This is a genomic window from Methylovulum psychrotolerans (assembly GCF_002209385.1).
GTDB lineage: Bacteria > Pseudomonadota > Gammaproteobacteria > Methylococcales > Methylomonadaceae > Methylovulum > Methylovulum psychrotolerans.
Map to the genome: position 1 here is coordinate 4,323,042 of NZ_CP022129.1, position 461,373 is coordinate 4,784,414.

419 protein-coding genes, 8 tRNA genes, 3 rRNA genes, 10 pseudogenes and 3 CRISPR repeat arrays (1 of these 443 cut by a window edge) are annotated in these 461,373 nt (G+C 51.3%); of the genes and pseudogenes, 238 read left to right on the forward strand and 202 right to left on the reverse strand.

Annotated features, from left to right (window positions below):
- Nucleotides 1–300 precede the first annotated feature (300 nt).
- Nucleotides 301–618: a helix-turn-helix domain-containing protein gene (locus CEK71_RS19420; protein WP_088620935.1), complete on the reverse strand. Its 318-nt coding sequence runs from the start codon at nucleotides 616–618 to the stop codon at nucleotides 301–303.
- A gap of 1 nt (nucleotide 619) precedes the next feature.
- On the reverse strand, nucleotides 620–916 hold the full coding sequence (locus CEK71_RS19425) for a DNA-binding protein (protein WP_088620936.1): 297 nt from the start codon (nucleotides 914–916) through the stop codon (nucleotides 620–622).
- A 216-nt stretch (nucleotides 917–1,132) separates the two neighbouring features.
- On the opposite strand from CEK71_RS19425, the gene CEK71_RS19430 reads away from it, so the two are divergent.
- Nucleotides 1,133–1,378: a type II toxin-antitoxin system ParD family antitoxin gene (locus tag CEK71_RS19430; protein WP_088621700.1), complete on the forward strand. Its 246-nt coding sequence runs from the start codon at nucleotides 1,133–1,135 to the stop codon at nucleotides 1,376–1,378.
- The gene (locus tag CEK71_RS19435) at nucleotides 1,378–1,686 is read left to right on the forward strand and encodes a type II toxin-antitoxin system RelE/ParE family toxin (RefSeq protein ID WP_088620937.1); all 309 of its coding nucleotides are present in this window, start codon (nucleotides 1,378–1,380) and stop codon (nucleotides 1,684–1,686) included. Before CEK71_RS19430 ends, CEK71_RS19435 begins: the two co-directional genes overlap by 1 nt.
- A gap of 125 nt (nucleotides 1,687–1,811) precedes the next feature.
- Here CEK71_RS19435 and CEK71_RS19440 read toward each other — a convergent pair whose 3' ends face one another.
- Nucleotides 1,812–2,474: a glycosyltransferase family protein gene (locus CEK71_RS19440; protein WP_088620938.1), complete on the reverse strand. Its 663-nt coding sequence runs from the start codon at nucleotides 2,472–2,474 to the stop codon at nucleotides 1,812–1,814.
- A 9-nt stretch (nucleotides 2,475–2,483) separates the two neighbouring features.
- Complete coding sequence (locus tag CEK71_RS19445; protein ID WP_088620939.1) at nucleotides 2,484–2,912, reverse strand: hypothetical protein; 429 nt, start codon at nucleotides 2,910–2,912, stop codon at nucleotides 2,484–2,486.
- A 200-nt stretch (nucleotides 2,913–3,112) separates the two neighbouring features.
- On the opposite strand from CEK71_RS19445, the gene CEK71_RS19450 reads away from it, so the two are divergent.
- Nucleotides 3,113–3,373, forward strand: a complete 261-nt coding sequence (locus CEK71_RS19450) for a hypothetical protein (protein WP_103974446.1) — start codon at nucleotides 3,113–3,115, stop codon at nucleotides 3,371–3,373.
- Nucleotides 3,374–3,427: 54 nt separating this feature from the next.
- Here CEK71_RS19450 and CEK71_RS19455 read toward each other — a convergent pair whose 3' ends face one another.
- From CEK71_RS19455 to CEK71_RS19505, 12 genes are all read right to left on the reverse strand, one after another.
- Nucleotides 3,428–3,745, reverse strand: a complete 318-nt coding sequence (locus CEK71_RS19455; protein ID WP_088620941.1) for a hypothetical protein — start codon at nucleotides 3,743–3,745, stop codon at nucleotides 3,428–3,430.
- A gap of 228 nt (nucleotides 3,746–3,973) precedes the next feature.
- Entirely contained in the window at nucleotides 3,974–4,330 is a 357-nt protein-coding gene (locus CEK71_RS19460; protein WP_198328341.1) for a hypothetical protein, read from the reverse strand.
- Nucleotides 4,275–4,559: a hypothetical protein gene (locus tag CEK71_RS19465; protein ID WP_088620943.1), complete on the reverse strand. Its 285-nt coding sequence runs from the start codon at nucleotides 4,557–4,559 to the stop codon at nucleotides 4,275–4,277. The genes CEK71_RS19460 and CEK71_RS19465 overlap by 56 nt, the downstream gene beginning before the upstream one ends.
- Nucleotides 4,560–4,687: 128 nt before the next feature.
- On the reverse strand, nucleotides 4,688–4,855 hold the full coding sequence (locus CEK71_RS22850; protein WP_157679442.1) for a hypothetical protein: 168 nt from the start codon (nucleotides 4,853–4,855) through the stop codon (nucleotides 4,688–4,690).
- A 152-nt stretch (nucleotides 4,856–5,007) separates the two neighbouring features.
- Complete coding sequence (locus CEK71_RS19470) at nucleotides 5,008–5,829, reverse strand: hypothetical protein (protein WP_088620944.1); 822 nt, start codon at nucleotides 5,827–5,829, stop codon at nucleotides 5,008–5,010.
- Nucleotides 5,830–6,086: 257 nt separating this feature from the next.
- Nucleotides 6,087–8,648: a DEAD/DEAH box helicase gene (locus tag CEK71_RS19475; RefSeq protein ID WP_088620945.1), complete on the reverse strand. Its 2,562-nt coding sequence runs from the start codon at nucleotides 8,646–8,648 to the stop codon at nucleotides 6,087–6,089.
- Between the two features lie 5 nt (nucleotides 8,649–8,653).
- Nucleotides 8,654–10,297, reverse strand: coding sequence for a site-specific DNA-methyltransferase (locus CEK71_RS19480; protein WP_198328343.1), 1,644 nt, complete (start codon nucleotides 10,295–10,297; stop codon nucleotides 8,654–8,656).
- Between the two features lie 1,188 nt (nucleotides 10,298–11,485).
- Nucleotides 11,486–14,605: a plasmid replication protein, CyRepA1 family gene (locus CEK71_RS19485; protein ID WP_088620947.1), complete on the reverse strand. Its 3,120-nt coding sequence runs from the start codon at nucleotides 14,603–14,605 to the stop codon at nucleotides 11,486–11,488.
- A gap of 670 nt (nucleotides 14,606–15,275) precedes the next feature.
- On the reverse strand, nucleotides 15,276–15,575 hold the full coding sequence (locus CEK71_RS19490) for a hypothetical protein (RefSeq protein WP_088620948.1): 300 nt from the start codon (nucleotides 15,573–15,575) through the stop codon (nucleotides 15,276–15,278).
- Entirely contained in the window at nucleotides 15,562–16,203 is a 642-nt protein-coding gene (locus tag CEK71_RS19495; protein WP_088620949.1) for an AAA family ATPase, read from the reverse strand. The genes CEK71_RS19490 and CEK71_RS19495 overlap by 14 nt, the downstream gene beginning before the upstream one ends.
- A gap of 100 nt (nucleotides 16,204–16,303) precedes the next feature.
- Entirely contained in the window at nucleotides 16,304–16,660 is a 357-nt protein-coding gene (locus CEK71_RS19500; protein WP_198328345.1) for a hypothetical protein, read from the reverse strand.
- 182 nt (nucleotides 16,661–16,842) lie between these two features.
- Nucleotides 16,843–17,505 carry a recombinase family protein gene (locus tag CEK71_RS19505; RefSeq protein ID WP_088620951.1) on the reverse strand — a complete coding sequence of 221 codons (663 nt, stop codon included), beginning with the start codon at nucleotides 17,503–17,505 and terminating at the stop codon, nucleotides 16,843–16,845.
- A 205-nt stretch (nucleotides 17,506–17,710) separates the two neighbouring features.
- Here CEK71_RS19505 and CEK71_RS19510 point away from each other — a divergent pair, with 205 nt between their 5' ends.
- Nucleotides 17,711–17,974: a hypothetical protein gene (locus CEK71_RS19510; protein ID WP_088620952.1), complete on the forward strand. Its 264-nt coding sequence runs from the start codon at nucleotides 17,711–17,713 to the stop codon at nucleotides 17,972–17,974.
- A gap of 18 nt (nucleotides 17,975–17,992) precedes the next feature.
- Here CEK71_RS19510 and CEK71_RS22855 read toward each other — a convergent pair whose 3' ends face one another.
- Nucleotides 17,993–18,130 carry a hypothetical protein gene (locus tag CEK71_RS22855; protein ID WP_157679444.1) on the reverse strand — a complete coding sequence of 46 codons (138 nt, stop codon included), beginning with the start codon at nucleotides 18,128–18,130 and terminating at the stop codon, nucleotides 17,993–17,995.
- The gene (locus CEK71_RS19515) at nucleotides 18,118–18,702 is read right to left on the reverse strand and encodes a hypothetical protein (protein WP_088620953.1); all 585 of its coding nucleotides are present in this window, start codon (nucleotides 18,700–18,702) and stop codon (nucleotides 18,118–18,120) included. The genes CEK71_RS22855 and CEK71_RS19515 overlap by 13 nt, the downstream gene beginning before the upstream one ends.
- 41 nt (nucleotides 18,703–18,743) lie before the next feature.
- Between CEK71_RS19515 and CEK71_RS19520 the strand changes: the two genes are divergently transcribed.
- The 3 genes from CEK71_RS19520 (at nucleotide 18,744) to CEK71_RS19530 (ending at nucleotide 21,256) form a co-directional block, all read left to right on the forward strand.
- Nucleotides 18,744–19,409 carry a DUF3014 domain-containing protein gene (locus CEK71_RS19520; protein WP_157679446.1) on the forward strand — a complete coding sequence of 222 codons (666 nt, stop codon included), beginning with the start codon at nucleotides 18,744–18,746 and terminating at the stop codon, nucleotides 19,407–19,409.
- A gap of 312 nt (nucleotides 19,410–19,721) precedes the next feature.
- Nucleotides 19,722–20,684 (forward strand): hypothetical protein, encoded by a 963-nt coding sequence (locus CEK71_RS19525; RefSeq protein ID WP_157679448.1) that lies wholly within the window; start codon nucleotides 19,722–19,724, stop codon nucleotides 20,682–20,684.
- Nucleotides 20,684–21,256, forward strand: a complete 573-nt coding sequence (locus tag CEK71_RS19530; protein WP_088620956.1) for a hypothetical protein — start codon at nucleotides 20,684–20,686, stop codon at nucleotides 21,254–21,256. Before CEK71_RS19525 ends, CEK71_RS19530 begins: the two co-directional genes overlap by 1 nt.
- Nucleotides 21,257–21,686: 430 nt before the next feature.
- Here the strand turns inward: CEK71_RS19530 and CEK71_RS19535 are convergent.
- From CEK71_RS19535 to CEK71_RS19550, 4 genes are all read right to left on the reverse strand, one after another.
- A tRNA-His gene (locus CEK71_RS19535) sits at nucleotides 21,687–21,762 on the reverse strand.
- Nucleotides 21,763–21,793: 31 nt separating this feature from the next.
- Nucleotides 21,794–21,870: transfer RNA gene (locus CEK71_RS19540), tRNA-Arg, on the reverse strand.
- Nucleotides 21,871–21,874: 4 nt separating this feature from the next.
- Nucleotides 21,875–21,951 (reverse strand) — tRNA-Pro (locus tag CEK71_RS19545).
- Between the two features lie 283 nt (nucleotides 21,952–22,234).
- Complete coding sequence (locus tag CEK71_RS19550) at nucleotides 22,235–23,536, reverse strand: competence/damage-inducible protein A (RefSeq protein WP_088620957.1); 1,302 nt, start codon at nucleotides 23,534–23,536, stop codon at nucleotides 22,235–22,237.
- Between the two features lie 92 nt (nucleotides 23,537–23,628).
- Here CEK71_RS19550 and ampD point away from each other — a divergent pair, with 92 nt between their 5' ends.
- Nucleotides 23,629–24,171, forward strand: a complete 543-nt coding sequence (gene ampD / locus CEK71_RS19555) for a 1,6-anhydro-N-acetylmuramyl-L-alanine amidase AmpD (protein WP_088621701.1) — start codon at nucleotides 23,629–23,631, stop codon at nucleotides 24,169–24,171.
- A 23-nt stretch (nucleotides 24,172–24,194) separates the two neighbouring features.
- Here the strand turns inward: ampD and CEK71_RS19560 are convergent, their stop codons facing one another.
- The gene (locus CEK71_RS19560) at nucleotides 24,195–25,436 is read right to left on the reverse strand and encodes a PilT/PilU family type 4a pilus ATPase (RefSeq protein ID WP_269766579.1); all 1,242 of its coding nucleotides are present in this window, start codon (nucleotides 25,434–25,436) and stop codon (nucleotides 24,195–24,197) included.
- 128 nt (nucleotides 25,437–25,564) lie between these two features.
- On the opposite strand from CEK71_RS19560, the gene CEK71_RS19565 reads away from it, so the two are divergent.
- Entirely contained in the window at nucleotides 25,565–26,608 is a 1,044-nt protein-coding gene (locus CEK71_RS19565; protein WP_088620958.1) for a tRNA (5-methylaminomethyl-2-thiouridylate)-methyltransferase, read from the forward strand.
- Between the two features lie 96 nt (nucleotides 26,609–26,704).
- Here CEK71_RS19565 and CEK71_RS22860 read toward each other — a convergent pair whose 3' ends face one another.
- The 6 genes from CEK71_RS22860 to CEK71_RS19595 all read right to left on the reverse strand — a co-directional run bounded on the left by CEK71_RS22860 (nucleotide 26,705) and on the right by CEK71_RS19595 (nucleotide 37,960).
- The gene (locus tag CEK71_RS22860; protein ID WP_157679450.1) at nucleotides 26,705–26,848 is read right to left on the reverse strand and encodes a hypothetical protein; all 144 of its coding nucleotides are present in this window, start codon (nucleotides 26,846–26,848) and stop codon (nucleotides 26,705–26,707) included.
- Between the two features lie 153 nt (nucleotides 26,849–27,001).
- Nucleotides 27,002–30,460 (reverse strand): YhaN family protein, encoded by a 3,459-nt coding sequence (locus tag CEK71_RS19570; protein ID WP_088620959.1) that lies wholly within the window; start codon nucleotides 30,458–30,460, stop codon nucleotides 27,002–27,004.
- Nucleotides 30,461–30,467: 7 nt separating this feature from the next.
- On the reverse strand, nucleotides 30,468–31,724 hold the full coding sequence (locus CEK71_RS19575) for a metallophosphoesterase family protein (protein ID WP_088620960.1): 1,257 nt from the start codon (nucleotides 31,722–31,724) through the stop codon (nucleotides 30,468–30,470).
- 978 nt (nucleotides 31,725–32,702) lie between these two features.
- On the reverse strand, nucleotides 32,703–33,110 hold the full coding sequence (locus tag CEK71_RS19580; protein ID WP_088620961.1) for a hypothetical protein: 408 nt from the start codon (nucleotides 33,108–33,110) through the stop codon (nucleotides 32,703–32,705).
- 97 nt (nucleotides 33,111–33,207) lie between these two features.
- Entirely contained in the window at nucleotides 33,208–35,496 is a 2,289-nt protein-coding gene (locus CEK71_RS19585; protein WP_088620962.1) for a LodA/GoxA family CTQ-dependent oxidase, read from the reverse strand.
- A gap of 376 nt (nucleotides 35,497–35,872) precedes the next feature.
- Nucleotides 35,873–37,960, reverse strand: coding sequence for a tyrosinase family protein (locus tag CEK71_RS19595; protein WP_088620963.1), 2,088 nt, complete (start codon nucleotides 37,958–37,960; stop codon nucleotides 35,873–35,875).
- Between the two features lie 433 nt (nucleotides 37,961–38,393).
- On the opposite strand from CEK71_RS19595, the gene CEK71_RS19600 reads away from it, so the two are divergent.
- From CEK71_RS19600 to CEK71_RS23315, 3 genes are read left to right on the forward strand one after another with little or no spacing between them, the layout of a single operon-like run.
- On the forward strand, nucleotides 38,394–39,359 hold the full coding sequence (locus CEK71_RS19600; RefSeq protein WP_088620964.1) for a DUF4351 domain-containing protein: 966 nt from the start codon (nucleotides 38,394–38,396) through the stop codon (nucleotides 39,357–39,359).
- 8 nt (nucleotides 39,360–39,367) lie between these two features.
- On the forward strand, nucleotides 39,368–39,793 hold the full coding sequence (locus tag CEK71_RS23310; protein WP_198328347.1) for an RpnC/YadD family protein: 426 nt from the start codon (nucleotides 39,368–39,370) through the stop codon (nucleotides 39,791–39,793).
- Nucleotides 39,760–40,308 carry a DUF4351 domain-containing protein gene (locus tag CEK71_RS23315; protein ID WP_198328348.1) on the forward strand — a complete coding sequence of 183 codons (549 nt, stop codon included), beginning with the start codon at nucleotides 39,760–39,762 and terminating at the stop codon, nucleotides 40,306–40,308. Before CEK71_RS23310 ends, CEK71_RS23315 begins: the two co-directional genes overlap by 34 nt.
- A 1,486-nt stretch (nucleotides 40,309–41,794) precedes the next feature.
- On the opposite strand, the gene CEK71_RS19610 is transcribed toward CEK71_RS23315, so the two are convergent.
- Nucleotides 41,795–42,499, reverse strand: a complete 705-nt coding sequence (locus tag CEK71_RS19610; RefSeq protein WP_088620965.1) for an XRE family transcriptional regulator — start codon at nucleotides 42,497–42,499, stop codon at nucleotides 41,795–41,797.
- 533 nt (nucleotides 42,500–43,032) lie between these two features.
- Here CEK71_RS19610 and CEK71_RS22865 point away from each other — a divergent pair.
- The 6 genes from CEK71_RS22865 to CEK71_RS19630 all read left to right on the forward strand — a co-directional run bounded on the left by CEK71_RS22865 (nucleotide 43,033) and on the right by CEK71_RS19630 (nucleotide 47,303).
- The gene (locus CEK71_RS22865) at nucleotides 43,033–43,188 is read left to right on the forward strand and encodes a hypothetical protein (protein ID WP_157679452.1); all 156 of its coding nucleotides are present in this window, start codon (nucleotides 43,033–43,035) and stop codon (nucleotides 43,186–43,188) included.
- Between the two features lie 213 nt (nucleotides 43,189–43,401).
- Nucleotides 43,402–43,689: a hypothetical protein gene (locus CEK71_RS19615; RefSeq protein ID WP_088620966.1), complete on the forward strand. Its 288-nt coding sequence runs from the start codon at nucleotides 43,402–43,404 to the stop codon at nucleotides 43,687–43,689.
- A complete protein-coding gene (locus tag CEK71_RS22870; protein WP_157679454.1) occupies nucleotides 43,652–43,963 on the forward strand; it encodes a hypothetical protein in 312 nt (103 codons plus the stop codon). Before CEK71_RS19615 ends, CEK71_RS22870 begins: the two co-directional genes overlap by 38 nt.
- The gene (locus CEK71_RS22875) at nucleotides 43,960–44,118 is read left to right on the forward strand and encodes a hypothetical protein (protein ID WP_157679456.1); all 159 of its coding nucleotides are present in this window, start codon (nucleotides 43,960–43,962) and stop codon (nucleotides 44,116–44,118) included. The genes CEK71_RS22870 and CEK71_RS22875 overlap by 4 nt, the downstream gene beginning before the upstream one ends.
- Before the next feature lie 136 nt (nucleotides 44,119–44,254).
- A complete protein-coding gene (locus CEK71_RS19625) occupies nucleotides 44,255–45,937 on the forward strand; it encodes a hypothetical protein (RefSeq protein ID WP_198328349.1) in 1,683 nt (560 codons plus the stop codon).
- Between the two features lie 361 nt (nucleotides 45,938–46,298).
- On the forward strand, nucleotides 46,299–47,303 hold the full coding sequence (locus CEK71_RS19630) for a cytochrome-c peroxidase (RefSeq protein WP_088620967.1): 1,005 nt from the start codon (nucleotides 46,299–46,301) through the stop codon (nucleotides 47,301–47,303).
- Nucleotides 47,304–47,696: 393 nt separating this feature from the next.
- On the opposite strand, the gene CEK71_RS19635 is transcribed toward CEK71_RS19630, so the two are convergent.
- The 4 genes from CEK71_RS19635 to CEK71_RS19650 all read right to left on the reverse strand — a co-directional run bounded on the left by CEK71_RS19635 (nucleotide 47,697) and on the right by CEK71_RS19650 (nucleotide 50,199).
- A complete protein-coding gene (locus CEK71_RS19635; RefSeq protein WP_088620968.1) occupies nucleotides 47,697–48,083 on the reverse strand; it encodes a DUF5071 domain-containing protein in 387 nt (128 codons plus the stop codon).
- A gap of 122 nt (nucleotides 48,084–48,205) precedes the next feature.
- The gene (locus CEK71_RS19640; protein ID WP_157679458.1) at nucleotides 48,206–48,697 is read right to left on the reverse strand and encodes a hypothetical protein; all 492 of its coding nucleotides are present in this window, start codon (nucleotides 48,695–48,697) and stop codon (nucleotides 48,206–48,208) included.
- Between the two features lie 375 nt (nucleotides 48,698–49,072).
- Nucleotides 49,073–49,636, reverse strand: coding sequence for an REP-associated tyrosine transposase (locus CEK71_RS19645; protein ID WP_088620970.1), 564 nt, complete (start codon nucleotides 49,634–49,636; stop codon nucleotides 49,073–49,075).
- Nucleotides 49,637–49,812: 176 nt separating this feature from the next.
- Nucleotides 49,813–50,199, reverse strand: a complete 387-nt coding sequence (locus CEK71_RS19650; RefSeq protein WP_088620971.1) for a DUF6979 family protein — start codon at nucleotides 50,197–50,199, stop codon at nucleotides 49,813–49,815.
- Between the two features lie 421 nt (nucleotides 50,200–50,620).
- Here CEK71_RS19650 and CEK71_RS19660 point away from each other — a divergent pair, with 421 nt between their 5' ends.
- A complete protein-coding gene (locus CEK71_RS19660) occupies nucleotides 50,621–52,093 on the forward strand; it encodes a S1 family peptidase (RefSeq protein ID WP_088620972.1) in 1,473 nt (490 codons plus the stop codon).
- 66 nt (nucleotides 52,094–52,159) lie between these two features.
- Here the strand turns inward: CEK71_RS19660 and CEK71_RS19665 are convergent, their stop codons facing one another.
- Nucleotides 52,160–54,055 (reverse strand): bifunctional metallophosphatase/5'-nucleotidase, encoded by a 1,896-nt coding sequence (locus CEK71_RS19665; RefSeq protein ID WP_088621702.1) that lies wholly within the window; start codon nucleotides 54,053–54,055, stop codon nucleotides 52,160–52,162.
- A gap of 600 nt (nucleotides 54,056–54,655) precedes the next feature.
- Here CEK71_RS19665 and CEK71_RS19670 point away from each other — a divergent pair.
- Nucleotides 54,656–55,441, forward strand: a complete 786-nt coding sequence (locus CEK71_RS19670) for a restriction endonuclease (RefSeq protein WP_088620973.1) — start codon at nucleotides 54,656–54,658, stop codon at nucleotides 55,439–55,441.
- A 96-nt stretch (nucleotides 55,442–55,537) separates the two neighbouring features.
- Here CEK71_RS19670 and CEK71_RS19675 read toward each other — a convergent pair whose 3' ends face one another.
- On the reverse strand, nucleotides 55,538–55,735 hold the full coding sequence (locus CEK71_RS19675; protein WP_088620974.1) for a hypothetical protein: 198 nt from the start codon (nucleotides 55,733–55,735) through the stop codon (nucleotides 55,538–55,540).
- Between CEK71_RS19675 and CEK71_RS19680 the strand changes: the two genes are divergently transcribed.
- Together CEK71_RS19680 and CEK71_RS19685 are read left to right on the forward strand one after the other, a co-directional pair.
- Nucleotides 55,734–58,634, forward strand: coding sequence for a caspase family protein (locus CEK71_RS19680; RefSeq protein WP_088620975.1), 2,901 nt, complete (start codon nucleotides 55,734–55,736; stop codon nucleotides 58,632–58,634). The genes CEK71_RS19675 and CEK71_RS19680 overlap by 2 nt on opposite strands.
- Entirely contained in the window at nucleotides 58,631–59,059 is a 429-nt protein-coding gene (locus CEK71_RS19685; protein ID WP_088620976.1) for a hypothetical protein, read from the forward strand. Before CEK71_RS19680 ends, CEK71_RS19685 begins: the two co-directional genes overlap by 4 nt.
- A 2-nt stretch (nucleotides 59,060–59,061) precedes the next feature.
- On the opposite strand, the pseudogene CEK71_RS24355 reads toward CEK71_RS19685, so the two are convergent.
- Nucleotides 59,062–59,205 (reverse strand): annotated as a pseudogene (locus CEK71_RS24355) (IS701 family transposase); the annotation flags it as partial.
- A 529-nt stretch (nucleotides 59,206–59,734) separates the two neighbouring features.
- On the opposite strand from CEK71_RS24355, the gene CEK71_RS19690 reads away from it, so the two are divergent.
- The 3 genes from CEK71_RS19690 to CEK71_RS19705 all read left to right on the forward strand — a co-directional run bounded on the left by CEK71_RS19690 (nucleotide 59,735) and on the right by CEK71_RS19705 (nucleotide 62,690).
- Entirely contained in the window at nucleotides 59,735–61,303 is a 1,569-nt protein-coding gene (locus CEK71_RS19690) for a type IV secretory system conjugative DNA transfer family protein (protein WP_088620977.1), read from the forward strand.
- A 573-nt stretch (nucleotides 61,304–61,876) separates the two neighbouring features.
- A complete protein-coding gene (locus CEK71_RS19700) occupies nucleotides 61,877–62,080 on the forward strand; it encodes a hypothetical protein (RefSeq protein ID WP_088620979.1) in 204 nt (67 codons plus the stop codon).
- A 4-nt stretch (nucleotides 62,081–62,084) separates the two neighbouring features.
- Entirely contained in the window at nucleotides 62,085–62,690 is a 606-nt protein-coding gene (locus tag CEK71_RS19705; RefSeq protein WP_157679462.1) for a hypothetical protein, read from the forward strand.
- A 13-nt stretch (nucleotides 62,691–62,703) separates the two neighbouring features.
- Here the strand turns inward: CEK71_RS19705 and CEK71_RS19710 are convergent, their stop codons facing one another.
- From CEK71_RS19710 to mobQ, 9 genes are all read right to left on the reverse strand, one after another.
- On the reverse strand, nucleotides 62,704–64,800 hold the full coding sequence (locus CEK71_RS19710) for an AAA family ATPase (protein ID WP_198328350.1): 2,097 nt from the start codon (nucleotides 64,798–64,800) through the stop codon (nucleotides 62,704–62,706).
- An 81-nt stretch (nucleotides 64,801–64,881) separates the two neighbouring features.
- Entirely contained in the window at nucleotides 64,882–65,430 is a 549-nt protein-coding gene (locus CEK71_RS19715) for a recombinase family protein (protein WP_088620981.1), read from the reverse strand.
- Between the two features lie 13 nt (nucleotides 65,431–65,443).
- Nucleotides 65,444–65,752 carry a type II toxin-antitoxin system RelE/ParE family toxin gene (locus CEK71_RS19720; protein WP_088620982.1) on the reverse strand — a complete coding sequence of 103 codons (309 nt, stop codon included), beginning with the start codon at nucleotides 65,750–65,752 and terminating at the stop codon, nucleotides 65,444–65,446.
- Nucleotides 65,731–66,009, reverse strand: a complete 279-nt coding sequence (locus CEK71_RS19725; protein WP_088620983.1) for a CopG family ribbon-helix-helix protein — start codon at nucleotides 66,007–66,009, stop codon at nucleotides 65,731–65,733. The genes CEK71_RS19720 and CEK71_RS19725 overlap by 22 nt, the downstream gene beginning before the upstream one ends.
- Before the next feature lie 241 nt (nucleotides 66,010–66,250).
- Complete coding sequence (locus CEK71_RS19730) at nucleotides 66,251–66,679, reverse strand: type II toxin-antitoxin system PemK/MazF family toxin (RefSeq protein WP_088620984.1); 429 nt, start codon at nucleotides 66,677–66,679, stop codon at nucleotides 66,251–66,253.
- Nucleotides 66,680–66,700: 21 nt separating this feature from the next.
- Nucleotides 66,701–66,955 carry a type II toxin-antitoxin system Phd/YefM family antitoxin gene (locus tag CEK71_RS19735; RefSeq protein ID WP_088620985.1) on the reverse strand — a complete coding sequence of 85 codons (255 nt, stop codon included), beginning with the start codon at nucleotides 66,953–66,955 and terminating at the stop codon, nucleotides 66,701–66,703.
- 190 nt (nucleotides 66,956–67,145) lie between these two features.
- Nucleotides 67,146–67,358 (reverse strand): hypothetical protein, encoded by a 213-nt coding sequence (locus CEK71_RS19740; protein WP_088620986.1) that lies wholly within the window; start codon nucleotides 67,356–67,358, stop codon nucleotides 67,146–67,148.
- A gap of 254 nt (nucleotides 67,359–67,612) precedes the next feature.
- Nucleotides 67,613–68,074: a hypothetical protein gene (locus CEK71_RS19745; protein ID WP_088620987.1), complete on the reverse strand. Its 462-nt coding sequence runs from the start codon at nucleotides 68,072–68,074 to the stop codon at nucleotides 67,613–67,615.
- Complete coding sequence (gene mobQ, locus CEK71_RS19750; RefSeq protein WP_088620988.1) at nucleotides 68,071–69,033, reverse strand: MobQ family relaxase; 963 nt, start codon at nucleotides 69,031–69,033, stop codon at nucleotides 68,071–68,073. Before mobQ ends, CEK71_RS19745 begins: the two co-directional genes overlap by 4 nt.
- A gap of 316 nt (nucleotides 69,034–69,349) precedes the next feature.
- Between mobQ and CEK71_RS19755 the strand changes: the two genes are divergently transcribed.
- The 5 genes from CEK71_RS19755 to CEK71_RS19775 all read left to right on the forward strand — a co-directional run bounded on the left by CEK71_RS19755 (nucleotide 69,350) and on the right by CEK71_RS19775 (nucleotide 73,691).
- A complete protein-coding gene (locus CEK71_RS19755) occupies nucleotides 69,350–69,712 on the forward strand; it encodes a hypothetical protein (RefSeq protein WP_088620989.1) in 363 nt (120 codons plus the stop codon).
- Nucleotides 69,713–69,855: 143 nt separating this feature from the next.
- Entirely contained in the window at nucleotides 69,856–70,332 is a 477-nt protein-coding gene (locus CEK71_RS19760) for a hypothetical protein (RefSeq protein WP_088620990.1), read from the forward strand.
- Between the two features lie 118 nt (nucleotides 70,333–70,450).
- Nucleotides 70,451–70,918, forward strand: coding sequence for a hypothetical protein (locus tag CEK71_RS19765; protein ID WP_088620991.1), 468 nt, complete (start codon nucleotides 70,451–70,453; stop codon nucleotides 70,916–70,918).
- Between the two features lie 121 nt (nucleotides 70,919–71,039).
- A complete protein-coding gene (gene trfA / locus CEK71_RS19770) occupies nucleotides 71,040–72,101 on the forward strand; it encodes a plasmid replication initiator TrfA (RefSeq protein ID WP_088620992.1) in 1,062 nt (353 codons plus the stop codon).
- Nucleotides 72,102–72,410: 309 nt separating this feature from the next.
- The gene (locus tag CEK71_RS19775; RefSeq protein ID WP_232463695.1) at nucleotides 72,411–73,691 is read left to right on the forward strand and encodes a TolC family protein; all 1,281 of its coding nucleotides are present in this window, start codon (nucleotides 72,411–72,413) and stop codon (nucleotides 73,689–73,691) included.
- A gap of 147 nt (nucleotides 73,692–73,838) precedes the next feature.
- Here the strand turns inward: CEK71_RS19775 and CEK71_RS19780 are convergent, their stop codons facing one another.
- Nucleotides 73,839–74,108, reverse strand: a complete 270-nt coding sequence (locus CEK71_RS19780) for a hypothetical protein (RefSeq protein WP_157679464.1) — start codon at nucleotides 74,106–74,108, stop codon at nucleotides 73,839–73,841.
- Nucleotides 74,109–74,224: 116 nt separating this feature from the next.
- Between CEK71_RS19780 and CEK71_RS19785 the strand changes: the two genes are divergently transcribed.
- The 4 genes and pseudogenes from CEK71_RS19785 to CEK71_RS19805 form a co-directional block, all read left to right on the forward strand.
- Nucleotides 74,225–74,596 (forward strand): type II toxin-antitoxin system RelE/ParE family toxin, encoded by a 372-nt coding sequence (locus tag CEK71_RS19785; RefSeq protein ID WP_088620994.1) that lies wholly within the window; start codon nucleotides 74,225–74,227, stop codon nucleotides 74,594–74,596.
- Nucleotides 74,589–74,894: a helix-turn-helix domain-containing protein gene (locus CEK71_RS19790; RefSeq protein ID WP_088620995.1), complete on the forward strand. Its 306-nt coding sequence runs from the start codon at nucleotides 74,589–74,591 to the stop codon at nucleotides 74,892–74,894. The genes CEK71_RS19785 and CEK71_RS19790 overlap by 8 nt, the downstream gene beginning before the upstream one ends.
- Nucleotides 74,895–75,063: 169 nt before the next feature.
- Nucleotides 75,064–75,716, forward strand: a pseudogene (gene tnpC / locus CEK71_RS23770) (IS66 family transposase); the annotation flags it as partial.
- Nucleotides 75,717–76,122: 406 nt separating this feature from the next.
- Nucleotides 76,123–76,353, forward strand: a pseudogene (locus tag CEK71_RS19805) (transposase domain-containing protein); the annotation flags it as partial.
- A gap of 59 nt (nucleotides 76,354–76,412) precedes the next feature.
- Here the strand turns inward: CEK71_RS19805 and CEK71_RS19810 are convergent.
- Complete coding sequence (locus CEK71_RS19810) at nucleotides 76,413–77,747, reverse strand: hemolysin family protein (RefSeq protein WP_088620999.1); 1,335 nt, start codon at nucleotides 77,745–77,747, stop codon at nucleotides 76,413–76,415.
- A gap of 372 nt (nucleotides 77,748–78,119) precedes the next feature.
- On the opposite strand from CEK71_RS19810, the gene CEK71_RS19815 reads away from it, so the two are divergent.
- Entirely contained in the window at nucleotides 78,120–79,787 is a 1,668-nt protein-coding gene (locus CEK71_RS19815; RefSeq protein ID WP_088621000.1) for an alpha-keto acid decarboxylase family protein, read from the forward strand.
- Between the two features lie 60 nt (nucleotides 79,788–79,847).
- Here the strand turns inward: CEK71_RS19815 and CEK71_RS19820 are convergent, their stop codons facing one another.
- The 3 genes from CEK71_RS19820 to CEK71_RS22880 form a co-directional block, all read right to left on the reverse strand.
- A complete protein-coding gene (locus CEK71_RS19820) occupies nucleotides 79,848–81,137 on the reverse strand; it encodes an Nramp family divalent metal transporter (RefSeq protein WP_088621001.1) in 1,290 nt (429 codons plus the stop codon).
- Between the two features lie 13 nt (nucleotides 81,138–81,150).
- On the reverse strand, nucleotides 81,151–81,384 hold the full coding sequence (locus tag CEK71_RS19825) for a hypothetical protein (RefSeq protein ID WP_232463696.1): 234 nt from the start codon (nucleotides 81,382–81,384) through the stop codon (nucleotides 81,151–81,153).
- Nucleotides 81,385–81,588: 204 nt separating this feature from the next.
- Nucleotides 81,589–81,984, reverse strand: a complete 396-nt coding sequence (locus CEK71_RS22880) for a hypothetical protein (RefSeq protein WP_157679466.1) — start codon at nucleotides 81,982–81,984, stop codon at nucleotides 81,589–81,591.
- 252 nt (nucleotides 81,985–82,236) lie between these two features.
- Here CEK71_RS22880 and CEK71_RS19830 point away from each other — a divergent pair, with 252 nt between their 5' ends.
- The 4 genes from CEK71_RS19830 to CEK71_RS19840 all read left to right on the forward strand — a co-directional run bounded on the left by CEK71_RS19830 (nucleotide 82,237) and on the right by CEK71_RS19840 (nucleotide 84,837).
- Nucleotides 82,237–82,806 (forward strand): chemotaxis protein CheB, encoded by a 570-nt coding sequence (locus CEK71_RS19830; protein ID WP_088621003.1) that lies wholly within the window; start codon nucleotides 82,237–82,239, stop codon nucleotides 82,804–82,806.
- A 210-nt stretch (nucleotides 82,807–83,016) separates the two neighbouring features.
- A complete protein-coding gene (locus CEK71_RS22885) occupies nucleotides 83,017–83,166 on the forward strand; it encodes a hypothetical protein (protein ID WP_157679468.1) in 150 nt (49 codons plus the stop codon).
- A 599-nt stretch (nucleotides 83,167–83,765) separates the two neighbouring features.
- Entirely contained in the window at nucleotides 83,766–84,380 is a 615-nt protein-coding gene (locus CEK71_RS19835) for an undecaprenyl diphosphate synthase family protein (RefSeq protein ID WP_088621004.1), read from the forward strand.
- Nucleotides 84,381–84,486: 106 nt separating this feature from the next.
- Entirely contained in the window at nucleotides 84,487–84,837 is a 351-nt protein-coding gene (locus CEK71_RS19840) for a cupin domain-containing protein (protein WP_088621705.1), read from the forward strand.
- A 3-nt stretch (nucleotides 84,838–84,840) separates the two neighbouring features.
- Here CEK71_RS19840 and CEK71_RS19845 read toward each other — a convergent pair whose 3' ends face one another.
- The 4 genes from CEK71_RS19845 to hemA form a co-directional block, all read right to left on the reverse strand.
- Nucleotides 84,841–85,044, reverse strand: a complete 204-nt coding sequence (locus tag CEK71_RS19845) for a hypothetical protein (protein WP_088621005.1) — start codon at nucleotides 85,042–85,044, stop codon at nucleotides 84,841–84,843.
- Between the two features lie 50 nt (nucleotides 85,045–85,094).
- Nucleotides 85,095–85,484: an Rpn family recombination-promoting nuclease/putative transposase gene (locus CEK71_RS19850; protein ID WP_088621006.1), complete on the reverse strand. Its 390-nt coding sequence runs from the start codon at nucleotides 85,482–85,484 to the stop codon at nucleotides 85,095–85,097.
- A gap of 77 nt (nucleotides 85,485–85,561) precedes the next feature.
- A complete protein-coding gene (gene prfA, locus CEK71_RS19855) occupies nucleotides 85,562–86,647 on the reverse strand; it encodes a peptide chain release factor 1 (protein WP_088621007.1) in 1,086 nt (361 codons plus the stop codon).
- Entirely contained in the window at nucleotides 86,644–87,903 is a 1,260-nt protein-coding gene (hemA, locus tag CEK71_RS19860; RefSeq protein ID WP_088621706.1) for a glutamyl-tRNA reductase, read from the reverse strand. The genes prfA and hemA overlap by 4 nt, the downstream gene beginning before the upstream one ends.
- 230 nt (nucleotides 87,904–88,133) lie before the next feature.
- Between hemA and CEK71_RS19865 the strand changes: the two genes are divergently transcribed.
- The 10 genes from CEK71_RS19865 to CEK71_RS19910 all read left to right on the forward strand — a co-directional run bounded on the left by CEK71_RS19865 (nucleotide 88,134) and on the right by CEK71_RS19910 (nucleotide 96,966).
- Nucleotides 88,134–89,888 (forward strand): tetratricopeptide repeat protein, encoded by a 1,755-nt coding sequence (locus CEK71_RS19865; RefSeq protein WP_232463697.1) that lies wholly within the window; start codon nucleotides 88,134–88,136, stop codon nucleotides 89,886–89,888.
- A 2-nt stretch (nucleotides 89,889–89,890) separates the two neighbouring features.
- On the forward strand, nucleotides 89,891–90,475 hold the full coding sequence (gene lolB, locus CEK71_RS19870; protein WP_088621008.1) for a lipoprotein insertase outer membrane protein LolB: 585 nt from the start codon (nucleotides 89,891–89,893) through the stop codon (nucleotides 90,473–90,475).
- Complete coding sequence (gene ispE / locus CEK71_RS19875) at nucleotides 90,465–91,337, forward strand: 4-(cytidine 5'-diphospho)-2-C-methyl-D-erythritol kinase (protein WP_088621009.1); 873 nt, start codon at nucleotides 90,465–90,467, stop codon at nucleotides 91,335–91,337. Before lolB ends, ispE begins: the two co-directional genes overlap by 11 nt.
- A gap of 4 nt (nucleotides 91,338–91,341) precedes the next feature.
- Nucleotides 91,342–91,416 (forward strand) — tRNA-Gln (locus CEK71_RS19880).
- A gap of 40 nt (nucleotides 91,417–91,456) precedes the next feature.
- Nucleotides 91,457–92,410 carry a ribose-phosphate diphosphokinase gene (locus tag CEK71_RS19885; RefSeq protein ID WP_088621010.1) on the forward strand — a complete coding sequence of 318 codons (954 nt, stop codon included), beginning with the start codon at nucleotides 91,457–91,459 and terminating at the stop codon, nucleotides 92,408–92,410.
- 42 nt (nucleotides 92,411–92,452) lie between these two features.
- Nucleotides 92,453–93,040, forward strand: coding sequence for a 50S ribosomal protein L25/general stress protein Ctc (locus CEK71_RS19890; RefSeq protein ID WP_088621011.1), 588 nt, complete (start codon nucleotides 92,453–92,455; stop codon nucleotides 93,038–93,040).
- Nucleotides 93,041–93,072: 32 nt separating this feature from the next.
- Nucleotides 93,073–93,639: an aminoacyl-tRNA hydrolase gene (gene pth / locus CEK71_RS19895; protein ID WP_088621012.1), complete on the forward strand. Its 567-nt coding sequence runs from the start codon at nucleotides 93,073–93,075 to the stop codon at nucleotides 93,637–93,639.
- A 233-nt stretch (nucleotides 93,640–93,872) separates the two neighbouring features.
- Nucleotides 93,873–94,274: a RidA family protein gene (locus CEK71_RS19900; protein WP_088621013.1), complete on the forward strand. Its 402-nt coding sequence runs from the start codon at nucleotides 93,873–93,875 to the stop codon at nucleotides 94,272–94,274.
- A 44-nt stretch (nucleotides 94,275–94,318) separates the two neighbouring features.
- On the forward strand, nucleotides 94,319–96,400 hold the full coding sequence (recG, locus tag CEK71_RS19905; protein WP_088621014.1) for an ATP-dependent DNA helicase RecG: 2,082 nt from the start codon (nucleotides 94,319–94,321) through the stop codon (nucleotides 96,398–96,400).
- Between the two features lie 5 nt (nucleotides 96,401–96,405).
- Nucleotides 96,406–96,966, forward strand: a complete 561-nt coding sequence (locus CEK71_RS19910; protein WP_088621015.1) for a chorismate--pyruvate lyase family protein — start codon at nucleotides 96,406–96,408, stop codon at nucleotides 96,964–96,966.
- Between the two features lie 702 nt (nucleotides 96,967–97,668).
- On the opposite strand, the pseudogene CEK71_RS19915 reads toward CEK71_RS19910, so the two are convergent.
- The 6 genes and pseudogenes from CEK71_RS19915 to folB form a co-directional block, all read right to left on the reverse strand.
- Nucleotides 97,669–98,676: pseudogene (locus CEK71_RS19915) on the reverse strand (ATP-dependent nuclease); the annotation flags it as partial.
- Between the two features lie 140 nt (nucleotides 98,677–98,816).
- Nucleotides 98,817–99,806: an ELM1/GtrOC1 family putative glycosyltransferase gene (locus CEK71_RS19920; RefSeq protein WP_232463698.1), complete on the reverse strand. Its 990-nt coding sequence runs from the start codon at nucleotides 99,804–99,806 to the stop codon at nucleotides 98,817–98,819.
- Nucleotides 99,787–100,770, reverse strand: coding sequence for an NAD(P)/FAD-dependent oxidoreductase (locus CEK71_RS19925; protein WP_088621017.1), 984 nt, complete (start codon nucleotides 100,768–100,770; stop codon nucleotides 99,787–99,789). The genes CEK71_RS19920 and CEK71_RS19925 overlap by 20 nt, the downstream gene beginning before the upstream one ends.
- A gap of 383 nt (nucleotides 100,771–101,153) precedes the next feature.
- The gene (locus tag CEK71_RS19930) at nucleotides 101,154–101,411 is read right to left on the reverse strand and encodes a hypothetical protein (protein WP_088621018.1); all 258 of its coding nucleotides are present in this window, start codon (nucleotides 101,409–101,411) and stop codon (nucleotides 101,154–101,156) included.
- A gap of 270 nt (nucleotides 101,412–101,681) precedes the next feature.
- Complete coding sequence (gene folK, locus CEK71_RS19935; protein WP_088621019.1) at nucleotides 101,682–102,185, reverse strand: 2-amino-4-hydroxy-6-hydroxymethyldihydropteridine diphosphokinase; 504 nt, start codon at nucleotides 102,183–102,185, stop codon at nucleotides 101,682–101,684.
- On the reverse strand, nucleotides 102,182–102,541 hold the full coding sequence (gene folB / locus CEK71_RS19940) for a dihydroneopterin aldolase (protein WP_088621020.1): 360 nt from the start codon (nucleotides 102,539–102,541) through the stop codon (nucleotides 102,182–102,184). The genes folK and folB overlap by 4 nt, the downstream gene beginning before the upstream one ends.
- A 179-nt stretch (nucleotides 102,542–102,720) precedes the next feature.
- Here folB and CEK71_RS19945 point away from each other — a divergent pair, with 179 nt between their 5' ends.
- The 13 genes from CEK71_RS19945 (at nucleotide 102,721) to CEK71_RS20005 (ending at nucleotide 117,238) form a co-directional block, all read left to right on the forward strand.
- Entirely contained in the window at nucleotides 102,721–103,323 is a 603-nt protein-coding gene (locus CEK71_RS19945; protein ID WP_088621021.1) for a DedA family protein, read from the forward strand.
- 166 nt (nucleotides 103,324–103,489) lie between these two features.
- The gene (htpG, locus tag CEK71_RS19950) at nucleotides 103,490–105,448 is read left to right on the forward strand and encodes a molecular chaperone HtpG (protein ID WP_088621022.1); all 1,959 of its coding nucleotides are present in this window, start codon (nucleotides 103,490–103,492) and stop codon (nucleotides 105,446–105,448) included.
- A gap of 210 nt (nucleotides 105,449–105,658) precedes the next feature.
- Entirely contained in the window at nucleotides 105,659–106,894 is a 1,236-nt protein-coding gene (locus CEK71_RS19955; RefSeq protein ID WP_088621023.1) for a hypothetical protein, read from the forward strand.
- 419 nt (nucleotides 106,895–107,313) lie between these two features.
- Nucleotides 107,314–108,687 carry a M16 family metallopeptidase gene (locus CEK71_RS19960; RefSeq protein ID WP_088621024.1) on the forward strand — a complete coding sequence of 458 codons (1,374 nt, stop codon included), beginning with the start codon at nucleotides 107,314–107,316 and terminating at the stop codon, nucleotides 108,685–108,687.
- 76 nt (nucleotides 108,688–108,763) lie between these two features.
- Nucleotides 108,764–109,504 (forward strand): Lcl domain-containing protein, encoded by a 741-nt coding sequence (locus CEK71_RS19965; protein WP_088621025.1) that lies wholly within the window; start codon nucleotides 108,764–108,766, stop codon nucleotides 109,502–109,504.
- A gap of 436 nt (nucleotides 109,505–109,940) precedes the next feature.
- Nucleotides 109,941–110,273: a hypothetical protein gene (locus CEK71_RS19970; RefSeq protein WP_088621026.1), complete on the forward strand. Its 333-nt coding sequence runs from the start codon at nucleotides 109,941–109,943 to the stop codon at nucleotides 110,271–110,273.
- Nucleotides 110,274–110,312: 39 nt separating this feature from the next.
- Nucleotides 110,313–110,786, forward strand: a complete 474-nt coding sequence (locus CEK71_RS19975) for a hypothetical protein (RefSeq protein ID WP_088621027.1) — start codon at nucleotides 110,313–110,315, stop codon at nucleotides 110,784–110,786.
- Between the two features lie 460 nt (nucleotides 110,787–111,246).
- The gene (locus tag CEK71_RS19980; protein ID WP_088621028.1) at nucleotides 111,247–113,946 is read left to right on the forward strand and encodes a hypothetical protein; all 2,700 of its coding nucleotides are present in this window, start codon (nucleotides 111,247–111,249) and stop codon (nucleotides 113,944–113,946) included.
- Between the two features lie 322 nt (nucleotides 113,947–114,268).
- The gene (locus CEK71_RS19985; RefSeq protein ID WP_088621029.1) at nucleotides 114,269–115,066 is read left to right on the forward strand and encodes a hypothetical protein; all 798 of its coding nucleotides are present in this window, start codon (nucleotides 114,269–114,271) and stop codon (nucleotides 115,064–115,066) included.
- Between the two features lie 39 nt (nucleotides 115,067–115,105).
- Complete coding sequence (locus CEK71_RS19990) at nucleotides 115,106–115,852, forward strand: hypothetical protein (RefSeq protein ID WP_088621030.1); 747 nt, start codon at nucleotides 115,106–115,108, stop codon at nucleotides 115,850–115,852.
- Nucleotides 115,812–116,054 carry a hypothetical protein gene (locus tag CEK71_RS19995; RefSeq protein WP_157679470.1) on the forward strand — a complete coding sequence of 81 codons (243 nt, stop codon included), beginning with the start codon at nucleotides 115,812–115,814 and terminating at the stop codon, nucleotides 116,052–116,054. The genes CEK71_RS19990 and CEK71_RS19995 overlap by 41 nt, the downstream gene beginning before the upstream one ends.
- Nucleotide 116,055: 1 nt before the next feature.
- On the forward strand, nucleotides 116,056–116,397 hold the full coding sequence (locus tag CEK71_RS20000; protein ID WP_088621032.1) for a hypothetical protein: 342 nt from the start codon (nucleotides 116,056–116,058) through the stop codon (nucleotides 116,395–116,397).
- A gap of 112 nt (nucleotides 116,398–116,509) precedes the next feature.
- Nucleotides 116,510–117,238 (forward strand): PP2C family protein-serine/threonine phosphatase, encoded by a 729-nt coding sequence (locus tag CEK71_RS20005; RefSeq protein WP_088621033.1) that lies wholly within the window; start codon nucleotides 116,510–116,512, stop codon nucleotides 117,236–117,238.
- Here CEK71_RS20005 and CEK71_RS20010 read toward each other — a convergent pair whose 3' ends face one another.
- Genes CEK71_RS20010 through CEK71_RS20020 form a run of 3 tightly spaced genes read right to left on the reverse strand, consistent with a single transcriptional unit; the run spans nucleotide 117,239 to nucleotide 119,994 of the window.
- On the reverse strand, nucleotides 117,239–118,420 hold the full coding sequence (locus tag CEK71_RS20010; protein ID WP_198328351.1) for a hypothetical protein: 1,182 nt from the start codon (nucleotides 118,418–118,420) through the stop codon (nucleotides 117,239–117,241).
- Between the two features lie 2 nt (nucleotides 118,421–118,422).
- Nucleotides 118,423–119,262: a serine/threonine-protein kinase gene (locus tag CEK71_RS20015; protein WP_088621034.1), complete on the reverse strand. Its 840-nt coding sequence runs from the start codon at nucleotides 119,260–119,262 to the stop codon at nucleotides 118,423–118,425.
- 9 nt (nucleotides 119,263–119,271) lie between these two features.
- Nucleotides 119,272–119,994 (reverse strand): hypothetical protein, encoded by a 723-nt coding sequence (locus CEK71_RS20020; protein ID WP_088621035.1) that lies wholly within the window; start codon nucleotides 119,992–119,994, stop codon nucleotides 119,272–119,274.
- A 608-nt stretch (nucleotides 119,995–120,602) separates the two neighbouring features.
- Here CEK71_RS20020 and CEK71_RS20025 point away from each other — a divergent pair.
- The 8 genes from CEK71_RS20025 (at nucleotide 120,603) to arsS (ending at nucleotide 129,448) form a co-directional block, all read left to right on the forward strand.
- Entirely contained in the window at nucleotides 120,603–120,863 is a 261-nt protein-coding gene (locus CEK71_RS20025) for a hypothetical protein (RefSeq protein WP_088621036.1), read from the forward strand.
- The gene (locus CEK71_RS20030) at nucleotides 120,860–121,309 is read left to right on the forward strand and encodes a hypothetical protein (RefSeq protein WP_088621037.1); all 450 of its coding nucleotides are present in this window, start codon (nucleotides 120,860–120,862) and stop codon (nucleotides 121,307–121,309) included. Before CEK71_RS20025 ends, CEK71_RS20030 begins: the two co-directional genes overlap by 4 nt.
- 687 nt (nucleotides 121,310–121,996) lie before the next feature.
- Complete coding sequence (locus tag CEK71_RS20040) at nucleotides 121,997–122,926, forward strand: glycosyltransferase family 2 protein (RefSeq protein ID WP_088621039.1); 930 nt, start codon at nucleotides 121,997–121,999, stop codon at nucleotides 122,924–122,926.
- Between the two features lie 21 nt (nucleotides 122,927–122,947).
- Entirely contained in the window at nucleotides 122,948–123,895 is a 948-nt protein-coding gene (locus CEK71_RS20045; protein ID WP_088621040.1) for a glycosyltransferase family 2 protein, read from the forward strand.
- A 6-nt stretch (nucleotides 123,896–123,901) separates the two neighbouring features.
- Complete coding sequence (locus CEK71_RS20050; protein ID WP_088621041.1) at nucleotides 123,902–124,933, forward strand: glycosyltransferase family 9 protein; 1,032 nt, start codon at nucleotides 123,902–123,904, stop codon at nucleotides 124,931–124,933.
- A gap of 55 nt (nucleotides 124,934–124,988) precedes the next feature.
- Nucleotides 124,989–126,047 carry a glycosyltransferase family 9 protein gene (locus CEK71_RS20055; RefSeq protein WP_088621042.1) on the forward strand — a complete coding sequence of 353 codons (1,059 nt, stop codon included), beginning with the start codon at nucleotides 124,989–124,991 and terminating at the stop codon, nucleotides 126,045–126,047.
- A gap of 77 nt (nucleotides 126,048–126,124) precedes the next feature.
- On the forward strand, nucleotides 126,125–128,272 hold the full coding sequence (locus CEK71_RS20060) for an FAD-dependent oxidoreductase (RefSeq protein WP_088621043.1): 2,148 nt from the start codon (nucleotides 126,125–126,127) through the stop codon (nucleotides 128,270–128,272).
- Between the two features lie 222 nt (nucleotides 128,273–128,494).
- Nucleotides 128,495–129,448: an arsenosugar biosynthesis radical SAM (seleno)protein ArsS gene (gene arsS, locus CEK71_RS20065; RefSeq protein ID WP_088621044.1), complete on the forward strand. Its 954-nt coding sequence runs from the start codon at nucleotides 128,495–128,497 to the stop codon at nucleotides 129,446–129,448.
- 74 nt (nucleotides 129,449–129,522) lie between these two features.
- Here the strand turns inward: arsS and CEK71_RS23320 are convergent, their stop codons facing one another.
- From CEK71_RS23320 to CEK71_RS20130, 14 genes are all read right to left on the reverse strand, one after another.
- On the reverse strand, nucleotides 129,523–129,864 hold the full coding sequence (locus CEK71_RS23320; RefSeq protein WP_198328352.1) for a type II toxin-antitoxin system death-on-curing family toxin: 342 nt from the start codon (nucleotides 129,862–129,864) through the stop codon (nucleotides 129,523–129,525).
- Nucleotides 129,865–129,883: 19 nt separating this feature from the next.
- Nucleotides 129,884–130,525 (reverse strand): virulence RhuM family protein, encoded by a 642-nt coding sequence (locus tag CEK71_RS23325; RefSeq protein ID WP_198328353.1) that lies wholly within the window; start codon nucleotides 130,523–130,525, stop codon nucleotides 129,884–129,886.
- 256 nt (nucleotides 130,526–130,781) lie between these two features.
- Nucleotides 130,782–131,252, reverse strand: coding sequence for a hypothetical protein (locus CEK71_RS20075; RefSeq protein WP_088621045.1), 471 nt, complete (start codon nucleotides 131,250–131,252; stop codon nucleotides 130,782–130,784).
- A 54-nt stretch (nucleotides 131,253–131,306) separates the two neighbouring features.
- Nucleotides 131,307–131,795, reverse strand: a complete 489-nt coding sequence (locus CEK71_RS20080; protein WP_157679472.1) for a hypothetical protein — start codon at nucleotides 131,793–131,795, stop codon at nucleotides 131,307–131,309.
- Nucleotides 131,796–131,862: 67 nt separating this feature from the next.
- The gene (locus CEK71_RS20085) at nucleotides 131,863–132,264 is read right to left on the reverse strand and encodes a hypothetical protein (protein WP_088621047.1); all 402 of its coding nucleotides are present in this window, start codon (nucleotides 132,262–132,264) and stop codon (nucleotides 131,863–131,865) included.
- 42 nt (nucleotides 132,265–132,306) lie between these two features.
- Nucleotides 132,307–133,071, reverse strand: coding sequence for an SMI1/KNR4 family protein (locus CEK71_RS20090; protein ID WP_157679473.1), 765 nt, complete (start codon nucleotides 133,069–133,071; stop codon nucleotides 132,307–132,309).
- Between the two features lie 712 nt (nucleotides 133,072–133,783).
- Nucleotides 133,784–135,432: direct repeats of the CRISPR family, unit length 28 nt; unit sequence GTTTACTGCCGCACAGGCAGCTTAGAAA.
- A 108-nt stretch (nucleotides 135,433–135,540) separates the two neighbouring features.
- Nucleotides 135,541–135,614, reverse strand: a tRNA-Cys gene (locus tag CEK71_RS20095).
- A 51-nt stretch (nucleotides 135,615–135,665) separates the two neighbouring features.
- Nucleotides 135,666–135,740, reverse strand: a tRNA-Gly gene (locus tag CEK71_RS20100).
- Between the two features lie 84 nt (nucleotides 135,741–135,824).
- Nucleotides 135,825–136,337 (reverse strand): hypothetical protein, encoded by a 513-nt coding sequence (locus tag CEK71_RS20105; RefSeq protein ID WP_088621049.1) that lies wholly within the window; start codon nucleotides 136,335–136,337, stop codon nucleotides 135,825–135,827.
- A 366-nt stretch (nucleotides 136,338–136,703) separates the two neighbouring features.
- Nucleotides 136,704–138,266, reverse strand: coding sequence for a hypothetical protein (locus CEK71_RS20110; protein WP_088621050.1), 1,563 nt, complete (start codon nucleotides 138,264–138,266; stop codon nucleotides 136,704–136,706).
- A gap of 96 nt (nucleotides 138,267–138,362) precedes the next feature.
- Complete coding sequence (locus CEK71_RS20115; RefSeq protein WP_088621051.1) at nucleotides 138,363–139,166, reverse strand: ABC transporter permease; 804 nt, start codon at nucleotides 139,164–139,166, stop codon at nucleotides 138,363–138,365.
- Nucleotides 139,163–139,909 carry an ABC transporter ATP-binding protein gene (locus CEK71_RS20120; RefSeq protein ID WP_232463699.1) on the reverse strand — a complete coding sequence of 249 codons (747 nt, stop codon included), beginning with the start codon at nucleotides 139,907–139,909 and terminating at the stop codon, nucleotides 139,163–139,165. The genes CEK71_RS20115 and CEK71_RS20120 overlap by 4 nt, the downstream gene beginning before the upstream one ends.
- Complete coding sequence (locus CEK71_RS20125; protein ID WP_088621052.1) at nucleotides 139,906–140,937, reverse strand: PQQ-dependent catabolism-associated beta-propeller protein; 1,032 nt, start codon at nucleotides 140,935–140,937, stop codon at nucleotides 139,906–139,908. The genes CEK71_RS20120 and CEK71_RS20125 overlap by 4 nt, the downstream gene beginning before the upstream one ends.
- 301 nt (nucleotides 140,938–141,238) lie before the next feature.
- The gene (locus CEK71_RS20130) at nucleotides 141,239–142,363 is read right to left on the reverse strand and encodes an ABC transporter substrate-binding protein (protein WP_232463700.1); all 1,125 of its coding nucleotides are present in this window, start codon (nucleotides 142,361–142,363) and stop codon (nucleotides 141,239–141,241) included.
- Between the two features lie 197 nt (nucleotides 142,364–142,560).
- Here CEK71_RS20130 and CEK71_RS20135 point away from each other — a divergent pair, with 197 nt between their 5' ends.
- The gene (locus CEK71_RS20135) at nucleotides 142,561–142,962 is read left to right on the forward strand and encodes a PilZ domain-containing protein (protein WP_157679475.1); all 402 of its coding nucleotides are present in this window, start codon (nucleotides 142,561–142,563) and stop codon (nucleotides 142,960–142,962) included.
- Entirely contained in the window at nucleotides 142,959–143,789 is an 831-nt protein-coding gene (locus tag CEK71_RS20140; protein WP_088621055.1) for an MOSC domain-containing protein, read from the forward strand. Before CEK71_RS20135 ends, CEK71_RS20140 begins: the two co-directional genes overlap by 4 nt.
- Before the next feature lie 143 nt (nucleotides 143,790–143,932).
- Here CEK71_RS20140 and CEK71_RS20145 read toward each other — a convergent pair whose 3' ends face one another.
- From CEK71_RS20145 to tnpA, 10 genes are all read right to left on the reverse strand, one after another.
- The gene (locus CEK71_RS20145; protein WP_232463701.1) at nucleotides 143,933–145,543 is read right to left on the reverse strand and encodes a complex I subunit 4 family protein; all 1,611 of its coding nucleotides are present in this window, start codon (nucleotides 145,541–145,543) and stop codon (nucleotides 143,933–143,935) included.
- Between the two features lie 270 nt (nucleotides 145,544–145,813).
- Complete coding sequence (locus CEK71_RS20150; RefSeq protein WP_088621056.1) at nucleotides 145,814–146,680, reverse strand: NAD(P)-dependent oxidoreductase; 867 nt, start codon at nucleotides 146,678–146,680, stop codon at nucleotides 145,814–145,816.
- A 1-nt stretch (nucleotide 146,681) separates the two neighbouring features.
- Nucleotides 146,682–148,511 (reverse strand): biosynthetic arginine decarboxylase, encoded by a 1,830-nt coding sequence (gene speA / locus CEK71_RS20155; RefSeq protein WP_088621057.1) that lies wholly within the window; start codon nucleotides 148,509–148,511, stop codon nucleotides 146,682–146,684.
- A gap of 160 nt (nucleotides 148,512–148,671) precedes the next feature.
- Entirely contained in the window at nucleotides 148,672–152,601 is a 3,930-nt protein-coding gene (hrpA, locus tag CEK71_RS20160; protein ID WP_088621058.1) for an ATP-dependent RNA helicase HrpA, read from the reverse strand.
- Between the two features lie 106 nt (nucleotides 152,602–152,707).
- Entirely contained in the window at nucleotides 152,708–152,941 is a 234-nt protein-coding gene (locus tag CEK71_RS20165) for a hypothetical protein (RefSeq protein ID WP_088621059.1), read from the reverse strand.
- Nucleotides 152,942–153,076: 135 nt separating this feature from the next.
- Nucleotides 153,077–155,677 carry a COR domain-containing protein gene (locus tag CEK71_RS20170; RefSeq protein ID WP_088621060.1) on the reverse strand — a complete coding sequence of 867 codons (2,601 nt, stop codon included), beginning with the start codon at nucleotides 155,675–155,677 and terminating at the stop codon, nucleotides 153,077–153,079.
- 270 nt (nucleotides 155,678–155,947) lie between these two features.
- Nucleotides 155,948–156,511, reverse strand: a complete 564-nt coding sequence (gene fae, locus CEK71_RS20175) for a formaldehyde-activating enzyme (RefSeq protein WP_088621061.1) — start codon at nucleotides 156,509–156,511, stop codon at nucleotides 155,948–155,950.
- 193 nt (nucleotides 156,512–156,704) lie between these two features.
- A complete protein-coding gene (locus CEK71_RS22890; RefSeq protein ID WP_157679477.1) occupies nucleotides 156,705–156,893 on the reverse strand; it encodes a hypothetical protein in 189 nt (62 codons plus the stop codon).
- 138 nt (nucleotides 156,894–157,031) lie between these two features.
- On the reverse strand, nucleotides 157,032–157,499 hold the full coding sequence (gene tnpB, locus CEK71_RS22895; protein ID WP_157679479.1) for an IS66 family insertion sequence element accessory protein TnpB: 468 nt from the start codon (nucleotides 157,497–157,499) through the stop codon (nucleotides 157,032–157,034).
- The gene (gene tnpA, locus CEK71_RS20190) at nucleotides 157,487–157,780 is read right to left on the reverse strand and encodes an IS66 family insertion sequence element accessory protein TnpA (protein ID WP_088621062.1); all 294 of its coding nucleotides are present in this window, start codon (nucleotides 157,778–157,780) and stop codon (nucleotides 157,487–157,489) included. The genes tnpB and tnpA overlap by 13 nt, the downstream gene beginning before the upstream one ends.
- A 137-nt stretch (nucleotides 157,781–157,917) precedes the next feature.
- Here tnpA and CEK71_RS20195 point away from each other — a divergent pair, with 137 nt between their 5' ends.
- On the forward strand, nucleotides 157,918–158,265 hold the full coding sequence (locus tag CEK71_RS20195) for a hypothetical protein (protein ID WP_157679481.1): 348 nt from the start codon (nucleotides 157,918–157,920) through the stop codon (nucleotides 158,263–158,265).
- A gap of 12 nt (nucleotides 158,266–158,277) precedes the next feature.
- On the opposite strand, the gene CEK71_RS20200 is transcribed toward CEK71_RS20195, so the two are convergent.
- Complete coding sequence (locus CEK71_RS20200; protein ID WP_198328356.1) at nucleotides 158,278–159,183, reverse strand: GGDEF domain-containing protein; 906 nt, start codon at nucleotides 159,181–159,183, stop codon at nucleotides 158,278–158,280.
- A gap of 817 nt (nucleotides 159,184–160,000) precedes the next feature.
- Between CEK71_RS20200 and CEK71_RS20210 the strand changes: the two genes are divergently transcribed.
- Nucleotides 160,001–161,362 (forward strand): hypothetical protein, encoded by a 1,362-nt coding sequence (locus CEK71_RS20210; protein ID WP_157679483.1) that lies wholly within the window; start codon nucleotides 160,001–160,003, stop codon nucleotides 161,360–161,362.
- A 375-nt stretch (nucleotides 161,363–161,737) separates the two neighbouring features.
- Here the strand turns inward: CEK71_RS20210 and CEK71_RS20215 are convergent, their stop codons facing one another.
- Complete coding sequence (locus CEK71_RS20215; protein WP_088621067.1) at nucleotides 161,738–162,688, reverse strand: Lcl C-terminal domain-containing protein; 951 nt, start codon at nucleotides 162,686–162,688, stop codon at nucleotides 161,738–161,740.
- Nucleotides 162,689–162,991: 303 nt separating this feature from the next.
- The gene (locus CEK71_RS20220; protein WP_088621068.1) at nucleotides 162,992–163,969 is read right to left on the reverse strand and encodes an ORF6N domain-containing protein; all 978 of its coding nucleotides are present in this window, start codon (nucleotides 163,967–163,969) and stop codon (nucleotides 162,992–162,994) included.
- Between the two features lie 524 nt (nucleotides 163,970–164,493).
- Here CEK71_RS20220 and CEK71_RS20225 point away from each other — a divergent pair.
- The 4 genes from CEK71_RS20225 to CEK71_RS20240 all read left to right on the forward strand — a co-directional run bounded on the left by CEK71_RS20225 (nucleotide 164,494) and on the right by CEK71_RS20240 (nucleotide 168,749).
- Nucleotides 164,494–164,955: a hypothetical protein gene (locus tag CEK71_RS20225; protein WP_088621069.1), complete on the forward strand. Its 462-nt coding sequence runs from the start codon at nucleotides 164,494–164,496 to the stop codon at nucleotides 164,953–164,955.
- 44 nt (nucleotides 164,956–164,999) lie between these two features.
- Nucleotides 165,000–166,376: a hypothetical protein gene (locus CEK71_RS20230; RefSeq protein WP_088621070.1), complete on the forward strand. Its 1,377-nt coding sequence runs from the start codon at nucleotides 165,000–165,002 to the stop codon at nucleotides 166,374–166,376.
- A 427-nt stretch (nucleotides 166,377–166,803) separates the two neighbouring features.
- Complete coding sequence (locus CEK71_RS20235; RefSeq protein WP_157679485.1) at nucleotides 166,804–168,351, forward strand: hypothetical protein; 1,548 nt, start codon at nucleotides 166,804–166,806, stop codon at nucleotides 168,349–168,351.
- A gap of 2 nt (nucleotides 168,352–168,353) precedes the next feature.
- Nucleotides 168,354–168,749, forward strand: coding sequence for a hypothetical protein (locus CEK71_RS20240; protein WP_088621072.1), 396 nt, complete (start codon nucleotides 168,354–168,356; stop codon nucleotides 168,747–168,749).
- Between the two features lie 475 nt (nucleotides 168,750–169,224).
- Here the strand turns inward: CEK71_RS20240 and CEK71_RS20245 are convergent, their stop codons facing one another.
- The 3 genes from CEK71_RS20245 to CEK71_RS20260 all read right to left on the reverse strand — a co-directional run bounded on the left by CEK71_RS20245 (nucleotide 169,225) and on the right by CEK71_RS20260 (nucleotide 171,764).
- On the reverse strand, nucleotides 169,225–169,575 hold the full coding sequence (locus CEK71_RS20245; RefSeq protein WP_088621073.1) for a hypothetical protein: 351 nt from the start codon (nucleotides 169,573–169,575) through the stop codon (nucleotides 169,225–169,227).
- A gap of 639 nt (nucleotides 169,576–170,214) precedes the next feature.
- Nucleotides 170,215–171,183 (reverse strand): plasmid replication initiator TrfA, encoded by a 969-nt coding sequence (gene trfA / locus CEK71_RS20255; RefSeq protein WP_088621075.1) that lies wholly within the window; start codon nucleotides 171,181–171,183, stop codon nucleotides 170,215–170,217.
- 131 nt (nucleotides 171,184–171,314) lie between these two features.
- Entirely contained in the window at nucleotides 171,315–171,764 is a 450-nt protein-coding gene (locus CEK71_RS20260; protein WP_088621076.1) for a hypothetical protein, read from the reverse strand.
- Between the two features lie 242 nt (nucleotides 171,765–172,006).
- Here CEK71_RS20260 and CEK71_RS20265 point away from each other — a divergent pair, with 242 nt between their 5' ends.
- The 3 genes from CEK71_RS20265 (at nucleotide 172,007) to CEK71_RS20275 (ending at nucleotide 173,513) form a co-directional block, all read left to right on the forward strand.
- Nucleotides 172,007–172,408, forward strand: coding sequence for a type II toxin-antitoxin system RelE/ParE family toxin (locus CEK71_RS20265; protein WP_232463702.1), 402 nt, complete (start codon nucleotides 172,007–172,009; stop codon nucleotides 172,406–172,408).
- Between the two features lie 4 nt (nucleotides 172,409–172,412).
- A complete protein-coding gene (locus tag CEK71_RS20270) occupies nucleotides 172,413–172,799 on the forward strand; it encodes a helix-turn-helix domain-containing protein (protein WP_088621077.1) in 387 nt (128 codons plus the stop codon).
- A gap of 153 nt (nucleotides 172,800–172,952) precedes the next feature.
- Complete coding sequence (locus CEK71_RS20275; protein WP_088621078.1) at nucleotides 172,953–173,513, forward strand: recombinase family protein; 561 nt, start codon at nucleotides 172,953–172,955, stop codon at nucleotides 173,511–173,513.
- A 242-nt stretch (nucleotides 173,514–173,755) separates the two neighbouring features.
- On the opposite strand, the gene CEK71_RS20280 is transcribed toward CEK71_RS20275, so the two are convergent.
- From CEK71_RS20280 to CEK71_RS20295, 4 genes are all read right to left on the reverse strand, one after another.
- Entirely contained in the window at nucleotides 173,756–174,094 is a 339-nt protein-coding gene (locus CEK71_RS20280) for a hypothetical protein (RefSeq protein WP_088621079.1), read from the reverse strand.
- A gap of 77 nt (nucleotides 174,095–174,171) precedes the next feature.
- A complete protein-coding gene (locus tag CEK71_RS20285; RefSeq protein WP_088621080.1) occupies nucleotides 174,172–177,294 on the reverse strand; it encodes an efflux RND transporter permease subunit in 3,123 nt (1,040 codons plus the stop codon).
- A gap of 2 nt (nucleotides 177,295–177,296) precedes the next feature.
- Nucleotides 177,297–178,721: an efflux RND transporter periplasmic adaptor subunit gene (locus tag CEK71_RS20290; RefSeq protein WP_088621081.1), complete on the reverse strand. Its 1,425-nt coding sequence runs from the start codon at nucleotides 178,719–178,721 to the stop codon at nucleotides 177,297–177,299.
- Entirely contained in the window at nucleotides 178,714–180,081 is a 1,368-nt protein-coding gene (locus tag CEK71_RS20295) for a TolC family protein (protein WP_088621082.1), read from the reverse strand. Before CEK71_RS20295 ends, CEK71_RS20290 begins: the two co-directional genes overlap by 8 nt.
- 849 nt (nucleotides 180,082–180,930) lie before the next feature.
- Here CEK71_RS20295 and CEK71_RS20300 point away from each other — a divergent pair.
- The 6 genes from CEK71_RS20300 to mtnC all read left to right on the forward strand — a co-directional run bounded on the left by CEK71_RS20300 (nucleotide 180,931) and on the right by mtnC (nucleotide 185,583).
- Nucleotides 180,931–182,601 carry an ATP-binding protein gene (locus CEK71_RS20300; protein ID WP_088621083.1) on the forward strand — a complete coding sequence of 557 codons (1,671 nt, stop codon included), beginning with the start codon at nucleotides 180,931–180,933 and terminating at the stop codon, nucleotides 182,599–182,601.
- A 258-nt stretch (nucleotides 182,602–182,859) separates the two neighbouring features.
- Nucleotides 182,860–183,480 (forward strand): methylthioribulose 1-phosphate dehydratase, encoded by a 621-nt coding sequence (locus tag CEK71_RS20305; protein ID WP_088621084.1) that lies wholly within the window; start codon nucleotides 182,860–182,862, stop codon nucleotides 183,478–183,480.
- A 68-nt stretch (nucleotides 183,481–183,548) separates the two neighbouring features.
- Nucleotides 183,549–183,791 carry a type II toxin-antitoxin system antitoxin VapB gene (gene vapB / locus CEK71_RS20310; protein WP_088621713.1) on the forward strand — a complete coding sequence of 81 codons (243 nt, stop codon included), beginning with the start codon at nucleotides 183,549–183,551 and terminating at the stop codon, nucleotides 183,789–183,791.
- Nucleotides 183,788–184,195, forward strand: a complete 408-nt coding sequence (gene vapC / locus CEK71_RS20315; RefSeq protein WP_232463703.1) for a type II toxin-antitoxin system tRNA(fMet)-specific endonuclease VapC — start codon at nucleotides 183,788–183,790, stop codon at nucleotides 184,193–184,195. Before vapB ends, vapC begins: the two co-directional genes overlap by 4 nt.
- A 141-nt stretch (nucleotides 184,196–184,336) precedes the next feature.
- On the forward strand, nucleotides 184,337–184,897 hold the full coding sequence (locus tag CEK71_RS20320; RefSeq protein ID WP_088621085.1) for a 1,2-dihydroxy-3-keto-5-methylthiopentene dioxygenase: 561 nt from the start codon (nucleotides 184,337–184,339) through the stop codon (nucleotides 184,895–184,897).
- Entirely contained in the window at nucleotides 184,894–185,583 is a 690-nt protein-coding gene (gene mtnC / locus CEK71_RS20325) for an acireductone synthase (RefSeq protein WP_088621086.1), read from the forward strand. Before CEK71_RS20320 ends, mtnC begins: the two co-directional genes overlap by 4 nt.
- Before the next feature lie 7 nt (nucleotides 185,584–185,590).
- On the opposite strand, the gene CEK71_RS20330 is transcribed toward mtnC, so the two are convergent.
- The gene (locus CEK71_RS20330; RefSeq protein WP_088621087.1) at nucleotides 185,591–185,815 is read right to left on the reverse strand and encodes a hypothetical protein; all 225 of its coding nucleotides are present in this window, start codon (nucleotides 185,813–185,815) and stop codon (nucleotides 185,591–185,593) included.
- Between the two features lie 642 nt (nucleotides 185,816–186,457).
- Here CEK71_RS20330 and CEK71_RS20335 point away from each other — a divergent pair.
- The 5 genes from CEK71_RS20335 (at nucleotide 186,458) to CEK71_RS20355 (ending at nucleotide 191,225) form a co-directional block, all read left to right on the forward strand.
- Nucleotides 186,458–186,967, forward strand: coding sequence for a hypothetical protein (locus CEK71_RS20335; protein ID WP_088621088.1), 510 nt, complete (start codon nucleotides 186,458–186,460; stop codon nucleotides 186,965–186,967).
- 15 nt (nucleotides 186,968–186,982) lie between these two features.
- Complete coding sequence (locus CEK71_RS20340; RefSeq protein ID WP_088621089.1) at nucleotides 186,983–187,276, forward strand: HPr-rel-A system PqqD family peptide chaperone; 294 nt, start codon at nucleotides 186,983–186,985, stop codon at nucleotides 187,274–187,276.
- A 3-nt stretch (nucleotides 187,277–187,279) separates the two neighbouring features.
- The gene (locus CEK71_RS20345; protein WP_088621090.1) at nucleotides 187,280–188,194 is read left to right on the forward strand and encodes an HprK-related kinase A; all 915 of its coding nucleotides are present in this window, start codon (nucleotides 187,280–187,282) and stop codon (nucleotides 188,192–188,194) included.
- Complete coding sequence (locus CEK71_RS20350) at nucleotides 188,191–189,258, forward strand: nucleotidyltransferase domain-containing protein (protein ID WP_088621091.1); 1,068 nt, start codon at nucleotides 188,191–188,193, stop codon at nucleotides 189,256–189,258. The genes CEK71_RS20345 and CEK71_RS20350 overlap by 4 nt, the downstream gene beginning before the upstream one ends.
- Before the next feature lie 404 nt (nucleotides 189,259–189,662).
- Nucleotides 189,663–191,225 carry a tyrosinase family protein gene (locus CEK71_RS20355; protein ID WP_088621092.1) on the forward strand — a complete coding sequence of 521 codons (1,563 nt, stop codon included), beginning with the start codon at nucleotides 189,663–189,665 and terminating at the stop codon, nucleotides 191,223–191,225.
- A 524-nt stretch (nucleotides 191,226–191,749) separates the two neighbouring features.
- On the opposite strand, the gene CEK71_RS20360 is transcribed toward CEK71_RS20355, so the two are convergent.
- Nucleotides 191,750–192,838 carry an efflux RND transporter periplasmic adaptor subunit gene (locus tag CEK71_RS20360; RefSeq protein WP_088621093.1) on the reverse strand — a complete coding sequence of 363 codons (1,089 nt, stop codon included), beginning with the start codon at nucleotides 192,836–192,838 and terminating at the stop codon, nucleotides 191,750–191,752.
- Between the two features lie 717 nt (nucleotides 192,839–193,555).
- Between CEK71_RS20360 and CEK71_RS20365 the strand changes: the two genes are divergently transcribed.
- Nucleotides 193,556–196,291 carry a COR domain-containing protein gene (locus CEK71_RS20365; protein WP_157679487.1) on the forward strand — a complete coding sequence of 912 codons (2,736 nt, stop codon included), beginning with the start codon at nucleotides 193,556–193,558 and terminating at the stop codon, nucleotides 196,289–196,291.
- Between the two features lie 162 nt (nucleotides 196,292–196,453).
- Here the strand turns inward: CEK71_RS20365 and CEK71_RS20370 are convergent, their stop codons facing one another.
- From CEK71_RS20370 to epsC, 3 genes are all read right to left on the reverse strand, one after another.
- On the reverse strand, nucleotides 196,454–198,088 hold the full coding sequence (locus CEK71_RS20370; protein WP_088621095.1) for a family 2A encapsulin nanocompartment cargo protein cysteine desulfurase: 1,635 nt from the start codon (nucleotides 198,086–198,088) through the stop codon (nucleotides 196,454–196,456).
- Nucleotides 198,075–198,992 carry a family 2A encapsulin nanocompartment shell protein gene (locus CEK71_RS20375; RefSeq protein WP_088621096.1) on the reverse strand — a complete coding sequence of 306 codons (918 nt, stop codon included), beginning with the start codon at nucleotides 198,990–198,992 and terminating at the stop codon, nucleotides 198,075–198,077. Before CEK71_RS20375 ends, CEK71_RS20370 begins: the two co-directional genes overlap by 14 nt.
- Nucleotides 198,993–199,175: 183 nt before the next feature.
- Nucleotides 199,176–200,135, reverse strand: a complete 960-nt coding sequence (epsC, locus tag CEK71_RS20380) for a serine O-acetyltransferase EpsC (protein WP_088621097.1) — start codon at nucleotides 200,133–200,135, stop codon at nucleotides 199,176–199,178.
- A 616-nt stretch (nucleotides 200,136–200,751) separates the two neighbouring features.
- On the opposite strand from epsC, the gene CEK71_RS20385 reads away from it, so the two are divergent.
- A complete protein-coding gene (locus tag CEK71_RS20385) occupies nucleotides 200,752–202,548 on the forward strand; it encodes an ankyrin repeat domain-containing protein (RefSeq protein ID WP_088621098.1) in 1,797 nt (598 codons plus the stop codon).
- A gap of 451 nt (nucleotides 202,549–202,999) precedes the next feature.
- Here CEK71_RS20385 and CEK71_RS20395 read toward each other — a convergent pair whose 3' ends face one another.
- Nucleotides 203,000–203,710 (reverse strand): helix-turn-helix domain-containing protein, encoded by a 711-nt coding sequence (locus tag CEK71_RS20395; protein ID WP_088621100.1) that lies wholly within the window; start codon nucleotides 203,708–203,710, stop codon nucleotides 203,000–203,002.
- Nucleotides 203,711–203,898: 188 nt separating this feature from the next.
- Nucleotides 203,899–206,187 (reverse strand): multicopper oxidase family protein, encoded by a 2,289-nt coding sequence (locus CEK71_RS20400; protein ID WP_088621101.1) that lies wholly within the window; start codon nucleotides 206,185–206,187, stop codon nucleotides 203,899–203,901.
- Nucleotides 206,188–206,651: 464 nt separating this feature from the next.
- Between CEK71_RS20400 and CEK71_RS20405 the strand changes: the two genes are divergently transcribed.
- The 3 genes from CEK71_RS20405 (at nucleotide 206,652) to CEK71_RS20415 (ending at nucleotide 208,035) form a co-directional block, all read left to right on the forward strand.
- Nucleotides 206,652–207,146, forward strand: a complete 495-nt coding sequence (locus CEK71_RS20405) for a metal-dependent hydrolase (protein ID WP_088621102.1) — start codon at nucleotides 206,652–206,654, stop codon at nucleotides 207,144–207,146.
- Between the two features lie 49 nt (nucleotides 207,147–207,195).
- Nucleotides 207,196–207,597 (forward strand): hypothetical protein, encoded by a 402-nt coding sequence (locus CEK71_RS20410; RefSeq protein ID WP_088621103.1) that lies wholly within the window; start codon nucleotides 207,196–207,198, stop codon nucleotides 207,595–207,597.
- Nucleotides 207,598–207,675: 78 nt separating this feature from the next.
- Nucleotides 207,676–208,035 carry a hypothetical protein gene (locus CEK71_RS20415; protein WP_088621104.1) on the forward strand — a complete coding sequence of 120 codons (360 nt, stop codon included), beginning with the start codon at nucleotides 207,676–207,678 and terminating at the stop codon, nucleotides 208,033–208,035.
- A gap of 65 nt (nucleotides 208,036–208,100) precedes the next feature.
- On the opposite strand, the gene CEK71_RS20420 is transcribed toward CEK71_RS20415, so the two are convergent.
- Both CEK71_RS20420 and CEK71_RS22900 read right to left on the reverse strand, forming a co-directional pair.
- On the reverse strand, nucleotides 208,101–208,430 hold the full coding sequence (locus tag CEK71_RS20420; RefSeq protein ID WP_088621105.1) for a hypothetical protein: 330 nt from the start codon (nucleotides 208,428–208,430) through the stop codon (nucleotides 208,101–208,103).
- Between the two features lies 1 nt (nucleotide 208,431).
- On the reverse strand, nucleotides 208,432–208,683 hold the full coding sequence (locus CEK71_RS22900; RefSeq protein ID WP_198328359.1) for a hypothetical protein: 252 nt from the start codon (nucleotides 208,681–208,683) through the stop codon (nucleotides 208,432–208,434).
- Nucleotides 208,684–209,054: 371 nt separating this feature from the next.
- Here CEK71_RS22900 and CEK71_RS20425 point away from each other — a divergent pair, with 371 nt between their 5' ends.
- Nucleotides 209,055–210,077, forward strand: coding sequence for an XAC2610-related protein (locus CEK71_RS20425; RefSeq protein ID WP_088621106.1), 1,023 nt, complete (start codon nucleotides 209,055–209,057; stop codon nucleotides 210,075–210,077).
- A 44-nt stretch (nucleotides 210,078–210,121) separates the two neighbouring features.
- On the forward strand, nucleotides 210,122–210,931 hold the full coding sequence (locus tag CEK71_RS20430; protein WP_088621107.1) for a hypothetical protein: 810 nt from the start codon (nucleotides 210,122–210,124) through the stop codon (nucleotides 210,929–210,931).
- A gap of 111 nt (nucleotides 210,932–211,042) precedes the next feature.
- Here CEK71_RS20430 and CEK71_RS20435 read toward each other — a convergent pair whose 3' ends face one another.
- Nucleotides 211,043–211,438, reverse strand: a complete 396-nt coding sequence (locus CEK71_RS20435) for a hypothetical protein (RefSeq protein ID WP_088621108.1) — start codon at nucleotides 211,436–211,438, stop codon at nucleotides 211,043–211,045.
- Nucleotides 211,439–211,850: 412 nt separating this feature from the next.
- Here CEK71_RS20435 and CEK71_RS20440 point away from each other — a divergent pair, with 412 nt between their 5' ends.
- On the forward strand, nucleotides 211,851–212,327 hold the full coding sequence (locus tag CEK71_RS20440) for a PEP-CTERM sorting domain-containing protein (RefSeq protein ID WP_088621109.1): 477 nt from the start codon (nucleotides 211,851–211,853) through the stop codon (nucleotides 212,325–212,327).
- Nucleotides 212,328–212,839: 512 nt separating this feature from the next.
- A CRISPR array of direct repeats spans nucleotides 212,840–213,467; the repeat unit is 28 nt; unit sequence GTTTACTGCCGCACAGGCAGCTTAGAAA.
- 183 nt (nucleotides 213,468–213,650) lie between these two features.
- Here CEK71_RS20440 and CEK71_RS20445 read toward each other — a convergent pair.
- The 6 genes from CEK71_RS20445 to CEK71_RS20470 all read right to left on the reverse strand — a co-directional run bounded on the left by CEK71_RS20445 (nucleotide 213,651) and on the right by CEK71_RS20470 (nucleotide 219,851).
- On the reverse strand, nucleotides 213,651–214,292 hold the full coding sequence (locus CEK71_RS20445; protein ID WP_088621110.1) for an HNH endonuclease: 642 nt from the start codon (nucleotides 214,290–214,292) through the stop codon (nucleotides 213,651–213,653).
- A complete protein-coding gene (locus CEK71_RS20450; RefSeq protein ID WP_088621111.1) occupies nucleotides 214,279–216,072 on the reverse strand; it encodes an AAA family ATPase in 1,794 nt (597 codons plus the stop codon). The genes CEK71_RS20445 and CEK71_RS20450 overlap by 14 nt, the downstream gene beginning before the upstream one ends.
- A 170-nt stretch (nucleotides 216,073–216,242) precedes the next feature.
- A complete protein-coding gene (locus tag CEK71_RS20455) occupies nucleotides 216,243–216,827 on the reverse strand; it encodes a Uma2 family endonuclease (RefSeq protein ID WP_088621112.1) in 585 nt (194 codons plus the stop codon).
- A gap of 220 nt (nucleotides 216,828–217,047) precedes the next feature.
- The gene (locus CEK71_RS20460; RefSeq protein ID WP_088621113.1) at nucleotides 217,048–217,716 is read right to left on the reverse strand and encodes a TIGR04211 family SH3 domain-containing protein; all 669 of its coding nucleotides are present in this window, start codon (nucleotides 217,714–217,716) and stop codon (nucleotides 217,048–217,050) included.
- 42 nt (nucleotides 217,717–217,758) lie between these two features.
- A complete protein-coding gene (gene argF, locus CEK71_RS20465) occupies nucleotides 217,759–218,661 on the reverse strand; it encodes an ornithine carbamoyltransferase (protein WP_088621114.1) in 903 nt (300 codons plus the stop codon).
- Between the two features lie 11 nt (nucleotides 218,662–218,672).
- A complete protein-coding gene (locus CEK71_RS20470; protein ID WP_088621115.1) occupies nucleotides 218,673–219,851 on the reverse strand; it encodes an aspartate aminotransferase family protein in 1,179 nt (392 codons plus the stop codon).
- Nucleotides 219,852–220,027: 176 nt separating this feature from the next.
- Here CEK71_RS20470 and grxD point away from each other — a divergent pair, with 176 nt between their 5' ends.
- The 5 genes from grxD (at nucleotide 220,028) to CEK71_RS20495 (ending at nucleotide 222,946) form a co-directional block, all read left to right on the forward strand.
- On the forward strand, nucleotides 220,028–220,351 hold the full coding sequence (gene grxD / locus CEK71_RS20475) for a Grx4 family monothiol glutaredoxin (RefSeq protein ID WP_088621116.1): 324 nt from the start codon (nucleotides 220,028–220,030) through the stop codon (nucleotides 220,349–220,351).
- 129 nt (nucleotides 220,352–220,480) lie between these two features.
- Nucleotides 220,481–220,744, forward strand: coding sequence for a hypothetical protein (locus CEK71_RS20480; protein ID WP_088621117.1), 264 nt, complete (start codon nucleotides 220,481–220,483; stop codon nucleotides 220,742–220,744).
- Nucleotides 220,745–220,747: 3 nt separating this feature from the next.
- Entirely contained in the window at nucleotides 220,748–221,194 is a 447-nt protein-coding gene (locus CEK71_RS20485) for a type II toxin-antitoxin system VapC family toxin (RefSeq protein ID WP_088621118.1), read from the forward strand.
- Between the two features lie 328 nt (nucleotides 221,195–221,522).
- A complete protein-coding gene (gene ispB, locus CEK71_RS20490) occupies nucleotides 221,523–222,533 on the forward strand; it encodes an octaprenyl diphosphate synthase (protein ID WP_088621119.1) in 1,011 nt (336 codons plus the stop codon).
- 68 nt (nucleotides 222,534–222,601) lie between these two features.
- On the forward strand, nucleotides 222,602–222,946 hold the full coding sequence (locus tag CEK71_RS20495) for a DMT family protein (protein ID WP_088621120.1): 345 nt from the start codon (nucleotides 222,602–222,604) through the stop codon (nucleotides 222,944–222,946).
- 76 nt (nucleotides 222,947–223,022) lie between these two features.
- On the opposite strand, the gene CEK71_RS20500 is transcribed toward CEK71_RS20495, so the two are convergent.
- Nucleotides 223,023–224,042 carry an SPFH domain-containing protein gene (locus CEK71_RS20500; RefSeq protein WP_088621121.1) on the reverse strand — a complete coding sequence of 340 codons (1,020 nt, stop codon included), beginning with the start codon at nucleotides 224,040–224,042 and terminating at the stop codon, nucleotides 223,023–223,025.
- Nucleotides 224,043–225,105: 1,063 nt separating this feature from the next.
- On the opposite strand from CEK71_RS20500, the gene CEK71_RS20505 reads away from it, so the two are divergent.
- From CEK71_RS20505 to CEK71_RS20510, 3 genes are all read left to right on the forward strand, one after another.
- Nucleotides 225,106–225,291, forward strand: a complete 186-nt coding sequence (locus CEK71_RS20505; RefSeq protein ID WP_088621122.1) for a hypothetical protein — start codon at nucleotides 225,106–225,108, stop codon at nucleotides 225,289–225,291.
- Complete coding sequence (locus CEK71_RS22910; protein WP_157679493.1) at nucleotides 225,288–225,431, forward strand: hypothetical protein; 144 nt, start codon at nucleotides 225,288–225,290, stop codon at nucleotides 225,429–225,431. Before CEK71_RS20505 ends, CEK71_RS22910 begins: the two co-directional genes overlap by 4 nt.
- Nucleotides 225,432–225,747: 316 nt before the next feature.
- Nucleotides 225,748–226,617, forward strand: a complete 870-nt coding sequence (locus CEK71_RS20510) for an ATP-binding protein (protein ID WP_088621715.1) — start codon at nucleotides 225,748–225,750, stop codon at nucleotides 226,615–226,617.
- A gap of 217 nt (nucleotides 226,618–226,834) precedes the next feature.
- Here the strand turns inward: CEK71_RS20510 and CEK71_RS24015 are convergent, their stop codons facing one another.
- The 9 genes and pseudogenes from CEK71_RS24015 to CEK71_RS24360 all read right to left on the reverse strand — a co-directional run.
- Nucleotides 226,835–226,957: a hypothetical protein gene (locus tag CEK71_RS24015; RefSeq protein ID WP_269766582.1), complete on the reverse strand. Its 123-nt coding sequence runs from the start codon at nucleotides 226,955–226,957 to the stop codon at nucleotides 226,835–226,837.
- Nucleotides 226,958–227,108: 151 nt separating this feature from the next.
- On the reverse strand, nucleotides 227,109–227,927 hold the full coding sequence (locus CEK71_RS20515; RefSeq protein WP_088621123.1) for a TIR domain-containing protein: 819 nt from the start codon (nucleotides 227,925–227,927) through the stop codon (nucleotides 227,109–227,111).
- Between the two features lie 19 nt (nucleotides 227,928–227,946).
- Nucleotides 227,947–229,902: a DUF3857 domain-containing transglutaminase family protein gene (locus CEK71_RS20520; RefSeq protein ID WP_088621124.1), complete on the reverse strand. Its 1,956-nt coding sequence runs from the start codon at nucleotides 229,900–229,902 to the stop codon at nucleotides 227,947–227,949.
- On the reverse strand, nucleotides 229,899–231,284 hold the full coding sequence (locus tag CEK71_RS20525) for a hypothetical protein (RefSeq protein ID WP_157679495.1): 1,386 nt from the start codon (nucleotides 231,282–231,284) through the stop codon (nucleotides 229,899–229,901). Before CEK71_RS20525 ends, CEK71_RS20520 begins: the two co-directional genes overlap by 4 nt.
- A gap of 251 nt (nucleotides 231,285–231,535) precedes the next feature.
- A complete protein-coding gene (locus tag CEK71_RS20530) occupies nucleotides 231,536–232,186 on the reverse strand; it encodes an OmpH family outer membrane protein (protein WP_088621126.1) in 651 nt (216 codons plus the stop codon).
- A 19-nt stretch (nucleotides 232,187–232,205) separates the two neighbouring features.
- Nucleotides 232,206–232,952: a hypothetical protein gene (locus CEK71_RS20535; protein WP_088621127.1), complete on the reverse strand. Its 747-nt coding sequence runs from the start codon at nucleotides 232,950–232,952 to the stop codon at nucleotides 232,206–232,208.
- A gap of 317 nt (nucleotides 232,953–233,269) precedes the next feature.
- A complete protein-coding gene (locus CEK71_RS20540; protein ID WP_088621128.1) occupies nucleotides 233,270–233,515 on the reverse strand; it encodes a DUF4351 domain-containing protein in 246 nt (81 codons plus the stop codon).
- 90 nt (nucleotides 233,516–233,605) lie between these two features.
- Nucleotides 233,606–234,604: an Rpn family recombination-promoting nuclease/putative transposase gene (locus CEK71_RS20545; RefSeq protein WP_088621129.1), complete on the reverse strand. Its 999-nt coding sequence runs from the start codon at nucleotides 234,602–234,604 to the stop codon at nucleotides 233,606–233,608.
- Between the two features lie 22 nt (nucleotides 234,605–234,626).
- Nucleotides 234,627–234,749 (reverse strand): annotated as a pseudogene (locus CEK71_RS24360) (IS701 family transposase); the annotation flags it as partial.
- On the opposite strand from CEK71_RS24360, the gene cas1f reads away from it, so the two are divergent.
- The 8 genes from cas1f to CEK71_RS20590 all read left to right on the forward strand — a co-directional run bounded on the left by cas1f (nucleotide 234,705) and on the right by CEK71_RS20590 (nucleotide 246,464).
- Nucleotides 234,705–235,628: a type I-F CRISPR-associated endonuclease Cas1f gene (cas1f, locus tag CEK71_RS20550; protein ID WP_088621716.1), complete on the forward strand. Its 924-nt coding sequence runs from the start codon at nucleotides 234,705–234,707 to the stop codon at nucleotides 235,626–235,628. The pseudogene CEK71_RS24360 and the gene cas1f overlap by 45 nt on opposite strands.
- Entirely contained in the window at nucleotides 235,625–238,975 is a 3,351-nt protein-coding gene (cas3f, locus tag CEK71_RS20555) for a type I-F CRISPR-associated helicase Cas3f (protein ID WP_088621130.1), read from the forward strand. Before cas1f ends, cas3f begins: the two co-directional genes overlap by 4 nt.
- A 305-nt stretch (nucleotides 238,976–239,280) precedes the next feature.
- Nucleotides 239,281–240,117: an HAD family hydrolase gene (locus CEK71_RS20560; RefSeq protein WP_088621131.1), complete on the forward strand. Its 837-nt coding sequence runs from the start codon at nucleotides 239,281–239,283 to the stop codon at nucleotides 240,115–240,117.
- 14 nt (nucleotides 240,118–240,131) lie between these two features.
- Entirely contained in the window at nucleotides 240,132–241,382 is a 1,251-nt protein-coding gene (gene csy1, locus CEK71_RS20565; RefSeq protein WP_088621132.1) for a type I-F CRISPR-associated protein Csy1, read from the forward strand.
- Nucleotides 241,379–242,278 (forward strand): type I-F CRISPR-associated protein Csy2, encoded by a 900-nt coding sequence (gene csy2 / locus CEK71_RS20570; RefSeq protein WP_088621133.1) that lies wholly within the window; start codon nucleotides 241,379–241,381, stop codon nucleotides 242,276–242,278. Before csy1 ends, csy2 begins: the two co-directional genes overlap by 4 nt.
- A 3-nt stretch (nucleotides 242,279–242,281) precedes the next feature.
- Nucleotides 242,282–243,298, forward strand: a complete 1,017-nt coding sequence (gene csy3, locus CEK71_RS20575) for a type I-F CRISPR-associated protein Csy3 (RefSeq protein WP_088621134.1) — start codon at nucleotides 242,282–242,284, stop codon at nucleotides 243,296–243,298.
- Nucleotides 243,299–243,301: 3 nt separating this feature from the next.
- Nucleotides 243,302–243,943, forward strand: a complete 642-nt coding sequence (cas6f, locus tag CEK71_RS20580) for a type I-F CRISPR-associated endoribonuclease Cas6/Csy4 (protein WP_088621135.1) — start codon at nucleotides 243,302–243,304, stop codon at nucleotides 243,941–243,943.
- A gap of 131 nt (nucleotides 243,944–244,074) precedes the next feature.
- A CRISPR array of direct repeats spans nucleotides 244,075–244,942; the repeat unit is 28 nt; unit sequence GTTTACTGCCGCACAGGCAGCTTAGAAA.
- A 487-nt stretch (nucleotides 244,943–245,429) separates the two neighbouring features.
- Nucleotides 245,430–246,464 (forward strand): endonuclease/exonuclease/phosphatase family protein, encoded by a 1,035-nt coding sequence (locus CEK71_RS20590; protein WP_088621136.1) that lies wholly within the window; start codon nucleotides 245,430–245,432, stop codon nucleotides 246,462–246,464.
- Between the two features lie 267 nt (nucleotides 246,465–246,731).
- On the opposite strand, the gene CEK71_RS20595 is transcribed toward CEK71_RS20590, so the two are convergent.
- Entirely contained in the window at nucleotides 246,732–247,130 is a 399-nt protein-coding gene (locus CEK71_RS20595; protein WP_088621137.1) for a winged helix-turn-helix transcriptional regulator, read from the reverse strand.
- Nucleotides 247,131–247,221: 91 nt separating this feature from the next.
- On the opposite strand from CEK71_RS20595, the gene CEK71_RS20600 reads away from it, so the two are divergent.
- Nucleotides 247,222–248,073, forward strand: a complete 852-nt coding sequence (locus tag CEK71_RS20600) for an SDR family oxidoreductase (RefSeq protein WP_088621138.1) — start codon at nucleotides 247,222–247,224, stop codon at nucleotides 248,071–248,073.
- A 113-nt stretch (nucleotides 248,074–248,186) separates the two neighbouring features.
- On the opposite strand, the gene CEK71_RS20605 is transcribed toward CEK71_RS20600, so the two are convergent.
- Entirely contained in the window at nucleotides 248,187–248,621 is a 435-nt protein-coding gene (locus CEK71_RS20605; protein WP_088621139.1) for a hypothetical protein, read from the reverse strand.
- A 224-nt stretch (nucleotides 248,622–248,845) separates the two neighbouring features.
- Nucleotides 248,846–249,580 carry a hypothetical protein gene (locus CEK71_RS20610; RefSeq protein WP_088621140.1) on the reverse strand — a complete coding sequence of 245 codons (735 nt, stop codon included), beginning with the start codon at nucleotides 249,578–249,580 and terminating at the stop codon, nucleotides 248,846–248,848.
- A gap of 636 nt (nucleotides 249,581–250,216) precedes the next feature.
- Between CEK71_RS20610 and CEK71_RS20620 the strand changes: the two genes are divergently transcribed.
- Nucleotides 250,217–251,545, forward strand: coding sequence for a cytochrome P450 (locus CEK71_RS20620; protein WP_088621142.1), 1,329 nt, complete (start codon nucleotides 250,217–250,219; stop codon nucleotides 251,543–251,545).
- 122 nt (nucleotides 251,546–251,667) lie between these two features.
- Complete coding sequence (locus tag CEK71_RS20625; protein WP_088621143.1) at nucleotides 251,668–253,362, forward strand: multicopper oxidase family protein; 1,695 nt, start codon at nucleotides 251,668–251,670, stop codon at nucleotides 253,360–253,362.
- Nucleotides 253,363–253,615: 253 nt separating this feature from the next.
- Here the strand turns inward: CEK71_RS20625 and CEK71_RS20630 are convergent, their stop codons facing one another.
- The 3 genes from CEK71_RS20630 to CEK71_RS20640 form a co-directional block, all read right to left on the reverse strand.
- On the reverse strand, nucleotides 253,616–253,909 hold the full coding sequence (locus CEK71_RS20630) for a type II toxin-antitoxin system Phd/YefM family antitoxin (protein WP_088621144.1): 294 nt from the start codon (nucleotides 253,907–253,909) through the stop codon (nucleotides 253,616–253,618).
- Nucleotides 253,910–254,044: 135 nt separating this feature from the next.
- Nucleotides 254,045–255,136, reverse strand: a complete 1,092-nt coding sequence (locus CEK71_RS20635) for a tryptophan 7-halogenase (protein ID WP_088621145.1) — start codon at nucleotides 255,134–255,136, stop codon at nucleotides 254,045–254,047.
- Between the two features lie 253 nt (nucleotides 255,137–255,389).
- Nucleotides 255,390–255,662: a hypothetical protein gene (locus CEK71_RS20640; RefSeq protein WP_088621146.1), complete on the reverse strand. Its 273-nt coding sequence runs from the start codon at nucleotides 255,660–255,662 to the stop codon at nucleotides 255,390–255,392.
- Nucleotides 255,663–256,412: 750 nt separating this feature from the next.
- On the opposite strand from CEK71_RS20640, the gene CEK71_RS20645 reads away from it, so the two are divergent.
- The 6 genes from CEK71_RS20645 to CEK71_RS20670 all read left to right on the forward strand — a co-directional run bounded on the left by CEK71_RS20645 (nucleotide 256,413) and on the right by CEK71_RS20670 (nucleotide 260,301).
- Nucleotides 256,413–256,790, forward strand: a complete 378-nt coding sequence (locus CEK71_RS20645; protein ID WP_088621147.1) for a hypothetical protein — start codon at nucleotides 256,413–256,415, stop codon at nucleotides 256,788–256,790.
- An 81-nt stretch (nucleotides 256,791–256,871) separates the two neighbouring features.
- Nucleotides 256,872–257,249: a hypothetical protein gene (locus CEK71_RS20650; RefSeq protein WP_088621148.1), complete on the forward strand. Its 378-nt coding sequence runs from the start codon at nucleotides 256,872–256,874 to the stop codon at nucleotides 257,247–257,249.
- A gap of 27 nt (nucleotides 257,250–257,276) precedes the next feature.
- Nucleotides 257,277–257,510, forward strand: coding sequence for a hypothetical protein (locus CEK71_RS20655; RefSeq protein ID WP_088621149.1), 234 nt, complete (start codon nucleotides 257,277–257,279; stop codon nucleotides 257,508–257,510).
- A gap of 126 nt (nucleotides 257,511–257,636) precedes the next feature.
- A complete protein-coding gene (locus tag CEK71_RS20660) occupies nucleotides 257,637–258,539 on the forward strand; it encodes an Lcl C-terminal domain-containing protein (protein ID WP_157679497.1) in 903 nt (300 codons plus the stop codon).
- A 404-nt stretch (nucleotides 258,540–258,943) separates the two neighbouring features.
- Nucleotides 258,944–259,255 carry a hypothetical protein gene (locus CEK71_RS20665; protein ID WP_088621151.1) on the forward strand — a complete coding sequence of 104 codons (312 nt, stop codon included), beginning with the start codon at nucleotides 258,944–258,946 and terminating at the stop codon, nucleotides 259,253–259,255.
- A 2-nt stretch (nucleotides 259,256–259,257) separates the two neighbouring features.
- Entirely contained in the window at nucleotides 259,258–260,301 is a 1,044-nt protein-coding gene (locus CEK71_RS20670) for a restriction endonuclease (protein ID WP_198328363.1), read from the forward strand.
- Nucleotides 260,302–260,549: 248 nt separating this feature from the next.
- Here the strand turns inward: CEK71_RS20670 and CEK71_RS20675 are convergent, their stop codons facing one another.
- On the reverse strand, nucleotides 260,550–261,107 hold the full coding sequence (locus tag CEK71_RS20675; RefSeq protein ID WP_088621152.1) for an NADAR family protein: 558 nt from the start codon (nucleotides 261,105–261,107) through the stop codon (nucleotides 260,550–260,552).
- A 339-nt stretch (nucleotides 261,108–261,446) separates the two neighbouring features.
- Between CEK71_RS20675 and CEK71_RS20680 the strand changes: the two genes are divergently transcribed.
- Nucleotides 261,447–262,217, forward strand: coding sequence for a hypothetical protein (locus tag CEK71_RS20680; RefSeq protein ID WP_088621153.1), 771 nt, complete (start codon nucleotides 261,447–261,449; stop codon nucleotides 262,215–262,217).
- Here the strand turns inward: CEK71_RS20680 and CEK71_RS20685 are convergent.
- The 3 genes from CEK71_RS20685 to CEK71_RS20700 all read right to left on the reverse strand — a co-directional run bounded on the left by CEK71_RS20685 (nucleotide 262,214) and on the right by CEK71_RS20700 (nucleotide 266,659).
- Complete coding sequence (locus CEK71_RS20685; protein ID WP_088621154.1) at nucleotides 262,214–265,276, reverse strand: M56 family metallopeptidase; 3,063 nt, start codon at nucleotides 265,274–265,276, stop codon at nucleotides 262,214–262,216. The two genes, CEK71_RS20680 and CEK71_RS20685, sit on opposite strands and share 4 nt — an antisense overlap.
- A 650-nt stretch (nucleotides 265,277–265,926) precedes the next feature.
- The gene (locus CEK71_RS20695; protein WP_157679499.1) at nucleotides 265,927–266,163 is read right to left on the reverse strand and encodes a hypothetical protein; all 237 of its coding nucleotides are present in this window, start codon (nucleotides 266,161–266,163) and stop codon (nucleotides 265,927–265,929) included.
- A 139-nt stretch (nucleotides 266,164–266,302) separates the two neighbouring features.
- Complete coding sequence (locus tag CEK71_RS20700) at nucleotides 266,303–266,659, reverse strand: S24 family peptidase (protein ID WP_088621157.1); 357 nt, start codon at nucleotides 266,657–266,659, stop codon at nucleotides 266,303–266,305.
- Nucleotides 266,660–267,156: 497 nt separating this feature from the next.
- On the opposite strand from CEK71_RS20700, the gene CEK71_RS20705 reads away from it, so the two are divergent.
- From CEK71_RS20705 to CEK71_RS20715, 3 genes are all read left to right on the forward strand, one after another.
- Nucleotides 267,157–267,375: a hypothetical protein gene (locus CEK71_RS20705; protein WP_088621158.1), complete on the forward strand. Its 219-nt coding sequence runs from the start codon at nucleotides 267,157–267,159 to the stop codon at nucleotides 267,373–267,375.
- Between the two features lie 46 nt (nucleotides 267,376–267,421).
- Nucleotides 267,422–268,159 (forward strand): hypothetical protein, encoded by a 738-nt coding sequence (locus CEK71_RS20710; protein ID WP_088621159.1) that lies wholly within the window; start codon nucleotides 267,422–267,424, stop codon nucleotides 268,157–268,159.
- An 81-nt stretch (nucleotides 268,160–268,240) separates the two neighbouring features.
- The gene (locus tag CEK71_RS20715; protein WP_088621160.1) at nucleotides 268,241–268,876 is read left to right on the forward strand and encodes a hypothetical protein; all 636 of its coding nucleotides are present in this window, start codon (nucleotides 268,241–268,243) and stop codon (nucleotides 268,874–268,876) included.
- Between the two features lie 68 nt (nucleotides 268,877–268,944).
- Here the strand turns inward: CEK71_RS20715 and CEK71_RS23330 are convergent, their stop codons facing one another.
- Nucleotides 268,945–269,112, reverse strand: coding sequence for a hypothetical protein (locus CEK71_RS23330; protein WP_170064990.1), 168 nt, complete (start codon nucleotides 269,110–269,112; stop codon nucleotides 268,945–268,947).
- A gap of 549 nt (nucleotides 269,113–269,661) precedes the next feature.
- Here CEK71_RS23330 and CEK71_RS20720 point away from each other — a divergent pair.
- Nucleotides 269,662–271,167, forward strand: a complete 1,506-nt coding sequence (locus CEK71_RS20720) for a hypothetical protein (RefSeq protein ID WP_088621161.1) — start codon at nucleotides 269,662–269,664, stop codon at nucleotides 271,165–271,167.
- A 135-nt stretch (nucleotides 271,168–271,302) separates the two neighbouring features.
- Here the strand turns inward: CEK71_RS20720 and CEK71_RS20725 are convergent, their stop codons facing one another.
- From CEK71_RS20725 to CEK71_RS20745, 5 genes are all read right to left on the reverse strand, one after another.
- Entirely contained in the window at nucleotides 271,303–272,325 is a 1,023-nt protein-coding gene (locus CEK71_RS20725; protein ID WP_088621162.1) for a DUF4435 domain-containing protein, read from the reverse strand.
- 2 nt (nucleotides 272,326–272,327) lie between these two features.
- A complete protein-coding gene (locus CEK71_RS20730; protein ID WP_088621163.1) occupies nucleotides 272,328–273,260 on the reverse strand; it encodes an AAA family ATPase in 933 nt (310 codons plus the stop codon).
- Between the two features lie 168 nt (nucleotides 273,261–273,428).
- Nucleotides 273,429–274,136: a hypothetical protein gene (locus tag CEK71_RS20735; protein ID WP_088621164.1), complete on the reverse strand. Its 708-nt coding sequence runs from the start codon at nucleotides 274,134–274,136 to the stop codon at nucleotides 273,429–273,431.
- Between the two features lie 331 nt (nucleotides 274,137–274,467).
- Nucleotides 274,468–274,875, reverse strand: a complete 408-nt coding sequence (locus tag CEK71_RS20740; RefSeq protein WP_088621165.1) for a hypothetical protein — start codon at nucleotides 274,873–274,875, stop codon at nucleotides 274,468–274,470.
- 14 nt (nucleotides 274,876–274,889) lie between these two features.
- Entirely contained in the window at nucleotides 274,890–275,282 is a 393-nt protein-coding gene (locus tag CEK71_RS20745; protein WP_088621166.1) for a hypothetical protein, read from the reverse strand.
- A 477-nt stretch (nucleotides 275,283–275,759) separates the two neighbouring features.
- Here CEK71_RS20745 and CEK71_RS20750 point away from each other — a divergent pair, with 477 nt between their 5' ends.
- Together CEK71_RS20750 and CEK71_RS20755 are read left to right on the forward strand one after the other, a co-directional pair.
- The gene (locus CEK71_RS20750; protein ID WP_088621167.1) at nucleotides 275,760–276,494 is read left to right on the forward strand and encodes a hypothetical protein; all 735 of its coding nucleotides are present in this window, start codon (nucleotides 275,760–275,762) and stop codon (nucleotides 276,492–276,494) included.
- The gene (locus tag CEK71_RS20755; RefSeq protein WP_088621168.1) at nucleotides 276,491–279,019 is read left to right on the forward strand and encodes a hypothetical protein; all 2,529 of its coding nucleotides are present in this window, start codon (nucleotides 276,491–276,493) and stop codon (nucleotides 279,017–279,019) included. The genes CEK71_RS20750 and CEK71_RS20755 overlap by 4 nt, the downstream gene beginning before the upstream one ends.
- Before the next feature lie 232 nt (nucleotides 279,020–279,251).
- On the opposite strand, the gene CEK71_RS20760 is transcribed toward CEK71_RS20755, so the two are convergent.
- Genes CEK71_RS20760 through CEK71_RS20770 form a run of 3 tightly spaced genes read right to left on the reverse strand, consistent with a single transcriptional unit; the run spans nucleotide 279,252 to nucleotide 281,860 of the window.
- A complete protein-coding gene (locus tag CEK71_RS20760) occupies nucleotides 279,252–280,031 on the reverse strand; it encodes a hypothetical protein (RefSeq protein ID WP_088621169.1) in 780 nt (259 codons plus the stop codon).
- 1 nt (nucleotide 280,032) lies between these two features.
- Complete coding sequence (locus tag CEK71_RS20765; RefSeq protein ID WP_088621170.1) at nucleotides 280,033–281,571, reverse strand: hypothetical protein; 1,539 nt, start codon at nucleotides 281,569–281,571, stop codon at nucleotides 280,033–280,035.
- Between the two features lie 7 nt (nucleotides 281,572–281,578).
- The gene (locus CEK71_RS20770) at nucleotides 281,579–281,860 is read right to left on the reverse strand and encodes a hypothetical protein (protein WP_088621171.1); all 282 of its coding nucleotides are present in this window, start codon (nucleotides 281,858–281,860) and stop codon (nucleotides 281,579–281,581) included.
- A gap of 334 nt (nucleotides 281,861–282,194) precedes the next feature.
- On the opposite strand from CEK71_RS20770, the gene CEK71_RS20775 reads away from it, so the two are divergent.
- The 7 genes from CEK71_RS20775 (at nucleotide 282,195) to CEK71_RS20805 (ending at nucleotide 298,162) form a co-directional block, all read left to right on the forward strand.
- A complete protein-coding gene (locus CEK71_RS20775; RefSeq protein WP_088621172.1) occupies nucleotides 282,195–283,700 on the forward strand; it encodes a baseplate J/gp47 family protein in 1,506 nt (501 codons plus the stop codon).
- 1 nt (nucleotide 283,701) lies between these two features.
- Nucleotides 283,702–284,754, forward strand: coding sequence for a hypothetical protein (locus CEK71_RS20780; protein ID WP_088621173.1), 1,053 nt, complete (start codon nucleotides 283,702–283,704; stop codon nucleotides 284,752–284,754).
- Nucleotides 284,751–285,407, forward strand: a complete 657-nt coding sequence (locus tag CEK71_RS20785; RefSeq protein WP_088621174.1) for a glycosyltransferase family A protein — start codon at nucleotides 284,751–284,753, stop codon at nucleotides 285,405–285,407. Before CEK71_RS20780 ends, CEK71_RS20785 begins: the two co-directional genes overlap by 4 nt.
- Nucleotides 285,395–295,216, forward strand: a complete 9,822-nt coding sequence (locus CEK71_RS20790) for a non-ribosomal peptide synthetase (RefSeq protein ID WP_157679501.1) — start codon at nucleotides 285,395–285,397, stop codon at nucleotides 295,214–295,216. Before CEK71_RS20785 ends, CEK71_RS20790 begins: the two co-directional genes overlap by 13 nt.
- Nucleotides 295,217–295,614: 398 nt before the next feature.
- Nucleotides 295,615–296,067, forward strand: a complete 453-nt coding sequence (locus CEK71_RS20795) for a hypothetical protein (protein ID WP_088621176.1) — start codon at nucleotides 295,615–295,617, stop codon at nucleotides 296,065–296,067.
- Nucleotides 296,067–297,854 carry a hypothetical protein gene (locus CEK71_RS20800; RefSeq protein ID WP_088621177.1) on the forward strand — a complete coding sequence of 596 codons (1,788 nt, stop codon included), beginning with the start codon at nucleotides 296,067–296,069 and terminating at the stop codon, nucleotides 297,852–297,854. Before CEK71_RS20795 ends, CEK71_RS20800 begins: the two co-directional genes overlap by 1 nt.
- Nucleotides 297,854–298,162 carry a hypothetical protein gene (locus tag CEK71_RS20805; protein ID WP_088621178.1) on the forward strand — a complete coding sequence of 103 codons (309 nt, stop codon included), beginning with the start codon at nucleotides 297,854–297,856 and terminating at the stop codon, nucleotides 298,160–298,162. Before CEK71_RS20800 ends, CEK71_RS20805 begins: the two co-directional genes overlap by 1 nt.
- Here the strand turns inward: CEK71_RS20805 and CEK71_RS20810 are convergent.
- Nucleotides 298,107–300,650, reverse strand: a complete 2,544-nt coding sequence (locus CEK71_RS20810; RefSeq protein ID WP_088621179.1) for a pentapeptide repeat-containing protein — start codon at nucleotides 300,648–300,650, stop codon at nucleotides 298,107–298,109. The genes CEK71_RS20805 and CEK71_RS20810 overlap by 56 nt on opposite strands.
- A gap of 392 nt (nucleotides 300,651–301,042) precedes the next feature.
- Between CEK71_RS20810 and CEK71_RS20815 the strand changes: the two genes are divergently transcribed.
- Entirely contained in the window at nucleotides 301,043–301,942 is a 900-nt protein-coding gene (locus tag CEK71_RS20815; RefSeq protein ID WP_088621180.1) for a LamG domain-containing protein, read from the forward strand.
- Nucleotides 301,943–302,064: 122 nt separating this feature from the next.
- On the opposite strand, the gene parC is transcribed toward CEK71_RS20815, so the two are convergent.
- Both parC and CEK71_RS20825 read right to left on the reverse strand, forming a co-directional pair.
- The gene (gene parC / locus CEK71_RS20820) at nucleotides 302,065–304,302 is read right to left on the reverse strand and encodes a DNA topoisomerase IV subunit A (RefSeq protein ID WP_232463706.1); all 2,238 of its coding nucleotides are present in this window, start codon (nucleotides 304,300–304,302) and stop codon (nucleotides 302,065–302,067) included.
- A complete protein-coding gene (locus tag CEK71_RS20825) occupies nucleotides 304,303–304,797 on the reverse strand; it encodes an acyl-CoA thioesterase (protein WP_088621181.1) in 495 nt (164 codons plus the stop codon).
- Nucleotides 304,798–305,584: 787 nt separating this feature from the next.
- Between CEK71_RS20825 and CEK71_RS20830 the strand changes: the two genes are divergently transcribed.
- From CEK71_RS20830 to pqqA, 4 genes are all read left to right on the forward strand, one after another.
- Nucleotides 305,585–307,297 (forward strand): PQQ-dependent dehydrogenase, methanol/ethanol family, encoded by a 1,713-nt coding sequence (locus CEK71_RS20830; protein ID WP_157679503.1) that lies wholly within the window; start codon nucleotides 305,585–305,587, stop codon nucleotides 307,295–307,297.
- Between the two features lie 32 nt (nucleotides 307,298–307,329).
- Complete coding sequence (locus tag CEK71_RS20835) at nucleotides 307,330–308,217, forward strand: substrate-binding domain-containing protein (RefSeq protein ID WP_088621183.1); 888 nt, start codon at nucleotides 307,330–307,332, stop codon at nucleotides 308,215–308,217.
- Between the two features lie 130 nt (nucleotides 308,218–308,347).
- Nucleotides 308,348–308,641, forward strand: coding sequence for a c-type cytochrome (locus CEK71_RS23775; RefSeq protein ID WP_269766623.1), 294 nt, complete (start codon nucleotides 308,348–308,350; stop codon nucleotides 308,639–308,641).
- Nucleotides 308,642–308,741: 100 nt separating this feature from the next.
- The gene (gene pqqA / locus CEK71_RS20845) at nucleotides 308,742–308,816 is read left to right on the forward strand and encodes a pyrroloquinoline quinone precursor peptide PqqA (RefSeq protein WP_088621719.1); all 75 of its coding nucleotides are present in this window, start codon (nucleotides 308,742–308,744) and stop codon (nucleotides 308,814–308,816) included.
- 148 nt (nucleotides 308,817–308,964) lie between these two features.
- On the opposite strand, the gene CEK71_RS20850 is transcribed toward pqqA, so the two are convergent.
- The 4 genes from CEK71_RS20850 to CEK71_RS20865 form a co-directional block, all read right to left on the reverse strand.
- On the reverse strand, nucleotides 308,965–310,389 hold the full coding sequence (locus CEK71_RS20850; RefSeq protein ID WP_157679507.1) for a C13 family peptidase: 1,425 nt from the start codon (nucleotides 310,387–310,389) through the stop codon (nucleotides 308,965–308,967).
- 183 nt (nucleotides 310,390–310,572) lie between these two features.
- Nucleotides 310,573–311,583 carry an isocitrate/isopropylmalate dehydrogenase family protein gene (locus CEK71_RS20855; RefSeq protein ID WP_088621720.1) on the reverse strand — a complete coding sequence of 337 codons (1,011 nt, stop codon included), beginning with the start codon at nucleotides 311,581–311,583 and terminating at the stop codon, nucleotides 310,573–310,575.
- 361 nt (nucleotides 311,584–311,944) lie between these two features.
- Nucleotides 311,945–312,511 carry a YceI family protein gene (locus CEK71_RS20860; RefSeq protein ID WP_088621186.1) on the reverse strand — a complete coding sequence of 189 codons (567 nt, stop codon included), beginning with the start codon at nucleotides 312,509–312,511 and terminating at the stop codon, nucleotides 311,945–311,947.
- Between the two features lie 104 nt (nucleotides 312,512–312,615).
- Nucleotides 312,616–313,218: an FMN-dependent NADH-azoreductase gene (locus tag CEK71_RS20865; protein ID WP_088621187.1), complete on the reverse strand. Its 603-nt coding sequence runs from the start codon at nucleotides 313,216–313,218 to the stop codon at nucleotides 312,616–312,618.
- Between the two features lie 81 nt (nucleotides 313,219–313,299).
- On the opposite strand from CEK71_RS20865, the gene CEK71_RS20870 reads away from it, so the two are divergent.
- From CEK71_RS20870 to CEK71_RS20895, 6 genes are all read left to right on the forward strand, one after another.
- Complete coding sequence (locus tag CEK71_RS20870) at nucleotides 313,300–314,217, forward strand: LysR family transcriptional regulator (RefSeq protein WP_232463708.1); 918 nt, start codon at nucleotides 313,300–313,302, stop codon at nucleotides 314,215–314,217.
- Between the two features lie 563 nt (nucleotides 314,218–314,780).
- On the forward strand, nucleotides 314,781–315,446 hold the full coding sequence (locus CEK71_RS20875) for a restriction endonuclease subunit S (RefSeq protein WP_088621188.1): 666 nt from the start codon (nucleotides 314,781–314,783) through the stop codon (nucleotides 315,444–315,446).
- Entirely contained in the window at nucleotides 315,443–317,311 is a 1,869-nt protein-coding gene (locus CEK71_RS20880; RefSeq protein WP_088621189.1) for a DUF262 domain-containing protein, read from the forward strand. The genes CEK71_RS20875 and CEK71_RS20880 overlap by 4 nt, the downstream gene beginning before the upstream one ends.
- Nucleotides 317,311–320,256: a type I restriction endonuclease subunit R gene (locus tag CEK71_RS20885; protein ID WP_088621190.1), complete on the forward strand. Its 2,946-nt coding sequence runs from the start codon at nucleotides 317,311–317,313 to the stop codon at nucleotides 320,254–320,256. Before CEK71_RS20880 ends, CEK71_RS20885 begins: the two co-directional genes overlap by 1 nt.
- 141 nt (nucleotides 320,257–320,397) lie before the next feature.
- Nucleotides 320,398–320,853, forward strand: coding sequence for a helix-turn-helix domain-containing protein (locus tag CEK71_RS20890; RefSeq protein WP_088621191.1), 456 nt, complete (start codon nucleotides 320,398–320,400; stop codon nucleotides 320,851–320,853).
- Nucleotides 320,853–321,419, forward strand: coding sequence for a PIN domain-containing protein (locus CEK71_RS20895; protein WP_088621192.1), 567 nt, complete (start codon nucleotides 320,853–320,855; stop codon nucleotides 321,417–321,419). Before CEK71_RS20890 ends, CEK71_RS20895 begins: the two co-directional genes overlap by 1 nt.
- 272 nt (nucleotides 321,420–321,691) lie before the next feature.
- Here the strand turns inward: CEK71_RS20895 and CEK71_RS20900 are convergent, their stop codons facing one another.
- From CEK71_RS20900 to CEK71_RS20920, 6 genes are all read right to left on the reverse strand, one after another.
- The gene (locus CEK71_RS20900) at nucleotides 321,692–322,714 is read right to left on the reverse strand and encodes a tyrosine-type recombinase/integrase (RefSeq protein ID WP_088621193.1); all 1,023 of its coding nucleotides are present in this window, start codon (nucleotides 322,712–322,714) and stop codon (nucleotides 321,692–321,694) included.
- A 599-nt stretch (nucleotides 322,715–323,313) separates the two neighbouring features.
- Nucleotides 323,314–323,499: a JAB domain-containing protein gene (locus tag CEK71_RS24215; RefSeq protein ID WP_408630477.1), complete on the reverse strand. Its 186-nt coding sequence runs from the start codon at nucleotides 323,497–323,499 to the stop codon at nucleotides 323,314–323,316.
- A complete protein-coding gene (locus CEK71_RS24220) occupies nucleotides 323,496–323,765 on the reverse strand; it encodes a JAB domain-containing protein (protein ID WP_408630478.1) in 270 nt (89 codons plus the stop codon). The genes CEK71_RS24215 and CEK71_RS24220 overlap by 4 nt, the downstream gene beginning before the upstream one ends.
- A 270-nt stretch (nucleotides 323,766–324,035) precedes the next feature.
- Entirely contained in the window at nucleotides 324,036–327,557 is a 3,522-nt protein-coding gene (locus CEK71_RS20910; protein WP_088621194.1) for a transglutaminase-like domain-containing protein, read from the reverse strand.
- Nucleotides 327,558–327,868: 311 nt separating this feature from the next.
- The gene (locus tag CEK71_RS20915; RefSeq protein WP_088621195.1) at nucleotides 327,869–329,206 is read right to left on the reverse strand and encodes an ATP-binding protein; all 1,338 of its coding nucleotides are present in this window, start codon (nucleotides 329,204–329,206) and stop codon (nucleotides 327,869–327,871) included.
- 13 nt (nucleotides 329,207–329,219) lie between these two features.
- Nucleotides 329,220–329,885 (reverse strand): response regulator transcription factor, encoded by a 666-nt coding sequence (locus CEK71_RS20920; protein WP_088621196.1) that lies wholly within the window; start codon nucleotides 329,883–329,885, stop codon nucleotides 329,220–329,222.
- A gap of 222 nt (nucleotides 329,886–330,107) precedes the next feature.
- Between CEK71_RS20920 and CEK71_RS20925 the strand changes: the two genes are divergently transcribed.
- From CEK71_RS20925 to CEK71_RS20975, 12 genes and pseudogenes are all read left to right on the forward strand, one after another.
- Nucleotides 330,108–331,019, forward strand: coding sequence for a hypothetical protein (locus CEK71_RS20925; RefSeq protein WP_088621197.1), 912 nt, complete (start codon nucleotides 330,108–330,110; stop codon nucleotides 331,017–331,019).
- Nucleotides 331,016–332,146 carry a hypothetical protein gene (locus tag CEK71_RS20930; RefSeq protein WP_088621198.1) on the forward strand — a complete coding sequence of 377 codons (1,131 nt, stop codon included), beginning with the start codon at nucleotides 331,016–331,018 and terminating at the stop codon, nucleotides 332,144–332,146. Before CEK71_RS20925 ends, CEK71_RS20930 begins: the two co-directional genes overlap by 4 nt.
- 155 nt (nucleotides 332,147–332,301) lie before the next feature.
- Nucleotides 332,302–332,781 carry a hypothetical protein gene (locus CEK71_RS20935; RefSeq protein WP_088621199.1) on the forward strand — a complete coding sequence of 160 codons (480 nt, stop codon included), beginning with the start codon at nucleotides 332,302–332,304 and terminating at the stop codon, nucleotides 332,779–332,781.
- A 172-nt stretch (nucleotides 332,782–332,953) separates the two neighbouring features.
- Nucleotides 332,954–333,049 (forward strand): annotated as a pseudogene (locus CEK71_RS22925) (IS3 family transposase); the annotation flags it as partial.
- A 158-nt stretch (nucleotides 333,050–333,207) separates the two neighbouring features.
- The gene (locus CEK71_RS20940) at nucleotides 333,208–333,501 is read left to right on the forward strand and encodes a hypothetical protein (RefSeq protein ID WP_088621200.1); all 294 of its coding nucleotides are present in this window, start codon (nucleotides 333,208–333,210) and stop codon (nucleotides 333,499–333,501) included.
- Nucleotides 333,474–333,785: a hypothetical protein gene (locus tag CEK71_RS20945; RefSeq protein WP_088621201.1), complete on the forward strand. Its 312-nt coding sequence runs from the start codon at nucleotides 333,474–333,476 to the stop codon at nucleotides 333,783–333,785. The genes CEK71_RS20940 and CEK71_RS20945 overlap by 28 nt, the downstream gene beginning before the upstream one ends.
- 15 nt (nucleotides 333,786–333,800) lie before the next feature.
- Nucleotides 333,801–334,094: a hypothetical protein gene (locus tag CEK71_RS20950; RefSeq protein WP_088621202.1), complete on the forward strand. Its 294-nt coding sequence runs from the start codon at nucleotides 333,801–333,803 to the stop codon at nucleotides 334,092–334,094.
- Between the two features lie 23 nt (nucleotides 334,095–334,117).
- Entirely contained in the window at nucleotides 334,118–334,333 is a 216-nt protein-coding gene (locus tag CEK71_RS20955; protein ID WP_088621203.1) for a hypothetical protein, read from the forward strand.
- 126 nt (nucleotides 334,334–334,459) lie between these two features.
- Nucleotides 334,460–335,830 carry a hypothetical protein gene (locus CEK71_RS22930; protein ID WP_157679511.1) on the forward strand — a complete coding sequence of 457 codons (1,371 nt, stop codon included), beginning with the start codon at nucleotides 334,460–334,462 and terminating at the stop codon, nucleotides 335,828–335,830.
- A gap of 1 nt (nucleotide 335,831) precedes the next feature.
- A complete protein-coding gene (locus CEK71_RS20965; RefSeq protein ID WP_088621205.1) occupies nucleotides 335,832–336,458 on the forward strand; it encodes a hypothetical protein in 627 nt (208 codons plus the stop codon).
- Nucleotide 336,459: 1 nt separating this feature from the next.
- A complete protein-coding gene (locus CEK71_RS20970) occupies nucleotides 336,460–337,590 on the forward strand; it encodes a glycosyltransferase (protein WP_088621206.1) in 1,131 nt (376 codons plus the stop codon).
- An 836-nt stretch (nucleotides 337,591–338,426) separates the two neighbouring features.
- Nucleotides 338,427–339,605 carry a zonular occludens toxin family protein gene (locus CEK71_RS20975; protein WP_088621207.1) on the forward strand — a complete coding sequence of 393 codons (1,179 nt, stop codon included), beginning with the start codon at nucleotides 338,427–338,429 and terminating at the stop codon, nucleotides 339,603–339,605.
- A 115-nt stretch (nucleotides 339,606–339,720) separates the two neighbouring features.
- Here CEK71_RS20975 and CEK71_RS20980 read toward each other — a convergent pair whose 3' ends face one another.
- Nucleotides 339,721–340,356, reverse strand: coding sequence for a DUF2726 domain-containing protein (locus CEK71_RS20980; RefSeq protein ID WP_088621208.1), 636 nt, complete (start codon nucleotides 340,354–340,356; stop codon nucleotides 339,721–339,723).
- A gap of 50 nt (nucleotides 340,357–340,406) precedes the next feature.
- On the opposite strand from CEK71_RS20980, the gene CEK71_RS20985 reads away from it, so the two are divergent.
- Nucleotides 340,407–340,790, forward strand: coding sequence for a CCDC90 family protein (locus CEK71_RS20985; protein ID WP_088621209.1), 384 nt, complete (start codon nucleotides 340,407–340,409; stop codon nucleotides 340,788–340,790).
- Between the two features lie 190 nt (nucleotides 340,791–340,980).
- Here the strand turns inward: CEK71_RS20985 and CEK71_RS20990 are convergent, their stop codons facing one another.
- Nucleotides 340,981–341,415, reverse strand: coding sequence for a hypothetical protein (locus CEK71_RS20990; RefSeq protein ID WP_088621210.1), 435 nt, complete (start codon nucleotides 341,413–341,415; stop codon nucleotides 340,981–340,983).
- Between the two features lie 625 nt (nucleotides 341,416–342,040).
- Between CEK71_RS20990 and CEK71_RS20995 the strand changes: the two genes are divergently transcribed.
- The 19 genes from CEK71_RS20995 (at nucleotide 342,041) to CEK71_RS22950 (ending at nucleotide 361,557) form a co-directional block, all read left to right on the forward strand.
- Nucleotides 342,041–342,637, forward strand: coding sequence for a hypothetical protein (locus tag CEK71_RS20995; protein ID WP_088621211.1), 597 nt, complete (start codon nucleotides 342,041–342,043; stop codon nucleotides 342,635–342,637).
- The gene (locus tag CEK71_RS23780; protein ID WP_157679513.1) at nucleotides 342,637–346,890 is read left to right on the forward strand and encodes a hypothetical protein; all 4,254 of its coding nucleotides are present in this window, start codon (nucleotides 342,637–342,639) and stop codon (nucleotides 346,888–346,890) included. Before CEK71_RS20995 ends, CEK71_RS23780 begins: the two co-directional genes overlap by 1 nt.
- Nucleotides 346,887–347,171: a hypothetical protein gene (locus tag CEK71_RS21005; protein ID WP_088621212.1), complete on the forward strand. Its 285-nt coding sequence runs from the start codon at nucleotides 346,887–346,889 to the stop codon at nucleotides 347,169–347,171. Before CEK71_RS23780 ends, CEK71_RS21005 begins: the two co-directional genes overlap by 4 nt.
- A 191-nt stretch (nucleotides 347,172–347,362) precedes the next feature.
- Complete coding sequence (locus CEK71_RS21010; RefSeq protein ID WP_088621213.1) at nucleotides 347,363–348,808, forward strand: hypothetical protein; 1,446 nt, start codon at nucleotides 347,363–347,365, stop codon at nucleotides 348,806–348,808.
- A 1-nt stretch (nucleotide 348,809) separates the two neighbouring features.
- The gene (locus CEK71_RS21015) at nucleotides 348,810–349,502 is read left to right on the forward strand and encodes a hypothetical protein (RefSeq protein ID WP_088621214.1); all 693 of its coding nucleotides are present in this window, start codon (nucleotides 348,810–348,812) and stop codon (nucleotides 349,500–349,502) included.
- Nucleotides 349,495–350,205 carry a hypothetical protein gene (locus tag CEK71_RS21020; protein WP_088621215.1) on the forward strand — a complete coding sequence of 237 codons (711 nt, stop codon included), beginning with the start codon at nucleotides 349,495–349,497 and terminating at the stop codon, nucleotides 350,203–350,205. Before CEK71_RS21015 ends, CEK71_RS21020 begins: the two co-directional genes overlap by 8 nt.
- Nucleotides 350,202–350,354, forward strand: coding sequence for a hypothetical protein (locus CEK71_RS22940; protein ID WP_157679515.1), 153 nt, complete (start codon nucleotides 350,202–350,204; stop codon nucleotides 350,352–350,354). The genes CEK71_RS21020 and CEK71_RS22940 overlap by 4 nt, the downstream gene beginning before the upstream one ends.
- Nucleotides 350,355–350,392: 38 nt before the next feature.
- Complete coding sequence (locus CEK71_RS21025; RefSeq protein WP_198328365.1) at nucleotides 350,393–350,665, forward strand: hypothetical protein; 273 nt, start codon at nucleotides 350,393–350,395, stop codon at nucleotides 350,663–350,665.
- Nucleotides 350,666–350,785: 120 nt separating this feature from the next.
- The gene (locus CEK71_RS21030) at nucleotides 350,786–350,860 is read left to right on the forward strand and encodes a hypothetical protein (protein WP_269766624.1); all 75 of its coding nucleotides are present in this window, start codon (nucleotides 350,786–350,788) and stop codon (nucleotides 350,858–350,860) included.
- A gap of 136 nt (nucleotides 350,861–350,996) precedes the next feature.
- Complete coding sequence (locus CEK71_RS21035) at nucleotides 350,997–351,983, forward strand: vWA domain-containing protein (protein WP_157679517.1); 987 nt, start codon at nucleotides 350,997–350,999, stop codon at nucleotides 351,981–351,983.
- A 390-nt stretch (nucleotides 351,984–352,373) separates the two neighbouring features.
- The gene (gene ltrA, locus CEK71_RS21040) at nucleotides 352,374–353,714 is read left to right on the forward strand and encodes a group II intron reverse transcriptase/maturase (RefSeq protein WP_088621217.1); all 1,341 of its coding nucleotides are present in this window, start codon (nucleotides 352,374–352,376) and stop codon (nucleotides 353,712–353,714) included.
- 858 nt (nucleotides 353,715–354,572) lie between these two features.
- Nucleotides 354,573–354,872 (forward strand): helix-turn-helix transcriptional regulator, encoded by a 300-nt coding sequence (locus CEK71_RS21045; protein ID WP_019866506.1) that lies wholly within the window; start codon nucleotides 354,573–354,575, stop codon nucleotides 354,870–354,872.
- Nucleotides 354,869–356,206, forward strand: a complete 1,338-nt coding sequence (locus tag CEK71_RS21050) for a HipA domain-containing protein (protein ID WP_088621218.1) — start codon at nucleotides 354,869–354,871, stop codon at nucleotides 356,204–356,206. Before CEK71_RS21045 ends, CEK71_RS21050 begins: the two co-directional genes overlap by 4 nt.
- Before the next feature lie 1,363 nt (nucleotides 356,207–357,569).
- Entirely contained in the window at nucleotides 357,570–358,625 is a 1,056-nt protein-coding gene (gene ltrA / locus CEK71_RS21060; protein ID WP_232463709.1) for a group II intron reverse transcriptase/maturase, read from the forward strand.
- 169 nt (nucleotides 358,626–358,794) lie between these two features.
- Nucleotides 358,795–358,962, forward strand: a complete 168-nt coding sequence (locus tag CEK71_RS22945; RefSeq protein WP_157679519.1) for a hypothetical protein — start codon at nucleotides 358,795–358,797, stop codon at nucleotides 358,960–358,962.
- Between the two features lie 372 nt (nucleotides 358,963–359,334).
- Complete coding sequence (gene rluB, locus CEK71_RS21065) at nucleotides 359,335–360,225, forward strand: 23S rRNA pseudouridine(2605) synthase RluB (RefSeq protein WP_088621220.1); 891 nt, start codon at nucleotides 359,335–359,337, stop codon at nucleotides 360,223–360,225.
- Nucleotides 360,226–360,366: 141 nt separating this feature from the next.
- Nucleotides 360,367–361,125, forward strand: coding sequence for a sulfite exporter TauE/SafE family protein (locus CEK71_RS21070; RefSeq protein ID WP_088621221.1), 759 nt, complete (start codon nucleotides 360,367–360,369; stop codon nucleotides 361,123–361,125).
- Nucleotides 361,126–361,222: 97 nt separating this feature from the next.
- A complete protein-coding gene (locus tag CEK71_RS24020; protein ID WP_269766583.1) occupies nucleotides 361,223–361,345 on the forward strand; it encodes a hypothetical protein in 123 nt (40 codons plus the stop codon).
- A gap of 8 nt (nucleotides 361,346–361,353) precedes the next feature.
- Entirely contained in the window at nucleotides 361,354–361,557 is a 204-nt protein-coding gene (locus tag CEK71_RS22950) for a hypothetical protein (RefSeq protein ID WP_157679521.1), read from the forward strand.
- Between the two features lie 245 nt (nucleotides 361,558–361,802).
- Here the strand turns inward: CEK71_RS22950 and CEK71_RS21075 are convergent, their stop codons facing one another.
- The 3 genes from CEK71_RS21075 to gatC all read right to left on the reverse strand — a co-directional run bounded on the left by CEK71_RS21075 (nucleotide 361,803) and on the right by gatC (nucleotide 365,272).
- Complete coding sequence (locus CEK71_RS21075) at nucleotides 361,803–363,008, reverse strand: C-type lectin domain-containing protein (protein ID WP_088621222.1); 1,206 nt, start codon at nucleotides 363,006–363,008, stop codon at nucleotides 361,803–361,805.
- A gap of 512 nt (nucleotides 363,009–363,520) precedes the next feature.
- On the reverse strand, nucleotides 363,521–364,972 hold the full coding sequence (gene gatA / locus CEK71_RS21080) for an Asp-tRNA(Asn)/Glu-tRNA(Gln) amidotransferase subunit GatA (protein ID WP_088621223.1): 1,452 nt from the start codon (nucleotides 364,970–364,972) through the stop codon (nucleotides 363,521–363,523).
- 12 nt (nucleotides 364,973–364,984) lie between these two features.
- Nucleotides 364,985–365,272: an Asp-tRNA(Asn)/Glu-tRNA(Gln) amidotransferase subunit GatC gene (gene gatC / locus CEK71_RS21085; RefSeq protein WP_088621224.1), complete on the reverse strand. Its 288-nt coding sequence runs from the start codon at nucleotides 365,270–365,272 to the stop codon at nucleotides 364,985–364,987.
- Nucleotides 365,273–365,387: 115 nt separating this feature from the next.
- On the opposite strand from gatC, the gene CEK71_RS21090 reads away from it, so the two are divergent.
- The 11 genes from CEK71_RS21090 (at nucleotide 365,388) to radC (ending at nucleotide 378,923) form a co-directional block, all read left to right on the forward strand.
- Nucleotides 365,388–366,431 (forward strand): rod shape-determining protein, encoded by a 1,044-nt coding sequence (locus CEK71_RS21090; RefSeq protein ID WP_088621724.1) that lies wholly within the window; start codon nucleotides 365,388–365,390, stop codon nucleotides 366,429–366,431.
- A gap of 853 nt (nucleotides 366,432–367,284) precedes the next feature.
- Nucleotides 367,285–369,045, forward strand: coding sequence for a hypothetical protein (locus CEK71_RS21100; RefSeq protein ID WP_157679523.1), 1,761 nt, complete (start codon nucleotides 367,285–367,287; stop codon nucleotides 369,043–369,045).
- Between the two features lie 13 nt (nucleotides 369,046–369,058).
- Nucleotides 369,059–370,432, forward strand: a complete 1,374-nt coding sequence (locus CEK71_RS21105) for a hypothetical protein (RefSeq protein WP_088621227.1) — start codon at nucleotides 369,059–369,061, stop codon at nucleotides 370,430–370,432.
- A gap of 7 nt (nucleotides 370,433–370,439) precedes the next feature.
- The gene (locus CEK71_RS21110; protein ID WP_157679525.1) at nucleotides 370,440–372,644 is read left to right on the forward strand and encodes a hypothetical protein; all 2,205 of its coding nucleotides are present in this window, start codon (nucleotides 370,440–370,442) and stop codon (nucleotides 372,642–372,644) included.
- Nucleotides 372,645–372,651: 7 nt separating this feature from the next.
- Nucleotides 372,652–374,364, forward strand: a complete 1,713-nt coding sequence (locus CEK71_RS21115; protein WP_157679527.1) for a hypothetical protein — start codon at nucleotides 372,652–372,654, stop codon at nucleotides 374,362–374,364.
- Between the two features lie 389 nt (nucleotides 374,365–374,753).
- Nucleotides 374,754–375,035 (forward strand): zincin-like metallopeptidase domain-containing protein, encoded by a 282-nt coding sequence (locus tag CEK71_RS23785; RefSeq protein WP_088621725.1) that lies wholly within the window; start codon nucleotides 374,754–374,756, stop codon nucleotides 375,033–375,035.
- Nucleotides 375,016–375,291 carry a hypothetical protein gene (locus CEK71_RS21125; protein ID WP_088621230.1) on the forward strand — a complete coding sequence of 92 codons (276 nt, stop codon included), beginning with the start codon at nucleotides 375,016–375,018 and terminating at the stop codon, nucleotides 375,289–375,291. Before CEK71_RS23785 ends, CEK71_RS21125 begins: the two co-directional genes overlap by 20 nt.
- A gap of 231 nt (nucleotides 375,292–375,522) precedes the next feature.
- Nucleotides 375,523–375,813, forward strand: coding sequence for a hypothetical protein (locus tag CEK71_RS21130; RefSeq protein ID WP_088621231.1), 291 nt, complete (start codon nucleotides 375,523–375,525; stop codon nucleotides 375,811–375,813).
- Complete coding sequence (locus CEK71_RS21135; protein WP_088621232.1) at nucleotides 375,810–376,451, forward strand: hypothetical protein; 642 nt, start codon at nucleotides 375,810–375,812, stop codon at nucleotides 376,449–376,451. Before CEK71_RS21130 ends, CEK71_RS21135 begins: the two co-directional genes overlap by 4 nt.
- A gap of 17 nt (nucleotides 376,452–376,468) precedes the next feature.
- Complete coding sequence (locus CEK71_RS21140; RefSeq protein ID WP_088621726.1) at nucleotides 376,469–377,599, forward strand: replication protein; 1,131 nt, start codon at nucleotides 376,469–376,471, stop codon at nucleotides 377,597–377,599.
- 796 nt (nucleotides 377,600–378,395) lie between these two features.
- Nucleotides 378,396–378,923 carry a RadC family protein gene (gene radC / locus CEK71_RS21150; RefSeq protein ID WP_232463710.1) on the forward strand — a complete coding sequence of 176 codons (528 nt, stop codon included), beginning with the start codon at nucleotides 378,396–378,398 and terminating at the stop codon, nucleotides 378,921–378,923.
- A 45-nt stretch (nucleotides 378,924–378,968) separates the two neighbouring features.
- On the opposite strand, the gene CEK71_RS21155 is transcribed toward radC, so the two are convergent.
- Nucleotides 378,969–379,172, reverse strand: coding sequence for a hypothetical protein (locus CEK71_RS21155; RefSeq protein WP_198328370.1), 204 nt, complete (start codon nucleotides 379,170–379,172; stop codon nucleotides 378,969–378,971).
- Between the two features lie 26 nt (nucleotides 379,173–379,198).
- On the reverse strand, nucleotides 379,199–379,801 hold the full coding sequence (locus tag CEK71_RS21160; RefSeq protein ID WP_088621235.1) for a hypothetical protein: 603 nt from the start codon (nucleotides 379,799–379,801) through the stop codon (nucleotides 379,199–379,201).
- A 23-nt stretch (nucleotides 379,802–379,824) separates the two neighbouring features.
- Between CEK71_RS21160 and CEK71_RS21165 the strand changes: the two genes are divergently transcribed.
- Nucleotides 379,825–380,205 carry a hypothetical protein gene (locus CEK71_RS21165; protein ID WP_157679531.1) on the forward strand — a complete coding sequence of 127 codons (381 nt, stop codon included), beginning with the start codon at nucleotides 379,825–379,827 and terminating at the stop codon, nucleotides 380,203–380,205.
- Between the two features lie 7 nt (nucleotides 380,206–380,212).
- On the opposite strand, the gene CEK71_RS21170 is transcribed toward CEK71_RS21165, so the two are convergent.
- Entirely contained in the window at nucleotides 380,213–380,662 is a 450-nt protein-coding gene (locus tag CEK71_RS21170) for a hypothetical protein (protein WP_088621237.1), read from the reverse strand.
- 365 nt (nucleotides 380,663–381,027) lie between these two features.
- Between CEK71_RS21170 and CEK71_RS21175 the strand changes: the two genes are divergently transcribed.
- Nucleotides 381,028–382,206 (forward strand): MobA/MobL family protein, encoded by a 1,179-nt coding sequence (locus CEK71_RS21175; protein ID WP_088621238.1) that lies wholly within the window; start codon nucleotides 381,028–381,030, stop codon nucleotides 382,204–382,206.
- A 628-nt stretch (nucleotides 382,207–382,834) separates the two neighbouring features.
- On the opposite strand, the gene CEK71_RS21180 is transcribed toward CEK71_RS21175, so the two are convergent.
- The 4 genes from CEK71_RS21180 to mnmG are packed head-to-tail and all read right to left on the reverse strand — an operon-like array spanning nucleotide 382,835 to nucleotide 386,357.
- The gene (locus tag CEK71_RS21180) at nucleotides 382,835–383,098 is read right to left on the reverse strand and encodes a hypothetical protein (protein ID WP_088621239.1); all 264 of its coding nucleotides are present in this window, start codon (nucleotides 383,096–383,098) and stop codon (nucleotides 382,835–382,837) included.
- A complete protein-coding gene (locus CEK71_RS21185; protein ID WP_088621240.1) occupies nucleotides 383,085–383,852 on the reverse strand; it encodes a ParA family protein in 768 nt (255 codons plus the stop codon). The genes CEK71_RS21180 and CEK71_RS21185 overlap by 14 nt, the downstream gene beginning before the upstream one ends.
- A 4-nt stretch (nucleotides 383,853–383,856) precedes the next feature.
- Complete coding sequence (rsmG, locus tag CEK71_RS21190; RefSeq protein WP_088621241.1) at nucleotides 383,857–384,486, reverse strand: 16S rRNA (guanine(527)-N(7))-methyltransferase RsmG; 630 nt, start codon at nucleotides 384,484–384,486, stop codon at nucleotides 383,857–383,859.
- The gene (gene mnmG / locus CEK71_RS21195) at nucleotides 384,486–386,357 is read right to left on the reverse strand and encodes a tRNA uridine-5-carboxymethylaminomethyl(34) synthesis enzyme MnmG (protein ID WP_088621242.1); all 1,872 of its coding nucleotides are present in this window, start codon (nucleotides 386,355–386,357) and stop codon (nucleotides 384,486–384,488) included. The genes rsmG and mnmG overlap by 1 nt, the downstream gene beginning before the upstream one ends.
- Before the next feature lie 73 nt (nucleotides 386,358–386,430).
- On the opposite strand from mnmG, the gene CEK71_RS21200 reads away from it, so the two are divergent.
- Together CEK71_RS21200 and CEK71_RS21205 are read left to right on the forward strand one after the other, a co-directional pair.
- Complete coding sequence (locus CEK71_RS21200) at nucleotides 386,431–386,676, forward strand: DUF7230 family protein (protein ID WP_088621243.1); 246 nt, start codon at nucleotides 386,431–386,433, stop codon at nucleotides 386,674–386,676.
- A gap of 61 nt (nucleotides 386,677–386,737) precedes the next feature.
- A complete protein-coding gene (locus CEK71_RS21205) occupies nucleotides 386,738–386,959 on the forward strand; it encodes a hypothetical protein (protein ID WP_198328372.1) in 222 nt (73 codons plus the stop codon).
- Here CEK71_RS21205 and CEK71_RS21210 read toward each other — a convergent pair.
- The 3 genes from CEK71_RS21210 to dbpA all read right to left on the reverse strand — a co-directional run bounded on the left by CEK71_RS21210 (nucleotide 386,956) and on the right by dbpA (nucleotide 389,121).
- Nucleotides 386,956–387,330 carry a hypothetical protein gene (locus tag CEK71_RS21210; RefSeq protein ID WP_198328374.1) on the reverse strand — a complete coding sequence of 125 codons (375 nt, stop codon included), beginning with the start codon at nucleotides 387,328–387,330 and terminating at the stop codon, nucleotides 386,956–386,958. The genes CEK71_RS21205 and CEK71_RS21210 overlap by 4 nt on opposite strands.
- A gap of 18 nt (nucleotides 387,331–387,348) precedes the next feature.
- Entirely contained in the window at nucleotides 387,349–387,555 is a 207-nt protein-coding gene (locus CEK71_RS21215; RefSeq protein WP_088621245.1) for a CopG family transcriptional regulator, read from the reverse strand.
- A gap of 177 nt (nucleotides 387,556–387,732) precedes the next feature.
- The gene (dbpA, locus tag CEK71_RS21220) at nucleotides 387,733–389,121 is read right to left on the reverse strand and encodes an ATP-dependent RNA helicase DbpA (RefSeq protein ID WP_088621246.1); all 1,389 of its coding nucleotides are present in this window, start codon (nucleotides 389,119–389,121) and stop codon (nucleotides 387,733–387,735) included.
- 1,175 nt (nucleotides 389,122–390,296) lie between these two features.
- Here dbpA and CEK71_RS21230 point away from each other — a divergent pair.
- From CEK71_RS21230 to CEK71_RS21265, 8 genes are all read left to right on the forward strand, one after another.
- Nucleotides 390,297–390,920 (forward strand): TPM domain-containing protein, encoded by a 624-nt coding sequence (locus CEK71_RS21230; protein WP_088621248.1) that lies wholly within the window; start codon nucleotides 390,297–390,299, stop codon nucleotides 390,918–390,920.
- Nucleotides 390,917–392,443, forward strand: a complete 1,527-nt coding sequence (locus CEK71_RS21235; RefSeq protein ID WP_088621249.1) for a zinc-ribbon domain-containing transport protein — start codon at nucleotides 390,917–390,919, stop codon at nucleotides 392,441–392,443. Before CEK71_RS21230 ends, CEK71_RS21235 begins: the two co-directional genes overlap by 4 nt.
- Nucleotides 392,444–392,622: 179 nt before the next feature.
- A complete protein-coding gene (locus CEK71_RS21240) occupies nucleotides 392,623–393,213 on the forward strand; it encodes a hypothetical protein (protein ID WP_157679533.1) in 591 nt (196 codons plus the stop codon).
- 127 nt (nucleotides 393,214–393,340) lie between these two features.
- Nucleotides 393,341–393,931 (forward strand): hypothetical protein, encoded by a 591-nt coding sequence (locus CEK71_RS21245; RefSeq protein ID WP_088621251.1) that lies wholly within the window; start codon nucleotides 393,341–393,343, stop codon nucleotides 393,929–393,931.
- A gap of 195 nt (nucleotides 393,932–394,126) precedes the next feature.
- On the forward strand, nucleotides 394,127–394,831 hold the full coding sequence (locus tag CEK71_RS21250; RefSeq protein ID WP_088621252.1) for an MPN domain-containing protein: 705 nt from the start codon (nucleotides 394,127–394,129) through the stop codon (nucleotides 394,829–394,831).
- Nucleotides 394,832–394,988: 157 nt separating this feature from the next.
- Nucleotides 394,989–395,993 (forward strand): ATP-binding protein, encoded by a 1,005-nt coding sequence (locus CEK71_RS21255; RefSeq protein ID WP_088621253.1) that lies wholly within the window; start codon nucleotides 394,989–394,991, stop codon nucleotides 395,991–395,993.
- A 91-nt stretch (nucleotides 395,994–396,084) separates the two neighbouring features.
- Nucleotides 396,085–396,339 (forward strand): hypothetical protein, encoded by a 255-nt coding sequence (locus CEK71_RS21260; RefSeq protein WP_088621254.1) that lies wholly within the window; start codon nucleotides 396,085–396,087, stop codon nucleotides 396,337–396,339.
- Nucleotides 396,340–396,827: 488 nt separating this feature from the next.
- On the forward strand, nucleotides 396,828–397,274 hold the full coding sequence (locus CEK71_RS21265) for a helix-turn-helix domain-containing protein (protein ID WP_088621255.1): 447 nt from the start codon (nucleotides 396,828–396,830) through the stop codon (nucleotides 397,272–397,274).
- On the opposite strand, the gene CEK71_RS21270 is transcribed toward CEK71_RS21265, so the two are convergent.
- The 3 genes and pseudogenes from CEK71_RS21270 to CEK71_RS21280 form a co-directional block, all read right to left on the reverse strand.
- Complete coding sequence (locus CEK71_RS21270; protein WP_088621729.1) at nucleotides 397,242–397,949, reverse strand: PDDEXK nuclease domain-containing protein; 708 nt, start codon at nucleotides 397,947–397,949, stop codon at nucleotides 397,242–397,244. The two genes, CEK71_RS21265 and CEK71_RS21270, sit on opposite strands and share 33 nt — an antisense overlap.
- A gap of 46 nt (nucleotides 397,950–397,995) precedes the next feature.
- Nucleotides 397,996–399,738 (reverse strand): type I restriction-modification system subunit M, encoded by a 1,743-nt coding sequence (locus CEK71_RS21275; RefSeq protein ID WP_088621256.1) that lies wholly within the window; start codon nucleotides 399,736–399,738, stop codon nucleotides 397,996–397,998.
- A gap of 546 nt (nucleotides 399,739–400,284) precedes the next feature.
- Nucleotides 400,285–400,991, reverse strand: a pseudogene (locus tag CEK71_RS21280) (IS6 family transposase).
- 469 nt (nucleotides 400,992–401,460) lie between these two features.
- Between CEK71_RS21280 and CEK71_RS24225 the strand changes: the two are divergent.
- The 3 genes from CEK71_RS24225 to CEK71_RS21290 all read left to right on the forward strand — a co-directional run bounded on the left by CEK71_RS24225 (nucleotide 401,461) and on the right by CEK71_RS21290 (nucleotide 403,751).
- The gene (locus CEK71_RS24225; RefSeq protein ID WP_170065241.1) at nucleotides 401,461–401,571 is read left to right on the forward strand and encodes a hypothetical protein; all 111 of its coding nucleotides are present in this window, start codon (nucleotides 401,461–401,463) and stop codon (nucleotides 401,569–401,571) included.
- Entirely contained in the window at nucleotides 401,538–401,822 is a 285-nt protein-coding gene (locus CEK71_RS21285) for a hypothetical protein (protein WP_088621257.1), read from the forward strand. The genes CEK71_RS24225 and CEK71_RS21285 overlap by 34 nt, the downstream gene beginning before the upstream one ends.
- A gap of 303 nt (nucleotides 401,823–402,125) precedes the next feature.
- A complete protein-coding gene (locus CEK71_RS21290) occupies nucleotides 402,126–403,751 on the forward strand; it encodes an RCC1 domain-containing protein (protein WP_088621258.1) in 1,626 nt (541 codons plus the stop codon).
- An 8-nt stretch (nucleotides 403,752–403,759) separates the two neighbouring features.
- Here CEK71_RS21290 and CEK71_RS21295 read toward each other — a convergent pair whose 3' ends face one another.
- Nucleotides 403,760–404,089 (reverse strand): hypothetical protein, encoded by a 330-nt coding sequence (locus tag CEK71_RS21295; protein ID WP_088621259.1) that lies wholly within the window; start codon nucleotides 404,087–404,089, stop codon nucleotides 403,760–403,762.
- A gap of 623 nt (nucleotides 404,090–404,712) precedes the next feature.
- Between CEK71_RS21295 and CEK71_RS21300 the strand changes: the two genes are divergently transcribed.
- The 4 genes from CEK71_RS21300 to CEK71_RS21315 all read left to right on the forward strand — a co-directional run bounded on the left by CEK71_RS21300 (nucleotide 404,713) and on the right by CEK71_RS21315 (nucleotide 408,897).
- On the forward strand, nucleotides 404,713–405,711 hold the full coding sequence (locus tag CEK71_RS21300; protein WP_088621260.1) for a M4 family metallopeptidase: 999 nt from the start codon (nucleotides 404,713–404,715) through the stop codon (nucleotides 405,709–405,711).
- An 80-nt stretch (nucleotides 405,712–405,791) separates the two neighbouring features.
- The gene (locus tag CEK71_RS21305; protein ID WP_088621261.1) at nucleotides 405,792–406,097 is read left to right on the forward strand and encodes a protealysin inhibitor emfourin; all 306 of its coding nucleotides are present in this window, start codon (nucleotides 405,792–405,794) and stop codon (nucleotides 406,095–406,097) included.
- Nucleotides 406,098–406,369: 272 nt separating this feature from the next.
- Nucleotides 406,370–407,659, forward strand: a complete 1,290-nt coding sequence (locus tag CEK71_RS21310; RefSeq protein WP_088621262.1) for an amidohydrolase family protein — start codon at nucleotides 406,370–406,372, stop codon at nucleotides 407,657–407,659.
- 560 nt (nucleotides 407,660–408,219) lie between these two features.
- Nucleotides 408,220–408,897, forward strand: a complete 678-nt coding sequence (locus CEK71_RS21315; protein ID WP_088621263.1) for a phosphatase PAP2 family protein — start codon at nucleotides 408,220–408,222, stop codon at nucleotides 408,895–408,897.
- A 6-nt stretch (nucleotides 408,898–408,903) separates the two neighbouring features.
- Here CEK71_RS21315 and CEK71_RS21320 read toward each other — a convergent pair whose 3' ends face one another.
- The 6 genes from CEK71_RS21320 to CEK71_RS21350 form a co-directional block, all read right to left on the reverse strand.
- Entirely contained in the window at nucleotides 408,904–409,848 is a 945-nt protein-coding gene (locus tag CEK71_RS21320) for a hypothetical protein (protein WP_232463711.1), read from the reverse strand.
- 212 nt (nucleotides 409,849–410,060) lie between these two features.
- A complete protein-coding gene (locus tag CEK71_RS21325) occupies nucleotides 410,061–411,764 on the reverse strand; it encodes a condensation domain-containing protein (protein WP_088621265.1) in 1,704 nt (567 codons plus the stop codon).
- 472 nt (nucleotides 411,765–412,236) lie between these two features.
- Complete coding sequence (locus tag CEK71_RS21335) at nucleotides 412,237–416,433, reverse strand: non-ribosomal peptide synthetase (RefSeq protein WP_088621267.1); 4,197 nt, start codon at nucleotides 416,431–416,433, stop codon at nucleotides 412,237–412,239.
- Nucleotides 416,434–416,526: 93 nt separating this feature from the next.
- Nucleotides 416,527–416,946 carry a hypothetical protein gene (locus tag CEK71_RS21340; protein ID WP_157679535.1) on the reverse strand — a complete coding sequence of 140 codons (420 nt, stop codon included), beginning with the start codon at nucleotides 416,944–416,946 and terminating at the stop codon, nucleotides 416,527–416,529.
- A complete protein-coding gene (locus CEK71_RS21345) occupies nucleotides 416,933–417,169 on the reverse strand; it encodes a helix-turn-helix transcriptional regulator (RefSeq protein WP_088621269.1) in 237 nt (78 codons plus the stop codon). The genes CEK71_RS21340 and CEK71_RS21345 overlap by 14 nt, the downstream gene beginning before the upstream one ends.
- A 224-nt stretch (nucleotides 417,170–417,393) precedes the next feature.
- Nucleotides 417,394–417,681 carry a hypothetical protein gene (locus CEK71_RS21350; protein ID WP_088621270.1) on the reverse strand — a complete coding sequence of 96 codons (288 nt, stop codon included), beginning with the start codon at nucleotides 417,679–417,681 and terminating at the stop codon, nucleotides 417,394–417,396.
- 244 nt (nucleotides 417,682–417,925) lie between these two features.
- Between CEK71_RS21350 and CEK71_RS22955 the strand changes: the two genes are divergently transcribed.
- The 18 genes and pseudogenes from CEK71_RS22955 (at nucleotide 417,926) to CEK71_RS21440 (ending at nucleotide 428,554) form a co-directional block, all read left to right on the forward strand.
- Nucleotides 417,926–418,105, forward strand: a complete 180-nt coding sequence (locus CEK71_RS22955; RefSeq protein WP_157679537.1) for a hypothetical protein — start codon at nucleotides 417,926–417,928, stop codon at nucleotides 418,103–418,105.
- Nucleotides 418,106–418,258: 153 nt separating this feature from the next.
- Nucleotides 418,259–419,005 carry a hypothetical protein gene (locus CEK71_RS21360; protein WP_088621272.1) on the forward strand — a complete coding sequence of 249 codons (747 nt, stop codon included), beginning with the start codon at nucleotides 418,259–418,261 and terminating at the stop codon, nucleotides 419,003–419,005.
- Nucleotides 418,989–419,441 (forward strand): hypothetical protein, encoded by a 453-nt coding sequence (locus CEK71_RS21365; RefSeq protein ID WP_088621273.1) that lies wholly within the window; start codon nucleotides 418,989–418,991, stop codon nucleotides 419,439–419,441. The genes CEK71_RS21360 and CEK71_RS21365 overlap by 17 nt, the downstream gene beginning before the upstream one ends.
- Before the next feature lie 76 nt (nucleotides 419,442–419,517).
- Nucleotides 419,518–419,838, forward strand: coding sequence for a hypothetical protein (locus CEK71_RS21370; protein WP_088621274.1), 321 nt, complete (start codon nucleotides 419,518–419,520; stop codon nucleotides 419,836–419,838).
- 1 nt (nucleotide 419,839) lies between these two features.
- Nucleotides 419,840–420,031 carry a hypothetical protein gene (locus CEK71_RS21375; RefSeq protein WP_088621275.1) on the forward strand — a complete coding sequence of 64 codons (192 nt, stop codon included), beginning with the start codon at nucleotides 419,840–419,842 and terminating at the stop codon, nucleotides 420,029–420,031.
- 547 nt (nucleotides 420,032–420,578) lie between these two features.
- Nucleotides 420,579–421,793: a tyrosine-type recombinase/integrase gene (locus CEK71_RS21380; RefSeq protein ID WP_088621276.1), complete on the forward strand. Its 1,215-nt coding sequence runs from the start codon at nucleotides 420,579–420,581 to the stop codon at nucleotides 421,791–421,793.
- 505 nt (nucleotides 421,794–422,298) lie between these two features.
- Nucleotides 422,299–422,917, forward strand: a pseudogene (locus CEK71_RS21385) (IS3 family transposase); the annotation flags it as partial.
- Between the two features lie 154 nt (nucleotides 422,918–423,071).
- Entirely contained in the window at nucleotides 423,072–423,293 is a 222-nt protein-coding gene (locus CEK71_RS22965; protein WP_157679541.1) for a hypothetical protein, read from the forward strand.
- Nucleotides 423,294–423,357: 64 nt separating this feature from the next.
- On the forward strand, nucleotides 423,358–424,101 hold the full coding sequence (locus CEK71_RS21395) for a hypothetical protein (protein WP_088621279.1): 744 nt from the start codon (nucleotides 423,358–423,360) through the stop codon (nucleotides 424,099–424,101).
- Entirely contained in the window at nucleotides 424,098–424,319 is a 222-nt protein-coding gene (locus CEK71_RS21400) for a hypothetical protein (protein WP_088621280.1), read from the forward strand. The genes CEK71_RS21395 and CEK71_RS21400 overlap by 4 nt, the downstream gene beginning before the upstream one ends.
- 46 nt (nucleotides 424,320–424,365) lie before the next feature.
- Nucleotides 424,366–424,776 (forward strand): DMP19 family protein, encoded by a 411-nt coding sequence (locus tag CEK71_RS21405; RefSeq protein WP_088621281.1) that lies wholly within the window; start codon nucleotides 424,366–424,368, stop codon nucleotides 424,774–424,776.
- Nucleotides 424,777–425,093: 317 nt separating this feature from the next.
- Complete coding sequence (locus tag CEK71_RS21410) at nucleotides 425,094–425,501, forward strand: hypothetical protein (RefSeq protein WP_198328376.1); 408 nt, start codon at nucleotides 425,094–425,096, stop codon at nucleotides 425,499–425,501.
- Nucleotides 425,462–426,055 (forward strand): hypothetical protein, encoded by a 594-nt coding sequence (locus tag CEK71_RS21415; protein ID WP_157679545.1) that lies wholly within the window; start codon nucleotides 425,462–425,464, stop codon nucleotides 426,053–426,055. Before CEK71_RS21410 ends, CEK71_RS21415 begins: the two co-directional genes overlap by 40 nt.
- 22 nt (nucleotides 426,056–426,077) lie before the next feature.
- A complete protein-coding gene (locus CEK71_RS21420) occupies nucleotides 426,078–426,596 on the forward strand; it encodes a hypothetical protein (protein ID WP_088621284.1) in 519 nt (172 codons plus the stop codon).
- A 204-nt stretch (nucleotides 426,597–426,800) separates the two neighbouring features.
- Nucleotides 426,801–427,517, forward strand: a complete 717-nt coding sequence (locus tag CEK71_RS21425; RefSeq protein ID WP_157679547.1) for a hypothetical protein — start codon at nucleotides 426,801–426,803, stop codon at nucleotides 427,515–427,517.
- A 50-nt stretch (nucleotides 427,518–427,567) separates the two neighbouring features.
- Nucleotides 427,568–427,879 (forward strand): transposase, encoded by a 312-nt coding sequence (locus tag CEK71_RS21430; RefSeq protein WP_088621286.1) that lies wholly within the window; start codon nucleotides 427,568–427,570, stop codon nucleotides 427,877–427,879.
- A 59-nt stretch (nucleotides 427,880–427,938) separates the two neighbouring features.
- A complete protein-coding gene (locus CEK71_RS21435) occupies nucleotides 427,939–428,277 on the forward strand; it encodes an IS3 family transposase (protein WP_157679549.1) in 339 nt (112 codons plus the stop codon).
- The gene (locus CEK71_RS21440) at nucleotides 428,270–428,554 is read left to right on the forward strand and encodes a hypothetical protein (RefSeq protein ID WP_088621288.1); all 285 of its coding nucleotides are present in this window, start codon (nucleotides 428,270–428,272) and stop codon (nucleotides 428,552–428,554) included. Before CEK71_RS21435 ends, CEK71_RS21440 begins: the two co-directional genes overlap by 8 nt.
- Before the next feature lie 35 nt (nucleotides 428,555–428,589).
- Here the strand turns inward: CEK71_RS21440 and CEK71_RS21445 are convergent, their stop codons facing one another.
- The 6 genes from CEK71_RS21445 to CEK71_RS21470 all read right to left on the reverse strand — a co-directional run bounded on the left by CEK71_RS21445 (nucleotide 428,590) and on the right by CEK71_RS21470 (nucleotide 435,619).
- Nucleotides 428,590–429,981, reverse strand: a complete 1,392-nt coding sequence (locus tag CEK71_RS21445) for an AmpG family muropeptide MFS transporter (protein WP_198328378.1) — start codon at nucleotides 429,979–429,981, stop codon at nucleotides 428,590–428,592.
- Between the two features lie 36 nt (nucleotides 429,982–430,017).
- Nucleotides 430,018–431,931, reverse strand: coding sequence for a penicillin-binding protein 2 (gene mrdA / locus CEK71_RS21450; RefSeq protein WP_088621289.1), 1,914 nt, complete (start codon nucleotides 431,929–431,931; stop codon nucleotides 430,018–430,020).
- Between the two features lie 7 nt (nucleotides 431,932–431,938).
- Nucleotides 431,939–432,421, reverse strand: a complete 483-nt coding sequence (gene mreD, locus CEK71_RS21455) for a rod shape-determining protein MreD (protein WP_088621290.1) — start codon at nucleotides 432,419–432,421, stop codon at nucleotides 431,939–431,941.
- Nucleotides 432,414–433,268, reverse strand: a complete 855-nt coding sequence (gene mreC, locus CEK71_RS21460) for a rod shape-determining protein MreC (RefSeq protein WP_232463844.1) — start codon at nucleotides 433,266–433,268, stop codon at nucleotides 432,414–432,416. The genes mreD and mreC overlap by 8 nt, the downstream gene beginning before the upstream one ends.
- 331 nt (nucleotides 433,269–433,599) lie before the next feature.
- Nucleotides 433,600–433,797 (reverse strand): hypothetical protein, encoded by a 198-nt coding sequence (locus tag CEK71_RS21465; protein ID WP_088621292.1) that lies wholly within the window; start codon nucleotides 433,795–433,797, stop codon nucleotides 433,600–433,602.
- Between the two features lie 58 nt (nucleotides 433,798–433,855).
- Nucleotides 433,856–435,619 (reverse strand): alkyl/aryl-sulfatase, encoded by a 1,764-nt coding sequence (locus tag CEK71_RS21470; protein ID WP_269766586.1) that lies wholly within the window; start codon nucleotides 435,617–435,619, stop codon nucleotides 433,856–433,858.
- 1,200 nt (nucleotides 435,620–436,819) lie between these two features.
- Here CEK71_RS21470 and CEK71_RS21475 point away from each other — a divergent pair.
- Nucleotides 436,820–437,221 carry a MobC family plasmid mobilization relaxosome protein gene (locus CEK71_RS21475; protein WP_004706792.1) on the forward strand — a complete coding sequence of 134 codons (402 nt, stop codon included), beginning with the start codon at nucleotides 436,820–436,822 and terminating at the stop codon, nucleotides 437,219–437,221.
- On the forward strand, nucleotides 437,211–439,025 hold the full coding sequence (locus CEK71_RS21480) for a relaxase family protein (protein ID WP_004706791.1): 1,815 nt from the start codon (nucleotides 437,211–437,213) through the stop codon (nucleotides 439,023–439,025). Before CEK71_RS21475 ends, CEK71_RS21480 begins: the two co-directional genes overlap by 11 nt.
- A gap of 232 nt (nucleotides 439,026–439,257) precedes the next feature.
- On the opposite strand, the gene CEK71_RS21485 is transcribed toward CEK71_RS21480, so the two are convergent.
- Nucleotides 439,258–439,770, reverse strand: coding sequence for an alkyl sulfatase C-terminal domain-containing protein (locus tag CEK71_RS21485; RefSeq protein ID WP_269766587.1), 513 nt, complete (start codon nucleotides 439,768–439,770; stop codon nucleotides 439,258–439,260).
- A gap of 64 nt (nucleotides 439,771–439,834) precedes the next feature.
- Nucleotides 439,835–441,994, reverse strand: coding sequence for a beta strand repeat-containing protein (locus CEK71_RS21490; protein WP_088621294.1), 2,160 nt, complete (start codon nucleotides 441,992–441,994; stop codon nucleotides 439,835–439,837).
- Between the two features lie 830 nt (nucleotides 441,995–442,824).
- Here CEK71_RS21490 and CEK71_RS21495 point away from each other — a divergent pair.
- Both CEK71_RS21495 and CEK71_RS24230 read left to right on the forward strand, forming a co-directional pair.
- The gene (locus tag CEK71_RS21495; RefSeq protein ID WP_088621295.1) at nucleotides 442,825–443,376 is read left to right on the forward strand and encodes a hypothetical protein; all 552 of its coding nucleotides are present in this window, start codon (nucleotides 442,825–442,827) and stop codon (nucleotides 443,374–443,376) included.
- Between the two features lie 599 nt (nucleotides 443,377–443,975).
- Nucleotides 443,976–445,205, forward strand: a pseudogene (locus CEK71_RS24230) (glycosyltransferase family 4 protein); the annotation flags it as partial.
- Nucleotides 445,206–445,262: 57 nt separating this feature from the next.
- Here CEK71_RS24230 and rrf read toward each other — a convergent pair.
- The 12 genes from rrf to CEK71_RS21560 form a co-directional block, all read right to left on the reverse strand.
- A 5S ribosomal RNA gene (gene rrf / locus CEK71_RS21505) occupies nucleotides 445,263–445,378 on the reverse strand.
- 129 nt (nucleotides 445,379–445,507) lie between these two features.
- A 23S ribosomal RNA gene (locus CEK71_RS21510) occupies nucleotides 445,508–448,388 on the reverse strand.
- A gap of 334 nt (nucleotides 448,389–448,722) precedes the next feature.
- A tRNA-Ala gene (locus CEK71_RS21515) sits at nucleotides 448,723–448,798 on the reverse strand.
- A gap of 44 nt (nucleotides 448,799–448,842) precedes the next feature.
- Nucleotides 448,843–448,919 (reverse strand) — tRNA-Ile (locus tag CEK71_RS21520).
- A 63-nt stretch (nucleotides 448,920–448,982) separates the two neighbouring features.
- Nucleotides 448,983–450,514, reverse strand: a 16S ribosomal RNA gene (locus CEK71_RS21525).
- The 16S, 23S and 5S rRNA genes sit together here with 2 tRNA genes alongside, the layout of an rRNA operon.
- A 195-nt stretch (nucleotides 450,515–450,709) precedes the next feature.
- A complete protein-coding gene (locus tag CEK71_RS21530; RefSeq protein ID WP_088621296.1) occupies nucleotides 450,710–451,633 on the reverse strand; it encodes a zonular occludens toxin family protein in 924 nt (307 codons plus the stop codon).
- Nucleotides 451,634–451,638: 5 nt separating this feature from the next.
- Nucleotides 451,639–451,914, reverse strand: coding sequence for a DUF2523 family protein (locus CEK71_RS21535; protein ID WP_088621297.1), 276 nt, complete (start codon nucleotides 451,912–451,914; stop codon nucleotides 451,639–451,641).
- The gene (locus tag CEK71_RS21540) at nucleotides 451,914–453,077 is read right to left on the reverse strand and encodes a virulence factor TspB C-terminal domain-related protein (protein WP_157679551.1); all 1,164 of its coding nucleotides are present in this window, start codon (nucleotides 453,075–453,077) and stop codon (nucleotides 451,914–451,916) included. The genes CEK71_RS21535 and CEK71_RS21540 overlap by 1 nt, the downstream gene beginning before the upstream one ends.
- Nucleotides 453,078–453,653: 576 nt before the next feature.
- The gene (locus CEK71_RS21545) at nucleotides 453,654–453,968 is read right to left on the reverse strand and encodes a hypothetical protein (protein ID WP_088621299.1); all 315 of its coding nucleotides are present in this window, start codon (nucleotides 453,966–453,968) and stop codon (nucleotides 453,654–453,656) included.
- Nucleotides 453,969–454,023: 55 nt separating this feature from the next.
- Nucleotides 454,024–454,242, reverse strand: a complete 219-nt coding sequence (locus CEK71_RS21550) for a major capsid protein (protein ID WP_157679553.1) — start codon at nucleotides 454,240–454,242, stop codon at nucleotides 454,024–454,026.
- Between the two features lie 187 nt (nucleotides 454,243–454,429).
- The gene (locus CEK71_RS21555; protein WP_088621301.1) at nucleotides 454,430–454,774 is read right to left on the reverse strand and encodes a single-stranded DNA-binding protein; all 345 of its coding nucleotides are present in this window, start codon (nucleotides 454,772–454,774) and stop codon (nucleotides 454,430–454,432) included.
- Nucleotides 454,775–454,794: 20 nt separating this feature from the next.
- On the reverse strand, nucleotides 454,795–455,802 hold the full coding sequence (locus tag CEK71_RS21560) for a phage/plasmid replication protein, II/X family (protein ID WP_088621302.1): 1,008 nt from the start codon (nucleotides 455,800–455,802) through the stop codon (nucleotides 454,795–454,797).
- An 89-nt stretch (nucleotides 455,803–455,891) separates the two neighbouring features.
- Here CEK71_RS21560 and CEK71_RS24365 point away from each other — a divergent pair.
- The 3 genes and pseudogenes from CEK71_RS24365 to CEK71_RS21570 form a co-directional block, all read left to right on the forward strand.
- A pseudogene (locus CEK71_RS24365) lies at nucleotides 455,892–456,011 on the forward strand (IS701 family transposase); the annotation flags it as partial.
- Between the two features lie 29 nt (nucleotides 456,012–456,040).
- Nucleotides 456,041–456,529 carry a glycosyltransferase gene (locus CEK71_RS21565; protein ID WP_088621303.1) on the forward strand — a complete coding sequence of 163 codons (489 nt, stop codon included), beginning with the start codon at nucleotides 456,041–456,043 and terminating at the stop codon, nucleotides 456,527–456,529.
- A 562-nt stretch (nucleotides 456,530–457,091) separates the two neighbouring features.
- Nucleotides 457,092–458,528 carry a hypothetical protein gene (locus CEK71_RS21570; protein WP_088621304.1) on the forward strand — a complete coding sequence of 479 codons (1,437 nt, stop codon included), beginning with the start codon at nucleotides 457,092–457,094 and terminating at the stop codon, nucleotides 458,526–458,528.
- Nucleotides 458,529–458,769: 241 nt separating this feature from the next.
- On the opposite strand, the gene CEK71_RS21575 is transcribed toward CEK71_RS21570, so the two are convergent.
- The gene (locus tag CEK71_RS21575; protein WP_088621305.1) at nucleotides 458,770–460,524 is read right to left on the reverse strand and encodes a calcium-binding protein; all 1,755 of its coding nucleotides are present in this window, start codon (nucleotides 460,522–460,524) and stop codon (nucleotides 458,770–458,772) included.
- A 633-nt stretch (nucleotides 460,525–461,157) separates the two neighbouring features.
- Here CEK71_RS21575 and CEK71_RS21580 point away from each other — a divergent pair.
- On the forward strand, nucleotides 461,158–461,373 hold the beginning of the coding sequence (locus CEK71_RS21580; protein ID WP_232463712.1) for a hypothetical protein. The gene runs 237 nt beyond the window's last position; only the first 216 of its 453 coding nucleotides appear in the window; its start codon is at nucleotides 461,158–461,160; its stop codon lies beyond the right edge, outside the window.

A 461,373-nucleotide genomic window follows, 5' to 3' on the forward strand; every position in this document is an offset into this window, starting at 1 on the left:
CTTCGGGAATTTAAAAAAACTCAGCGGCTGCGCCAAAACCGCTTGCGGGTCTACCTGAACGGTGCCGGGAAATGTTTGTGTCCAGAATTCCCGAAGCGAGAGCTTCGGAAAGCAAGGTTCCCAAGCCCGGTAGGGTACGCTGTGCGTACCATTAAACGAATCCGGGCGCGTACTGATGTGGTTTTATACGGCACAGCAACGTGTTATTTGGTACGCACAGCGTACCCTACCGGGCTGTTGTGGGAATTTCCGATGGAGATACTTTGACAGTATTAACCAGCGATAAGGCGCATTCCGCATTCAAACAAAGCTCGCAGCGTCCAGCTCACCAATCAGCTCAGGGTGTTTGACGATAAGCCTTAACAGGCACACCACGCCGCCGGGCGGGGCGAAACGGCCCTGTTCCCAATCACGCAGTGTCGCTACAGGCGTTTTGATACGTTCGGCAAACGCCTGTTGGGACAAGCCTGTTGTGGCACGCGCCGAACGCACCAAAAGCTGTTCCGCCGTCGTCACCCTGCCCATGCCGGCCTGCATTTCAGACAGCCCCTGCCGAAGTCCGTCCAACGCCATGCCCGCGTCGGCCTCAATCGCCTGCGCTATTTTTTCAATGTCCATGTCACACCGCCTTTTTAATGTCACTGGCTGGGATGTTGGCCTGATCCGCCTTTAGGTACAGCGTGACCAGCACCACCGTGCCTTGCTCAGTCAGGTTGAAATAAATCACGCGGACACCGCCGCGCTTGCCTTTGCCCTCTACCGACCAGCGGACTTTACGCGCACCCTCCGCGCCGGGGATGACATCGCCTGCCGTGGGATGCTCGGCAATCCAGGCGATAAACGCCATGCGCTCATCTTCAGACCCAATTTTTTCGGCCTGTTTTTGGAAAGTTGGGGTTTCGATGACGGTTCGCATAGCATTTATTATGCGGGATTCCCGTATAATGTCAAGCCTAAGGCGGTGTTGATAATGCCATGACAGGGTGCTATGCTTTGCCCAGCCCGGTAGGGTACGCTGTGCGTACCATTAAACGAATCCGGGCGCGTACTGATGTGGTTTTATACGGCACAGCAACGTGTTATTTGGTACGCACAGCGTACCCTACCGGGCTATTTGCAAGAGGATAAACCAATGGCAACCATAAACCTATCTGTACCAGACCCCATGAAAGACTGGGTGCAATCCCAAGTTGAAACGGGCGTTTACGCCAATAGCAGCGATTATATGCGCGATCTGATCCGCAAAGACCAAGAGCGGCACGCTAAAACCGCCGCCTTACAGAAAGCCATTACCGAAGGCTTAGAAAGCGGCCTAAGCGAGCAAGCGTTTACTGACATTATTGCCCACGCCCGCCAGAGCATGAAAGAACCCACCTGATGGGACGCTATCTTTTTTCTAACCAAGCCGCCGCCGACCTCGCCGACCTATACTGCTACGGTTATGCGCATCACGGTGAACAGCAAGCGGATGCTTATGCCGAGTCCTTGCGGCAAACCTGCCACCTGTTAGCCGACTACCCATTAATGAACAGGGAGCGGCATGAATTTATGCCGCCTGTCCATATCCATCACCATCAGCAACACCTCATTGTTTATAGGGTGGAGTTCGACCACATCGTTATTGTCAGGTTTTTGCACAACCGCATGGATATTCAGCGGCATTTAGAAGACCAATACGACAGCTAACAAAAGCAACGCGGTAAGGCGCAACAGAACAAGCGGCGACATCTTCCGAGCCTCTTCAACGTCCTTACAAAAGTTGGCAACAGCTTGAATAGCAAGCCAATACCACTTTCAGGTTAAAAGCCGCCTCACAGATCAGGATGATAATCCGCAATCGCCCCCTCGAACCGCGCCCAAGCCTTTAGCTCCGTACCTATCGGCTTAACGGCTTTAACAAAGCGCTGGCGCACTTCCGCTTGCCCGGATAGCTGCTCTTGTTGGGGGTGCTTGACGTAGTAATAGCCGATGTAGGGGATATGCACCGCACCCTGGGTCAGTGCCGCCTCGGCTTTCATAATCCACTCAATCCCGCAACCGTGCTGTTGTGCCAAGGCCAACGACCGCGCGGTGACGTATTCGCTTCTGACCGCGACCAGATGGTGCATGGCGGCGGGGTAGCGGAGCAGTTCGTTATAGGTCTGGCAAGCCAAGCCTTGGCGGGCGATACCGTCGGCGCATTGCACCATACAGTCGGTAAACGCCACGCCTAAGCTATTGCCTTCCAAAGCCGCCAGACACAAACGCAGGGCATCGGGGGCGATGGTATCGTCGTCATCGACAAAAGCCACTACCTCGTCGAGCTGCATGGCGGCGTAACGGGCGGCGATAAAACCGTCCAAATCGGTGTCCAGCGGAATGACGACATGGCGGCAACGCTCGGTCAGCTCGGCTTGCACCGAGGCGAGACAGGCAGACGCATCACGCGGATGGCGGCTGTTAGTGTGGGTGACAACAGTTAAGCTGAGGCTCATGATAGGTTCCTAAGGCAGTTTTTCGACGGTGACTAAGGCGTTCAGATACACGCCGTGATAATAGATGTCGCCCGAATAATACACGGCGATGCTGATGGCTTGGGCGGGGGTTAAGGCGTTGACGATAAACTCGTCATGCCAATCTAGGGCAGGGTCGGGTAAGGAAGAGTTGGCCCACGTTGAGTTATAGCGGGTACGCGGCATAATCGCGGCATCGATATAAGTGCCGTATTTGCCGTAAGTGTAATAAAAACCGTCTATCGGGACGACATTGTTTTGCACCACGACCCGATAAAAGCCGCTGTCGCCAAGGACAATGGCCTGGTCGGCGGTATTCCACTCGGCAGCGGCGGATGTGGCCAGCACCGTGCCGGTAAAGCTACTGAAATCACTGCCGTCGGCAGGGTAAAGCGTGGTGGAGGTGAGGTTGACAATCATAAGGGCGGGCTCGCTGGGCGTAAGAAGCAGATAGCCATAGTGTAGGCAACCGCCCGCGTGCCGAACCGGGGGATTTTCCGATACCGCTCCGGCCACACTAAAATCCCGTTGCTTTCCCGTTAGGCCGTCTGTATCGTGTAACGCCTAACTGGCGATAGGCATTTACCGCGCCGATACCGATAATGTGTTGAGGGGGATTGATGATGAAAAAACTAGGGCGGGGCGTTCTGATAGTCAGTCTGTGTGTTGGGGTCTCGGTACAGGCGCAGCCTAAGCCCGGCCACGCCAATGGCCATGCCCCCGGTGTGTCTGCCGCCGCCCATCCGCCGCGCCACAGCGGCGCAGTGCGTGAGCGCGAAAGCCAAGGCTTACGCGATAAGGCCGCCAACCGCCCCGAAGTGCGCCCGCAGCCTTATCCCTATTTCCCTAACAATGCCGTCTTGCCGCCGCTGTCCAGATAAGCGGCGGCGGGCAGGTGTTGCGTGGGGCCGACCACAGTGGCCGACCCCACACGCTTATTTGGCTGCGTCTTCTGCTGGTGCTGGTGCTTCTGCTGGTGCTTCCGTCACTTCCTTAGGTTTTTGCTCTGGGGCCTTAACCGCGTCCGACTGGGCTTCCGGCAAGGCCTCCGGTTGCGCCTTGGCTTGCTCAGGTTGTTTTTTGCTGGCATCTGCCGGGGCGGTTTTGTGCTTGTCATGATGGGCTTTAGGCTTTTCCGCCGCTGGCGCTTCTTTCGTCACCGCCGCTTTTGGTGCTTCGGCCGCCCCCGCTGACGTTACGCAAGCGAACAGGCTAGACAAACTCAAAGCACTAATAAACAAGAAATTTTTCATACTAATCATCCTAAAATAAGAGAGAGGGAAGAGGCTTAAGAAGGCAGGCTCCCAAAGCCGCACCGTTATCACCAGTGCGGGCATATCATAAAAAAACCTGGCTTAACGGCAGCTTAATGGTTTTTTATTTTAGTGATTTTTTTTGCATAAAAAAAATGGCTGACATGGCGGTACGCACAGCGCGTGGAGCGTGGGTATCTTTTGCCCGCAACAGCCGCTTAACAAGCGTCAGTTGCCCCCGTTGCAAGCCCGCCGCACACCCAAAGCCTGCCCATAGAAATGCTCCCGGATACGCGGGTCTCTCGCCAAAGCCAGCGCATCGTCATCCAGCAGACTCAGCGGGTCTACCGCAATATCAAAGAACTCGCTATCAGGCCGGAATTTTGCCCATGCCCAGCCCAGCCGTTCCAGATAAGTAGGGAGCATCATTGCCAGAGCCGGGTTATCCATCGCCAACAGCACCGCAATCGCCTGATAACGCGCCGACTGCTTATAATTTTTCTTGCGGTAAAAGTACAGCCCGGCATCATCATAAGCCTCGACAACATGCACTGAAGTGGCGGGTAGCCGCCGCGCCGACTGCATTGAGAGCCGCACCCACGTTAGCGCCGCATCGTAACGGGACTTCACGCGTACGTTCACCGACACCGGCGAACAGCCGCACCCACGTTAGCGCCGCATCGTAACGGGACAGCTCAAATTGCCTATAAGCCACCGCCCGTTGTTGGTCGGCCAGTTCCGCCCATTTCGCAGGGTAGTCAATGGCAACACAGCCGACCAGCAGCGGCAAAAACAAGGTAAGAAGAACACGCATAAGGGTAGCCTAAGGTGATGGGCATTGCGGCGGGTTTAAATAAAGCCGCCAACCGGCGGCGTGTCCTGTTGCCCGACCCGTTAGGCCCAGCAAAACACCCGCCGCGAATACACTAGCCAAGACTATAGCTAATCCGATATAAAAAGATGTCCTGTAACCGCCCCAGTGAAGAGGTCGTCAACGGAACATCGTGCTTGGTTGCGGATGGATTTAAGCTGTGCCCATTTGTGTTCGATAGGGTTAAGGTCTGTGCCTGACATCCAGCGTTTGGCAGTCGTCCGTGCAACGCCCGCCATATTGCCTACCGCTACCCAAACCGCCCATTTTTATTTTCCGAAATCATTAGGCAATTTTTTAAGTGCCTGTTGCGTAACTTAGACAAAGCTTTGTTTTTACAATAAAAAATCAAATAAGTACCGTTGCTTTTGCGGTAACTTTGCGGTAACTTTTAAACGGCCAGTTTCCGGTAATGCGCGGCGCACAAATAGACGGCATAACTGCCCAGCACCGCCTCCCTGCTGGCCTTGTTCGGGCATTTGCCGCCCGCTTGGGTAAGGCCTTGGCAAGGGTGCGGTTGGGGTTGCAATGCCTTGATGGTGCGGTCACGTTCCCCGATCTGCTGCGCGTGGGATTTTACCAAGGCCTGATAATCGGCTTTTGAATACTGTAACGCTTTTTCTAATTCACTGACCTTTGCCTGTAAGTATCCGCTTTGATTATCCGTTACGTTAATCAAGCCAGTGCGCTTGGCTTGCTCGATCATGCCCACCAATTCCACGGGTACGCGCACCGTCACGGTCTGCTTGCCCGTCGGCTTACGCCCCGCCCCTAACCGGACACCGCCCCAATTGCTTTCCGGTGGCGGTTCGCGGGTGGCGGTCGCGGCCTCGCTGTCGCTAACAGGGTCGCTGGGTTCCACCTGTGCGGCGGCTTCGGGTTCCGGTGTTTCTGGGCTGTCGGTGCTTTCCGCTAAGGGCGGAACCTGAATTGCCGCACTGTCCGCCATCGGCTCCGCTCGTATGGTGGCCGTATCGCTTAAGGGTTCGCCCACAATATCCGTCTGTATCGCGGTGGCGGCGTTATTCCGGTCAACGTGCCAGCGGTAAATGCTTAGCTTCACATCATCGGGCAAATGCTTGGCGTTGCTGGTGATGCCCAGCGCGTCTTTGGCTTGCTTGACCAGTTCGGCGGTCTTGTTGTGGCTTTTGGCCGAATACCCGTATAAAGCCGCCAAGGCCACCGCCAACTTGCCTTTGCCGTCATAGCCCATAATAAGCACCCCGCCCGTTTCTTGAATAATGAAACGTTTATCATATTGTTTTATGTAACAATAATCAACTTGTTTTTAGTTACATTTATATAATTGAATAACGAAACAATTATCATATTGGTACATGTAACATTAATCAAATGGCACAACTACAGCCAGCCGTTTTTTGTTAAGAAACCCAAAGCCATTGCCCACCAAAAAAGCCTTTATAATGCCCGCCGCGTTTGGTTTCGCCGTTAAAAAAGTGGTTCAATAACTCAGTTCACCAACAGCTTGTTAAGCGCATTTTCCCATTCGTTTTCAAACACCATGTGGAAAGCTATGGTTTCCTTGCTGTCTTCCAGATTCAATTCGCCCTTGGGCTTTATATCGCCCATTAGCGCGGCGTTAATGGTGCTGAACAGCTTTTGTTTATAGTCGGTGTCTTTGTTGCCTTCCAAGTGTTCGCCTTTGGACTCAACAAAATACAGCCTTTCTATGCCATCGTCACCCGCCGCCACTTTCACCAGAAAATCTGGGTATATCCGTTCGCGCCTCCAGCCCTGCAAGGAATATTCCGTACCCTTCACCGCTAACCTGTGCCACCATGCCACCACGTCCTTATTGTTGATCGCCAATGCCACCGGCTTTTCCAGCTTGTTATAATTGGAAAGGTATTGGGGTTGGAACAGGCTTTTTTCCAAGGTCACGGCGGTTTCGTTGACGTTGCGCTGTATCTCTATCTGTTCTGCCATTTGCCAATTCAATGATGAAAAGGGTTCGGCCAGCAAGTGCAGGAATACGACCCCCTCGTCCAATTTACGTCTAAAAATGGCCTCCGATTGTTCAAGCATCCAGCGGAAACAGTCCTTTTTTATTTCCTCAACGATAAACACGGCATTAAGGGCTATTTTCGCCTCACTTTCGCCTTTTTCCCTCAAACTGGACAACACCTCCCCGATAATACGGCAAGCTTGCCAAGCGTTCGGCACTTTGTCCATTAGCTGGCTAACCATCAGGGTAACGCTGATTTCGTTGCTGATTTTTTCCGATTGCTTTAGCCCCGTAAAAATATCAATCTGCCCCGGTTTCCCTTTTTCTAAGTCCACGGTCAAGTGCTGGTAATCCATCGTTTCCTTATCGGCCAAGGCGATAGCGTCCAACAGATTAAAACAGTAACTGTCCCATTCAACAGCACCCAAAATATCCGCGTAGTAATCAAAGGGGGCGGGTAAGCCATGACGGACAACATTCAGCGAGGGCAAGAAAATTTTTGTGCCTTGATAGCTTGCTTGCCGCTGCAACGTCACTTTTTCCTTGCCCGTTGCCTGTCCGTTATTAGGGGCTATCTGGTCGGACACATCCCCCATGCCTTCATCCTCCAGCCCCTTTTTAATGCCCTCCGCTGCACTGTTCACGTCCGCATTGTCGCAATACACATAACACTGGTTTAAGGCCGGGATAGACGTTTCAAGGGCGTAGGGCTGGCGCAACACCCGCCCTATAAACTGGGTCAGCGCGGTTGTGCTTTTGGCATTGGACAAAATCGCCAACACATAGGCAAAAGAACAATCCCAGCCTTCCTTCAATGCGTCTTTGGTGATGATGTAGCGCACCGGGCATAACTTGTCGAAAAGGTCATCATCGCGCATTTCGTTGTTGTCAGAAAGCTTGATACGGATTTCACTGTCCAACACGTTCAAGTTTTTAATGAGGTAGTCCTTGATCGCCGCCACATGGTCGTAAGCTTCGCCCTTCTTTTTGGGTTCGGCCTTAATCACCATAATAGGGCGGATATAGCGGCCTTCATCGGCCTGATATTGCGCCGCTAAGGCGTTCAGCTCCAGCGTTTTGGCATGGGCTTGGTTAAGCGTGTGCTGCCAATTCGCCTCACCGTAAGAAGTCACGTTAATGGGCAATTTTATCATTTGTTCTTTTTTCAATTCCTGCCCGCCCACGTTCACCAGCACATTGCTGTGGTCTTTGGGGGTGGCGGAAAGCTCCAAAATAAACGCCGTGTTAAACGAATTGACTGTATTTTGTGCAAGCTGGGTTGCGCCCCGGTGGCCTTCGTCAAAAATGGCGATAGGGCGCAATAGGCGCATGACATTGCCCAGCGAGTGCCGGATGGAAATGCCCGATATGACATTATGGCCGCCCTCCAACAAATCCGCCGTGTCAAGGTTAGGGACGGCGGAAAGCAGGGTGTTGTTGGCGTTGTAATCGTCCAGCGGCGGAAAGAAACTCTCAAACCGCCCGCTGTCCTTAAACATCTTTAGGGTGTTTTTGTTGTCGCGGTTGCTGGCCTGAAGCATCAGCAACAGGACGCACAGGTTGTCCTCCACATCTTGCGCGGTGAAGCTGTCCTGCTTTTCTAAAATCAGCGTCCTGCCCCCGCTTGCCCTGTCGAGCATCTGGCGGTATGGGTGTTCCTTATCGCGCAACTGCTTACTGGTCTGGGTATAAATGGTGTCGCTTGGCACAATCCATAACACAAAACCGTTATTGCGCTTAAAATAATCTTGGTTAATGCGTTGGATGGCGGCGGTCGCCAGCAAGGTTTTGCCGCCGCCTGTCGGTACTTTAAAGCACACGTTAGGGATGTTGCGCCCCATGCCGTCACTGCGCACCGTATAGTCAGGGCGATACACCGCCACCTTGGCCTTTAGGGATTGCCATGCAAGCTGGCAATAGTCGGATTGTTCGGGAAGGGTCGCCGCCTTGCCCTTGTGCCGTTGGAACTCAAAATAATCCTGTTTTTCGGCTTTCTGGGTTTTCAGTTCGGCCAGATAACCGTCCAGATAGTCCAAAACCTTTAATTGATAGTCCTTAAATTCCATCGCCCTTAAGCCCCCACTACTTTGTGGATCGCATAGGGCAACTGGCAAAAGGTGATGTGTTGGGCGGAAAGCTCTTTTTGCCCCCTGTATTTTGCGGTGGCAAAAACCAGCTTTTCCTTTTTGCTGCCCCGCGCCGCAATGGCCTTAAGCTTAAGGTCATCCAGTGCCGACTCGTTGCCGCGCAAAAAGGCAATGTCCGGCTTGTAAACCAGATAGACTTCGTACAGGTCGGTTTCGCCCACGAAATAATCCGGCTTTTCCACGGCTTCGCCGTCAAGACTTTTGCCCGTTGCCGTGTAAAACACATAGCTGGCGAGTGCGCCGTAATCGGGCAGGGCTTCGCCCGTCAGGATTTTTTCAATGCTGATTTCATTGCCCAATTCGCAAAAGGTGAAACTGCCACCCAATCCCGCCCTTAAATTTTCATCCTTGGCGGCGGGTACGCCCCCAATCACGCGCCGCACCCGTTCGGCGGTGATGGTGTCCGCGTAGTCTTCCATTTCAACAAGGATAAATTTACGGTTGCCGCCGTCTTCTTTGTTCAAGTCCAACACGGCGTGGGCGGTTGTGCCAGAACCTGCAAAAGAGTCTAAGATTATGTCACCAGTATCCATTGCCATGTAAATCAAACGCTTAATCAAGCTTACAGGTTTTGGATAATCAAAGGCCTTTCCAGAATCCTCCAAAATTTGCTTGAGCAACTTTCCCGCCCCATCGGTTGAAAACTCTGCCCCCCACCAGAATGACTTACTTTTTGTCGTTCGCTCGAATGGCTCTCCAGTTTCATCATCCCAATCATCGGTTTCTTCTACTTCATCATTACTGGTTTCAACGCGATTGACTGCCAATTTATTAAGGTAAATTCGATATGAAATATTCCATTTGTCACTTTTAGGTACATAAGAGGCCTCAAGGATAGAAAGATTATCTTCAACTTTCTTTTTTCCCCATCGCCAACATCCATCTGCACTATCTTTTTTTATTGGCGTGATTTCCACATCAGATGGGAATTCTCGTTTTAATGAAAAAGTTTTTTTTATTTTGTTATAAAACATGGGAAAGTATAAATTTTCCCGCGATTCTCTCGTATCGTTCCCGCCGCGTTTTCTCAAATCTCTCAGCGCGTATTTTTCACCATTTTGGTCAGTGTGCTTAAAGTCTTTTCGCTGTTTATCGCTAAGAGGAAGCCCTTTTGACAAAAATTTCCCTTTGTCAAAGATAACTAAATATTCATGGCATTGGGCATAATTATGTTGGTCGTTTCTTCCTTTCATGTTGTTGACCACAGGGATAGTGCCAATATGATTTTCATAAAATATTTCATTCATCATTGATATAAGGTGCGACAACTCATTATCATCAATACTAACAAAAATAACCCCATCATCCGCCAACAACTCATGCAGTAACTTAAGACGCGGGTACATCATGCACAGCCATTTGTCGTGGCGTTGCATATCCTCCTTATCCACGGGGTTGGCGTTTTTGTTTATCCATTCTTTCATCAAGGGCGAATTGACGTTATCGTTATAGCACCAGCCCTCATTGCCCGTGTTATAGGGCGGGTCTATGTAAATGCACTTTATTTTTCCCGCATAGTGAGGCATCAGGGCTTTAAGGGCGTGTAAATTATCGCCGTGAATAATCAAGTTATCGTCTAGGCTGGGATTTTTGCCGTCCGCTGGCAGGGATTTTTCGTCATCAACCCGCAATTCACGGAACGGCACGGAATGGTGGTGGGAATAAATAAACTGCTTTCCCTTAAATTCTAATGTTGGCATGATATAACCCTGATAATTTTTATGTATTTAATTTCATCCCTTAGTATACCCTACATCGTTCGCTTTAGTTGGGGTCGCCCTATGTTTAGGGGTTTCCGGTTTAATCGGTGTCAGTAACGGCTTTCTTTTAAGAAAAAATGCCGTTACTGACACCTTTTCGCGCCTTGGCCTGTTACTGGCTTATTTTTTTAGGCTTAAATGCGGTAGGTTTAACAGGTAACTGCCCGACAAAGCCTTTTAAACGGCTATAGGGCTGTTTTTATACCATGTGCAACTTTCGCCTAAGCAACGGTCACGATCACCCGCCACACCACGGATTTTAAGGCTTTACGCGGTCACGGTGCGATCCGGTCGCTTTCACTTTGCCATTAAATCCCGTGGAACTTTAGGGCCTTTTGTTGATTAGCCCCCTTTAACTGGCCGACAATAAGCGATAGAATAACCGACAAGCCTATCCAGAATGCCCTGTCAGGCATGAAGTGATAGCAAAAGCATTTTTGTAGCTCCCGTCAGGGTCAGGCGAAATATCCCAACAGGATCCGAAAATATTGCCATTGCTGGCGTTTCGGCGGCATCAACTCCCGTGCGCAACGTAAAAAAACATCCCTCTTATTGGGACTATTTTTCGGATACCGCAGGGTCAAAAAAGTGTTTATGCAGACATAAACACTTTTTAAAAAACCGATACAAACCACAAGCGACAAGGCTTACAGGCTTTTTTAATTGGGGGTTTTCGGGTTTTTTCCTTGCATGAGTGCTGTTTTAGGGTCGTTTCTGCCGTGTTGTGACAGGAGCCTGGACTGACCGTCACCCGTTTTCTCATGTTAGGACAATAATGTTATTTCCGCCCAGTGCTGCCGATCAAAAGGCGCACCGAGTTGTTTTGCAGACACCCCAGCCGGTTGGGTAAACCGAGCATTTCCATTAACCGCTATGATTTTTGGTCTTGTCTGCAACAGGATTTTTACTGTTATTTAAACTTAGCCTTCAATTGTGTTCGGTATATAGCCGATCTGTCGGGTGTCAGTAATGGCTTTCTTTTAAGAAAAAATGTCATTACTGACACCTTTCCCGCTTTAGCCTGTTATCGGCATAGCGTCGGATATGCTCTATGGGAACAATTTGGTATGTCCTTACCCCCTTCTTTGTCCTGCTGATTTCAAGCAGTTTATAGCCGAACTTATCCAAAAACGCCCCCAATATCGGAACAGGCCGGATAAACGCCTTGCGCCTGTAATCACTAAAGCCGTTGGCCGCCAATTCCGCCGCGTTGGCTTTTAATTGCTCACAGGCCGCCGCCGCCGTTTCTTTGTCGATTACGGTGTCGTTTTCCGACAATGGCCTGATGATTTCGGTAAAAATCTTGTGCAAAGATGCTTTTGATGTGGCTTTGTCCTGCGTTATCTCATTGGTAATGTCCGCCTTGACCGCTTCGTTAATATCGCCGTTTACCGTCTCGAAGTTTGCCAATTGCTTGGCCGCGCCGCCGTCATAATTCACCACGTCGTCAAAGCCGATCTTATCCGTGCCAGCCATTGCCGTCGTCCTGTAACGGTCTAGCTTGTCCGAGTTTTCTTGGGTCGCCAAGGCAAGGCCGTTTTCAATCTGTTTGGCTTCGGTTTGGTCGATAGGTTGGGCGTGGTAAATGGCCGCGCACCTGGCCTCATGGGTGCGGGTCGCCAGCCCTGAAAATTCGGCGGTGTCCGGCTTATTGTTGATTTCTGCACGGTCAATGGCATAGCCGCCCATCTCCGCCAAAAAAATAAAATTGTTGGCGAAGTCGTTTAAGTCTTCGTTTACCGCCGCATGGTAAGCAATGCGCAGGTTACCCAATTCGGTTGGCTTATAGCCGTTATGGCCGTCCGGTTGCAGATAGTGGGCTTTTTTCTTTTTATCGCCTTCCACCAGCAAGTCCAAGTCGGTCACGCGGTCACGCGCCCTTTGGGGGCTAAAGCTGATAAAAATATCGGTGGCCGTCCGGTTTCTGGCGACCATTTGCAGGGCTTCATTAGACGGAAGGTTGCCGGAATTTAACAGGTAGTTGCTGGTGAAATGTCCGGTGTTCATCGACACGCCGCTGCCGATGGTTGGTGAATAGATTAATGCCCGATAGTTCCCGGCTTCGGCGTTAGCGTTCTTCAGGAAAGCCGATTGCTTCACGTCATCCTTATTTTGGGAATGGATTAGCAAAACGTCGTCGGCGGGTATCCCGTTTTCGGCCAGATAACGGTGCAGTTTTTCGGCCATCTTTTTGGAGGTGCAGGCAACACACGGTCTGCCGCCCGCGTTGATTTCCGCCAATATCGCCTTAAAATTGGCGTTGTGGCCGCTCAGGATATGCAGGGTTTTGTCATTTTTTCGGCTGTCGGCTTTGATTAAATTTAACGGCTTGCCTTGGGTGTGTCGGCGTAAGAAGTCAACGGACTCGTTGTTAAGGTCGGCATCCGAACACAAAACAAAATCGGCCTGTTCTATGGCTTGGACAAGGGTGTTAAAACAAGCCTGCCTGTTCTGTACGCTGCCATTAATCACATGGTTTAAAATCTGCCTGAACTCATCCAACAGCAAAATGGTAAAGGTCGGCAAACCAAACTTTTCCGCGCTGTTGACGCATAAGGCAATATTTTGGCTAAATCCCGGCAAGGTGTCGTGGTATGACGTTAACTCCAGCCTCCCCGCCGCATCATGCACCAGACTGACACGGTGGGTGACATAAGCGATCCGCTGCCCTTCCAACTGTGCGCAAATCGCGCCCATCAGTTCGGTTTTCCCCGATCCTAAGCCCCGGTTGTCCAGCCATATCCCGCCGCCGGATTCCAGCACATGCCGGGCAATGCTGGCGTTGTCGTTGCCTAAGCCGTGCAGGTCGTGGAGGGTAAGCCCTAATTTTTCAGTGATCTTATTCCGTTTCTTCGCGGCATCTTCGCGTTTTTTCACGCTGCCCACGATAATTCTGTAAACATTCAGTTGCACGGGGTCGAACCCGCGCCCCTGCATGGCATCCATGACGAAATTGGCCGCTGTCGCCACATCAAAGCGGTAAGGGCATTCTGCCGCAACGTCAAAGGAAAGGCGCGTGTACAGGCGTTTTAGTCGGTTCTTGGGCGCATATTCGATAAGCTGTAAGGTGCGCTTGCTGCGGTTTACCGGAACAACAAGGGTGTAAAACCCTAATGTGTCGTTAAAATCGCATTTTTGGGGGTCGCCAGCCATGCACGGCACATAAAGGCTTTTTGCCCCTACTGTGTGGGCGGCTTCAAGGGCTTTGTAAATCCCGACATTACCCCCATCGGCGTTAAGGTCGTTGTCCGCCAAAATTTTAATGTCGTCACAGCGGTTAGCGAACGACTCCACCACCAGGGGCAGGTTTCCGGCATCCATACAGACAATGACGGGCATCTTATCGGCATTGTTAAGCATATTGTCGCCCATGCCGTCTGCATGGTAACTGCTCAATCCGGTCGCCAGCCCTTCGCAAAAATACGCGCCGTCCTTAATCTTGGAAGCGTCGCCAATGACCGCAAACGCGCCTTTTTTGTCGCCTTCATTGGCGACAAAATACAGTTTGTCCGTATTCTTGCCCGGCACGTTTTCGGCGTAAATCTGTTGGTAACAGACTATGCCGCCGTCATGGTTGCGGTAAGCCACCATAATGCAGTCGCCATGCTTGCCGATACCGCGCCGGATGTCTATGCCGTCCGTATTGACACCTTTGGCGGCAATATAGGCAAAACCGCCCACGCCTGCGCTGGCCGCATTGATAAAGGCATCGCCCGCTTCTGCAAACGCTTTGGTGCGCCAATTTTCCTTGGGTTTGGCTTGTTTTTTGGGCGGGGTGTATTTGTACGGTGCAAAGTCGGGGGCGTGGCTTAATTCGCCATGCACGGCCTCGTAACCGTTCCAAGTGTCGCTGTCACCGCCATGCTTGTTGGTGTAGCAGAAAATAATGGGGTATTCCCGCCCGTCCGGTGCGGTATATTTATGGAGGACAAAAAAGACTTTGCCCCTATGGTCGTTGTCCGCTGCGATAATGTTGGAATTTATCTTGCGGCCAATTTCAGCCAGGGGCAGGGCTTTATTGCCGTCAATGCCGAAATTCGCCATAAAGCCGCAAATTTCGCCATGATAGGCATTGATGATGTCCCAGATTGATTGTTGCGGCTTATTTGTAAACATTATAAGGCATCCTTACCATGAATTTTCACGCGCACAGATTCACTGAAAACGTATTGGGGTACGCTTTTTGACCTGTTGGAGGAGACGTAAATAACCACGGCTTAATAAAATTAAGTATGGTTTTATGGGTGTATCTTTTGTGGGTAGGGGCTTATATTTGAACGATGTGTGATTTGATTCACTGGATGCTCCAATAAATCACACGACCAGTATGGCGGGGTCACAATAAATTAATAATTTTGCAGGTTGCGTCAATTTATTAATTTTGTGCTATTATGTATACCGCAATGCCAGTCATGTGAGTGACTGTTTAAAAGAGCCCCAACATACTACTTTCCACGGTGAGCGATGTTGGGGCTTTCTGTTTTTTACCGTCTACGGTAATTAATGGCTATCTTAGCACAGAAATTCTCTTCGGTGTTTGTCAATTAATCCTTTATATAGTGTGCTTAAAAACAAAGTCTACTATATATAGTTTTTCATGATGCTTGTTGATTCTTATTGAACCTTACTGCACTTTTAATAAAGTAGGTTAGGCGTAAAAATTCCTTCTAAAATGCGTAAGGCGACCTTGTAAGCTCCGCCATTACTGTACTATCCCTATTTTTATTTTTTCTTAATCAATACTAAAAAGGTACTAAATTAGTACCAAAAACACACCGTTTTAGTGCTATTTTTTCCCCTTCCCCGCCTGCAATTCCTTCGCCATCACCAGCATGGCATGACGCATAAAATTGAGTTTTGACCGTCCGCTTAAGGCCGCGCCCTGCACCAGTTGCTGGTATTCGTATTCGTTAAAGGGAACCCGTATGGCCTTGTAATCGCGGATAGCGGTAGCGTCCGGCGGTTTGGCTTTCTTGTTGGGTGAACCCGCGCCGCCGTCAACACCGGCTGCGAAGGCCTCTATTTGTTCGGGGGTGGGTTCGGCTTGTGCGGCGGCGGTGGCCTTCGGTGTCCTACGCTTGACCATGCAGCACCTCGCCCACTAAGCTTTTGATCTCCGCCTTGGCCTTGGGGTTGTCCATCTCCACCACGCCCAAGCCGTCGCTCATGGCATCGCGGTACACTTTCCGGTCACGGATTAGGGTGGTAAGCAGGTGGATTTCTGGGTAGTCGTCCAAGCAAGCCCGCGCGTCCGCTTCCTCATGGATGATAGGGTTAGTGGGGGCCATGGTGATTAGCCCGTAAACCTTTAGGCTAGGGTTAATGTCTTTGGCTCCGATGATGATGTCCTGCATGTTGGGCAAGGTGTCCAAGTCGGGTTGGGAAGGCCGGAACGGCACGATTAAAATGTGGGCGGCGGTCATGCCTGTGCGTAGTTCCCTACTGTCGCGTCCGGCGGCATCGGCTACCACATAGCCGTAACGCTGGTTAAGGTCTAGCAGGGTATCACGGATATTTTCGTATTTTTGGACACAATGCACTTTTGCCAGCGCGGGGTTATCCGCCCTGTCCATCGCCCAATTAGCCGCCGTGGCTTGGCGGTCGGCATCGACCAGCACCACATCATGGCCTTGCCCCGCGAGTTCGGCGCACAGGTTAACGGCGGTGGTGGACTTGCCGCACCCGCCTTTTTGGCTACCTATCAAAATAATCATGGTCGGTTTTTTAGTGTGTTTTTGGTACTAAAATTATACCTTATTGATGCTTTTTTAGTGTGCTTTTATAGTTAATTTTTGAGGGGGTATTATGCTTTAGCTATAAATATTTTTGGGAATAAAGTTGATAATGTTCTTCAGCACTTCTCATTGCATTTTCCCCTTTTTCCCAGCGGCCTTGAATCGCGTTCATTGCATAATCATATGAAGCATAAGCATTTGTTGAAATTATATGCTCTCCTTTTTCCCAGCGACCTTTAATAACAACTATTGCATAAGATGCTGAGCTAATGGCATCTTTTAAAATTACTTCCTCTATTTCAAGCGGAATTTCACTATCTGGATCTTCTTTTTTTTGATTCGCCGCATAAGCATAGGCTACAGCTGGGATAATAAGTATGTTCTTTTCATAATTATCTAATTCTTCTGGTTTTTCATAAAGACCATATATATTCATGGGTTCATTTCCGGTCGCTTCACAATTAGGGTTAAACATCGTTCATTATTGGGCGTGGTTCCGATCTCCAAAAATAGCCTTGGGTTGGGGTAAATAGCCGTCAAGCTACTGCGTTGCAATTATGGTGCATGGGGTTTGCTCACAAATGGGTGCTAATCAACAAAAGGCCATTATTCTGTACGTTAAGCCCGTTTTAAAATATTGGCAACGGTCGAAGCATACCACTTACCGCCTCGCCGCGTCTTCACGCCTAAGCTGTTCAGCTTGTCGGCTATCGTTGGTAAGGTGTCGCCATTATCCCTAAACTGCTGAACCATCGGGAACACGTTATCAGCAAAAGCCGTTGCGCCTTCCTTGTTGCTGGCATGGGCTTTCAATCGGGCATCGTCTAAGTTCGTATGGTTGCCCAGCTTAACGCCCTTGTTTTTCAGCACGGCCAAAGCCGCTTTGGTGCGGGTGCTGATCAGTTCGCGTTCCTTTTCGGACAAGGCGGCGTACAGGTGCAACATGAAGCTATCGGCATCTTTGCCCAGTTGGGCGACAATAAAGGGTACTTTGTTTTCCATCAGGCCGCTGATAAAAGACACGTTGCGCCCCAAGCGGTCAAGCTTGGCAACCACCAGGTAAGCACTTTCCTTTTTGGCATGGGCAAGGGCTTTAGCGAGTTGCGGGCGTTTGTCCAAAGCGTCCGCACCCTTTCCGGTTTCCACTTCGCTGTAATGCCCCATAACCTCGATATTTTCGGCTTTGCAGAACTCCGTCACCATATTGAGTTGTGATTCCAGCCCCAAGCCGCTTTTGCCCTGTTCGGCGGTCGATACCCGTGTATAAATGATTGCTTTCATCGTTTTGCCCCGTTGGATTTATTTTTTACAAATATTATACGAACATTTAATGTTTGTAAATAGATGTAAATATTAAACGGTATCTTTTAATTTTTGTAAGTGCGTGGGCATTAATGTTTTTAATGTATGAAAGTTTTTAGTAACATTATTTAAGATTTTAATGATATATTTTTTCTCTTTTATTAGTTAATGATAAGTAAACATTATGAATTATAAACAAACAAAAGAAGAAATTTTCGATATTCTGAAAAGCCCAGATAGAATAAATGGTATAAATGGTGTAATTCAAGGTATAGAAGATGCAGTGAATGCTGGAGGCGTTGCCGAAATTGGTGATATATTTATATCAAGCAAAGAAAAATTAGAAAAATATCGTAAAAGTGGCAAAGCACTAATAGACAAAATAAATAAAAAAAATGTTGATGATGTAAAGGATTTTTTTGACTATTTAGCTAATATTAGAGATTAATCTATTCTTAACTAATAGTCAGTTGCCAAAAAAAGGCAAAGTAACGGTGGCGTTGGCTTGCGGCAAACACCAGCCTAAGCCGCGCCGCTGTTGGGTTTGTCCAAGACACCGCCGCGCCTTGGCCGCAAACTTTGCCCCACCGCTCATAAGACGCATTTAAACCGCCGCATTGCCATAGCCACGCCCGCATCGGCCAGCCTGTCGTGTTCGGCCTGTAGTTGCCTGAACGTCTTCCAGTGCATCCCTTTGGGCTTGTCGCCGTTGCCGTTCAATATGCCCGGCTCCCAGCCCAGCTTGTCGCGTAATTTGTCGGCCTTATGGATTAGCCTGTCGCTTTGGGTGTCGCGCTGGCTACGGTAGGCCAATCGGTAACAGTTCCGGCAAGCGAAATACTTGCCGCCTTGGTACAGCACGGCCACGCGCTTACCGCACCGCACGGCGGGGCAGGTGAACCAATGGCGCACCCCGCCGTAATGGCAAGCGGTGGTCTGCAAAATGACGGCATAGTCCAACGGCTCCCAATCCCCGCCATATTCCCGAACCGAATACACCAGCCGCACCCTGTCGGCCTCGACCACGGCACGGATTGCCGCGCCGTTCGACCAAGTGGTGCTAAAGACCGTTCCGGCCACCAATAGCCCTTTACGTTGCCATTGCCTGACATCCAGCGTTTGGCAGTCGTCCGTGCAACGCCCGCCATATTGCCTACCGCTACCCAAACCGCCCATTTTTATTTTCCGAAATCATTAGGCAATTTTTTAAGTGCCTGTTGCGTCCGCTAACCCCCAGCCCGGTACCTGCCGACGCTAACCCCGAACTTGAGCCGACCAGCCCACCACCCGCCCCGATCATCCTTCCGACTTTGGACAGCAGCGACAACCAGTTCCGTACCCAGACCCTCACCGCCGCGCCAGAGCTTGCCCCGTGGCTGGTCGGCGATAACCTGATCAGAAGGTTCATACTCTTAGCGAACGACCTATCCCAAAGCCAACGCACCAACAAACACCTCGACTTCCTGAAACTGTCCCAGCCCTTTAGCGTTAACAGCACCGGCACACTTATCGCCCCCGCCAGCTACCAACGCTACAAACCCTTCGTCTCGGCCATCGACCAACTCGACGCGGATGCCGTACTGCGCGTATACCAAACCTTCAAACCCCTAGGCCAACAAGTCCTGGGCGAATTAGGCTACCCAGACGATTACACCGTCGATACCTTGTTAAGCAAAGCCGCCACCGCCATCCTCAACGCTCCGATTATCGAAGGCGACATCAACGTCGTAAAGCACTCCATCTACTACCACTACACCGACCCGCAACTGGAAGCCATGAACCCGGTCAACAAACAAATGCTGCGCATGGGGCCGGAGAATACACGGATTATCCAAACTAAAGTGGCGGCGTTGTTGGCTAAGCTGCATGGTGGTGGGCGGTAAGAAAAGGGGGGGATGGGTTCGGTGAACGCCTGTTGCGGCAAGATTGTTTTTGCACTGGCCAGCCGACTACCCCCGCTCCACCGGAAATACCCATAAAAACATTTCCCACCATCGCTTATCATAGACTTTTTTACTGGCTTGCTAAACAGGATTTTTTAACTATCATTGCCATGCCTTTAGCTTTAACAATGTCAGCTAAAACGTAGTTCTATAGAAAAATAATACTTTGAAAACGTGAATACTTAACAGAAACTGGGCTTAAAACCATTTATACTGTCGATCAAATTCACAGAAATCTTTCATTAGGACAGCATGAAAAAAACAGAACGATTGGTCTACTATTATGATTTATCTATTTCAGCTTCTTCCAGAACATTTCCAGAACCAAAACCCATTTCTATTAAAAAATCTTTTGAATTAATGAACCTTGTTCCAAGAAATCAAATGATTAAAGAAATATCAAGAGGACAATCATTGCTTTATGTGTCCGATTGGAATTGGACTGATAACATAATAAGTATTCTTATTAATAAGTCAGATAAAGAAATGTCAGATCCAGTATTTACAGATCCAAGAGAAGGGACACGGCGCACCGCCGAAAAAAATGACGAGGAAGGACAGGATTTTTCTGTACATATAGCTATTAAATTGCCCATTCATGACCATGAATCGGCTCTTGCCATTGTGGAGCATTGTACAGGATTGACCGTATTTACTGTTCAGAAACTGTTGAATAAAATTCTCGTCAATGCGAAAGAAATAGTGCCTTATGAATTTGAGCAATTGCATCCTGATGGATCCGTAGATAATCATGGAAACCCTAAAAAATATAACGTTTCTTTCAAGTATGATATTAGAGGACATATTTCTCATGAGCTTGAATATGATTTGGACAATGGAAAAATTCATTCTATTGAGTTAATAACGGATAAAGAACAACATACCCGTTTTGACGAAGAAGGTTATATTCAAGAGAAGTGCAAAAAGCTTGTATTATCGCTCGTAGACGAAGGGCATCCGATTATTGACAAATATAATCGCATTTTAAAAGTATTCAACCATAAAAAAGACGATTATAGTCGGGCAAAAATAAAATTCGAAACACCCACTGGAATTTCAAGAACTATAGAAATGGATACTATTGATGGGCTTGCGCAGGCTTATGTTAAAAAAGAAAAACTAGATAATTTTGAATTAGATTTAAAATCTTCTTATGATAAGTTCAGCGAACCTATTCTTGCAAAAATGAAAGAATTGCTTCTTACAGGTGCATAATGCTTAGACATCTCCTACGCCCCATATCTTATCTTTCTATCGATCATAAACTAAAATGGGAGGTAGATTGGCTTTATCCACTCATACTTGCAATATTTTCTACTATATTGCTATTTGGATTAAAACAATTTGGTCAAGTATCGTTGTATGCGGACAACGGAATAATCGCGAAGATACTTGGCTTTGTACAAGTTCTTCCAGGGTTTTATATTGCGGCCTTAGCCGCAATTGCAACCTTCAATAAAACAGATATTGACAAAATCATGCCTACCCCTGCCCCAAGGATAGACATCATAGTGCATGGACAAAGTGTCGCTATTGAATTAACCAGAAGACGATTTCTGTGTTCAATGTTCGCTTTTCTTACAGCAGAGAGCCTAATGCTTATTGTGCTTGCCATTTTTGCACAGTCAGCCTATATGCCTCTCAAAGCAATTATCCAAGAATCTTGGCAAGTTTGGGTATCTGGTTTTTTTATTATGATATTTTTTTTACTTTTCTGGCAAATGATAGTAGCTAGTTTTTGGGGGTTATATTATTTAGGAGAGAGACTTCATCAACCAGATACTTAATGAAGAAGCTCATTTCCTTACATTATTGCTTGATTCTTATAGAAAACCAAGCTTAACACAAGGCAAAACAGCCACGCACCAGCAGTGGAATGTCAAGCCCCAAAAATTTAGCAAATTGAGATTGTGACAAGCCCGCTTTGGAACGTGTGTTTGCAACGGCGGACAGAAAGCTTGTCATGCTCAACCGCAATTGTAATTCATTTCAACATATTAGCAAGCTACTCGCGCCTACCCGTATGACATGAAAAGAAATAAGTGAAACAGAGGGGGATAAATTGCAGGCATCAGGCCACAGAACGGCATCAATGCTAAACATCTATGACGTGCTGCCAAACGTAGTAGAACCGACAAAATGACGGCAATTGCATATTGAATTGTATATTAAAGCGGATTTAAGCAGGGGGATTTAAAGCTAACTAACTGATTATATTGGGGTGAACGACGGGGCTCGAACCCGCGACAACAGGAATCACAATCCTGCACTCTACCAACTGAGCTACGCTCACCATAATGGTGGGTAAATAGGGGAAAAACAAATGGTACGCTTGGCAGGACTCGAACCTGCGACCCCCAGCTTAGAAGGCTGGTGCTCTATCCGGTTGAGCTACAAGCGCAAAGTGGTCGGGGTGGAGGGACTCGAACCCCCGACATTCTGCTCCCAAAGCAGACGCGCTACCAGACTGCGCTACACCCCGACAATTTTCTTTACCGATATTTGTAATGCTTTACAAACACCCTTGAAGAGCTGACTATGATAGACCTGTATCGGTTTTCCGTCAACAGTTTTTTAAATTATTTTCTTAAACCATTACCACTCGTCCTAAACAAGGCTCTATTCATTACAAAATAAACATTATTATCAGCAAGATACAAGTCAAACCCCTCAGATTAACAACAGCCACAGACCTAAACGCCGCAAGGCATAACTTGCCGCACTTGCCGGACAGTTATTCAGCCACTCAAGATAAAATAATTGCCCTACTTTTGCGGATTAGCCAATAACTGCAACCCATACCGGCTTAACCTAACTTCGCCCGTTTCCAGTGTCGGATTACTATACTGGCCAAACTGCAAAACCCGCCGCAACAAATCCAAGGACAATAAAGCCGCCTGGCTTTGTTTACGCTTGCTATTGCCTGTGACGGTATGCACCGATTGATGGTAACAAGCATCGGCCAGCAGCACCGAATGTACGGTTATCGCTTGGCTTTTATCTTGCAGTTGCTGATAACTGCCCTCGTATACCTGTACTAAAACCCAATCGGCAGGGTTATCTGTTGGTACCGAGCCAGCCAATTGCCGCGCCAAGTCGGCAATGTCGCCACCGTCAAAAACCAGCCCGTGCTGCTTTGCCCAGTTCGGTAGCGACGGCTCGTAACGCGCCGCCACCAACCAATCGGCCCCCACGCATAAGCTAGCTAACAGCCCTTGGCTGGCGGTTTCGACTAATGACAGGCTCAGTCCCTTATCGGCCATAAACTGCATGACAACATCGGCCATACTACCCGACGGCGTATCTTGGGTATCGACAGCAAACACCGCATCGCCCAACAGCCCGACCGTTTCCGCCACTAAGGCCGTCAATTCCGGCTGGGGATAGGCATAAGGGAATAACAGCTTGGTCTCCACTTCGCTTAAATCGGCACGGAAACCTAGCTGCACGGCTGCGGGCAACGCCAAAGCATTCAGGCGTTGCTGAATCGCTGATTCGCCCAAACCATACGTTTTAATGCTGATTAAGGTGCTGGGCTGTAAGACGAACTGCTTCTGCAATAAAGGCAAAACCCTTTTGACAAACATCGTGCGCATTTCGCTGGGCACACCCGGCAGAAACACAAACCAGCAACGCTGATACCGCAGGGCAAAACCGGGGGCCGTGCCGCGCTTATTGTTAAGCCGTACCGAACCTTTCGGCAATAGGGCTTGTTTGCGGTTAGATTCGGGCATATCACGCTGGCGCAAGCGAAAAAAGGCCTCAATCTGGGCAAAGGCTTTCGGGTCAAACTGCAACGGAACGCCAAACGCCAACGCCACAGCCTCAGCGGTCAAATCGTCTTGGGTGGGGCCTAAACCGCCCGTGCAAATACAGCAATCGGCGCGTTGGGCAATTTCCTGCAATAGCGTCACCAAGTCAGCCAATTTGTCGCCGACCGCCGTGTGGCGGGTCACGCAAAAACCTTGCCTGACCGCCTGTTGCGCTAGCCATGCCGCATTGGTGTCTAAAGTATGTCCGGTGACAATTTCTTCGCCTTGCGAAAAAATTTCCAGGATTGGGTTCATGTTAGGCTCACTTAAAAAGATAGGGTTATGGACTGTACGGCGCGGACAGATTGGCTAATAATAAGTGCTTTTTACCGGACGTTGACATGCCGATGATAATAGAGCAGCACTGGCTAACAGGCATCACCCACCTGCCCTCACCTAACCACGATGAGCGGTCAGACCCTGACGACATTTCCCTGCTGGTTATCCACTGTATCAGCCTGCCGCCCGGCCAATTTGGCGGCGACTACATCAGCCAATTATTTTGCAATCGGCTTAATCCCGAAGATGATGCCTATTTTGCCGGCATTTATCAACTGAAAGTGTCCGCGCACTTGCTGATCCGCCGCGATGGCGCCTGTGTGCAATATGTGCCGTTTGACCGCCGTGCTTGGCACGCCGGGGTATCCCATTACCAAGGGCGTGACCGCTGCAATGATTTTTCTATCGGTATCGAGTTGGAAGGCTGCGAGCAAACGCCTTATACCGAGGCGCAATACCAACAATTAGCAGCGGTGATTAAGACCTTATTGGCTGCATATCCGCGCTTGGCCAAGCAGCATATCACCGGACACAGCGACATTGCCCCGGGGCGTAAAACCGACCCCGGCGCAACGTTTGACTGGAACTATTTAAGAGGCTTGCTGGCGTAACCCGCCCTATCGGGTAACAACGGCTACTTATTAACTGTTTTGGGTTCGGGGACATGTGGGGCGTAATTGACCCGTTCGATGCCCGTCGCCATTGAAGGTTGGTGGGGAGTCGCCGCTTCCTCCTCTTCGCTTTCTTTATGGATAGCCTCTAACGATAAACCGCCGCTGGTATGGCCTCCTTGATCGGTTGGTGATTTTGACCCCAAGCCTTCGCTTAAATTAATTTTTAACTTTAAGTTATTGGGCGAGTCGGAGTTTTGCAGGGCTTCTTCCAAAGAAATGATCCCTTCTTTGTATAAGCGCATCAAATGGCTATCGAAGGTCTGCATACCGATATTCTCTGATTTCTCCATCGCCTCCTTAATATTTTGCACTTCGCCTTTCAAAATCAAATCGCGCACCAGTTGCGAGGACAATAAAATTTCAATCGCGGCAACACGCTTACCTTCAATAGTCGGCACCAGCCGTTGCGAAATAAAGGCTTTTAAGTTCAACGACAAGTCCAGCAATAACTGATTATGGCGCTCTTCCGGGAAAAAGTTCAGGATACGGTCTAAGGCTTGGTTAGAGTTATTGGCGTGTAAGGTCGATAGGCATAAATGTCCGGTTTCGGCAAAGGCCAGCGCGTGTTCCATGGTCTCACGGCTACGGATTTCGCCGATCAGGATCACGTCGGGGGCTTGCCGCAAGGTGTTTTTTAACGCGTCTTCATAGCTCATGGTATCCACGCCGACCTCACGCTGGTTAACCAACGACTTTTTATGCGGATGGATATACTCGATAGGGTCTTCAATGGTGATGATATGGCCCGACGAGTTACTGTTGCGGTGGTCGATCAGCGCCGCCAGCGATGTCGATTTGCCCGACCCCGTACCGCCGACAAACAATATCAACCCGCGCTTTTCCATAATGACATTTTTGAGGATTTGCGGCAGGCCTAACTTATCGGCATTGGGGATTTCCACCTTAATATTGCGGATAACCAACGCGAAATTATTACGCTGCCGGAAAATATTCACCCGAAACCGCCCGATGCCCGGCTCGGAAATCGCCAAATTCATTTCCGGTGTAACTTCAAAAGCCTTTCTTTGATCGTCGTCCATCAGGCCAAAGGCGATTTCTTTCAGTTTTTCATTGGTCAATTTTATATTTTCTAAGGGCTTCAACGCTCCCTGAAACTTAGCGGCAGGCGGCGCGTCTACCGTCAAATACAAATCGGAACCGTCGTGGCGGACAAGAATGGTCAGATAATCTTTGAATTCCATAAAAAGCTCGTCGTATAAAAGTTAAATGGGTGATAAACCCGCTCAAGAACAGCAGATAATGCAAATATCCGCGTATAATGCCATTGATTTACCCATAACAGCCAATAATTATCAATCAACTTAAGGTTATGACTCAACAAAGAAAAGCCGTGGCACTGATTTCCGGCGGCCTAGACTCTATGCTTGCCGCGAAAACCATCATGGAACAAGGCATCCATGTCGAAGGCATCAATTTTTTCACCGGCTTTTGTGTCGAAGGCCACACCCATGCGATCCGCGATAAGGACAAAGCCAAACCCAAACGCAACAACGCCCTGTGGGTCGCCGAACAATTGGGCATTAAACTGCATATCGTTGATGTCATCGAAGAATATAAAAACGTGCTGATTAACCCCAAGCACGGTTACGGGGCGCACCTTAACCCCTGCCTGGACTGCAAAATATTTATGGTCAACCGCGCCAAACGTTGGCTGGCGGAAAACCAGTTCGATTTTATCATCACCGGCGAAGTCATTGGGCAACGGCCTATGTCACAGCGCAAAAACACCATGCCGATCATCGCCAAACAATCCGGCGCTGATGATTTGCTGTTGCGCCCGCTGTGCGCCAAAAATCTGCCGGAAACCATTCCTGAGCGCGAAGGTTGGGTGAATAGGGAAAAACTGCATGACATTACGGGCCGCTCACGCAAACCGCAAATGGCGATGGCCGAACAGTTCGGCATTGACGACTACTCGCAACCTGCGGGTGGCTGCTGCTTTTTGGTCGATAAAAACTATACCGCCAAATTGGTCGATTTATGGCAAGCACAAGGCAGTAAAGACTACGAACTCGATGATGTCATGCTGTTAAAAGTAGGCCGCCATATCCGCCCTGCCCCGCATTTTAAGCTGATTGTCGCCCGCGAAGAAGGCGAAGGCCGCTTTTTGCAAGGCTATAAAAAAGACTATATCAGCCTGCTGGCGACCAGCCATAACGGCCCCTTAGTGTTATTGGATGGCGAACCCTCGGCTGAAGATCTGTTCCTCGCCGCGCGTATCACCGCCCGCTTCGGCCAAGGCCGCGAAGCGGAACAGGTCGATGTCGCCATTCTCGACAAAGCCGGCATAGAGCGCGTCATTACCGTCACACCCATAGCCAAAGAAGAATTCCCTAAAGAGTGGTATATTTAAAGGGCTTATCAGTAGCATCCGTTTAAGTGGAGCGCAGGCATCTTGCCCGCAAAAGCAAGCAAAATGCCCGCGCCCCCAAAATGCCCCCATGCACCGCTACGCTATCCTGGCATCCTTAGGCAAAACAATAGGCTGCACAACCGGGGTCGCCTTAACCGACCAAGGCAATAAACGCTCTGGATGGGTCAACAAACCATAAATGATCAGAACGCCGATCAGCAACCACGCCACTGTTCTCATTGTTACAAACTTGCCCATCACATTGTTATCCGTTATTTATTGGAGATTAACTATAGCGTAGCGAATATTGGCAATATTCCTACCCGCAATGTGCATTTATGTGAAACCGTTCCGCTTTATTTTTCAGCGCAGTGCTGATGTTATCAGCCCGCCTCACAAAAAGACAATATTCACCTGCTCGCCAAACACGGCTTGCACGGTGGGGATCAGATGGTCATGGTGGCTAAGGAAAATCACCTGCGTCTGGGCGGATAAGCTTTTCAGGGCTTCAAACCCGGCTTTGGCGCGGACATCATCGTAATTTATAAACAAATCGTCGGCGATAAACGGCAATGGCAGGGTTTGTTCCAAGTGCATTTCTAAAGCCGCCAGCCGTAATGCCAAATAGAGTTGGTCGCGCGTACCGTCGCTCATCCCAGCAATACCGACTAACTTGCCGTCGGCACGCAAGCCTTCCAACACCATCGGCACGCGCTCAAAATCCACCACCAACTTCAAAAATGCCCCTGAAGTCAAGGTCGAAAAAATCGCCCCTGCCCGCCCCAGCAACGGCCCTTGCTTGTCTTGCCGATAACGGTCTATCGACCAGCGCAGCAAATGCCCAGCAGTGAGTACCTTAACATACCGCTCCGCCACCTCCGACATTTTCGCCAACGCTTCTTGGCGTTGCCCCTCGGCTTGGGCTGCTGCATCAGAACCGCCGATGTCGGCTAATAGCCGTGCCGCGTTGGCTAAATTGGCCGACAGCCCGGTTTGCTGCTCTACGGTGTCCGCCAGTTCGGCATCAATTTTCGCCAACTCGGCGACGAGTCGGACCAGGTCGGCGGCATCAATCTCCGCTTCGATTTGTACTTGGCTGAGGCCATCGCCGCCATTAAGAAAAGTGGCCTTCGCTTCGGCCAGCTTAGCCTGTAAATGGCGATAATCGTCAGACCTAGCAATGGCTTCCGCCAACAAGGCACAACTGTCAACCCCCGCCCGTTCCATCAACGGCCTGAGGTTGGCCGTGGCCGTTTGTATCGACTCATTAGCCTCACCCACTTGGGCATTTGCCACCCGCAACATCTCCGTTAAGCGCTCCCGTTCTGCATAGGCCGCACGGGCTTGGGCGAGCCGACTAGCTAACTCAATGGCGATTTCATTGGTCGGTGCCGCATTCAGTTCAGGGGCAAGGCTTTGCGCCAACCGCTGGGCATCGGCCGAGAATGCCTTAAGATCCGCATTCATGGTATCAATACGTTCTACCCGAATCTGGCGCATTTTGCTCAATTTTTCTTCCATTAAGCCAATCAGCTCCAGCGCGTCTTCGACCGCCCCCAAAGCGCTGTCAGCGGCTAAACCCGCCTTCGCCAGCATATCAGACCAGGCCGCAATCCAACGGTGCTCTTCTGCCCTCGCCCCGTCGGTCGCTTGCTTTAAGGTGGCCGCTAGGGTTTGCGCGGTCAGCAATTGCGCCGCCAAGGTGTCGCGCCGGACATTGGCATCATCAATGTCTTGGATAAAGCGTTCCGCTTGTACCGTCAGTACCGCCAGATTATCGTCATCGGATACCGCCAGCCCGGTTTCGCGCAACGCTTGACTCAGGCCTAGCTGCGCCTGAGCCACCCTATCGGCGGTCAAATCCAACTCGGACTGCACCTCCTGACAAACCAGTGCCGCCGCCAGCACCTTTTCCCGCTTCCCTAGCCAAGCGCCCAACTCCTCCAACGGCATCGCCAGCAAACCCAGCCCCGCCGCCTGCTCAGCCCACGCCCCATCAAAGGCTTGCAGGACTTTGCCCAACTCGGCATACTGGCCGTCAATCATCGACAGATTATGCTGCTCCCGCTCCAACTGATGTTCTAAACTTTGCAGTTCGGTTGCCTCCCCCACATCATCAAGCCGCCTGTCGGCAACCAAATCGGCTTGGCGTAGCGTCACCTCAAACCGTGGTGCCGCTTTTTGCAGGGTGTTCTCTCCGGCTTTCATCGCCAACCATAAGGCATCGCGTTCATGCCGCGCGTACAGAACGGCTTCATGGGTGGTGGGATGATGCAGTTCCTGAAATTGCGAAATCTCTATGCCAATCCGGCCAACCTCAGCTTTTTGGCTGTTCAGTCGGCTTAAGGCCGCTTTTTGGTCGGCCACCAGTTCGCGCCGCTCTTGCAGCAAGCGGTTAATGCGTGTTTGGCTTGGCGGCTGCATAGCCAGCAATTCCGCTAACGGCTTTTGCCAAGCCCCCAATGCCGCTAGCGCATCGGCCAACGCCGCCTGGGCTTTCGCCAGCTTCCCCTGCTGCTTTTGGCTGGCCGTATCCACATCCCCCAAAGACTTAGCCTTTGCCAAAGCCGCCCGCAACGCCGACTTAATTTCACCCGCGCACAAACTGGCCAATTGCTTAGACAACCCGTCAATCTCCGCCAGCTTGTTGCTTTCAGCTTTTTCCGCCGCCCGCAACGCCTGGATAATGCCGCCATGACTATGGGCTTGCCGCCTCAGCTCACGCTGCACCAATTGCTTAGGCAAACGTAAGCTGATGGCTGATTCCGATTCCGGTTGCCAACCCAATTGGGCGCATAAATCAGCCACGTTTTGCCAAAGCAAGGCAATCTCATTTTTGCGCCGCTCTATATCGCGGCTATAGGGGCTGTATTGCTGGCGCAGATTATCGAGCTTGCTGATGTCCGCCGCCATCGCCAGCACCGCTTCGTCCAGCGGGATTTGCCCTAAAGCCGCCTGAGTCTTTTCCGCCTCGCCCGTACGCAACGCTAAAAGCTGGCGGGCGACCGCAAGCTCCCGCTCCGAAGCCGACAAAATGGCTGCCGCATCCCCAGGCAATTCAATCACCGCACCCAATTCCGCCAATTGCTGTTCATTATCCCTAATCGCCGCCAGATAAGGGGCTAACCGCCGGATACGCTCAAGGCTATTGCGCTGGCTTTGCAACTGCTGGTGGCGGTCGCGCTCGTCACTTAATTGCTGTTGCAACGCCTCAACCTTATGATGCGCCTCCACCCACACCTTTGTCCGCACCGTGGCTTCCTTTAAGGCCGTGGTCGCCTTGTCGAGCTGATCGGCGGCGATATAATAAGCCCGTTCCGCCGATTTTCTCGGTGCCCATAAATGGCTGGCCTCGGTCAGCAACGCATCACGGATTTTGCCCAAACTGGCAACCCCCGCCGCCGATTGGAACAGAATCTGGCCGACATCATTTTCGGCATTTAAAATGCTGTTGCCCCCGGCAATCAAGCGCGTGTGGTCAAGGCCAAACATCTGGTCAAAGAAATGCCTGTCCGCCGTCCCGATAAACGGCACCAACGCCGCCTCCGGCAATACCGCATCGGCTGGCGAACGCAAGGTTTGCTTTTGCGCCTTGGCGCGGTGAAATTCCAAAGCCCCAGAGGCATTGCTGATGTGCGCCCCCAACCGTAATTCATTGAGCGGATGGATAAAATTTAAGGTCGAACGGGTCGGAATGCCGAACAGCAAATCGACAATCGCCGAGCGCAACGTGGACTTGCCCGCCTCATTCGGGCCGACAACCAGATGAAAATCGTATTGGGCGGCAGGAAACCCGACCGATTGGTCAGAAAACTTGCCATATTTGATAAGGTCGACACGCTGAAACCGCATAATCTGCTTACTCCGCCTGAGCCAAATGGGCGACCAGCCCCGGACGCACGTCCTGCACCAACCCCATTAAATCGCCGGAACGAATATCCTTAAAATAAGGCACAGCCGTTTGTAACTCCAGCGGCGCCTTATTGACCAAGCCTAACAACTCTTCTTGCAAACCCTTGAGAAAATCGGGGTCAGTTTCCGCCGCCTCAAACAAATCCTGCAAATCCGCCAGCGCGTCGGCCCGCGCCCTGAGCACCGCCCCGTCATCGACCGCCGCCGTATTCACCTTGACCTTTTCAATCCAAATCCGCTCCGCCCCGATAGCGGCCGCCAATGCCAACACCTCCGCCCGCAACTGGCCTTCCAGCCCGAACAGCTCACCGTGCGCCTGCGTCTTACCGATGACATTAACCCTGATAACGGCGGGTATAGTCGCAGGCGTATCCGCCAACACCACCTCCAAAGCCTGCCCTATCGCCACCACCACCTCGGCTAGCGCGTTACAGCCCGCCACATCCACATCAAGGCTATACCAGCGCAACACATCAACGAACAGCCGCGCAATGCCGGCAATTTCCGCATCCTCAACCGTCACCAAAACCGCCCCGCGCGGGCCGGTCTCACGGATATGCCGCCCCTGAAGATTGCCGGGAAACACCACCGTCGCCGCCCCTTGCCATATCTGATGCTCATGGACATGGCCTAACGCCCAATACTGGTAGCCCTTGGCATGAAGCTCTTCCAGACTGCACGGCGCATAGTTGGCATGGGCGGACGAGCCTTCCAGCGCCGTATGCAGCACACCGATGTTAAACAGCCCCGGCACGGGTGCCGGATAACCGGACGCAAGATTTTCGACGGTTTCCTTATCCTTAAAACTGCGGCCATGCAGGGCGACCTTTAACCCTTCCAACTGGAACGTTGTCGGCTTACGCGCATCGAAAGTAAACACATTGTCGGGCAATTGCAATTTTTTGGTCATTTCACTCTCGGCATCGTGATTGCCGAACAGCAGATAAACCGGAATCCCCGCCCTTTTCAGGCGGCCCATTTCTTTACAGAAATAAATGCCCGTATTATGGTCTTTCCAAGTGCCGTCGTAGAGATCCCCGGCAATCACCATAAAGTCCACCTGCTGCTCAACCGCCTCGCTAACCAGCTTGGTAAACGCATCACGGGTCGCCGTACGCAACATCTCCACCGGGGCATCCGGGTAAGCGCTTAAACCCGTTAATGGGCTATCTAAATGTATATCCGCAGCATGAATGAATTTCACTATCCCTTATCCCTTTTTATTGTGTGGCGACGCTAATAGGTCTGTAAGCTGGCCAACAGACTGGATTATAGGCGATTAAACCGAAACACTGCCGTTTAACCCGCTTTTCCGCCCATTTGGCACGCAAAGCCCGAAATATTGGATAATAGCCGCCCTTTGTGGATCGGGCAATAAAAAAAGCACCTATTCGCCCCGTTTGGGCTATTCTTACTAAAAAAACCACAAATTGTTGGTGATAAAATGTTCGGTAGCCTTGTCGGATAGGATAGCGGAAAGGCCGTAAGCCCATTATTTTGGTGAACAATGCGGATGTCGCGTTTAGAAATGGCTGATACACTAAACCAGCCCCGCTTATCGTTTATGGGATAATGACCCATAGCCTAACAACAGATAAACGTTAACTTATACTCGATCATCAAGTTTTTCATAAAGTCACCTCTAAATAGTGGGGAAGATTAGCGGAGAGCTAAGGCTTGTTAAGGTGGGCAACTCCCTCCCCTGATGGGGAGGGTTGGGGTGGGGAGAATAAAATCAATGACTTATGCTCATGGCTAAGAGATTTTAATCAGACTGTTTTTATTTCGTTTAATGAAAAAAGCCTTATTTAGATTCTCCCCACCAAGCTGTCCGCATCGATCAGATCCCGGCTCCGCTCAACTGCCCGCTTTTTTTAACCATGTTAATAATCTAAAAAATTCGTTTATTATCGTCCATATAGCCACAAAAACCCTTAACTTAATGGCAGTGACCCCAGCCCTCCCCTTGGCAGGGGAGGGAGCTTATGTCTCCTCCGGTATACAGTTGAAAATAAAGGGGAAAAAGCCCATTCACCTGCCAAGGGGGAGGCTGGGGTGGGGTTGCCGTACTTTCGCCTGTTCAACAGATTTTATTTCATGCACGTTCCTTACCTCAGCTTGGTTTTTGCTTGGCGGTGTCGGGCAGAACCGCTTGCCCGACCTACTCGACTACGCGCGCTGGTTACAGTTTAACCGCATAAAACGAGGCGACGACACCGGCGGGGGAGATGCCGCCGTTGCTGCTGGCGTGGGGGATGGTGCGGATGACGGAGCCTACCAGGGCGGGGATTTGTTGTACGCCGTTCGGCCAGTGGGCGACCAGGTAGCCTTCGTAATCGTAGATCCATTGTTCGCCGCCGACCACGCCGACCCCTTGGAAGCGTACCCGCATCGGGCTGCCGTATTCGCGGGAGCCTTGCAGTTTCAGCGACCAGCCGTCACCGCCGATGGTGCCGCTGAGGATTTGCATGGCATCTTCGTGGATGTCGATGACACCTTGGCCGAATTCCAGATCGTTGAAGGCGGTGTTCAAGTTAGGGTCGTTTAAGAGGCTGCGGTAAGCCCATTTGCCGACGAAAGGGTTGTTCATGGTGTGCTCCTTGGCGTTATGGTTAGTGTTGGGTGGTGCGTTAAGGGGGGTGGTGCCGGGAGGGCGGGCCAGTGGCCCGTACTCCCGGCAAGTTAGGTCAATCGCTTTTTTCGGTGTCCGGCCCTGAGCGTTCGACGCTGTAATAGCGGTCGTCGGGCAGGCTGGTGGATGGGGTGGCCATCACGTTGCTGCTGGGCGGTAGATGGGGGTTGCGGATGATGAAGCCGAGCCGCCACCAGTCGCTGACCATTTTTAGGTCGCCCGCGTTGGTTTGTTGGATGCCCCGGCTCCAGGTCGTCCATTGCAACTGCGGTTGCCCTTGTGCGTCGAAGCCGACCAGTTCATTGGATTGCAGGGGTCGGTGTGCGGGCCACCAGAGGGTATCCCAGGTTTGTTGTTGTTGCGCCATGCGGGCATCGTCGCTGGTGTTGATGAGGTTCCACTCGGCGTAGGTGATGTCGATGGTGTTGGTGGTGCATTCGTTAAAGTCGGCTTGCCACGGCACGGCCATGGATTTGGTCAGGTCGCCCGGTTGCAGGCCGGTGTTGTAGTCGTTGTTTTGGCTGAGCGGGCTGTCCATGGCGAAGGTGTTGTCGTCGAGCAAGCTGCCGTGTTTGGCGTTGGCTTGGGCGGCGGATTGCAGGAAGTCCGACCAACTGCGGTCGGCTTTGATCCGGTAGGGTTCCAGGTAGATGGAGGGGTTGCGCAGCACCCAGCCGATTTCGCCGCCCGGGCAGAACGCGCCGCCGAGCAGGTTGCTCAATACGCCACGGTCGAGTTCGCGGGCGTTTTTGGGGGGTGTGGTGGGGTAGGGTTGGAACACCGGATAGTTGGGGGGTAGGCAACCTTGTTCGATTTCGTTGCTGAAATAGCCCAGCGCCCATTGTTTGAGGACGAACAGTTGGTAGTCGGTCAGGCGCAGAAATTTGGACGGCACGAGATTGCTGAGCGGGTTGTCGCCGCATAATAGCGGCATCAACGGCAGGTTGTGGATGCGGCTGCCGACTTTGTTGCTGATTTTGAAGTCATTTTCTTCACCGCCGCGCCGGAGCAGGTCGAACAGGAATTGCCGCATCGGTGCGTAGGGGTCGAATACCCAGAGGCCGTCTTGCAGGCGTGGGGTGGGCTTGCGGGTTTCGGCTTGGGCTTCGCCTTGGCTGGCGTTGCGGTTTTGGTGGCGGCTGAGGCTGTCGGCGACCGCTGCGTCGTAGTCGGCACGCTCGTGGAAGTAGCGGGGCGGTTGGCTGAGCAGGCGGGGGTCGAAAGTGCCGCGCTGTTCGGGATCGTGGGGGAAGTTGGATTGGGCGAGGATGTCGCTCAGGTATAAAAATTCGTTGGGGCGGAACAGGATCGGCCAGATGTCGCAGTAGAAGCCCGGTTTAAAGGTGGGGTTCCAGGTCAGGCGGCTGGCTTGCCATTGTGCCAGGGCTTGCGCGTTGTGGGGCGGGATGGTTTCGGGGTCGGCAAAGCTGTCGATGCGCCCGTACAGGCGGGTGTCGGCGGCGAATTGGCGTAGGCTCAAGTCGTAGAGTACGTCGTCGGCGGTGATCATGTCGAGGATTTGCGGCACGAAGCGCGGGTAACCGGCCACCACCCAGGCGGGGTATTCGACATCAATGTAGCGGGTCTGGCCGACTTGTTCGGAGTACATGATCAGCCGCGCCATGACCGGGCCGTCTGAGGTGTCGTCGTACCAGCCGTCGTTGTTGGCGTAGTCGCTGATATGCGGCTCGCCGGGGCCGGTTTTTTCGCAGCCGGAATGGCCGTGGCCGCCCAAGACCAGCAAGCGCCCTGCGTCGTCGGTGAGGATTTCGCCCAAGGTGTCGATGTCGTGCGGTTGCAGGCCGCGCGGCGGGAAGGTGGTGGCGTAAGCGCCGTCGCCAGTGCGGTCGAAACGGGCGCGGCGTTGGGTGGTGGTGTTGACGCTGCGCGGGCCCGGGTCAATGACCAGGCGGTCGCGGTCGGTGATGTCGGGGTTGCGGCGGGGGTGGTCGCTGTCGTAACCGTGTTCGCCGCGCGATTGTTGGAAGTCGTACCACGACGCTTTTTTGTTGGCGAGGTAGACCCGCCATTGGATGTCGGTCAATACCCCGTGGTTGCCGCCGCCTTCGACGGGGTCGCCGAGTTGCAGTGGCCGGCCTTCGGGGCTGTCGGCATCGTAGACGTAGACTTGGAAGCGGGCGGCTTGGCGTTTGATGCGCCCGTGCTTATCTTTAAAGGTGTTGACCAATAAGGGGCCGGTCAAGTCGGGGGTTAATAAAGGGTTGCCTTGTGCGTCGCATTGTTGCGGCAGGTTGGCGGGCATTTCGGGGGCGATATAAAATTCGCTGGTGCTGTTACCCAGACGGGCGATGCCGATGCCGGGATGGATTTTGTATGTAGCCACGGTGAGGATTCCTATGGTTAACTGATGTTACGCAGACATATTCTGCGATTTAAAAAATAAATAATGAGTCGCTATCGCGACGGCTTTTTTAATCGGGTTCTCGCACCCGAAGGCGAGATACTTTCTTTTGCTCCGCCAAAAGAAAGTATCCAAAGAAAAGGCGGCCCGATTGCCGCTTGATCCTGCGCTTCTCGGTTTTGTCGGGGGTCGGCAGAGTGGGCTCCTGCCTTTATGCCCTTTGGGTGCACCTGCCGACGCGCGGCATCCCTGCCGCGCCCCTTTATGCCCTATGGGTATTCGGGCTGATCCCGACAAACCCTGCGATGCTCGGCGCGGCAAACGGGAGAAAAGTGACGTTACTGCGTAACGTCAGCGGTTAATCGAGGAAGTTGAGGGAGACGCCTTCGAGTTTGAGCAGGTCTAGCTCTTCCTCGTAATCGGCACCGATAACGACCAGGGTGATCTGTAGTTCGTGGGCGCTGGCGAGCAGGTGCCGGGCGCAGTCGGTCACGTCGATGCGGTGGTTGCGCGGCATGTTATGGCTGCGTGTCCGGTGGTCGAAGTCGCGCGGTTGCGGCGGCGGGGTGGCGCAATGGCCGGGGCCGCCGTAGCAGGCGCCGTGGCCGAAGATGGCCAGATAACCGGCAAAATGCGGGTTGTCGCGCCAGTCGGTATGGGCATCGGCACCGGGTTGGTTTAAGAACACGCGCACGAAGCAGGAGCGTTCCAGTTGCGGTACCCAGTGCAGGCGGATTTCGGCTTTACGGAAGCCTAGGGTTTCTGGCGCGACGGCAATCGGTGCGGACAGGAAGCGGCCAACTGGGGCTTCTAGGCCGACGGGCATGAAGTGGCCGCCGCGCAGGTATTCGTAGCCGAAGCGGGCGATGTTGAGGGTGTCGCGCTGGGTGTAGTTCCACGGCGACAGGATAGCGTCCAGTTCGACGGGGTTGCTGTTGGGGTTTTGCCCTTGCCATTCCCACCACAGCCTGTCGACATTGACGTGGATGCCCCAGAATATCGGGTCGTAGGAGGCGGTGAGGTTGCTGAACATGTCGCCGAATTGCGGTTGGCTGTACATGTCGTTACGCGAGTGGAAGCTACGTCCGCCCGCCCTGACCATGCCGTTGCGCCGTGCCGCCAGCTGCGGTGTGGCGGTGCGGGCGGTGGCGGTTGCGGTGGCCGCGTAGCTGCCTTTGCCGTCTTGGTAGGGGTTTTCGCCGCCTGTCCAGATGTGCAGGGTGTTGTGGGGGTTTTGGTCTAAGAAGCCGAACGCGGCATCGTAGATGCTGCCGCCGCCAAAGTCGCGGAAGTTGTTCAGGCTCATGATCTGGCGGATGTCGTCGGCACTGGGGTAGTGGTAATGGATGGCTTGGTTGATGGTTTTGCCGCCGTATTCGGCGGGGAAGCGCAGGGGATACCACAGCGGGTTGGAGGCGAGCAATGCGTCGAGCAGGCGTTGGCGGTTGCTGTCTTTCGGGTCTGGGGTCAGTTCGGTGTAGCCGATGACGTTATAGACGTACTCGAAAAACTGGCTTTGCGAGACGAACAGGCAGTGGTCTTCCGCCAAACGCATAAATGCCGCCGCCTGTTCGGGCGTGGGGCGCGGGTTTAGGCTGTCCAGCAGCTTGGCGGTGACTTTGGGCAGCAGGAAGGCTTGGTGGACTTTCGGGGTAATCCAGCCTTGCTCCGGTTGTTCGGGGCGGTATTGCGGCATGGTCCAATCCCAATAGGGCAGGGTCACGTCGCTGTCGAAGTCTTGCAGGTTTTGCTCAAATTCGTACAGGTAGGCGCGGTGCCAGGGCAGGAAGCGTTCCCAGCCGTGTTGGCAGTGGTTTTGGTGGATCAGGGCTTGGTTGTTGTAGCTGCGGCGGTCTTCCGGCCATTTGTTCAGAGCGTAGATGTCTTTGAAGGCGGCACGCAGGCGGTTGGCTTCGGCAGTGCCCATGCAGTCGATGTTGACGCGTTGCTTAGGTTCGCCGGGGCGGCGCACGCGGCGCATTCCGTCGGGGGCGACGTTAAATTCGTGGCGTTCGCGTACCGAAATGGTCAGCGGTTCTAGGGTTTCGCCTTGTACGGGCAGGGGCGGTTGGGTGTCGGGGTCTTCTTCGGGGCAACCGTCGTCTATCCAGGCGCTGATAAAGCCGATGTCGGCGGCGCTGATGGTGGTGGTCCAGCGCGGGTAGCGGCTATCGTCGAACGGAGCCTGGCCTTGTAGGCCTAAGATCAGGCCGGACGCGGCGCTGCGCCGGTAGTTGGGGTTGTCGATAGGGTGGCCGCAACAGGTGGTCGGTGTGGCGGCGGCGATTAAGGGGGTATCGCCGATGCGGGCGGACAGCAGGGCGGGCAGGCCTTGCCGCCAAAAATGGCCTAAGCCGCCGTAATCGGCGCTGCTGTTCTGGGCGGCGGCTTCCAGAATGGCGATGACCTGCCGGTAGCGGCTCGGTGGGGTAAGTTGCGATGACATTAGGGGCTCCTCTGCGGTTAAGAATGCGCTTGCCGTGCCGTATCCGTCCGCATGGGCGGTTCCGGGGCGGCGACGTTATCCGTCGGTTATTATTAGGCTGTTTTTGACGGCGGCGGCGTACAGTAGCAAGACATTTTGCTAAATTCTATTAGGTAATACCGAAAAAAGTGTGAGTTTTTAACACAATGGTTTTTTGTGTTGGTAGTTTATTGATTTTGTTGGTGTTGTTGCGGGATAGTTTTTTCGGGGGGGCAGAAAAAAAACGGCAGGGGCGGGAGGTGTCGGCCAAGGGCGTTTTTAGCCGTTCTTGCATCGGCCTGTGCGGTATGAATGGCTGGGAATACACTTGTGCCTAACGCTTCGCGCCAATATTTTACTTTGGCTGCTATTGCGAAGATAATAGCCGCATCATCCTAGCCGCGCCTTTACACCCATGCCCATAGACCATGACCGTCTGTTTAAAGAACTGCTGACGATATTTTTTACGGACTTTATTGCCCTGTTCCGGCCGGAACTGCATACTTGGCTGGAGCCGGACAGCGTGGCGTTTTTGGATAAGGAGATTTTTACCGACATCCTCGATGGTGACCGCCATGAGGCGGATTTGGTGGCGACGGTGCGCTGTAAAGGCGAGCCTGCGTGTTTTTTGGTGCATATCGAGACCCAGGCGAAACGCCAGCCCGATTTTGCGCGGCGCATGTTCAAATACTTCGCCCGTTTGCACGAAAAGCACGGTTTGCCTGTCTACCCTATCGCCGTCTTGTCTTACGACACGCCCTGCACCCCGGAACCCGACCGCTATGGCGTGGCCTTCCCCGACGGGGAGGTGCTGGCGTTCCGCTTCCGCACCGTGCAGCTGAACCGCCTGGACTGGCGCGATTATCTGGGCAGCCATAACCCGGTCGCCAGCGCCTTGATGGCGAAAATGGCGATAGAGCCGAAAGATAGGCCACGGGTGAAGGCCGAATGTTTGCGGCTGTTGGTGACGCTCAGGCTCGACCCCGCCCGCAGCCGCTTCATATCGGGCTTTATCGACACTTATTTGCGTCTGCAACGCGAAGAGCTACCCATTTTTGACCACTTAATCCATACTGAATTTTTACCCACCGAACAGGAGCAAGCGATGGAACTGACGACCAGCTGGAAAGAAGAAGGTATTCAAATTGGTATCCAACAAGGCATTGAGCAAGGCATTGAGCGGGGTATGGAACAGGGGCTTAAGCAAGGCTTTCATCAGGGCGAATACCACGCGCTCAAGCGTCTGTTGACCCGCCGCTTCCAAACCTTGCCCGACGATGTGTTGGCCCGCATCGAAGCCGCCCCACAGGAACAGTTGGAGCAATGGCTGGACAACACCTTGGATGCCGCCACCTTAGAAGACGTGTTCCGCACCCATTGAGCCGTGCCATGCCCATAGACCACGACCGTCTGTTTAAAGAACTGCTGACGATATTTTTTACGGACTTTATCGCCCTGTTCCGGCCGGAGCTGCATACTTGGCTGGCCCCGGACAGCGTGGTGTTTTTGGATAAGGAGATTTTTACCGACATCCTCGATGGTGACCGCCATGAGGCGGATTTGGTGGCGACGGTGCGCTGTAAAGGCGAGGCCGCATGTTTTTTGGTGCATATCGAGACCCAGGCGAAACGCCAGCCCGATTTTGCGCGGCGCATGTTCAAATACTTCGCCCGTTTGCACGAAAAGCACGGCTTGCCTGTCTACCCTATCGCCGTCTTGTCTTACGACACGCCCAGCACCCCGGAACCCGACCGCTATAGCGTGGCCTTCCCGACGGGGAGGTGCTGGCGTTCCGCTTCCGTACCGTGCAACTGAACCGCCTGAACTGGCGCGATTATCTGGGCAGCCATAACCCGGTCGCCAGCGCCTTGATGGCGAAAATGGCGATAGACCCGAAAGATAGGCCACGGGTGAAGGCCGAATGTTTGCGGCTGTTGGTGACGCTCAGGCTCGACCCCGCCCGCAGCCGCTTCATATCGGGCTTTATCGACACTTATTTGCGTCTGCAACGCGAAGAGCTACCCATTTTTGACCACTTAATCCATACTGAATTTTTACCCACCGAACAGGAGCAAGCGATGGAACTGACGACTAGCTGGAAAGAAGAAGGTATCCAAGAAGGGCTGCAACGCGGCTTTAGCCAAGGGATGCAGCAAGGTATCCAACAAGGTGAATACCGCGCCCTTATACGCCTGTTGACCCGTCGTTTCCAAGCCCTCCCCGCCGATGTGTTGGCCCGTATCGAAGCCGCCCAACCGGAACAATTGGAACAATGGTTGGACAACACCTTGGATGCCGCCACCTTGGATGATGTGTTCCGCAACCATTAAGCCCTCTCCCAGCCCTTTCCTTCGCAGGGGAGCGAAACGGGCCGCTTCCCCGTCGTACAGGCGAAGCTCAGGTGAAAAAGCGCCTCCCCTGGCAAAGGGGAGGTTGGGAAGGGGTTGCCGTGTTTTCATCCAGACAACAGATTTATTTCATGCAGTTCCCTTACCCATTCCTTAGCTGCCTGACTCGGCGCCAGCGTATAGGCCAAGCCGTTACGGTAAAGCCCTTAATAAAGCCAATCTAACCTAACCTAACCTAACCTAACCTAACCTAACCTAACCTAACCTAACCTAACCCAGTAGTAAGTATTGAGCGGCTCTGCCCGCTTAGCGGCGTTGTTTTGCCGTTAAATTTTGGGCTGGCGTGTTGCCGCGCTGTGGGCTGTATAAACGGCATGTCTCCTCATCGTATACGCGATGAAAAAAAAAGCCTTAGCTTTGGCATGAGCCTGTTATGCCGATAAAGCGCCGCCGGATAGTTTCGTTCCTTCGCCCCCCTCCTTTGTCCCTTCCTTTTTGCTGATATTCCCAGGCGGTTTTACCTTGTTTGGAATGGCTGGTGTTTGCCCAAATTTCTGGTTGCCTTATCCCGATGGGGCTTTTGCTAAGCTGTAGGTGTTTGCCGGGGGCGGCTTTGTAATGTTGGCTGAAGGCGGGCTTTTCTTGTCGGCCTAGAGGCCGCAGGGCATTTTAGGGGTGGGCCGTTTTGCTCTGTTAGGGGTAATAGGATTTACTTAGCACAGTAAAAAAGTGTGGGGGCATTCTCATATAAAGTAATAATGGCGTTTTTTAGGCAACAAGATGCGGATTAGTACCATAGCGATTTTTCAAAACTATTGCTATTAATTAGTGCCAGAAAAAACGTGAATTTTTCACATAATTTATTTTTTGTCGATGAGTTTATTGAAATTATTGAGAGGTTTTTTTCATGTCAGGGCTAGGAATTGCGGGATAAGCCGGAATATTTGGCCTTATGGGGGGTTAACGGGGCTTTAGTTGCTGCTCAGGCGGCGGCAGTCGGTGCGGATACGGGATTTAGGCTTCTTATTAAGATATTAATAAATTCTAAATAATGATTGCGGTGAAGCCTGTAGTTTTTTGTTGGTGAGGATAAGGGTTATCGCTAGGGCAGAGGAGGCCGCTGAGGCCGGGGGGGTAAAGGCGTTGGCGAAAAAGCCTTTAAAGACGCTATAACCTATTGTTTTTTTAACGATAAAAAAAATAGGCTGTCCGGTCTGGTCATTTCGGATGGATTTTCGCTTTAGGGAAACACGGAGTTTGGCCTGTGGCGTAAATGTTGGGTTTCTCAAGGGGGAGGCGGAAAGCCGGGGCGGATGAGTTGGCTTAAGCCGATGCCGACCGGTCGGGGGAGGAAGACCGGGGCGGCTGGCTTAAGCCAAACACTATTGGGGGGTACGCCAGTTGGGTGGCTTAGGCGGGCGGGCCGTGTGCTGGCGCCGCGCCGCCCATTGCCGCTAGGCGAAGGGGTCTAGCGTAACACTGACCACCAGAACACGCGGCCTAAGATGATGAGTTTTTCGGCATCTGTGCCGATGCAATCGACATCTTGATATTCGTGTTCGTTGTAGCTGCGGATGCGGATACCGCCTGCGCCGCCGAGGATACGGTATAAGCGTTTGACCAGCAATTGTCCTTCATAGTCGACGGCGTAGATGTCGCCGTCTTTAATGCGGGTGCTGCTGGTGTCGATGCCAGCGGTGCAGCCGTCAGGGAGGACTGGCTCCATGCTGTCGCCGGAGACTTTGACGCAGGCGGCGTGTTCGGCGGAAACGCCAACGCGCTTGAGGGTAGCTTTGGCGAAGCGCAGTTTCGCGCCGGGGTTTTCCGCGACGTGGAATTTGCCGGTGCCGGCGGAAAGTTCGACTTCACGGTAGAAAGGCAGTTCGACTTCGTCGTCCAGCAGCGGCGTGTTGCTGTCCCATTCGTCGAAACCGCCGATCAGTTCGGCGTTAGCGGCGGTGGAGGGGTTGGAGCGCATGGTGCCGGTGGCCAGCCATTGCATGTCCACATTCAGGGCAGAAGCCAACTGGATGAGTTTTTTGGTTTCTTTGGTCTTGCCGGAGGTGAGTTTGTAGATAGCGGCTTGGGACAGGCCTGCCCTTTCTGCCAAAGATTGCTGGGTGAAGCCTTGTTCGGCCATTTTTTGGTTGATTCTATCTGCTAATGTTTTCATAGGTCTGTAAGTGATGTGGTTAGGGCAGTATCGCATTACTAGGGTGATTTCCGCTAGAAAAGGCCTTAGTTATTGACAACGAACTACTATTGTAATATTTTATTACCCATGCGAAAAATAAAAGCGGCGAATAATGCCAATAATGGATAGTCCAGCCAAGTTTTTTGGCTATAAGTATCTATACATGGCGGGCAAGGGCTAGTAAGGCGATTGCTTGAAATAGACGGGCCTTTATTCTCTAGGGTAATAACCATTGAGAAGCATTCCTCAACGTCGTGCAGATTGCCGGCATAATGCCGATAATCCTTGTCAATCCTAATAGATTAGCACTGTCTGACGGTGATGTCCATACCGTAGTCAAGGTAGCATTTATTCTTAGGCGACAAGGGTTTGGTGCTTTCGGCGTGGCGGTTTCGCTTGCTCAAGTAATTGACCATCGTTCAGGAATAGAGTTCATAAAAGTAGTTCAAGTATGATAACTAATCCGTTTTAATTGGGGTTTCGAGTACATCTGTGTTAAGCAAGGGGGTGGGGTGACGAAAAATGATAGGCGGGCTAGGGCGTTATTGTTGCGCCCGCCACCGCCGCAAACCAACGCGTTCCGTTGGTTTCGGGTGGCTGAGAGGGTTAGTGATAGCGAGGCGGTAGAGAATGACCGCAAACGCCGTTGCGCCCGATTTAGGGCCTAACACTAAGCGGGCGTTATTGTACTAATTTAAAGGGTTAATGGTAAAGCGAATGAGAAATATTCATATTTGATTAGGGTAATGGTTTTTTAAGGTGGCTTGGCAAGCGGCTTGTTAGGGTTAAGGTGACCGGTTGCTTATAGGCAACAACATATCAGTGCGCGGGTAAAAAGCAAATTTGTTTGGGCGGTGGGCAAAACAGTGTAGGGGGATGGTATGCGGGATTACGGTAAAGTGTCGCCGAAGTTTTGGACGGGGCGGACGGGGAAGGCCATTAAGGCGGAAGGGATGGAGGCGGTGTTGGTGGCGATGTATCTGATGACCTCGCCCCATGCCGATATGTTGGGGGTCTATTATTTGCCGACGGTGTATATCGCCCACGATACGGGTTTGCCGTTGGCAGGGGCTTGTAAGGGCCTGGACGGCTGTATCAAGGCGGGCTTTGGAGCTGGTATGGGTGCGCAAGATGGCCTTGTATCAGATCGGCGGGGCGTTGCAACTTAAGGATAACCGGGTGAAGGCGGTGGAAAAGGCGTTTTTGGAGTTGCCGGTTTGTGAGCATTTGCGCGGGTTTTATGCCTTGTATCGGGCGCATTTCCATTTGCCGGCCCATCCGGGGATTGTGGATGCGGAGCAGGCCCCTTTACAGCCCCTTGCTAGCCAAGAACAGGAGCAAGAGCAAGAACAAGAACAAGAACAGGAGCAAGAGCAGAAACAAGAACAAGATAAGGCATCGCCGCGTTTGGCGGCGAGGCGCTTCAGGCGATTGCGGCGTTGACCAAAGTGGCCCATGCGGCGGGGCAGATTGGCTTGAGTTTGCTGAAGGCTAACCAAGTCGCCACACAGGCGCAGGGCGACGGGGTGTTGCCAGCCTTGCCGGATGATCCGCAGGAGGCGGCGCGGGTTTATCAGGCATTTATGGGTAAGGATTGAGGCTGGGCTGGCGGAGCGCGGGCATCTTGCCCGCCACTTGCGGGCAAGATGCCCGCGCTCCAAGGCTTGTGCTACTGAGTTGCTGTCTGCGTTATCTCATGCCTTTTGTCTGTTTAGTTTTTTTTGTAACCTCTCTATGACCCTACCTTTCCCCTTCGATTTTAAAAATCCCGATTATGTGCAGGTGTTGCGTTGGCGGGTGGCGCGGTTGCGGCAGTTGCGCGGTGAGCCGGGGCAGTTGGCGTATTTGCGTCAGTATTACCGCGACCATCCGGCGGATTTTATCAGCGACTGGGGCTGTACGTTTGACCCGCGCAATGTCGAGCGGGGCTTGCCGGCGGTGATCCCGTTTGTGTTGTTCCCGCGCCAACGTGAGTGGGTGGAGTGGTTTATGGGCAGGTGGCAGGCGCAGCAGCCGGGCTTGACCGAGAAGAGCCGGGATATGGGCTTGTCGTGGTTGAGTGTGGCGACGGCGGCGACGGTGTGCCTGTTTCACGATGGGGTGGTGGCGGGGTTCGGGTCGCGTAAGGAGGAGTATGTCGATAAGATCGGTTCGCCCAAGTCATTGTTTTGGAAAGCCCGGCAGTTTGTCGCTTTGTTGCCTAGGGAGTTTAAGGGCGGTTTTGATGTGACGAAGCACGCGCCGCATTTGCGCCTGAGCTTTCCGGCCACCGGGTCGGTGATGACGGGGGAGGCGGGCGACGGCATAGGCCGGGGCGACCGCTGTTCGTTTTATTTTGTCGATGAGGCGGCGTTTTTGGAGCGGCCTTTGTTGGTGGATGCGTCATTGTCGCAGACCACGCATTGCCGGATTGATTTGTCGTCGGTTAACGGCATGGGCAACCCGTTCGCGCAAAAACGCCACGGTGGTAAGATTGATGTGTTTGTGTTTGATTGGCGCGAGGACCCGCGTAAGGATGAGGCGTGGTATCAGAAGCAGCGGGAGCTGTTGTCGCCAGTGGTGGTGGCGCAGGAGATTGACCGCAATTATGCCGCGTCAGTGGAGGCGGTGATTATCCCTAATGAGTGGCTGCAAGCGGCGGTCGATGCGCATCTGCGTTTGGGCATCAGCCCTAGTGGGGTGCAGATGGGGGCGTTGGATGTGGCTGACCGGGGCGCGGATTTGAATGCGTTTGCCGTGCGCCATGGGGTGGTGTTGACGCATGTCGAGGCGTGGAGCGGGAAGTTGGAGGATATTTTTAGCACCACGCAGCGGGCGTTCCGTTTATGCGACGCTTGGCAGTTAGGGCAGTTTTGTTATGACGGCGACGGTTTGGGGGCGGGGGTGCGCGGTGACGCGCGGGTGCTGAATGGGCAGCGCGAGGCGGCGGGTTTGCCGGAACTGGCGGTGGCGATGTTCCGGGGGTCGGATGCGGTGACTGACCCGCTGGCGCGTTTGGAGGCGGGGGAGGGCGCGGGGCGTAGCCATCAGGATTATTTTGCCAATGCCAAGGCGCAGTGGTGGTGGGCGTTGCGCAAGCGTTTTGAGTTGACCTATGCGGCGCTGCACGGTGCGGATTTTGACCCGGACGGGATTATTTCTTTGTCGGGTACGCTGCCGGAGTTGGCCTTGCTGACTTCGGAACTGGCGCGACCGACCTATAAGTTTAATGGCGCGGGGAAGTTGCTGGTGGATAAGGCGCCGAACGGCAGCGCGTCGCCGAACCGGGCAGATGCGGTGATGATGGTGTTTTCGGGGTATCAGAGCAGTTCGGCCCCGGCTTTGGCGCGGTTGTGGGTGGCGGAGGCTGGGGCGGATGTGGATAAGCTGTCCGCATCGATCAGATCCCGGCTCCGCTCAACTGCCCGCTTTTTTTAACCATGTTAATAATCTAAAAAATTCGTTTATTATCGTCCATATAGCCACAAAAACCCTTAACTTAATGGCAGTGAGGGCTGGGGTGGGGTTTAACACGCTGAGGTGCAATGGAACCGCCTACTTAATTTTATGTACGATCCTAATCGGGTTTAACGCCTTATTTACCTATGCCCTCAAAACGTAATGTGAGCCAAAGCTAAAGCAAATCCGCTATAACCGTAATTTGATTGTACCTAACCCGGTTAATATTTTACAATCCAAGCAGGTATAATACGTTTCATGGGCCATTTATACCTTGTTTTACCGCAAGGGCTGGTTAATGGCCCTTTCACCAACCATAAAAATAATATTTGGAGGATACATGTTTAAAATTCGCTTATTGGTTTCCGCACTCGCCCTGGCAGGTTCGCTGTCAGTCGCCAACGCTTGGGAAACCCTGCCGACCGAAGCCCCCGCCCCTGCCGACAACCCCACTACCCCAGAAAAAGTCGAATTGGGCAAAATGCTCTACCACGATCCGCGCCTGTCCTCAACCGGCACCGTGTCCTGCTCGTCTTGCCATAACACCATGCTAGGCGGCGAAGACAACCGCCCCAACTCTATGGGTGTCCACGGCCAAACTGGTGGCCGCAGCGCCCCGACCGTCTGGAACTCCGCGTTTAACAGCGTCCAATTCTGGGATGGCCGCGCCCCCAGTCTAGAAGCCCAAGCCGCCGGCCCCGTTACCAACCCCATCGAAATGGGCATGAAAAGCTGGGATGATGTCGTCGCCCGCCTGAAAGCCATCGAAGGCTACGACAAAGCTTTTGAACAAGCCTTCGGCAAAGACGCTATATCTAAAGATAACGCCACCAAAGCCATTGCCGCTTACGAGCGTACCTTAATCACCCCTAACAGCCCTTACGACCAATACGTCAACGGCAACAAAGCCGCCCTGACCACCCAACAAGTCAGCGGCATGACCAAAATGGAAGAACTCGGCTGTACCGGTTGCCACAGCGGCCCGGCCTTAAACGGCGGCGGCGCGTTCCAACGCTTCCCGGTCATCGGCAACGATTATTTTGAAGCCCAATACCACTTCAAAAAAGACCAAGGCTTAGCGGAAGTGACCAAAAACGAAGCCGACGCGCATTTGTTTAAAGTGCCCACCTTGCGCAACATCGCCTTGACCGCCCCGTATTTCCATAACGGCTCGGTAAAAACCCTAGAGCAAGCTGTCACCGTCATGGCAAAAGTCCAATTAGGCAAAGACCTGTCTAAAGACGATGTCGCCGACATCACCGCGTTCCTGAACGCCCTGACTGGCGAGTTCCCTAAACAAACCATGCCGCAACTGCCCGGCACACCTGGTAAAACCTTTAACTAAGAAACGCGTACGAAATAAAATCCGTTGTAGAGACGAAGAGCCATTCCCTGAGCGAAGCCGAAGGGAGCGGCTCTTCGACTTCGCCCAAAGACCTAGAGCCGGGATCCCGTGCAATAGAACGCCTACTTAATTTTATGCACGTTTCTAAGGTCACGACAAACTTCCAATGCAGACCCTTATGCCCAAGGTTACGGTAAAGGGCTACCTCTTGATGGCCTACAACGAAGCCATTTATCTATGAAAAAAGCTGACGTTGCCAGCGGCGGACAGTCCCTTCGGCTGACGACTTGTTGGGCATAGGATGACGCTTGACTCGAACCCGAACGGCCCGCGCACCGCAAGCTTAGCGGACAAACTTCAAGCCACCCGAACTAAAGCTGCCCAGCAGCTCAATTAGACGCGACCCAGCAATGAATTTGCCGAAATGTGCACCTCATCTTGGCGGTCTGAGTCACTTGGGTATTGAGCTAGGCGTTCCAATTCTGGACGCAAATCAGCAATCACATTTGCCGGAAGACGGCAAATTACTAACTCAAGGCACCAGTATTTCCAGATTGCATCATCCCCTTTGAGCACTTCAAGTAAGAGCGGTACAATCGGTTGGCCAATTTTGACAAGCAAGTCGGAGATAGGTCTTGCAACTGGCCAGTTCGCGTCTTGTAGCCATTGCAAAAGTTCCGGGAGGACTGGTGAAATAATTGGATAGCCCAAGCCCGCCAACTGCTCAACAGCTAACGTATCGTGTTTATCTCGTGGAAGAATGATGCGGCAATCAGACATGTATAGATGCCCAACGTTACGGCAAGGAGCTGCCTGCGTGATTAGCTACAGCGAAGCCGCTTACCTGTGACAAAAAAAACCAACTTCGCCAGCGGAACGGCGGGCAGCCTTTGACCGACTTGTTAGGCGTTAAATTGCGCATAGGACTCTTGCCATTGACCAGTTATAAGATTGAATTCTCTTGATGAATCATGATGTGCGATGGTAGCAACCAAAGGGAAATTCTTTCCTCCCGCCTTAGTCCAGCAGGAATAGAACCAGGCAATAAATTCGAGGGTTGCAATATTCCAAGGGTCAAGCTCTGGATCTTTCGCGGCAAACTCTTCTTCAATTTCCTGTGGATACACATACTCAACTTCCAAAATATTTGGATCAATTGGGGATGGGTACTTTCCCACTCCGTTTTCATACAAAAAATACTCGGTATTTGTACTATCCATGAAGAAAGCACGGGCGGGAAATTGGGATGTAAAACCATCGCTAAATATTTCGAATGCCAGTGCATAGACTTCTTTTGGGTACTTATACCGTACCAACTTTTGCAACGCCCCGACCAACGGGACTTCTAGCCTTGAAAGGTACTCCCTGACCATTGTAGTGAACGAATTCCCCAAAGCTTATCCCCTTTTGGTTGACTCCTAACGTAATGCAGTAACATGTAGGGTACGCTGCGCGTACCTTTTAAGAAATTTGATAAACCCCGTCCATATTGAAATCCGTAGTTTAACTTAAGGACGTTGCCAGTTAATCCGTTCGTGGTGAACCCTTCGACAAGCTCCAGCCTGGGGACAGGCGAACGGTTAATCCTCGGCCACCCATTGAAACTACGGCTTTCAAAATGGGCGAGGTATATTAGGTAAATATACTGTGAACGGCCAGCTTTCGGCTTTTACAATTCACCGTAGGGTACGCTGTGCGTACCTTTAAAAAATCCTCATAAAAATCAGTGCAAAAGGTACGCATTTATGCCCCTGAGAGTACAGCGTACCCTACTCCATTGCGGTGGTATCCAAATCATCAAATACCGATGTGTCAAAATTTCCACCACCCCAATCGGTATCATAAACGCCTTGTTTTACATAACGATGGAAAGTTGAATAAGGCCAATCTTGCACACGTTCGACATAACCGTGTTTCACCGGATTGTAATGCACATAATCAAAATGTCGGGCGTAGTCGTTTTCATCGCGAAGGGCGTGTTCCCAGAAACGGCGTTGCCATACGCCGCGCCGCCGTTGTTTTAACCGTGATGAGCTACATGCTTGTTCGTGTCCTTCCACCGCCAACCATGCCTTGGTAAATTCCTTTTTGATGAAGCCCCACCGCGCCGAATAGCGGGTGTCACCTTCGGGTAATGTCCATATTGCATGACAATGTTCGTCCAGCAAAACCAAAGCATCCAAACGAAATGGCCAATTCCGGCGGCAATCGCGTAATGCCGTACCCAAAAACATGCGGGCAGTTTCGGCGCGAAATATCGGCGCACGACGTTCAGTCACCACCGTGAAAAAAAACGAACCGCCCGGCACATAAGCCCGCCGATAATCAGACATAAGCAAAAATCACTCAAATGTAGGGTACGCTGCGCGTACCATTTAGCCGAATATCCCAAAGACGGACAAAAATGCGGTTATCTATCCACGAATACTAAAAAGAGCGTTGATTTGTAACAACACCCTATTGCCGGAAAAAGGTACGCACAGCGTACCCTACAACAGCCCAACATAAATTATCGTTTAATCAAACCTTCAGACCATAACGTGATGACAACATCCATTTGCGAATTTTCTTTTATATCCTTGCCTTCAATTGCTAGCATCCAAAGCTTATTTTCATCTGCCACAAGTTCAGGGTTTCTTTTTAAGTGCCCTACTGCGTTGAGTGCATATTTCTTGTTTTTTACTGAACCCGTATAACTTCCCGCAACAATCCCTTGAACAAGGCCAGCCTCACATAAAGCAAGAAAAGTGGATTTTGGACAATTCTTATCTTGGGAGGATTTTGAATCTTGAAAGTCCTTCAATATAACTTTTTCCCAAGCGGAACGAGGGTTTTTATCCAGCCCTTCTGCGACTAACATTACAGCATGTTTAGCCGCTATTCCGTATTTACCCATTATCCTCTCCTTAATGCGCAACGTAATGCAGACAGCCTAAATAATGCAAGATATTGCGTCATCCGTTTGCCCATAGTTATTTTAAAAACATATAGCTCTTTTCTTTTATAAACTTAGCGAAATTTAGCACATCCTATAATTTACGCAATACCCGTCAGATAATTTACCTGTCCAGAAACCTAAACTGTTAAACCAAGTCAAGGGAATAGTTTTAGACACCTGCATTCTGATCTCCGCACTGATTACCGCCGATACACCGCCTGATAAACTTTTCCAAGCATGAAAGAAGAAACGTTTCGGGTTTTGTTTACAGCCGAATGGCAGCCCAATTACTACGCGATTATACGCTTGCTATCCACACCCTAATCCGCCCCCCGCCCCGTTAAGCCTTGTCACATAACTGTCTAAAGGCAATGCCATAATGGTAAGGCTGATACGCCGGGCTGGTAAACGCCCGCCGCCTTTAACCCCGATGATGGAATTCCCACTGATGGCTTTTACCCTGAATAAACCCGCGCCCCGATACCTTGCCTTAGTGGCTGGCCTGCTGTTGGCCGCACCCGGCTTTGCCGACCCCAGCCCTGCCGAGGCGGTTATCCAAGACCTGGTCACCCGCGCCCAAGCCGCAATGGCTAGCGGCCACCCCCAACAGGCCGCCGAGCTTTATGATAAAGCCGCCGGGTTTGGCGAGTCGGCGGCCGCAGAAATCGGTATGGTGCGGGCGTATTTACAAGCCGGGGAGTTTAGAAAAACCATCGCCTTCGCCAATCTGGTCGCCGCCGAACACCCCGATGTCAACGATACCGCCGCCTTATTGGCTTATTTGGAAGACCGTGAAGGCCAAACTGTCCCGGCTTTGGCGAAAATCAACGCCGCGTTACAAAACCATCCGCATGATGCCGCGTTAATGGGGGCATATAGCGAAATCCTCATTGACCGGATGGCTGTCCCGCAAGCGCTAAAAGAACTGGATGCTTGGATTGCCAAAAACCCGCCGCACGGGGATATTTATCGGCTCCGCGCCCGTGCGGCCTTGGCGGCGGGCGATACCGAAGCCGTGGCGGTTTGGCGGCGTAAAGCCGCGCAGGCTTACGAGGCCAACGGCGAGCTTGACGCGGCCAAACCGTTACGGGCGTGGTTAGCCCGCTTGCCCGGTGCGACACCGCCGGACACCGCCAGCCCAACACCGCCAGCTGCCACTACCTCACGCTGGCCCGCACCTTATTTTGCCGCCTTGCCGTTGACCACCAACGCGGTAACATCCGGCAACGGCTTTGTCGTCGATCAAGGGCGGCGGGTCATAACCAACGCCAGCTTGATAAGCAATGGGGCGAAGGACATCTGGGTGCGCAATGGCTTGGGCGAAGTCCGCGCCGCCCAAGTTGAAAAAGTCTTGCCCGACCAAGGCTTGGCCTTGCTGCGCTTACCCCAAGCTTACCCGAAAGTGTGGAGCCTGCCCGGCTTAATGCCCATGCCGAAGCAGCTGAAATTTTGCTTTGTGTTCGGTTATCCGGTCACCGACGGTGTGGAGGCGGGTTACCCGCTGGTAGCTCCCAGCGTCGTGGTCAGGCCTGAGGTCGGCGTGGGCGGGTTGATGCAGATGAGCGGCTCACTAGGGGGGGCGGACAATAGCGGCAGCCCGGTGTTCGACCCGTCCGGCCAGTTAATCGGCATGACGCTGGGCCCGCACGAGCCGCTCAAAGGCATCACCAACCGCGACAGCCTGTTAGGCAAAGGTGCTTTTGCCGTCCGCGCCGAAGCCTTGCGGGCGTTAGTGCCGAAAACCGCACAAGCCCGCACTAAGCGGGGCAAAGCCCAGACGGTTAACCCGTCGGTTGAAGAGTTATACGAAAAATTGCAGCCCGCCGTGGTGCAGGTTGTGGTGGCTAACTGAGCGGCCATAAAAAAAGCCGCACCCGAAGGTGCGGCTTTCTTAAGGCATCCCTAACAAAAATAACGCTTAAGGCAGTTTAACGATACGCGGTGTGTGCAAACTGGCCGCGCTTGGATCATAAGCAGGGTTAGGGGCTTTAAACTGCGCCAAATAAGCCGCCGTCGTATCAATATCTTGCGCGCCGCCCAAACGGCTAGTGCCTAATTTGAATACCGCGAAAGCATCGCCGCCTGTCGCCATAAAGCTGTTAACCGTTACCCGGTAAGTTTGGCTAGGGTTCAGTACCACACCCGCACTGACGATTTGGTCGACATTGCTGACCGTGCCGAAGCTGTCATACGTCGTCAGGCTCACGTCTTGGATTTTGCTACAGCTTGCGCCCGTCGCGCTCCAAGAAAATTTGAAGCCATTTGATGGCTGCAAAATCCGTTGCTGGATTTGGCCGTTGACACCGCTAGGCAGAACACAGTTGCTGCCTGGGAACTGCATTTCCAGCGCGTCTTTCAATTGCTGGGCAGTAACCGTCATAGTCACCATATTGTTGCCGAACGGCTGTACCGTAAAAGCATCGCCATAAGTCAGGTTATAAGGGTAGACTGCCGGAATGGCTTTGTTGGAATAATCGGCACGCACACCGCCTGCATTAGTGAAAGCGATGACTGCACCGCCAAATTTAACAGGCGATGTTGCCGCCAACATACTGTCAGCGATCAAATTTCCGGCCGGTTTTTCACCTGTACCGCCATTGGCGGTATCGCTGTTCAACACGGGCGCGGCGATAGTGGCCACGATTTGGTTGGCAATCGGCGAGATGTTAGTCGCGTAAGCATCGACAACACTTTTGATGGTGGCATTGGGGGTAATGGCGACATTGCTGCGGTCAACTACCGTGTTGCTGAACGTCGCGCCGATCACATCACGGCTTTTGGTATCGACCGTCAAATCAATCGCCGTCAGCACCCGGCCATAGTTACCGCCTTGGGTAACAGGAATGCTACGGCCTACGCTGTTCGGCAATTGGCAAGTGTAACCGGTATGGGTATGGCCAGAGACGACCAAATCCACCGCATCATCCAAACCTTTGACAATACTGCGCAAAGGTTCCAAAGCGGTGGCATCCGCCGTACCGTTAGAAGCCAACGAACAATCGTTGATGTAGTTAGGGCCGGTTGAACCTTGGAAACCGCCTTGGTGGATCAAGACGACGATACTTTCCACACCTTTGGCGCGTAATTCAGGAATCAGCGCGTTAACGGTTTGTATTTCGTCTTTAAAGGTCAGACCAGCCACACCTGTCGGCGTAACAATGCTCGGCGTGTCTTTCAAGGTCATACCGATAAAGGCCACTTTCACCTTACCCGTCAGTTTGTTTAATGGCGCGTCAAACGATTTAATGCCATAAGCCGGGAACAAGGTTTTTCCTGAAGGCCGGGTAACGTTGGCGGACAAATATTTAAATTTAGCGCCTTCAAACGGATAGGCGACCGGCACAGGAGTAGCTGTTGACGTAGCACCCAAACAAGTGTCCACACCCACTACGCCCTTAGGATAACAGCCGCCATGTTGTTTGCGCAGGACTTCCGTTTGGCCATAATCAAACTCATGGTTGCCCACGGCATTAAATTCCAAACCTAACAGGTTCATGGTTTCAATGGCCGGTTCGTCATGAAACGCACCGGAAATCAGCGGGCTGGCACCCGTCAAATCACCCGCCGAAACCACGATGTTATTAGGATAACCGATTTTCAAAGACTCGACATATCCCGCCAAATAGTCAACCCCGCCGGACGGTTTGGAAATTAACGCCGTACCCGACCCGCCCGGCTGAATGCTGAAGTTACCCGGCGATTGCAAGTTACCGTGAAAATCGTTAAAAGCGATAATCCGCACTGTGGTAGACGTAGCGGCAAACGCGCCAGTAGAGGCGGCGGCTAACGCACAACCCAAGACTAATTTTTTCATTTTAAACAACATCGATAAACCCCTTTGATAGTAGATGGATTAACCTGATACTAGGCTTCACGTTATACTGCGCACCCCCAGCCAGACTAAAAACATTGAAAAATATAGGGGCAAACCCTGTCGTCATGATTTTTCAATCGCTTGGCGGTTAACGTTTTAGCCCTGCTCAAGGTAGCAGCTAGCCTAGTGTACCCAAGCAAAATGACAGTATTACGAAAGCGCTGGTTAATGGGGATGATCTATCGGCGTTACCATCCGGCGTAAGGCGGGCAATGGGGTGGGCGGGGCTTGCCATACTTTCGCCCCGACAACAGCTTTTATTTCATGCACGTTCCTAACGCGGTTGTCATCAAAGATCAATTAGCGTGGCTATCGCCGCCCAATTTGGCGCTTAAATCGATAAGCTACGCTTAAAAAATCACCAATCCAGCGGCATAATCCGACGGCTTTTCATAGCCGTCATCCTATCCCCCCGCGCTTGCTTTAAAACCTTTATAATAGGGGTTTAACCCGTATTCACCACAGACGGCCCGACATTGCTCACGCCGTTTTTTTGTGGGCTTATCGCCATTCCCATTACCCTAACAAACCCTCATTATCATGTGGAGCCTAATCATTACTTTTTTCGTTGTTATCGCCGTCATAGACGTATTGGTGAAAGGGGTTAAAAAAGCCGCTAAACCGACGCGGCGCAACACGGCAAAGCGCAAAGCAAGGCCGCAACGGACAGCCACTGCCAAATCTAGTGACCATCAGGCGTTAAAAAAAGCCTTTACGCCTAACGCCCACACTAACGCCCCAGCACTCACCCCACACCGCAAAGGGGTGGCCATCCACTGGACAACAACCTTTTTACGCGCCTTAGAATGGAAGCGGTACGAAGAAATTTGCATGGAATACCTGAGAATCAAAAACTGCATGGCGGAAGTCACCTGCATAGGCGCAGACGGCGGCATTGATATACGCATCAAAAACCCAGAAGGCAAGGTGTTTGCGGTGGCGCAGTGCAAAGCTTGGAGCAGACCCATCGGGGTCAACCTGATCCGCGAGCTCTACGGGGTAATGGCGGCCGAGAAAGTCAAACACGGGATTTTTCTGACCACCTCCGAATACACCCCCGCCGCGCTGGCCTTTGCCAAAGGCAAAAACCTGCTGTTAATCGACAGCGACGAACTCATCGCCCTAATCAATGGCTTAGACGACACCAACAAAAAACGCCTTGGCGACATCGCCACCCAAGGCGATTACACCACCCCGACGTGCGTAAGATGCGATACCAAAATGGTCAGGCGCACCGCCAAAACCGGCAAAAATGCTGGCAATGAATTTTGGGGCTGCGTCAACTACCCCAAGTGCCGAATAGTAATGAACATCAAACAGCAATAAAGCTTGGTTTTGTGAAAGCCTTGCGCATCGGGGATAAGTAACCGCCCATTAATCAGCTAAGCTTTTTATCCCTGCCACCCCCTGAGCGAACGTTCCCTAAGCGCAGCCGAAAGGCCGTTCCCTGAGCGTAGCCGAAGGGAATGCCAAGATTACCCGCTCGCCCATACCGCCACCTATATAAGGGCCACCATAGCCCCTTGCCACCACGGGTGTTTTATGATAAAAATCCCAAGTATTACCCCGCCCCACCGCCACGCGGGCTTGCCAACTTCCTAACCACCCGGTGCCTGCCATGTCCGCCGCAAAAATCCGCCTTACCTTATCGGTTTTGTTTTGCTTATTGCTATTAGGTAGCCTAAGCCCCCCAGCCACCGCCGACCTTTTTGGCAGGCTCCCCACCCGCCCAATTGCTAACACGCCTTTCTTACGCCTAGAAACCGGGATGCACACCGCACCTATTAGGCAAATCGCCATAGATGCCCAAGAGCGTTATCTGGTCACGGCTTCCGAGGACAAAACCGCACGGGTATGGGATTTGCACAGCGGGGCTTTGTTACAAATTTTACGCCCGCCCATAGGCGAAGGCGATGAGGGCAAGCTATACACAGTGGCGATGTCGCCGGACGGAGCTGAGGTGGCAGTCGGCGGTTTTACCGGGCGTGATAATTATCCTGATTATCATATTTATTTATTTGACCGTGCCAGTGGCCGCTTACAACGGCATATTGCGGCGTTACCTGGCCGCATTCATCTCCTCGTCTATTCCTCTGACGGTAAGTTTTTAGCGGCGGCCTTAGGTGGCCCAAACGGTATCCGCATTTATGACACGGCCAACTTACAGGAAGTCGCCGCCGATAAGGCCTATAGCGATGGCAGTTATCGGCTGGACTTTGACCATCAAGGCCGCTTGGTCAGCAGTAGTTTTGATGGCTTTATCCGCTTATATAACCCGCAGTTCCAGTTACTGCATAAGCAAGCCTTAATCGACGGTAAACAGCCGTTTGCAGTGCGTTTCTCACCCGATGGTCGCCAGATTGCCGTAGGCTTTAATGACAGCACTAAGGTAAACGTACTGTCCGCCGACGATCTGCATCTGGCCTACGCACCCGACACCCAAGGCGTGGATAATGGTAACTTAAGCGCTGTAGCTTGGTCAGCGGACGGACAAACTTTGTATGCAGGCGGACGCTATGATGACGATTCTGGCATAAACCCTTTGTTCAGTTGGCCAAAAGCCGGACGCGGGGCGACTCAGCGCATAGCTTTAACCAGCAATACGGTTATGGATGTTTTACCTTTGCGTGACCAGCATTTAGCGTATGCTACATTCAACCCTACTTGGGGGCTATTAGACGGCAACCACACGCTTCTGGAAAAAACCGCCCTGATTACCGATTATCGGAGTGCTGACTCAATAAATGGCTTGTACTTAAACCCCACCGCTTCGGTGTTACGCTTTACGGCTTACGCCGCCGCCCCGCGCCTCTTCGATCTCAACCAGCAAGCGTACCGCCCCCAAAACGGCACAGACAGCCTATCCGCCGCCAAAACCACCACCTCAGCTTATAGCATTACTGACTGGTATAACCAACTCACGCCAGCATTTAACCGCCAGCCGCTTAAATTAGCCCCCTACGAAACCTCTTTCAGCCTCGCCATCAGTGCCGATGACGGGCATTTTCTATTAGGCACTTCTTGGTGGTTACGCTATTTCGACCAACAAGGCCACCCACAATGGCAGATAGCCACACCCGGAACAGCCTGGGCGGTCAACCTCAACACCGATGGACGCTTCGCCGTCGCGGCCTTTAGTGACGGCACAATACGCTGGTACAGTAGCCAAGACGGTAAAGAACAACTGGCCTTTTTCCCCCATGCCGACGGCCAACGCTGGGTGTTATGGACACCCGAAGGCTTTTACGCCGCCAGCCCAGGCGCCGAGGAACTGATCGGCTACCACCTGAACCAAGGCGACGACAAGGAAGGCGTCTTCATCAGTGCCCAACAACTGGGCAAACGCTTTTACCGCCCCGATTTAATCAGCCAACGCCTTAACGGCAACGAACAAGCCATCCAAACCGCCTTGCGCGACATTGGCGACATCCGCCAAGTCCTCGCCCAAAGCTTGCCGCCGCAACTGACCTTGCTGTCCGCTGCCGACAGCCACCAAACTAGCCCCGACTATACGGTAGAATTCCAAATCGCCGACCAAGGCGGCGGTATCGGCAATATTGTCTACAAAATTAACGGTTCGGTGCTGGATGGCCGTCCGGTCGGTATCGGCATCCCCGGACACACACCGTTAAAGCGGCAGTTTGCCTTAGCCAGCGGCGTTAACAGCATTGAAATCATCGTCTACGATGCCGCCAACAAAGTCGCTTCCCGCGCCCTTAGCACTACCGTGCAAGTCGACCAGCCGCAACTGCCCGTGACCTTGCACGTCTTAGCCCTAGGTATCAGCGATTACCGCGACCGCGCCTTAAAGCTGACTTATGCGGATAAAGACGCGCAAGCGATGACCACCGCGCTGCAACAAAATGGGCATGGTTTATTCGACAAACTCAACATCCTGCCGCCCTTGCTGAACCGTGACGCGACCCTGGCCAACCTGCAAGCCGCGTTTAAAAGCCTAGCTGCCAGCGTGCAGCCGCAAGACGTGTTCATCCTCTATCTGGCTGGCCACGGCCAAGCCATAGACGGCAACTACCATTTTGCCCCTTGGGAAACGGTCATTACCAACGCCGATTCTTTACGCACAGGCGGCTTAGATGAACAGGGTTTACAAACGCTATTGGCGCAGATTAACACCTCAAAGGCCTTGGTTTTGTTAGATACTTGTGGTGCAGGCGCCTTTACTATGGCGGCAAGGCCCAAGCTGCTTGCAACACGCGACATCGATCAAAAAACCGCCATCAGCCGTTTGATGCGGGCAACTGGCCGGGCGGTCTTGGCGGCGACTGCCGACGATAAAATGGCTTTGGAAGGCTACGAACAGCATGGGGTGTTCACTTACGCGCTGTTAGAAGGCCTGAAAAACGCCGACGACGACGATGATTCTCTAGTTGATACTGGAGAATTGGCAAAATTTGTCGAGAGAAAAGTGCCGGAGATTACCTTAAAACAATGGAATTATGAACAGTTTCCGATGCACGATTTACAAGGCATGTCCTTCGCCATCGGGAGAAAGCAATGAGCCCGGCACTGACCGCACTGCTCACCTTCTGGAGCGGCTTATCGCTTGAGAAAAAGTTAGCGACCCTAGGCGCCTTAGGTGCGGTTATCGTCGCCTTGGCAAACGCAGGGTGGACGGTATACACCTACCAGCCACCTGAAAAACCCCTAGAAGTTATCAACCTCATCACCGAAGGCAACGCTTTTTTAGACATAGGAGACTATGACCAAGCCCAACAAAGCTTCGCCGAAGCCCTAAAAATCGACAGCCAAGATAAAGCCGCCGTGTGGGGTTTGGATAAAACCAAGCTTTGGGCGGATTGGGGCCAGCAAAAAAACGAGCAAGTTTTTTGGACTAAACTGCACAGCCTACAAACCCAAGACCCTAACGATGCCCACGTCAACTTATTCCTCGGTAAATGGTACGCCGCCCATCATGATAACTGATGTTACGCAGCCCTTAGTTTTTGCAACTCTTCATAAGCCATTTGGTTGGCCTTGACGAACAGCTTGGCCCGCATAGCGAAATGATTGGTTTTATGTTTTATCTTCAGGCATTCGAGCTTGAAAACTAACGGGTTTAGAGACATAAACTAACGGGTTTAGAGACATAAACTAACGGGTTTAGAGACATGAACTAACGGGTTTAGAGACATGAACTAACGGGTTTAGAGACATGAACTAACGGGTTTAGAGACATGATAAAAAAACGATAATACATTGATTTTTAATAATAAAACAGCGTTTTTTGTTTCCGATAACCTTTTAATAACCTTTTAATAACCGCTCTGTGCTTTTTCTGGATAAACCAAAAAACAGGTTAAAAAGCGTTTGCCGGCTGCTCCGCAGATCGGGCAAACAAACATTGTTTTAACTTGGGGGCTGTCTGCCCCCAAACCCCCGAAAGTAGTTAGGCAAAGAGATTTTGGATTGTTTGAGGGTTTTTGTTGCTATCGCAGATGGAAACTTTTTTGCTTACTGGAAAAAGCCCCAGTAAGCAAAAAAGTTTCTTTACATTAAAAACGGCTTTTAAGGTGGTTTTTAAGGGCTTTTTATTCTTTGGCTAGGGTTGCATAGGGTTTAAGTGCTTCGCTTGCCAGTCGCTTGATTTAATGGCTAGAAATGAATTATTTGAACGACCTTAACACCCCACTTTTGAAATTGTCAGATAAAAAGGGCGATGTGTTCACGCTGGACGATGCCACCAGAGGCGTTTTAAGCATTGGCGGGACGGGTAGCGGAAAGACCAGCGGAAGCGGTAAAACCCTTGCAAAAGCCTATTTAACCGCTGGTTTTGGCGGTTTGGTGGTTTGCCATAAGCCAGACGAGGCGAAAACATGGAAACGCTACGCCAAGGAAACAGGGCGGGAAAACAGCCTTGTGATTTTGGACGGAACGGCACAACGGCGGTTTAATTTCATTGATTACGAACTGAACCGCATAGACAAGGGCGGGAACAACACCCCGCTTGCCCTTGATGTGTTTATGAAAATTTACGAATTTAAGAAAGTCGTGGACGGCAGCGGGAGCGACAACAACGGCAGTTTTTGGAGCGATAGCGTCAGGTTGCTTTTAAGCCACAGCATAGACGCTTTATTTTTGGCTTATGGTGAAATTAAATTTAGCGATTTGATGCAATTTATTCGGGAAATCCCCAGCAAATTACAAGAGACCGAAACCGCCGAACACCAAACCACTTTTTATTTTTTAACCCTTGTGTTGGCTTGCGAAAACTCACAAGAAAACCCCGAAAGAATAGCGACCATGCGGGCGGTCACAAATTGGCTGGATAGTTTTATTGAAATGGACAAAAAAACCCGCTCTAACATCATTGCAACCCTTGACAGCATGGCGTTAGATTTTACCAAGGGCGACATTGCAAAAATCTTTTGCACCTCAACAAATGTAGTCCCTGAAATGTCAGAACATGGGGCAATTTTTTTGCTGGATTTTCCGCTTGAAACTTGGCAACGGGGCGGGATTATCGCCCAAAACATTTTTAAGTATGCGTGGGTAAGGGCGATGCAGAGACGCAGCACCGCCGAACCCTTCCGCCCCGTGTTTTTGTGGTGCGATGAATACCAAGCCTTTACAAATTCCTATGATGTGGAATTTACGGCGACCGCCCGCAGCAAAAAAATTTGCACTGTGTTTTTAACCCAATCCATCCCGACCCTAAAAGCGGCACTGAACACCAACGCCACAGGGGATGCAGTAGAAACGATAATTTCCAACCTGCAAACTAGGATAATCCATAGTTGCATGGATGAACCCACCCGCCTTTGGGCAGCGAACAGCATCGGCAAAGGTTTGGTGTACCGCTACAGCGAAAACGAAGGCATCAACGAAGGGCAAGGCAGGGGCGAGGGCGAAGGTAGGGGGCAAGGACAGGGCGGAGGCATTAACCACCATAGCCACGGGTTTTTGGACGGCGGAGGGGGGCGGGCGATGAACAGCAACGAGAACCACAACCGCAACACGAACAACAGCCAGCACCACGGCAGGCACGAAGGCAGGGCAAAAAACCAAGTGATTGATTATCTGTTGCAACCCGCTTTTTTTGGCTCACAGCTCCGCAGGGGCAGCAAGGAAAACCGCTTTTTAGTTGACGGCGTGATTGTATCGGGTGGCAAAATCTGGAAGCATACGGGCAAGCCGTTTTTAATCGCCAGCTTTAACCAAAAAACATGAATTATTTAAGTAATAATTTTTTGCCTGAAATGGTAATTTTTTTAGGCATTGGCTTTTTAATCCTTGGGTTAGTGTGGTATAGCACAGGGCGGTTTTTTCTAATTGGCTGGATAGTAAAATTGTTATGGTTTTTTACCATTTCCCCCCTTGCCTTTGTATTATGGTTGTTTTCTAGCATCATAAACAGCATTTTTGACACCATAAGGGGGATTAGCTGGTTAGTTTGGCTAGTGCGTGGCGTTCTTATTTTTGCCGATTGGTACGCCATAAACAACCAAGAATATAATTATTTTTTACCTTTGTTGTTGGTGGTTTCGTTCTTGTTTTTCTACCTCACCAAATACGGACTGCCAGAGCAAAAATTTAGCAGTTGGATTACATCCAGCCCCAAGGCGAGGCGAACCCCGACCGCAAGACCCAAGCTAAAACCCCTAAAAACCGAACCTATGGCGGAGGATTTGCCCCGCCCAGAGGTTAAGCCCTTGCTAAAGAAACAAGGCTATTTTGAAACGGAAGCCGAAATAAAAACCAAGCTGGACGAACATTTGCAACGCTTAATCAATGGTGGCTAACATGAGCAAACAGGCAAAAGGGATGTATAACGATATTTTGGACAGCACACGGGGCGAATACGAGCGGGCGATGTGGGGGCGGAAAACCACCGAAGATTTAGACATCCACGAGCCGAACCCGCCAGAAGGGCAGCACCACGGAACAGTGGACACCAGCACCGACCTAGAGCAACAGCAAGAAATTGACGATGATTTAGAAATCTAACGCCATGATGAAGAATCCCAGCATTTTTATTTTTTGGCTTTGGTTAGGCTTTTGGGGTCACGCAGGGGCAGAAAGCACCATTGAGGACAAAATTTTTAGGGTTAGCACCCTATCGGTGAGCCTGAAAAACATTAACGATTTAGGGCTGGTTTTTGTGCGTCACGGCAAAGGCAAAGTGAACATTGTCACCCAAGCAGCTTGGATGCTAGGCATCACGGGCAGCAAAGAAACCGAGCTTGACAAATACATAGACGAGGGCGACAACCTGCTTATTTTTGTGCTGTGGAACAAGCAGGGCAAGGAAATCAATAATTTTTTTGTTAAAAAGAAGCTGTTAGATAACTGGAGCTTTGATTTTTCTTTGTTCGGTGACGGCACAAACCTGTTTCACCAAGCCAAAGAGGGCAACGGCGGGGGCGGTGTGGCGTATTTTGAGGCGTTCAATGTGGAAAAATCGGGGCAAACTTACAGGGTCAGCCCCGCCACAAGTTGGCAGGGTGTGTTTATCCATAATGCCCTTGACGACATCAACAAGGATTTGCAGCGTTACCCCGTCCCCGAAAAGGATGCAGACATAGCAAGTTTTGTTTCGGTTGCTTTTAGTAATTAAAATATATCATTTTCTAAATAATTTCTGTTGATAATAACGATAAGTCGCACTCTTTTATAATAAATTGAGGAATAATCTCATATTTACACGGGTTTAATTGCATTATATATTCGTTTTCTATATGGAATGTTTCATTAAAATATTTTTTTATTATGGCGTTATCTCCATATTCAACATCGTGATGTTCTGTAATTATTCTAAATATTTGTAATTTTTCATAATTATTAGAAGCATCTTTATACAAGAGAAGCATTTCATTTTTGTTTGTTATTTGTCCTAAAATAATACCATAATCAAAAGTTGGTATTTTGCTTTTGATAGAATCAGAAGCATTTATTATCTCTTCGGGCGACATCTCGATTGTTGTTTGATTAAGTTTAATCGTAGGTTTAGATTCTTTGTGAAATAGGCTAGATAAAAGCTGATATTCCAAACCCTTATCACTAATTATTTCATAATAACGCCGTAAATAGATTAGCTTAATGATATCCCCGCTTTGGGATTCAGTATTATCATTGCAAATTTGAGTAAATGTCATTATGTCACTTGCCTTAACTTCAAGTTCACGAACAATACCATCTTTGGATTCAAGAAAACTCGCCATAGGAATTGGCGCAAAGTTACGATGCAAAGTTTTTACCATATCAATCATAGGCTCTAAATCATGCGTCATCATCATTACTGTTTTTCCATTAAAGCTTTTTTTTCTTCTAAAAAGCATATCAATAATTGCGAATTTTTTATTTTTATCAAAAGATGATATTGGGTCATCAAGAACAATTAAATCTGGATTTTTAGACAAATTTTCATACATAAATAAGACTAATGAGAAAGCATTTTTTTCTCCGTAACTTAAGCATTGTTCGCCTTTGACGCTATCAGGTGAGTCCTCATGTTTAAGCCTCATTTTGTATTCTTCACCGTCATTTTCAATATCAACAAGATATTTATATCCAGCAAAGCGTAGGAATTTATTTATTTCTTCTTTATGTTCTTTTATTGTTTTTTGGATTCCATTCTTTTGTTTTATAATTTCACCTTGTAATTTTCCAGCTTCATTTAAAACAGAATCAATAGAGTTATTGATTTCATTTACAATTTTTACTGTTTCCGTGGCATTAAGATGGGATAAAAGTCCAATATCAATTTTTAAATCTTTTATTTTGTCGGCTACTTTATCTACATCACTTAATGTAAAAAAAGTCATTCCTTTAAGCGTGATTAACTTATTTTTCAATACATCAATTTGCCCTTTTATTTCTATAAGGTAATTCTTTTCTTCTGTTGATAAACCAGTTTTATTCTTTGTAATATCAATGAGTTTATTATTTGTGTCATCGTTAAAATATATACCGAGACTCTCAACTATACCCAAAATTTTATTAAGATGTTCTATAGATTTAGCGTCATACTCTGCACCAACCGATTTTATGCTTTCTTTTTTGTCTTTTGTTGGTGATGTGCAATAAGGGCAGTTTTCAGATATATTTACAAAATTATTGCCTTCAATTTGCCACTTTATCCATTTGATGTTGGCTTCATTCTTTAAATAGTCAGAGTAAGCCTCAAGACCAGCGGGTATATTTTCAATTTTATTTCCTTTTCCGATACCTTTGGCAATACTGGCACGAGCATCAATGCCAGATTTAGATGACCCAAAACCCTCACTCATACCTGTTAAGTCTTTTATTATTTGTTCCAAGTTTTCATTGTTTTTGAATGTTTCTTTTATCCCAGATATAAGATGCTCTATTTTTTGTATTTTTTCTTTATAGTCATCATTTCTAATGAATATATCAAAACTGTTATTGATAACTTCACTTTGCTTAAAAACGAACTGATTTATGTAATTATCATTAAAAATAGAAACTGATTTTAATGTTTCAGCACCCTCTATAGAAGGTTTAAATTCTTCTTTGGTCTTTTTACCAAGGTATTTGAAAGGAGTTAATTCACTTAAGTTTTTGTTGTTGTTAATATATAACTCTATTGCTTTAGAAATAGTGCTTTTTCCTGTTCCATTTATTCCATATTTGATATTTAGCCTCCCTTCCTCAACTTTTATTTCTGCTTGTTCAATGCTATTACAGTTTTTAATTAAAAAATCCATTATATATTCCTTATTATGCTTATTTTATGAGTTTTAGATAATAATATAGCTATATGGTAACATATGGCTAACCTTAGTTATTCAACTAGAATGTAGCCACCTGTAAAGCGTCCGCCGAGACACGCCCAGCGACTTCGCCACAGTGTCGTGATGTTCGCCCTGCTCTATGAGTTTTTGGGCGTGGGCGACCTGTTGCGGGGTTAGTTTCACCTTCCGCCCCATCTTCACGCCACGGGCGACCGCAGCAGCTCTGCCCGCCTTGGTTCGTTCCTGAATCAATGAGCGTTCCAGCTCCGCCAGTATCCCGACCATTTGCCACATTGCCCGCCCCGTGGGCGTGGTGGTGTCTATGGCTTCGGTGAGCGACTGGAAAGCCACCCCCCTTGCTTTGAGTTCGTCCAGTAAGCCGATAAGGTCATGCAGCGACCGGCCCAGCCGGTCCAGTTTCCAAACTATCAGCGTGTCACCACCCGCCAGGCCCTTAAGGCACTTCGCCAGCTCCGACCGCTTGGCATTCGCCCCGCTTGCCTTGTCGGTAAAAATCCGCTCACATCCCGCCACCTTGAGTGCATCGGTTTGTAAGTCGGGGTTTTGCTCGTCAGTTGATACCCTTGCATAACCAATTTTCATAAGCCTTTTTATCCTACGGCTTTTCTCTGTTTTCTCGTGAATGCCAGATTTTAACAATATGGATTTCTTCGGGTTTTACAAGATATTCAACCCAATACCCAGATTTACCAAAAGGAATAAAACGCTCCCGCAATTCGGGGTTTTCAATGGTTGCTATCGGATGCCCTAGAAAAGGCTGATGTGGAATTTTATGTATAGCCTCCCTGATGCTCTTTGCTGAACGATTGGCAGCGGTGGGATTGTGGATTTTTATAAATTCACGAAGCCTTTCTAAATCTGCAACGGCTTCGGGAAATATTTTTAATTTGCGGAGATTGGACATTTAGCCTCGTTTTCATTTCCCCATGTGGCAAGCCATGCGTCAACAACTTCAAAAGGGATTGATTCACCAGTTTTTTCAAATCGTGCTATGCGTTCGAGCGTGTCTTTCCGTCTATCCTCTTCTTTTTCTTCCCGTTCAAGAAATTGTTTTATTGCCTCCTTCATCAACCAATGCGGGGTGCGTTGACGGGTTTCACCTAACGCTTTTAAGCGGTCATAGGTTGCTTCATCCAGTTTTACAGCTTTGTTTGTTGCCATATTAGCCACCTCAAAGTATTAACAATCAATAATAGGTACTGATAATATATACCGCAAAACAAAAATGATGGCAAGCGTTAAAAACAATGGTCAAAAATATGATTTACCCCCCGCCCTTCATGGCTTCTTTTTGTCCTTGATTTATGGCACAAATAAGCCCTTGATTTATCAGGGGTGCGGGTTTGTGTCAAATATCTTGATTTATGGCACAGGGGTGGCAGAATGCGAAAAATCTAGGGAGTTAATCACGAGGGGTGGCAATTAAGCCTTTTTTGTCAAGTTCAAGAACTTTTTGGGATATTTGCTTAAACAATGCAGGGGGAATAAATCCGTAATCGTATCGCCCCATTTTTCCGTTGATAATCCGCAGGTCATAGCCGGGCCACAGGAATTCATTAAAATCATCAAGCACAATCCACGATTTTTCCCAATCCAAACCTAAATGTTGCTTTACTTTTTGCGGAATCTCAATGGCTACAGAGGGGTTACTTGGTGGTGTGTGAGTTATCGGGGCAACTGTGACGGTTTGGCTATCATCATCATTGATTACAACAAAAATAACGGCACAAGGTCTATTTTTTACCCCTTCTATTTTTCCTGCTTGATACTCATTTCTCCACAAATAAGAATAGGAAATGACAAGCCCACATTCTGGTTCTGGTAAAGCCATAGGTATTTATTTCTTGCTGGTCTAATCCATTAAGGCGTTTAGGTAATCGTGCCTAGAGTCCATTTGTGCCGTGGCAATTCCTTCAATAGTTTTTTCTGGCAATTCGCTTATATGATAAGCTCGTCTTGAATGTGCCATAAGCAACATATATTCATGTTCAGAAAGGAAATAGCCACTCGTCCGCCCGTGGCTTGTAACGGCGATAGTCTCCCGTTGCACCCGTTCCCTGTACTGCCCAAAATTTTTAACAAATTCGGTTGCTGGAACTTCTACCATAACTCCCCCTTAATATATCTGCAATATACACAATACATTCATTATATGTAAAATACGGAAATTGACAAGCGTTTTTATTGCTATTGTTTTTCATTACAGGGCAACCCCTCAACATCTCTTTGTCTAAATACTTTCGGGGGTTTGGGGGCAGACAGCCCCCAATTAAATTATTGGGTGAGCGGTAGCGAACTCATTCTAAAACCTTATTACGAAGGTAAAGCAATTGTTCTAGTGCTTCGGCATATTTGCCCACAAAACGGAGCTGTTGGCAAAACATCCGCCAGTCTTCCCGCTCATGTGGCGAGAGTGCAAAATCTTCGTTTGTTCCCATCAAGTGCAACTGTTCATCAACATATTGCAAATTGTCAATTGCTGCCCTGATATTGGGCTTTACAAATTCCATAACCGCCCCCGATAGAAGAACCACGGGGGAAAGTCCCAGTGGTGGCGGGGAGTTAGTAAAACCCAAAAAAGAAGGTTTGCATCAGCCTTTAGGCTTTCACCTTGAACATACGCTAACGCCTCCCCACCAGAGGCAGGGAGTGCAATTTACGGCTACACTAACCGCTTTTTTGAGAGGTTACTACACCCCAACTATGCAACTGCATAGTCAAGGAAATGCTTAAACTAAAGTTGTCAAAATGGCAACACTTATTTTTATTCTTCCAAATCTGTAAAACTGGTTTCAGTAATTGAATAAACCGCCACGCCGTCAGGCGTTTGGGGCGGGTTTTTCTTTCCGCCTTCCCGAACATAAGAAAGCGAGCCGTGTTTAATCCGTTCCCTGATAAAATTAACTTTTGTGCCTTCTAGGGTGATGATTGAATCACCCGTAAAAAGCTGGATTAAAGCGTTTTGGTGGGATTTTACCTTTCTAATTTGAATATAGGGAATATCAATAATCGTTTCGTTGAGCAGGTAAAAAGACAGCATATTTTTAACCCGCTTTGTCCTATCCGAGCCATAAACGAAAAAATCAATCTCTATTTCGTCAGCGGTGGGGTGATCCGCCACGGGGGGCGGATTCCCCACCGCTTGGGGGGCAGTTTCTGGCACAGCTTCCTTGTGCCTGTTAAGTTCTAACAGCCTTGCTTGATATAAATCTTGTGCTTTGCTCATATATCCAGCCCCCTATCATTTTTTATAAAATCGTTTGAGTGGTAAAAAGAGCCTATCTGTACCGTTGTTTTTTGGGCTTGTGAAGGCGGGGCAATATCCGCCTTTGTGTTCACCTCAACCGACCGCCTCGCCTTCATATATTCGTAATCCTCCACGCCCATTTTTAAGCCCCGACCCCGTGCGGTTTTTAAGGAAGCCTGATAATTTTCTATCGTGGCGGTTTTGTCGTGTAGCCTGTTAAAAAAAGCCTCGTTATAAACGCCCCTCGCTTGCATTTGATAAACTTCTATCGGCTGATATTCGTGCTTAATTTCTTTGCCGTTTTCCGCATTGGTTAAATGCGAAACCCGAACATCTGAACCGCTATCGGCAAGGGCATTATTGACATAATCCGCATAGCGACCCCGAAGCCCGACCAATGAAGAACTATCTTTGATGTAATCATCTTTTGTGAATACGGCATTATTCCAATCCCGTGCCTTATTTCCTTCAAAGCCGTTTTCGTTAATATGCCTCATGGTAAGCATAATGTGGGCGTGTGGTTTTTCGCCCCCATCCGAAGCGGTTTTATTATGAAAATTTATATCGGCAACCATGCCTTTTGCCACAAACTCATTTTTGCAAAAATTGATTGCCATTGCTTCCCTTTGTTCCTTGGAAAGCTCCCTAGGAAAATCTAAAATAACCTCACGGGCAACTTGTGCAGTTGCGTGATTGTTTTGTTTATCTTCCCTTGCCTCCACTTCGTTCCAAAGTTTAGACCTATCATAAACCCAATCAGGGGCGTTTTCTGGTGCGAGTATTAGCGACCTTTCAACGCCTTTTTTTTCTGTATAGTCAAAAGTTTTCCCTAACCGCTCATCGTGCAATTTTTCGCCTGAACGATAAGCAGCACTTGCAACGGAAGATTGCCCGCTTGACCTGCCGATTATTTTAACCTCAAGCCTAAAATAACTCATCTGAATAACTCCGAGCGAAGCGAGGAACGCCACCCGCAAGGGTGGCGAACGGCTACGCCGTTAATTGTTGCACTGCGTGCAAATTTTTCACCCCTACGGGGTGGCTATGTTTGGTTGAAAACCGCTCCTAGTTTAGCGGAAGTGTCCACTTATACACTGGCTACGCTATCGCTCCGCCAGTGCGTGGACACCCCCGCCAAACTATCCGCTCCCAGTGCCTATTAAAACTTAATTGCCTTTTAATATATAAAGGCTTTTTGTTATGATAAAACCTGTATAGTGAATTTTTAACAAAATAGAAAATAAGGCTTGTGTTATGAACACCAAAAAATCAACGACCATAGAAAATCTTGATAAAAAGATTAAACAGCTTGAAGCCAAAAAACAAGCCGAGATTGCAAAAATAACCCAAGCCGAAAAAAAGCGGAAACTATCCATTTTATGGAGTTTTGGCGAGATGGTGGAAAAGGCGTTAATGGCAAAAGATTTAAGCCCTGAAAAACTGAAGGCGGATTTGTTAAAGCACTTGCCAGCAGGGGCAAAACGAGATAACGCAATCAACGCCATTGAAGAGATTTTGACGGGTAAAATACCAGACAAAAAAACAACAAGAAATAGCAAAAAAGCAACGGAAAATGAACAGCCTAAACCGACAGAAACAGGCGGTAAAAGTTCCTGAAAAAAACCTAAAAAATAAATTACCAAAAATAATAAAGTTGTGATATTTTTTTGCCGTAAAACGAACCAGCTAGAAAGGGTGAAAGCCCTTAAACCTTTTCTTGCTTATTTCATTTTAAGGGCGGACTTTATGAGGTGTGGTTTATGGCTAATGATTACAAATCCTTATTAAGAGAAGGGCGGGTTATTGTTGAGGATTTAGCAAAGGCTTGTAGTGAAGATGAAATTTATTATGCGTCTGCTGCTAAACTTCTAAATCATTATGAAAACTCAAAACAAACGGACGAAGATAAGAAAGAATTTGTCGCAGATGGTAGCTATTTATTTTATAGCTGGAAAGCCAATGTTATGGCACAAGAAGAGGCAAGATTTAAGCATTTGCCGAAAGTTATTTTCGCAGGGCGTGGTGCTATCAAGGCTTTAACAGATGTAGCGTATGAAACATTGATTCACACAATACATCATGAAAGCACAAAAGTTAAAATGAGGGATTTCGTAGATAATGTTAGGTATCACTATGTAGATGAATTTCACAGAGTAGCCGACCCCGTAAGAAATGTATGGCGTGCGGTGCATGAAATTTTAGAAGAGCATCGTTTCGGATTTCATAGCGAATACTAACATATTGTTTTAAGGGGAGCGGAAAAAACGCTTGATTTTGTGGTTTTTAGCTTATAGTGTTGCGTGATTATGTCACGCAACATAGTGCGTAAGCACGAAACGACTAGGATTTTTTATAGTGTTTTTAACCTTGAGACAGGCAGCAAAAGCTACAGGCGTAGCACCCACAACAATTTCAAGAGCCATTGAAGGCAGAAGGCTTAACGGAAGAAAAAACGAAAATGGAAGCTATGAAATAGAGCCAAGCGAGCTTTTTAGAGTGTTTCCCCCCGTTGCGGAAAAATTAAAAAAGGATGCGTTGCGTAAGCACGAAACGACCCTATTAAAAAAAGAGTCAGGACAGCCAGAAAATAGCGGATTGATTGAGAAAATCAAAGGGTTAGAGGCTTTGCTATTAGCAAAGGACGAAACACGCAACACCCTAGAAAAAGTTATAAGCGACTTACAAGAAGACAGGGACAAATGGAGGGAACAGGCAACACAATTGCTATTGACCGACCAGAGACCCAAGCCAGAACCGCAGGAAGAAAAGAAAGCCGACCAGCCACAAAGCAGCTTGCTTTATAAATTGTTTGGTAGACGATAGGCAAAAAAAACCGCTCACACTTGACAGCGGGAGCGGTTTTATCTCTTTGGCAATCATCGCCCCTTCGGGCTGTACTGCCCTTTGAAGGTAACAAGGCGAACCAAGAAAGGCAATAGGAAAAATGACCGACCAAACCGACCAAGTTAAAAAACAGCTTAAAGCGATGCACGGCGAAGCCGTTTATATAAGCTGGTTTGAATCGTTGGAACTTGTACAAGACGAAAATAAAATTATTATCGTTGCAGCAACTAACTTTATTGCTCAAAAGATAAAACAAAACTATTTAACCAGCTTTCAAATAGCGGTTAATGCTTCAATCAGTGGTATAAATAAAATTGAGATTATAACCGCCGAGCAAGCGGAAAAAAGCCCCAACATTAGCACCAATTCACCACTTAAAACAATTCAGCTTGAATTGTGGGACAACGACAAAAGGGCAAGCCCTAACGCCTTTTTTCGTTCTGCATTATTCCCAGCCATGAACCCTAAACAAAAAGAAAACCGCCCCTTTGTTAAAGCAAACAAAGTTTTTTCTATTGGGGGCGTGGTGGTGGAGTTCACAGGAGAACAGTTTGACCAGTCCGACCTTGATATATATTTAGAACTATTGAACATGGCAAAACCTTTGCCACTTGGCACAGAATTAAAATTTTCCGCTCATTCATTGCTAAAAGCGTTAGGAATAGCGACAGGGGGTAAGGAACATAAACGCTTACACGCTGTTTTAATTCGTTTGTGTAGTGGTGTTATTGACATAACCGACCATAAAAAGCGGTATTTTGGGCAGTTGCTACACGGCGGAATTAGGGACGAATTAACCCAAAATTATGAAATTTCTATAAACCCAAAATTTGCTACTATTTTTAATGGTGGGAATTGGGCGAGCGTTGATAAACAAGAACGCCAAGCATTAGGCAGGAACTCCACCGCTAAAGGCTTACACGCCTATTATTCAAGCCATGTAATGCCTAGTTTTCATAAGTTTGAAACATTAGCCAGCCTTTTAGGGTTAAAAAACAATGATAAAGCAGGTATTAAAAGAACCCTAATAAAAGCCCATGATGAACTAAAAGAAACGGGGTTTTTAAGTGGTTACGAGTTAAACGAAGATGGCGACAGCATCAAAACAAATCGCAATCATTCACCAAGTCAAAACCGCTTTCTAATCAAAAAAGCGAAGTAAGCACCAGACATAAACTAACGGGTTTAGAGACATGAACTAACGGGTTTAGAGACATAAACTAACGGGTTTAGAGACATAAACTAACGGGTTTAGAGACATGAACTAACGGGTTTAGAGACATGAACTAACGGGTTTAGAGACATGAACTAACGGGTTTAGAGGCGGCTTCCGGGATGGTCAGGCCCTGTTCTTTCATCACTGAAAGCAGTTTTTTTCTGAATGCCGCTGGATAAGCCATTCGTTTTCCATTCAAGATGATCGTTTTTACAATAGCCTATTATCATATCAAATTATATTGGCTTGGCTATATTGGCCAAGACATCCGTCTTATTGCTGTTGTTGCTGTGGGGCAGCGCGTCTGTATTTGCCGGGGAGGCCGGGGAAAGCCCGGAGTTGCCCGACACCGTCTCGATCCGCCAGCTCTTGCAGATTGTCCACGACCAAAGCCCTCGCCATGCCCTTATCCGCAGCCAAATTGATGTGGCGCAGGCCGATGTGGTGACGGCGGATGTCTTGCCCAATCCCAGGCTAAGCTATGGCCGTTTTGACCAGGCTGGCGGGCGCTGGAACACCCAGTTCGACGGCCCCTCGCAACAGAACGTCACCGTGGAAGTGCCGCTGTTACTGGCCGGGCAGCGCGGGGCGCGTAAGGAGGCCGCAGAGTGCCGGGTTGGCGTGGCCGAAGCCGATGCCGGAAGCCAATACCACCAATTGATACGCGACACATGGCGGCTATTTGTGCAATTGCTGGCGGAGCAGCAACGGGTGGCGGTGTTGGAGGAGGCCGGCCGGGAACTTGAGCGCTTGCGGGCGATTATAGCAGGCAAGGAAAGTGCCGGGACGGCCAGCCGCTATGATGTCCTGCGCATCACCCAGGAAAGCCATAACCTGAAGGCGCGGCTGGAGGGAGTGAAAAGCGGCACCGCCAGCACCGCCGGCGAACTCGGCGTGCTGTTGGGCTTCCCCAATTGGAGGCCGCAAGCGAACGGAGTGCTTGCCCCTATCGGGATTGTGGCGGACACCGGCACGCTATGGGCGCAGGCAGAACTGCATAACCAGGCACTGGAAAGCGCCCGCCGGGAAACCATCGCCGCCGATTCGGGCTTGGAACGCGCCCGCCGTGAACGTTGGCCCGTCCCCTCGCTGCTGCTGGGCACCGCGTTCACCGACCGGCCTTATGGCAATACGACCTTCGTCGGCATCTCTGTCGACTTGCCGATTTTTGATAGGGGGCAAGGCGGCATGGCCAAGGCATCCGCCGAAAAGCAGGCGGCCTTGCTTAAGCGGGAACTGGCCTTGGCCGCCACAAGGCGGGAGCTTGGGCGGGCGGCAGAGGTCTTGGCGGGGCGGCGGGCGACGCTCGCCGAATTTGAACGCGACGTACTGGAGCCGCTGCCGGGCTTGAGGCAAATGGCTGAGGATGCCTACCGGCTGGGGAAAACCGGCCTGTTGGAGTTGCTGGACTCCTCGCGATCGCGCACCGAAATCAAATTGGGCCATTTCGATCTGTTGGTGGCTGAAATTGAGTCCGAGCTTGATACCTTAAGGGCTTCCGGGCAATTAACTGTGGCTTTTGAAAAGATGAAGTAAACGCTAACTGTACTGTCTATCCACACATAACGGGAAGGTGGCGGTTAGGGTGCACCCTAAATTGACAGCCAAGATCATCAATAAACGAGCATGTCATATAAAATTATCCGCTGTTGCGTTTTTTCTCACGAACGGCTACGGCATACCCTATGCAACCGGAATAATGGCTGGTAAAGACATGCACAAAAATAGCGTTTTCTTGTGCATGTTTTCAAAACATATCACAAAAACGGCTTTTTCTTGTGTTTGTTGGTTTACAGGATAAGCATAAGCATAAGCATAAAACCTTATCTGCTTGGCGCGGTTTTGGGTAACGTCATCTCCAATAACCACCCAAAGCTGCCAGTGTTTTACCTTGGCAAAGCAGAGGCAGAAGCTATCGGCAAAAATGTGTTTGCATGGGAAATATGTGTTCAATTACTGCGGGGTTGTTGCCACCCAAAATGGGTTTGGGCATTTGCTTTTCTTGTTGGTATTGGCTATTTCAATTGGTGAATAGCAGGGTATAATACTGTAAAAAAAGATGGGGCTGCATGAGGGTTTTTAAATATCGTCTATTTGAAAAATGGGCTAAAAAACAGGGCATCATTGATGATGACCTGAAAAAAGCTGTTTTTGAAATAGAAAACGGGCTGTGTGATGCCAATTTAGGTGGCCATGTTTATAAAAAACGTATCAGCAGATCGGGTGAAGGAAAGCGCGGCGCTTACCGGATCCTGTATTTTATGAAACAGGGCGACACTATTATTTTTGCTCACGGCTTTGCCAAAAATGAAAAAGACAACATTTCAAAAACGGAGCTGGAAGGCTTTAAAATCATGGCCAAAGCCTTTCTTAATTTATCCCCCGTGCAAATGAACGCATTAATTGACAACAACACCTTAATCGGGCTTGCAAATGACTGATATCCAAAATACCCTCAGCGCAATGGCAAAAGACCTGTATGAAGTCGGGGCGATTGATAAAACGACATTACGGCAGTTTGATCCCCATTCCTTACCCCCCGTCCCCCACTATACCGCCAAGCAAATCACCGCTATCAGACAGACATTAGGGTTAAGCCAAAGTGTTTTTGCCGCTTACCTGAATGTCTCAGACCGGGCGGTAAAAAAATGGGAACAGGGCGAAGCGAAACCGACAGGGGCAACCCTCAAGTTGTTGTCTATTGTCGAAAGAAAAGGCCTTGATGTTATTGCGTTATGAATTGCCAGTCTGTAACCGTTCACCTACCCCCCCTATTTGAGGCATTAAATACGCTGCGGTAAATTGTGTGGCGATTTAATCTAAATCAACACGTTCCGCCCGTTCCCGCAACCCCTCATAAAGTTGTGCAGTGCCTAGCAGAATATCCTGCAAGCCCCTACTGAAATGGCACCTGTTGCGGGGCGGTGCCTTACATGCCGCCGAACCCTCCGTGGCGCAACTGGAACCCGGCAACGGCAAAACCCGTAAGGCCTACCTTTGAACGTACCGCAGCAACGACCTCGCGGAGGCCGGGCCGCGGCTGATCGTCTTCGACTACCAGAAAGGCCGGGGCGGCGAACATACCCGCCAGTTTTTGGGCGCGTGGAAAGGCCACCTGATGGTCGACGGCTATGCAGGTTACAAAGCCCTGTTCACGGACACCGGCGCCTGCACCGAGCTGGCCTGCTTTGTGCCCATGCGCGGCGAAAGTTCTTCGACTTGCACCAAGCCAACCAATACCCTCAGGGGCACAAGAGCCCCATGGCATGGGAAATATTACAACGCATCAGTGTGCTTTATGCCGTCGAAGCCGAAGGCAAAGCCTTGGGCATTGCGGCACGCCAACAACTGCGGGCGGAAAAAAGCCAGCCCCAACTGCGTGCCTTCCATGACTGGCTCCTGAAAACCCGTACCGTCACAGCCCCCGGCGGCGCTTCCGCCAAAGCCTTGGATTACACCTTAAAACGGTGGCCCGCCCTAGTCCGTTATGCGAAAACCGGACATCTGCCGATTGACAACAACCCCGTGGAAAACTGCATCCGGCCCATTGCGTTGGGTAAGAATTATGCTCAGTCCGTTATTATGCATAGTTCGCCTGTAGTCAACTGCGAAGCCGCATAACGGCGCGATTTACAGCACCACATGACTGATTTTAACTCAGCATAATAATTTGTGGTTTCCTGTAGCTTCTTTAATTGCTATAGGAATAAAACCATGTTTACTGAAACCCATCTGGCGGATCTTACTCACCTGGACTCGCTTGTCGATAATCCGTTCAGCGGCATTACCGCCAGAAATTGGGCGGATGCGCTATCACCCATCGGATGACCTTCTAAAGTTCCTGGAGGGTCTTTAATATTATGTAAAGTCAGCAGCGTGGAAAGCCAGGCGTGCTGACGACTTCCGATACTTACTCAGCATAATAACGGACTGAGCATAATTCTTATTATGCAAAGCTTTACATAACAAGAAAAATTGGCTGTTTGCCGGTTCCGAACGTGCCGGGCAACGTGCCGCCGCAATCCAAACCTTACTGGGCACAGCCAAGCTTAATGGCCTAAACCCGGCGGTATGGCTGAAGGAAACATTGGAAAAACTGCCCGTGTGGCCTAATAGCCACATTGATGAATTGTTGCCTTTGACACCCGAACAAATAAAGGCGATCAAACAAACTTTACCTGAAAAGGCAACGTGGTAGGGACACGCGCTTACTTTATTGACAGGTTGGCATTGTAACGGGCTTCATCATTGTGCAGATCATGGTGTGTCACCTGGGTTGCCGGACGACTTAGGATAAACCTGGACCATCACAATGCGGGGGCCGTGCATTTTTTTGACCAAGACATCAAATTGATGGAACCCGATTCTCTGGTTCTCCACCGGAATATCCCCGAGTTTGGACAAAATAAGGCCACCGACTGATACGGTGTCTTCCAGATCGAGTTCCTCATTTTCAATATCAACACCTAATATCCGCTCCAGCGAAAATATCGGCAAACTTCCCTTGCCCATCAGCGTGCCGTCATCCAGCCTGCTCCAATCATTCGTGTTTTGCTTAAACTCGTCACGTATCTCACCGACCATGGCGCTGATCAAATTATCCAGGGTGATGAAGCCTTCCGGCTTTTGCCCTTTCTCGCCGATGACCGTAAAGTGTGACGCCCCTGTACGGAAATGGCGCAATAACTCCAACGACGGTGTATCGGACGGAATGTATTGGATGGGGCGCAGGTAGCGGGTCAGATCTTCTATGGCCTTGTCTTCCTGCCGGGCAAAAAACAAATCTTTCAAGTGGATGACACCCAGCACGTCCACATGATTGGCGGCAAAATACGGATAGCGGCTGAACCGTGATTGGTACATGATGTCCAAGTTTTCCTGTACGCTGTTGGCGTGGCACAAGGCCACCATTTCGTGGTTAGGGCGCATCAAATCGGACACTTCCAATTCGCTGAAATCCAATGTTTGTGCGAGAATATTCCATTCATCGCGCGTGAAGCGTTCGGCCAAGCTGTTACTGCGCAATATCAGTTTGAGTTCGGCTGCTGAATAGCGGGCCTCGTAATGATGGGCATCACGAAGCCCAAGCACCCAAAGCACCAGATTGGCACTGGAATTGAGCAGCCAGATGGCGGGGAACATCAACCAATAAAAGCTGAACAACGGGACGGCAGTCCATAAGCCAATGCTTTCAGGGTTGCGTATCGCCATCGACTTCGGCGCCAGTTCACCGGCAACGATATGCAGGAATGAAATCGCGGAAAAAGCCATGGCGAAAGCAACACCATGGATCAGTTCAGGTGAAATAACCCCAACCTTAACCAACACGGGCTCCAACAAGCCCGCAAACGCCGGTTCGCCGACCCAGCCCAAGCCTAGCGAAGCCAAGGTAATGCCCAATTGGCAGGCGGACAAATAAGCATCCAGTTTTACATGGATTTTCGCCAGAACGCGTCCGCGCAGGCCTTGGGTTTTGGCAATTTCACGGATACGGGTCTGCCGCAGTTTGACCAGTCCGAATTCCGCCGCGACAAAGAAACCATTGAGGGCGACCAGAAATAACGCGACAACGATAAGCAACAAGTTATTCATAGCGTGGATTCAACTCCGAAGTACAATCCTAAGTATCATACGGCCTCCTGCTCGGCTTCAGCAAAAAACACGACATGGGGTGTTTGGTAATTACGTGTTTAGCGTGGGCGGTGATTCAGCTTGTGCATCACCGCCTCAATATCCGTCTCCGTGATATTCCCTAAACCGCGTTTCTAACAATGGCTGGCTAACCATCCGAGCCGAAATTTCAACGACCCATCAAATGTGCTTTGCCGCACCGACCCGATGATAGTTTGCAAGTATCCTGAGCCATCAAGCCATGTGACCATTAGCGGTATTTATACCGCAACTTGATCTCTCACGCATTAACCATTTGATCTTGTCTACGCGGCAAGATAAGGAACCGGCACTATGGGCAATTCAGACATCACCGTTGCAGACTACCTGATCTTCCGACTGAAAGAGATAGGCGTGGATCACCTGTTTGGAGTGCCGGGCGACTTCGTGCTGGGATTTTTCAATCAGGTTTTGAAAAGCGGATTGGCCTATGTCGGTACCTGCAATGAACTCAACGCGGCCTATGCGGCTGACGGCTACGCGCGTATTCGAGGTGTTGGCGCATTTTCTTCAACGTATGGTGTGGGTGAATTAAGCGCCATCAACGGCGTAGCAGGCGCGTTCGCGGAGAGAGTGCCTATAGTGGTGATCACGGGCTCACCGTCGACGATTAATTTCCGCAATCGGCCATTGTTGCATCACACGTTAGGCGATTATCAGATCCCACTGCGGCTATACGAGAAAATAACGGCTGCATCGACCGAACTGGTTTCTGCCGAAATGGCGCCTGCAGAGATCGACCGGGTGTTATCGGTGTGTCTTTCCCATCAACAACCGGTGTATATCAGCCTTCCCGCCGATGTGGTGATGATGAAATGTCCTTATCCGGAGGCTTTCCTGTTCCCGCCAAACCTCGGTAGTGATCCTGATGTGCTTGGAGAAGCCATCAACGAAGCCACGGAAATGCTGAACAATGCAGAGAAACCCGTCGTGATTGGTGACGTGGAGCTGATACGTTTTAAACTGCAAAAACCCTTCGCCGACTTCATCGATAAAACCGGCTTTCCCTATGCCACCATGATGTTGGGTAAAAGCGTTCTGTCAGAACAGCATCCACAATTCATCGGTTTATATGAGGGAGACCGGAGCCGTGATTATGTAAGAAATCGGGTAGAGTCTGCCGACTGTATTCTACAGCTAGGGGCATTGCTTACGGACTTTAACACGGGCGGCTTTACCGCCGAGCTTGATGCGGCGAAGACGATCAGCGTCAACATCCGTTCCGTCAGGATCAAGCATCATATTTATGAGAACGTGTCGCTCCATAACTTTATCCTTGGGCTGAGCGAAAATCTAACCCGTCGCGATTCGGCAACCCTGGCTATCCAATCGGCAACTGATGGCTGTATACATCGCCGTTCCGAACATTACTTTTCTGATGGGCAAAAACCGCTGACCATCAAGCGATTCTTTGATCGCATGAGTCATTTTATAAAAGACGATGCGATTGTCGTTGCAGAAACGGGCGTATCCCTATTCAGTGCAGCCGAATTGCTGCTGCCCAAAGGCGCCACCTTTATAGGGCAAACCTTTTATGGTTCCATCGGTTACAGCATAGGAGCCACCCTAGGCGCCGCTATGGCGGCAAAAGCTAGGCAGGTCGTGCTATTTGTAGGGGATGGTTCTTTTCAAGTAACTGGCCAAGATCTGTCGACGATGATCCGCAACCATCTCAAGCCCGTTATCTTCCTGATCAATAATGACGGCTACACAATAGAGCGCGTCATTAGTGATCATCCTTATAATGATATCCAGCCCTGGCAGTATCATAAACTGGTGGAGGTGTTTGGCGGCGGCCTAGGTTTTGATGTCCACACCGAAGGGGAGCTTGAAGCCGCATTGGCTATAGCCGTTACGGCTGATCAATTGATGTTCATCGAAATTCACACGGGGCGACTGGACTGCCCAAAAGCGCTGGTTAGCGCGGGGCAATCTTTGGCCATAGCCAATCAGTTAGATTAACTGGAGCGGGTATGTCATAAAAGCCGCCTTATAACCTTTGCAAGGCCATCACAGCTAAAGTCAATCCAGCCAGGTTGCGAACAGCGCCAATACCACAATCGCCATACTCACCGTTGCCAGCCATCCGAAAATCCTTAGCCAACGGCCAATGACAAACCTACCCATAATATCCACGCGCACGGCCATCAGCATCATGACGACCATAATGGGTACGGAAATGACCCCGTTGATGACCGCACTCCAAAACAAGGCCTTGACCGGATCGACGGGCGTAAAATTAAGTATCACGCCGAGCACTGTGGCGATGATAACAATGGTGTAAAAACCGCGGGCGTGTAACAGCTCCAGGCCTAAGCCAATATGCCATCTAAAGGCCTCGGCAATGCCGTAAGCCGCCGAACCCGCCAAAATCGGCACGGCAAGTAGTCCGGTACCGACAATGCCGGCGGTAAAAAGTACAAAGGCGAAATCGCCCGCGAGCGGGCGCAACGCCTCGGCCGCTTGGGCGGAAGTCTGAATATCGGTAATGCCGTGCAGGTGCAATGTGACAACCGCCGTCAACATGATAAAAAAAGCGACCAGATTGGAAAATCCCATGCCAACGTAGGTATCGATATTGATACGTTGCAATTCGGCCGATGCTTGTTCTGGCGCCTCCACTAACGGTTCCTCGCCAGGTGCGGCACGCTGGTCTTCCACTTCTTGGGACGCTTGCCAAAAGAAAAGATAGGGGCTGATGGTGGTTCCAAATACCGCCAGCACGGCAAGCAAGTAATTTGATTTGACCGATAAAGACGGCATAAGGGTCTGGTAGGCTACCTCACTCCACGGTACCTTGACTACAAATACGGTGGCCACATAAGCGAGCAGTGCAAACGTTAACGTTTTCAAAATAGGCGCATAACGTGGAAATGGCACGAAAATTTGTAGGCCGAGTGAGAGCAGGCCAAAACCGATGGCATACCAATGAGCCGGCCCCCCGATGAGCAGTTTGAGCGCTGCGCCCATGGCGCCAATATCGGCGGCTATATTGATCGTATTGGCGATCAGCAACAATAAGACAATGCCGTACAGTAGCCAGGGCGGATAATGCCGACGAATGTTAGCCGCCAACCCTTGCCCGGTCACCCGACCGATGCGGGCGCTGATGGTCTGAATACCCACCATCAACGGGAAGGTGAAAAGTGCGGTCCAAAGAATTGCGTAGCCAAACCCAGCACCGACTTGGGAATATGTGGCGATGCCGCTTGGGTCATCGTCAGCGGCACCGCTGATGAGGCCTGGGCCAAGTTTGGCCCACAAAGACTGTTTTTTGCCGGACGTTGCCGCTGGCTTGCTAGATTGGGTCATACTCTTTGCCGATTTAACGGCAGCGAATCAGCAGATGGCTTAGCAGAAAACCGGCAGTAGCCGCGATACCCATTGTGGCTATGGGGTTTTTACGGACAACATGGCGTGTTTTCCTCATCAGTTGTCGCTCGGCATCCAGTAAATCTTCGCTTTTTTCTCCCAGTAGTTCTGCTGTCTGATCCGCCGCATGGGCGATCTTATCAAAGGTGTCGTGTGCGTGGTGCGATGCTTTATCTAGGGTGTCCATAATCATTTTCTCGTTAGTTACAAATAGTTTTCTGATTTCGGCTCACTATACCCCTACCCCTTAAAATCAGTCTGTACGGCTGCGTACAATAGGCCAAAAACCTAGCAATGTTTTCTAGCGCACGGTGGAGGTGATTAGGTGGCTGTTTATTGAAATGTAAAGAGGCGTCATTTAGTTTATTTCGCACAATGCGTATGGGCGACATTAAAGTCGACTTCCGTAATGGATTCTTTGTCCATGCAAAAGCCAATACGATACTGGTTTCAATTCCGTTTTGCACGAAGCAGACAACGGTGCTGATACCGTTTTGCTAGTCCCTTTTGCCTTTTCCTGTTGCTCGAAACGCTGGGTAGCGCGTAAGCAGATATTGAAGGCTTCGCTTTGCGTATTGGGGAAGTCTGCACTACCGCCCTGTGAGGTCTTCCCTGGATGGGAGTCGGGTGATAATGCCTCAGGAGATGGACTCGGAACGGCCTCTGGAAGTTGGGCTTCGTTAGATCCGGCAACCGGGACTCCTGGCGTGTTGGTAGCGGCTTTTTCGGCCTTACAAACCATCGGCAATGTCATGATTAGAATTAATCCAGCAACTGAATTACGCATGTTAGAACTCCACTAAGAACGGGCTTCAAGAAAAACGATTGCTGCTGCCAATATACGCCCCAGCTTTAGGTTGTCCGTGCGATTCCACACATACCGTTATATGGCGGTCTATGTTGGTTTCCGCACTGTGTTTGCGATCGGGTGGGCATATGCTGACCCATTGTTGACGCGATGCTAGGTGATATCAGGAAGCGTCCCTCATGGGTCTACAAACCCAATATCACATAGCGACAATCTAAAGCAGGTTCCTTGATGAAAAATTTCCCAATTGTTTGCGTCGGCGGTTCGGCTGGCGGCCTTGACGCCTATATTCGGCTATTGAAAAATCTGCCGGCTGACATGGGTGTGGCTATCGTCATCGTTAATCACATCACAAAATTTCCAACCTTGTTGCATGAAATTCTTCCAAACTACACAACCATGCCAGTTGATCTAATCGCGAAAAATTTGATGATCGAACCTAATCGTGTCTTTATCATCCCTGAAAATCGGGATTTACACGTCCAAAATGGAGAATTCCGTCTAGAGCCTATATCCAAGCCTTGTGGCTGGCCTGATGTCATCACGGTTTTCCTGCGTTCGCTTACTCGCCATTGGGACGGCAAGCTTATTGCCGTTATTGTTTCTGGCTATGATGGCGACGGGGCCGCAGCCTTGTGTGACATAAAAGCAGTAGGCGGCATTACCATCGCGCAGCAGCTTAGTACGGCTCTCCGGCCTGACATGCCGGTGAGCGCAATTGACACTGGGTGCATCGATTTTATCCTATCGCCTGAAAATATCGCTCAAGAAATTATGCGAATTGCGCACGCTGAAGCCTAAGAAACGCTTCAAACCTGACTGATTCATAAACACCCTTCCCTAAGAAACCCCTTGGGGTTGGTTCGATACCGCACAGACCCGCAACTTTGTGTTGCTTATCATTAAAAGCATATCATTGGTATCACAATTCGTGTTGCTGTTTATGAACATCGGATCATAGCCCAACACAATTGTCATCAATATTTAAACCATCAATTTTTGGAGAAAGCCATGAACAAATTAAGTCAATTAAAAGGTAAGGCTATGACGTTTAGTCGCAAAGTAGAAGGCAGGATACTGCCACCGTTGCTTTTATGGATGCTCGGTGTACCAGGAGGGATTTGTGTGATTCTTTGGATATTTTTCTTTCGAGGCAAATAAGCTGTAGCCGTTTAATAAGGGCATTATAAATCGAGACACCGTCTTCTGAGGACTGGACTATAACTGAATTTAAGTCATGTCATGTGCAGCAATTTGTAATGATGGCTTGCTTGGCGGGTGCCTGCTGACTGACGCCGCCGAACAACGCGTGTCCGGTCCCTACTGGGACAATACTACCCACAAAGGGTACTCTTCTGGTAAAAAAATGCCTTCCCGCTGAAAGCCCAGGTGGTGGCTGATGATGACATTGACCACCTGGCCATTAGTGTTCGCGTGCCTGGTGCTGTGCATCTGATTCTGAGCCTAACGGTCTGCACACCCTGCAAAAGTGACCGGCCAGGAACTGACGGGACAACAGCAAGCCTTCAATTCCCGGCTGGACGCCGCCAGGGTTAGGGTGGAACATGGCATCGGCTAGGTAAATTGTGGGCGATCATGGCCAACCGCTTCCGGTGTTCCCATCTGATTTATACGGCCATCATGCAAACGGCCTGTGGTTTGTTCAATGCCCTGACCCAGCGATGGCAAATGGCTCAATTTGCTTATTGTGCATAAGCTCTTGTCGTATCGTTCTACATCATGTTGAAATAAGGATTGCAATGGCAAAAAATAATATCCCGCGTCACGTCGGTTTCATTCCCGATGGAAATCGCCGCTGGGCCACAGATCATAGCTTCCCAAAAGAGGCTGGATATGTCCATGGTATTAATCCGGGGTTGCTGCTGTATGAGAAATGCAAAGAACTTGGGATAGAGGAGGTTTCCATTTATGGATTTACCCAAGACAATACTAAACGGCCTTCCATTCAGAAACAGGCATTCTCCGGAGCCTGCATCACTTTCGCTTTCGAGATTGCACGCCGCGGAGCGGCTCTGCTTGTTGTCGGCGATGAGACATCGACTCAATTCCCCAAAGTGTTAACAGAATTCCGGCAGCGCCAGGGTGTCGGAATGAAGGTAAATTTACTCGTCAATTATGGCTGGGAATGGGATCTGGCCGGTCTTAAAAACGGTGGCCTGCGTTCAGATGAAGTTACACGTCTGGATTTGATTGTACGCTGGGGAGGAGGACGCCGATTGAGCGGCTTTCTCCCGGTACAATCGGTTTATGCCGATATCTATGTCAGGGATGAATATTGGCCAGATTTTGATCCGCAGCATTTTGAGCAGGCACTCGCCTGGTATAAAAAACAGGATCAGACACTCGGCGGGTAAGATCGTGGACCTCCAGTTTTAATATGGGAACGGGGGAAATAAAAGTGCGCCTGTTCTGAATGGCATCGAACGCCCCATGGGGCAATCCAACAAAGAAGGAATCATTATGAAAGGTTTTGTACAAGATATCGAAGATCTCGCAGTTAAGAACGACGAGTTTCGTCGAGTAATTTACACGGCAAAGCACTGCCAGCTTGTCCTCATGGCGTTAAAGCCCAAGGAAGAGATCGGTGCGGAAGTCCACAAGCTCGATCAATTCTTTCGCGTTGAGGAGGGGGCCGGTGAGGCGGTTCTTAATGGCGTCAGGACGGTGATCCGCACCGGCTTCGCGGTAGTTGTCCCGGCTGGGATAAAGCACAATATCATCAATACCGGCAGTGTCCCACTGAAACTCTATACTCTCTATGCACCGCCGAACCATCGGGACGGTGTCGTCCATCACACCCGAGAGGTGTAATGGTCAACAAAAACCGGACACTTTCTTAGGCAACCTTGCTGTAAAATTCCCGCTCAAATTCCAAAGGGGTTTTATAGCCCAATGTCGAATGCGAACGTCTGCCGTTATAAAAAGCGAAATAAAGCCTTTCTCAAGCACCAATTTGGCCGCATCTTGCTTAAATTCCAGGGTAAATTTGGGTTTTTTGACTTTATCTGTTTTGCTCATTTTTCACCTCTGCTGACATTATAATATGCCTTTGGAAGTGTCAGGCTTTATTAGACCATTTCAACTTTCTCCCTTAGGATAAGCTGAATGAACCAGTTCAGCAAGTCCATGAAGGGTTGTTTTTCTTCGCTCCCAAGCGGGTCATATTTATCATAGAGCCCCAGAAACGCTTGGTTGATGGCCGCCATGTCGGTACACCGTTCCGCGATAATCAAGGTGGAAACGAGGTTGCCCATTTGCCGCAGGTTTTCAAGGTCGTATTGGCTTTCGTCAATCAGGCAATAGTGAAGCTGCGGGGTATATTTGCCCAAGATATTGTTTTCCCCCAATAGGCTGGCAAAATCAGTCGCCGCCGTCCATTTTGGGTTGCCGTTGTACAGCACCAGCGGGAATATCGGCGGCAAATCCTGCTTTTGGGGATTATCGCGTAGCCAGTCCATGTAAAAGTTACCGACATATAGAGGTGGATTTATCGGCGACAAGGCCTAACAGCAGAATGTCATAAAGGCTGATTGCCTTAATCTTCGCCCAATTGCGTGAGCATTTCCGCCTGGTGTTCGTGGATTAGAGGCTGGATGACTTGCTCCAAGCCACCTTGCATAATGTCGTCGAGCTTGTATAGGGTCAGGTTGATGCGATGGTCGGTGAGGCGGCCTTGTGGGTAGTTATAGGTGCGGATGCGTTCGGAACGGTCGCCGCTGCCGACTTGCAGCTTACGGGTTGCCGATTGTTCGGCATGGTGCTTTTCCTGTTCGGCGGAAAGCAGGCGCGAGGCTAGCAAGGACATGGCGCGGGCGCGATTTTTGTGTTGTGAGCGCTCATCTTGGCATTCCACTACCACTCCAGTAGGGATGTGGGTGATACGGATCGCCGATTCGGTTTTGTTGATATGCTGGCCACCTGCCCCGGAGGCGCGGTAGGTATCGACTTTCAGATCAGCCGGATTGATGTCGACGGCATCGACTTCGTCCACTTCCGGCATGATGGCGACGGTGCAGGCGGAGGTATGGATACGGCCTTGCGATTCGGTTTCAGGCACCCGTTGGACGCGGTGGGCACCGGATTCAAATTTTAGTTGCGAATACACGTCACGCCCGGAAACGCGCAAAATGACTTCTTTATAGCCGCCGTGATCGCCATGGCTTTCGTTAATGATTTCGGTTTGCCAGCCACGCCGTTCGGCATAGCGTTGGTACATGCGCGATAAGTCGCCGGAAAAAATCGCCGCTTCGTCGCCGCCAGTACCTGCGCGGATTTCTAAAAAGATGTTACGGTTGTCGTTAGGGTCTTTGGGCAGCAATAACAGTTGCAACTCGTGGTCGAGCGCGTCGATTTGGTTTTCGGCATCCCGGATTTCTTCTTTAGCCAGTTCGCGCATATCGGCGTCGCTGTCATTGAGCATGTCTTTGGCCGAGGCGAGCATGTCTTGCGCTTGCTCATAGCGTTTATAGCATTCTACCAGCGGGGTGATTTGCGCGTATTCTTGGCTTAAGGTGCGGAAGCGGTTTTGGTTGCCTTGCACTTCCGGTTCTGAGAGCAGGGCGGCGATTTCGTCGTAGCGTTCGCACAGATTTTCAAGTTTGATTTGTATGGATTTTTTCATTGGGTATCGCTGAGTTTAAAAATTTCGCGGGCAGCGGCGACTAAGTCATGACGTTCGTTTTCGGCGGCAATCCTGATTTGGCTGCTGGGCGTATGGATGAGTTTATTGGTGAGGGTGTGGGCGAGACGGTTTAAGGTTTCTTCGGCGGACGCACCGTTTTTGAGCGCAAGTTGGGCTTTTTGTAAAGCTTCATCGCGGATGGTTTCGGCAGATAGGCGAAAGTCGCGCAGGGTCGATTGCGCCCCTTGGGCGCGTAGCCACGCCAGAAAATAGTCGACTTGGGTGTCGATAATCTCTTCCGCTTGGGCCGCCGCCAAGCGCCGGGAGTTCATGTTTTGGTCGATGGTGTGTTGGAGGTCATCAACCGTGTACAGGTATACGTCGCGCAATTGTTCGACTTCCGCCTCAATATCGCGCGGCACTGCCAAATCTACCATAAACATGGGCTTGTGTTTACGTTTTTTTAAGGCGCTCTCTACCCGCCCTTTACCTAATATCGGTAAGGAACTGGCGGTTGAGGAGATGACGATGTCGGCCTCAGCCAGGTGGTTAGGCAATTCCGACAAGTCGATGGCATAGCCGTTAAACTGCGTGGCGAGGGCATGGGCTTTGTCAAACGTGCGGTTGGCGATGATGAGTCGGCCTATGCCTTGTTGGCTTAAATGCCGGGCGGTCAGCTCTATGGTTTCGCCCGCGCCGATCAGCAGGGCGGTTTGTTCGCTGAGCTTGTCGAAAATCTGTTGGGCGAGTTGCACGGCGGCAAACGCGACCGACACCGGGCTGGAGCCGATGGCGGTGTCGGTACGGACTTTTTTGGCGGCGGTAAAGGTGTGCTGGAACAGTTTGCCCAGATGTTTGCCTAAGGTTCCCGCGTCACAAGCCGCTTGGTAGGCGGTCTTCATTTGCCCTAAGATTTGCGGTTCCCCCAAGATCATCGAGTCTAAGCCGCTGGCGACGCGGAAAATATGCCGGATTAAGGCGGGTCCGGTGTGGCTGTACAGGTAGGGGGTAAGGTCATGGCTGTCCAAATGCTTATTTTGCGCGACCCAATCAATCAGGATTTGCTGGTTGGTGGTGCTGGCGGCGCAGTAAAATTCGGTGCGGTTGCAGGTCGACAGGATCGCCGCTTCGCTAATTTCCTTAAGGTTATGCAGCTCTTGCAGGGAAGGCTGCAAGACGTCGGCAGGGAAGGACAGCCGTTCGCGGACAGAGACCGGAGCGGTTTGGTAATTAATCCCTACGGCAAGGAGTGTCATGGTATGGGTGGTCAATTGGACGTTACCGGTTTCGATATGGGTTTTGCCAGGGCTATAAGGGCTTAAATTAGGCCTGCGCCGATGGCTTTTTGCTAAATCAGCCGTATATTATCTCGCTCTATGCCAAGAAATAGAATAGCTTAATGAAAATGCTGTAATCAGCTCTCTAAATCAACGGCTTTTTCTGCTAATCTATAGCCCTACCTTTGAGACCTAAAATAGGATTGTGAGTGTTAACTTTTAGACTGTTTATTTTTAGATTATTCTCAGTAACTACGCTGGTCTTGCTATACGGCTGCGCCAGTGCGCCGGATAAGCCGCAGGTTTCCGACGCGGTCCAGGTCGCCGATAAGCCTGCCGTGATTAAGCCTAAGCCCAAAGATGTTAATACTTCTATAGACCCTGATGTGCTGTTTATGCTGTTAACCGCTGAATTGGCAGGACAGCGTGGTCAATATGATATTGCTTTGGAAGGTTATATGGAAGCGGCAAAGCGTGTCCATGACCCGCGTTTTGCCGAACGTGCCGCCATGATAGCCATGTATCTGAAAAACGGCAACAAATTGGATGAAGCAATAAAGATTTGGTTGCGGCAAGACCCTAATAATGCCACGGCGCGGAAATTTGCCGCCTTATCGGCTTTGCAAGCGGGTAACAAAGCGGCGGCTGTGGAGCATATCGAGTCCTTATTGAAAAATGATCCGGCAAATTTTGACAAGGCTTTGTTGGAATTGGCGGGTGTGTTGCAAAAAGCCAATAAGTCCGCGCCGGTTTTGGAGGTGCTGGATACGGTTGCCGCCCGGCATCCTAACCAAGCGATAGTGTATTTTGTCGAGGCCTTGTTGGCAACGCAAATGGACAAGCCGGATTTGGCCGCCGCTAAAGTCGCCGAGGCGTTACGCATACAGCCTAATTGGGATAAGGCCTTAATGCTCCAAGCACAGTTGGCGATTATGTCGGGGCATTTCGATCAGGCGAAAACGGTTCTGAAAGCCGCCGTGCAGAAATCGCCCGATGACATCAAAATCAAAAAGGTGCTGGCGCAGGTTTTGATTAAAAACCGTGACTATGATGAGGCGATCACGCTGTATCAGGCGATTATTAAGGCCAACCCGCAAGAATCCGAGAGCCGTTTGGCTTTAGGTCTGGTGTATTTGCAGGAAGATAAGCCGGATGAGGCCGAAGATGCCCTTACGCCCTTATTGAAAGACCCGCAATGGCAACCGCAAGCCAGTTATTATTTAGGCAAAATTGCCGAGCAGGATAACGACATACCTAAGGCTTTGGCTTGGTACGATAAGGTCAATGACGAACGTTTGGGGTTTGAGGCGGGTATTGCCGCTGTCGGCCTGTTGGGTAGGGATAAGCAATTCGCCCAAGCGGAAAGCCGTGTGGTGGCGTTGGCGAAAAAATATCCGCAACAAAAAGAGCGTATTATTATTGTCCAAGCGGAGTTGTTTAGCCAACAGCGCCAGTATGCCAAGGCCTTTGAGCTATTAAGCAAAGCGTTGGTAGATGAGCCTGATAATAAGGGTTTGCTGTATGCACGCGCTTTGATGGCTGAGCATGTCGGTAAGCTGGACGTATTGGAAGCGGATTTGAAAAAAATCATCGCCCAGCATCCTGATAATGCCGAGGCCTTAAATGCTCTGGGTTACACCTTAGCGGACAAAACCACCCGTTACCAAGAGGCGGAGGGTTATCTGCAACGGGCGTTAAAGCTCTCGCCTGATGAGGCGGTGATTTTGGATAGCTATGGCTGGTTGCAGTTTAAACTGGGTAATACCGCCAAGGCTTTAGATTATCTGCAACGGGCCTACGGCAAGCAGAAAGAGAACGAGATTGCCGGCCATTTGGCCGAGGTGCTGTGGTTCTTGGGCAAGAAAGACCAAGCTAAAAAAATCTTTAATGAGGCTATTAAAGAAGCACCAAGCGACCGCTATTTGCTGGATTTTAAAACCCGCATCTTAGATCCCGCCCAATAGCCATGCGTAGGCCTATTTTTGCGGCGTTAGCTGTGGCGTTATGGTTGTCCGGCTGCAACACCGTTGAAGTCATTCCAGACGGCAGTTATTCAAGGGCGGTGCTGGCCAATAGCCCGCCCTTGCCGGACTGGGCGTTGGAGGGGCGCATGTCCCTAAGCGGCGGCAAAGAGGCTTGGTCGGCGAACCTGCTTTGGCAGCATGACCCGGCGCATGATGAGCTAAAATTGTCCGGTCCTTTAGGGCAGGGCGCGACAATCATCCGTTTGCAGGGCGAGACGGTCAGTATCGACCGGGGCGGCGGCAATGTGCAGACTTCGGCCCAGCCGGAGGCGTTTATTAACCAGCAATTGGGCATGAATGTGCCGATTAAGGCATTAGCTTACTGGATTATCGGCTTGCCGGCTACGGAGCAGGCTTATGTGGACATGCCGTCCGGTTTCCGGCAAGCGGGTTGGCTGGTCGAGTATAAGCAAATGCAGACGGTGGGCCGCCGCGTATTGCCGCGAAAAATGACCGTGATGAACGGACAGGCAAAATTAAAGTTAATTATTGAGCAATGGGTCATAAAGGGTGAGGATGGGCACTAAGCAGGCATTATGGGCGGCGTATTGGCCGGCTCCGGCAAAACTGAATTTAATGCTGCGCATTGTCGGGCGCAGGGCAGACGGTTATCACCTGTTGCAAACGGTGTTCCAGTTTGTCGAACTGGCCGATAAGATCCGCTTCCACCCCGATGCCAGCGGGCGGGTCAGTCTGAAACACCCCTTGCCTGGGGTCGCCGAAGCCGACGACCTGACAGTCAGGGCCGCGAATTTGCTGAAAGCGGCGACGGGCTGTAGCGAAGGGGTTTGTATTGAGGTGGAAAAAAACCTGCCGATGGGCGGCGGCTTGGGCGGCGGCAGTTCCGATGCCGCCACCGTTTTGGTTGCGCTGAATGTCTTATGGGGGCTGCATTTAAGCACCGAGAAGCTCATGGAACTGGGTTTGTCATTAGGGGCGGATGTGCCGATTTTTGCCTTTGGTCAGGCGGCGTGGGCAGAAGGTGTGGGCGAAAAAATTCAGGCCATAACCGTTTCTGAACAATGGGTTGTTATTATTAAGCCGGATTGTCATGTCAATACGAAAGAAATTTTCTGTGCAGAAGGGTTGACAAGAGACAGCAAATCCATCAGAATATCTGACTTTACAGCAGGCCAACAACAAAACGACTGTCTTGATGTGGTCTGCCAGCGTTATCCATCCGTTAAAGATGCTTTAGTTGATTTGTCTGAATTTTCAGATGCAAAATTAACTGGAACTGGGGCTTGTGTTTTTGCACAGTTTGATTCAGAAACAAATGCGATTAGCGCGTACCAGTCACTTAAAACTAAGTGGCAAGTGTACTTGACTAAATCCGTCAATGAATCACCTTTGTTTTCAATGATGAAGTCGGGTGATTTTATATCTTGATTATTGGGTCGTCGCCAAGCGGTAAGGCACGGGGTTTTGATCTCCGCATACCAAGGTTCGAATCCTTGCGACCCAGCCATTTTACCACACTGAGTTAAATTCTATTTGGGAGAGCTTGAATGAATGACACCTCGATGATGGTGTTTTCTGGAAATGCTAACTTAGCCTTGTCCGAAGGTATTGTTAAGAAGTTGAATATGCGCCTAGGGATGGCGGCAGTCGGCAGGTTTAGTGATGGGGAAATTGCGGTAGAGATTGAAGAGAATGTCCGTGGTAAAGACGTTTTTATTATCCAACCTACTTGCGCTCCTACCAATGAGAATTTAATGGAGTTACTGGTGATGATTGATGCGCTTAAACGGGCATCGGCATCACGGATTACCGCAGTCATGCCATACTATGGCTATGCTAGGCAAGATCGGCGGTCGCGCTCGGCGCGTGTGCCTATCAGCGCTAAGCTGGTTGCGAAAATGATTGAGCAGGCTGGGGCTAGCCGTTTGTTGACGGTTGACTTACATGCTGATCAAATCCAAGGTTTTTTTGATATACCTGTTGATAATGTCTATGCCTCGCCCATTTTGCTGGGTGACATTTGGCGGCAACAGTATAAAGATTTGATTGTCGTCTCCCCCGATGTGGGTGGCGTAGTCAGGGCAAGGGCGTTAGCCAAACGTTTGAATGATGCCGATTTGGCGATTATCGACAAACGGCGCTTAAAAGCCAATGTCGCCGAAGTCATGCACATTATTGGCGATGTTGATGGCCGCAGTTGTATCCTGATTGACGACATTGTCGATACCGCAGGCACTTTATGCCACGCAGCGGCAGCGTTAAAAAAGCACGGGGCCGTCAAGGTCTTGGCTTATTGTACACATGCCGTGCTGTCAGGTTCGGCAATGAAAAACTTGGCGGGTTCGGCACTGGACGAATTGGTGGTTACTGACACCATACCGTTAAGCCAAGAAGCGATAGATTCAGGAAAAATAAGACAATTGACAGTTGCCGAAATGTTGGCGGAGACGATAAGACGTATCGCCGTCGGTGAGTCGGTCAGTTCGCTGTATGTTGATTAAAAGTTTAATAAAAGCACGTTGAAGTGCGGGGTTGAAAAGAGAATGTCTAACGTATTTGAGTTTGTAGCCGAAAGTCGCGCCAATTCTGGAAAGAGTTCGGCAAGACGTTCACGTCGTCTAGGTAATGTGCCTGCGGTAATTTATGGTGGTCAAAGTGAACCTCAAATGTTGGTGTTGAACCACAATGAAGTGATCAAGCACCTTGAACACGAAGCCGTTTATTCGCATGTTTTAGACATTACGGTTGACGGAAAAACCGAAAAAGCCATTCTGAAAGGTGTACAACGCAACCCTGCAAAATTCCAAATCCTGCATTTGGATTTCCTGCGCGTTGATATGGCGGCGACTGTTAAAGTCCATGTGCCTTTGCATTTTATCAATGAAAGCTCTTCAGTCGGCATCAAAAAAGGCGGCGTTGCCACCCATTCAATGGTTGACGTTGAAGTGTCTTGTTTGCCATCTGCTTTACCCGAATTCATTGAAGTCGATCTGTCTAACTTAGATGTCTCTGAAACCCTACATTTGTCCGATTTGGTTCTGCCAGCGGGTGTTGAAGTGGTTGCTTTGGCACAAGGCGAAGACCATAACCTGCCGGTCGTCACTATTTCTGCGACCCGCACCGCCAGCTAAGCTATTTGCTTAAGCCTTGATTAAACCCTGTCATGATTAAATTGATTGTTGGTTTAGGTAATCCAGGCCGTCAGTACGAAAAAACCCGGCATAATGCCGGGTTTTTGTTTTTAGACGATTTGCTGGCCAGCACGGGCGGCAGTTGGCAACTGGACGGCAAATTCCAAGCTTTTGTGGCGGAATCCGCCATTGCCTACCAAAAAGTCCTGTTCTTAAAGCCCGAAACCTTTATGAACCGTAGCGGGCAGTCGGTCGGCAAAGCGGTGCGTTATTATAAAATCCAGCCGGATGAAATTCTGGTCGTCCATGACGAATTGGATTTTGCGGTCGGCGTGGTTAAGCTGAAAAAAGGCGGCGGCCATGCGGGTCATAACGGTTTGCGGGATATTATCGCGCATCTGGGCAGTAATGATTTTTACCGTCTGCGCATCGGCATTGGCCGTCCTGCGGCGGGTAAAGTCGTCGCCGATTATGTCCTCTCGGAACCTGCCAAAGCCGAATGGCCGTTGCTGGAAGACAGTTTCGCCTTAGCCAAGCCTTATATAGGCCAAATCGTCAGCGGTGATATTGCGGCGGCTATGAATAAGCTCAATACCTAATCCCCCTCCCGTTTTACCTTAACCTCCCCATCTTCTCCGCGTTTTACTGGACTTGTTGCAAGCCAGGTCGGCCTTTTTTGGCGCACCCCTACCGCAAAAAAGCAATTTTGGCGTAATTATTGGATAATTGCCGCTCACACAGGCGGTGAAATGCCCTATAATTGCCCTAAAAATAACCCTCTTAGACAATAGGGCCTTCTTGCCCTCCATACTTCCAATAACAAGGTAGCACTATGACGAAAACCATTATCCAGACTGATAAAGCCCCCCAAGCCATCGGCACTTATTCGCAAGCGGTCAAGGTTGGCCAGGCGGTTTATCTTTCGGGACAAATTCCTTTGGTGCCAGAGACCATGACCTTGGTCGAAGGCGACATTGCCGCGCAAATCACCCGTGTGTTTGACAACCTGCAAGCGGTTGCCGAGGCGGCGGGCGGCAGTTTTGCCGATGTGGTTAAGTTAAATGTGTTTCTGACCGATTTGGCGAATTTTCCGGTGGTGAATGAGATTATGGGGCAGTATTTCCAACAGCCTTATCCGGCGCGGGCAGCTATTGGGGTTGCGGCGTTACCGAAAGGCGCGGCGGTGGAAATGGATGCCATCATGCACTTGCCTGTCCAAGAATATCCCTTGTAAGCGGATTGCTTCAATAATAGGCTTAAGGGTGTAAGGTTCCCGTTATGAGCATCCTTAAGCAGCCCGTCATCAGTTTAAGCGGCATAGGGGCGCAAACGGCCAACCGTTTGGAGAAGCTGGGCTTGCGGACCTTGCAAGATTTAGTGTTCCATTTGCCGCACCGTTATGAAGACCGTACCCGTGTCTGCCGGATGGGCGACTTGGTAGTGGGCATGACTGCCTTGGTGTGCGGCAAAGTGGAATTTGTCGATATTTTGCCCAGAGGCCGCAAAAGCTTGGTGTGCAAAATCAGCGACGGCAGCGGGGCGTTGATGCTGCGCTTTTTCCATTTTTCCGCCAACCAGCATACTTTGTTCAAGCCCGATACTTGGTTATGCGTGTTTGCCGAAGTGCGCTATGGCATGGCAGGCTTGGAAATGGTGCACCCGGATTATACGGTAATCAGCGGCCCTGAGGCGGCAGTCGTGGAGACCCGCTTAACTCCCGTGTATCCATTGACCGAAGGCCTAAGCCAAAGCGTTATCCGTAAAGCGGTCAAACAAGCCTTACAGCATTGCCAGCAACAGCCGCACTTATTGGCGGATGCCGTGCCTGCCGAGATTTTGCAGGCCTACGGCTATCCGCCTTTAGCCGAAGCCATCCAAACCCTACATGCCCCCGATGAAAGCGTAACGGTAGCAGCCTTGCAAAACGGCACGGTGCCGGCCTTAAAACGCTTGGCGTTTGAAGAATTGCTCGCCCACCATTTGCGTTTATGTACGCTCAAGCACCAGGCGCGGGCGTGGCAAGCCCCGGTATTTAGCGAAGAGGCACGTTTAACGGCACAGTTTTTAAGTGGCTTGCCGTTTGCCCTGACAGGGGCGCAGCGGCGGGTACTGGACGAAATCGTCGCCGATTGCCGCCAAGCCAAGCCGATGATGCGCCTAGTGCAGGGCGATGTCGGTTCGGGTAAGACCATTGTCGCCGCCTATACCGCTTTGCTGGCCATGGCGGCGGGCTATCAAGTCGCCCTGATGGCACCTACCGAGCTGTTGGCGGAGCAACATCTACGGAATTTTAGCGCGTGGTTTGTCGAATTTGCCGTACAAGTGGGTTTTTTAAGCGGGCAATCAAAAGGCCGCGCCCGGCAGGCGATATTGCAAAGCTTGGCAGATGGTTCGGTCAATCTGGTGATCGGCACCCATGCCTTATTCCAAGATACCGTGCAGTTCCAGAACTTAGGGCTGGTGATTATCGACGAGCAGCACCGTTTTGGTGTCCACCAGCGTTTGGCGTTGCGGGAAAAAGGCCAACAAGCGGGCTGCCGTCCTCACCAATTGGTGATGACCGCCACGCCCATTCCGCGCACCTTGGCGATGTTACAGTATGCCGATTTGGACATTTCCATTATTGATGAACTGCCGCCGGGGCGGCAACCCGTGGTGACCCGCGTTATCCCGTCCGAACGCCGTGCCGAGGTGATTGGCCGCATTAACGAATGGGTGGGCAAACGCCGCCAAGTTTACTGGGTCTGTACCCTGATTGAAGAGTCCGAAGTCTTGGAATGCCAAGCCGCCGAAAAAACCGCCGAATTATTGGCGCAAGCCTTACCCGCAGTGCGGGTCGGACTGGTGCATGGGCGCATGAAAAGTGCGGAAAAAGACGCGGTGATGCAGGCCTTTAAACAGCATAGCCTAGATTTATTGGTCGCCACCACGGTGATTGAAGTCGGAGTGGATGTGCCGAATGCCGGGTTGATGATTATCGAAAATCCCGAACGCCTAGGCCTGTCGCAATTGCACCAGTTGCGCGGGCGGGTAGGGCGGGGCGAAGGCGAAAGTTTTTGCTTGCTGATGTACCAAGCGCCGTTATCGGAAACCGCACGGCAACGGCTGGGCATTTTGCGGGACAGTAACGACGGCTTTGTGATTGCCGAAAAAGATTTGCAACTGCGTGGCCCTGGTGAAGTGATGGGAACCCGCCAAACCGGAGCCATGCAATTTAAAGTCGCCGATTTGCAGCGTGACGGCGAGCTGATTGCCGCCATTGCCCAGATCAGCGGCCAGCTTTTTACTGACTCCCCCGAAGCGATAGCATTGCTCTGCGACCGCTGGTTGGGTACCGAAACGCTTTACGCCGAGGTGTAGTAAGTTTGACCACAAGAAGCCTGTTAGTGACCCGTGACCCTGTATGGTTGCCGAATCGGCGCGGTATCCGCCAGCAACTGCCCAAGGCCGTGCAATCATGGACGTATGAAACCGGATCATTGACCCAACGCCTACGCCGCGCTTACGGCAGTGCCGTAAAAGTCAGCCTGCTGCATTTACAGTGGCAAACCCCATTCCTCAGCGAACAACAACGCTTGCAATTGCCCGCACGGCGTTACGCGCTGGTGCGGGAAGTCTTGCTACACGCCGACGGCCAACCCTTGATACTCGCCCGCACCGTCATCCCTGCCAGCACCATCGCCTTTGCCCATAGCAATCTGGCAAAACTCGGCACCCGCCCTTTAGGCGAAGTGATTTTCGCCTATCCGAAATTGGCGCGTTTGCAGTTGGATGTGGCGTTAGTGCAGCCTGTTTTATGGACACCCGCCACCTGTGCATTGGCGGCAGTGGCCGCTCCGGTGTGGGGGCGGCGTACGGTGTATGGATTACAGCATCAGCATTTGTTAGTTAGTGAGTTTTTTTTGCCGGGGAGTTTGGCGGTTTAGGGGGGCTGTGGAAAATGAATGTTTATTGATAGGGATGCAGATGAAGCCCTGCTATAACTTAGAAGAATTGTTGGCGCAGTGCGATGCTACTGCCGACCTTGATGTTGCAGAGCAAGAATGGTTAAACGCCAATGCCCAAGGTGGGGAGTTGTTGTGATCGGCGGCTGTGGTAGTGGTTGCGCAAGCGTGATCAGATAGAAACTATTTTTTTCCGTCATAACGACATGAATTCACGTATATAGCCAAGCCAATATAATTTGATATGATAATAGGCTATTGTAAAAACGATCATCTTGAATGGAAAACGAATGGCTTATCCAGCGGCATTCAGAAAAAAACTGCTTTCAGTGATGAAAGAACAGGGCCTGACCATCCCGGAAGCCGCGCATCGCCGACAAGCCCGTCGCCGTTGCAAAGCCTTGATTGCAGATCAGGTAGTCTGTGTAGAGTTCTATTTTTTCTTTTTCCATCCGTCAATGATACTCTTTTTGGGATGGGGTGCGTAACATCAGTTAAGTAAATTCTATCTGATGGCCCTTCCACCCAAATAATGCAGTTGGTTTGCAAAATATCCGATGCTTTGTAACCTAAATCATTACAAATAGCCGAGCGTTGCTGCGTACTGGATATAGCTTCTACTTGAGAAGCTCCGTTAAACTGGGTGACGTGAAAAATTTCTGCTTCTACGGCATCTAAAAGGTGTGCCGAATGGGTTGTGAAGAAATATTGGTTACTGGTTTCTTCTGATAAGTATTTGATTAATTTTCTTTGCAATAATGGATGTAAATGCAGTTCTGGCTCTTCTACGCAGACAATGGTTTCATCTAATAATGTCGCGGCAGCCGCGATGATAATGACTTCATGAATGCCAGTCCCTAAGGATTCAAGAGGCAATATTTTATTATCCATCTCCACTAAGATCATTTGTCGGTCATGTGGGATTTCAATCCTAGCCGTTGGGTTGCTTAAGACATTCTGCAAAAAATGGTTAATGGCAATAAATTTTTCTTTATGTCTTTGTTCTGACAGTAAAGGGTTTTGTATTTTGGCTAATTTTTCAATAATTCCTTCGCCGCTAAAATCAGATGCCTGGCTTCCTGCGGCTCCGATTTTTCTGATGGCTGGGATAATTTCAACTGTTGGCGATGACCTTGGTCTGAAAGCGATGGCGTTAATAGTTTCTGGTATCCAATGAGCATCTATGTTTCCTTCTTGTTGTCTAGTAAGACAACTCCAAAGCCTCTGCCATGAATTAGCATCGAAAACATTTTTGATATTATCAGTATTTATTTCTAATGAAAAAGGCTCATAAATATTGCTGGATTTATATGTAAACCAAATATCTCCATTTGCATCTCCAAGATAATGAAGAATCTTTGCTATAGTATTGGTATTAAAGGGGTCTAAGTTTTTGTCAGCGGCATAATTATCGATATCATTTTTAAATAATGGAAAAGATATTCTGTATGTTGAAATTGAATCAGAGATATGGTCATCAGTAGCGTGGATTGTTAGATTTCTTCTATCCGAAGTAGAACCCTTTACGCTAGAAAGAAAATAAGGATATCGGTAAGCCATAAAATTTATTATATTCGACTTGCCAACATTGTTTTGCCCAATAATAAAGTTAATTTTTTTCAGCGGTCCTATTTTTACTAAATCATTCCCAAAGCTTCTATAACCAGAAAAGCCAAAGCCATTTAACAACATCGTCGAATCCTAAAAAGTGCCATTTACAGCCATTAATTTGTTAGGGTAATTATAGCGGGTATGGCATCAGCTTGTTTAAGATTGTAAGAACCAAATATCTTATGTTTTAGTGTTTAATCCAGTGGATGAGACGTTGACAATTAATCAACATCCGATTCCTCCAAAAACCGCCGCTGTATCACGCTGACCACTGCCCCGGTCGGGTCGGGTGGGGTGTAGTGCCACGGCTCGAAGGTATCGCCGAGCAGTTTTGCTGCGCCATAGGTGATGAGGCCGCCGACTATTTGGCGGTGGTAGCATTCGGTGGCGGTGTTGCTGAGGTCTACTAACAGGGGTTTGCCTGTAAAGGCTGCTTCTGAACACATGGATAAGGAGTCGCCAGTGACGACGAACAGGTCGGCGTGGGCGAGTAGGGCGTGGTAGAAGTTGTCGGCGAGGTGTTGCCAGTCGAAGGCTTGGTAGGGGATGCCGTCCAGTCCGGCCAGTAGGGCGTTTAGGGCGGGGGCGGGGGTGCGGCGGCTGTTGGTGATGATTAAGCTGCCGCCTAGGGTTTTGCTGATGGCGGCGACCCGTGTGGCTAAGCGTTGGGCGTGGTCTTCGGTGAAGCCGTCGCAGTAGCGGGTGTTGCCGCCGACCAGCAGGGCGATGAGTGGGCGGGGCAGGGTGTCGAAGTAGGCGGCGTGTTGCTGGCGGGCGTGGCGTAAGTTGTCTTGGCTGAGTTGGTGCGGTACGCCGACCAGGGTAACGATATTGTCGCCCGCCAGTTGCGGCGAGGCGATCAGGTCGTATTCGGCCAGCCTGGGGTGGTGTTCGTCGGGTAAGATGGAGGCTAGGTAAATGGTGACTAATTGCCCCGCAAACAGCGGGCGCAAGTCGGCGATGGCGGCGGTGGTCTCTTCGCCGGTGCCGCTGATGACCAGTAAGGGCGTGGCGGTATTGCCTTGGGTTTCATGCCGATAGCGTTGCTGTAAGTGCCGTCCATAAGTGCGGCTAGGCGCTTCAGGTAGGGGGATGAGTTGGTAGCCATAGCCTAGGCGTTCCGCCAAACCGATACGCGCGTGCAGTTCGCCTGTGTAGGTGCTGTCCACGACCCAGACCAGCGGTTTGGCCTTATTGGGATTGCTTGTCATGGTCTTGTCCCCGTTCGCTCAAATCCTGTGCGGCCTTCGCGCCCTCGGCGATGGCATTGACGACTGACTTATGCCGTGCGTTGGCGACATCACCGATGGCATACACCCACGGTAGGTTGGTGCGTTGCGCGGCATCGGTTTGGATATAGCCGTGCTCGGTCGCCAAGCCGTCTAAGGCGCTCAAGCCTGCCAAGCTATCGGTGTTGGCGGTAAAGCCCAGCCGGGCAAAAATCCGTGCTACGGTGATGCTGCCGCCTTGGCTTAAGGCTAGGGTAACGCCGTTCGGGTGGCTGTGGAAGGCAGTCACTTGGGTGTGGGTGCGTTCTTGTATCTGGCCTAGATTGATGTATTTTTGTACGGCTTGGCGCACCGCCGCGCGGGCTTTGGGGACGGTGCGGACTACGAGTTGGACGTAAGCTCCGGCTTGGGCGGCATCTTGGGCGGTCAGGTAGGCGTTATCGCCGCCGCCGATGACCGCAACGGTTTTACCTGCTAGGGCATCGGGCGGTAGCAAGTGGTCAAAGGGAAAGCTGCTGATTAGCCCGGCTGCGGCGGCGAAGCCGGGCAGGGGCGCGAAAACTTCTAGGCCTAAGGTGCGCACCCCGGTGGCGATGACGATGGCGCAAAAGTTGAGTGTGTACGGCTGGTCGGCTTGCCGGACGGTGGCGGTAAAGCCGTGGGCGGCGGCGGTCAGTGCCAGCAGTTGGGCAGAGTAGATAATGTCTATGGTTTCTTGGCGGATATGGGCGGCGTAAAGCGCGGCCAGTTCTGCCCCCGTTTTGTCGGGCATCCCTAGCACCCAGCGGTTGACGCGGTGCAAATCCCGCAATTGCCCGCCCAGTTGGGGGTGTTGTTCGATGATAACGGGTGTGTAGCCGAGGTGTTTTAGCCACAACGCACAGGCCATGCCCGCCACGCCGCCGCCGATAATGGCGACTTTTGCCGATGTAGAAGCGTTAACCATAAGCCGTCAATACTGCCCGTCTGGCAGGCAGTCTGTGCCTACAACAGCCCGCAGGCAGGTTTTGGCGGTCGGTAACATAGCGGCTCCTGGGTGGTTAACGTTGGGTGGCGGCTGAACTCCCAACACTTTACCTGAAATTTGCGCGTAAGCAAATAAAACCGCCGCTGTTGATTGGGTTTGCAGCTTGTGCTGTGGATTTATTCTTGATGGGTTGGCACAACAAGATGGTGCGGTTTGGCTATAGGATTATTTAATTTGGCTATGTCACCGTTAATGGTGGAAGCCTTAAAAGGCGCGGCTTTGGGCGAAAATTACAGCCTACCTTTAAGTAAGGCTTTTCACAGGAAATAAAAAGTGTTCAACAATTAATGTTGACATAGCCATTAAAGGTAATAAATAAAAAGCCAAAAAGGTGATAAATAAAAAGCCAATAATAGGCTAAAAGCTAGTTTACCGATTAGCTGGCGGGTATGTTTAATTGCGAGTGCCGAACAATATATCGCCCCAAGATAGACGAAGATACTAACGATTGCAAAGACCCATGAGTAAATAGATCCTTGCAGTGATAAAAATAGGGCGCTCAGAATGCCATTTAAAGGAATAGCACCAATCGCGCAGGCTTGATAATCTGAAGGGTGCATCTAAACCTCGTCCCTCTTGAGATCCGTAGTCTACATAAATCATCCCGTTAAGGCATGTGTATAAAAGAATTTCGTTGCTTAAGGCAAGTAGCAAAAAAGCGGTTGCGTGAGGCTAAAGACGGTAGGGATGTTGCACGGCAACGTCTTGAAGCCTATAAGCGCACCATCAGCTAAAGTTTAGCCAGCCCAAAGGTGGCTAAAGACGTTGCCGTGCAACGTCTTTACAACAGATTTTATTTTATGCACATTCCTAAAGGCTTTTGTGAGCCATCACTCTGGTGGTGCTTCCAAAGCCACATCCACCCGCCATTGCAAGGGCTTGGTTTTGGCCATAGCTGCCCATAATTGCGCGTAGCTTTGCTGTAATAGCGGGTGCTGTAAGTCGGGGGCGATTTCCGCCAACGGCTCCAGGACAAAGGCATAGCGTTCTATATCGGGGCGGGGCAGTTGCAGGCTGTCGTCGTTGATGACGGTGTCGCCGTAGAGCAGCAAATCCAGGTCTAACGTCCGCGCCGAGAATTTTTGGCTGTCCGCCGGGCGGCCATGGGCAAATTCCAGTTTCCGCAACAGTTGGGCGATGGTGTGGACATCCAATTCGGAATTGAAACCGACCACCAGATTGTAAAAGGGGGCGCCGGGAAAGCCCACCGCGTCGGCTTCATAAACACTGGACACCACCAGTTCGCCGAACAGGTGGTGCAGCGCCTGCACCCCCGCCGCGATATGTTTATTGCGTTCGATATTGCTGCCGATGCTGATATAACCGATGGTCATGTGCTTTTTACTCCCCGTTCGATGGTGATGCCGACATCAATACCGCTGCCTATCGCGCCTTTTTTGTTCAGGGTGATTTTTACCCACGGCACGGCAAATTCACCGAGGATCAGCTCGGCAATTTCTGAAATCAGCCGCTCCACCAGAAAAAATTCGCTGGCTTGGACAAAGCTGATGATGCGGTCGGAGACGGTCTTATAGTCCAAGGCATAGCGGATGTCGTCGGTGTCCGCCGCTTTGGCAATGTCAAAAGCCATTTCAATATCTAAAATCACGGTTTGCCGTTGCTGCCGTTCCCAATCATAAATGCCGATCAGGGTATCAATTTTAAGGCCGCCTAAAAAAACGATGTCCATATTTAAGGTTCCGCGTGGTCTGCTAAAAAGCCGCTAGTATCGGGGAAATGCACGGGGTGTACAAGTTTACTTTTTGGGGGCTTGGCGCTGACTCAGCGTCTAAAACCATCAATAACACGCCCTTCGCCTTAAAGTGCTAAAATCGCGCTTTTTTACGGTCGCCATTACAGGAAACGCACATGCTACACGAAGTCATCAATTGGCTTGTCACTACCATCGGCTCTATGGGTTATACGGGCATTTTTTTGCTGATGGCGATGGAGAGTTCGGTCATCCCCATCCCTAGCGAAATTATTATGCCGCCCGCCGGGTATTTGGTGCATGAGGGCAAAATGAATATGGCGCTGGTGATTGTTAGCGGCACCTTGGGCAGTCTGTTCGGGGCTTACGTCAATTACTTTGCCGCGCATTGGCTGGGCCGGCCTTTGTTGGTGAAATATGGCCATTATGTGCTGATCCGTGAAGAGACTTTAGTGCGGGTTGAGCGCTATTTTGCCGAGCATGGCGAGATTTCCACTTTTATAGGCCGCTTGTTGCCGGTTATCCGCCATCTGATTTCCATACCCGCTGGTTTGGCGGGCATGAACCACCTCAAGTTTTCCCTCTATACCTTACTGGGGGCGTTTCTTTGGGTGACTATCCTCACCTTTGTCGGTTATTTTCTGGGGGAAAACCAAGCGTTGATTGCGCAGTATTCGCATCAGATTGTTTTAGGGCTGTTGGTGTTTAGCGCCATCTTGGTGGCGGTGTATTGGCAGGTGAAGGTCAGACCTAAGCAGTAGGGCTTTGCCGCCGCTGTTTTGGCTTTGCTCGGTCTGGCTATCGTGCAGTGGCTGAAAACCATTGCCCTGCGTTGCTTCGGTATCTGTACCACCGGGCCTTGAAAATTATCAGCTCGCCCCCACATTGGGGTTGTCTATATTTTATAACCATCGGGAATTATCAAACATGACTGTTGAAGCAAAAAAAGAAACTTTGGGCTTTCAGACCGAAGTCAAACACCTGTTACATTTAATGATCCATTCCTTGTACAGCAACAAGGAAATTTTCTTGCGCGAATTGGTGTCTAACGCCTCTGATGCCGCCGATAAGTTGCGCTTTTTGGCCTTGTCTAACGATGGCCTGTACGAAGGCGACAGCGAGTTAAAAATCCGTTTGGCGTTTGATAAAGACCAAGGCACCATCACCATTAGCGATAACGGTATCGGCATGACCCGCGAAGAAGTGCAGGAACATATCGGCACGATTGCCAAATCCGGCACCAAACAATTTTTTGACGCGCTGACCGGCGACCAAGCCAAAGACAGCGAACTGATCGGCCAATTCGGCGTGGGCTTTTATTCGGCGTTTATCGTTGCCGATAAAGTCACCCTGACGACCCGCAAAGCCGGGGCTCCCACCGACCAAGCTACCCGTTGGGAATCCGCTGGCGAAGGCGATTACACCTTGGAAACGGTCGAAAAAGCCGGACGCGGTACGGAAATCGTCCTGCATTTGAAAGAAGCCGAAAGCGAGTTCTTAGACGGCTACCGTATCCGCTCCATTATCAGAAAATTCTCCGACCATATTTCTTTGCCTATCGTGATGGACAAAGAGGCGGCGCCTAGCTACGACGACGAACCGGAAGAGGGCGAAGAAAACGCCGAAGCCAAAGAACCAGCCGCGCCGGAAATTGTTGAAGAAACCATCAACAGCGCGTCAGCCTTATGGACTAAATCGCGTCAGGAAATTTCCGATAACGATTACAACGAATTTTATAAGCATGTCGGCCATGACTACCAAGACCCGCTGACCCATGTCCACAGCAAAGTCGAAGGCACTAACGAATACACCTTATTGCTGTATGTGCCTGCCCGCGCCCCGTTTGATTTGTGGGACCGGGATGCCAAGCACGGCGTGAAGCTGTACATCCGTAAAGTCTTCATCACGGACGATGCCGAGCAGTTGATGCCACGGTATTTGCGCTTTATCAAAGGGATTATTGATGCCAATTCCTTACCGCTGAACGTGTCGCGGGAAATTTTGCAACAAAGCAAACAAATCAGCACCATTAAAGCAGGTGCGGTGAAAAAAGTCTTGGGCATGTTGGAAGCTTTGGCGAAAAATGAGCCGGAAAAATACGCGCAATTCTGGAAAGATTTCGGCCCGGTCATGAAAGAAGGTGTGATTGAAGACCACGGCAATAAAGAGCGCGTCGCCAAATTGCTGCGTTTCTCCTCAACGCTGACCGACAGCACCACCCAAGACGTGACCTTGGAAGATTATGTCAGCCGTATGAAAGAAGGCCAAGACAAAATCTATTATGTGACAGCAGACAGCTTTGCGGCGGCAAAAAACAGCCCGCATCTGGAAATTTTCCGTAAAAAAGGCATCGAAGTCCTGTTATTGTCCGACCGTATCGACGAGTGGCTGGTCACTAACTTAAGCGATTTTGCCGACAAGCATTTGCAGTCGGTCGCCAAAGGTGATTTGGACTTAGGCGTTGAAGAGAGCGAAGAAGAGAAAAAAGCCCAAGAAGAAGTCAGTCATGACTTTGAGTCGGTGCTGAAACAGATTAAAGAGGTGTTGGGCGATAAGGTGAGCGACGTGCGCTTAAGCCACCGCCTGACCGAATCCCCCGCGTGTTTGGTCGCTGATGTGTATGGCATGAGCCTCAATATGGAACGCATTATGAAAGATGCGGGCCAATTAATGGGCGGCATGGGCATGGGCAGAAAACCGATTTTTGAAATCAATCCTAGCCACGCTTTAATCGCCCGCCTGAAGTCTGAGCAAGACGATGCCCGTTTTGCCGATTTGGCGCATATCCTGTTCGACCAAGCGATTTTAAGCGAAGGCGGACAATTGGAAGACCCGACGGCGTTTGTACATAAATTGAACGGCCTGTTGCAAGGCTTGTTGAACTAAGCGCTAATTGGGTGGTATAAAAAAGGCCGGAGCATTCCGGCCTTTTTTTGCGTAGGCAATCAGTTTTTTGGGTAATATTACCCAATCCTAACTGTATTTATGCCTTGTTGCACTTTCCCTGATCGTTGAAAATGGCTGCCAACAACAAAATGTGGCATTTTTGTCATATCTTGTTGGTAAAATGTCAATTCAACTTTAGTAGGAACGCCCATGCAAACAAAAAATACCTTATTATCCGCCCTGACTCTGTTATGTGCCGCACAAGCGGCGGTGGCGGATAATTTTGACACTACGGTGACCTTGGGCGGTATAACCCGTAGTTTAGGGTTCGCAACCTTTGATGATGCCATTAAGGCGGCTAACCATCCGGAAAATTATCAAGGTCTGTTTCCTGGCGTGAAAAGCACAGTCGGGGCAGACATTATTATGAATTTTAAGGGCGTACCGATTGAATTCCAAAAAGTCTCCACCACGCAGGTTAACGTCACCATTCCAGGTTTAGGGATTCAGCAATCGGTGGTGGTCACGCCCGGCGGTGTAGGCAGTTTGAGCAAACAATTGGATACAAAAGTAGAAAACTTTGTCAGAAGCCACAATGCCAGCATTAATAAACAATTGGCTAAGGTTGACCCGGCAGACCCTTTGGGCGGCAATCCGTCCAGTTTGATGGGGGTTATGGTCGAAAACGCCTATTTGTTGGCGATGACCGATGATTGGTCTGGTTCTACCCGCAAAAACCCCAATATAAAAAACCGTTTTGATGGCGGTATCCGTTATGGGCATTATGATTTAAGCGGCAAGTCGGTCGATACGTTTACCCTGCCGCTCAGCTATACGGTTAAGCTGGATGATAGGCAACAGATTATTGTGTCGGCACCGTTTACTTATATCGACACCCAAGGCGCGACTTCTTACGACGGCGGCGCGGGGGTTGCCTATAAATACCGGATGAACGATAAATGGGTGTTAACGCCTGCGGTGGCGTATAGCTTGCGCGGCTCGTTCGATTTGGCCGATGCCGGGCATGTCGCTTCGGGTACGGTGACCAGCAAATACACCTTTGACCTGGAGTCTTTAGACCCTAATAGCTTAAAACTGACTATCGGCAATATGGCAGGTTACTACACCACCTTGCCGTTTGCAGTCAAAGGTTATTCGGTCGACCCGAATTTGCAAAACTATATTTTAAAGAACGGCCTGATCCTCAGCAAAAACGTCAATGGCGATTTTTGGGGGCATAAGCTGAATGTGGCAGGTAACTTTACCGACACCGAATATTTTGGCTCGCATTTCTTTGTTGACCAATACAATGAATTGGGTATAACAGTGAAAGCCGTCAACGATAAGCATTGGCTAAGCGCGTTGAGCTTGGGCGGCAATTATTTGTTCAGCGCGACGGGTAAGGATGTCAGTGGTTATCGCGTCAGCTTAATGTACCAATTCTGATAAGCCTTAGGGTAGGGTTCTATCTGCTGGCTTATGGGGTTGTCCGGACGTTGGGAATAAGGCCTTGTCTGTCCGGCAAGGTATTGTTTAAGCAAAGCTTACCGCGTTTAGGAGGCTGGTTTTTTTTATAAGAAACCTGTTTCTCGCTAAGTAACGTGGATGAAATTAAGTAGGCGTTCCATTACACCTCAGCGTGTTAAACCCCACTCCAGCCCTCCCCTTCGCAGGGGAGGGAGCGAACGGCTTCCCCGTCGTACAGGCGAAGTCAGGGGAAAAAGCCCCTCCCCCTGGCAAGGGGGACCCCTTCGGCTTCGCTCAGGAGGGAGGGGGTTGCTGTACTTGCGATTTTATTTCATGCACGTTCCTAACCCACTACTATCGGTTTGCCAGCCGGATTTTTAACCCTATCGTGAGGAATTATGAAGCATCTTATCGTCAGCACTGTGTTGCTGTGTTTACCTGCCGTTGCTAGCCAAGCCGCCGCTCCTGTTGCCGAGCGCGTCTTGGGTAACGGCTTAAAAGTGCTGGTGAAAGAAGACCACCGCTCGCCTGTGGTGGTTTCGCAGGTGTGGTATAAAGTCGGTTCCAGCTACGAACCGGGCGGTATCACCGGGATTTCGCACATGCTCGAACACATGATGTTTAAAGGCACGGATAAGCATCCGGCGGGGGAATTCTCGCGAATTATCGCCGAGAACGGCGGCGATGAGAACGCCTTTACCGGCCACGATTACACGGCGTATTTCCAAACTATGGCCGCCTCTAAGCTGGCGGTGAGCTTTGAGCTGGAAGCCGACCGGATGCGCCATTTGCATTTGCTTGCCGATGAGCTGAAAAAAGAGCTGGAAGTGGTCACTGAAGAGCGCCGGATGCGCACCGAGGATAACCCGCAGGCGAAAATGTCCGAGCAGTTTATGGCGCTGGCGTTTACCAGCAGCCCCTACCGTAACCCGATTATCGGCTGGCCAGTCGATATCGCCAATTATCAGGTCGAAGATTTACAAGCGTGGTACCAACGCTGGTACGCGCCCAATAACGCCACGCTCGTCGTCGTCGGCGATGTCGATACTGCCCAGGCCTTCTCTTTAGCCGAGCAGTATTTTGGCGGTCTCCAGCCCGGCGAACTCAAACCCCTGAAACCCCAAACCGAAAGCCCGCAATTGGGTGTGCGCAGAATGACCGTGAAAGTCCCCGCCAAATTGCCGTCGGTGATCTTAGGCTATAAAGTGCCGTCCTTAAAAACCGCCGAACATGAGTGGGAAGCCTACGCGCTGGAAGTGCTGGCCGGGGTTTTGGACGGCGGCTCCAGTGCCCGTTTAAGTAAGGAATTGGTGCGTGGCAAGCAACTTGCCGTGTCCGCCGGGGCGGGCTATAACTTCAGCTCGCGGTTGGCCGATTTGTTTGAGCTGGAAGCCACCCCCGCCGAAGGTAAAACCGTTTGGGAACTGGAAACCGAATTGCGCAGCCAAGTTACCCGCCTGCAACAAGAGCCGATCAAGCCGGACGAACTGCAACGCATTAAGGCGCAAGTGTTGGCGAGTGCCGTCTATGAGCGCGACTCCAATTTTTACCAAGCCATGCAGTTAGGGATGCTGGAGACGGTTGGCTTGGGTTGGCAGAAAGCCGACGAATATGTCAGTAAAATCAATCAAGTGACTGCCGAGCAAGTGCGCGACGTGGCGCGGCGTTACTTGGTTGACGACCATCTGAACGTCGCTTATTTGGATCCGCAACCGATAAACGCCGCCCCTGCCGCCCAGAAGGTAGTAAAATTATCCGCCAGAAGACAGTAAAATAAGATGTCTTTGTTAGGGCGCAGGAGCAATCCTTGCGCCTTGATAACCCCATCGAAAAAATAATAATAACGCTATGGCAAAAATACGCACTCATTACGACAATTTAAAAGTCGCTCACAACGCCCCCGATATTGTGATTAAGGCGGCGCATAAGGCCCTGATACAACAGCACCATCCTGACAAATGCCAAGACAAGGCCGCCGCCGAGCGGATTGTCCGTATTTTAAACGATGCCCGCGAGGCTCTGCTCGATCCCGTCAAACGCAAGCAGCATGATGCGTGGATTAAGGAGCAGGAGCACAAATATAAACATCATGCGTCCGCGTCGGCTCCGCCCAACGAAGACCCGCAGCCGACCACCCACCCGAAAGAACCGCCCGTTACCGAACAGGTCATCAGCCATTACCGCGCCTTAAGTAACGGTTTGGCCCACGACATCCAAAGCCACCTGATCTGGTGCCGGTTTGCTTTAGGGCAAAGCTGGCAAACCGACAAGGCAGAAGGCGAAGCCGCCTTATATGCGTGGCAAGCCGCCCAAGAGGCGGTACACCTGTTTAATCAGCAAGGCGGTTATGCGGGTTATACCGACTGGCGCTTACCGACCGTGACGGAACTAAAAACCCTGCTCGATAGCCCAATCGGCCAAGCCAGCTTCATCAACGCCCAAGTATTCCCCGCCAACCCGCGCTGGCAATGGACAATCTCGCCCTACGCAGGCTACGGCGGCGGCGCGTGGCTGGTCAACTTTAGCGAAGGTTTGGCGATTAACGACAACCCTAGCTTGCCGTGCGCGGTGCGCTTGGTGCGGGGTTAGGTATTATTGTGTTTTATTATGTAAACTCGATCATCAAGTTTTTAACATTCAGATAAATAGCACAGCTACCGGATAATGAAAATTAAAATTAATTAAAAACAACAAGCTGCATCGAAGCCCGTCTCCCTCCCCTGATGGGGAGGGCTGGGGTGGGGAGAATCTAAATAAGGCTTTTTTCATTAAACGGACAGAAATACGTTGATTAAAATCTCTGAGCCATACGCATAAGTCATTGATTTATTTCGCTTTTTATAACGGCAGACGTTCGCATTCGACATTGGGCTATAAAACCCCTTTGGAATTTGAGCGGGAATTTTACAGCAAGGTTGCCTAAGAAAGTGTCCGGTTTTTGTTGACCATTACAAAGTTCCTACCCTTGGCAAGGGGAAGGTTGGGAGAGGCGGCAATTGTATTGCCAATTTTATGGGTATGAACGATGAGCGACCAAGACAGCCAAGCGGCGAATAGTTTTTATCGGGAAGTGCGGTATTTTGCCGAGACCGTCAAGCCTTTGCAGGGGGCGGTGTATTATCAGGTGTTGCCGGATGAGGTGTGGGATATGTCGTTGGTGTCGCAGCGGGTGTATGGGCGGCGCGATGAGTTTTTGGCGGTGCTGGCGGCGGCGGGCTTGGGCGGGTTTGATGAGGCCTTGCCAATGAAGGTGTTGGTGTTGCCGAATCCGGCGCAGTTAGACCAGCTAAAACGCCGGACGGGTTTTGAGTCTATTGCGGAGTTCCGCGAAGACGGCAAGCCGGTCTGGGTGAATTGAGGCGTATTTTTATGACTAGCAACTGACAGGCCTGTGTTTATGCTGACGACTATCCCCGATGCGATTAATAAGATGACCCGCCAGGTTATCCTCAACCATCCTAGCCATTACCGTTGCGTGATTATCCGCGCTACGGCGACGCGTTCTGAACCGCTGAGCGGCCATTTGCCGACGCTGGGCGGCTTGGGGGTGTTGTTGGCGGATGATGAGGACGCGCTGGCGTTTGCGCAAATCGGTACGGGGTGGTTGTTGCCTGCCGACCCTTATGCCGCCGCGCCGATGACGGATAAGCTGGATGCCGAGAATGGGGCGGCGGGAGAGGTGACGTTTTTGATTGCCCCGGAAGATCCGGCGCTGGTGGTCGCTAAGAACGATATTATTTACCGTTACCACGATTATGGGGTGACACAGGCCTTTACGGTGGTGGATATCCGCGCCCAAATCGCTATCCCGCCGTTTTGTCTGCGTTATGTGTGTAACCGTTGTGAGGCGGTGGCGTTTACGCGCGGTTAGGATGCCTGTGTTCTGTTAATGAACGTGCATAAAATTAAGTAGGCGTTCCATTACATCTCTGCGTGTTAAACCCCACCCCAGCCCTCTCGGCAACCGCTCCTTGCGTTGCTCTACCTCCTTCATGCCCCGTGGGTATTTACGCCCCTGAGGGTGTGCATCCGTGCAGTCGCCCTTGGCAGGGGAGGGAGCTTATGCCTTCTCCGTCGTACAGGCGAAAGTTAGGGGAAAAAGCCCCTCCCGCCCCCGTTCCCTTCGGCTTCGCTCAGGGAACGGGGGCGGGCGGGGCTTTTTTTGTGCCTGCGGTATAGGAAAAACCCGCCTGAGGCGGCGGGGTGGGGCGGTCATACTATGGCTTGGGCGGTTGTTAGCCGCGCCAGGGCGGCAGTTGTTCAGACCGCCGCCACGCCCGCCCGATCAGGCGACCGCCACTTTATTACAGTTAAATCAATGAGGTTACATAATGAATTTATTCACTAGAACACTCGGCAGCGAGACGGGTATCCAGTTAAACCCGTTGCAGGATAATTCCAGTATTCCTGTTAACGCCGATAACAGCGACCAAAATATCGCGACGATGGCGCGGTTGCCGCGTGGCCGTTATGACAAGCCGTTTTTACTGAACCGGGCGAATCTGGTGGCGAAATTGGGCAAGCGCGGCTCGCGCATTTCGGCGGTTTGGCTGAATGAGGCGCGGGTGCATTTGCAGGAGGCCTTAAGCAACGGTGCGGCTAATGCCGTGGTGCAACGCTTGGTGCGTGAGCCGCTGACCGTCCATAAGTGGATTTATGCTTCCTCTTCAACGTCTATTAGCTTAGCGCCGGTGATTGGTGACGGTGCGGTCACCGCCGTTACCATCGCTACCAAAGGCAATCAATATCAAAGACCGCAAGTGACGATTGCGGCCGGCACTGGCGCGACTATTATCGTCAAGGTAAATACTAACGGTGTGGTGACGGGGGTGCGGGTCTGGGGCGGCAGCGGCTATAACGCCGATTCGGTCATTACCATCAGTGAGTATAGCGGCATAACCAACGGCGGTGCGGGTGCGAAAGCGGAATTGATTTGGCCAAGAAATAAGGCCGACAGTTCTTTAGATGGGGTGACGGTCGCCATTTTGAGTGGCGGTAGCGGTTATTCGCACCCGACGGTGACGGTGGCGGAAGATGCCGCTAACCCCGCTACGGCGGTCGCCACTTTGTCGGGTATATCTGGCGGTAGCCTGACGGATGCGGTGGTCACCATGACCAAGCAAGGTTTATGGTATGACGCGGACAATACCCTTATCGACATTGTTGATGCGAGCGGTGCTTCGGTCGGTGCGGGCGAAACCATTTCGTTGCTGGATGAAAATGGTAATAGCCTGATTCAGGACGGGAAAATCACTGGGATTAAGGTTTCTGGCGGCAGCGGCTATTCTAACAGCAACTTGATTAAGATTACCCGCAAGGTGCTGTTTGATGTCGAAATGGAAAACTCTAGCGGGGCGTTGCAGACATTGGCTCCCAGTAATGGGTCAACCGGGGCGAATTTTGCGGTCGGGGCAGCAGTGACGCTGAGCGGTACGCGCTCGACCGCCACCAATCCGATTAGTACGGTGGCGCACGTCAGCGCCATCGAAGACGGGGTTATTATCAGCTTGACTCCGCAGCAGGGCGATGGCGAGACTTTGAACGGTAGCGCGAATGTTACGGTGGCTATCTCGGCCCCGACGGATGGCGGTAAGCAAGCCAAAGCCTATGCGACGGTGGCTAACGGCCTGATTTCACGGGTGGTCATGGTGCAAAGGGGCTCGAAATACAGCGCCGCCACCACCACGGCGACCATTGACCAAGCCAATAACCCAGAGTTTGTTGCTGATGTCCTTGCCCCTGGCGTTTACGCTGAACCGTATTTGTTTGCCTTAAAGCATTTGGAAGCCTTTAATGACGGCATTATCTTGGCTCTTCATGCCAACCCTAAGGTGGTTAAAGGCGTGGCGCAAGCGAATGACGAAATTACCCTGCGTTTGATTGATCCGTTTGACCGCAGTGTGTTGTATCAGTTTGTCGGCAGTTTGCAAGAAAATGCCACCGATGATTTTGGCAATTCGACGTATTTGCCGGATGTGGTCGCCAGCCAAACCGATGCCGTGCAGTTGGTGGTGGGGGCGAATACCAGTATCAGCCCGTTATCGTCCGCTTATGGTTATGATACCAACGGCCAAGAACAATGGGTGTCTTCGGTCGATCCGGTGCTGTATTTCTTTGAAGGCGGCATCAACGCGTTTGCGTATAACAGTAACGATTTGTATAACGCCCGCCGTAAGTTGCAAGACACCGTGCTGCAATACGGCACGATTGTCGCCTGCGGTAGCACCGACGCGAATTTGTTGTCGGAGTTGGCGAATCTGGCTTATGAGACCAATACGCCGTTTAAGTTTGACGTGCCGTTTGTGGTCGGCGGTGCAAATTCGGTGTTAGATGCCATCAGTTTTGTCGACAATTTGGACTTTACCGCCAAAGATGCCGCACATTTGCTCCATGCCTATTGGACGCCGATCACTTGTGATGACCCTATCGGCGTGAATGGCCGTTTGGCTTTAGGGTCGGCGGCACTGAACGCGGCCTATACCTGCCGCCGTAATGCGGTGAAAAACAGCAAAGGTTTTGCGAAAAAGAACGCCCCGGTGGCCGGGTCGAATTGGCCGCTGAGCCGTCGGGGTATGCGCCAAGAATACGCGCCTAGCCGTGAAGAATTGTCGGCCTTGGCGGATGCGCGGATCAATCCGGTGTTGTTTGAGTCGTTCGCGTCCGGCGGCAAGTATGTGTTTGTCGATTTCTTGACCCAAGCCCCGGTGACGAACAGCTTAAGAAAGCTGACTTCGGTTTCGGAAATGAGCGTCGCCATTGATGCCGCCATTGCCCGGTTTGGTAAAGATGTGTTGGCCTTGCCGATGCAGGATGCGGTCACGGAAATGGGCGATTATCTCAAGGCCTTGTTTGAAGGGGCTGAGCAGGCCAAATGGCTGGTGCCTTCCGCCGAGTTGGGTGGACGTACGTTTGCCTATACGGTGGCGGCGAACCCACAGCGTCCTTATGATGTGATGGACATTGCCTATAGCTTGAGCTATGACGGGGCGGTGCGCCAAATCACCATAACCCAAAGCTTGGTGAAACGCTAAAGGTAGGGCGGCGGGGCTTACTGGGGTAAGCTCCGCCGCGCTGTTATTCGGTTAAGGGCTGTGGGGTCCTTAACCGAATGGCAGTGAGTTAAGTTGGTGGACATTTATTTTTTAACGGGTGTGGATTTAATCTCGCCCCAGCCCTCGTTCCCCTCGTTCCCTTCGGCTTCGCTCAGGGAACGAAGGGATAAGAAGGTTAAATGATGAATGGGCAGTTGCTTATGCGGCTCTAATTTCAGGAGATAAACAATGCACAGTACCGCGCCAGTAGGGCCGCTTTTTCATGTAATACAGGGGCTGGGCGTGTGGCCGGGCAAGGGGAATGGCGGTGGTTAACGATTTGGTTTCTGACTGGGATGGGTTGTCGCCGTTTTTGTTGGCTTCGTTTTACGAGGTGGACAGCAATGGCGCGGCCATTGGGGATTATGGCACGACCGTTAAAGCGCCGCTGACCGATGCTAAGCTGGAGATGACCGCCAACTGGCAAATGCCGTTTGAGAAAATGGGCGATGAGAGCAACGCGTCGTTGCTGTTTGCTAAAGTTCAGGCGGATACTTTAAAGCCGCTGACGGCGGCGGCGGTGAAGGCGTTGTCAGATCCGAAAAACCCGCTCAGCCAATTGAGTGCGGCGGATAAAAAACAGAGTCCGTTGAATTTTTCTAAGCAGTTTGAGGGGCGCACGGGCTTGACGAAGCTGAATTCGTTGCAGGTGTTTTCGGGGATGCTGCCGTTAAAAATCACCGTTACCGCACTGTTCCGCGCTTGGTCCGATGCCAGAGCCGAAGTGCAAGATCCCATCAGGCAGTTGATGGCCTGGGGCTTGCCGAAAAAATTAGCCGATGATCTGGGCGAGTATGCCAGTGCCGATAAAGGTAAAGGCACGGCTTTAGATGTGCTGTTACCGTCGCAAGCCCCCACTTATATCGGTATGCGCTATAAAAACCAAGTGTTCGCGCCGTTGGTGATTACCACGATTAACCTGCCTTTGGGTGCGCCGATTAATAAGTTTGGCGACTATGTGGAAATGTCGGTGATGATGACCTTGACGTCGCTGAGCGCGATCGACAGTGACGACTGGCAAAAAAAATGGTCGCCGCCCGCGCAGACTTTTTTAATTTGATGATGGCCCTGTCTTTTTCTTCTTCTTTTTACGGCATTTATGATTAAATTTCCGACCTTGAGAACCTCGCGGTTGACCGCCGAACTGGGTGAGTTGAGCATTGCCACGGCGGTGCAACTGGCGAAAATCCCCGCCGACCAGCATGAGCAGGCGACCACGTTTTTATTGTCCCATAGCGTTAAGGTACTGGACGGCGAGGCCGATGTCCGGCTGTGGACAGTGCAGGAACGGCTGTTGGCGGTGGCGTATTATTTGGCCGCGACCTTGGATGAGCCGAATTTTGCTATCGGCGATGAGGGGGCGTTTTTGGATTATCTGGCAGGTGAGGTGGATGCGGTGGCCGCGCCGGTTAGCGTCGGTGAGGTGGAAGGCGATGCCTTTATGTTGCGGCATCTGAGCGGGGCGATGGCGGAGAGTATCGAGCGGCTGCACGGTGAGTTGGACGGCATCAGCGGGCGTTTCCATTGGCTGTTGGGCTGTTTGGCGGCGCAATTGTATCCGGCGGCGCACCCGCCTGCCGAGACTGGGCATGATGGGGCGTTGGACGAGGTGATCCGCCAGCGGATGCAGGTGTTTGCGGCCTATCCTGACAGTGTGTTTGCGCAATTATTGGCGGCGTTTTACCAAGGCCAACAGCAGTTGCAGCATTTGTTTGCGGTGGACGTGGACGAGAGCGGCTTGGTGGTGCTGCCGAAACCGACAGGGGGGGCGGAAAGCAATTTGTTTCCGGCGCGATTTCCAGCTGTTGAGTGCTTGTCCGAACTGGCGTGGGCAATGGCAAGATGATTTATTGGCCTTGGCGGGGCAGTTGGTGCTGTACGCCCACACCCCGCTGCCCGCCGCGCTGGCGACCCCGGCCAGCCACGCGAAGACTTTTTTTGACGGCAAAACCTTTGAGCAATGGCGCAAGCATGAAGACCACGCGCAAGCGGTGCAGATGGCGATTATTGAGCGGCTCAATCAGATTATTAGAACCCGGAGCCTGTAAGATGTTATGGAACCCCATCCCCCCCGAAAACGCCCAAGCCGGGTTGGCTATTGGTTTAGGCTTGCCGACTTTATGGCTGTTGTTTAAGCGCTTGGTGCTGACGGCTAAAAATAATGATGCCGATATTGCCACGGCGCAATCTTATACCACGGTGATTGAGCAGTTGCGCAGCGAGGTGGACCGTTTGCACAGCAGTAACAAGACCTTGTTTGAGAGCTTGCAGACGATGATGGATGAGAACCAGAAGTTAAGCGGGCTGGTGGCGGAGTTGCGGGCGGATAAGACGGAATTGGAGCAGCGGATGCAGAGTTTGGAGGCAGTTATTGAGGGGCTGCGGGGGTAGGGGAAATATAGCCAAATGGCCTATTATCTAACGTATTATTTTTTCATGACGGATAAGGCTACAATAGATTTATCATAATTTAAAAACGTTCAAGATTTCAAGGATTATTTCTATGTATCACTTTTATTCACAAACCCAGAGAGGTTCAAAAAGTTCAAAAAACGATGATTGTTTTCTTATAAATAACTATATCGCTCAGAACGGTTCCTATAAAGCGCAATCTAAAAAAAACTCCTTCATCATTGGGGTTGCAGATGGCCTTGGAAGTGCCCCAAAAGGGAGTTTTGCGGCTAATTATTTATTAGAACAAATTTCACAACATAAAAATCAGTTAACCCACGCACTTATTTTAAATATAATTAATAATGTACATGCTTATTTAGGGAAAGAATTTTTCTGCAAAGCTTCCACGGTTTTTACCATTGTATATTCTTCTAATGAATTAATTACAGTTTATCATTTGGGCGATACAAGGGCTTATAAGTTGACAAAGAGAAATCTTATACAGCTTACAAATGACCATACTTATGTTCAAGAATTAATTGATGCAGGAGTGATTGGAGATGGGATGAGGTATAATCATCCATATAAGAATGTTGTCAAACAATCATTAGGCGGCAAAAATGGAATTCATATTGACGTATATAACAATGTATTCGAGCCAGATGAACGCCTATTGTTAACCTCAGATGGTATTCACGATTATCTAAAAAAAGAAGAAATAGAGGGGATTTTAAGAAAATCCACCAATATTCAAGAGAATGTCATTAATTTAATTAATAAGTCTCTGGAAAAAGGGTCAAGTGACGATTTAACCGCTCTTGTCGTTAAATATATGTAGCTACCATTTTCTTTTTAGTAAAACGCCCATTTCTCGTTCAAGTATCCTCAGCGCATCATAATTATAATCGATGACATTTTCAAAACTCCTCCCTGATTCACGCACATGATTCTTTTTTAGTTGCTGAATAAAGGTCAGTGAGTTATCTAATAGCTCTTGGTGATGGGCTAGTGTATCTTGAAACGTGCCTTTTGTTGAAATCTTGCATTGTTGTTTTAATTCGCTTAGATAGTGTCTAAAAGCCAGTTTTTCATTAAATCCTGATGTTGAGGGCATGGTTGAAGAAAATAGGGTTTTAATATATTCATTTGTTGTTCCATAAGGCTTCAAATCATCTAAAACACCTTCTTTTTTTGCCGCATCCAATGCTCGTAGCCGATATTCAGAAAGTGCTTGAGGGCAATAATACCAAATAGACCTTCTGCTAATAGAATCCTCATCACTAGTATTGAATTTCCCGGCATTAAAAGAACGCACATTTAAAAAAGACCCTGACGCAATAGCATCTGCTTTTGAACAAGCTAAAAAAAGCATTTGATGGTTGGAATAGCCAATAATGACTTTTTTATTTTGAATTTTTAGACCTGCAACTAATATGGCTAAATTGGCCAACCAATTTGTATTTTCAATGAGATACCCTCCTTCTGGTACAATATAGAAACCATCAACAGCCCAATCCTTGGAAATTTCAACCAGTTTTTCAATAGCAAATTCGTCAAGCAAAACTTCTTTTTTTAAGGCGATGGTAATGTATTTATCTTTATCATTAAATACTCTTGCGGATGCCTCCAAAAAAATATCTTGTATGTCGATCCATATCTTATCAACGTTGTCACACAATACCGAAGGTATGATATAGGCATAGGTATTGGAGTAGTCGTTAATAGATTTAATCTCTTTGAATTGACTTTCAATGCAGTTTATATCAGATAACATGTCTGTCTTGAAGTCTTCAAACCAGTGTACATGTTGAGTTAGATTTTTATGGTTTGCTTTTGGGTTATAGTATTGTGGGTCAAATAAAGTTTTCCCGTTCATTTTTAATAATTCTGTGGAGAACTTCCTAAGCTGCTCTTCTTTTAAGTCACGGGGACTCAAAATAACAGTACCTTCACCCCATTTAGTAATGAGATGGCGGCAATGGTCTAACATGCCATGCCCAAACTGTAAAAATAAATCCATACTTAGTCTCTTGTTGCTATGATGTAAATATCCTTAAACCAATCGTATGCTTCTAATGCCGTTGTTGGCCTTCTGTTTATAAACTTATTCATGCAGCTATGAATGAAGTCATTTATTTCATCGAATGTATCATTTTTTGGTAATGTAGCATAATCACCCTGTTCTACTTTTCTGATGACATGAACGATATTTTGACACCCTTCTAAAAATGGATTCATTCCTGTAAGCATTTCGTAAGCAATAACCCCTATTGCATAAAGATCAGTTCGGCTATCAATTTTAGTTTTTTCGTTATTGATTTGTTCTATTGGCGCATATCCTGCGGTATGCGGGCCAAAATGGCTTTTAGAATCTGTTAATGACTCTTTAGTCAGATCTCTGGCAATGCCAAAATCTATAAGAAAATACCTGCCATCTGGGGTTCTCATAATATTGTCAGGCTTTATATCTCTATGTACTAGCTTTCTTTTTTCTAAAATGCTTAGTGCATTTAGCATGACATTTAGGAATTTGCAAACTTCGATATAATCCACTTTTTGATGGCGCTCTATAAAATCACGCAGCGTTTCACCATCAATAAAGGATTCAATAATATAAAAAAGCTCTTCGCCATTACAGTGAATGACGCTATTTCCGTAAATCGTTGAAGTATTAAATCCTTGGCATTCTTTAATAATGTCGATTTCTCTTTTAATGCGTTGAATATTTTGGTCGGGCTTTACAATCTTGAGAATCACTTTACCGTGTTCAGGAGAAATGGCCGTATAAACTGTCTTTTGGCCCGTGGCTTTCAATAGAATTAATTCGCTAAGACCTAGTTGTTCAAAACAAGTTAAATTCAAACTGCCTCCTTAATATTGAGTTGCATATCGTCCTACCCATTCATTGAACATCCAAGACATATAGCTTGTGGGGAGATTTTGTTTCTCTGCTTTGTTTATTTCGATTACTTCACCGTCATTGAAGCTATATAATCCTATGCCGTACGCTTTAAATCGTTGTATTGTCGATTCTTTTGGGGTTTTTATGGGAGATAATGCGTATGATTCAGAAGCAAACCATTTATTTGCATCTGCTTGATTTAGTAATATATCCCATTGTCCCATTTTTGCTTCAACCGAGATTAGTCGTTTTATGCCATAAATCTCTTTCAAAGGCTTAGAATTCCATTTGCCATTTTTACGCTCAATCAAACCTGAATCAGTTAGGCGTTCTATGGCTAGCATGATAGTTTTGTAGCTAAAGTGAGTTCTTTCGATTATTGATGAGGCATTGCCTCCTCTCATGGCTCTGATGTTTTCAAATATTTTTATGTCGATTATTTCAAGTCGGTTTCTTAACGGATGCCAATTATCTAAAAGATTAGGAGTATATTCGGCAAAAACCACATCAGGGTAAGCAGTATCTACCATGGGTTCAATAAACACAGCTAGGCTAGTTTTTTTTTGTTTGAATTTTTGTGCTGTTATATCAATGAATTGATGAACCATGTCAAGTTCTGGGCCATTCCGTCCAATTCTGTGCCTTAAACCAATATCTACTTTGCTAGCATCAATAATAATTACATTTGACACTTTTTGCTCCTATAATTAAATTAGTGCCAATTTTTCGCACATAGCATATTGCTGTACGAAACAAATATTTTATGTATAGTTTAACAATTTAATCTTTCCAATGATATGAGTTATTACCATTTTATAAGCTAATTATACTCCGAGCGGTCACTAATTGAGCCTTGTCACTCTCTTTTCTAACAGATGAGGGTTGGAATTGACACTTCCAATAAACGCAATCTAATGCCGTTCATAGTATAGATAATATAAAGTCCGGCGTTAAGCAAACGACAGGCTAAACGTTAGTACACACGGTTATATCGTGCAATGGCTAAAGGGATCCGGTGCACTCTGTTCGGTGCGGCCTCTCCAATGGAGTACAAAGGGCTTTATTTGCGCCTAACCCAACAGGTCAGGTTGGCCTGTCTCTGTGTCGCTTAATGAGTGGGTATCTATATCTTTTTTCTTTTTTCTTTAATCTTTCTCTATTCTCCCACGTCGTGACATTACCATTACTCCCAAGCCAGCAATGCGGTCCGGCCTGTGCTGGGGGCGCATAAGTCAATCCCCCCTGCCGCCGCGCGGTGTTGCTGGCCCCTTTTTTATGCCACTGACCTAAAGGCTTAACGATGCACGCCTATTTTTTTAACGGTCTTATCGCGTTGGACCAGTTGTTGAATGTCCTGGTGTTTAACGGGATGCCGGATGAGACGATTTCTGCCCGCAGTTTCCGGGAAAAGGACACGTCGGTGTTTTGGCGGCTGTTTAACCGCGCCATTGATACGGTGTTTTTACGGCTGTTTGGCATTGTTGACCATAGCCAAGCGGCGTTTGTTGCTGAAATGCAGCGATTAGAGATGCCTAAATGCTACCAAATGGGGGTTAAATGACGACGTTATATGCAGAATTGACCAGTGGTCCGTGGGCGGCGGCGTTTGCGCCCTTGATTGCCGCCGGGGATGACGGCGCGATTGTCGAGCTGATGAACCGCCCTAGCCTGACGGTTAAGGGTAAGCTGAGCAGCCATGACATCCGCCAGTATTTTATGTTGCGGGATTTGCTGTTGGCGATTGAGGGCGCGGTCGACACTAGCCCGGTCTGTAAGGCGACGGTGCGGGCGTTGGATATTTTTGCCGTGTTCGATCTGGCGATTCCGGCGGTGCTGGATAAGTTTACCGCGATAATGGACGGGTTAGTGGCGGAGAGTTTTATCCCGCATTTTACCGAAGACGATAAGGCGGTGTTGTTGGCGATGGCGGATACGCCGATGAGCCGCGCCGGGCAATTAGGTTGGGTTGTTGATGTGCCGGCGGTGGCTTTGGCGTTGCGGGGATAGCGCTAAGGAACGCGCATGAAATAAAATCTGTCGAACAGGCGAAAGTACGGCAACCCCCTCCCTCTTGAGCGAAGCCGAAGGGCTCCCCTTGCCAGGGGGAGGCGTTTTTTCCCCTGATTTTCGCCTGTACGACAGATTTTATTTCATGCACGTTCCTAACCTTTATTACTCGATCATCAAGTTTTTCATAAAACCCGCCCTGAATAGGGTAGGGAATTTGTTAAAAACACAAATGTATAGGGTAAGACTGCTCCCTCCCCTGATGGGGAGGGTTGGGGTCACTGCCATTAAGTTAAGGAAATTCTGTTCAGAAACAATGTTTTTTCTTCCTTTTATGGAAGTTCAGCAACCCCCTTGCCGATGTCTTTTGTCTGGGCGGGTTACGGTGCTTTCGTTCCAAGCAAGGGAGGCCCCCAGCGCCGCCCCCGTCGTACAGGTGAACGCCAGGAGAAAAATCCGCTCTCCCTGTCCCCTTCGGCTTCGCTCAGGGAACGCGGAGGTTGGGAGGGGTTATGTTAAATGATTAATGAGCGGTCACTTAAATTGAATGTTGACAGCAACGGCAACCCACACCATAACCGACAGCCTCCTGACCCAGAAAAAGCAGCCCATTAGGCGGCTTTATTATATTGAAAACCCGGCGGCACCCGTAATACCACTCCAAATAACCTGGCAATTAAAGCATTTATGGATACCTCGTTACCTCTTCCTCTCGTATCGGTTGTGATAGCCACTTACAACGGGGAACGCTTTTTACGCGCACAGCTCGACAGCATCCTGCAACAGACCTACCAGCACCTTGAAGTTATTGCCGTCGATGATTGCTCTACCGACAATACGTTCGCCATTTTAACCGAGTATGCCGCCCGGCATCCCCATTTTACAGCCGTCAGTAACGGGCAAAACCTCGGCTACCAAAAAAACTTTGAAAAGGGGTTTCTGCTGGCCAAAGGCGATTATATTGCCCCTTGCGATCAAGATGACATCTGGTTGCCCACTAAAATCGACGTCTTATTAGCGCATATTGGTGAACATGCGATCGTGTATTGCGACTCCAGCTTCATTAATAGCACGGGGGAATTGCTGGGAAAAAAAATGAGCCAAGAAAAAGTCCTTACCCATTTTGACGACCCGCTGATGTTCATCGTCGGCGGTTCCGTGCCAGGACACGCCATGCTCATAACAAGGCAACTGGTCATGGACACCATGCCTTTTCCCAGCACCATTATGCCCCACGATTACTGGTTAGCGTTTGTAGCGACCTTTGCCAGCTCGCTGAAGTTCATTGACCAAACCTTAGTGCTCTACCGCCGCCACGATGCCAACATATTTGGCTCCCTCAACTCCAGCAACAAGCAAAAAGAAACCGCCCGCCAACGCAAAGAAAACGCCCAGCACCGGGTAAAATTGCTGTACGACAAATGTCCTGAGCATTTAAGCGAAACCAAAGAAGTGTTGCGGAAACTCTACAATAGCTATCAGAGTTACTCTATCACCAATAACTTCACCCGGATGATGATCTTTTTTAAGTACAGAAAACAAATCCTCAGTTACAAAAAACGCAACGAATTCAGACGCTGCCTATACTGCTTAAAAATGTTCTTTAAAATAACTTAAATCAGTTGCATCTACCCCATCATGACCCCTAATCCCCACACGCCCCTCGTTTCTATTATTTTAGCCACCTACAATGGGGAACGTTTTCTGTCCGAACAGGTCGAAAGCTTATTGCGCCAGACTTATCAAAACATAGAGATTATCGCCGTTGATGATGCCTCTACCGATAGCACGCCCGCGCTCTTAGACCGTTACGCCGCCCGCTACCCGCATTTTCGCGCCGTAAAAAACCCCACTAACCTAGGCCATGCCAAAAATTTTGAACAAGGCTTTTTATTGGCCCAAGGTGATTATATAGCCCCCTGCGACCAAGACGACATTTGGTTACCCGACAAAATCGCCGTGCTGCTGGCGCACATCGGCGACCATGCCATCGCCTATGGTGACTCGGAATTTATCGACAGCGCCGGGCGACGCTTGGGCAGTAAAATGAGCGACACCAAAAACTTGACCGATTTTGATAACCCGCTGATGTATATCGAAGTGGGCATCTCGGCGCTCGGCCATGCCATGTTAATGACCCGCCAGCTCGTCCAAGCGGCAGCGCCGTTCCCGGCCATTTTTTCCCATGATAACTGGCTAGGCTTCGTCGCCAGCTTTAACGGCTCGGTAAAGTTCGTCGACCAAGTGCTGGTACAATACCGCCGCCATGATGCCAACCTGACTAACGCCCTACATAAAAAAGACCGGAAAAAATTGGCCGGAACAAAAGCCGACCCCCACCAACGCATGGCTCATGCCCAACAACGCTTAAAGACCCTCTATGAGAAATGCCCCGATCATTTGCCTGAAAAAGCGGTGATTTATCAACTCTACCAAAGCCACCAAAGCTTTTCTTTGCGCAACAATTGGTTAAGGATGTGCCTGTTTTTCCGCCACCGGCACCAGATTTTGCTGCATAAAAAATATGCCCACCCCGAATTAAAACAGCGGCTGCACTGTATTAAAGCTTTTTTTAAAATGATTTGAGATTTTATGCCCACTCCCACCAACTTTCTTATCAGCCGCACCGACAGCTTAGGCGATGTCGTGCTAACCCTACCCGTTGCGGCGGTCTTAAAACAGCATTTCCCCAATGCCACCATCGGCTTTATCGGTACGCCTTACACCAAGGCGATTGTTGAGGCCTGTCCGCATATTGATGTGTTTATTGATAAAGCCGATTTTTTAAGCGGCCCCGTCACCCTAGCGGGCGAAAAACCCCAATGCCTGCTGCATATCCTACCGCGTGCCGACCTTGCCAAACGGGGCAAAGAGCTACAGATACCGTGGCGGATAGGCACGACTAACCGCTGGTTCCACTGGCTGACCTGCAATAAGCTGGTTAAACTCAGCCGCAGCAACTCGCCCCTGCACGAGGCGCAGTTAAACCTCAAACTGTTAAAGCCGTTAGGGATCCGCCATGACTTTACCTTACCCGAAATCGCGCAACTGGTCGACATGAGCCGCCTGCCCGCCCTGCCCGCACCTTTTGCCGCCTTGTTGCAAGCCGATAAGTTTAAGCTTATCCTACATCCTAAATCACGCGGCAGCGCCAGGGAATGGGCTATTGAGCATTACATCAGCCTGATTAAGTTGCTGGATGCGGATAAGTTCCAAATTTTCATTTCCGGCACCGCCAATGAGCAAGCCGCGTTACAGCCTTTATTCGCCGCCGTGGGCGAGCGCGTCACCGACATCAGCGGCCTGATGAGCTTGCCTGAATTCATCCCCTTTGTCGCCGCTTGTGACGGCTTAGTCGCTTGCAGCACCGGGCCGTTGCATATCGCCGCCGCCCTCCAAAAACACGCGCTGGGCATTTACCCGCCGATGCGCCCTATCCATCCGGGACGCTGGCAACCGATAGGCCAACATACGCACATCTTCGTCCTGGACAAAACCTGTAACGATTGCCGCCAAGACAAAGCGCAGTGCCCGTGTACCCAAGCCATCCAACCGTTAGCGCTAAAGCAGACCTTAGATAAAATTTATGCAGATTTCGCCCGCCAGCGCGGCCTAACCCGTTAATGCCCAGGCGCAGCGCGATAACCGATGAACAGATGACGGAAAGGAATTTAGTGACATGAAGCCGGGCATATCCTTTCAGCGCATCCTGATCGCCAAAACCTCGCACCTAGGCGACTTGGTCATCAGCTTACCGATGGCGGCGGCGATCAAACGCCATTACCCCGAAGCGACCGTCATTTTTTTAACCTGCCCCAACACCGCCACTGTCGCCCGGCGGTGCTTGGATGTCGATGAAGTCTATAGCCTGCCCGAAGCCGCCGCCGACTTGCCGCCGCTGCTAAAAAGCCTCAATATCGACGTGTTTATCCAAGCTAACACCTCAAAAAAACGCGGCTTGGCGGCCAAAGCCGCCGCCATCCCCATCCGTATCGGCTCTTTATACCGTTACTACAACTGGTTTTTGTGTACCCATACCGTCGCCATCTCCCGCTGCTTCCGGCACTTGAACAAGCGCCTGCTGGATCTGCAATACTTACGCCCCCTCCATATTATCGCCGATGACTTAAACGCCGTGCCGGATTACTACCGGTTCGCCCCAAAAACCGACCACGCCTTAACCGGACGCTTCGGGCTGAACGTTAACAAACACCGGATTATTTTGCATCCCGCGTCAATTACCTCCCAAGCCCACCGATGGCCGTTAGCCAGTTATGCCCAACTGATTGACTCCCTAGACCCGGAACGTTATCAATGGCTGATTACCGGCACGGCAGCGGAGCGGGCGTACTTAACGCCGTTACTCAACAGCCCTGGGCGGCAGGCGGATGTGGTCGATACCGTCGGGCAATTGACCTTAGACGAACTGATGACCTTAATGATGGCCTGCGACGGCCTAGTCGCCGGCAGCACCGGCCCATTGCACCTAGCCGCCGCCTTAGGCCTGCATACCTTAGGCCTGTTCCAATCCAAGCCGAGTATTTACCAACGCTGGGCGCCGGTCGGACGGGCGGCGGCGATACTCCACAGCACCACGCCCTGCTGCGGCGACAAAAACCAGCAAGCCTGCCCGTGCATCGTCGCCATCAGCCCCGCCAGCGTTAAGGAGCGGGTCTTGGCGTGGTTTGCTGACGATTCCAGCACCCCACCTTGTTCAGACAGCCTAAGCCAGCCCTAAAAAATCCATCGACACCCCGCCGAAAAGGGAGTAAGAATAGGAGCTAACCTTGCGCCTACCCACTTCGGTGCCACCCCATGACTCTGCCCCGCATCCTGTTACTGAGCTTTATCGCCGTCGCCATCACCGTGTTTTTTACGGTTGGCGGCTTAGATTATCTGACGCTGGACGGCCTTAAAGCCCAGCAAGACCAATTGTTTGCTTGGCGGGATGGACACTGGGCCATGACGGTGTTGCTGTACAGCCTGCTCTATATTATCGTGACGGCCCTCTCCCTACCCGGTGCGACCGTCATGACCTTGGCCGGGGGGCTATTGTTTGGCCTGTTGTGGGGGACTATCATCGTCTCGTTTGCCTCCAGCATCGGCGCGACCTTGGCGTTTCTGGCGGCGCGGTTTTTATTCCGCGACCCCATCCAACGCCATTTTGGCGACCGCCTGAAAACCATTAACGAGGGCATGGCGCGGGAAGGCGCGTTTTACCTGTTCACCTTACGGCTCGTGCCGCTGTTCCCGTTTTTTGTCATTAACTTGGTCATGGGGCTGACCCACATCAGCACACGCAGCTTTTATACCGTCAGCCAGTTGGGCATGTTGGCGGGCACGATAGTCTATGTCAACGCCGGTACCCAACTCGCCGGACTGGACTCGCTCAGCGGCATCTTATCGCCCGGCCTTATCGGCTCTTTTGTCTTATTAGGATTGTTCCCGTGGCTGGCCAGAACCGTCCTTAGTGCCCTAGAAGCCCGCAAAGCCTACGGCAACTGGCCTAAACCTCAACATTTCGACAATAATCTGCTGGTCATCGGCGCGGGATCGGGGGGCTTGGTCAGTGCCTATATCGCCGCCGCCGTCCGCGCCAAAGTGACGCTGGTCGAACAGCAACACCTGGGCGGCGATTGCCTGTATACGGGTTGCGTACCGTCCAAGGCCTTAATCCGTAGTGCCAAAGCCGTGGCGCAAATTCGCCGCAGCGGCGAACTGGGCATCCACGCCCCGGTTGCCGAAGTCGATTTTGCGGCGGTGATGGCACGGGTACACGCCACCATCCAAGCCATTGCCCCGCATGATTCGCCCGAACGCTACCAAGACTTAGGGGTCAACGTCATCCACGGCAAGGCAACCTTGCTGTCACCGTGGTCGGTATCGGTCAGCACCGACAGCGGTAGCCAACTCATCACCAGCCGCGCCATTATCATCGCCACGGGCGCGAAGCCCTTCGTGCCACCGATTCCGGGCTTGGCGGATATAGGCTATCTGACCTCAGACACGTTATGGGATTTGCAGGAACAACCCAAACGCCTGTTGATCTTAGGCGGCGGCCCGATAGGCTGCGAAATGGCGCAAGCCTTCGCCCGTTTAGGCAGCAGCGTCACCCTCGTGGAACGCCTGCCGCGCTTATTGGCGGGCGAAGACAGCGATGTCTGTGAGTTGATCCACGCCCGGTTCTGGCAAGAAGGCATCACCGTGTTGCTGGAACATGAAGCGACGGCGTTTGTTATCGAAAACGGCGAAAAAATCCTGATTTGCGACCACCAAGGCCAAAGCCGCCGCCTAGGCTTCGACCAAGTGCTGGTGGCCTTAGGCCGCCGCGCCACGGTCACAGGCTTTGGCGGCGAAACCTTGGGGCTGAAACTGTCCGAAACACACACCCTCGCCACCAACGGCTTCCAAGCCACCAACTACCCTAACATCTTCGCTTGTGGCGATGTCGCCGGCCCCTACCAATTTACCCATGCAGCCGCCCATCAGGCTTGGTATGCCACCGTTAACGCCCTGTTCGGACAGGTCAAAAAATTTCGCACCGATTATACCGCCCTACCCCATACCACGTTCATCGACCCCGAAGTGGCGCGGGTCGGCCTTAACGAACAAGAGGCGCAAGCCCAAGGCATTGCTTACGAAACCAGCACCTACCCGCTGGCCGAGCTGGACAGGGCGATCACCGACGGGGTCGCGCACGGCTTTGTCAAAGTCCTGACCGTACCGGACACCGACAAAATCTTAGGTGTCACCATCGTCGGCGAACAGGCGGGCGAACTGTTAGCGGAATATGTTTTGGCCATGACCCACAAACTGGGCTTAAATAAAATCCTCGGCAGCGTCCACAGCTACCCGACCTTAGCGGAAGCCAACAAATACGCGGCGGGGGTCTGGAAACGCGCCCACGCCCCACAAACCCTATTAACCTTAGTCGCCGCCTATCACCGCTGGCGGCGGCACTAAGGAATGTACATGAAATTAAGTAGGCGTTCCATTGCACCTCTGCGTGTTAAACCCCACCCCAGCCCTCCCCTTCGCAGGGGAGGGAGCAAATGCCTTCCCACGTCGTACAGGCGAAAATCAGGGGAAAAATACCCCTGCCCCTGGCAAGGGGTAGGCTGGGAGAGGGTTGCCGTACTTTCGCCTGTTCAACAGATTTTATTTCATGCACGTTCCTAAGCGCTTATGCTCGATACCCTACCCTACTTACAAAACAGCGACTTTCCGCCCCTGCGCCGCAACCGTTTGGAGATACTGCAAGTCAACCTCGGCTACCGCTGCAACCTCAGTTGCACACACTGCCACGTCAACGCCGGCCCTAAGCGCACCGAAATGATGGACGAGGACACCATCGCGCAGGTACTGGCCTTGCTTGAACGCCAGCACCTGCATACCTTGGATCTGACTGGCGGCGCACCCGAATTGCACCCGCACTTTAAACGCCTGGTCAGCACCGCCCGCGCCCAAGGTATCACCGTCATCGACCGCTGCAATCTGGTGGTGTTATTGGAAGAAGGCTACACCGACATGGCGGCATTTTTAGCCGACCAACAAGTGCAAATCGTCGCCTCCCTGCCCTGTTATCTGGAAGATAATGTCGATAAACAACGCGGCAAAGGCACGTTTAACGCCAGCATTAGCGCCCTGCGCCAACTCAATGCCCTAGGCTATGGGCAAACCGACAGCGGCCTCGTGTTAAATCTAGTCTTCAACCCGCAAGGGGCCAGCCTGCCGCCCCCACAACAGGCCTTAGAGCAAGCCTATAAACAGCATTTAGCCGGCCAATACGGCATCGTCTTTAACCGCTTATTCGCCCTCGCCAATCTGCCTATCCAACGTTTCGGCAGCGTCTTGCTCAGCCACGGCCAGTTCGATAGCTACATGGCCTTGCTGAAAGACCACTACAACCCTAAAGCCTTGGCGCAGGTGATGTGCAAAAATACCTTAAGCGTCGATTGGCAGGGTTTTGTTTATGACTGTGATTTTAACCAAATGCTTAAATTGCCCTTAGGCACGGCGCAACAGCCCGTGCATATCAGCGCGGTAGCGGATTTATTCGACCAGCCCATCCATACCTTACAGCATTGCTATGGCTGCACGGCGGGGCAAGGGAGCAGTTGCGGGGGGGCGATTGTTTGATGGGAGGGGGAACAACAAATTAAATTGTGCCATCATCGCCCTATTCACCCGAATCATTATTCCACTATAAGCCATTAATTTTTATCATTAATTAAGTTAATGATAACCTTAACAATCGTTTCTTTTTCGTCGGGTTTGCTTTCGGCTATCAATAAGGTAAACGCCACCAAGGCGTTATCGGCTACCCGCTTCTCCCCTTCGGCGTTATACAAATACGCATGGCGTTCTAAAAACCAAGCAAAAATAGCCGCCGCAATGCGTTTGTTACCGTCACTGAACGAGTGGTTTTTAACAAAAAAATACAACAGATTAGCGGCTTTTTCCTCAATACTGGGATACAACTCCGTTGCGCCGAAGGTTTGGTAAATGGTGGCTAAGGAGCTTTTGAAAGAATGGTCTTTTTCATTGCCGAACAAGCCGCCCAGATTTTCTTTTTCACACCACAGCCAAACTTTGCTGTATCGCTTCCTCGTAGCTAATTTTAGGGTGCGCTAAGACCTGTGTGCCTTCAACTTGCAAACGCTGATGGTCGTAGTCGTCCAACACCGTCAGGGCATGGCTGTATTTTGCCAATATCGCCAAAATGCCTTGGGATTCGCTGCCCGACAAATCCTTGCTGCGAAACAAGCGCGAAGACAAGGCAATCGCCTGTTTTAAATCCGCTAATTTTTCCTGTTGCGCTTTTAATTTTTCTTCATTCAGCGCGTAACCTTGGATCAAGTATTGTTTGAGAATGTTATTTGCCCAAATGCGGAATTGCGTGCCTTTTTTGGAATTGACGCGGTAGCCGACGGAAATAATGGCATCCAGATTGTAAACATTGATGATTCTTTTAACTTTCCGCTTGCCCTCTTGTTGAACTACCGAGGATTTCTCGGTAGTTGCCGATTCCTCTAACTCGCCAGATTGGTAAATATTTTTGAGATGCAAACCAATCGTATCGCTATCTTTATCAAATAAAGTCGCCATTTGCGCTTGCGATAACCAAATAGTTTCTGCACGCAGTTGCACTGCAACCTGTGCTTGGTCTCCGTCCAGTGCATAAATAATAATGGCGTTATCGTTGTTTTCTGTCATTTTATTCTCACTTAAGTGGGTGTACATATATCTTTTAACATTTAACATTGTTATCTCTGTAACCCCCTCCCAACCTCCCCCTTGCCAGGGGGAGGAGCTTTTTCCCCTTATTTCGCCTGTTCGACGGGGAAAACGCTCCCTCCCCTGCGAAGGGGAGGGCTGGGGTGGGGTTTAATTCGCAAATGTTAAAAGATATATGCACACCTACTTAGCTACTGCTTGATGCTAGAGATTGTTGGCGGCAGGATTTTTCGTATTAAGCATTCGTTTCGTAGGCATTACCGTTAAACGCCACAGCAACCCCATCATAAAAATTAGCTTCTAATTGCCGCCGCTGCTCTACAGCATATTCGCCTTTGATGTTAGCTAAACGCTGATTGCGCCACACCAACAGATTTTCAGCGAAGATGCTAAGAAAAAACTCCGTACGCAAAGCAGTTTCTCCAGCTTCAGGAAAACCATAGCCGCGTCCAAACAAGTTTTCTAACGTTTGCGCTTTATCCAAACCTGATTTAAGCCAATCATGGCGGCTACCGACATAGTACCAATCCCCTGCAATCAAGGTTTTAATATCATCGCACCCCAATACCGCTAGCTGTTCGACCATGCCTTGCAACGCGTCGCTTGCTTTAGGCTGTAAAGTACCCCAATACATTTCAGTGCGCATTTTTACCCATTCAACTGCCGGAACACATTCAATCCCAGTTTTAATTAGCGGGTTTTGCATAACACCTTCTCGTTTAGGGCTTTCGTTACCTTAATCAAAATAATGGGAACCACATCATGGCGATGAATTTAACTCAGAAAGGGACTTAATAACGCCATCCAGAGTTGGGATGACTGGACTAAAATCACCGCCTTGAATGTCTTCGCGTATTGCACGGATACGGACAATCGCACAGGGCAATAAATGCCAAGTATTTGGCCCCCACGGCCACCCGTCCATTTCCTGAGCGAAAACCACCTGTGCATGTTCGGTCTTTGACAGTAAAAACATCCCCAAAAGCGGTTCAATAAAAGCTTCCTCAGGCGGGAAGAAGCAAGAAAGGTCAATTAGCCATTGCTCAGAATGCTGTTGGGCAACTTCGTACAGCCGCGCCCAAAGGTTTTTCTTATGGATCTGCCTTAAAAGCCCCGTGACCGTCCCTTTGGGAACCCCAAACATGGCTTCTTCAGGACATTCTAAAACCTCCCAGTCTTGCCCTAAATTATCCCTAAAAATAATCGCTAATTGCGTCACCGGATCGTTGCTGATCATAATTCTGGGCAAGAAAAAGCCATTGCAGGGATAAAGAACGCCTGCCCGTATTTAGCCATTTGCAAATGGCACTAAGCGCTCAACTTTTTAACGGTTTCATCGACCAATACGGGTCGATGGTCTTGCCCACGGAGTTATCTAGCATTTGTACATACTCCCAAAGCTGTTCGCCATGATAGCCCTGTAAGGCTCTCATAAAAAGGCTTTTTTCTAAGCCAAAGCAATAACAAACACCCAAAACCATGTCAAAATAATCTTGATTTTCTTCCCAGTTAGCCTCTAGCCAATGGCTTAGTTTTTGGCGGACATCTGCATCGGCCACTTCATAAGTGTGCCATTGTTTATCACCGATAATGTCAAGTTTGGCATAGTTTTGTTCGCCAGTATCCGAATCAGCTGCCTGTAAAAAATCTGCCAACAGCTTAGCCACCGCCATTTTTGTCATTGTTTCGGGCAGGTCTTGGTATTGTTGCAATATCATAGCAAACCGACCGGATACGCCACGGCATTATCAAGCCAAGTATCATTTCCACCAGACATTAACCATCGGCAATTTGTCGGCACAAGTGCCTTGCAATAATTTTTGGGAATACGGCGGCACATGGGTAATATCTTGGGTTTCATAAAAACTGAGCTGACGCATCAGTTCGGCAAATGAAGGGGCGCGAAATTGTCCTGCGTGATAGAGTATCGTCGCCTCCATCTCCCCGTCTGCGGTCTTGACTTGCGGATAGAGTAAAATGAGTGCGGAACTGTCATCCTCATATTTGCCAACCACAATCGCATCACGCAGGTAACGGGTTCTGCCCGTGACATCATCTTGCTCTATGCCATAAACAAAATAGTTTTCATCGGTCGTCTCTATGTCCCTGAATGCCATTTTTTCTTCGGCAATTTCTTCATAGATGCGCACCAATTCAGGTTCTAATATACCCGCGCGGCCTACTTGCACCGGGGCATATAGGCCAATGGCCGCCGCCCATCCATAGACTACATTAGGTTCAAGCAGTGGGGGCTGGTAAGCCAGCAAAAAATCCTTGTAAGATTTCGGTAAGGTTGTACCCAGTGACATTTCAAGCTTATCGATAGCTTCGTTAATATCTCCGGTGACTTGTTGTTGCGCAGGTTCCAGACCATATTTACTTAAAATAGGCAGATCAGGATAATCCGGGCTTTCCGAAAGCAATACCTGATGCCGACGCTGGTAAGCTTTGTACCAGCACGACAGAAACGCCTGCCATTGGTTTGGCCCTGCCGTGTATCCCGAATGCTGATGGGTAATTGTCATATTGTCTGCCCTACGCTTTAGTTCCAATTGATTTTTGCTATTATTTTCTTGGCAACCCCACAGACTGACAAGATAAATAACCATCACCATTTGCCAGTTTTTATTTCCCAGAGACATTAGCCGATTTTGGTAGCTTCCATCACCCTATCGGTAATGGCATTGTTGAAATTGCCCAACTGGAACAAAAATTATCGCAAAAAAAATGCTTATCGGCGGTGCTTTAGTTAGTTGGATTTTTAATACTCGATCATCAAGTTTTTAATATTAGAATAAGCAACTTAGCCATTAGATATTGGATTAGTATTTTAATTAAGTAAAAACAACAAGTTGCAATGTAACCCATCCCCCTCCCCTGATGGGGAGGGATGGGGTGGGGAGAATCTAAATAAGGCTTTTTTCATTAAACGAAATAAAAACAGTCTGATTAAAATCTCTTAGCCATGAGCATAAGCCATTGATTTTATTCTCCCCACCCCAACCCTCACTGCCATTAAGTTAAGGGTTTTTGTGGCTATATGGACGATAATAAACGAATTTTTTAGATTATTAACATGGTTAAAAAAAGCGGGCAGTTGAGCGTGGCCGCATCTTGCTTAAATTCCAGGGTAAATTTGGGTTTTTTGACTTTATCTGTTTTGCTCATTTTTCACCTCTGCTGACATTATAATATGCCTTTGGAAGTGTCCGGCTTTATTAGACCATTTCAGAGTTTGTTTACTGCCGCACAGGCAGCTTAGAAAGTTGCGCAAACGTGCGCGTAAAGTTTGGCCTAGTTTACTGCCGCACAGGCAGCTTAGAAAGTCAACGATAGGCTTAGAGTCTATGCGGATTTGTTTACTGCCGCACAGGCAGCTTAGAAAAAGGCCAATATACCGAGGATGACGGTGTTACGGTTTACTGCCGCACAGGCAGCTTAGAAAATGCGGCATCTTGCCCACCCGACAGACGCATCGTTTACTGCCGCACAGGCAGCTTAGAAAAATTGTTATCTTGTCACCATCGGCAAAGCCCTGTTTACTGCCGCACAGGCAGCTTAGAAAATAATAAAAGTCCGGTCTTCTGACATTAGTTTGTTTACTGCCGCACAGGCAGCTTAGAAATAAGGTGAGCGCATTTTCGTTAAAACTGCCCGCGTTTACTGCCGCACAGGCAGCTTAGAAATGTCAAGGGGCAGAAAGCCGCGCGTATCCGCGGTTTACTGCCGCACAGGCAGCTTAGAAAAAGGCCAATATACCGAGGATGACGGTGTTACGGTTTACTGCCGCACAGGCAGCTTAGAAAATGCGGCATCTTGCCCACCCGACAGACGCATCGTTTACTGCCGCACAGGCAGCTTAGAAAAATTGTTATCTTGTCACCATCGGCAAAGCCCTGTTTACTGCCGCACAGGCAGCTTAGAAAATAATAAAAGTCCGGTCTTCTGACATTAGTTTGTTTACTGCCGCACAGGCAGCTTAGAAATGTTGGTTAGACTCGGCAAAACTGCCTTGGGTGTTTACTGCCGCACAGGCAGCTTAGAAAGTTTTAGCAACTAGATTGCTAGCCATTGCCACGTTTACTGCCGCACAGGCAGCTTAGAAACTGCTTATCTTTCCAAAGCTTGCCCATATTTCGTTTACTGCCGCACAGGCAGCTTAGAAATCAAGATGCTTGGGGATACTTGGTTACAGCTCGTTTACTGCCGCACAGGCAGCTTAGAAAACACAGATAAGGCGATTACCATGAGCATATCCGTTTACTGCCGCACAGGCAGCTTAGAAATTTAATAGCATACAAGGCTTTAAATGGACTGAGTTTACTGCCGCACAGGCAGCTTAGAAAATTGTCGGACAATTCAAATCAGCCCCGCTGTTGTTTACTGCCGCACAGGCAGCTTAGAAATTGAAAAAACAACAGGCCAGCGACCGGAAAATGTTTACTGCCGCACAGGCAGCTTAGAAATTTAATAATCAGCACGGCTATCTGTCGGCGATGTTTACTGCCGCACAGGCAGCTTAGAAAAATTAGCCAGCCGCCACCACCAGGGCTTATCAGTTTACTGCCGCACAGGCAGCTTAGAAATCAATTAAGAGCCGCCAGACCCAGTCATTTTTGTTTACTGCCGCACAGGCAGCTTAGAAATCAACGGCAGATTGCTCAAGCTGAGCCGCTTGGTTTACTGCCGCACAGGCAGCTTAGAAAATAAGGCGTATTGGCATCATCACGGCACGGTCGTTTACTGCCGCACAGGCAGCTTAGAAATCCTCCATTTTTCGGTCGCTGGCCTGTTGTTTGTTTACTGCCGCACAGGCAGCTTAGAAAAACCGCATCCTTAACCGCTCGCGCCAGGAATAGTTTACTGCCGCACAGGCAGCTTAGAAATTATAGGGGTCAAAACGGTTGAATGTCAGCAAACCGCACAATCCGCCCAAGCCATTTCCGTCGGGCATAAAAAAACCGCAATCAAGCGGTTGATTTGTATCGAAAGTTTGGAGGCTGCGGCCGGAATCGAACCGGCGTAGATGGCTTTGCAGGCCACTGCATAACCATTTTGCTACGCAGCCGTATCTCGAAATAAAAAAGCCGCGAGGTTCGCGGCTTTTTCTTGAATCTATTGGAGCGGGAAACGAGATTCGAACTCGCGACCCCAACCTTGGCAAGGTTGTGCTCTACCACTGAGCTATTCCCGCACTGCAATTTATTTTGCATATTATAAGGATTTTTTAACGTCCGTCAATACTTTTTTTAAAAAATCGTTTATGTCAGCGTTTTTTTTATTGGACATCAATCGATAAAGCCCAACCTTCGTTGCCTTTGCATTCACCTTCTTCCATGCGCACTTTCGCGTAGGAGCCTTTTTTGCCATAAGCATCTTGCAGTTCAAGCACGGTGACGGGGGTATGTTGCGCGATGTGTTGGCAAGCGCCGGTGCGGTCGGCTTCTTCGGTATCGTCGTAAGCGGCGATAGTGCCGGGTACGGAGACTAGGCGCACGGTGGCATCTTTGTCATAAGCGTTGGCGCTTTGCAGGACGTATTTTTGCCCGACCACGAGGTTTTTCATGGTTTGGCCTTTAACCGGCTCAGAACCGCCGCCGCTGAACATCACAATGCCTAACAACAGCACCACACCGCCGACCGCGCCAAAAAAGACTTTCGGGTTGCTGTCTTTTAGGCTTAGGGCGGCGGCCAACATATTTTGCACCGCGCTAGCGGCGGCTGGCGCAGGGGCCGGGGCGGGCGTGACAGTTTCTTCTACAGTCGGGTTGACATTTTCTTCATTACTCATTTCTCATCCTCACGATAATTCAATGTTATTGTTATATTTATACACTTATGCTTGCAGAGGCGGCGGGCTTTGCCAAAGCGGCCAACCGGGGAACCTTGCAAGCAATCCCCTGAAGCTTACACGATATGACTAAGCGGCCAAGACGCTGGACGTATCCGCTCAATTTACCAACTTACCACGATGGCAAATCTTTTCAAGTGGTTTGTAAAGAATTTGTCATTTAACCGCCAAAATAAAGGCTTAACATAGCCGTTATGGGCTTTTAAGTAACCGCCCATACCTCCCTTTCCCTTCGGCTTCGCTCAGGTGCAATGAACGCCTACTTAATTTTATGCACGTTCCTAAGGGCAACTGCGCCACCTGCCCTTACGCGTCCTCTGCGGGCTTTTTCTCTTGGGTTTTGGCGCACTCAAATTGCCAATAGCCTAAGCCGATGTTCTTCTTGTTCCTTAGGGTAATATGAAATTCTTCATGGTCAACAAACAAGTTGACGGCATCGCCAGATTTTAGCAGAAAGGTGTCGGTAATGAGGAAGCTTTTTGGCTCCGGCTCCTTCATTTGATAAAACAGCCCCTTTTTATAGCCGTCATGGTGGCCGCTGTAATGGCTGCCCAAGCTCGGCAGATAATTGACGGCAATGGCTTGCGCCGTCAGCAGTTGCACACCAAAACTCAGTTTGCCGTCGTCTTTTTCGATAATCAGCGAATCAATAATGCCTAAGGCGCGGCGGTTAATGGGCGTGTCGGCTTTTCTAAAGCTGACCAGGTTACCGATGGACACGACCCCCGGCTGCTTAAAGACACAGGACAGCAGACGCGGCGAGACCGAGCGGGCAAGAAATTCGTCCCCGCCATCATCGGCATTCAAGGTTTGCAATTTGCAGGTGTTGTTCAGGCCTATCGCCACATAGCGGTCGAGGCGGTCTTCAAACAACGGTGCGCTCTCATGGGGTTGGCCTTGCCAACGCTGTTTGAGATAATCGAGAAAATCCAGCGTCCACTTATCTTCAGGGCCACCCGCCATGCTTAAGGCGGCAAACCGCGATTCGGGGGCGTTCGCCAAGACCTTGTTCGCGTCCAAGGCCTGATACAGGGCGGTAAAATCCACATAAAGCCGCGCCGATTCGCTATCGCTGGCGACCGGGTTAAAACTGGGCGGCTTATCTTCGTCAATCAGGATGATGCAGGGCGGATTGGGCTGGGCGGGCGGCTTGGGTTTCAGGCTAACGAGGCCGCGCACGGCTTGGATAAACGCATAAGCCAGTTTCAGCTCGCGCTGCATCAGGCCTTTATTATCGACCAAAGCGAGCAGGATAACTTCGATATAGGTCTCTTCGGGGCTGCTGGTGCGGATACCAGGGTTTACCTCGTCATTAGCGGCGACTTGAGCCGTGTGTTTTTTCAGCTTGAGGCTCATCTTGTACAGCGAATGCAAGTCCAGCCACACCCAATCGGGTACGCCCAACCCCATCAGCAAATGGCTGTGGACGATTTCGCTCAGGCCTTTGAGGCTGCGCTGAATGGCCAAGCCGATGTACTTACCTTGGAACCAACTGGTTTGGCTGCTCAGTTCCTTAAGGGCGCACCAATAGTTAATGGTATATTCTCGCTCCAGGCCGACCAAAAAGCGCAGGGCTTTTTTCTCGCCCTCCTCTTTGGGGAAAGCGTTCTTGACCAGTCTTGAGCGCAAATATTCTTCAATGGCTAAGAAACTGGGGCGCAACTGCTCCAGCGTGTCCAAGCGCAACGGCGCGGGTATTTTAAGGGTGCTCATCTCACTGATATAATCAAACACCAGACGGGAGGCCAGCAAGGGGTTGGCAATCGGCAGATCGGCAATCCATTGCTTGAGTATTTTTTCGTCAAACTCCCGCAACCGCTGCGGGTCGTTCCGTTGCTTTGGAATAACAAGAAAAAATGAATGTTTCAATGGAGTATCCGCCAATTAGTAAAAAACAGGGCTGTATTTATCGGCACACCGCCGTAGCCTCATAAACATAAGCCCCGCCTTGCTTTAAGTGCCGCTTCAAGCCCCACCCTTACGGCTCATCATGCCTTTAGACGGGTTGTAGCCAATAATGGCCGCCGCCATAAACAGCACGAACGCCGATGCGGTATATAGTAAGGCCTCGCTGTTCAGTTGCGCGTACAGGGCGAAACGGATCAGCTCGACCGCTTGCGAAAAGGGATTATAGTGCGCCAAGTTATGCAGCAAGACGCTGGACTCTTTCAGTTTCCATAACGGGTATAACGCTGTAGACAAGAAAAACATCGGAAAAATCACAAAATTCATCACCCCGGCGAAATTTTCCAGTTGCTTAATAAATGACGACAGCAACAGCCCTAATGCCCCCAGCATCAAGCCGGACAGCAACAGGGCGGGCAATACCCAGAGGTAGCCCTGCCACGGCGCGTGGATGTCATAACACCAGGCAATGCCCAAAAACACATAAACTTGCAGGACGGACACCCCAACCCCGGCCAGCAGTTTGCTGAGCAACAAAAACCAGCGCGGCAGCGGACTCACCAACAAGATGCGCATACTACCCATTTCCCGGTCATAGACCATCGATAAAGAGCTTTGCATCCCGTTAAACAATTGGATCATGCCGCACAGGCCGGGGGTGATGTACACCTCGTATAAGATGTAAGTTTCGTACGGCGGGCTGATCGCCAAGCCCAACGCCGCCCTGAAGCCGGCGGCAAACACAAACAGCCAAACCAAAGGCCGGACTAACGCCGAGATAAAGCGTTCGCGTTGGGTGACAAACCGCCACAACTCGCGCCCGATTATCCCCCACATCGCCCGCCAATAATGTGCTAGACTCATACCGCGACCCCTTCCGTCAGTTCCCGAAAAGCGTCTTTAATGCCGCTAGTCCCCGTCAATTGCAATACCTCATCCACCGTACCGTTTGCCTTAATCTGGCCTTTATGCAGCACCAACACATAATCGTCAGGATACACTTCATCAATTAAATGGCTGGCCCATAACACCGCCAGTCCGGTATCCCGCACCAGTTGGTGGACGTATTCGACAATGGCTTGGCGGCTGGGTACGTCCAAACCCACGGTCGGCTCGTCCAATAACAATAACTGCGGCTGGTGCAGCAAGGCACGGGCGATTTCAACGCGCCGCCTATGGCCGCCGTTCAGTTGCCGCACCTTCTCATGCCGCCGCTCCCACATCGCTAAACGCAAGAGCTCTTGTTCGATGCGCAAAGCCGCCTGTTTGCGGCTGATGCCGTGCAGGGCGGCGTGGTAATAGAGATTGTCCAGTACCGACAAGTCCATGTCCAAGGTAGTTTGCTGGAAAACAATGCCCAGCTTCGCCAACGCCTGACCCGTTTGTTTTTGCAGGTCGAAGCCGCACAAGGCGATATGCCCGTCGTGGCTGTCGTATAAGCGGGTGATGAGGGAAAACAAGGTGCTTTTGCCCGCCCCGTTCGGTCCTAGCAATAAGGTGCATTCCCCCGGATAAATGCGGAAACTGAGCTGGTCTAGGGCTTTTTTCGCGCCGTAGGCGAAGCTGAGCGCGTCGATGTCTAAAGCGGCGGTAGGCCTGGGCATCATGGCTTGACCGCCAGACCCCACGGGTAAGTGCCGACCCCAACCGATTTGCTCACGGTCTGGCTGTCCAGGTCGATAATGGATACATCGTTGCTGATGCCGTTAGCGGTATACAAGCGTTTTTGGTCAGGCGAAAATGCCAAGTTCCAGACCCTAGCACCGACTAAGAACATTTTTTCCACCGCAAAGGTCTGGGCATTAACCACCGCAACCCGATTGGCAGGCCCTAAGGCGACATAGCCGTAACGGCGTTCTTTATCAATGACGATACCCACTGGCTGCATCTTATCGGCGGTAACACCCGTCGCCTCAAACTGCACGGTTTTGATAATCTGCTTGCTGGCGGTATCAAGGATTTGTAAGGTACCCGCCATTTCCGAACTGACCCATAATTGCTGGCTATCGGCGGTAAAGGTTGCCGCACGCGGACGCGCGTCGACCAGGGTATTGTCGCTGATGGCGTAGGTTTTGGTGTCTATCCAATGCACCATATTCGTGGTTTCGGAGGCGCTGACCAACCAACGGCCATCCGGGCTGGCGGTAATCCCTTCCGGCTCAACGCCGACCTTAATCTGCTTAATCGCCTGCTTTTTGGCAATGTCAATGACGGTGACTTGGCTATCGTCTTCGTTAGAGACATACAGCTTATCGCCCGCCGGACTCAGCGCGAAGGTTTCGGGATCATCGCCTGACGGCAACCGCGCCAGTTCTTTTAAGGTCTCGGCATCGAGCATTTTAATGGTGTTATCATCGCTGGTGGCGACATAGACGATTTTGTTATCGGGGCTGATGGCGATACCGCGCGGGCGTTGCCCGACCGGCACGGTCTTAAGCAACTTGCCCGCCAACGGATCCAGCACCGCCACGGCATTGTCTTTTTCTAAGGTCACCAACACCGTTTCCGCCCCCACTTGTCCGGCACCGAGTAACAAGCCACCCAATAACAGCACCCCAAGCGGCCTGCTGACAGGGTTAAGCGGGGCAAGGCTATTAACGGCGCATAAGGCAGGGTGGGCAGTTTGTGTTTTCATAGGCAGACAAAAGAGGTTAGGTTTTATTAGGTTAACAGGGCAAAGGCCAGTAGGCACTTACCATCATACAGGCTTAACGGCCCAATGGTAACGGACAGGAACAACCACTTAACCGCTAAGGTTGAGCGGCCATGCGCCTAGCGAATAAATAGGAATGATTAATAATACCATTTATATTATTCTCTGGTTTAGTTGTATTTACCTCCAGACGGCACATCTTCTGTGAACCCCCTGAGCGCAGCCGAGGCGGCAAAGGCTAGGAGCGCGGGCATCTTGCCCGCAGCCCCCCAAAAAAAACCGCCTACTGCCAATGGCATTGCGTTTCCGGTTGGTCGTAGCCTAAAGTATCCAACTCCGTTTTCTGGTGCAAAAAGCCGTCAATCGGGGCGACCGCGACCATGGCGCGGGGCGCGGCCAATAAAATCGGCTGGCGCAATTGCCCGTCCCAGGCGCGGAACGACAACGGGTTGCTCTTATAGCCCTGCAAGGCGAACTTATCGCCCAGCAAATAACTTTTCAGTGCCGCCAGTTCGGTGCTTTTGGTGCGCGTCGCCGCCTCGCCGAGCGCCCTGACCGCCAGATACGCGCCATAATCTTCTTCCGCCATCGTCCGCCCGGCCTTTTCCGTAAAACGGTTTTGCAATTGGGTCGCGCCCCATTGGTCATGGGTGCGGTGCCACGCGGTCGCCACCAGCCCTTGCGTGCCGATGACCGGACGCGGCAACCAAGTGCGGTAGTCCAGATATTCGCCAAACGCGCCCTGCTCATCAGCGACCACCAGCACATCATAATCGTCCACTTGGCTGAACACCGCGACATCCGACTGCGCCGTCCGCCGCGCGTCAAAGGTATGCTCCCAGGTCTTTTCGGCAATAATCTCCATGTTAAAGCGTTTGGCGGCGCGTTTTAAGGCTTCGGCATAGAGCGTATCCTGTTCGGTAGTGCCGACCACCAAAAACCATTTTACCCAGCGTTTTTTCGTCATATACTGTGCCAAGGCATCCGCTCTCATGCTCCGCGACGGCAACAAATGCAAAACATTGGCGCGGCACTGGCCATTGCGCAGACTATCGTCAATGGTGGCGGCATCTAACAGCAAGAGCGCTTTGGCCGCCGGGCTGTCGGCAATTTTCAGCAACGGCGCAGGGGGCAGCACCGTGACCACATAACGGTACTTGCCGGCAATTTGCTTGCCGAACACCTCCTCGACATTGCCGTCCACCGGGACGGTAAAGGCTTTGAGGCGGAACTGCTGATGGGTGAACTGTCCTGTGGTGTTATTGTCGGCAATTGCCAGCTCCGCCCCAAAAACCCCTTTATTTTTAATGAAAGGGTCTATATTTGAGAGCTGAGGCGGAGCGACCGTTTCTTGGGTTAAATAAGCAATATCAATAACTTGCTTATTTTCAGCCGCAACGGCTGCCAAAGAAATTGCCAGCGAAAAACACAATGTGTGAAAGATTACCTTTATTAACACATTTTTTTCCTTAACATAAGAGATTTAGCTGTCTAATTTTAGTCGATTCTGCAAAATTTTTTAGCCTTTTCAGAAAAAATATCTATCCTTAACTTTAACCATTGCTTTTTACTAAGGGGATGAGCATCTCCGGGGCTGCTTTTATTATGATGAACACAACTGACACCAGCGATTTAGACGTGCTGTTTAAGGCCGATTTTCCTGAAGATCTCGTCAAAAACCACCGCATCGCCACCCGCTTTATCCGCGAAGATATTGATGCGTCCGTCACCGACATAGGCTTGCTCAGCCATGGCAAACATTTTCCTGTCCATTTGATCGACATCACCAGCAAAGGCGTACTGATCGAATCCGACAAAAAGCTCAAAGTCGGCCAAACCCTGACCTTGACCTTGCAATTCAAATCCGGCAAAGCCTTTGTCATCAAAGCCAAGGTCGTGCGCATCGCCGCCGAATCTGACAAACAGTATGGCATAAAATTCGACCGCTACAACAACGAACTGGGCGACCACCTGCTGGACACCCAAACCAAGCTGGTGTTTAAATGAGCCAGCCTGAGCTGCACCTGAGCGCTATCGTGGTGTATCCGGTCAAATCCTTGGCCGGGATTAGCGTCACGGCCTGGCCCGTCGAGGCCACTGGCCTACGCTATGACAGGCAATGGATGCTGGTCGATGACCAAGGCCAGTTCCTTAGCCAGCGCCACCTCCCCGCCATGGCCTTAATTAAAACGGCCCTGAACGGCGACAGCCTGCATATTAGCGCCGACGGCCACCCCGACTGGGCCCTGCCCTTAAGCCCCGCCAGCGGCGACGTTATCGCCTGCCGCATTTGGGAAGACACCTGCCAAGGCCGCTTAGTGTCCGTCGCCGCCGACGCGTGGTTCAGCGCGGTGCTGCAACACTCCTGCCGCCTCGTTTACCTACCCGACGAACAGATCCGCGCCGTCGACCCCGACTACGCCGCCGCCACCGACCGCACCGCCTTCTCGGACGGCTTCCCGTTCCTGCTGGTCGCCGAAAACTCGCTGGCCGAACTCAACGCCCTGCTGCCCGAACCCATCAGCATGGCGCGGTTCCGCCCCAATCTGGTGGTCGCAGGTTGCCCAGGCTACGCCGAAGATAAGTGGCGGCAGATCCGCATCGGCACACTCGGCTTCCGCCTCCCCAAACCCTGCTCCCGCTGCGCCATCCCCACCATCGACCCCAACACCGGACAACCCGGCAAAGAACCCCTCACCACCCTAAACCGCACCCGCAAATGGCAAAACAAAGTCTACTTCGGCCAAAACGCCTTGCATGACGGGTTGGGGATGTTACAGGTGGGCGATAAAGTGGAAGTGCTGTTGGCGGGGGAGGCGTTGCCGCTGGTTTAGCCAGCAAGCCTGACGTTTTTAAGATGGTGCATAACTATTCTTTGGAGCGCGGGCATCTTGCCCGCCCTTGCGGGCAAGATGCCCGCGCTCCAAGACCCGTACCCTAAAAAAACCGCTTGTAGAGACGTTGCACGGCAATGCCGCTAGCCACTTCGGGGCTGGCGGGCGACTCCCCTCTCCAGCCCCAAACCCGCCAGCTCATCCCCCTGCATTCCCGGCTGGTCCAGCAAACGGGTCAGCCACGCTTCGGCGGCTTTTTGGTTGAAGCCCTGCAAGCTGTTCGGCACTAAGCCGCCCCACAGCACCAGCACCAACGCCGCCGCCAACACGACTTGCTCACGCGGGCGTAGGTCTTGGCCTGTGACCGCCAACGCGCCCGCCGCGCCTAAAAATGCCCGCCGCGAGAAGCCGAGCAGGCAGGCGGCGCTTAATATCGCCCCTACCAATGCGGTGATGCCCAAGCTAGGATGGGCTTGTAACGCGCCCAAGACCAGCAACAGGTCGGCGGGGAAGACCCCGCCGCCGGGGCTGCCCAAACTCGCCGCGACAAACACAAAATAAAAGCCGCTCAGTTTCGGCAGGGCTTGCGCCAAGCCGCCAAGCTGGTGCAGGTCGGTGCTGCCTAGGCGGTGCTGTAAAAACCCCGCCAGCAGCATCAGCACCGCCGCCACTAGGGTGAAATTCAGCAAGTGCAGCAACGCGCCTTGGATGCCCTGCATATTCAGCGAGGCCAAGCCGATCAGCACCAAGCCGACATGGCTGATACTGGCGAAAGCGAGCAGGCGGCGCAGATTGGTCTGTTGTAGGGCCAGTAACGCGCCGTAAATCAGCGTAATCGCCCCGATGATACCGAGCAGCCAGTCGTATTCCACCGCCGCCGATGGGGTTAAGGCCATGGCGAAACGGATTATCGCGTACAGGCCGAGTTTCATGCTGATGAGTAGGGCGGTAATCGGTGCGGGGCTGGTCATGGCGACTTGTGGCAGCCAAGTATGCAGCGGCACCAATGGGGCTTTGACGGCAAAGCCCATAAACAGCAACACAAAGACCAGGTTTTGCAGGTTATCGGGCAACGGGGTTTCTAACAGCACCGGAAAGCTGAACGATAAGTCGGTCGGTAAATTGCTGTTCAGTTGGGTGGCGTGGTTGACGGCGAGGATGATAATCGCCAGCAACAGCGGCACACTGCCGCACAAGCTGATGAGCAGGTATTTGCTGGCGGTGTGGCGGCGCAACGGGTCGGCGCTCCATAAGCCGATCAGGAAGAACAGCGGCGGCAGGGTGAGCTGCCAGAACACCAAAAACAGCACCAAATCCAAGGCTGAAAATACCCCTAAGGTCGCCGCCTCCAGCACCAGCACCAAAGCAACATACAGGCGGCTTTGGCCGTGCGAATGCCACGACGCGAGTAAGGCGAAGACGGTCAGTACCGCCGTGAGCGGCAGAAACAATAAGGATATGCCGTCCACGCCTAAGAAGTAGTCGATATGCAGGCTGGGTATCCAAGGGCGTTGCTCGACAAACTGCATCCCGCCGTCGTCGGGGTTGAAGGCGTACACTAAATAGAGGCTCGCCAGTAATGTCAGCCCGGCGGCGGTTAAGCCAATAAGCTTGGCCGCCCTTAGTGACGCGCATACGCCGATAAGCAACGCCCCTGCCAAGGGGATAAGGATAAGGAGGCTAAGGAGCGGGATGGGGCTGGTCATTGGGCGGCGGCGGGCTGGAATGGGTTGGCTGGGGCTATTATAGCCCATCTGGGGGCCGCCACAAGCACCCACACACATTATTTCGATCCGGTCTGTTAAAGAGCGTCGGGGTTGTCACCCCGGCTAAGTCCGACTATTATACAGAGCCAAACCAGCTTGTCAAATCTTTTTTTTCGTGCCGTTTTGAAGCAGGCTTCAAAACGGCACCGGGGCAACCAACCCGCCCCCTTTCCGCCCCGTGGGGCGCTTCACGTTTCCGGTGAAGAGCCGACTATTATACTTACCTTTTTCCCTTCGTCAACATTTATTTTATTATTTTTACTTATCCCGTTGTCCCGACTTGATTCTGTAAAGCGCGGAAATGTCTTCATCACCACGCCCTGCCGCCATTAAGCCTTGATAATCAAGGACTGTCGTCGCCGCCAACGGAATTTCTACCCCCGCCGCTGCCGCCATCGCCTGACAAATTTTTAAATCTTTATGGTGCAAGGCCAACTTAAAGCCCGGCGCAAAGCTGCCGCTCACCATCGTCTTGCCGCGATGGTCTAAAAACCAATTTCCTGCCGCACCGCCTGCCACCGCATCGATCACCAATTCCATCGGCAACTGTTGCGCTTGGGCAAAGGCCAGCGCTTCCGTCACCGCTTGGTTAATGCCCGCACACAACACTTGATTGACGGCCTTAGTCGCCTGCCCTGCCCCCGTCGCCCCCAAATGAATAATCCGCGCGGACATCGACTCCAATAATGGCCTAACACGGCCTACTATCGCCGCCTCACCGCCGACCATCATCGACAAAGTGCCGTTTTTCGCACCTTCCACACCCCCCGAAACGGGCGCATCCAGAAACGCCACTTGCCGCGCAGCTAATATTGCCGCCGCTTGTTGCGCCGTGGCACTGCTGACAGTAGACATATCGACCACCACCGCCCCAGACTTAAGGTGCGCCGCCAGCGCCGAAACCACCGCCAACACATCACTATCTGCCGACACACACAGAAAAACCACATCCATATCGGCGGCAAGGGTTTCAAGCGTAGGGTAAGCCCGTACCGCCAACGCATTGGCAAGCGCTTCGGCCTTAGCGGCGGTGCGGTTATAGACTGCTGTCAAAAAACCCGCTTTGGCGAGATTTCTCGCCATCCCCTCGCCCATTGCCCCCAGGCCGACCATTGCCACCTGCATATCACTTCTCCAGATAAGTATAGGCGTTCAAGCCGGCCACCAGCTCATTCTCATAATCCTGCCGCTGCTGGGCGCTCAGCGGGCTATTCGCCAGCTTGGCACGGAACGCCGTTTTCAGCTCCTCACTACTGATATGCACATAATCCAGCAATTCCGAAACATCCTCGCCTTCCTGCAAATCGTAAAAATGGTAGCCCTTATCATCCAGCTTGATATTGATAGAATGGGTGTCGCCGAACAGATTGTGCATATCCCCCAAAATCTCCTGATACGCCCCGACCATAAAGAAGCCGATCAAATACGGTTGCTCGCTATCAATATCATGCACGGGCAAAGTCTTTTCCAGATTTTGCCCGTCAATATATTGGTCGATACGGCCATCGGAATCACAGGTCAAATCTTGGATAACCGCGCGGCGGGTCGGTTGCTCATCCAAACGGTGGATAGGCATGATAGGAAACAACTGGTCTATACCCCAAATATCCGGCAAAGACTGGAACAGGGAGAAATTACAGAAAATCTTATCCGCCAATTTTTCATGCAATTCCTGCAAAATCGCCGCTTCATTCTGATTATTCGGATTCAAGGAATTTTGTAACTGCTGGCAGAAAATCGCATAATCATTTTCCGCTTCGGCCAAACCATTGATGCTCAGCTTATCGCGGGCAAATTTAGCGCGGGCTTCCGACAAATAAAAATGCGCATCATGGTAAGCCTCAACCAAATTACGGCTGTCCGGCACCGCCAACGCCGCCTGCTCATTACTGTAGACTGATTCAATATCGGTGACATTCGTAATCAGCACCGCGTGATGCGCCGTCAACGCCCGGCCTGACTCGGTGATAATATCCGGTTGCGGCACTTGTTTTTCCGCGCATATATCGGCAAAGCTACGGACAATATTGTGCGCATATTCATCAAGACTATAATTAATCGACGATTCGCGGCGCGAACGGCTACCGTCATAATCCACCCCTAAGCCGCCGCCCGCATCAACAATTTGAATCGCCGCGCCTAAACGGCGTAATTCCACATAAAATTGCCCCGCTTCTTTTAAAGCGATTTTAATATCGTGGATATTGGCGATTTGCGATCCCATGTGGAAGTGCATCAGCTTTAAGCAATCCAACAGCCCCGCTTGCTTAAGACGCTCCACTAATTGCAGGACTTCGTAAGCATGAAGGCCAAACTTGGATTTTTCGCCGCCGCTGTTCTGCCATTTGCCCGCACTAATGCTCGACAACCTGACCCGCAACCCTAACGAAGGCCGAATCTCCAACTTAGCCGCCTCTTCGATAATCAGCTCCAACTCCAGCGGCTTTTCAATCACCAGATATAAATTCAAGCCCATTTTCAGGCCAATCAACGCCAAACGGATATAGGCACGGTCTTTATAACCATTACAGACCACCACCCCCTGATGCGATAAGGCCATAATCGCCAGCAACTCCGGCTTACTGCCCGCCTCCAGACCGATATTATCCGCCGCTAAAATGCCTTCCACCACTTGCCGCTGCTGGTTAACCTTAATCGGATAAACAGGCGTATACTTACCCGTATAGGCCAACTTGGCGCACGCTTTTTTAAAGGCGTTATCCAAACGGATGACCCGATCTTTTAAAATATCAGTAAAGCGCACCAGCACCGGCAACGACAACTGCTTGTCATTTAACGATTCGGCAATCTCGTACAAATCCAAAGCAATATCCTTATCGGCACTGGGCTTAACACACACATGCCCTTGCGCATTAATCGAGAAATAGCCGTCACCCCATAAATCTATGGCGTAGGTTTGCGCAGATTGCTGGATAGTCCAGGATTTTAAGTTCACTTATTGGCTCCGATGAATGGTTTTTTAATGGACAAGAAAAGACGGATAGCCCGCCAAGCCAACATTAGGGCGGCGGTTAGTCGGCTAAAGACAATAGGCGGCATTGTACACCAAGGCCAAGAAAATTAAGCCCAAACAACCCGAATTATGTGCCGCCACCCTAACCCCGCTCATCCCACGCCTTATCCAAGCGTTTCGCCGAAATCGGATAAGCCGTTTTCAAATGCTGGGCGAACAGCGACACCCGAAACTCTTCCAGCATCCAACGGAAAGCCTCCTGCTCAGGCACAATAGTATTTTTGGGGGCTTTTTTCTCCACATCCTTCCAATAGCGCAACACATAACGGTTCAGCTCCTGGACTTTTTGCGGGTTATTATCCAGCTTCTCCAAACGGTAACTAATCGCCTTTAAATAGCGCGGCACAGCCTTAAGCTGCTCATAAGGGGTCGTGCGTAAAAAACCCGCATAGACCAAAACCGCCAATTGCCCGTTGACATCAATGGCCAGCGGATCGTTAGCATTCAGCCGCTGTAACTGCGCCTTAACCGCCGTGTACAAAGCCATCACCTCCAACGCCAACTTACCCGCATCATTCGCCACCAACATCAGCCCCGGCTTATTTTGCTGCAAGCTATGCTCAAAGGCCTGCTGGGTACGGATAATGCGCCCGTCCATAAAAACATGCTGCAAAATCAATTTCAGCATATCTTCCTTATAGGAAGCGGTAACGGCATGCTTAATGATCGGGTGCGCCGCTAAACGGTGGTAAGCCAGTTCAGCAGCGGCGGCTTGCAGATTATTTTTGCCCAAATAAGCGCATTCCTTACGCAACGACAACTGGAACAGCCGCAATAGACCCGCCTGATGCTCAGCCGCCGCTTTTTGCTCAGTGTCAAAAATCCGTACCCCCACCGCATCGCCTTCATCGACAATGGCCGGAAAGCCGATAAAATTCTGCCCCTGCTGGATAAACGCATAAGTATCGGGCAAATCGTCAAATGCCCATTGGATACAGCCCGTGTAACTCAACTCATCAGCGGCAATCTGATCAAAGCTTTGCACCGCCTGGATAGCGTGTTTTTGCTGCAATTTTTTCAAATCGCGGCCATAATCCAACAGCTTGCCTTGGTCATCAATCACCCGGAAATTCATTTTCAAGTGTTCGGCAACCCCATCCAACGCCCAGGCATTTAACGGCACAGCCTCACCCGTCAACTTGCGCAAACGGTAACTCAGCCATTCTTGCAACAACCCCTTAAAATCCGGCTCGATTTCCAAACAGCGTTTGACGGTTTCCGGTACGGGGACAAAGTGCTTGCGCAAGTTTTTCGGCAAGGCTTTAATCAAAGCGATACATTTTTCTTCCAACAAACCCGGTACCAACCAGTCAAACGGCACAGCCGACAATTGGTTTAACTGATGCACAGGAATCACCGCCGTCACCCCGTCCTCATCATGACCCGGCTCAAAACGGTATTGCAGCGGAATGGTCAGATTACCGATTTTCTTGCTATCAGGATAATCCCACTCGTTAACATAGCCCTCTTTCTCGCGGGTCAAATCTTCCTTAGTCAAAAACAGGAACTTCGGATTGGTTTTTTCAACCGTCTTGCGCCACTGGTCTAAAGTGATGCCATTGACCACCTCAGCAGGCAACTTAGCATCATAAAAACCATATAACCACAGCTCATCTTCGACCAAATCGACACGCCGCCCCTTATGCTGGATCATGCCGACTTCTTCCAGCAACTTTTGGTTTGCGACATAAAACGGCGCGTTGCTGTGGTACTCATGGCTGACCAACGCCGATTGGATAAACAGCTCCCGCGCCGATTTTGCATCCACCCGCTCATAAGGGATTTTCCGCCCCGCCTGCAAGGTCAGGCCATATAACAAGGTGCGCTCATACACCGCACTGCGTCCGGCTTTTTTCTCCCAATGCGGGTCATAATAATTATGCTTAACCAAATGCCCCGCGCAATGCTCTATCCATTCCGGTTCAATCCGCGCCACCGTCCGCGCATACACCTTACTGGTCTCGACCTGCTCCGCCGCCATAATCCACTTCGGTTTCAGCTTATGCACCCCAGACCCAGGGAAAATGAAAAACTTTAGGCCCCGCGCGCCCAAATACTCGTATTGCTCATGGCGGAAACCGATATTCGACAACAGCCCCGTCAATAACGCGCGGTGGATATTCTCATAAGGCAACGGCGGCGCATCTGCCGCCGCCAGCGTAACGGCGGGGGCATTCAGGTGCATTTTTAAATCCCCCTTCACCGCCTGCAAAATTTGCGCGTGAATATCAAACCACTCGCGCATCCGCATATAAGACAAAAAATTATCCGAACAATATTTACGCAATTTGCTGTTCGACAAATGCTTTTTCTGTTCCTCGTAAGTGTTCCAGACATTCAGCAACGTCAAAAAATCCGATTCGGGATGCCGGAACGCCGCATGTTTGGCATCCGCCTGCCCCATCTTATCAGCAGGCTTCTCGCGCGGGTCTTGCACACTTAAGGCCGCGACAATAATCGCCACCTCATGCAGACAGCCCTCATCATGGGCCGCCACCAACATCCGCGCCAACTTAGGGTCAGTCGGAAACTTCGCCAACTGCCGCCCGACATCAGTCAACTGCCCCGCTTTATCCAAGGCATTGACCTCTTGCAGCATGGTCTTGCCGTCACGGATCATTTTGTCATCAGGCGGCTCGATAAACGGAAAATCCTCAATATCACCCAATTTCAACGCCGCCATCTGCAAAATGACCGCCGACAAATTAGTGCGCATGATCTCCGGCTCGGTAAACTCCGGCCTGGCAATATAGTCCTCGCGCGAATACAGACGGATACAAATCCCTTCCGCGACCCGCCCGCACCGTCCGGCGCGTTGGTTAGCGCTGGATTGCGACACCCGCTCAATCGGCAAACGCTGGATTTTACTGCGGTGGCTATAGCGGCTAATCCGCGCATGTCCGGTATCAATCACCCCGCGTATGCCCGGCACCGTCAACGAGGTTTCCGCAACGTTAGTCGCCAAAACAATGCGCAACTTGCCACCCTTAGGGTTAAACACCCGCTCCTGCTCACTGACGCTCAGCTTAGAATACAGCGGCAAAATCTCATACTGGGTGGGATGATGCTTTTTTAACGAATCCGTGGTTTCCCTAATTTCCCGCTCACCGCTTAAAAAAATCAGAATATCGCCGCGCAAATCGCGGGTCAGTTCATCGACCGCATCGAGAATCGCATTCTGCAAATCATCAGTGGTCTCATCGTTTTCCTCGTCCTCGTCCTTTTGCTCAATAGGGCGATAACGGATATCCACCGGATACGTCCGCCCCGACACCTCAATAATCGGCGCATTGTCAAAATGCTCGGAAAACCGTTTGGTATCAATCGTCGCCGACGTAATGACCAGCTTTAAATCCGGGCGTTTCGGCAACAGCCACTTCATATAGCCGATCAAAAAATCAATATTCAGACTGCGCTCATGCGCCTCGTCAATAATAATAGTGTCGTACTGGTTCAGATACGGGTCATTTTGCGACTCCGCCAGCAAAATCCCGTCCGTCATCAGCTTAACCAAGGATTCGGCATGGGTTTTGTCATTAAAACGGATTTTATAGCCCACCGACTTGCCAATCGTCTCGCCCAATTCCTCGGCAATCCGATCCGCCACCGTCCGCGCCGCAATCCGGCGCGGCTGGGTATGGCCAATAAACCCGGCCGCACCCCGGCCAATCGACAAACAGATTTTAGGTAACTGCGTGGTCTTACCCGACCCCGTTTCCCCGCACACCACCACCACCTGATGGTTTTTAATCAGCTCGGCAATCTCATCCTTCTTACCCGTAACAGGCAAATCGGGGAAATTTAGCGGCGGGATACTGGCAAGGCGGCGGTTACGCAACGCCACCGAGTTATCGATACGGCCAGCCAGCGCCGCCAAAGCCCCGTCTATCAGCTTGCCTTTCTTGGCATCCTGACGGAAACGGTCTAACTGCCGTTTCAGCGCATGGCGGTCTTGGTTCAGACACAGAGGTAACTGGCGGGTGAGTTGTTGGATAAGTTCGTTGCTGGACATTAAATAGGTAGTGGGTGCTGCTGTGGGGTGGAAAGATAAGGAAGGGAAAAGCGAAAATACGTTAACGACTTCTTTAGCAAAAATTAAGGCTTAAACCAGAAAACGCTCAACTCATTAAGTCTTGGCTACGCTCAAATAAACGGTCATCCGCCGCAATATCAGGTGCGAGTAAACGCTCTGATAATTTACCCGTCACAGGTTTAGAAACGGTTTCCTGATTACGCAACCGATACTTATCATCAGGCATCGGCTGCCCCTCCACTAATCCCAAACGGAATTGCCGGACTAAACGATAAAGCTCAGTCAACTTATCGGCAGGAATAGGATTAATTTCATCCATAATTTGTTCTTGTACTCACATTTTATCTGCCTTTTATGAATTGTCAGCATTTACAGACCCGCCCCAAATAACCGGACGCAACCAACTGCCCGCTATTTTACCCGATAGCTTTAACCGCCACAGCCTAAAAACCACCTACTCTGCCCGTTTTCGTGCTTTCACCTGCTCCAGCACCCGGCGTAACGCCACCGACACCTCAGTCCAAGCCTCATCCTTATTGCCCGCCGAAGTAACCCATACCCCAGGCACACCCTGAATGTCCCTCAAACGCAAACCGTCCCAATCGGTACTACGCAGCCTAATCGGCACAATCACTTTTTCACCCCGATTATGCTCCAGCAAAGCCGTACTAAATTCTTCTTGATAACAAAAATCCGATTTCACAAAATCCGGGCTGACCAAACACAAAACAACATCCGCCGCCGCCAAGTGCTGAAAAATCGTCTCGCGCCAATCCGTACCCGCATCAATACTGCGGTCATCCCAAAGCTGGAGTTTTTCCAAACGCACCAGCGGCGACAAAGCGGCTTGCAAAGCCTTAAGATGTTCCAAATCGGCGTGGGAATACGACACAAAGGCCTTTATCGGCTTCTGCGCTTCTTCATCACGCATTACAGCCTCCTCCACACCATCCAACAAATCGGCAATTTTTACCCGCTTTCTCAATTCCTTGATATAAACCTCTTCTTCACCATCCTGCTCTGCACAAACCAACTCATCGTAATCTTTATAAGCATCACCATCCGGTATCGGCACTAATTCGGTAAAATTTAAGTTCGCAAAATCAGCAACAATCTCTTTAACCGTTTCCCGAATAAAACTTAAAAAACGCCGCCGCTCCTCACCACACACATCCAGCAACAGCTTTTGGTCTTCCTTATCCCAGCGCACCCGTGCCGATGCCTGAAAAACAGTCGGCTTATGCAGCACCATACCCGTGCGCCAACGGTCTGCACCGCGAATAAAGGTATGCAGCTTAACCATCAGACGCGGGAACACACTACTAGGCAACAAATCAGGAAAATGGATAACAAACTTCAACACCGCCCCATCAAACTGAAAATCCGAGGCATTGGCGGGTAACAATTGCGGTACAACATAACGCTGCGTATCGAGCATAAAACACAGCTCAAACTCCTGCATTACCCGAACAATATACTGTAACTTATGTTTCGGATAATGAAAGGCCTGCTCGCTAGTATCATTTGTTTGGTAGCGCGAATCGTTAATCACCGCGTCAAAATCCGCTTCCTTAAGCAAACCGCCACTTTCGGCAACCAAGCCGGAATTGATAATCCGGTAAACGCCATTCGTCAGCCATAGCGGATTAAGGATTTGGGTATCAAAATTTTGCAGATTACGGAAATTAATCACCACCCCCAAATCATGCAGAAATTGCAACAACACGTCTTGGCTTAACGGACGCGCCACCCCGTGCCGTTCACACACTCGCCGAAACTCCGCCGCTTCAATATAGTCCGCCGTCATATCGGCAAAATGGTTTTTCACCGCCAACCACCGCGCCGGAAACGGTGTCCGGCGCGTATCAGAGCGGTCAATTTGCTGGCGCAACGCTTCCTTGAATTCAACAAACCCCGAATGATTATTCTCCGCGCAAGACAGCCGGAAAAACCCTTGAATTTGCGGATATTTTTCTTGCAAACTTTTGCGCTCAACCTCAAACGACGGGTTTTCGTCAATTTTATTTAACACCACCAGCACAGGCGAACGCCCACCAAAACTTTCCGCGTGTTTCAGCCATTTTTCCGCTTGGTCATCATTACGGCTATTCAGCAGCAACACATAAACACTCCGTTGCGATAAGAAAAACTGATGGGTGGCGTGCATCACTTCCTGACCACCAAAATCCCATAAATGCGCCGTGACGGCATCACCATCGGGCATAGTAAACGGCACTTTGCGGATACGGATACCGTGGGTTTGGCTCTCACGAAGGTCAAATGCCTCCCCCATTAATTGCTTCACCAACGAGGTTTTACCTGCCGAAGCCTCACCTAGGAAAATGATTTTAACTTCGTTGAGATTGCGTCCGTCTTCGCCGAGTTCTTCAAAATAATCCACTACGGCTTCTGGAGAGTCTTGGGCTATTTCAATAGGTGGGCAGATTAAAGGGCAATCACCAACATAGATTCCTGACAAATACTTACTTCTGACAAACCGCAAAAGAAGCGAATCACTTTCAATTACCTGTACATTATCTTTAATTAAATACTTTATTGGCGATAAATCGGCAACCGATGTGCCCGAACAGTCAATGCTCTGCAAACCGGACAAGGCCGACAGCGCGGACAAGTCGGCCACCGATGTGCCGGAACAGTCAAGATGCTGCAAATCGGACAAACCCGACAGCGCGGACAAGTCGGCCACCGATGTGCCGGAACAGTCAAGGTGCTGCAAATTGGACAAACCCGACAGCGCGGACAAGTCGGCCACCGATGTGCGGGAACAATTAAGATGCTGCAAACCGGACAAGGCCGACAGCGCGGACAAGTCGGCCACCGATGTGCCGGAACAGTCAAGGTGCTGCAAACCCGACAAGGCCGATAATGCTGACAAATCAACTAATTCAACACTCCACCTCAAGGATAACTTTGTCACCCAAACACATTCCAAAAGCTCGGCAGGCAAATCAATCAAATCACATTCGCTCAAATCCAATTCAAAATGTTGGGTCTGTTTATTTTCAGCAATACGTCGCAACGCTTCTTCGCTCATGGCCGGGGCAACCTAAATAGGGGTAAGAAAAACGGGTTGATATAGGCATTTTTTAGGTAGGCCAAAACCTATTAGGCATAACAAAGCTTAAGCCATTAGCCCACAAATCAGTTTATGCAATAACATTAGATAACCTTTCTATATTCACAATAGCGTGGATAGCCAACTATTCATACCACCCCCTGTACGCACCGCCATTTCCGAAGCAAGCAGCCCATGGCCTCTATTTTTAAACCATAAACCACCTGCTGCGGGCTGTTCCAAATTACCCTACCACTGCGACTCCCCCGTCTCAGGATCATACATCTCATGGACAATGCTGTGGCGGTTAGCGATCAGCTCGTCAATGCTCGGCGAGTTGCTCATCGCCCGCGAAATAGCCAGCTTCATTGCCTCATAATTGGTGCGGTACAAATCCTTACGGTCCAGTTCTGGATTAGTCGCACATTCAGGAGCAATCCACACCATCGCGACGATACACAAATCATTTGCCCATTCTTTCGGGATAACTCCGGCAATAACGCTGTCCAATACCGCATCAGCAATGGCCGATTGCACGGGGCCGCCGAACAAGTTAACGTAGGCCGCTGATTTAATGGTCACTTTCGGCACAATCATGGTCGCGGGGCGGACTTGTTGGTTACAGGCGCGGATGGCAAACATGCGCGTATGGCCTTCGGTTTGTCCCATCAGATTGGCGAAAGCCTGACCAGCCGGGCCTTTAACGCTGCCGATCAAAATTTCCGGCATCGCATCGGTGCCTTGGCCGTCGCTGGAAAACACTGTCGCTTCGGCGGTTCTGAACCAAATACTGTCTGCGGTAAGGTCTGACATGGGTAAACTCCTAAAAAAGTAAAAGTTTGGCATTCTATGCCGGATAATGAAACTACGGCAAACATTATCTCTGCTTACCCCTACCTAACCGTTAATTCAGAGTAGGTTCAGACTGTTGCCCGATACTAATCACCCCCTCCCTATCCTTAAGGAAGACGTTATGAAATTCGCTTTATCCGCCGTGGCCTTAGCCTTATTCGGCACCTTTAGCCCGATAAGCCAAGCCCAAGCGCTCAACTTGCCTTTGCAGCTTGATTACGGTTTGATCGCCAAACTGGTCACCAATAGCCTCTACACAGGTGCAGAACACACCGCCGACCTGTGGCAAGACGGCGCAAAATGCAGTTACCTCAAACTCGCCAATCTGAAAATAAACGGCCAAGCCGAACAAATTCGCTTAGTAAATGATGTGCAAGTGCAGTTTGGCACTAAATTGGGCGGCCAGTGCATGACCGTGTTAAAGTGGCAAGGTGTGTTGGAAACCTTACAAAAACCGACCTTAAATGCCGACCATAGTGTCTTAAGCCTCCCTGTCACCCAAGCGACGGCTTACGACCAGCAAGGCCACCAAGTCAACATCAGCCAATTGCAAGACTTGCTCAAACGCGTGGTCGAACCCAAACTGGCCGGGCTGAGCATCGACTTGAACCGCCTGCACGGAGATATGGAACGCAATGTCAGCACTTGGTTGCCGAAAACGGAAGCGGCGCAACTCAGCCAATGGCTCAATACCCTGACCATTAACAGCGCGGCGGCAAACGACCAAGGCATTGCCTTGCAACTGGGCTTGGATGCGCCCGCCTCCACCCCACAACAACAGCTTCAGGCGGTTGCCCGCCCGGTTGCGGAATACGAACGCGGAGCCCGCGCACGGCTTATGCCCCAACGCCTGCTGGACGATGGCCGACAGGCCGTCGGCGCCCTTGCGCATGTCCACGGGCGACACCGCCAGCCAAATGTGCGGCGGGCATGGGATCAGCCCAGGCATCGCCACAGCTCCGCCAACCAAGCCGCCGATACGCCCGGCGGCAACTCAAGACTGTGGCCGCCCGTGTGCCGCAGCACAAAAGGTTCGGATGCCGGCACTTGGACTTGTACCGGAATGAAGGCCGGAGGCGGCGGCAATGCCGGTTGCACCCGACGGTATTCGCACAATCGTGCCGCAAAGGTTTTGGCGTTCAGCTGCTGTTGCCGGCAAAAATCCGCTTGCGGCAGGCCGCTGGCCTGCCATGCTTCAATATGCCCAATCCACTTCTTTGATAATCCCATCGGTATTCCCCATATAAAAGGGCAAGGATGACAGTTCGTATCAGGTTTGCCTAGGTGGCTGGGTTAGACGTTTACGCAACAATTGCCAGATTTTTAGGCCTAGCGTCAATCGGTCTGCCCCTGATGAAGTGGGCGGTATGCCGACGATGGGCGGCATGGGGGTGCTGAGCTTTGACGATGAAGAGGATGTGGCTTGGGCGTTTGTCGGCAACGGCTATGCTTTGCAGGTTGACGGTTTTAGCCCGTCACAGATGACGGACAGGCAGGATGCCAACAACGGCTTTCAGGATGAGTTTCGGTTTTTGCTTGAGCCGGAAAGTGAAGCACCGGAGGCGATGCCACAAAAGCATGATGTGGTGATGGTGCTGATCACTACTGTAGTGCGGTTGGCTTTTGAGATTGTCGCTATTGAGACTACCAGCAATATACCGCCGTATACGCAGCGGTATGTTTGCAACCGTCGGGCGGATTTGAATTTGCCGTAATGTGGGGAGCGGTTAGTTGTCCAACTGCGTGTGTATCACCCGGTTACGGCCTGCCGATTTTGCGCAATATAAGGCTTTGTCCGCTTCATGAAGTAAAGTCTCTTCCGATTGGTGCTTAAGCAGGTCTACGGAGACGATGCCCGCACTAATGGTCACGAGCTTTCCCCTACCAAAGACCAAGTTCAGGCCGCTGATTGTTTCCCTGAGAGAATGGGCGACGGTTTGCGCATAAGTGTTACTTGCGCCACCGAAGATGACGGCGAATTCGTCACCCCCCAAACGGGCGGCAAGATCGTTTGGCCTACTGGCGAACGACGACAGCACTTGGCTAACTTTGATCAGGCATTTATCCCCCGCAAGATGGCCGAGCTGGTCGTTGTAGCCCTTGAAATTATCAACGTCTATCATCACCAAGCTGATGGGCAATTGGTTACGGATGCACCGGCGCATCTCTTCATGCAGAAACTCATTGAAATGGCGGCGGTTAGCCAAACCTGTCAGCGGGTCATGCAAAGACAGGCGTTCCGCTTTTTCTTCAGCCAGCTTGCGCTCAGTAATGTCGTAATGGGCGATGACGAACAGGCGTTTAGGGCCGCCCTGTAAGGTCGACACGCGCATCATGAACCAACGCTGTTGGTCGGGGCTATGGCAGGGGTATTCATAGTAAAAATGGGGGGAAGTGCCATTAATGACCGTCAAGATGCCTTGCAATGCCTGAACGGCAAGCCTGTCGCCCATGAAGTGGGAGTACCGGACAATCTCAAGATAGTTGCTGCCAATGCTGCTGAACTCAGGCGACAAATTATTTTCCGCCCCGAAACGTATCCAGGCGTAATTGACATCAATAATGGTACCGGTGTCATCAATCACGGCGATTTGCTGTTGCAAAGCGTCAAAAACGGCTGTGCGTATGGCCATTCGCTCTTGTGTGTGTTGTGCTGTCATGTCTAGTGTCAGAAAATGGGCGGTATGTGTCGTAAGTTCATGCGGATTTTACCCATTCTGCGGATTGGGAGTAGGGCGTGGTCGCTGGGCATAAACGGCATAACGGCCTTGCTTTTCGCCTGCCTTTGCGTTGACAGTATATGCTTTGTCATAGGGGATTATCGAGGAGGCATGGAATATCCCAAACGGTCAGTATATCCCAATTAGGTTAGGGTATATAAGTAGATGGGCATATATTTTTTAACTTCCGTTAAGCCGTATAGGTTGACGGCAGGCCTCATGTTAAAGGGTGGTGCGGTTGGCTTTTGAGATTGTTGTTATTGAGACTACCAGCAATATTCCGCCGTATACGCAGCGGTATGTTTGCAACCGTCGGGGGGATTTGAATTTGCCGTAAAGAGTGGGGTGCGTCACTGCCATTACGTTAAGTATTAATAACTATCAATTGTATGGTAGTGAAACGGTCGGTTATGGTGTCTCCCTATGCTAAATCTTTGGAGATACCGAGAAAGCAAGCGCATATAAAACCTTTTTAAGTCCTAAAATAAACCAATATCGGATATAATTAAAAGATAGGGCGTTATTTTCTGGCTATTTCACAAACCTTTAAACTTATTGGTGTAAAACGGCGGTCAATAGCTGCTACTTTTCGCTCCTATTTTTTACAGCATCAACAAATAAATACGATAAAACAATTGCATGAGAAATCTAGTGATAAATTTCCACGCTTTTTACCGAAAACTTTTCGACGCCGTTTAACAATAATTGATGACAACCAACGGGATACACCATGAATAGTAAGATAAACAGCACAATTGCAGCCTTGTTCCTGTCCGTGACAATGTTGCCGGCCCCAAGTTTTGCGGATTCCGCAAGCGATGCAATGGTAACGGAGACGGCGACCGCCTTTCCGACCCGCTTATATCTGTCCAAGGCAGGAATTGCCTTGTCCGCATTCCCATCCCACCCTAACCTAACACGCACGCTCAATGTGACACGCACTGCCGGGAACGCCCCTGTTTCATGGGCCGCCTCGTCCAATCAGCCTTGGCTGAAAGTTACGGCATCAGGCACAACATCCGGTATGCTGACGTTACAGGCAAACATTAAAGGGCTTAATAAAGACCAGCTTTATCTTGCTACCATCACTGTTTCAACAGCGGCCAATAGCGAATTTGCCGATACACAATCGCTGCCCGTTTCGCTGTGGATAGGCTCCCAGTCCCCCGCAAACGTTGACTTCAAGCGCACTGTTACCGCGCTTGCCACCAATCCGGTACTGCCGTACGTTTATGTTTCCGGTGGCGGTTCGACGGTGGATGTCTATAACGTCTATACCGCCAAGCTCGTAGCCAGTTTCCCACAGATCGCCGCAACAGTGGGCGCATTGACGGTCAGTGGCGACGGCCAGTTCCTCTTCGCTGCGGATTACACTAACTACCGGATAGTCAAGCTAAACGCCGTTAACGGTACGAAGTTATCCCAGTTCAATATCGGCCAAAAAATCGGCCCCGGTTTTAGCATGGTATATGCCCGGCCTTTTGGCGTACCCGCCATCTATCCGGCGGGTGGGAAAATATTTAGCGTCGAGACTAACACGCCCTTAACTTCCACCCCCCTAACACAAGAGTTCATCGCGGTGACACCCAACGGGCAGAACATGTACTCTGTAGACCTCGGCATTAGCCCTGGTTCGCTAACGGGCTATAAGGTCACGGATAATGGTGGTACCCTGAAGGTGGCATCATTTGGATCAAGTTCTATTTCAGGGGAAAATTGCCAGGATCTGGCGGTATCTGATAACGGTGCCCATGTCTATCCTGCCTGCGGGTATCCGTATGAATTTGATGTCTACAGCGGCAAGACGCTCTTACAGGTACAGACGCTACCGGCCGCCCCTTACCCCAACAATGCGGAAATTGATACCGAGGGACGTTTCGTTGGTGGCATTGACGGGATCTACGAAACTTACGATGCCTTCCTGTATGGGCAAAATGGCTATTCTATCAGCAAGGTAGCGACAATGCCGGACCAATATGCGAACGGGCAGAACGGCAATATGCTAGTTGTTTCGGGCGATACTTCCAGGGTGATCTCAGCAACCTCTCCTGTTTTTAGTAACCCTATCATCCTGTTCCGTAATCTTCAGTAATGATAGCGTCCGGATGCTACTGACGTTCAACTAAGCGATTTTTTAGCGTCAAAAGCATCTGGGCTACCGGAATGAGCCAGGTTGCAATACCCACCAACAGACAAAGTCGGGCAGGCCGTTTCTGCCCGACAATCCACTTTAAAACGTCGAACATCGCGTTATGCTTTGATAATTCCTGTTGAAGCTTGTAAGCACGAATGACATATTAAGAAGTTACCAATCTATACTTCAAACGGCCAAGTTTTCGGTTTTTTTCGTAGGGTACGCTGTGCGTACCTTTAAAAAAACCTCATAAAAATCAGTGCAAAAGGTACGCACAGCGTACCCTACGGTGAATTGTAAAAGCCGAAAACTTGGCTGTTACAGTATATATGGTTAAAAAGCTCTTACAGCACGGACGTAAAGCGTGGTGTAGGACTTCATGCTACCGCCCGGAGAGCCAGCCCCGAATTCCTGTACCCAAGCGTAGCGGTAGCCGTACTCGGACGAACTCCAGTAGTAGTTGCTGGTAAAACCACCGATATTGGTCAGCGGTGCGGCGGCACCTGCCCCGATATTTTGGTACATCAGGTTTAGCTCATCCTTAGACGGCAAGAACCAGTCACTGTAGCCGCCCAGCACCAAGTTGGCGGCCAGTGTGGCGGCATAAGACCCCGCGCCTTGGGATTTGATGATTGAGTTGGTGTCGGCGGCACCGGTACCCACGGCGACACCGTTCGCGCCTGTGTAAAGGTAAGTGCCGTTAGACCATTGTATGCCCGTACTCTGGTCGGTGGCGGCGGCCACCAAGCCGTGTTCGCCGCTGTTGTCAACGTAGAAAATGATGCCGCCCTGGTAGATTTTGCCGATGACGATGGATTGGTTTTCAAACCGCACCAAGACGGACGCGCTTAACAGTTCCGCCGCGCTGAGGTTGCTGGCCACTAGCGTGACGTAACCTTTGCCTTTGACAAAATTCCATTTCGTGGCCGGGTCATCGTTTTGCATCAGTTGTGTCCAGGCATTTTGGTGCTGGGTTTGGTCTACGGTCACTTCATAACACGGAAATTTGGCATCGGTGCTTAAACATGCGGTGCTGCCGGCGCGTTTGCCGTTGGGGTAGACGCGGTACAGGGCGTTGGTCGCGGTGCCGTTGTTGGGCGTGAACACATGCACCTTATAGCTGTCGGTAAGCGGTGCCGGCCATTTGACCGCCGAGTCGCTACCGCCTTGCAGGATTACCGCGCCCGTGACTTGCTTGCCTACGGGAGGGGCGGCGTGGGACGTATTTAGGGACATAAGTGCCAGCGTCAGGCTTAAGGCGGATAGTTTGAGCCATGATTTCATAAGAGTCTCCGGGGGGTACTTAAGGATTAACTTGCCACAAACGGATTAATTATGCCGTTTTGAGTGGAAGCCTTAGTATAACAATAGGGCTAATACTAGGGCAGAGAATAATGCCCGTTTTGGCAAATAAAGATGAAGTGGTTAGACGGAAACGGCTTGCAGTGGCTGATGGCTCAGGTTTGTTATGTAGGGGGGCTTTAGGCTAAAGATGCTACTGAGTTTTTACAATAAGCCCCTTAACGGGGCTTTTTTGTGTCCGGCGGTTTGCGCCGGACGGGTGAGGGTTGTTTGTTTTGATGGGTTTTAGGCGTTTGCCACTTCTTCCCTTAAGAAGTTTTCTAAGCGCTCGGTGGCGCAATGGATTAGTTGGGTGAGGCGTTTGGGGGAGACGTAGTGCATGACGATTTGGCCGGGCAGGTCTTGGCCTTTTTCGATCACCAGGTGGCCTTCTTGTTTGAGGGCCAGGATCATTCTGGCGGGGTTTAGGTTTTGGGCGGCTTGCAGTTGCGCCTCCAGGGCGGTTATTTGGCGGGTCAGGATGCCGATCAGGTCGTCTTTGGTGGGGTTGGGCAGGAGTTCGCCTTCTTTGGCGGGCGGGGGCAGGGCTTGGGCGCGTTCGGTCAGCATGGCCTCCAGTTCGATGGTGCTGATGTGGAGGATTTCCGCGCCTTGGTTGTATTCTTGTTTGTAGCGGTCCAGGGTTTCCAGCGCGTCTTGGAATTGGTCGGCGGGGAGGTTGGTGTAGCCGTTGATGCGGTAGTGGGTGCGCAGGCGCGACCAGATGGCGGTCATTTTCTTTTTGTCGCCGCCAGCGATGCGGGTGGCGCGGGTGTAGAGTTCGCCTTGTTGGGCTTTGGTGATGGTGGGCGGTTCGGATGGGGGCAGTTCTTGTGACGGCTTGGCGGCGGGCTGCTCAAAATAGGTGGCTTCCAGTTTGTCGAACACATCCCAGGCTTGGTCGGTGTCGAGCATTTTGGCGTGGCGGGCTGCGCCGCGTTCTGTCCAGAGGGTAAGATGCTTAGTGTTTTTGGGGATTTGTGGACTACCCCTCTTAAAGAGGGTTAGTTGTTCGCCTTCCAGTTTGAAATAATGGAGGCCTTCTTGAAAACGCGCTTTATTGCGTTCGAAGTTATTCTGAATGTTTTTGTGTTCCGTACCGTACACCTTGGCTAAAAGGTCAGTGGTGATAACGCGGGTGTCTTGATAAACAACAATTGGGAGATTGATATTTTCTACGCAAACGGTAGGCGGATTTTGGGTGTGGTTAGATTGGGTATTCATAACTTTGTCCTGATAAACAAGTTTTAAACCTGCCACCGACGACGCCAATCATGGGTGACAGGATGAATGAGGTTGGCGTACCAGTATCAGGACTGGTCGGTCTTTCGACCGCCTCACCCACCCTGTCATAACGGACAAGACAAAATGACACGCACAAAAAAACCGCATAGAGCGGCATATTTATACGCCTGATAAATACCGGAACGCCAATCCCGTGCCGCCAATGTGGGCGACGTGTAAAGCATACGCCTAAAATAAATGGGGTGTCAAATGGATTATTTTCTAAATATTTTATGAAAATGGTAATAGTTCATATTTATTTAGAATTTGGGTTGCTATACTGACAAATCTATCCAAAAAATTATTGTGTGGAAGCGTATTTTATGCTAAATATATGAAAAACCGTTAATTACTTGTTAGACGGCAAATCCAGAAGCAGAAGACTTTGAACCATCGTCTCTAAATTTAGCCAACCCAGATCAATCAAATTACCTTGCACCGATAATAAATATAGATCTGACACTATGCAAAGATTGAGAATACCCCCAATATACAAAATCTTAGTAAAATTTAAGATAGGTATCGCGTTTTTATTTATTGCGGCGATGCCTATCTATGCCGATGCCACTGACAACAGAAGTGCGCAACAAACAACTTTGTACTTGAAAAAATCAGAAAATTGGCATGATGTTTTTATAAATCAATCCGATCATCCTTTTGAAATTGAAATAGTAAATGAAGATAGAACAGGAGACTATCCCACTTACACTCGTTGTGTACTTATTGTAGATTCTAACAAAATATGTAGTCTCACAACTAAACAACGCAACAATCCTATAGAAATTTTGCTTGATGTTCGTGGTGCAACAAGAGTATTTAGGATTTCATCAGGCTGTAAACTACAAGTCAGAACGGACTCCGATAACGCGCGTTTAAAGTTTTTAAAAACTGATTCTTCGATTCCGGACGAAGAATCGATGCAGTAAATCTGCACTATATTCCGGACTACTACAACTAGCAGGTGAAAGTCATGGCTACTCGTGATAAAGAAGTTCTTGATGCAATGCTTGGCAAAATCTACATGATCCTCAATGGTGGGGACACTGTAAATACTGTTCATCAACCCAATGATACTTTTGTTTCTTATACCACCTTAGGTATAGCGCTTTCTAACGAAGATCTTAGTTTTGGTTTTAGTACATCGTCGAAGGAAATATCAGCAGCATCGAACTTCGCAGATTTAGTTAACTCCATCCCTAAATGTCGCGGCTTTTGGGATCCTAGTAGCGATAAAATATGGGATATATATAATAAAATTCTAACTCTTTCAATTCTAGCACCTGGTAGTCTTACCCAAGAAGAGGAACGACAGCTAAAAGCTTGCCTGGACTCACTTTATACGACTACAACAGTCGTTGATCCAGATACGGGGGAATCCAAGCAGATGCCTATGGAAACGCCTCTCTATACGCGCTACAAAAAAGGAAGAGGCGCATATGAAGCGGCGCTAATGGCTTACAATAATCTGCTGATTAATGTGAAGACCAATCCTAACAATCCTAGCGTTGTTATAGATTGGAATCTCAATGGGCCACTTTATAAGCAACGTGCGATGAGTGCGTATGATGACTGGATTGCAAATGGGAAAAATATTGTCGAAAAGGCTTTAGGAAAAATCGATATATTAACAGGCAGAAGCCCAGAGCGACTTTGGCAAGAATTAAAAACTCGCTTTAATCAGTCCAAAAGATTGGATTTGCAAGGTCAGGACTATTGGCATACAGCGATGTTTCCAAGCGATTTCTATACGTCTGCGTATGATGATTCCTGGACTAAGTTCACTTTCAGCGGAGAAGAGGTTCATACTGTAGATACGTCAACATCAACTTCATGGGGTGGGGGCGGAAGTATCGGATATGGATTGTGGAGTTTTGGAGCGTCCGCGACTTATGGCTCCCAAACCTCCTCCCATCACAGTGACGCAAGCAATATGTCGTTATCTCTTGAATTAATGAAGATTCCACTTCGACGGAGTTGGTTGGATACCAGTATGCTTAAAACAAGAATATGGAAATTTGATCCAGCCTATAATCTCGGAGATTTATCCGATGGGGCTGTTCCACCTAATGGGCTCATGGTTGGCATTCCTGCTGCGATTATTGTCGCTCGCAACCTTAAGATAACGATGAGTATGTCTACAGTAGACGACACTTACGCCGCTAGTCAATTCTCTACGTCAGCTACAGTTGGATGGGGGCCTTTTTCATTAAGGGGTAATTACAGCAGAAGCACCTCAAAAAATACTCACGATTTTAGTTCATCTAATGGGGTAATAGAATGCCCCGGAAAACAAATAATAGGATTTACCGTGGAATTGTTCCCCAAGTGCCCTAATCCGAATTTCTAAGCCATGATAGGGCAGCGGCTTTATCGTTGCCCTATCATTTTCACTTAATATACTCGTAATATACTCGCCTAATAATCCGATTCTGCGCACCCGTGCCACGAAGCGAATTGGTATTTTCAAGTTTTGTGGCACTTGGAGGTGAGCAAGGGCGCTAAGCGAATGTTTTCTGCTTTGCTGCCGCCATGACACTGAAATCTCTAAATGCCACCAATTGGCCAATTTCAGTCATCACCCAATGTCCGCCATTAAAATAGATTAAGCCTGACAGTTTATGTCGATATTGCTTATTGTACAAAAATGATTAAAACAAACCCGCCAAGCCAAAAGCCCCATTAAGGGGCTTTTTCATATCCGGCGCCGCCTGGAAACCCCACCAAACCCCATCCCCCCATGCCTTACCATACCGCCATCCTAAAATTGGCGTGTCATGATGGCAAAATCCCCTCCTAAAAACGTGTCTGGCCAGCGCGGCGGAATGCTTGCGCTGTTTGGCGGCGGCATGTCTAAAAAACGCTGGGAGGCGGCGAACCTTGCGGATGCGGAAACCATTACCCAGGCCAGTTCTTTTGCTTATGGCGCACCCAGCACGACGATTGCGACGTTGTTGGGCAGCACTGGCGGGGCGCGTAACCGTCCGCAGATTTATCAGGATTGGATTGATATGTCGCGGGATGCGATTTGTTCTTCGGCGGTTAAGTTGTTGACGACGACGGCGATGGGCGGGCATGAGACCAGCGGCGATATTGTGTTTATTGAGAAGAAGCCGGACATTGCCCATAACAAGCAGGCGTGTGCGTTTGTTGATGAGTTGGCGAAGAGCCTTGGACCGTTGTTGAACCGGGCGATTTATGCCCAAGCATATACCGCAGCGACGTTTGGCGACTCTTATGCGCGGCTTTATACCAATGCGCGGGGGGTGGTCGGGTTGTATAGTGACGAGACGATGCACCCGTCTTTGGTGCAGCCTTATGAAAAGGGCGGCAAGACGGTGGGGTATGCGGTTTATGTGGGGGAAAAGAATTTCGAGCGGCTGAATATCGCGCAGATGGCGCGGTTTAAGATGCCGAGGATTCAGTTTATTCCGCAGTATGGGATTGTGGAGAAGGCTATCCGGGCGGTGTTGGCGGAGGACAAGATGGATCGGTTGCCGATTGTGCCGTCGATGGCTGGGGGGTCTTTGTTGTATCCGGCGGAAAAGGCCTACAACAATTTCAACAATACGATGTTTGGCTTGGTGGCGCAGCGGATGAACGTCTCGCTTGACCACCGGATTGTCGGCTTGCAAATGGGGGGGATGACCAAAGCCCAGCAGGATGCGTTCGGCGATAGCGTTGTTGCCATGTTCAACAAGGTAAAGGCGGTGGTGGCTGATGCCGTGCAGACAGGCAAGCCGATAGTTGAAACTATCGTGTCCATTTTGCCGATGTTTTCCGAAAAGCAGTTGGTCAATTTATCGCAGGGGAACACTACAGCACAAACGATTAGTGTGGATGATGTATTTTTCCACGCCCGGCTGTTAGCCGCCGCGTTCGGCACTGACCTGTCTAATTTGGGGTTTTCGGATCAGGTCAGCGGGTGGATGGGTGATGGCGGGCTGGCGAGAACGTCGGCGCAATCCGCCGAGAATTCGCGCATTATCAGGATTGGGGCATACGATTTTTGTAATGACGTTATCGACATCCATTGTTTGACGCGGTACGGGAAGGTTTTTCATGAATCTGAGCGGCCTTGGCAGGTTAATTTTTACGGTTCTATCGCGGCTTTGGAGGCGGAAAAGCAAAAAGCCCAAAGCGATAAAATGGGCGCGACCTTGACCATTGTCCAGACTATGCAGATGTTTAAGGATATGGGGGCTACGGCGGAGATGATGGAGTCTATGCTGTCGAAGAATATGGGGATGGAGGAGGCGCAGGCTAAGTTGTTTGCGCAGATTGTTAATGCTGTGCCGCCTGAACAGACGGGGCAGGGGTTGTAACTATGTCGCTGTTTAAATCCCGTTTATTGCAGGTAGATTTTGGTGATGAGGCAACCGTTAAGCCTTTTTCGCTAAATGATATGCGCCAAAATGTTTTGGGGGGCATTAGCGGGAAGGTGCAGCAAGCGTTAGGCGGTGGAACATTTGGCGCGGCCCTGGGGGCTATGGCGGCTAACCAGGTGTCAACCGCCGCCAGTAGTGTGGTAAACCGTACTATCGGCAGTAATGGCTTGGCCGATATTAATAAGGGTCTTGGCGTATTTAATGCCGTTAATTCTGGTAACTTCAATGAAGCGGGCCTGCAAATTTTGGGTTCCGGGTTGCTTGACGGGATATTGCCGGGGGGGCAAAGCTTTGCTTCGCAAGCGCGGTATTTGTATATAGCCAAGCCAATATAATTTGATATGATAATAGGCTATTGTAAAAACGATCATCTTGAATGGAAAACGAATGGCTTATCCAGCGGCATTCAGAAAAAAACTGCTTTCAGTGATGAAAGAACAGGGCCTGACCATCCCGGAAGCCGCCGTAAAAATTAATATCGTCGACGGGATGGAAAGATAGCCGGTTGCAATTGAATTTTGCATGGCCTCTGCAATGCGGCTTAGGATAGCTGCTATGTCCTATTTTTACACGTATGTCGGCTGTACCCCATCTACGCACGAATCCTTACGGTCGGCCAAAAATAGCGACTCCTCCCCTTTTCCTTTCATGGGCTGTAAAAAAGGCAGGGTTGGACTTCAACCCCCGTAAGCCAGATAAACGGCATCTATGCTGTGCGAAAGTAATAACCTTACGGAGTTTTTCCAAAAACTTTCGTTTCCCCCACAGCTCCGCTTGCGCCGTCATAAACCTGCATCGCCTCGTAAATTTTCATAAATGCGTCAACGGCAAAGGGCGTGGTGTGGTTGCCAGCTCGTAATCTAGGAAATTAAAGCGTTTGCCCCCTTTGCCGTTCATGACAATCAGGGAGTTTTCCTGCCCCGTTTCCTTGCAGTAGTTCCGCCAAGTGTCGGCTTCATTGGGTTTTGCACACAAAACCAAGCCCCCGAAACCCGCTTGCAGGAAGGTTTTAGCGAGGGCGTGACCTGAACCGCTGCTTTTTCCGCTGCCCGTGCTGCCAAAAATGCAAGTTCCCTTGAAAGCATCGTCTATCAGCCAATCATCTTTGCTATTTTTTGAAAATCGTAAAAGTGCAGTGTCGGGATTGTGTAAATAATCCATTTCTACCGCCTAAATTTAGCGTAAGGGAAGCGAAAAACGCTTTATCCATACCAATGTAGCCACTTTATTATAAAACAGCTAAAAACAGTCTTAAAATAGGTTTTTGAAAAATAACGGTTTAGAGTGTCGGAATTGTACAATTTTTAGACAATCTAACCTAACCCCGCTTGCTGTAAGGGCTGCGCCTGTCTCACTCACATAGTTATTAACCGCTTTTGTGGATAACTTCAAATCGGTAATGGCTTAAATCCTTGCCTTTTCGTCTATCAGTTCGTCAGAAAACATCCTGCGGGGGGCTGGGGGCGCAAAGCCCCCAATAGCAAAATTAAATTTTGTGAGCGTAGCGAACGCTGTTCAGGGGCATTTAATTTTTTCTTTGGCGGATGATTTTTTATTGTTTTTTGAAAGTTATCCACAGGGGTCGTGCGTGTGCGTGCGTAAGGTTATAAAAGGTTATCGCCGTCAAAAAAGCACTTTTTTATTTTATTTATCAATGCTTTATTTCGTTTTACCCGTCCGCCCAAAGCCGTCATTGCGTCCGCCCAAAGCCGTCATTGCGTCCGCCCAAAGCCGTCATTGCGTCCGCCCAAAGCCGTCATTGCGTCCGCCCAAAGCCGTCATTGCGTCCGCCTAACTACGCTACTTTTTTGATGGCTTTTTTTCTCTTTTGACAAGGTGGCGAATTTGTCCAGCAGTGGGTTTTATGTGGGCTTTGATGGTTTCGGGTGTCGCCTCAAAATCATCTAGGAAATCCACGCTTTTTAGGCGTTCATGGGCTTTGATAATGTCGGCTTTGCGTTGGCGTTTATTGTTGTTTGTTAGTCCTGCTAGATTAGCAAGCGTGTCGTATTTATGGGGCGAGGGTTCAACATGGGTTGAATAGAAAGCGTGTAAGGCTTTAGCGGTTGCACTGCGCCCCAATGCACGGCGTTGCTCTCGATCAATGGTTGCCCACATACCAAAGCCGAACAAATCCGCAAATTTAGGGTTTATGGTCAGTTCATAGGTTTGGCTTATTTCGTTACGGATACCGCCTTCAATCAAACCGCCAAAGTATTTTATTTTATGGTCTTTTATTTCAATTGTTCCGCCTCGCAAACGAATTAAAGCAGAATGTAATCTTTCGTGATTACTTCCTCCAGTTGGCAACCCTAGAGCTTTTAACAAGCCATAAGCAGAAAATTTAACTGTTGCCCCTAATTCGTAAGGACGGGCTAAATTTAGCAATTCAAGATAAACATCAAGGTCAGATTGGTCTAATTGTTTGCCAGTAAAAGTAACTTCTAATCCTCCAGTAGAAAAAAGTCTTTCTTGGTCAAGAAAGGGGCGATTTTCTTTCTGTTGGGCATTTAAGGCAGGAAACAAAGCTGAACGAAAAACAGCGTTAGGGGCTGCTCGTTTGTTTGCCTCCCAAAATTCTAGCTGTATCGCTTTTTCTTCTGGGATATTATCGGCAATTGGCTCTTGTTCTACTTTTTGGGCTTCTTTAAGGGCTATGCTTGCGCCCATTCTGGCTAATGCACGGCGGGTTTGTGGGTCAAGGTTTGGTGCATCCTGTTCCAACTGCTTTTCCAAAAATAGGGTTGCTTCTGTGTTGTCTGTGTTCATTTTGGCGTTGCTTTCTAGTTTTGATTTGTTAGTTTAGCCAAGCAGTTCAAGCGGGGACGCTCAAAACTGTACGAAGTGATGAAAAAAGCCGTTGCTCTTGTTTGGTTAAACGGCTTTTTTCTTTTTGAAAATTACATTTTTGTTTTATCCCTGCCAAACAGTTTTTCTAATAGCCCGCTTTTCTTGGCGATCGGCTCTGGTTGCGCTTCCGCTTTCTGTTCGGGCTGATAAGTCAGTATTGCGGTAAGTTTTCCCTGTGTCTCTCTTCGTTCTTCCTCTGATTGGTCAAGACGACGGCGTAAATCTTGCTTTTCATCTCTTAAAAGCTCTATCTGCTCCTTAAGCAATTCATTTTCTCGCTGCAATACAACCGCTGCGTCAGGCGTTGCGCCTCGTTCAGTCTGAACGCTTTGTGAATCGCTGCGTGCAATGGGTGGGTAAACCCTGTGCAATTCGGCTGGGTCTATAAGCCATTCATTTTTTGCGCTCCTAGTCCCTGAAATTATGCCCTTTTGGATAGCTCGCAATATCGCTGGCTTTCCTCTTCCTACCGCTTCCGCTGCCTGTTTTAAGCTATACATAATGCCGTTGCGCCTCGTTCAGTTTCGTTTTTTCAATATATTCAGCGCAACACTAAACAAGTCTATTGATATTTTCAAGCTAAAGTGAAAGAAAAAAACCGATTTTTGTGTTGGCTGTTCTCAAAGCCAACCAGACCTTAAATTCCCGCCGACCAGAACAGCCAACACAAAAATCGGTTTGCTGTCGGCAGACTTAAAATTGGTCGTGGCTAATCTTACCAACTTGACATTAACAAAATACTATGCCAAATTTAGCATATATGGAAGAAAATAATATTTATAAGCCCCTATTTTGGATAGGGAGTAGCTGGGCAGACTTGAAGTCATTGCCTGATGCTGTGCAAGATGATTTCGGTTATGATTTATATCGGGCGCAAATCGGGAAAATGTCGCCCAATGCAAAGCCGTTAAAGGGTTTTGGTGGTGCTGGCGTTTTAGAAATAGTTACCTCATATGACGGCAACGCCTATAGAGCAGTTTATACAGTGCGCTTTGCAGGGGCAGTTTATGCACTTCATGTGTTCCAGAAAAAATCAAAAAAAGGGATTTCCACCCCAAAACAAGAAATTGAACTGGTGCAGGCAAGGTTAAAGAAAGCGGAAGCCGACTATATTAACTGGATGGGCAATAAAAAGAAGGATTAAGGCTATGAGCAATAAAGAAGAAATAGAAGTGTATCAAAGCAGTGAGAACATCTTTGCTGACCTTGGCAGATCAGATGCAGAGGAAGCCTTTGCCCGTGTGAAGCTGGCAAGCCAGATAGCGGATGTCATTGCCATCAGAAACCTTACCCAAGCGGAAGCGGGGGTAATTATGCACCTTGACCAACCTAAAGTTTCTGCACTAATGCGGGGACGGCTTGCGGGCTTTTCGTTAGATAGGCTGTTGCGTTGCCTAACCCTTCTTGGGCAGGAGGTTGAAATTATCATCACTGACAAGGCAAGTGGTTCGCCTTTACCCGCCCATATCAGCGTTGTTTTGCCGTCTATGGCTGCAATAATAAATGAAATGCAAACATTGCACCGCCCCACCTAAAAACTTGGTTTTTTTCTTGCAATTTATCAATTGCCTATCCCTCTTTAACTCCCCCTCGGCTATTTGTGCCAGAATTCAATATATTTGACACAAACTTAAAAACTTGCTAAATCATGGGCTTATTTATGTCATAAATTAGGGACAAAATAGCTTATGAAAATCGGTTACGCCAGGGTGTCAACAGACGACCAAAACCCCGACTTGCAGTTGGATGCGCTGAAGGCGGCGGGTTGCGAAAAACTATTTGCCGACAAGGCCAGCGGTGTCAACGTCAAGCGGCCGGAACTGGGGAAATGCCTGAAAACCATTGCCGCCGGCGATACGCTGGTGGTTTGGAAACTAGACCGCTTGGGGCGTTCGCTGCACCAGCTTATCGGGTTGCTTGATGACCTACAGGCGAAAGGCGCGGCATTCCATTCCCTAACCGAAGCCATAGACACGGCATCACCCACGGGCCGGGCGATGTTTCAGATGATCGGCATACTGGCGGAGCTGGAAAAATCGCTGATCCAGGAGCGCACCAAAGCCGGAAGGGCGGCGGCAGTCGCCCGTGGGGTCAAGATGGGGCGCAAGCCAAAATTAACCCCGCAACAAATTAGCCATGCCGCAAAATTGATAGGGCAAGGCGAACACCACGATAACGTGGCGAAGTCGCTGGGGGTCTCAAGACGGACGCTTTACAGGGGATTGAACAATGCCCCTCAAAATCTATAGCAACCCAAGGATGAAAATATCCACAAAAACTGTGGATAAGTCAGGGAAAAGGAGCTGATTTTTAGGATGGAAGTCGCGGTTTTATTAAATCTATCTTAGATAGACCGATTTTTGTTCAGGCCAGTCCTTACGATAAAAATTAGATTTTTAAAAAGTTGATCTATGGCCGAGCGCAGGGATTAATGCCACCATCCGGTGGACGGTGGCATTAATAATTTCAGCACGGATAGCTTATAACTATGTTACATCTGGCGATGAAGCTTTGCCATGCTCAAGTTTTCTTGGGCAGCGTTTTCATAGATGTCAACCAACCTTTGGCAATGCGCCTTAAAATCTTCCGCCTGTCTGCCGTAGAGATAGCCTTTTGACTCGTACTGGCTAAGCAATTTCTTGTGTTCATCCACCTTAAGCTGCATTTCCGCTGCCGCTTCGTCATAATGTTTCGCCAATGCTTGGTGGTCGGCTTTAGAGCTTGCGCTTTGTAAGGCTTGGCTCATATCCATCGGATGTGGGTTCATCTCGGCGCAAGCGGTCAGTAAACCAAGCGTTAAAAGCAGGGCGATCAAGTGTGTGGTTTTCATGGTTTTTCTCCAAAATAATTCAATAGTTAAGAACATTGTTTTTCATATTGTTAAAGTATCGTTCAGTTTTACCTCCTTCATTGTGATGGTTTGTTGATGGAATATTGCTTGCACAGCGCGTAAAGCGCCGGAATGACAATCAAGGTCAACAGAGTTGATGACACCATGCCCCCAACCATCGGCGCGGCGATGCGGCGCATGACTTCCGAGCCGGTGCCTGTACCCCACAATATTGGCAGGAGCCCTGCCATGATCGCGGTGACGGTCATGATTTTAGGCCGCAGCCGTTCCGCCGCCCCCGTCATCAGTGCCGAATAAAGGTCGCCCTCGGTGAACGCCCGCCCTTCCGCCAGACATTGCTGCTGTTTTTCCCGATAAGCGTGATCCAGATAAATCAACATCACCACACCCGTTTCTGCGGCGACCCCCGCCAAGGCGATGAAGCCGACACCCACCGCCACGCTGATGTTGTAATCCAGCCACCACAACAGCCAGACCCCGCCGACTAAGGCGAACGGCACCGACAGCATGACGATCAGGGTTTCGGTCAAACGCCCGAAATTGAGATACAGCAAGAGGAAAATAATGCCCAAGGTGAGCGGCACCACCATTTGCAAACGCTGTTTCGCCCGTTCCATGTATTCGAACTGCCCGCTCCAGGTGATGTAATAGCCAGCAGGGAATTTGACCGCTTGTCCGACAATTTGCTTGGCATCCTGCACATAACTGCCGATGTCGCGTCCGCGCATGTCGACATAAACATAAACCGACAGCAAGGCGTTTTCGGTACGGATACCCGGCGGCCCCTTATCCAGACTTAACGCTGCCAATTGCCCTAATGGGATCATCGCCCCGCTAGGCGTTGGCACGAGGATATGTTCGGCGATGGCCTGCGGGCTGTCGCGCAGTTCACGCGGATAACGGACGCTGATGGCGAAACGTTCGCGGCCTTCCACCATCGTGCTGACGGTTTCGCCTCCGATGGCGGTGGCGATGATGTCCTGCACATCGCCCACCTGCAAACCGTAACGCGCCAACGCTTCGTAGTCTGGCGTGATGTTCAGGTAAAATCCGCCCGTGATGCGTTCGGCATAAGCGCTCGTCGTGCCTGGGACATTCTTGACGGCCTGTTCGATCTGTTGTGCCAGCCGTTCCATTTCCGCCAAATCTTTGCCGAACAGCTTGATGCCGATAGGGGTGCGGATACCCGTTGCGAGCATGTCGATGCGGTTTTTGATCGGCATCGTCCAGGCGTTGCTGACACCGGGGATTTGCAGTGCCTTATCCATCTCGGCAATCAGTTTGTCTACCGTCATGCCGGGCCGCCATTCCGATTCCGGCTTAAGGTTGACAAGGGTTTCCGACATTTCCAGCGGCGCAGGGTCGGTGGCGGTCAACGCCCGTCCGGCTTTGCCAAACACCGATTCGACTTCGGGAAAGGTCTTGATAATACGGTCTTGGGTTTGCAGCAATTCGGCGGCTTTGGTTGAAGACAACCCCGGTAAGGTCTGCGGCATGAACAGCAACGTGCCTTCATTCAGCGTCGGCATGAATTCGCCGCCTAATTGTGAGATGGGATACCAACTTGCACCCAGTATCAGTAGTGCACTTACTAACGTCAGCTTTTTGTAGCGCATGACCGCTGCAATAATAGGGCGGTACATCCAGATCAACACCCGGTTGATCGGATTTTGGTGTTCGGATGGGATTTTTCCGCGCACGAATAGCGACATCAACACTGGCACCAGCGTCACCGACAATAGCGCGGCCCCCGCCATCGCAAAGGTTTTTGTGAACGCCAGCGGGTGGAACAGCCGTCCTTCCTGGGCTTCCAGCGCAAACACCGGCAAAAAAGATACCGTGATAATGAGCAAGCTGAAAAATAGCGGCGGGCCGACTTCCTTGCAGGCATTGAGCAATATTTCGGCTCGCGGCAACCGTCCGGCATCGCGCTCCAGATGTTTGTGGACATTCTCGATCATGACGATGGCGGCATCGACCATCGCGCCGATGGCAATGGCGATACCACCCAGGCTCATGATGTTGGAGTTCATCCCCAGTGCCTGCATGACAATGAAGGCGATCAACACGCCGACCGGCAGCATCAAAATCGCCACCAACGCGCTACGCAGATGTAGCAGGAACAGCACACACACTACGGCGACCACGCCACTTTCCTCCAGCAAGGTGTGGCGCAAATTGTCGATGGCGCGATGAATCAGCTCGGAACGGTCGTAAACCGTTTGCACACTGACACCAGCAGGCAATCCGGCGGTGATTTCGCGCAAACGGTCTTTCACATGGCTGATGACTTCCAGTGCGTTCTGACCGTATCGGGCCAGCGCGATACCGGAAACCGCTTCGCCTTCGCCGTTCCACTCGGTAATGCCGCGCCGTTCGTCAGGCACCAGTTCAACCCGTGCCACATCCCGCACCAGCACCGGAATGCCGTTTTCGGCTTTCAGAACCAGCCGTTCCAAATCGGCCTGGCCGCGCAGATAGCCGCGCCCACGCACCATGTACTCGGTTTCCGCCAGCTCAATCGTCCGTCCCCCTACATCGCGGTTGCCGTTACGGATGGCGTCGCTGACCGTGCGTAAGGAAATGCCGTAAGCCTGTAGCTTATGCGGATCGACAGTGACTTGGTATTGCTGGACAAAACCGCCGATACTGGCGACTTCGGACACGCCTTTGGCTTTGGTCAATTGGTAGCGGATAAACCAGTCTTGCAGCGTCCGCAATTCCGCCAAGGTATGGTTTTTCGCCAGCAGCGCGTACTGGTATACCCAGCCAACACCGGTGGCATCCGGCCCCAATTGCGGTGCGGCACCACGCGGCAACCGTCCGCTTAGCGAAGTGAGGTACTCCAAGACCCGTGACCGCGCCCAATAAATATCGGTGCCGTCTTCGAAAATGACATAAACGAAGGATGCGCCGAAAAACGAAAAGCCGCGCACGACTTTTGAACGAGGCACGCTAAGCATCGCCGTCGTCAGCGGATAAGTGACCTGATCTTCGACCACTTGCGGGGCTTGTCCAGGGTATTCGGTGTAAACGATGACCTGTGCGTCGGAGAGGTCGGGCAGCGCGTCCAGCGGCATTTGTGATACGGCATAAATGCCGCCGATAACGATACCGAAGGTTGCCAGCAGCACCAGAAACACGTTACGCAAAGACCAGGCTATGACATGGTTCAACATGGCTAGTGGCCCTCGTGTTGGTGTGGTGCTTCAGGTGATGCTTGGACAGCGGCGGTACCATCTTTACTGAAGCCATCCAGAGCCGACTTGAGGTTGCTTTCGGCGTCGATCAGGAAATTGGCGTGGGTCACGACTTCATCACCAGTAGCCAAGCCCTCCAGCACTTCGTAGTAGCCGTCCGCTTTTTGCCCCAGTTTCACGGTACGCGGCTCGAAGCGCCCTTCGCTTTTTTGCAACAAGACAACTTGCCGGACACCGCTGTCAATAACGGCGGAATCGGGAATTGCCAGACGCCTTCCGCTTCCCTCTTGAGTTGCCAGAGTCACGCTGCCATACAGTCCCGGTTTTAATAAGCCTTCAGTATTAGGCAACTCGACACGCACTTTAACGGTACGGGTTTCCGTTGTCAGCGTCGGATAGACAAATCCGACTTTACCGTCAAATACCCGCTCTGGATAAGCGTTGATATGCACTTGCACGGCCTGCCCCGGCTTTATGCCGCCACTATCCTGCTCGAACACTTCTGCGAGTAGCCATACCGTACTCAAATCGGCGATACGGAACAGCAATTCGCCGGGCATGAAACGCATCCCTTCCACCACGGGTTTTTCCAGCACCACACCATTGACGGGTGACAACAACGGCAGCGTTTCCAGCGGTTTCCCTGTGTTCTGTAAACGCCGTATCTGTGCCGGGGCAATATCCCAATAATGTAAGCGTTGCAAAGCATTTTCAGCTAGCCTTGCCGCCGTGTCGCGGGCTTGGGTGCTGGCTTGTTGCAAGGCTTGCTTTCCCTCTTGGGCAATCAAATATTCCTGCTGGGCGGTCATTAGCTCAGGGCTGTAGATTTCCAGCAATGGCTGGCCACGTTTGACCAACTGCCCGGTCGCATTCACGATCAACCGCTGTATCCAGCCTTCAAACCGCGGAGTCACGGCATGGACACGACGTTCGTCAACTTGGATGCTGCCTAGGGCGCGTAGGCTACGGATTAACGCACGTTGGTTGACGGTTGCCGTAGTGACCCCCAGTTTTTGGATTTTTTCCGGGCTGATCTGGATTTGTCCTGCATGGGCCTGTTCGCCTTCAAAAACCGGCAGGTAGTCCATGCCCATTTCATCTTTTTTCGGTACGGGCGAGGTGTCGGCGGCGCCCATCGGATGACGGTAGTACAGGATTTTGCCAGATTTTGGCGAGGGTTCGGCTGTCGCTGGCGGTTCTGCAAAAACCGCCACATAATCCATGCCCATTTCATCTTTGGTAGGTGTAGTCGAAGTGACTTGGGGATTCATCGGATGGCGGTAATACAAGGGCTTTTTTTCACCTCCGGCGTTACTGTCCGGTTTTGTCACGTCAAGATGCGCCACCCAGAACCCTAATCCCAAACCCAGTAGCAAAATCAATAGGAATTGCAAATATCTAGTCATGGCCCAGTTCCTCGCCCACTTCGGCGGACAGTTCGGCTAACAATTGTTGGGTGCTGGTCAAGGCTTGCCAATACTGTGTTTGGTATTGGAAAAACGCCAGTTGCGTACGTAACAGGTCAGTAAAGCTGGTCTGGCTGACTTGATAGCCGGCGAGCAGGGAATTGACGGCTTGCTGGGCTTGCGGGATGATTTCATGTTCAAGCAGCAACAGCTTTTCTTTGGCATGTTGGTACTCGGCAGTTTTAGAAGCTATTTCCGATTGGATTTTATGATGTTCGTCCTGCAAGGAATACTGCTCCTGCAAGAGTTCACCCTGACGTTGGTCGACCGCTTTGGCTTGTTTGCGGTCGGCATAAATCGGCACGTTCATGCTCAACTGGACACTGGCGAAATCGCTGCGCGACTGCCCGGCCGGGGTGTTTTGCCGAACCGCATAACCTGCACCGACGGTAAAGTCAGGGTAAAAATCCTGTTTCGCCAGCTCGACCTTGGAAAGTGCGGCATCGAGCATTTTGCGGTGCTGGGCGAATAACGGGCGCATTCTTAAGGCCTTTTCCTGTAAGGCAGGCTCGGCAATAACGGGCAATTTGAATTGGGCCTCAGCGGGAATCCGCACGGACGTTTCCGGCGTACGGTCGAGCAAGGCATTGAGGCGGGCATCTTGGCTATGACGTAGGCTGACCAGTTCCAGTTTTTCGTTCTTCAAATTGGACAGTTCAAGCTGTGCCAACAGCACATCCTGTTGCGAACCTTTGCCGAATTGATATTTGGTCTGGGCAATGGTTATGAGCTGCCGATAAAAGCGTTCGGCCTCATCCAACAAGTTTACTGCGCGGTCATAATAAAACAGCCGCCACCAGCCTTGTTTTACCTCGCTTGCCAGCCGCAGCCGTGCTTCATCAACCGAATCAGAGGTAGCCAGCGCTTCCAGATCGGCAATCTTTTCCCGCAACGCCAGCTTGCCCGGAAAAGGGAGGGTTTGGCTAATGCCCACGCCCAGCATGGTCATGTCTTCTTTACGCAAATCGAAACTGCTGGTTGGCACGTTCAACATTTCAAAACTGACTGTCGGGTCAGGCAAGGCGCCGGCTTGTGCAGGGACGGTGGCCATCGCCTCGGCACGCGCCTTTATTTCCGCCAGGCCAGGATTCCCTGCCAAAGCACGCGCTATCGCCAAGTCGAGTGTCAGGATAGGGGCAGAGGGTTGGGTTTCTGCTAGTGCGGGAGTCCAAGCCACACCCATGGTGCCAGTTGAACTATGAAAAACGAAGCCGGGCGAAAAGAGTGCCAGCCCAATCGTTACCGCCGCCCACGCTGGCGTTGCGCGGCGCAGCAGCCGCGTAGAAATAATAAAATACATGGTATGCCTCTCAAATCGGAACAAACAGGCTCCGCAGGTCGCAGAACCACAGCACGCCAAACCAGTTAATGGTGCGGCGGATTTCGATTTTCGGGTAGGCTAGTTCAGCAGGGTGCAGAACCAGTAGATAAGCCGGATTCGGCGGCCGGACGGTGGGTGGTCAGGTTGATGGGGGACTTTCGTGGGGGGATAGTTGAGGAATAACTGATGTTACGCACCCCATCCCAAAAAGAGTATCATTGACGGATGGAAAAAGAAAAAATAGAACTCTACACAGACTACCTGATCTGCAATCAAGGCTTTGCAACGGCGACGGGCTTGTCGGCGATGCATGTTATTATGAGCTTCATCTAATGGACGGCAGGAACCCAGAAAATCAGTACCAAAATGTGTTACCCATGTCCCCGAACATGTGTTACCTATGTCCCACGTCCATACACCCATCAGGGGAGGGGGATAGATTCCATTGCAACTTGTTGTTTTTACTTAATTAAAATACTAATCCAATATCTAATGGCTAAGTTGCTTATTCTAATATTAAAAACTTGATGATCGAGTTTTAGGTTTAGCCCCGGCCAGAAACCTTTATTTCAAGTATCTTAACCCTGCAAGACTTCCCGTTTTGTGTGGCGTTTCTCCGTGCCTTGCGGTTTTCTTTGGATAAATGGGCATTAACCAAAAACTACGGCTTTCAACAGGGTTAGGTTTTGCCTTATAATTATAGGCCTTAGGCTATCGGCAACGGCGAGTGGTTCTGAAAAATAAACTTGCCCATGACTTCAAACCCTCATAACTTTACGTTATGCTGGCAGACCCTTTGCCCCTTCCCTTTATTAATCCTTTAGTATAATGTCCGAACCCGATAACGAATCTATCCTTTTAGCGTATTTAACCGAAGTGCGCGGCAACGGTATGGCGGCCAGAGTCACCGAAGCATACACCAACAGTAAGCCGTTAATTAGCATTGGCGATGAAACGATGCTGGCCGCCCATGTCGGCTCTTATGTGGTGATCCGTCAGGAAGAGATTGCGGTGATGGCGTTGGTGTTTAAGATTTGGGAGCAAGACCGTTATAGCGACCGTAATGTGCGTTTGGTCGACCGCTATATTTCGCTGATTCCGGTCGGTGAAATTGGCACGGACGGCACGTTTATCCGGGGGATGCGCCATTACCCTACCCCTGGGGCGGGGGTGTATGCGGTGGGGATGAAAGAAATCAACGCGATTTTTTCGCGCTTTAGGGCTTACGAGTTTTACATCGGCCAGCTCTCCACCCATAAGGAATACCAAATCAGCCTGGACCCTAGGGCATTTTTTGGCCGCCATTTCGCCATTTTGGGGCAATCCGGTTCGGGTAAGTCGTGGACGGTCGCCAGTTTGATCCAAAGCACCATTAAGGCGATGCCCAACAGCCACATGATTATGCTCGACCTGCACGGCGAGTATGCGTGGAAAACCCCCGGCGGCTTGGTCAAGTCGGCGTTTCCTAGCCATCAGGTCAATTATGTCGAGGCCACGGAAATGGAGATGCCGTATTGGATTATGAGCTACGCCGAGCTGGTGGATTTGTTTGTCGACCGCGACGACAAAAATGCCTCGATGCAAATGTCGTATATGCGTGAGGTGATCCAAGTGCTTAAGCGCAAGGAAGGCCAGCGCATCGGTTTGCCGACGGTGTCGGTGGATACGCCGATTTATTTCTCGTTGGCGGAAATGTATATGCACTTTAAGTCCGCGAATGAGGAGCGGCGTGATTTCGGTAAGGTGCAGGGGGCGTTGTTCGGGGTGTTCGACGAATTTTTGATCCGAATGCAAAGCCGCTTTAACGATGTCCGTTATGACTTTTTGCTCAAGCCGAAAATCCGCAACACCTCGGAAAGCATGGCGGGCTTGTTGCGCAAGTTTGTCGGCTTGGGCGAGCATAAGGCCAATATTAACATTGTCGATTTAAGTTCGGTGCCGACCGACATCCGTCCGGCCATTTCCGCGCAAGTCGGGCGGCTGGTCTATGAATTTAACTATTGGAACCCGCAACGCCGGGATTTCCCCATTACGCTGATTTGCGAAGAGGCCCATGCGTATATCCCTAGGGAAAAAGGCGGCCAATTTGACGGCACGAAACGGATGATGGAGCGCATCGCCAAAGAAGGCCGGAAATACGGGGTGTCCATCGGCGTGGTCAGCCAACGGCCTACCGAGTTGTCGGAAACCATGCTGGCGCAATGCAGTTCGTTTATTTGTCTGCGCACCTCCAACCCTGACGACCAGGCTTATATTAAGCGGCTGATGCCGGAGGCGGAGGGCGATATGGCCGATGTGCTCAGTTCTTTAGGCCGGGGCGAAGCCTTGGTGCTGGGCGAGGCCGCGCCGTTGCCGACCCGTGTGCAAATCTACCGCCCCAATCCTGAGCCGAAGAGTAACGACGTGGATTATTATGAAAGCTGGCGCGGTGGGGCGCATGATTTGGATATGGATGAGATTATCCACTTATGGCGGACGCAGACGCGTAAAAGCAAGTAAATGGCTTGCCGTTTGTGTTAAGCACACTTGTTGGCCTTTGCTCGGCGAAGGCTATTGATGGGCTCCCTGTGCTTTTGTGGTAAGCCGTGTATGTGGTTATAAACGGCTGTGTCGACAAGACCTTAGGGTTAATTGGCGGGAAAATAATAACGGGGCGGTTAAGCGGGCAAAACCATAATAAAATTAGCAAATTCCCCCTAGCATTTGGCCGATAATCTGCTACAGTGAGCCTCTTTTGTACCATTTTGCGACACCGCCATGACTGCCACTTCTACTTTTTACCAAGCCGCGCAACAATTGATTGCGGCGGGTTGTTTTATTGACGGCAAAGGCTGGGTACCCGCCACCAGCGGTAACTTTTCCGCCCGCTTGGCCGACGGTTCCATTGCCATTACCGTATCCGGTAAGCATAAGGGCTATTTGCAGGTCGATGACATTATGTTGATTGATAGTGAGGCGAATTCCTTGGACGGCAAAAAGCCGTCGGCGGAAACCGGCCTGCATACGGCTTTGTACCGCCGCTTCCCTGACATCCATGCCGTGCTGCACCCGCACCCGTTGAATGCGGTGTTGGTGTCTAGGCTGTTTGGTGATGAGATTGTCTTGGAAAACTATGAGTTGCTGAAAGCGTTCCGGGGCATTACTACCCATGCCAGCCGTGTGGTCATCCCTATTTTTGCCAACGACCAAGACATTTCCCGCCTCGCCGCCCAAGCAGATGCCTATTTGGATGCCCATCCCGATTGCCAAGCTTACATCATTGCCGGACACGGTTTGTATGTGTGGGGGGTCGATGTCAACGAAGCCCTGCGCTATTTGGAGGCGGTGGATTTTTTGTTGGCTTGTGAGTTGGCGTTGCGTTTGCATCGGGCGGTTTGAGGGGGGGCAATTGATCGCGGCAAACGCTATATACGGCTATTTTCTGTCTTTATTTGATGGGGGTTACTATGACAACGGCAAAACTTTTCCAAAATGGCCGCTCGCAAGCGGTGCGCTTACCTAAAGAATTTAGGTTGCCGGGTTCGCTGGTCAAAATTTCTAGGGACGGTGATAAAATCATTTTAGAGCCTTTGGAAAATGCGTGGACGCAATGGTTTTCAAGCATGACAGAATTTTCTGATGATTTTATGACCGAAGGCCGGCAGCAACCAGAATCAGCCCAAGAACGGAATTGGGAGGGGTTGGGGTGATCCGATACTTACTGGACACTAACATTTGTATTTATCTGATAAAAAAACATCCGCCAGAAGTATTGGCCAGATTCCAAGAGATTCGGCTTGAGCAATTATATATCCCTACGGTCACTGTTTTTGAGCTGTATTACGGGATTGAAAAAAATAATTCCCAGCAACGTAATCTAGCGGCTTTAGAGCATTTTATCGCCCCGTTGACGGTTATGGGCTTTAGTCTTGACGCGGCTAAAAAAGCGGCCAAAATTCGTAGTGACCTGCAAAAACAAGGTACGCCGATTGGGGCTTATGATATACAGATTGCCGCTATTGCCTGCGCATCCGATATGACATTATTAACCAATAATACGGGCGAGTTCGCACGGGTTAAGGGCTTAAAATTGGTAAATTGGGTGGATAATTAAGGGACGGGCAGAAATAATTTGGGATTCATCTGGCAAGCCTTAGGTCATTGTAGGTATGTTGCTAGGCAACCTCTACGGACATTCGCCTAGCCTTTAAAAAAATAATACTAGCTAACGCTTTACCCCATAGGACGACATGCTATGAGTTTATTGACCATTTCCCCTGAACATCAGCCCGACCAAGGCTTGCGTTACGCTGAGTTTGCCGACATCAGCGCCCAACTGCAAGCCATTGGCGTGGTGTTTGAACGCTGGGAAGCCAGTTACCAATTTGCCGCCGATGCCGATCAGGCCACGGTGTTGGCGGCTTACGCCGAGCCTATCGCGCGTTTGCAAAACCAGTATGGTTTCCGTTCGGTCGATGTCATCAGCCTGACCGCCGCGCACCCCGATAAGGTGGCCTTACGGCAAAAATTCTTGGCTGAGCATACCCATGACGATTTCGAGGTGCGGTTTTTTGTCGAGGGCTGCGGCTTGTTCTATCTGCATGTGGGCGATAAGGTTTATAGCGTGTTGTGCTGCCAGGGCGATTTAATTAGCGTCCCCGCCCATACCCGCCATTGGTTTGATTTGGGCGCGGAGCCGCAGTTAAAGGCGATCCGCCTGTTCACCACCCCCGACGGCTGGGTCGCCACTTTTACCGGCAGCGACATCGGCGCGGGGTATCCTACTTTAGACCAAACGCTGGCCGGCTTGTCATGATTAAGGCGATTATCACCGATATAGAAGGCACCACCTCGTCGCTGGCATTTGTGCAGGCGGTGCTGTTTCCTTACGCCCGGCGGCACTTGGCCGAGTTTGTCCGTAGCCACGCCGATGACCCGGCGGTACAAGGGTTGTTGGCGGACACCGCTGCGGCGGCGGGGCAGGCCTTGGACACGGAAGCGGCGATCGGGCAATTGCTGGCTTGGGCGGATGCCGACCAAAAAATCACCCCGTTAAAGGCGTTGCAAGGGCTGATTTGGGAGGCGGGTTATCGGCAGGGCGATTTTTACGGGCATGTTTATGCCGATGCCGCCACGCAGCTGCAACACTGGCGGCAACAGGGGCTGGCTTTATATGTCTATTCGTCCGGTTCTGTCCATGCGCAAAAATTGCTGTTCGCCCATACCGAATACGGCGATTTGACCCCGCTGTTCAGCGGTTATTTCGATACCCTGGTCGGTGCGAAACGCGAGGTGGCGGCTTACCAAAACATTGTTGCCCAGCTGCCTTTTCTGCCGAGTGAGCTGTTGTTTTTATCCGACATTAAGGAAGAGTTGGACGCGGCGCAGGCGGCGGGTTTGCAGACCGTGTGGCTAAAGCGTGACGGCGGTTTGGACGGTACAGGCCTACATCGGCAAGTTGGCAGCTTTGCCGAAATTAGCGGGGCAATGTTGGCGGGTTGAAGGGCGTTTACCGCCAATGGCCATGCCAGCCGCCCCAGCGGCGATAACCATAGCCACCCCACGGACGGACGTAGCCGGGACGGACGACAACGGCGGGCGGGGCATAATAAGGCCGCACCACTGCCACCGGACGCGGGGCGACATAGGCCGGATACACCGCACAGGCGTTTAAGCTAGCCGCTAAAGGGATTAATAAGATTAACAAGGCTTTTTTGGGGCTTAATAAGGTCATGACAGGCTCCTGGTTAAAGCAGGTGGTTATACTCTGATCGGTCAAGTTTTCGGTTTCTGGAGTGCGGTCATCTTGACCGCAACTAGCGGGCAGGATGCCCGCGCTCCCTCCCACTAAAAACCGAAAACTTGGCCGTTCACAGTATATGTGCGGGTATGATAAGCCGTTATTGCTGAATAAGGGCTGAATTTTAAAATTTTGATAGGCAGTTCGCCGATTTTTTAGGTTTGGGCGGGCAAAAAAACGCGGGGCCTAACGGACGGCAAGCGTTTAAAGCCACTCTAATCCTTAAGTAAGCGAGGGTGGACGCGCTACACTATCGCTGTTACAATGCAAAAGATGCGTGGCAATACAATATGTTCTTGTTGATGGGCGGCAGCTTAGGTACAGCGGGCAAGTCGCTTGGGCTGGCATGGGCATAACGGGCAATAGCCCGCGTCGTGGGTGGTTTTGCTAAAGTTACCACCGCAGGCGGGATGGTTAACCTTAAACCTATCGCAGCCTTACCTGGTTTGGGCATAAACCTTTAAAGGCAGCTTAAAGGTTTATGCCAGTAAAAACGCGGCCTTAATAAAGCGGCCCGTGCTTGTCAAATGCTGTTAACATCCCTTTTTAGCAATGTGTTTTCCCTGGTACACTAACATGAACAATCAAACTGTTGAGACACAACCTACCGAGCAGGCCAAAGTCACTGGCAGACGGCGCTTTTTGCAAAAAGCCGGGGCTATCAGCCCTGTGCTGTTGACGTTTACCAGCCCGACCGCTTTTGCCAATGCCCCGGCTTTGTGTATGTCGCAAACCATATCGGGCAATACTTCCCCTACGGTGGTCGGTAGCTGTAAGATGGGCACTTACAACCCGACCATGCTGAGCGCCGTCTTTTCCGGCGGTGGGGCCTTTGGCTCCATCAACGGCTCTACGCAGGTTAAAACGCTGTTTGGCGGTACCGATACCACCACCTTGCTGACGGCGATGGGGACTACCAGAAAGGCCATTTATATTACCGCCTATATCAACAGCATAACCCCGGCCATCAGCAACAAATATCCCCGGACAACGGCACAAGTGGTCACTATGTACAACGGCAACCCCGCGCCGTTTGCCGACGATGCCAGCGCCCAGTATTACTTTACCCATTCGACCTTCCCTTAACCGGGCCACCGCCGCGTGGTTCAGGACTATACGGTCGGCCTACCCGAAGACGGCAGCGTTTTGTGCCGTTTTTGGGGCGACGAATGTGTCGCCTACCATGACCTTATCGGCGCAACCCATTTAATCGCCGACGCGGGCGCGGTGCTGTTTAAGGCCGTTAGCGCCCACCCCATGAACCGTGCGCAATTGCTGGCCGAACTCAGCGCCGCTTTTGAGTTCCCCGATGATTTTGTGGTGGCGGACTTTTTCGACACCTTGGTCAGCAATTACCAACACCTCGGCCTCTTGGCAGTGACGCAACACCCTTAAACTGTGAATTTATCCGCACTATCAACAGCAGCGGTGCATCAGGCACTGACCGGGAACGGTTTAGCCTTGCGCATCGGCGCGTTTAACGTCAGCGTGGTTTCGCCCATCGCCAGCGTCGCCGAACATATCCTTTGCCTGTATCCCGATTTTGCCGTTGTCGAAGCCGGGCAGTTTATTGATTTTCATGTCGGACTCACAGCCCCTTGGTCGCCGCGCCGTTATTGGCACCCGCAGGTAAATTTTAGTTTTGACGGCCACCGCCCTTTTAAGCCCTTGCCCTACGCCCAAGCGGCGGCGTTTTTTGAGTGGGGGCTGAACTGGTGCATCGCCAGCCAATCCAACCAATACCTTATCATCCATGCCGCTGTCGTCGAACACAACGGCCAGGCCTTTATTCTGCCCGGCAGCCCCGGCAGCGGCAAAAGCACCCTGTGTGCCGCCTTGGTGTGCCGGGGCTGGCGGCTGTTGTCGGATGAAATGGCGTTGCTGAGCATGGCCGACGGCCTGATTTACCCCGCCCCGCGTCCGGTCAGCTTAAAAAACCAGTCGCTGGACGTGATCCGCGCCTTTTCTGCCGAGGCGGTCATCGGCCCCATCGTCAACGACACCTTAAAAGGCACGGTCGGCCATTTGCGCCCGCCCGCCGCCAGCGTCGCCGCCAGCGCCTACCCGGCGCGGGCGGCGCAGATCATTTTCCCCAAATACTATGTCGGCTCCACAACCGTGCTGGAGCCGTTGTCCAAAGCCCGCACCTTGTTGGAATTGGCGGAACATTGCTTTAATTATTCGGCCTTAGGCAAACTGGGTTTTGCCGCCTTGGGGGATTTGTGCGACGTTTGCGCTTGCCACCAATTCCAATACAGTGACTTGGAAGAGGCCATCGCCCTGTTTACCCGCCTAGCCACGCCCAGCCCATGACCTTGCCCTTGTTAACCCGCGTTTATAGTAACCCCCAGGCGGCACTCGGCTTGGCGTTGCCGGACTGGAGCCTGCTCATCCGCCAAGCCCGCAACGCCAATATGCTGGCGCGGCTGGGCTATGTGTTGGCGGCGGTGGCCGTGCCTGCCCCGGCTTTGGTGCATATCCAATCCCAACTGACCTTTGCCCGCCGCTTTAGCAGTTCGCTGCAATGGGAAATCGACTGCATCGCCACGGCCTTGCAGCCTTTGGGTATCCCCTTGGTTTTGCTCAAAGGCGCGGCCTACCATGCGGCGGGTAACACGGCGGCGCAAGGGCGGATTTTTTCCGATGTGGATATTTTAGTCCCTGAAGCCGAGTTGGCGCAGGTCGAGTTGGCACTGATACGCGCGGGTTGGTCGTCCGGCCCTATTGACGCTTACGACCAAAAATACTACCGCCAATGGATGCACGAAATCCCGCCCATGCAACATATCAAGCGGCAAACGTCGATTGATGTCCACCATAATATCCTGCCGAAAACCTGCCGGTTTTGCCCCGATGCCGCCAAGCTGCTCGCCCGCGCCGTCCCTACTCCGGGCGGCTATTGGGTACTGGCTCCGGAAGACCGGGTTATCCACAGCGCCGCGCATTTGTTTTTGGGCGGCGAATTTAACCACGGTTTCCGCGACTTGACCGACTTGGATTTGCTGCTGAAAGAGTTCTCCGCCCAGCCCGGTTTTTGGGAAGTTCTGCTCAGCCGCGCCGCCGAGCTTAAGCAGACCTTGGCGGTCAGTTTGGCGTTGCGCTATACCGGAAAAATCCTCCACACGCCTATTCCTGCCGCCATTCTTGAGCAGGCAAATTTGGCCTTAAGCCCCGTGCGTTGGTGGTTGTTCGACGCGCTGTTTCTCAGTGCCTTGCAGCCCGACCACCACAGTTGCCGCACCGCGTGGAGCAACTGCGCGGAAGCCGCGCTGTTTATGCGTTCGCATTGGCTGAAAATGCCGCTGCACTTGTTGGTGCCGCATTTGTTGCGCAAGAGCTTGAAGCCGCTGGAGGTGTTGTGGGAGCCGAAGGAGTAGGGGATTGGGTGTTTCGCCCTGTTTTAGCCATTGGCTCCGTTTAAATGCTTAAGTCGGCATTGTTTGCCGAATCAGCACGCGGATTTGTGAAAAATCGCCTTAGTGGTTGGAAATGCTGACTAAAAAGCTAGGAAAAGCATTCCGGCGGCTAAGGTAAAGTGTCTTTTTTATCAATAGCTTGTATTATCTGCATGGCGATGTGTGGAATAGTGATGTTTATTTTAGGTAATCGTTAATTTTATTCGCTCTCTGATTTTGCTTAAATGCTGTCCAAGGTTGCGGTCTTTTGCAACCTAAACTGCGTCGCCCTGATGAAGCCGTTCAGGGCAGAGCGCCGCACCGGCTCCATCATAATAATAGCCCGCCGTGCGTCTGAGAGATGATATAACCTGAGAGAAGCCCCTATGAAACCTTCCTTAACCTGTTTGTTTGCCGCTGTTGCCATGGTCTGTAGCTCCCTGGCTTATGGCGGTTCCGTGCGCATCAGCGCCGCCGAGTTTGTCAAAGATCCCGCCAAAGTCGCGGCCTTACAAAAGGCGGTCGCGGCGATGAAAGCCAATAACAGCGCCGACCCGACCAGCACCGCCTACCGCGCCAGTTGGCAATACTGGGCGAACACCCACGGCTATCTGGGCCTGGGCACTAATTCGTCGGGTGTTGTGGCGACGTATGTGCCGACCCAAATCGCCAACCGTTGCGGCGGCAACCAAACCTGCGCCAGCTATTACAGCCATCTGACGGATACCCCTGTGCCCGCTGACGGTTTTACCGATGCTATCTGGGGGACTTGCCAGCATGGCAACCTGAACTTTTTGCCTTGGCATCGCCTTTACCTGCATTTTTATGAGCGGATGTTGCGCAAACAGTCCGGTACGGACGACTTTAACCTGCCGTATTGGGATTACTACCAAGAAACGGGCGAACACGATGTCGGTGTCGCGTTACCTGAGTTGGTGCGTGGCAAGTCAACCGGGCCGCTGTATGACGAGTTCCGCACACCCGGCCTGAACGACTATAAAACCGCCATTCCCGCCAATACCGCCAGTGCGGAACAAGCTTTTGATTTTACCGACTTTACCCCTTTTTCCAATCAGCTCCAAAACCAACCGCATGGGGCGATGCACTGCGGCACGGGCTTTGGCTGTAGGGCGCCCGATATGGGTTTGGTGCCGTTGGCGGGCTTAGATCCGGTATTTTATATGCACCACGCCAATATCGACCGCTTCTGGCAATGCTGGCTGAACCGTCAAGCGGGTGGCCAAACCATTGATTTGGCGTGGGCGAAAAAGAATCTGGGGATGCCTGACAGTTGGTATGATACTAAGTACCAGTTTGTCGATGAAAACGGCCAGCCTGTCACGGTGACGATTGCCGATGTCTTTACGCCGGGGAAAATCGACACCCATTATAGCCAAGAAAACAATTGTCAAACGTCTATGCCGAAAGCCACCCCGCCGCTGACCGCCGCCGCCAAATCCGCCGCCAGCTTTAAGTTGACCGCCCCGCTGGCCAGCACCGAAGCCACCGTGTTAACCGGAAAAGTTGTCAAACGTGGCCTAAAAGCGTTGGGCAATATGAATTTATTGGCCGCCAATGCGAAAACCGCTGGGGTTAAGGCCGGTCATGCCTTGTTGGTGATTGAGAATGTTAATGCCAAAACCCTGCCCGGCGTGACTTATGAGATTTATCTGAGCAATAAAAAGTCTCCCGACCGCAAGGTGTATATTGCCACCTTCAACTATTTTGGCCTGTTTGATTCCGCCCACCCGCACGGCGACGCGGCCGCGAATATCGGCACGTTGAAATATGATGTCCAAAGTGAGTTGGAGGCGTTGGGGTTAACTTCCGCCGCCGATTTGGAAGTGCAGTTTGTGCCTAGCGAAGCCGCTACCGCGCCGGAACAAGGTGCGGCGGGTGAGGTGACGGTCGGCAATATTTTGCTGCTTAACGTTGATCCGGCTAAATAAAACGGTGCCGCCGCTCAGGCTTAGTTGAGCTGGCGTTGCTGAAGGTATTTTTTTCGTGCAGGGCGCGGAGTTTACTGGGCAATAGCCCGGCAGGCTTCGCGCCCTGTATGGTTTTAGTGGTGTGGGTTGGGATAAGCCTGGAGTTTAAACTCGATCATCAAGTTTTTCATAAAGCCCGCCCTGAATAGGGTAGGGAGTTTGTTAAAAACACACGCGTGTAGGGTAAGACGGCTCCCTCCCCTGATGGGGAGGGCTGGGGTGGGGAGAATAAAATCAATGACTTATGCTTATGGCTAAGCGATTTTAATCAGACTCGTTCCCACGCGCTGTGTGGGAAGGAGAGAACATTCGTGAATTAAACCCCACCCCCGCCCTCCCCTTGGCAGGGGAGGGAGCTTATGGCTTCTCCGTCGAACAGGCGAAAATGGGAGGAAAAAGCCCCTCCCCCTGCCAAGGGGGAGCCCTTCGGCTTCGCTCAGGAGGGAGGGGGTTGCCGTACTATCGCCAGTACAGCAGATGGTCACTTACTCCGTATACAACTCCAACTCCGAACGCACTTTTGCAGGCGGCTTCAAATCAATCTTCACTTCTTCGCCCGCATGTACCTTACGCAAGCCCTCAAGCAAAATCTTGTCGTCATCTTTCAAGCCGTCTTTAATAATAAACAAATGCGGCAAATCGACTTCAACCGTGACCAGCCGTTGCTCCAGCTTGCCTTCGCTGTTAATCACATACACATAGGTCTTATCCATCACCTGAAAGGTCGCTTTTTGCGGAATCAGCAAGGCATTTTTATAAGGCTTAACCATCAAAATAGTCCCCGTCTCCCCATGGCGCAGGGTGCGGTCAGGATTAGGGAAGGTCGCGCGGAACTCGATATTCCCCGCCGTATTATCAAAATCCGCCTCAATCGTTTCAATCACCCCGGGCTGGTTAAACACTGCGCCGTTCGCCATCCGCAACTGCACTTGCTTAGTACGTTCATCCCCCGAATTATGGGTTTTATATTCCAAATACTCCGCCTCCGGCACGTTGAAATACACCCATAACTTGCTGATGTCCGATAAGGTGGTCAACAAAGACCCCTCATCCAGCAAACTGCCGTTTCGGGCTGCTAAATGGTCCATAATGCCGTCAAACGGCGCGTTAATATTGGTAAAACCCAAGTGAGTTTCCGCCATCGTCACCTCGGCATTGGCCTTATCCAACTTCGCTTTCGCCAACGCCAATTCATTGGCCGACACGATGTTTTTATCCGCCAAGCCCTTGGTGTTCAGGTATTCGATATTCATGTTATTGGCTTCGGCTTTCGCCTTTAACAACTCCGCTTGGTAGATATTGGGCATAATCTTGAACATCGCCTGCCCCTTATGCACCCATTGGCCTTCATCGACAAAAATGTCCTGCAAATACCCCCTCTCCAACGCCCGAATCTCGATATGCCGAATCGCATGGATCTGGCACACATATTCTTTCGTCACAAAGGTATCCTCACGGAACGGTGTAGTGGCCTCCAATACCGGGGCGGCCTCCGGTTTTTCAGGTTCTTCTGGATGGCAAGCGCTTAACAACGTCGCAACCAAGGCCAGAATGACAGATGCTTTAGTAATCATATTTAGGGTGGCTTAAGTGAATAAGACAAAAAGGACGTAACCGACAGACCCAGCCCATCGGTTAACGGTGGCTAAAGAGGCCTATCCAATAATCATGCCATTTTGTCGCGCCCATACAGGCGGGTGGGATTTGCCGCGTATTTCGGCGCGGTAAATTCGGGGGGATTAACTTTTAAAAAAGGCTATTGCTTTTTAAAGCTTTATAAAATCAATTGCTTGCTATTAAACCGTAAAATAATTACGTTTTTTGGTGCGGCGGGCGTAGAAAGATCAATCACTTAGTTTTTATAAGGCAGTTACCCGGAAAATCCTACGGGTTTGAAAATAACAAAAACCTTACTTTATTCTGCCTCGGCTGAAATGCCCAATAGGTCGGTTTAGGATTTGGTTTAAATGAACCAGCTTGCACCTATCAATTGATGATCAAGTTTTTCATAAAATCCACCCCGAATAATATTACAGACGCTGGTTCCCAAGCTCCGGCTTGGGAACCAGCACAACATTTTTATCTCTGACTTGCCGTGAGCGAAGACCCGTTCCCTGAGCGAAGCCGAAGGGTACGGGTCTTCGCCCAAAGAACAAACGCAACACCTATAGCGTAATAAACTATAGGCCAGCAGTGTTAAAGAAAGCGATTTTTGTTGTGGGGCGGATGGTAATAACAGCGGGTTTGGGATAAGCTTAGGGGCAAATGGGTTTATTGGGGTGCGGGGAGTGATGGATACAGAGAAATTTAGAGCAGAAGTAAAAGCACGGCTAAAGGGCAAGAGCCAAGAGCAACAAGTTGCGTTTGCGGTACGTTCGGCAATGCGGATGCTGCCATTGTTAGCGGTACAGGTGAAGCCACAGAAACCGAGTTTTTCGGTTAAAAAGCAGAGGGAGGCGTTTGGGTTTTGGCAAGAAGAAAATAAGCAAGCGTATTTAGCTTCACTCTTAAGGGCTTATGCTGCATGTATGTGGCGCGTTTCAGCGTCCAATATCTACGCCGCAGCCTTCGCCACCAATATCTACGCCGCAGCCAACGCCGCAGCCGCCTTCGCCACCAATACCAACGCCAACGCCATCATCGCCGCCGGCACTGCCTACGCCATCGCCAATGCCTACACCGCCGCCAATGCCATCAATGCCGCCGATGCCTCCGCCGAGACCGCCACCTACGTCTACGCCATCGCCAACACCAACACAACTATACTAAAAGAAATTCAAGCAGATTTAATTTTAATTGATCAATTGACAGCCAAAGAACTTTTACATACTCCACTATGGTCAATATCGCCCCCAAAAGACTGGATAAAATCACTTAATGACTTTAAAGACGATACCTTAAGCCTAAACGCAAGGTTTGAGGTTTGGCTAGACTGGTACGAAGATCGGCTACAAGGCAAGCCCATAGATGTCAGCTTACTGAAGCAATGGGTTAACATCCCCAAAGAAATCGAAAGCCAAGGCGTAGCCGCCATTAACGCCTACCTAAAAAATCTGGTAGCAAAAACCGCCACCCAACCCCTCAACCGCGTCCGCGCCATTTTTATCGGCTACGGCGAAGCGGGTAAAACCTCACTCATCCGCGCCCTGCATAACGAACCCGTAGTGGCAGGCAAAGAACCAATGACCGCAGGCATCGACATCCGCGACTGGCCTGTACCCGATACCGACATCAAAGCGCATTTCTGGGATTTCGGCGGGCAGGTCATGGCCCATGCCACGCACCAGTTTTTCTTACGTTCTTCTTGCCTGTATGTGCTGGTGCTGAATGCGCGTAGCGAGATTAACAGCAACGAACAGGCGGAATACTGGCTGCAACATGTCAAAAGCTTTGGCGGCAATGCCCCGGTAATGATAGTCGGCAACAAAGCTGACCTAGCCAGCGTTAATCTGAATATGGCCTATTTGCAGGGCAAGTATCCGAGCATTGTTGGCTTTTATCCGTTGTCCTGCACCCAAGCGCAAACGACTTATAAGAACAAGTTCGCCAGTTTTCAAGAAGACTTTTGCGAACAACTGCGCCAAGTCGGCACCCACCAAATGCTGTTCACTAAAGAACAGTTCGCGGTTTTGCAAGATCTACGCCCCTATCAAGCCCAATCGGCATTTTTAAAACAAGACGAATTTACCGCCCTGTGCCAACGCCACGGTATAGGTGAAGACGGTGTACAAAATCGGGCATGGCTGTTGGATATTTTGGATAAGTTGGGGGTGGTAATCCACTTTCCGCAGTTAGCCTATCTGGATGACTACATCCTGAACCCGCGTTGGCTAACACACGGGGTCTATACCTTAATGTACCATCGCCAAGCACGGTTGACAGATACAGAAGTGGTGGCGGTATTACACAATAAACCCATTGTTGATGAGCAAGGCAAAAAACTGGAATACCCTAAAGACAAATGCCGCACCATTATTATGGATGCCATGCAGGAGTTTAAACTTGCCTATCCTTTAAAACGCGGCACGTTGATAATCCCTGAGCTATTGCCTAGCGACCAGCCCAGCAACATCCCTTTTGCCAAAACAGGCGGCTTAGCGTTTGAGTTTGTATTTCGGGGCTTTTTACCGCGCCACGTCATGCCGGAGCTGATCGTTAGCCGCCATGAGGAAATTGTCGGCGAGAATGTCTGGCAATGTGGAGTGTTGCTGGCCAACAAAACCTATCAGGCACAAGCCCTAGCAAAAGTCGACTATCACGACCGGGTATTGTCAATCACCGTACAGGGCGCAGATGCCAAGGATTACCTTAGCCTATTAAACGCCGAGGTGGTGCGGATATTGAAGCGTTTAGACTTAGTCTATCATGAAATGATAGCCCTACCTTTAGCGGCTTGCCGAAGCAATAGGCTAGGCTTGCCGGAAGAAAAAGCCCCTTATAAACAGCTATGTGCTTCGGCCAATAAGGGCGAGCGGTCTTATACCTCACCATTGGGTTTCGACTATGATTTAGGGCAAGTCCTAGGCTGGATTTTACCCAAAGCGCAATACCAAGCCATCTCACATCATTACCATAACTCTACCGTTCACCAAGCAGAGGACATCCACATGAGCGATACCCGACAAATCCAGACTACAACCTATATAGAAGGCGCTATTAAAGACCAAGCCCAAGTCGCCGCTGGCAATATCAGCAACAAAAACCAAACCATCAACAACAGCACGATACACGGCCACGCCATAAACGCCAATACCATCAGTGGCAGCTTCAACACCACCACAGCCGACACCCAAACCACCACCCTATTGGCGCAATTATTAAAAGAAATTGAGGACTTAAACGCCAAAATCCCCGCCGACCAAGCCAAAGCCCTGACCCGCCCCACCGAGATTTTACGCGAGGCCAGCACCAGCTTGGATAAAGACGACCTGAGTTACGGCCTGAAAAAGATCAAAGACACGGTGATAACCCTAGGCGAAATCGCCAAGCCCGTGTTGGATATTGCGGTGCAGTTGCTGGCGTTGTAGTGCCGTAGGTCTGGCACGCTGTTTTGCCCGACAAAAGCCCATCGGCCACCCACGCCCCCACCCAACCATAGAGGCCTTAAGGCGGATATTTTGTAACAGGCGACAATGGAAAATGTCGGGCAAAACCGCCTGCCCGACCTACGCGAAAAACGCCAGTTTCCCCTACCGCCCACCCGCCTTAAGCCGCCGTAACACACTCGCCAACAAATCAATCTCTTCATAAGTATTATAAAACGCCAAAGAAGGCCGAACCGTGCTTTCCAAGCCAAAGCGGCGCAATATCGGTTGGGCGCAGTGGTGGCCTGAGCGTACCGCGATACCTTCTTTATTCAAAGCCGTACCGACTTCCACGGTGCTAAAGCCCGCCAACACAAACGACAACACGCTGGCCTTATCCGCCGCTGTGCCGACCAAGCGCAAACCGTGGATGTCTTGCAAGACATGGGTGGCGTAGGTCAGCAGCTCATGCTCATACTGCCCAATCGCCTCCAGCCCTAAAGCCTGCACATAATCTAACGCAGCGGCCAAACCGACGGCATCGGCGATATTGCCCGTCCCCGCTTCAAACCGGGCGGGGGCAGGGTGGTAGCGGGTCTGCTCAAAGGTCACATCTTCAATCATATTGCCGCCGCCTTGCCAAGGTTGGGTGGCGTTAAGCAGTTCGCGCTTGCCGTATAGCACCCCTATCCCGGTCGGGCCGAAGATTTTATGGCCGGAAAACACCAGCCAATCACAATCCAAAGCCTGGACATCCACCCGCAAATGCGCCACCGATTGCGCGGCATCTACTAACACCCGCGCCCCGTGGCGACGCGCCAGCGCGATCATTTCCCGCGCGGGCGTGACCGTACCCAAGGCGTTGGACACTTGCGTAAAGGCGACCAAACGGGTGCGCGGGTTCAGCAGCTTCTCGTATTCTTCCAGAATGATTTGCCCTTGGTCATCGACCGGGGCGACGCGCAACCGCGCCCCGGTGACTTGGCAAAGCTGTTGCCACGGCACGATATTGGCGTGATGCTCCAGCCAAGTGATGACAATCTCGTCATCTTTGCCTAGATGCTGCCGCCCCCATGATTGCGCCACCAAATTAATTGCCTCGGTCGCACCGCGCACGAAGACAACCTCCTCACTGGCGGCGGCGTTGATGAAGCGGGCGACGGTATTACGCGCCCCTTCGTAAGCATCGGTGGCGCGCGCCGCCAGCTCATGCGCGGCGCGGTGGATATTGGAGTTTTCATGCTGGTAAAAATAGCTGATCCGGTCAATCACGCTTTGCGGCTTTTGGGTGGTCGCGGCATTGTCCAACCACACCAAAGGCCGACCATTGACGCGCTCCTGCAAAATCGGAAAGTCGCGCCGTACCGCCCGCACATCAAACGCAGACGGGCTAGCCGCCGCCGCTGGCTGTAAGGCCTTGGCAAAGGCCGGAATTTCTTCCAAGAAATAAAAGCCCGGCGGCTCGGTGGCGGCGGGGGTCAGCTTAACCTGAGGCTGCGGAAAGCTGGCGAACAATTCCTGCACTTGCACCTGCACATTACTGGCGGTGAGCGCGTCGGCGGCGATGCGCCCGGCTTGGCCGGACAAATCGGCCAGCCGTGCCGCACAAGCGAACGCCCGCGGGTGGGCTTCCGCCTGCGGTGCTAACGCAGGTGGCACAAAACCCAACGCGCCGTTATCTGCCGCACCCGGCAAAGCGGCGAACAGTTGGTTAGCCAAGCGTTCGATTTGCGCAACCGACAGCCCGGTCTCGCCCTGGCTGAACGCGGCAAGCGTGGCATCGGGATTATTGGTAGTCATGGTATTTGCCCACGTCGACGTTCTCCAGCACCGCGAGTGCGTCGTCAGTCAGTACCGCTAAGGTGCAGTACAGGGAAATCAGATAAGAGGCGATGGCTTTATGGTTAATGCCCATAAAGCGCACCGACAAGCCCATGCTTTGCTCGCCGGTCAGATTCGGCTGGTACAAACCGACCACGCCTTGACGGCTTTCGCCCGTGCGCAGCAACAGGATATTGGTCTTGCCGTTAGTGATTCTGACCTTATCCGAAGGGATCAGCGGCACACCGCGCCAAGTGATGAACGGCGAACCGAACAGGGTAACGGTTGGCGGCGGTACGCCCCGGCGGGTACATTCGCGGCCAAACGCGGCAATCGCCAGCGGATGCGCCAAGAAAAAGGCCGGTTGTTTCCAGACTTTAGTTAACAATTCGTCCAGATCATCTGGGGTCGGCGCACCCGTGCGGGTCTGCACTTTACTGGCGGGGGCGACATTATGCAGCAAGCCGTATTCGCTGTTGTTAATCAACTCGCTTTCTTGGCGCTCTTTAATGGTTTCGATGGTCAAACGCAACTGCTCTTGGATTTGGTTATGCGGGCTGCTGTACAAATCCGAGACGCGGGTGTGGATATCGACAACGCTGTTAACCGCGCCCAAACGGTATTCGCGGCCCCATTCTTCGTAATCGACGTAGGTTTGCGGCAACACCCGTTCGTCAAGATTGGAGCAGTCCACCGCAATGCCTTGCTCGTTTTTGACTTTATTGACGCGGTAAATACCCGCCTCAACCGGCACCCATTGCAATAGATGCACCAGCCAGCGCGGCGTGATGGTAGACATCATCGGCACGGTTTTGGTGGCGTTGGCTAAAGTACGCGCGGCGACGTCGCTTAACGCGGTATGGGCTTCATGTATATCGGACATTAGGTTTCCTTGGTGGTGGTTGGAGTTTTATAGTGGCTTTTGGCCTGTTTGAGGTTTTTTCCCTTAACTTTCGCCTGTACGACGGGGAAGGCACAAGCTCCCTCCCCTGCCAAGGGGAGGGCTGGGGTGGGGTTTAACACGCAGAGGTGCAATGGAACGCCTACTTAATTTTATACATGTTCCTTATTGCAACTGGGCGCTTAGCCCATTAAGCGGCGGCTTATAAGTTTGCGGCTCATTATTGACCTGCGATTGGGTGACGGTGCTGCCGGGCGCGACGCTATGAGTCAGCCAGACATTACCGCCTATCGACGAGCCTTTGCCGATGGTGATACGCCCCAGCAAGGTTGCGCCCGCGTAAATCACCACATCATCTTCGACAATCGGGTGGCGGGCATTGCCTTTCAGCAAACTGCCGTCGGCGACTTTCGGGAAGCGTTTCGCCCCCAAGGTGACCGCCTGATACAAGCGGACATGCTCGCCAATCACCGCCGTTTCGCCAATCACCACCCCCGTGCCGTGGTCGATGAAAAAACGCGCCCCAATCACCGCGCCCGGATGGATGTCGATGCCCGTCAGAGAATGGGCGATTTGCGCGATCATCCGCGCCACCAACGAAGCCCCCAGCCGATGCAGGGCGTGGGCGATACGGTGGTAAATAATCGCGGTCAAGCCCGGATAACACACCAACACTTCATCCAAGCCCGTCGCCGCCGGATCACCTTCATAAGCGGCGACCAAATCGCTGTCGAGCAAAGCGCGGATGGCCGGCAACTGCGCGGCAAACTGGCGGGTAATCGCAGCGGCTTGATGGCCGCAATCAATGTCAAACAACGCTTGCTGCTCGGCGTGGAAACGGCATTCCCGACGCAATTGCTCATACAACGCCCGCAACGCCACATCTAAGCTATGGCCGACAAAATAATCGACCCCATCATCGCTCAGCTCGCCCGAACCGAGGCGGTTAGGAAACAACACCGCCGACAAGCCTTCCATAATGCTCTGCAAAGCCTTGCGCGAAGGCATTTTCGGCGGGCGGTCTTGGCGGTGGCGGTTCGCCAACGCCTGGTCACGCAACACCCTAAGTTCCGACACTATCGTCTCAATGCCCCAGTTTTTATCAATCGTTAGTGGGCTAGTCATGGCTTATCATCTCCTTTAGGTCGTCAAGCCGTTGAAAGTTTGGCCGGACGCGCCAGCCGTTACACGTTAACGGATCGCGCTTAGGCTTAGGCTTATGCTTGCCGCAGGCTAAAAAATCCGTCGTTGTAAAAACTATTGCACTTGCCGTACCATGTTTTTATCTGATTGAATTTTAATGGCTTTGTGGGGTGGTGATGGGGGATTATGCTGGCCTTTGAGCAAAGGCTGTTGGGGTGGTGTTGGTAGGCGGTCAGTGTTTGCCGTGCCGTTCGGTGAAGAATGTCGCGTAGGCCTTGCACGCGGTTTTGCCCGACATTTTCCAATATCGCCAGCGTCGAAATACCTACTTTAAAGCCTATCGCTGAGCAATAAAACCCACTAAGCCGAACGGATTGCTGTTGGGCAAAAAAGCGTGCAGAAACTACGTCTTCTTCCAAGCCATAGCTATCTGCACAATGCCTAAGGTAATAAATAAATCGTGGCAATACCTAAGAAATGAATTTCCTATGTTAAAATTAATCTCTGGATATGAAAACCGCCTGGAAACTGTTTGGCCTAAGCCATAGCCTTGGATCATTGCATTCCGGTGTTACCCATCCCTCATTAGGATTAACTTATGCTGACCCGCGCCTGTTTATTTATCTTAACCCTTGTCATTGCTGGTCTGCCCAGTGCTTATGCCAGCTTTCCAATGGCCGTAGGACCGGAAATCACCGCTTTGGCGATTGCACCCAGCAATTCGCGTATCCTTTATGTCGGCACCCGTTATGAAGGGATATTTAAAAGTACGGATCGGGGCAACTCTTGGCAATATCTGAATAAAAGTACCGAACTACAGGGAATAGGCATAATTGTTGTTGACCCGCTGCATCCGAATATCCTTTATACCAAGACATTTTTAGAACCTCTAGGCCTTTATAAATCTACGGATGCCGGGCGTTCATGGCAGCAGATTAACGGCTTTCTTAACGTTAATGCCGTTGCTATCAACCCTCAAACCCCCAATAACCTCATCGTCGCCAGTGTGGAGCGGGGCTTGTGTTTGAGCGAGGACGGCGGCAAGGAGTGGCGGCCTGTGTATTCCGGCACTGGGGTTTATAGTGTGGCTTATGATCCCCAAGACCCGCGCTGGGTTTTTGCAGGAACCAAGCGCGGTATACTGCAATCAATGGATGGCGGCTCCAGTTGGCGGGAGCTTAAAACGGGCTTGACCTATGAGGGCAAGCCTGTGCCTATGAGGGAGCTTACGGTTACGAAAAGGGCTAAACCGTTGTTATATGCCCATGGCTTGGGCTTGATGACTTCGGAAGATGGCGCCAACTGGCAAGAAATTGACGGCATTTGCGGCAATTATACCGTCGCCCCTTCCGCCCCCAATCGGGTCTATGTCAATTGCGATAGGTTTTCACGTTTTGACAGTGCCCGCAGTAGTGTTGACCGGAGCCGATTTTTAGTCAGCGACGATTACGGCGCATCATGGCGGCCAGCGGGTAAGGAGTTGCCGGATTCGTGGTTTGCCACGGCCATGGCGGTCGCCCCTGACAACCCACAAATAGTGTTTGCCGCTTGGCAAGGCGGTGGGGTATACCGCTCTACGAATGGCGGTAAAACGTGGCAGTCCGGTAGCCAAGGCTTGCTATACCCTAAAGCCGATGATAATTCGGGGTATTTGCAACAACCGCCCTTGCATAAGGCTGTTATGGACGGGAATTTACGGCGGGTAAAACACTTATTGCAACATCATGCCGATGTTAACGAAATATCCGACACTCAAATGACCCCATTACTGTGGGCAGCGGAACGGGGTACACCAGCCATCCTTAAGGCTTTGCTTGCGCACGGTGCGCGGCTGGTGGCATCAGGCGATTCCCAGCCGCTACATTATGCAGTACAGGCCAATAATATCGCTATGGTTAAATCCTTGCTTAAAGCAGGAGTAGATATTAATGCACAGGTTAAGAATTACTGGGATACACCATTGACACTGAGTTTTCGCATTCATAAACAGCGTAGCAGCCTATACGCAACCATTGACCCAGAAGACAATACGCAGTACCCTTCGGCAAACCCCTTTAACCCAATGACCAAGCTGCTGATCGAAAAGGGAGCGGATTTGCATAATGCCCGTGTAATGGTAAAGGCCATTGAGTATGGCGATTTGGCTTTGGTGGAAGCCCTGTACCGCAAAGGTGCGGTACTTGCTGAGCATGACGGCGACGGTAATGCCATTGATTTAGTGTCTAATGCGGCATCAAACTGTAAACCCGATATAGTCAAATATTTGCTTGATAAAGGTCTTGTCCCTAAGCGTGGGGCTAATGATAAACAAACCCACACACCATTAGGAAATTATTCTTGTAATGACAAGCTTGATAAAGATAGGTTAAAAGCATTGGATGCGACTATAAAATAAGTGGTTTTTTTAGTATGTTATTAGGGCCGCCCATTGCCCTACAACGTCCCCACCCAATCCCAGCATTTTTCCCACCGCCCAACCCCCTAACCCCCTTGCTTGGAACGAAAGCACCGTAACCCGCCCAGACAAAAGACATCGGCAAGGGGGTTGCTGAACTTCCATAAAAGGAAGAAAAAACATTGTTTCTGAACAGAATTTCCTTAACTTAATGGCAGTGACCCCAGCCCTCCCCTTGGCAGGGGAGGGAGCTTATGGCTTCCCCGTCATACAGGCGAAAATCAAGGGGAAAATGCCCCTCCCCCTGCCAAGGGGGAGGCTGGGAGGGGGTTGCCGTACTTTCGCCTGTTCAACAGATTTTATTTTATGCGCGTTCCTAACCCACCCGCCTTGGCAAAGCGAACCCTTATTTGTTATGAAATCCTTCCTCTTCTTGCTGTTTGGCTTTTAGTTAGTGTAAAAAGCCAAACAGCTTTTTTTTGTCCAGTATCTTCAGCCGCTTCGTCCTGACCTCGACAATGTCCAGTGCCTGGAAATGATGGAAAATCCGGCTCACCGTCTCATGGGCAATACCCAAATGGTTGCCGATCTCCTCCCGCGACATGCTCAACCTAAACTCCGTGTCCGAATAACCGCGCAATTTCAGGCGTTCGGAAATCTGCACAATAAACGCCGCCACCCGCGCCTCGGCGGAACGGCGGCTAAGCATGACCTTCTCCACTTGGGCATCGAACTGGCTGCAAGAGCGTTGCAGCAATACCTGATAAAACCCCGGCGTATTGGCCGACAAGGCGGCAATCTGCTGGGTCGGCAAATGGCAGAAATTGACCGTTTCCAACGCCACCGCCGTGCAGTTATGCGCCTGCAAAGACACCCCGTCAAAACCTAACAATTCGCCCGGCAAAATAAAATCGACAATCACCTCATTGCCGTTGCGGTCAAAACTCAACAACTTCGCACTCCCCGACCGCAACGCCACAATACCCCGGAAAGGGCTGCCCGCATGATAAATCGCCTCACCTTTTTGGCGGATATTATTCCGGTTGACCACCAGCTTTAAATCGCCGATGTCAGACCTTTTCAGGCCTTTGGGGATACACAAACGCTCAAGATTACAGTTTTCGCAAGTGATGGCCGACTTAGCCAGCAGAGTATTGGACATAGCGGATCTATCCTTAGACTAAAAAAGATGGCGGGTAAGGGCAGAGGCGCAGACAATACCCTATAAATAGAAGGGCAATGTAGCAAAAACGTAGCGGGGCGACAAGCAGTAAAGCCAGATGGGCGTTAGCGGCAAGCAATATCTTGGAGCGCGGGCATCTTGCCCGCGCTCCAAAGAAGAATCCGACCCTAAGGCAGAACCTCAACATGCAGCATCATGCCCATGTCCTCATGCTCAACCAAATGGCAATGGTAAGGGTAACGGCCCGTATAGTTGACACCGCAACACGGGCTGGCCGGAAAATACACCAACAGTTCGACCATTTCGTTGGCATAAATCCTCACCGTATCATGGCGGATATTGTTGTCATACCCCGCCGCCAAAGGCTGTTCGACAAACTGATAATCCACCGGATTACTGGCATCAACCGCCTGAAAGCTAAACCGCCTTAACACCACAAAACTCACCAAATGGATGTGGAAAGGGTGCATATCGGGCGTACCGGCCGCTGCGTCCGTCCCCGGTTGCCAGTTACCGATATTGGCGACATACCAACGCTCGTAAGTCCCCGCCGTGGGCGTAAAAGTCGGGGGATGCAAATCCGCGTAAGCCCTCTGGCCATTTCTGGCGATAGGCGTAGCGCCCGCCACCAAAAACGTCGAACGGGCGACCCGATAAGGCTGGTAGCCGCTGGCAGAACCTATGCCGTTTGTATCCAAAGGCACACTAAACGGTAACTTAAACGCGTTATCTGTATTGCCATCGGCGGCCAGCATTTCCCAGATTTGGGTATCTTGCCAATCCCCTCGCGTAAACTTATTAGCAGGCTCGCCCGGCTTAGGTGGCGCTACCGGATTGGTGTTGTTCATCAACAGCACCAAACGGTTTTCCGCCACCACCGCCCCACCCGCCGTTAACGCCTTTTGCCCCGGATCATCAAACACCGTGTCCTGCTGGGCATACGTCACCAACAAATCCTCAAGATCGGCCTTAAACGCCAGTCGATTAAGGGCTAATTGCGGATTAGCCGATGCACAAGCACAAGCGTCCGCGCCGATAGGCACGATACAGAACTGCATGACATTGGCTTGTTTAACCGCCAATAGCGTATTCAGCCAAACAGAGCCTTGGTCTAAAACGCCCTTAGGTAAGGTGAAGTTATTAGGCACACGATAAATGGACTGGTCTTCCGTTTGGAAAATCGCTTCCGGCCATTCGTTATTAAACACCGACTGCACCGCCAGATTAACCAAACGCAGCTTACTGACCTCATGCGCACAGATGCCCGTCAAATCCAACAACACATCCAAACGCTCACCCGGCGCCAACAGCAAATAATCTTTTTCGCCCAGCGTCCGGCTACTGGCATAAAGCCCCGTCTCGTTGCCGATCACCGTCAATAAATCGCTATACGCTATCTTATTGGCCCTACCGTTAGGCGTAGCCGTCCACGGAGTCGGATTGATTAACGCCAAAGCATAAGTACGCGCATTAGACCCGTTCAAGAGCCGCAAACGGTACACTTTTTGGGTCACGTTATGGCGCGGCCAAGCACGGCCATTAACAAACACCGTCTCACCCAAAAATTCAGGCCGCACCTTATTCAGCACTGGCGCGTCCGGTTTGCTGTAGTCAACCTGGGTCGGAATTCCCGCCCAATAATCCACACAACACACATCACCGTCCACCATCCTATCCTGTAGCACCAACGGTATTTCCACTATCTCGTCACTGGGGGCTTGGCCATTTTGCTTGGTATTGTACGCATTCATCAGCTGCGCCAACGCCTCATCAGAACCGTCAACAATAAAATACAGCCCCGCCAATCCCGCATAGACTTGCGGGGCGGTATTGTCCATACCGTGATCATGAAACCACAGCATCGCGGCGCGTTGGTTGTTAGGATAAAGCACCGTTTTTTCAACCGGAAACGCCTCGCCGCAGGCATCCTGAAAGGGATTGCCCGGATAACTTAGCGGCGCCAACGGCCAGCCGTCACTGGCTGCGGGAACTTGGCCGCCATGCAAATGGGTAACCACACCCACCGAAGGGTTCATCATCAACATCTCAGCATTGGCGTAAGCCATCGGCAACGGATTGATAGGCGGCATCGCCAAACCCGGCAAATCCGCCGCCCCGCCCATCGCCATGCCCGGCGGCATCATACCGCCCATGCCCCCGGTGTCTTGGCCTAATTCATTCACCCAAGTCACCGTCAAAGGCGTACCGCGCTTAACCTTGATAATCGGGCCGATAGGGGTCTCCAGCAAATTATCGTTATCCTCCGGTGTCGTACCCGCCAATTGCCAAGCCTCTTTGGCAATGACATAACGCCAAACATTGGGCATAGCCGGAGTATTAGCCGGGTTATCAGACAGCTTCGCCCGGCGGCTTTGTATCTTAACTGTCAACTCAGTCGGCTGGTCGATGACAGTGGTGATAAAGAATTTTGTAAGCGGCAAATCATTCTCAAACATATAGACCTCATTAAGTTCTTAACGGTTGTGTTTTCAAGACTACCTTTATGCTTATTCGGCAGAATCTCCAGCGGGCAACTTAACCTTATCGCCCAAAGACACCGCCCATAACGGCTTACTGCCAAATCACTATGGGGTTAACAAAGCGCTTAACGCCCTATTAAAATGCCGTTCCGCCAACAAAGCCGCCCGCCCCTCTCACCTTAAGCCGCCCTATTAACCTTAATAATATTGTGGATATTAGCACTAATTAAGCACATAGGAAAATATTTTTAAGCACTTGAGCAAGCGACTGCTAAAGTATCAGCGCCTATAGATGCTTAGCCACACTCAGCCACCACCCATAAACAGAGACTATCGGCTAAGTTAAGGCGCAAGTGGGTATTTTTTGGGCAACCTAATCATCAGACACCGGATTAAACCGCTTTCTGCCCGCCACTAACCCATAACCCCCAATACCCCTTATGATGATCGGCCATGCCCCATCGGGCTACCTGCTTGCGACATTTTTATACCGCATCCGCACCGCACGGGGCATAGCACGCCCGGCCTTTTTTGCCGCCGCCATTATCGGTGCCTTAGCCCCCGATTTGGACATGCTGTATTTCCACTTTGCCGACCACCGCCAGCACCACCACCACACCTACTGGCCGCATTTCCCTAGCGTCTGGTTAGCCCTGCTGGCCTTAACCGCCGCCTGGTCGGCCATCAGCACAACCAGCCGCCACGCTGCCCTAGCCTTCGTGTTCTGTCTGGGCGGATTCACTCACCTGCTGCTGGACAGCATCGTCGGCGACATCTGGTGGTTCGCCCCCCTAATTGACCGCCCTTTTAGCCTGTTTAGCGTCCCTGCCCGCTACCACCCTTGGTGGCTGAACTTCATCTTTCATTGGTCTTTCGCCCTGGAGTTGGCGTTATGGCTCTGGGCCTTACTGCTCTACCGCCGCAGGACACGTTAAAGCAGCCCGCCCAACCATCAAATCACTCACCTAACTTATAGAGGCCCCCATGAAAAAAAACCTCATCTACCTTACCCTGTTAGCGGCAACCTTAGCCCTTGGCTTTAACGCCCATGCGGCGGATAACTGTGGCTATAAAAGCGACGGCCATTACCATTGCGGCAGCGATTGTGGCTACAAAAGCGACAGCAAATACCATTGCGGCACGGATTGCGGCTACAAAAGCGATGGCCACTACCACTGCCTCGGCGAAACGGGCGAAAAACCCAAAGAACACACCCAACCCGCTACCAATAACCCCGCCCCCAACAACTGCGGCTACAAAAGCGACGGCAACTACCATTGCGGCGACAATTGCGGCTACAAAAGCGACAGCAAATACCATTGCGGCACGGATTGTGGCTACAAAAGCAACGGCGCTTATTATTGTCTCGGCGAAGAAGGGGGCTAATGGGAGGGAAAACCTTGCTGAGGTGGGGGGAAAGCCGGAGAATTACCGCCCGACCCATTGCACAACAGGCGGATCACCATGACTTGGCAAGCCCTCACAGAAGCAGAACTGCGGGATTATCTCAACGAAGCGGAAGTACGGATGAATCCTGAGCAACACCAATTTTGGGACATGATTAAAATCACACCCGAAAAATGGCAGCAAGAGCCCTACGGCAGCAGGGGCGGCGGTTTTTGGGCCGTTGCAGTCATCGGGCGGCAAGTCGTCTGGTTTAATGATATTGAAGAAGGTTTCAATGTGTCCGCTTACAAGTGCTACGGCATCATCGGAACCTACTGGTGCAACCAAGACCAACTGGAATGGACAATCCAAAGCCTGCTCAACCAAATGCACGGCTTAGCCATCGTCCGAAGAGGCGAAGGGCATGAACTAACATAGGCCAATTAGAACGCAGCCCTTCGGGTGTGGGCAGCTGCCCATACTGTAACTATTTTGTAACCGCCTTATCCGGCTAACAGGGCGGCAATCGCCGACTTGGCATTACACTGGGCGGTTATTTCCGTTAACTGCACATCCGTCAACCGATGCTTGACCGCCTCCGTGCCATTAAAAGCAAACACCTGATAATCCTTTTTGGCAAAGGTAACGGTTTGGCACTTTTTAAACGGCTGATTCTCAAAAGGCATTTTTACCACTGCCCCTGTTAATGCACATCCTTCCAAACTAGGCGCGTAAATCATAAACCCGCCCTTCATCGCCAATACCGCACGGTATTGCTTGGCGCTGGTCAAATATAAATAACCGACTTCAACATCTTTATCTTTTAATCTCATCTTATAGATTCCTTGGTTTATCCCGCCCTGCCCAACGCAATGCACTTTTTCCGTTGCCATTATACCCTGCGGACACGCTATACCGCGCTGGCCGCCAGCAGTTCCTGATAGCGGACAAACCGCTCGGCATCATCTGTTTGCCATAAGCGGCATCAACGGCTTTGCGGATAGTGGCGATAGACAGGCTAGCAGTCATAGGCGGATTACGGAAAGTCAGCAAAACGGCTATTAACGCATAATTAGGCCTACCCACTCAACTACCCAAGGCGGCATTTTATGCCCGTAACCTCTAACTCAAGCTATCCCAAAAAAGGGCAACACCCGATATAATGACTACTAAACCTTGCAATGGACAACCTATAGGTTTATTTAGCATTTTTGGGTTGGCTTTATAGGGTTTTTGGGTCTTCTTGCTAAAAATGTACGGCAACACATTAATTATCCGTCATCCCCTCAGGGACGTAAAAGAATTGCCGGAGGCCGCGTAAGTGCAGCCAGTTCACTGGAATGTGAACCGTTACACTTACGCAAAAATAGGGATATGCGGCTACTGCCCCCAACAGCCAGCTTCACCGCCATTTGCCCCATAACCTTGCTTTTTTGCCACCAACCCGGAACCGCCCCATGAAAAGACTCGCCCTAATCTTAGCAGCCTTAGCCGCCAGTGTCGCCCACGCCCAAGAAACGTACACCATAACCAATCTGAGCGAGGCGTTTTATGCAAAAATCACCCTTGAACAGCCCAGCGAAGTGTTCAGCAAAGGCAACATCACCATTATCGACACCAAAACCGATAAGGCACTGATTAAAATCGAATCCGACGACTTGGCCTTATCCCTGCATGACGGCAAAGCCTTGGCCAATATCAAAGAACTGCCCTACGGCGAACAAAGCGTGGTCATGTATGAGGATTTTAATTTTGACGGCAATAAAGACCTGGCGATAGAAGACGGGCAAAATAGCTGTTACCACGGGCCATCGTTTCAGATTTATCTGGCCGATAAGGGCCGCTTTACCCTTAGCCCCGCCTTCACCCGTTTAGCCCAAGAATACTGCGGCATGTTTGACGTTGATGCCGAGAATAAACAACTCCACACCATGACCAAAAGCGGCTGCTGCTGGCATCAGTATTCCATCTTCACCGTTAAGGACAACCAGCCCCAAGCAATCAGCATCGTAGAAGATGACGCGTCCACCCCGCCTTTTTTCATCAGCACCGAGGCGAAATGGGACGGCAAGAAGATGGTCAAAACCACAACCAAATCCTTTGATGCCCTCGACAACCCCGATGCCATAGTCTTCTCGTTTCAGGTCGCCAAAAATGCCAAACAAGTCGTGCTGCTTAACAACGGCAACGACAAGCTGATCTATGCCTTACTGACCAAAGACGGCACGGTTGAATTTAGCTACCCCGCAAACCCCGACGACCCAAAGGCCCAATTTACCTTAAACAACAGCCCCCGGCGCACCTTAACGTTCGGCAACAAAACAGCCACTTATAGCCTGTATGAAGACCCGGCCAATCATAGCGTCGGGATAACCATCCAAGTCGACGGGAAAACGTACGACTGGCAAGGCGCAGACAATACCCAACACGGCAGCTTGGATTTCTCCCAAACGGCCTATGGTAACGTAACAGGCGGCTAAACCCGCATAGCCCCCAGCAACCCAATCTCTACCCTCTAAATACCATGAACAACGACCAGCTCATCAAAACCACCCATCGGGTTGCCGTGTACGCCACCTTCGCCTTACTCTACTGGGTGTTTATTTTCCTCATCATCACGGTTTTTGACCTGAAAATATTTCGGGAAAAGATGACCGAAATGTTTTTCTTCAGCCTGTTGGGGCTTTTCGCCATTTTAGGCAGCGCCATCATTTTGAATGTGATGTCCAACCTGTCGAAAATCTCGGCAACCTTGGCCGCTACCCAACCACCTGAAACCGCCCCCGTGCGGACAGCCCAATGGCAACGGTGGCTGGTGCTGCTCTCCTTTCCGCTGATTGTCGCCGGACTGTTCGCCGGGGACGGGCTGTCTAAGCAACGGAAAAAAGCCCTCTTGATCGCCTCGGCGGAAAAACTGGTCGCAGAAAACCAACCCGCGCTGGCCTTACTGGCGGACTACACGTTTTCCCCAGACTATTTACAAAAATCCGAGCACACCTTGGACATTCTCACCAAAATAGATAAAAACTTCCCCGATGTCATCGTTATTGTCCCTGACAGTATCGGCGACAAAAAGCTCTTCTTGGGATTTGGAGAGCAGCGCTACTATCGCGATGATAATGACAAAAACAAAGCAGAAAAGTCCGCCTACATCTATCCCACGTCTCTGGAAGAACGCGCCTACCTCAACCAAGTGTTCTCCGGCGGCGGCACCGCCTACCGCTTCCACGCCGAGAAAGGCAATTACCAACTCTATTTCCCAGTCACTTTTGGCGACAAAAAACTGGTCTTGTATTTTTCAGACTTTCAGCGGTACGGTAAATACGGCTCTTAGGAACATAGCTTAGGCAAACGCTAAAGGACGATTTTTGGAGCGCGGGCATCTTGCCCGCAAAAGCGGGCAAGATGCCCGCACCCCTAAGCCAATACCCTAAACTTTACAAAATCAGAGCGGCTGCAACCGTAACAAGAAAACGGGTTGCTTAAATTGTGGGTACGGATAACTGTATATGGCAGGGCCTAATGCGGAATTGACATACTGCACATTGAATGCCGCGACCGTATCTTGCCCCGCCCTAGGGTAACTATACAGTGCCGGCCCATACGCCAAACTCACATAAGTGACGGTAGGGTTTACTGTTGCCCGCTCTACGCTTGCCGCCCCCCGATAACTGTGGATAGCCGGCCCGTAAGCCAAGCTCGTCTGCGTAACGCCCATCTGCCCGGACAAACCGCTGGCGTCAACCACGCCTTTTTCCGCGCCATTAACCATCCCCGCGCTTAAGGCGATAACCGCCGCCGCGATGACCTTTATTATGGCGTTTAATTTTTTGCTGTTCATGACCATTCTCCTTAATAATTTCTTATTCATAAACTCACTGTTTACAATTATGAGATTATAAAACGCGTCAATGGTTCTATTTTTATTTTGGACAGACCGAAATTAACGGTTTAAACCACCGCACACCGACAGCAAGGCCAAAGTACCTTTGCTCGGCGCGGCAAGCACGGAACGCTTCGCCATCCGTGCGCGTATACCGTGAGCTTTACCATTTATTATTCTATTAAACTTTTATAAGCACCAGTATTTTCACGGGTTACAGCAACGTTTTTTGTGCTTTAGTTATATAATACCAATACTTTATGATAATTGAGTTTGTCTGATACAGAATGATTGTGCTATCATTTTAGTATTATATAGGCGACAAACGAACAACACACACAATCACTTGGACTAATTAGGTTATTAAACTATGTCAAAACTATCCCTGCTCCGCTCCTTAATCTCTACTGCTGTGCTAGCGCTGACTTTTGCCGCTACGCCAGCGAAAGCCGCGTTTATTACTGTCAATAGTGTTCAATATGACGTGGTAACGGTTACCGATTCCTATAGCAACATCTTTGCGCAGATTCAATCGACCCCGTGGTGGGGAACTGGCGCGGTCAACACCATTGCCTTTGTCAACGCTTTGGGTTCGACCTTTGGCTTTCCTAATCTTGGCGGGGGAGGCACGCACCGGACCCCATACTTTGCCTATCAGCTCCAGTCCGTTTTTCCTGATACGCTATTCATAACCCAAGGCATCGGCCTCAGCGGTGTTGTCCAGGCTCCCAGCAGCGTTGTGACATACGCGGTTCTCAACTCGAGTCCGATTCCCGAACCCGCAACCCTCGGCCTAGTGGCTTTGGGTTTGATTTCGGCAGTCGGCGCACGACGCAAAGCGGCCTGATGCCCCGGCACGGATAGGACGGCCACAGCGCAGCCCCATCCGTGCTAGCACTGTAAAATTCGGTGTGCATATTTCTTAACATGGGCGCGAAGCAGCCGCCATTGCGGCCAGCCAACAATAGAGGCCGTCACGCACCGGACGACCCAAAGCGGAGTGCAATGGCCTTTAGCCATTGCACGATGACCTAACCGAGTGTGCCAACAGATCGCCTGCCGATTGCTTAACACCGGACGCTATAACACGAAAATACCCACCCCTCCCCCAAGCCGCTCCCCTAGCCTTACAAACTCAGAACCCCAGCCCATATCCAAACGCGAACAGACAGCCTTGCAAAAGTTGGGCGGATAAGTAGCAGGGCATAATACCGACGCTGGTTTTTTACCCCTTATTTTTAGGGCAAATAAAAAGACATTGAAAAACAATTGGTTGCGAATTTGTGTTTTTTTATTGGTAAAAAATGAAAATATCGTTTAAGCTGTTGTTGCGTTTGATGATTTTTTGTTTTTATTTCAGTTTACTGCCGCACAGGCAGCTTAGAAAGCCTTCTACATTGTCGCTAGTTGTTTCTAAGCGTTTACTGCCGCACAGGCAGCTTAGAAAGTTAACCCGCATTGCCGCTTCGGTCATTTGTGGTTTACTGCCGCACAGGCAGCTTAGAAAAGTTTGATGAGCATCATGTTGAATGCGTCGGCGTTTACTGCCGCACAGGCAGCTTAGAAAATTCTTGGAACATTGCTAGTCAGCCAGCCCTCGTTTACTGCCGCACAGGCAGCTTAGAAAGATGAAAATTTAACTATTGAGGGCTAGAAAATGTTTACTGCCGCACAGGCAGCTTAGAAAAAACAGACCAAGCAGGGCGGGGATCGGCTTAGGTTTACTGCCGCACAGGCAGCTTAGAAATCAACCATCGCGCTCTGCTCAATCCGCTTAAAGTTTACTGCCGCACAGGCAGCTTAGAAATAATTGTATTGATGTCGATACATTTGCCGTTGGTTTACTGCCGCACAGGCAGCTTAGAAATGACGGCCATCCGGTGACTCAAAGCGCAGGATGTTTACTGCCGCACAGGCAGCTTAGAAAGACACCTTGGTTAAGCTTGTGCGATACCATGCGTTTACTGCCGCACAGGCAGCTTAGAAATCTCTAATGTGTGGACTTGTAATGGTCAACAAAAACCGGACACTTTCTTAGGCAACCTTGCTGTAAAATTCCCGCTCAAATTCCAAAGGGGTTTTATAGCCCAATGTCGAATGCGAACGTCTGCCGTTATAAAAAGCGAAATATTGAGCCTTTGGAGTTGAGCCGCCACCCCTAAGGTGGCCATTATTGACAGGCCGCGTTAGCGACCTGTTTTACCGCTTTGAGCGGTTCACACCATAAAGCCCCCAGCTTTGCTGGGGGATATTTACTGGTATAGGCAAAGCGCCCATCATTTGAGCTAATCCGCCCATCCTGACTAAAGCTAATTTTACCCCTAGGATCAGTCACCTCTGGATTGACCATTTGCGGCAACTCGGCTGCATCATAGCCAGCCGAACTGCAATGGATGGCTTGTACAGCTGCATGGGTATTGGCAAAATTGGCTAACGCGCCGTTTATAGCAAAATGAGTCCCTTTAAACTCATTACAGGTCGGACACGCTACAAGGAGGTTGTCCCAAGAAAAAGCCAACCAATAATAAGTCTTTTTTGGCCGATAGTGTTCAACATGGCGTGACTCTACCCGTTGCTCACAAAATGCACATTTTTCTTTATAAAGGTCTTTAAGCGCCTTTTTTATATCGGGCCGCTTATACCTCTCATTGTATCTTTTTTCATCAATATAGCTTCCGTGCGTGATAAGCTCCAATCTTCTGTTATGGGTGGTTTTCGATGTCCGGGGTACGATGCCATTTTGAAAATGCACTGGCAAAGGCAGCTTTAAGGAATCCGGCATAGCCACGCTATTTTTGTCAATTTTTATCATTTTTTGCTAATTCTTCATCCAGAATCTGTTGAATTAGGTCGTCAATGTCAGAATCATCAAGAAATACTTTGCCGCGCTCTTTTTGCTTTTCCAGCTCGGCTTCTACTTTTTTGTTAATCCTGTACAGCAAATAAGTGCTACTGGTATCGGCAGCGTCATCATTAGGATTCATCCGAGAATCCGCCAAACCGAATAATGGAGAAGTGACAACCGTATTCATCATTAAATGATCTAAATCTTTACGGTAATAGGGGTCACTCACCCGCGTTTTGCCATCATCTGCATGACGGTAAACGCGGTAGATGATGGCATCTTCAGAGGCGCCTTGGATAATTGTCGGGCTGTGGGTAGTAAAAATAAACTGGACATTAGGCAGCAGTTTGCGCAGCTTCCGCACAATGACCCTTTGCCATTTTGGGTGCAAGTGCAGATCAATTTCATCGACTAAAACAATGCCTTTTAAGTCGGATACCTGCTCACCCTCATGGGCGTTTTTATTCAGACGGTATATTAAATCGGCAACAAAAATCAAAACGCTCCTATAGCCTTCCGAAAGCTGATCGAAGGTTAAATCACTGCCTTTTTCTATAAAAACAACCTTATTGCCTTCAATTTGTATATCCAGATGCTTTTCCAGTATGTCGCACAGCATATTGACTAAATGCGCCTCTGAAAACGTATTTTCTGGCTTTTTTGATTCGGCGTTCGCCTGTACATTAAGCGCTAATAACTTTTGGTCTTTTAACCAAGAAACCGGGTTCAACAAGGTTTGTTCACTATCAAATAGGGACATAAAACCGTATTGTTCGGGTTTATCCGTAGAATATCTGCCTCTGTGGGTGCCATATCCAAATAAGTTATTTAAATAAAGGTCTTTTTGGGGATGATATTCTTGCCCTTTATCATCGCAACCAAATAGCAGCATTCCCTTGTTATTTCTAATAATATCTGCCGCTTTCCCGGTTTCTTCCTGATTGGTTTTACCGATTATATAATTTCCGTTAAAGGCCAGATAAATCCCCATTAAAATTAAAGATTTGCCGTCGCCATTTTCACCCAGAAAATAAATCTCTTTGGCCGCATTAAAATCTAACTGCACATCTTCCACACAGAAAAAATTGGCGATGCTTACCGTTTTAATAAAACTGTTTTCAACACTGCGGGTAACCGCCGCAATGCCCCCTAACCAATTCTTGAATTGTTCTTGGCTAAGGCTGATCGCCTTATGAAAATGATTAGCAAAACAGATTTCATAAAAGCCGTCATCTGTGAGTTGCGTTTTTGTTAATCTTGAAATGCGCTCAAGCAAAACTTGCTTAAACAGCTTGCCAATTTCAGGCTTTTGAAATATGGGCGAAAAATCATAAGGCACTGTTTTAGTCTTTCTATAGATAGGAGGTGCCGCCCCCGATTCTATTAACGCGCTTCTAATATTGGTATACTGCTTGCCCGCTTCAACAGTAAACAGGCCTTTCATATCCCCTGTAGCGTATTTCTCGGCAAATTCATTAATTATCCCTCCGTGCATAAAAAGGGCGGCGAATAATGCGAACAGTTTTTTCTCATTAGGGTACTGCTGAATTTCAAGCCAATATTTAGGCAGTTCATCATGTAGCGAATTTATGCCAAGAAATGACTTAAGAATAGCCTCATTAATGCTAGCCTCTTTATTTTTGAATTTATTAAGCGCTTCTATGCTGTATACCACCTCTATCACTTGGACGGCATCGTATTTTGTCCAAGGAGTCCTTAATTTTGAAAAATCAACTTTTTTGGCCATACCTTATTTACGCTTAGCTATGATTAAGTATTCTTGTGCCATTCTATTTTTATCATCTTTCATTGGGCGACACAGAGTGGAGTGGTCTTTAGCCAATTGCACGATGGCCTGACCGAGTGTGCCAACATGTAGCCTGCTGCTTGCCTTAACGCCACGCCGTTAACTGAATACTAGAATACCGCCAGCCAGCCCCGCACCTCATCATTATCAACCCAGCGGTAAATCTCCGCCACCGCCACGCTCAAGCCCACTGCCTCAAAACTCACCGCGTCGCCCCAAAAATAATGTTCCGACACCCAGCCCGTGCGTTTGCGGCACACTTCCACATCGACAAAATCTTGCTCAATCAGGATATATTCCTGCAAACTGGGCAGGCTTTGGTAGGCGAGGCGTTTGGTGGTTTCATCCATACGCCGCGAGGATTTTGATAGCACCTCGACAATCAACGTGGGGGCTTCGGTGTAGTAATCGTGCTGAGCCGTTTCGTTACAGACCACCATCGCATCGGGATAGAAAAATTGGCTGCCGACTTTGATTTTTAAGTTGGAACTATAAGGTACGCAAGGCTGGTCTTTTAGGGCGTTTCTTAATTCGCCGAAGACATTGCCGACGATTTTTTCATGGTTACGGCTCGCCCCTGCCATGGCATACACCATACCGTCGATATACTCATGCCGGACTGTCGCCGTCAGTTCCGCCGCCAAGTAGTCCGCTTCACTGACCCAAGGCGTTTTTATGGATAAATTAGCTGACATAGTAATACCCCCGTCGTTTGTAAACCCGCACCACATATATACTTCAAACGGTCAAGTTTTCGGTTTTTGGTAGGGTACAGCGTACCCTACGGTGAATTGTAAAAGCCGAAAACTTGGCCGTTCACAGTATAGGTCGGGCAGGCGGTTTCTGCCCCACAACCCCTCAGGGTGAATACGCCCTTTGCCCCTACCTACACCAACAGCAGGCAACAAAGCCCACTCAATACATATCCCAACCGCGCTTACGCCGCCAGCCCAATTTCGGCAAGATAAACCCTAAAATCACGCTAAAGAACACCAATATCCCGCCATATAAAAACCAATCCTGTTCGCTGGTGTTTTTTAGGCTGGCGTTCTCGCGTTCCAGTTGCTCCAGTTTGCGTTCGGCATTAACGACGCGCTCTTGCAATTCGTCGCGTTCGTTTTTTAACTGCACCACGCCCGCCGCCGCTTGTTTCAACTCGCCCAGTTCCTGTTTTAACTTATCGCGCTCTAAGGCTAACGAGCGTTCCAGCGATGTGCCGGGGGTGATGGCGTCTTTAACGATTTTCAGCTCGGCCCTTAAGGACAGGTTTTCCGATTGTAAGGATTTGAGGGTCTTATGGTTGGTTTCCATCTGCTCGCGGGCAGGCGGTTCTTTTTGGGTGTGGCGGGTTTGGATATAGCCCTCCGTGCCGTCGTCCATGCGCACGGGGGTAAAGCCAGTTTTGGTTTTTGCCCCGGTCACGGTCAGCGGCGTACCCGTGGGCAGTAGCTTAATGACTTTCGCCTCGTTATCGGGGGCAGATTTTAGCGATAAATTGAGATTGTCGGTGACGTATACGGTTTCTGCCTGCACCCCGATAGGGGCAAGCAGGACGATAATCAGCGCGGTGTGTATTTTGTTCACGGAAATCCCTACAGTTAGCCGTTTGATAAACGGATTTTAACGTCATTTACCGCAGAGCAGAAATTCCAGCAAGGCTTTTTGAGCATGTAAACGGTTTTCGGCCTCTTGGAACACTACACTTTGCGGGCCGTCGATCACCTCGGCACTGACTTCTTCGCCGCGATGGGCTGGCAAACAGTGCATGAACAGCGCATCGGGTTGCGCTGCCGCCATTACCGCCGCATCGACCTGATAGTTTTTAAAGGCTATCTCGCGTTGTTTTTGCTCTTCTTCTTGCCCCATGCTCGCCCATACGTCGGTGACGACCAAATCCGCACCCACCGCAGCGGCGACGGTATCAGGGAAGAATTTCACCCGTCCGCCCGCAGCGGCGACTATCTCGGCGGCGGGTTCGTAGCCGACAGGACAGGCGATGTGCAGGGTAAAGTCCAACACCATGGCGGCATGGATGTAAGAATGGCACATATTATTGCCGTCGCCGATCCAGGCTACAGTTTTGCCTTGCAAGTCGCCGCGCAACTCAAAAAAAGTCTGGATGTCGGCAAGCAATTGGCAGGGGTGCTGCTCGTCGGTCAGGCCGTTAATGACCGGGACGCGCGAATGCTCGGCAAACGTGGTGACGGTGGTGTGTTTGTCGGTGCGCAGCATGATGCAATCGACCATGCTGGAAATGACCTTGGCACTGTCACGCAGGGGTTCGCCGCGCCCTAATTGGGTGTCGCGTGGCGATAAAAATAACGCGCTGCCGCCAAAATGGCTCATCCCGGCCTCAAAAGAAATGCGGGTGCGGGTGGAGGATTTTTCAAAAATCATCGCCATGACGCGGCCCTTTAAGGGCTGGTAATTCACGTCACGGTGATTTTTTAGTTCGATGGCGCGATGGATAAGGGCGCGCAGTTCGGCGCCGGATACATCAAGCAGGCTGATAAAATGTCTGGGATTCATGAAACTGCTACCTACAACTGTGCGGTAAACGCTAAAATTAGGGGTGATAAGGTGTCAACGAGCAATTGGATTTGCGCCTCGTCCATAATCAGCGGCGGCAGCAGGCGGATAGTCCGCTCGTTAGTGACGTTAATTAACAGGCCGGCTTGCAGGGCTTGCCCGACCAATTCCGCACAGGGGCTGTCCAGCTCTATGCCGATCATCATGCCTTTATGGCGGATGTCGACAATATGCGGCTGGCCTTGCAGGCGTGCGCTAAAACCTGTGCAGATAGCGTCGCCTTTGCGGCTGGCGGCGGCAATCAGGCCGTCGGCCTCCAGGGTCGCCAACACCGCTAACGCGGCGCTACAAGCCAGCGGATTGCCGCCAAACGTGGAGCCGTGGCTACCCGCCGTCAGCACCTCGGCGGCTTTGCCCCGTGCCAGACACGCGCCTATCGGCACGCCGTTGCCCAGAGCCTTTGCCAGTGTGCAGACATCCGGCAAAATACGGTTATGTTGGTAAGCTAAAAACTGTCCGGTACGGCCTATGCCGGTTTGGATTTCATCGAGCATTAACAACAAATGGTGTTGGTCGCACAATGCCCGCAGTTGGTTAAGGTAGTCGGGGGCGGGGATATTCACGCCGCCTTCGCCTTGGACAGGCTCGACCAAAATGGCGACAATATTGTTGTGCTGGCTGATTGCATCGGCAACCGCGCCGACATCGTTGTAGGGCACACGGATAAAGCCTTCGACCAGCGGCGCGAAACCTTGCTGAATTTTGGCGTTGCCGGTCGCACTTAAGGTCGCCAGCGTCCGCCCGTGGAAGCTTTTTTCCATGACGATAATAGCGGGCTGCCCGATGCCTAGGCCATACCCGTATTTACGCGCCAGTTTAATCGCCGCTTCGTTGGCCTCGGCCCCGGAGTTGCTAAAAAACACATTATCCATGCCGCTCAGGGCTGTCAGTTGGTCGGCCAATTGCTCTTGTACGCCGATGCGGTAAATATTGGAAGTGTGCAGCAATTTTTGGCTTTGTTCGCATAAGGCCTTATGTACCGCCGGATGGGCGTGGCCTAAACTGCACACGGCGATGCCGGAAAGGGCATCCAGATAGCGTTTATTTTCGCTATCCCACAACCAAGCGCCTTCCCCGCGCTCGAAAGTGACCGCTAAACGTCCGTAAGTTGGCATAATGTGGCTGGTCATAAGGTCTACCTATTAACAAAACAAGGGCTTGTGTAACCCGATAAAAAAATGGTCGATTATAAGTTTCAATTTACCCCTAAGCAAGACCCGTTGTTAATATTTGCGTTTTTAAGTGCTATAATGTTGAGAAAGCCGCTAGGTATTTGTCTTTATTTAATCAGTGAGTGATGTCTGCTATGAACGTGATAGAAAGAATTAAGGATCAGCTTGAGAACAATCCGGTCGTGTTGTACATGAAAGGCACGCCCGACTTCCCGCAATGCGGCTTCTCTGGGCAAACCGTGCAAATACTGGACTTGTGCCAAGCCAAGTATATGTATGTGAATATTTTTGAAGACCCCGAACTGCGCGAAGCGCTGAAAGATTATTCCAACTGGCCCACTTACCCGCAATTGTATATTAGCGGCGAATTGGTCGGCGGCTGCGACATTGTCGTGGACTTGTATAAGAAAGGTGAATTGGCGACTCGTTTGGCGGCTGTCGGCGGCGTTGCCGAATAAGGCTTAAGCCGGATAGCTGTTTTGTCGGTGCGGATACCTGCCCTCTTGGGTATCCGCACCGACACGATAGGCAAAAACGCTAAGCTTGCTTTCATTAACGGCGGCTTTGATTATTGAGGAGCATAAACAATGCAACTGACGTTTACTTTAGCAGATGATATTGCCCTGCAAGTGCAGGCCTTACCTAATAGCAATGAATTTGTTAATCAAGCTATCAAAAAAGCGTTGCTGCATAAAGTCGGCAATGCCGCAGAACAGCCTTCTAAATGGGCTTTGTTTGCCCAAGACATCGAAAACAGCCCCGAATTGCAGCTAGGAGATTATGCGGAACAGCTAAAAGCGGATTTGCGCGAAGTGCGGGACAATTTTGCTTTTCCTGGTGACGAAGCCTAAGTGATGAAATATCTTTTTGATAGCAATACAATTTCTGATCTGTATAACACGCCCTCTAACCAATACGGAAACATCAAGAAAAGATTAACTCAACTTGTTGATTCTGATGAAATAGCAATTTCTATAGTGACATTGTACGAATTGGAATATGCCTATTACAATGCGCCTGAAAATAAGCAAGTGATTATCCGAAACGATATTAATCATTTGCAAAACAATTTCTCCGTAGTGCCACTAAACATAAAAAGTGCTGGGTTATTTGGGCATCTAAAAAAGCAATTTAAAAATTCCAGCATGATAAATAAGGAAAATATCAAAAAACATAACATTGATATTATGTTAGCAAGTACCGCTATTTGCGAAGGGGCTATTTTAGTCAGTGCCGATAAAATATACGCTATTTTACAAAAACTTAATAATAATCTTCATGTCGAAGATTGGACGCTTTGATTGTCAATAGCAGAGCCAAATAGAACGGGGTTCTGAAAAGGCCAAAACGATAACTATCTAAAAACACACCAAGCCACCCCCGCCCCATAATAGCCCCGTGCCGCCATGCTTTTGTGCGCAGCAAGCTTGGCAAAACCTTATATTTATTAGGCTTTTTTATAAGCCAAATTTTTCGGGCAAACATCCGTCCTAACCCCTCTTAAAAACCAATCCGCTTAACTTGACATACTCGCTTAACGGACTATTAGGTTATAATGTGCCGCTAACCTAGGCTTTCATAGCCAACGCTATGAAATACATCCAAACTTTCTACTTGTAGCAATCCATAATGGCAGCGAACTCACCCTCACCTTCGAATGTATCGACCCCTATAGACTTTGATTCTATCAAGAATCTGACCGACACCGAAGCCAGGGCCGTTGACCAGCTCATTATTAACGAACTCAGCTCCGATGTGGTGCTGATTAACCAAATGGGCCACTACATTGTCGGCAACGGCGGCAAACGCCTGCGCCCGATGCTGCTGCTACTGGCCGCCAAAGCTTTGGGCGGGGTCAGCGACAACCACCTGATCCTCGCCGCCGTCATTGAATTTATCCATACCGCCACCTTACTGCATGACGATGTGGTCGACGAATCCGACTTAAGGCGCGGCAAAGAATCCGCCAACGCCGTCTGGGGCAACGCCGCCAGCGTTTTGGTCGGGGATTATCTGTATTCCAGTGCCTTTGAAATGATGGTGCGCACGGGCAATATGCGGGTGATGGAAATCCTCTCCAAAACCACCACCGCCATTGCCGAAGGCGAGGTGCTGCAATTGCTCAACTGCAACAACCCCGAAACCACCGAGGCCAAGTATCTGGAAGTGATCGCCAGAAAAACCGCTATCCTGTTCAGTGCCGCGACCCGTTTAGGGGCGGTCTTAGCGAATACCGATGCCGATATTGAAGAAAATCTGGCGCGTTACGGGCAACATTTGGGCATCGCCTTCCAATTGATTGACGACGCGCTCGACTACAAAGCCAATCAAGAAGACTTGGGCAAAAACTTAGGCGACGACCTCGCCGAAGGCAAGCCGACCTTGCCATTGATTTACGCCATCCAAAACGGCACCCCCAGCGAGGCGGAAATTATCATTGCCGCGATTCAAAACGGCGACCGCGAGGCCTTTAACGCCGTTTATGACATAGTGCAGCGCACCCAAGCGATCACTTACACCGAACAACGCGCCGATGAAGAAGCCCAAAAAGCCATTGATGCCCTCGCTTGCCTGCCGGAATCCGAGTACAAGCAAGCTTTGACTTTATTGGCGAAATTTTCCGTACAACGCAATTATTAAAGACCGCGTAGGTCAGGCAAGCGTAGGTTTGTGCCTACCTTGCCTGACCCCTGACCTATCCCTTAGCCGTGCAAGTTACCTTAACGACCATCTTTTTACTGTGTTGCAGCAATGTCTTTATGGCTTTTGCATGGTATGCGCATTTAAAAGAACTGCATAACAAACCTTGGCTGATTGCCGCCCTCATCAGTTGGGGGATTGCCCTGTTTGAGTATCTGCTGCAAGTGCCCGCCAACCGCTTAGGCTATACCGTCATGAGCTTCGCCCAGCTTAAAATCTTGCAAGAAGTCATTTCTTTAGGCGTGTTCGTGCCGTTTTCCATCTGGTACTTAAAAGCCCCGCTCAAGCTGGATTATCTATGGGCAGGCCTGCTGCTGTGCGGGGCGGCTTATTTCATCTTTCGGGCGAAGTAACCGGTTCTCGTTCCCTTCGGCTTCGCTCAGGGAACGGCATGGCTTTTAGGCGCAAGCCAAAGACGCGCTAAACCCCCTAAAAAGCATCCAAAATTGCTTTTTTCTTCGCGGCATACTCCTCCGCCGAAATCAATTCCGCTTCAAACAGCTTCTTCAATTGCGCCAATTTTTCACTGGGGTCTACGGCGGCAGGGCTAGGGGCGGCAGGTGCCGCCGCATTATTGCCAAACGCTTGGGCGATGTTTTGCCCAAAACTGATGCCTGCCCCCAAGCCCATACCCATACCCGCGCCGCCGCCTTCGTTTCTGGCTGCTTCCCGTAACGCCTCCAATTGCTGTATCTTGGCATAATCCAAACCGACTGCCTGCGCGGCTTGGGCTTCGGCGGTCATATCGGCGATACGGTTGATGCGCCGTAAGGTATCCTCGTCAAAATCCGTGCCTTCGATACGGAAATCGGTGATGGTAAAGCCTAAATCGGCAAAAATCGCCGCCAATTTTTCCCGGACACCATCGGCGATTTCTTCGCGGTTGGCATCAATATCGACATAGCTGAAGTGACTGGTGGCGAGAAAGTCCGCCAAGGGTTGGTTAAGACGGGCGACAATCACCGCCCTTAAGGCTTCGCTGGTAAACAGGCTCTGCCCGCCGACCACATTGGTAAAAAAAGCCGCCGCCGTTTCGATACGGTAGCTATAATTACCGAACGCCCGCAAACCGACCGGAAACTGGTAACGCGGGTCCAGGTATTTAATCAGCGAATTCGTTCCCCATTTCTGGTCCAGCATCACCGTGGTCTTAAAAAAATACAGACCGACCTTATGCTCGCTCTCAAACGCCTGCATAAACTTGCTGATTGTTGTCCAAAATGGGATATTATCGGTTTTTAGGTTAACTGAGCCTGGTTCTTGGTAAACCGCCTGCACCTTGCCTTGATAAACAAAAATACAGCCTTGGCCGGGGCCGACAATCAGCGTTGAGGCGTTTTTAATCTCGTCGCCGTTATCTGTCCAGCGTTCAAACAAGGCATTAGGCTGAGGGTTTTCCCACTCAATCACCGAACGCAGTTGGCGCTTTAAACCGTCAAAGAATCCCATGGATGTTGTCTCCGTTGTAGCAGTTAGTAAAAATACGATTAGGGGGTTAGGGGCTTTTAGGTTGGTGCATTTGTAAAATACACAAGCCTATAGGGTAAGACAGCTCCCTCCCCTGATGGGGAGGGTTGGGGTCACTGCCATTAAGTTAAGGAAATTCTGTTCAGAAACAATGTTTTTTCTTCCTTTTATGGAAGTTCAGCAACCCCCTTGCCGATGTCTTTTGTCTGGGCGGGTTACGGTGCTTTCGTTCCAAGCAAGGAGACCTTAACCCTATCGAACACAAATGGGCACAGCTTAAATCCATCCGCAACCAAGCACGATGTTCCGTTGACGACCTCTTCACTGGGGCGGTTACAGGACATCTTTTTATATCGGATTAGCTATATAGGCCAGCGTCACATGATCCAGCGCCATAGGCGAAAAACACCCCGGCAGTCCGCTAACCAAAAGTAGCGCCGCCAGCCAGCGGCAGCGGTTAGCCCGACACGGGCGACGGCTAAGGGAGCGGTTAGGCGTAAGGGCTGCGGTCATGGTCAATCCGATGGTTACGTTTGTTATAAGGTGAGGAAAGCTAAAAGGCCGACACTTAAGTCGGTTTTTTTATGCCCAAAGCAAATATTTATTACCTTTATATTGACCTTGGGTTTTATTGTGGTAATATATGTCCCAACAAAGCTAAGCTTCTTGTTAAGAGGGTGAGCATAACCGTACCGCGCTATCGGGTTAATAATTCGCGGGAGTGCAAGCAGATCATGTCGTGTGCGCTTTTATTGTTTACGCACATTGCAGCGTCCTTCTACCGCTACGGCGGTTTATATCTGGGTTGCATGTCGATTATGGGCCGCGTGTGCCAACGCCCATAAAGGCGGAACCGTAACCGCCATTTGTCCCCTGCGTCTTGCCGACAGGGTTCAGCGGACAAATCTGACTGATTTGTGCATTAGCCACGCCTTACCCCGCCGCCCTGGCGGGGATTTTTTACCCGCGTAGCCTTTATGGCAATAATCTGTTATTTATTAATTGCCTATAATTTTTAGCCCCCGCACTTTCCAGGCCAATCATTATGAACACCACCACGCTATTAAGCGCTTTACAAACCAAACTGCCTAACGCCACGGTGACTGTCCGCCCGCCGTTAAGCGCCGAGCAACGCGCGGCGCGGCAGTCGGCCTTAGCGGATTATAACGCTTTTTGGCAAGGGCGGTTAACCGCCAAAGACCTGTGGCATGACCGGAGGTACTGGCAATGAGGCTGCTGGATTATCTGCTGTACCGCCTAGGCGCGTACCATTGCAAAAAAGGCTTTGACCCGCTGTTGACGTATTACGCTTATTACCAAGGGTATGGCGACCAGTATGAAGCGGAGCAGCGGCAGAGTGTGTGGATGTGATGGCCGCGTAATTGCGTAATCGCGTAGGTCGGGCACGCTGTTCTGCCCGACATTTCCCATTACGCTGGTTCCCAAGCTCCAGCTTGGGAACCCTAGTACGAGAAGCTCCAGCTTCGAGAATTTTGGTCGCCAACGTTACATTATGAACGGGCATGGATAAGCCCAACGTTTTAGAGCAACGGCTTACCAGCGTCTATCGCGTGCGGAATTCTCGAAGCAGGAGCTTCTCGGATACTGGCTCCCAAGCCGGAGCTTGGGAGCCAGCGTTAATTTTTCATAAGCCATCCCTTTGACAAAAAAACAACCGGAGCAACCCATGTTTAAAAAAGCCCAGAAACAAAAAAGTAAACTGCGTTTAGGTATCGACGGTCCTAGCGGCAGCGGTAAAACTTGGGGGGCGTTGGCGATTGCCAGCGCCTTTGGCGACAAAATCGCCGTGATTGATACCGAATGCGGCAGCGCGTCTTTATATTCCGACCATTTCGACTTTGACGTACTGGAATTACGCGACGATTTCGCGCCGGAACGCTATGTCGAAGCCATCCGCATGGCGGAAAAAGCGGGCTATGATGTGCTGGTCATCGACTCGATTTCCCACGAATGGGAAGGGGTCGGCGGTTGCTTGGACATCCAGAACCGCCTGGGTGGGCGCTACACCGATTGGGCAAAAGTCACCCCGCGCCATGACCTGTTCGTTAATGCCTTGGTCAGTTCCAGCCTGCACATCATCGTCACCCTGCGCACCAAAACCGAGTATGTCATCGAAAAAAACCAGCACGGCAAAGACACGCCGCGCAAAGTCGGCACCGCCCCGAAACAGCGCGACGGCTTGGAATACGAACTGACCGCCGTGTTCAACCTTTGCCCGCAACACATCGCCTCGGTCAGTAAAGACCGCACCGGGCTGTTTGACGGTAAAGATTTCCGCTTAGATGCCAGCGTCGGCCGCGAGTTGTTGGCGTGGTTAGACAGCGGCATCGCCCCGCCCGACCACAAAGCCGCGCTCAACACCGCCCAAGATATGCAGCAGCTCAGCGATGCCTGGAACGCCATCCCCAGCCATTTGAAGCGCGATTGTTTGCCCTTGAAAGAAGCGAATAAGGCGCGGCTGGCGCAGGCTGAGCAGACCGCCGTCCCGGTTAAGCGTAAACGCCGGGCTAGGGGGAAGGTGGGCGAGGCGGCTTAGGGATAGCCGTCCCTAACGCCTCTGCGTGTTAAACCCCAGGCAGGGGAGGGAGTCAATGTCTTCCCCCTCGTACAGGCGAAAGTGAGGGGCAAAACGCCCCTCCCCCTGGCAAGGGGGAGGTTGGGAGGGGGTTACAGAGATACCAATGTTAAGCGTTAAAAGACACATGCACAGCCACTTAAAAGGTTTAAATAATGAATGGGCGGTTACTTAAACCTCAAACCGCAATTCCACCCAAAAGATAATTAAGCACCCGCATACTTAACAACCCCAACGGCAAGGATGAGGCCAACAGCAACGCCGTAAACCCTAAGGCTTGATACAATTCTTTGTTTTTCATGGTCATGACTCCATCGGTGGGTGTTGCGCTTGGGATTCAGGTAGGGTTGGCTATTGGCGTTACTGAGACGCTTATAATGTCTATACGGCTGGGAGGGAAATGGTTCATGGTTTGCTGTTTTTTGCATAGCTTCCATTATGCGAGGGGGCTTTTATTCTTTATTTATATCAATCTTATAACCAACATCGCGCATTTTTCTGATGATGGTTTGTTTCCATGCGCCAGAATCATCTAATTGGGTATAAACAACCCATCTTATGTCAGTTGGGAGTTGAACATTTCCTTCGACTAAGGCGCATACTCTCTCACTACCAAGCTTTGCAATTAAATAGCCATGTTTAAAAACAACGTCCTGCTCGGCTCGTGCCATTAATAGTTTGAAGTGTCGTCCACCGACATCACAAGGCGTGTATAAAATTATGGCGAATCCAATATTCTTGTACTCTTCTATTTTATGAATGCTTGCTTTTCCTGCATAAGTCTGTTCATCAAGAATAATGGCTTCAAACCCTAGTTTTTCAATAAAGTGCGCAATTTCCGTTTTTTCTGGACAGTCACTTCCATGTACGATAAATACCTTACCTGGTGAGGCATTTTCTATGGGTTTTTTGATATTGAGGTTTCTTTGGAATAACCAAGTTACGGCCATAATAGTGAAATACTGTATGCCTATGAGGCTATCACATGCTTTTTCAGCGATACTTTCATCAACGAGTATTAAGGTACAATCTTCATAATCTTGGTTAACTTCATAATTTTGTTTGGTTTCCCAATGGTCATTCCCTAGCCATACGGCTTTAACGGCCATGTTTTCACGCGCATGGTTTTCAATGAAAGCGGCATTGTGTAGCGTTTTTAGTGTGCCATCAATATGAACAGACAGTAATCCTGAAAAATTTACGCCTTCTTCATTAAGTTGTTGGTTGCCGTTTTTATCAATATAAAAGGTCAGGCTGAAAAAAAAGCTCATATTCTTCTCGTTCCCACAGTCACTTCACCCCCTTAACACTAAAGCTAATCCGGCTACCCTCACTGACCAAATCAAGAAAGCGGTTAAACGCCGGGAGTTTGTCTAAAGGGATGTCGGCGCGGGGCATTGTCAGTTCGGTATGGACGGTGATGCTGTCGGGTTGGCTTTGGTAGTGGCGGTGGAGGCTCCCCCAGGGGGAATCGTAAGCCAAGGCGGGGCCTAGGTTGTTAATGGTTTTGGTGGAAAGCTTATAGGTAAAATCGCTTTGGTATTTAAAGCCTTTAAAGGTATAGGGATAATGGCTGTTGCGCGATTTAAAGCCTTGGCTAAAGCGGGCTAACCAGCCTTCCGGTTCGGTATAGGTTTCCAGTTCTGCCGGATTGAAGACTTTAGGGTAGGTGGTTGAGGAGTTGATGAGCAAGGCGGCGGCGGGGTTGTCCAAGTCTTGCAGGCTTAGGCTGGGGGTGGCTTTCTGGCCCATAATGCCTTGGAAGTCGTCCAGTAGCCAGCGGTCGCGCTCAGTTTGGTTTTTACCGCTTAAGGTCGCCCGCAAGTTCGCGCCCCAATGTGAATCGTAACGGCGTTGCAGGGTTTCCACTACGTTGCCGTCGGCGTTCAGTTGGTTGTTGCCGATGAAAGTGCCTTGCCAAGTATAGGCTTCCGTCGCCAAGGTGGTGGGGGCAGCGCTGCCTCGGCCTAGCGTCAGCCGGATAGCCCCTTGCAAGGACTGGGGTAGGGACTCCGGGGCGGTGTACGGGTCGGTCAGGTCGATGCAAGATTCGCGTTCGGGGCTGAGTTTGACGCAGGCGATCAGATGGTCAAAGTAGGCGGAGGCGGGTAACAGCAGTTTGTCTAAGGCGTGGCGCGAACTGGCGACCAGCACCGGATACGCATCCAGCCCGACTTGTTTGGCCAAATCGACGAACAGCATGGTTTTGTCTTTACAGTCGCCAAAGCGTTGCGCCAAAGTGGTCAGGGTCGGTCTGGGCACGACGCTGTTGCGCCCGTGTTCGATGCCGACATAGCGGATGTCGCGTGCGACAAAATTCGCCAAGCGGTACATTATTTGGGTCGGGTCGCTGCTGCCGTCGGCCAGTTGTGTGGCTAAGGTTTTTATTTGCGCGTTACCTGCTAAGGCGGAGGCGGTCAAGGTTTGCAGGGTGTTGGCGATGGCGGCCCATGAAGTCGGCTCGGCAACCACCAAGGGGCGCATCAGGTCGTAGGCAGACGGCATGTCGGGGTCGGTGGGGATGGGCGGAATGGCTTCGCTGGTGCGGCAACTGACGCTGTTGGCCTGTTCTTGGCAGTTGAGCGCCGGAAAGTCGCTGCGCCAGACGGGTTTGAGCTGGGCAGTTTGCCAACTCACTTGGGCTTGAAACTGCTCCATCGGCTCAAAACTGGCGGGGTAGAGCAGGCGCGACCACGGCAACGGCGAGGCCTTGCGGTCGGTGCGTAAGGTGTAGGCCAGTACGGCGATACTGCCGGGCTTGAGCTGTGGGAAAGGCAGGCTGAGCAATTGGTAGTCGTTAAAGACGTTGGAGGTGTTGTCGTCCTTGACTTGCAGCGTCGCCGGGTCAGCCTCGATCCGCGTACCGTCGGGCTGTAAGACGTAGGCGGCTTGCAGGGTCAGGCGTTGGCTATGGTTATCCAGCCAGACCGAGCCGTTACCCGAATCGGCAATGGCGCTGGGGGTCAGGTAAAGCCGCGCCCTGACCACGGTCTCGGTGACGCTGCGGTCATTGCCCAGCACTAGGGCGTGGCTTTCTTTCAGCGTCACCGCCCCGTAGCTTTGTTGCTCATAATGGGTCAGGCGGACAGGTGGTGGGGCTAGGTCTTGGTAGGTCAGGCGTTCGCGGTTCGGCGACCATTGCACCGCCGCCGCACCGGACAGCGGCGGGGCAGGGCGGGCTTGTGGGGCGGTGGCGGTCAAGGCGCAGAGAGCGAGGAGCGTTAAAGGGCGGTAGGTGTGGGTCATGGTTTGTCCTCCGTCAGGCGTAAGCTGTTGACTAAGGCTTGCACTGAACTGTCTGGCTTGGGGCTTTGGCCGATGGCTTCGACCACATAATCGGCGGTGGCGATGGTGGCGGTATAGCAGATGAAACCGCCAATGCCAGGGTTTTCGGTACCGTAACGCGCTAAGGCGATGGGGGTCAGGTCAGCACCCGACTCTAAAGTGCGCGACTCTTCTATTTTCAGTTGCGGATTGACGCTGAGCAATAAGCGTCGGCGTTGGTCGACATAGCTATCTAAGCTTTTGTTTTGCTCGACTATCCGCACCACCACCCAGTGCTGGGGATCTTGGGCCATTAATTCCAGATTAGTATCCGGGAATAAAGTACCAGAGGCCACTTGCCGCCATTGGTCATCGGGGATGCGTAGCTGATAGCGCGGGTCATTGTGCACCCGTTGTTTCGCATACACCGGAATGCCGCGAAAATTCGCGAAGTAGTGGGGGGTTTGCAGTATTGCCGACACCAGTAGCGGCGTAGCCACCAACAATATCCCCCGTTGCGGCCAAGTGTAGCGCCGCACAGGCGGCAACGGCTGATAAGCCTCGCGCAGGCGGTTCATTTGCCGATGCAACAACAGCCACGGCAACAGGGAGACGGACAGTGATAACGGCGCTAAAAATAACGGCAGATACCACCCAGTAATTTGACATGGCAGTAATAGCGCGGTCAATACCCCCGCTTCCAGCCGTAACGCCACGTTTGCTTGCCGCGCTTGGGCGGCGACGCGCTCGGCGGTGTGGAAAAAAATGATGAAGCTGAACGGCGGGATTAGCGTTAAGAAGGCGATAAATTTCGACGCGCCCGGTTTGCCCGCCATAATCGCCAAATCTTTATGGGTTTGGTATACCCACGCGGCAAGATAAGTCGTCAGGCTGGCTAAACCCAACACAAACAGCCGCCAAGTCGGCATAGGTGCAGAAAGTATCAGGGGGTTGGTGTTAGATTCGGTAGGGGAGGCGGCGGGTTCCGTCACGGCGGCACTGCGTTTGTGCAGATAGCGTTTATGCCCCGCCCAAACCAAGCCCACACCTCCAACGGACAATACCAAACCAATGAGGAGACAGCCATAAAGCCCGTCGAACTGTCTGGGCGGTTGGAACAGGACGGCGTAACCGAACAGCAAGAAGGCACCGTTTAACAAGGTGTTGCCCAGCCAAAACCGCCAGCCGCCCTGATAGGCCGTTAATCCGGCGACCAAAATCACCGTTCCGGTAAATGCCATGGTCACGGCAAAGTAATAGTTGATGAGAGGAGGGTTGGGTAGTGCTGCTATCAGCGCCTTATTGCCAAAGTCCAATGCCAACAGGAGTGACAGCAGGCCACCGATGGTTGGTAGTAGTCGCATAGATGTGATGGGTCAGGGGGGGGGGCGATTGGTAATTTGGGGGTATTCTACAGGTTTATATGCGGTTTTAAAATCTTGGGTAATGTATGTAAATGAAGCTGGCCGGGCGGCTTTGCATGCTTTACGCTTACCTGTTGCAAATTATAGATGCTGTCACAAATCGAGCGGCATCGGGCGGGAGTGCAAAGGTCTTTAGCCTTTGCGCGATGGTCTAAACCCACGTTCAGTGCTTGGGCTTTTTTGCCCAACGCTTAACGTTCGGCGGGCAATTCAGGCGGGTTATCCAATAGGCTGGGGTTCTGCTTAAGGAATTCCAGCACCTCGGCAGTGATGTCTAGCGCCACTTGGTCTTGGTTATATAAGACGCTTTGGCTGTTGTCGCTAATAATGAGGGTGTAGTCGTGTTGGGCGGCGTAGCTGTCCATGACGAGTTTTAGCAATTTGTCCGCTTGGGGGTAAAATCGGCTGTCTTGTCCCCATATCGCCCGTTCGTCGGCAAGCGATTTATTAAACTGGGCGATTAGGGTGCTGATTTCTGAATCATCGGATTGTTTTTTTAGACAGGCTTTCATCAGTTTGGCGCTATCTGCCGCTGGTGTTTGGGAGTCTGTTGTCACCATGTCAACGCATTTTTTCTGGAAGGCCTGTTGCAGCGCGTTTATCTGTTGTCGTAATGCGTCGCGAGTTTGCTGGATAGTTTCATCGCCCTGATGCGCGGCATTGGCGCTCGCCTGTTGTAAGGCGTTTTTAATGGTCGAGCTTATTTTGTACCTGTCCACTTTTGCCCATTTCAACGGAGCGGGGGCGGCTTCGGCAGGTTTGGGCGGGGGTTGCTGATGGTCGATCACATCGCAGCCAGTCAGCAGCAGTAGCAATAAACTTGCGGCAGGCTTGTTTAACATGGGAGGCTCCGGTGGGGGCTTAAGGGTTAACAGCGGGGTCGGCGGCAACGGCGGGCGGTTGGGTTGCCTCAGGATGAGCCGCGATATAATCCAGCAAGTCGTCGGTCACATCCAACACCACTTTATTGCGGTTAAACAGCACATATTGGCTGATATTATTGAGAATCAGCGGATAGCCATGGGCTTGGCCGTAGTCGGCGGCGAGTTTGCTGAGGATGGTTTCCGCACGTTGGCGGCGTTCGCGCTCTGTGTTACGCCGCTGTTGCTCAATATTGCCGAAACGGCTCTGCTGGGTGCGCAAGTCGCTGATTAGCGGGTCTTCGGCAATGGTTTTGACGCAGTCCCAATAGCTTGGTTTGTTTGGACGCTGAATTTCCGCAGATAGCCTACTTGGACGTGAAAACCCCCTCAGCATCGGCGTATTGAGGGGGCTGCTGGAGTTGTTCGGATCGTTTTGGCGAGGATTGCCTCTTTCATCAATGCACTTGCGTTTGTCCGCTTGCTCCAATTCGTCGATTTGTTCGCGTAATAATTGCTGCGCTTGCTTGGAATCGGCATAACGCTTTTTTTCCGTCTGATAATCTGGGTCGGCATTGATGATGGCAATCTCGACCGCTTCGGTTAATTTGCGCGTATCGGCCACCACCCAGCGGATTTCTGGGCCGGCAGGGCGGGCGGCGGCTGGGGCTTGGGAAGCGGGAGATTGCAATTGCCCGCAACCTGTAAGCAGGGTTAGGATAAAACTGACGGCAAGCTTTTGAGACATCGCGGGCTTCTGGGGGTGGGGGCTTGGTGTAATAAAGTATAGGCTATAAGTGTTAACAGGGTAAGTATTTGTTATGGTACAGGGGAGGTAGCGTCTTCCCGTCATACAGGCGAAAATCAGGGAGAAAAAGCCCCTCTCCCTGGCAAGGGGGAGGTTGGGAGGGGGTTACAGAGATAACAATATTAAAATATGCATACCCACTTACAAGCGGTGTTAGGGCTGATTTTGCCGGAGCCGTTAGGCGCAGCGAATCCAGATTTTAGCGGTCAAACGTAACCGTTCACCTCCCTGTGAACCGGATGCGCTGTGGCCAGTTTTTAATGCGCCTTAAAAACATCCTCCAGGGTGGCCGCGTCTAATATATTTTCCAACCATTGTTCCAACTGTCCGGGGGGCGCCTGGCCGATACGGGTAAGGGTTTCTGGCGGGATGGCCTTGAAGCGCCGCAGCAATAAATGTTTAAGGGCGGAGGCTTCACCCCGTTGAAAACCTTGCTGTAAACCTTGTTCCAAACCTTGTTGCTTCCAATCCTTAGCCCATTGCTCTACCGTTTCTGCCAACATTGTGTTTACCTCGTTAAGGTCATTGAATTCTTTAAAGTGCAGACTGGGGTTAGAACATTTGCCTTGCTGGATACCCGACCATCACGTTTTTTAATGCGCCTTAAAAACATCCTCCAGGGTGGCCGCGTCTAATATATTTTCCAACCATTGTTCCAACTGTCCGGGTGTCGCCTGGCCGATGCGGGTAAGCGTTTCTGGCGGGATGGCCTTGAAGCGCCGCAGCAATAAATGTTTAAGGGCTGAGGCTTCACCCTGTTGAAAACCTTGCTGCAAGCCTTGTTCCAGACCTTGTTCCAGACCTTGTTCCAAACCCTGCTCCAAACCTTGTTGCTTCCAATCCTTAGCCCATTGCTCTACCGTTTCTGCCAACATTGTGTTTACCTCGTTAAGGTCATTGAATTCTTTGAATTGTGAACCCGGGGCTTTTCTGGGCAAAAGCACCCGGTTCAGCCACACCGTAAAAGCTCGCCTTAAGCCCGATTGTTCGGGATGCCCCAGCCAATCGATGAGCTTGAGCAGCACCGCTTGGATGTCCTCGCGGGTGCGGCTGTTTTCCAATTGGAACAGCGCGGCGACCAAATTGTCAAGGCCGCCCAAGTAGTCCTTGTCATACCGCCCTTCATCCAGCAACAAATAGCGCACATGCGGGCGATAACTTTCCAGTCCGGCCGGGGCAGGGTGGATGAGTGGGCCAATGTCTACCGGGGCTTGCCAAGGGCGTGCGCCATTATAAAGCACTATAGGCAACACGGGCGGCAACTTGTCATGGGGCTTTAGGTTCTCAGAACGTTTGATGTCCTGATACAACAAGCCCAGGTAAGTTAAAATGCGCACGGCCATGAAATGGTCATCGGTCGATTGGAATTCCAGCAGCAAATAAAGGTAAATCCAGCCATCCCCCCAACGTACCCGCCAAACCAAGTCGTCCTCACGTTCCCGAAGATCGTCACTGGTATAGTTGCAATTAAACTTTTCCAAAGAGCCAAAATCGCACTGGTTTACCCAGTCTTCATTGACAAACCCTTTGAGCAAGTCAATTACCATTTCTTGGTGGCCGAAAAGTAATTTATAGCTTTTGTCGTGCGACATTGCTTATCCTTAAGAACTGATGTTACGCAGCCCTTAGTTTTTGCAACTCTTCATAAGCCATTTGGTTGGCCTTGACGAACAGCTTGGCCCGCATAGCGAAATGATTGGTTTTATGTTTTATCTTCAGGCATTCGAGCTTGAACAGACCTTAACCCTATCGAACACAAATGGGCACAGCTTAAATCCATCCGCAACCAAGCACGATGTTCCGTTGACGACCTCTTCACTGGGGCGGTTACAGGACATCTTTTTATATCGGATTAGCTATACCCAAGCCGCCATGCGGATGCTGGCCAGTGCCGGGGTTTTGGTCGGCTTTTGTGGCGGCGGCGGTTCGCCCTTATTCTCAGGCAGCGAAGTCGAATGGCTTACCCCACAAAGCGAATACCGCCCTACCGACTATGTGCAAGGCTGGCTCAGTTTTTGGTTTGACGAAAACAAACGCTTAGCCGTAGCGCAAACCTTCCAGCAAGCCCGCATCGCCTACTTACAGCGCGTCTGGGAAAAAGACCGCGATTTAAAAGCCGAAAACTTTTTTGCCGACGACAAAGACATCAGCACCGCTTTAGACGGCTACGCCCAGCAAATCCCCGCCACCCAAAAAGTCGGTGAGTTGTTGCTAAAAGAAGCCGCACTCACCAAACAACTGTACCGTTATGCCGCCAAAACCACCAAACTCGGCAACTTTGTCCGGGAGTGCGAAGCCACTGACCTTGCCAACGGCTTTTTAAACCATGGCAACTATCTAGCTTACGGTCTCGCCGCCACCACCTTATGGGTGTTGGGCATACCGCACGGCTTTGCCGTCATGCACGGCAAAACCCGGCGCGGCGCGTTGGTGTTTGATGTCGCCGACCTTATCAAAGATGCCATTGTTTTGCCGTGGGCATTTATCAGCGCCAAAGAAAAAGCCACCGAGCAAGAATTCCGCCAACAACTCCTGCAAAAATTCACCGAGCATAAAGCCTTGGATTTTATGTTTGAACAAGTCAAACAACAAGCCTTACGCGAGGATCTGCCATGATGGTGACTTTTGTCAGCCAGTGCCAAAAAAAAGCCCTGGCCCGCACCCGCCGCGTTTTAGATGCCTTCGCCAACCGCATCGGCGACAACACTTGGCAAACCGTGATAACCGAAGACGGCCTCATCGCCGTGAAAACCCTACTCCGCAAAACCGCCACCAAAAACACCGCCGTGGCTTGCCACTGGCTGCGTTCCCGAAGCCGGAGCGAATTGGTTTGGGTTGTGGGGAATCGCAAACGGTTTAATGCTGATGGGATTGTGCCTGTGAATAGCACACACAAAAACTTGATGAAGAACCACTATGAAAATGATTGGGCTTATTTACCTGTCATTAAAGCCTTGGTTGCTATCGCCGCATTGTTCCATGATTGGGGCAAAGCCACAGCGTTATTTCAAGATAAGCTTAAAAATAGAACTTCAAAAGGCGACCCGTTACGCCATGAATGGATTTCTTGCTTATTATTGAACGCGCTGGTCAAGCAATCAGGAAATACTGATGAAGCTTGGCTACAGTTATTGATTGACGGCCATTTTGATGAACAAAAATTAAAGGGATTGCTTGTTAGTTCATCCACTGCTCCACCATTAGCGGATTTACCGCCAGTTGCCCAATTGGTAGGCTGGTTAATCATCACCCACCATCGTTTGCCTTTTTTGTTCAAGGAAGAGCAGCGAAAAGACCGTCATGGTGAACCGAAAACAAACCTACAAAATATGCTGAAAAGCATTAAAGCGGAATGGGGCTACCAAAACGGCGTGAATGATGCTGACTACGAAAAACGCCTAAAAGCCTGTTTTGAGTTTCCAGAAGGCTTGCTTAGCCAATCGGCACCTTGGTTAAAACAGATAAAAAAATGGTCGGCAAAATTGCTGCACACCCAGCCGCAATTACAGGAATTGATGGAGAATGGCGCGTACCGCGTGCTGTTGCATCACGCCAGACTGTGCCTGATGTTGGGCGATCATTATTATTCCTCGTGCGATGCCGCTAAGGACTGGAATAGCCCGCTTACCCTGTATGCAAACACGGATAAGCATAATTTAAAACAAAAACTGGATGAGCATTTAGTTTATGTTAGCGGCTATGCTTTGCGGGTCAGTCAAACGCTAGCTAATTTCACTACAGAAATGGATAGGGTTTATGACATCAAACACTTGAAACAAAAAAGCCCGAAAGGCTACGAATGGCAAGACAAGGCGGTTGAAAACATCACCCAATTTAAAACCCAACACGAACAATTCAACGAAAAGGGGTATGGCTGGTTTATCGTTAATATGGCAAGCACCGGATGCGGTAAAACCATTGCTAACGCCAAAATTATGCGGGCATTATCCGAAGATGGCGACAGTTTACGGTACATCCTTGCCCTGGGTTTGCGTACCTTAACCCTGCAAACGGGCGACGAATACCGTCACAGAGTCGGCTTAAAAAACGATGAATTGGCAGTATTGATTGGTTCGTCAGCGGTAAAAGAACTTCACGAACAAGCCAAACCAGCCACCGATGAACCAACTTTTGAGGATTCGGGGTCAGAATCTTTGGAAATGCTGTTAGATGAAGAATTGGATTATGCCGATGCGCCTACAGCGGATTTTCTCGATGCCATTATTCCAAAACACAATGCCAAATTGGCCAATAAGCACAAAGCATTCCTATACACACCTGTTTTAGTTTGTACCATTGACCACATTATTGCCGCAACCGAAACAACACGCGGCGGCAAATACATTTTGCCTTGTTTGCGGTTACTGTCTTCGGATTTGGTCATTGATGAAGTTGATGATTTTGATGGTAAAGACTTAATTGCTATTGGTCGCCTAATTCACCTTGCAGGGATGCTGGGCCGCAAAGTGATGATTTCTTCAGCCACTATTCCCCCTGCCCTAGCGGAAGGCTTTTTTAATGCCTATCAAGAAGGCTGGTTATTGCACAGCCATTTTAAACAAGCGCATCCCCACATAGCTTGTGCTTGGGTCGATGAATTTGGCACACAGGTACAAAGCCTTGACAACAATGCTTCATCTGCCCGTTGCCAGCAATACAAAGGCTTCCATCAGCAATTTATCAGCAAACGGGTGGCTAATCTTCAAAAGCAAATCGTCAGGCGAAAAGCTTATATTGTGCGTTGTGATGAGCTGTTTACCGAAACAGAATCTCAAGAAACCGTCCAACAGCGGTACTTCGAAAAAATCAAACAAGTTGCAAGCCAGTTACATCAACAACACCATAGCGTCGACGACATAACAGGTAAAAAAGTGTCATTTGGCTTAATCCGTATGGCGAACATTCCGCCCTGCATCGACTTAAGCCAATACTTATTGCAAGCGGATTGGGAAACCGATATTGCGCCTAAAATCATGGCCTACCACAGCCGCCAAGTGCTGTTGCTGCGTCATGAACAAGAAAAGCACTTAGACGATGTACTGGAACGCAAAGAAAAATTAGGCACAAGGCCGAAGGCTTTCAATAACCTGATTATTAGAAACCACCTCAATACCATCGGCGCACCTCATGCCTTGTTTATCTTGGTGGCAACACCCGTAGAGGAAGTGGGACGTGACCATGATTTTGACTGGGCAATTGTTGAGCCATCATCTTACCGCTCAATCATCCAATTATCAGGCCGTGTGCGGCGACATCGGCCAAACGGTATCGAACAAGCGAATGTCGCCATCATGCAATACAACCTTAAAGCCTTACGCAAAGACGGCAAACCCGCTTACTGCCGCCCAGGTTATGAAAACTATAAGTCATTAAAACTCGCTTCACATGATTTGACTCAACTAGTTGATGAAACAGTTTTAACTATCGGAATCAATGCTATCCCACGCATTCAGCAACCTGAAACTTTGCGCCCTAAACAGCAACTGGCAGACCTTGAACATCAGGCTATCAATAACAGCCTAACGCAATATACCGACAAAGGCCCGCAATGTTTACAAGCATGGCTTACCGAATGCTGGTGGTTAACTGCTTTGCCGCAACAGTTAAACCGATTCCGTGACAGCAGTCCAGACCTGACGCTGTATTTGGTTTGGCAAGATGATAAAGCGGTGCTGTGCGAAAAGACGGAACGCGGCGAATTTATACCGTATGGGGTAAGACAAAACATCAAATACGCCCCGCACTTGACGGATAAAGCAACATCAAGGTTATGGTTACAAAGAGATTATGGCTTTTCCCTTCGTAGCACGCTCCACAGTGATGTCGAAGCAAGCCAAGAAGAAAGCGAAATGAGGAAAAAATCTCAACGATATGGGGAGATAACATTTCCAGATGATAAAAAACAACAAGATCAAGGTTATTTTTATTCAGACCAGTTTGGCTTATATCCGCGCAAGGTCTAAAGCTTAGACAGAAGCTAACAAAGCTAATGCGCATCTTCTGGGCGGACGGCGGGACTGGGCAAACAGTTTCATTGTTTGCCCAGTTTTGTACTGTTTTCGCGCAACGCTTAGTCAATCCTATATTAAGCTGCCTGTGCGGCAGAATACCGATGAATATTATTTTCTAAGCTGTCTATTCGACATCGCATGTGCATTGTATGGCATCATGGAGCTTTATGCAATGTCATTTACTATGAATATTATGGTTGATATTCTGCTTGCACCAGAGTAAGCTTTGCCCGTTATTAACAATGCGAGTTTGGAATATGAGCAAAAGAAAGAAACCTGTAATTGCTATTCTCTATGATTTTGACGGCACATTGTCACCTGGGAATATGCAGGAATACGATTTCATTCCTGAACTGGGAGTGCCAGCGAAAAGCTTTTGGAACGAAGCTGTTGAATTAGCGAAAAGCCAAAAAGCAGATGCTATTTTGTCGTATATGAAATTAATGCTAGATAAGGCAAAAGCAAAAAGCCTCAAGATTGATAGGAAGCAGTTTTCTGAATATGGTTCTAAGCTAAATTTATTTGATGGTGTGGAACAATGGTTTCCAAAAATAAATAGCTATGCGGCTCAAAATGGCCTTCTAATACAACATTTTATTGTTTCTTCTGGTTTGCGGGAAATGATCGAAGGAACAGTGATTGCTCCATATTTTAAAAAAATATATGCGTCAGGTTTTATGTATGACCAACATGACGTTGCTGTATGGCCTGCATTGGCAATCAATTACACGACTAAAACGCAATATGTTTTTCGAATAAACAAAGATAGCTTGGATGAATCGGATAATAGCGTCATTAACAAATATGTGGCGGAAGAAAATAGGGTAATACCTTTTTCCAATATGATTTTTATTGGAGATGGGGAAACTGATATTCCATGTATGCGATTAGTAAAAGATAAGGGTGGACATTCAATAGCCGTTTACACACCAAACAAAAAAGGAGCTAAAGAAAAAGCAAAACAATTAGTTAATGAAAAGCGTGCTCATGCCGCTTTAAAAGCGGACTATAGAGAAAATGGTGATATTTTTAAAATTGTATGTTCGATTATGGATAAAGTTAAGGCTAGTGAAGATATAAAACGTGCATCCTAAAAGCAGGAGAAGTTATGAAAAATGTGAACATATTTCTGGAAGAACGAAAAGCCGCATGGCTCAAAGCCAGGCTAAAACCATCTATATCGGATGAAGATAAAGCTTTGCTACAGCATGAGGCGAATGAAAAATTTTCCCTAGCCAATTGGTTGCCGGATGCGGCTAAACGTGCTGGGCAACTGTCAATGGTCAGCCATCCGGGCAAATTTAGCCATCCTAGCGCTAAAACTTCCTCAGTTATTGCCCAAAGCCGAACGGCAAATGACGGCTATTTGCGTAGCGGTAATATAGGCTATCCATTGGATGTTTTCGGTAATGCAGCGGCAATGGATGTTTATAAATTCCTCAGTTTGTGCATGGATGATGGCAAAACAGTGTTAGATCATTTGGAAGCAGACAGCGCAGCGATCCAAGCCTCTTTTACCATGCCGACAGCCAGCTATGAAAGCTTAAAGCAAGGGTTAATCCAGATTAAGCAAGTGGATGATACGAGCAAAACCGATCATTTAGTCAAGCAAGTATATTTTCCAGTGGCAAATAATAGCTATCACCTGCTTTCACTATTGACCCCGTCCGGCTTGCTCTCTGAAATGAAAAAACGTATCGACAGTATCCGTTTTTCGGAACAAACCAAGCAAGCTAAGGAATGCCGTAAAAAAAATGACTATCACCCCACAGGATACGATGATGTATTCGGTTTAACCGTTACCGCCTTTGGCGGCACTCAACCGCAAAACATCAGCGTCTTAAATAGCCAAAACGCGGGTCGCGCTTATTTATTGGCGAGTATTCCGCCCGCAATAAAACAACGGCAAACCCGTTTGCCGACTACAAGCTTTTTCAGAAATTGTTTACGAGAAAAACAGTTTAATGACGCGTTTCAATCGCTAGATAAGCTGATCCGAAGCGATGTAAACACTATCCATGTCCGTGACGGTATAAAAAATATCCTCAAATATATTGTTGATCAGATTTTACAACGTGCTTTTCGGGTAAGAGCATACTGCGTAGGCTGGTCTAGCGCGGAACATTATCAATCGTTACCGCTTGCACAGCGCATTTGGTTAGATGACGTGTATTTAGACCGCCGCGAAAATGAAGACAATTGGTTAGAAGACATTGTCGCGGGGTTTGCCCGTTGGATACTCGACGCTTACGACCATTTATTTAAAGACTCCCCTATACGGCTTAGCGATCACGAGTTACGCGAGATCCGCCTGCTTGTGAATGAAGCCATCAGTAACGATCAGGAGTTTTTCAAATGAGACGATTTTTACTCATCCCCCATATCAAAATTCACAACGCCAATGCCATGAGCAGCCCTTATACCATTGGTTTTCCGGCGATGACGGCATGGCTTGGCGCGGTTCATGCCTTACAGCGGCATATTCAAAAACACGAGCTAACGGATGTGCAATTAATCAGCGTAGCTGTCAGTTGCCATCAATTAGATTTGCAGACTTACAAAGGCCAAGGCGATTTTGTCAGTTCCATCGTTAGTACCGCCAATCCCCTAGATAAAGACGGAAGCCGCCCCGCGTTTATTGAAGAAGCCCGTTGCCATTTGGATGTGACTCTTTTGATTGAATATAAAGGGTTAGATAGCGATGATGTGGACAAATTTACCGCTTTAGCAAACGCCCAACTGCTGTGCATGAAACTAGCCAGCGGTGATGTGCTATCAGCCGGAGCCTCCGAAACCCTTTATGTGGATGAAGATGAAGAACAAGACCTTAAAAAATTGCTTAAAAAGCTGATGCTCGGCTATGTGCTTATTGAGCGTCGCGACTTAATGATTACTGCAATGCAAAAAGAAGGCAAGGATGCGTTAGAGTCTTTGTTAGACCACCTCAAAATCATGTACCGCGCTACCCAAGGTGATGAAGGTAAGGCGACATGGACGAACTCACGCAAAACCTCAGGCTGGCTAGTGCCTATTGCCGTAGGATTTCAGGGCATTTCGGAGCTCGGCACCGCCAAAAATCAACGCGATACCGAGACACAACACCGCTTTGCCGAAAGCGTAGTCACACTGGGTGAGTTTATTATGCCTTATCGCATCAAAAACGTAGACGACATACTCTGGCAATACCATGTCGATACTGAACAAAATTTGTACCTTTGCCAAACCCTTTCAACTTCAAATAATCTCGGAGATTAACAAATGGCGATTAAAAACGACGCAACAGTATTGGCTTTTGAGAAAAAATTAGTGCCATCGGATGGCTATCTTTACGGCACAAATTGGGTTGAACGCCACCAAGCTAAACCAACCGCTTTAAGCTTGATTGAAAAATCCGTGCGCGGCACGATTTCCAACCGCTTAAAACCCGCCGTACAAAACGACCCGCTAAAACTCAACGCCGAAGTCGAAAAACCCAACCTGCAAAAAATTGATGCCTGTGCATTAGGCGAAAATCAAGACACCTTGCGGCTTAACTTCACCCTTAAAGTATTGGGCGGCGTAGAAAAGCCCTCCGCCAGCAATGGCGTGGCGTTTAACCAATCCTATCCAGATGTTGCCAAGACTTACATTGCCCAAGACGGCTTTGCCGAACTGGCAAAACGCTATGCTACCAATATTGCCAATGCCCGTTATTTATGGCGTAACCGCGTTGGAGCCGAGCAAATAGAAGTTATTGTCAACACTGGAGACGGACAACCATTAACCTTTAATGCTAAAGACTTCTCTCTGCGCAATTTCGATGTCACCAATCCAGATTTGGAAAGATTAGCGGCTAAAATTTCCGACGCACTCAGCGGCAAAACGCCATATTTATTAATTAGCATTGAAGCGTATGCTCTGATTGGTAAAGCTCAGGAAGTTTATCCTAGCGAAGAATTGGTATTAGATAAAGGCAAAGGCAGTAAAAGCAAAATTCTCTATCAAGTGAATGATGTCGCCGCCCTGCACTCACAAAAAATTGGCAACGCTTTGCGGACAATTGATACTTGGTATCCCAGTTTTGACGAAGCCCAAATTGGCCCGATTGCTATAGAACCGTATGGCGCAGTAACTAATTTAGGTAAAGCCTTCCGAAATCCTAAAGAAAAAGCCGATTTTTATACATTGTTTGATCGCTTCGCCCTTGGCGAAAGTCTTGCCGAAAAGGGCCAAGAACATTATGTTATGGCGGTTTTAGTTCGGGGTGGTGTGTTTGGACAAAGCGGTAAGGACTAGGTTATGAAGTTTTATATGGAAATCACCTTACTGCCTAATCCAGAAATTGGCGTACATTTCCTTTTATCAAAAGTTTTCCAACAAATCCACTTAGGGTTGGTTGAGATACAGGATGAGCAAGGTTGTGTACCCATTGGCGTGACGTTTCCTGAGTATGTCATCGGCGAAAAATACAGCGTTTTGGGCAGCAAATTACGTTTGTTCGCGGAATATGAGGCGACGCTCAGGCAATTTAATGCCAGCTATTGGTTAGCCCGGCTGAGCGACTATGTGCATTGCACAAGCATTCGCCCTGTGCCGGAAAAACTCAGCGGGTTCGCCACTTATCAACGCGAACATCCCAAAACCAACAAAGAGCGTTTAGCCAGGCGTTATGCTAAAAGGCATAATATGGCCTTCGAAACGGCGTTGCATAGCACTATTGATTTAACCGCCAAGGCTCCCCCTGACGCGGATTACAAAACGCAATTCCGTTATTGCGATATGCCGCAAAAAACCGTCGCTACCCCGTTTATCCGCTTGACAAGCCTGAGCGGCGGGCAGACGTTTTGCCTGTGGATTAAAAAAACGGTAGTTGCAGAGCCGTCGGGGGCGGCATTCAGCAGTTATGGCCTAAGTGCCGTTTCCACTGTACCCGAATTTTGACCCATATTTTTTGCGCTCTTTAAAAATATAGTAAAATCAGTTGGTTGTGTGGCGGTGTTTTTTGGATGGTGAATAACGGTAAAATCTCCTGTATACTGCTACACAACTGGCTTTCAGAGGTTTTGAGTTCAGTTTACTGCCGCACAGGCAGCTTAGAAATGTCGCCGTGCTCGAATAGCACTTAAAAATTCGTTTACTGCCGCACAGGCAGCTTAGAAATGAATATAGCGCGATATAACAACAATCCGCCCGTTTACTGCCGCACAGGCAGCTTAGAAAATTAGGCTATCCCCCATCGTGCGTGACCGTTGGTTTACTGCCGCACAGGCAGCTTAGAAATATATCTATCATATAGGTGTCACTAGGTTTGGGTTTACTGCCGCACAGGCAGCTTAGAAAATAACTACGCCTTGGGTGCCGTCCGTGCTTCCGTTTACTGCCGCACAGGCAGCTTAGAAATACACCCCCCCCTGTAGCCGCGCGTTTCTCGCGTTTACTGCCGCACAGGCAGCTTAGAAAACGGCAATGTACTGCCGAGGCCGACAGGTGTAGTTTACTGCCGCACAGGCAGCTTAGAAAAGACGGCTTAATCCAATTGCCCCGCTGCTCTAGTTTACTGCCGCACAGGCAGCTTAGAAATTCAAAGGGGCAATAGAAAACAAAACCAGATTGTTTACTGCCGCACAGGCAGCTTAGAAAAAGGCCTTAATCATGGCAATCCGAACTTATGAGTTTACTGCCGCACAGGCAGCTTAGAAAATAAGGGCGTTGCTCAGTACAAGCAAGCAGCGGTTTACTGCCGCACAGGCAGCTTAGAAAGCTTTCAGATTTTGGACGCAAGTCCACAACTGGTTTACTGCCGCACAGGCAGCTTAGAAAACGTCGAATTATTGGGCAAATGGCAGCGGTGAGTTTACTGCCGCACAGGCAGCTTAGAAAGTGCCGCTGATATTAGCTAAAGCCTTTGCCAAGTTTACTGCCGCACAGGCAGCTTAGAAAGAGAAATGTTATGGGGAGGCTATGCTCGGATAGTAGACATCTTTCCTAAATGTTGCCATATCTCAGGTTAACCAGTGCGGCCACCAGGCTCCATGTCAGGGAGTAGTTTTTGTGTTTGCCCCGGTAAACGTCCTTGACGATCCTGAAAATCTTGCAGCGGGAGGGGGACGGGTTCCATTGCAACTTGTTGTTTTAAATTAATTTGTTCAAATTTTTAATATCCGGTAGTTGAACTATTTATCCGAATGTTAAAAACTTGATAATCGAGTTAAAGGTGTGAAAACTTGAAAAGCTTGGCGGGCCATGACCGAAACGGTTTCGTAGCCATTTTCTAGGAACTTGCATGAGATAGCCTTGCAAATTTGGAGCGCGGGCATCTTGCCCGCCCTTGCGGGCAAGATGCCCGCGCTCCAAACCCCATGCCTTAGCAGATAGCAGGGCGTTAAGGGCAGGGAGGTGGGTTTGCTTAATTTCCCGTGCAACTTTAATGGCTTTTGCCGTGCCAGTCAGGCACTATAAGCCTTTTTTGTTTGAGGGTTGTCCATTGGTGTGGTTAAAACGTATCGCGGTGTCTTTGGTGGTGCTGGTGGTGGCGGTGTTTGCGGTGTTGCGTTATCAGGGGGTGCAGCGGTTGGCGGCTTATACGGGCGGCGGCTTGGCGCGGCCTTTGCCGGATGCCGCCCGCTGGGCTGGGCAAAGCTGCACCGTAGCGCCAATGCAGGTGTTGAGCTATAACGTGATGTACGGATCGGCGTTTATTGAGGCGATGGCGGCGCGGTTTAAGCATGGCGAGACCGGGAAGGGCGAGTTGCCGTGGTCGGTGCGCTTGCCGGAAATCCGGGCGCGTATCGCCGAATATAACGCCGATCTGATTGGCTTGCAGGAGATGGGCACGGCGGCGGATGTTGCCATGATTGTGCCGCCGGAGCAGTACAGCCTGGTCAGTTACCGTCAGGGTAGTGTGGAATACGCGGATTCGGCGCTGTTATACCGGACGGCGCGGTTTGAGCAACTGGATGCCGGGCAGTTGTGGTTGGGCAATGACCCGGAGTTGCCGATGTCTTTGGGGTTCCGGCGTTTGTCGATGATCCGTTATGTCAATTGGGTGCTGTTGCGCGATAAGGCCAGCGGCTTTACTTTTTTGTATGCCAACACCCATTTTGATAATGCGGGGGTGAATAAAGACCCCAGTTCGTTGCTGTTCCGTGCGCGGGTCGCGGGTTTGGCGAAGCAGATGCCGGTGATTGTGACGGGCGATTTTAATACGACGGCGCAAGAGGCGCGTTATCAGCATATTATCGGCGCGAATGTGCAGCCGCCGTTATTGGCGAATGCTTATAGTTTGGCGCATAACCCGCCCGTGCCGCCGCAACTGCATCCCGATAAGCGTATCGACCATATTTTTGTCGGCGGGCCGTGCCATATTGAGGCGGATAATTGGCTGTTGGATACCCGGCCTTTGCAAAACGGCCTGCCGATGTCTGACCATGATTTGCTGACGGCGCAGGTGCGGTTTTTTTGAGGTGAAGTAAGGAACGTGCATAAAATTAAGTAGGCGTTCCATTGCACCTCAGCGTGTTAAACCCCACCCCAGCCCTCCCCTTGGCAGGGGAGGGAGCTTATGCCTTCCCCATCGTACAGGCGAAAATCAGGGGAAAAAAGCCCCTCCCCCTGGCAAGGGGGAGGCTGGGAGGGGGTTGCCGTACTTTCGCCTGTACAACAGATTTTATTTCATGGGCGTTCCTAAGCGGAATTGGGTGGGCGGCCCTGTAAGAAAACGCCTATGGCGTTATTCGGCTTTTTGCCGTTTCGCCGCGAGAATGTCTGGGAGATTGACTTCAATCCAGTCAGCCAGAGACTCCACTTTTTGGGCTATTTCTTGCCCTAAGGGGGTGAGCCGATATTCGACGTGGGGCGGGATGACGGGGTAAGCAATGCGCTCGACAAAGCCGTCGCTTTCGAGCCATTGTAGGGTTTGGGCCAGCATCTTTTCACTGATGCCGCCCACCTTTCGCCTTAACTCGCTGAATCTATGGGTGCCGCTTAACAGCGCCACGAGCAGCAGAACTCCCCAACGGCTGGTGACATGGGTCAATATGGCGCGGGATGGGCATTTTTCTGCAAACAGGTTGCCGCGTTGCAGGCGTTCGGCCAGGGTGGCGGGTGGTGGGTTGGGGATTTCTGTCATTTTACACTTACCTTTAGGTGCGTACTTACTATTGGTAAGTATATATTGTATTCTGTTCGCTCTTTATCAATAAAGCAAAGGATATTTTATCATGATTGTTATCACCGGGGCCTCTGGCCAACTTGGCCGCTTAGTTATTGACATATTGCTTAAATCTGTGCCCGCCCAGCAGATTGTCGCTGCGGTGCGCGATCCGCAGAAAGTGGCGGATTTAGCGGCTTTGGGCATTCAAGTCCGGCAAGCCGACTATGATCAGCCCGCTACCTTAGTGAAGGCATTTGCAGGGGCCGATAAGCTGCTGTTGATTTCCGCCACCGAAATTGGCCGTCGTCTGCCCCAGCATCGGGCGGTAATCGACGCGGCAAAACAAGTGGGCATCAGCCTATTGGCCTATACCAGTATCTTACATGCCGATAGCTCGCCGTTACCGTTGGCGACGGAACACCGGTTAACCGAGGCTTTGATCCAGGCTTCGGGCATTCCTGCTGTTGTGTTACGCAATGGTTGGTATTCTGAGAACTATCTGGCCAGTATCCCGGCGGCTTTGACGTATGGGGTATTGCTTGGGAGTGCAGGCGATGGCCGTATTGCCTCGGCGGCGCGTGCCGATTATGCGGCGGCTGCGGCGGCAGTGCTGACCCTGGACGGTCAGGCCGGACGGGTTTATGAGTTGGCGGGCGATGCGTCTTACAGTTTGGCGGAATTTGCGCAAGAGCTTTCTCAGCAGTCCGGCACCTTGGTCGGTTATCAGAATCTCCCGGAGGCCGAATTCAAAGCTGCACTGGTCGGTGCGGGTTTGCCGGAAGGTATTGCCACATTGCTTTCGGAATCCGATATTGGCGCGTCCAAAGGCGGATTGTTCGATGACAGCCACCAATTGAGCCAACTGATTGGCTATCCGACCACGCCAATCGCTGTGCAAATACAGGCTGCGCTCCCCTAAATAAGGGGTTATCTTTAGCTATTGCTGTCAGCAAACAGGTGCTTGGGCATCTGTTTGTTGCGGTGGCTAAGGTACGTGCCAAAGCTAAAGCTGCCCTTAGTTAAAGGCTACGCTTAACGTCCCAGTTCCTCACCAAAAATCGCCCCCGCCGCCGCACCGACCCCGGTCGCTAAGGGGTCGCCACCGCCCAGTTCATAGCCCGCCACGCCGCCGATAACCCCGCCCGCCACCCCGGACATTAAGCCGTTATTGTTACGGTAGTAGCGTTGCGGACGCGGTTGTTGGTAATACACGGGCGGCGGTGGGGGTGGCGCGTAGATAATTTCTTCGCGGTAGATGGGGCGCGGTTGCGGGTAGACGTTAATCACCTCGCGGTAGATGGGGCGCGGTCTGTGGTGGTGGTGATGTTCGTGCCATTCGCCGCGCCCGTCGCCCCAGCCGCCGCCACCCCAACCGCCCCGGCGACCCCAGTCGTCGTCATCGGCATGGACAGGGGCTGCCATTAAAGCACTCAAGCCTAAGGCAACCATCAGCATTAATTTGTTCATAACAGCCTTCCTTTATTGGGATTGTTAATTGATTGGCGGAAAAGCCGCCGTACTTTGCCCTTATTGGACAGTGTGGCGATAGCATAAAGCAACGAGGCTTAATGGCGGCTTAATGGCGGCGGGGGGAATTGTGGAAATAATCGGTTGGGTTTTAGGGGGTAGCCTTTCAGGCCATTGGAAAACCTGAAAGGCCGTAAGTGATAGGCTGAACTTAGCCGCGTTGCTTAATAATGCCAGCCAGGGATACCCAGGTGGGCATCGACATCGGCGGCGGAGGGGCGGACGGTGACGGTGAAGCCGGCGCCGCAGCCGTTGGGCAGCGGGTTGGTGGTCAAGTTGCGGGTGACTTGGAATATGGGCGGTTCGCCGATGCCGTCGATGTTTTGCGGGCCGCCTAAGTTGGCGTATTGTGAGCCGTTGTCAGGAATCCATAAGTTGACTTTGCCCGCTTGGATGGTCGGGGCGGTAAAGTCGCAGATGTCGGCGATGGCCACTTCAATCTTTAAGGCGGTGGCGCAACTGGTGGCGGCAAAGCCCGGCGCAGTAAATTGGAACGGGACGCGGCCTTGTAATGTGGTGCCTAAGCGGCCATCCATGCCGTAAAAGCCGATGGCGTTGCCGAGTTTGTCGTGTTTTTCGTGCTGTTTATTGAAAATGTTACGGTCTTGGATGGTGTCGACTTGCCCTGCATAGACGCTGGGGCCAATGATTTCGCTCAAGTCGGTGATGGTGTGGCCGTCGGAAGCGATCAGTTCGGGGTTTTTGGTGGGAAACACCACGCTTTGGGCGCGTATCGGCAAGTGGGTGTCTTCGCAGCCGTGGCCGATGGTGATGGCGTTGTCGCCGCCAGTGTTTTCTACGACCGCTTTGATAAGGATTTCATCATGGGCAAACGCGGGGGCGGCTAAGACTAGCCCGACAGCCAAGCCGCAAGCCGATAATTTTGGCAATAACATCATGAGGTGTCCTCCTGAGGACAAGGGTTAAGAACAAGGGGCCGTCCGCAGGGGGTGCGGATTGCCTATAGTAACGCCCTTTGGCTGTGGCGGCGAAAGGGTTTTTGCCGTGTGTGTTGAAGGATGCGGACGGGATGGTAAACCGTGACCGTAGGAGTGGGTAATTTTATCTGTGCGGCTTGGACTTAGCGGGGTGGCTGGAGGCTCGGCCCTGTTAAGGCCAGTGGTAAAATCCTTAATTTTTGTGCCAAGGCTTGGGGGCGTTTGCCCTGGTAGTGCGGGTGCTTGTTTTGATGCTAAAGGCGGGCTGGCTGTTAGTGCCGCTTACTTTGTCCGTTTGATTATTTTCTGCCTGCCGCTAGGTCGGGCTTTGCCGCCGTTTTGCCGTAAAGCCGCTATTTTTTGGGTTAACCTGCCCTAAAGCCTGAAAAAATCCTGTCACTATAAAAATAAGTGCCTAATAAAATCAAAGCATTATCGATGAACTACTTCAAATGTGAAGCATTGACTTTTTATTAGGTAGTAGTTAATTTCCCCTCTCTTCCGATCTTGTTATAACTATGCCCCAAGGCGGTGCTGCTGCCGACATATTAGCCTGGGGCGGCTTGCGCCCTGACACTCTGACTAAGGAGATGAAGCGTGACTGCCACTACTGATTATCTGGCGCAATACGATGCCGCCGCCGAAGCTGACAAATTCCCCCTGGTACGGCACTGGTTGGATACCGAACCGCTGCCGTTTTTTAAACAACTGCGTGAACAGCGGCCTATTCTGGTCACGCCCGTTTGCACCTTGCTGGCGCGGTTTGACGACATCACCGAAGTGCTGAACATGCCGAAAGTGTTTACCGTTGAGCTGTATATCGCCAAGATGGGCGATTATCTGATGGCGCATGATGACGATGCCCTGCACACCCGCGAAAAATCTCTGATGCAAGGCCTGCTTAACCGTGATGATTTGCCGCAGGTGCGGGCGTTGGTCGCGCGGATCGGCAAGGCGATTCTCGACGGCGCGGGAACGGGGATTGAAGTCGTTAACGACTATTGCCGCATGGTGCCTGCGACTTTGGTGCAGGATTATTTTGGCCTGACGGGGTGTGATAAAAAGGACTTGATCGAATGGTCGTATTGGAACCAGTACGACAATTTCCATAACCACCCTTTCGACCTGATGCCGGAAGAGAAGCGCCTGTACATCGTCGAGCGCCATAATGCCGTAGGGCCGCCGCTGGGGGCGTATATCGCCGAGTTGATGGCGCGGCGGCTGTTGGCGGTGAAGGCGGAACAGGCGACCAGCAGCCTATTGGTGCTGTGGTATGGGCTGAAAAAGTTGTTCCGGCTGTTATCCGGCAAGAAAAGCGAGCCGCTCACCGATGATATGGTGACGCGGATGTTACGCACCAATTTTCCCGATGCGGTCAATTTTGACTTGACGCGGGTCGGCATCAACGCGGGCGGCTTGCTGATCGGGGCGATAGAAACCACCTCGCAGGCAGTCGCCCAGATTCTGCAATTTTTGCTGGACAACTCCGCTTGGCTGGACAAGGCCGTTATCGCCGCGCACCGCGACGACAATAAAGAGTTTGACAGTATCGTTTGGGAGGCGTTGCGCTTTGTGCCGATTGCCCCGTATTTGTTCCGCAAAACCGCTGGCCCTTATACGGTCGGCAAAGACACGCCGCGCGAGACGATGATCTTGCCCGGCACTTATGTGCTGACCCTGACCCAATCGGCGATGTTCGATCCGCTGATTTTCGCCAACCCCGACGACTTCGTCCCCGAACGCAATTGGTACCATTATTTCCACTTCGGTTTCGGTAGCCATGAGTGCTTGGGCAAGTATGTCGGTATGGTGATGATCCCGGAAATGGTCCGGCAAGTGTTGCTTAAACCGGGCATCCGCGCTTTGGGGCGGATTGATTATAAAGACGGGCCGTTTCCTGAGCAGTATGAGTTGGCTTGGGGTTGAACACCGTAAAAAAGGGGCTTGCGGCCCAGTTGGCCGCGCTCCAAGGCAAACAGCCTAAACCTGTACCACCCAAAAAACTAAAAAAAGCGTTACCCACCACTATCGAGAGAAGGACGTAGACTATGCAACACTCCCCTGTAAAACTGGCTTTGGCGATTGCCTGGGCGTTGGCCACCCCGTTGGCGGCTCAGGCCGACACTAACCCTTTGTGTGCTTACGATAAGATTGATGTCAATAAATACGGCCATCAGCCGTTCCAAAACCCGCCGGAGATCCGCTCCAGCAACGGTGTGTTGACTACGCCGCTGGAAGTGAAATTCACCGACCCCAAAACCACCAGTATCGCCGGGTGTCCGGTGACGTTGCGCACTTATAACGGGCAATTGGTCGGCCCTACCTTGCGGGTTAAACAAGGCGATGTGATTAATCTGACGCTGAATAATAATTTGCCTTTAGAAACGCCGAACGAAGTCCAGCAACAGTTTGACCAAGAAAAAGACAGCGCGTATCTGGACACCAAGCCCGCGTCGTTTAACACCACCAATATGCACTACCACGGCCTGCATGTTTCGCCGACGGGTAACAGCGACAACGTTTTGCTGGCGATCAGCCCGCAAAGCCATTTCCCTTACGAAGTCAAACTGCCCAGCACCCACCCCATCGGCTCGTATTGGTATCATGCCCATGCGCACGGCTCGACTTCCATCCAAGTCGGCAGCGGTATGGCCGGGGCGATTGTTATTGAAGACAATGCCGACGCGCCAAAAGCCTTGCTGGCGGCCAATGCCAATGAGAAGACCTTGGTCTTGCAGACTATTCTTTATAACGAAAACGGCAAGCTTAACAATATCACCAAGCTGTTTCCGGGGCCGTCCACCCCCACCGCCAAAGATTGCAAGAAGGCCAATAAAGGCACTTGGCCGTGCGCTAACCGGGCGATTACCATCAACGGCCAAATCGCCCCCATCATTACCATGAAGCGCGGCGAGGTACAGCGTTGGCGCTTGATTGACACCGCGTTCCGCGAATCGATTTATTTCGCCGTGCAAGACCATGACCTGCATGAGATTGCCCTGGACGGCAATTATTTGGGGCATGTCGACACTTGGAAGGCGGGGGTGGCCATTGATTTGGAGCCGGGCTACCGCAGCGATGTCTTGGTGAAGGCCAGTATGAAACCGGGCGATTATGAAATCCGCGATATGGCGACCCCGGCCAGCCAATCGTTACGCGGCGACGATGAAGGCAGCCATGTGATCGGCATTTTGCGCGTCACTGATGAGGTGAATGAGATGGATTTGCCGACCGATGCGCAAATGCGGCCTTTAGCGCCGTTCGGTGATACCGATTTGAGCAAAACGGCGGTGGGTTTGCAACAAGTGACGTTTAATCTGACCCAAGATTTGCCGGGTAAGAAAAACTATTTCCAAGTCAATGCCCGCGCCTTTAGCCCCACCCATGTCCGCAAGCTCAACTTGGGCGCGACCGATATGTGGGCGTTGACGACGTTGGGCGATCCTGATCCGTCGGCATTGGCCAATCCCGATAACGCCATACCGCCTGTGCCGCATTTGTTCCACATCCACGTCAATCCGTTCCAGTGGACGCGCCAAGGCCCCGATACGCAATTAGAGCGGGTTTGGAAAGACACGTTACTGGTGCAAGGCCCGGCCACTACGAATGTCTATACCCACTACACCGACTATATCGGCAAGTTCGTCATGCACTGCCATATCCTTGACCATGAAGATTTGGGCATGATGGAAGTGGAGGAAGTGGTTGATCCGAATAGTGGGACGGCGGCGCATAGCCATTAGGCTTAAGCGGGCTTGGCTAAGGGTGAGCGTTTGGGCTTGCCCTTAGAGTCCGGCGTTAAGCAAGCGACAGTATCAATACGCAGGCTAAAAGTTGGCCTTGAAGCCAGATGAGTCTGTGTTGCTTACTGGGCGACGGCTTATTGACGGCTTATTGTTGGTACACGCGGTTATATCGCGCAATGGCTAAAGACCGTTGCATTCCGTGTTTTAGGCTAGTGCGGTATTTATTTGCCGAAGGGATTTTAGCTTTACATCAACGGTTGCAAGGACTCGATAGTAAACCGCGCCGTTGGCGGAGCTTTGCGAAAGCTTCGGAACTGGTCACGGTTTTACCTTCTCCTACCGCTTGCTGGCTGTGCATCAATAGCTTTGGCAGGGCTAGAGTTTCTTGGGTTTGTCCGTAATCGGCAACCGATTGGATGACCATTGCCGCTGCACCGTTTTGGGTGATAATCATCGGTTGGTGCCGGGTTTTTAAATGGGCGATAAGCTCAGCGGTGTTGGCTTTAAGGTAGCTGATGGGCTTGATGTTGTCGGAAATTTGCATGATGATTTTCCTGGCTGAAGCTTATTTGAACGGAATTAAATCGTATTATAGGCTAAAGCAAAAGCCTACGCGAAAGGTAACGCAAAACAGGGCAGCGGGCAAAGGTAGAGGCCTTTGGTGTTCCATGCCTAGAACTTAAAGCCGCCGTTGCCAAAACGGCGCGTCTGGCCAGCGTTGTTCTTGGCGGTGGTAGTCGCTTAGGGTGGTTTGGTAGGCGGCGAATTCGCGCTGCATCAGTGCTTGGTAGCGGCTGAAGCCGCTACTGTCTTGGCGGCGGATGTGGTCAGTTAGTGCGTAAGCGGCGAACAGGCCGGAACGTAGGGCTTTGATGATGCCTTGTGAGGACAGGGGATCGAAGCAGGATAGCGCGTCGCCTACGGCGAGCAGGTTGGGGCGGGTGGGGCCGTGCAGGTAGCGGGAGTTGGCTGGCCACAGTTGCGGTGGGGCTAGCGGGCGGGCGTTGCCGATGAGGGGCAGGACATGGCGGGTCTGTGCCAGTTGCTGTTGCCAAGCGGCCAGTTGTTTGGCGTTGAGGCGGCGGGCGAGGTCGGCATCGGTCATTAGGGCGACCACGCGGCGGCCTTCGGGGAGGGCGGCGGTGTACCACCAGCCATCGGGGCAGGCTTCGGTCAGTACGGCATCGGCGTTGGGCAGGTTGGGGTCGGTCTGGCCGAAAAAGACGGCGCTGGCGACGAGGCGGTCGTGGTTGATAGGTTTAAGGCCTGCCAGACGCGACGGCAGGGCGGTGCGGCCACTGGCATCGATGAGGTAGGTGGCGCGGTAGTCGCCTGCATCGCCGCAGCCGATGTGCCAGTATGGGGCGTGGTGGCTGAGGGTGCGGAGTTGGGCGGGCAGGCGTTGGGCACCTTGTTGGCAGGCGGCGTTGAGGAGTGTTTGGTCGAAGCGGGCGCGGTCTAGCCGCCAGCCGGTGTTGTGGACGTTAAGAAAGAATTCGTTGCTGACCAGTTCGGGGCTGCCCCAAGCGCTGACGGTGCGGAAGGAGGGGCAATGGTTGTCTTGTAGGAAGGCCGCGCCGACACCGAGTTGGTCAAGAAAGGGCTTGATGAGCGGCGGTACGGATTCGCCGATGCGGAAGGGGGTGCTGCGGCCAGGGTCGGCGATGGCGACGCGCAGGCCGGGCACGGTTTGGGCGAGGGACAGGGCGACCGCACAGCCTGCGGGGCCGGCACCGACGATGAAGACATCAAAAGGGGTGGGCTGGGTCATGCGTTGTTTGGGGAGGTAAGTGATGGTCTGTTTTAGGCAATGGCGTGGTTTGTCAGGTGACGGCGGCTACCTGACAAACTACGCTATTGGGCGGTAAGCTAGCGGCCAGTAATCTGCTAGCTTAGGAACGTGCATAAAATTAAGTAGGCGTTCCATTGTATCTCTGCGTGTTAAACCCCACCCCAGCCCTCACTGCCATTAAGTTAAGGAAATTCTGTTCAGAAACAATGTTTTTTCTTCCTTTTATGGAAGTTCAGCAACCCCCTTGCCGATGTCTTTTGTCTGGGCGGGTTACGGTGCTTTCGTTCCAAGCAAGGTCCCGCAACTCCCCTAAATTAACCCCAACCTGCCCCCGCGCCGCCTGATTCCCCAAAGGCCGCAACCAAGTCTCCCAACCCGACCAGTCACTCCCCCACCCCTGGGCATTCACAGGCCGCTCATCCAACTGCCGCCACGCCCAAACCGACAGCACCAAAAACAGCACCCCAGCAAACACCAGTTGTTGAAAAGAACGCGAAGCAGTCATCAGCAGCCAACCTCAAGGCAAACAAAAAACCCCATTGTACTGCCAGCCCCCAACAACACACAGAAAAAACCAACCCCCACCCACAACCCAATACCAGCGTGCAGTAACCTTCAACCATTTGCACAGCACATACCCAGACATCGGAGTGCAATGGTCTTCAGCCATTGCACGAGCCCCTCCCAAATCCCCGCCACACCAAAAAACCGATACCCCACCGCCGCTTAGGAACGTGCATAAAATAAAATCTGTTGAACAGGCGAAAGTACAACAACCCCCTCCCTCCTGAGCAAAGCCGAAGGTCTCCCCCTTGGCAGGAGGAGGAGCTTTTTCCCCTAACTTTCGCCTATACGACGGAGAAGCCATAAGCTCCCTCCCCTGCCAAGGGGAGGGCTGGGGTGGGGTTCAACACGCTGTGTTGCAATGGGAAACCGACTTAATTTTATGCACGTTCCTTACCCCCCAGCAAAGGCTAAAGACCTTTGCACTCCAACCCCACCCTAACATCAACCAATCCGCAACCACTGCGCCAGCTTTTCCCCCACACAGGCGACAAGCCGCAAAAAAAACACCCTAAAACCACCAATACCACAAAACCAACACTTAATTTTTACAATAAATATCAATAAATTACCTATAAAACCTGTATTTTTATGCAAAATTCACTATTTTTACGGTAATCCTTCATTTTACCAACCGCCCAGTTGTTATATAGTCGCCCCAACGGCCTATAACACCCAGCGAACACCAACCATGCCCCCATCCAGTATCAGCCAAACCCTAAAAGACATCCCGCCGATTTGGGTGGCCTGCCTGTTCGTGTTCATGATTTACCTGCTGGAAACCCACCCGTTCTTAGCGGGCTTCGCCATCTGCGGCCTACTGATAACCGTCATCTTCAAAAAATACGGCGTGCTTATCTTAAGCCTCATCGCCGACCTTGCCGACTATGGCGGGGCGGCAGTACCGATAGTTGGCGACCCCATCGACATTTTTATCGTCATCATCCAAGCGATACGCTATGGGCCACGCGGCTTTGTCGGCCTAGTAGAACTTATCCCCTTAGTCGATTTGTTGCCGATCATGACAATCAACGCGGCCTGGGCGGAATATCAGCGACCGAAGGGCTAAAGAACCTGCCGGGATGCCACCCCTTCTTTAACAAATGCCCACATTATTAATGCCTAACCTTACCGACACCGCTTAAGTCCCATGGCCAAACAAAAATCTATCGTAGTCGATGTCCGCTCGGCGGTCATCCAAGTCTCCGGGTCGCTTTACCCCGTCAATCAAATCGCCGGGATCAAAAGCATCACCGTGCGCCCTTCCTCTTGGTGGAAACGCCTTTTCGTCAAGACGCGTTATGCCATTTTGATGAAAACCGTAGGTGACGGCTATTTTGTGCTGGTCGTCACCCTCGAAGAAGCCAAAATCGAAGAACTGTTTTTTAAAATCCGCGATGCCATAGACGCACAAACCAGCGGTAATTTCACTTACGTCAGCGAAGTCCGCATGACGGGCGACATCGTCAACCAAAGCGGCAACTTTGCGGTCGGTTTCAACAAAGGCGAAATCGACCTTTCCAATTAATTTTTTTAACACCAGAGGAACACCGTCATGTCTACAGGCGATACCATCAACCAATCGGGCAATTTTCAAATTGGCTATAACAAAGGCAATACCACCTTATCGTCCAATCAAAGCTTTAACCAACACATTACCCAACTGGTCAACGAGATAGACCGCGCCGACGCACCCGAACAAGCCAAAGCCGAAGCCAAAAGCCGCCTGCAAGCCTTTCTCAAACACCCGCTAGTCACCACTATTGTCGGCAAAATTATCGCTTTTTAAGAAACGCGCATAATACATTTTGCTTTTAAACGCCCCGCTGTGTAGGGCCTTAGCGTTTGGGTGGCGGATAAGCTTTATCCGCTGACAAGTCATTTTAATTCCGCGCAAAAAACCGAAGGAAAGATTATGCACAAACCCCTATTTGCCGGATTAACCGCCATCACCTTAAACCTAGGCTTACTACCAATGGCTAATAGCAAGAATTTGCTGTCATGCCCACCCAGCCAAGCCACCAGCACCGCCTTGGCGATATGCGCCATTAGCCACGGCGGCTGTGCAGCGGCGGGCGATCTGGCCGAAAACAGCACCCAGAAAAGATTCTTGCTCAGTGAAGGGTGCGGTTCTTTAGCCGCAGAAATGACCGGAGAAGGCTACGGCCTAAGCGATTTTCTAGGGGCGGGTATTGCCAGCATGGTAGACAGTGATGCCTATAACAAACTCCATGACGACGACCCCGATAACGACGGCGCGGCGCGTTTCGAACAACTGCTGACTGGCCTGTACAAAGCCGGATCATTTTTGCAATGCGTGGATAAAGTAGCCAAACAATGCAGCCAACAGTGGCGGCTAACAAACAGCCACGAGACGACAACACCCCGCTATCAGGAGAGTGCCCGCCCCACAACGTATGAAAACTATAAGGTATTGCCCTGCGGCTCAATCATCGATTTAACGACCGGATTAGAATGGTATGTAGGCCCCGACCAAACACTGGCTTGGGCTGAGGCGAAGCAATGGACAGCCAACCTCGACACCTGTGGCGGCAATTGGCGGATGCCCACTATTGCAGAAATCAAAAGCCTATACAGGCCCGCGTATTCAGCCGGCACCGGCTTTTATATCAACGGCAAATATTGGCCAGCGCATATCCATCCCGTGTTTGACGCTATTGGGCAGGGCTCTTGGGTGTGGTCTAACCAATCCATGCCCGAATTTAAGGCAAAATCCGTCAACCTCAACCAAGGGCTTGCCGTTACCTATAACCAATCTGGCGAAAAGTATACCACCCGTGTTTTTGCTGTGCGCTAAGGGCGAAAACCGCCATTAATCGCCCCCGGCTTTAACGGCCCACACCCGCCGCTTTCCGTCGTCGTCGCCATTTCACAAACAGCATTAAATAGTATTGAAAATACAAATGGCGTAAGCGTTTGGGGACTTCGCGCTATCGAGTCAAAATTTGCCCCTATTTTGGGTGGTGATGTCGCTCATGGTTATGACTGGGATTTTGACAATGATTGTTCTTCGTTTTTTTAGCAGGTGTGTCAACAATCAGAATTTGTAATGGTGGATTGATTATAAGTGCATTGATTGATAAGTATGGATGGGGTCAACGGCAGTTTTTTCGTTTTTACGGGTAGGTTTTATCAAATGGGTTGTGCTGTAGAGTTGTTGGTAATATCCTGTTAGTTATTTATGGGGTGGATGGGGTAGTTATGAATAAAGCAAAACCAATTGAAGAATTAACCCAAGCTTACCAGCAGGGGTTTTTATCTGAACAAGATTACAATGCACGGTTGGCGCAGTTGTCAGATATATCTGATGATGAAACGGGTGCTAACAGCACCTTGTTGGATGAAAGCGGGCAGCTTATCAAGCAGGCTTTAAAGTCTGATATGGCGGCGGATATGGCAAAAGGCGCGGCGGGCGGGGCAGTTATTGCCTCGGTTGTGCCGCTGGTGGGAACGCTAACAGGTGCGGCAGTCGGCGCGGCCTTTGGGGCGTTTAAAAACCTTACCAAGAATTAGCCATGACAGACGAGGAAAAGATAGACGCGCTAAAAGAAGCCCATGCGGGGGGATTTTTATCTGATGGGGATTTTTTACAACGCTTGGCGGTATTGCAGGGCAATATTAAGGTAAAGCAAGAGGGGGCAATGGTTCGGTGGCTGGTTGGTTTATTTATATCGGCCTTAAAAAAATGCGCTAGCGAACAGGATCGGCTAGACGTATTGGCGGGGCTGGCTTTGGCGCGTGAAATATTGGCAAATAAGGAATTATCACCACTGGACAAATATCTGCATATTTACGCGCTGATGGATTTTAAAAAAACGGTGGCGGCTATTTTTGCAAGCGTGTCCCAAGCGGTTAAAAATTATGCTACTTCGGATATGCCTTTAGCCCTTAAAGTGACAATGCCCGTTACCTTAGCGGCGGCGGCATTGATTGGCGGTAATTCAGTTGGCATAGCAGGTTTTGGCGGTGCAATCGGTGTGCCTGTACTGTTGTTGCTGTTTGTCGGCGTAGCAGGGATTACGGCCATTATTGAGGCTTTTTTGGGCAAGAACACGAGTGCCGATAGCTATATTGGCGTTGTGCTGTCGCTGATTGCCAAAGACGAAGTGTTAAGGCGGACGAAAAAAGAACTGAGGGAGGCGATGGAAGCCGAACCCGCCGCGCCCCAAAAGCAAACGCTGTCAAAAGATGAGGTTTTGTTAAAGCGTGAATTGTTGGCGATGAACCCTTATGATTTTGAACGGCACGTTATGGCCTTTTTTCAGGATCAAGGCTTACTGGCTTGGGTGACTAAAAAAAGCAACGATGCCGGGGTAGATGGCTTTGCCCGCCATGCCAACGGGCTTATTGTTGTGCAGTGCAAGCGCAACGCCGAGGATAATCCGGTGGGTAGCCCTACCGTTCAGCAATTTAAAGGCGTTGTGGAGGAAAATGCCGCTTGGTGCGGCTATATCGTTACCACCAGCTACTTTACAAAAGCAGCGGTGGAAAGTGCGCAAAAGAACGATAAGTTAAAGCTGGTGGATATGGCTGAGCTATTGAGTTGGCATAAGAAATAATGGGGGATTACAGGATAAAGTTTATTCACAATTCCAAAATGGCAGGGTTGGGTTCAACGTACTGACAAAAACCGGTCTGGAGGCCAAGACAGCCAGCTTGATTCGGGGCAATATACCTTGTTAAGGAACGTGCATGAAATTAAGTCGGCGTTCCATTGCAACACAGCGTGTTGAACCCCATCCCAGCCCTCTCGGCAACCGTTCCTTGCGTTATGCGCTTTAGCCCCGATGGCCTTTATGTGCAACGCTTAAGCGCCAGCCAAACCCTCCCGCACCCGCATTAACGCAAACCCCAACAAGTTCAAGCCCGGCCAATGGTTAGGGTCAGCAATCCGCGCATCGCCAGCCGCCATGCCAATCCCCCAAACCGCATCCTTAGGGCTCGCCTCAACCAGCACCTTATCGCCCGTCGCCACCAGATAAGCCCGCAAATCCTCATGCTGGGTAAACTTCGCCTGATTGACCCGATAGACAATTTCCAAACGCTGCCTTAGCCAAACCGCCTCATCAAACCCACGCACCCGCCGGCCCAGTGCCTTAACCGCGCCAGGGGTATCGGCGGCGAGAATCTGCCGGAACGTCTCCATATCCTTAAACAACAACGCCTTGCCCGCCATCATCGCGTGTTCGGCAGTGCGGTAATAAACAGCGTCCAACGCCAAACCAGCGGCATACCACTGGCTCAAACACGTCTGCGTCACCACCCCGCCACGCGGTTGCCGATGCCCCCAGAAAAACACATATTGTAACGGCTCGCCGCTATTAAAACGCAGGCGTAACTGGTCGATATAACGGTCATCATACATAAGCAAAACTCTCCTCTCCCACACAACACGCTGACCCGGCCATAACCGCCTGCCCTCATCCGCGCACCTAAAAATGGACCATACAACTATCCACAACTCCCGCCCGCCCTGCTTTTTACCAATAATACAAAAACACCACACAGCCTCACCTTGCGGCGTTTATCGCCTTATGCCCCTTAATAATAGCTAAAAATAACCGCTATTTTTATTGCGACACTAGGTATTTAACCATTTAGCGTGTATATTCCGCTAAAATTGACCTAGCCATTGTTATGCAGTAACGTCGGTTATTAACCTATTTCATTTATAAAACGCATTTTGCCCACTCAGGAGCCGCCTATGCAAGGCCAAAACACCTTAGCCGCCTATACCATCTTAGCCGCCTTAAGCGTACCCGCCGCCCAAGCCGATATTTCCGCCAAAGCGGTATTGGACAAAGTCTATGGCACCTACAACCCCCAGCAAAAATGCTGGGTAACCATGGACGAAAGCGAACAGCACTACTGCATGACCATAGACCGCACCGACAAACGCGAAACCGTCACCGGAAACCGCCTGTATGTGTTAGCCACCGGCACAGCGGTCAATGAAAAAGGTGAAGCCGACAACGCCCATGTCATATCCGGTTTGATCGGGGCTTTTGTCTTAGAAGAACATAATGGCCAGACGGAGATCATCGCCAGTGATCCGAAAATGCCGATGGGGACATACGGTTTGCCGCCGACCAACTGGCGGCTCAGCCTGCTGGGGCCATCGGATTACTGGGGCTGGCAAAACACCGACGGCGCCATCTACCAAGGCATTTCTGGGAGCTCGCATACGCTGCTTGCACCTTACGGACACACCATCCGCAACCTCGCGGGCTTTTGGGCCGATTTTGACGATTCCGGCAGTTGTTGCGGGGATCAGAACGCCCGCACCGACATCAAAACCCAGTTGGTCATAGACACCAGCAAAAACACGGCCCGAGTCTATCCGTTGCGGGTCACCGTAACCGGACAGTTAAACGGCAAAAAACTCAAACCGAAAACGTGGACGTTACCGTTTGATTTTAAAAACTGGACGTACCGCGAACCGTCCAACTGGCCGTTAACTGACATCGGGTTTTAATGCCCCTCACCCCAACCCGCCCGAAATACCTGCACCCCTTGCGTACTGTTCGCCAAAGCCAAGTAGTGGCCGTTCCAAGCCAGTGCAGCAAACGGTTTGGCCGATTCGGGCAAGGCCAGTTCATAAAGCAAGCCGGCTTCGATATTCACGGCAAACAGTTGGGCACTGTTTTTACTGACCAAGATGAACGGGCCTTGCTGGCCGATTAAACTATAACCCGTCGCATCCTCATCCAAAAATACCGCCTTATCCAACCGCCCTGACTGTAAATTGACAATCCCTAAAAACTGCTTGCCTTCCCTTTTATACAAGCACGGGATGCGTACCGACGGCAATTGCACAGAACTCGGCAAACAAAAGAGATTATAAGCCGTAGTGTGCGCTATATCTGACCACTCACCCTGTTGTGAGGCCGATAAGATGAAGTAGCGCTGATCCAAAATCCTCTCCCAAAATGGGGCTTGCATTTTATTGGGCCTAACCCGATAAACCCGCAGCAGCGCATCCTGCAAATCATATTCCCTATAATCCTGATTTTCATCACCATTGGCCGCCATGGTTACGGCCTTAACATCATCATGAGCCAAAGCCCCCAAAACGCGCACCGTATCGCCCGTATCCGCGTCATAGCCTAACACTAACCACGCTTGCTTAGCGCTATCCCATATAATGTCATTGGCCGCAAAACCAGCGGGCAACTGCCACTGCTTATCAATGACCCAACTGCCGTTGCGCCATTGCCGCAATTGCAAAACCGCAGGCTCGCCAGTGGCAAGGGCTAAAATCCTCCCGTCATCGACAAACTCGACATCCCCTACCCCTAACGTTATCGGCGGCAAATTAAAATCCGCCAGCGTATACGGCGCTTGCACCGAATCGTCATACTCCCCATCCTCGCCCGGCTTCATTACCATAAAAGCAACCCGCTGCCCCTGCGGCGACAAATGCAGTTCAAACGCATTCGGCTCGGCAAGCGCCGCCACAGATGTTACATTGGCCGTCATAGGCCGTAATTGGCTGGCCGACACCATAAAAGGATCATGCGCAACCCGTTCGCCAAAATAAGGCGATTGAATAACCAACGTGCTGACCGCCAAAAATGCCAACAACCCCGCCACCCAACGCCGTTCCCCCTTAAAGCGCATAGTGCAGGCAGCCGCCAAACCGAACAGGCAAACCCCGGTAAAAGCATTATCAAAAGCACTGACATACAACGCGAACAGCCCGCCCATAAAACTTGCCGCCACCATCTTAACCAAACCTATCGCGGCAATCATCCCCAAAATCCCCACCGTATGGAGAAAAAAGACCTGCCCGTCTGTTGGGCTGCGAAAGTGCTGATAAAGCGCGTAAGCCGCCGCCGCCAAACCCAACAAAGTAAAGCCAACCACAAACGCATCTGCTTGCTCGCTGAAGGTCAGCATCGGGTTAAGTAGCCAGTACACCATACCTTGGGCGAAAGCCAAAGCGCCGACCGTCGCCAACAACATCCGGCTGGGCTGCAACCAATAAAAAAAAGCGATAATGGCAAATAAAATAGAGTAGGGTTGCCCAGAAAAATACCCACACGCCACCATAGCCGCCGTAAGCAAGTAAAAGAGCGGTGGCCGCGACGGCTTTACTACCGTCATTGGCACGATATGCTGGTCGGCATAAGCCAGCGCGGCCTGTGCCGGGCCGATCATCGCCGCAGGTAAGGTACGCCGATAGCTTTTGCCCTGTTGGTCGATACCGACCAACAGCGCTTGGTCATGCCCGCTAGGCTCCAGCAATAACTCAACTAACTCCGTATAGGCCACAGCAAGTTGCTGCGTGGCTTTGTCGGTAAGGCTTGCCAAGCTCAGTGCCGTACCTTCGGGTACGCCATCCAGCCAATACACCACGCTGTCGGCAAACACCACATAACTGCCGGCCTTGCTAGTGGCTATAATCATCGGCTCACCGACACCCCTCGCCTCTTGCCCATCCACCGCATCTATTGAGCGGAGACGGTTGGCAAGGCTAGGATGGCTCGAAGCCCGCTCCCGCTCCCGACTCCAACGGTGCGGCAGCAGATTAATGTCATGGATGCGTTGCAACCCCGTCTTCATCGCCTCAGGATTACCGCACAACTCAACCGCACGGGTATCGGAATGGGTTTCCTCAGTCCGTTGATGCCCAAGAAAATACTTATTTAACTGCAATAAAACGACACCGACAAAAATAAACAGCCATGCCTTATCAGGCCGGATGGTAAACCATGTCGCAAAGAGCGGCACACAGGCTAACGCGATAGTCGCCAACAAAAAGCACTGTAACGCATATTTCTTGATAAAACGGGCATCCCTGCGCTCAATATGGCCTAATTCATGGGCGTAAACGGCCTCAATTTGTTCGGTGCTGAGTTCGGACAATAGCGTTTCCGTAAACAGCACCGCAGGTTTAGGGAGCGCCGATAAAGCCACCGCATTGGCGATACGCCCGCCGTGCACCGGCAGGGTAAAATAAGACGGCGGTGTGACGGTAGAACGGGCATTAATGGCCTCAAACCCAGCCAGCAATTTAGGGTCGGTCATTAGAACTGCCCCCACCAATTTTCCGACCTGCCCAACAGTCAATAATAAGCGCCCGTATAGCAAAACGGCAAGAACTGCGATAGCCAGTGGCCGGTTTGCCCCCGCCTCGGCTATCCACTGAGGCGAAAACAACAGCAACAAAGGAAAGCTTTGGAACACCAGAAGCCATCGGAGTTGAAAGATCAAAAACCTCCAAAAGCCCCAACTTTCCTGCAACAACGCCTTACGCACAAAAAAATACCCGACCACCGCACTAAAAAGCGCCAAGCGAACAAGACCGTTTACCGTTAAACCGATGATTTGCAGGCCGCTGTTTTCATTAACTATCGGTACAAACAAAAACAAGCACCAAAGTAAGACAAAATACCCAACCAGCTTGCGCAAATACTGGGCATAGCGTTCGGCCAATAACGGTTGCTGTGCCTGCCGGATTAACTTCCGGCCATGCCACCAAGCAAATAATCCGGGCGAAACGGCAAGCAAGAAAAGAAAGCTGTCCAACATAAATTACCCGCTGCAAATTGTTTTTAGAATTTAGCCACGCCAGACTCCGCAGGCGGTTTTGCCCGACATTTGCCGAGTGGCTTGCCACAGCCTTTATTTATACTCGATCATCAAGTTTTTAACATTCGGATAAAAGCTCAGCCACCGAATATTGAAAATTCTAATAAAGTTTTTAAAACAATAAGTTGCAATGGAATCCGTCCCCCTCCCCTGATGGGTGTATGGACGTGGGACATAGGTAACACATGTTCGGGGACATGGGTGACGGTTTTTTCGGGTTATTGTGGGGCCTTTAGGTCAATAAAGGCAGCGGGGTGGGTCGGCGGATGCGGTGGTGGTGGCGCATGGGCATGAGGTGGTGGATCCTGGGCATGAGCATAAGTTGCCTACGGATGTGTCGGGTGAGCTGGATAGGTATACGGTTACTTATGAAAATACAGATCGTTCTGATGAGGGCTATGGCACGAATCTCATAACGTCTTCGGAACAAACTGGAATTACTGTAAAAAATAGTGGCGAAAACGGCGCTAACAAAAATCTACCGCCTTATTACGCGCTTTGCTATATTAAGCTAATAGGCTGATTGTTATACTGATAATAGCTAATAATTCTATTGCTGGTTGGTTTAAAGTCGGGTTGCGGTTTGCTGGTTAGCGCTCTGTTGTGGCTTGCGCCTGTGCGGCGGCTTGGGCGGCTAGTTGGTTGGCTTTGCGGGATTCTTGCAGCAGTTCGTCGAGTTTTTGGTTGGTTTCGTGCATTTCTTGTAAGGCTACGTTTAGTTTGCCTTTGATGCCGAAGATGGCGAAAGGCAGAAAAAACCAGAGGATACTGAGAATGGCCAGAAAAATTAGGCATAATACTCCCATAGGGCCTAGCGTTTCGGGCATGGTTTGGCTCTCCTTGTGGGGGGCATGAAAAAATAGGGGCTGGGCCAACATCAGCCGCACGCTTAAGGCCTTTCGGGGGATAAAGCCCGAAAGGCTGGGTTGCGCCCTTGCTTTAAGGATGGGCGGCGTATTTAGGCTGTTAGCACAGCACCGACCACCAGAACACGCGGCCTAAGACGTTGAGCTGGTCCAGTTCGTCTTGGGTGCAGTGGACATCTTGATATTCGCTGTCGTTGTAGCTGCGGATGCGCACGCCGCCGTCATCGTTGCGGTAGAGGCATTTGACTTGCAGTTGCCCGTAATAGTGGATGGCGTAAATGTCGCCGTCTTTGATTTGGGTGGTGCTGGTGTCTACGCCGACGGTGCAGCCGTCCGGCATGACCGGGTCCATACTGTTGCCTGACACTTTCATGCAAGCGGTGGTATCGACGGCAACGCCCATGCGTTTCATGGTTGATTTGGCAAAACGTAATTTATTGGCTTCGTAGTGTTCCATAAAAGTATCTATTTCGGTAATAGGACAGGGGCACGGGGTTATCCGGTGGTGGCGGTGGTCTGTCCTGGTTATCAACGCCGCCGGATTATTGTTTTTTTTAGGTTTTTGGAAATTTGTGTTATATTTAGGCTTTGGTATTATTTTTAATAAGCTTGGCGTTTTAGTGTGGATAACATAGTTTTAAAAAATCTCAAGCCATCTCTTTAAGGGTTAAAACGACAAGGCACTTATATAAAATGGTTATCTTGGCTACGCTGACGCATTGCTAAAGGCACTATGGCTTATTGATGCAGTGTCGCTGCGGCGGATAGTGCTTAAAGGCATCGCGTATCGGGTTTTTGGCCTGATAGGCGCGGCTGGACAAGATACTGTTTTGTTTAAAGGGCGTGGATTGTCTTTGTTAAGACGATACCAAAAAATTAACGTAATTAAAATTAAGTAGTACCAAAAAATAAGTGAAGTTTTACATACTTTAAAATAAAAAGCGACTGTGGGTAATGCCTAAAGCCTTGGCTAATTTTTTGATATTGATTAAGTTAATGTGGTGGGCGAAGTTGTGCCAAGTGTTGCACTGGGGGCGGAAAAATCCTTTTTTAGGCGGCTTTTGGTGGGTTTTTGTGTGGATTTTTTGGCACTGGCGGCGGGTGGGGCGGCGCTGCTTGCGGTTTTTAGGTGCTGGCGTTGACGTTGTGGGGGCTTGGCTGGCCTTGTCGTGACCGTATCCTTAGGCTTGTTGCCACTATCGTTTAGGTTGCCCGCCTTATGTTGACCCCTGACCTTGTTTCGCTCCAGCTTATGCTTAATCAAGCGGGGCTGATTAATGCCGCTTTGCTCACCGATGAGTTGCTGACGCAGACGTTTAACGCCGCTTATGCCCAAGCGCAACGCGAGTTGCGGGTGTTTTTTACGCCAACCGAGATTATCCCCGATGATGCCCCGCCCGAAGAGGTCGCCGCGTTGGTTGCCGCTAAGCGGCCTTATGCGCAGGAGGCGTTTTATTATTATGATCCCGCGCAGTTCGGAGCCGCCCCGTTCGGGTTTTTGGCGACGCGCATGAAGCCGATTATTGCGGTGCATCGCATTGAGTTGACGTATCCGGGGTCTGGGCAGGTGTTTACGGTGCCGCAGGCGTGGCTGAATTTGGACAGGAAATACGGGCAAATCCAATTGATCCCAACGGCTTTAAGCGTGGACATGCCGTTTTCGGCGACGTTACTGCAAGCGTTGGGCGGCGGTTTTTCTGCCATGCCGTTGTTGGTGCGTTTGCGTTATTTGGCGGGTCTGACGGATGTGGAGACGTGTTGGCCGGATATTGTCGCGCTGGTTAACCGTATGACGGTGCTGAATGTGTTGAAGCTGGCGTTTTTGCCGGGTTCGCAAAGTTTAAGCGCGGATGGTTTTAGCCGTTCGACATCGCTTAATCTGGCGGCGTGGCAGGGGGCGGTGGATGAGCTGAAGCACAGTTTGCTGGATAGCATCCATGGGGTTCGGATGGGGTGACGTTAAGGTCTAATGGTTTTTTGTTATCGGCTAGGGTATGGCTTAGCCGGACATCCTCTTTTTCCCCCGCACAGGTCTTTTATGGACACGCCCGCTTATCTCAATCCCTTATTATTTAACCAGTTGCTGAATCAAGTCGGGCAGGCGGTGGCTTGGCGGCGGGCGGTGGCTTGCCCGTGTGTGAGCCGCGATTCGGGGCAGCCACGCGTCGATTGTGTGCAGTGCTTTGGCGCGGGGCATATCTGGGGTGAGCCGACTGCGGCGCAGGCGGGGGTTATCAGCGGTGCGCAGGCGCAGGCGTTAGAGGGGTTTGGGCTGTTGGATGTGGGGGATGTGGTGTTGAGCATCCCTTCGGATTCGCCGCTTTATGCCATTGGCGGCTATGACCGGGTGCAATTGTGTAACCGTACCGAACCGTTTAGCTTGGTGCTGGTCGCGGGGCTTAATGGGGTAGATTTTGTGGTGGCGCAGGTGGATAGTGTGGTGTGGCTGGATAGCACCGATACGCTGGTGTCGGGCAGTGTGCCGGAGGTTGAGGGTGGGCGGTTGCGTTGGCAGGGTTTAGTGCCGCCTGATGGGGTGGCTTATACGCTGACGGGGCGGCGTTATCCTGAATATTATTGCTATCAAGATCAGCCTGTCGATAGGCCGCATCAGTTTGGCGCGAGTTTGCCGAGACGGGTGGTGCTCAAACGCTATGGCCTGTTAGGCCGTTAAGGTAATAGGGTACGCGTTGCGCACCCTATTATTTGCTGGGTTAAGGCCGCGAGTTGCCCAGGCTAGCCTCATAAAGTTTGCTCGGTGTAGCCTTTTCTGCGGTTGGTGTTGACATTGCTGGCAACGGCGGCGGTGGCGAACAGCGCCGATGAGATGATGAATTCGCCGGAGACGAAGCCTAACAAGCCAGTGGCAAAAACGATGCCGATGACAATATCTTTATAAAAGTCGTTCATTGAGTGATCCTCGTTAATTAAAATGGCGCGGTTCTGGTAAACCGCAGGGTAAATATAGGGCAGGTTGACATAGTTTACAATAGCACTATATTTACATAGATTGTTTCATAAATGCGTTGTTTTATTCGTTAACGATTCATAAAAGGTGTGTAGGGTACTTGACCTGTGGTTTGGGGATTATTTGGTTTTTTAAGGGGATAGCGCATTTATGGGTTAAGGATAACGTATTTAAGGCCGGAAGGCGGGGCGGATTATCCTATGCCCGTGTTGGATGGGCAGTTTCTGCCTGACAGATAGGTTGGCGGAATTAATAGCGTGATCGGCCGTTAGGAACGGGCATAAGGATTTTGCGGGCCTGAATAAAAGGCGGCAAGTTTAGTGGTTCGGTCGGGCAGAAATGGCCTGCCTGACCGGCTTTGAACTTTATCGTGTTCGGGCGGATACACTCGGCTCTAGGTGTTTTTATGGGAATAGGGTTTAATACAGGCCTTAGGCCACCCTACCAAGACCCTATTGACCCCCTTACTTACCCCCAACAAGGAGATGATTATGCTTGCTGTACACCTGCGGATTTCCCTCGCTGTCTTGGCGCTTGCGCCGTTGGCTGCTTTGGCCGGCCCTATCTGGTCGGGCTATGCTCACGATGCCCAGCATACGGGGGTATCGACGGTGCGCTCCCAACCATTGCAGCGTGTCCGCTGGCAGACCCCGGTTGACCTTAGCCCGCAATATGCCGGTTCCGAGTTGCTGATCCATTACGGCTCGCCTGTGGTGACGGGGGCGAATAATGTGATCGTACCTGTGAAGACCGGGGCGACCGACGGCTTTAAGCTGGAGGTGCGCAAGGGCAGTGACGGGACGTTGCGTTACACGCTGGCGACGGATTACAGTTTGCCGCCGCATAATTGGACACCGAGTTTTAGTCCGGTGCTGACCGCGAAAAACCGTCTGTATTGGGCGGGCGCGGGCGGTACGGTGTATTACCGTGACCGCCCGGACGCGTTGACGGGTGCTAGCGGCCAGATCGCTTTTTATGGCTTGGCGAATTACACCGCCGCCAAAACGACATATAACGCTAATATCAAAATCTCCACGCCCTTGGTCGCCGACCGTGCGGGTAATGTCTATTTCGGTTATGTCGCGCTGGGTACGACCCCGCTGAATCTGAAAAGCGGGGTCGCCAAAATCGCCGCTGACGGTACGGTGTCGTTTGTCACCGCCACGGCGGCGGCAGGCAATGATGCCAGTATCAACCATATAGTGATGAACAACGCGCCGACTTTAAGCAATAATCAGAGCAAGCTGTATTTTGCGGTGTCAAACGGCAATAGTTTCGGCACGGGCTATTTGGTTGCGGTCGATACCGCCACCCTCGCGCCGTTGGCGCATGTCCGTTTGAAAGACCCTAAGTCCGGGTTGGATGCGTTGTTGCCGGAAGACGGTTCGGCTTCGGCGACGGTAGGCCCGGATGGGGATGTGTATTTTGGGGTGTTGGAGAACAGTTTCCTCTCGCATAATGACCGGGGTTGGTTGCTGCATTTTAACGGCGCGTTGACCAAGACGAAAACGCCCGGCTCGTTCGGTTGGGATGCCACCGCGTCGGTGGTCAATGCGGCGTTGGTGCCGTCTTATACGGGGTCGTCGGCGTATCTGCTGTTTACCAAGTATAACAATTATGTGCAGTTTGCCGATGGTGTGAATAAGATTGCCGTGCTGGACCCTAACGCGCAAATGCCCGATCCGGTTAACCAAAGCACTAAGGTGATGAAAGAGGTGCTGACGATTGTCGGCGCTACGCCGGAACCTACGGCGGGCAAGCCTAACGCGGTGCGCGAGTGGTGCATCAATTCCGCCGCCATTGACCCGTTCAGCAAGTCGGTGTTGGCGAACAGTGAGGACGGGGTGCTGTACCGCTGGGATTTGACCACCAACACCTTGTCTGAGCAAGTGGTGCTGACGGCGGGCTTGGGCGAGGCGTATACCCCGACCTTAATCGGCGCGGACGGTACGGTTTATGCGATTAATAATGGGACGTTGTTTGCGGTGGGGCAGTAGGGTTTAGTTGTGGTTGGGCGGGTGGTTTGTGCTTGGCAAGCGGCCTGCCTCTAACGTTTATGCTGTTATGGCGGGTGTTTTGGGGCAGGCGGGGTGGGAAATGTTGGGCAGAACAGCTTGCCCAACCTACGTTTGCTACCGTTGATGATATTCGGCTTCCCTTAAAAACGCTTCGACATCGGTGAGAATCTTTTCGTATAAAAAGCAGTCTTTGAATTCGTAATGATGGTTCAATGTATCTTGTATTTTTGATAGTGCATTATGGTAGTTGTTGTCTTTATTTTTTTTATCTTTTTTGTCTTTCTCATCTTGATCTTGCCCCCACTGCTGGATTTCTTCGCGCCGTGCTTTTTTTAAGGCTTCGCAAATCGGTTTCAGTAAAGGTAACACCACCTTGTCATACAGTGTATGCCCCTGAATAAAAAGATAAGCTGTTTCAGGGGTTAAGCCGCGCTTAGCCAGTTGCTCTGCAAATGCCACCAGCTCTGGCGCGTGTTTGGGATGGGTCTTCTCTAACGCTTGCTGTTTCTCTTCGGCACGGTGTTTAACGGTCGCCAATGCCCCGCCATAATTTGTGGACGACGGTGTTTCAGTTAACCGGATGGTGTCGCAAAATTGGGTTTGGGTAAAGTCGTTGTGGGCGTGTAAGTTATGCAGGTACAGGTTCCAGATAAACAGCCAAAACACTTGCTGTGAATACGTTGCCAACCAGTCGGGTAAGTCGATAAGTTCGCTGGTGTTTTGGGTCGCTTTAACACAGGCGTGTGCCAAGCTGGGCGCGTAACATTTTAGATTTTCAATCGAGTGGGCGTAGGTTTGCAGGATGTACGGGTTAGTGTTAATGGCTTTGGCGGCCTCTGAATGGTCGGGGAGCAGGTAATCGTAATCGCTATCCACACAGACCAGCAAATACGCGCCAGTTTGAGGGAATAATTTTGTTAAGGCGGTTTTACCTTGCTCAAGACCCTGCGTAAAAGGCTGTATGTCAAATTTAACGCCTGTTTTTGCTTGATAAGGGCTTAAGATATTATGCCAAAAAGCGACATCGTCATGGCCTTCGACGTAAACAAGCACTTTGGGCTTGGCGGCTTTTGGGGCATAGGCGTTGTTGGCTTTTTGGAATTCAGACGATAGGTTCTCAATGAATGAACTCGCCATATTTACCCCGCTTGAGGTACGGTAATATCGCTGATTTCAACCACCTTATCAAGCCAGCCTTCCATGATGATGGCGGGGGAATGGGAGGCGATGATTATCTGCGCATTGGGGTTTAATTCACGGATATGGCCTATCAATTTTCTCTGCCAGTCGATATGCAAGGAGATTTCTGGCTCGTCCATAAACAGAATAGACGGCTTGTTATCCTGTACCAGCACTGTTAACAGGATGATAAGCAATTGCTTTTCGCCTGAGGATAGTTGATAGGCGCTGAGCTCTTTAACTCCTGCCAAAAATTCGACATGGTTTTTATCGCGGTTGACTTTTTTGCCTGTTTCGGCGAATGCTTCATCTATTATGGCTAGGAAGCGGTTTTGGGGGTATTTGATGGTTTGCCAGCGTTCGGGGATATTGTCCGCGCCACTTTCCATGAGTACGTCTTTTTTCCTGCTGATGTTTAATTGGTAATCAAGGTATTGTATTTGCAGCAAATGGATTTGCCAATCCAGTTCGGTGCTGACGCGGTCATCTGATAGTTTTTGTATGGCTTCTGAGGGCTTTAAGTCGGTGTCGAAGGTGCTGATGAGGTCTACGGATAAGTCGTAGAGAAACAATGAGTTTAAGCTTGTCATTATGCCATTTTTGGAGGAATAGCTAGCATGGATATGCCACTTATTATCAAAAAACAGATTAACGTTTTTGGCCATAGCCAAATAGCCGCGAGATGATTTTCTGACCGTAATTAGCTCGTACATACAACCCAAAATGGTGCTTTTGCCGCTGCCATTAATCCCCGCCAAGACATTAACATCAGGCTGTAATTCCCAAGCAATATCAAACCGATCCCAAAGCCCTGTTATTTTTAGCTGTTTAATGTAGCGGATAGGTTCGGATGGTCTAGCGGGTTTGGATTGTGAAGGGCGTTGTTCGGCCATAGTATTAAAGTTAAGTTGGGTGCGGTGTGTATGGCTAATCTCAACACAATAGGACGCGGAGTGCAATGGTCTTTAGCCATTGCACGGTGGCCTGGCCGCTTGACTGCTGTTGCGGGCAAGATGCCCGCGCTCCAATATCTGTATTTTTAGCGTTGTCTGAATTGCCCACTACAATTTGGTAATCTCCAAAACCAGCCCGTAGTCGTTGTGGCTGGTGGGTGCGGGGAGTTGGGCGCCTAGGGAGATTTGCCAGTGGTGGCTGAGGTGGAAGGCGGCACCGATGACGGCGACGCTGAGGTCGTTGTCGCCGCTGATGAAGTCGGCCATCAGGTGTATTTTATGGTGGATGAGGGGGTATTCGGCACCTGCCATGAAGCCGAATTGGTTTTTGCCGGCGTAGGCTTGGTTGGCGAAGTAGCCGCCTAGGAAGTATTTACCGTGCTCTTGCAGGTCTACGGCGTTGTTTATGTAGTTGAAGCTGGGCAGTTCGGTGGTGTGGCCGTGTAGGGCGGGGGTTAGGCCGGATTGGCTGCCGAAGCCGATTTTATAGTGTTGGTTAAAGGTGTGGCCTTTTTGGAAGTTGAGCAGGATGTGGGGGTTTTGGTAGCTGCCGTTGGTAGTTTGCATGTCCAGGTTGAACAGGTTGAGGCCGATTTCCAGTTGCCTGCCTAAGCCGTAGTCTAGGGTGGTGTTGCTGGTGCCGGAGTTGGCGCTGATGATGTTGAATTGTTGTTGGAAGAAGAATTGTCCGGCTTCGGTGATGTCTGCCGAGGGGACGTTGAAGAGGTTTTGCTGGGCTAGGCACAGGGCGGGTAAGAGCAGGAGGGCAAGGATCAGCAGTGGGCTTAAACGGCTGAGGCGGGTTGCTAAATCCATCTGGTGGGTATTTCCTGAGAGTGGGGCTGGGTTATTCCTACCATTATAGCTCTAATTTGGTGCGTTAGGGATGGGGTTTGTTTGGGGCTTTGCCACTTAAGGAACATGCATAAAATTAAGTCGGCGTTCCATTGCGTCTCAGCGTGTTAAACCCCACCCCAGCCCTCCCCTTGGCAGGGGAGGGAGTTTATGTCTTCCCCGTCGTACAGGCGAAAGTTAGGGAAAAAACTCTTCCACCTGGCAAGCGGAACCCCTTCTGCTTCGCTCAGGAGGGAAGGATTGCCGCCCAAACCTAAAAGGGTTGGGCGGCATGGCTTATGTTGCAAGGGGTTTATTGGTTCAAATTGCCTGGGCTGTTAGGCGCATCGTGGGGAGGGCGTGGCGGCGCACCTGTTGGCGGCGGCGGAATGTGTGCTGGCGGCATATCTGCGCCATGAGGTTCTAGGTCAGAGAACGGCCCTGATATGGGTACCCGATGGCCTTTTGTATACATACATTGGACGTAGGCGACATCGTAGCGTTCTTGTAATTCATCGGTACTGCTGCTGGCATTTGCGGAAGTCGCCGCCCCGATTTGGGAGGCGGCGTATTGTTCGCAGAGGGTGTCATCGGTGCGGAACTTGTCAAACGACACGCCGGTGCCGGGTAGCACCATGACATTGGGGCCGGTGGGTAAGGTGGTGCAGCCGGCTATAGCCATGACTGCCGTGACTGCAAAAAATGTAGTGATAGGTGACATGTAAAACTCCTTATTTAGGGTGCAGGTGGGGTGGGGGCAACAGGTTGCCAACCGCTGGGGCAGGCTTTGATATAGGGGTAATAGCCTGCCGGGTGGGTGCAGTAATACCAATAGCCGGGGGCGTGTTGGGTAACTGCCGGGGATTGTTGGATGTAAACGGGCGGCGTTACGGGTGCGGTGACGACTGTTGCGGGATAGCCGTAGCCATAGCCGCCATAATAAGGGTAGCCGTAACCTAGCCCATAAAACCCTAAGCCAAGGCCGCCGTAATAGCCGCCACCGCCATGGCCGCCGCCTCCGAAGCCGCCGCCGCCATGGCCACCACCTCCGCCGCTATGCGCCCAAGCCCCGCTAGACAAGCTGCACATTATCAGCAGCATGGCTATCCGCATGTTATGTGTTTTCATGGTTTATGCCTTGCAAAAAATCTATCCGTCCGTTACTGGCAAGCGTTTGGTCATTGTTATAGGCGGTTTTACGCGCCTTGACAGCAAATGCTTGGGCCGTATTGTTTTAACAATTTAATGGCTGTTGTGGGCTGTTATCGCCAACCGCGATGCCAACCGGCCCTAGGGTGGTACCAGCCCCAGCCATAAGCGGGGTGAGACCGCCAGAGGTATCCGGGGCCGGGTATGGCGTAGGTGGGTCTGATCACAATGGCTGGATTGGCGTATCCGTACCCATACCCGCCATAATAAGGATAGCCGTAACCCGACCCATAAAACCCTGAGCCAGGGCCGCCATAATAGCCGCCACGCCCGCCCGTTCATCAGGATTCTCCTCAATCGTGTACTTGGCGGTTCACGATTTCAAGTGTCCTGATGGACTCCTCTTAATGTCAAACTTTTGCTGTCTCCCCGGCAGAGCCGGGGGATTTCCTATAATTGGTTAATAATACGCTAGGCCCTGATGTGATAGACGCTATCGGTAAGGGCGCGGGCGGGATAAGCGACCTCCTGAACGGGGATTACAACCATTTTGGGGTGCGGGCGCTGGAATCTGGCCTGTTCGATTCCCTCATCCCCGGCTTGCAGGGCATTTTGTCACAGGCACGGTATTGGCGTAAACCTACTCCCTTGTTTGGCGGCATTAGCCCGACCGAAGCCCGGACTATTATGAGGGATAGCCAAGGCTTGGGGCTGCATAAGAGTAATCTGTTTTTAGTGGAGATCAGCTTCGCCAATTCTTATCAAACCGTTACGGAGTTGCCGCCACGGTTTAATTTGTATGTGACCGGGGTGCTGTATGCCCCGCAAAGTTTGGGTGGTGATGCCTATAATGTCGGCGCGGCGGTGTTAAACAGCGTGAAAAATACGGCGGCGGTGGAGCTAAAAATCACCACGTTAGACGATCAGCACGGCACTATCAAAAAATGGTTTAAGAGCCAATGCGCCTTAAGCGCCCACTCTGACGGCACGGTGGGGGTTCCGTATAACTATGTGTGCCGAATTAAGGTGCTGTATGGCGTTAGCCGTAAGCTGGTCATCGCGCCTTATGAAGATATTGGCTGGTTTAAGCCCACTAAACTGGAAGCTAAGTTGAGCAGGGCAAGCGATGGCATGGAAGAGCTGACGCTGAGTTTTCTACAAACGGAATCGTTTCGGAGGGCCGATAAATGATGGCTTTTGACGAAGAAGGTTTTTTGCTGGGTGAGCCGTTGGAACTCGGTCTTTTGCCGGGTTTATCGGCACGGGTTAAGCAAGGTTTACAGATGCGTCAGGGAGCGGTTGCAACGGTCGGCAATCCCTTGTCGGCTACCCTGACACCGACGGGGTTGCGCGTTGCCGATGCGTCGCCGCTCTATAATGGCTTGGCGTTGACGACATTGTTAGGGTTGCCTGACACCGTCACTGCCCAAGGTGTCGCCAAACACCGCATGGCGGCTGCCCAAGTCCAGACTCAAGCCCCAGCGGCGGGGGGAGCGCAGACGCTGCTGACCTTGCTGGAGCACGGCGAAAGCGGTAAAGACGGTTATCGGTCTTTTAACCGGGGAACCATAAAAGTAGCGGGCGGGAAGAAACCCAAATATAAGATTTTAGCCAAGCCCAAAAATGACCCGCGCGATGTAACGACACTGACTTTAAGGGAGATACTGGCTTATCAGGCCTTGCCTATCAGCAATAACCAACGTATTTTTGCTGTCGGTAAATACCAAATGATTCCGCAAACCTTGGCGGCGGGTATCGCTAAGCTAAATTTGAATTTGGACAGCGTGTTTGACGGGCCGTTGCAAGACCGTTTGTTTACCGGCTATCTGGCGGCCAGCAAACGCCCGGATATCGAAGACTATATTAAAGGCGACAGCAAAGATGCCCATGCCGCCCTGTTGGCGAGCGCGAAAGAATGGCGGTCGATTGCCAACCCCGATACCGGCAGAGCCTACGGAAGTAAGGCGGGGGATGCCAATAAAGCCAGTATTCCCTCAGCAACGTGGCTAGCGGCCTTGGATACGGCGGCGCAATTATACCAGCATTACCGCACCCAAGGGCTGGATGAACAACAGGCCTATCATCTGGCATTAATGGCGCGCTCGGCCGAGCCTAGAGACGCAGACGCAGGCGAAGCAGAGGGCAGCGACAGTGCGGCGGCTAAGCCGGCCACAGCGGGCTACCGTCCGGTGGTGGGGCAAACTGCGATTGACGGGTTGCTATCGGCGGTCATTGCCCCCGCGTTACCGCCATTTATGACGATTGATGAGATGGTCGGCAACGCGATAAGCGGGACCGCCTCCGCTAGCGGACGTGTGCCGCCAGCCCAGTTGCCTACAGCTTTGCCCAAGGGTGCGCCTAGGGCAGAGGCTGGTATGCTGCCAATCCAGCCGTCCACCGTTTTGCCTGAGACGGCTACCCTGCCGCCTGCCGCCCAGCCATCCACAGCTTTGCCTGAAGGTGCACCTGAGGCGGCTACCGTGCCGCCTGCTGCCCAGCCGTCTACGGCTTTGCCTGACAGTACACCTGAGGCGGCTACCCTGCCGCCTGCCGCCCAGCCATCCACGGCTTTGCCTGACAGTACGCCTGAGGCGGCTACCCAGCCGTCTACAACCTTGCCTGACAGTACGCCTGAGGCGGCTACCGTGCCGCCTGCTGCCCAGCCGTCTACGGCTTTGCCTGGCAGTACGCCTGAGGCGGCTACCGTGCCACCAATCCAGCCGCCCCCGGCTTTGCCTGAGGCGGCAAATCCGGTTGGGCTATCCGTATCGGTACCAACACCCCCACCGATGCCGATAGCACCCACCGTGCTTAACGCCAAAACGCCCGCGCCATTGACGAAAGCCACCCCGCAAAATGCGCCGCGTAGCAGTCGGCAAGAAACGGCAGGCAACCGTCTGACAGGCGGTGCTGTGCTGGCGGATGGGGGGCGTTATGCCCCTACCGAAACGCCAGCTGTCGGACGCAAGCCCAACCCGCCCGCGGCACTGCCCAAGGCGCTGTCAGTACCGGAACACAATAACGCTACTGCCACCGTCAAGCCTGTCCCGTCTGAGCCGCTGAAAGTAGCGGCCTTGGCGGCGGACACTAACCATGAGGCATTGCCGGATAACGGAACGGCTGGGCAGGACGGCGCCAGCGGCTTCTATAACGATACCGTGGGCGAGGCGTTGACCCAAGCCCCCAACACCCGCCCCGCACAGCCCCATACGGCCTTGCCGATAGGCTCTGAGAACCTTGCGCTGGACTATCCGCTGGACGGACGCACCGTGGTGGCGACCGTCCAAGCGGCGCAGGTCAGCAAAAAGCTACGTTTATTGGCGAAGAAAACCCAACAGGCGAGCAAAAAGCCGTCGGCTAACCGCCTAATTGACGGCTTGGGGCGGGTTAGCTTAACGGCAGTTGATGAGGTCGCGTTAAATTTGGATGGGCAGGTCGGTATTGGCGGTAGGGTAAGCCCCTTAGCCTCCGCCGCCCATTCTGCCCCGATCCGGCTATTGAGTATGCCGCCAGTCCCTAGCATTGATCCCGCACCGCCCGCGCCAGCCGCCGCACCGGAGCCGCGCCAGAGCTTGGCCAGCAACCCGCCGCCCGCGACCAGAACCACCGTGGTGCTGCCCGATACGGGGGCGGGTCAAGACCTGCCCAACGCCGCCATCGCCCATATCGTCAGCGGCGGCATCAGGGCGCGTCCGGCGGTTAATGCGTATATTTAGGGTGGGTGTATAACCTGTGCGGCTGGAAATAAGTAGGTGTTCCATTGATCTCTGCGTGTTGAACCCCACCCCAGCCCTCCCCATCAGGGGAGGGAGCGGCGTCACCTTTCAACTTATTGTTTTTAATTAATTTAAATACTCACCCAATGTCAGTGGCTAAGTTGCTTATTCTAATGTTAAAAACTTGATGATCGAGTAATAAGGCTTAATCCTTAACGTAATGGCCGCCCACCTACACCGCCCCGGTTTCATCCGCCCCACCCGCCGCGCTGGCTGGGGCATCACCCGCCAAATCTGTCGTTTGGCTCATATCGGCCTGAGCGAGGGTTTCGGCGGCGGCGATGGTGGCCAATTCTGTGGTTTGCGCCAACTCGGCGGGGTTGGCGGCGGCTTCGGCTTGCGCCGCGCCGTCGAGATGGCTCACCACGGTGATATGGCCACTAACCGCTGCCTCGGCTTCGGCAGGGGAGGCCGCCACCTCTTCGACATAATGGATGACGAAGCGGGCAGGCAAGGTGTAGGCGATCAAATCACGCAACAATCCCAAATTAGTCGGCGGGGCGGCATGGGTGGTCACTTGTAAGCGGCTGGTCAACCAAGCCGCCGAGGTATCGGCTTGATCTACTCCGATAAACAAGCCCGTACCATAAGATTGCGCCTTCGGTTGCCAAAGCGGCACTATCTGAGCCCCCGGATACATCGCTTTCGTTAACGTGCGGAAAAAGGCCAGCCCCCGATTGTTAAAGTTACGCCCGCGCCAGGCTTTTAACACCAGGCCTAACAGCTCCCGATGATAAAAGGCACTATTGCCTAATTGCTCAATCAGTACCAAGCCGTTGTCGTTCAGCGACTGGCGCAGCACCGTTTGCGATCCGGCTTCGGGTACGGCCAGTGCCAGCGCATCGGCCACGCCGTCCGCTAACTGGGCGGCAAAGACATCCATAAACAATTGCTTAAGGTCGCCCTCGACCGCGTCGAAAGCCGCGCTATTGGCTAAGGCTGTCAACGTCATCTCAATCTCCCCACATCGGCACTTTTTGGCTATGGCGGGTGACGTTGACGCTGAGGCTGGCCGCAGTCACATAACGGTACAGTTCAGGCCGGGTGTCATTCGGGTAATAGACGATCGTCACCGCCAATTCCGCCCATTTATCGGCAATTTCCGGCAGGTTTTGCCGTAATAATTCTTGGATGCGCCGCTCGGTCGGGTGGATTTTCCGCTTGGCATTGCTGGAGTCTTGGCCAAACTCGGCGAGCAACAAGGCACTGATGCGGTTGCTGACATCGGCGGGCGCGTAAATGCTGGCGACGTTGGCGTTCACTATCATGCCGATAGGCGCGGTCACGGGTGTTAAAAAGCGTACCCGATAGCCGCTGTCGGCCTTGTTTAACGCGGTCTTGATGGCGGATTGCAAAGCGTTCAGGTCGCTGTCGGCAATAACGGCGGGCAGCACCGGACTGTGTATCGGATCGGTTTCGGCCAGTATCGGCTCCACATCCTGATAACAGGCGACCATCAGGGTATTGACGTTATTGACGTTAATGCCGCGCACCTGCTCTTCCCGCGCCTCATTCCATACCGACAGAAACTTCAGGTCGGGGAAGGTGCGGTTAAGCAGGTAGTCAAATTCGCCTAACAAGACCGCCGAACCGTCATAGACCGTGGGGTATTTGCATAACTGGCGCAAGGTTGCGGTCGGCAAGGGGGCCGCCCCGGCATCGGTAATGGTGTACAGCGACAAATCCAGCACCGTCGGTTGCGCCAAACTCAGCGGCGTACCCAATTCGGTGGTGATTTTTCCGGCGCAATAATTGACGGTCAAATTCATCACCTGACCTTGCTGCGGTTGCACCCCGACCACCCCCGCCATGCCAAACACCACATAAACACGCTGTTTCTCATCGGCATCGACGTTATAAATCGGCTCGCCGACTTGGCTATTGACATAACGGTCACGGTATTCGTAGGCTTGGAGGCTGGTTGCCGTACCCCCTTGCACTGGCACGGTGCCTTGGACGGCAATCGAGGCCAAATACAGACCCTCTTGGACGGGGATTTCAATCCGATAAAATGCTTGGCTGGCGGTGACGGTATGGTTAAGCAGCACGGTTTTGCGCTGCACCGCCGGAAAATACGCCTCGCCGGGGCTGAGGGACGAACCGCCGCCGCTGGCCGCCGGGACAGTGACCGCCACTTCGGCCATATAATCATTGCCGACGACATCACTGAGCAGGTCGCCGACATCAATACGGATGGCTTGGTCACTGCTGTTTCGGGCGAGGATGACAACCCGCGCACTTTTGGCCTTATTGACAATGCCGCGCAGGGCGGCGGCGGCAAAAACGCTGGTGTCTTTGCTTAGGGTAAACGGCTCGGTCAGGGCATCGTCTAACTGCTCGGCCAGCATCGCCAGCATTTTCGCCATCGCATCGAGCGAGGCCAAAATACGCGGCTCTTTGGCGGCATATAACGGGGTGAGGTCAGGATACCGGTTATTGCCCGCATTAAGGGCGGTGGCGATAAAGCCTTGAAAATCGTCTTGTGTCAACATGGGCGGGTCAGCTCAGGGTAAATTCGTTGCCCGCCACTTCAAGCACCAAGCGCATTCGGTCGGGCGGGGTGTTGATGCCATACACGTTCACTGTGCCGGGCGGCAAGCTCTGCAACAGCGGCACGTCGGCCAGCAATTTTTTAATAAATTCATCTGCCAACCCGGCGGCTTGCGGCGTGGCGATCAGCTCTTTGGCGCTGTTGCCATAGCCGGCACCTAAATAGGCGTTGGTCGGGGTCGATAGCCAATGGCGGATCATGTCTTGGATATCTAAAGCGGTTATCAGCATTTTTTTCTTCCTAGTTGTAAGGGATAAACTATCGTCTTAGGGATTACGCCATCTAAGCAACCCCCTCCCAACCTCCCCCTTGCCAGGGGGAGCCCTTCGGCTTCGCTCAGGAGGGAGGGGGTTACAGAGATACCAATTTTAAATGTTAACAAATATATGCACACCCACTTATTAATACCCCTCTCCCTTCCCTTCGGCTTCGCTCAGGGAACGGAAGGGAGCAGGAGAACCCCGTTCCCTGAGCGGAGCCGAAGGGAACGCGGCATTGGGCGCATCGGCCAACTTGCCCGGCGGGTTTTAACGAATTTACGATCACCTTACTGTATTTAAGCCCATGTTGACACAATACGATTTTCAAGTCCAAACCGCCGCCGTTATTAACGACGACAACTATCCTACCGTCGCGCCTTTGTATGCCGCGCAAGACCCGCGTCTGGTCGCCCCGCTGAATGCCATGGCGATGATGTCGGCGTTGGTTTCGGCGCAACTGGAAGTTGCCGCCGCCGAGCCGTTCAGCTTGGCGAAAGACGCGACTATTGTGGCGACCGCCGCTTTGCGGGGCATTGTCAACCAAGCCGGCAGTGCCCGGATTGTGGTGCAGGTAAAAAACACCAGCACCACCGCCATCACCATCAACGTCGGCAGCCATTTGGCCGACACTATCGGTAATGACTACCATACCGTCGCGACAGTGACCGTGCCGGCGGCGACCGTGGTCGGACAGACGCTGAACCCAGGGTCGGCGTATCTGACGGCGGTACAGGAAACGGTGGTAGCCTTTAGCCATACCATTACCGCCAGCCTCGCGTTTTACAAAATCCCCATCCCTATTCAAGACGGCCTGTATCTGGTAGGGTTGAGCGTCACTGATGCCGACGGTAACGTGTATGCTTACCGCGACCGTTACGTCAATAATGCCAGCGGCGAGTACATCTACTTTATTGAAGCGGATGCCAGCCAGCAACTCTCAGTGGTGTTCGGTTTGGTCGATGTGGTGGGTGTGCAGTTCCCGCAAGGCCAAGTCCTACACTTAAGCGTTCGCTATTGCGCCGGAAGAATCACCACCGAACGGGGTACGCCGTTAACCGTCGGCTCAAACTCGGCGTTGGATTTGTCCTTGTATGAGATCAGCGATGCAGGTACCGATCCCTTAGCGGCCAGCACTCTGCGCGAGTTGTGCAAATGTCCGGCGGTGTCGGACGGTACGGCGGTGTTTTTGGGCGATTTCGCCTATCTGGTCAAGCGCAATTTCCCCGACCTAAAATTCCTCTCGGTTTGGAATGAGGTCGAGGACACGCAAGTGCGCCCGTTTAGCTTGGATAATGTCAATACCCTAATGGTCGCCTGCTATCAGGCGGACGAACAACTCGTCACCGAAACCGACCCGCTTGCCGACCCAATGACCGCCACCGTGCTGGCCGATACCGACTTGACCACCACGCAACAGGCCATTCAAGCCCTGCTTAACCAAGCCGACGACAGTTATCGGGTGCGCTTTTTAAGCCCGGTGGTCGCGCCCATCTCGATTTTGATTGCCGCCACTATCTCCACCTCTTATGTACCGGGTGATGTCGGTAACCGCATCAAAGCCTTAATTTTCGCCGAATTTGGCCAAGACTCCAGCGCGGCGAAAAATAAAGTCCGTCCGACCGAGCGGCGCATCCACGAACTGCTCCGGCAAAACCTGCCGGAAATCGCCGACCGCCGCGCAGAACTGAGCGTTACCATCCCCCCTTATGCCAACGACGCGCGGCCAGAGCTATACCGCTATGTCAGTGTCGCCAGCTTAGTGGTCGGTGTCAGTACCGTTAACCAAAAAATGCCGTTGTGGGGAGGTTAACATGCGCTTAACCCCCTTAGCGGCCAGCGCCGCGTTTGATAACGTTGAAGGCGACCTGAAACAGTTGTTTATTGATTTGTTCGGCACTTATTTGGCAGACAGTATGGCCGATGCCAGCACCTTGGCGTTGCCGGAATACGCTTCCGAGACCTTGCTGCGCAAATCCCTGAACGATTATGGCTTGGTTTTATTGGAAAGCACCCTGCGCCCCGCTACCGACTACGACAGCCTGTTACGGCTGGTGTTTAAAGCCTGGCGGGGCCGCAACGGCAATGGCCGTGGCCTGGCGTTTTTCCGCACCCTGATCAGCGCCTTATATCCGCCCGGCACCACCTCGGTGGTGCCGCTTTGGCAGCCCCATGCCTTGCCTTATGGCTCCGGCATGGTCACGGCCTTGCCGCCCGGCACCAGCACCGCGTGGCTGACCAGCCGGATTGCCCTGCAAGTGCCGACCTCGGTAAACGTCGGCCTGTTGCACGACCTGATCGCCTACTCGCTGCCTGCCCGCTTTGTTATCCATATCCTTGATGACTTGTCCGGCGATGCCGCCGCCAACCCGGCCGCCACCGCCGCCCTCAGCGTCGCCAACGTAATGACGCAAGCCGGGGTCTTGATCGTCAGCCTGACCGGCAACACGCTGTACAGCGTTGACGGTTCTGACTTCGGCGACTTTAACGCCGAATTGCTCAAGGCTTCCGACTATGCCGACTGGAACAGCCAAAACCAGACTATCGCCCTGAACAGCAGCGGCGCTTACCGGATTGTCGCGCAAGTCAGCCTGACCCTGGCCGATAGCTACTACAGCCTGAACGGCCCTTGTGGCGTGGCGGTCGAGGCCGCCCAGTTGCCGCGTAGCCGCTATAACATTAATAATGCCTGGGAGCCGTCACCTGACGTGGTGCTGGGCTGGCATGACGAGTTTTTGGTCGATGCCGCCACGCCCTTGGAAACCGCGTTGCGGGTGTACCTTACTAACCAAGGCTCGCCTTATAGCGTCTATACCCAAGTTAATGTCTTGCTGTTGGTGCAAAAACTTGACGATAGCCTGCTATGAGCCTTAGCCTGACCGTCGTCACCCACACCGACCCGCGCCGGGCGCGTGACCTTGGCCCCTGTTTGGCCTCGGTGCAGGCGGCTTTAACGCCCGCTTGTCGGCATGTCGTCATCCCACTGGCCGCCGAGACCGAAGACGCATTTTTTGCCGCCCGCTACGCGGCGCTGCAATTAGGCGAGGTGGTCGCGTTTGTCGATGACGATGACACCATCAGCCCCGACGCGCTCCGGCTCTGTCTGGAAGCCTTGGCGGACAATACCCTCGGCGTGGCCTTTACCGACTGCATGATCGTCTGCACCGACGGAGTCGCCCGCCGCGCCCCGCCGTGCCGGGATTACCAAGCCATCTGCCGCAGCCCTTCCGCCCTGCACCATCTGGCGGCCATCCGCACCGCCTACGTCAGCGACCGCTGCCTGCGCCTCGCCCGCCAGTACCAATGCGGCATCGAATGGCTGATGAAGGCCGAAGCGGCGCTCAGCCAAGGCGCGGTACGCATCCCCCACATCGGCTATTACTACGTCAACCACCCGCAGCAACAGCAACGCACCGGCAACCCCGCCATCCGCCAACGCTATAGCGAAGCGATTAAGCCGTTGGGTGAGGTATTGGCGGGGTTGCCGGTGCGTTGCTGTTGCTGCGGGTGGTTGACGTAGTAATAGCCCCGCAACACCTGTGCGCCCACCAACTGTTCGAGCGGCACGCCGCCATGCAGCCGGACGCGCCCGCGCTGGACTATGCCGGGCAAACGCTCAGTTACGGCGGCCTGAACCGCCAGGCCAACCGCGCCGCCCACGCGCTGCGGCGGCTGGGGGTGCGACCGGACGGGCGGGTGGCGGTCTGCGCCGGGCGCGGGGTGGCGGCGATTGTCGGCCTGTTGGCGGCGCTCAAGGCGGGCGGGGCGTATGTCCCCATCGACCCGGCGTTGCCGGACGGGCGGCTGGCCTATCTGCTGGCCGACAGCCAACCCGTGGCGGTGCTGGCCGATGCGGCCGGCCTCGCGCGGTTGCCTGAGGGCTTAGGCCTGCCTGTACGGGTGTTGGATGCGGCGGGCGGTTTGGCGGATTCGGACGGTTTAGGGGATGTGGTGGGTTTCGGCCACAACATAGACCCCGCCGCCGTGGGGCTGGCCCCCGGCCATTTGGCCTATGTCATTTACACCTCCGGCTCGACCGGACAGCCCAAGGGCGTGATGAACCCGCACCGGGGGCTGTGTAACTTGGTGCAGGCGCAACCGGGGCTGCTCGGCATCCGTCCGGCCAGCCGCGTCCTGCAATTCGCGTCCTTGGGTTTTGACGCGAGCGTCTGGGAGATTTTCACCGCTTTGGGCAACGGCGCGTGTTTGTGCTTGGCGGACACCGGGGCTTTACTGCCCGGCGCGGCGTTGGCGGCGACTTTAGTGGGGCAGGGCATCAGCCACGCCCTGTTGCCGCCCGCCGCCGTGGCGACGCTGCCGGACCCGTCGGCCTTGGCCGGGCTGACCCTGATTGTCGGCGGTGACGTTTGCCCGCCCGCCTTGGCGCAACGCTGGGCGGCGCATGTCCGCCTGTTTAACGCCTACGGCCCCACCGAAGCCGCCGTGTTCGTCACCACCCACGCCTGTCTGTCGCACCGTGCGGGCAGTGTGCCGATAGGCCGCCCCATCGCCAACACGCAGGTGTACATTTTGGACCGGCACCTGCAAGCCGTGCCGCCGGGCGTGGCGGGCGAGCTGTATATCGGCGGCGCGGGGGTGGCGCGGGGCTACCTGAACCGCCCGGCGCTGACTGCGGAACGCTTTATCGCCAACCCGTTCCTTAAGGGGGGCGATGGTGATGCTGGCGACAGCAATGGCAATGCCTATCCCTGTTTGTATAAAACCGGCGACTTGGGGCGGTGGTTGCCGGACGGCAGCATCGCTTATCTGGGGCGTAACGATTTCCAGGTCAAACTCCGGGGCTTCCGCATCGAGTTGGGCGAGATCGAAGCCCGTTTATGTCTATGCCCCGATATCCGCGAGGCCGTGGTCATCGCGCGGGAAGACCAGCCGGGCGACAGGCGGCTGGTCGCCTACCTGATCCCGGAAGCCGGGCAAGTTCCCGACCCTGCCGAATTGCGCCGGACACTCGCCGGACAACTGGCCGAGTACATGCTGCCCGCCGCCTTCGTCAGCCTGGAACAGTTCCCCTTGACCGCCAACGGCAAGCTCGACCGCCAGGCCTTGCCCGCCCCGGACGGCGGCGCCGCCGCACGGGGCTATGAAGCCCCGCAAGGCGCTACCGAGACCCTGATCGCCGGGCTGTGGCAAGAACTGCTGCATTTGGGACAGGTCGGGCGGCATGACCAGTTCTTCGAGCTGGGCGGACATTCCTTACTGGCGGTGCAATTGGTCGCCCGGCTACGCCAAACCTTGGGCGTGGAAGTGCCGTTGCGCGAAGTGTTCGCCCATCCGGTGCTGGCCGAATTCGCCCTCAGCGTCGGCCAAACCGCACACAGCGCTTTGCCGCCCATCCTGCCCTGCGACCGTAGCCGCCCCATTCCGCTGGCCTGGGCGCAACAACGGCTTTGGTTCCTCGCCCAGCTCGACCCCGCCGCCAGCTTGGCTTACCACCTGCCGCTGGGGGTGCGTTTGGACGGCAGGCTTGACCGCGCCGCCCTGAGCGCCGCTTTAGACCGCATCATCGCCCGCCATGAGGCGTTGCGCACCACGTTCAGCGAAGATGACGGCGAACCCCGGCAACACATCGCCCCCGCCGGGTGCGGCTTTTGTCTGGCCGAACACGACCTGAGCGGGCTGGACAGCGCCGCCCAAGCCGCCGCCGTCACCGGACACAGCGCCGCTGAGGCCGAGACGGCGTTTGATTTCGGCCACGGCCCGCTGATCCGCGGCCGCCTGTTGCGCTTGGCCGCCGACGCGCACCTGCTGCTGGTCACCCAGCACCACATCATTTCCGACGGCTGGTCGGTGGGCAGGTTGCTGCACGAGTTCGCCGCCCTGTACGCGGCGTATTGCCAAGGCCTGCCCGACCCGCTGCCGCCGCTGGCCCTGCATTACCCCGACTACGCCGCTTGGCAGCGCCAATGGCTGCAAGGCGCGGCGCTCAACGCCCAACTCAGCCATTGGCGGCAGCACTTGGACGCTGCGCCCGCCCTGTTGGCCTTGCCCACCGACCGCCCGCGCCCCGCCCGGCAAAGCTACCACGGCGCGGATTGGCGTTTCCGCTTGCCGCCAGAACTCAGCCGCGCCGTCAGCCAGTACGGCCAACGCCACGGCGCGACCCTGTTCATGACCCTGCTCACCGCCTGGGCGGTGTTGCTGTCGCGCTTAAGCGGCCAAACCGACGTGGTCATCGGCACCCCTATCGCCAACCGCCGCCACGCCGAACTGGAGCCGCTGCTCGGCTTCTTCGCCAACACCCTCGCCCTGCGCGTCCGCCTCGACGGCGACCCCAGCGCCGACGCGTTGCTTGCCCAAGTCAAGGCCACCACCTTGGCCGCTTACGCCCACCAGGACCTGCCTTTCGAGCAGTTGGTCGAAGCCCTCAACCCGCCGCGCAGCCTTGCGCACAGCCCGGTGTTCCAAGTGCTGCTCAGCCTCGACAATACCCCCGGCGGCGGCTTGCCCGACCTGCCCGGCCTGCGCCTGTCCGGCCACGGCCAAGACCGCCAAACCACCCAGTTCGACCTCAGCCTGTCCCTGGCCGAACACGGCGGCGTGCTCAGCGGCACCCTCCAATACGCCACCGACCTGTTCGACGCCGCCAGCGCCGAACGCATAGCCGGGTACTACCAGACCCTGCTCGGCCAGCTCACCGCCGACGGCCAGTGCCCGGTCAGCCGCCTGCCCCTGCTCAGCGCCGCGCAACGTCGGCAACTGCTGGACACCTTTAACGCCACCGAAGCCGATTACCCGCAACACTTGTGCGTCCACCAGTTGTTTGAACGCCAAGCGGCACAAACCCCCGCAGCCGTTGCCTTGGTTTTTGAAGGCCACAGCTTAAGCTACGCGGAACTAAACCGCCTCGCCAACCGCCTCGCCCACCGCCTGTTGGCTTTGGGGGTGCGGCCTGACAGCCGCGTGGGCATTTGTGCCGAACGCAGCCTGGAGATGGTCATCGGTTTGCTTGCCATCCTCAAGGCGGGCGGGGCGTATTTGCCGCTGGACCCGGCCTACCCGGACGGGCGGCTGGCCTATCTGCTCGAAGACGGCCAACCCGTCGCCCTGCTGACCCAAACGGCCTTGCGGGCGCGTCTGCAAGGTCTGCCGGGCGGCGGTTTGCCCTGCATCGTCATGGACGGGTTGCCGGATGCGGCGGGGCAGGGTGGGGATGACCTGAACCCTGACCCGCAAGTGTTAGGGCTGACCCCGGCGCATTTGGCTTACGTCATTTACACCTCCGGCTCTACGGGGCAACCGAAGGGGGTGATGATTGAACATCGGAACACCTTAAACCTTATCGCTTGGGCCAGTACCGAATTCAGCTCCGCGCAACTGGCACAGACCCTGTTCGCCACTGCCATTAATTTTGACTTGGCAGTGTTTGAATTGTTTGTACCGTTAAGCACAGGCGCTTGTGTCCGTTTGCTCAAGGACTTACGCGGCAGCGACAGCCCGCTGGACTGTGTCACCCTCATCAACACCGTGCCGTCCGCCGCCAAACTGCTGCTGGACAACCGCCGTATTCCCGCCAGAGCCAAAACCATCAATTTGGCGGGCGAACCCCTAACACGGACGCTGGCCGAACGGTTATTTACCGACAGCCCGGCAGAAACAGTGGTTAACCTGTACGGTCCTACCGAAACCACGACCTATTCGACGTGGGTCGCCATGCCCAAAGCGGGCGGCTTTCTGTCCCATATTGGCCGCCCTATTGCCAACACGCAAATTTATATCCTCGATAGCCATCGGCAACCTGTGCCGCTGGGGGTGACGGGCGAGCTTTACATCGGCGGTGCGGGCGTGGCGCGGGGTTATCTGCACCGCCCCGAACTGACCGCCGAACGCTTTATCGACAATCCCTTCCGGCCAGACAGCGCGGCGCGTCTGTACAAAACGGGCGATATAGGCCGCTGGTGGCCGGACGGTACTATCGAATATTTAGGGCGCAACGATTTCCAAGTCAAGCTCCGTGGCTTCCGCATCGAATTGGGCGAAATCGAAGCCCGTTTATGTCTATGCCCCGGCATCGGCGAGGCGGTGGTTATCGCCAGGGAAGATATGCCGGGCGATCAGCGTCTGGTCGCCTACGTTGTTCCGGCGGCAGGCCACAGCCCAGACCCCGCCGGACTGCGCCGCCAGCTCGCCGTGCATTTGGCCGACTATATGCTGCCCGCCGCCTTCGTCAGTTTGGCGGCGTTGCCGCTGACCGCCAACGGCAAGCTAGACCGCAACGCCCTGCCCGCGCCTGAAGGCGACACCGCCGCCACCCGCTGTTATGAAGCCCCCCAAGGCCACACCGAGACCGTCATCGCCGGGCTTTGGCAAGAGCTGCTACATCTGGAACACGTCGGGCGGCAAGACCAGTTCTTTGAACTGGGTGGGCATTCGCTGCTGGCAGTGCAACTGGCTGCAAGGCTACGCCAAACGCTAGGCGTGGAACTGCCGCTAAGCGAGGTATTCGCCCATCCGGTGCTGGCGGAACTCGCCCTGAGCGTCGCCCAAGCCGGCCAAAGCCTGTTGCCGCCGCTGCTACCTTGCGACCGTAGCCAGCCCATCCCACTGTCATGGGCGCAACAACGGCTCTGGTTCCTCGCCAAGCTAAACCCCGAAGCCAGTGCCGCTTTCCATATCACCGCCGGGTTACGCTTACAGGGCAAATTAAATAAAACGGCCCTGAAAGCCACGCTAGACCGGATAGTGCGCCGCCATGAGATATTACGCACCTGTTTTGTCAGCGTTGACGGCCAACCCCAGCAAGTCATTGCCGAGCCGGGTTTTGCGTTATGGGAACGCGACTTACGTCCGCCCACAGCCGACCCTATCGATATAAACCGCTTATGTGCCGAAGAAACTGCGCGGCCTTTTAATTTGGCACAAGGGCCGCTAATCCGTGGCCAGTTATTACAATTGGCCGATGATTGCCATATCCTATTGATAACCCAACACCATATTATTTCCGATGGCTGGTCTTTTGGCATCATCGTTCAGGAAGTCGGGGCGCTGTATCCCGCGTTTTGCCAAGGCCTAGCCGACCCTTTGCCGCCTTTGGCTGTTCAGTATGCCGATTATGCCGTCTGGCAACGGCAATGGCTACAAGGTGAGGTGCTGGCACAGCACTTGGATTTTTGGCGGCAGACCTTAAGTGCCGCCCCGACCTTACTGAGCTTGCCGACCGATAAGCCTAGGCCTGCGGTGCGTAGCCATGCGGGCGGCAATATCGGTTTTACGGTATCTGCGGCCTTGTCCACGGCAGTCAAAGAACTGGCCGACCAGCAAAACGCCACGTTATTTATGGCCTTGCTGAGCGCGTGGTCTGTCCTGATGGCGCGTTTGTCGGGACAAACTGATATTGTCATCGGCACCCCGGCCGCCAATCGGCCTTTGGCGGAATTGGCACCGCTCATCGGTTTTTTCGTCAATACCTTGGCCTTACGCGTGCCGCTAACCAATGACCCGACAATTGGCGAATTGCTTGCCCAAGTCAAAGACCTGGCCTTACAGGCACAAGCCCATCAAGCCATGCCGTTTGAGCAAATTGTCGAAGCGCTCAACCCCGAACGCAGCTTAGGGCATAACCCGATTTTCCAAGTCTGGTTGAATTTGAACAACACCCCAGAAGTCGCCAGTTTGGCGTTCCCTGAACTCGACATTATCGGCTTGGACGTGCCGCAACACACTACCCAATTCGATTTGACCCTATCCTTAACGGTAGTAGGTAAAGAGATTGTCGGGAATTTAGGCTATAGCAAAGACCTGTTCGATGTGCCGACGGTACAGCGTTTTATCTGCTATTTCTTGGCTATTTTGACGCAAATGGCCGACCAACCGGCATTACGCATTAGCCAATTAGAATTGCTGACACCTGCCGAACAGCAATGGCTGATGCAATTAAACCAAACCGCCGCCGCTTATCCTACCGAAAAATCCCTGCATGGATTGTTTGAGGCACAGGCGGCGCAGACACCCGCCGCCACCGCCCTCATGTTTGCCGGACAAGCCATGAGTTATGCGGCTCTGGATGCCCAAGCCAACCAATTGGCGCATTACCTGCAAGCGCAAGGTATCCGTGCCGAGATGCCCGTCGCGCTGTGCGTGGAACGCTCACCCGCTATGCTGGTCGGCCTATTGGGCATTTTGAAAGCGGGCGGGGTTTATGTGCCGATAGACCCTGATTACCCTGTAGAGCGTATCGGCTATATTTTACAGGACACCCAAGCCCCGGTTTTATTGACCCAGCAACACTTACGGAACAGGTTGCCTCAGGACTTGGCCAAGTTGGTGTGTCTGGATCAGCCGGGCATCTTGGCAGATTATCCGGCGGATAAGCCCCAAGTACCGCTACAGCCCTTAAATCTGGCCTATATTATCTACACATCCGGTTCTACGGGACAGCCTAAAGGGGTTTTAGTCAGCCACCGCAACGCCGTGCAGTCAACAACCGCCCGCTTTGCCGCGTATAAAAACCCGTTGCGGGCTTTCCTATTAGTCTCGCCGTTTGTCTTTGACAGCTCGGTGGCGGGGCTGTTCTGGACTTTATCCCAAGGTGCTTGCCTGTGTTTGCCGGAACCGGAGGTGGCCAAAAACCCTACCGCCTTAGCGGCGTTAATCGCCCGGGAACAAATCAGCCATATCCTTGCCTTACCGTCTTTCTATACCGCCCTCTTGGCGCAAGGCGCGGAGCAACTGCAAACCTTGAACACGGTCATTGTCGCGGGCGAAACCTGTCCGGTCGAGGCCGTCAAACACCATTACGCCCAGTTAGGCCATGCCGCTTTATACAATGAATATGGCCCGACCGAAGCCACCGTTTGGAGCAGTGTCTACGCCGCCAGCGCGGCGGACAGTAACCGCCCCTTACCGATAGGCAAGCCGATTGCCAACGTCCGGCTGTATGTGCTGGATGCCGGACTAATGCGCGTACCTGTCGGCGTGACTGGAGAACTGTACATTGGCGGCGCGGGTATCAGCCGGGGCTATTTGCACCGCCCGGATTTGACTGCTGAACGCTTTATCCCCGACCCGTTCGGAGCAGACGGGGGACGGTTGTATAAAACCGGGGATTTGGCGCGTTATCAGCCTGACGGCAACCTCGAATTTTTGGGGCGTAGCGACCAACAGGTAAAAGTGCGCGGCTTCCGTATCGAGTTGGGCGAAATTGAAGCCCGTCTTGCCGCTTGCACGGGGTTGAGTGACGTGGCGGTGCTGGTGCGCGAAGACCAGCCGGGCGATAAGCGCTTAGTCGCTTATTTGCAAACGGCGGACAGCCTGCCTGTGGCACAGTTGCGCGGCGAGTTACAGGCGGTGTTGCCGGAGTATATGATCCCCAGCGCGTTTGTCTGCCTAAGCCAGTGGCCGATAACGGCAAACGGTAAGCTCGACCGTCACGCCTTACCCGCACCGGACAGCACCGCAGTGGCCTTACAGGGCTATGCCGCACCGCAAGGGGCGGTGGAAACCACCTTGGCCGAACTGTGGCAAACGCTGTTAGGGATAAGCCAAGTGGGCCGCGACGACCACTTTTTTGAATTGGGCGGGCATTCCTTGCTGGCCATCACCTTGATTGAGCAAATACAACAACAAGGTTACGCCGCTGATGTCATGAGTGTGTTCACCACGCCTGTATTGGCCGAAATGGCCGCCAGCATTGCCGAAACCGCCGCTAACCGGGAAGTGTTTAGTGTGCCGCCGAATGTCATCCCGACCGATTGCACGGCACTGACCCCCGATATGCTGCCTTTAGTGACGCTAAGCCACAGCGAACTTGCGCAAATCACCGCGCTAATACCCGGCGGCGCGGCCAATATTGCCGACATTTATCCGCTGTCGCCGTTGCAAGAAGGTATGGTGTTCCACCATTTGCTGGCAACGGACGGCGACGCGTATTTAATGCGCCTGCTGTTCCGGTTTGACCAGCGCAGCCGTTTGGCCGCTTTTCTTGAGGCCTTACAAACCGTTATCAACCGCCACGATATTTTGCGCACCGCCATTGTTTGGCAAGGCTTGGCGGAACCTGTCCAAGTTGTGCAACGCCACGCCCTATTACCGATGACCGAACTGGCTTGCAGTGCGGGTGAAGACGCTATGCAAGGCCTATTAGCGCGTACCGATCCGGGGCAGTTACGGCTGGATCTGCAACAAGCCCCGCTGTTTGCCGCCTATTACAGCCACGATGCGGCCTCCGGGACTTGGTTATTGGCCTTGCTGAACCACCATGTCATTCGGGATCATATTACGGGGGAATTGGTGTTGGCCGAAATCCAAGCCTTGCTGGCCGGGCAGGGCGGGCGTTTAGCCGCCTCCTTGCCATACCGCAATTATATTGCCCAAGCACGCGCGGTGCCTGTCAGCCATCATGAAGCCTATTTCCGGCAACAATTGGCCGAGGTTACCGAGCCGACCGCCCCGTTCGGTTATCTTGATGTGCAAGGTGACGGCAAAGACAGTCGGGAAGCCCAGTTGCCATTAAGTCCTGCCTTATCGCAAGCGATTCTCCAGTGCGCCAAACAACAGGGGGTCGCTAACGCGGTCATCTTCCATGCCGCTTGGGCGCAAGTGTTGGCCGGGTGTACAGGCCGGGACGATGTGGTGTTCGGTACGGTGTTGTCAGGGCGGCTGCAAGGCTTGGGGGTTTCTGACCAAGCTTTGGGCATGTTTATGAATACCTTGCCTATCCGTATCTGTTTGGCGCATTTGACCGCCGGGCAATTAGTGCAAGAAACCCATCGGCAATTGACCGGGTTACTGGCGCACGAACAGGCTCCGCTCGCTTTGGCGCAGCGGTGCAGCGGCGTTACCGCCTCTCTGCCCTTATTTACGGCCGTGCTGAATTACCGCCACAGCCATAAAGCGGGTGATGAGGCCGCTAACGCGGCTTGGCAAGGTGTGGAACTGTTACGCGCCGAAGAGCGCACCAACTATCCCATTACCTTGTCTGTCGATGATTTAGGCGAAAGCTTTAGCCTTGCTGCCCAATGTATCGGCAGCATCGACCCGGCACGGGTCGCCGCTTACCTTGAGGCCGCCATTAGCCAATTGACGGGGGCACTGCTACATCAGCTTGACCAGCCCGTCAGCCAACTTAGCATTTTACCCGAACCTGAACGCCAGCAACTCCTCTACGGCTTTAACCACACCGCCACCGCCTACCCGCAACACCTGTGCGCCCACCAACTGTTCGAGCGGCACGCCGCCATGCAGCCGGACGCGCCCGCGCTGGACTATGCCGGGCAAACGCTCAGTTACGGCGGCCTGAACCGCCAGGCCAACCGCGCCAAGCTGTCCGCATCGATCAGATCCCGGCTCCGCTCAACTGCCCGCTTTTTTTAACCATGTTAATAATCTAAAAAATTCGTTTATTATCGTCCATATAGCCACAAAAACCCTTAACTTAATGGCAGTGAGGGTTGGGGTGGGGAGAATAAAATCAATGACTTATACTTATGGCTTAGAGATTTTAATCAGACTGCTTTCTGTCTGATTAATGAAAAAAGCCTTATTTAGATTCTCCCCACCCCATCCCTCCCCATCAGGGGAGGGGGACGGATTCCATTGCAACTTGTTGTTTTAAATTAATTTATTCAACTTTTCAATATCCGGTAGCTGAGCTATTTATCCGAATATTAAAAACTGGATGATCGAGTATTAGGTGTCCCAGCCGATAAGTTTTATGTATTCCCATCGCCCCGCCGATTTTATAGACTTCAATTGATCCTAGCGAGCAGATTATGACCACGTTCACCACCCCTTCGGGAAGCCGTACGACCTTAACCACCAGTGCCTTAAATGCGCTGGCCAGTGCCACTTATATCAGTTGCGGGGTGATTGATGTCAAAACCGCCGCGCCGACTGATGTGGTCATCGAAGTGGAGGCCACGCCGGGGACGGTGTCGGGTTCTAAGCAACTGTCGGTGTTTGTTCAGGCCAGTTTCGATAACAGCAATTTCAGCAGTGGCCCGGTGTCCGGGGTCAGCACTACGGATGAACCGAATTTGCTGTTGTTAGGCACTCTGCCGTTAAATTCTAACAGCACCCTGCAACGTAAGCCGTTTTCGGTGTTGTTGGCGTTAGGCTATGTGCCGCCGTATATCCGCGTCGTTTGTAAAAATGAGACCGGGGCGGCGTTGGCGGCCAGCGGCCATGGCGTGTATTACACGCCGTACACAGGAAATGGCGCGTAATGTCTAACCAAATTATTCAGCCTGGGCAATTGGTTGGTGTAAACCCGCGTTATGCCCCCAATATGGTGGCTTTGTGGAATGCCGCTGTGCCGGATGTCAATTATGCTAAAGGCAGTAGGGGCAGTTTTAACGCGGCAAACATTACGGATGGGATAGCCAAACAAGGGCGGTATAAAAAGTTTGCCGGGGGCACTAACACTAACACGCCCAATAGATATTATTTGCCTACGGTTGGTGAGGGGTCGGCGATAACCATTATATGGTACGGCTATTGTACGTCAACAGGCGTGGGCTGGATTATGTCGTCGAATGATAGCACTAACGGCATTTATCAGGTTCTTATGAACGGTGCGCTGGTGTTTGATGTGGCTTTTTCCAGCAGCGCAGGGCAATGGCAAAGCACGAATAGTGCTTTTTATAGCGGGGATATAGCGGTTTTTGCTATCACCTTTGATGCGTCGAGTACCGCAAACACCCCGATATTTTATAAAAACGGGATACCCTTTGCGGTTACCAAAAACACCAATCCCGTAGGCACGGTGCGGGCTTCTAGTGGGTTGTTGAGTATAGGGAACCAGACTGACCCTAATAACGTCGGTTTTTCTAGGCAACGGCCTATGATCGGCGGTTTGTTGGGTTTGGCGATGCTGAACAGGGTATTGCCAGCAAACGAGTTGCTCAGCCTGTCCGGCAATTTTTGGCAATTGTTCGCCCCTAGGGTGAGCCAAATCTGGACGCTGCCGCCTATTATCAATTTGGCGGGGGCGGCGCAGGACCGTGCCGCCGCGACGGGTAACTTGGGTGCGGGCATGGCGTTGGCAGGGGCAGGGCAGGGTGTTGCTAATGCAGCTGGCCAGCTCGGTATGGGCTTGGCCTTAAGCGGCAATGCCTTGGCGGATGCGACGGCGGGCGCGGCGTTGGCGCAACGCTTAGGCGTAGGTGGTACGGCGCAAGCCGATAGCACAGCGACGGCGGCGGTGCAGCAAACCCTGAGCCTTAGCGGTTTGGCGGTGGCGTTGGCCAGCGCCGACGGGGTGCTGAACCAGCACGTCGGTTTAAGCGGCAGTGCCGCGAGTGTCAGTATTGCCGACGGCATCCTTAAGCTGGATCTGCATTTATCCGGTACGGCTTTAGCCGCCGTCAGCGGTACAGGCGGGTTGGCTACCGCCGTGAGTTTGACGGGTGCGGCGGTTGCCGACAGCACCGCCACCGCGCAAAGTCGCCAGCAGGTGACTTTGGCGGCGGCGGCTCAGGCGGGTGCACAGGCCGGGGCGGTGCTGAACGTTACGGCGACAGTAGCCGGGTCGGCACTGGCGGCGGCATTGGCGGCGGCAGGTCTGAGCGGCTTGGCTGACGATAATGCGTTAACAGGCAATGCCGAAGGCACTAGCCTAGCCGCAGCGGCTTTACGCGCCAGCCTACCGTTGGCGGGTGCGGCGGTGGCGGGCGTGACGGCCAGCGGCGGGCTGGCGGTGCCTGTGCCGTTAAGCGGGGTCGGGGTCAGTGTCGCGGCGGGTAGCGGCGATTTGACGGTCGGCTTTAGTGCTCAGGCTTTGGCCGAGGCCTGGGCGCAGGGTGATTTGACTATCGCCATCCCGTTAAACGCGGCGGCTCTGGCCAGCAGTCTGGCGCAGGCGTATTTGGCGACGGCGGGCGATTATTTGCTGCCTGCGGTCGGGCGGTACGGTATGAAGAACTTGACTCCGTTGGCCGCTATGCACGTCTTGACCGATCATTACGGCATGGCCAGCCTAACCCCGTCCTACACATTACAGGTGCTACACTGATGGCGATTTTGAAAGAGAAAGTGGAAACTGGCCGCAACACCGATATTACGCTGTTGTTTCTGGTGAATAACAAGGCGATTGACCATAAGCAACTGACGCGGGTGCAGTTGTATCTTGGCGATGTGTTGCTGGATAGTCAGATGCGGTCGGATTTGTTTGATTTTAGTCAAAGCGATGGGCTGGTGGTTAAGCTAGGCCAAGCGGGCTTGGCGGTAGGGCGTTATCTGTGCCGGGTGTATTTGTTTGATAGTGTTAATACGCTGGGTAAGCCTTGGGATGATGATGTGTTGATGGTGGAGGTTTTGTAGGCCCTGCACGCGGTTTTGCCCGACAGGAGCCGTGCGGTTTGCAGGGTCTTAAGGTAGCGGTGGTTTTTGGGCGTTTGTTTGTTTGTTCGAGTGCGGCGGCATTTAGCTTATTCTGCAAATATTCGGATAAGGTGGTGAGATTTGGACATGGACAAGCCTTGGTATCTTGTCTGTGCAGTTTAGTGGCTAGGCCGGGCCATTGGTAATCTTTGCTCGGAAATTTTTGCTCTATAGCCCTTACAGCAATAGTTTCCATCAGTTTGCTACCGTTGTCATTTTGGCAAACCTGTGTTATCCAAAAGTTTAGAATTTTATCCCGGTCTTGTTGATTGGTTTTATCCCAAATAAGGCAACCGATTTTGCCCGCAAGCTTCGGGTCGTCTGTTAAGCAGGGCGCGTCAGGTAGCTTAATGTTTTCAAAGTTAGCCGCTTTGCCTACCCGTTCCCGCAGGTCTCTTACTTTCTGTTCAATGGTTTTTTTACCATCAGGCGTTTGATAAGCGGGTACTTGTTGCAATTGCTGCCGATATTTTTCAAGCAATTTATTGAGTGCATGGGCATCGGCCAAGGGCAAATAGCTATAGGGCAGTATTATTGCACGAGTCAGCGTAGCCCCGCGTAAATCCGCGCCAGTCAGCGTAGCATTGCTTAAATCCGCGTCAGTCAGCGTAGCCTCGAATAAATCCGCGCCAGTCAGCGTAGCATTGCTTAAATCCGCGTCAGTCAGCGTAGCTCTGACTAAATTCGCGCCAGTCAGCGTAGCATTGCTTAAATCCGCGCCAGTCAGCGTAGCCCCGCCTAAATCCGCGCCAGTCAGCGTAGCCCCGCCTAAATCCGCGCCAGTCAGCGTAGCCCCGCCTAAATCCGCGCCAGTCAGCGTAGCATTGCTTAAATCCGCGCCAGTCAGCGTAGCCCCGCCTAAATCCGCGCCAGTCAGCGTAGCATCATTGCTTAAATCCGCGTCAGTCAGCGTAGCCTCGAATAAATCCGCGCCAGTCAGCGTAGCCCTGCCTAAATCCGCGCCTTCTAATTTAGCCATGTTTAGTTGGGCTTGATCCAAACGGACATGGTTTAAGTTGGCATGTTTAAGGCTTGCCCTCCTTAAATCCACGCGGGGCAAGCTGCTTTCGGAAAAGTCGGCGTAATCAAAATTGCGCCCTTTTAAATCCAGCGGGCTTATCTTGTTGAGTTCGCTTGCGGCAACTTGTGCTTGGTCTGCCGCTAAGGTGGCGGCAAGCTTTGGTTTTACTTCCGTATCCGCAGTCAGTAATTGCTCGCGCAGTATCATATTGCGTGGCAACCAGCTATCAACTAGGTAGCATTGTGTTTTTTTCGCGCTATCTGTTTGGGTGTTGTTATCACTATTACAGTTACTGTAAGTCACGCGAGTAGGGTCATACTCCATAAGTTGCCGTTTGTTGGAGTCGTTTATTTCTATGGTATTTTTTTCATGTAGCCACGCTGTGGGCTTAAATAATAAACGCGGCGCAGTTTCTGGGACGAATAATCCTAATTCTCCGGGGTTAATGTCCGTAAGCAACCAACCTGTTGAGATTTTGTGGTTGTCAAACCAAAGTAAGGCTTTAAGCCAGCGCTTTTCTTGACCAGAATCCGGTGTTATCGACACCAGCCAGCTAAAGCCTAGGGCGGTTAGCAGCAATAAGGCCATGAGCCAGCGGATAAAGCCGTTCCACAGAGTCTCTAACCCCACTTGCATCCGTCGCTGATGTTGGGGGTTGAACATGACTTGCCAGCCGCTTTGCAGCCACAAACCCAGCCAAGCCCACTTAGGGCGGGATGCAATGGCGATGCGCCATCTGCGCCAGTGTAGCTGTGTGTAACGCCATTCGCAGGTATATAGGCGGCGCAAACCTGAACCTAGTCCTGTCAGTTGCCGCCACCAATGCAGGACGCTGTTGTTTTTATCGAGTATTTTAGCCCACAGATACGCCAGCATTAACACATCAATGCTGAGCCAAGATTGCTGCCAGAACACAATACCTTCATCATGGTAGGGTAAAAAACGGGCCTGCATCCACCAGAACATCAACAAAGGCCAAATGACCAGCGAGATAAGGCTGATGAGGATCATGATGAGCTGAATAATGATGCCGTTCTTTCCCAGTAGCCAGTGCATGAAGGGCAAGTTACCCAAGCGGCGGCGGATGTCTTCTCGCATGGGGTCTAGGCGCAAGGCTTCTTCAAACTTAAACGCCAATTGCGAGAACAGGTAATGCTGCACCAGTAGGTATAAGTGCATAAAAAATAGGAACGGTGGCATGAATTGGTAAAAGCCCACGATGGGGATTTTGACATCCAGCAATGGCAGGGTGACAGGGTCGACGCGCAAGATTTGTTCGTGGTCGGTTGCCACCACGATGAGGCTTAGGTAGATCAGCAGCGATAAAAAGGTGATGGTGAAACTACGCAGTTCGGCCGCTTCGGTGCGGACGCTGTCGAGCATTTCGCTGGCGGTGGGTGTAGGCATGGCGTTTACCTCGTGTGGTTTAGGCCGTGGCGATAGCGTACACCCAGTGTTTTGATAATACCCATTATAGCGGTGTAGGTTGGTAATTTTTATCAGGATTTTTTAATAAAGTCAATCAATTAAAGTTATAAAAAGTGGGGATTGGCGGATATTATTTTGATGCGCTTTTGGGCTAGCCACAGGCGGGGGCAATGCTATAGCTCGATATTTAAGTGTTTATCCGAATGTTAAAAACTTGATGATCGAGTATAAGCCATTAACTAGGCTTATTTTTATTACGAACCGCAATAACAGTTTGTTATACTAACGGCGGCTACCTGCCGCCCATAGTTGCCGATAACGGCGCTACCGCTCTGCCTGTCGCCGTACGTTAAACCTTTAACCCGGAGGATATGATGAAAAAAACCGTACTCGCTACCCTGCTGTTACTGTTATGTAGCCAAGCCCGCGCCGATGGCCTGGTCGCCGAGTGGCTATTTAACGATTGTACAGGCAAAGATGCCGGCCCGAACGGCCATGATGCGACCTTAGCGGGCAGCCCCAGTTCTTGCATAAAAGGCCCGGCAAAAAATAAGGCTTTTGTGTTTAATGGCAGCGATAATTACTTGCAAGTCGGCAACTCGCCGGATTTTGCCATCGCCACCACCGCCACTTACAGCTTATGGCTAAAACCCGCCAAATTGTCCGCCGGATTTTTAGTCAGCAAATGGGTGGGCTCGCTGGAAGATAAATTTCTGCATTTGGAAAATGACGGTTCGGTGTCGTTCTTCCTCTTTAAGTGCATGAACGGTGTGGCCTTAAGGTCGGTAAGCAAGCTACCGATACGCCACTGGTCGCATGTCGCCGCCGTGTATGACGGCAAAACCGCCAAACTCTACATTAACGGCGTACTGGATAACGCGACACCCACCCTTGCCGCTTGTGATGTCGGCGATGCTAACGGCACTTTGTTTATGGGCTATAACCCCACTAGGGTGGGCGAATACGATGCGTCTTGGTTGCCCTATCATGGCCAAGCCCACTACCAAGGCGCGATGGACAGTGTGCACATTTACAATACGGCCTTAAACGCCGGGCAAATCAAGGCTTACTATGAATCTATCATTCCGCCTGCGATTGGCGGCACGGTGACTTGGGACGGCCCCCATACCGTCACTTGCGAAAACGTCACCCAAGGCACCAGTGTGGTTATTCCCTCCAGTACCCAAGCGGCGTGGGATTGCGAAGCGTCTGGCCTAAAGTTTAACCACGGCGATGTGAGCAAAGTGACGATTGATGGGGTAAAGCATTAACCCGATGCGCAACCCTTCCCTGCCTCCCCGTTCCCTTCGGCTTCGCTCAGGGAACGGGGGCTTCGGCTCCGCTTAAAGAGCGGGGGTTCCGTTGGCTGAGCGGAGCCGAAGCCCCCCCTAACTCACTCCACCAACAAGCCATCGATCCGTTGGAAGCCGCGCGGTAAGGCCATGCCCCGGTTGGCGCGTTTGCCGGAATATTGCTCTATATCGGCTACTTTCAAGGTCAAGAACTGTTTGCCGGAGACGATTTTCAGCGGTGTGCCCACGGGCAACACTTGCACCGCTACCACCGCATCTTTACCGCTGGCGACTTCGGCGGCGGTCAGTTGGATGAGCTTGTTGCCTTTGCCCCGCGCTAAGGCGGGTAGGTCGGCGATGGGGAAAATCAGCAGCCGCCCTTGTTGGGTCGCTACCGCCAGTAAGTCGCTGTCGTTCGCGACCGGGAGGGGCTTGAACAATTTCGCGTCGTCGCTGAGGGCAATCACCGCCTTGCCGGCCTTATTTTTGGTCAACAATTCGCGCAATTGCACCCGAAAGCCCATGCCCAGATGGGTCGCCAACACCACCCAATCGTCGGGGTTGCCCGCCAATAAGTGGGTGAAGAACGCCCCGGCGGGCGGGTTTAGCCGTGCGGTGAGCGGCTCGCCTTGGGTTCGCGCCGAGGGCAGGTCATGCGCGGAGGTGCTGTAGGCTTTGCCTGTGGAGTCGAACAGGTAGATGGGCTGGGTCGAGCGGCATTTGACGGCATCTAAAAAGCTGTCGCCGGAGCGGTAGTTTAAGCTGCCGACATCAATATCATGGCCTTTGGCGGCGCGTATCCAACCTTTTTCCGATAAAATGACCGTCAGCGGTTCATTGCTGATTAAGGCGACTGCGTCCAGCGCGTGTGAGGCTTCGCGCTCGATGATGGGCGAGCGGCGGTCGTCGCCGAATTTGTCGGCATCGGCTTGGATTTCTTTTTTAATCATCCGGTTCAGCAAACGCGGCGAGGCCAAGGTTTTCTCCAGGCCATCGCGCTCTTTCGCCAAGGCATCTTGTTCGCCGCGAATCTTCATTTCTTCCAACTTCGCCAAATGGCGCAGTTTCAGCTCTAAAATCGCTTCGGCTTGCGTGTCGCTCAGGCCAAAGCGTTCCATCAATACGGTTTTAGGCTTGTCTTCGTTGCGGATAATGGCGATGACTTCGTCGATATTCAGGTAGGCGATCAGCAAGCCGTCCAAAATATGCAGCCGCGCCAGCACTTTGTCTAAGCGGAATTGCAAGCGGCGGCGCACGGTTTCGCTGCGGAAGCTCAGCCATTCGGTCAAAATCTGGTGCAGGTTTTTCACCAACGGGCGGCCATCTAGGCCGATCATGTTCAGGTTGACGCGGTAGCTTTTTTCCAAGTCGGTGGTGGCGAACAGGTGCGACATCACACCTTCGACATCCAGGTTGCGTTTGGATTTGGGGATAATCAGCAAGCGGGTCGGGTTTTCATGATCCGATTCGTCGCGCAAATCCTCAATCATCGGCAGTTTTTTCGCCAGCATTTGTGCGGCGATCTGCTCCATCAGCTTCGCGCCGGAGACTTGGTGGGGCAGGGCGGTGATGATAATCACGCCGTCTTCCAGCTCGTACTTGGCACGCATTTTTACCGAACCGCCGCCTGTGCGGTAGATTTTTTGGATGTCTTCCGCTGAGGTGATAATTTCCGCATCGGTCGGGTAATCCGGGCCTTTGATGTGGGCAAACACCGCTTCCGGCGGGCTGTCTGGCGCGTCTAACAACATCATGCAGGCGTTCGCCACTTCGCGCAGGTTATGCGGGGGGATGTCGGTCGCCATGCCGACGGCTATACCCATAGTGCCGTTTAGTAAGATGTTCGGCAAGCGGGCGGGCAACAGGGCAGGTTCTTTCAGCGTGCCGTCAAAGTTGTCCGACCATTCGACCGTGCCTTGTTCCAATTCGCTCAGCAAGGTGTTGGCGTAGGCGGTGAGGCGCGATTCGGTGTAACGCATGGCCGCGAAAGATTTCGGATCATCGGGCGAGCCCCAGTTGCCTTGGCCGTCAATCAGCGGGTAGCGGTAGGAGAAACTTTGCGCCATCAGCACCATCGCCTCGTAACAGGCCGAGTCGCCGTGCGGGTGGTACTTACCCAACACGTCCCCGACCGTCCGCGCGGATTTTTTATACTTCGCGGCGGCGTTCAGCCCCAGCTCGGACATGGCGTAGACGATACGCCGCTGCACGGGTTTTAGGCCGTCTGCCAAATGCGGCAAGGCGCGGTCGAGTATGACGTACATGGAGTAATCCAAGTACGCCTTCTCGGCAAAGTCCTTTAACGGCAGTTGTTCAAAATTCTCTTGTATAGCGACCACTTATTCATCCTCATCATCGTTAACCTGCAACGCCCGGCTCCGCGCCAAGCTCTCTTGGCGCAATTGCTTGCGCAGCTCGGCGGCGGCAAACAGGCGCCGTTCTTCGTCTGTCTCTAGCTGCAAGCGCGGTACTTCCGCCGACTTGCCGTTTTCGTCTAACGCCACCATGGTAAAAAAGCACGAGGTGGTGTGGCGTTTTTCGTAAGTGCGCAAATGCTCGGCCCATACTTTTACGCCCACTTCCATCGACGAGCGTCCGACATGGTTGACACGGGCGCAAAACGTCACTAATTCGCCGACATTGACGTGCTGCTTAAAGAATACTTGGTCTAGGGCGGCGGTGACTACATAATTTTTGCAATATTTCGCGGCGCAGGCATAAGCGACCTGGTCCAGCAGCTTCAATAACGAGCCGCCGTGGACATTACCTGAAAAATTCGCCATATCCGGTGTCATCAGCACCGTCATGGTCAGGGTTTTCTCTTGTTTGCTCATGGGCTAGGGGTTAATTTATAAAAAGCGGCTATTTTACCTGACACTGGCGGATTGTTGGGGGCTTAATGTGGGCTGGGGGGGCTATTTTTGCCAATATAGGATTGCCTTTATTGACCTAAAGGCCCCACAATAACCCGAAAAAACCGTCACCCATGTCCCCGAACATGTGTTACCTATGTCCCACGTCCATACACCCATCAGGGGAGGGAGTTGCCCACCTTAACAAGCCTTAGCTCTCCGCTAATCTTCCCCACTATTTAGAGGTGACTTTATGAAAAACTTGATGATCGAGTTAATGCAATTGCCCTGAGTGCAATAGTCTTTAGCCCTTGCACGATGGACTGAGCGAGTGTACGAACATTTAGCCTGTCGTTTGCTTAACGCCGGATTCTATAACCATGCAAAAAAGGATGACTATTTTTGCGTGTTTTATGCTGGGTTAGCGCGTAGCAAATACAGCACTACTCCAACAATGGCCTGCCCCATAAAACAATATGGCTACTTAACTTATTGTAAAGTAAATAAATTAATGTAATAAAATTATTGTCATCGTTAATTAAGGGTAAGGTGACAATGTTTATATTACCGATATTTTATGGCAATTTTTAACATAAGCTGTTGGCTTTGTAATTGCATAACCCCTTTATGTATAAGGAAGACATACTTTACCGAATTTTCACTTTTTTGAGGAGGCCATTAGATGCCAGTCACAAATATGCTTTTTTGTAACCGAAAGCCACTTCATCGCTTAAATACACGCCTAGCTCCGCTTTGCGCGGGCGTTATTTTGGCTCTTACGCTAGGCGGCAGTGCCTTGTTTAGCGGGACGGCGGCGGCGCAACAAGTCGGCGCGGGCGCCGAATGGACGACTTCTGGCGGTACGGCAGATGGTACGCGCTATAGTACGCTGACGGATATTACCCCTGCGAATGTCGGCCTGTTAAAAGAAGAATTCGCCTTCCAAACTGGCGTTAATGGTAGCCACATGGGCGACCCGTTAGTTGTCGACAGTACCTTATATGCGGTCACGCCTTACCCGAATAAGTTGGTCGCTTATGATCTTAATACGGGTAAAGCCAAATGGACGTATAGCCCGGCGGTCAACCAATATGCTAAGGGGGTTAATTGCTGCGACACCACCAATCGCGGGGCGGCTTATGCCAATGGCAAGATTGTTTACAATCTGCTCGACAATACCACGGTCGCCGTCGACGCGGTCACTGGCAAGCAAGTCTGGCGGACTAACCTCGCCGATCCGCATACGGGTGTGACCATGACAGGTGCGCCACTGATTGCGAAAGGCAAAGTGTTTGTCGGCACTTCCAGCGGTGAAATGGGTGTCCGTGGCTGGGTGCAGGCGCTGGATCTGGCGACGGGTAAGAAACTTTGGCGTGCCTATACGACCGGCCCTGATAAAGATGTGTTAATCGGGGCGAATTTCCACGCGTTTTACCCGAAAGATCAGGGCAAGGATATAGGTGCGACCAGTTGGCAAGGTACGGCTTGGAAACAGGGCGGCAGTTCGGTTTGGGCTTATTTGACCTACGATGCCGAATTGGATTTGTTGTTCTACGGCACTAGCCAGCCGGGGGTTTGGAACCCAGACATGCGCCCTGGTGATAACAAATGGGGCGCATCGGTTTTCGCCAGAAAACCGGACACAGGCGAGGCGATTTGGGCTTATCAGGTCACGCCGCATGATAATTGGGATTACGATGCTATCAGCGAAAATATCGCCGTCGATCAAACGGTTAATGGCACGTTGCGCAAGCTGTTGGTGCATTTCGATAAGAACGGCTTCGCTTATACCTTTGACCGGGCGACAGGCGAAATCTTGCTGGCCAATCCCTTCATCGGCGAAATTACTTGGGCGAACGGTGTGGATCTGAAAACGGGCTTGCCGGACATCAATACCGATAAGCTGACGCATCAAGGGGCGGAAACGGACAATATTTGTCCGTCGGCGCTCGGTGCAAAAGGCTGGGAGCCGGGTACGTTCTCGCCAAAAACAGGTTTGTTCTATATCCCAACATTTAATATGTGTATGTCTATGCACATGCTGAAAGCCGAGTATGTCGCCGGTGCGCCTTATATGGGCAACGATATAGCAATGGGCTTGGGGGCGGATCCGAGCTTTACCGGGGAGCTGATCGCTTGGGATGCCCCGACGGGTACGAAGAAATGGGGTGTTAAAGAGCGTTATGCCATTTATGGCGGCATTCTCAGCACCGCTGGCGGCGTGGTTTTTTACGGAACCCAAGACAAAACCTTTAAGGCGATTGATGCCAGTACCGGAGCGGTGTTGTTTAAGACGCAGTTGGAGTGCAGCACTGTCGGCAACCCTATCAGTTTCACTGGCCCGGACGGTAAACAGCGCATTGCGGTGTTCAGCGGTGTCGGGGCGATGGCTGGGGCTATAGGGGGCGGTGGCGCTTGTCATAGTAACAAGACGAGTACCGCTATCGGCGGCGGCGAAGTGCATGTGTTTAAGCTTCCTTAACCGCTATTTGTCTACCGCTAAGGAGAAGGGTAATGTCCGAACGGCTTCAACCATTCGCGTATAAGCTACGGCTGGCTTGCGCCGCCGTTTTGCTGGCGGTGACGGCAGGGGCGGCGGCGCAAGGCCAGTTCCGTGTGTGTGCGGATCCTGACAATATGCCTTTCTCCAATCGGCAGCAACAAGGCTTTGAGAATAAGATCGCCGCCGTGTTGGCGAAGGATTTACACGCCCGCCTGAGCTATACCTGGCTCAGGCAAAAACCGGGCTTTATCCGCCAAACCTTGGGCGAGCGGCGTTGCGATGTTGTCATCGGCGTACCTTACGGCTACGAACGGGTGCTGTCCACCCAGCCTTATTACCGTTCCAGCTATGTATTTGTCACCGCTCGCCGCCGCCATTTGGCTTTTAGCTCTTATGATGACCCGATACTGCGCGAGTTAAAAATAGGCTTGCATACGATCGGCAATGACGGCGCTAACTCGCCGCCCGCTAATGCCTTGGCTCACCGTGGTATTGTTGGGCATATCGTCGGCTATTCCATGTGGGGCGAAGCGTCGGTGAAAAATCCGCAAGGCCAGATTGTTGATGCCGTCGTTAAAGGGGATATTGACGTGGCGATTGTCTGGGGGCCGGTAGCGGGGTATTTTGCGAAAAAATATGGCAAAGCTCTGGAAATAGTCCCCGTGCCTGCCGATGCCCAAATGCCTTCGATGCCGGCCTTTTTTGATTTTGCCATGGGAGTCAGAAAAGATGACACGGCTTTGGCGGCAAAGTTGGAACACAGTATGGCTAAGAAACGCCGCAACATTCAAGACATTTTGCAGGCTTATAACATACCGCTCATTACATCCAGTACGGACTCGCCCCCATCCCAACCCAGCACAGATGGGGCGGCTCCACCAAACCATAACAAGAGGTAAATCTATTATGCGAGTTCTACCGAATATCGTTAACATTAGCTTGGGGCTGGTTCTGCTCACAGGCGCAATAGGCGTTGCGTCTGCGCAGGGCAATTTCGCAACAGCAACAACGGCTACAGCCCCCAATTGCATGGCCGCAACCTTGGATGCGGCTGGGGAAGGGCGACGGGCTTTTATGCGCCTGAACTGTTATAGCTGCCATGGCATGGGAGCCAAAGGCGGCATTATGGCGCCTAATATTGCCGGCGCTGAAGCCGGAGATATAAAAGAAGTGGTTCCTAACGGCTCAGACGAGGGAATGCCAGCCTTTAAAAAGTACCTGTGCACCAACGATATTGCCAATTTAACGGCCTATTTACGCTTGGTCGGCACGGGTAAAGAGCCAACCTTTACAGAGTGGTGGGTGACTTATCCGGCACGATAGGCAATCCGGGCAGACCTGCTTAAGTGAACCAAGCGGTTAGGCGGCAGTCTAGCTATTGCGGACATTCACCGCTAATTAAACTTTTTGAAGGTGATTTGATATGAAATGGGAAACACCACGTTATAACGACCTACGCTTTGGTTTTGAAGTGACGATGTATATTTATAACCGCTAATTGGCAGTTGGCGATACTGGACGGGGTCTTACAGTCATGTAGACCCCGTTTTTTATTGTTATCGGTAGCCATAGGTACTGCCTTGGGAAGCTTAACAACGCTACCAGAATTGGTGTTAATGTGGCCTGTCTTGAAGATTGGCTGGCACTTAACAGGTAGTTTTGTCGCTTTCCCCACCCCCGCACACCCTAGCCCCAATCTCCTTACCTAAGCTCTCCAGTTTGCCCTCTATCGCTTTCCCGACAAACAACTGCGGCAAAGAGGCCTCTATACCCTCGCGTTTTTCCCGTTCACTGATGGTGATTTGGGCTTTTTTCAGGGCGGCGATGATGGCGTAGTCATGTGGCAGCAGGTCTTTGAACACCGCTTCACCAAAATAGGTGAATTCTGATGCGGTGCCGCAGCCGAAGGAGGTTTTATCGGCAGCGGCGGCGGTGGCTATTAAGGTATCGTCGCTTTCTAAGGCTTTGATAAAGCCGCCTGAGTAGCAGGCCGAGACGATGATCACCCGCCATTTTATGCCGGCATTATCCAGCATGGCGCGGAGTTTTTCTGGGGTGATGTCGTTTAACGCTAAGGGCCAGAAGGAGACGGCGAAACGGTGGTCGCGGGAGCCGTGGCTGGTCATGTACAGCATCAGCACATCTTCGTCTTTATCCATGATGCTGCCGATGCGTTTAAGCGTGGCGGCTAAGTTGGTAGCATTGGCAAGCGGTATGTTGTCGCGGGTATGCAAATGGTTAACTAGGTTAATGGAATGGCCTTGGGTGCCGAAGCGGGTATCGAGCATGTTTTTGGCGAAGGCGACTTCTTTTGAGAACACGTCTTCGCTGGCATACCCGGCAAAGCCGATAAAGAATAGCTCGCTCAGGTGCTTGCGCTGGGGCGTTAAGGTTTGCAGGGCGGCGGACAGGATATCTGGTTGGCGGTACATGAGCTGTTCGGCATCCATTTTCCGGTATTCCGCCCATCGGTCGTCGTCTTCGTTGTCTTCGGGGTCGGGATGATACCAAAAGTCTGTGGTTTCGCCGAAGACGCGCGTTTGTAACCCTCCGCTGAAGATAAGGGTTAACAGGGCGACCGATGCCAGTGCTTTCTGGTGGTTGGAAGCGATGTAGAAAACGCGCCATAAAATAACGTACAGATAGAGGTAAGCCAGTACGATAAAGAGGTTAAGGGCCGAATAGGGTGATGCTGTCGGGTTGCTGGTATGGTTTTGCACATACTTATTTATGCCGATGATGAGATCTAAAACAGGGGCGGTCGTGTTGAGGATGACGATGCCGGTCGCCAAAAACGGCCAGGATTTTTTCCAGAATTTGGCGATGATAAAAATGAGCAGCCAAGAGATTAATTGGCGGAAGAAATAGTCGGGCAGGGCGTAAGTATTAAACAGCGGTTCGGGTAGGGTAGATAAATAGCTGATGGCAATGGTCAGCGCCAGGTCAATCAACATGAGTACGGCGATTTGGTCGCCGTTAATGACAAAACTAGGGCTACCGCAGGGACGGAACGAGATTAGGCGTAAGCCCATCCATAGATTGATTTGGGTATCTTTTAAAAACTTACGCATAGTTACCGCCGTTGACATGAAGGTGAAGGCTTTGCGGTAAAGTATAGTGAAAATGGTCGTGATGTGGGCAGTTTTTAGGGCTTTGCCTCGCGCCTTTCATGATAAGCCGGGTTATGCTAGCGCTAACCCGGCTTACGGTGGCTTATTCTGTGCGGTAAAGACAGAAATTACGGTGATGGGCTCTTATTCCATTGCCGCCGCAATCGCACTGCCCATTTCCACTGTACCTGCTTTGGTGTTGGGGTTTAAGTCAGGGGTGACGTAAATGCCTTCATTGACGACTTTTTCGACGGCCTTAACGACCCGTTCGGCGGCTTCAGTTTCGCCGATGTGGCTAAGCATCATTGCCCCCGCCATGATAACGGCGGTAGGGTTGGCGAGGTTTTTGCCGGCAATGTCCGGTGCACTGCCGTGTACGGCTTCAAACAGGGCGGCATCCGCACCGATGTTCGCGCCGGGAATTAAGCCTAAACCGCCGACCAAGCCTGCGGTCAGGTCGGATAAAATGTCGCCGAACATATTGGTGGTGACCACCACGTCGAATTGTTTGGGGTTCATGACCATGTGCATACAGGCGGCATCAATAATTTTTTCGTCAAAGTTGATGTCGGGGTAGCGGGCTGCGACTTCTCTGGCAACATCTAAGAACAGGCCTTGGCTGAATTTGAGGATGTTGGCCTTATGGCAGACGGTAACTTTTTGGCGGTTATTGTCACGCGCATACTGGAAAGCATATTCGACGATGCGCTCGGAGGCGCTGCGGGTGACGACGGCAAGGCTTTCGGCGATGTCTTTTTTCGGGCTTAAATAATGCTCTAAGCCGACGTACAGGCCTTCGGTGTTTTCGCGCACGATAACAATGTCCACGTCGTCGTAACGGGTTTTGATGCCGGCCCAGCTTTTAGCCGGACGCACGTTGGCGTAGAGGTCGTATTGTTGGCGCAGGGCGACGTTGATGCTTCTAAAGCCGGTACCGACCACCGTGGTCAGCGGGCCTTTAAACGCGATACGGGTTTTGTCAAACGATGTCATAGTGGCATCAGGCAAGGGTGTGCCGAATTTCTCAAATGCCGACAGGCCGGCATAAGCTTCTTCCCATTCTATTTTAACGCCAGTGGCATTTATGACCTTCACCGCTTCATCCATAATGGATGGGCCGATGCCGTCACCTTTAATTAATGTAATTGTGTGCATTTTTTTCTCCTTGGGTTTAAAAAGGGTAGGGGTCTTGGTGCCATGCACCAATAAGGCGCAAAAAACCTCAGCCAATCACGCTTTAATTCGGGGCGGCTGAATTATAGAGCGATAAAAAGGGTTTTTATAGTAGATAGGCAAATATTGCTGGTTCTATAGGGCTAGGGTAGCTTAATCAAGCAATTTTCGCACCTAAAAATAATCGCTTTGTGTTGGGGGCGGTAAAAACGGTGTGACGGTTACGGCGAGGAGGGGGATAATGGTTACAGAGCTTAGAGGCCATCTGTTAATAGCGGCCTTATTTGCTTTAGCGTGTGGCGGCTTGTTGTCGCCGCCACGCCGCTTAAACGTTGGTGTAGGTTTATTCTTTGACGGCTTCAACCGGAATAGTTAGAGTGACTTCATCGCCCACATGCGGGGCATATTTGCCCATATTGAAATCGCTACGTTTAACGACAGTTGTGGCATTGGCACCGCAAGCGTCTTTTTTCAGCATAGGGTGAGGCATACACTGGAAGGACGTTACCGCTAAGGTGACGGGTTTGCTGATCCCTTTGAGGGTCAGGATACCGTCAACGGCGACTAAGGCCTCGCCCTCGAATTTGAGGGTGTTAGAGGTGAAGGTTGCAGTGGGGTAGGTGGCGGTATCGAGGAAATCTTTGCCTTGGATATGTTCGTTAAACAGCGGGGAGCCGGTATCTACCGAGGTGGTGGCGATGGTGACATCGACCGAGCCGGATTTGGCTTGGCGGTCAAGCACGATTTTTCCGGTGGCTTTATCGAAGCGGCTTAGTTGGGTTGAGTAACCAAAATGGCTGTAAGAAAAGCGCGGTAAGGTATGGGTGCTGTCAATAAGGTAGGTTTCTGGCGTGGCTAAGGCGGCGGTTGAGAAGAGCGCGGCTAATGTCAGCAGGGTAATGCGTTTCATGATAAATCTCCTAATTAGATAAAACAAAAATGTGGGATGGTGTAGGGTAGGCCACAGGAGAATTGGAAAGGGTTATTCTAGTGACCCGTTATTTTTGGGTGTTTTCAAGCGGCCAGTTCCGCTAACCGTTGTTGGGCGTTAGCTAAGCTTTGCCCTTTTGTGGCCTCGCCCATGTTAAGCCCTTCGGCATAGACAAATTCTATATCGGTAATGCCGATAAAGTTAAGGAAATTGCGTATATAAGTGGTTTGGCTGTCTAGTGCCGTTCCGGCATACAGGCCGCCACGGGTGGCGAAGATGTAGGCCTTTTTGCCTGACAGCAAGCCTTCTGGGCCGTTTTCGGTATAGCGGAAGGTTACGCCAGCGCGGGCAATTTGGTCAAAATACGCTTTGAGTGTCGAGGGGATGCCAAAGTTGTACATAGGCAACCCTATGACGACGGCTTGCGCTTGTTTAAGTTCATCGATCAGCGCGTCCGATTCGGCAATATAGGCTTGTTGCTCAGGGGTGCGGGCTTCGGGTGGGGTGAAAAAGGCAGAAACCCGCGCTGCGTCCAAATGGGGCAGGGGATCTTTCGCCAGATCACGGCTGATAACTTGGGCAGCCGGATTATGGGTCTGCCAAGTAGTGACGAATTCATCGGCAAGTTGGCTGGAATGGCCGCCAGATGAGAAGATGCTTGAGTTAAGTTGCAGCAGTGTGGTCATGTTTTTGCTCCATCAGTAAAAGTTGGCACTATTTAAGCCTTTATTAAAAAGATAAAAAAGCATAATAATTGGCTAATATTAATGAATTTATTCGATAGGTCTATTATGTCTGCCCATATCTCTTTAGAACAATGGCGCTCTTTAATCGAAGTCGTCGATGCGGGCGGTTATGCCCAAGCGGCGGAAAGGCTGTGCAAAAGCCAATCCGCCGTCAGCTATGCCGTACAAAAAATAGAATCCTTATTAGGGGTAAAAGCCTTTGAGATTCAAGGCCGCAAGGCCGTCCTTACACCGACCGGACACATGCTTTACCGCCGCGCCCAAGCTTTGCTGCGTGATGCCCAAGATTTGGAGCGGGCCGCGCATAAGCTGTCGGCGGGCTGGGAGGCGGTCATTACCATCGCCGCTGAAATTTTGTTGCCGACCGACCTGTTGTTGGCAGGTATGCAGCGCTTTAGCCAAGAAAGTCCTGGGACGCGCATTGAACTGATCGAGTCGGTGTTAGGCGGGACTTCAGATGCACTGCTGAGCGGTAGTGTGGACTTGGCGATTTCGCCGCAATTGCCGACGGGTTTTTTGGGGGAGATTTTAATGCGGGTACGTTTGTTGGCGGTGGCTCATGCCGACCATCCCTTACACCATCAAGGCCGGGAATTGACTTATCTGGATTTACGCGCTTACCGGCATGTGGTGGTTCGGGATTCGGGGGTCAAGCGCGACCCGTGTACAGTAACTGTTGAGGTTGACCAGCGTTGGACGGTGAGCCAGGTGGCGACATCAATCCAAGCGGTCTGTAAGGGGTATGGCTTTGCTTGGTTACCCGAAGAGCATATTCGTGAACAGCTACGGACGGGGCTGCTAAGGCCCTTACCGTTGCGGGAAGGCGGCACACGCGAAGCACCGCTATACTTGATTTTGGCTAATCCTGATTTTGCCGGGCCAGGGGTCAGGCGTTTGGTTGAAATTATCAGAGAATCGGTATTGAATAAAGTTATTTAACTCGATCATCAAGTTTTTAATATTAGAATAAGCAACTTAGCCATTAAATATTGGATTAGTATTTTAATTAAGTAAAAACAACAAGTTGCAATGGAATCCGTCCCCCTCCCCTGATGTGGAGGGATGGGGTGGGGAGAATCTAAATAAGGCTTTTTTCATTAAACGAAATAAAAACAGTCTGATTAAAATCTCTTAGCCATGAGCATAAGTCATTGATTTTATTCTCCCCACCCCAACCCTCACTGCCATTAAGTTAAGGAAATTCTGTTCAGAAACAATGTTTTTTCTTCCTTTTATGGAAGTTCAGCAACCCCCTTGCCGATGTCTTTTGTCTGGGCGGGTTACGGTGCTTTCGTTCCAAGCAAGGGCATCGCCGACAAGCCCGTCGCCGTTGCAAAGCCTTGATTGCAGATCAGGTAGTCTGTGTAGAGTTCTATTTTTTCTTTTTCCATCCGTCAATGATACTCTTTTTGGGATGGGGTGCGTAACATCAGTTATTAAAGGAACAGAAAGCTGCCCTTATCAATAAAGCGGTCACTAAAGGCATTAACCCAAATGCTAAGATGAAGCCAAGCGGGATTGAGTGGATTGGTGATGTGCCGGAAGAGTGGCAGCTAATGAAATTAAAATTTACCGCTAAGATGATGAGAGGAAAATTCTCTCATCGCCCCAGAAATGATGCGAGGCTATATGGAGGAGAATATCCGTTTATTCAAACGGGTGATGTAACAAAAACTGAAAAATATATATCCACATACAGCCAAACACTCAATGAATGGGGATACAGCGTTAGTAAAGAATTTCCCTGTGGAACAGTTGTAATTACTATCTCTGCTAATATCGGCGATATTGCTATCCTGAATTTTAATGGCTGCTTTCCTGATAGCGTTGTAGGTTTTTTTTCGAACTCAAATATAAACGAATACTTATTTTATTTACTAAAATCAATGAAAAACGTTTTTATAAGTGAAAGCATTGAAGGTACTCAGCTTAATCTAAATGTTGAAAGGTTATCGAGCATTAAAGTTGCCCTTCCTGAGCCAATGGAACAGCTAGCCATACTAGACTTCATCAAAACCGAAACCGCCACCATAGACACCCTAATCACCAAATACCAAAAACAAATCGAATTAATGCAGGAATACCGAACCGCATTAATCAGCCAAGCGGTCACGGGCAAGATTGATGTACGGGGCTGGCAACCTAAAACCAAGGAAGTAGTCAAGTGAACCAAAGAATTAAAAACAAAATAGAAGCGACCAACATCAGTATCAATGCCTTGCTGAAAGACCAGAAATTTACCATTGATTATTTTCAACGGGAATATCGCTGGCAAGACAAGCATATCAAGCTTTTGGTAGAAGACTTAACCACGACTTTCTTAAAATCATACCATCCCGAACACAAACGCCCCGAAGTATCGAATTATCAAAGCTACTATTTAGGACCAGTCGTTTTTAGCGAAAACCCCGACAACGGCAAAAAATCCATTATTGATGGGCAGCAACGGATCACCTCCATTACCCTGTTGCTGATGTACCTCAATTATCTGCAAAAAGAGCAGCCGCAAAAGGTTGCCATAAGCGAGCTTATCTTTTCAGAAAAGTATGGCGAAAAGTCTTTCAATATGACGGATGAAACCAGGGAATCATGCTTAAAAGCTTTATTTGAAGACGGCGACTATACATTAACGGAAGATGACGATGAAACTGTCCAAAACATGGTGCAACGCTATGGGGATATTGTGCAAGCTTTCCCCGAAGAGCTGACGGTAAAGGCCTTGCCCTTTTTTATTGACTGGTTCATCGAAAATGTGGTCATTGTGATGATTACGGCCTATTCGGATGAAAATGCCTATACCATTTTTGAGACCATGAACGACAGGGGGCTTAACCTAACGCCTACGGAAATGCTGAAAGGTTATGTATTGTCTAAAATTACCGATAAAAAACAACGTAATGAAATTAATGGCCTTTGGAAAACTGAAATACAAAAGCTGCATAAATATGACAAAGATGCCGATCAGGGGTTTTTCCAGGCATGGTTCAGGGGAAAATATGCGGTAACTATTAGGCCGGGGAAAGCGGGTTCGGAAGATCAAGATTTTGAATTAATTGGCTCGCGTTTTCATAATTGGTTTAAAGACAATCATAAGGCATTGTTTAATCTGGAGACATCAGATGAGTTTTATGAATACTTTAAAAATCAATTTCCTTTTTTTGTAAAATGGTATTTAAAAATTTGGGATGCGCAAATAAAATTCGACCCCTCCATGCCCCATGCAAACTACATTAACCATTGGGGTATTGCGGAATCTTTACAAAACCCTTTGTTGCTGGCTTCTATCACGCTTAAAGATGACGCTGACACCATTCACCAGAAAATCGATTTTGTATCCCGCTATATTGAAACCTTTACGGTAAAAAGAGCCGTTAACTTCCGCAAGTTTGGACAAACGTCCATCAAATACACCATGTTTAATGTCATTAAGCTCATCCGCAACAACGACATTAATACACTTGGCATTCATCTTGCTAAAGAAGCGGACAGTATTTCAGAAAGTTGGAATGCTGTACCGGAATTTATCCTGCATGGCATGAACAGAAAATTTGTCAAACACTTGCTGTCCCGGATAGCCAGTTATCTGGATAATCTTATCGGCAAAGACACGACTTATCCCACCTATCACCATCCGAATGGCAAACAATTTGAAATTGAACATATTTGGGCTGATAAGTTTGCAGAACATAAGGATGAATTTGAACAAGAAAACGATTTTCAGTATTGGCGAAATTCAATAGGCGCACTCCTGCTTTTACCTCAAGGAACCAATCAATCTTTTAGTAGCGACCAATATACTGATAAGCTTGGGCATTATTTGAAGGAAAACACCTATGCACAAACGCTACACCAGATGTATTACGAAAAAAACCCTAATTTTTTAAAATCTGAGACCATCCAACGTTTAGCGTTTAAAGCCCATCCCCAATTCAAAAAAGAGGATATTCAGGATCGTGAGCAGTTAGTGCAGCGTATTTGTGAGAACTTATGGGCTGTCGATTATTTTAGCGGGAAGATTGGGGAGAAAGCCTAATGAGCGGTATCAAGGAAATAAACTTTGAAGACACCGTGTTTGATTTCCTTAAAGATAGCCCGCTTTACACAGAACGGTTCAGTTCCCATTTCAGCCTTGAACCTATTTTGGATGTTGGGTTATTTGAACAATTCCTACGCCAAACCCAGCCGGAAAGCTGGCGTAAATTAGAAAAACAATTCCCTGAACAGCCTATGGCGGCGGTGGTTGCCGAATACGCCAAACTGCGTGATAAACGGGGCATCCTTAATGTGCTACGCGAGGGCTTTGTGTTGCAGGGCGCAAGTATCAAGTTGTTGTTCTTTAAGCCCTCGTCCGGTTTAAATCCTGAACATCAGCAACACTATGCCGCCAATCGGTTTTCAGTGATCCGGCAAGTCCATTACAGCAGCCGCTTTCCTGATAAAAGCTTAGACTTGGTGATTGCCGTCAATGGCATCCCGATTGTCACCTTAGAGTTAAAAAACGAGTTTACCGGACAAAACATCACTCATGCGGTTGAGCAATACTGCAAGCGGCGTGATGGCAAAGACCCGTTTTTAAAGAACTGCCTTGTCCATTTTGCCGTTGATAACAATACGGTGTTAATGACGACAAGGCTGGAAAATGGCGACACCCGATTTTTGCCGTTTAACCGCGACACTAAAAATCCGGTTATTGCCGATAAGTTTGCCAGCAGTTATTTATGGGAGGATGTCTTACAAGCCGATAGCTTGCTAGAGATCATCAACCATTATGTGTTTTATGAGCTTGATGAAAAAACTAAAGTACCTAGCACGATATTTCCCCGTTACCATCAACGCGATTGTGTCCGCAAGTTGGTGACGGCGGTAAGGCATAACGGTACTGGACATAATTATCTTATCCAGCACAGTGCAGGCAGTGGCAAAAGCAAAACGATTGCCTGGCTGGCGCATCAATTGTCCACGCTGTTTGATGCTGACCATCAGCTGATATTCGACAGCATTATCGTGATTACCGACCGTATTGTGTTGGACAAACAATTGCAAAAGCAAATATCCGCATTTGAAAAAACCAAGGGGACAGTAAAAACCATCACCAAAGGCAGCAAACAACTGATTAATGCCTTGACCGATGGCGATAAAATTATTATCACGACGTTGCAGAAGTTTGGCTTTGTCGGGGATTTGGCTAATCTAAGTGGCAAACGCTTCGCCATTATTGTGGATGAAGCCCATAGCAGCCAAAGCGGTGAGAATGTTAAAGATTTAAAGTTGACGTTGACGACCGATGAGGCGTTAAAAGCCATTATTAATCAGGATGATGAAAACCGCGAACCGAAAGATACGGTAGAAAACCAACTGGAAAAAATAATGGCCAGCCGTCAAAAATTGCCGCACCTTTCTTTTTTTGCCTTTACCGCCACACCTAAACCAAAAACCTTAGAGTTGTTCGGTATCCCTGATGCCACGCAAAAATCGGGTTTTCGGGCTTTTCATGAATACTCAATGCGCCAAGCGATTGAAGAGGGTTTTATCCTGAATGTCTTGGATAACTATATTACCCATAGCAGTTATTTTGAGTTAATCAAAAATGAGCAAGCCGAGGATGACAAGGCGTTTGAAAAATTAAAGGCCAAGTGCTTGTTGATTAAAGAAGTTAGTCTGCATCCTTTTGCTATCGCTAAAAAAAGCCATCTTATGCTGGCGCATTTTATGGAAAAAACAGTCCATAAAATTGCGGGTAACGCCAAGGCGATGTTAGTCACCAGTTCCAGAGCCCATGCCGTGCTATATAAAAAGGCCTTTGACACCATTATTAAGGAACAAGGCTACGACATAAAAACCTTGGTGGCTTTTTCAGGCACGGTTGAATTGAATGATGAAAAATATACCGAAGAGGGTATGAACGATGCAAAAGCTAAGGATATTGCCGAGACGTTTAAAAAGCCAAGCTACAAAATTTTAATCGTTGCCAATAAATTTCAAACAGGATTTGACCAACCGCTGTTACACACCATGTATGTCGATAAGGCTTTAGGCGGCGTTGCCACGGTACAAACCCTAAGCCGCTTAAACCGGACAGCCAAACATAAACAGGACACCTTTATCATCGACTTTGTGAATAAGCATGAGGACATTCAAAATGATTTCCAAAACTATTATCAAAGCACCCGCCTTGATAAAGCCACCGATCCGCAGAAATTGTATAACCTAAAGTATGAGATTGAAAATGCGGCTGTGTTTACCACGGAGCAGGTAAATTATTTTATTGGGATGTTTGTCAGGGACAAAGTAAAGTCGGAAGTGCTTTCACCTTTCTTTAAAAAGATAGCCGATGACAACTACCTTACCCTAGAGCCGGAAGATAAGGACAAATTTAGGAAAAACTTGAATAAATACATCCGGCAGTATTCGTTTATTTCGCAAATTATCACCTTTATCGACACCGATCTTGAAAAATTTTATTTGTTTGCCAAACTGTTGTTTAAATATTTACCTTATGAAAAAGCAACTTTGCCACTTGAGGTTATCCAAATGGTAGATATGGATAAGTACAAAATTCAAGAGCAGGAAAACGGCAGCATCGCCCTTAACCCTGAAGATGCCACACTGGAAAATCAGCAAGGTGATGGCAATGGCGGCAAGCAAGAAGACCCCAAAGAGTTATTGGCGATTATTGTTAAGGAAATCAATGACAAATATGCCGTTGAATTGGGCGATGATGATAAGGTCGTAAAAGACATGTTCGAGTCATTAAAAAAAGATGATGATTTAATGGCAAGTCTACGCGCCGATAGTATTGAAGATTTGAAAAGAATGAAATTACGCGAATGTATGGATCAGGCATTATTAAAAAATGCCGAACCGCCAATTGAGTTTATGAACCGATTATCAAAAGATAAAGGCTTAGCAAATTATGTGGTTGGGCAATTTTTTAATTTGCTCATGGATGAAGTCAATAGAGATCGTCCTGGGCTTTAAACAATATGAGGGTTGAAGCTTTTTAGCTTCCCCCCCATTGGAACCATCATTGAGTCGCCCATTAACTATACGCCGACTTTTTTCGTTTATTTCGTTTATACTATTGCCAGAATAAACCCACAAAAAACGTGAGACGATAACATGCCAGCATTCGCCATTGCCCACCTGCCCACCCCACAAGAAACCGAAGAAGCCAAAATCACCAGCCGGGCTTTGGCAAAGTATGCCCATAACGACAGGCTACACTTAAAAATTGCCAACCCACCGCATGAAGCGGACGATTTGATCTTGCCCGGCTACGCGCTTAACCTGTTGCTGGACATCTTAACGGAAATGTCCAAAGGCAATGCCATAACGGTCATGCCGATACATGCCGAATTATCGACCCAAGAAACCGCCGAACTGTTAAACGTCAGCCGCCCGCATTTGGTCGCCTTACTCGAACAAGGTAAAATCCCTTTTAGAAAAGTCGGCACACATCGGCGGGTGTTGGCGAAGGATGTGTTTGCTTATAAACAAGGCATTGACGCAGACCGCCTGCAAGCCTTGCATGAGCTGACCGCCCAAGCCCAAGAGCTGGGCATGGGTTATGAATAATGGCGAAATTTTCAGTTATTTATGATGCCTGTGTCTTATACCCCGCCCCTTTAAGGGATTTGTTAATGCACTTGGCCTTAACGGATTTGTTCAAGGCACAGTGGACAGACCACATCCATGAAGAATGGATAACAGCCTTATTGAGGCGGGAACAATACGACAGGGCTGTTTTAGAACGGACACGCGACCTAATGGATACCTGTGTGCGTGATGCCAAGGTGTTCGGTTATGAGGACTTAATAGAAGCGTTAGTCTTGCCCGATCCCAATGACAGGCATGTTTTAGCCGCCGCCATTAAATCTGGCGCGGATGCGATTGTCACTTTCAACCTAAAAGACTTCCCCAGCGATATTTTGGCAAAATACGGCATTGAGGCGATACACCCTGATGAATTCATTTATAGCCAGATTGACTTAGCCCCCGCCACGGCTTGCGGTGCAATCAAGCGGCAACGGCAATCATTGAAAAACCCGCCCAAAGCCAAAGACGAGTTTTTAGCGATATTGCAAAAACAACAGCTACCCCAAACGGTATCGGCATTAAGGGCTTACATTGAGTTAATTTAAGGCCGTTTTCAAACTGAAAAAGGCTGGGAAACTAGGCGTAAATTTAGGCGCAACAGCCAAACGATACCGAGACAAAACCAAACAATTTGAAACAACTTGAAACCCTGTGCATATAAGGTATAATGCGTAGTTTGAAGTTGCTTCAATGCGTTGGGGATGCACTTTTAATGCGATGGTCATGCGTTCGAATCGCATGCGACCCACCATCTAATTCAAATGAATCAACCAGTTAGGTATCCTTACCAACTGGTTTTTTTATGCCTGCCGTTTTGTTACGCGAGATTTACGCGACTTAGCTTTTCGACCGCGTTCATCAGTTCGTCAAGCTCGGCCTTGCAATAGTGGTCAGTGATGCGTGACGACTTGTGACCAAGCAAATCCTGCCTATTCTCAAAACTCACGCCTACCGACTTCAACCGCCTGCCAAACGTATGGCGCAAATCATGAACCCTGCATTGGCTCAGGTTTGCACGCTTCCTCGCCTTACGCCAAGCATGTCCGTTAATACGCAAGACAGGCTCACCCTTAAAGGTGAAGACATATTCATCATGCTTCCCCCGCTGTGCGTCGATAATGGCCTTTGCCACGCTGTTTAAAGGTACAACCCTATCTTCACCATTCTTGACCCTGTCCCCCGGTAACACAAAAACGCCCAGACTTTGCTTTTCTTCATCCCAGCGCAACCTCGTCAGTTCCGTTTCCCTCAGCCCCGTGTGGACGGCAAACAAAACCATCGCCTGTAGATGCTCAGGTAGCTCACCCAACAAACGCCCCTGCTCTTCTTCACTAAGGGGATAAGGCTTACGGTTATCAGACTTTAGCATTTGGATCAAAGGCTGCTCCCCCAGCCAAGAATTGCCCAGCTCATCACGCCATAGCCTGGAAGCCAAAGTCAGCACCCGGCGAATGACCGCCAAATCACGGTTGATGGTGTTGTTTTTTAGCCCAGCCTGTTTTCTGGCGGCAATAAACTTTTGCAATGTACCCATGTGGATTTGCTCCAACACCAACTCGCCAATAAAAGGCATCACCGCCGTCAAGGACACTGCATCACAGCCAAGGCTTTTCTTATCTTCCTCCTTGAGGTATTTAGTCGCAGCCTCTATAAAGGTGTAGGTTTTTCGTTCACCATAAATCAACTGCCCCCTGAGTTCATTTACACGCATGGCTAGGTAGCGTTCCGCTTCTTCGAGATCACCTGTTCCCGTGCTTTCATAAATTCGTTTTCCTTTGATGACTTTGTTGATGTGCCAGAGGTCGTTTCTTTTGGTAAGGCCAGGGGATTTTTTTGACATGGTTTTTTCTCCGTCTTAAATTGGGTTGCTGTCGAGTTGGTTTTGGCTGAACGGCTGACGAAATCATCAACCCACGCATCCAGTTCGTTTCTGTCGAAGGCTATGCCCTGAACACCGAACCGGAGTTCGGTAAGGGATGGCCTCACTTCTTCGTTGAAATAATTTTTGTTCATGCCCAAATAACCTGGCGCGTCTTTCATGCGCAAAATTCTTGGTTGGACGTTAGCGGTTGGTCGTGTTGGCATAACGGTACACCTAAGCGATCTATAGAGCATCGCGTTTACACTTTTCAAACAACTGTTTTTGTCAGCGGTTTTTTTGCCAGTCGGTTTTCACAAAAAAATGCCAACACACTTTTTTATTCGCTTTTTAGCGTTTTTTATCAAATAGATAGGGCTGCATTGAAAAATACTTTTGCCGGATGTTTTATGGATGAGTTTAATAAAATATTTTTATGCAAAAAAGTGTGTCGCGCTTAACGTTTGTGAAAATGTTTTTAAAAAAACTTTTTCAATTTCAGATTCCATTTTCTGCATTGCTGTTTTTCATCACACCGCCTTGTGGTTTTTTGTGTCCGCGACGCAATTTATCCGCAACCTTCACAACAAACCTTGTTCCGCAAACGAATAGCAGTCTGCCCCGCCGACGATGAAATGATCCAGCACACGGATGTCAACCAGATTCAGTGCGGCAATGATCCGTTGCGTGATCGCGCGGTCGGCTTGGCTGGGTTCGGTGACACCGGAAGGGTGGTTGTGCGCCAGGATCAAGGCGGCGGCGTTCACCTGTAAGGCGCGTTTAACGATTTCACGGGGATATAGACGCTGGCTCCGTCGATAGTGCCTTGGAAGCAGCATTCTGCTGTCAGGACACGGTGCTGGTTGTCGAGGAAGATGCAATAGAACACCTCGCGCTCCAACAACGCCAATTCCAGCATCAAAAAGTCGCGGGTGGCATCGGGGCTGGTCAACGCCTGCCCGCGCCTGAACTGGCCTTCAACCAGTTGTTTGGCCATCGCCAAGATTTCCTCTTGGGTGACGGGGCGTGACACCCGAAAATAGCCGGGGGGGTGTAATGGTCAACAAAAACCGGACACTTTCTTAGGCAACCTTGCTGTAAAATTCCCGCTCAAATTCCAAAGGGGTTTTATAGCCCAATGTCGAATGCGAACGTCTGCCGTTATAAAAAGCGAAATAATGGCCAGCTTGACGGCTGACTCTCTAAATTCGGCGCTATAGGTTTTGGCTTTTTCTTGGCTCATAGTAGGATCACACTCTTTTCAGGATATTTTAAATTGTGTGTCCGGTTTAGTGTAGCCACATCAGAAGTGTTTGGGGTTCCAGGGTTCGCCGTTGCTGTAGTCGAGCAACATGCCACCTTCGGACTGGACGAGGGCGGTGCTGTCGCCGGGCGCGCGGACGCTGTATTGGCTTTGTTGGCTGACCCCGCCGAGGCTGGCGACGAGCAGGTGGGTGCCGGACGCGGCGGCGCTGAGGCGGGCTTGGCCTTTGCTGTCCAGGGCTTGCGCCACGCCGTCGACGCTGAGGCTGGCTTGGCTCAGGTCGCCGCCCAAGACCGTGATGTTGACCAGAATGCTGTCGCCGGGGTTGGCGACGGCGGGGCTGACGCTGACTTGGACGTTGGGGGTGGCGGGCGCTGCTCCGACGCTGAGGGTGTAGGTTTGCTCGGTATAGGCTTGGCCGTCGTCGACGCGCAGGCGGATTGGGTAGTTGCCGGGGACGGGGTTATCCCAAGCCAGCAGGCCGTCGCTGCCGACGGTCATGCCGCCGGGGGCGGCAGACAGGCGGTAGCTGAGGGGGTCGCCGTCGCTGTCGGTGGCCTGCACGGGGTAGCGGTAAGGCTGGTTGGCGGCGGTGGCGGTGAGCGGGGCGCTGATGATGGCGAGCGGGTGGTTGGCGGCGTTGGCGGGCAGGCCTGCGGCGGCGGCGAGGTCGGCTGCCAAGAAGGCGGTGGCTTGGTCGCAGGCGTCGCGGTAGGGTTGGTTGGCGAGCTGCGTTAAAAATAATGCCGAGACGATGCCGCTTTGGGCGGGGTAGGTCGACCAGCGGAGCTGGCTGGCACCGGTGCGGTCGGGCAGCAGGGCGGCGAGTTGGCTGTCCAGATCATGCGCGGCCTGTAAAGCGGGAGTGGCGGTGGCGGCGGCTTGTTGGGCACTGGCCATACTCAGGTAGCCGAGGCCGGCGTTGCCGAACAGCAGGCCGTCGGCGCCGCCGGCCTGCTCGGTGGACAGGCGGTAAGCGCCGGCACCGGTCTGCGGGTTGTCGAGGCGGTAGCCGCCGCCGACATAGCCGCCTAAGGTGACGGGGGTCTGTTGTGCCAAGGCTTGGAAGCCGCTGTTGACGGCGTTGGCGAGGTCGGTTTTGGTGCTGTCGTCCAAGCCCAGTTGCGGCAGTTGCGCGGCGGCGTTGGTGCTGTCGAGTCCGAGCAGGGGGATGCCTTGGCGGATGGCGGTGGCGAGGGCTTTGACGGCGGACACGGATTCGCCCGGGCGTTGGCTGTCGGTGAGCAGGCGTTGCAGGATTTGCTGGCTGTCGGCGGAGGCGCGTTGCAGGCTTTGGCGTTGGTAGGCGGGCAGCGGCAGCGATGTGGCGGTTTTGGGGGCGAGGCTGGCGGCGCGGCGGTCGGCATGCAGGGCGGTGCCGAGGAACCGCGCTTGGCGGACGCTGCCGAACAGCAGGGTTGGGGCCAGTTGTAGGGCGGCACGGCCATAGGAGGGTAAGGGGACGGCGGCGATGGCGGCGGCATCGGCGGCTAGGGCGTTGTGGGCGTCGGCGAGGGCAAAGTCGGCGAGGACGGCTTGGTGCAGGTAGCCGCCGACGAGGCTGTCGCGGTCGGCGGCGCTGAAGTCGCCCTGCCCTGCCTTGTCGACGGTGGCGGCGGCGGTTTGCGCCAGCGCGTCGAGCTGGGCGGCGGCGATGCCCGCGCCGTCGATGGCCAGGGCGTGGTATTCGCCCGCGCTCAGGGCGTGGGGGCGGTCATGCCAGACGGCGGCGGCGGGGTCGAAATGGCCGAGGCTGCCTAACAGGGGCTGGCCGAGTTGGAAGTCGCCGCCGCTGGCGACGGTGGTGCCGCCGACTTTGAGTTCGGCGCGGACATGTATCAGGTAGCCGGGCAAGCCGGCGGGAAATTCGGCCGCCTCAATGGGGCTGCCGTCGGGGTGCGGCGCGGGCATAAAGCTGTCCAAAGCACTTTGGTCGGCGGCGGTGGCGGGGGTGAAGCTGAGGGTGACGCGTTGGCCGCCCAAAGCGGCGAGGCTATTGTCCAGAATGAGCGCCGGACGGTTTTGGCCGCGTTCGAGTTCGGAGGCGTAGACGGCGTAGCGTAGCCGCCAGCGCAGGCTGTCGGGGTAGGTGGCGGTGACGGTGGCTTGGCTGACGGTGGCGTAGGGCAGCGAACCCAGCAGGATGGGGTAACGGGCGGCGGTGATGGTGTGTGTGCCGAGGATGTCGGTCAGGGAGAGGTCGGGGCTTTGCGCGGCGAGGTAGCGGTTCAGGCGCAGGCTGTAGTCGGCGAAAGCGTCGGCGACGGGGGCGGAATCCAGGGCTTGGGCGCTGTCGGCGCCGCATTGGGCGGCCGCTTTGGCAGTGTCGGTGACGGCTTGGGCGTTCAGCGGCACGGCGGCGGTCAGGTCCAGGCCGTTTTGGTCACCACGCTGTTTGAAGCTGGCATCCAGCGGCACCCAGGTGTCGCCGACTTTATTGACCGCGCCGCGCGAGGGGAAATAGTCGACGAAGGCTTCGACCCAGACATGTTCGAGCTTGAAGGCGGTGATGACGCCGCCGGAGACGACGGCACTGTTGGGGATGCCGCCTTGGTTGAGCAGGCTTTGGGCGGCTTCCGGGGTGCCGACACTGCCGACCCAGTTCATGACTTGGGCGGCGGGGATCTGCACGGTGCCGTAAGCGTAGCGGGCGGGGATGTTGGCGGCGCGTAACAGGGCGACCAGCAGGCTGGCGGTGTCGGCGGCGTTACCGCGCCGGGTTTGTAGGGTCTGGTCGGCGTTTTGGATGCCGCCGTAGGTGGGCTGGAATTCGACCGTGTTCCTGACCCAGTTATAGATTGCCACGGGATTGTTGTGCAGGGCGGCGGCTTGGGCTTTGACGGCTGTGCTCAGGGGCGCGTCCTCGGTGGCGGCGAGGTCGGTGGCGGTGGGCGTGGGGCCGGGGTCGTCAGTGGCGAGCATCCCCGGCGTCAGTTCGTTGGCGGCGACGGCGACAGGTTTGGGCGGATGCAATATGCCGTCCAAGTCGCGGCGGCTAGTTTTGGGGGCGCGGGTTTTGCGGTTGGGGATGACGGACGGCAGGTTGTCGGCATCGAAAGGCAGGTGCTGGCGGTGTTTTTGGGCGTTGTCCAAGAATTGCGCGAGGCTTTTCAGGTGGCGGCGGGCGGCGGCGGCATCCTTGCGGTCGTGGGCGGCTTTAAAATCGGTAAGCTGCTGGCGCAATTGCTGCATGTTGGCACGGTAGTCGGCCAAGGCTTGGGCGTGGCGCTCTCTGATGATGTCCGGCAGATGCCGCTCTTCCAGGTGTTGGCGGTCAGCGGCGAACCCGGCCTCCGCCCGCTGCTGTTCGCCGTCCAACTGGGCGGCATGTTGCAGCAGTTGCTTGACTTCCGTACCACTGTCTTCGCCCGCTTCGGTTTTGGCGTGGGCGTGTTGGCTTAGGCCGCGCAGGCTCTCCAGGGTGTCGGGGGCTGGCTGCGCAACCGCCGGGGTTACGGATGGGGCCGGCACCGCCGCCACGGCGGCGGCCATGGCGGGGTACAACGTCATCCAGACAAAGAAGAACAGGGTCATCGCGGAGAGGGTACGGGTGCCGGACATAGGGTGTCTCTTAATTAATAAGCCGTTGCGGGAAACGATAGCGGGGCGGAAAACCCCGGTGTCTTTAAGGACGGGCGTAGGCCGTATCCTTTACCTAAAACGGATTATAATATAACCTAGATTTTTTTAAAGCGATTGACTGTTATTCTTTTATGGAAAAGACTGTAGAAACGGTAGGTTTTTTTATTTTTGTGAAAAAATTCACATTAAAATCTCCCCAGAATATTTGGAAGCTTATAATGCGAATAAATAGGGCGTTAATGCCCTATCGTCTTTTGAGGATGGATTTCTGGCGCAACAACCCGTCAGTGTTAAAGCAAAAATTCCATAATCACCGCCGCCCCGCCCAAACCGCTCGCCTCAACCCGCAACGTACCTTGGTAAGCTGTGACGATTTCCGCCACCACACTTAAGCCTAAGCCGTGGCCTGGGATAGACTCATCCGCCCTCCCCCCGCGTTGGAGGATATGGGCAATCAGTTGGGGATGAATACCCGGCCCATCATCATGAATACCGATCAATAGGTGCTGATGGTCTTTGTAACCCTGAATTTCGACCCGCGAATGGCACCATTTAAAGGCATTATCGAGCAGATTGCCGAGCATTTCGATCAAATCGGCCTCGTCGCAGCGAAAACGTACCGACGCATCCATCCGGTTATGGACACTAATCTGTTTATCGCGGTACACCTTACATAATGAAGCCGTCAGTCTATCGGCAACTGGCGGCACGGCAATGGCGGGAGCGGTGGCGGAATGGTTGGCCGTACCTGCACGTTGCAATTGCCGTTCGACAATCCGCATCATCCGGGTGCTTTGTTCCGTGACCGATTCCGGCAAAGTCTCCGGTTGGTCTATCGCCCCCAACAATACCGCCAACGGCGTTTTCAAGCTATGCGCCAAATCTGCCAAAGCGTTGCGGTAGCGGGTCTGACGCGCCCGCTCAGCGGCTAACAGGCTATTGATACGGTCGGTCAATTGACCAACCTCCCTAGGATAGGTGCCGTTAAGCTGTTGGCATTCGCCCGCTTCAATCGCATTCAGTTCCGACCTGACCCGCCGCAATGGCTTTAAGCCCCAGTGCAACAGCCAGATTTGCGAAGCCAACAATAATAGTGCCGTCAACGCCAAACCACCCCATAAGCGTTGCCGATACTGGATGATTTGTTCCTGCACAGGCGCAAGTTCGTCCCGCAAATAAAAATTGAACACCGCCAAGCCGGTTTTCAGGGTGCGCTGAAAGCCAAACCCTAACAGACAATACGTTTTGCCGTCCTGCTCTATATCCTGCCACCGCTGCTCACCGATCTGTAACGGCAACACGCTAGGCAACGGCCTTGCCAAAATAGACGGCGACCGCCACAACACCTTATCGCCGCTTTGGTTACTGACAAACGCCGCCAAGCCCGAATCCGGCAAAGCCAATTGGCTATAAGGCAAATGGGTCGGTAAAGGCATAATCAGCTGGCCTGCCTCATCCACCACAGCGGCGGCCAGCAATTGATAGAGCTGCCCCAGCATCTGCCCACGCAACGCCAAACGGGCCGTTTCACTAAAAGCACGGTCTAACACCGCTCCTGTGACACCTAAAAATATCACCAACACCACAATGGCGGTCAGATTAAGCCGGAAATACAGGGAATTCATCATGCCGAACACGGGCCTACACTAAGCGATAACCGCGCCCGCGCAGGGTTTCAATCGGATTACGCAGGCCGTCGGGGTCGAGTTTACGCCGCAAACGCCCGACCAATACCGTCAGCACATTACTTTCGGGGTCAGTGTCGTGGGGATAAAGATAATCGACCAAGTCGTCTTTAGAAACGATTTTACCCTGTTGTTGCGCCAAATATTCCAGCATCCGATACTCAAAACCCGTCAATTCAATCAACTGCCCATCCATCGTTACCCGTTGGGTTGCCAAGTTCAATACCAAATAGCCGCAATCCAACAGCGATTGCGGCGCACCCACCACCCGACGCAGTAGCGCCTTCAAACGGGCGGACAGCTCTTCCATTTGAAACGGCTTCGCCAGATAATCATCCGCCCCCGCCTCCAAACCCTCGACCCGTTCTTGCCAACGCCCCCGCGCCGTCAACACCAACACGGGTAAGGTACTGCCTTGCCCGCGCAAGCGTTTGATAATGTCCAATCCCGACAAGCGCGGCAGACCCAAATCAATAATCGCGGCATCCACCGGATATTCTTGGGCAAAATACAGCCCTTCCAAGCCATCGCCCGTTTCATCAATGCGATAGCCCTCTTTTTCAAGCTGCCGCCGGATTTGGCTGCGGATGTCGGTTTCATCTTCAATAATCAAAATACGCATAATCGCCCATTCCTCATCTACTCAGAAAGCCCTGCCGCACCAAGAATCGGCAAAAGCCCAGCATAACCCCAAAATAGCCGATTCTAACAGCTTAATTGTGAACGGTTTGTTAACAAAAAAAGCGCCTCGCACAAGCGGCTATTGTCCGGTATTATGGAGAAAAACCCACAACGTTTAAACGTCACCCGATTTTTATCCCACTACTTCTCTATGAGCAAACAGATGAAAAAATCCCTTCTGCAACAGCTGGTATGGCTATGGCTTTGGGCTTTCAGCTTACCCGCCACCGCCGCCACCTTAAGCCTATACGTCGAGGATGGGGTCGGCGGGCATATCGCCGCCCTGCCTACCAGCGTAGACTGCGCCTCCGGTTGCCTTATCGAAGCCCCTAGCGACACCCTAACCAGCCTGTTCGCCATACCTGATAAAGGCTACCGCCTCCAAGCTTGGACGGGCGATTGCGCCGCTACCCAAGGGCCGTTATGCACCCTAAAAGCCACCGATAACCATCATATCGGGGTACGCTTCATCAAATCCGCCGCCTCGGCCAAACCCGCCAAAGCCCTCTTATTGTTGCATGGCGAAAACGAGCGGCATACCGTTTGGAATGAATTTGCCAAACAGCGTTTTAATAACCTTTGCCCGATTATCTACGGCGGCGTCGTCTTAGGTGACGATTCTTCCGACCCCGACAACCACGTCTACTGCTACCGCATCGCTTTCGGCTATTACGATCTGTTGGCCGCCACCGCCAGCCAATCTGACGGTCCGGCCACCTTGGTGGTCGCCAAGCCTGACAAGCGCGTGGCTTATACCCGCCTAGGTCATGAAGTACGCTCGGCGGTGCTGGGCATAACCGACCGCCACCCGAATGTCCGCTTAGCCTTAGTCGGGCAAGCACAGGGCATTCTTGCCGCCGAAGCGTTTTTACAAACAGGCAGCGAACAACGCAAGCATGTCATCGGCTTACTGGCCTTGCAAGCGCAACAGGACAGCAACGCCAGCCGGCCAACCCTAATGCACCCGCGCACCCGCCGCGCCACCACCCTCAGCCTAACGGCGGCACCCGAACAAGATGCCCTGCTCAGCTCTGGACTGGCACAACTGACCCAATCCTGGTGGCTGGCGAAGTGACAGTCCGCCCTTTGCCTCTTATTGCCTGCTTAATCCTCACCCTGATGGTCAGCTTAGGCAGCAGGCAAGCCTACCAAGCCATCAGTCAATTCGGAGCCAACCGCGCGACAGCCGACAAGACCCAAAGCGGCCACCCACCCCGACACAAACACGCAAGCCACCTAAGGCAAAGCGCCGTAGATCAAGCGCCCAGCACCGAACTGCACATCAGTTTGCCGCCCGCCAATAACCCCACAGCGTTAAACGACTGGCAACAACTGGAAACAGCCCTGTCCCGACAAGAACGCCAACAAGCCCCGATCTTGGCCGCGCAACTGGCTGAAAGCCTACGCCAACAGCCCGACCCCGACGTATACTTACGCATCAGCACTCATGTTTTGCACCCGAACGAACCGTTGGCAAACAAAGCGATCCTGCTCGATTTACTGACTGACACCGCCACCCCGGAAGCCCTAAATCAATTACTGGATTTTGCCGATTTGGAACTCGACCCGTCGTTATCGGTTTTAGTGCTGCAAAGCATCGCCCGCATTGGCGATAACCGTTGGGGCGGGCAATTTCATGAAGAGCTGTCACCGACCTTAGAAGCGGCATGGGATAATCCCATGCGCAACGACGTGGAATTTTTAGCGGCCTTGGCAAAAGCCATCGCCAGCATCGGCGCACCCAAAGGGGTAGCGCAATTATTACAGACCGTTTCCACAACCAACACCAGCCAAGACAGCGAAGCGACCCGCCGCGCCAAACAAGAAGGGGCTTTCAGCGCCATCCCACAAATACGCAACCCCGCCGCCGCCGCCGCATTAGCCAAAGGCCTGGAGCAAGAGCCCATAGGCAGCGCCGCTTTTGATGCCAGTGGCCGCGGTTTAGCCAGCATAAACTCGCCTAACGCCACCCAAATACTTATCGATTATGCTAAAGATGCCCCTATCGAAAGCAGCCAAAACCTTGCGGCTTGGGTACCCCAAATAAATGACGAAGATTCTTTAAAGCAATTCGCCGCCACCCCTGAAAACGCCTTCAAAAACCCGGAAGTCGGCGCACCAATCCAACACGCCGCCGATAAATACCGCGACAACATAGCAGCAACCAACCCCGTTATCCAACACGGCGCGAAGCTAAAATAAATCGGCCAAACACTTAGCAGTAAACGGCTTATCCACCATTTCTCGTAGTTAACATTGCATTCACCATCCTTAGCGTATCTTAAGCGCATCTGCCGTTAGCCGAGCTGTCGGCTAACGGCGGATACTCCCTAACCCATCATTTTGAGGAACCTACCATGTCTGTAAAAAACCTGTCAGCCACTATGGCAACCCTATTATTGGCATTAAGCGGCGCACAAGCCCAAGCGGATACGCCCAATTATTATGAATGCAAAGGCGACAATATTTCCGTAAGTTTTTATGACAAATCCTACGGTATCGGCAGTAGCCAACTCAACTTCGCCTTCGGCAACAAAAAATACACCGCTGATGGCAAGGGTATCGAAAGCAAAGCCACCACCCTCGGCACCGTCACCTCAACCACGATCAAATTCATGCCGGATGTCGAAATTAAAAAAGCTTCCTTCATCATCCCGACCATTAACTTAGGCGTAAACTCCCTAGGCGAGGTCGTCAGCGAAGCCAAATTCACCAGCCAATTGGCCATCACCACCATTGCCACGCCCTTTATCGGCGGCCCTTACATCGGCGTTGTCAACAGCAGCAAATATTTTGACCTTACCTGCAAAGCCTCTCTGATCTTTATCCATTTCTAAGCCCCAGGCAACGGACGGATGTTAGCCCTGCCCCGGCAACATCCCACTGCCATTAAGTTAAGGAAATTCTGTTCAGAAACAATGTTTTTTCTTCCTTTTATGGAAGTTCAGCAACCCCCTTGCCGATGTCTTTTGTCTGGGCGGGTTACGGTGCTTTCGTTCCAAGCAAGGTGAATATATTGAGGTCTTTTACAACAGAGAGCGGCGGCATTCAGCCAATGGCTATTTGTCGCCTGTAGACTACGAATTGCAGCAAATGGCTGCTTAACCATGTGTCCGGAAAAGTGTTGACACATCAACCATGAGCAATTCCCCGATTGGGTTCGCGTTGAACTCGAACTGAAAAACGATGGGCGGATAATCCCCTTTGACGTTCTCACGCGTCCAGGCCAATACCTCGCAGGCGCATACCCTGCGCTCTCTAATATGCACGAAAAACAAGAAAGGATTCAATCATTTAGAAACACCGTAAAAAGTACCTTTGAACGTTCCCTTGAAATAACACGCACACAATTTGGCAAATATATTTTTGTTTTCGTCGAAACGCTGGGGGCTGATGAAGCCATAAAACGGCTGACCGAAGGCAAAGACCAACTGCCGAAAAATCTCATTTTCGACACGCACGAAAATTTTAACCAAACCGACTACATCCATACTGATGCGGTCAAAATCACGACTATTGAGGATATTACATGGCATTCGAATCCGTACACAACGTAATCGGCTGGACTCATAAAAAGGGTGTAGTCGATGGTAACAATTACGATTTTGTCACCATTTACGCCGTTTCCAAACTTGAACAAAAGGAAAACCAACGCGGTGCGGCGGGTATTGAATTTAGGGCTGAACCGCACTTGGTTGAAAAATTATCTAAGGTGACGTTTAACGGCGTTGTCCCGATGAAACTGCAAATAGAACAGGTCGCCACAGGCAAGGGCGTTTTCAAAGACGTTGTTGTCATGGCCGAACCTCTTCCGGCCTCTCCACAGCAACCAAAACCCTAACTTTAAGGTAATCCCATGGCGGCGTGTGCAGAATTTCAGGACCCTGTTGATTTGTATGGTTCCAGTTATATTGCCCAACAGTTTTTGGCTGTTTCCCCGAAATCCATAGAGGATTGCACGGGCTTTGTTCTCTTGTCTGCCGATGAATACACAAACCTGCCGACGCTCGTTGATATTTTCGCCATGCCGCTGGCCGATGACCTGCAACAAATGTTCGAGATGGGCTTTGTCTTGCCCCTCTTGGCATACCTTACCGCGTGGGCTTACGCGGTTGTCATTAACTGGTTTAACCATCTTGAAAAAGACTAGACCACAAACCCATAGGATTTACTATGCTTAAACGTTCCAAAAAATCTACCCTTGTCGCCGTCGCCGCTGGCCTATTGGCGGCTCCTCTCGCCTCAAACGCGGCTCTTGACTTCTCTGGCATCACGGGTGCTGTCGATGCCACTACCGTCGTAGCCGCCATTACGGCGGTCGCCGCCTTAAAAGTCCTGCCCGGTGTGGCACGCTGGGGCTATAACAAGCTTATTAGCTGGTTCCGTTAACCAAAGGGGAGGGGTGTTCAGCCCCTCTTTCTTCCATCAAGACACGGTAATAAAAAATGATATTTGACGTGCTTTTTTTTATCCTTGGCCTAGTCACTGCCTTTGCGGTCATAGCGGGGTTTAGCCATGGCTAACAAGTCTTATTTTTTATTGTCTTCTGCGATTGTTTACGCGCTTTTTTACTCGCAAGATATTTATGCCGCCAATAAAGAGCAATCTTGGGCGGATTGTATAGCTGCTAGAGATAGTTGGAATGCTTTTACGGGTAGTCCGCAGTCGTCATGGTGTACCGAATCGTCATCTACTGCCCCTACGGGTTTTGTTACGCTCAACTATTACAATGGATTGCCTTCTAAAGATTTTTTTTACGATAAGCTCTGTGCTATACCAACAGAACGCTATAATCCCGAAACTCATGTTTGTAAGTCAATGCCCGATTGCGGCACTTTCAATCTATCCGGCAATTCCGGTTCAACGGGTTATCAAACGTCTACTGCATGTATGCCTCAAGGCGCGTCCGCTTGTTGGTATGAGGGTTTTCCCTATGATACTTCTAATTCATCCTTGCCAGTTTGTAGTGATACTGGCGGTTGTACAGGTTCCACCTGTGGCACTGGCAGTACGGGTGATACTTCAAACACGGGTGATACGGGCGATACCAGTAACACGGGTGATACGGGCGGCACAGGCAGTACGGGTACTGGGGTCACTGGTGGCACAGGCACAGGTACTGGAAGCACGGGTACAGGCACAGGGGATACGGGTTGCATTGGCTCTGGTTGTGTTTCTGGTGATGGTACAGGCAATACGGGCGGTACAGGTAATACAGGCAATACAGGTGATACTTACGGTACAGGTAACAACACAGGTGACACCTACGGCACAGGCAACACAGGTGACACCTACGGCACAGGCAACACGGGCGACACCTACGGCACGGGCGGTACAGGTAGTACAGGTAGTACAGGGGACACCTCCGGCACTGGGTGTTCTGGCTCAACCTGCGACACCACCCCCGGCAACCCCAGCGGCTCCACCTCCGGCGTGGGTGCTTTCGACCCTGTACCCTACCGTGGCGGTATGGGTCCCAGCATGGGAACTTATACGGGTGCAACAGCGGAACCAAAGACGGCGGGTGGCGGTTCTGGCGGTAGTGGTCTTGGCACCTTTGAGCCTTGGACGACATCGGTAGATGAAGAAATAGGCAAATGGTATGAACCCACTGAAGAAACGCTTGAAACGGTTCTTGAAGAAAATGCCAGTACTATATCCAACAACGCCCTTTTCACCTTCCTGCCTGACACGTTTAACGTGACTGTGCCGTCTTCTGACGGTTGTCCTGTTTGGGAACTTCCGGCTGTCATGGGTATGCAATCCGTTACTGTTGCCCCGCTTTGTTCCGATATTATGAATTCCTTATGGCCGATGGTCAGGGCTATTGTTATTGGCTCATCGGTTTTTATGGCTCTTGGCATCGTTTTGCGTGGGTTCTCCTGATATGCAAGGCATAATTGATACCATCGTCAATGCCTATGTAGCTGTAATGGTGTTTTTTACCGACTTGGGCAAAGGCCTCAAATCGTTTTTTGATGCCGTTATTCAGTCGTTAGCTAACGTTTTTCAAATGGTCATCGACTTTTACACGTCGGCATTTGAATCAATAGGGTCTTTTTTTTCTTCCATACCGGATACCCTTAAATCCTATTGGGATGCGTTCATAGCTTATGCTGAAAGCCTTTGGCCTTTTATGAAAAGCTTTTTTCAGTTTAATTATACGTTTATAAGGTGGTTTGCCGATACCTGTTGGGTCTATTTCGTTAACGTCTTTAAATCCCTTTACTACGCGCTTGTTGATTTCCCCATACTTTTGCTAAAAAAACTCTTTGGTGCTTTCTCTTGGCTTTTGCAATGGGTTTATGATAGCTGTTCCTATTGTATAGCGGGTGGTTCCGGTTCCGGCTCCGGCTCTATGTCGGTATTCTCTTCCATTTGGTCTTCCATTTCCCCTTCGGTTCTCTACTGCGCACAGCAATCAGGTGTGCAGGAAGCTTTGCAAGTGCTTACCTGCGGCCTTGTTGTCTTTGTATCGCTGAAATCTCTTATGTTAGTTCTTAAGGCGCTTTAACATGAAAATAGCCCTCTGCTTGATAGTAAAAAACGAAGCGCACGTCATAACGCGCTGTATTGCCAGTGTCCTCGCCCTTATCGACTACGTTTTAATCGTCGATACGGGGTCAACGGACGGCACACAAGCCGCCATTATCGATTATTGCAATGCTAACGGCTTGCCTGGTCAAGTCGTTGATGAGCCGTTTCGTAACTTTGCCTATAATCGAAGCTTTGCCCTCCAACAGCTCCGTAAGCACACCGAAATTGATTACTGTCTGATGATTGATGCCGATGAACAGCTTATCTTTGATGACGGTTTCAACCCTGATGAATTCAAAGCTAACTTAACGCACGGGGCCTATCAAATACAAACCCGTCATGGCGGCACTTACTACAATCGGCCGCAACTGTTCAGTAACCGTCTGCCCTTCTACTTCAAAAGCGTCTTGCACGAATATTTGGAATGTGACGAAAGGCACCAACGTGTCCAAGCCGTTGGCTTTTACAACCTTTATGGCTTGGACGGTGCGCGGTCAAAAAATCCGCAAAAGTACCAAGATGATGCCCAAGTCTTGCTTGAAGCCCTGCGCACAGAAATAGATCCGTTCCTGCGGTCACGCTATGAATTTTATCTCGCTAACTCCTACCGCGACGCGGGGGAATTGGCCTTGGCCTTGCCCCACTATGTCACGCGTTCGCTTATGGGCTACTGGCAGGATGAGGTTTATATCTCCTTGTTGAACATAGCAAGGCTAAAAGAACGTCTCCACTATCCCGCCAATGACGTGGCACATGCCTACATGGCCGCTGTCAATGCTAATCCAGACCGTGCTGAGGCCTATCTGGGTGCAATGCGCGTATACCGTAATGGTGGCTTGCACCAATTGGCCTATCTGCTCGGCCAACACGCCAAGGCCATAGCAATGCCGCCGCCTAGTGCCTTATTTGTTGAAACCGCCGTTTACCGTTTTGCCGTGCTTGATGAGCTGGCCGTTGCGGCCAACAACACCGGACGTTATACCGAAGCGGCGGAATGTTGCGCACAGATTCTGAACGGTGGGCATTTGCCCCAAGAATGGCGTGACCGTGTCGCCGCCAACCATCGCTATGCGCTCTCGCGTATTCCGGCCAAGTCCGTCTTGCACTGATAGGCGGACGGTCTCGCGCCCCTGACTGCTTTACGGCGGCTTATTCGTTTGCGAAGTCGTTGCGGTATGCTCTCCCGTTCAAGGCTTTGAGGATGCTTGGCGGCACTGATACCGGGCAATTTCTGGTGCTTTGCTCGCCCAAGCTGGTTCTGCATTTCGGCACGTCACGCGGCTTGGATGTCTGGCCTACGGCCATAAATTTGAACCTCCGTTAGCGTGGTTGCGTGTTATGCCTGTTCATATTGGGGTAAAAACGCGGGGCATCATGTCGGCTCCGGTCGGTCCTTCCCAATTTCTTTTCTTACCGTTACGAAATTAGCCGGCATGAAAAATTATCTTTCAATGCCCGGTTATCTTCGTTTGGTTGCTTAATTGAAAAAAATCCCCTAATTTTTTTTCGAGCGAGTGGAACGTCTAATTTTTGTAGTGAACGGTTTCTAAAAAGCGAAGCCACGAAGCGGCGGGGCGTGCCCCCCGGGCAATTCTTCGTGAGTGAGCTTACATTTTCTTAGTGATTGTCATTTTTTTGGTGAGGTTGCAAAAGCCACAGGACATTTTTTAGTTTTGCCTGTTCGAGTGGAGTGGAATGCTGTTTATGGAGTGGAGCGAGTTGCAAAAATAAAAAACGGCCTGTGAGCTTTTGCCCGAACCAAAAAATGGCAATCACTTAGAAAATGTGCGATTGAGCGGGAATTGAACGGGGGGCACGCCCCGCCGCTTTGGGGATTCACTTTTTGCTTTTTAGTGAGCGGAAAAAATTAGACGTGGAATGAGCGAGAAAAAAAATTAGGGGATTTTTTTCACTTAGTTGATCGTACAAATGATGAGGACAAAAAATGATAATTTTTCATGAGGGCTTGCCCAGGTCGGGTAAAAGCTATGAAGCTGTTGTAAGCCGTATCATCCCGGCGTTAAAGTCTGGCCGTAAGGTGTTTTCAAACGTCAAAGGCCTCAACCACCCTCAGTTTGCCCAACTGCTCGGCATTCCTGAGGATGAAGTAAGGCGCTTGCTTATCCAGCTTGATGGCTCCCATATACCTGAAATTTACGACCACGTCGAAAATGACTGCTTGCTCGTTGTGGATGAATTACAAAACTTCTTCCCTTCCGACCGTGCGCCACTCACTAAAAAAATGTCCGAATTCGTCACAGAACACGGCCACTTGGGCATAGACATAATTGTTATGGGTCAAGATCACCGCGATTGCCACGCTTTGTGGAAACGCCGGATAGACCAGCTTATCACCTTTGTTAAGCGTGACGCTGTGGGGAGGCCAAACGAATATACATGGGCGACCTTCAAGCAAAGTGGCAATAAATTTGTTAAACTCCGCTCCGGTGCTGGCAAGTATGAGCCGCAATATTTTGGCCTCTACAAGTCGCACGAAGATGATGTGGACAACAAGGCTACTTATAACGACGACCGTTCAAACATCTTTAAATCAAAGGCGTTTACCCTTTACCTGCCGCTTTTTCTCTGTATTGTAGGTTATGCGATTTACTGGCTTTTCGGTCTTTTTACTGGTAAGTCCAGCATGGTTAAGGTTGCCAAGCCAGTCGCCCCTATTTCCGCCCCTGCGCCTTCGTTTGATACCACCTCTAGGTCTTCCGTTGCTAAAAACGACGCTCCGGCCAAGCACGATATTGACGTAAAACAGCCCCCTCCGCCTGAATTGCACACACCTGAACGGTTCCTGCAAAATACCTTGGAGAAATATCGGCCAAGGCTAGTTGGCCTTATCGAAAATAAGGACTATACAAAAATGGTGGCTTGGGTTGAGTTTGTTGACGAGTCAAACCGCGTTTATGAGCGTTTTAATATTCCGCAATTAAAGGCCTTCGGTTACGATGTCCAGCGTAAGGAATACGGTCTTTTGCTTATCCGCGATAATAACCAGTATGTTGTGACTCAATTTCCTATTGACCGTACCCGTGGCGTTACCACGTCCACAGAATCCTCCAAGCCCCCGACACCAGCCCCGGTTCGTATGTCCTCCGCTCCCGTACATTTTTAGCGGCCAAGGTTTCGTAACGCTAAGGACAGTATAGGGCAGGGCAGTTGGTCATTTTGGCGGTGCTGTCCTGTTTGCCGTTAAAATTGCCGTTACCGTTACGAAATGCGCAGCAGGTTTAATCTTCGTCCAGCACATCTTTCCTTATTTTCCACGCCTGTGGCATCCGGTGGACGTTCCACCTTATCACCTTTATTCCGGCCGCCTCCAGCGATTTGTCTTTCTTTTCGTCCGCTTTCCTTCTCGATTCCCTTTGGTGGCTTCGGTCATCAAGCTCTATTACGGCAATGATGTTTGTGTCATCGTCGCAGATCACAAAATCGGCGCTCATCCGGTTGATTTTATTGTGCCACTCGTATTCGTTGTATCCGTCTTTAACGCCCAGTATTCTTGACAGTTGTACTTGCCCCATTACGGTATATTCTGGCAATGCCCCTGTCAGTCTGATGAAAAGTATTTGCTCCGGTTCCGTCATAAGCTGTTTCGCGTAATACGGCAGGTCTCCGGTCAAAAACTTCTTGCCTGTCCGTTTACCCTTCTTTTGGTCTTTCATGCCCTCGACGATGCCTGATATTACGCCAATGATTAGCATGAATGGGATGATCACTTGTAGTAGATTTTGCATTTTTAAAACTCTGCGCTTGCCTGCGGGGCGCATATTGTCGGTTTTTATGGGGATTCTCGTCAATACAAACCTACATTGGTATTTTTTCACATTTTCGCGGGGGAGAGTGGTACTGTCCGGTTGCCCCATAGCGTTTTGGCTGATAAACTGCCTTAAATTAAATTATCCGGTCATTAAAAATGTCTACAATAACCTTTGACACCTATGATTTTGTGAAGCGTCTTAAGGGTGCTGGTTTTAGCGAAGAGCAGGCCGAGGTCTTGACTGATCTGCAAAAGTCCACATCCAGCAACACTTTGGAACAGGCAAGGCATGATTATGAGCTTGATGACATCGCCACCAAACGCGATCTGAAAGAACTTGAGCTTAAAATGGGGCGTGACCTGAAAGAACTTGAACTTAAAATAGAATTGGTGCGCTCTGAGCTTAAGCGTGACATCGAAACTGTCCGCAAGGAAATTTCCGAAACCAAGTCCGAGCTTATCCGCTGGGTTGCCGGGGTTGGCCTGTTGCAAGTCACTCTTATTGTCGGGTTGGTCTTGCGCCTGACATCGCATATATAGCCGCCTTTTTTTGCCAATTTCGTGCGTTGTAAGGTGCTGTCAAGGGCTATGCCAAGATTTTTGCGTTTTTCCAAAATCTTGGCATAGGCGTAGCGAACCCTTGACAGTCCGCGCATCCATTAGACTTTGATATGGGGGGAATGGCCGCTTTTTGCCATTCCCCCCATATCAATCTTAGTCAATACATCCGCTAGTTATCATTCCTTTTTCGGAATATCACGACATTATCATTTTCGCCAATCGTCAACGGTGCGGTTTTTTCGCCGTTTTCGACCCGCCGTTTCATCGTCATGCAAATCTTGGAACGGTTCAATTCCGCAACCTGATAAATATAGGGTAGGGCGTATATCTCATAATGCCAGATATGTTGCCCGTTGTCGGCTTGCAAGTGATCCGGCATGATGCGGAACCCGCGCCAAGGCTTGCCCAGAAAATCTAACCGACCGCTAAAAATCTGTAGGCACAAAAAAACCGCGCGTGGCGGTTTTCGTTTGTCGGTGTCCCAGTCCTTTACCGTTTTTTCCTTAACGTCAAAAAGCGCGGCGCATTCTTTGATGGTGTATCCGGCTTCAAGCCGCCAATCTTTAAAAGTCCAGTTGGGGTTTACTTGGGTTCCTCGTCTCATGGCTCATTTCTCAAACCCCCAAGGGTAGTAGTCCGCCCCGTTTTTGCCCCTGCCTATAATTTAACATAATATGCATTATGCGAAGTCTTAGACAGGTTTTTTTCGGGGTGTTTTTGCGGCGTTTTGGCTGCCGTGGCGGCGGTATCCTTACGGCTTGCGTGCCGCGCTTCCGCGCTTGTGGAAAAGCGGTTTTGTAGGGTAAGAATCGGCGGCTTGGCGGGGTCGGGTTCGGGCGGACATTGTGGGACAAGCGGGGTTGGCCGATTCTCACGGCGGGGTGAAAATCTACCTCCGGTACGATTTTATTATTTAAAAAGTTACGCTTGCGCTATATCAAGACGCTGGGCGCTTGATGGGCGGCGGCTTCGCGGGTTTGTTCTAGAGATGGTGTGACGGTGGGAAAAACGGGTTCCGCTTGCTGTGCGCGATAACGTAAACATGGATAACCAACGGGTTAAGCCCCCTGCCCTTCAATCCATAATGTCGGTGCCGACGACGGGCGGCGGCACCGACATTATGGATTGAAGGGCAGGGGGCTTAACCCGTTGGGTATCCACAGACCTTAACCCTATCGAACACAAATGGGCACAGCTTAAATCCATCCGCAACCAAGCACGATGTTCCGTTGACGACCTCTTCACTGGGGCGGTTACAGGACATCTTTTTATATCGGATTAGCTATAGCCCCAATGAGCTGTTTGGCGATATAACGCCATTAAAAGCCAAGGATATTACATTAGAGTTTTTGGCTACCAAATTTGCTAAAAACAATCTGTTCTTAATCCGTGTGAAAAGCAATTTATACGGTGATGTCAGCACATCTTTCAACCTTTTTTGCACTGAGGCCAGCTATTCGGCGCAAAGTTTGAGCGGTGAAAAACATAAAGTCGGTTCAGCAACTGTTGATTCTGTAAGCTCTTCTGAACCTACAGAGCTTAGGTTAACTACATTAGATACCAAAGATGGGTTTATTAAGCAATGGTTTAATGATCATTGCGTTAAAGCTACCAATCCAGACGGCACGGTTGGTGTTCCGGCTGATTATGCCATTACGATAAGCGTCATCCATTCGGCGGTTGTTGATGATACCGCCCCTTTTGGCTATGCCGATGAAGGTCTTTTTCGTCCGGCCACTATCGAAACATCTTTAAGCCGCCGTGAAAATAGCTTGGAAGAAATTACCATGACGTTTACGCAACTTGATAGCTATAGGGGCATTTGATGGCAGGAACGTTACCACATGATGCCGACGGCTTTTTGACGGGGGATGCCGCCAATCTTAGGGATACCCGGCTACTCGAAAACATTAATGACGGGATTGCCGATATTAAGGGGTTGGTCGGTGATATTGCCCGGCAAGTCGGGATGCAGAACGCCGGACAAAACGAGGTGACGGCGCGGCCTTTGCCGTCCGGGCAGCCGTCGCCTTCTGGGCCTGTTGTTGTGCGTACCGATACGCAATTATCAGGGCCTTTGCCTAATAATGCCGTAAATATTGCCGATAATAGCCATACAAGCAACCATTTTAATAATAATTCTGGCAATGGTGAGCGGCAGGAGCCGCTACGCCGTCGGGAGGCTTTAAACCAGCCCTCTAGGCTTCGTGATGGGCAAGGCCGTTTTATTGCCAACCATCAGCCGATTGCCGAACCTATTTTAGAGCGCACCGGTGCGCCCCATGCGGACGTTTTGCCTCAAGCCGAAACTGAAACGGCAACGGGCGGGCGTAGGTCTTTGGTTGACGGTCGCCTTCGGGACGGGCAGGGGCGTTTTGTCGCCAGCAGCCGGCCCGTTGCCGAGCCTGTTTTAGGGCGTGGCCGTGCGTCCAGCGGAAAGGATGCCGATATTGCCAATGGCAAAAATAGGGATAGGCATGGCAGATTTGTATCAGGCGATGGTGGTAAGGAAACGCCCGGCGAACGTCAAACCGGACTAAATGCGGTTAGGGAAATTGCAGATGCGTTGGCGGCTAATGCCCAACTGGATGTGGAAGAAACAGACCCGCTGTTAAAGTCGGCTCAAGAGCTGAAAAATATTGCCCAGCCTGTTGTTAATATTGCAGCGGCGGTCGGCGGGGCGGCTTTAAAGGGTGTTAAGGGCGGTGCTGGGGTAGCTTCTGATGCCATTGGCGGGGCGGTTGGTGCGGCAAAGGCCTTTCCTGGGCATTTGAGTGGTGATGCCGCAGCGCGTCGGCAACAAGAAACGGGTGGTTCTACAGATGCACCAGAAACGGCAAGCCCGCCGCGTGTCCGCCGCCGTGTAAGACAGCAGACTATCGAAACCGATTTGGGCAGCTTGCAAAATGCGCCTGATGCGGTAAGGGAAGGGCGCACGGAGATAAGTGCCGAACCGTCTTTGCAAAGACGGCAACAGATGTTGTCGGCCAGTACGGTAATGCCGTCTGAGCCTGTCATTCATCCTGACCGCCGTTACCGCTATCAGCGTAGCGGACGCACCCCAGATAACGCGGTCGTTTTATTGCGCCGGGTGGTGCTGGAATTGCAGCGGGTGGGGCGTGATAACGGGGCGTTTCGGCAAGCTAGCCATCAAGCTAGCCGTACAGTGTCAGAGACTACAGGGCAGGGCAGTTATGGTAACCGTCAGAGGGCAGCTAAACCAAATCTGAAAAGACGGTTTCTTAGCTTGTTGGGCGGCACTAAGCCCGCCGCTGAGCAAAATGTTTTTGTACGGCAATTGGCCGAGCTGCAAAACGTCCATAGTGACGGCTCTACTGGAGTAAAGCACCTTAAAGCGATTGATGTTGCCTTAAACGGCACTTTTTGGGGCAAGCTGATAGGCAGTCTTGTTAAGTTGGTTTTGTTGCCCGTGACCATGCCGTTGGCGATAGCCAAGGCTATCAGCAAGAGCCGTAAGGATAGGCGCGAGGAAGCGGCCAAGGCGCGGATGCTGAAAGACATCCATGAGATTTGGGCGCACACCAAGCAAATGCGCTTAGACTTGATCGCCATCCGTAAAAAGTTGAAAGGGGACAGCGAAAACGCGGATATATCGGACGGTTCCGGCGGCGGTTTTTTGGGGATGCTGCTAGGTATTGGCGCGGCCATTGTGGCGGGTATTGTCGGTTTGGTGTCGATGGCCTTGCCGATTATCGGGGCGGCTTTGACAGGGTTGGGGGCTATTATCTTGCCCGCCTTAGGGGCCATACTCGGCGTGGTGTTTTCGCCTATCGGTTTGGCGATAGCCGCCGCTGCGGCGTTGGCGTGGGGGCTGTTTATCCAGGAAGGGCGGGCGTTTTTTGCGAAGGTCGGTTCGTATGTTATGGAAGGCTTTAACCGCGCCATTGCGTTGTTTGCCGAGACCTTCCCGGAAGCCGCCCAGTTTATCAGGGAAACGTGGGACAAGGCGGTATCGCTTTTTAATGAAGCCGGGGATGCCGCATTAAGTTTTTGGCAATGGGCAAAAGAAGAGTTTGCGCCTGTCATTAAAGCCGCCACCGACTTATGGGCGTGGTTTAAGGAAAAGTGGGATACCCTAATAACGCATGTCGGCGACATTTTTGAGGCGTTTGCCAATTTTATAAATGATCATTTCGGCATTGATATTAAAGGGGCCGCCCAAGCTGCTGCCGAAAAAGCGGGCAAAGCGGCAAGTGCCGTCGGTGATGCGTTGCAAACGGCTAAGGAATGGGTTTTAGATAAGACGGACGATGCCGCCGCTTATGTCGGGAAAAAATATAACCAAGCGGGGTTTAATGAGGTTGACCATGCCCTGAATTTTCAAGGCGGCGGGCAAATTACCGGACTTACTGACATCCAAACCCGTGCCTTGGCTGGGAACACCGCCGCGACGGAAAGCTCTGGGCAGGTTGATGCCGATAATAGGCAAGGGTATTTTGGGCAGTACCAGTTCGGTGCCGAAGCGTTGTATGAAGCCGGGTTGTTAAATTCCAGTCCCGAAAAGATCAAGGCGGCACGGGATGCGGCGGGTAAAAGTTGGTACATGAAGCGCAAAGCCGACGGCACGACGGGCGGGCATGAGGCGTTTTTGCGTAATCCGGCCAATTGGAAGATTGAGGGCGGGTTAAATACTTTCTTGCATGATAAGGTAATGCAAGACCGGGCTTTTGTTACTTATACCAATAAAAATGTAAAATCAGGGCTGCGGTCTCATGCCATAGACGGGACATCGCCGGAACTGATCGCCGCTTATGCCAGGGCCGCGAGCTTAAAGGGTTCCGGTGGGGCGGATAAGTTATTTAAGTCCGGCATTTCCTCAGCCGACGGCAACGGCACTAGCACTAAGAAAATGGCGAGGGAAGGGGCTAGGGCGATGACCGAAACGGTGGCGGCTATTGAGAAGCGGCTAGCGACACCGGGGGGCGGTGCTGCGCCTAATGCCGTGCCTGCCGCTAATCCATCTAGCCCGCCAAGTTCGGACACTGCCGCTGAACCCGCACAAGGTGGGGCGGCATTTAAAACCGTGCCGCTGAATAAGCTGAAGATAAAAAGTGCCGAGGCGACGGCTGGCGGTAAGGCTGAAGAAGGCACAATGGATTTGGCTAGGTTGATACAGGGTGAGTTTGGCGACCATGTCGGGTACTTTTCTGCGTTTAACGATACTTATCACCAAGAAAATGCCAAGGGTTCGGGGCATACCAAAGGCCTAAAGATGGACTTGGTGCTTAAGAACGCCAAAGAATCCGCCGCCATGCAGGCGAAAATTCAGCAGTTGGCCGCTGAAATTGGCGTTAAGGTGAAGGTGGATGATGAATATCTGCACCCTTCCGATAAGGCGACCGCCGGGCATTTGGATATTGGTTTTGCCAATAAAAAAGATGCGGCACTGTTTTCGGCACGGTTGAAAGAGCTGCAAGCCGTTACTGGTAAACAGGAAGATACAGCCAAAAAAGATTCTGCCATGGCGGCCCCGTTGGTGGCGGCGGCAAACAAACCGGAACCCCTGCCGGAACCTAAGCGGGAACCTAAGCAGGAGGGTACAGGTCAGCCCGCACCTGCTACACCTGCTACACCTGCTACACCTGCTACACCTGCTACACCTGCTACACCTGCTACACCTGCTACACCTGCTACACCTGCTACACCTGCTACACCTGCCGCACCTGCTACACCTGCCGCACCTGCCGCACCTGCCGCACCTGCCGCACCTGCCCAAGTGTCGCCGGAAGAATCCGCCCGGACAAACCCTGCCATGGCGGCGAATACGGATACGGTCGCTACGGCCACGGTGGCGCAAAGTGCCTTATCTGTGTACGGCTCTGCCGCCGCGCCCGCTGTGGCGTGTTGTTGCCCTACGCCGCCGCCTGCCGCCCCGGCCATTGCCCCGCCGCCAGCCATCGCCAAAGCCCCGGAGATTACCGTGCCGTTGGCGATGAACACCAATGCCAACAGCCAACAGACTGCCCAGACTACGGTGGTTAACGGTGATGTGGGGCAGGATGTGCCGGATAGGCAAATCGCCCATATCGTCAATGGCGGCATAGGCGGTACGTTGTGATTACGGGCGACGATTTGACCGCGATGGTGACATATTGGCTGGCAACGCCGCAAAACAGCCGCTTGGGTACGGGTTTCGGCAATAATGCCGCCGATTTGCTGGGCGAACCGAACAGCGAAGGTATCGCCAACGACTTTATCAAGAAAATGCTTAACGACCTGCCTATTTTACAAGTGTTGCCGTCCGGTTCGGTCAACGTTTATGCCGTGCCTAGGGGCGGTGACGGTTTAGATTTGTATGTTGACGTGAATGGCTCACTGTTTCCGATTACGAGTGGTTAAGGGCTGATATGCTGACGAAAGACGATTTTTTAGCCCAAGTTGCGCTTAATATCGACAACTATAGCTAATACAGTATAAGTTGATTGTAAAACCGTTCGCCCTGAGCTTGTCGAAGGGCTATGATGGTTCGACAGGCTCGCCACGAACGACATCATTTTATTGTGCTTTAGCTATACCCGACGGCGGCGGCGTTGTATCGGGCTAACGACCCGCGCCTGACCGTTTTGCTGGAAGGGATGGCGATACAGCTTGCTATGTTGTCCCAGCAACTTGATTTGGCTTTAGCGGAGCCGTTCGACAAGGTGCGGGATTCGACGGTCTTGGCGGCAGCCGCGATGCGCGGCATTGTCAGGAAGGCCACGCCGGGACGGGTACGGTCGGCGGTGCAAAACAGTAACCTTGTGCCTGTTACGCTGGAAGCGGGGCGGGTGGTGCTGGATTCTGACAGCAACCCGTATATCGTGACGGTACCGGCCACGTTACCAGCGGCCACGGAACCGGGCGGTGTGTTATCGCCGGGTACAGGCTTTATCGATGCCGACCAATATTATGCGCAAAACTTTACCCATACCGCCACGGCCACCGCCGATTTTTATGCCATCGCCTTGCCTGATCCTGACGACGGCACGACGCTGTACACGTTGACGGTAACGGATAACGACGACAACCCTTACGGGTACCGGAACAACTACATCAACGCTTTGCCCGGTGACAAAATTTACACGGTTGAATTTGATGATGTCGGGGTAGCCTATATCCGGTTTGGCGTGGACGGTGTGGCCGGGGTACAGGTGCAGGCGGGCGACCCGTTCAAGATTTACACGACGCGGACGGTCGGCAAGCTGGACTTAAAAGCCAACTCGCCGTTTGCCTTGGCTTCGCTAATCACGTCGGAACCGGGCGTGAATTTGGCGTTGGTGGAGTTGAGCCTTAATCAGGTGCTGTATTCCGGCGACAATCCGGCCAGCATGGCGACCTTAAGGACGTTATGCAAATATCCGGCGATTTATGACGATTCGGCGGTGTTTTTGGGCGAGTTTGAGTTTTTGGTGCGGAAAAAATACCCCGATTTGGCGTTTTTGGCGGTTTGGAATGAAGCCATTGAAGAGGCGGCACGGGGCGGCAGTTTGGATAATATCAACACGCTGTTTGTGGCCTGTTACGACACGACCGAAGAGCTGTTAAGCCAAGCCGATCCGGCCAGCCCTGTGCAACCTGATGAGGTGCTAAGCCCGACGGCGCGGCAAATTGCCATTAAAGAGCTGATTCTTGCCGCCGACGACAGCTATAAGGTCAAGCTGTACACGCCTGTTACCAGCAAGATTATTATCAATGTGACCGCGCGGGTATCGACCGCGCATAACACCGATGTGGTGGCGGCAAAGATAACACAGGCCATTTTAACGGCGTTTGGGCAAGCCGCCGGGAACCATGCGGGTAAGCCTATTCAGCGGCTGATTTACGCGCTGTTGAAGGATAAAGCCCCCGAAACCAATGCCGGAAACGCTTTTTTGGGCGTGGAGGTGGCGGAATTGGTGGGGGCGTTCCGGCCTGAGCTGTGGCGGTTCGCCAGTCCCGACAGCGTGACCGTTACGGTGACGCAAAGCAACGTGTTTGCGGGCGGCTGGGGGGCATAACATGGCTTTAGGGTTCAGCAATGGGGTGTTGCCGACGCTAAAGCCGCTGCTAAACGGCGGGGCGTTTGATGGGGCGGAAGCGGATGTGCAAGCCATTATCAGCGACCTGTTCGCGGCCAATTTGGCGGCTGACTTTTTCGATGCCAACGTGCTGGCCAACCCGCAACTGGGGTCGATAGCCTTGGTCAGGAAGGCCTTGGACGGCTTGGGGGTGTCGGTGATTAACCAGCTGTTGGACGACACGCAAATCCGGCTGATCCATAAATCGTGGGCGTGGACGCACCGGCAAAAGCGCGGCTTTTTTATGCTGCGGACGTTGCTGCAAATCATCTATAAAGAGGGCTACGCCATAGAGCCGTATTGGCATCCTAAGGCTACCGCCGACAACTACCCGAACGACGCGTTTTTATTGTCGGAAAACCCCGATATTGACATTGGCGCGGCTTTTTTGACCTCGCGGGTGCTGGTGACTATTCCCTTGGACGGCCAGCCTTATCTGGAGATTTTGCGGAAAATCGCCCTGTCTATCGTGCCGGCACGGACGGTGGTGCTGTTCCGTTCGTCGTCGCCGGAGCCGCTGCTGATTTACGGCTATGGGGCGGCGACTGTGGCACCTGACCTGCTGGTGGCGCAAAGCGGCGCGGCCACCGATGATTTCACACTTTTTTATATTGGAGAAGGCGCAGATGGCTAATCGCGGCAATTATAATGCGTCCGGCAACTTGTTTCCGGCCACGGGCGGTTCGGGTTCCGGCGGGGCTATTTTGGCGAATGACCAATGGTTCGTTTCGGTGGCCGGGACGCTGGGCGGAAATTATTGTCCGGTCGGCGCATCGGTAAGGGCATTAAACAATTCCCCCGGCCAAACGCCGGGCAGTTGGAGCATTAGCCAGCCGCAAAAGGCACGGGTGCTGTTCCGTGCCGACACGCCAAGCAATTGGGCCAGTTATGACCCGATTTTAGGCCGTGGGGAAATGGCTATAACGCTGGGAATTAACCCGCCGAAGATTAAAATCGGCGACGGTGCGGCGGCATGGTCGGATTTGACATACCTGTTCCAACCGATACCCGACACCTATACCTTTAACGCTTACAGCACTGACCATACCCTAACGGTGGGCGATGTTTGTAACGCCGCCAACGGTTTGCCGATAGTGACCATGAACAAAGCCACCGCCAACAGCGTGACCGTGCCGAACAACAGCACCGCCGCCATTGCCGTGGGCAGTGCGGTGAAAATCATCCAAATCGGTGCGGGGCAAACGGTGCTGGTGGCCGACACCGGGGTGACGCTGAACGCCACGCCGGGGCTGAAATGCCGCGACCAATACAGCTTTATTGAGTTAGTTAAGTGCGCCACCAACGCCTGGTACGTTAAGGGGGACTTGTCAGCATGAGCTTAAGCCTTGCTGTGGTTACCCATACTTGCCGGGCGTGGGGCAGGGATATTCGGCCTTGTTTGGAGTCGGTCGGGGCGGCGTTGCCGGACAAGGCCCAGCATGTCGTGATAGCGTTAGGCGAAGATAATGACGCATTTATTAACTGATGTTACGCACCCCATCCCAAAAAGAGTATCATTGACGGATGGAAAAAGAAAAAATAGAACTCTACACAGACTACCTGATCTGCAATCAAGGCTTTGCAACGGCGACGGGCTTGTCGGCGATGCCGTCGGCTAAAGCGCGGGGCAAAACGGGCGGAAGACCTAAAACTGACCCGGAAAAATTGGAAAATGCCAGAATCTTATACGAAAACTCAGACAAAACCGCTGCCGAGGTTTGTGAGATTGCGGGGGTAGGTAGACGGAAGTTTTTTTCCCACATCGCTGAAAAACGAAGCGCTTCTCGTAAAAATTAATATCGTCGACGGGATGGAAAGATAGCCGGTTGCAATTGAATTTTGCATGGCCTCTTTAGGATAGCTGCTATGTCCTATTTTTACATGTATGTCGGCTGTACCCCGTAAAAACGCGATGACTTGCAGGATGTTATTAAAATGTTGCGGGAAGAAAAATTGGAAATGCCGCTTCCGTTTGAGAACTTTAGGGAATAGGAGTTTAGCCACTAACGCAAATCGTGTAGACTCAGCCTGATGTCAAGTTTCGTTTCAATGGAGAATTGTGATGTTAGGACTCAAGACCAGTTTCATTTTATCCGTGTTAGTAATAGTTACACTCCTGGCGGGCTGTATGGTGCGTCCATATCCCGCAGATGCCGGACAAGAAGCAGATACCGGGCAGGGCAAGGAAAGTGCCGTGGCTGCCAGCACCGACCCTCTGACCATCGAAGTCATTCCCCAATTCGACCCTATCCTTGAGAAAGCCGCCCGTGAACTCTATGTTATGGTTCGGCTCAAGGCAGGCGGCGCTTCGGGAAAACAGCGGCCACCGCTGGACTTAGCCTTAGTGTTAGACCGTTCGGGGAGCATGAGCGGCCAGAAGCTGGATGACGCTAAACGGGCCGCGCTGGATTTGCTCGGACAGCTTAATGAAAAGGATAGGGTAACTTTAGTGGTTTATGACACTCTGGTGGATGTACTGGAAAAGCGGCTACCTGTAGACGCAACGGGCAGGGAGTCGTTGCGGACCCAGCTATTGAAGGTTAAGGCCCGGGATAGCACGGCTTTGGGGCCGGCCCTTTACCAAGCACTGGAAATTTTGGAGTCGGCGGAGCGGCAAGAAAAAGACATCGCCCATATCATGCTGCTCTCCGACGGCCTCGCCAATGTGGGCGAACAGCGGCCTGAGATGCTGTCCGCCCGTGCCAAACAGGGTTTTGATCGGAGTGTCAGCGTTTCGACCCTAGGTGTCGGGTTGGACTACAACGAAAGTCTCATGACCAGAGTCGCCGACGAAGGCGGCGGTGATTACCATTTCATCAAAAACAGCGACTCGATTCCAGGCATCCTCAATGAGGAGCTGGCAGGCCTGTCTGGGACATTGGCGCGTTCTGTCGTGCTGGAATTCGAACTTGATCCGGGCATCGCGGTTTCCCGAGTGTTCGGCTATGCGGCCTCGACTGAAAACCAACGGACTCGCGTTTCGGGGTTAATTAACCGTTGCGGCCTGGCAAGGCTGCATAAACTAGCGGGTGTGAATCCCGCCCAGGTAATCGCTAGCCACGAGCCTGGTATCGAGCCATGCAGGCATATCGGTAACGATGTGCTTGATGCGTAGGCACGAAAGGAAGCGAGGCGCAAAGGTAACAGGTGAAGCTGACCCTGAAGGATAAAGTCCCGAAATAACCGCATTGGATAAGGCCGATAGTTTGGTTAAGCTAGCAGGCAACAGGTGTCATAGCGTATAGGCGAGCTATGGCAACCATCCCGGGATCTCAGTCCGTATCGAGCTTTACATTGAGTTTATGCAGTAACCAGGGAGATCCAATGGTCGGCGCACAAGCGCACCTCTTGCCAAGTCTAAACAGCGAGAATAGAGGCGGAGTCCATTGGAAGTCGGAGATGCCTATAGTAGCAATGAAGTCTGGTAATTCGGATGGAGTGAAGGGGCATCGGTTTGAGATAATGGGTAATGGATACATGACCCGACACCGGGCGGACTCTGTTCATGACAACACAAATTATTCATTTCACACAGTGGGTCCGTGATAATCCACAGCGAAAATACAATTCGCTGTTAGGGATGCTGTTTGATCCCGATGGATTAAATGAGAGCTTCGAGCGCCAAGCGGCAAACAAGGCGCCCGGGGTTGATGGGATGCGCAAGGCAGACTATGGGGGCTATGGACTGCCGGAAAGGCTGAAGGATTTGTCGGCCAGAGTGCGCCGTTTAGGGTATCGGCCTAAGCCGGTGAGGCGAGTGTTTATACCCAAGTCGAACGGCGGCCGCCGCGCATTGGGAATTCCCAGCTTTGAAGACAGGATCGTACAAGATCGGACGAGTCTGATTTTGCAGGCGATCTGGGAACCGGAGTTTCGAGACTGTTCGTATGGTTTCCGTCCAGGGCGAAATGCGCACCAAGCGCTAAAACGTTTAGCGGAAATCATTACGATAGAGCGCACGCAGTGGATCGTAGAGGCAGACATTAAAGGATTCTTTGACAACGTCAGCCATGATCATTTAAGGCGTTTCTTAGCACATCGAATTTCGGATCCGAGACTGCTACGGATTATCGACCGATTCCTCAAGGCGGGGGTGCTGGAAGATGGCGTATTTAAGGCAAGTGAGCAAGGCACTCCGCAAGGCGGATTGGTTTCGCCCGTGCTTGCCAATATTTACCTGCACTATGTATTGGATATGTGGTTTGAAAAACGCTATGCGAAGACATGTCACGGTACTGCACGGTTGGTGAGGTATGCGGATGATTTTGTCGCCTGCTTCCAATGGGAAGATGATGCCAAACGATTCTTGCAAGAATTAAAGATTCGGTTGGCGCAATTTGACCTTGAGGCAGAACCAAGTAAAACAGCCATTTATCGGTTCGGACACTTGGCGCAAGCGCGTTGCAAACAGGATGGGCATCGTCGCCCACCAACCTTCAATTTCCTAGGCTTCACGCACTATGTGGGACGTAGCCGTAAAGGTAACTTTGTGGTGAGTCATAAGACACAGCGTGAGCGCATTCAGAAGAAACTTATAGAACTGAATGTTCGTTTGGCTAGTTTGAGGGTTCAGGGTGGTAAGGCTATGATGGAATATGCCTATCGTCATCTTCAAGGCCATATCCAGTATTTTGGGGTCAGTGGAAACAGCAGGAGCTTGCGTCAATATCGGTATCAAGTACAACGGCTCCTGTTTAAGTGGCTGAATCGTCGAAGCCAACGCCGAAGTTTTACTTGGCAGCAGGTTGGCGAGGCTATAAATCACTATCTTCCTCGAACATGTATTGTTCGCAACCTTTACCCGTCACCATGGTGGATGACTCAAGCTGGGAGCCGGATGGTGTAACACTCCAAGTCCGGTTCTGCGAGGGCGGTAGCGCGTATCATGAAAATGAGATCGCTGCCGCTACTCTCCAAAAGAACGGTTTGTCCTGAGGCGCCCCTGAAGCCCTTGGTATCAGTGGCTTACAGACGAAATACCGATTTTAAAACAGGCAATAAAATTATTTGTAACACATTGAATATTAAGAACATCGATTCTGTTTTAAAATTCATGTTCGGATGAACCTGCCGCTGCTTCATTTCCTCTATGGCTGAAACATTCACACGTCAGCTTTTTTTCTGGCAGCCAGGATTCTGTAGACGGTAGCCTCACCGATATTGGGGTACGACAACGATTCCTTAATTTTGAGGCCATAAAATTTTAAGCCTATTGCAATTCATGGCGTTGTAAATGTTACGTCCATTTTCTTGAAAGTTGTGCAACGAAACTCAACTCCATTTTCATGTTTGGTACTTTGATTTCGTATATGAATTTTATGGTATGAAAAATGGCTTTAAATCTGCCAAAATCTGGTTTTTTTGGCCTATAAGCTTCAGTACCAAAAATACGTTCGTTTTTTTGATCATGGTAAATAGGCTATACCCATAAAATACATATCTTGCGGTCGATGATCTGCCCGATTTTCATTTGCGGATAATTTGAGCTCAAGCCAATGGAATGCAAGCCGGAGTCGATAAATGCGAGCCCGCCCGATTTCAATTGCAAGCCGTTACACTTAGGAGGATCATCCGGCTATCAATAAAATCCTCTATAATGGACTTTAATAAATGAAAGCCTACCTTAACCAATAAACTCTATTATGGTAGTTTTTAATTGACACGATCAGGCATTGCCTCTATAAATCCAGTATTGGAGGTTTATATGAAGCGTGTCATCCCTACGGCCTTTCCTGCCGACCCTTGTCTTGACAACCCGGCCACCTTGGGTGCGGCGATCCGTGCCGCCCGCACCCAAGCGGGTATGCGCCAAGTCGATGCGGCCTTAAGCATTGGTGTTGCCTTGCAGACTTTGATTGATATTGAAACCGGCCAACCAGGAGTCAGTATCGGTAAAATCCTGCAAGTGGCGCAAGGCTTGGGCGTGTCGCTGTTCGTCTTGCCGCCGTCACAACGCGATAATGCCCGTCGGCGTTTGGCTGACCTGACCCAGCCGCCACTATGAAGCTGGATGTGACAGTCAACGGGGATTTGCTCGGTTGGCTCAGCCTAGACAGCGCTAGCGGCCTGTTTGCTTTTGCTTATGCACCGGATTGGCTGGCAAAAGACATCCGCTTCCCGTTAAGCCCGGCCTTGCCTTTAGATGCCGGAGCGATCCCACTCGAACAACACAGCGCTACTGTCCGGCAGTTTTTCCAGAATTTGTTGCCGGAAGGCCAGGCACTGGATGATGCGGCGCAAGCCAACAAAGTGTCGAAATCCAATCTGATGGGTTTGCTGATCGCCTTGGGGCAAGAAACCGCCGGGGCGTTGTCGCTCAGCTTGGCTGATCCGCCATTGCTCGCCCACCGGGAAACCACAAAACGCTTGCTCAGCCGGGATGAATTGTCCGAACGCATCCGCTCCCGCCCGCAAGAGGCGTTCACGGTCTGGGACGGCAAAGTCCGGCTGTCGATTGCCGGACACCAGGACAAGATTGCCGTGCTGGAAGAAAACCAGTGCTGGTATCTGGTCGACGGCGACCGCTTGGCTTCTACCCATATCCTCAAACCCGAACCACTACGCACCCGCCTGCAAGGCATGACCAGCAATGAACTGGCTTGTATGCGGCTGGCTCAGACCGTGGGTTTGCCAACGGCGGACATCCGCTTGGAATGGCTACCCGAACCTGTGGTGCTAATCTGCCGCTTTGACCGGATCAGCAAAGCCGATGGCGTGCAGCGGCTCCACTGCATAGATAGTTGCCAAGCCTTAGGGTTCGGTGTCAGCATGAAATATGAGCGCCCTTATGGCGATAGTCGGGATGTGCAACATCTGCGCGATGGCGCGTCTTTGCCCAAGTTGTTTGCCTTATTGACCCACGCCAGTTCAAAACCCGCCATCGACCGCTTGGCCTTGTTGCATTGGGCGATCTTCCAGGTTTTGATAGGCAATACCGATGCCCATGGCAAAAACCTGTCGTTCTTTATGGACGCAGGCGGCTTGAGCTTGGCGCCGGCCTATGATTTAGTGTGTTGTTTGCTCTATGCCGGAGACGGCATTTCCGATACCTTGGCGATGGCTATTGGCGACAATTTTAACCCTACCACATTGACGGCGTATGACTGGGCGTTGATGGCCTACGAATGCCAGCTCAATCCCAAACTGGTCAGCCGTGAATTAAAACAACTGGCGGACAACATTTGCAGCGTCTGGCCGAGGTTGCAGAACGATCTATTGGAATCCGGGGCCAATCCATCTGTGTTGGAGGGGATAGGGGATATTATTTTGCAGCAATGCGGTAATGCACAAAAGCTTGTGGCTGAAATCCCGAAAGTTTCTCGTGACTTGCTGAAGTGAAAAAAGGCGGCGCGAGGGGTTTTCATGCTGATGGCGGCCTGGACGAACGTTCTGTTCAGTTTGCAAATTCCGTTACGATACTGGAATGTAAAATAGTCAAATCAGCCAATTTGGGAATTGGTAAACGTTGGGTAGCTGAATGTTTCAGAACGGCCAGGAGCAGGCGGTCGTGGCCGACGGCTTTCGAGTAGGCTGCTTGGCAGACCCCATTTTTACCTACTGCGCCAGTTAGCGATTTAGCTGAATAATCAGGGAGACCATGAACATGAAAAATGAAATAGCGATAGACAAAAATGCAGTCGCCCGTGCAGTCCGTATGCCCCTTCAGGCCTACTAGACCGACCGTAAGGATTCGTGCGTAGATTGATAGTAGTGGCCTGCAACCCGCATCCCGCCTACAATCCTGCCGTTTTAACCGCACTATGTAGTCCGAAACCGAACGGTTTCGGACAGGCCTTTTTGTGGTGTACGAAAGTAGGCTAAATGTATTTCGTACACCTGCTATAGTTCGTACATCCCTTTCGGACAGATTGAATTGGTCTTTTGTTTAGACCTAATACTGCTCAACTATCAATTTACGCACGAATCCTTACGGTAGGCCAAATATGGCGATGTAAACAGCGCATGTTATGGACTTTTGCCGCATGAATTGTTTAAGCAAGTGAAGAGAAAGCTTGATGATGTCATAACCAGACGGTTGATAAAGCTTGTTCCGAGAACCGAATAAAGCTTATTTTTCTAACCACCTGTAAAGCGTCCGCTGTGAAACGCCTAGGGATTTTTCCACAATGTCGTGGTGTCCGCCTTGCTCTATAAGTTTGCGGGCATGGGCGATTTGTTGGGGATAATTAACCGTTGCGGCCTGGCAAGGCTGCATAAACTAGCGGGTGTGAATCCCGCCCAGGTAATCGCTAGCCACGAGCCTGGTATCGAGCCATGCAGGCATATCGGTAACGATGTGCTTGATGCGTAGGCACGAAAGGAAGCGAGGCGCAAAGGTAACAGGTGAAGCTGACCCTGAAGGATAAAGTCCCGAAATAACCGCATTGGATAAGGCCGATAGTTTGGTTAAGCTAGCAGGCAACAGGTGTCATAGCGTATAGGCGAGCTATGGCAACCATCCCGGGATCTCAGTCCGTATCGAGCTTTACATTGAGTTTATGCAGTAACCAGGGAGATCCAATGGTCGGCGCACAAGCGCACCTCTTGCCAAGTCTAAACAGCGAGAATAGAGGCGGAGTCCATTGGAAGTCGGAGATGCCTATAGTAGCAATGAAGTCTGGTAATTCGGATGGAGTGAAGGGGCATCGGTTTGAGATAATGGGTAATGGATACATGACCCGACACCGGGCGGACTCTGTTCATGACAACACAAATTATTCATTTCACACAGTGGGTCCGTGATAATCCACAGCGAAAATACAATTCGCTGTTAGGGATGCTGTTTGATCCCGATGGATTAAATGAGAGCTTCGAGCGCCAAGCGGCAAACAAGGCGCCCGGGGTTGATGGGATGCGCAAGGCAGACTATGGGGGCTATGGACTGCCGGAAAGGCTGAAGGATTTGTCGGCCAGAGTGCGCCGTTTAGGGTATCGGCCTAAGCCGGTGAGGCGAGTGTTTATACCCAAGTCGAACGGCGGCCGCCGCGCATTGGGAATTCCCAGCTTTGAAGACAGGATCGTACAAGATCGGACGAGTCTGATTTTGCAGGCGATCTGGGAACCGGAGTTTCGAGACTGTTCGTATGGTTTCCGTCCAGGGCGAAATGCGCACCAAGCGCTAAAACGTTTAGCGGAAATCATTACGATAGAGCGCACGCAGTGGATCGTAGAGGCAGACATTAAAGGATTCTTTGACAACGTCAGCCATGATCATTTAAGGCGTTTCTTAGCACATCGAATTTCGGATCCGAGACTGCTACGGATTATCGACCGATTCCTCAAGGCGGGGGTGCTGGAAGATGGCGTATTTAAGGCAAGTGAGCAAGGCACTCCGCAAGGCGGATTGGTTTCGCCCGTGCTTGCCAATATTTACCTGCACTATGTATTGGATATGTGGTTTGAAAAACGCTATGCGAAGACATGTCACGGTACTGCACGGTTGGTGAGGTATGCGGATGATTTTGTCGCCTGCTTCCAATGGGAAGATGATGCCAAACGATTCTTGCAAGAATTAAAGATTCGGTTGGCGCAATTTGACCTTGAGGCAGAACCAAGTAAAACAGCCATTTATCGGTTCGGACACTTGGCGCAAGCGCGTTGCAAACAGGATGGGCATCGTCGCCCACCAACCTTCAATTTCCTAGGCTTCACGCACTATGTGGGACGTAGCCGTAAAGGTAACTTTGTGGTGAGTCATAAGACACAGCGTGAGCGCATTCAGAAGAAACTTATAGGAACTGAATGTTCGTTTGGCTAGTTTGAGGGTTCAGGGTGGTAAGGCTATGATGGAATATGCCTATCGTCATCTTCAAGGTAAACGTCTAGCCAATCCACCTAGGCAAACCTGATACGAACTGTCATCCTTGCCCTTTTGTATGGGGAATAACGATGGCATCATCAAAGAAGTGGATTGGGCATATTGAAGCATGGCAGGCCAGCGCGGCATTTTCCAACACGGTTGGTCTTTGATTGTCGCCGCCTTGCTGAACCACCAACTCCTGCCCGTCAAACCGGGGCGGCCTGAGGCATGGCCCGGTTTGACGGAAATCAACGGCGTGACTTTGGCTGTTTACGCAGAAGGGGGTGGAGGGTAAGAAAACCTACACTTGTAAAGGCAGGGGGAGGGGCTTTTTCCCCTTGATTTCCGTCTATACTGTGAACGGCCAGGTTTTCGGCTTTTACAATTCACCGTAGGGTACGCTATGCGTACCTTTTGCACTTGGCCGTTTGAGGTATATATGACGGAGAAGGCATAAGCTCCCTCCCCTGCGAAAAGGAGCCCTTCGGCTTCGCTCAGGAAGGGTGGGATTTAACACGCAGAGATGTAATGGAGAGCCTATTTAATTTTATGCCCGTTCCTTAGCGTCTGCTAACAATTGCCGATAACATATTTTGACCCTATTCTTATCAGTGCCACAAGCCGCCGCGCTTGCCTGATACCCACCACAACCCCACATAGGTATACTGTGAAAAACAAACCCACCAGCCCTGGCCAACGCCCGCGCCCATCCGTACGGCCCGCGCCCGCCGCCACCAAACCCAGCGCCGATAGGCCCAGTGCCAAGCCCAGCCACAAACCGGCGGCAAAAGCCCCTCCGCACCCCGAATCCGGCGAGCGGGTGCAAAAAATCCTCGCGCGGGGTGGGGTCGCTTCACGCCGTGAAATTGAAAAATGGATTGCCGAAGGCCGCCTAAAAATCAATGGCATCACCGCCACTTTAGGTACGCGCCTGCATACCGGCGACCATTTGCAGATTAATGACCGGGTGATTAACTGGGAAAAATTCGCCGAACAACCCACCCGCGTACTGCTTTACCATAAGCCGACTGGTGAAGTCGTCACCCGCCGCGACCCCGAAGGCCGCCCCATCGTGTTCCGCCGCTTGCCGCAATTGGCGACCGGGCGGTGGATTGCCGTCGGGCGCTTGGACATTAATACCTCCGGCTTGCTACTGCTGACCAATAACGGCGAACTCGCCAACCGCCTGATGCACCCGTCTACCGAAGTCGAACGCGAATACGCTGTGCGTATCTTAGGCCACGTTTCCGATGCCACCTTAGCGACCCTGCAAGAAGGTGTGCAATTGGAAGACGGCTTGGCTAAGTTTGACCAAATCTACTTTAGCGGCGGTGAAGGGGCCAATAAATGGTATAACGTCATCGTTACCGAAGGCCGTAACCGCTTGGTCAGGCGCTTATGGGAATCGCAAAACGTCGTGGTCAGCCGCCTGATGCGTGTCCGTTACGGGCCGGTGGTATTGCCCGACTCCCTGCGCACGGGCGCGGTGTATGAGATTAACGAAAAAGAACAACAATTATTGTTTGAGTTTGCCGGCTTGGCTAAGGCGGCAGAGTAAGGGATTGGAAGTCGGTCGGACACGCTTTTCTGCCCGACCTAAGGCCTAAAAGCCTGTACACGTTTTTAGTTCTTAGGCCTTTGCACTCCAAACCCAACCGCTTTGCCGCTTGTCTCTGGCCCCACTTTCACCGCCCCCGTTATGAACCCTATCCTCGAACAAGTTGTCGTTTTAATCTCTTCGCTGATTGCCAACACCTTTTCTGCCTTGGCGGGCGGCGGGGCGGGGCTGATCCAATTTCCGGTGCTGATTTTTTTAGGCCTGCCGTTTAGCGTCGCCCTTGCCACCCATAAAATCGCCTCGGTCGCCTTAGGTGTGGGCGGCACAGTGCGCTATATGAAAGAAGACCTGGTGGAAAAAAATTTCGCTGTGTTTATGTTTGTGGTCGGCATCCCCGCCGTTATCCTCGGCTCCTGCGCGGTGGTTAACATCCCCGAAGCCCCTGCCAAACTGGCCTTGGCGCTACTGACCATCGGCTTGGGCGTGTATTCTTACCTGCAAAAGCAACTCGGCCAACACTACGCGCCTAACCACCGCGACTGTCACGGCTTTATCGTCGGTGGCGGGCTGTTATTCGTGGTCGGCTTTTTAAACGGCTCCATCGCCTCCGGCACCGGGCTGTTCGCCACCCTGATTCTGGTGCGCTGGTTCGGTATGGACTATAAGCGCGCCTTGGCCTATACCCTTATCATTGTCGGTATGTTTTGGAACGGTGCGGGTGCGGTGGTGTTGGCGCTGATCTCGGACGTGCAATGGAGTTGGATTCCGGTACTGCTGCTCGGCTCGTTTGTCGGCGGTTACTTGGGCTCGCATCTGGCGATTTTAAAAGGCAACAAATGGATTAAACGCAGCTTTGAAATTGTCACGGTGTTGGTGGGGTTAAAGTTGTTGCTGGGGTGATTAGCAGTCTGTCCTTCTTATGCACGGTACGGCAGAATTTGGTAAAGGTATCGAAACCACCATTAAACGCCAGCTTGGTTTAAAATAAGGCGCCGCTATGTTTGATTGCCCCGTTACCTTAATCTCTGCTAACGGCACAGTGTGGGTGATATTTCCAGACGTTCCCGAAGCCATTACCTTTGGCATCAATAAAGATGATGCCATGCGGTTGACGCATTAGAAGCCGCCTTGTCTTTTTATGTTGATGACCATAAAGCGTTGCCAGAACCCTCAGCATCGGCAGGTTTGCCAACCGTAAGGCCGTCAGCGTTGGTCTGTGCTAAGTTGGGCGTATACCGTGAAATGCTCGCGCAAGGCATCCGTCAAGCCGATTTGTCAGGGCGTTTGGGTTGGCTAATTCCGCAACTTAGGAACGTGCATAAAATTAAGTAGGCGTTCATGACACTTCAGCGTATCCGATTCTACCTTTCAGTCCCTGAGCGGAGCCGAAAGAGCCGCTCCCTTCGGCTCCGCTCAGGGAACAGCCCCTCGTCTCTACAATAGGCTTTATTTCGTGCACGATCCTCCTTAGCCAACTCTTTGCCTTAAACCTCACCTCAGGGCTTGACCAAGTAAAAGCCGCCGCCAAAGCCTTGAGACAACGTTTTCTTCATAGCATTATCGTGGCAGCCCTACCATTATTTATTTTTAGGGGTCGGGGCAGACAATTGGACAGGATTGGGGGCAAACGCCGCCGACCAGACATAACCGCTGCCCGCATCGCAGCTAGCGCGATTTTGCCCAACTTGATAAGGCCCGGTATAAAGTGGGCATTTGCATTGGGCAAAGCCTGTCTTATTATTATTGGCATCCAATTCATAAGTGCAGGACGCGGTCATACACCCGGCATAAGTAGCGGGCGTAGCGCAATCGGTCTGTCCTAGGTGATAGCCGGAAATTTGGACAGTGCTGAATGTGGAAATGACCTCAGACTTGGGTTCCATAGGGGTGCCGTCGGCGCTGGCTTGCAAATAATCGCAGACCGGGGCAGTCAACAATGCGGTGCCCGATTTTTCGTTTTCCATATTTTTGCACAGCGCACCCGTTATGCCACAAGTGCGGATGGTCTCAATGTAAGCTTCGGTATTCCGAATCGAGTTAATATCGACATAAGACGCGCCCGACTCTACCGGGCAACGGCAGTCTGCAACGCTCGGATCGGTTGGGGAGACCGTGCAAGGCAATGATTGGACGTTAGGGTCACTACTGGGTGGGCCAGAGTAATAACAAAGCGCGTAAGATGGGGACGAACAGGCCAAGAAATTGCTTTTCGATAAAACGATATTGGCAGCGGCAGGCCCGTATTTCGTTGTCCAGAATTCATTTTTAACAAACGGGGCGGGACAATCTTTATCACAGGTATATGGCGAATCCCATTCACACAGATAAGCGACAGTCTTGGTGCTGTTGTTGCCAGGGCCGCCGTAATCGTTCCAACTTCCGGCGGTTTTCCCCGGAAAATTCATCATCAGAAAATTCTCGCCGCCGCCAGCATTATTAGGTTCTCCGCTCGCCCAATTCTGATAACTCCAAGCTTCTCCGGTCAGCCATTGCCAAGTCCCTTCTTTGGCTGCATCCGTGCCGCCTAACCATACCGCTATGCCGGATGCCATGTTGGTGTTGATCCAAGTATTTTCCGAGGCACTGGTACTCGTCGCCAAATGCCCGGATAAGCTTGCACAAGCGGTTCTTGCCGCCTCCCACGTCACCAGGGTATCAAAACGCTGGTAACTATGGTTATTGTCAGGATTAGTTATCTTACCTGAATCGGCTTGAACCCCACCGATAAAAGTCAGTAATGCTGCCGCTAAAGCGGCCACTGCGATCAGTTGTTTGTGTGTCATAGCCCGTTCTCTGGTGGTGTGAAAGTGCAAATGCCCTTCTTGGCTTGATGAAGCTCGGCTTCACCCTAAACCTAAAACCGCTTTTGGGGACTATACAACAACAAAACGGGCAATAAAATGAACAACTACCACTTAAAAAGTGAATAACTCACAAAAGTAAGAATAGAGTAAATAGGTCTTTGATAGTTAAAATAAAAATAATTTAGGATATTTTTAGAGGCAACGCGGCTAAGACATTTTTTTGCAAATTTAACGCCGAAATGCGAAAAATGCAGTGTAATACCTAGCAGCAGCAACCAACGCCCTCAACAAGTAAAACCTGCGGCAGTCCAGTATTTCAGGTGACTGGTTTAAGAACGCATTGCCTTGGGATAACAGTAATTACCCAAAGGCATCGAAATGTTGGCGGGTGGCCCGCTGCTCGCCGCGTCGGTTAATCCCTGGCGGAACCAGGGTAGGGGAGATGAAAGGCAGGTGCTTGCCCGTGCGGGCAAGCACCTTAAAATTGACCCTTAGGCAAAGCCCGGCGGCGTTAAGGTATGCCAGCCAGTCACTTGCTGGTATTGGTGGGCGATGTTCAGCAACCGCGCTTCGCTGAAATGGTTGCCGATCAGTTGCAGGCCGACGGGCAGGCCACCGCTTAGGCCCGCAGGAATGGACATGGCGGGTACGCCCGCTAGGTTAATGGCGATGGTGTAAATGTCGGCCAGATACATGGCAATCGGGTCGGCGAGCTTTTCGCCGATACCGAAAGCGGTGGTCGGCGTGACCGGACTCATGATGACATCAACCTGGGCTAAGGCTTGCTGGAAGTCTTGGCTAATCAGGCGGCGAACTTTTTGGGCTTTCAGATAATAGGCATCGTAATAGCCCGCCGACAGTGCGTAAGTCCCCATTAAAATCCGTCGTTTGACTTCTTTGCCGAAACCTTCGCCGCGCGAGCGGGTGTACAAGTCGGTCAAATCTTGCGGGTTGGCGCAGCGGTGGCCAAAGCGCACGCCGTCATAGCGCGACAGGTTGGCGGAGCTTTCCGCACAGGCAATGACATAATAGGCCGGAATCGCCAGATTGAGGTTCGGCATGGAAACTTCAATGACTTGTGCGCCTAGATTACGGTATTCGGCCACTGCCGCCATAATCACCTCGGCGACCCCGCTGTCTAAGCCTTCGCCAAAAAACTCTTTCGGCAGGCCGATTTTTAGGCCGCTTAAAGGTTGGTTTAAGGCCGCCAGATAATCTGGCACCGGCAGGTCGGCGCTGGTCGAGTCTTTGCCGTCAAAGCCCGCCATCACCTGCAACAACACCGCCGCGTCTTCGGCACTACGCGCCATTGGCCCGCCTTGGTCGAGGCTGGAGGCATAAGCGATCATGCCATAGCGGGAGACTCTGCCATAAGTCGGTTTCAGGCCCGTGATGCCGCACAAGGCGGCGGGTTGGCGGATAGAGCCGCCGGTGTCCGTTCCCGTCGCCGCGACCGCCAAACCTGCCGCAACCGCGACGGCTGAGCCGCCGGACGAGCCGCCCGGCACGGTGTCGGGGTTCCAGGGGTTGCGTACTACGCCATAAAAGCTGGTTTCGTTGGAAGAACCCATGGCGAATTCGTCCATGTTGAGTTTGCCCAACGAGACGGCCCCGGCCTGGTTGAAGTTATCCACTACGGTGGCGTTATAAGGGGCGATAAAATTGTCGAGCATTTTTGAGCCGCAACTGGTCTTAACGCCTAGGGTACAAAAAATGTCTTTTTGGGCGATGGGGATACCCGTTAACAGGGTCGCCGTGCCGTCCGCCAGCCGTTGGTCGGCGGTGGCGGCAGCTTCTAAAGCCTGGGCTTCGGTGACGGTGATATAGGCGTTAAGTGCCTGATGCGCTTGGATACGCTGTAAATAATGGCGGGTCAGTTCGACGCTGGAGAACGCGCCCGACCGCAAGCTTTGGGCTAACTGGCTGATTGATTGTGTGTGCATAAGGGCTTCCGTCTATTCGATAACTTTTGGCACGAGATACAGGCCGTCGGCCACTTGCGGGGCCAGTGCCTGAAAGTGCGCCCGTTGGTCGGCTTCGGTCACCGCGTCCGCCCGTAGCCGCTGCACCTGATCTAAAGGGTGCGCCATCGGTTCAATGCCGCTGGTGTCCAGTTTGCTCATTTGGGTCATTAAATCCAGCATCCCCGATAAATCTTTTGTATAGGATTCAATATCTTGAGAATCAATCCCCAGACGCGCCAAGTGCGCTATTTTGTTTACATCATCCGCCGTCAACGACATTTTTTACTCCATAAAAGCTAGCAATCTAAATATGATACTTTATATCTTGCCCAAATACCTGCTTGATTGATACAGTAGTAGCATTTTTATTCCCCCAAGGAAACCGATACAAATGCTGCTCAAACGAATTCGCGGTCTTTTTTCAAACGATCTTTCCATTGACTTAGGAACCGCTAATACCTTGATCTATATTCCGGGTCAAGGCATCGTACTCAACGAACCGTCTGTGGTGGCTATTAAAGAAGATAAAATACGCGGCTCCAAAACCATCGCTGCGGTGGGTATGGATGCCAAGCGGATGCTAGGCCGCACCCCCGGCAATATCACCGCCATAAGGCCCTTAAAAGACGGCGTAATCGCCGATTTTGCCGTCACCGAACGCATGTTGCGGTTCTTTATCGAAAAGGTCCATAAAAGCAAATTGTTGCGCCCTAGCCCACGGATTTTGATCTGTGTGCCGTGCGGCTCGACCCAAGTGGAACGGCGGGCGATTAAAGAATCGGCGGCCATGGCCGGGGCGCGGGAAGTTTATCTGATTGAAGAGCCAATGTCAGCGGCGATAGGCGCGGGTCTGCCCGTGGATGAGGCCTGCGGTTCGATGGTGCTGGACATCGGCGGCGGCACCTCGGAAGTCGCGGTCATCTCCATTAACGGGATTGTTTATTCCAACTCGGTGCGCATCGGCGGCGACCGTTTTGACGATGCCATCATCAACTATGTGCGCCGCAATTACGGCACGCTGATCGGTGAAGCCACCGCCGAACGCATTAAAATGGAAATCGGCACCGCTTATCCGGGCAGTGAGGTGATGGAAATTGAAGTCAAAGGCCGTAACCTTGCCGAAGGTGTGCCGCGCAGTTTCGCGCTGAACAGCAACGAGATCCTCGAAGCCCTGCAAGAGCCGCTATCCGGCATTGTCGGCGCGGTTAAAGTCGCGTTGGAACAAACCCCGCCGGAACTGGGCGCGGATGTCGCTAACCGAGGCATTTACCTGACCGGAGGCGGTGCTTTGCTGAAAGACATTGACCGCCTGATCGCCGAAGAGACCGGCCTGCCCGTGTTCATCGCCGACGACCCCTTAACCTGTGTTGCCAGAGGCGGCGGCATGGTGCTGGAAATGCTGGATAAAAAAGGCGTGTCGACATTCTCGTTGGAATAGCCAGGCTGGGTTAGCGCAAGGTAAATGCGAAGGGCTTAAGCAGATGATCACGAAAGAAGACCTAAAACAGGAAATTGAGCAAATTGATCCGGGCTTTCTGGAATTGGCCTATAACTCGATCATCAAGTTTTTCATAAAGTCACCTCTAAATAGTGGGGAAGATTAGCGGAGAGCTAAGGCTTGTTAAGGTGGGCAACTCCCTCCCCTGATGGGGAGGGTTGGGGTGGGGAGAATAAAATCAATGACTTATGCTCATGGCTAAGAGGTTTTAATCAGACTGTTTTTATTTCGTTTAATGAAAAAAGCCTTATTTAGATTCTCCCCACCCATAGAAGAAAACCGCGTGCAGGATAACGTCTTTCGGATAGTGGGCACCTTTAAAGCTGATCTTCATAGTCTGGCAACAAAAATTGGCGGATTATCCCCCAAAATTAGAAAGTTTGCGACAGAACCAGTATTTACAGCCGATTCGGGGAATTGGCCGCTAAAATGGGCGAATCGTGAGTCTATAGGTGGTATAATGGACATTATCGCCAGATAATTATTTCAGTGGGCACACAAGTTAACAAGCGATGATGGTGGCGGTTATTATTAACATCGATTGGTTGGACGACAGAATAGAATACCCATGACGTAATGCACTAAACCCAAACCAATCTGAAAACAAAGGTATGAAAGGCTGTTTTTGGGAGCGTGGCTATCTTGGCCTAAAAGGCAGGCTGGATGCCCGCATTCCCAAGGAACCGCCCATAAAGCCAAAACTACTTGTTCAGACCGGACTAGATATTGTTTAATTTGAACGAAAATTTGCCTACCTCCCCCTAACCCAAACATGTAAAAAACGAGATTAGCAATGACCGAGGAGTGCCCAAATAACATCTATATCCCTTATCCCCTTGAAGGGGGGGGGGTGTTTAACCGTATCGGCACATGGAGGCCACCTGCCGAGATGTTATCTTGGGCATCCTTCTTGGCCTTCTTTGCCACACTGGGTTTATTGTTGCTGCATCCCGTGTTAAGGGGGTGGTTCGAATTCCTCTGGACTGATAACCTTGAAACCAACCGCTATATCACGTTATGCGGCCTTATTTTTACACTCCTCTTTTCTTGGGCAATCACGCTGATTTGTAGCCGCCGCCCAGGCCCATGGGCTCCCCGTTATTGGACATTGTCCCTGTCGCTTTTTACCATCTACGTGGCGGTTAACCAATTGCTGTTCCGGGATTGGGAAGCCTCGTACCCTCTGATGGACGCTTTCACTGCGGCAAGCTTTGCTGCCACACTGGCGTTGTCACCCAGGCTCATACGCCTACATCCCAGCAATCCGTTAACCCAGCGCATAGCACCGTTGAGCTTGGCTTTAATATTGCTGTTAATGTTCCCGTCCTTATTGTATACCTCCAATATAGCCGAACAATTCCAGCGCAAGGGCTTTCAGGCAAAGCTTGCAAGCATGAATAAAAAAAGCCAAGGACTCTCAAATTGCGTTGAAACAAACCGGATTTGTGATTTCGAGCTGTTGGATGGCAGTAAAGAACTGCTAAAAAACATGGTGGAACAGGTGCAATGGCAAGACAGTTCCAAATTAATGGCCAAAGAAGAGGATTTTGACACCGCCAGAAATGCCTTGTTGGACAGCGTGGTCATGGCGGCAACGCATAACATCCACCAACAGATGGACAAAGCCAGCTTAGACAGCGTCAATTTGGCTGAATTCAAGGATATTCTCCCCTTAGCGGCGGGTTTGAGCCGGCTCGGCGAAGATAGTCAGGCATACTTGGCCTATACCAGCTTGATTGACAAGATAATTGCCACCTTGAAAGAAGGTACGGAAAAACTTCACGAGTCGTCCGTTATTTACGATGCGACAGATGGCCCTTGGCCGCTTAATAATGCTTTTATTGACAAAAGCCAAAAAGTGATTGCTTATCATCGCGCCTTAGGCAATCTATACCATGAAATAGGTGATATGGTGTCAGAAGAGCCTCAATATGAGGCATTGTCCAGTGCCTATTCCCAGCATCTTGGCTGGCAACAAGCCATTGCTGAACTTGACAAGAGTTGGGCGCGCCATTGGCTAGTCTCTTATATCGACCCCCAAGTAGCCACCAATCCCAAAAGTTTGTCAGATATTCTTGACCTGTCTGTCTTTCCTGATCTGCAACTCAGTGCAAAGGATAATGACGGGTTATTAGGCTTAAGTAAAAGGCGGGCGGAAGAAAATATAGGCCACTCTAATTGTGAATGGATGCCTACCGAAGACCAAAAAGAAAAAAGTTTACGATGCCGTACTTATTCCGTCACTGGAAACAAGGTTACGCTCCGGGTCGAGTTAAGGTTGGTTTACGCAAACAATAACAATGCATTGATGCCATTAAGGTTATTATATTTTCTGCCAATACCGTCAGACAGACCGCTGCCAACATTTATCAATGAGGTTCAAGATGCCTTGCCAGTTTCAAACCGGCCTTTAAATAAATTTTTAACCACTTCACTGGACGAAGCCAACAAGGATTGCAAGCTAAATGATCAGCAAAGGCCTTATCCTCCTTGTGTCAAAATTCCAAAATTTACCGGACAGCAGCAATATATTAGGGTATTACTATTTCTCTGATTAAAGGAAAGCCATGACAACGAACATACCACCGGATGAAGCCGTTTCTGCCGAAACAGACAGTGCTTACGCCAACGATAGTTTACGGAATTTCGATCAACAACATCAAATAACCGACAAAGATGGAGAGTTTATCGTCCCTTCTTTTATACAGAAGTCAACGTCAAGCCCGTTGCCGGATGCCGAAGCTGATACTGTCGAAAAAAAACCGGTATCACGCCTACGGGTAGAGAATGATACGAAGAAATCCCCAACACCTGATCCTCAAGATAACGCGCAGGTTCAGCCGGAAGAAGCAAAACCTTCCGTAGCCGCTTCCGAACCTAACGGCCAAAAAGCGGCCAGCCAGCCTGCGCCAAACAATTCGCCCCGTCGGGATGACATGCACGAAGCCAGCAAACCCCAACGAGAATCCAAGCAAAAGCTTGGAATCATTGGGGGTAAAGGCTCAGGAAAAAGTTACTTGTTCCAAGCAATGGTCTATCGCACGTATGCCAAAAAGCAAGCCGGGGCACTGGCCTATTATCTGGATGGCTGCGAGGGTGATGTCCATTTATACAGTAGCCCCGTGCATCGTCGGGATTTAGAAAAAGCGGTTGAAACCGCAGAATTTGTTAATGAATACGAAAATTGCTATCGGTTAGGCAGCACATTATTTGATGATCAGCGTTGGTATCGTCTGACCTTACCGTATCGGACTGGCCTACTAGGGACGCAACGGCGCGAGTTGGAAGTGGAGTTTTTTGACGGTTGCGGTGAAGCCTTGTTGGAAGATAGGGACATGGGTACGGAAAAACAACAACTATGGAAGGCCGCCTATTTGGACGCAACAACCATGATATTTATTTTGCCGTTGTGGATAGCTTTTCCTCGTAAAAACTTATCTTCAGAGGACTTTGAGTTCCGAGACAGGCAGCTAAAAGGCTTTAGGGCAGTTATTGAAAACTACCATGAGCTGCGTCGGCTTTATAAAGCCCAGCACCCTGTCCGTAGCATTTTAGCCCTGTCTATGGCCGATGACCCCCGAACCTCGCTTACCGGGATCCTTGATCGATGGATAACCCCTTATATGGATAAGCCCGGCTTTTATCTAAACAAATTAAGGAAAGGCCAAGGAGTCGCACGCTATTTGGCCAATGCCAGAAAAGTTTCTGCGTTTTTGCATCATGAATTTGAATACCATAATGATCCGCTGATGGCCGGCATTCCGGATCGCTTGGAATTCAAAGCCGGCAAGGTGTGGATGATCCCTTTAAGCGCTATCGAAGGCAAACTACTCGACATTAAATTGGCGTATCCCCAACAGCGATTAGATAAACCAGTCCCGGTACATGTTGAACTGCCGTTACTGGTGGCCTTATGTGAACATGAAAACGCCTTAATGTGAGTCGCCCATGAACTCCAACCCTATAATAGGACAGATGCTTTCCGTTTATCGCGGGCAAGCCGATAAAGGGCTAGGCAGCGGCCCAGGGATGCCGGTTTTGTCGGGTGAGCAATTTTTGATGGGCACTGATCTTGAACTGTACAAAGAAGACAAACTCTTATCAACCATACAACCTTGGGTGACCTTGGATTCCAGCCCCGAAGATCACCGCCAAGAAAACTTGGAAGTGTGGTCGTGCTTTTGTGCTGGCCAAGAGGGCAAAGAACGGATTTTTGTCACCCGCATGGTGCTGGCCGGATATCATGATCGCCGGGTGGCCTATTTCAGCCATGCCCGCTCTTGGCCCGTAGGGATGGTCAGCGAAAACTCCGATCCCGGTGCCATTTTGGGGTATTCAGAAATGTTCGATCCCCCAGGGCTTGAGCAACGCGGTGAATCCACCCCCCAGCTTGAACACATTTCAAATCTGGCCAAAGACTATTGGTTGCCCCATCTGCAAGCGGAAACTGAAACCGCCATTCAATTTCTGGGTTATCTGCTACAAGTGATGCAACTTAAAACGGAATCGTCTTATCCGTTAGTCATTGGTGTTCCGCTCCATGACTTCAAACAAGGATCACCCTTATTCCCGCTGGTGGCTTTTGCCCGCGCCGCCTTGCCGGCGGCATTGAAACCGCATTGCTCCATACGGATGCACACCCGCCAACCCGAAAATTTTGCCGCACGGTTAAACGCCCGTTTGCTGGTCGTGCCTGAAAATATGGTTCGGGATGTCTTAAGGGTAAAGCCGGAAGCGATTTTTCTCAATCGCCAAGGCGAATGCAAAATCGGGTGCGCCTTGGAGGAAAAATATCACCGTTATGCCAAAGGTGTGCTAGATCTCGTCTTTTGGAAGCCCGATGGATTGTTGCCGTTCTCGGCGTTTTTAGGGGAAGCCAAGGTAGCCCTGTTGGAAAAATTCGGATGGGACAATTCCCTGATAGGACAGGCCTATAGTTTGGCGACCGCAATCAACAATGAAAAATTGCTTGAAAGTGTTTTTCGTCAGGTGATGCGGAAGGAATCAAGTCCAACATTCCCGTGGGATGAGCTGTTGGAAGATAAGGACTGGGAACGCTTCCCCGAACTTTTGCTTAATGAATTTGCACTGGAGCCACTGGCTAATCCCGGTGAGCTGAAGTTACAGACCGCCGTCACCCATGCGCTGGGCCACTTGGACAGAACATTGGACGCGTGCTTTATCGCCCAAAGGGAACTAGCCGCACCGGATGAAAAAATCGCTTGGCGGCAATTGCAACGGTTACTGGAATTATTGCGCCATCCCAAGCCATTGTTTTCTGATGAAGTCATGCGTCAAGAGGTTTTGCCTTTATTAAACAATTACCTATTACCTTATCCCGACTCGGAAGAGAAAAAGAGCTTTCAAACTGAAGTAATGACGGCTATAAAAGTTACTGGTCTGACGCAGTACATTACCATCAGCGGGTTGCAAGACATTGATGCCGTTAACAATCTAAGGGATCGCAAACAACTAGTACATATATTTACACTTTGGGGAAAAGGACTGATACATGACTTTGCCATAAAGACAAACCTAGCTGCCGTGCTATGCCACGTTGTCTTAGCCCCTACCGATAAATTTACTGAAAATGATAGAAACTTACAAACTGAAGCCGAGGAAGCGTTAGAGCATCTTGAATTAACGTTGGATGATGCGTTGCAAGGATGGCTGCAAAGCCTCAATACCCAGGATCGCCCGGCAAAAATAAAACGTTTGCTGCATCTGTTGGGTAAGGTGTCTTTATTTTCTGATCGTTTACACCTGATTTGGGTTACCCAGTCTATCAAATTAAACGACTGGATCGGTATCAATGAACCATTATCTAAATTGCTTAAACTGGAATCGGAAACCCCATCAAAAGATGATAACTATTACCAATTAGAAAAGCGCGGTCCAGAACAGTTGGCACTAATTGCCAAAGCAGGTAGGGAAGATGATTGCTATATTTTGATAGAGGCCACAATAGCTAGCCATCTCAGTACCAAGTGGGCAAATACTTTTATTGATAGTGCTGATATAGATAATGACCGTCAAGTTTTGCAGGCATTGCTTAATGCATTGCTTAATGCAATGTGGGGGAGGATGAGCGGCGATGAGGATTGGCACTATAAGCTTGCCATCAAAATTATTGATTTCGGTCGTAAAAACTGAGAAGCCCATGATTCAAAATAGAACGTCATTTACTGAAATAACCTTAATGGCGGTGATCGAAGAACACAGGAAAAAGTTGCTCGAAAGTTTGACACAAAACGATTTATCAGAATCTGAAAAGGCGTTGGAAATCTGTATCCGCTTAGCGGATTGGGAGCTTAAGGAGTCAAAGAACAAACAAAAATCTCTGATTGAAGGGATGGAGCAAAAATTTTTCAGCTTGAAAGAAGCCCATCAATACTTTTTTATAGGCAAATTATATAACATTGCTTTTGCTGAGAAAGATGAGAAATGGGACATTAATGTATGTTCAATGGTTACTGAACTTTGGGATAAGGCTACTGATAAAGATAAGTTCATGTTCCAAGTCATTAAAGAGGGTATGTGGTTAGTTTGGCAACGCCAAGAACGCGACCATCCAATAATATCGAAACAAAAAAAAGCTATTGCATTGGCGTGGTTACGTTGTTCAATATGGCAAACCGATAAATCGCCTGATCTTTGCCTTGAAGATTGGGATTGCGCTATGGATCTTTTAAGCAACTGTTCGGGCAATGAGGTGAAAACCTTATTTAAAGACGGCAAACGGTTATGGCCACTGGCATTTTTATTTGAGAAAAGGCAACTAAAGGATTTGCATCGATTGTTCGATCTACAAGCTTTACTTACTTGGCAAGAGTATATTCATAAATGCGATGACCATGAGTTAACTAATTATAATAGTTTGGCCTTAGAAAATTCGCTTCATTTTGATGCTTATAAGGCAATGAGTAGTATTATAAAAAAGGAATTGCAGCTTGTACCAGAAACTATCTGGAATCAAATAAAAGACATAAAAATAACAGGTCAATTAATTGTTGATCACAGGCTAGATGAAATTATTGCAGGGCTGGACAATGCTTTTGAAAAAGCATTTATCGTATTAAAACAACCTAACCTAGAGTCGAAGTCGGATCCGAGGCTCATAGAAAAAATCAAAGGTTGGATTGATAAATATTCAACTGATGCCGATAAACAATCGAACATTGAGAGTCTTCGTGAAATATTCGATATTCCTATAAAAAAGCCATCTATAAGATCCAATGATAATGAAGATAAAAGAATAGGCACTGCTCCTCCAGAGGAGGCGTTTAAACGAACAGAGCCGGAAAATACTTTTCAGCGTCTTTTGGACATTACAGGCTTATCAGAAGATGTTGATGCAAGAGAGGTATTGCGTTGCATATTCGAAGGGAGGGATATTTCTTCTATTATTTTTAATAATTACTTAAAGGCATGTGGCGCATTTTGTCATGTAGCACGCGCCCTTGTCTTATCAGAATCCGAAACAAAAGAATTGGTTAAGCCCAATATAGGTAATTTATTTTTCGAGCAAATGCGAGAATGCCCCGATGTTCTTGAGTACAATAACAATGAAGTGAAATCAAGCCTCCCCGCATTTGAGCTATGGTTTAGCCTTAGCGGAAGCAGCAAAGGACTAGGGGAAGCGGCTATCGAATTTATAAAACTCGCCATCATTCACAAGCCATATTTAGTCGAACAAGATGGTTGGTGGGTGGCTTTGATTAATAGTTTGCCAGAATATCGCGCGGATGATTCCCTAGACAGGACACTTTGTCAGATAAAAACTTATATAGACCAACTCAATAAGAGTGTTTATCAAAAAACACTAGATAAAGCACTTAAAAAGACGTTAAATAATAGCCAAGGATATATATGAATCACATACTAACTTTATTTAGGGATCGCAAAACTCAACAAGGCTTTTTTTATCGTCTCCCCGTTCAATGCAACGGGGATAAATACTGTTTGTATGTCTATGCCAATGCTAAATTTGATACTAAACTTTTGAACGAATTATCGTTCAATGAAAAACAGGACTATGTAGACCGAAAGAAAAAGATTATTTCGTCAATTATTATTAATAATAATAATAATAAAGACGATGGATGGGTTATCGATGCCATTGAAATAAATGGCAGGTATGATATCAATATAAAAGCGTTTTGGCGATTACGTTATCGATTCAAATGCCATTCCGGAGCCTATAGACCCGACATTGCCGATATAATCAACTGGGTTTGGCCGCTATGTCCTATTTTTACATGTATGTCGGCTGTACCCGAACTGGTGGCCGAGCTGGGCAGTGCCTTTTTGTCCGCCGACCTTGGCCTGCGCCCCGAAGTGATGGAAGACCACGCCGCCTATATCAGCAGTTGGCTCAAAGTCCTGAAAGAGGACAAACGGGCGATATTCAGCGCAGCCGCCCACGCGCAACGTGCCGCCGAATTTCTGCACAAACTGCAACCCTCGCCCGACCCAGAACCCCAGCCGGACAGCAGGCCACCTGCCCCGCTTAAAAAGGAAGCCTATGCCAGACTGGAGCCTTGAACAGGAGAGCGGCGGGCGTTGCGTGATAAAACACCACGCAACGCCCCGTTTTTCCGCCCAATGGGTAAGCGGAAAAACCGACTTGGCCGGAATTGACGGGCAATGCTGGAGCGATCTAGGCAGCGGCGACGGCACGGACAGCCTACATATTTTCGGGTTTCAGTGGCGTGACCCCACCCCTGACGCTCTGGCATTCGAGCGGCTTATGCAGGAAGCCGCCCAGGTCATTGACGAATGGATTACAGGTCAACTTTAGCTGACTCCTCAAAGCCCCTTCCCTGCTACGCTTTACGGCTTGCCGCAAGCATCCTTTCACAAAATCAAGATAGTTAAATATTCTGATAGCAAGATATCATGAAATATAAATATAGTGCTATCTGGAAATCATAATTTTTAACAATCTTAATATTTTGCTATCAAAATATTTTGTTTTCGTGCAATCTTAATTTCTTGCTATCATGGTTTCAAACTATCACGAGGTTAAAATATGAAAAAACGCCATGACGTTGACGAACTCGCCAAGCAATTGACGACTGCCGCCGCGACCCCTTTACATAAAAGTACACCAGTAGCCGCACCGCCACCGGAAATCATTGAACCATCTGCACCGCCTGTGCAGAAAAAGAAGCAAAAAAGCGATGCAATCCCAGTATTTTTGCGACTTCCAGCCGCAATGTATAAGCATTATGATGATATTGCCATTGCACGCACCAAGGAGACGGGGCGGGGGGTTTCGGTGCAACAAGTCATTATTGAACAGTTGGAGAGCGTCCAATGAGCAAATTTGTTTATTTAGGGGGACAGAAGGGCGGCACAACCAAAACCACGACAGCGCACTTGCTTTGCCTTGGGGCTATTTTGCGCGGCGAACCCGCCGCCTATGTCTTGACCGACCCAAACCGTCAGATCAAATCAGAAGGCCGCCCTTACGCTGTTTTAGACGGGCGTGATCCTCACAAACTCGCGCAGATCATCACAGCAAGCCACAACACACAAAACGGCTGGCTGATCGTTGACGGCGGCGGCAATCGCCCCGCTTTCGATGAAAAGTTAACTGAACAAGCAGATTTATGTATTCTGCCGTTTCGTGCCTCGGAGGAAGATTTAGATGCTATCGCACTCGATATGCGATCCTTACCGTATGCTGTGGCGTGGCCTTCCGCATGGCCGACCAATCGCCACGCCCAAAAGGCCGCGCAGTATTTTATCGACGGGCTGGAAAAGGCCTTTCCGTTACGGGTTATCACGAAGCCGATTTTCTTTGTCAATTCTGCCGCCGAGTTGCTGGCCGCTTCGCTCGATTCCCCATCAACCCCCGTGCGGAACGCCGCCCGCCGCGCTTTTAACCTGATGGCCGAAAATTATGATACCCATACCAAACCGCAACAAGAACACGATGTAAAAGCCGTAGCATGAAAAGGGAAGGGGAGGCGATGACTGATACAGCCAAAAAGAAACCACGTCGAAAAACAGTTAAGCCCGTTCCTTCCGAGGCTTTCAGAAATCAGCAACTTAGCCTATTTCAAACATTTCTCGGTGAAAAGGACGGGCTTTCAAATGCCGTTGATCTTTGGGACAACACCCCGCGCTTTTCAATATCGCGCAGAAAACAAGAAAAATTGAGGCTGGCGGGCGGATTTTTACCCATCAGCACAATAAATTTTCAATATCGCAGATTTCCCTTCACAGCAGATATACGACCAGCACGGTTTAAGTTATACGGACAAGACGGCAAACCAACAGGTGAAACCATTGAGTATTATCCCAGTGCGCGGGAAGAACTGATCGAACACGCCTTGCGGAAACTCGCCGTTGAAGAACAAGCGGGGTATTTCGATAAGCCAGATTTTCGCTCCGGTTGCCGCTTTTCTCTCCACCAACTCCGTACCCATCTGATCGAGCAAGGCCATTCCTTGCGTTACGATGAATTGATCGAAGGGCTGGAAATTTTGGCTCTCAGCAGTATTGAGATCAAAGGGGAAGGCGATCAAGAAGACATAACAGGCAGCGGAAATTATATAACCTTGGTTGCGCGGGTTAATCGCAAAGACATTAAAGCAGACCCCGATTCAAAATGGTTAGTGCAGTTTCATCCCCTGATAACGGACAGCATCCAAAAAGTAACCTATCGGCAATTCAACTATAAACGCCTGATGAATTGCCGGACTCAGCTTGCCCGCTGGCTTATCGGCCAGCTCGTGCTGAAATACACAAATGCCTCGCTTACAAACACTTTCGATATGAAATACAGCACCATCAAGCGCGATAGTGCTTTGCTGGAAAGCTATACACGCGGACGCGACGCAATCGCCGCGCTTGATGGTGCATGGGCTGAAGTGAAAGCGTTAGGTGTATTGACTAGCTTTAGAAAGGCAGAACAACGGAGCGGTCGCGCAAAGCTGGAAGATGTTATTTACACATTGCATCCATCCGTGGAATTTGCCGCCGAACAAAAAGCGGCAAACCGCCGCCAAAATGACGACCGAACCAAAAACAACACGGCGCAACAACAAACACTTGAATCATTTATGGATCAACCTAAGTCAACGCGCAAAATAACGTAGCCTGTGGATAAGTTTAATAAAAAGAAAAAAAGGCAGGTGGAATAGGTCGCGGGTCAGGGCTTTTTCCAGGTGGAATAGGTCGCGGGTCGCAGGTGGAATAGGTCGCGGGTCACATTTTTCCAGGTGGAATAGGTCGCGGGTGACGGTTTCCGGCAGGTGGAATAGGTCGCGGGTCGCCAAAAAAGCAGGTGGAATAGGTCGCGGGTCGCCAAAAAAGCAGGTGGAATAGGTCGCGGGTCAGATTTTTGACTAAAAATCACCCTCAAAAAAGCACTTCTTACATCGAAAAATGCCTATTTTTTCCCCATTCGCAGGTGGAATAGGTCGCGGGTCACTTTGTTATCAAATTGATTTAATTACAAAAAAAAGCCCTATTTTCCTTCTTATTCTTTTATTCTTTATATTTATTCTTCTCTTATTCGTGCAACGGCTTGTGGATAGATCAAAACTAAGCTGACAAATTTCCGATAACCAAAATTACAACATCCGTGCAGAAAAACCTTAGCCTGTAAAAAACCAAGGCTCCCGCCCTACACAATCACCATCCCTGGCGATTGCTCCGGTTGGGCTGATTTTTAATAAAACGGGGAACATACAAACCATTTTTTGCAACAGCCCTAAAAGCCCCATAAACAGGCCAAGGAAGCGAAAAAGCATTTTTCAGCTAGAGACGTAGCCACCGACACAGAAAAAGCCGCAGGCGGGCAAAAATTACGGCCAATTTTTGATATTTTTACAGCTTGTCGGACTGATTGGCACTTGTTAGGCTTCGACTATCGGAAAGAAAGCCCCCGCCGTGACCAAGCAAAGCCGCCAAATTGACCTGTTCACCGACGACCCGGCAAACGGCGGTTTCAAAAACTGCGCGGCAGAACTGTCCGCCTACGAACGACACACCATCCAAACCGCCTTCAAGATACTCGAACGCAGTTTACGGAAAGCCGGCGCGGCCATGACCACACCGGAACAGGTCGCCGATTACATGAAACTGAGCATTGCCACCAGACCGCATGAGGTTTTCGTGGTCATGTTTCTGGACAACCAAAATTGCCTGATCGAAACACAAGAAATGTTTCGCGGCACGATCAACCAAGCCAGCGTTTACCCCCGCGAGATCGTCAAAGAGGCCTTACGGCTCAATGCGTCAAGCTGCATCCTTGCCCACAACCACCCCTCAGGTATCGCGGAACCCAGTATCGCCGACAGAGAGATCACCAAAAAAATTAAGCAAGCCCTTGAACTGGTCGAAGTCCGTGTCTTGGATCATCTGGTCATTGGCGGCACGTCCCATGTCTCTTTTGTCGAAAGGGGCTTAATGCCATGACCGCCAGCCCCGCCGAAAGCGTCCGCATGTGGCGACTGAACAGCCTTACGGGAAACCCGCGAATGCGAAAGGGATGCCATCGACCCCGACCATCTGGCCGCAATCAAGGCCGACAATGCCGAACTCACCATACTTAAAGCGTGGGAAAAAGCCGTCAAAGACCGCTATGCCCGCCTGCTCAGCAACCGCAAACAAACCCCCTGACCCCGAAAAATCAGGGCAGGCGGGCAGTAAAACCAAAACAGCCAAAACTAACATCCGGCAAAGGCCGACCGTCACCGTTCATGGTCACGGCTTTTCTTCTGTTGCTGTTCCTCCAACATACGGCGGACACGTTCGCCGCGATCCTCAGCCTTTTCCTGTTGCCCTTGGCCTTTAGCGGCGGTTTGCTGTGCCGTCTCCCGCAACGCGTCATAGCGTGAACGGCTCCGGTCTTGTTGTGGCTGATTGGAAGGTTGCGGACTGGCTTTGCCTGTGTCTTGCGTTTTTCCGGTGTCCTTATCCTGTTCAAGAACCGTTTGCTTATCACGATCCTTTTCCAATGCCTTAAAAAACTTATCCTGTTCCGCTTTTAACCACTTAAATTTCTCTCTGTCTATTTCCGCTTTGGCATCCTTGGCCGCTTTTTCATAACCCGCCTTGTCCACAATCGGTCTGGGATTCATACCATCCGGTCTAAGATGCAGCCCGTTTGCCCGATCAATGATGCGTTTATTGGCGTTCTGCTCTTGCTTTTGCCAATGCTCTTTATGCTGGTTAAGGAGTTCCTGCTTACGCAATTCCCATTTTTCGAGATCAGCCAGTTTCTGCTTTTCCTGGGCTTCCTGTTGCAATTCCGCTTGTTTTTCGTCTTGAGGGTTTGGTATGGATTCAGCCATAAAATGCAGTGATGGAGGCCACTATGCCTAATGGATTTGACGTTAAATTTATGCGCAGCACACCGGAACGCCGCGCCGCCGTTTTTCAAATCAAACTGCTGTTCGATGAAGCCCATCGGCTCGGCGAAGGCTACAACCTGAACGCCTACGCACAACATATTGCCAAAATTTATACGCAACTGGATGCCATCGACCCCGACAGCCAAAACGAATCCCAAGCCGACAAGGATCAATCCACCAAAGTCGCCGCCATCATTGGCAATAAGGGTGCAGAGGCTGGCCGTGACTGGCTTGATGCCCGCTTAACCTCATTGGAAAAACGCCTGATCCATTTAGAAAACCAGCTCCGCATCGGTTTTGAAATGGAAATGACCGACGTTGACGGCGACAACAAATATTACTGAACCGGATTCAACCGTCCTTTGCCCGTTCAGGAACCACCGGAGCGGGCGGCTGATGGTCAGCAGGGGATGCCTTGGCGACCGTCAACCAGTCTTTCAACAATTCGCGGTCAGCCTCTTTAGTTAGTGCGGCATTGAGAGCCGAGCGCACCAAGGCCGCAAACTGGGCGTTATGCGACGCATGAGCCATCAGCGCACCGCCGAAAACAATTTTCCGCCGTGTATCCAGCTTGCGTTGTTCGTCATTGACGGACGCTTGCAGGGCTTGCATCCGCGCCTTGAGCGCGGCTTCCTGTTTGCGGAGGGCTTCAAGCTGTTCCGCTTTCGATTTTTTGGGTGTCGCCATCATTGCACCTTGTGGGGTCAAGGGGCTAGGCCAGCCGTCAAGCTGGCCTAGCGGTTTATCACCTTTGACGTTGCCGGAACTGTCAGAACCGACGACGCGGCTGCATTGAATCACAGAAAAATCGACCCCGTCAAATCATCTTTGCAAAAAACTGTCGCTCCCCCTTGGGGGACGGGAGGGGGGCTAAAAATAACGTGTGAGCGCAGCGAACGCCTTACACATCAATTTGCCTAGAATCACCAAACAGCCATACAATAAGCAGGCCGGACACATCCCGAAATGAAGAGAAGAGCGCACTTAGGCAAACTATCGTTTGCGTGCGCTCTGCGAGGCCAACAATGGCCGGACGGCCAGCCATCCGCGCCCGTGGCGCAGATAGACAATGACGCAGAGCCACCGCCCTTTGTGCCATCCGGCAAAAACGGCGGTGCAGTGAAACACAAGAAAGGAAGACCAACCACCCCAGAGACCCCCAGACCATGCCCGCCATCGCCTACCATTTTTCCGCGAAAACCGTCAGCCGCAGCCGTGGTCAAAGCGCGGTGGCGGCGGTGTCTTACCGGACGGCGGAAAAGCTGAAAGACGAACGGCTGGACAAGACCTTCGACTACACCCGCAAGCAGGGTGTGGAATTTATCTACCACGCCGCCCCGAAGGCCACGCCCGACTGGACGCAGGACATCGGGCAATCTTGGAACGAAGTGGAGCGGGTCGAAAACCGGAAAAATTCCACCCTTGCGCGGGAATATGTCGCCGCCTTTCCGCACGGACTCACCGAGCAACAGCGCGAATATATCCTGAAAGACTTCATCCGCGAAGAGTTCACCCGCAAGGGCTTTATGGCGACCGCCGCGATCCATTCGCCCGCACCGGACGGCGACGAACGGAACGTTCACGTCCATATCCTGTTTTCGGAAAGGCCACTGGATGAAAACGGTTTCGCCAAAAATAAAGACCGCCGCTTTTCCAGCTACGAAAACCGAGAGGAAACCCTTGGACACCTCAAGGAAAAATGGGCGGAACTGGGCGCACGGCAACTTGAACGGGCAGGGCAGGACATCGAAGCGGCGAGGTGGCGGCACGGCCACGAAACATTGGAAAAACAGCAAGCCGCCGCGCTTGCGCGGGGCGATAATGATTATGCCGGACAGTGCGACCGTGAAGCGAGCAAGCACCTTGGCGTGACCGCCACGGCGATAGAACGGGAAGGCAAGGCAAGCGAGCGCGGCGACCTTAACCGCGATATTGAGAGCCGCAACACCGAGCGGCAGGAGATCAAAGCGGAACTTGCCAGCATCGCACAGCAACAAGCCGCGCTTGAGGCCGAGCCGGAATCCCTTGCCCCGCGCAGCTTGGATGAATACGGGCAACGCATGGCGGCAAGAAGAGCCAACCCCAACCGCGATTATTCCGCCCTGCATGAAACCCATGCCCAGGTTGCCGCCCGACTGAAAGAAAGCCATGCCGCACCGAAGGGCATCACGCCGGAAAGCACCGTCCAACAAAAACCGCAAGCGCAAGGCCTTGAGCAAAACCGCACCGTAGCACGGGAGGCTGCACAGACCGAGGCCGACAGAAACCGAGGCGAACGTCTCCGCCGCCTGTTGGAAGAACAGGCACAAAAAAAGGCGCGAGACCGTGGCGGCCACGAACGCTAAACCGGGTACAGCCGACATACATGTAAAAATAGTACATAGCTGCCAATATCAGTTGATTATATCTGTAAGCAGTACCTTCGGGATGCGGTCAGCTAAGTATAGGACTTTATTGTCTTCTTACAGTGGTTATCGTCGGTGAAACTCGGCGGCAGCCAGTTAAAGATAATCGATTTCATTTTTCAGAGAGTGCAGAAAGTACACTTTTTACACTCACTGCTTACCCGGTCTTCCCAATTGCCGTTCCCTTGATTTTTGGTGCGAAAACCTTTGCCAAAATCATAATGCATTGATTTTATTCTCCCCACCCCAACCCTCCCCATCAGGGGAGGGAGCAGTCTTACCCTACACATTTGTGTTTTTAACAAATTCCCTACCCTATTCAGGGCGGGTTTTATGAAAAACTTGATGATCGAGCATAAGTAGATGTGCCTATATCTTTTAACATTCGTGAATAAACCCCGCCCCAGCCCTCTCCCCGTCGTACAGGTGAAAGTCAGGGGAAAAAGCCCCTGTTCCCTTCGGCTTCGCTCAGGGCAAGGCAGAGATAACAATGTTAAAAAATATAGGCACACCTACTTAAGCGAATTTTGGCAAATAGCCATTAACTATAATGAAAGCCGCCCCGCCCTCAATGCAAATCCGCCCGCACCAGCAAGTCAAATTCCAGCAACAAAATCCTTAACGCCTCGGCTTCCTGCAATAATTGCTTACGCTCAACGTGTAAGGCGCCTTGCAAGGCGATGGTACTGGCATTCGCTGCGGGGGTCGTTTCTGATGCGGCGGCGGGCGGTGGGGCAACACCTTCCACGGGGCTGGTGTCGACCAACAAGACTTCTAAGCCCCTACCGAGGCCACCGCGTTTTCTTTCGTTAGAGGGATTATTTCTTTTCATTGTTTATCATTTCTTCGGCCAGCGCGTTATAGGCCACCGCCCCGCGTGAGGATTTGTCATAAGCCAGGATCGGCAAGCCGTGGCTGGGGGCCTCGGCCAAGCGGATGTTCCTGGGGATATACGTCCTGAACACTTGGTCGCCAAAATAGCGCAGCAGTTGCTCGGAGACATCTTTGGTCAAACGGTTGCGGTCATCGAACATGGTGCGCAAAATACCCTCCAGATACAAACCGGGATTAACCGTGTTCTGGATGTTTTTCAGCGTCGTCATCAACGCCGACAAGCCTTCCAAGGCGTAATATTCGCATTGTACCGGAATCAGCAGGCTATTGGCGGCGACCATTGCGTTTAAGGTCAGCATATTCAGCGACGGCGGGCAATCGATCAGGATATAGTCGTATTGGCTGGTGATTTGCCCCAAAGCATCGCGCAGGCGCAACTCCTTGCGGTCGGCGTTCATTAATTGCACTTCGGCGGCGGTCAGGTCGGCATTGCCGGGAATCACCGAGAAGCCCAATTCGTCACGCACCACCACCGCCGCACTGGCGGGGACATCATCCATCAGCACATCATAGCTGGAATACGCCACATTGTCCTTATCAACCCCACAGCCCATCGCGGCATTGCCTTGCGGATCCAAATCCATCAGCAACACGCGGCGTTTGGCGGCAGCTAAGGAAGCCGCAAGGTTAACGCTGGTTGTTGTTTTTCCCACCCCCCCTTTTTGGTTGGTGACGGCAATTATTTTTCCCACTTCCTTACCTCGGTTGGTCTAGCGTTGTGACACGCACCAGACATCTTTCGGCTGCAATGCCCGGCACGGTGATAGGTATCAGTGTTGTCGGCGCGGTGACTTGCGCCATTTCCGCCTCGGCCGCCTGGCCTTTCATGGCTAGAAGCACCCCGTCCGCCGCCACCAGATGCGCCGTTAAGGCGATAATGTCCGGCAAACTGGCAAAAGCACGGGTCAGTATAGAGTCAAAACCCTGTTCGGGGTGATAATCTTCCACGCGCTGATGGCAGACAGTAACATTTTTCAGTTTCAGTTCCAAGATGGCTTGTTGGACAAAACGGGTTTTTTTCGCATTGCTATCCAGCAAGGTGAAGGATTTTTCGGGGCAACAAATCGCCAACGGGATGCCGGGCAAGCCCGCTCCCGTGCCGATGTCGATAATGCGTGTCCCGTGCAGGTGCGGCATAATCGCCAAACTGTCCAACAAATGCAGCCCGACCATCGCCTCCTTATGACGGATGGCGGTCAGATTATAAGCCTTATTCCATTTTTCCATCAGGGCGATAAACGCCAGCAACGCGGTGCTGGCGGCTGGTTCTACCGTTAACCCTAAAGCCTGTAAGCCGTGGTGTAATTCGTGTTCGCAAGCGTCCATTAGGCCGATTTCTTCTTTAAGTGGACCAGCAGCAAGGAAATGGCCGCCGGGGTGATACCTTGAATGCGCGAGGCTTGCCCTAAGGTTTCCGGGCGTTGGTTTTTCAGCTTCTCGCTCACTTCGTTAGATAAGCCAGGAATGCCTTTGTAATCGAGGCTTTCCGGCAGTTTTAAATGGTCATAGCGCAAAGATTTGTCAATTTCCGATTGCTGCCGGACGATATACCCGGCATATTTCGCCTGTATTTCCACCTGCTCGCTGACCGCTTCGGACAAGCCGTCGGTATCCGGCACAAAAGCCAATAACCGGGCAATATCCACTTCGGGGCGGCGTAACAATTCCATTAAATTGGCTTCTTTTAACAACGGCTTACCCCAATAAGCTTCCGCTTGGGCGGCGGCTTCGCTGTCCACCCGCACCCAGGTCTTTTTCAGGATCTCTTGCAAGCCGCCAATCGCTTCGCGCTTGGCACTAAACGCTTGCCAGCGGGCATCATCGACCAGCCCCAATTCGCGCCCTTTTTCGGTCAGGCGCAAATCGGCGTTATCTTCGCGCAACAACAAGCGGTACTCGGCGCGGCTGGTGAACATGCGGTACGGCTCTTGGGTGCCACGGGTAATCAAATCATCAATCATCACGCCCATATAGGCCTCATCCCGCGCCGGACACCATGCTTCCAAGCCCTGCACCTGCCGCGCCGCATTTAAGCCCGCAATCAGCCCCTGTGCCGCCGCTTCTTCATAACCGGTCGTGCCATTGACTTGACCCGCGAAAAACAGCCCATCCAGATGCTTGGTTTCCAAGGACATTTTTAAATCGCGCGGATCGAAAAAGTCATACTCAATCGCATAACCTGGGCGGATGATTTCGGCATTCTCAAAGCCCGGCATAGAGCGGACAAATTCATACTGGACATCAAACGGCAAGCTGGTGGAAATGCCGTTCGGATAAATCTCGTGGGTGTCCAGCCCTTCCGGTTCGATAAAAATCTGATGCGAATCGCGGTCGGCAAAACGCACCACCTTATCTTCTATCGACGGGCAATAACGCGGCCCTATGCCTTCGATCACCCCCGAATACAGCGGCGACCTGTCCAGCCCGGCGCGGATAATATCATGGGTTTTTTGCGTGGTACGGGTGATATGGCAAGGAATTTGCCGGGGATGCTGGCTCGGCTTGCCCATAAACGAAAACACCGGAATCGGCGTGTCGCCATGTTGCTCCTGCAATTGGCTAAAATCAATGGTGCGCCCGTCGATACGCGGCGGTGTACCCGTTTTTAAGCGGTCGATCCGAAACGGCATTTCCCGCAAGCGTTCCGCCAAGGCGACCGAAGCCGAATCGCCCGCCCGGCCACCGCTATAATTTTCCAAACCGATATGGATTTTACCCGCCAAAAATGTGCCTGTGGTCAATATCACCGCTTTGGCCTTAAAGTCCAAACCCATTTGGGTTTTGACCCCGGCGACGCGGTGGTTTTCGACAATCAAGTCGGCGACCGTTTGCTGGAACAAGGCCAAATTCGGCTGGTTTTCCAACACCGTGCGCACGGCTTGCTTGTACAATTTCCGGTCGGCTTGCGCACGCGTGGCGCGTACCGCCGGCCCCTTGCTGGCGTTAAGGGTGCGGAACTGGATGCCGCCCACGTCGATGGCTTGCGCCATTACCCCGCCCAGCGCGTCAATCTCCCTCACCAAATGGCCTTTACCGATGCCACCAATGGCCGGATTGCAGCTCATTTGCCCTAAGGTGTCGATATTTTGCGTCAATAACAAGGTCTTAGCCCCTGCCCGTGCCGCCGCCAACGCCGCTTCAGTACCCGCGTGTCCGCCACCGACCACAATCACATCAAAATCTTTTTTGAATTTCATGGCTTTTACTTTACTCTGTTCATAGTGCCGCAACGGCGCGGCGCATTAATGTACATATTATAAGAGGTAATCCATGAAAAAACGTAAAAATCAACAGCCAACGCCGGAGATTGTTTTACAAAATCCCGTCGCCAAGTTCGCCCACCAGTTTAATAAGGCGCACGTCTTCCAAGATAAAACCCAATACCGCCGCAACGCTAAGCACCGGAAGCAGGAGGCTTCTGCAACTAGTTTTTTGAGACTGTTTGCAGAAGCCGCTTGCACGGTTGCCGGGTTGGTGGGCGCGTCATCAGTTACCGCCCTGTGTTCGCCTCAGTAAAACCATTTTTAGCCGAATAAGGCTGATTAGGGAGCCATAAGCACGGCGTTATGTAAAAATTGTGGTATGGTCGGATAAAGACCAATGCTTTATCGGCAGTTGTCCGGGGCTGTTTTATGGCGGTTGCCACGGTAATGACGAAAAGCAGGTTTTCTCTGAACTTTGTGAGATAGCCGAGGCAAGCATTGCCCTGTCGATAAGAAGCGGCAAGCCTTTACCGCCAGCAACCAGCGGAAAAGACTACGCTAACCAAATGCAGGGCATGACAGCAAAGCCGCTTTAGGCATTATTTGACGGTACGGTGGATTTTGTCCCGTAGTAAAAACCCGTTGCCGCCGAGACCAGAGTGACTATAGGGCCGAGCACTACAGCAAACTCTTTAATATCAATAACCTTAATTGACCCGAAGGCCAACAGCACAAACATGCCACCCACAACAAACCATAGCAGCCCGATTAAAAGATACGCTATGATCCTGCGGGCCCCATCTTCTTGGGGTCTCGGATCATAGAAATCACCAAACTGCGGCGTAACAACAGGGTTCTTACTGGCGGCATCACCCGAATAATCCAAACTATCGTCTTGCCCGGATGACGCTACTAATGCGTCACCACTAACCATGACACTATCTGGCAGACCATCGCCTTGGGTCATAAAGCCTCCAATGTGCCGCTATTTGCGTAAAATTTCGCGGATGCGCTGGTCAGGGCCTTCAACAAGCACCTTGCACCCGGCATTTTCCTGTTGCACAAAGAACTTTTCGGAGTTGATCGCCCTACGCAGGGCATCAGTAAATGTCAGGTGATCTTTTGCAGCAATCTGCTGGAGAAACTCGATTTGATCTTCTGGCAGATTCACCGTCACTTTTCTTGTCGCCATAGTTGCCTATCCTAAAATACCGAGGAATTACGAAAGGTTATTGTATGTGTATGAAATACCTACGTCAACCGTATAAAAGCCATATAACTATGCCCAAGGCAACCGCAACGGAGAGACCGCACCGAACGGAGTGCAATGGTCTTTAGCCATTGCACGATATAACCGAGTGTACCAACTTTAGCCCCACTGCGACTTACGCACCATAAAGCTACGCCCCTTAATCTTGCCCCTTTTCAGCCACGCCAACGCCTCATCAACGCTATCTTGGCTAACCGCCACATAAGCATGGTCGTCGAAGATGTCAATTTTGCCGATGGCGTTGCCCGCCAGACCCGCATCGCCTGTTAACGCTCCTAAAATGTCGCCCGGGCGCAATTTGTTTTTCCGCCCGCCGTCTATCCACAGCGTCACCATCGGCGGTTGGAAGCGTTCGGCGTAAGCCATCGGGAACGGAGCGACCTCATCCCATTTTGCCGCCACCCCCTGATAGTCTTCTATGGCCTTAACGCGCGGTAATTCGGCTTCGGTGCATAAACTTAAGGCCAAGCCCAGCTTGCCCGCGCGGCCAGTACGGCCTATGCGGTGGACGTATATTTCCGGGTCCCAAGGCAGTTCATAATTAATCACCGCTTGCAATTCTTTAATGTCCAGCCCCCGCGCCGCGACATCGGTGGCGACCAACACCGAACAACTTTTATTGGCAAACCTGACCAACACTTGGTCGCGATGTTTTTGCTCCAAATCGCCGTGCAAAGCTTGCACCGAAAAGCCGCAGTTATCCAAAGTCGAAGCAATATCTTGGCACTCGCGCTTGGTATTGCAAAACACCACTGTCGATTCGGGGCGGTGATAGGCCAACAGATAGCCTAAAGCGCTCATGCGCCGCGCCTTGTCGACTTGGTAGAAATGCTGGCCGATAACGCTATCGTGGTGGCTGCTGTCGATGCTGACGGTAATCGGCTTGAATTGGAATTTCTTGCTGATCTCGCGGATCGGGTCAGCATAGGTCGCCGAAAACAACAGGGTTTGCCGGTGGGTGGGCGCGTAGGAAATGACATCTGAAATGGCTTCTTCAAAACCCATGTCCAACATCCTATCCGCCTCATCCAGCACCAACACTTTCAGATGATTCAGGCGCAGACTGCGCTTGCGCAAATGCTCCTGCAAACGCCCCGGCGTACCGACCACAATATGTACACCATGCTCTAAAGACCCCAATTGCGGGCCAAACGGCACACCGCCGCATAAGGACAGCACTTTAATGTTTTGGGTAAACCGTGCCAAGCGGCGGATTTCTTTACATACTTGGTCGGCCAGCTCGCGGGTCGGGCAAATCACCAAGGCTTGGACGTTGAAGCGGTTAAACTCCAAACGCGACAATACGCCAATGCCGAACGCAGCCGTTTTGCCGCTGCCTGTTTTCGCTTGGGCAATCACATCTTTGCCTTCCAGGATAGGCGGCAGGGTTTCGGCTTGAATGGGGGTCAGGTGGGTATAGCCCAACGAGGCGATATTTTCCAGCAAAGCTGGGTTGAGGGGTAACGACGAAAAAGCGGCAGTATTCACGAATGGCTCTTGTAGGCAAGCGAACAGCGGCGAACTGCCGCCATTCAATAGCTTATGATAACAATACTGGCGGGGAAGCAGTAGGGTTTCGTGGGATATTGTTTATTTTTCGGCGGGTTTGGGTTTTTCCGGCAAAGGCTCAGAACGTTATAGGTCGAATTTTTGCATTCATGCAGCAACCTCCATTACTCGCTCATAAAGTGACGGCAAAAAATCAGACAAAATGGGTTCTCCATTGTAAAAATGGCTTCAATGCCCTTAACCCTTAAGTTTTGAGGAACCTCAGTCGATCAGTTGTCCATCCTGCCAGTACTCGTAGATTGCACCCATGTTGTTGATCCAGAACATGAACCCATATTCGTCATCTTCGACTTCAATGTCGGGGGGAAGCGATCCCCCAACTGAAACGACCTCACAGTATGACTTGCTTGGAAGCTCAAACTCCACTGCCCATGGCTCTATGACAACCCGACGGGTACTCGACGATGCGTTGCTGAGAAAGACCTATCCCCGTTGATTTATATACATTTGCTTGGCTAACTCAAGCAAATCTTGCTGAAAACGTTCCATTTCGGAGAGCATTTTTCACCTCTTTTTTCAGTGAAGGAGTACAGGAAGCGAAACGGAAGTGGAGCGGTGTACGACGCCCCCCGCGTAGCCGTAGGGGCCGGGCGTGTTGACGGAGTTGGAGCGCAAGCGGAAGCGTAGTCAACATGCAAGGCCATCCCGAAGCTGTCCGCATCGATCAGATCCCGGCTCCGCTCAACTGCCCGCTTTTTTTAACCATGTTAATAATCTAAAAAATTCGTTTATTATCGTCCATATAGCCACAAAAACCCTTAACTTAATGGCAGTGAGGGTTGGGGTGGGGAGAATAAAATCAATAACTTATACTCATGGCTAAGAGATTTTAATCAGGCTGTTTTTATTTTGTTTAATGAAAAAAGCCTTGTTTAGAATCTCCGCACCCCAACCCTCCCCATCAGGGGAGGGAGCCGAATTCCATTGCAACTTTTTGTTTTAAAATAGCTTGTATTCTTTTTTAATATCCGATAGCTGAACTATTTATTCGGATTTTAAAAACTTGATTATCGAGTAATAGCCCTCCCTACATTGCTAGCAACCCCCCAAAACCCATATAGATCCACCACCATTATATAGGCCTATTGCCGCTTATGAAAAAAACCCTACCCCCCGACTTTCAAAACCGTCTCTGGACGGCCATTAAAGCCATCGAGCAACACTCGCAAGTGGAAGTGGTGGTCGTGTTGCGCTCACGCTCGGCAGACTACCACGACATCCACCTCAGCTGGGGGTTGTTAGGGGCATGGTTGGGGCTGACCTATAGCATCTTTGCCCCCACTTTATTTAGCGACTTATGGGTCTACAGCCTCCCCATCGGCGGCTTCATGCTCGCCTACCTGCTCGCCCATATCCCGGCACTGACCCGGCTAAGCGCAGGCAAACGCCGCTTAAACAAACAAGTGGAAATCATGGCGCGGGCGGTGTTCCAAAAAGGCGGCATCCAGCATACCCAAGCCAAAATCGGCGTGTTAGTGTACTGCTCATGGCTAGAACGCCGCACTTACCTGCTGCCCGACCAAGGCGCGGCGCAAGCCCTACCCGCCGCCGTATGGCACACCCTAGAAGCAGGCCTGCAAAACGCTATGACCAGCCCCAAGCCCTTAGAGGCCTTATTGGTGGAACTGGCCAAAGCCCAGCCGATTTTTCAGCGTTATTTGCCGCCCCAAGCCAATGACATTAACGAACTGCCCGACCTGATGGAGATTGACTTATGAAAATCTGGCAACGCATCGGGCTATTGATATTCATTATAGTGGGGCTGAACGGCGCAGAAGCAAGACCCGGCGGCGGTCATGCCAGTTCCGGGCATAGCGCACCCTCAGGCGGCGGCTATAGCCATGGCGGTGCTTACAATTTTGGTTCATACGGCTCAGGCCATAGCTTTAGCGGCGGTAACGTAAAGTTAGGCGGTGTTCCCGCCGATTTACCCGCCGCGTATATCGCGATTATTGCCCTGATACTGCTGATTTATCTGCTGCGCCAATGGGACAAACCCAAAATGGTGGTCGCCCAAGCCACCAGCGCCTACAAAAGCCAGCAAAACAACCGCCTGCAAAGCCAACTGGCAGTCTTTAAACAGCACGATACGAATTTTTCGACCGTGTTATTGCTCGATTTTGTCCACTCCCTGTACAGCAAATTTTATAGCTATTCCACCCACCCCGAATTCAGCTACCTTAGCCCTTTCCTCAGCGCCAGCATCCAAACTCATTTCCAACAAGCCGGGCCGTGGACAATTAACGAAATCGTCATTAATGGCCTGCGGATTGAAAATATCGGCACAATAATGGAAGGCGACCAGCCCACCGACCGCCTCAGTGTGCGCATAGAAGCCAATTACACCCTGCACCAGCAAGACCACGCCACCCGCTACACCGTCACCGAACGCTGGGTTTTGCAACGCCAACACGGCCAGCTATCGCCCCCACCGGAAAAAATGCAGGCCTTATCCTGCCCGCATTGCGGTGCGCCCGCGCATTTTACCGATGCCGGGGAATGCCAGCATTGCGGCAGCACCATCAGCCAAGGCGCAAGCCAATGGTACTTAAACCAACGCGCCGTCATCCAAACCACCGCCCTGGCGACCAGCGACTTAGTGACCTACACCCAAGAACAAGGCACCGCCTTGCCGACCCTGCTACAAGAAAACTTGGCGCAACAACAGCAAGCCTTTAGCGAAGCGCATGGCTTAGCGACATGGCAAGACTTTTGGCCGACATTTGCCGAGGATGTGGTTAAAGCCTACTTTCTCGACATTTATAACCATTGGAGCCAGCGCGACTGGCAAGCCGTACGGCATTTGCTCTCCGACCGCCTCTACGAGAGCAACGCCTTCTGGATGGCCTTATATACCGAACACGACTGGTATAACCGCCTCAACCAACTCAGCATCAGCCAAATAGAAGCCGTAAAAATCGACCGCGATGCCTTTTACGAAGCCATCACCGTGCGGATTTTCGCCGCTTGCTACGATTACACCGAAGATGCCCAAGGCAAACTCATCGGCGGCTCCAAACGTGAGTTGCGCCGCTACAGCGAATACTGGACCTTCGTCCGCCGCAACGGCATAACCCCCAGCACCGCCCCATACAGCCTAACCCAATGCCCCCAATGCGGCGCCCCCGCTGACAAAATGGGCCAAACCGCCGAATGCGGCTATTGCGGGGCGAAAATCAGCACCGGGGCGTTTTCTTGGGTGTTGTTTATGATTAGTCAGGATGAGGTTTATGAGGGGTGATGGGAGAGTTAGCTGATTTTTGAAGGCATAATTATTTTGTGTACAGAGGTTGTTAATACAATAGTTTTGGCGTATATTTCCCAAAAGCTGGGTGTGCATTTATGTTATGCACCGATTCCGGTTCCGGTGTGTTTCACCGCATCTTTAACATTGGACATGCATACATCCCTCAAATTTCTATGACTATTAATGAACTATCCGAATTTGTCTGGCAAAACAGCCTGAGCATTGACTTCGGTGCAAAACCAACTTGGAATGTAAATTTATTTCTACAGGAAGAATGGGCTAAGTCTCAAAGCTTCTCAGATAAATGGCTAGAAGCATCAAGCGGTTGGTACTGGTTTTTGATTGAAATGTCCTACGATGAACTACACAAAATAAAAAAACCACCTACTCTTCCAGAAAAAGGTTGTGATATTGGGCTGCTTACCCATGAACACCTTGGTATCTTCGGGAATTCTTTACTTTGTTCGCCGCTAACAGACAATATGCTTGTCATTTATAATGGACACGAAAAAAACGTTACTTCTCGCATACGCAGTCACTTCGCTTTAAATAACCAGAAAACTGGAGCGATTGGCATAAAACATTATCCGTTAAGCTTAAGACGCTGGCAGGTAAGATTTTTTTCGTTACCATGTATTCCGCCAGATACGGAAAAAAACATTCAAGATGCACTTGGGCTTTTAATAAATTCGAAGCCCGGTAGGTGTGCTATCGAAACTGCTTGGCGTTCTAATAATGGATGGCCAATACTATGCAAGGAATAAAACAGAAACTTTGATGGTTTTTTGAAATTACTTTCTAGTAGTTTTTTGCAATTTTTTGTTTTTTAGGTTTGGAATGCACCTTATATCTCTGAGTGACGCATCCCTTATCACAGCTTTAGGCTTTATTATGATTACGCAGGCTTATATTAATCAATTATCTTTCAACTACAAATACAAGGGCATTCCTTATGGCGGCTTTGGTGAAGTCCGCGATGATGGAGATGCTAACTATGGTTTCAAAGATTTAAAAGGTAACAATGCTTTAATATCAGACTTACCTGAGCTTAAACGTGATTCGTCGCTTATGAGCCTTGTGCGAGCTATCAACACCCATCAAACAGGCCTATTTTCTGTCGGTTGCGTAAGTGATGATATTGAAGACGAACGAGGCTTTCGAAATGCTGGATATGTTGAAATTTCAATCAATTCAATATCCGCTATTACGGACGCTAGAAACTACTTCCTTTTGTTTTTCCACTTTGACCGCTTACTAAATAGTAACGGCTTTTCGGTAAAGGTACATTTCAATTGGGAGTTACAACCAGCTACATTTATTGAGTCCAACGCTGCGGGGTTTACTTGTGCTATATTCATAAACACCCATTACTCAAAAACTAAGCTAGAAGCAGAAATCGCATGGAATGAGTCTCTAAGTATCTTGGCTTTTTTTCTGGGCAGTATCCCAATCGAGCATCATGATCTTATTTACGGCAAATAACAGCAATTTCGTTGTGGACGATTTTGGAGAAATTGAAGCAGTGCTTGTCTGGTTGACCTAACAAATCGATAAATTGAATAAGCTGAGGTAGGCTATTTGGAAGCGCATTTTTTATCATTGGTACTGGGTTTTGCCTTAGGCTTTCGAGTGTCTCGCCCCTTATCACAACTTTAGATATTTTGGAACATCACAAAAATGAACACTGTTATTCTTTCACCTGAAGCTTTTCGTTTAATTATTTCTTCCGCATTAGAAGCATATGCAGTCCCTCATGGTGGAAATCATGACTTCGCCAAGCACATTCCACTTGAAACTTGTGGGGCTATTTGGGGATATGAAACTGAAAAAGGCGATGATAAGTTCTTTCACATTGTTGCGGTAGATATTGAAACAGCTGCTGATCGAAACCCCGGCTCGGTTGCAAGCAAACCCGAATCAATTGAAATCAAAAAGGGGTTTTACGAGCGGTATAACCCAGAACTTAAATATCTAGGTGATTTTCATAGTCATCCTTGGTCACAAGGAGAATTAGTTGGCGGAGAGTCTCTCAGAACGGCTCAAAATGTTGAACAACGACGACTATACCGTTTTTCCGGTGATCCTAAATCAAAGTCAGGAGACTTTTCAAGTGTAAAATTTTTAAAAAAGCAAGGATTTATATATACAGTTGGATTGGTGGCGACTATATACAGAATGACAAATATTGTTGCTGATCCACTGCATGGTTTTTTGGATGAAAAAAGCGCGTTTCGATTTACATACAATGGGAAAGATGGGGCAGGAGATAATAAATCATTTCGTTGCTGGGTAAAGGCGTATGTATTCCCAAACACCACGAACACCCCTGCACCGAACACAGAAGTGAAACTGCAATGTACCACCCTTGGTTTTTTACCATAACGAGCGAAATTTATTGAAGTCTTTTTTTGCAACTAGCAATCGTAGGTCGAGCAGAACCGCTTGCAGGGTCTACGCGGCTGGCAAGGTTTTTAGTTTGCAAAGCCAAGCGGCTCCGTTGTAAGCCACAACATTAAGCCCCTCCATACCGAGGCAAGCAATGCCCATAGAACTAAAAGAAGCAGTAAGAAAAAGACCTGGCATGTATCTTGGCGATATTGACTACGATGCGGCCAACAACGTCGTGCATGAGTTGGTTGCCAATGCCATTGACCTTTTCCTCGCAGGGCTTGCCACAACCATTAACATTCAAATAAAAGATAACCTCATTGTCGTCACCGATGACGGGCCGGGCTTGCCGTTTTCGCAAAAATCCCCTCATGACCCATCGGCCAGCTTGGTCGAACACTTCTTAACCTACAGACACAACCACCCTACCGCCGATAACCACGCGCCCCATGTCCATGTGTTTAAGGGCGGGTTGGGTTTGGCGGTCTTAAATGCCGTGGCCGCCCAGCTGCACATCGAAAGTTCGGACGGAAACGGTTTGTGGGTACAAGACTTTGGTCGGGGCGACGTTTTAAGCCCAGCACACTGCCAATCAGGCCTGTTCTGCAAAGGCACCCGGATTGAGTTGGCCTTAGATCCGCTGATTTTTGGCGACCGTACCCCTGATTTATACGAACTGAGAAAAACGATATTTGAGCTGGCGCATTTTTATCCGGGCTTGATTTTTGAGTTAGGGGAAGAGCGTTTCCATTCTAAAAACGGTTTTTTAGATTTGGCCTATTTTAGCTGGAACAAACCGACAAAAAGCGCTGCCGCGCCCAAGAGCTTCTATTATCAAGGCAAGTCGGGGGATATAGCATTCCAAGTGGCGGCGTTAGGGGAGTCAGCAACCGAAACGGCGTTCCGCTCATGGGTCAACGGCTGTGCGACGGTTGAAAATGGCACGCATGTCCAAGGGCTTGCCAATGCCTTAGCGGCCATCGGCTGGCAGCCTCAAGTTGCCCTGATTCATCTGGTCATGTACGACCCAAGGTATGCCGGGCCTTGCAAAGACGCGCTCCGTACCCCCGAAGTCACCCGGGTGCTTGAAGAGGCGTTAGCGGCGCCGCTGAGGGATTTTTATCACGCGCAGAGCGGGCTGCCCCTACGCGGCTGAAATTGTTTTGGTGGTAACAAAGTAACAAGACGTTCACAGATAACCTACCTTTCATTAACTAGCAACACTTAAATTAAAGGCGGCAAAAAGTATGAATAAACGATTTCCTGTGTTATCGGCAATTTCCTCTATTCTTAGGTTTTTTGGCTGGGCAATAGCCCTAATTGGTTCTATTTATTTTTTGAGCCAAAAATCATACGGCTTTATTGTTCTTAATGTCGTTACAGGGCTGTTTGTTGTCGCTTTTGGAGAATCAATCGGCGTTTTATTCGCTATTGAAGAAAATACTAGAACAGCCGCCAATAGCACTGGCATTAAATGGCCAAGGTACGTTGTTAAAATGTAGCTGCGGTGCAAATATCGCTGATAATGCGAAATTTTGCCCAAGTTGCGGTGTCAAATCTAATAAAGAAGCTTATTAATCAATAGTTAGGCGGTTTTGCCCGATAGTTTGCTGCGTGGACTGCCTATGCGGCGGTAAGCCATACCGCCGCTTTTTTAAGCTAAAAACAGTACAAAATAGTTTAATTTTTTGATTTTTATAATTTTTTCTATTTTTCAAATGCGCTGGACGTGTATGTTGCAAGCGTTAATAAACGATGTGTAGATACTTATGTCCGTTTAAGTGCCTTGCAGGGTCTATTTTTGGTAATCTTGCACACATTCCAAAAACTGTAAGAACGGGCGATGCACCGCGAAGAATGCGGGGTTCGCGCCAAACAAGTGCGTTAAGCCAGTGGCTTATTAGCCCTAAGCGTGTAAAATCATAAGTAAAAATCACCGTTAGTATTGATTTTGCGGTATCATAATCCCCATTTGAATTTAGGGTGTTTTATGGCTTCATCTATCAGTCCCAATAAAATCTATCTGACTCCTAACGAGGTGGCAGAATTGTTGATGGTGTCCCCTGTAACTGTCAGGTCATGGGCCCAAAAAGGCGTATTGGTTGCAAAGGTTACGCCAGGGGGGCATCGGCGCTTTTTGAAAAGTGACGTGGAAAATTTTGTCCGCGACAGTGGGGTGGCTTATGTCGAAGCAAAGCCCAGCGTATCACGGATTCTTATTGTTGATAACGACCCGCTGATGATGACGTATGTCTACGACATTCTTAATGGTTCGGGTTTGGGTTTTGTGTTGGCCACGGCGCAAAATGGCTTTGAGGCGGGGGCGAAAATGTATGAGCCTTTCTCAAGCAACAATTTGGCCGCATCTTGCTTAAATTCCAGGGTAAATTTGGGTTTTTTGACTTTATCTGTTTTGCTCATTTTTCACCTCTGCTGACATTATAATATGCCTTTGGAAGTGTCCGGCTTTATTAGACCATTTCAAGTCGCTGCCCAATTCAATCAGAAACGCCTTCAATTGCTGCAATAGACCTTGCTGCAACTGCGCTTCGCTGTGTCCGGTCGGCAAGCCCAGAAACTCCAGCATATAGGCATCCTTAAAGGCAGTAGCCCCTGTCGGGTGGGTTTGTGCCACCACAGCCGACACTTTGGGCGGGGTCAGCACCGTGCGCTCAAACAACGCGGTTTTAAACTGGCGTTCCAGCTCGCGCGTGCTCCAATTTTCTTGAACGGACTGCCGTAAGTAAAATTCGCGCTCTTCAGGGTATTGGCTTTGGCTGAGGATGATGAGGTTATGCGTCCACGATAATTGTGTCAGCAGTGCCGACACTTTTTCGTCGTCCCGATAGGTTTCGTAAAATTGCCGCATCCGAAATAAATTCCGGCGGGTAAACCCCCGCAGTCCGGGGTGGGTTTGGGCAATGTGGTTGGCCAATTGTGTGACCACGGCATCCCCCCATTGCGAGGTGGAGATTTTCCCGCTGATGTACGCCCCCACTTGCCAGTAGAGTTCGATCAGGGCGGTATTGATTGCCTGATAAGATTTCTGCCGTGTGGCTTCAATCAGCCGGACAACGTCGATAAAGTCATTTTGAACTACAGCCGATGTCATAAAGCCCCCGCCCAGCGTCTGCCGATCATCAGTAATCGCATTGCGTTCATGCCGACAAGCCTGCAATCATGGTTAAAATCCGGTCGGTGCAGCACTTTAAATCGGCATCAATCTCGGCCAAGTCGCGCGGCGGCTCAAAAACGTAGAAATGCCGGTTAAAGGGGATTTCATAACCCACCTTGGTCTTGTCGTGGTCTATCCACGCATCCGGGGCATGGGGCAGCACTTCGCGTTTGAAATAGGTTTCGACATCTTCGTGTAACGGCACGTTTTCGGTGTCACGCAAGCTGGAGTCCGGTTGCGGCTTGCCTTTCAGTTTGCCTTTGCTGGCCAGCACCACCGCGCCGCTGTCGTCGCGTAACGGGCGTTCGACGGTAATGGTGCGGTAACCGAAATCGGCGTTCTTAAACAGTTTGGCAATGGGCTTTTTGCCGTCGCTATAGTCAATGCACTGCCCGAACAGGCGGGTAATTTCGGCGATGTGCGCTTCCGACAATTCTTTGCGCTTTGAGCCTAAGCTTTTGCGCATCTTTTGCCCAAAGCCGCTGGCATCAATCAATTGCACCCTGCCCCGGCGGTGTGCCGGTTTACGGTTGCTGAGTATCCACACATAGGTGGAAATGCCCGTGTTGTAAAACATATCCGTCGGCAAGCCGATGATGGCTTCCACCAAATCGTTTTCCAGCACATAGCGGCGTATTTCGCTTTCGCCGGAACCCGCCGCGCCCGTAAACAGCGGCGAACCGTTGAGGACGATGCCGAAGCGGCTACCGCCGTCATGGGCGGGGCGCATTTTGCTGATCAGGTGCAACAGGAACAACAGCGAGCCGTCCGACACGCGCGGCAAGCCCGCCCCGAAACGTCCGTTGAAGCCTTGCTGCTCGTGTTCCTTGCGGATTTCTTTCTCGACTTTTTTCCACTCCACGCCAAAAGGCGGGTTGGACAGCATGTAATCAAATTTCTTATGCGGGTGACCGTCTTCCGAAAAGGTGTTGCCGGAGATGATATTGCCGACATCCTGCCCTTTGATGAGCATATCGGCTTTACAGATCGCATAGGACTCGTCGTTGAGTTCTTGCCCGAACATGGTCAGCCGGGCTTCGGGGTTGTGTTCCTCCAGATATTCCCCCGCCACCGAGAGCATCCCGCCCGTACCTGCCGTGGGATCGTAGATGGTGCGGACAACGCCAGGTTTTGCCAGCACCGCGTCGTCTTCAATGAACAACAGGTTGACCATCAGGCGGATCACTTCACGCGGGGTGAAATGCTCGCCGGCGGTCTCGTTGGAAATTTCCGCAAACTTGCGGATCAGTTCCTCGAACACCAAGCCCATTTGGCTATTGGTGACGTGGTCGGGGTGCAAATCAATGTTGGCGAAACGTTCCGCCACTTGGTACAGCAATCCGGCCTTGGCGAGGCGGTCAATCTGGGTGTAAACGTCAAAACGCTCGAAAATGTCCCGCACCGCCAGCGAAAAGCCTTGGATATAGGCGAACAGGTTTTCCTTGATATGGTCTTGGTCGCCCATAAGCGTTTTCATGTCCAAGGGCGAGGTGTTGTAGAAACTTTGCCCGGCCTTACGCAGCAGGAACGGTTCCAGGTTTATGCCGGCATGTTGTTTGTCGGCCTGTTCGGCCAGCACGGCGGCTTTGGTGGCATCCAGCACACAGTCCAAACGGCGCAGCACGGTGAAGGGCAAGATAACCTTGCCGTAGTCGGATTGTTTGTAATCGCCGCGCAGCAGGTCGGCGACCGACCAGATAAAGGCGGAAAGGGCTTGGTGGTTCATCTGTCCTGGGTTCCTAATGTAATTTGTTCGCGCTCACAGCTAATTTCTGCCGATGGACAGCATGGGAGTTCTTTGGGGCAATAAATTCTTCCACGCCCAATGGATTCGTATGACTTTAGGGCTAATGCCGATACATTTTGCCACACTTTATAGTTTTTTAGTGATTGCCGCAATAATGACTGATAACTCGCTTCATCAGGCGGCAACCTGATTTTCCATCCTATCATACGACACCAGTAAGCCATCCGTAAAAATGACCTAGTGATCAGTGGTCTTGGGTAACGCCATCGACATTAGTGAATCGGATTGGAAGTTTTACCGCTGACCCGATATCCCGTTTAAGAGAGTGAGCTAGACGACGTACCCGATGTGGAGCCCCATTCCGTAACTATGATGGAGTACATTTTTGAGGGGTTGGTACAAATCTAAAAAGTCGAACATCGCGTGTGTTCCATATAAATAACAATAATAAATAGTTAGGTGTCAACTATTGGTTCTGTCGCAAATATTTACAAGAGCCTAGCCCGGCCTGATTGGTGGGCAAAACTAGCCTGCCAAATTGATAAATTGTCGGTGGGCGGGCAGTGTCCGTCCGGCGGGTTGCCCCTTACGGATCATGTGGGCGGTTTCTATCCCGTCGAGGGTGGCCTGCGCGGAACGGAAGGCTTTGAACCCCAGCATTGGCCCGGTGATTTTCTTAATACCCAAAGGGCACAAGTAAACCGGTGATCCTGTTCCACCCGGTTATTGAGGTATTTGACTTGGCAAATGTCGACCATCAGGCAAAGCAGGCCTGCCAGCACCAGCAGGACATTGATGTTTTCAAGCCCGGCCAGGTTGGCGCCGCTTTTGTCCATGACCACTTTTTCGGGCAGGCCGTTGCCGTCAATGGCCGGCCTGAAAAAGGCGGTGGCGGCCGCTTCGTCGCGGCGTTCGGAGAGCATAAAGTCGACGGTGTCGCCAAATTTGTCCACCGCGCGGTACAGGTAGGCCCATTCCCCTTTGATTTTGATGTACGTCTCGTCCATGCGCCAAGAGCCGGCAACCCTCCGTTTGCGGCTTTTTGCCGCCAAGGCGATCAGTGGCGAATAGCGGACAACCCAGCGGTTCAGGGCCGCATGATCCACGGTGACACCGCGCTCCGCCAAAATTTCTTCCAGGTCGCGGTAGGAAACGCCATACCGGACATAGAAGAAAACCGCGTGCAGGATAACGTCTTTCGGATAGTGGGCGCCTTTAAAGCTGATCTTCATAGTCTGGCAACAAAAATTGGCGGATTATCCACCAAAATTAGAAAGTTTGCGACAGAACCGCGTCGTACACCGCCCCACTTCCGTTTCGCTTGCTGTACTCCTTCTTGGTGTGCTCGACAAAATGTTACTTTTTAACAAAATTAGTTTTTTGGTAATGGCAATTAATTGAGTTTTATAGTTTTTTTAAGAATCTATTTTATTGTTGGTAATTGTTTTATGATGAAAAGAGGGGTTTTTAATGTCTTTGTTTCGGTGGCGTGGTAGAAAAATAAGATTTTTGCCTGATAAAAAAACAAAAAGCTTTTTTAGCAGCTATACTCTGAACGGTCAAGTTTTCGGTTAATCCTAAAAACCGAAAACTTGACCGTTTGAAGTATATGCGCTTCAGGCTGGCGATGTCGGCCATACCCTTGACCGTCACCGCCAGCTACACCGAAAGGACGGGAGCAAAGCCAGCGCCGCCGACACGCTGACCGGCACGGCGGGCAACGACCGTCTTGATGGCCGCGGCGGCATTGACACCCTGATCGGGGGCTGGGCAATGATGTGTATGTCATCGACAACAGTGCCGGTGTGGTGAACGAAGCCAGCGGCGGCGGCACCGATTCGGTCTACGCCTCGGCCAACTATGGTTTGTCGGCGAATGTCGAGAACCTGTTTTTGACATTCGCCGCCGCGATCAACGGCAGCGGCAACGACACCGTCACCGACTTTAAAATCGGCACGGCGGCGGCCGACGCCAACGACTTTATCATCTACAACGTCGGCACCGGCGCGCTCTCTTATGATGCGGCGCAGGCGGGGCAGTGCAAATCGCCATCTTGGGCGTGAACTCAACCTTAACCAACGCCGATTTTGTGGTGATTTGATAGGGATGGGGTTTGTTGCGCGTTTAACAACAATATGCCGGGTCGGCTTTTTAAGTGCGGGGTCGGTATAAAGAACGTCAGCATTGTTTAAGGCAATACCTTCGCCAAACGCATAAAACTAGTTGAAACAAGCGCTTTGTATAAACTTGACCCCTTGGTTTGATATCAGTTTGTTCAATCCGATTCAACATCCAAATGAGCGTAGGTATTGTTTAATAACATTACGCTTTAACCCTTTTTTAATTATTATTTTTTGAGGCACAGAATGACCATAACGACAACAAAAAACACCTTATCCTTTCCTGGACATTCCTTAGGAGAATTCTCCAACAACTACGCTTTTGCCATAATTAAGGCCGATGGCTCGGTGGTCACTTGGGGGAATGGTGCTGAGGGCGGCGACAGCAGTGCGGTGGCAACGCAGCTCAACGGCAGCGTGGGTGTGATGCAAATCTTTTCCACAAACACTGCCTTTGCCGCCTTACGTACCGATGGCTCGGTGGTCACTTGGGGTGCTAGCAGTGATGGTGGCGACAGCAATGCAGTGGCGGCACAACTCGACGGCACGGTGGATGTGACGCAAATTTTTTCCACAGCAAACGCCTTTGCCGCCTTGCGCACCGACGGCTCGGTGGTCACTTGGGGTAATATTACGGATGGCGGCAACAGCAGTGCAGTGGCGGCACAGCTCAACGGCACTGTGGATGTGACGCAAATCTATTCCACAGGCACTGCCTTTGCCGCCTTGCGCACGGACGGTTCGGTGGTCACTTGGGGTGCTTATGGCGGCGACAGCAGCACGGTGGCGGCACAGCTCGACGGCACAACGGACGTGACGCAAGTTTTTTCCACATTTTATGCCTTTGCCGCCTTGCGCACCGACGGCTCGGTGGTCACTTGGGGTGCTTATGGCGGCGACAGCAGCGCGGTGGCGGCACAGCTCAACGGCACTGTGGATGTGAGGCAAATCTATTCCACAAACACTGCCTTTGCCGCCTTGCGTACCGATGGCTCGGTGGTCACTTGGGGTGCTTATGGCGGCGACAGCAGCGCGGTGGCGGCACAGCTCAACGGCACAGTGGATGTGACGCAAATCTATTCCACAGGCACTGCCTTTGCCGCCTTGCGCACCGACGGCTCGGTGGTCGCTTGGGGTAATAGTACTCATGGTGGCGATAGTAGCCCAGTGGCGGCACAGCTCAACGGCACCGTGGATGTGACGCAAATTTCTTCAACATATGATGCCTTTGCCGCCTTGCGCAGTGACGGTTCGGTGGTCACTTGGGGATTTGGTATTTATGGCGGCGACAGCCACACGGTGGCGGCACAGCTCGACGGCACCGTGGATGTGGTAAAAATCATTTCTACAACAGGTGCCTTTGCCGCCTTGCGCAGTGACGGCTCAGTGGTCACTTGGGGATATGCCTCCGCTGGCGGTGACAGCAGCTTAGTGGCGGCACAGCTCAACGGCACTGTGGATGTGGTGAGCATTTATACCACAGGCTCGGCCTTTGCCGCCTTGCGCACCGACGGTTCCATCATCACTTGGGGAAACAGCACCTCTGGCGGCAACAGCAGCGCAGTCGCCGGCCAACTCACCTCCGGCGTGGTCAGCGCCGCCAACATCGCCACCAACGATGTCTACATCAACCATGCCCCCACCGGCACGGTCAGCATCGCCGGCACGGACACCCAAGGCCAAACCCTCACCGCCAACAACACCCTGGCCGACGCCGACGGTTTGGGGGCCATCACTTACACTTGGATGAGTGGGGCCAGCGTCCTCGGCACCGGCGGCAGCTATGTGCTTCAGGCCGGCGATGTCGGCCATACCCTGACCGTCACCGCCAGTTACACCGTTGAGCCTTTGGAGTTGAGCCGCCACCCCTAAGGTGGCCATTATTGACAGGCCGCGTTAGCGACCTGTTTTACCGCTTTGAGCGGTTCACACCATAAAGCCCCCAGCTTTGCTGGGGGATATTTACTAAACTGCTCACCGTAATTACCGGCATAGTTACCGGCAATCGCCGCCACCGTATCGGCAAATTCACCGCCGCCGCCCAACTCACTGAGGTTGCTTTGCACGTCAGTGCCTAACACCGAACCTATGCCATAATTTAAGGTATCGGCGACCTCGCCAAACAATCCTGCCGCCGCCGCCCTATCCGTCTTTTCGACTTGATTGATAAAAGCCGACACTTTCGCGTCTATCGCGTTAAATAAACTCATCCACGCTCTCCATCAAGCCCAGGCAAACCTATGCCCCCGCTTGCTGCGCCGTAACCCGCCCCGCCCAACAAACAGGCCGCGCCGCTGTCAGAAGCCCTAAAAAATATCGCCATGATTAACCCTGCCTACTATGGATTAATGCCTATGGTAAGGGATGGTTAAGCGGGGAGGGGGTGGGTTTTTCCGGTGCGGCCAGAGAAACTAGCAACGGCTGAGAAGTGGCTTAAAAAGCCAACCCATACCTATTCCGGGTCAATAATTGCCTTACGTTTTGGCAATTAAGCCATAAAAAAGCCTAAAAACCGCCTAAATACCTTGTAAAGCCTTATTTTTAATTTTTATTATTAATACCTATCAGGCACTTATAAAATAAAAACCCTTTATATGCAGTATTCACTTTTTTAACGGTAAAAGTTAATTTTATCGGTAACATAATCCTTATATAGTTGCCACAAAATCTCCTCCCGACGACCAGAAAACGGTATTTTGGCCTAGGGAACAGATTTCTATCTCCTCAGAACGCGTTGTCAGCATTCGCCCATCGCCAAATTAATGGCGCAAACGCTGAACAGGCACTTTTCTGAGGCCAATGACGCTTGCTTTTAGCCCAAAAGGTATCCAAAATGACTCACGCCTGCCAGCAACACCTGTGTACCTGCTTTATCATCCCGACCAAAATCCTGTTGCATTTTCAAGACCAAAAGTCGGCGCTGTTATCCGAACGCCTGCGCGGCAACCGGGACGTGTCCGCCCAAGCGTTTTTTGGCGGCATCACCACCGGCGCCAAACGCCGCACCATTTACGATGCCGGCCATACCTCCACCCTGCCGGGCAGCCTAGTGCGCGGCGAAGATGGTCAGCCGTCAGCCGATGCGACAGTGAACGCCGCCTTCGACGGTTCCGGGATCACCTACGATTTCTACCAGCAAGTGTTACAGCGCAACTCCATTGACGGCAAAGGCTTACGCCTGGATTCGACGGTACACTTTGGCGACTTATTTAACAACGCTTTTTGGAACGGTAGCCAAATGGTCTATGGCGACGGTGACGGCACAACCTTCGTCGGTTTCGTCCAAGCTTTAGACGTGGTCGCCCATGAACTGACCCACGGCGTGACGCAAAATAGCGTCCCGGGCGGGCTGGTTTACAAAGACCAAAGCGGGGCTTTAAACGAATCCATTTCCGATGTGTTCGGCAGTGTCGTCAAGCAATGGCACAAGCAACAAGATGTCAGCCAAGCCGACTGGTTGATCGGCGACGGTATCATGGGCGCCGAAAGCGGCAAGGCCTTACGGTCGATGCAAGACCCCGGCAACCGGGATCTCACCTGGGTAGGCGATGACCAACCCAAAACCATGGACGGCTATGAGGAAGGCGGCGATGTCCACACCAACTCCGGCATACCCAATTATGCCTTTTATCTGGCGGCCATGAACTTGGGCGGCAACAGTTGGGATAAGGCCGCGAAAATCTGGTACCAAGCCCTGCCGCTGCTCCACCCGAACGCCAGCTTTAAAGAAGCCGCCAAAGCGACCGTCCACGCGGTGAACTTATTAGGCTATAAAAAAGTCGATAGGGATGCCGTCACTGCCGCTTGGCGGGCAGTGAAAGTGCTTAAATAATCCCTCCACCATGTAGTGGGTAGGGTGATTGCCCACACGATAAGTGTAGGCGGAATGATAGTGACGGAGCGCCGGAATAAATGCAGCTTAACCTTAAGATTACCGGCGGCTTCACTGGCGCGGCGGGTGCCGAACACTACGCGCTAGACCTAGCCGACGGCCCGCCGAGCCAAACCTTGCGCGAGTTACTGGCGAGCGCCGATTTCTTCACCTTGCCCGCCACTCTGCACAACCCCCAGCCTAAGCCTTGGGATTTTCTCTATGAGCTGAGCGTTGCCGACGGCCTTCGGCAGCACAGCGTCAGCTTCCACCTCGACGCCGCCCCCGCCGCGTTACGGCTATTGTGTGAAAAGCTCAAAGCCTTGGCGCAAGCCCCGCGCGGATAAGCACAAGACGAAGGCGAAAAACCCTTGCCTTCCCACTTCGCTAGCCCCAAAAAATCAGGGATTTGCCGCACCTGCCTCAGGCAAATCCCGCACTAATGCTCTCACCGAAATAACCCCGCACCCAAAAACCAAGCCAAGCCCTTGTTTAACCAATCTAAAAAAATAATGGCACAATTTCTGCCATTGCTTAGGATGCCCTCGAGCGGCAGGGTGGCTGACCGCCGCCCTGCACTGGCATCTTAATAACAATAACTCAGCAAAGGGAAACACAGATGACCAAACCACAGCACCTCACCCTCAAAGCCCTAGGCATCACCGCCGTGCTGGCGCAAGGGTTGGCGTTACCGACCGACGCATTGGCGGGTTGTCGGCTTCTGACCGCCGACCGGGTATTTGACGGCGAGACCTTACTCAGCAACGCAGGCGTATTAATCCACGGCGGCAAAATCGCCCGTGTCGATAGCCAAGACGCTTTAGCCGGGTCGTGCGGGAATAAAATCGCCATGGGCGACGCGACCATTGTGCCGGGGCTGATCGAATCCCATGCCCACATCACCTTCCAGAACGTCCGCAAAGACCAAGTGCTGGCACACGGCATCACCACCGTCCAAGACACTGGCGGCCCCTTACAGCCCCCAGAAGGCGGTGCGGGACAATTGCGTTTATTGAGCGTCGGCCCCATACTCCAAGCGGCGGGCGGTTATCCGCTGAACATTTTCAGCGGCGGCGGCGCGGGCGGTTATGACCAAATCGGCCTGACCCTCGGCTCAGAGGCAGAGGCGCGGACTGCCGTCCAGCACCTCGTCGACGGCGGTGCGACCGCCATTAAAATCGCCTTGGAACCGGGCGGCGAAACGGGCGCACCGTGGATGCAGCCGCACGGCAGCAACCCCGTACCGCCGACACCGTGGGACATCTTGCCGCAAGCCGTCGCCACCGCCATTGCCGACGAAGCCCACCATCCGCAGAATGGCCGTCCTGTCCGCCGCGTCATCGCCCACGTCGGCGAAAACATCGGCTTTGAACGCGCCTTAGTGGCGGGCGTTGACGAATTCGCCCATATCCCCTGCGCCCCGCTAGATGCCGCCCTTATCAACCAAGCCGCCAACACCGCCGGACTGACCTTTATCTCCACCGTCGACACCTTGGCCTCCTGTACCGATAGCGGTACCCACTTGGGTATCCATAGCAACACCATGCAACTGGCCGCGAAAATCGCCGACTGCGAGGCCGCCACCCCAGGCCAATGTGCGCAAATCCTTTACGGCTCGGAAATCGGCCACGATAATGTGCCGTGGGGGGTTAACGGTGAAGAAATGGCGATGCTGCTGCACCTGACCAGCGGCGAGTCAATTGATTTTGGCGACGTGCTGAATGTGTTTAAGGCCATCACTTCTAAAGCGGGCAAGCATTTAGGCATAGACAAGCTCGGGACTTTAAGCAAAGGTGCGCCCGCCGATGTCGTCGCCGTACGCGGCAACGCTTTTGCGCGTTTCAAATTGCTCGAATACCCGGATCTGGTTATCTCCGGCGGGCGGTTGGTGGTGAATAAATTTAAGTAACCGCAAGCATAGGACTTTGGAGCGCGGGCATCTTGCCCGCAACTGGCGGGCAAGATGCCCGCGCTCCCTCCCACCCCAGATAATGGTATAGAGTCCGGCGTTAAGCAAAAGACAAGCTAAAGGTTAGCACACACGGTTAGGCCATCGAGCAATGGCTAAAGACCATTGCACTCCGTTCACGGCGGCCTCTCAGTGGAGTGCAATGGTCTTTAGCCATTGCCGAGGGCTTTAACCTCGCGCCTAACCCAAAATCTCAGGTTGGCCTGTCCCTGTGTCGCTTAATGAGTGGCGGCATCTATACTGTGAACGGCCAAGTTTTCGGCTTTTACAATTCACCGTAGGGTACGCTGTACCCTCAGGGGCATAAATGCGTACCTTTTGCACTGATTTTATGATGATTTTTTAAAGGTACGCACAGCGTACCCTACCAAAAAACCAAAAACTTGACCGTTTGAAGTATATATCTAGCCAAGGCCACCAAAAACCTCCCCCGCATCTTCCATTACCCCTCCACCGCCACTATCGGCGACAATAGGCGTTTTTTTGCCGCCGGAACTGTCATGACTTTACCTTTAAGCCGCCGTTGGCGGGAGTTGTCGATTTTAGTGTTGTTAATGGCGCTGACCACGCCGATCTTCTGGTTGACCGATGCCGACCAACAGGCGGCGGCGTGGTTTTATCAGCCGGGGTCGGGGCATTCGGCGTGGCCGTTTGGCGAGTGGTGGTTGTGGCGCGGTTTGTTTGCTTATACGCCGAAGCTGTTGGTCGCCGCCGCTGTCTCGGCGTTGTTGGTGGTGGTGGGCAGTTTTGTAGTCGGGCGTTGGCAACGCTGGCGGCGGCCTGCCTTGTATATCTTGTTGGTCATCGCCATCGGCCCCGGTTTGGTTATCAATCTGGTGTTTAAAGACCATTGGGGCCGGCCTAGGCCCTTGCATATCGCCGAGTTTGGCGGTACGAATACCTATATCCCGCCGCTGCAAATCGGCGACACCCCGCACAAGTCCTTCCCTTGCGGGCATTGCTCGATAGGCTTCGCGCTGTTTGCCCTGTATTTCCTTTCGCGCCGCCGTAAGGCTTTTTATCTGGCCTTGACGTTAGTGGCGGCGGCAATAATGGCCGTATCGCGCATGGCGGCGGGCGGGCATTTTGTCTCGGATATTTTATGGTCGGGCTATCTGGTGTTTTTGGTCGCTTGGTTGTTGTATTACGGCTGGTATGTGCGCGGCCAGTCGGCGTAACCGCCGCTATTTTGCGATAGTAATGCTGGGTATGCCGGATTTGGGCAAGTCGGTGGTGGTCATCTGGTAAATTTGCGACAGCACCCGGAAAGCGGTTTGGTTCCATGACGATTGTGGGCTGGGGCTGACCGCGTAATATTTTCCCCGGTAATTGACGGAGACATCGGCACCTTTGGGCGGGCTATCGGATTCTGAAATGGCAATGACCGAGACCGGATTTTCCGCCACCGCCGGTGTCCTCGGGTCTTTAGGGACATCCCGCTCCGGCTCGTTGGCGATACTGCGGCCAATAAAATACATAATGTTACTGAAACTGCGTAGCCTGAATTTGCCGTGCAAGGGATATTCGCCGCCTGGATAGCCGGGGCGGATATCCACCAGAAAATCATTGGGGGCATTGCGTTCGGCCTCGTCATTCATCTGCATCCGCTGTGCATTAGTCAACAGAAAGGGGTCGTAGTTGGTCAGGATAGTCCGGCCTATCACCTGTTTGGATAAATGGTAAACCGACTGTTGCGCATCCAGCGTCATGGCATACTCTTTCTCTAAGGTATGGAATGATTCGCCCGTGACGGACGCGGCTGGCAATGTCCAATGGCGTTCAAACACTAACGGCTCGGCAAACAGCTGGTCACGGTCTTGAATCGACGACAAGTGCAGGACGATACGCCGGAACGCGGCATAATCCTGCTCATTGCGCGGTCGGTTGTGGTACACCGCCACATCGTTTTGGGTGCGGAACTCCAGCGTCACTAAGCGCAGCAAAATGTCTATATCAATATTCTGGCGCAGCAGCAACGTCAGCTTGTCTTCGGATAAGGGCGTGAGCAAGCGTTGGGTAAACTGCTCGCCTTCTATGGGGACAATGCTGATGGTCGGGTTTTCTGAGACCGAGCCGCCAAAAATAGGCACGAGGGTACTGCCGCTATTGCCCGCTAGGGCAGGGGTCATCCCCATATTGGCCTGAAAATTCAGCGTGGCCGCAATATTGGAAATGCCGGAAAAAAAGATCGGCTGGTTAAAGCGGGAACGGGCAATATTAAGCAGCAGTTGTTTGGAAATGACATCCGCCGTCGCTTCGTTATAGCCAAGCCAATATAATTTGATATGATATGATAATAGGCTATTGTAAAAACGATCATCTTGAATGGAAAACGAATGGCTTATCCAGCGGCATTCAGAAAAAAACTGCTTTCAGTGATGAAAGAACAGGGCCTGACCATCCCGGAAGCCGCGGCGCGGTTGGCCTGGCGGTTCAGGCCGCCGTAACTGAGCGTTTGCCCGGCATAGTCCAGCGCGGGCGCGTCCGGCTGCATGGCGGCGTGCCGCTCGAACAGTTGGTGGGCGCACAGGTGTTGCGGGCAGGCGGTGGCGGTGTGGTTAAAGCCATACAAAATGCGGTCACGTTCAGCCGCCTTCATTAAAGGCAATTGGCCGATAGTTTGCTGGGGGTCAGCGACCATGCCCGCCAATAGGTTTTCAAAATAACGGGCGATACGCCGCACCGTCGGCTCGGCAAACACATCGCTGGCGTATTCCAAGGCTCCCACCAGTCCCTCGTCCGTCGCCGATAAGGCTAAGGCCAAATCAAAATGGGTTGTGGTATGCGCCAATCCTATCGGCTCCAGCGCTAAGCCGGGTAAGGCCAATGCGCCGCCATCAGGAGTATTGTCTAAGGACAGCATGACTTGGAAGATAGGATGATACGCCATGTTGCGCGTCGGATTAAGGGCTTCGACCACTTGTTCAAAAGGCAAATCCTGATGCGCGTAAGCGGCCAAACTGGTGGCCTTGATCTGGGCAAGCAAGGTGCTGACACTAGGGTCATCGGCCAGTTGGACGCGCAAAGCCAGCGTGTTGACAAAAAAGCCGATCAGGGCTTCCAGCTCAGAGCGCGGGCGGTTGGTGACGGGCGTACCGATAACCACATCGGTTTGGTTGCTCAGCCGTGCCATCAGCACCGACCAGCCCGCCAGCAGTACCATAAATAAGGTGACGCTTTGGCTTTGTGCCAGTTGCTTTAAGCCCGCACTCAGTCCGGCAGGCAGGCGGATGGCGATACGGCCACCCGCATAGCTTTGTTGCGCCGGGCGGTCATAGTCTAAGGGCAACGCCAACAGTTCGGGCGCACCGTTAAGCTGGTCTTGCCAATAGCGTATTTGGGCCTGTAAGGTTTCACCCTGTAGCCATGCCCGTTGCCAAACGGCATAATCGGCATATTGGTGGCTGAGTTCGGGCAAGGGGTCAGGCAAACCTTGGCTAAACGCCGAGTATAAGGCGCATACTTCTTTAATCAATAGCCCTAAAGACCAGCCATCAGAAACAATATGGTGTTGGGTAATTAATAGCAGATAGCCGTTATCGCCCAGGCCTAACAAGCGGCCACGGATTAAGGGCCCTGCCGACAAGCTAAAGGGCTGGCAGGTTTCTTCCGCGCACAGTTGTTGGACGGCGGCGGCTTGCGCGGTTTCGGCCAAGGCCGATAAATCTTGCTCAAGCAAGGCGAAACTGCCAGTCGCGCTAATGTGTTGCCAAGGCTGGCCGTTATTGCTGACAAACTGGCTCCGCAATACTTCATGGCGGGCGACGATACGGTTTAACGCTTTTTTAAGCGAGGCTTTATCCAGCTTGCCGCGCAACCGTAAACCCGCTTGAATATGGTAAGCCTGACTGGCGGCGGGGTCGAATTGGTCGATAAACCAAAGCCGTTGTTGCGCCCAAGATAAGGGTAGCGGCTGTGTCCGGTCAGCCGTAGGCAGCGGCGCAACGGCGGTTTGGACATTGCGGGCACTGTTGGCCTGTTGGAGTTTTTTTAACAGGACGGCGCGTTTCAGTTGATCAAGGCCTGGGTTTTTCGGGTTGTTCATAGTAATTGCCGATGTTACGCAGATAGTTGCTGCTATTTAAAAAACACATAATGAGTCGCTGTCGCGACGGTTTTTTTAATCGGGTTCTCGCACCCGAAGGCGAGATACTTTCTTTTGCTCCGCCTCGGCAATTGCTCCTGCATTGCTCTACCTCCTGCATCCATGCAGTCGAAAAGAAAGTATCCAAAGACAAATCCGCCGGGAGCGGATTTTGATGCACCGCACACGAAGTGCGAGTGCCAGGACGGCACGAGTCAGAAGGCGGCCCGATTGCCGCTCCTTCCTGCGCTTCTCGGTTTTGTCGGGGGTCGGCAGAGAGGGCTTCCTGCCTTTATGCCCTTTGGGTACTCCTGCCGACGCGCGGCATCCATGCCGCGCCCCTTTATGCCCTATGGGTATTCGGGCTTATCCCGACAAAACCTGCGATGCTCGGCGCGGCAAACGGGAGAACGATGTTACTGCGTAACATCAGTTAATTATCCTCAGATAACAGGGTGCGCAATTCGGCTTCTGATAGCAGGCTTAATTGCCCGTCAAGCAAGGCGATGTCGCTGTCTTGATAGCAGGCCAGTTGCAAATCCAGCACGCATTCCGCAAGCCCCATTAAGGTGGGCTGTTCGAAAATGGCCGCTAACGGCACGTCAATTTGCCAAGCCTCCCTTAAGCGCACCACCAATTGCACGGCCAGCAGCGAGTGTCCGCCCAAGTCAAAGAAATGGTCATGGCGGCCGACCTTGTCCAGATGCAGAAGGTCTTGCCAAATCGCCGCCAGCACCTGTTCAATGTCGTTTTGGGGTGATTCATAAAGACGACTGGCAGCATGGCCTCCCTCAGGTTCGGGCAAGGCTTTACGGTCCAGTTTGCCGTTGGGGCTGAGCGGCAAGCTGTCCAGCACCACAAATACAGCGGGCAACATATAATCGGCCAGTTGGCTGGCCAGTTGCTGGCGCACCGCTGCGGCATCCAGTTGTTGGCCTAGATCGGCAACCAGATAGGCCACTAAGCGTTTATCGGTTACGCCGTCTGGATGGGCGACGACAACCGCTGCACATACCCCGGCGCAACGGCATAACTGGGCTTCAATCTCGCCCAGCTCAATACGGAAGCCCCGGATTTTGACTTGAAAATCGTTGCGCCCCAAATAATCCAATGTGCCGTCAGACCGCCAGCAACCTAAGTCACCCGTTTTATAGAGGACACCGGGTGGGTCACCCGCCGCCCGGAACGGGTTGTCGATAAACCGCTCGGCGGTCAATTCGGGGCGGTTGAAATAGCCCCGCGCGAGATTGGCCCCGCCGATATAGATTTCCCCCGCCACCCCTAAAGGCACGGGTTGCAAGCGGCTGTCCAACACATAGATTTGGCTGTTGGCAATCGGGCGGCCTATTGGCGGTAACAGCGGCCAAGTGTCGGGGTCATCCGCCAAGGTCAGGGCGGTGACGACATGGGTTTCTGTCGGCCCGTAATGATTATGCAGCCGCCGCCCCGGCATCCTGCCAATAAAGGCCTTAATGGCGGGGCTAATGCGTAATTGTTCGCCTGCGGTGATGACATCGTGCAGATACGGCAATTCGACGGCGGCGTTGACCGCCGCTTCGGCGAGCTGTTGCAGGGCGATATACGGCACAAACAACCGTTGCACTTGCTGCCGCTCCAGTTCGGCCAGCAACGCCGCCGGGTCGCGGCGCACCGCATCACTGACCAAGACCAAACACGCACCCGAACCTAAGGTGGAAAAGATTTCTTGGAACGCGACATCAAAACCTAGGGCGGCAAATTGCAAGGTTTTTTGCCCCGGCGGCAAACCGGCCCGGGTAAATTGCCAGTTGAGCAAGTTCAATAATGCCGCTTGCGGCATCGCCACGCCTTTCGGTTGCCCGGTGGAACCGGAGGTATAAATGATATAGGCCAGATTTTGTGGGCTTATGCCTAGTGCTTGTGGGTCAGGGTTGCCCGTTTGCCCCTGTCCTGCCCCATCCGTCAGCAAAACATCCACCAGCATGATCGGCAAGCCCTCGTCGGCCAAGGCCAACAAGCGCGGGTAAGCCACGGTTTGGGTCAGTAAGACCGTGGGGCGGCTATCGGCGAGCATATAAGCCAAACGCTCGTCAGGATAGCTAAGGTCTAGCGGCAGATACGCCCCACCCGCTTTGAAAATCGCTAACAGTGCCACCACCATGTCCGGGCAGCGTTCCAGTGCTATCGCCACGCGGTCATCAGGGCGGATACCGAAGGCGATGAGGTGGTGGGCCAGTTGGTTGGCTTGGCGGTTCAACTCGGCATAACTGAGGTGGTGGCTGCCAAACACCAAGGCAGGGGCATTTGGGTTGTCTGCGGCGTGTTGCTCGAAGAGCTGTTGTAAGCAAATAGGCGGCGGATAATGGACTGTCGTGCCGTTAAAGGCTTGCAGCACTTGCCGCCGCTCAGCGGCGGGCAAAATGCTAAGCTGGCAGGCCGGGTAATCGGGCTGCTGTGCCAGCGCGTCGGCTAGTCCGGCCAGTGCTGTCCCAAAATAGCCGACGATACGCTCCGCCACAATGCCTTCGCTACATTGTGCGGTCAGTGTAAAGCCCACCCCTAGATCATCAACCGACACGGTCAGCGGATAATTGGTGCGCTCTTCGCTATGGTGGACACGGATGCCTTGCCAAGTGCTGGCCGCGTCGGCCATTTGCCCCGCTTGTTGGTCGTGCTGGGTGCTGTGGCGGTAATTGAGCAAACTGGTAAATAACGGCAACGGGGCGGCGACCCCGCTACAGCGTTGCGCCAGCGCTAAAGACGCTTGTTCGTAAGCCAGCAAATCCAGCAATTGCCGTCCCGTATCGGTGACCAGTTGCGCGGCGCTCTGCCCGCCTACACGAATGCGTAACGGCAAGGTGTTGATGAACAGACCCAATACCCGGTCAGCGCCGCTCACGCCTTGTAAACGTCCGAGCAGCACAGTGGCGAACACCACATCGTCACGGCCAGTACAATGCGCCAACACCTGCGCCCAAGCGGCATGGAACAACACGGCGGGGCTAAGCCCATAGCGTTTGGCGTTCAGGCGGATAGCCGCCGCCAAATCGGCGCTTAAGGCCAGTTTCGCTTCGGTGATGCGCCCTTGCCCATCCATAATGCCGAACGGGGCGGTCGGTTCGGTAATATCCGCCAACCGTGCCTTAAAATAGGCTTCGTATCCGTCGCTTGGGGTCGCCAAGGTTTGGGCGATAAACTGGCGGTAAGGCAAGGGTCTGGGTAAGTCCGCCGCCTGTCCGGCCAGAATCTGCCCCACTTCGCCGATAATCAGCTCTACCGTCAGATGGTCGCTGACCAAGTGATGGTTCAGCAAAGCCAATAACCAACTATCAGTTTGGGCATCATAGAGGCTATAGGCCGCAAATAACGGCGCTTGTTGCAGGTTCAGGCGTAACTGGCTAGGGTCGGTTTGCCCAAGCAGGCAGGCCATCGCGCTGGCCGTGCCCTGTAAGCTAAGTTCTGTTATCGGCAACAGCGCCCGCCGCTGCACCACTTGGACGGGCTGGGGCAAGCCCTGCCAATGGATAGCGGTGCGCAAGATGTCGTGACGGTCGATAACCTGTTGCAAGGCTGCTAAAAATTGTGCCAAACCTTTGGCATCGGCAAAACTTAACACCGTGCGCAATAAATACGCATCCCCTGCCGCCGCCAATAAATGGTGGAACAAAATCCCTTCTTGCAAGGGGGCGAGCGGATAAATGTCCTGAATATTGGCGGCACCGCCCGGCACATTCGCGACCAAGCCGTCGAGTTCCGCTACTGTCAGCTTAACCAAAGGCAGTAAATCGGGGGTCAGCGCGGTGCAATCGGGGGCGATTAAATTGGCCGGAACCTTAAGCTCGGCTATCGGATCGGCTTGGGCATCTATTTGCGCGGCCAGCTCGGCGAGGGTCGGCGCAGTGAACACGCTACGCACCGTCGCACTTAAGCCTTGTTGGCGCAAACGCTCAATAAAAGTGACGATCAGCAAGGAATGCCCGCCCAACTCAAAGAACTGGTCATGCCGCCCGACTTGCTCCAGGTGCAGCAGCTCTTGCCAAAGTGCGGCGATGACAGTCTCGGTAGAGCCTTGGGGGGCTTCGTAGGCCCGCGCCGCGACACTGCCGCCGTCCGGCGCAGGCAAGGCTTTACGGTCAAGCTTGCCGTTGGTGCTGAGCGGGAATTGTTCCAGCGTGACGAAGGCGGCGGGTAACATATAGTCCGCCAGTTGCCCAGCCAGTTGGCGGCGCAATTCGGTGGGGTCAGGGGTGTGGCCCGGTTCGGGGATAAGATAGGCGACCAGCCGCTTATCGCCCGGCACATCTTCCCTGGCGATGACCACGGCCTCACGGATACCCGGACAGGCCGCTAAGCGGGTTTCGATTTCGCCCAATTCAATACGCAAGCCGCGTATTTTGACTTGGAAATCGTTGCGCCCCAGATACTCGATGCTGCCGTCCGGCCACCACCGCCCCAAGTCGCCGGTTTTGTACAGGCGGCCGCTGCCGTCTTTTTGGAACGGGTCGGTGATGAAGCGTTCGGCGGTCAGTGCCGGGCGGTTCAGATAGCCCCGCGCCACTTGGATGCCGCCGATGTGGATTTCCCCGGCCACGCCCAGCGGTACGGGTTGTTGGTGGCTGTCCGCTGGCCTGCCATGCTTCAATATGCCCAATCCACTTCTTTGATGATGCCATCGTTATTCCCCATACAAAAGGGCAAGGATGACAGTTCGTATCAGGTTTGCCTAGGTGGATTGGCTAGACGTTTACATACTTTTCATGATAGTCGCTTCATAGCCGTCGCCTTCAACCCGTTGCATCGTCACCCAGCTGCCTATTGCAGCATCCACCACCTCCAACACCGATTCGCGCCATGCCGTCATTTCGCCGGATAGCGGATAGGTGCTGATAAGCAAAAATCGGTTGCCGTCGATGTCTATGCAATCGTACAAGTCAGCCCTGAGCAAACCATGGACAAAAACACCGTTTGCATAAAGCTCGGTGTCAACCAGATGCCAACGCCCGTCACGGTAGACGACCAGCACATCCCGCGCCACCCTGTCCAAATCAGGATGCACCATAAAGACTGTTTTCGGACAGCAGGTGATGAAAGCGTCCTTATCCCATTGTGGTTGGCAGAACTGGAACCTATCCAAAAGGTTTGGGTTGGATTTACGCTGCATCATGACCCACCCCCTTACCTGAATTGCTTTGCAACTGTCCAGCAAGCCACCGTTCCACCATCACCTCATCATAACGCACTGACCGCCCAATCGTCACATGCGGCGGAATATCGCCCAATCCCCTGCCCCTAAGGCGTTCCACCGTGCTGACAGACAAGCCCAGGCGTTGCGCCAGCCAAGCCGTGTCCTTTAATGCCGTGTTTGCTTTTGTCTTGTTGTCTTCCATAACTTGATTTCCTTTTTCCCGATGCCTGTTAACAAAAGGATAAGGCGGCGGGCATCAAACGCCGCTTCCCATAGGTTTCTATTTATATGTTATGAATTTTTTTGGCAAATTGTCTTGGGTGTGGGCAATGGCGCACCGCCACGGGAAACTGTGGCCGCTTGGTTCCTTTGGACAGCCATTAATCGTCGCCGCCACCCCTGCCGCTTTTGTTGGGTTTCATACCGTTAACCCGGTGGTGCGGACGGCTTCCCTGCCCCCTTTGGCGACCCAGTTTGCCATAACGGTTGGCGGTTGGCGGGCGGCGGGGTTTGGTAAGCCGGGTAGTTGCTCCCGTAACCGGGGGGAACTTGTTGGCCATTACCCGGATTGGAACCGTTCCCGTACGGGTTGCCTTGGGCGGGGTAGGTTTGCCCATAAGCCCCATTTTGGACGTTATTGCCGTTGTCGTCGTCTTCATCCGAAAGGGCTGGGAATGACAGGATCAAAAGCATCGCCGCGATCAATTTATACATGGTATGTCCTTACTGCGAGGTTAATGGAAAGGGTCAGGCCAAAGCCTGCTTGATAGGCTCCGGCGGGTTATCGGGTGTTGTTCTACACCATCCTGGCACAACCGTAAAGCAACGGGTTTCAAACATATATTAAACAAATGGTCTTCCCGGCTACGAAGCCCGCATGGGAGGATCAAACCCAACGGCGGATACAGCCCTGATAGGCCGCCGTAAACCTAAAAACCATGAATAACTGGAGATTGCCATGCCGCAACCTAAAAGAGCCACACCTACCGTCATCACCGCCAATCCGAGCCGTACAGCCCAGCCCAACAACCCGTCCGGGGAAATCGTCACGGGCATGATCGGTTCGGTCTGTGCGGTCATCGGCACATTGATAGGCGAATCCTTGGCCAAACTCTTGGAAAGGAAATGCTCAAGATAGGCTTTTGACCAGCCCATATAACAATCCTAAGAGCTTTTCGCGGGTTTTAGGTCTCGATAAATTGAAAAACCCGCAACCTTCCAAAAGCCTTGCCGACCCTTATGGGGTTTGCGGGGCTTTTGCTTTTTAAGGCCACCGATAAGGAACCGCCACATGAACACCAAAACCGCCCCGCACCCCTCCACCGGAACCGGATCACCAGACACGACGGCAATCAATGCAAAAACCTATCTCTCCCTGAAAAAGGGCAAGGCCAATAAGACCGGCCAGCGTAGCCACGGGCAAATCCATTACCGCCTCCTCACCGATGCCGGAATGCAAGCCTTGTATGTCATTATCACAGGTAATGATGGCGGCGGTTATCACTCCAAAGAAATCGTGCCGTTCGTCAACGTCGAACAGTGCCTGGAAGGGTTCAACACCGATAAGCCGCTGTCGTCCAAGCTATTCCAGCCCGCCTTCGTCGGCCAATCCACGAACAACGCCGGATTTCTGGCCGCCATATTACGAGCCGAGAACCTGTTGGCCGCCGTACCTGAATCACCGCACCATCATGCCCTGCAAGCCGATTGGGACGGATGGAAAGCCAGCACTTTGGCCTTAGCTGATAAGGCCGAACCTTTCCAGCCCGAATTGCCTAAGCCGCGCATAACCAAATCAACTGTAAATCCTATCGAAAGCCAACGTCCGGAAGCGGATTCAGAAGCGACAGGTGATGAAAACCCAACTGCCCCGGATGATGCCGATATGATACAGCCGCAAACCAGCAGCCAAGGCGGGGTTGGTGCGGAACCTTCCGGCATTGCTGGCGAATCGGATAAAAGTAAAGCCAAAAAACAGCGTGCCGAAAAGCGTCAACATCCGGGCGGAGAGGACAGCCAACATGATAGTCCTGCGTGACCCCAAGCAATTGGCGCGACGTGATGAACCACAAGGCGCGTCGGCCTCTTTTCCCGCCCCGTTAACCCGCGCATTCATCCTCACGGTATTGGCCGACAGCTTGCAAGGACATTTCCAAGCCTTGTCGGGGCAAGAAACCTATGCCCCGCAAGACCATGGTTACGTCGTCATTGCCGAACCGGGCGATACGGCGGCAAGTCTGGAAACCGAAACGGGTTGCCCTATCCTTACTGATTGGTTCCAAGAAAGCCGATACGGCGACGACGGTTTCGCCCCGTCTTGCGAATGGCTGGACGAACAACCGTTTTGGTACGAAATGGGCTTTACCCTCAATGACAACGGCTTCACTGTCCTGCTGATTGTCCCCAAGCTCACGGGCGTGGACAGCCGACTATTGCAGATGTGCAAAGACCATGCGGACATTCCCGCCGCCTAGATTCAACCGATGACCATTAACCCCCACGCCGAAGCCATTCAGTTGCCTTCGGCGTTTTTATTTGGAGCAAACTGAAATGAATACTGATACGCCGGAACAAACAGGCATCCATGTGGCAATAACCGCCATGCTCTTCGAACCCGGACAAGTGGTGGCCACCCCCGGCGCGTTGGACACCATGAAAACCAACGGCTGCCAATCGCTGGATTTGCTGATACGGCATTTGGCTGGCGATTGGGGCGTTGTCCCGGAAGAAGATGCCCAAACCAACCAAGAAGCCTTAAGCGAAGGTTCACGAATCCTGTCCAGTTACCCCATGCCAAATGGCGCAAGAATCTGGGTGATCACCGAAGCCGACCGTTCTTCCACGACATTCTTATTGCCGGAGGAATATTGACGTGAGCCAATCCACTTTCCCCATCCCTATTGACCCTGAGATAGCGGCTTGGGCGGCAACACTTGATGAAAATGCACGGGAGTTGTTCGAAGAACGGGCGGGCATCCGGCAATACGAAGCAGGCCTATCACGACGGGAAGCCGAGTCGGCAGCCCGTGACGATGTGCTTCGCTGGCTGAAACGCCAATCCTAAACGTGTTTTGGCTGGTTTTTCCGCCGACAGTTTGGGGAAAACCCGCCCAAGACAAGAAATAGACCGGAAGCGTCCGGAAAACTGCCTCGCTATTTTGGCCAGCCTTGGTTCCCTGCTTGGGAGCCAAGGCCTGATGGGTTTTGACGGCTTGGCCAATAAACGCAGGGCGAAGGACTACTTAAACCCGCCTCGCTTTGCCGGACACGGACGGGGCAAACCCACACCCCTCCGATTGCAAATCCAGTACGGCTTTACCAACGGGCGTTTTCTGGCCAACCAAGCCTAGCCAGCAATCCTTGCCCCGCTTTGTAGCCAGCAACCCCTTACCCTGCGTAGCCTTAAGCATTTTGCCCAAACCCATCACTTACTTTTTTAACGCCTGACCCATTGCCAATACCGAAAAGTCACTGACCCAATACGAACAAATGAATAGCACCCTGCCCTCTGTGACCCTGCCCATGTCACCGCCGGACAAATTCCGGTCGGAACTATTGGCCAAAGCACCGGGGACACCTCCATCCATCCCAAACGTTAAGGAAAACCACCCATGACAACCACCAACCCAGAAACCAAAAACGCCAAAGCCGCATCAACGCCGGAAACGACCCGCTTGGTCTTCACCAAAAAATGGATCGAACAGTTGCCGCCCAATCCGAAAGAGTCCGCCGCACGGGAAAAGGAATACAGCGACACCCAAACCGTCGGCCTGAAACTGTTGGTCAGCAAGCAAGGCCGGAAATTCTTCTATCTGCGCTACACCATCAACAAACGCAAACGCGGCATCAAAGTCGGTGAATATGGCGCAATGTCCTTGCCCGAAGCCCGTATCCGTTGCAATGAGCTCAAGGCCTTGGTCAACAAAGGCATCGACCCGCAGGAAGAGAAACAGCAACTCGCCAGTATCCCTGATTTTGGCGAATTTGTGGCGCAGCACTATTTACCTTATGCCCAGGCCAACAAGCGCAGCTATTGCAATGACGAATCCAAACTACGGATCCATTTGTTGCCTTTGTTCCAACATCGGCGGCTGGATCAAATCACCACACAGGAACTGCAACGCTACCATGACCAACTGAAAACCAAATACTGTCCGGCCACCGCCAACCGCCACTTGTCCTTACTGCAACGCATGTTCAAATTGGCCATACAATGGGGCTTTCTCGATAAGAATCCGGCCACGGGTATCCGCAAACATCAGGAAAACAACGAACGCCACCGCTATTTGTCCGACCAGGAAATCGGCAAGTTTATCGAGGCATTAAAAACCGAAGAAAACCCCGTCGCCGCCGCTGCTTTTGAATTGTTGCTGTATACGGGGGTAAGGCGGCAAGAAGCCTTGGATGCCAAATGGGAGCATGTCGATTTGGAGAAAAAGGTCTGGTTCATCCCCCGCAGCAAAAGCGGCAAATTGCGCCATGTCATCCTGAACACGATGGCTATCCAACTCCTACAAAGGCAAACCAGAATCCCCGGCAACCCTTATGTCTTTCCGGGTAAGGTCAAAGGCCAGCAAATCAACAACCCACAAAAAGCCTTCCGGCGGGTGTTGAAGAAAGCCGGGATCAGCAATTTCCGTATCCATGACCTGCGGCATACCCATGCGTCCATTGCCATCAACAACGGTGCTTCGCTATATGAAGTGCAACACCTGCTAGGCCATAGCCAATCCAAAACGACCAGCCGTTATGCCCATTTGGCGGACGAGACGCTCAGGAAGGTGTCGGACACCGTCTCTAACCGGATTAGTAGTACGATACGGTGAGATGTAAATTAGGCACATAAACTGACATCTAAAGTTTGTCAGGACGGACGGACACCCCTTTTAAAGAAGGGGTGTCCGTCCGTCCTGACAATTGCAGACCAATTCAATGGGAAGTTAAATTTCAACCAATGCTTGGGTTGAATCAATTTTAGACAATGGCAATCGCGTATTTTTGCTGTTTTTTTCCAACAGAAATCCCAGAAAAATGTTTGGCAAAAATAGCGGCTCCCTCTTGAAAATAAAAAAACCATCCCCATTTTTAACCACATAAAAATCCGATCAACTATAGCCAAGATGAGAAATACCCATTTCAATTATGTAAATCTAAAAACCCAAAAAATCCTTATGTTAGACACACCGATCCAACCAAATGACAAACTGATGTTACGCACCCCATCCCAAAAAGAGTATCATTGACGGATGGAAAAAGAAAAAATAGAACTCTACACAGACTACCTGATCTGCAATCAAGGCTTTGCAACGGCGACGGGCTTGTCGGCGATGCACCACTGATTCTAAACATGATAAGCCCATTTCACCGAACCTTCTGGATCGTAAATTTAAGGTGGGTCAACCCGATCAAGTCTATGTTGGCGATATTACCTATATTCATACCCAAGAAGGCTGGTTGTCCCTAAAGGGATTTCCTCCGGTCATATTTGGCTGTCGTGATTGATCTGTATTCACGGCAAGTGGTCGGTTGGTCAATGGCGGAACATATGCGCACCAAGCTCGTCAACGATGCCCTGTTAATACCCTCTGGGGCACAAGTGGCTATTTGGAAGCGGAAACCCGACAAAGGTTTGTTATGGCATACGGATCGGGGCAGCCAATATGCGTCGGAAAGCCACCGTGCGCTGTTAAAGCAACACAGTATCAGCCAGAGTATGAGTCGTAAGGGGAATTGCTGGGAGGGTCTGCCCCTTGGGTATAATGCCGTATCAGAAAGCTTCTTCCATACGCTCAAAACCGAACTGATACACCATGAGACTTATCAAACCCGTTCTACGGCAAAACAGGCTGTGTTTGAATATATTGAGGTCTTTTACAACAGAGAGCGGCGGCATTCAGCCAATGGCTATTTGTCGCCTGTAGACTACGAATTGCAGCAAATGGCTGCTTAACCATGTGTCCGGAAAAGTGTTGACACATCAGTATGAGTATGAGTTTAATGGAGCGTCTCTATTTCCTTGTGTCATTGGGGAGTTTGAGGTTGGGTGGATTGATTCATTTTATCCCTGCCCCCTTGCCGTCGAGCTGTTTGCCCTTGCCGGGTCTATGGGGCCATCCCACACTTACGAATCGTTTGTGGACTCCGAGGAATGGCACAAATTGCGCCGGTTGGCAAAAGAAGCTTTGGCGGAAGCGGGCTTGCCCCTGCATCCGGTGCCGGCCAAAATTGACTTTGACGATTTTCTCGAAATCACAGGCCGAGGCGGTTATAGGGGACAAGAATTTCTGATGAGGCTTATCCGATGGCGGAGTCGCGGCAAGGCGTGACAGGCTCCCTTCCACCATGCCACAAATGGCTTTGCCTTGGCATACACGCGACGGGAACCCCTAAATGACAGCCATTATCAGCCACGACATTGCTTTGAAGGAATTGGGTAAAGGCGGTTGTCCGGGCGGCGGTGAAATAATGCAATACGACGGGCTTATTTGGAAACCGCCTATGAAAGATGGGCTTATAGCTGACCCTATAAGCATGGCGAAAATATTGTGGACAATACAACAAACATGGTATTTGATTTCAGTATATGACCCTGAGGATAAAGGGTTTTTTGATCCGACAATGGAATATTTCATTGATATAGGCCTGTTTGATACTCCAATCACGCTCAACTTAGAAATAACCGCTAAGCTACTTATTAAGCATAGGTGTATTTACGATATTATCTTGGTTAAGCCAAATGATTTGGAAACCTTTATATTTATGATCGCATATAGTGACTTTGCGGGTTTACAAATCCGCTCGGCAGACAAAAACGATGCAAGTCATATTATAAATTTATGGAGAAATATTGAAGGCCTTACATTTGATAGTGGCAAGGACTTTTTGGGTCATGTATCTGCCATGAAAAAATTATCAACCATCAATATATTGTGGGGGTTGCCAAACTGGGATTGCCTTCGCAACGCACTGGTTATTTCAGAGGACGAAAAAATCTTATATCGTATGAAGGCCATCATTGAACAATATAAACAAGACCATCATCAACAGGACGATGAAGAATACGACCATCAGGTCATGTTGTGCAATGTGGAGGAGGAAATATTAAAATGGCCTCATAACGATGATCATGTTTGATAAACCCTAACCATTTTAAAAAAAACGGTCGCTTTTGCATTGATTTTACGGTTGCCCTATTAATGCACCGCCTTCATAGTGCCACCGCTCAACGTCAAATTCGCCGACCAACCGGCACCACCAGCCGCCTTGAAGTCCTCGACAGTGCCGCCCTCGTCCAGTCCCAAGGCGGCCAGCTGCTCGACTACAACAACGGCACGCAACTGAAATTGTTTTGATGGCAAGAAATGCATTCAGACTTCAGAATAAAGGGGTGATTTTACAATGACAAACTGGACTGAAATTGTCGCAAATAATCAAGTAAAATTGTTAGCGGATAAGTCAAAATCCGCTCAAGGGATATTGGCAATATTTTATTTGTTTTTAGAATTCGAAAATAATGGGCTAACTGGCTATCTTATGAATAGTTCAGCGGATTCTTTACCCGACCTTGTATCACTTTTTGAGTTATCAAATTTTACAGAAGGTTTAGAGTGGCTCAAAAAAGTTGAAATTCAGTATAGTGGCAAAATTCATGGAAATCGAATATCACGAATAAATACTATATCAGAATTGCCAGAGTTTAAACGAGGAAAAGACCCTTTTGATACTCAACATAATGAACTAAATTTGTTAATGCCGAAACTTGAAACACTAGCTATATCTTTCATTACTAAGCTTAACCTGTACCTCTAGCCCGCGTAGGGCGCAATAGCGTTAGCGTATTGCGCCTTATAACGCTATGGAGAAATTGTGGCTAACTATTAATGCTGCTGAACAATGGGCCTATACAATGCTTGGTCGGCACCGCCAAGCAGAAGTTTTAAAAATTGCACAAACCGAAGATGGACGCAATTCTATCGCAAAGGCACTGGAGAGCCTATACGTTGGAAATGGTTGGTAGGATAAAGGGATACCCACAATCAAAGAGGTGTTTAAAAAAGAAAAACCCGATTATGTATCGGGTCTCAGAATTTCTTTACCGTGGTGTACACGAGACGGAAAACCTTAATATGAAACCTCTAATGACCATTGAAATTTCCATAAAAGAATTGGGTAAGAGCGGGTGTCCTGAGGGCATAAGGGCTTTCCGTCAGGCGGGCATCGTACTTTATTGGACAGCTATTCCAGATTTGGACGCTTACGCCCTTAACCTGTACGCACCACCGGATCAGGTTTTTTGGGATTTTGACATTTATACTAGTTTGCTGATGGCCGAACATGCGTTTTGCCGCAGTTACGATGACGAAAGAATAAAATACGTTAATTCGGTATTGACACGCTTAAGCCGACAGGCGGGGCATAAGAAAAAATCAGGTTTTGCGCGGGGGGTGTTTGGTGGCTGGGGGGGCAGTTATGCGTTTTTTCCCAATAACGCACCATGGGTTTTCATTTGGCCTTTGACGGCCATAAATCTATAATCGTTCCGGCAGTTGACCGTGAAGCGGTGCAAGCGCACTTTGAGGCACAGGCAAAGTGCTTCGGTGACGGTTCTGTGTCCCCTTATCCTGAGCGGTATTTAAAGGATAGCATCGGCGATCTTGACAATACCGTCCACCATAAACTGTTGGCCGAACACATCATGCAGAAAAATGCCGACGGGCGGGCTTGGTTATATGAACAAGCACGCCAGCTTGACAATGCCACATCCATTACCCAGTTAGCCGCTAGCCTAGACCCCCGTTTTGGTCTCAAGGGGCTTATTTCCTTATACCCTGTCGCTGCCCGGTTTGTCCCTTTCGTTGATATGGAGCGCTATGCCGAAGTGCTCCGCTTCCGTACGAAGGTTGCCCTAGAAATCTGTCGGTTACCCAGCATGGAATGGTTGGTTATTGCGATCCGCGATTCTATGGAGTTAGGGGAGTATCCGGGCGGTGTTAAGGAAGAGATGTTGGCCATGCTGGAACCCCGCTTGCACCCCTACCGCCAGCTTATCGGGTTTGAATTTCCTAGCCAAGCAGGTCTCAAAAAATGATAACAGCAAAAGGATCCCGCCAATGAACCAGAATTTCCCAGATCCAAATGTAAAACCTTTTTCGTTATGGTCGCGTCCACATTATCCAAAATCCGTTGCGGAACTGCTTGCTGATTCTGACAACCTTCAGCAAAACTTGTTTGATTTCCTAGGATGTGAGCTTTTTCAGTGCCGTGACGATATTGAGGCTTACCTTCGTCTGCTAGTGGATGATCCTCAATTCCGTTCGAAATTGGGGACAATGAAGCGCGGCTCTTATGACGCTCTTGCCTCGCTAGATAAGGCGGAACAAGAAATTGCCTTGGCCATCGCGGTAAATGCAATGGAATATTTGATAGAACAGGTTTCGGGGATACTTAACGATGCCCCCACTTTGCTTGAGGAGAATTATTCCCTGCAATATAAACTACAAGCCAGAATACTGAGTTTCGATGGCAAAAAATATAAGGTGGTCGCACAAAAGCACTTATGGGGAGGCGCTCAATGCCTTTTGGGCAGATCATTTGGTCGTTGGTTAAATATGTTTCACACACGAAAATAAAATATAAGTAGATGTGAAAATTTTTTTAACATAAATTTTTGTAAAACTAGCGGCCTTATATTTTCGCCACAAAATATAGAAACCGTCATTCCGGCAGGGATTGCCGGAATGACGGTTTCTGCTTAAAAATTTTAAAAAATATATGCACACCTAATGACGATGTCGGATTATTTGAAATGTCAATAAACATTCAAGGCGTATAAAATGACAACTTATTTACAAATGGCTCAATATGGAAAGGAATTTTTTATCCCCGCGATGAAAGCAAGAGGCTTTAATCACTACCGGACTTTTAATTTTGTTCGTATAAAAAATAACGGCATCTGCGATCTGGTAGGTTCCCAAATACTTTCTTCTAAGGAAAGAATGAGATTATGGTGCCATGTTTGGGTACCTGAATTTGAAACCGATCAAACGATGCCTCCAGAAAAATGTAATGCGATAAGAGCAAAATTTCCTAATTGGGGTGATGCTTGGGCGGAATGGAAAGATCTTTGGACAATTAAAGATGAGGAGGAAGCGAAAGCTTCTTTGGTGGCTTTCTTGAAAGTATTTGATAAATTTGTGTTGCCTTGGTTTGACTCTATAACCACAGGTGACGCTTTGCTTGCCGCCGCCGGGCCACATGCAGAAGTTGACCCCATCATTAAAGCGGCAACCTCTCTCATTAAAGAAAAATATTCCTTGCCTTCCTCGCATGAGCTATTCATGCTGGACGGAAACCGTAGCTATATGGCGTATGGTTTTGCCGAAGCCGACAGGGTGCTACAGGATAAGCTATTCGATATCCAAGTGACTTTGCCGGAAGCTGCCGAATTGCCGTTACGGCTCCAGCCCAGTTTCGGCGACGCCAAAAAGCAGCCCACCAAATTGGGTGATGTACATCGTTTTATGGGTAAGGCAAGGCTTGAAATGGTCTAATAAAGCCGGACACTTCCAAAGGCATATTATAATGTCAGCAGAGGTGAAAAATGAGCAAAACAGATAAAGTCAAAAAACCTAAATTTACTCTGGAATTTAAGCAAGATGCGGCCAAATTGGTGCTTGAGAAAGGCTATACCCACCAACAGGCGGCAGATAGCTTAGGGGTGTCGTTAAGCGCTTTGGGGCGTTGGGTCAGGGCCGAACAGCCCCAACCCGCCGTTGCTGGTGCCAAAGCCCAGGCAATGAATCTGGCGGATCACAACGAGCTAGTACGGCTGCGCAAAGAAAACGAGCAGTTGCGGATGGAGCGCGAAATAATAAAAAAGGCCGCAGTCTTCTTTGCGAAAGAACTCGGGTGAGGTACGGATTCATCCAAGGGCAACAGAAGACTTATCCTGTCACCGTATTATGCAAAGTGATGTCCGTCAGCACCAGCGCCTATTATGATTGGGCAAAACAGCCGACAGATACTGGTAAGATATTAGAAAAACAAAAGCTTAGGGAACGCGCACAAACGTTATTTGATGCCTCCAAGCGTTCGTATGGGTCGCGGCGGCTGTCGGACGGGCTGAAAAAAGCAGGATTTCCCGTAGGCCGTTATAAGGCCCGGCGGGTGATGGCCGAGTTAAGTTCATCAGGATTCTCCTCAATCGTGTACTTGGCGGTTCACGATTTCAAGTGTCCTGATGGACTCCTCTTAATGTCAAACTTTTGCTGTCTCCCCGGCAGAGCCGGGGGATTTCCTATAATTGGTTAACACCTGCAAGCTAGACCGCCCTGAGCTGAATGATGAAAGAAGGACGCTGCTTGATACGTTTAAAAAGGATATTAAGGCGGTATTGCTGGAAAATGCTCGCCAACAAGATCAAGCCATGGGTATTCGGACAATCGTCAATAAATTTATAAGGGACACTAATGATCCAAAAGCCCCGTTTTTGGCGTTTAAAAAATTTGCCATTGATTCAAAATGGCTAAACGAAATGGTTAAAGAAGCATGTCAACAGCGTCCCTTTGATAAAGGAACCCATTCTTGAAAAGGCTAATTTCCATACTATTCAGCCTCCCCCACTCATTCCCCCTCAGCAAACCCCTTAGCCGTCTTATGCCACGGGGCAATATAAAACAGCAATAACATACCCGGCAGCGCCAAGGCGAAGCAAAGCCAGTAGAAGTGCTGCCAGCCTAGGGCGTTGATGTGGAATAGCACGACACTAAACACACTAATATCGCCGCCTTCGACAAAATACCCGGCCAAGGCATTGGCGAGGGTGCGGGGCGTGGCGGCAAGGCTGGTGAATAAGGCGAATTGGGTGGCGGCGTAGACCGGGTGGGTGGTGGTGGCGACAAAGGCGACGAACGCCGCTGTGCCTAAGCCCATGCCGAAGCTTTCTAAGGCGATGACCAAGGCCAAACTGCCTAGGCTATGATCGGTGGTCGCCAGCCAAGCAAAGCCTAAAATCACCAAAGCCTGTAACAGGCCAAAAATCCATAAAGCGCGGTTAAGGCCGATATACACCAGCCACACGCCGCCGAAAATCCCCCCCGCGATGCTTGCCCATAACCCGGCGTTTTTGGCAACAATGCCGATTTCGGTTTTGCTAAAGCCCAAGTCCAAATAAAACGGGGTCAGCAAGGCACTGGCCATGGTGTCGCCGAGTTTGTAAAGGAAGATAAATGCCAAAATCAGCAGGGCGTTTTTTAGGCCTTGGCGTTGAAAAAATTCGTGGAAGGGTTCGACAATCGCTGCGCGTAAGGTTTTCGGCGCGTATACCGAAGTTACCGGTTCCGTCATGCACAGGCTTAAGGCGATGCCCGGCAGCATGAACAGGGCGGTGACGCTATAGACTACTTGCCAAGAGACATGGTCGGCCAGTACCAGCGATAAGGAGCCGGGGATGAGGCTGGCCAGTTTATAAGCATTGACATGGATGACACTGCCCAGCCCTTGCTCGGACTCGTGCAGCAATTCGCGCCGGAAAGCGTCAATGGCGATGTCTTGGCTGGCCGACAAAAACGCCACCGCCACCGCTAAGCCGATAATCAGGCGCAAATCATCTTGCGGCGACAGCCAGCCAAAAATAGGCAAAATCGCCAGCAAACCCAATTGGGTTAGCAACATCCACGACCGCCGCCGCCCTATGCCTAAGGAATAACGGTCACAAAGCGGCGACCATAAAAACTTCCAAGTGTAGGGCAGCTGGATTAAGGTCAGTAGGCCGATGGTTTTCAGGTCGATGCCCGCGCTATGGAACCACGCCGCGAACAGGTTAATCAGAATGTACAGCGGCAAGCCTGAGGAAAACCCGGTTAAGATGCAGATAAGTAAGCGGCGGTTGAAGATCCGGTCGGTGAATAGGGATGTTTTCATAGGGGGCTTAAGGGGGTAGTTGGCGGGGCTGGCACCTATTCTAAGGGAGATGTAAGGGACGGCGGCGATTTTCTTGTCTTGGGGCGCGGGCATCTTGCCCGCCCTTGCGGGCAAGATGCCCGCGCTCCCTTAATCTTCCCGCTGCGGCGGCGGGTTAGCCGTTTCTTCTACAGGCTTGGCTTCACTGGGTTCCGGCTCCGGTTTTTTGAGCTTTTCCCGCATATATTGCTTAATCACCTGCGCGGCGATGGGGGCGGCGACAGAGCCGCCGTGGCCACCGTTTTCGGCGATGACAGCGATGGCGATTTGCGGGTCGCCGACAGGTGCAAAAGCGATAAACAAGGCGTGGTCGCGCAATTTAAAGTCGATGCTGTGTTCGTTATATTTAGCGTTTTGCTTGATGTTGAACACCTGCGCCGTACCAGTTTTGCCCGCGATTTGGTAGGGTATGTTCCGGCCTATGCTTTTCGCCGTGCCGTGTTCGCTATTGACGACGTTAATCATACCGTCAATGACACTGTTAAGGTTGGCGGATTTTAACGCCAGCGCCTGTTGCGGCGGGTGCGGCGGCGGGCCTATATAGGTGGCCGAGACGATTTTATCGACCAAAAACGGGTTGACGATGTCACCCCGGTTGGCGAGGGTGGCGGTCGCCCTGGCCAACTGTAAGGGCGTGACTTGCAAAAAGCCTTGGCCGATGCCGGTGATTAAGGTTTCGCCTAAGGCCCATTCACGATTCCTATGGTCTTGTTTCCATTGTTTGGACGGCAGCAGGCCGGCTTTTTCCCCGCTTAAGTCTATGCCTGATTTTTCGCCGAAGCCGAACTTTTCCAAAAACCCGTGCATCCGGTCTATGCCGAGGATGCTGGCGAGGCGATAAAAATACACGTCACAAGATTGGGTGATGGCTTGGCTCATATTCACCGAGCCATGCCCGCCTTTGCGCCAGTCGCGGTATTTGTGGGTGGAGCCGGGGATTTGGTAGTAGCCGGGGCAAAACAGCTTTTGCTGGGCGCTGATCGCCCCCTCTTCCAGCCCCGCCAAGGCGACAAAAGGCTTGATGGTGGAGCCGGGCGGGTACAGGCCGCGCAAAGCGCGGTTATACAGCGGTTGGTCATCGGATTCGCTCAGGGCTTTATAGGTGTCGTTGCTGATGCCGACCACGAACGGGTTAGGGTCAAAGCCCGGACGGCTGGCAAACACCAGCACCCCGCCGGTTTTGATGTCTATCGCCACGACCGCACCGTTATAGCCTGCCAGTGCGTCAAAGGCGGTTTTTTGCAAGTCAATGTCCAAGGTCAGGTACAGGTTTGCGCCCGGTTCGGGAGCATTCTCGCTTAAGGTATTCAAAGAGCGGGCCTGGACGTTGGTCTCGATTTCCGCATAACCGGTTTTGCCGTGCAGCTCTTTTTCATAACTGCTTTCTATGCCCAGCTTGCCCAAATGCGTGGAGCCGCGATACTCGGACATGGGCAGCGTCTTCATTTCCTCTTCGTTAATCCGCCCGACATAGCCGACGACGTGCGCCGCCAAATCGCCGTAGGGGTAGTGGCGCACCAAGTGGGTATGGATGTCTACGCCGGGGAAATACGGCCTGACCACGGCAAATTTCGCCAGTTCGTCATCGTTCATGTTCAGCAGCAGCGGGATGCTGGTAAAGCGTTTTTGCCGCTTGCGTTGTTTTTCAAACAGTTCGATCTTATCGGGGCTGATGTCCAAAAGCTGTTGCAGGCGCTGCAAGGTCGCCGCCATATCGGTGATTTGTTCGGGGATAAGGTCTAAACTGTAAGACGGCGTGTTGTCGGCGAGGATTTTGCCGTTGCGGTCGTAAATGATGCCGCGTGTCGGCACCATCGGGGTGATCTTGACGCTGTTTTCTTTGGCTTTGGAGGCGTACAGCTCATGGCCGACAATTTGCAGATACACCAGCCGCACCACTAACGCCGCGCTGAGCAGCGTGATAAGGACTAAAGCGGCGATAATGCGCCGGATAAACAGACGGTTCCCCGCCGTGTGGTCGGTCGCCGAGTACATGGGTAACATGGCGGGATCAGTTAACAGGTTTGGACAAGCGCACAAAGCGCAACGTAAGGTAGACGAAAGGCCAGCAAAGGGTGCCGCTGAGTACCGGCCACCAAAAATCGCCGTGCAATTGTGCCGGATGCTGGAGGTTTTTAATCAAAAACAGCAATAGTTGCGACAACAGCAGGCAGGCGAAGATGAACAGTTCCTGTTGCAACAACGGGAAATGGCGCAGGCGTTTGTGCAGTTTCAGGCAAATATAGATCACCAACGAATACGCCAAGGCATATTGGCCTAGTAAGCGCCCGGTCAGCACATCGGTCAACAGGCCGAAGCTCCAAGCGTGGAAAATGCCCACCCGCTCCGGGAAGCCGATCGACCAATAAATCAGCACCATCAGCACCCAATCGGGGTTGTAAATGTCCAGATGGAAGGGCAGCGGAGCGATGCGCAAGCACATGGCGACACCGATGCTGATGAGAATGCGGCCAAAGCCGTAAGTGTTAGTCATGATGCTGCTCGGTGGCCGATGGGGTGGGTTCTGGCGCGTCCGATTTATTGATAAGCGGTACGGGCATGGTTTTGCTCCAGACAATCATCAGCTCACGGTTGCGGTCGAGTTTGGCGGTCGGAGTCGCGGTGATGCTGGCGAAGGCCTTGTTAGGCTGGGTGGTGAACTCATCCACGGTCGCCACTGGATAGCCTTGCGGGAAGGTACCGCCTAAACCGGAGGTAATCAGCAAATCGCCGGGGCGGATGTCGGCATTGCTGGGCAAAAACGGCAATAACAGGCGATTCAGCTCGCCGCTGCCGACGGCAATGGTCAACAGACCGTTGCGGTTGACCTGTACGGGGATGGCGTGGTTGGGGTCGGTAATGAGCATAATCTCCGAGCTTAAGGGCAAGGCGCGGAACACTTGCCCGACCACGCCATTGGCATCGAGGACGGGTTGCTGGGGGTGTACGCCAAAACGCGTGCCTTTATTAACCACCAGAATATGTTCGTAAGGGGCCATTTTAATCGACAACAGCTCGGCAATCAGCACTTGTTCGCCCAGCTTAAAAGAATTTTCCAGCAAGGCCCGCAAGCGGATATTTTCCTTTTCTAAGGCTTCCAGTTTCAGCAGGCGGGTTTGCTGGATCAGTTGTTCTTCACGCAGCCGCTCATTGTCTTTTTTCAGCACGGTATAGGAACTCATCGACTCGGTGGTCTGCGTGACCATCGCACTGGGCATATCGACCAAGTGTTTCAGCGGCTCGATCAACAGCGATAAGCCGGCGCGTAAAAAATCCAGCCGCTGCCCGCCCCGTTGCTCGGTGACCAATAAGGCGACCGAGGCAATAACCGCGACCAGCAGGCGGGTATTGATGGAAGGGCCGGTGGCAAATAACAGTTTTATAGTCGCAGTCCTCAATATAAGGCGGTTGGGTGGCCGTTTAGGGTAGCTCGGCAAGCCTTGGGGCATCCAGTTGCGATGCTAGGGCGGCACGTTGGGGGCAGTATGGGGGGTATTTTCAGTTAAACGTGGCGAAGTAAGGCAAGCCCTGGGCAATGGCTAAACACCGCTCGGAAGCCCATCCCGAACGGAGTGCAATCGCCTTCAGCCATTGCACGATAGCCAGCCGAGTGTACCAACATTAGCCTGTCGTTTGTTTAACGCCGGAGGCTGTATAGCGCAGAATGGTTAATCATTGCCCATCTTGTTTGCTTTGCCAAGCAGCGGTTCTTAATTGCTTACCGAACACCGCCGCATCTTCGATATCGGCAAACGCCACCCCTTCGGCATTTTCACTATCGGGGTAACGGATAGGCCGCGAGCAACCCACTCTATCGGGCTTTGGTGGTTGCCGATAGGGAAGCTGTTGTAATAGTTTATACTCGATCATCAAGTTTTTAATATTAGAATAAGCAACTTAGCCACTAGATATTGGATTAGTATTTTAATTAAGTAAAAACAACAATTTGCAATGGAATCCGTCCCCCTCCCCAGTTTTCAACCCATAATGAAAAATTCTCTTGGGTATCCGACAAAACCAGATTGATACACTGGTTTTCATTTTTTAAATTTTCCACATCTAAATTTGTCGCCATAGCTTCAAGAAATCTTTCAGTTGGTGTATGAATCAATAAATCACTCGGATCAGAAGTATTTTGTAGGGGTACATTATTTTGTAGCTCTTGAGCGCCCACCAAAAAGAAATTACGCCAAGTTGAAGCCTCAGCAGCATAGCCCAATTGACGATAAGTATTCGCCAATAAGTCTTTTGCTTGTTGGTTTTGAGGGTTATTCAACACAATATGTTTTAAAATCTCGGCAGCCCATCTATAGTCAGCTTGAGCGTAGGCATCCCGCGCATTTTTCAATGCATTGTTCTCCCCACCTGCTAACTCAATATATTTTTTTGCAACAGCTTTAGGGGGTAATGGATCTAAATTGGAAGGATGGGCATCGAACCATCCCATATAATATTGGTATACTGCTTTTACATTATGTTTTAGGGTTCCATAATAGCCATGAGCATATAGTTTTTGATCAAGTGCCGCTGGAAGCTTAATTTTTTCGGCAATTTCAGCGCCATTAAAACCAGAGTTCATATATCTCACCGTCTGATCATGCGTGAACTTATAAACATCTCGCTGGGTTTTAATAAAATCTTGAATATTGTCATTGCCCCAGACAGGCCAATGATGCTGTGCAATCAATACATCGGATGCTTTGGCATGCTGCATTGCTTGGTCTAGATAGCCCACCCATTTTAAGGGATCACGGACTTTAGCACCCCGAAGGGTATAAAGATTATGCATGGTATGAGATAGAATTTCTGCGCCGTTATAAAGTTTCAATGATGGGATAGAGAACGTTAATTCTGCTGGTGCTTCTGAACCCGGCACGTTATAAAACACAAAATCCAAGCCATCAACCGTCATTTTCTGTTCTGGTTGAGTGATCAGTTGTGTAGGCTCAAGGATGCCCATTTTTCCCACAGCAACAGCCTTACCTAAACCTGTATCCACCAATCCTTCCGCATTTTTAGGTAGAAAAGTTCCATACATATAAGTCGCACGACGTATCATGGCTGAACCTGCCATCAAATTTTCACTGGTCGCTTCTTCCATAAAGCCTTGTGGCGCAATAATTGGGGTTTTTCTAGCGTTAATTTCTTCTGTAGAAAGAACGCCTAATGCACCACCAAAATGATCGATATGGCTATGGGTAAAGATAATGGCTGAAATTTTTTGCTCACCTAAATGCTGCCTAGCAAATTTAAGTGCTGCTTCAGCCGTTTCTTTAGAGGTTAATGTATCCACAATAATCCAGCCAGTATCACCCTGAATAATGGTCATATTTGCCAAATCAAAACCACGAATTTGCCAAACTCGATCTGTCACTTTAAATAGACCAACATTATTGTTGAGCTTTGCTTGTCGCCATAGTGCAGGATTAACAGTATTTGGTGCTGGATCATTTAAAAAATTAAACGCATCAAAATCCCAGATCACATTGCCTTTTTCACTTTTAATTTGACCTGTTGGCTTGGCAATAAAGCCTTTTTGCGCATAATTAAACTCTGTCATATCGTCTAAATTATATTTCGTTTTATACGCATTATTTGATTCAATGACCGCTTTTTCGACTTGTCCATTTGCTGCAAAAACAGAAAATGGCAAAATAAACATCAATGAAACCGTTAAAAATTTACCTTTCATTGTCTTTCCTTCTTCAAAATATCCATAAATGTTGATTTCCTTGTCTATACTATTTTTGATATGTGTTGAATTAATAGAAGCTTTTCAATTCAAATATTATAATAACAGCCATCATTTTTTATGATGGAATCATAAAATAATATTTTACAAGAATATACCTGTTTTTATTAAAACTACGCAGTCCTTATTGGGCATGAGTTAGTAGGAGAGAAAAATAAAAATTTTGTTAAAACCTAAAGAAAAACCCCTCTGAGTCTTGCAACTTAGAGGGGTTTTGTCTTAAATTTGGTGGTACGCAGTTATTTAATGTTCGAGCATCAAGTAACGAAGATCATAAGGTTTGACGACCGTTATGATTTCACCTTTCGGCTTGTACCGCTTTTCAAATTCTATCAAATTGATAAAAAATGGCAAGCATTGTATCAGTAAAAAGTCTTTCGTTACCTGACTCTCGTTCATCCAATAAGCAATACATAGACAGTATTCGAGCCTTATCAGCTTCTGTGCATCCTTTTTAAGGAAGATATGCGGTGCATGTGGAGGGAATAAGTGTCACTGGTGCATCGTAGCGATAGTGAAAGCTGAGAAGCAGGAGCTGAACCGTTACAGGGGAATCCCACAAAAGCGGAGCGTTGAGAGTAGTTGTATAGGTTGGTTAAGTTGCATGTTGGAGAAATCCTCGCAGAGATACCGCCATACTTCGACAGGGAGCGCGTGGGGAGAGGTGCAGTACCTTTAGTCCTTGTCTGCCATGTATGTGAAGCATGGTGCGGATACGACCGATGCGTGGCTCCGTCAGCCTAATCAGGTTAAATCGGCAATACTTAGGGGATGTGTTATTTTTTGAATGACAGCCCTTAGGGAGAGTATTGCCGAAACTCTCTCAACGCTCACCATCTGCCTGAGCAAAGCGAGGGCTGTGGTGGTGGTGAGAAAGAGTTGAGTGCTATTGTTTTACAAGATTTATGCCAGTTCTTATTAGGGTTTATATACTGTATCATTTGATTAAATTTTAGTATAAATAATTCTTTCCCTTTTTAAATAAGCAAGGATACACAGTTACCCCTATTTCACTTCGTTTAATAGTGCTAAGCTGTGACCTTGATCAGGGGCTTCACCCCCGATACCCCCGAAAACCGGTTTAAAGAAAAATCAAAGATTTTCCTCTAAACCGGTTAGACCAAGAATGGGATTGTTCAAGTGGAAATAGATTCAGTAACTAAACAGAAAGTAGTACGGGAACGGACGTTTAAAGTCAGACTTTCAGAATCAGAATATCAATTGCTCGATGCCAATAATCCTTTTGGTTCAATCGCAAAGTTGCTACGTCAGTCAGCAGTAGATAAAGCAACAAAGATTTATAATTCCAAAGCAGATGATGCTGAAAAAATTAAATCAACAAAGATTGTTGAATCTTCATATAGCAAGACAGAGAGAAATTTAATCCTAGAATTGGGTCGTATAGGTAATAACGTGAATCAGATTGCCAAAGCGATTAATACGGATATTGCAGGGACAGGTACTTTTGACAAAGTGAAGTTACTTCATTTGTTGATTTCCATAGATCAACAACTTCGGGAGTTACGACCAGATGATCGTTGATTTTTTTAGACATGGTTCAGGATTATCTAAAGGTTGTCTAGATTATTTGCTTGGTGAAGATAGAGAGCGAGAACATGCACAGGTTTTAAGTGGTGATGTTGACTTGACCGCTCAACTGATTGATAGCAGTCCTTTTGCCAAGAAATATACCAGTGGTTGTTTATCCTTTTACGAGCATGCTTTATCTGACCAGGATAAACAGCAGATCATGCAAAATTTTGAGGAATGCCTTTTCCCTGGTCTCGATAAAGATCAGTACCAAATTTTATGGGTACAGCACCAAGATAAGGTGAATCAAGATACTGGAGAGACACGGCTTGAGCTGAATTTTGTGATTCCAAACGTTGAGCTTTCGACAGGCAAACGGCTACAGCCATTTTATGCGCCAGTGGATTTAGATCGAGTGGATCTGTTTAAGCAGATTACCAATGCAGAACATCAACTATATGATCCCGATGATCCGAACAATCAGCAGCTTTTAATCAATAAGAAGAACTTACCCAAGGATGTGAAGGATTTTAAAGATCAGTTACACCAAAGGATTTACCAAGCTGTAGTCGATGGCAAAGTTGCCGATCGGCAAAAATTGGTTGAATGGCTTGAATCGAATGAAATCAAAGTCACCCGACAAACCCAAAAATCAATATCAATCGAAAATCCATACGAGGGCGCAACACGTCCTATCCGTTTAAGTGGAGAGGTTTATGAGCAAGGCTTTAGCGCTACTGGCGAATATCGACAAGAAGTACAACAGCGAATTGCAACGTACCGAGGAACAACTTCTGAGCGGTATCGAGCAAACGTCACAGATTATCAAAGACAGCTTGAGCACAAGAGCCAATATCACAGCGACCGCTATCCAGCAGTCAGACGAGAAATTAGCGCAGAACCTACAGAACAGCTCACAGCAGATCGAGAAGCAGCTCGACCAGTACCAAGCCTTGCTACAGTCCAAATTGAGCCGTTTAAAGCAAATGAACGAGCAGATACAGACAAAAGAACAGCAAGTTCAGAACAAAAGCCTACTGAAACAGCTTACCACTTTGAATATGGCAATGATTTTGGGAGCTGCTATTTTAATTATTCTCATTATTGCGCTCGGTTTTATGGGCAAAAGCAAGTACAACGAGATACGGACACTCAATATGACCATCAACGAGAAACAAATGCGAGTGGATCACCTGAACCGATCGGGGGGCAGTTTGACGTTCAGCACATGCAGACAGCAAAACAGCAAAGCCCAACGTCTATGTATTCAGATCAACAAGGACGCAGGGGATTGGCAGAACAACTTCATGGTGCCGATGGGGTATTAAGTGATGACCGAATTAGAAACACAGTTATTGAAAATCATCGAAGAACAACAGCAGCAATTACAGCAACAACAAACTCAGTTGCAGCAGCAACAGCAGAGTTTAGACGTGATGCAAAAGAAAATTATCCAAGCCTTATCAGCACAATCAAAGGCAATGGAGAGCGTACAGACAGACTTAGTGCAAACACAAAAGTCATTATCGACAATACAGACACAATTTCACGAATTGGAAAAAAATACAGCGACCTATACCGAGCAGATCAATGGCAAAGTCAGGGAGATGAGCCAAATTACAACGAATTACGAGGACGTACTGGAGAAAATCTCAACCACACAACGGTCAGTCTCGTCACAAGTAGCCAAAGCTCAGCAGAATTTGCTCGAAACGTCCGAACTATTGAAGCGAATATCGTCCAAATGAAGGAACGGAAAAAGGAAATGGAGCAGCCCCAACCTAAGCGAGATCGGGGCATGAATTTTGGCATGTAGGGTTTATGCTCGATTCCGACTGTTGCTAATCAAAAATATGGAACAATGATTAAATATTAGGCGTGAAACGTGAAGAATCAATAAAAAAGCCCGACTTAGACAAGTTAGGCTTTTTTATTGATTGTAAATTATTGAAATAATTAAACTAATTTTGTATTTATGTGCACTAATGTGTGCACATAAAAGCGGAGACTTTAATTTGGTAGGGTTCTTTAAGCCCAGTCATTTCATCCTAATCATTTGGTCGAGTGACAATTGGAAAAGTTGAGTCTGGACGTTTAAACATTGCAAAGAATTTTCCAATTTCCAATGGATTGCCTTTGACTTTACTTTCGTTAGAAAGCAGGACTTTTACCCCTTTTATTTGACCTGTAATCATTTTTAGATATAAGGGCTTGGTTACGGTTAATGTTGGGCAATCCGATGCCAAATCTTTACTGTCATCATGACGCTTAAACTGCATGATTGAGTTTTCAACCCATAATGAAAAATTCTCTTGGGTATCCGACAAAACCAGATTGATACACTGGTTTTCATTTTTTAAATTTTCCACATCTAAATTTGTCGCCATAGCTTCAAGAAATCTTTCAGTTGGCCTTGCTTGGAACGAAAGCACCGTAACCCGCCCAGACAAAAGACATCGGCAAGGGGGTTGCTGAACTTCCATAAAAGGAAGAAAAAACATTGTTTCTGAACAGAATTTCCTTAACTTAATGGCAGTGAGGGCTGGGGTGGGGTTTAACACGCTGAAACGCAATGGAACGCCGACTTAATTTCACGCGCGTTCCTAAGCAAGCATTAAGCTTCTATCACCCCACCGCCTTCACCGCAAAACGCCGTTGCAACAGCAACAACACACCGCCCAAACCAAACCAAACCACCGTAGCAGGTTCAGGAATGGCTTTTAACTGAATGTCATTACCCAACGACCCACTATCAGCATTAGACGAATAACTCACATAAAAGTTATAGCTGCGGCCACCGTAGCTGGCCGCTACCGTATGGCCTTGGCTGAACAAACCGCTAATGGCATCGCTGCCGTCATTTAACAAAATGTTGAAAGTCTGGTCAGCGGTGGGGGCGGACAACAACGTCAGCACCAGATTGGCGTTAGCCAAAGACACCGCCCCGCCCACGCTTAACATATCGTTAAAGCCCAAACCGCCCGCGTTTTTCGGGTCCAAATCCAAAGCGAACGTACTGTTACTGCCCAGTGTCGTGTTGCCTGTATGCAGTGTACCGACCCCACCGATACCCGTCGCCAACGTGCCGCCTTGGTCAACTGTGACCGTTCCGGCTATGCTGCCCGTACCGCCCAAACTCGCGCCAGATTTCACTTCCACCGCCCCCGTACCCGTCGCCGAACCCGTCGTGTTCGCCGCCAGCAAGGTGCCGCCATTAATCGTGGTCGCGCCGCTGTAGCTGCTTGCGCCCGCTAGCGTGGTAGTGCCGCTGTTGACCTGCACAGTGGTGAAGTTTGACAACGCGCCGTTATAAGCAAAGCTATTGCCCGTGCCGATATTCAAGTTCAGGGTGCTAGTGCCCGTACCGCCGGACATATCGCCTTGGACGGAAGCCGCACCGCCTTGGATATTCAAGGTATTCGTGCCACCGCCCAAGTCGATGGCTTTGCCGCTACTGCTGCCGTTAATAATACCCGCATTAGTGATAGTATCGTTATCCGCGCCCGTCAAAATCGCCGCGTTAGCCGTACCGCCGCCTTGGATAGTCGCGCCCGCGTTATTGTTAATGGTGACGGTATGGCCGCTGGCAGGGCCATTGACGGCAATACCGGAATCACTGTCGCCCCGGATCAGGCCACCCGCTTGGTTCGTCACCGTCGCATCGCCATAAATGGCCTCGCGCGTACCCGCCAAAGGCCCGCTAGTGACATCGTTGCCCAACAAAGAAATGCCCCGGCCTACCGCGTTGGTGTTGCCAGCGGCAACCAAACCTTCGATAGTGCCGGAGTTAGTGATAGTGCCGCCGCCTACCGAAATGCCTTCACTTTGCGCAGGCGAACCGACAACACTGCTATAGGCGTTAATCGAACGGATAATGCCGGTATTAGTGACATTGACCAAACCGTCCACATCAATACCGTCACCGTCGCCCGTCACGCCGTTACCCGTGATAGTGCCGTGGTTGACCACCGTAACATTTTGGTTGGCGTTAAAACCGTCGAGATTGATACCGGAACCGTTATCGCCTTTAATGATGCCACCCGCATTATTCGTGACACTGGCGGTAAAAGTGACGGTATTATCCAGCGCACCGCCCGTGATGCCGTGGCGGGCGCCCTCAATCGTTCCGCTGGTATCATTGGTGATTTGAACGCCGCTGTTGTTTTGCACATCAACACCGTCACTGCTGCTGCCCGTAGACGTGGTCGACTTCATCAGCCCGGCGTTATTCACCGTGCCGCCGACCCCAGGGCGTACTGCGTCCGCTTCCGTGGCCTGCATAATCCCGGTCGAGTAGTTATTGATGATATTGCTGCCCGTGGTGATGGCGGCAAAGTCCACCACTTGCGAACCGCCTGCCGACGCGTTCAGCGAAGTCATCGTGCCATAATTATTGAGCGTGACACTGGCGACCGCTTTGTTCATCTGGATAACGTCCGCGTCCGCCGTTTTCATCAGCGCGGTTGAATTATTGCTGCTGCCGTTGTTAACGGTCAGCCCCGTCACCCCCGTATTGTCACGGACAGCCCGGCCTGTGCCGGATTGGAAGATCGTACCGAGATTGCTCAGGGTAGCGTTATTGCCAGTGATACTGACCGCCACCGGGGTGCTGGAAACCGTCAGCGACCCGCCGCTGCCGACCGTACCCGTCTGGCCGCTGGCGCTGCCAAGGGTTTGCGCACTGGTGGACGTGCCAGTGATATTGAAGCTAGTCGCCTGGGAAACCGGGCTGAACAACAGGCTAGTGGTTGCCAACAGGCCGCCAAATGTAAGGGCTTTTTGCATGATATCCTTCGGAAATAGAGTGGGTTAAACCGTTATTATGTTGTGAAACCGTACCTAAACGCCCTACTGCCTGAGCTTTAGCCACATAAGATAGCCATTAGCTTAATGCCTATCTTATGTCAAAAGACCGCGTTCGGGCAGAGTTTAACGGGAGCGGTCAGGCGTTTTTTAAGCAATAGATTTTAATAATCCGTGTGTTATTATTAGCCGCCTAATAAAGAAAATGCCGCCCTAACCACTGGCTTACCACCCGCCCTTGTTGTGGAACTTAGCGGACAGGCTATGCTTTATCTAAGTTTCAAACCGATAGTAGTTAGCTTTTTCGGGCAATAAACAACCGTATTGCCTAGCCAGATTGCGCTTAAGTCACTGATTTTAAAATGCTGTTATGACAATATGATGAATTGCCTGTCTTTTCGCGCTAAGGAATGCGCATGAAATAAAATCTGTTGAACAGGCGAAAGTACGGCAACCCCTCCCTCCTGAGCGAAGCCGAAGGGCTCCCCTTGGCAGGGGGAGGAGCTTTTTCCCCTAACTTTCGCCTCTACGACGGAGAAGCCATAAGCTCCCTCCCCTGCCAAGGGCGACTGCATGGATGCACACCCTCAGGGGTGTAAAGGAGGTAGAGCAACGCAGGAGCAGTTGCCGAGAGGGCTGGGGTGGGGTTTAATACGCAGAGATGCAATGGAACGCCTACTTAATTTTATGCGCGTTCCTAACGCACAATCAGCAAGCCAACCCTAGCAAACGGGGCAGGTTACTGTCCGCCAAAGGTAGGCGGCATTGCCTAGACTTTTTCACCCATACCTTAACTGGAAAACGGCAAGAGTATGAACAGAACCCTGATCCCCCTATTAGTAGTCGCCAGCCTCTTCGGCCTGGGTATACCAGCAGCAGATGCAAAAACCCCGCGCTGTGAGCGCACCAAAATCTACATCCCCATCGGCTGGTGCGAACCGACCCGCGCCGATTATCGCGGCGACTGGTTACGCTTTAAAAAAGAGACCCCCATCCCCTTCCATATCAGCGGCTACTTTAACGGCGACGGCCAAAAAGACGAGGCTTGGATTTTGTTTGACGAACACCGTAAAAACTGGGGCGTTTTCGTCTTCCTCAACCAAGGCGAAGGACTCTTCACCCCCCTGCAAATCGACGACACCCGCTTTGAAGATTTAAGCCCGCAAACCACCCAACTGCAACTCCTCGACAACACCGTCCATGAAACCGCCTGCGGCAAAGGCTATTGGGAATGCGCCCAAAACGAACCCGCCAAAGTAAAGATCAAAAACAACGGCTTCTTACTGTCCCCCTACGAGCAAGGCGGGGCGCAAATTGTCTACTGGGAAGACGGGCAATTTAAAAAAGTGTTTTTGAATGATTGATTGGCTTAAGTAGACAGGAACACGCAAGAAATAAAACCTGCTGCACAGGCGAAAACACGCCCCCCAGCCTCCGCGTTCCCTGAGCGAAGCCGAAGGGGGACAGAGGGAAGAGCATTTCCCCCCAACTTTAGCCTCTACAACGGAGAAGCCCTTGGCTCCCTCCCCTGCCAAAGGGAGGACTGGGGTCACTGCCATTAAGTTAAGGGGTTATGTTTTATATTTCAATAAGATACAGATTGTGAACGTAGTAAGTTAATCCGTTCGTGGTGAGCCTGTCGAACCATGGGCGGATTAACCGTCTACCCTTCGACAAGCTCAGGGCGAACGGTTAATCCTATTTGGCGTTACATGAACACATAACATATTGATTAATAATTATTAATCCTTATCTTACTTTGCAAGCACCGCTAAGACGCACTTAAGCAAAAGCAATCGGCGTTGCACAACTGCTAAAATAAATACCCTGCCCTATTTTCATGAACGTTAGGTAAAATTATCCCCACACCAGTACAGCATTAGGCGATAATGATTACCCTCCCTGATGTAAGCTTGGCGGATCAGCGGGGTTAAGGGTTACGGACATTTTAATAGGATAAGCAATGTATTCACTCATCGCATTTGCGACCCAATGGGGCAGTAAGTATGGCGGCATTAATAGCTTTAACACGGATTTTTTAACGGCGTTTGGGGAGCATTATCATTCGCAGGTGCAGACGGTGTGTCTGGTGACTTCGATGACTGAGCAAGAGGTTAAAGAAGCCAAAGCCGTTAACGTTACGCTGGTGGCATTGCCTTTTAAACCTGATGACAAACACTTTACCGATAAACACGCCAAATCGGCGCTTGCGGAGTTAAAAGAGCAAGCCATTATTTTTGATCCAACCCGCACCGTTTGGCTAGGCCATGATAGGATTAGCGGCGCGGCGGCACTTGAGGCGGCTAAATTGACAGGCGGGCGGTCGGCGTTAATCCATCACATGAGCTATGATGCTTATGAAAGCTTTGCCGAAGACTCGGAAAGCGCAGATACAAAAAAACGCGAACAACGGCGTTTATTCAAACAAGCGGCTATCCATCTAGCGGTAGGGCCGCTGTTAAAAGCCGCCTTAGTGCAATTGACGGATATTAATGCCGACCAAATCCATCAAATTATCCCCGGTTTAGCGGAGATAACCCCGCGCGTTAATCCCCCAACCCGATTTGATGTGTTTTTTAGCGGCAGGTTGAGCGATGATGCGGCAAAAATCAAGCAAGGACATTTAGGCGTTGCCGCTTTTTCTACCGCTATTGCCGATGCCCACCGCAATAACGGCCCCCATTCATTGCTACACCCCAAAATGCTCTTACGCGGCGTTAATTTTGAATCCGCGCCGAACTACGCGCCCGCCCTCTCACCCGAACAATTAGAACAAGACCTGCAAAAGTTCGCCGAAGGCTATGCCCACGCGCGGATTAATCTACAAGCCTTGCCTTATACGCAAGACCGTGAAGAGCTGTTCGATGACTTGAAAGATGCCAGCGTCGCCTTAATGCCCTCATGGCATGAAGGTTTCGGCTTGGTCGCATGGGAGGCGATAGCAGCGGGCGTGCCGTTAATCGTCAGCAAAAATAGCGGTGTGTATGAGTTGCTGAAAGCAGAATGTAAACGCACAGTAGGCGGGTACGTCGAGGCGGTTAACATACGCGGAAAAACCGAAGCCCCCTATTTTCACGACGATGACTTAGCGGAAATAGCCAAAGCGATTAAAACGATTGCCGATAATTTTGACGATGCCCGAAACAGTGCCGCCGAGTTACGCGCCAAACTCAGCCACTACACCTGGCAAGCCTGCGTCAGCAACGTCGCCCAACATTTCGGCTGGGATTTGCCAAACTCCCCAAGCGGAGCTTGGCGATTCCCTACTTTCGCATGGCAAACTGCCACACTATCATCGGCGCTAAGCGGTTTCACTTCCGAGTTCGGGATGGGGTCGGGTGGTTCACGCTCGCTATGGTCACCAAGCAATTCGGTGCGCTTGGGGGGCTGGCCCCAAGCTGTGCGGGGGGCTTGCGCCCGCCGCCGGAAACCTGTAAAGTTTTTGTTCGCATTAAGAAAGCGCAGGCCTTAGGCCACAAACCCATTGGGTGTTATAAGGTCAAGCCTCACGGGCAATTAGTACACGTTAGCTGCACGCATTACTGCGCTTCCACACCGTGCCTATCAACGTCGTAGTCTCCGACGGCCCTTCAGGGGACTTTAAGTCCCGGGGAGATCTCATCTTGGGAGGGGCTTCCCGCTTAGATGCTTTCAGCGGTTATCCTGTCCGCACGTAGCTACCCAGCAATGCCCTTGGCAGGACAACTGGAACACCAGCGGTGCGTCCACTCCGGTCCTCTCGTACTAGGAGCAGCTTCCCTCAAATCTCCAACGCCCACGGCAGATAGGGACCGAACTGTCTCACGACGTTCTGAACCCAGCTCGCGTACCACTTTAAATGGCGAACAGCCATACCCTTGGGACCTGCTTCAGCCCCAGGATGTGATGAGCCGACATCGAGGTGCCAAACACCGCCGTCGATATGAACTCTTGGGCGGTATCAGCCTGTTATCCCCGGAGTACCTTTTATCCGTTGAGCGATGGCCCTTCCATACAGAACCACCGGATCACTATGACCTACTTTCGTACCTGCTCGACTTGTCCGTCTCGCAGTCAAGCACCCTTATGCCATTGCACTCATCGCCTGATTTCCGACCAGGCTGAGGGTACCTTCGTGCTCCTCCGTTACTCTTTGGGAGGAGACCGCCCCAGTCAAACTACCCACCAGACACTGTCCCCAGCCCGGATGACGGGCCCAGGTTAGAACTCCAAACAAACCAGGGTGGTATTTCAAGGTCGGCTCCGCCAGGACTGGCGTCCCGGTTTCGATGCCTCCCACCTATCCTACACAAATCGGTTCAAAGTCCAGTGTCAAGCTATAGTAAAGGTTCACGGGGTCTTTCCGTCTAGCCGCGGGGACGCTGCATCTTCACAGCGATTTCAATTTCACTGAGTCTCGGCTGGAGACAGTGTGGCCATCGTTACGCCATTCGTGCAGGTCGGAACTTACCCGACAAGGAATTTCGCTACCTTAGGACCGTTATAGTTACGGCCGCCGTTTACTGGGGCTTCGATCAAGAGCTTCGCTTGCGCTGACCCCATCAATTAACCTTCCAGCACCGGGCAGGCGTCACACCCTATACTTCCACTTTCGTGTTTGCAGAGTGCTATGTTTTTGCTAAACAGTCGCAGCCACCAATTTTTTGCAACCTGTTGGGGCTCCACCCGCGTGGGGCTTCACCTTACAGGCATACCTTATCCCGAAGTTACGGTATCATTTTGCCTAGTTCCTTCAGCCGAGTTCTCTCAAGCGCCTTAGAATTCTCATCCCACCCACCTGTGTCGGTTTACGGTACGGCTGCCCATAACCTGAAGCTTAGAGGTTTTTCTTGGAAGCATGGCATCCATCACTTGCGCCCCTAAGGGCTTCGCCGTCACGCCTCGGAATTGTAGCCCCCCGGATTTGCCTAAGGGGCCTTCCTACACGCTTAGACCGGCACTTCCAACCGCCGGCTGATGTAGCCTTCTCCGTCCCCCCATCGCAGTTATGGCCAGTACAGGAATATTAACCTGTTTTCCATCGGCTACGCCTTTCGGCCTCGCCTTAGGCACCGACTCACCCTGCGTCGATTAGCGTTGCGCAGGAAACCTTGGGTTTTCGGCGAGGGAGTTTTTCACTCCCTTTGTCGTTACTCATGTCAGCATTCGCGCTTCCGATACCTCCAGCCAACTTCTCAATTGACCTTCGCAGGCGTACGGAACGCTCCTCTACCACCGCGCATTGCGCGGTCCGTAGCTTCGGTACTAGGCTTAGCCCCGGTAAATCTTCCGCGCAAGCCGACTCGACCAGTGAGCTATTACGCTTTCTTTAAAGGATGGCTGCTTCTAAGCCAACCTCCTGGCTGTCTGTGCCTTCTCACATCGTTTCCCACTGAGCCTAGATTTTGGGACCTTAGCTGACGGTCTGGGCTGTGTCCCTTTCCACGACGGACCTTATCACCCGCCGTGTGTCTCCCGTGCTCAAACTTGTTGGTATTCGGAGTTTGCATCGGGTTGGTAAATCTAGACGACCCCCTAGCCGAAACAGTGCTCTACCCCCAACAGTCATACACGAGGCGCTACCTAAATAGCTTTCGAGGAGAACCAGCTATCTCCGAGCTTGATTAGCCTTTCACTCCGAGCCACAGCTCATCCCCATCTTTTTCAACAGATGTGGGTTCGGCCCTCCAGTCAGTATTACCTGACCTTCAGCCTGGCCATGGCTAGATCGCCCGGTTTCGGGTCTAATCCCAGCGACTGAACGCCCTGTTCAGACTCGCTTTCGCTACGCCTCCCCTATTCGGTTAAGCTTGCCACTGAGATTAACTCGCTGACCCATTATACAAAAGGTACGCAGTCACCTAACAAAGTAGGCTCCCACTGCTTGTACGCATACGGTTTCAGGGTCTATTTCACTCCGGTCTCCCCGGTTCTTTTCGCCTTTCCCTCACGGTACTGGTTCACTATCGGTCAGTAAGGAGTATTTAGCCTTGGAGGATGGTCCCCCCATATTCGGACAGGGTTTCACGTGCCCCGCCTTACTCGTTTTCACAGACACAGGTTTTCGTGTACGGGGCTATCACCCTGTATCGCCGGACTTTCCAGACCGTTCCACTAACTATGTGCCTGCTTAAGGGCTAATCCCCGTTCGCTCGCCGCTACTAAGGGAATCTCGGTTGATTTCTTTTCCTCCGGGTACTTAGATGTTTCAGTTCCCCGGGTTCGCTTCCCGCCACTATGTATTCATGGCGGGATACCCTTGCGGGTGGGTTGCCCCATTCGGAGATCCGCGGATCAAAGTTTGTTTGCAAACTCCCCGCGGCTTATCGCATGCTACAACGTCCTTCATCGCCTCTTACTGCCTAGGCATCCACCGTATGCGCTTATTCGCTTGACCTTATAACCCCAATGGGTCTGTTTGCCGCCGCCCCTGGGGGCGGCGCAGATATCGGGGCATGAGGCCGAGCCTGTCGCTCGTTCTTAATGCTTTTGGTGCGGCGCGCCGCTAAGCGTGCCGCGTTTACAGATTTCCGTGTTGTTAAAGAGCGGTGGCTTTCGCCAAGTTTCATCGGTTTTCACCAATCCTATAAGGCCTTTTCCCGCCGCTGGTGCGGCAAAACCGTATAGGGTTGGCCTGCGTGGGCCATGCCCCGCCACGCCTGTCGGGCGCGTCCGTTTTTTTGTTTTGTGTTATGCTGTACCCTGCCGTACCCTGACCGCCGGTAACCCGGTGGTGGAGCCAAGGAGGATCGAACTCCTGACCTCCTGCGTGCAAGGCAGGCGCTCTCCCAGCTGAGCTATGGCCCCGTGGGGTGTGGCATCCAGGCCCTGGCACTGCCGTCTGGCGGCGGTGGTGGGCCTGGGAGGATTTGAACCTCCGACCTCACCCTTATCAGGGGTGCGCTCTAACCAACTGAGCTACAGGCCCAAGGCTCATACCGTTTTGACCGAAATAATGTGTTGTGGGCGCTCATGGCGGCCTGCGCCTTTGTAAGGAGGTGATCCAGCCCCAGGTTCCCCTAGGGCTACCTTGTTACGACTTCACCCCAGTCATGAATCACAAAGTGGTCAGCGCCCCCCCGAAGGTTAGACTACCGACTTCTTTTGCAACCCACTCCCATGGTGTGACGGGCGGTGTGTACAAGGCCCGGGAACGTATTCACCGCGGCATTCTGATCCGCGATTACTAGCGATTCCGACTTCATGCAGTCGAGTTGCAGACTGCAATCCGGACTAAGACCGGCTTTCTGGGATTGGCTCACTTTCGCAAGTTCGCAGCCCTCTGTACCGGCCATTGTAGCACGTGTGTAGCCCTACCCATAAGGGCCATGATGACTTGACGTCGTCCCCACCTTCCTCCGGTTTATCACCGGCAGTCTCCCTAGAGTTCCCGGCATGACCCGCTGGCAACTAAGGATAAGGGTTGCGCTCGTTACGGGACTTAACCCAACATTTCACAACACGAGCTGACGACAGCCATGCAGCACCTGTCTCTAAGTTCCCGAAGGCACCCCCGCGTCTCCGCAGGGTTCTTAGGATGTCAAGGGTAGGTAAGGTTCTTCGCGTTGCATCGAATTAAACCACATGCTCCACCGCTTGTGCGGGCCCCCGTCAATTCATTTGAGTTTTAACCTTGCGGCCGTACTCCCCAGGCGGTCAACTTATCGCGTTAGCTTCGCCACTTACCCCATAATTGGGGCCAACGGCTAGTTGACATCGTTTACGGCGTGGACTACCAGGGTATCTAATCCTGTTTGCTACCCACGCTTTCGTACCTCAGCGTCAGTTTGGGTCCAGGGAGTCGCCTTCGCCACTGGTGTTCCTTCAGATCTCTACGCATTTCACCGCTACACCTGAAATTCCACTCCCCTCTACCTAACTCTAGCCCGCCAGTTTCAAATGCCGTTCCCAGGTTGAGCCCGGGGCTTTCACATCTGACTTAACGGGCCGCCTACGCACGCTTTACGCCCAGTAATTCCGATTAACGCTTGCACCCTCCGTATTACCGCGGCTGCTGGCACGGAGTTAGCCGGTGCTTTTTCTATGGGTAATGTCAGTCTGCCGGGTATTCGCCGGCAGGAGTTCCTCCCCATTAAAAGTGCTTTACAACCCTCAGGCCTTCTTCACACACGCGGTATTGCTGGATCAGGCTTGCGCCCATTGTCCAATATTCCCCACTGCTGCCTCCCGTAGGAGTCTGGGCCGTGTCTCAGTCCCAGTGTGGCTGATCATCCTCTCAGACCAGCTATGGATCGTCGCCTTGGTAGGCCTTTACCCCACCAACTAGCTAATCCAACATAGGCTCATCCTATAGCGCGAGGCCCGAAAGTCCCCCGCTTTCCCCCTTGGGGCGTATGCGGTATTAGCGTGGGTTTCCCCACGTTATCCCCCACTACAGGGCAGATTCCTATGCGTTACTCACCCGTCCGCCACTCTCATTGCCGAAGCAACTACTCGTCCGACTTGCATGTGTTAAGCATACCGCCAGCGTTCAATCTGAGCCATGATCAAACTCTTCAGTTTAAATCAGCTTTGCCACTTAATAAGATAAGCGGCCAATCTTGGTTCCGACAGAAAACTAAACGTAAATTTTGAATTGACGTGTTGTCTTGTATCGGCTATTTTATTGCGCAATAGCCGCCACAAGCACCCACACACATTATTTCGATCCGGTCTGTTAAAGAGCGTCGGGGTTGTCACCCCGGCTAAGTCCGACTATTATACAGAGCCAAACCAGCTTGTCAAATCTTTTTTTTCGTGCCGTGTATAGCAGGTGCACTTCTTTTCGGAACGGACACAACCGACCAGGCGCGGGAAATCCTTGGGCTTGGCGATCTCGGCGTAAGCGGGGGCGGATTCGGGGTGGTTGGGGACGGTGGGGGTAAAATCAAAGCGCCTTTTCAGGTCTTGGGGCGAACCGTGGGAAACGGCGGCGGGGTTGGCGGGGCTGACATCGGCGGCCGGGGCGGTGGTGCTGACCAGCGGGGCGATACGGGTCGAATAAAAGCGGTAGCACAACCAAGCCGCAAAAACGGCGAAAAAAGCCAAGGCGTAGACGGTGGCGGGGATTTTGCGGTTAAGCTTGGTGTGGATAGTGGCGGATTTATAGAGCTTAAAAACGTGCTTGGGGATGACGTAGGTGGATTTAATGGCGGTGGCGGTGGACTGGACATTGCTGGTGGCTTCCGGCCACTCGTAAGCGACCCGCCGCGCCCAGGTCCCGGTCAAATGGATATGCTTGGACACCAAACGCTTAATGTTAGAGTCGAACAAATTGGGATGCTGGGTGACCAGATAAAAATCCAGGCCTTTATGGCGGTGGGTCTCAAAAGCGGCGACCTGGTCCGGCACCTTGGCGGCGGAGGAGCGGGGACGGAAAGCGTTTTGGACTTCATCAATAAAAATGACCGCACCGTCAGGCGCCCAGATGTGCCAATCGTCAATTTTCAAGAGGGTGTCAGGTAACGCCGGGCAAACGTCGCAACTGTGGGAACTGCACCGGACAGCCTCATGGGCGATGGTCAGATCAGGGACACCGTGGACAAACAAGGGGCGGTTGCCTTCTTTCAAAATCTTGAGCATCTCGGCGAGCGTGTAGGACGTCTTGCCGGAACCGGGGACACCCGTAACCAAAGTGATCATGCGCCCTACCCTATCTTGGCGAGCTTGTCGATGAACTGGAGGGCGGCACGGGCGGAAATGGCACCAAGGATGATGCCGAAACCGTCGATGAATCCGGTCATGGACAAAATGGAATAGAGGACACCGCCCGTGGATTGGATGGAACTGACGGCACTGCCGATAAACGACTCGACGGCGGCGGAATAGCCCGCGTAGGTCGCCCAGCCAAAGCCCAAGCCACCTAAAACACGGGCGGGAATCTTTTCGAAAAGGGCAAAAACCCAAGCCAATATGGCGGACATCAGCCAACCCCCAACGGCGCCGCGAGTATCCGCGCGGCGGCAAGATAAGACAGCGCCAAAACCAAATAATAGAGGGAATCGGCCAGATCACAAATATAGGCAAAAGACAGGCTGTAAGTGCCGAATGACAAGGCGATAGGCACATCGGCAGGACAAGAGCCGGAACCCGTCACCCTGGGGGAAAAATCCGCGTCTATGGGCTTAGTGTCCAAATCCACAGCATCGACATCGGGCAAATCGGACGGGCAAAACAGCCAGTCGGGATGGTCGGCGCAAAAATCCAGCTTATTGAGGATGGCGTCCAGTAAATTGGTGATGGGGGTCAGGTCGATACTGAAACCTTTCAGCCAGTCGAGAATGTCGGACAGGACGGACAGGCGGGTCACCCACTCCAAAATGGCATCCCATGTGCTGTTGCCGCGGTCGAGCTTGCCTTTGATGTCGTCGAGCTTGCCGTTGGTGTCGTCGTGCTTGCGGCGCAGGTCGTCGAGCTTGTCGTTGCCGTCCTGGCCTTTTTGGCGCAGGTCGTCGAGTTTGTCTTTGATGTCGTCGAGTTTGCCGTTGGCGGCCTCCTGCTTGCCGAGCTGTTGGTCAAGCTTGGAGAGCATGTCATCAATCTGTTGTTTTTGCACGTCGAACTTGCCGTTCATTTGGGACATCAGGTCTTTGACGGTGCTGAGGGAATCGCGCATGGCGGAGAGGTCGATCTGGGACTGACCGAGTTTGCTGTAAATGTTGGACAAATAAGACACAGCCTCGAAAACGTCGGCGGCGATGGTGCCGACCTTAATGAGGGTTGACAGGCCGTTGCCGTTGGCGGTCTTGGCGGCGGACAGGATGCCCGCCAATTCGTTGGAGCGGGTGGTGTTGACCGCGCCGAGTATGGAAATCAGTTGGGCGCTCATGGCTTGCAAGGTGGCGTCACAAGCCAAAGAGCCGCATTGGGTCGGTTCTTGTGTGCCGCCCGTGCCTGTGCCGGGGTCGGTACCTGTGCCCGTACCTGTGCCTGTGCCGTCGTTGTTGCCGCCGCCGCCGTTGCCGTTGGGGTCGGTCGGCGGCGGGTCGGGCGTGGTGGGGTCTGGCTCGCAATCGTAAGCCCCCACATTATGGGAGCCTGCCGGACAGGTCACAGGGGGGTCAGGCGCACACGTCCAATTATCCACATTATGAGTATGCGGAGTAATATTGACACAATTAATAGGTGGCTCGGCACAAGAAGAAAGAGGCGAATCAACAAAAGCTTGATAGCCATTAGGACCCAGACAGGACTTAGAAACACACAAAGAAGAACCGTCAGAAGGGCATTCGGCAGGAGGCGTAACTTCAAGATGTACGGTACATGTAGACAGTGTGCCGGGAAGAGGATTGGCTAAAGTAACACTTTTATCATAGCAAACTTTTGGTTGCCCTTTACATGTATGAGTAACGACATCGTAAGTTTTGGACGGGTCATCGCAAGGCGCAGAATAACTGTAAATACCCAAACCCACGCCAGAAGAAGAAGATTTTAAATAAACAGCACCCGGATAGCCATCATAACAAGTAGTTTTGCCCGGTGGATAATTGGCGCTATCTGTTTGACAAGCAGCATAAGCACCCGCCCTATCCATAGCAAACAAAGAAAAAGAAGCCGACAAAAGCAACAGCAATAAAGATAAGCGGTAAAAGCGCATATCAGCTAAACATAATAAAAGCGGAGCCGATGACCGCGATGAGGATGCAAATGCTTTCAATGTCCATCAAAACGACCTCTTTAAAATTTTAAAACCGAAGGCGACGGCGAGGACGGCGACCACCGCCCAAGCAAGGTCAAGGGAATCGGCGACCGAAAGGCCAGTATAAGAAGAATCAAAACCCAAGCGGGCACAATCGGGGACGTAAAGCGTCGCGCTATGGGCAACAGAATCGGAAGAAAGGTAAACGACCGCCAAATCGTTGGCGGATGTGGGGGTCACGGACTGGATCAGGCCGAAACCGTCAAGCACCAAACGGCTTTGGACGGAATCGGCAACGGACTGGATATCAGGATAGCAATAGGAGTTGTATAGGTTCACAGCCTGCCCCCCCGGACAGATGGCGGGGCACGAAACCCCGCCGGACGAAAAAAGGCTACAGCGCCTTGCGCAAATACTTGAAGGCCATCACGGCGACGATGACGACCAAGACCGCCGCGCCGAGGGTGGCGGCATCGGTGCCGACAGCGGTCAGGGCGCCAGTGACGGCGGACACGTCGGCGCTGGCGGACTGCTCAAGGACAACGGCACCGCCCAAGGCGACGGCGACCGCATGGGATTTTTTGTGGTTCAGAAGCTTACGGATTGAGTGCATAAAAAAATCTCGGTTAAAAACGCCGGAGCCGCCGGCACGGTTTGGGCTATCAGCCAAAAACGGTCAATCGGGGGGGGCGCCTGCACGCGCGATGCGTCCTTGCGTCCTTTCGCACGCGCAGGCGGCGGCGACGGGGGCGGGGGATTATGCAGACACGCCCTTATAAAGCGAGCAAGCCATAACGCGGTCAGGCGGGGGCGGCCAATTGCTGGTAAATCTGGGCTGAAACCTTGTTAAACGCATCAATAAAAGGCTGTTTGACGGGTATCAGCGTGGTGGGGGCGAAGCCGTCAAAGGACATCGAGCCGTACTTATCGGGCTTGATGTTGGTCTGGAGCTCAAAAGCGTAATCGCCCTCGGGGTAGCACTTCACGCCGGAAGGCAGGCGGATGCGGTACTCGGTGGGGAACTTGGAGCCGGACTTGTAAACCCAGATTTTTTGTTGGTACTCCAGTTCGCCCGTGGTGGGGTGGGCGCGGGAGGTGACGGCATCGGTTTGGGCGCGTTCGGTAAAAGCCAATACTAAAGACATGACGGTAGTTCTCAGTTAAGTTAAGCAGCGGACTGCTGGAGGAAAGGCGGGTACTGCTCGCCGAAATTGATCTCCACATAGCGGATAAACGGGATGACCTCGCACTTGAGGCCGTCGCCCTGGAGGTTCTGGAGCAGGGCTTTGGAGAGGCCGCAGGCGTGGAGCATTTCGATAGCGTTGTGAAAAGCACCAACGCTACAAGTGCGCTTGGCCTCAATCCAGCCCTCGGTCTTGATGGCGCGGTAAACGCGGTAAGCGGCGTTGGCCTTGCCATAGGTAACCTTGCCGGAACGGGCGTTAACCGTGGGGAATTTGTCGCGTAACTGTTTCTCTATCTGGTCGTCTTTGATGATGCGCATGTGTTTGCCCTCTAAGGCCTTAAATATGTCGTGTGTCGATTCTCGCCAAAAACCTTGTGCATCGAACACCTTGCAAAGGTCGAATAAATTGTTGCTGATGTGGCGGCGCTGGAACCAACGTGTTTTCAGCGAAGCTTCCCAGCGCACCATACCTTTTGCCCAGTCCAAAAGCTTGGGGGTGTAAATGGCGGACAGCGGGGCTTTGCCGCGCCCTGCCCTTTTGTCTTTCGCCAACAGGTTCAGGATTTCAAGGAGCTTGACGTAAACCTTGATTTTTTTGATGCGGCTGTTGGCCTTGCCGAAATAGACGGTGCCGCTGTAGCCGGTCCGGGCGCGGGTCTGGCCGTTGCTGACGTTCTGCAAGGCGTTGACGAACTGCAAGGCCTCGTTTTCGGTTTTGCACCACGAATGGTAGGTAATATCGACCTGCTCAACCGACCAATAAGGCACGTCCAAAAACTGGGCAAGCTGGGGGTAAGTGTCATAGAGCAAATGGATCATGAACTCGGCGCACGGCCACAAATCATCGGAACCGTAGAGGTTGTGGCCTTGCATGAGCTTGGCGGGGCTGGCCTTAATCTCGACGTAAAAATTTTGGCCGCCCTCCTTGGCGGCCGTGCGGAAGTCAAACTGAAATGGTCTAATAAAGCCGGACACTTCCAAAGGCATATTATAATGTCAGCAGAGGTGAAAAATGAGCAAAACAGATAAAGTCAAAAAACCTAAATTTACTCTGGAATTTAAGCAAGATGCGGCCATTCAAGCTCGAATGCCTGAAGATAAAACATAAAACCAATCATTTCGCTATGCGGGCCAAGCTGTTCGTCAAGGCCAACCAAATGGCTTATGAAGAGTTGCAAAAACTAAGGGCTGCGTAACATCAGTTATTAAGGCGCGTTATGAGGCTTTGGCGTTGGCTGAGGTGGTGGCGTTTGTCGATGATGACGATACCGTGGAGCCGGATGCCTTAAGGCTGGGCTTGGCGGCATTGGCGCAGAGTGGCGCGGGCGTGGCGTTTACCAATGAGGTTAAGGCCTTTGCGGACGGCTCGGAAATACGCCACCACAAGGCGGGCTGCACTTACGAAATGGCGACCGACAGCCAAGGCATCATCCATAGCCTGGCCCTTATCAGGACGGCGGCGGTCAGCGGTTTGTCGTTCGGTTTGGCTAGTCGCTATGGCGTGGATAGTGAGTGGGTTATGAAAACCGAGGCGGCTTTGCTGCATGGGGCTGTCCATGTGCCGATGTTCGGCTACCGTTGGACGCAACATGCCAATCAACATCATTGCTTAAGCGATCAAGTGGAAAAGCGGACGCATAGCCGCGAGAAGATTAGTGCGGCTATGCGGTTATGGGGTGGGAATCGGGGGGTGATTCCGGTTTATGGGGGGTAGGGTGGCTGCTCCTGGACGGGCTGCGCCTTACTCATTTGATGTCCCTCGGCATTTTTTGGGTGCCATCAAAAACGCCATATTCAAGCAAATACATTTGCCGGACATACGGCTGTGCAAATGGCTTAGGTCTGTCATTACTTTCTCAAAAACCATTACTTAGCTGCGGAGAACTATTTTTGGCCGCTTTTGTAGTGAAAACGGAAACTATAGGTTTCTATTCGCCTGTGGTTAGTCGACAAGCTCTGCTGCAATCTAGGTAGGATAGCTTTATACATTTATAAATTAAATTATAGGGTTTTAATGTATATAAAATAGAAAAATGTTGCAATTATTCCGCACTTTAGTATTATATAGATTGAAAAACCCCAGTAAATTAACTGTTGACCCTATATCCCTGTTGGCAGGGTATTTGTGTGTCTACAGTAATGGCTTCCTTATTTTTATGCCTAAAAATAAGTATTTGCTAAGATGGTTGTTTTTTCGGAAGGTACAAAGCTGTCTATAAAGTAAACCACATTAATCAAGAGTGAAATGCTCGATCTAACATGAGGAAATCCGTATTATGACAATTTTTTTAAAGAAAAATAAACTGAACGCATCTATTCTGGTGGCGCTCCAGGCGCTAGGCCTGTCCCTTGGCGGCGTTGCCAGTTCGGCTGCGATGGCGGACAGCACTTATTTCAAGTATTCAAACGCTTATTATTCCAATGCCACTGCCCGCCAAAAAATGACCATTTACACCCGGGGAACGCCTGACAAGACCTCCGACTCGACGTATTCCGGGGCGTGTACTTATTCTTATGGGGCAAATTCAGATCCGGCCATGAATGAAGGTGAAAGCGGCAAGACTTCTACGACCTTTTCGCAATACCTGACAACAACAGAGCGCGACTACAGATTTAACAATAATAGCGAGTTTCTTTTGGGGGCTTTTGTCGACTATATTGCCCCAAGTGTGCCGCTGCCGCTTTATAGTAGCGTTCCGCATTTTTGTGAAACCACTCCTGCGGACTCTACAAGAGACAAGACAACTATCGGAAACATTCTGTACAATAACGTGAGAACTGGGGCGTTCCTGCGCCTGCGCTCACTGGACGACAGCGAAAACATTTTTAACTTTGAGTTCGCCCAAGACCGGATCAACATGGAAACCAAGAGTGAAAATTGGTGGAAAGACGCTTTGGGCTGGTCGCAATATTTCTATCCTAACTTTACAACGCTTGGGTCATTCCATGGGCCGGATGCCTCATTGGCATTTAAGAACAGCGAAGTCACCCTTCTTTCTACCCAAACCCCAGTTGGCCAATATCAGCACCTTTATTTGAACTATAGCTTAAAGAATAACGTGCAGAACAGTGTCTTCAATACTGTCCCTTATGGCGTTAATACCCAAGCTTACTCAGGCACCCCACCGTCAACCGGGCAGACTACTTATGATGCCAGCAAACATGGCGGCGGCTTACGTTTTGGCGTCACTTTCAGATTTGTGGACGACGGGACTTTTTGTGGCGCGACATCAACAGGCAAAAAGTATTATTCTTTCAATCTCGTAGAAAATATCTTTGATGAGCGGTTTGAATATATCGACCAAAACCCTGACGGAACTATCAATACCTCATTCCAACCATTGGCGGTCGACCCTGCCACTGGACAGAACATGTACAGATACCCGTTGCGTAACTTGGTTGATTACAATGCTTATGTGATACCGGCAACCGGTTTCCACTACAACCCATTTAAAGTAAGAGGCATAACGACCTCTATTGCAAATAAAGACTTAATTCCTGTACTCAACAGTGTGATACCCAATTTGGTGGCCGGAGGGGCGTTCCCAGCCATGCCGACCTGCGCAGGTAAAACAGCCGCTGACTACTACGCCTTCATCCTCAACAACATGTACGTCCCTACCGCCAGCACCGGGTACGAAACAGGCGGCATAAACGACTTAAGCTTCAGCTTGTTTGAGTTTAGCCTTGTCGGCACCAATACTGCACGGTAACGTTTAGCGATTGGACACCGCTTACCCGTTCAGATATTTTCGGGAGATTGGCTTATTTTAGGGGAGGGAGACGGCGTGGTGCTGAGGTATTGTGCTTTGCCGTCGCCTTCCTTCGGCTAATCATTCGGCAGGTGAGAGGCGTTTATCTTTATAAATGTATTAAAAAAGCCCCGTTAAGGGGCTTTTTTGTGGCTGCCCCCTTGCGGGAAAAATGGGGCGTTTTCCGCAAGGGGGCAGGGGGTTAAACTACCATAAAATCCGCCGAAGTCATCGCCACCCCTGTGCCGAGGATGGCGATTTGCACCGCCGCCGCCGCGCCGCTGCCGTCGGTGTCGTAAGACAGGGCACCGGAGGTGGTGTTGTAGAGGATGTGGTCGTTGCTGTCTTGTACACCGCCGTTACCGAGGATTTTGAACTGGTCGGCGGCCAAGGCTCCAGTGGCCAAGGCGGTGAAGATGCTGTGTGCCAGTTGGATGGTGTCATCGGTGACGCTAAAGTCGGTGATGGTGTCGATGTTGTCAGGGCCTAAGGTGGTATTGAAGACAAAGCTGTCGTGGCCTAAGCCGCCGATCAGGGTATCGTTACCCAGGCCGCCGTTAAGGACATCGTTGCCGCCAAAGCCCCACAGCTTGTCATTACCTGCCAAGCCATTGAGGGTATCATTGCTGTCGTCATAACCGTACAGGCTGTCGTTGCCGCTGGTGGGGGTTGGGACGGTGTGTGCCTTGATGTCGGCCCAACTCCAGACTGTCCCGTTGCTGAACTGGAACTGTTCAATACGGGTATCCGTTAACGTAAAATAAGCCCGGACGACCAACTGTCCGCCGCTGTATTTCAGCAACAGATCACTGCCATTCCCGTAATAACCCGCCGGACGGCTGACACTGCTGATGTCGGTGGCGAGCATGTTGGTGAACTTGACCACATCGGTGCCGCCTTCATCAACAATGGTGTCCGCCCCGTCGTTCTTGGCGATCAGGTAGGTGTCGTTGCCCAGGCCGCCATCGATATAGTCGTTGCCGGTGCCGCCATTAAGGGTGTCGTTGCCACCATAACCATACAGGGTGTCATTGCCCGCCAAGCCATTGAGGGTGTCGTTGTTGCCATCAGTACCTTTCAAGATGTCGTTGCCGCTGGTGCCTTGCAGCACCTTTAGGTTGATGTCCGTCCAGCCCCACACCGCCCCGTTGCTGAACTGGAACTGCTCGATGCGGTTGTCAGCTGAATAAAAGTAATTTTTGATGGTCAACTGGCCGCCGCTGTATTTCAGCAACACATCGTTGCCATTGACGCCAGCGCGGCTGACTTGGCTGATGTCGGTGGCGAGCATATTGGTGAATTTGACCACATCAGCAGTCCCATTTTCATCATACAGCGCGTCCGTCCCGTCATTTTTGGCGATCAGGTAGGTGTCGTTGCCCCAGCCCCCATACAGGGTGTCATTGCCGGTGCCGCCGTTGAGGGTATCGTTTCCGTTATAGCCATACAGAGCATCATTGCCCGCTAGGCCATTCAGGGTATTGTTGCCGCCATCGCCGTATAAGTGATCGTTGCCGCTAGTCCCTTGCGACACTTTTAGGTTGATGTCCGCCGTATTCCACACTGTGCCATTGCTGAATTGGAACTGTTCGATGCCATCGGATACGGAAAAGTAATATTTGAAGGTGATTTGTCCGCCACTATAGGTCAGCAACAGGTCTAAGCCATAGCTACCGACTTGGCTGACGCGGCTGATGTCGGTGGCGAGCATATCGGTAAACTTGACTACATCGGTGCCGCCTTCATCATAAATAGTGTCCGCCCCGTCGTTCTTGGCGATCAGGTAGGTGTCGTTACCTATGCCCCCTTCCATATAATCGTTGCCGGTGCCGCCATTAATGATGTCGTTGCCGTCTTCGCCATACAGCGTGTCGTTACCGCCATTGCCATTAATGACATCATTGCCTGCCGTGCCAAGGTAAGAGTTATTGCTATTGTCGCCATTATAAGTTGCCATTGTTTATCACCTTAAGTCGTGTTGTGGGTGGGGGGGGGAAATCACTTCAGGCAAAGTTTATACGCTGAAAAACAAAATAGCTAGGTACTAAATCACACAATAAAAAAATTTAATGTTTTTTTAAGGGAGGCAATGCGGGTAATGGTGTGTTGTGGGTGGGGAGGTACAGCGTTTTATGTTGGTATGGAAAGGTTTAGCCGCTTTGAGTGTTAAAGCCATTGTGCAGGAGGTAACCCGACAAGTATTGCAAAGTGGTAACAACGCCAACGACACCACTGAGCTAAAAGCCCCGTTAAGGGGCTTTTTTGTGTCCGGCGGTGGGGTTTGCGTCACTGCCATTAAGTTAAGGAATTGTACTTGTAATTTCAAAAAGATAGGATTAACCGTTCGCCTGTCCCCAGACCCCCCTTGTGGGGGAGCTTGTCCCACAGGGACTTCCGATGGTCGTCGAAGGGGCATCGCCGACAAGCCCGTCGCCGTTGCAAAGCCTTGATTGCAGATCAGGTAGTCTGTGTAGAGTTCTATTTTTTCTTTTTCCATCCGTCAATGATACTCTTTTTGGGATGGGGTGCGTAACATCAGATAGTAAAACGGCTGTTTGAGATTTGCCTGTTTAAAAAAGGCCCGCAGGATTTGCCTTATCGCCTGAGCGTGTTAAAAATGGCGGTTGCCGCCAATATGCTGGTCAGTTTTTTAATGCTGCACATGGACAAGGGCGGGGTGCGCTCAGTCTTGCAAACGGTGGTCGGCATTGCCTTGGAAGTCTTCTTCGCGGGGCTTTGCCTGTACAGTTTCGGTAAACTGGCGCGGTTTTGGCAAACTGCCTCGGCCTTATTGGGTACGGACGCG

Bases quoted from the DNA above. Each gene is read 5' to 3' on its own strand.
- CEK71_RS21420 (WP_088621284.1), top strand. From the start codon at position 426,078: ATGAACCAGAATTTCCCAGATCCAAATGTAAAACCTTTTTCGTTATGG.
- CEK71_RS20265 (WP_232463702.1), top strand. From the start codon at position 172,007: ATGCCAAATTTAGCATATATGGAAGAAAATAATATTTATAAGCCCCTA.
- CEK71_RS19485 (WP_088620947.1), bottom strand. From the start codon at position 14,605: ATGTTTACAAATAAGCCGCAACAATCAATCTGGGACATCATCAATGCC.
- CEK71_RS21045 (WP_019866506.1), top strand. From the start codon at position 354,573: ATGAAGCGTGTCATCCCTACGGCCTTTCCTGCCGACCCTTGTCTTGAC.
- CEK71_RS21310 (WP_088621262.1), top strand. From the start codon at position 406,370: ATGACCAAACCACAGCACCTCACCCTCAAAGCCCTAGGCATCACCGCC.
- CEK71_RS22885 (WP_157679468.1), top strand. From the start codon at position 83,017: ATGAACAAATTAAGTCAATTAAAAGGTAAGGCTATGACGTTTAGTCGC.
- CEK71_RS20780 (WP_088621173.1), top strand. From the start codon at position 283,702: ATGCGCTTAACCCCCTTAGCGGCCAGCGCCGCGTTTGATAACGTTGAA.
- CEK71_RS21550 (WP_157679553.1), bottom strand. From the start codon at position 454,242: ATGCACTCAATCCGTAAGCTTCTGAACCACAAAAAATCCCATGCGGTC.
- CEK71_RS20755 (WP_088621168.1), top strand. From the start codon at position 276,491: ATGATGGCTTTTGACGAAGAAGGTTTTTTGCTGGGTGAGCCGTTGGAA.
- CEK71_RS20810 (WP_088621179.1), bottom strand. From the start codon at position 300,650: ATGCCTACACCCACCGCCAGCGAAATGCTCGACAGCGTCCGCACCGAA.
- CEK71_RS20280 (WP_088621079.1), bottom strand. From the start codon at position 174,094: ATGAAAACCACACACTTGATCGCCCTGCTTTTAACGCTTGGTTTACTG.
- CEK71_RS20135 (WP_157679475.1), top strand. From the start codon at position 142,561: ATGATGAACACAACTGACACCAGCGATTTAGACGTGCTGTTTAAGGCC.
- CEK71_RS21325 (WP_088621265.1), bottom strand. From the start codon at position 411,764: ATGAACAACCCGAAAAACCCAGGCCTTGATCAACTGAAACGCGCCGTC.
- CEK71_RS19425 (WP_088620936.1), bottom strand. From the start codon at position 916: ATGCGAACCGTCATCGAAACCCCAACTTTCCAAAAACAGGCCGAAAAA.
- CEK71_RS21140 (WP_088621726.1), top strand. From the start codon at position 376,469: ATGACTGATACAGCCAAAAAGAAACCACGTCGAAAAACAGTTAAGCCC.
- CEK71_RS20510 (WP_088621715.1), top strand. From the start codon at position 225,748: ATGTTTAAAAAAGCCCAGAAACAAAAAAGTAAACTGCGTTTAGGTATC.
- CEK71_RS19965 (WP_088621025.1), top strand. From the start codon at position 108,764: ATGGCAAAAATACGCACTCATTACGACAATTTAAAAGTCGCTCACAAC.
- CEK71_RS21240 (WP_157679533.1), top strand. From the start codon at position 392,623: ATGACTATTAATGAACTATCCGAATTTGTCTGGCAAAACAGCCTGAGC.
- CEK71_RS21180 (WP_088621239.1), bottom strand. From the start codon at position 383,098: ATGAAAAGAAATAATCCCTCTAACGAAAGAAAACGCGGTGGCCTCGGT.
- CEK71_RS20560 (WP_088621131.1), top strand. From the start codon at position 239,281: ATGAGCAAAAGAAAGAAACCTGTAATTGCTATTCTCTATGATTTTGAC.
- CEK71_RS21300 (WP_088621260.1), top strand. From the start codon at position 404,713: ATGACTCACGCCTGCCAGCAACACCTGTGTACCTGCTTTATCATCCCG.
- CEK71_RS19625 (WP_198328349.1), top strand. From the start codon at position 44,255: ATGACCCTACCTTTCCCCTTCGATTTTAAAAATCCCGATTATGTGCAG.
- argF (WP_088621114.1), bottom strand. From the start codon at position 218,661: ATGAATCCCAGACATTTTATCAGCCTGCTTGATGTATCCGGCGCCGAA.
- CEK71_RS20030 (WP_088621037.1), top strand. From the start codon at position 120,860: ATGACGACGTTATATGCAGAATTGACCAGTGGTCCGTGGGCGGCGGCG.
- CEK71_RS19740 (WP_088620986.1), bottom strand. From the start codon at position 67,358: ATGGAATTTGTAAAGCCCAATATCAGGGCAGCAATTGACAATTTGCAA.
- pth (WP_088621012.1), top strand. From the start codon at position 93,073: ATGATTAAATTGATTGTTGGTTTAGGTAATCCAGGCCGTCAGTACGAA.
- CEK71_RS21380 (WP_088621276.1), top strand. From the start codon at position 420,579: ATGACAACCACCAACCCAGAAACCAAAAACGCCAAAGCCGCATCAACG.
- CEK71_RS20850 (WP_157679507.1), bottom strand. From the start codon at position 310,389: ATGCGTAAGTTTTTAAAAGATACCCAAATCAATCTATGGATGGGCTTA.
- CEK71_RS19660 (WP_088620972.1), top strand. From the start codon at position 50,621: ATGGTAAGGCTGATACGCCGGGCTGGTAAACGCCCGCCGCCTTTAACC.
- CEK71_RS19990 (WP_088621030.1), top strand. From the start codon at position 115,106: ATGATTAAATTTCCGACCTTGAGAACCTCGCGGTTGACCGCCGAACTG.
- CEK71_RS19430 (WP_088621700.1), top strand. From the start codon at position 1,133: ATGGCAACCATAAACCTATCTGTACCAGACCCCATGAAAGACTGGGTG.
- CEK71_RS20520 (WP_088621124.1), bottom strand. From the start codon at position 229,902: ATGACCCACACCTACCGCCCTTTAACGCTCCTCGCTCTCTGCGCCTTG.
- CEK71_RS20000 (WP_088621032.1), top strand. From the start codon at position 116,056: ATGTTATGGAACCCCATCCCCCCCGAAAACGCCCAAGCCGGGTTGGCT.
- CEK71_RS19930 (WP_088621018.1), bottom strand. From the start codon at position 101,411: ATGCACCCTTCAGATTATCAAGCCTGCGCGATTGGTGCTATTCCTTTA.
- CEK71_RS19465 (WP_088620943.1), bottom strand. From the start codon at position 4,559: ATGCGTGTTCTTCTTACCTTGTTTTTGCCGCTGCTGGTCGGCTGTGTT.
- CEK71_RS21230 (WP_088621248.1), top strand. From the start codon at position 390,297: ATGAAAAAAACCCTACCCCCCGACTTTCAAAACCGTCTCTGGACGGCC.
- folB (WP_088621020.1), bottom strand. From the start codon at position 102,541: ATGGACATCGTTTTTTTAGGCGGCCTTAAAATTGATACCCTGATCGGC.
- CEK71_RS20640 (WP_088621146.1), bottom strand. From the start codon at position 255,662: ATGACTGCTTCGCGTTCTTTTCAACAACTGGTGTTTGCTGGGGTGCTG.
- CEK71_RS20220 (WP_088621068.1), bottom strand. From the start codon at position 163,969: ATGAATACCCAATCTAACCACACCCAAAATCCGCCTACCGTTTGCGTA.
- rsmG (WP_088621241.1), bottom strand. From the start codon at position 384,486: ATGGACGCTTGCGAACACGAATTACACCACGGCTTACAGGCTTTAGGG.
- CEK71_RS20875 (WP_088621188.1), top strand. From the start codon at position 314,781: ATGAAGCCAAGCGGGATTGAGTGGATTGGTGATGTGCCGGAAGAGTGG.
- CEK71_RS20975 (WP_088621207.1), top strand. From the start codon at position 338,427: ATGATAATTTTTCATGAGGGCTTGCCCAGGTCGGGTAAAAGCTATGAA.
- CEK71_RS20450 (WP_088621111.1), bottom strand. From the start codon at position 216,072: ATGGCCAAAAAAGTTGATTTTTCAAAATTAAGGACTCCTTGGACAAAA.
- CEK71_RS19470 (WP_088620944.1), bottom strand. From the start codon at position 5,829: ATGGGCTATGACGGCAAAGGCAAGTTGGCGGTGGCCTTGGCGGCTTTA.
- CEK71_RS21165 (WP_157679531.1), top strand. From the start codon at position 379,825: ATGCCTAATGGATTTGACGTTAAATTTATGCGCAGCACACCGGAACGC.
- CEK71_RS20440 (WP_088621109.1), top strand. From the start codon at position 211,851: ATGTCAAAACTATCCCTGCTCCGCTCCTTAATCTCTACTGCTGTGCTA.
- CEK71_RS19890 (WP_088621011.1), top strand. From the start codon at position 92,453: ATGTCTAACGTATTTGAGTTTGTAGCCGAAAGTCGCGCCAATTCTGGA.
- mtnC (WP_088621086.1), top strand. From the start codon at position 184,894: ATGATTAAGGCGATTATCACCGATATAGAAGGCACCACCTCGTCGCTG.
- CEK71_RS19665 (WP_088621702.1), bottom strand. From the start codon at position 54,055: ATGAAAAAATTAGTCTTGGGTTGTGCGTTAGCCGCCGCCTCTACTGGC.
- CEK71_RS20210 (WP_157679483.1), top strand. From the start codon at position 160,001: ATGAATAGTAAGATAAACAGCACAATTGCAGCCTTGTTCCTGTCCGTG.
- CEK71_RS20055 (WP_088621042.1), top strand. From the start codon at position 124,989: ATGAAGCCGGGCATATCCTTTCAGCGCATCCTGATCGCCAAAACCTCG.
- CEK71_RS19755 (WP_088620989.1), top strand. From the start codon at position 69,350: ATGAACACCAAAAAATCAACGACCATAGAAAATCTTGATAAAAAGATT.
- CEK71_RS20140 (WP_088621055.1), top strand. From the start codon at position 142,959: ATGAGCCAGCCTGAGCTGCACCTGAGCGCTATCGTGGTGTATCCGGTC.
- CEK71_RS19700 (WP_088620979.1), top strand. From the start codon at position 61,877: ATGAGCAAACAGGCAAAAGGGATGTATAACGATATTTTGGACAGCACA.
- CEK71_RS24015 (WP_269766582.1), bottom strand. From the start codon at position 226,957: ATGAAAAACAAAGAATTGTATCAAGCCTTAGGGTTTACGGCGTTGCTG.
- CEK71_RS22910 (WP_157679493.1), top strand. From the start codon at position 225,288: ATGAGGCTGCTGGATTATCTGCTGTACCGCCTAGGCGCGTACCATTGC.
- CEK71_RS20115 (WP_088621051.1), bottom strand. From the start codon at position 139,166: ATGAGTCTAGCACATTATTGGCGGGCGATGTGGGGGATAATCGGGCGC.
- CEK71_RS19835 (WP_088621004.1), top strand. From the start codon at position 83,766: ATGGCAAAAAATAATATCCCGCGTCACGTCGGTTTCATTCCCGATGGA.
- mnmG (WP_088621242.1), bottom strand. From the start codon at position 386,357: ATGAAATTCAAAAAAGATTTTGATGTGATTGTGGTCGGTGGCGGACAC.
- CEK71_RS20900 (WP_088621193.1), bottom strand. From the start codon at position 322,714: ATGTCAAAAAAATCCCCTGGCCTTACCAAAAGAAACGACCTCTGGCAC.
- CEK71_RS20545 (WP_088621129.1), bottom strand. From the start codon at position 234,604: ATGTCGCACGACAAAAGCTATAAATTACTTTTCGGCCACCAAGAAATG.
- CEK71_RS21250 (WP_088621252.1), top strand. From the start codon at position 394,127: ATGAACACTGTTATTCTTTCACCTGAAGCTTTTCGTTTAATTATTTCT.
- CEK71_RS20120 (WP_232463699.1), bottom strand. From the start codon at position 139,909: ATGATGCCCAGGCCTACCGCCGCTTTAGACATCGACGCGCTCAGCTTC.
- CEK71_RS21110 (WP_157679525.1), top strand. From the start codon at position 370,440: ATGAACTCCAACCCTATAATAGGACAGATGCTTTCCGTTTATCGCGGG.
- CEK71_RS20355 (WP_088621092.1), top strand. From the start codon at position 189,663: ATGAAACCTTCCTTAACCTGTTTGTTTGCCGCTGTTGCCATGGTCTGT.
- CEK71_RS19475 (WP_088620945.1), bottom strand. From the start codon at position 8,648: ATGGAATTTAAGGACTATCAATTAAAGGTTTTGGACTATCTGGACGGT.
- CEK71_RS20435 (WP_088621108.1), bottom strand. From the start codon at position 211,438: ATGAACAGCAAAAAATTAAACGCCATAATAAAGGTCATCGCGGCGGCG.
- CEK71_RS19435 (WP_088620937.1), top strand. From the start codon at position 1,378: ATGGGACGCTATCTTTTTTCTAACCAAGCCGCCGCCGACCTCGCCGAC.
- CEK71_RS20765 (WP_088621170.1), bottom strand. From the start codon at position 281,571: ATGTTGACACAAGACGATTTTCAAGGCTTTATCGCCACCGCCCTTAAT.
- gatA (WP_088621223.1), bottom strand. From the start codon at position 364,972: ATGCACACACAATCAATCAGCCAGTTAGCCCAAAGCTTGCGGTCGGGC.
- CEK71_RS19820 (WP_088621001.1), bottom strand. From the start codon at position 81,137: ATGACCCAATCTAGCAAGCCAGCGGCAACGTCCGGCAAAAAACAGTCT.
- CEK71_RS19790 (WP_088620995.1), top strand. From the start codon at position 74,589: ATGACTGATATCCAAAATACCCTCAGCGCAATGGCAAAAGACCTGTAT.
- CEK71_RS21035 (WP_157679517.1), top strand. From the start codon at position 350,997: ATGGTGCGTCCATATCCCGCAGATGCCGGACAAGAAGCAGATACCGGG.
- CEK71_RS20215 (WP_088621067.1), bottom strand. From the start codon at position 162,688: ATGAAATCATGGCTCAAACTATCCGCCTTAAGCCTGACGCTGGCACTT.
- tnpA (WP_088621062.1), bottom strand. From the start codon at position 157,780: ATGGGATTATCAAAGAAGTGGATTGGGCATATTGAAGCATGGCAGGCC.
- CEK71_RS20655 (WP_088621149.1), top strand. From the start codon at position 257,277: ATGTCTACAGGCGATACCATCAACCAATCGGGCAATTTTCAAATTGGC.
- CEK71_RS21115 (WP_157679527.1), top strand. From the start codon at position 372,652: ATGATTCAAAATAGAACGTCATTTACTGAAATAACCTTAATGGCGGTG.
- CEK71_RS19970 (WP_088621026.1), top strand. From the start codon at position 109,941: ATGAGCGACCAAGACAGCCAAGCGGCGAATAGTTTTTATCGGGAAGTG.
- ispB (WP_088621119.1), top strand. From the start codon at position 221,523: ATGGCAGCGAACTCACCCTCACCTTCGAATGTATCGACCCCTATAGAC.
- CEK71_RS20590 (WP_088621136.1), top strand. From the start codon at position 245,430: ATGGCTTTTGCCGTGCCAGTCAGGCACTATAAGCCTTTTTTGTTTGAG.
- ltrA (WP_232463709.1), top strand. From the start codon at position 357,570: ATGACAACACAAATTATTCATTTCACACAGTGGGTCCGTGATAATCCA.
- CEK71_RS19635 (WP_088620968.1), bottom strand. From the start codon at position 48,083: ATGTCTGATTGCCGCATCATTCTTCCACGAGATAAACACGATACGTTA.
- CEK71_RS20685 (WP_088621154.1), bottom strand. From the start codon at position 265,276: ATGTTGGACAGCTTTCTTTTCTTGCTTGCCGTTTCGCCCGGATTATTT.
- CEK71_RS20710 (WP_088621159.1), top strand. From the start codon at position 267,422: ATGTTGACCCCTGACCTTGTTTCGCTCCAGCTTATGCTTAATCAAGCG.
- prfA (WP_088621007.1), bottom strand. From the start codon at position 86,647: ATGAAAAAATCCATACAAATCAAACTTGAAAATCTGTGCGAACGCTAC.
- CEK71_RS21050 (WP_088621218.1), top strand. From the start codon at position 354,869: ATGAAGCTGGATGTGACAGTCAACGGGGATTTGCTCGGTTGGCTCAGC.
- CEK71_RS21275 (WP_088621256.1), bottom strand. From the start codon at position 399,738: ATGAACCACCAAGCCCTTTCCGCCTTTATCTGGTCGGTCGCCGACCTG.
- CEK71_RS20985 (WP_088621209.1), top strand. From the start codon at position 340,407: ATGTCTACAATAACCTTTGACACCTATGATTTTGTGAAGCGTCTTAAG.
- CEK71_RS19615 (WP_088620966.1), top strand. From the start codon at position 43,402: ATGCGGGATTACGGTAAAGTGTCGCCGAAGTTTTGGACGGGGCGGACG.
- CEK71_RS20470 (WP_088621115.1), bottom strand. From the start codon at position 219,851: ATGACCAGCCACATTATGCCAACTTACGGACGTTTAGCGGTCACTTTC.
- CEK71_RS20200 (WP_198328356.1), bottom strand. From the start codon at position 159,183: ATGGCCATACGCACAGCCGTTTTTGACGCTTTGCAACAGCAAATCGCC.
- CEK71_RS21100 (WP_157679523.1), top strand. From the start codon at position 367,285: ATGACCGAGGAGTGCCCAAATAACATCTATATCCCTTATCCCCTTGAA.
- CEK71_RS20870 (WP_232463708.1), top strand. From the start codon at position 313,300: ATGAATTTATTCGATAGGTCTATTATGTCTGCCCATATCTCTTTAGAA.
- CEK71_RS21415 (WP_157679545.1), top strand. From the start codon at position 425,462: ATGGGTTTTCATTTGGCCTTTGACGGCCATAAATCTATAATCGTTCCG.
- CEK71_RS20740 (WP_088621165.1), bottom strand. From the start codon at position 274,875: ATGTCACCTATCACTACATTTTTTGCAGTCACGGCAGTCATGGCTATA.
- CEK71_RS20910 (WP_088621194.1), bottom strand. From the start codon at position 327,557: ATGTCCGGCACCCGTACCCTCTCCGCGATGACCCTGTTCTTCTTTGTC.
- hrpA (WP_088621058.1), bottom strand. From the start codon at position 152,601: ATGTCCAGCAACGAACTTATCCAACAACTCACCCGCCAGTTACCTCTG.
- CEK71_RS23775 (WP_269766623.1), top strand. From the start codon at position 308,348: ATGGCCGCAACCTTGGATGCGGCTGGGGAAGGGCGACGGGCTTTTATG.
- cas1f (WP_088621716.1), top strand. From the start codon at position 234,705: ATGATTGGTTTTATGTTTTATCTTCAGGCATTCGAGCTTGAACAGACC.
- CEK71_RS19830 (WP_088621003.1), top strand. From the start codon at position 82,237: ATGAAAAATTTCCCAATTGTTTGCGTCGGCGGTTCGGCTGGCGGCCTT.
- CEK71_RS21260 (WP_088621254.1), top strand. From the start codon at position 396,085: ATGAATAAACGATTTCCTGTGTTATCGGCAATTTCCTCTATTCTTAGG.
- CEK71_RS20635 (WP_088621145.1), bottom strand. From the start codon at position 255,136: ATGACCCAGCCCACCCCTTTTGATGTCTTCATCGTCGGTGCCGGCCCC.
- CEK71_RS21535 (WP_088621297.1), bottom strand. From the start codon at position 451,914: ATGTCCGCCATATTGGCTTGGGTTTTTGCCCTTTTCGAAAAGATTCCC.
- CEK71_RS23330 (WP_170064990.1), bottom strand. From the start codon at position 269,112: ATGAACGACTTTTATAAAGATATTGTCATCGGCATCGTTTTTGCCACT.
- CEK71_RS21245 (WP_088621251.1), top strand. From the start codon at position 393,341: ATGATTACGCAGGCTTATATTAATCAATTATCTTTCAACTACAAATAC.
- CEK71_RS23785 (WP_088621725.1), top strand. From the start codon at position 374,754: ATGTCGGCTGTACCCGAACTGGTGGCCGAGCTGGGCAGTGCCTTTTTG.
- CEK71_RS20950 (WP_088621202.1), top strand. From the start codon at position 333,801: ATGGCGGCGTGTGCAGAATTTCAGGACCCTGTTGATTTGTATGGTTCC.
- CEK71_RS19495 (WP_088620949.1), bottom strand. From the start codon at position 16,203: ATGATTATTTTGATAGGTAGCCAAAAAGGCGGGTGCGGCAAGTCCACC.
- cas6f (WP_088621135.1), top strand. From the start codon at position 243,302: ATGAAGTTTTATATGGAAATCACCTTACTGCCTAATCCAGAAATTGGC.
- CEK71_RS21340 (WP_157679535.1), bottom strand. From the start codon at position 416,946: ATGATGCAGCGTAAATCCAACCCAAACCTTTTGGATAGGTTCCAGTTC.
- CEK71_RS19980 (WP_088621028.1), top strand. From the start codon at position 111,247: ATGAATTTATTCACTAGAACACTCGGCAGCGAGACGGGTATCCAGTTA.
- CEK71_RS20945 (WP_088621201.1), top strand. From the start codon at position 333,474: ATGGCATTCGAATCCGTACACAACGTAATCGGCTGGACTCATAAAAAG.
- CEK71_RS21350 (WP_088621270.1), bottom strand. From the start codon at position 417,681: ATGTATAAATTGATCGCGGCGATGCTTTTGATCCTGTCATTCCCAGCC.
- CEK71_RS20370 (WP_088621095.1), bottom strand. From the start codon at position 198,088: ATGACTACCAATAATCCCGATGCCACGCTTGCCGCGTTCAGCCAGGGC.
- tnpB (WP_157679479.1), bottom strand. From the start codon at position 157,499: ATGCCTGGGCTGATCCCATGCCCGCCGCACATTTGGCTGGCGGTGTCG.
- CEK71_RS22880 (WP_157679466.1), bottom strand. From the start codon at position 81,984: ATGCGTAATTCAGTTGCTGGATTAATTCTAATCATGACATTGCCGATG.
- CEK71_RS19550 (WP_088620957.1), bottom strand. From the start codon at position 23,536: ATGAACCCAATCCTGGAAATTTTTTCGCAAGGCGAAGAAATTGTCACC.
- CEK71_RS20730 (WP_088621163.1), bottom strand. From the start codon at position 273,260: ATGGCCGAACAACGCCCTTCACAATCCAAACCCGCTAGACCATCCGAA.
- CEK71_RS19450 (WP_103974446.1), top strand. From the start codon at position 3,113: ATGATGAAAAAACTAGGGCGGGGCGTTCTGATAGTCAGTCTGTGTGTT.
- CEK71_RS21075 (WP_088621222.1), bottom strand. From the start codon at position 363,008: ATGACACACAAACAACTGATCGCAGTGGCCGCTTTAGCGGCAGCATTA.
- fae (WP_088621061.1), bottom strand. From the start codon at position 156,511: ATGTCAGACCTTACCGCAGACAGTATTTGGTTCAGAACCGCCGAAGCG.
- CEK71_RS20925 (WP_088621197.1), top strand. From the start codon at position 330,108: ATGAAAAAATCCCTTCTGCAACAGCTGGTATGGCTATGGCTTTGGGCT.
- CEK71_RS19960 (WP_088621024.1), top strand. From the start codon at position 107,314: ATGAAGCATCTTATCGTCAGCACTGTGTTGCTGTGTTTACCTGCCGTT.
- CEK71_RS20410 (WP_088621103.1), top strand. From the start codon at position 207,196: ATGAAAAAAAACCTCATCTACCTTACCCTGTTAGCGGCAACCTTAGCC.
- mreD (WP_088621290.1), bottom strand. From the start codon at position 432,421: ATGACTAACACTTACGGCTTTGGCCGCATTCTCATCAGCATCGGTGTC.
- CEK71_RS19735 (WP_088620985.1), bottom strand. From the start codon at position 66,955: ATGGTAGAAGTTCCAGCAACCGAATTTGTTAAAAATTTTGGGCAGTAC.
- CEK71_RS19440 (WP_088620938.1), bottom strand. From the start codon at position 2,474: ATGAGCCTCAGCTTAACTGTTGTCACCCACACTAACAGCCGCCATCCG.
- CEK71_RS21255 (WP_088621253.1), top strand. From the start codon at position 394,989: ATGCCCATAGAACTAAAAGAAGCAGTAAGAAAAAGACCTGGCATGTAT.
- CEK71_RS20360 (WP_088621093.1), bottom strand. From the start codon at position 192,838: ATGATTACTAAAGCATCTGTCATTCTGGCCTTGGTTGCGACGTTGTTA.
- CEK71_RS20675 (WP_088621152.1), bottom strand. From the start codon at position 261,107: ATGTATGATGACCGTTATATCGACCAGTTACGCCTGCGTTTTAATAGC.
- CEK71_RS19725 (WP_088620983.1), bottom strand. From the start codon at position 66,009: ATGGCAACAAACAAAGCTGTAAAACTGGATGAAGCAACCTATGACCGC.
- CEK71_RS20825 (WP_088621181.1), bottom strand. From the start codon at position 304,797: ATGAGCAAACAAGAGAAAACCCTGACCATGACGGTGCTGATGACACCG.
- CEK71_RS21235 (WP_088621249.1), top strand. From the start codon at position 390,917: ATGAAAATCTGGCAACGCATCGGGCTATTGATATTCATTATAGTGGGG.
- CEK71_RS21135 (WP_088621232.1), top strand. From the start codon at position 375,810: ATGAGCAAATTTGTTTATTTAGGGGGACAGAAGGGCGGCACAACCAAA.
- CEK71_RS20760 (WP_088621169.1), bottom strand. From the start codon at position 280,031: ATGACGTTGACAGCCTTAGCCAATAGCGCGGCTTTCGACGCGGTCGAG.
- CEK71_RS21495 (WP_088621295.1), top strand. From the start codon at position 442,825: ATGAACAGAACCCTGATCCCCCTATTAGTAGTCGCCAGCCTCTTCGGC.
- CEK71_RS19925 (WP_088621017.1), bottom strand. From the start codon at position 100,770: ATGGTTAACGCTTCTACATCGGCAAAAGTCGCCATTATCGGCGGCGGC.
- CEK71_RS19720 (WP_088620982.1), bottom strand. From the start codon at position 65,752: ATGTCCAATCTCCGCAAATTAAAAATATTTCCCGAAGCCGTTGCAGAT.
- CEK71_RS19675 (WP_088620974.1), bottom strand. From the start codon at position 55,735: ATGGCAGGCACCGGGTGGTTAGGAAGTTGGCAAGCCCGCGTGGCGGTG.
- CEK71_RS20090 (WP_157679473.1), bottom strand. From the start codon at position 133,071: ATGACAATTACCCATCAGCATTCGGGATACACGGCAGGGCCAAACCAA.
- CEK71_RS19810 (WP_088620999.1), bottom strand. From the start codon at position 77,747: ATGAATAACTTGTTGCTTATCGTTGTCGCGTTATTTCTGGTCGCCCTC.
- mrdA (WP_088621289.1), bottom strand. From the start codon at position 431,931: ATGTTACCCATGTACTCGGCGACCGACCACACGGCGGGGAACCGTCTG.
- csy3 (WP_088621134.1), top strand. From the start codon at position 242,282: ATGGCGATTAAAAACGACGCAACAGTATTGGCTTTTGAGAAAAAATTA.
- CEK71_RS19650 (WP_088620971.1), bottom strand. From the start codon at position 50,199: ATGGGTAAATACGGAATAGCGGCTAAACATGCTGTAATGTTAGTCGCA.
- CEK71_RS20650 (WP_088621148.1), top strand. From the start codon at position 256,872: ATGGCCAAACAAAAATCTATCGTAGTCGATGTCCGCTCGGCGGTCATC.
- CEK71_RS22945 (WP_157679519.1), top strand. From the start codon at position 358,795: ATGGCAGGCCAGCGCGGCATTTTCCAACACGGTTGGTCTTTGATTGTC.
- CEK71_RS20420 (WP_088621105.1), bottom strand. From the start codon at position 208,430: ATGAGATTAAAAGATAAAGATGTTGAAGTCGGTTATTTATATTTGACC.
- CEK71_RS19595 (WP_088620963.1), bottom strand. From the start codon at position 37,960: ATGTCATCGCAACTTACCCCACCGAGCCGCTACCGGCAGGTCATCGCC.
- CEK71_RS20980 (WP_088621208.1), bottom strand. From the start codon at position 340,356: ATGGGGCAACCGGACAGTACCACTCTCCCCCGCGAAAATGTGAAAAAA.
- CEK71_RS20770 (WP_088621171.1), bottom strand. From the start codon at position 281,860: ATGCTGATAACCGCTTTAGATATCCAAGACATGATCCGCCATTGGCTA.
- ispE (WP_088621009.1), top strand. From the start codon at position 90,465: ATGGGCACTAAGCAGGCATTATGGGCGGCGTATTGGCCGGCTCCGGCA.
- CEK71_RS20625 (WP_088621143.1), top strand. From the start codon at position 251,668: ATGCAACACTCCCCTGTAAAACTGGCTTTGGCGATTGCCTGGGCGTTG.
- CEK71_RS20125 (WP_088621052.1), bottom strand. From the start codon at position 140,937: ATGAAAACACAAACTGCCCACCCTGCCTTATGCGCCGTTAATAGCCTT.
- CEK71_RS20505 (WP_088621122.1), top strand. From the start codon at position 225,106: ATGAACACCACCACGCTATTAAGCGCTTTACAAACCAAACTGCCTAAC.
- CEK71_RS19945 (WP_088621021.1), top strand. From the start codon at position 102,721: ATGCTACACGAAGTCATCAATTGGCTTGTCACTACCATCGGCTCTATG.
- CEK71_RS21315 (WP_088621263.1), top strand. From the start codon at position 408,220: ATGACTTTACCTTTAAGCCGCCGTTGGCGGGAGTTGTCGATTTTAGTG.
- CEK71_RS20965 (WP_088621205.1), top strand. From the start codon at position 335,832: ATGCAAGGCATAATTGATACCATCGTCAATGCCTATGTAGCTGTAATG.
- CEK71_RS20725 (WP_088621162.1), bottom strand. From the start codon at position 272,325: ATGGCGAGTTCATTCATTGAGAACCTATCGTCTGAATTCCAAAAAGCC.
- CEK71_RS19645 (WP_088620970.1), bottom strand. From the start codon at position 49,636: ATGTCTGATTATCGGCGGGCTTATGTGCCGGGCGGTTCGTTTTTTTTC.
- CEK71_RS19505 (WP_088620951.1), bottom strand. From the start codon at position 17,505: ATGAAAGCAATCATTTATACACGGGTATCGACCGCCGAACAGGGCAAA.
- CEK71_RS21370 (WP_088621274.1), top strand. From the start codon at position 419,518: ATGAATACTGATACGCCGGAACAAACAGGCATCCATGTGGCAATAACC.
- CEK71_RS21070 (WP_088621221.1), top strand. From the start codon at position 360,367: ATGAACCCTATCCTCGAACAAGTTGTCGTTTTAATCTCTTCGCTGATT.
- CEK71_RS20660 (WP_157679497.1), top strand. From the start codon at position 257,637: ATGCACAAACCCCTATTTGCCGGATTAACCGCCATCACCTTAAACCTA.
- CEK71_RS20865 (WP_088621187.1), bottom strand. From the start codon at position 313,218: ATGACCACACTGCTGCAACTTAACTCAAGCATCTTCTCATCTGGCGGC.
- CEK71_RS20025 (WP_088621036.1), top strand. From the start codon at position 120,603: ATGCACGCCTATTTTTTTAACGGTCTTATCGCGTTGGACCAGTTGTTG.
- CEK71_RS20775 (WP_088621172.1), top strand. From the start codon at position 282,195: ATGTTGACACAATACGATTTTCAAGTCCAAACCGCCGCCGTTATTAAC.
- CEK71_RS20645 (WP_088621147.1), top strand. From the start codon at position 256,413: ATGCCCCCATCCAGTATCAGCCAAACCCTAAAAGACATCCCGCCGATT.
- mobQ (WP_088620988.1), bottom strand. From the start codon at position 69,033: ATGAGTTATTTTAGGCTTGAGGTTAAAATAATCGGCAGGTCAAGCGGG.
- CEK71_RS21125 (WP_088621230.1), top strand. From the start codon at position 375,016: ATGCCAGACTGGAGCCTTGAACAGGAGAGCGGCGGGCGTTGCGTGATA.
- CEK71_RS20195 (WP_157679481.1), top strand. From the start codon at position 157,918: ATGCCGACGATGGGCGGCATGGGGGTGCTGAGCTTTGACGATGAAGAG.
- CEK71_RS20665 (WP_088621151.1), top strand. From the start codon at position 258,944: ATGAATAAAGCAAAACCAATTGAAGAATTAACCCAAGCTTACCAGCAG.
- CEK71_RS21200 (WP_088621243.1), top strand. From the start codon at position 386,431: ATGAAAAAACGTAAAAATCAACAGCCAACGCCGGAGATTGTTTTACAA.
- CEK71_RS20785 (WP_088621174.1), top strand. From the start codon at position 284,751: ATGAGCCTTAGCCTGACCGTCGTCACCCACACCGACCCGCGCCGGGCG.
- CEK71_RS20145 (WP_232463701.1), bottom strand. From the start codon at position 145,543: ATGGGCTATAATAGCCCCAGCCAACCCATTCCAGCCCGCCGCCGCCCA.
- cas3f (WP_088621130.1), top strand. From the start codon at position 235,625: ATGATGGTGACTTTTGTCAGCCAGTGCCAAAAAAAAGCCCTGGCCCGC.
- CEK71_RS21175 (WP_088621238.1), top strand. From the start codon at position 381,028: ATGCCCGCCATCGCCTACCATTTTTCCGCGAAAACCGTCAGCCGCAGC.
- CEK71_RS20005 (WP_088621033.1), top strand. From the start codon at position 116,510: ATGTATCACTTTTATTCACAAACCCAGAGAGGTTCAAAAAGTTCAAAA.
- CEK71_RS19745 (WP_088620987.1), bottom strand. From the start codon at position 68,074: ATGAGCAAAGCACAAGATTTATATCAAGCAAGGCTGTTAGAACTTAAC.
- CEK71_RS20860 (WP_088621186.1), bottom strand. From the start codon at position 312,511: ATGAAACGCATTACCCTGCTGACATTAGCCGCGCTCTTCTCAACCGCC.
- CEK71_RS20855 (WP_088621720.1), bottom strand. From the start codon at position 311,583: ATGCACACAATTACATTAATTAAAGGTGACGGCATCGGCCCATCCATT.
- CEK71_RS19580 (WP_088620961.1), bottom strand. From the start codon at position 33,110: ATGAACAACCCTTTCGTCGGCAAATGGGCTTACCGCAGCCTCTTAAAC.
- csy1 (WP_088621132.1), top strand. From the start codon at position 240,132: ATGAAAAATGTGAACATATTTCTGGAAGAACGAAAAGCCGCATGGCTC.
- CEK71_RS19600 (WP_088620964.1), top strand. From the start codon at position 38,394: ATGCCCATAGACCATGACCGTCTGTTTAAAGAACTGCTGACGATATTT.
- CEK71_RS21015 (WP_088621214.1), top strand. From the start codon at position 348,810: ATGGCTTTAGGGTTCAGCAATGGGGTGTTGCCGACGCTAAAGCCGCTG.
- CEK71_RS23325 (WP_198328353.1), bottom strand. From the start codon at position 130,525: ATGACAGAAAACAACGATAACGCCATTATTATTTATGCACTGGACGGA.
- CEK71_RS20670 (WP_198328363.1), top strand. From the start codon at position 259,258: ATGACAGACGAGGAAAAGATAGACGCGCTAAAAGAAGCCCATGCGGGG.
- CEK71_RS20445 (WP_088621110.1), bottom strand. From the start codon at position 214,292: ATGATAAAAATTGACAAAAATAGCGTGGCTATGCCGGATTCCTTAAAG.
- CEK71_RS19530 (WP_088620956.1), top strand. From the start codon at position 20,684: ATGCTTAGACATCTCCTACGCCCCATATCTTATCTTTCTATCGATCAT.
- CEK71_RS20235 (WP_157679485.1), top strand. From the start codon at position 166,804: ATGATGGCAAAATCCCCTCCTAAAAACGTGTCTGGCCAGCGCGGCGGA.
- CEK71_RS20735 (WP_088621164.1), bottom strand. From the start codon at position 274,136: ATGGATTTAGCAACCCGCCTCAGCCGTTTAAGCCCACTGCTGATCCTT.
- CEK71_RS20970 (WP_088621206.1), top strand. From the start codon at position 336,460: ATGAAAATAGCCCTCTGCTTGATAGTAAAAAACGAAGCGCACGTCATA.
- CEK71_RS19460 (WP_198328341.1), bottom strand. From the start codon at position 4,330: ATGCAGTCGGCGCGGCGGCTACCCGCCACTTCAGTGCATGTTGTCGAG.
- CEK71_RS20480 (WP_088621117.1), top strand. From the start codon at position 220,481: ATGCAACTGACGTTTACTTTAGCAGATGATATTGCCCTGCAAGTGCAG.
- CEK71_RS19710 (WP_198328350.1), bottom strand. From the start codon at position 64,800: ATGGATTTTTTAATTAAAAACTGTAATAGCATTGAACAAGCAGAAATA.
- CEK71_RS20680 (WP_088621153.1), top strand. From the start codon at position 261,447: ATGCAAGGCCAAAACACCTTAGCCGCCTATACCATCTTAGCCGCCTTA.
- CEK71_RS20230 (WP_088621070.1), top strand. From the start codon at position 165,000: ATGGCTACTCGTGATAAAGAAGTTCTTGATGCAATGCTTGGCAAAATC.
- CEK71_RS22965 (WP_157679541.1), top strand. From the start codon at position 423,072: ATGGGGCCATCCCACACTTACGAATCGTTTGTGGACTCCGAGGAATGG.
- CEK71_RS21290 (WP_088621258.1), top strand. From the start codon at position 402,126: ATGACCATAACGACAACAAAAAACACCTTATCCTTTCCTGGACATTCC.
- grxD (WP_088621116.1), top strand. From the start codon at position 220,028: ATGAACGTGATAGAAAGAATTAAGGATCAGCTTGAGAACAATCCGGTC.
- CEK71_RS23310 (WP_198328347.1), top strand. From the start codon at position 39,368: ATGCCCATAGACCACGACCGTCTGTTTAAAGAACTGCTGACGATATTT.
- CEK71_RS19670 (WP_088620973.1), top strand. From the start codon at position 54,656: ATGTGGAGCCTAATCATTACTTTTTTCGTTGTTATCGCCGTCATAGAC.
- CEK71_RS19825 (WP_232463696.1), bottom strand. From the start codon at position 81,384: ATGGACACCCTAGATAAAGCATCGCACCACGCACACGACACCTTTGAT.
- CEK71_RS20395 (WP_088621100.1), bottom strand. From the start codon at position 203,710: ATGTCCAATACTCTGCTGGCTAAGTCGGCCATCACTTGCGAAAACTGT.
- CEK71_RS20270 (WP_088621077.1), top strand. From the start codon at position 172,413: ATGAGCAATAAAGAAGAAATAGAAGTGTATCAAAGCAGTGAGAACATC.
- CEK71_RS20060 (WP_088621043.1), top strand. From the start codon at position 126,125: ATGACTCTGCCCCGCATCCTGTTACTGAGCTTTATCGCCGTCGCCATC.
- CEK71_RS21560 (WP_088621302.1), bottom strand. From the start codon at position 455,802: ATGCCTTTGGAAGTGTCCGGCTTTATTAGACCATTTCAGTTTGACTTC.
- CEK71_RS20605 (WP_088621139.1), bottom strand. From the start codon at position 248,621: ATGAACAAATTAATGCTGATGGTTGCCTTAGGCTTGAGTGCTTTAATG.
- CEK71_RS21405 (WP_088621281.1), top strand. From the start codon at position 424,366: ATGACAAACTGGACTGAAATTGTCGCAAATAATCAAGTAAAATTGTTA.
- vapB (WP_088621713.1), top strand. From the start codon at position 183,549: ATGACAACGGCAAAACTTTTCCAAAATGGCCGCTCGCAAGCGGTGCGC.
- CEK71_RS19885 (WP_088621010.1), top strand. From the start codon at position 91,457: ATGAATGACACCTCGATGATGGTGTTTTCTGGAAATGCTAACTTAGCC.
- recG (WP_088621014.1), top strand. From the start codon at position 94,319: ATGAGCATCCTTAAGCAGCCCGTCATCAGTTTAAGCGGCATAGGGGCG.
- CEK71_RS20010 (WP_198328351.1), bottom strand. From the start codon at position 118,420: ATGGATTTATTTTTACAGTTTGGGCATGGCATGTTAGACCATTGCCGC.
- gatC (WP_088621224.1), bottom strand. From the start codon at position 365,272: ATGTCGTTGACGGCGGATGATGTAAACAAAATAGCGCACTTGGCGCGT.
- CEK71_RS19500 (WP_198328345.1), bottom strand. From the start codon at position 16,660: ATGAATATATATGGTCTTTATGAAAAACCAGAAGAATTAGATAATTAT.
- CEK71_RS20320 (WP_088621085.1), top strand. From the start codon at position 184,337: ATGAGTTTATTGACCATTTCCCCTGAACATCAGCCCGACCAAGGCTTG.
- CEK71_RS20515 (WP_088621123.1), bottom strand. From the start codon at position 227,927: ATGAGCTTTTTTTTCAGCCTGACCTTTTATATTGATAAAAACGGCAAC.
- CEK71_RS21210 (WP_198328374.1), bottom strand. From the start codon at position 387,330: ATGACCCAAGGCGATGGTCTGCCAGATAGTGTCATGGTTAGTGGTGAC.
- CEK71_RS19690 (WP_088620977.1), top strand. From the start codon at position 59,735: ATGAATTATTTGAACGACCTTAACACCCCACTTTTGAAATTGTCAGAT.
- CEK71_RS21160 (WP_088621235.1), bottom strand. From the start codon at position 379,801: ATGGCTGAATCCATACCAAACCCTCAAGACGAAAAACAAGCGGAATTG.
- CEK71_RS19525 (WP_157679448.1), top strand. From the start codon at position 19,722: ATGAAAAAAACAGAACGATTGGTCTACTATTATGATTTATCTATTTCA.
- CEK71_RS20895 (WP_088621192.1), top strand. From the start codon at position 320,853: ATGGCGAAATTTTCAGTTATTTATGATGCCTGTGTCTTATACCCCGCC.
- epsC (WP_088621097.1), bottom strand. From the start codon at position 200,135: ATGACTAGCCCACTAACGATTGATAAAAACTGGGGCATTGAGACGATA.
- CEK71_RS19570 (WP_088620959.1), bottom strand. From the start codon at position 30,460: ATGCGGTTTCAGCGTGTCGACCTTATCAAATATGGCAAGTTTTCTGAC.
- CEK71_RS21395 (WP_088621279.1), top strand. From the start codon at position 423,358: ATGACAGCCATTATCAGCCACGACATTGCTTTGAAGGAATTGGGTAAA.
- CEK71_RS20385 (WP_088621098.1), top strand. From the start codon at position 200,752: ATGCTGACCCGCGCCTGTTTATTTATCTTAACCCTTGTCATTGCTGGT.
- htpG (WP_088621022.1), top strand. From the start codon at position 103,490: ATGACTGTTGAAGCAAAAAAAGAAACTTTGGGCTTTCAGACCGAAGTC.
- CEK71_RS20595 (WP_088621137.1), bottom strand. From the start codon at position 247,130: ATGACAGAAATCCCCAACCCACCACCCGCCACCCTGGCCGAACGCCTG.
- CEK71_RS21265 (WP_088621255.1), top strand. From the start codon at position 396,828: ATGGCTTCATCTATCAGTCCCAATAAAATCTATCTGACTCCTAACGAG.
- CEK71_RS20045 (WP_088621040.1), top strand. From the start codon at position 122,948: ATGACCCCTAATCCCCACACGCCCCTCGTTTCTATTATTTTAGCCACC.
- trfA (WP_088620992.1), top strand. From the start codon at position 71,040: ATGACCGACCAAACCGACCAAGTTAAAAAACAGCTTAAAGCGATGCAC.
- CEK71_RS21295 (WP_088621259.1), bottom strand. From the start codon at position 404,089: ATGAGTTTATTTAACGCGATAGACGCGAAAGTGTCGGCTTTTATCAAT.
- CEK71_RS20290 (WP_088621081.1), bottom strand. From the start codon at position 178,721: ATGACTAGATATTTGCAATTCCTATTGATTTTGCTACTGGGTTTGGGA.
- CEK71_RS20350 (WP_088621091.1), top strand. From the start codon at position 188,191: ATGACCTTGCCCTTGTTAACCCGCGTTTATAGTAACCCCCAGGCGGCA.
- CEK71_RS20430 (WP_088621107.1), top strand. From the start codon at position 210,122: ATGAACAACGACCAGCTCATCAAAACCACCCATCGGGTTGCCGTGTAC.
- CEK71_RS19515 (WP_088620953.1), bottom strand. From the start codon at position 18,702: ATGGGCGGTTTGGGTAGCGGTAGGCAATATGGCGGGCGTTGCACGGAC.
- CEK71_RS20535 (WP_088621127.1), bottom strand. From the start codon at position 232,952: ATGTCTCAAAAGCTTGCCGTCAGTTTTATCCTAACCCTGCTTACAGGT.
- CEK71_RS19715 (WP_088620981.1), bottom strand. From the start codon at position 65,430: ATGAAAATTGGTTATGCAAGGGTATCAACTGACGAGCAAAACCCCGAC.
- CEK71_RS19840 (WP_088621705.1), top strand. From the start codon at position 84,487: ATGAAAGGTTTTGTACAAGATATCGAAGATCTCGCAGTTAAGAACGAC.
- CEK71_RS20630 (WP_088621144.1), bottom strand. From the start codon at position 253,909: ATGCAAATTTCCGACAACATCAAGCCCATCAGCTACCTTAAAGCCAAC.
- CEK71_RS20795 (WP_088621176.1), top strand. From the start codon at position 295,615: ATGACCACGTTCACCACCCCTTCGGGAAGCCGTACGACCTTAACCACC.
- CEK71_RS20150 (WP_088621056.1), bottom strand. From the start codon at position 146,680: ATGCAGGTGGCAATGGTCGGCCTGGGGGCAATGGGCGAGGGGATGGCG.
- CEK71_RS20105 (WP_088621049.1), bottom strand. From the start codon at position 136,337: ATGAGTAATGAAGAAAATGTCAACCCGACTGTAGAAGAAACTGTCACG.
- CEK71_RS20405 (WP_088621102.1), top strand. From the start codon at position 206,652: ATGATGATCGGCCATGCCCCATCGGGCTACCTGCTTGCGACATTTTTA.
- CEK71_RS20335 (WP_088621088.1), top strand. From the start codon at position 186,458: ATGAACAATCAAACTGTTGAGACACAACCTACCGAGCAGGCCAAAGTC.
- CEK71_RS21130 (WP_088621231.1), top strand. From the start codon at position 375,523: ATGAAAAAACGCCATGACGTTGACGAACTCGCCAAGCAATTGACGACT.
- CEK71_RS19420 (WP_088620935.1), bottom strand. From the start codon at position 618: ATGGACATTGAAAAAATAGCGCAGGCGATTGAGGCCGACGCGGGCATG.
- CEK71_RS20885 (WP_088621190.1), top strand. From the start codon at position 317,311: ATGAGCGGTATCAAGGAAATAAACTTTGAAGACACCGTGTTTGATTTC.
- CEK71_RS23780 (WP_157679513.1), top strand. From the start codon at position 342,637: ATGGCAGGAACGTTACCACATGATGCCGACGGCTTTTTGACGGGGGAT.
- CEK71_RS22850 (WP_157679442.1), bottom strand. From the start codon at position 4,855: ATGGCGGGCGTTGCACGGACGACTGCCAAACGCTGGATGTCAGGCACA.
- CEK71_RS21345 (WP_088621269.1), bottom strand. From the start codon at position 417,169: ATGGAAGACAACAAGACAAAAGCAAACACGGCATTAAAGGACACGGCT.
- CEK71_RS21020 (WP_088621215.1), top strand. From the start codon at position 349,495: ATGGCTAATCGCGGCAATTATAATGCGTCCGGCAACTTGTTTCCGGCC.
- CEK71_RS22930 (WP_157679511.1), top strand. From the start codon at position 334,460: ATGGCTAACAAGTCTTATTTTTTATTGTCTTCTGCGATTGTTTACGCG.
- CEK71_RS22870 (WP_157679454.1), top strand. From the start codon at position 43,652: ATGGCCTTGTATCAGATCGGCGGGGCGTTGCAACTTAAGGATAACCGG.
- CEK71_RS21365 (WP_088621273.1), top strand. From the start codon at position 418,989: ATGATAGTCCTGCGTGACCCCAAGCAATTGGCGCGACGTGATGAACCA.
- CEK71_RS21410 (WP_198328376.1), top strand. From the start codon at position 425,094: ATGAAACCTCTAATGACCATTGAAATTTCCATAAAAGAATTGGGTAAG.
- CEK71_RS20935 (WP_088621199.1), top strand. From the start codon at position 332,302: ATGTCTGTAAAAAACCTGTCAGCCACTATGGCAACCCTATTATTGGCA.
- CEK71_RS19490 (WP_088620948.1), bottom strand. From the start codon at position 15,575: ATGGTCAAGCGTAGGACACCGAAGGCCACCGCCGCCGCACAAGCCGAA.
- CEK71_RS19455 (WP_088620941.1), bottom strand. From the start codon at position 3,745: ATGAAAAATTTCTTGTTTATTAGTGCTTTGAGTTTGTCTAGCCTGTTC.
- CEK71_RS20075 (WP_088621045.1), bottom strand. From the start codon at position 131,252: ATGCAAAACCCGCTAATTAAAACTGGGATTGAATGTGTTCCGGCAGTT.
- CEK71_RS22955 (WP_157679537.1), top strand. From the start codon at position 417,926: ATGCCGCAACCTAAAAGAGCCACACCTACCGTCATCACCGCCAATCCG.
- CEK71_RS19845 (WP_088621005.1), bottom strand. From the start codon at position 85,044: ATGAGCAAAACAGATAAAGTCAAAAAACCCAAATTTACCCTGGAATTT.
- CEK71_RS20955 (WP_088621203.1), top strand. From the start codon at position 334,118: ATGCTTAAACGTTCCAAAAAATCTACCCTTGTCGCCGTCGCCGCTGGC.
- CEK71_RS20700 (WP_088621157.1), bottom strand. From the start codon at position 266,659: ATGGAACACTACGAAGCCAATAAATTACGTTTTGCCAAATCAACCATG.
- CEK71_RS20240 (WP_088621072.1), top strand. From the start codon at position 168,354: ATGTCGCTGTTTAAATCCCGTTTATTGCAGGTAGATTTTGGTGATGAG.
- CEK71_RS20695 (WP_157679499.1), bottom strand. From the start codon at position 266,163: ATGCCCGAAACGCTAGGCCCTATGGGAGTATTATGCCTAATTTTTCTG.
- CEK71_RS21360 (WP_088621272.1), top strand. From the start codon at position 418,259: ATGAACACCAAAACCGCCCCGCACCCCTCCACCGGAACCGGATCACCA.
- CEK71_RS20260 (WP_088621076.1), bottom strand. From the start codon at position 171,764: ATGTATAGCTTAAAACAGGCAGCGGAAGCGGTAGGAAGAGGAAAGCCA.
- CEK71_RS20920 (WP_088621196.1), bottom strand. From the start codon at position 329,885: ATGCGTATTTTGATTATTGAAGATGAAACCGACATCCGCAGCCAAATC.
- CEK71_RS21490 (WP_088621294.1), bottom strand. From the start codon at position 441,994: ATGCAAAAAGCCCTTACATTTGGCGGCCTGTTGGCAACCACTAGCCTG.
- CEK71_RS21530 (WP_088621296.1), bottom strand. From the start codon at position 451,633: ATGATCACTTTGGTTACGGGTGTCCCCGGTTCCGGCAAGACGTCCTAC.
- CEK71_RS20835 (WP_088621183.1), top strand. From the start codon at position 307,330: ATGTCCGAACGGCTTCAACCATTCGCGTATAAGCTACGGCTGGCTTGC.
- CEK71_RS19920 (WP_232463698.1), bottom strand. From the start codon at position 99,806: ATGACAAGCAATCCCAATAAGGCCAAACCGCTGGTCTGGGTCGTGGAC.
- CEK71_RS20940 (WP_088621200.1), top strand. From the start codon at position 333,208: ATGCACGAAAAACAAGAAAGGATTCAATCATTTAGAAACACCGTAAAA.
- CEK71_RS20990 (WP_088621210.1), bottom strand. From the start codon at position 341,415: ATGAGACGAGGAACCCAAGTAAACCCCAACTGGACTTTTAAAGATTGG.
- CEK71_RS21435 (WP_157679549.1), top strand. From the start codon at position 427,939: ATGTCCGTCAGCACCAGCGCCTATTATGATTGGGCAAAACAGCCGACA.
- CEK71_RS20600 (WP_088621138.1), top strand. From the start codon at position 247,222: ATGATTGTTATCACCGGGGCCTCTGGCCAACTTGGCCGCTTAGTTATT.
- CEK71_RS20415 (WP_088621104.1), top strand. From the start codon at position 207,676: ATGACTTGGCAAGCCCTCACAGAAGCAGAACTGCGGGATTATCTCAAC.
- CEK71_RS19850 (WP_088621006.1), bottom strand. From the start codon at position 85,484: ATGGACTGGCTACGCGATAATCCCCAAAAGCAGGATTTGCCGCCGATA.
- CEK71_RS20800 (WP_088621177.1), top strand. From the start codon at position 296,067: ATGTCTAACCAAATTATTCAGCCTGGGCAATTGGTTGGTGTAAACCCG.
- CEK71_RS19900 (WP_088621013.1), top strand. From the start codon at position 93,873: ATGACGAAAACCATTATCCAGACTGATAAAGCCCCCCAAGCCATCGGC.
- CEK71_RS20425 (WP_088621106.1), top strand. From the start codon at position 209,055: ATGAAAAGACTCGCCCTAATCTTAGCAGCCTTAGCCGCCAGTGTCGCC.
- CEK71_RS20375 (WP_088621096.1), bottom strand. From the start codon at position 198,992: ATGTCCGATATACATGAAGCCCATACCGCGTTAAGCGACGTCGCCGCG.
- CEK71_RS21320 (WP_232463711.1), bottom strand. From the start codon at position 409,848: ATGACCCCTGCCCTAGCGGGCAATAGCGGCAGTACCCTCGTGCCTATT.
- CEK71_RS22855 (WP_157679444.1), bottom strand. From the start codon at position 18,130: ATGCGTCTTATGAGCGGTGGGGCAAAGTTTGCGGCCAAGGCGCGGCGG.
- ampD (WP_088621701.1), top strand. From the start codon at position 23,629: ATGATAATAGAGCAGCACTGGCTAACAGGCATCACCCACCTGCCCTCA.
- CEK71_RS19730 (WP_088620984.1), bottom strand. From the start codon at position 66,679: ATGGCTTTACCAGAACCAGAATGTGGGCTTGTCATTTCCTATTCTTAT.
- lolB (WP_088621008.1), top strand. From the start codon at position 89,891: ATGCGTAGGCCTATTTTTGCGGCGTTAGCTGTGGCGTTATGGTTGTCC.
- CEK71_RS20705 (WP_088621158.1), top strand. From the start codon at position 267,157: ATGCCTAAAGCCTTGGCTAATTTTTTGATATTGATTAAGTTAATGTGG.
- CEK71_RS20275 (WP_088621078.1), top strand. From the start codon at position 172,953: ATGAAAATCGGTTACGCCAGGGTGTCAACAGACGACCAAAACCCCGAC.
- folK (WP_088621019.1), bottom strand. From the start codon at position 102,185: ATGACCATCGGTTATATCAGCATCGGCAGCAATATCGAACGCAATAAA.
- CEK71_RS20720 (WP_088621161.1), top strand. From the start codon at position 269,662: ATGCTTGCTGTACACCTGCGGATTTCCCTCGCTGTCTTGGCGCTTGCG.
- CEK71_RS19705 (WP_157679462.1), top strand. From the start codon at position 62,085: ATGATGAAGAATCCCAGCATTTTTATTTTTTGGCTTTGGTTAGGCTTT.
- CEK71_RS20305 (WP_088621084.1), top strand. From the start codon at position 182,860: ATGACTGCCACTTCTACTTTTTACCAAGCCGCGCAACAATTGATTGCG.
- CEK71_RS20455 (WP_088621112.1), bottom strand. From the start codon at position 216,827: ATGTCAGCTAATTTATCCATAAAAACGCCTTGGGTCAGTGAAGCGGAC.
- CEK71_RS20165 (WP_088621059.1), bottom strand. From the start codon at position 152,941: ATGGATGAAATTAATCCTATTCCTGCCGATAAGTTGACTGAGCTTTAT.
- arsS (WP_088621044.1), top strand. From the start codon at position 128,495: ATGCTCGATACCCTACCCTACTTACAAAACAGCGACTTTCCGCCCCTG.
- CEK71_RS19685 (WP_088620976.1), top strand. From the start codon at position 58,631: ATGAGCCCGGCACTGACCGCACTGCTCACCTTCTGGAGCGGCTTATCG.
- CEK71_RS20540 (WP_088621128.1), bottom strand. From the start codon at position 233,515: ATGTTGGCAGAAACGGTAGAGCAATGGGCTAAGGATTGGAAGCAACAA.
- CEK71_RS19680 (WP_088620975.1), top strand. From the start codon at position 55,734: ATGTCCGCCGCAAAAATCCGCCTTACCTTATCGGTTTTGTTTTGCTTA.
- CEK71_RS21570 (WP_088621304.1), top strand. From the start codon at position 457,092: ATGACAATTTTTTTAAAGAAAAATAAACTGAACGCATCTATTCTGGTG.
- CEK71_RS20330 (WP_088621087.1), bottom strand. From the start codon at position 185,815: ATGACCTTATTAAGCCCCAAAAAAGCCTTGTTAATCTTATTAATCCCT.
- hemA (WP_088621706.1), bottom strand. From the start codon at position 87,903: ATGACACTCCTTGCCGTAGGGATTAATTACCAAACCGCTCCGGTCTCT.
- CEK71_RS24020 (WP_269766583.1), top strand. From the start codon at position 361,223: ATGTTTGATTGCCCCGTTACCTTAATCTCTGCTAACGGCACAGTGTGG.
- CEK71_RS20365 (WP_157679487.1), top strand. From the start codon at position 193,556: ATGGATACAGAGAAATTTAGAGCAGAAGTAAAAGCACGGCTAAAGGGC.
- CEK71_RS20050 (WP_088621041.1), top strand. From the start codon at position 123,902: ATGCCCACTCCCACCAACTTTCTTATCAGCCGCACCGACAGCTTAGGC.
- CEK71_RS21025 (WP_198328365.1), top strand. From the start codon at position 350,393: ATGGAAAAAGAAAAAATAGAACTCTACACAGACTACCTGATCTGCAAT.
- CEK71_RS19510 (WP_088620952.1), top strand. From the start codon at position 17,711: ATGAATTATAAACAAACAAAAGAAGAAATTTTCGATATTCTGAAAAGC.
- CEK71_RS21480 (WP_004706791.1), top strand. From the start codon at position 437,211: ATGATCGTTGATTTTTTTAGACATGGTTCAGGATTATCTAAAGGTTGT.
- CEK71_RS19955 (WP_088621023.1), top strand. From the start codon at position 105,659: ATGCAAACAAAAAATACCTTATTATCCGCCCTGACTCTGTTATGTGCC.
- CEK71_RS20300 (WP_088621083.1), top strand. From the start codon at position 180,931: ATGTCCGAACCCGATAACGAATCTATCCTTTTAGCGTATTTAACCGAA.
- CEK71_RS19985 (WP_088621029.1), top strand. From the start codon at position 114,269: ATGGCGGTGGTTAACGATTTGGTTTCTGACTGGGATGGGTTGTCGCCG.
- CEK71_RS21465 (WP_088621292.1), bottom strand. From the start codon at position 433,797: ATGATCGAGTATAAACTATTACAACAGCTTCCCTATCGGCAACCACCA.
- CEK71_RS19560 (WP_269766579.1), bottom strand. From the start codon at position 25,436: ATGGAATTCAAAGATTATCTGACCATTCTTGTCCGCCACGACGGTTCC.
- CEK71_RS21305 (WP_088621261.1), top strand. From the start codon at position 405,792: ATGCAGCTTAACCTTAAGATTACCGGCGGCTTCACTGGCGCGGCGGGT.
- CEK71_RS20745 (WP_088621166.1), bottom strand. From the start codon at position 275,282: ATGAAAACACATAACATGCGGATAGCCATGCTGCTGATAATGTGCAGC.
- CEK71_RS19630 (WP_088620967.1), top strand. From the start codon at position 46,299: ATGTTTAAAATTCGCTTATTGGTTTCCGCACTCGCCCTGGCAGGTTCG.
- CEK71_RS20715 (WP_088621160.1), top strand. From the start codon at position 268,241: ATGGACACGCCCGCTTATCTCAATCCCTTATTATTTAACCAGTTGCTG.
- CEK71_RS20890 (WP_088621191.1), top strand. From the start codon at position 320,398: ATGCCAGCATTCGCCATTGCCCACCTGCCCACCCCACAAGAAACCGAA.
- CEK71_RS20040 (WP_088621039.1), top strand. From the start codon at position 121,997: ATGGATACCTCGTTACCTCTTCCTCTCGTATCGGTTGTGATAGCCACT.
- CEK71_RS20525 (WP_157679495.1), bottom strand. From the start codon at position 231,284: ATGCGACTACTACCAACCATCGGTGGCCTGCTGTCACTCCTGTTGGCA.
- CEK71_RS21575 (WP_088621305.1), bottom strand. From the start codon at position 460,524: ATGGCAACTTATAATGGCGACAATAGCAATAACTCTTACCTTGGCACG.
- CEK71_RS20285 (WP_088621080.1), bottom strand. From the start codon at position 177,294: ATGTTGAACCATGTCATAGCCTGGTCTTTGCGTAACGTGTTTCTGGTG.
- CEK71_RS21105 (WP_088621227.1), top strand. From the start codon at position 369,059: ATGACAACGAACATACCACCGGATGAAGCCGTTTCTGCCGAAACAGAC.
- CEK71_RS19445 (WP_088620939.1), bottom strand. From the start codon at position 2,912: ATGATTGTCAACCTCACCTCCACCACGCTTTACCCTGCCGACGGCAGT.
- CEK71_RS20815 (WP_088621180.1), top strand. From the start codon at position 301,043: ATGATGAAAAAAACCGTACTCGCTACCCTGCTGTTACTGTTATGTAGC.
- CEK71_RS21215 (WP_088621245.1), bottom strand. From the start codon at position 387,555: ATGGCGACAAGAAAAGTGACGGTGAATCTGCCAGAAGATCAAATCGAG.
- ltrA (WP_088621217.1), top strand. From the start codon at position 352,374: ATGACAACACAAATTATTCATTTCACACAGTGGGTCCGTGATAATCCA.
- CEK71_RS19815 (WP_088621000.1), top strand. From the start codon at position 78,120: ATGGGCAATTCAGACATCACCGTTGCAGACTACCTGATCTTCCGACTG.
- CEK71_RS22940 (WP_157679515.1), top strand. From the start codon at position 350,202: ATGAGCTTAAGCCTTGCTGTGGTTACCCATACTTGCCGGGCGTGGGGC.
- CEK71_RS20805 (WP_088621178.1), top strand. From the start codon at position 297,854: ATGGCGATTTTGAAAGAGAAAGTGGAAACTGGCCGCAACACCGATATT.
- CEK71_RS19975 (WP_088621027.1), top strand. From the start codon at position 110,313: ATGCTGACGACTATCCCCGATGCGATTAATAAGATGACCCGCCAGGTT.
- CEK71_RS20400 (WP_088621101.1), bottom strand. From the start codon at position 206,187: ATGTTTGAGAATGATTTGCCGCTTACAAAATTCTTTATCACCACTGTC.
- CEK71_RS21445 (WP_198328378.1), bottom strand. From the start codon at position 429,981: ATGCCCGCGCCCCAAGACAAGAAAATCGCCGCCGTCCCTTACATCTCC.
- CEK71_RS20225 (WP_088621069.1), top strand. From the start codon at position 164,494: ATGCAAAGATTGAGAATACCCCCAATATACAAAATCTTAGTAAAATTT.
- trfA (WP_088621075.1), bottom strand. From the start codon at position 171,183: ATGAACACAGACAACACAGAAGCAACCCTATTTTTGGAAAAGCAGTTG.
- CEK71_RS21470 (WP_269766586.1), bottom strand. From the start codon at position 435,619: ATGAAAGGTAAATTTTTAACGGTTTCATTGATGTTTATTTTGCCATTT.
- CEK71_RS20485 (WP_088621118.1), top strand. From the start codon at position 220,748: ATGAAATATCTTTTTGATAGCAATACAATTTCTGATCTGTATAACACG.
- CEK71_RS21430 (WP_088621286.1), top strand. From the start codon at position 427,568: ATGAGCAAAACAGATAAAGTCAAAAAACCTAAATTTACTCTGGAATTT.
- CEK71_RS22860 (WP_157679450.1), bottom strand. From the start codon at position 26,848: ATGAGAACAGTGGCGTGGTTGCTGATCGGCGTTCTGATCATTTATGGT.
- CEK71_RS21555 (WP_088621301.1), bottom strand. From the start codon at position 454,774: ATGTCTTTAGTATTGGCTTTTACCGAACGCGCCCAAACCGATGCCGTC.
- csy2 (WP_088621133.1), top strand. From the start codon at position 241,379: ATGAGACGATTTTTACTCATCCCCCATATCAAAATTCACAACGCCAAT.
- CEK71_RS19610 (WP_088620965.1), bottom strand. From the start codon at position 42,499: ATGAAAACATTAGCAGATAGAATCAACCAAAAAATGGCCGAACAAGGC.
- CEK71_RS19785 (WP_088620994.1), top strand. From the start codon at position 74,225: ATGAGGGTTTTTAAATATCGTCTATTTGAAAAATGGGCTAAAAAACAG.
- CEK71_RS20915 (WP_088621195.1), bottom strand. From the start codon at position 329,206: ATGATGAATTCCCTGTATTTCCGGCTTAATCTGACCGCCATTGTGGTG.
- CEK71_RS19565 (WP_088620958.1), top strand. From the start codon at position 25,565: ATGACTCAACAAAGAAAAGCCGTGGCACTGATTTCCGGCGGCCTAGAC.
- CEK71_RS21270 (WP_088621729.1), bottom strand. From the start codon at position 397,949: ATGACATCGGCTGTAGTTCAAAATGACTTTATCGACGTTGTCCGGCTG.
- CEK71_RS19760 (WP_088620990.1), top strand. From the start codon at position 69,856: ATGGCTAATGATTACAAATCCTTATTAAGAGAAGGGCGGGTTATTGTT.
- CEK71_RS20610 (WP_088621140.1), bottom strand. From the start codon at position 249,580: ATGATGTTATTGCCAAAATTATCGGCTTGCGGCTTGGCTGTCGGGCTA.
- CEK71_RS20530 (WP_088621126.1), bottom strand. From the start codon at position 232,186: ATGTTAAACAAGCCTGCCGCAAGTTTATTGCTACTGCTGCTGACTGGC.
- CEK71_RS20085 (WP_088621047.1), bottom strand. From the start codon at position 132,264: ATGATATTGCAACAATACCAAGACCTGCCCGAAACAATGACAAAAATG.
- CEK71_RS20170 (WP_088621060.1), bottom strand. From the start codon at position 155,677: ATGAGCGAAGAAGCGTTGCGACGTATTGCTGAAAATAAACAGACCCAA.
- CEK71_RS21425 (WP_157679547.1), top strand. From the start codon at position 426,801: ATGACAACTTATTTACAAATGGCTCAATATGGAAAGGAATTTTTTATC.
- CEK71_RS20500 (WP_088621121.1), bottom strand. From the start codon at position 224,042: ATGGGATTCTTTGACGGTTTAAAGCGCCAACTGCGTTCGGTGATTGAG.
- CEK71_RS20295 (WP_088621082.1), bottom strand. From the start codon at position 180,081: ATGTATTTTATTATTTCTACGCGGCTGCTGCGCCGCGCAACGCCAGCG.
- CEK71_RS20245 (WP_088621073.1), bottom strand. From the start codon at position 169,575: ATGGATTATTTACACAATCCCGACACTGCACTTTTACGATTTTCAAAA.